Source organism: Pseudomonas bijieensis (assembly GCF_013347965.1).
Lineage (GTDB): Bacteria > Pseudomonadota > Gammaproteobacteria > Pseudomonadales > Pseudomonadaceae > Aquipseudomonas > Aquipseudomonas bijieensis.
On sequence record NZ_CP048810.1, the window covers coordinates 5,820,720 to 6,279,634 of the forward strand.

General features: G+C 61.1%; 400 protein-coding genes, 11 tRNA genes, 3 rRNA genes, 11 pseudogenes and 1 riboswitch (2 of these 426 cut by a window edge). Of the genes and pseudogenes, 257 read left to right on the forward strand and 168 right to left on the reverse strand.

From position 1 onward, the window contains the following. A protein-coding gene (locus GN234_RS25730; RefSeq protein WP_116833257.1) for a CaiB/BaiF CoA transferase family protein crosses the window boundary here: on the forward strand, positions 1-683 show its 3' portion. The gene continues 499 nt to the left of window position 1, outside the view; only the last 683 of its 1,182 coding nucleotides appear in the window; its start codon lies beyond the left edge, outside the window; the stop codon is at positions 681-683. A gap of 120 nt (positions 684-803) precedes the next feature. Here GN234_RS25730 and GN234_RS25735 read toward each other — a convergent pair whose 3' ends face one another. Both GN234_RS25735 and GN234_RS25740 read right to left on the reverse strand, forming a co-directional pair. Then, a complete protein-coding gene (locus GN234_RS25735) occupies positions 804-1,298 on the reverse strand; it encodes a SprT family zinc-dependent metalloprotease (protein ID WP_109753949.1) in 495 nt (164 codons plus the stop codon). Between the two features lie 159 nt (positions 1,299-1,457). Then, complete coding sequence (locus GN234_RS25740) at positions 1,458-2,060, reverse strand: Yip1 family protein (RefSeq protein ID WP_039591896.1); 603 nt, start codon at positions 2,058-2,060, stop codon at positions 1,458-1,460. Between the two features lie 411 nt (positions 2,061-2,471). Between GN234_RS25740 and ttcA the strand changes: the two genes are divergently transcribed. Together ttcA and GN234_RS25750 are read left to right on the forward strand one after the other, a co-directional pair. Further along, a complete protein-coding gene (gene ttcA, locus GN234_RS25745) occupies positions 2,472-3,296 on the forward strand; it encodes a tRNA 2-thiocytidine(32) synthetase TtcA (protein WP_003204698.1) in 825 nt (274 codons plus the stop codon). A gap of 60 nt (positions 3,297-3,356) precedes the next feature. Continuing rightward, a complete protein-coding gene (locus tag GN234_RS25750; RefSeq protein ID WP_109753950.1) occupies positions 3,357-4,031 on the forward strand; it encodes a DNA-3-methyladenine glycosylase I in 675 nt (224 codons plus the stop codon). Positions 4,032-4,121: 90 nt separating this feature from the next. Here the strand turns inward: GN234_RS25750 and GN234_RS25755 are convergent, their stop codons facing one another. From GN234_RS25755 to arsC, 3 genes are read right to left on the reverse strand one after another with little or no spacing between them, the layout of a single operon-like run. Beyond that, a complete protein-coding gene (locus tag GN234_RS25755) occupies positions 4,122-4,547 on the reverse strand; it encodes a DUF2069 domain-containing protein (protein WP_109753951.1) in 426 nt (141 codons plus the stop codon). After that, positions 4,540-5,145, reverse strand: coding sequence for an NAD(P)H:quinone oxidoreductase (gene wrbA / locus GN234_RS25760; RefSeq protein WP_109753952.1), 606 nt, complete (start codon positions 5,143-5,145; stop codon positions 4,540-4,542). Before wrbA ends, GN234_RS25755 begins: the two co-directional genes overlap by 8 nt. Continuing rightward, entirely contained in the window at positions 5,142-5,495 is a 354-nt protein-coding gene (gene arsC / locus GN234_RS25765; protein WP_072411837.1) for an arsenate reductase (glutaredoxin), read from the reverse strand. Before arsC ends, wrbA begins: the two co-directional genes overlap by 4 nt. A 114-nt stretch (positions 5,496-5,609) precedes the next feature. Here arsC and GN234_RS25770 point away from each other — a divergent pair. Then, a pseudogene (locus tag GN234_RS25770) lies at positions 5,610-6,078 on the forward strand (TlpA disulfide reductase family protein). A gap of 176 nt (positions 6,079-6,254) precedes the next feature. On the opposite strand, the pseudogene GN234_RS25775 reads toward GN234_RS25770, so the two are convergent. From GN234_RS25775 to GN234_RS25790, 4 genes and pseudogenes are all read right to left on the reverse strand, one after another. Then, positions 6,255-6,660 (reverse strand): annotated as a pseudogene (locus GN234_RS25775) (META domain-containing protein). Beyond that, positions 6,660-7,094, reverse strand: a complete 435-nt coding sequence (locus tag GN234_RS25780) for a hypothetical protein (protein ID WP_053124325.1) — start codon at positions 7,092-7,094, stop codon at positions 6,660-6,662. Before GN234_RS25780 ends, GN234_RS25775 begins: the two are co-directional and overlap by 1 nt. 200 nt (positions 7,095-7,294) lie before the next feature. Continuing rightward, positions 7,295-8,284, reverse strand: coding sequence for a 2-hydroxyacid dehydrogenase (locus GN234_RS25785; protein ID WP_176689253.1), 990 nt, complete (start codon positions 8,282-8,284; stop codon positions 7,295-7,297). Between the two features lie 87 nt (positions 8,285-8,371). Next, the gene (locus GN234_RS25790) at positions 8,372-11,122 is read right to left on the reverse strand and encodes a response regulator (protein WP_109753957.1); all 2,751 of its coding nucleotides are present in this window, start codon (positions 11,120-11,122) and stop codon (positions 8,372-8,374) included. Between the two features lie 242 nt (positions 11,123-11,364). Here GN234_RS25790 and cysM point away from each other — a divergent pair, with 242 nt between their 5' ends. The 5 genes from cysM to GN234_RS25815 all read left to right on the forward strand — a co-directional run bounded on the left by cysM (position 11,365) and on the right by GN234_RS25815 (position 17,588). After that, complete coding sequence (gene cysM / locus GN234_RS25795) at positions 11,365-12,267, forward strand: cysteine synthase CysM (protein ID WP_109753959.1); 903 nt, start codon at positions 11,365-11,367, stop codon at positions 12,265-12,267. Continuing rightward, on the forward strand, positions 12,267-13,637 hold the full coding sequence (gene rlmD / locus GN234_RS25800) for a 23S rRNA (uracil(1939)-C(5))-methyltransferase RlmD (RefSeq protein WP_109753960.1): 1,371 nt from the start codon (positions 12,267-12,269) through the stop codon (positions 13,635-13,637). The genes cysM and rlmD overlap by 1 nt, the downstream gene beginning before the upstream one ends. Positions 13,638-13,737: 100 nt before the next feature. Continuing rightward, a complete protein-coding gene (gene relA, locus GN234_RS25805) occupies positions 13,738-15,984 on the forward strand; it encodes a GTP diphosphokinase (RefSeq protein WP_014339754.1) in 2,247 nt (748 codons plus the stop codon). A gap of 204 nt (positions 15,985-16,188) precedes the next feature. Further along, a complete protein-coding gene (mazG, locus tag GN234_RS25810) occupies positions 16,189-17,022 on the forward strand; it encodes a nucleoside triphosphate pyrophosphohydrolase (protein WP_176689254.1) in 834 nt (277 codons plus the stop codon). A gap of 26 nt (positions 17,023-17,048) precedes the next feature. Beyond that, complete coding sequence (locus GN234_RS25815) at positions 17,049-17,588, forward strand: DUF2058 domain-containing protein (protein ID WP_053124301.1); 540 nt, start codon at positions 17,049-17,051, stop codon at positions 17,586-17,588. 169 nt (positions 17,589-17,757) lie between these two features. Here GN234_RS25815 and GN234_RS25820 read toward each other — a convergent pair whose 3' ends face one another. The 4 genes from GN234_RS25820 to purM all read right to left on the reverse strand — a co-directional run bounded on the left by GN234_RS25820 (position 17,758) and on the right by purM (position 20,722). Then, complete coding sequence (locus GN234_RS25820; RefSeq protein ID WP_109753963.1) at positions 17,758-17,952, reverse strand: hypothetical protein; 195 nt, start codon at positions 17,950-17,952, stop codon at positions 17,758-17,760. Positions 17,953-18,291: 339 nt separating this feature from the next. Further along, a complete protein-coding gene (locus GN234_RS25825; RefSeq protein WP_014339751.1) occupies positions 18,292-19,005 on the reverse strand; it encodes a DUF3108 domain-containing protein in 714 nt (237 codons plus the stop codon). An 8-nt stretch (positions 19,006-19,013) separates the two neighbouring features. Next, positions 19,014-19,664: a phosphoribosylglycinamide formyltransferase gene (gene purN, locus GN234_RS25830; RefSeq protein ID WP_176689255.1), complete on the reverse strand. Its 651-nt coding sequence runs from the start codon at positions 19,662-19,664 to the stop codon at positions 19,014-19,016. Further along, the gene (gene purM, locus GN234_RS25835) at positions 19,664-20,722 is read right to left on the reverse strand and encodes a phosphoribosylformylglycinamidine cyclo-ligase (RefSeq protein WP_116833250.1); all 1,059 of its coding nucleotides are present in this window, start codon (positions 20,720-20,722) and stop codon (positions 19,664-19,666) included. The genes purN and purM overlap by 1 nt, the downstream gene beginning before the upstream one ends. Before the next feature lie 365 nt (positions 20,723-21,087). Here purM and GN234_RS25840 point away from each other — a divergent pair, with 365 nt between their 5' ends. The 5 genes from GN234_RS25840 to GN234_RS25860 all read left to right on the forward strand — a co-directional run bounded on the left by GN234_RS25840 (position 21,088) and on the right by GN234_RS25860 (position 25,652). Next, on the forward strand, positions 21,088-22,146 hold the full coding sequence (locus tag GN234_RS25840; protein WP_163857176.1) for a DUF2066 domain-containing protein: 1,059 nt from the start codon (positions 21,088-21,090) through the stop codon (positions 22,144-22,146). Between the two features lie 32 nt (positions 22,147-22,178). Continuing rightward, positions 22,179-23,252, forward strand: a complete 1,074-nt coding sequence (locus tag GN234_RS25845; protein WP_109753967.1) for an AI-2E family transporter — start codon at positions 22,179-22,181, stop codon at positions 23,250-23,252. A 169-nt stretch (positions 23,253-23,421) separates the two neighbouring features. Continuing rightward, positions 23,422-24,126, forward strand: coding sequence for a DnaA regulatory inactivator Hda (hda, locus tag GN234_RS25850; protein WP_003178999.1), 705 nt, complete (start codon positions 23,422-23,424; stop codon positions 24,124-24,126). Between the two features lie 212 nt (positions 24,127-24,338). Next, positions 24,339-24,965 carry a C40 family peptidase gene (locus tag GN234_RS25855; RefSeq protein ID WP_109753968.1) on the forward strand — a complete coding sequence of 209 codons (627 nt, stop codon included), beginning with the start codon at positions 24,339-24,341 and terminating at the stop codon, positions 24,963-24,965. Between the two features lie 165 nt (positions 24,966-25,130). Beyond that, on the forward strand, positions 25,131-25,652 hold the full coding sequence (locus tag GN234_RS25860) for a C40 family peptidase (protein WP_176689256.1): 522 nt from the start codon (positions 25,131-25,133) through the stop codon (positions 25,650-25,652). A 137-nt stretch (positions 25,653-25,789) separates the two neighbouring features. On the opposite strand, the gene GN234_RS25865 is transcribed toward GN234_RS25860, so the two are convergent. Both GN234_RS25865 and GN234_RS25870 read right to left on the reverse strand, forming a co-directional pair. Beyond that, positions 25,790-27,100: a PQQ-dependent sugar dehydrogenase gene (locus tag GN234_RS25865; RefSeq protein ID WP_176689257.1), complete on the reverse strand. Its 1,311-nt coding sequence runs from the start codon at positions 27,098-27,100 to the stop codon at positions 25,790-25,792. A 175-nt stretch (positions 27,101-27,275) separates the two neighbouring features. After that, positions 27,276-27,860 carry a hypothetical protein gene (locus GN234_RS25870; protein ID WP_176689258.1) on the reverse strand — a complete coding sequence of 195 codons (585 nt, stop codon included), beginning with the start codon at positions 27,858-27,860 and terminating at the stop codon, positions 27,276-27,278. A 159-nt stretch (positions 27,861-28,019) separates the two neighbouring features. Further along, positions 28,020-28,228, forward strand: a riboswitch (cobalamin riboswitch). Positions 28,229-28,307: 79 nt separating this feature from the next. On the opposite strand from GN234_RS25870, the gene cobO reads away from it, so the two are divergent. The 13 genes from cobO (at position 28,308) to GN234_RS25935 (ending at position 39,987) form a co-directional block, all read left to right on the forward strand. Next, positions 28,308-28,919: a cob(I)yrinic acid a,c-diamide adenosyltransferase gene (gene cobO, locus GN234_RS25875; protein WP_176689259.1), complete on the forward strand. Its 612-nt coding sequence runs from the start codon at positions 28,308-28,310 to the stop codon at positions 28,917-28,919. Continuing rightward, on the forward strand, positions 28,916-30,316 hold the full coding sequence (locus GN234_RS25880) for a cobyrinate a,c-diamide synthase (protein WP_176689260.1): 1,401 nt from the start codon (positions 28,916-28,918) through the stop codon (positions 30,314-30,316). Before cobO ends, GN234_RS25880 begins: the two co-directional genes overlap by 4 nt. Further along, a complete protein-coding gene (gene bluB / locus GN234_RS25885) occupies positions 30,313-30,963 on the forward strand; it encodes a 5,6-dimethylbenzimidazole synthase (RefSeq protein WP_176689261.1) in 651 nt (216 codons plus the stop codon). Before GN234_RS25880 ends, bluB begins: the two co-directional genes overlap by 4 nt. Then, on the forward strand, positions 30,960-31,868 hold the full coding sequence (gene cbiB / locus GN234_RS25890) for an adenosylcobinamide-phosphate synthase CbiB (protein ID WP_176689262.1): 909 nt from the start codon (positions 30,960-30,962) through the stop codon (positions 31,866-31,868). The genes bluB and cbiB overlap by 4 nt, the downstream gene beginning before the upstream one ends. Next, positions 31,861-32,853: a threonine-phosphate decarboxylase CobD gene (gene cobD, locus GN234_RS25895; RefSeq protein ID WP_176689263.1), complete on the forward strand. Its 993-nt coding sequence runs from the start codon at positions 31,861-31,863 to the stop codon at positions 32,851-32,853. The genes cbiB and cobD overlap by 8 nt, the downstream gene beginning before the upstream one ends. Then, positions 32,850-34,301, forward strand: coding sequence for a cobyric acid synthase (locus GN234_RS25900; RefSeq protein ID WP_176689264.1), 1,452 nt, complete (start codon positions 32,850-32,852; stop codon positions 34,299-34,301). The genes cobD and GN234_RS25900 overlap by 4 nt, the downstream gene beginning before the upstream one ends. A gap of 151 nt (positions 34,302-34,452) precedes the next feature. Beyond that, positions 34,453-34,974, forward strand: coding sequence for a bifunctional adenosylcobinamide kinase/adenosylcobinamide-phosphate guanylyltransferase (cobU, locus tag GN234_RS25905; RefSeq protein WP_176689265.1), 522 nt, complete (start codon positions 34,453-34,455; stop codon positions 34,972-34,974). Beyond that, positions 34,971-36,026 carry a nicotinate-nucleotide--dimethylbenzimidazole phosphoribosyltransferase gene (gene cobT, locus GN234_RS25910; RefSeq protein WP_176689266.1) on the forward strand — a complete coding sequence of 352 codons (1,056 nt, stop codon included), beginning with the start codon at positions 34,971-34,973 and terminating at the stop codon, positions 36,024-36,026. Before cobU ends, cobT begins: the two co-directional genes overlap by 4 nt. Continuing rightward, on the forward strand, positions 36,023-36,598 hold the full coding sequence (gene cobC, locus GN234_RS25915; RefSeq protein ID WP_163857199.1) for an alpha-ribazole phosphatase family protein: 576 nt from the start codon (positions 36,023-36,025) through the stop codon (positions 36,596-36,598). The genes cobT and cobC overlap by 4 nt, the downstream gene beginning before the upstream one ends. Positions 36,599-36,600: 2 nt before the next feature. Continuing rightward, positions 36,601-37,332, forward strand: coding sequence for an adenosylcobinamide-GDP ribazoletransferase (locus tag GN234_RS25920; RefSeq protein WP_163857202.1), 732 nt, complete (start codon positions 36,601-36,603; stop codon positions 37,330-37,332). A 72-nt stretch (positions 37,333-37,404) separates the two neighbouring features. Continuing rightward, positions 37,405-37,809, forward strand: a complete 405-nt coding sequence (locus GN234_RS25925) for a MarR family winged helix-turn-helix transcriptional regulator (RefSeq protein ID WP_072348667.1) — start codon at positions 37,405-37,407, stop codon at positions 37,807-37,809. Positions 37,810-37,861: 52 nt separating this feature from the next. Further along, positions 37,862-39,070 carry an MFS transporter gene (locus tag GN234_RS25930; protein ID WP_163857205.1) on the forward strand — a complete coding sequence of 403 codons (1,209 nt, stop codon included), beginning with the start codon at positions 37,862-37,864 and terminating at the stop codon, positions 39,068-39,070. A 365-nt stretch (positions 39,071-39,435) separates the two neighbouring features. After that, on the forward strand, positions 39,436-39,987 hold the full coding sequence (locus GN234_RS25935; RefSeq protein ID WP_163857209.1) for a glutathione peroxidase: 552 nt from the start codon (positions 39,436-39,438) through the stop codon (positions 39,985-39,987). Positions 39,988-40,077: 90 nt separating this feature from the next. Here the strand turns inward: GN234_RS25935 and GN234_RS25940 are convergent, their stop codons facing one another. The 3 genes from GN234_RS25940 to GN234_RS25950 form a co-directional block, all read right to left on the reverse strand. Then, the gene (locus tag GN234_RS25940; protein ID WP_163857212.1) at positions 40,078-41,352 is read right to left on the reverse strand and encodes an OmpP1/FadL family transporter; all 1,275 of its coding nucleotides are present in this window, start codon (positions 41,350-41,352) and stop codon (positions 40,078-40,080) included. A 144-nt stretch (positions 41,353-41,496) separates the two neighbouring features. Beyond that, positions 41,497-41,979, reverse strand: coding sequence for a hypothetical protein (locus tag GN234_RS25945; RefSeq protein ID WP_109753998.1), 483 nt, complete (start codon positions 41,977-41,979; stop codon positions 41,497-41,499). 276 nt (positions 41,980-42,255) lie between these two features. Further along, positions 42,256-42,480 (reverse strand): hypothetical protein, encoded by a 225-nt coding sequence (locus GN234_RS25950; RefSeq protein ID WP_053124246.1) that lies wholly within the window; start codon positions 42,478-42,480, stop codon positions 42,256-42,258. A gap of 953 nt (positions 42,481-43,433) precedes the next feature. Here GN234_RS25950 and GN234_RS25955 point away from each other — a divergent pair. Further along, the gene (locus GN234_RS25955; protein WP_109753999.1) at positions 43,434-43,757 is read left to right on the forward strand and encodes an SEL1-like repeat protein; all 324 of its coding nucleotides are present in this window, start codon (positions 43,434-43,436) and stop codon (positions 43,755-43,757) included. A 188-nt stretch (positions 43,758-43,945) separates the two neighbouring features. Next, a complete protein-coding gene (locus GN234_RS25960; protein ID WP_163858969.1) occupies positions 43,946-45,331 on the forward strand; it encodes a DNA recombination protein RmuC in 1,386 nt (461 codons plus the stop codon). Between the two features lie 228 nt (positions 45,332-45,559). Here GN234_RS25960 and GN234_RS25965 read toward each other — a convergent pair whose 3' ends face one another. Together GN234_RS25965 and GN234_RS25970 are read right to left on the reverse strand one after the other, a co-directional pair. After that, positions 45,560-49,030, reverse strand: coding sequence for a hybrid sensor histidine kinase/response regulator (locus GN234_RS25965; protein ID WP_176689267.1), 3,471 nt, complete (start codon positions 49,028-49,030; stop codon positions 45,560-45,562). Between the two features lie 251 nt (positions 49,031-49,281). Further along, positions 49,282-49,821 (reverse strand): TetR/AcrR family transcriptional regulator, encoded by a 540-nt coding sequence (locus GN234_RS25970; RefSeq protein WP_109754002.1) that lies wholly within the window; start codon positions 49,819-49,821, stop codon positions 49,282-49,284. Positions 49,822-49,924: 103 nt separating this feature from the next. Between GN234_RS25970 and GN234_RS25975 the strand changes: the two genes are divergently transcribed. The 4 genes from GN234_RS25975 to GN234_RS25990 all read left to right on the forward strand — a co-directional run bounded on the left by GN234_RS25975 (position 49,925) and on the right by GN234_RS25990 (position 54,707). After that, on the forward strand, positions 49,925-51,118 hold the full coding sequence (locus GN234_RS25975) for an MFS transporter (RefSeq protein WP_176689268.1): 1,194 nt from the start codon (positions 49,925-49,927) through the stop codon (positions 51,116-51,118). Between the two features lie 69 nt (positions 51,119-51,187). After that, positions 51,188-51,499, forward strand: a complete 312-nt coding sequence (locus GN234_RS25980) for a cupin domain-containing protein (RefSeq protein WP_163857222.1) — start codon at positions 51,188-51,190, stop codon at positions 51,497-51,499. Positions 51,500-51,602: 103 nt separating this feature from the next. Then, positions 51,603-52,751, forward strand: coding sequence for a TDT family transporter (locus tag GN234_RS25985; protein WP_176689269.1), 1,149 nt, complete (start codon positions 51,603-51,605; stop codon positions 52,749-52,751). Positions 52,752-52,832: 81 nt separating this feature from the next. Next, positions 52,833-54,707, forward strand: coding sequence for an MFS transporter (locus tag GN234_RS25990; protein ID WP_163857228.1), 1,875 nt, complete (start codon positions 52,833-52,835; stop codon positions 54,705-54,707). A 72-nt stretch (positions 54,708-54,779) separates the two neighbouring features. On the opposite strand, the gene sugE is transcribed toward GN234_RS25990, so the two are convergent. From sugE to rdgC, 3 genes are all read right to left on the reverse strand, one after another. After that, positions 54,780-55,094, reverse strand: coding sequence for a quaternary ammonium compound efflux SMR transporter SugE (gene sugE, locus GN234_RS25995; protein ID WP_109754006.1), 315 nt, complete (start codon positions 55,092-55,094; stop codon positions 54,780-54,782). 128 nt (positions 55,095-55,222) lie between these two features. Continuing rightward, positions 55,223-56,191: a bile acid:sodium symporter family protein gene (locus GN234_RS26000; protein WP_163857231.1), complete on the reverse strand. Its 969-nt coding sequence runs from the start codon at positions 56,189-56,191 to the stop codon at positions 55,223-55,225. A 143-nt stretch (positions 56,192-56,334) separates the two neighbouring features. Then, positions 56,335-57,255, reverse strand: coding sequence for a recombination-associated protein RdgC (gene rdgC / locus GN234_RS26005; RefSeq protein WP_014339706.1), 921 nt, complete (start codon positions 57,253-57,255; stop codon positions 56,335-56,337). Between the two features lie 160 nt (positions 57,256-57,415). Between rdgC and GN234_RS26010 the strand changes: the two genes are divergently transcribed. From GN234_RS26010 to GN234_RS26025, 4 genes are all read left to right on the forward strand, one after another. Beyond that, positions 57,416-57,491: transfer RNA gene (locus tag GN234_RS26010), tRNA-Val, on the forward strand. 19 nt (positions 57,492-57,510) lie between these two features. After that, positions 57,511-57,587: transfer RNA gene (locus GN234_RS26015), tRNA-Asp, on the forward strand. A 175-nt stretch (positions 57,588-57,762) separates the two neighbouring features. Then, positions 57,763-57,838: transfer RNA gene (locus tag GN234_RS26020), tRNA-Val, on the forward strand. Positions 57,839-57,855: 17 nt separating this feature from the next. Continuing rightward, a tRNA-Asp gene (locus tag GN234_RS26025) sits at positions 57,856-57,932 on the forward strand. Positions 57,933-58,021: 89 nt separating this feature from the next. On the opposite strand, the gene GN234_RS26030 is transcribed toward GN234_RS26025, so the two are convergent. After that, positions 58,022-59,158: a catalase family protein gene (locus tag GN234_RS26030; protein ID WP_176689270.1), complete on the reverse strand. Its 1,137-nt coding sequence runs from the start codon at positions 59,156-59,158 to the stop codon at positions 58,022-58,024. A gap of 31 nt (positions 59,159-59,189) precedes the next feature. Beyond that, positions 59,190-60,995: a di-heme-cytochrome C peroxidase gene (locus GN234_RS26035; RefSeq protein WP_116833216.1), complete on the reverse strand. Its 1,806-nt coding sequence runs from the start codon at positions 60,993-60,995 to the stop codon at positions 59,190-59,192. 269 nt (positions 60,996-61,264) lie between these two features. On the opposite strand from GN234_RS26035, the gene GN234_RS26040 reads away from it, so the two are divergent. The 10 genes from GN234_RS26040 to GN234_RS26085 all read left to right on the forward strand — a co-directional run bounded on the left by GN234_RS26040 (position 61,265) and on the right by GN234_RS26085 (position 71,140). Next, positions 61,265-61,978: an FKBP-type peptidyl-prolyl cis-trans isomerase gene (locus GN234_RS26040; protein ID WP_003204577.1), complete on the forward strand. Its 714-nt coding sequence runs from the start codon at positions 61,265-61,267 to the stop codon at positions 61,976-61,978. Between the two features lie 293 nt (positions 61,979-62,271). Next, positions 62,272-62,721 carry a YkvA family protein gene (locus GN234_RS26045; protein WP_109754010.1) on the forward strand — a complete coding sequence of 150 codons (450 nt, stop codon included), beginning with the start codon at positions 62,272-62,274 and terminating at the stop codon, positions 62,719-62,721. Positions 62,722-62,835: 114 nt separating this feature from the next. After that, positions 62,836-63,177: a helix-turn-helix domain-containing protein gene (locus tag GN234_RS26050; RefSeq protein WP_003204574.1), complete on the forward strand. Its 342-nt coding sequence runs from the start codon at positions 62,836-62,838 to the stop codon at positions 63,175-63,177. Continuing rightward, complete coding sequence (locus GN234_RS26055) at positions 63,174-63,545, forward strand: hypothetical protein (protein WP_003179080.1); 372 nt, start codon at positions 63,174-63,176, stop codon at positions 63,543-63,545. The genes GN234_RS26050 and GN234_RS26055 overlap by 4 nt, the downstream gene beginning before the upstream one ends. Beyond that, positions 63,546-63,947: an SEL1-like repeat protein gene (locus GN234_RS26060; RefSeq protein ID WP_109754011.1), complete on the forward strand. Its 402-nt coding sequence runs from the start codon at positions 63,546-63,548 to the stop codon at positions 63,945-63,947. It abuts the gene before it with no gap. Between the two features lie 187 nt (positions 63,948-64,134). Continuing rightward, positions 64,135-68,889, forward strand: a complete 4,755-nt coding sequence (locus GN234_RS26065; protein WP_176689271.1) for an RHS repeat-associated core domain-containing protein — start codon at positions 64,135-64,137, stop codon at positions 68,887-68,889. 11 nt (positions 68,890-68,900) lie between these two features. Then, complete coding sequence (locus tag GN234_RS26070; protein WP_176689272.1) at positions 68,901-69,323, forward strand: hypothetical protein; 423 nt, start codon at positions 68,901-68,903, stop codon at positions 69,321-69,323. Positions 69,324-69,502: 179 nt separating this feature from the next. Then, positions 69,503-69,862 carry a hypothetical protein gene (locus GN234_RS26075; protein WP_176689273.1) on the forward strand — a complete coding sequence of 120 codons (360 nt, stop codon included), beginning with the start codon at positions 69,503-69,505 and terminating at the stop codon, positions 69,860-69,862. Positions 69,863-70,257: 395 nt separating this feature from the next. Further along, positions 70,258-70,674: a hypothetical protein gene (locus tag GN234_RS26080; RefSeq protein WP_176689274.1), complete on the forward strand. Its 417-nt coding sequence runs from the start codon at positions 70,258-70,260 to the stop codon at positions 70,672-70,674. Between the two features lie 157 nt (positions 70,675-70,831). Beyond that, positions 70,832-71,140, forward strand: coding sequence for a contact-dependent growth inhibition system immunity protein (locus GN234_RS26085; protein WP_176689275.1), 309 nt, complete (start codon positions 70,832-70,834; stop codon positions 71,138-71,140). Positions 71,141-71,362: 222 nt separating this feature from the next. Here the strand turns inward: GN234_RS26085 and GN234_RS26090 are convergent, their stop codons facing one another. Both GN234_RS26090 and GN234_RS26095 read right to left on the reverse strand, forming a co-directional pair. Beyond that, positions 71,363-73,150, reverse strand: coding sequence for a bifunctional diguanylate cyclase/phosphodiesterase (locus tag GN234_RS26090; RefSeq protein WP_176689276.1), 1,788 nt, complete (start codon positions 73,148-73,150; stop codon positions 71,363-71,365). Positions 73,151-73,268: 118 nt separating this feature from the next. Beyond that, positions 73,269-75,347, reverse strand: coding sequence for a carboxy terminal-processing peptidase (locus tag GN234_RS26095; RefSeq protein ID WP_162893917.1), 2,079 nt, complete (start codon positions 75,345-75,347; stop codon positions 73,269-73,271). 139 nt (positions 75,348-75,486) lie between these two features. On the opposite strand from GN234_RS26095, the gene GN234_RS26100 reads away from it, so the two are divergent. The 5 genes from GN234_RS26100 (at position 75,487) to GN234_RS26120 (ending at position 79,352) form a co-directional block, all read left to right on the forward strand. After that, positions 75,487-76,449, forward strand: a complete 963-nt coding sequence (locus GN234_RS26100) for a zinc-binding dehydrogenase (protein WP_116833212.1) — start codon at positions 75,487-75,489, stop codon at positions 76,447-76,449. A gap of 278 nt (positions 76,450-76,727) precedes the next feature. After that, a complete protein-coding gene (locus tag GN234_RS26105) occupies positions 76,728-76,970 on the forward strand; it encodes a hypothetical protein (RefSeq protein ID WP_109754517.1) in 243 nt (80 codons plus the stop codon). Between the two features lie 9 nt (positions 76,971-76,979). Continuing rightward, positions 76,980-77,585: a hypothetical protein gene (locus GN234_RS26110; protein ID WP_176689277.1), complete on the forward strand. Its 606-nt coding sequence runs from the start codon at positions 76,980-76,982 to the stop codon at positions 77,583-77,585. 340 nt (positions 77,586-77,925) lie between these two features. Beyond that, positions 77,926-78,561 carry a DUF1326 domain-containing protein gene (locus tag GN234_RS26115; protein WP_116833210.1) on the forward strand — a complete coding sequence of 212 codons (636 nt, stop codon included), beginning with the start codon at positions 77,926-77,928 and terminating at the stop codon, positions 78,559-78,561. Positions 78,562-78,563: 2 nt separating this feature from the next. Further along, a complete protein-coding gene (locus tag GN234_RS26120) occupies positions 78,564-79,352 on the forward strand; it encodes a DUF2182 domain-containing protein (RefSeq protein ID WP_109754514.1) in 789 nt (262 codons plus the stop codon). Positions 79,353-79,462: 110 nt separating this feature from the next. Here GN234_RS26120 and GN234_RS26125 read toward each other — a convergent pair whose 3' ends face one another. The 6 genes from GN234_RS26125 to GN234_RS26150 form a co-directional block, all read right to left on the reverse strand. Then, complete coding sequence (locus GN234_RS26125; protein WP_116833209.1) at positions 79,463-80,116, reverse strand: HAD family hydrolase; 654 nt, start codon at positions 80,114-80,116, stop codon at positions 79,463-79,465. A 34-nt stretch (positions 80,117-80,150) separates the two neighbouring features. Beyond that, on the reverse strand, positions 80,151-81,140 hold the full coding sequence (locus GN234_RS26130) for an ABC transporter ATP-binding protein (protein ID WP_109754512.1): 990 nt from the start codon (positions 81,138-81,140) through the stop codon (positions 80,151-80,153). Beyond that, the gene (locus tag GN234_RS26135) at positions 81,137-81,937 is read right to left on the reverse strand and encodes an ABC transporter permease (protein ID WP_116833208.1); all 801 of its coding nucleotides are present in this window, start codon (positions 81,935-81,937) and stop codon (positions 81,137-81,139) included. Before GN234_RS26135 ends, GN234_RS26130 begins: the two co-directional genes overlap by 4 nt. Continuing rightward, positions 81,924-82,760, reverse strand: coding sequence for an ABC transporter permease (locus GN234_RS26140; protein ID WP_162893916.1), 837 nt, complete (start codon positions 82,758-82,760; stop codon positions 81,924-81,926). The genes GN234_RS26135 and GN234_RS26140 overlap by 14 nt, the downstream gene beginning before the upstream one ends. A gap of 5 nt (positions 82,761-82,765) precedes the next feature. Next, entirely contained in the window at positions 82,766-83,572 is an 807-nt protein-coding gene (locus GN234_RS26145; RefSeq protein WP_176689278.1) for an alkaline phosphatase family protein, read from the reverse strand. A gap of 211 nt (positions 83,573-83,783) precedes the next feature. Beyond that, a complete protein-coding gene (locus tag GN234_RS26150) occupies positions 83,784-84,851 on the reverse strand; it encodes an ABC transporter substrate-binding protein (protein ID WP_109754508.1) in 1,068 nt (355 codons plus the stop codon). A gap of 349 nt (positions 84,852-85,200) precedes the next feature. On the opposite strand from GN234_RS26150, the gene GN234_RS26155 reads away from it, so the two are divergent. After that, positions 85,201-85,947 carry a UTRA domain-containing protein gene (locus tag GN234_RS26155; protein ID WP_109754507.1) on the forward strand — a complete coding sequence of 249 codons (747 nt, stop codon included), beginning with the start codon at positions 85,201-85,203 and terminating at the stop codon, positions 85,945-85,947. A 7-nt stretch (positions 85,948-85,954) separates the two neighbouring features. Here the strand turns inward: GN234_RS26155 and GN234_RS26160 are convergent, their stop codons facing one another. The 7 genes from GN234_RS26160 to minC all read right to left on the reverse strand — a co-directional run bounded on the left by GN234_RS26160 (position 85,955) and on the right by minC (position 91,712). Then, positions 85,955-86,137, reverse strand: coding sequence for a hypothetical protein (locus tag GN234_RS26160; RefSeq protein WP_057452462.1), 183 nt, complete (start codon positions 86,135-86,137; stop codon positions 85,955-85,957). A gap of 239 nt (positions 86,138-86,376) precedes the next feature. After that, complete coding sequence (locus GN234_RS26165; protein ID WP_109754506.1) at positions 86,377-87,666, reverse strand: M18 family aminopeptidase; 1,290 nt, start codon at positions 87,664-87,666, stop codon at positions 86,377-86,379. Between the two features lie 100 nt (positions 87,667-87,766). Next, positions 87,767-88,870 carry a hypothetical protein gene (locus GN234_RS26170; protein WP_176689279.1) on the reverse strand — a complete coding sequence of 368 codons (1,104 nt, stop codon included), beginning with the start codon at positions 88,868-88,870 and terminating at the stop codon, positions 87,767-87,769. A gap of 18 nt (positions 88,871-88,888) precedes the next feature. Beyond that, positions 88,889-89,524, reverse strand: coding sequence for an RluA family pseudouridine synthase (locus GN234_RS26175; protein ID WP_109754504.1), 636 nt, complete (start codon positions 89,522-89,524; stop codon positions 88,889-88,891). A 183-nt stretch (positions 89,525-89,707) separates the two neighbouring features. Further along, a complete protein-coding gene (minE, locus tag GN234_RS26180; RefSeq protein WP_003179111.1) occupies positions 89,708-89,962 on the reverse strand; it encodes a cell division topological specificity factor MinE in 255 nt (84 codons plus the stop codon). Continuing rightward, complete coding sequence (minD, locus tag GN234_RS26185) at positions 89,962-90,774, reverse strand: septum site-determining protein MinD (protein WP_003179114.1); 813 nt, start codon at positions 90,772-90,774, stop codon at positions 89,962-89,964. Before minD ends, minE begins: the two co-directional genes overlap by 1 nt. Before the next feature lie 200 nt (positions 90,775-90,974). Further along, positions 90,975-91,712: a septum site-determining protein MinC gene (gene minC, locus GN234_RS26190; protein ID WP_109754502.1), complete on the reverse strand. Its 738-nt coding sequence runs from the start codon at positions 91,710-91,712 to the stop codon at positions 90,975-90,977. A gap of 118 nt (positions 91,713-91,830) precedes the next feature. Between minC and GN234_RS26195 the strand changes: the two genes are divergently transcribed. Beyond that, positions 91,831-92,763, forward strand: coding sequence for a lipid A biosynthesis lauroyl acyltransferase (locus GN234_RS26195; protein WP_109754501.1), 933 nt, complete (start codon positions 91,831-91,833; stop codon positions 92,761-92,763). Positions 92,764-92,812: 49 nt separating this feature from the next. Next, positions 92,813-93,967: a patatin-like phospholipase family protein gene (locus GN234_RS26200; RefSeq protein WP_176689280.1), complete on the forward strand. Its 1,155-nt coding sequence runs from the start codon at positions 92,813-92,815 to the stop codon at positions 93,965-93,967. A gap of 224 nt (positions 93,968-94,191) precedes the next feature. On the opposite strand, the gene GN234_RS26205 is transcribed toward GN234_RS26200, so the two are convergent. The 6 genes from GN234_RS26205 to puuE form a co-directional block, all read right to left on the reverse strand. Then, complete coding sequence (locus tag GN234_RS26205) at positions 94,192-94,977, reverse strand: outer membrane protein OmpK (protein ID WP_109754499.1); 786 nt, start codon at positions 94,975-94,977, stop codon at positions 94,192-94,194. A 356-nt stretch (positions 94,978-95,333) separates the two neighbouring features. Continuing rightward, positions 95,334-96,635, reverse strand: a complete 1,302-nt coding sequence (locus tag GN234_RS26210) for a urate hydroxylase PuuD (protein WP_176689281.1) — start codon at positions 96,633-96,635, stop codon at positions 95,334-95,336. Between the two features lie 51 nt (positions 96,636-96,686). Continuing rightward, positions 96,687-97,190, reverse strand: a complete 504-nt coding sequence (locus GN234_RS26215) for an ureidoglycolate lyase (protein WP_018612495.1) — start codon at positions 97,188-97,190, stop codon at positions 96,687-96,689. A 120-nt stretch (positions 97,191-97,310) separates the two neighbouring features. Further along, entirely contained in the window at positions 97,311-98,306 is a 996-nt protein-coding gene (alc, locus tag GN234_RS26220; protein WP_003204527.1) for an allantoicase, read from the reverse strand. Between the two features lie 65 nt (positions 98,307-98,371). Beyond that, entirely contained in the window at positions 98,372-98,887 is a 516-nt protein-coding gene (gene uraD / locus GN234_RS26225) for a 2-oxo-4-hydroxy-4-carboxy-5-ureidoimidazoline decarboxylase (RefSeq protein ID WP_116833203.1), read from the reverse strand. After that, positions 98,884-99,825 carry an allantoinase PuuE gene (gene puuE / locus GN234_RS26230; protein WP_109754495.1) on the reverse strand — a complete coding sequence of 314 codons (942 nt, stop codon included), beginning with the start codon at positions 99,823-99,825 and terminating at the stop codon, positions 98,884-98,886. The genes uraD and puuE overlap by 4 nt, the downstream gene beginning before the upstream one ends. Positions 99,826-100,239: 414 nt before the next feature. Here puuE and uraH point away from each other — a divergent pair, with 414 nt between their 5' ends. After that, positions 100,240-100,593 carry a hydroxyisourate hydrolase gene (uraH, locus tag GN234_RS26235; RefSeq protein ID WP_109754493.1) on the forward strand — a complete coding sequence of 118 codons (354 nt, stop codon included), beginning with the start codon at positions 100,240-100,242 and terminating at the stop codon, positions 100,591-100,593. Between the two features lie 93 nt (positions 100,594-100,686). Here the strand turns inward: uraH and GN234_RS26240 are convergent, their stop codons facing one another. The 5 genes from GN234_RS26240 to GN234_RS26260 all read right to left on the reverse strand — a co-directional run bounded on the left by GN234_RS26240 (position 100,687) and on the right by GN234_RS26260 (position 109,083). Further along, entirely contained in the window at positions 100,687-102,294 is a 1,608-nt protein-coding gene (locus GN234_RS26240; protein WP_176689282.1) for a hypothetical protein, read from the reverse strand. Positions 102,295-102,387: 93 nt separating this feature from the next. Next, the gene (locus tag GN234_RS26245; protein WP_176689283.1) at positions 102,388-106,119 is read right to left on the reverse strand and encodes a calcium-binding protein; all 3,732 of its coding nucleotides are present in this window, start codon (positions 106,117-106,119) and stop codon (positions 102,388-102,390) included. A gap of 140 nt (positions 106,120-106,259) precedes the next feature. Further along, complete coding sequence (locus GN234_RS26250) at positions 106,260-106,889, reverse strand: LysE family translocator (protein WP_176689284.1); 630 nt, start codon at positions 106,887-106,889, stop codon at positions 106,260-106,262. 61 nt (positions 106,890-106,950) lie between these two features. Further along, positions 106,951-108,300: an NCS2 family permease gene (locus tag GN234_RS26255; protein WP_176689285.1), complete on the reverse strand. Its 1,350-nt coding sequence runs from the start codon at positions 108,298-108,300 to the stop codon at positions 106,951-106,953. A gap of 336 nt (positions 108,301-108,636) precedes the next feature. After that, the gene (locus tag GN234_RS26260) at positions 108,637-109,083 is read right to left on the reverse strand and encodes a MarR family winged helix-turn-helix transcriptional regulator (RefSeq protein WP_109754488.1); all 447 of its coding nucleotides are present in this window, start codon (positions 109,081-109,083) and stop codon (positions 108,637-108,639) included. A gap of 81 nt (positions 109,084-109,164) precedes the next feature. Here GN234_RS26260 and GN234_RS26265 point away from each other — a divergent pair, with 81 nt between their 5' ends. Next, positions 109,165-110,331, forward strand: a complete 1,167-nt coding sequence (locus GN234_RS26265) for an aminotransferase-like domain-containing protein (RefSeq protein WP_176689286.1) — start codon at positions 109,165-109,167, stop codon at positions 110,329-110,331. A 128-nt stretch (positions 110,332-110,459) separates the two neighbouring features. On the opposite strand, the gene GN234_RS26270 is transcribed toward GN234_RS26265, so the two are convergent. The 5 genes from GN234_RS26270 to GN234_RS26290 form a co-directional block, all read right to left on the reverse strand. Next, positions 110,460-110,831, reverse strand: coding sequence for a glutathione S-transferase N-terminal domain-containing protein (locus GN234_RS26270; protein WP_116834266.1), 372 nt, complete (start codon positions 110,829-110,831; stop codon positions 110,460-110,462). Between the two features lie 104 nt (positions 110,832-110,935). After that, positions 110,936-111,481 (reverse strand): GTP cyclohydrolase I FolE, encoded by a 546-nt coding sequence (folE, locus tag GN234_RS26275; RefSeq protein WP_003204506.1) that lies wholly within the window; start codon positions 111,479-111,481, stop codon positions 110,936-110,938. A gap of 77 nt (positions 111,482-111,558) precedes the next feature. After that, the gene (locus GN234_RS26280; protein ID WP_053146321.1) at positions 111,559-112,116 is read right to left on the reverse strand and encodes a Smr/MutS family protein; all 558 of its coding nucleotides are present in this window, start codon (positions 112,114-112,116) and stop codon (positions 111,559-111,561) included. A gap of 74 nt (positions 112,117-112,190) precedes the next feature. After that, a complete protein-coding gene (locus GN234_RS26285) occupies positions 112,191-112,511 on the reverse strand; it encodes a hypothetical protein (protein ID WP_109754486.1) in 321 nt (106 codons plus the stop codon). A 130-nt stretch (positions 112,512-112,641) separates the two neighbouring features. Beyond that, the gene (locus GN234_RS26290; protein WP_014339619.1) at positions 112,642-113,232 is read right to left on the reverse strand and encodes a cysteine hydrolase family protein; all 591 of its coding nucleotides are present in this window, start codon (positions 113,230-113,232) and stop codon (positions 112,642-112,644) included. Between the two features lie 254 nt (positions 113,233-113,486). Between GN234_RS26290 and prmB the strand changes: the two genes are divergently transcribed. Continuing rightward, positions 113,487-114,395, forward strand: a complete 909-nt coding sequence (gene prmB, locus GN234_RS26295) for a 50S ribosomal protein L3 N(5)-glutamine methyltransferase (RefSeq protein ID WP_109754485.1) — start codon at positions 113,487-113,489, stop codon at positions 114,393-114,395. A gap of 136 nt (positions 114,396-114,531) precedes the next feature. Here prmB and GN234_RS26300 read toward each other — a convergent pair whose 3' ends face one another. Next, positions 114,532-115,320, reverse strand: a complete 789-nt coding sequence (locus GN234_RS26300; RefSeq protein ID WP_176689287.1) for a hypothetical protein — start codon at positions 115,318-115,320, stop codon at positions 114,532-114,534. Between the two features lie 109 nt (positions 115,321-115,429). Next, positions 115,430-116,395, reverse strand: a complete 966-nt coding sequence (locus GN234_RS26305; RefSeq protein ID WP_176689288.1) for an alpha/beta hydrolase — start codon at positions 116,393-116,395, stop codon at positions 115,430-115,432. A gap of 143 nt (positions 116,396-116,538) precedes the next feature. Between GN234_RS26305 and aroC the strand changes: the two genes are divergently transcribed. From aroC to GN234_RS26320, 3 genes are read left to right on the forward strand one after another with little or no spacing between them, the layout of a single operon-like run. After that, complete coding sequence (gene aroC / locus GN234_RS26310) at positions 116,539-117,630, forward strand: chorismate synthase (protein ID WP_176689289.1); 1,092 nt, start codon at positions 116,539-116,541, stop codon at positions 117,628-117,630. Between the two features lie 34 nt (positions 117,631-117,664). Continuing rightward, positions 117,665-118,810: an MFS transporter gene (locus GN234_RS26315; RefSeq protein ID WP_116834265.1), complete on the forward strand. Its 1,146-nt coding sequence runs from the start codon at positions 117,665-117,667 to the stop codon at positions 118,808-118,810. A gap of 34 nt (positions 118,811-118,844) precedes the next feature. Next, entirely contained in the window at positions 118,845-119,378 is a 534-nt protein-coding gene (locus GN234_RS26320) for an acireductone dioxygenase (protein ID WP_176689290.1), read from the forward strand. A 105-nt stretch (positions 119,379-119,483) separates the two neighbouring features. Here the strand turns inward: GN234_RS26320 and GN234_RS26325 are convergent, their stop codons facing one another. Then, entirely contained in the window at positions 119,484-119,762 is a 279-nt protein-coding gene (locus GN234_RS26325; protein ID WP_003204481.1) for a DUF3509 domain-containing protein, read from the reverse strand. 355 nt (positions 119,763-120,117) lie between these two features. Between GN234_RS26325 and GN234_RS26330 the strand changes: the two genes are divergently transcribed. From GN234_RS26330 to GN234_RS26345, 4 genes are all read left to right on the forward strand, one after another. Further along, on the forward strand, positions 120,118-121,944 hold the full coding sequence (locus GN234_RS26330) for a long-chain-acyl-CoA synthetase (RefSeq protein WP_176689291.1): 1,827 nt from the start codon (positions 120,118-120,120) through the stop codon (positions 121,942-121,944). 94 nt (positions 121,945-122,038) lie between these two features. Continuing rightward, positions 122,039-122,557 (forward strand): ankyrin repeat domain-containing protein, encoded by a 519-nt coding sequence (locus GN234_RS26335; protein ID WP_109754479.1) that lies wholly within the window; start codon positions 122,039-122,041, stop codon positions 122,555-122,557. 191 nt (positions 122,558-122,748) lie between these two features. Further along, positions 122,749-123,279, forward strand: coding sequence for a hypothetical protein (locus GN234_RS26340; protein ID WP_176689292.1), 531 nt, complete (start codon positions 122,749-122,751; stop codon positions 123,277-123,279). 71 nt (positions 123,280-123,350) lie between these two features. After that, positions 123,351-123,542: a PLDc N-terminal domain-containing protein gene (locus tag GN234_RS26345; RefSeq protein ID WP_003204476.1), complete on the forward strand. Its 192-nt coding sequence runs from the start codon at positions 123,351-123,353 to the stop codon at positions 123,540-123,542. A 59-nt stretch (positions 123,543-123,601) separates the two neighbouring features. Here the strand turns inward: GN234_RS26345 and GN234_RS26350 are convergent, their stop codons facing one another. The 9 genes from GN234_RS26350 to gcl all read right to left on the reverse strand — a co-directional run bounded on the left by GN234_RS26350 (position 123,602) and on the right by gcl (position 134,553). Continuing rightward, positions 123,602-124,789 (reverse strand): MFS transporter, encoded by a 1,188-nt coding sequence (locus GN234_RS26350; protein ID WP_109754477.1) that lies wholly within the window; start codon positions 124,787-124,789, stop codon positions 123,602-123,604. 251 nt (positions 124,790-125,040) lie between these two features. Further along, complete coding sequence (locus GN234_RS26355) at positions 125,041-126,039, reverse strand: sulfate ABC transporter substrate-binding protein (RefSeq protein WP_109754476.1); 999 nt, start codon at positions 126,037-126,039, stop codon at positions 125,041-125,043. A 94-nt stretch (positions 126,040-126,133) separates the two neighbouring features. Next, on the reverse strand, positions 126,134-126,958 hold the full coding sequence (locus tag GN234_RS26360) for an ion transporter (RefSeq protein WP_109754475.1): 825 nt from the start codon (positions 126,956-126,958) through the stop codon (positions 126,134-126,136). 20 nt (positions 126,959-126,978) lie between these two features. After that, positions 126,979-127,878, reverse strand: a complete 900-nt coding sequence (locus tag GN234_RS26365) for an urea transporter (RefSeq protein ID WP_116833193.1) — start codon at positions 127,876-127,878, stop codon at positions 126,979-126,981. A gap of 126 nt (positions 127,879-128,004) precedes the next feature. Further along, a complete protein-coding gene (gene pyk, locus GN234_RS26370; RefSeq protein ID WP_176689293.1) occupies positions 128,005-129,420 on the reverse strand; it encodes a pyruvate kinase in 1,416 nt (471 codons plus the stop codon). Beyond that, the gene (locus GN234_RS26375; protein ID WP_163857290.1) at positions 129,410-130,690 is read right to left on the reverse strand and encodes a glycerate kinase type-2 family protein; all 1,281 of its coding nucleotides are present in this window, start codon (positions 130,688-130,690) and stop codon (positions 129,410-129,412) included. The genes pyk and GN234_RS26375 overlap by 11 nt, the downstream gene beginning before the upstream one ends. Positions 130,691-130,838: 148 nt before the next feature. Next, positions 130,839-131,729, reverse strand: a complete 891-nt coding sequence (locus GN234_RS26380) for a 2-hydroxy-3-oxopropionate reductase (protein ID WP_109754471.1) — start codon at positions 131,727-131,729, stop codon at positions 130,839-130,841. A 138-nt stretch (positions 131,730-131,867) separates the two neighbouring features. Further along, entirely contained in the window at positions 131,868-132,641 is a 774-nt protein-coding gene (gene hyi / locus GN234_RS26385) for a hydroxypyruvate isomerase (protein ID WP_116833189.1), read from the reverse strand. Positions 132,642-132,777: 136 nt separating this feature from the next. Beyond that, a complete protein-coding gene (gene gcl / locus GN234_RS26390; protein ID WP_109754469.1) occupies positions 132,778-134,553 on the reverse strand; it encodes a glyoxylate carboligase in 1,776 nt (591 codons plus the stop codon). Positions 134,554-134,612: 59 nt separating this feature from the next. Here gcl and GN234_RS26395 point away from each other — a divergent pair, with 59 nt between their 5' ends. The 3 genes from GN234_RS26395 to GN234_RS26405 all read left to right on the forward strand — a co-directional run bounded on the left by GN234_RS26395 (position 134,613) and on the right by GN234_RS26405 (position 135,935). After that, the gene (locus GN234_RS26395) at positions 134,613-134,801 is read left to right on the forward strand and encodes a hypothetical protein (protein ID WP_176689294.1); all 189 of its coding nucleotides are present in this window, start codon (positions 134,613-134,615) and stop codon (positions 134,799-134,801) included. 19 nt (positions 134,802-134,820) lie between these two features. Continuing rightward, entirely contained in the window at positions 134,821-135,261 is a 441-nt protein-coding gene (locus GN234_RS26400; protein ID WP_109754468.1) for a GlcG/HbpS family heme-binding protein, read from the forward strand. Positions 135,262-135,476: 215 nt separating this feature from the next. Beyond that, positions 135,477-135,935 carry an REP-associated tyrosine transposase gene (locus GN234_RS26405; RefSeq protein ID WP_176689637.1) on the forward strand — a complete coding sequence of 153 codons (459 nt, stop codon included), beginning with the start codon at positions 135,477-135,479 and terminating at the stop codon, positions 135,933-135,935. A gap of 133 nt (positions 135,936-136,068) precedes the next feature. Here GN234_RS26405 and GN234_RS26410 read toward each other — a convergent pair whose 3' ends face one another. Beyond that, the gene (locus GN234_RS26410) at positions 136,069-136,677 is read right to left on the reverse strand and encodes a TetR/AcrR family transcriptional regulator (RefSeq protein ID WP_046065644.1); all 609 of its coding nucleotides are present in this window, start codon (positions 136,675-136,677) and stop codon (positions 136,069-136,071) included. A gap of 131 nt (positions 136,678-136,808) precedes the next feature. On the opposite strand from GN234_RS26410, the gene GN234_RS26415 reads away from it, so the two are divergent. Beyond that, entirely contained in the window at positions 136,809-137,723 is a 915-nt protein-coding gene (locus GN234_RS26415; protein ID WP_176689295.1) for a DUF808 domain-containing protein, read from the forward strand. Positions 137,724-137,855: 132 nt separating this feature from the next. Here the strand turns inward: GN234_RS26415 and GN234_RS26420 are convergent, their stop codons facing one another. Together GN234_RS26420 and GN234_RS26425 are read right to left on the reverse strand one after the other, a co-directional pair. Further along, positions 137,856-138,644 carry an MlaA family lipoprotein gene (locus tag GN234_RS26420; RefSeq protein ID WP_109754466.1) on the reverse strand — a complete coding sequence of 263 codons (789 nt, stop codon included), beginning with the start codon at positions 138,642-138,644 and terminating at the stop codon, positions 137,856-137,858. Then, complete coding sequence (locus GN234_RS26425; protein ID WP_109754465.1) at positions 138,637-139,935, reverse strand: alpha/beta fold hydrolase; 1,299 nt, start codon at positions 139,933-139,935, stop codon at positions 138,637-138,639. Before GN234_RS26425 ends, GN234_RS26420 begins: the two co-directional genes overlap by 8 nt. A gap of 427 nt (positions 139,936-140,362) precedes the next feature. Between GN234_RS26425 and GN234_RS26430 the strand changes: the two genes are divergently transcribed. The 3 genes from GN234_RS26430 to GN234_RS26440 all read left to right on the forward strand — a co-directional run bounded on the left by GN234_RS26430 (position 140,363) and on the right by GN234_RS26440 (position 143,499). Continuing rightward, a complete protein-coding gene (locus tag GN234_RS26430) occupies positions 140,363-141,214 on the forward strand; it encodes a glycine betaine ABC transporter substrate-binding protein (RefSeq protein WP_116833185.1) in 852 nt (283 codons plus the stop codon). Positions 141,215-141,532: 318 nt separating this feature from the next. Beyond that, positions 141,533-141,844: a DUF485 domain-containing protein gene (locus GN234_RS26435; RefSeq protein WP_060741155.1), complete on the forward strand. Its 312-nt coding sequence runs from the start codon at positions 141,533-141,535 to the stop codon at positions 141,842-141,844. Then, positions 141,841-143,499, forward strand: coding sequence for a cation acetate symporter (locus GN234_RS26440; protein WP_116833184.1), 1,659 nt, complete (start codon positions 141,841-141,843; stop codon positions 143,497-143,499). Before GN234_RS26435 ends, GN234_RS26440 begins: the two co-directional genes overlap by 4 nt. A 275-nt stretch (positions 143,500-143,774) precedes the next feature. Here GN234_RS26440 and gltA read toward each other — a convergent pair whose 3' ends face one another. Continuing rightward, a complete protein-coding gene (gltA, locus tag GN234_RS26445; RefSeq protein WP_092224685.1) occupies positions 143,775-145,064 on the reverse strand; it encodes a citrate synthase in 1,290 nt (429 codons plus the stop codon). 365 nt (positions 145,065-145,429) lie between these two features. On the opposite strand from gltA, the gene sdhC reads away from it, so the two are divergent. The 11 genes from sdhC (at position 145,430) to GN234_RS26500 (ending at position 159,590) form a co-directional block, all read left to right on the forward strand. After that, positions 145,430-145,804 carry a succinate dehydrogenase, cytochrome b556 subunit gene (sdhC, locus tag GN234_RS26450; protein WP_003179220.1) on the forward strand — a complete coding sequence of 125 codons (375 nt, stop codon included), beginning with the start codon at positions 145,430-145,432 and terminating at the stop codon, positions 145,802-145,804. After that, positions 145,798-146,166 carry a succinate dehydrogenase, hydrophobic membrane anchor protein gene (gene sdhD, locus GN234_RS26455; protein WP_003204438.1) on the forward strand — a complete coding sequence of 123 codons (369 nt, stop codon included), beginning with the start codon at positions 145,798-145,800 and terminating at the stop codon, positions 146,164-146,166. Before sdhC ends, sdhD begins: the two co-directional genes overlap by 7 nt. 3 nt (positions 146,167-146,169) lie before the next feature. Further along, entirely contained in the window at positions 146,170-147,942 is a 1,773-nt protein-coding gene (gene sdhA, locus GN234_RS26460; RefSeq protein WP_116833183.1) for a succinate dehydrogenase flavoprotein subunit, read from the forward strand. Positions 147,943-147,953: 11 nt separating this feature from the next. Continuing rightward, entirely contained in the window at positions 147,954-148,658 is a 705-nt protein-coding gene (locus tag GN234_RS26465) for a succinate dehydrogenase iron-sulfur subunit (protein ID WP_018610098.1), read from the forward strand. Between the two features lie 262 nt (positions 148,659-148,920). Continuing rightward, positions 148,921-151,752, forward strand: coding sequence for a 2-oxoglutarate dehydrogenase E1 component (locus tag GN234_RS26470; protein ID WP_109754461.1), 2,832 nt, complete (start codon positions 148,921-148,923; stop codon positions 151,750-151,752). A 44-nt stretch (positions 151,753-151,796) separates the two neighbouring features. After that, the gene (gene odhB, locus GN234_RS26475; RefSeq protein WP_176689296.1) at positions 151,797-153,020 is read left to right on the forward strand and encodes a 2-oxoglutarate dehydrogenase complex dihydrolipoyllysine-residue succinyltransferase; all 1,224 of its coding nucleotides are present in this window, start codon (positions 151,797-151,799) and stop codon (positions 153,018-153,020) included. Positions 153,021-153,131: 111 nt separating this feature from the next. After that, positions 153,132-154,568, forward strand: coding sequence for a dihydrolipoyl dehydrogenase (gene lpdA / locus GN234_RS26480; RefSeq protein ID WP_109754460.1), 1,437 nt, complete (start codon positions 153,132-153,134; stop codon positions 154,566-154,568). A gap of 196 nt (positions 154,569-154,764) precedes the next feature. Then, on the forward strand, positions 154,765-155,931 hold the full coding sequence (gene sucC, locus GN234_RS26485; protein ID WP_003179235.1) for an ADP-forming succinate--CoA ligase subunit beta: 1,167 nt from the start codon (positions 154,765-154,767) through the stop codon (positions 155,929-155,931). Continuing rightward, entirely contained in the window at positions 155,931-156,815 is an 885-nt protein-coding gene (gene sucD / locus GN234_RS26490; protein WP_014339581.1) for a succinate--CoA ligase subunit alpha, read from the forward strand. Before sucC ends, sucD begins: the two co-directional genes overlap by 1 nt. Before the next feature lie 487 nt (positions 156,816-157,302). Then, entirely contained in the window at positions 157,303-158,616 is a 1,314-nt protein-coding gene (gene brnQ / locus GN234_RS26495) for a branched-chain amino acid transport system II carrier protein (RefSeq protein WP_116833182.1), read from the forward strand. 236 nt (positions 158,617-158,852) lie between these two features. After that, a complete protein-coding gene (locus GN234_RS26500) occupies positions 158,853-159,590 on the forward strand; it encodes a DUF599 domain-containing protein (RefSeq protein ID WP_176689297.1) in 738 nt (245 codons plus the stop codon). Positions 159,591-159,660: 70 nt separating this feature from the next. Here GN234_RS26500 and GN234_RS26505 read toward each other — a convergent pair whose 3' ends face one another. Beyond that, positions 159,661-159,909 carry a hypothetical protein gene (locus tag GN234_RS26505; RefSeq protein ID WP_109754457.1) on the reverse strand — a complete coding sequence of 83 codons (249 nt, stop codon included), beginning with the start codon at positions 159,907-159,909 and terminating at the stop codon, positions 159,661-159,663. A 158-nt stretch (positions 159,910-160,067) separates the two neighbouring features. On the opposite strand from GN234_RS26505, the gene GN234_RS26510 reads away from it, so the two are divergent. The 4 genes from GN234_RS26510 to GN234_RS26525 all read left to right on the forward strand — a co-directional run bounded on the left by GN234_RS26510 (position 160,068) and on the right by GN234_RS26525 (position 163,792). Beyond that, the gene (locus GN234_RS26510) at positions 160,068-160,544 is read left to right on the forward strand and encodes a PaaI family thioesterase (RefSeq protein ID WP_092171195.1); all 477 of its coding nucleotides are present in this window, start codon (positions 160,068-160,070) and stop codon (positions 160,542-160,544) included. After that, positions 160,541-161,002: a PaaI family thioesterase gene (locus GN234_RS26515; protein ID WP_109754456.1), complete on the forward strand. Its 462-nt coding sequence runs from the start codon at positions 160,541-160,543 to the stop codon at positions 161,000-161,002. The genes GN234_RS26510 and GN234_RS26515 overlap by 4 nt, the downstream gene beginning before the upstream one ends. An 87-nt stretch (positions 161,003-161,089) precedes the next feature. After that, positions 161,090-162,994: a molecular chaperone HtpG gene (htpG, locus tag GN234_RS26520; RefSeq protein ID WP_109754455.1), complete on the forward strand. Its 1,905-nt coding sequence runs from the start codon at positions 161,090-161,092 to the stop codon at positions 162,992-162,994. Positions 162,995-163,063: 69 nt separating this feature from the next. Beyond that, complete coding sequence (locus GN234_RS26525) at positions 163,064-163,792, forward strand: dienelactone hydrolase family protein (RefSeq protein ID WP_176689298.1); 729 nt, start codon at positions 163,064-163,066, stop codon at positions 163,790-163,792. A gap of 34 nt (positions 163,793-163,826) precedes the next feature. Here GN234_RS26525 and GN234_RS26530 read toward each other — a convergent pair whose 3' ends face one another. After that, positions 163,827-164,687 carry a pirin family protein gene (locus tag GN234_RS26530; RefSeq protein WP_176689638.1) on the reverse strand — a complete coding sequence of 287 codons (861 nt, stop codon included), beginning with the start codon at positions 164,685-164,687 and terminating at the stop codon, positions 163,827-163,829. A gap of 125 nt (positions 164,688-164,812) precedes the next feature. Between GN234_RS26530 and GN234_RS26535 the strand changes: the two genes are divergently transcribed. Then, the gene (locus GN234_RS26535) at positions 164,813-165,823 is read left to right on the forward strand and encodes an amidohydrolase family protein (protein ID WP_176689299.1); all 1,011 of its coding nucleotides are present in this window, start codon (positions 164,813-164,815) and stop codon (positions 165,821-165,823) included. Positions 165,824-166,033: 210 nt separating this feature from the next. After that, entirely contained in the window at positions 166,034-166,498 is a 465-nt protein-coding gene (locus GN234_RS26540) for a DUF3859 domain-containing protein (protein ID WP_018610122.1), read from the forward strand. Between the two features lie 195 nt (positions 166,499-166,693). Here the strand turns inward: GN234_RS26540 and fabB are convergent, their stop codons facing one another. The 5 genes from fabB to GN234_RS26565 all read right to left on the reverse strand — a co-directional run bounded on the left by fabB (position 166,694) and on the right by GN234_RS26565 (position 173,644). Then, on the reverse strand, positions 166,694-167,914 hold the full coding sequence (gene fabB, locus GN234_RS26545; RefSeq protein WP_109754451.1) for a beta-ketoacyl-ACP synthase I: 1,221 nt from the start codon (positions 167,912-167,914) through the stop codon (positions 166,694-166,696). A gap of 11 nt (positions 167,915-167,925) precedes the next feature. After that, positions 167,926-168,441, reverse strand: coding sequence for a 3-hydroxyacyl-[acyl-carrier-protein] dehydratase FabA (gene fabA, locus GN234_RS26550; protein ID WP_003204400.1), 516 nt, complete (start codon positions 168,439-168,441; stop codon positions 167,926-167,928). A 248-nt stretch (positions 168,442-168,689) separates the two neighbouring features. Then, positions 168,690-170,591 (reverse strand): ATP-binding protein, encoded by a 1,902-nt coding sequence (locus tag GN234_RS26555; protein WP_109754450.1) that lies wholly within the window; start codon positions 170,589-170,591, stop codon positions 168,690-168,692. Then, positions 170,588-171,520: an ABC transporter substrate-binding protein gene (locus GN234_RS26560; protein ID WP_176689300.1), complete on the reverse strand. Its 933-nt coding sequence runs from the start codon at positions 171,518-171,520 to the stop codon at positions 170,588-170,590. The genes GN234_RS26555 and GN234_RS26560 overlap by 4 nt, the downstream gene beginning before the upstream one ends. Further along, positions 171,521-173,644 (reverse strand): TonB-dependent receptor plug domain-containing protein, encoded by a 2,124-nt coding sequence (locus GN234_RS26565; protein WP_176689301.1) that lies wholly within the window; start codon positions 173,642-173,644, stop codon positions 171,521-171,523. It lies immediately after the preceding gene. 199 nt (positions 173,645-173,843) lie between these two features. Between GN234_RS26565 and GN234_RS26570 the strand changes: the two genes are divergently transcribed. The 8 genes from GN234_RS26570 to GN234_RS26605 all read left to right on the forward strand — a co-directional run bounded on the left by GN234_RS26570 (position 173,844) and on the right by GN234_RS26605 (position 180,160). After that, a complete protein-coding gene (locus tag GN234_RS26570) occupies positions 173,844-174,869 on the forward strand; it encodes an NAD(P)H-dependent glycerol-3-phosphate dehydrogenase (RefSeq protein ID WP_109754447.1) in 1,026 nt (341 codons plus the stop codon). A 30-nt stretch (positions 174,870-174,899) separates the two neighbouring features. Continuing rightward, positions 174,900-175,247: a DUF4389 domain-containing protein gene (locus GN234_RS26575; RefSeq protein ID WP_109754446.1), complete on the forward strand. Its 348-nt coding sequence runs from the start codon at positions 174,900-174,902 to the stop codon at positions 175,245-175,247. After that, positions 175,244-175,696, forward strand: a complete 453-nt coding sequence (gene sixA, locus GN234_RS26580) for a phosphohistidine phosphatase SixA (RefSeq protein WP_176689302.1) — start codon at positions 175,244-175,246, stop codon at positions 175,694-175,696. The genes GN234_RS26575 and sixA overlap by 4 nt, the downstream gene beginning before the upstream one ends. Positions 175,697-175,748: 52 nt before the next feature. Further along, positions 175,749-176,192 (forward strand): hotdog fold thioesterase, encoded by a 444-nt coding sequence (locus tag GN234_RS26585; RefSeq protein ID WP_024617123.1) that lies wholly within the window; start codon positions 175,749-175,751, stop codon positions 176,190-176,192. Positions 176,193-176,467: 275 nt separating this feature from the next. Then, entirely contained in the window at positions 176,468-177,262 is a 795-nt protein-coding gene (locus tag GN234_RS26590) for an alpha/beta fold hydrolase (protein WP_109754444.1), read from the forward strand. Beyond that, positions 177,259-178,110 (forward strand): alpha/beta hydrolase, encoded by an 852-nt coding sequence (locus GN234_RS26595; RefSeq protein WP_163857321.1) that lies wholly within the window; start codon positions 177,259-177,261, stop codon positions 178,108-178,110. Before GN234_RS26590 ends, GN234_RS26595 begins: the two co-directional genes overlap by 4 nt. 129 nt (positions 178,111-178,239) lie before the next feature. Further along, positions 178,240-179,058, forward strand: coding sequence for a DUF4892 domain-containing protein (locus GN234_RS26600; RefSeq protein ID WP_176689303.1), 819 nt, complete (start codon positions 178,240-178,242; stop codon positions 179,056-179,058). Positions 179,059-179,122: 64 nt separating this feature from the next. After that, the gene (locus GN234_RS26605) at positions 179,123-180,160 is read left to right on the forward strand and encodes an AI-2E family transporter (protein ID WP_109754441.1); all 1,038 of its coding nucleotides are present in this window, start codon (positions 179,123-179,125) and stop codon (positions 180,158-180,160) included. 190 nt (positions 180,161-180,350) lie between these two features. On the opposite strand, the gene xopAW is transcribed toward GN234_RS26605, so the two are convergent. The 3 genes from xopAW to GN234_RS26620 form a co-directional block, all read right to left on the reverse strand. Further along, complete coding sequence (xopAW, locus tag GN234_RS26610; RefSeq protein WP_116833174.1) at positions 180,351-181,190, reverse strand: XopAW family type III secretion system calcium-binding effector; 840 nt, start codon at positions 181,188-181,190, stop codon at positions 180,351-180,353. A gap of 144 nt (positions 181,191-181,334) precedes the next feature. Further along, positions 181,335-182,378 (reverse strand): sensor histidine kinase, encoded by a 1,044-nt coding sequence (locus GN234_RS26615; protein WP_176689304.1) that lies wholly within the window; start codon positions 182,376-182,378, stop codon positions 181,335-181,337. Then, positions 182,378-183,136: a response regulator gene (locus tag GN234_RS26620; RefSeq protein WP_109754438.1), complete on the reverse strand. Its 759-nt coding sequence runs from the start codon at positions 183,134-183,136 to the stop codon at positions 182,378-182,380. The genes GN234_RS26615 and GN234_RS26620 overlap by 1 nt, the downstream gene beginning before the upstream one ends. Before the next feature lie 291 nt (positions 183,137-183,427). Between GN234_RS26620 and pyrF the strand changes: the two genes are divergently transcribed. Further along, entirely contained in the window at positions 183,428-184,126 is a 699-nt protein-coding gene (pyrF, locus tag GN234_RS26625; protein WP_160893102.1) for an orotidine-5'-phosphate decarboxylase, read from the forward strand. Between the two features lie 59 nt (positions 184,127-184,185). Here the strand turns inward: pyrF and GN234_RS26630 are convergent, their stop codons facing one another. Further along, positions 184,186-185,190 carry an NADP-dependent oxidoreductase gene (locus GN234_RS26630; protein WP_163857329.1) on the reverse strand — a complete coding sequence of 335 codons (1,005 nt, stop codon included), beginning with the start codon at positions 185,188-185,190 and terminating at the stop codon, positions 184,186-184,188. Between the two features lie 226 nt (positions 185,191-185,416). Here GN234_RS26630 and GN234_RS26635 point away from each other — a divergent pair, with 226 nt between their 5' ends. From GN234_RS26635 to GN234_RS30470, 4 genes and pseudogenes are all read left to right on the forward strand, one after another. Next, on the forward strand, positions 185,417-186,178 hold the full coding sequence (locus GN234_RS26635; protein ID WP_109754436.1) for an SDR family oxidoreductase: 762 nt from the start codon (positions 185,417-185,419) through the stop codon (positions 186,176-186,178). Between the two features lie 205 nt (positions 186,179-186,383). Next, on the forward strand, positions 186,384-187,772 hold the full coding sequence (locus tag GN234_RS26640; RefSeq protein WP_176689305.1) for an aminotransferase-like domain-containing protein: 1,389 nt from the start codon (positions 186,384-186,386) through the stop codon (positions 187,770-187,772). 992 nt (positions 187,773-188,764) lie between these two features. After that, a pseudogene (locus GN234_RS30465) lies at positions 188,765-188,941 on the forward strand (HAMP domain-containing protein); the annotation flags it as partial. A gap of 204 nt (positions 188,942-189,145) precedes the next feature. Continuing rightward, a complete protein-coding gene (locus GN234_RS30470; RefSeq protein WP_371914243.1) occupies positions 189,146-189,850 on the forward strand; it encodes a methyl-accepting chemotaxis protein in 705 nt (234 codons plus the stop codon). A gap of 135 nt (positions 189,851-189,985) precedes the next feature. On the opposite strand, the gene GN234_RS26650 is transcribed toward GN234_RS30470, so the two are convergent. Continuing rightward, complete coding sequence (locus GN234_RS26650; protein WP_109754433.1) at positions 189,986-190,744, reverse strand: hypothetical protein; 759 nt, start codon at positions 190,742-190,744, stop codon at positions 189,986-189,988. A gap of 373 nt (positions 190,745-191,117) precedes the next feature. Here GN234_RS26650 and GN234_RS26655 point away from each other — a divergent pair. From GN234_RS26655 to GN234_RS26675, 5 genes are all read left to right on the forward strand, one after another. Next, positions 191,118-191,193: transfer RNA gene (locus GN234_RS26655), tRNA-Glu, on the forward strand. Between the two features lie 2 nt (positions 191,194-191,195). Next, positions 191,196-191,271, forward strand: a tRNA-Gly gene (locus GN234_RS26660). 104 nt (positions 191,272-191,375) lie between these two features. Next, a tRNA-Glu gene (locus tag GN234_RS26665) sits at positions 191,376-191,451 on the forward strand. Between the two features lie 3 nt (positions 191,452-191,454). Continuing rightward, positions 191,455-191,530: transfer RNA gene (locus GN234_RS26670), tRNA-Gly, on the forward strand. 250 nt (positions 191,531-191,780) lie between these two features. Continuing rightward, entirely contained in the window at positions 191,781-192,413 is a 633-nt protein-coding gene (locus GN234_RS26675; RefSeq protein WP_109754432.1) for a LysE family translocator, read from the forward strand. A gap of 66 nt (positions 192,414-192,479) precedes the next feature. Here GN234_RS26675 and GN234_RS26680 read toward each other — a convergent pair whose 3' ends face one another. The 4 genes from GN234_RS26680 to GN234_RS26695 form a co-directional block, all read right to left on the reverse strand. Beyond that, positions 192,480-193,736 (reverse strand): aminotransferase-like domain-containing protein, encoded by a 1,257-nt coding sequence (locus tag GN234_RS26680; RefSeq protein WP_176689307.1) that lies wholly within the window; start codon positions 193,734-193,736, stop codon positions 192,480-192,482. 62 nt (positions 193,737-193,798) lie between these two features. Further along, positions 193,799-194,944, reverse strand: coding sequence for a trans-sulfuration enzyme family protein (locus GN234_RS26685; protein ID WP_109754430.1), 1,146 nt, complete (start codon positions 194,942-194,944; stop codon positions 193,799-193,801). Continuing rightward, complete coding sequence (gene amrS / locus GN234_RS26690) at positions 194,941-196,425, reverse strand: AmmeMemoRadiSam system radical SAM enzyme (RefSeq protein ID WP_109754429.1); 1,485 nt, start codon at positions 196,423-196,425, stop codon at positions 194,941-194,943. Before amrS ends, GN234_RS26685 begins: the two co-directional genes overlap by 4 nt. A gap of 100 nt (positions 196,426-196,525) precedes the next feature. Continuing rightward, the gene (locus tag GN234_RS26695) at positions 196,526-197,239 is read right to left on the reverse strand and encodes a YczE/YyaS/YitT family protein (protein WP_109754428.1); all 714 of its coding nucleotides are present in this window, start codon (positions 197,237-197,239) and stop codon (positions 196,526-196,528) included. A 197-nt stretch (positions 197,240-197,436) separates the two neighbouring features. On the opposite strand from GN234_RS26695, the gene GN234_RS26700 reads away from it, so the two are divergent. Further along, positions 197,437-197,868: an Lrp/AsnC family transcriptional regulator gene (locus GN234_RS26700; RefSeq protein ID WP_060741195.1), complete on the forward strand. Its 432-nt coding sequence runs from the start codon at positions 197,437-197,439 to the stop codon at positions 197,866-197,868. A gap of 64 nt (positions 197,869-197,932) precedes the next feature. On the opposite strand, the gene GN234_RS26705 is transcribed toward GN234_RS26700, so the two are convergent. The 6 genes from GN234_RS26705 to GN234_RS26730 form a co-directional block, all read right to left on the reverse strand. Continuing rightward, on the reverse strand, positions 197,933-199,057 hold the full coding sequence (locus GN234_RS26705) for an MFS transporter (protein WP_232200327.1): 1,125 nt from the start codon (positions 199,055-199,057) through the stop codon (positions 197,933-197,935). Positions 199,058-199,146: 89 nt separating this feature from the next. Continuing rightward, positions 199,147-199,749, reverse strand: coding sequence for a DUF1349 domain-containing protein (locus GN234_RS26710; RefSeq protein WP_109754426.1), 603 nt, complete (start codon positions 199,747-199,749; stop codon positions 199,147-199,149). A gap of 5 nt (positions 199,750-199,754) precedes the next feature. Continuing rightward, positions 199,755-200,408: an HAD family hydrolase gene (locus GN234_RS26715; protein WP_176689308.1), complete on the reverse strand. Its 654-nt coding sequence runs from the start codon at positions 200,406-200,408 to the stop codon at positions 199,755-199,757. Beyond that, positions 200,408-201,082 (reverse strand): dihydrofolate reductase family protein, encoded by a 675-nt coding sequence (locus tag GN234_RS26720; protein WP_109754424.1) that lies wholly within the window; start codon positions 201,080-201,082, stop codon positions 200,408-200,410. The genes GN234_RS26715 and GN234_RS26720 overlap by 1 nt, the downstream gene beginning before the upstream one ends. A gap of 31 nt (positions 201,083-201,113) precedes the next feature. Beyond that, positions 201,114-202,142, reverse strand: coding sequence for a zinc-dependent alcohol dehydrogenase (locus GN234_RS26725; RefSeq protein WP_163857427.1), 1,029 nt, complete (start codon positions 202,140-202,142; stop codon positions 201,114-201,116). 318 nt (positions 202,143-202,460) lie between these two features. After that, positions 202,461-203,330 carry a response regulator transcription factor gene (locus tag GN234_RS26730; protein WP_109754422.1) on the reverse strand — a complete coding sequence of 290 codons (870 nt, stop codon included), beginning with the start codon at positions 203,328-203,330 and terminating at the stop codon, positions 202,461-202,463. A 312-nt stretch (positions 203,331-203,642) separates the two neighbouring features. Here GN234_RS26730 and GN234_RS26735 point away from each other — a divergent pair, with 312 nt between their 5' ends. The 12 genes from GN234_RS26735 to GN234_RS26790 all read left to right on the forward strand — a co-directional run bounded on the left by GN234_RS26735 (position 203,643) and on the right by GN234_RS26790 (position 213,911). Then, positions 203,643-203,837, forward strand: a complete 195-nt coding sequence (locus GN234_RS26735) for a Flp family type IVb pilin (RefSeq protein ID WP_008070254.1) — start codon at positions 203,643-203,645, stop codon at positions 203,835-203,837. Positions 203,838-203,994: 157 nt separating this feature from the next. Next, a complete protein-coding gene (locus GN234_RS26740; RefSeq protein WP_109754421.1) occupies positions 203,995-204,189 on the forward strand; it encodes a Flp family type IVb pilin in 195 nt (64 codons plus the stop codon). 26 nt (positions 204,190-204,215) lie between these two features. Then, entirely contained in the window at positions 204,216-204,746 is a 531-nt protein-coding gene (locus GN234_RS26745; protein ID WP_109754420.1) for an A24 family peptidase, read from the forward strand. A gap of 2 nt (positions 204,747-204,748) precedes the next feature. Continuing rightward, on the forward strand, positions 204,749-206,077 hold the full coding sequence (locus GN234_RS26750) for a P-loop NTPase family protein (RefSeq protein ID WP_109754419.1): 1,329 nt from the start codon (positions 204,749-204,751) through the stop codon (positions 206,075-206,077). A gap of 15 nt (positions 206,078-206,092) precedes the next feature. Then, on the forward strand, positions 206,093-206,908 hold the full coding sequence (gene cpaB, locus GN234_RS26755; RefSeq protein WP_109754418.1) for a Flp pilus assembly protein CpaB: 816 nt from the start codon (positions 206,093-206,095) through the stop codon (positions 206,906-206,908). A 71-nt stretch (positions 206,909-206,979) separates the two neighbouring features. Next, on the forward strand, positions 206,980-208,296 hold the full coding sequence (locus GN234_RS26760; protein ID WP_109754417.1) for a TadE/TadG family type IV pilus assembly protein: 1,317 nt from the start codon (positions 206,980-206,982) through the stop codon (positions 208,294-208,296). 8 nt (positions 208,297-208,304) lie between these two features. Continuing rightward, entirely contained in the window at positions 208,305-208,784 is a 480-nt protein-coding gene (locus GN234_RS26765) for a TadE/TadG family type IV pilus assembly protein (RefSeq protein WP_176689309.1), read from the forward strand. Further along, on the forward strand, positions 208,784-209,278 hold the full coding sequence (locus tag GN234_RS26770; protein ID WP_176689310.1) for a TadE/TadG family type IV pilus assembly protein: 495 nt from the start codon (positions 208,784-208,786) through the stop codon (positions 209,276-209,278). The genes GN234_RS26765 and GN234_RS26770 overlap by 1 nt, the downstream gene beginning before the upstream one ends. Then, the gene (locus GN234_RS26775; RefSeq protein WP_176689311.1) at positions 209,272-210,492 is read left to right on the forward strand and encodes an AAA family ATPase; all 1,221 of its coding nucleotides are present in this window, start codon (positions 209,272-209,274) and stop codon (positions 210,490-210,492) included. Before GN234_RS26770 ends, GN234_RS26775 begins: the two co-directional genes overlap by 7 nt. Positions 210,493-210,495: 3 nt before the next feature. Continuing rightward, on the forward strand, positions 210,496-211,938 hold the full coding sequence (locus GN234_RS26780; protein WP_109754413.1) for a CpaF family protein: 1,443 nt from the start codon (positions 210,496-210,498) through the stop codon (positions 211,936-211,938). After that, positions 211,935-212,921: a type II secretion system F family protein gene (locus GN234_RS26785; RefSeq protein ID WP_109754412.1), complete on the forward strand. Its 987-nt coding sequence runs from the start codon at positions 211,935-211,937 to the stop codon at positions 212,919-212,921. The genes GN234_RS26780 and GN234_RS26785 overlap by 4 nt, the downstream gene beginning before the upstream one ends. Before the next feature lie 27 nt (positions 212,922-212,948). Then, positions 212,949-213,911: a type II secretion system F family protein gene (locus GN234_RS26790; RefSeq protein WP_109754411.1), complete on the forward strand. Its 963-nt coding sequence runs from the start codon at positions 212,949-212,951 to the stop codon at positions 213,909-213,911. A gap of 898 nt (positions 213,912-214,809) precedes the next feature. Here GN234_RS26790 and GN234_RS26795 read toward each other — a convergent pair. From GN234_RS26795 to GN234_RS26815, 5 genes are all read right to left on the reverse strand, one after another. Next, on the reverse strand, positions 214,810-215,079 hold the full coding sequence (locus tag GN234_RS26795; RefSeq protein WP_109754409.1) for a DUF3613 domain-containing protein: 270 nt from the start codon (positions 215,077-215,079) through the stop codon (positions 214,810-214,812). A 22-nt stretch (positions 215,080-215,101) separates the two neighbouring features. Continuing rightward, a complete protein-coding gene (locus GN234_RS26800) occupies positions 215,102-215,815 on the reverse strand; it encodes a tetratricopeptide repeat protein (RefSeq protein ID WP_109754530.1) in 714 nt (237 codons plus the stop codon). Between the two features lie 56 nt (positions 215,816-215,871). After that, the gene (locus GN234_RS26805) at positions 215,872-217,095 is read right to left on the reverse strand and encodes a type II and III secretion system protein family protein (protein ID WP_163857440.1); all 1,224 of its coding nucleotides are present in this window, start codon (positions 217,093-217,095) and stop codon (positions 215,872-215,874) included. A gap of 241 nt (positions 217,096-217,336) precedes the next feature. Continuing rightward, positions 217,337-217,504: a hypothetical protein gene (locus GN234_RS26810; RefSeq protein WP_163857443.1), complete on the reverse strand. Its 168-nt coding sequence runs from the start codon at positions 217,502-217,504 to the stop codon at positions 217,337-217,339. A 66-nt stretch (positions 217,505-217,570) separates the two neighbouring features. Further along, the gene (locus tag GN234_RS26815; protein ID WP_176689312.1) at positions 217,571-218,197 is read right to left on the reverse strand and encodes an alanyl-tRNA editing protein; all 627 of its coding nucleotides are present in this window, start codon (positions 218,195-218,197) and stop codon (positions 217,571-217,573) included. Between the two features lie 90 nt (positions 218,198-218,287). Between GN234_RS26815 and GN234_RS26820 the strand changes: the two genes are divergently transcribed. Beyond that, entirely contained in the window at positions 218,288-219,286 is a 999-nt protein-coding gene (locus GN234_RS26820) for a LysR family transcriptional regulator (protein WP_163857448.1), read from the forward strand. Positions 219,287-219,370: 84 nt separating this feature from the next. On the opposite strand, the gene GN234_RS26825 is transcribed toward GN234_RS26820, so the two are convergent. Both GN234_RS26825 and GN234_RS26830 read right to left on the reverse strand, forming a co-directional pair. Then, a complete protein-coding gene (locus GN234_RS26825) occupies positions 219,371-219,778 on the reverse strand; it encodes a PA2817 family protein (RefSeq protein ID WP_003204309.1) in 408 nt (135 codons plus the stop codon). Between the two features lie 100 nt (positions 219,779-219,878). After that, entirely contained in the window at positions 219,879-222,326 is a 2,448-nt protein-coding gene (locus GN234_RS26830) for an acyl-CoA dehydrogenase (RefSeq protein ID WP_116833157.1), read from the reverse strand. A 440-nt stretch (positions 222,327-222,766) separates the two neighbouring features. On the opposite strand from GN234_RS26830, the pseudogene GN234_RS26835 reads away from it, so the two are divergent. From GN234_RS26835 to GN234_RS26850, 4 genes and pseudogenes are all read left to right on the forward strand, one after another. Then, positions 222,767-223,427, forward strand: a pseudogene (locus tag GN234_RS26835) (transglutaminase-like domain-containing protein). A 44-nt stretch (positions 223,428-223,471) separates the two neighbouring features. Continuing rightward, positions 223,472-224,095 carry a glutathione S-transferase family protein gene (locus tag GN234_RS26840; RefSeq protein ID WP_176689313.1) on the forward strand — a complete coding sequence of 208 codons (624 nt, stop codon included), beginning with the start codon at positions 223,472-223,474 and terminating at the stop codon, positions 224,093-224,095. Positions 224,096-224,231: 136 nt separating this feature from the next. Beyond that, positions 224,232-225,164, forward strand: coding sequence for an ABC transporter ATP-binding protein (locus GN234_RS26845; protein WP_176689314.1), 933 nt, complete (start codon positions 224,232-224,234; stop codon positions 225,162-225,164). A 2-nt stretch (positions 225,165-225,166) separates the two neighbouring features. After that, entirely contained in the window at positions 225,167-225,946 is a 780-nt protein-coding gene (locus GN234_RS26850; RefSeq protein ID WP_072347169.1) for an ABC transporter permease, read from the forward strand. Positions 225,947-226,090: 144 nt separating this feature from the next. On the opposite strand, the gene GN234_RS26855 is transcribed toward GN234_RS26850, so the two are convergent. After that, a complete protein-coding gene (locus GN234_RS26855) occupies positions 226,091-226,606 on the reverse strand; it encodes a DUF2062 domain-containing protein (RefSeq protein ID WP_046063671.1) in 516 nt (171 codons plus the stop codon). 144 nt (positions 226,607-226,750) lie between these two features. On the opposite strand from GN234_RS26855, the gene GN234_RS26860 reads away from it, so the two are divergent. The 12 genes from GN234_RS26860 (at position 226,751) to GN234_RS26915 (ending at position 238,243) form a co-directional block, all read left to right on the forward strand. After that, positions 226,751-228,997, forward strand: coding sequence for a DNA internalization-related competence protein ComEC/Rec2 (locus GN234_RS26860; RefSeq protein WP_176689315.1), 2,247 nt, complete (start codon positions 226,751-226,753; stop codon positions 228,995-228,997). Between the two features lie 95 nt (positions 228,998-229,092). Continuing rightward, entirely contained in the window at positions 229,093-229,728 is a 636-nt protein-coding gene (locus tag GN234_RS26865) for a MotA/TolQ/ExbB proton channel family protein (RefSeq protein WP_162893858.1), read from the forward strand. Beyond that, positions 229,725-230,153: an ExbD/TolR family protein gene (locus GN234_RS26870; RefSeq protein ID WP_013694002.1), complete on the forward strand. Its 429-nt coding sequence runs from the start codon at positions 229,725-229,727 to the stop codon at positions 230,151-230,153. Before GN234_RS26865 ends, GN234_RS26870 begins: the two co-directional genes overlap by 4 nt. Continuing rightward, positions 230,153-231,163: a tetraacyldisaccharide 4'-kinase gene (lpxK, locus tag GN234_RS26875; protein ID WP_109754399.1), complete on the forward strand. Its 1,011-nt coding sequence runs from the start codon at positions 230,153-230,155 to the stop codon at positions 231,161-231,163. The genes GN234_RS26870 and lpxK overlap by 1 nt, the downstream gene beginning before the upstream one ends. Positions 231,164-231,185: 22 nt before the next feature. Further along, positions 231,186-231,371 (forward strand): Trm112 family protein, encoded by a 186-nt coding sequence (locus GN234_RS26880; RefSeq protein WP_003179363.1) that lies wholly within the window; start codon positions 231,186-231,188, stop codon positions 231,369-231,371. Further along, positions 231,368-232,132, forward strand: a complete 765-nt coding sequence (gene kdsB, locus GN234_RS26885) for a 3-deoxy-manno-octulosonate cytidylyltransferase (protein WP_109754398.1) — start codon at positions 231,368-231,370, stop codon at positions 232,130-232,132. Before GN234_RS26880 ends, kdsB begins: the two co-directional genes overlap by 4 nt. Beyond that, positions 232,132-232,596 carry a low molecular weight protein-tyrosine-phosphatase gene (locus GN234_RS26890; RefSeq protein WP_176689316.1) on the forward strand — a complete coding sequence of 155 codons (465 nt, stop codon included), beginning with the start codon at positions 232,132-232,134 and terminating at the stop codon, positions 232,594-232,596. Before kdsB ends, GN234_RS26890 begins: the two co-directional genes overlap by 1 nt. Then, positions 232,593-233,612: a UDP-N-acetylmuramate dehydrogenase gene (gene murB / locus GN234_RS26895; protein ID WP_109754396.1), complete on the forward strand. Its 1,020-nt coding sequence runs from the start codon at positions 232,593-232,595 to the stop codon at positions 233,610-233,612. Before GN234_RS26890 ends, murB begins: the two co-directional genes overlap by 4 nt. Before the next feature lie 266 nt (positions 233,613-233,878). Beyond that, positions 233,879-234,349: a (2Fe-2S)-binding protein gene (locus GN234_RS26900; RefSeq protein WP_109754395.1), complete on the forward strand. Its 471-nt coding sequence runs from the start codon at positions 233,879-233,881 to the stop codon at positions 234,347-234,349. Further along, positions 234,346-236,661, forward strand: a complete 2,316-nt coding sequence (locus GN234_RS26905; RefSeq protein WP_109754394.1) for a xanthine dehydrogenase family protein molybdopterin-binding subunit — start codon at positions 234,346-234,348, stop codon at positions 236,659-236,661. The genes GN234_RS26900 and GN234_RS26905 overlap by 4 nt, the downstream gene beginning before the upstream one ends. Continuing rightward, complete coding sequence (locus GN234_RS26910) at positions 236,661-237,632, forward strand: XdhC family protein (protein WP_109754393.1); 972 nt, start codon at positions 236,661-236,663, stop codon at positions 237,630-237,632. Before GN234_RS26905 ends, GN234_RS26910 begins: the two co-directional genes overlap by 1 nt. Before the next feature lie 20 nt (positions 237,633-237,652). Next, on the forward strand, positions 237,653-238,243 hold the full coding sequence (locus GN234_RS26915; protein ID WP_176689317.1) for a nucleotidyltransferase family protein: 591 nt from the start codon (positions 237,653-237,655) through the stop codon (positions 238,241-238,243). Positions 238,244-238,468: 225 nt separating this feature from the next. Here GN234_RS26915 and rne read toward each other — a convergent pair whose 3' ends face one another. Beyond that, positions 238,469-241,663 (reverse strand): ribonuclease E, encoded by a 3,195-nt coding sequence (rne, locus tag GN234_RS26920; RefSeq protein ID WP_371925597.1) that lies wholly within the window; start codon positions 241,661-241,663, stop codon positions 238,469-238,471. 699 nt (positions 241,664-242,362) lie between these two features. On the opposite strand from rne, the gene rluC reads away from it, so the two are divergent. From rluC to GN234_RS26935, 3 genes are read left to right on the forward strand one after another with little or no spacing between them, the layout of a single operon-like run. After that, the gene (gene rluC, locus GN234_RS26925; RefSeq protein WP_109754528.1) at positions 242,363-243,319 is read left to right on the forward strand and encodes a 23S rRNA pseudouridine(955/2504/2580) synthase RluC; all 957 of its coding nucleotides are present in this window, start codon (positions 242,363-242,365) and stop codon (positions 243,317-243,319) included. Then, complete coding sequence (locus GN234_RS26930; protein ID WP_109754390.1) at positions 243,309-243,971, forward strand: HAD-IIIA family hydrolase; 663 nt, start codon at positions 243,309-243,311, stop codon at positions 243,969-243,971. The genes rluC and GN234_RS26930 overlap by 11 nt, the downstream gene beginning before the upstream one ends. A gap of 20 nt (positions 243,972-243,991) precedes the next feature. After that, positions 243,992-244,981, forward strand: coding sequence for a S49 family peptidase (locus GN234_RS26935; protein WP_109754389.1), 990 nt, complete (start codon positions 243,992-243,994; stop codon positions 244,979-244,981). A 161-nt stretch (positions 244,982-245,142) separates the two neighbouring features. Here the strand turns inward: GN234_RS26935 and GN234_RS26940 are convergent, their stop codons facing one another. After that, positions 245,143-245,721, reverse strand: coding sequence for a Maf family protein (locus tag GN234_RS26940; RefSeq protein WP_176689318.1), 579 nt, complete (start codon positions 245,719-245,721; stop codon positions 245,143-245,145). 105 nt (positions 245,722-245,826) lie between these two features. Between GN234_RS26940 and GN234_RS26945 the strand changes: the two genes are divergently transcribed. From GN234_RS26945 to araH, 23 genes are all read left to right on the forward strand, one after another. After that, the gene (locus tag GN234_RS26945; protein WP_003204262.1) at positions 245,827-246,354 is read left to right on the forward strand and encodes a YceD family protein; all 528 of its coding nucleotides are present in this window, start codon (positions 245,827-245,829) and stop codon (positions 246,352-246,354) included. Positions 246,355-246,367: 13 nt separating this feature from the next. Then, a complete protein-coding gene (gene rpmF / locus GN234_RS26950; protein WP_003179396.1) occupies positions 246,368-246,550 on the forward strand; it encodes a 50S ribosomal protein L32 in 183 nt (60 codons plus the stop codon). Positions 246,551-246,554: 4 nt separating this feature from the next. After that, on the forward strand, positions 246,555-247,565 hold the full coding sequence (gene plsX, locus GN234_RS26955; protein ID WP_109754387.1) for a phosphate acyltransferase PlsX: 1,011 nt from the start codon (positions 246,555-246,557) through the stop codon (positions 247,563-247,565). A gap of 123 nt (positions 247,566-247,688) precedes the next feature. Next, on the forward strand, positions 247,689-248,627 hold the full coding sequence (gene fabD / locus GN234_RS26960; RefSeq protein WP_003204258.1) for an ACP S-malonyltransferase: 939 nt from the start codon (positions 247,689-247,691) through the stop codon (positions 248,625-248,627). A 15-nt stretch (positions 248,628-248,642) separates the two neighbouring features. Continuing rightward, on the forward strand, positions 248,643-249,386 hold the full coding sequence (gene fabG, locus GN234_RS26965; protein ID WP_109754385.1) for a 3-oxoacyl-ACP reductase FabG: 744 nt from the start codon (positions 248,643-248,645) through the stop codon (positions 249,384-249,386). Between the two features lie 191 nt (positions 249,387-249,577). Then, positions 249,578-249,814, forward strand: a complete 237-nt coding sequence (gene acpP / locus GN234_RS26970) for an acyl carrier protein (protein WP_003175607.1) — start codon at positions 249,578-249,580, stop codon at positions 249,812-249,814. Positions 249,815-249,922: 108 nt separating this feature from the next. Next, positions 249,923-251,167, forward strand: coding sequence for a beta-ketoacyl-ACP synthase II (gene fabF / locus GN234_RS26975; RefSeq protein WP_109754384.1), 1,245 nt, complete (start codon positions 249,923-249,925; stop codon positions 251,165-251,167). Then, on the forward strand, positions 251,167-251,982 hold the full coding sequence (gene pabC, locus GN234_RS26980) for an aminodeoxychorismate lyase (RefSeq protein WP_176689319.1): 816 nt from the start codon (positions 251,167-251,169) through the stop codon (positions 251,980-251,982). The genes fabF and pabC overlap by 1 nt, the downstream gene beginning before the upstream one ends. Positions 251,983-251,985: 3 nt before the next feature. Next, on the forward strand, positions 251,986-253,146 hold the full coding sequence (mltG, locus tag GN234_RS26985) for an endolytic transglycosylase MltG (protein WP_116833142.1): 1,161 nt from the start codon (positions 251,986-251,988) through the stop codon (positions 253,144-253,146). Positions 253,147-253,166: 20 nt separating this feature from the next. Beyond that, positions 253,167-253,799 (forward strand): dTMP kinase, encoded by a 633-nt coding sequence (gene tmk, locus GN234_RS26990; RefSeq protein ID WP_176689320.1) that lies wholly within the window; start codon positions 253,167-253,169, stop codon positions 253,797-253,799. Further along, positions 253,792-254,781, forward strand: a complete 990-nt coding sequence (locus GN234_RS26995; protein ID WP_109754380.1) for a DNA polymerase III subunit delta' — start codon at positions 253,792-253,794, stop codon at positions 254,779-254,781. The genes tmk and GN234_RS26995 overlap by 8 nt, the downstream gene beginning before the upstream one ends. Before the next feature lie 42 nt (positions 254,782-254,823). Then, the gene (locus tag GN234_RS27000; RefSeq protein WP_109754379.1) at positions 254,824-255,180 is read left to right on the forward strand and encodes a PilZ domain-containing protein; all 357 of its coding nucleotides are present in this window, start codon (positions 254,824-254,826) and stop codon (positions 255,178-255,180) included. A gap of 11 nt (positions 255,181-255,191) precedes the next feature. Then, the gene (locus GN234_RS27005) at positions 255,192-255,986 is read left to right on the forward strand and encodes a TatD family hydrolase (protein WP_176689321.1); all 795 of its coding nucleotides are present in this window, start codon (positions 255,192-255,194) and stop codon (positions 255,984-255,986) included. Positions 255,987-256,370: 384 nt separating this feature from the next. Beyond that, positions 256,371-257,009 (forward strand): TetR/AcrR family transcriptional regulator, encoded by a 639-nt coding sequence (locus GN234_RS27010; protein WP_109754377.1) that lies wholly within the window; start codon positions 256,371-256,373, stop codon positions 257,007-257,009. 155 nt (positions 257,010-257,164) lie between these two features. Then, complete coding sequence (locus GN234_RS27015) at positions 257,165-258,133, forward strand: GTP 3',8-cyclase MoaA (RefSeq protein WP_014339493.1); 969 nt, start codon at positions 257,165-257,167, stop codon at positions 258,131-258,133. 227 nt (positions 258,134-258,360) lie between these two features. Further along, the gene (locus GN234_RS27020) at positions 258,361-258,966 is read left to right on the forward strand and encodes a DUF4823 domain-containing protein (RefSeq protein WP_109754376.1); all 606 of its coding nucleotides are present in this window, start codon (positions 258,361-258,363) and stop codon (positions 258,964-258,966) included. Between the two features lie 13 nt (positions 258,967-258,979). After that, positions 258,980-259,540, forward strand: coding sequence for a DUF1285 domain-containing protein (locus GN234_RS27025; RefSeq protein ID WP_176689322.1), 561 nt, complete (start codon positions 258,980-258,982; stop codon positions 259,538-259,540). Positions 259,541-259,719: 179 nt separating this feature from the next. Then, on the forward strand, positions 259,720-260,466 hold the full coding sequence (locus GN234_RS27030) for a FadR/GntR family transcriptional regulator (protein ID WP_109754374.1): 747 nt from the start codon (positions 259,720-259,722) through the stop codon (positions 260,464-260,466). Beyond that, positions 260,463-261,338, forward strand: a complete 876-nt coding sequence (locus tag GN234_RS27035) for an SMP-30/gluconolactonase/LRE family protein (RefSeq protein ID WP_176689323.1) — start codon at positions 260,463-260,465, stop codon at positions 261,336-261,338. The genes GN234_RS27030 and GN234_RS27035 overlap by 4 nt, the downstream gene beginning before the upstream one ends. Before the next feature lie 236 nt (positions 261,339-261,574). Continuing rightward, positions 261,575-262,393: an SDR family oxidoreductase gene (locus tag GN234_RS27040; protein ID WP_053186253.1), complete on the forward strand. Its 819-nt coding sequence runs from the start codon at positions 261,575-261,577 to the stop codon at positions 262,391-262,393. 175 nt (positions 262,394-262,568) lie between these two features. Then, positions 262,569-263,573, forward strand: a complete 1,005-nt coding sequence (locus GN234_RS27045; RefSeq protein WP_176689324.1) for a substrate-binding domain-containing protein — start codon at positions 262,569-262,571, stop codon at positions 263,571-263,573. Between the two features lie 75 nt (positions 263,574-263,648). Then, positions 263,649-265,193 carry an L-arabinose ABC transporter ATP-binding protein AraG gene (gene araG / locus GN234_RS27050; protein WP_176689325.1) on the forward strand — a complete coding sequence of 515 codons (1,545 nt, stop codon included), beginning with the start codon at positions 263,649-263,651 and terminating at the stop codon, positions 265,191-265,193. Between the two features lie 10 nt (positions 265,194-265,203). Next, the gene (gene araH, locus GN234_RS27055; RefSeq protein ID WP_003204223.1) at positions 265,204-266,172 is read left to right on the forward strand and encodes an L-arabinose ABC transporter permease AraH; all 969 of its coding nucleotides are present in this window, start codon (positions 265,204-265,206) and stop codon (positions 266,170-266,172) included. 541 nt (positions 266,173-266,713) lie between these two features. Here araH and GN234_RS27060 read toward each other — a convergent pair. Both GN234_RS27060 and GN234_RS27065 read right to left on the reverse strand, forming a co-directional pair. Next, on the reverse strand, positions 266,714-267,094 hold the full coding sequence (locus GN234_RS27060) for a Rho termination factor N-terminal domain-containing protein (RefSeq protein WP_109754370.1): 381 nt from the start codon (positions 267,092-267,094) through the stop codon (positions 266,714-266,716). Positions 267,095-267,126: 32 nt separating this feature from the next. Beyond that, positions 267,127-267,468, reverse strand: a complete 342-nt coding sequence (locus tag GN234_RS27065; protein WP_176689326.1) for a hypothetical protein — start codon at positions 267,466-267,468, stop codon at positions 267,127-267,129. Positions 267,469-267,656: 188 nt separating this feature from the next. Between GN234_RS27065 and GN234_RS27070 the strand changes: the two genes are divergently transcribed. After that, positions 267,657-268,139, forward strand: a complete 483-nt coding sequence (locus tag GN234_RS27070) for a GNAT family N-acetyltransferase (RefSeq protein ID WP_030137727.1) — start codon at positions 267,657-267,659, stop codon at positions 268,137-268,139. 3 nt (positions 268,140-268,142) lie between these two features. Here the strand turns inward: GN234_RS27070 and GN234_RS27075 are convergent, their stop codons facing one another. Further along, positions 268,143-268,775 (reverse strand): glutathione S-transferase family protein, encoded by a 633-nt coding sequence (locus GN234_RS27075; protein ID WP_176689327.1) that lies wholly within the window; start codon positions 268,773-268,775, stop codon positions 268,143-268,145. 187 nt (positions 268,776-268,962) lie between these two features. Between GN234_RS27075 and GN234_RS27080 the strand changes: the two genes are divergently transcribed. The 5 genes from GN234_RS27080 to GN234_RS27100 all read left to right on the forward strand — a co-directional run bounded on the left by GN234_RS27080 (position 268,963) and on the right by GN234_RS27100 (position 274,145). Then, complete coding sequence (locus GN234_RS27080; RefSeq protein WP_176689328.1) at positions 268,963-269,946, forward strand: 2-dehydro-3-deoxygalactonokinase; 984 nt, start codon at positions 268,963-268,965, stop codon at positions 269,944-269,946. Positions 269,947-269,965: 19 nt separating this feature from the next. Further along, the gene (locus tag GN234_RS27085; protein WP_047228220.1) at positions 269,966-270,586 is read left to right on the forward strand and encodes a 2-dehydro-3-deoxy-6-phosphogalactonate aldolase; all 621 of its coding nucleotides are present in this window, start codon (positions 269,966-269,968) and stop codon (positions 270,584-270,586) included. A gap of 49 nt (positions 270,587-270,635) precedes the next feature. Further along, complete coding sequence (gene dgoD, locus GN234_RS27090; protein ID WP_003179439.1) at positions 270,636-271,784, forward strand: galactonate dehydratase; 1,149 nt, start codon at positions 270,636-270,638, stop codon at positions 271,782-271,784. Positions 271,785-271,971: 187 nt separating this feature from the next. Beyond that, positions 271,972-273,282 (forward strand): MFS transporter, encoded by a 1,311-nt coding sequence (locus tag GN234_RS27095; protein WP_109754365.1) that lies wholly within the window; start codon positions 271,972-271,974, stop codon positions 273,280-273,282. A 59-nt stretch (positions 273,283-273,341) separates the two neighbouring features. Next, complete coding sequence (locus GN234_RS27100) at positions 273,342-274,145, forward strand: IclR family transcriptional regulator (protein WP_013693986.1); 804 nt, start codon at positions 273,342-273,344, stop codon at positions 274,143-274,145. Positions 274,146-274,151: 6 nt separating this feature from the next. On the opposite strand, the gene GN234_RS27105 is transcribed toward GN234_RS27100, so the two are convergent. Beyond that, positions 274,152-275,204, reverse strand: coding sequence for an NAD(P)-dependent alcohol dehydrogenase (locus GN234_RS27105; protein ID WP_176689329.1), 1,053 nt, complete (start codon positions 275,202-275,204; stop codon positions 274,152-274,154). A 179-nt stretch (positions 275,205-275,383) separates the two neighbouring features. Between GN234_RS27105 and GN234_RS27110 the strand changes: the two genes are divergently transcribed. Further along, complete coding sequence (locus GN234_RS27110) at positions 275,384-276,283, forward strand: AraC family transcriptional regulator (protein WP_176689640.1); 900 nt, start codon at positions 275,384-275,386, stop codon at positions 276,281-276,283. 176 nt (positions 276,284-276,459) lie between these two features. Here GN234_RS27110 and GN234_RS27115 read toward each other — a convergent pair. After that, positions 276,460-278,125, reverse strand: a pseudogene (locus tag GN234_RS27115) (electron transfer flavoprotein-ubiquinone oxidoreductase). 545 nt (positions 278,126-278,670) lie between these two features. Here GN234_RS27115 and GN234_RS27120 point away from each other — a divergent pair. From GN234_RS27120 to GN234_RS27185, 14 genes are all read left to right on the forward strand, one after another. Next, complete coding sequence (locus GN234_RS27120; RefSeq protein WP_003179445.1) at positions 278,671-279,420, forward strand: electron transfer flavoprotein subunit beta/FixA family protein; 750 nt, start codon at positions 278,671-278,673, stop codon at positions 279,418-279,420. Between the two features lie 2 nt (positions 279,421-279,422). Next, positions 279,423-280,352, forward strand: coding sequence for an electron transfer flavoprotein subunit alpha/FixB family protein (locus GN234_RS27125; protein ID WP_109754361.1), 930 nt, complete (start codon positions 279,423-279,425; stop codon positions 280,350-280,352). Positions 280,353-280,427: 75 nt separating this feature from the next. Next, a complete protein-coding gene (locus GN234_RS27130) occupies positions 280,428-281,252 on the forward strand; it encodes a substrate-binding periplasmic protein (protein WP_176689330.1) in 825 nt (274 codons plus the stop codon). A gap of 9 nt (positions 281,253-281,261) precedes the next feature. After that, positions 281,262-281,621, forward strand: coding sequence for a DUF4398 domain-containing protein (locus GN234_RS27135; protein WP_003204190.1), 360 nt, complete (start codon positions 281,262-281,264; stop codon positions 281,619-281,621). After that, on the forward strand, positions 281,618-282,427 hold the full coding sequence (locus tag GN234_RS27140) for an OmpA family protein (RefSeq protein ID WP_116833136.1): 810 nt from the start codon (positions 281,618-281,620) through the stop codon (positions 282,425-282,427). The genes GN234_RS27135 and GN234_RS27140 overlap by 4 nt, the downstream gene beginning before the upstream one ends. 198 nt (positions 282,428-282,625) lie before the next feature. After that, positions 282,626-284,068 (forward strand): aminotransferase-like domain-containing protein, encoded by a 1,443-nt coding sequence (locus tag GN234_RS27145; RefSeq protein ID WP_116833135.1) that lies wholly within the window; start codon positions 282,626-282,628, stop codon positions 284,066-284,068. 85 nt (positions 284,069-284,153) lie between these two features. Beyond that, positions 284,154-284,630, forward strand: a complete 477-nt coding sequence (locus GN234_RS27150) for a translation initiation factor 2 (protein ID WP_109754357.1) — start codon at positions 284,154-284,156, stop codon at positions 284,628-284,630. 147 nt (positions 284,631-284,777) lie between these two features. Continuing rightward, a complete protein-coding gene (locus GN234_RS27155) occupies positions 284,778-285,032 on the forward strand; it encodes a YkgJ family cysteine cluster protein (RefSeq protein ID WP_109754356.1) in 255 nt (84 codons plus the stop codon). 53 nt (positions 285,033-285,085) lie between these two features. Further along, a complete protein-coding gene (locus GN234_RS27160; RefSeq protein ID WP_109754355.1) occupies positions 285,086-285,694 on the forward strand; it encodes an START domain-containing protein in 609 nt (202 codons plus the stop codon). 140 nt (positions 285,695-285,834) lie between these two features. Then, on the forward strand, positions 285,835-286,071 hold the full coding sequence (locus GN234_RS27165; protein WP_109754354.1) for a hypothetical protein: 237 nt from the start codon (positions 285,835-285,837) through the stop codon (positions 286,069-286,071). A 201-nt stretch (positions 286,072-286,272) separates the two neighbouring features. Further along, the gene (locus tag GN234_RS27170; RefSeq protein WP_003179463.1) at positions 286,273-286,614 is read left to right on the forward strand and encodes a ribonuclease E inhibitor RraB; all 342 of its coding nucleotides are present in this window, start codon (positions 286,273-286,275) and stop codon (positions 286,612-286,614) included. A 332-nt stretch (positions 286,615-286,946) separates the two neighbouring features. Further along, complete coding sequence (locus GN234_RS27175; protein ID WP_109754353.1) at positions 286,947-288,356, forward strand: circularly permuted type 2 ATP-grasp protein; 1,410 nt, start codon at positions 286,947-286,949, stop codon at positions 288,354-288,356. Between the two features lie 9 nt (positions 288,357-288,365). Next, on the forward strand, positions 288,366-289,316 hold the full coding sequence (locus GN234_RS27180) for an alpha-E domain-containing protein (protein ID WP_109754352.1): 951 nt from the start codon (positions 288,366-288,368) through the stop codon (positions 289,314-289,316). Then, the gene (locus GN234_RS27185) at positions 289,313-290,116 is read left to right on the forward strand and encodes a transglutaminase family protein (protein WP_109754351.1); all 804 of its coding nucleotides are present in this window, start codon (positions 289,313-289,315) and stop codon (positions 290,114-290,116) included. Before GN234_RS27180 ends, GN234_RS27185 begins: the two co-directional genes overlap by 4 nt. A gap of 61 nt (positions 290,117-290,177) precedes the next feature. On the opposite strand, the gene GN234_RS27190 is transcribed toward GN234_RS27185, so the two are convergent. Then, a complete protein-coding gene (locus GN234_RS27190; protein ID WP_109754350.1) occupies positions 290,178-290,990 on the reverse strand; it encodes a c-type cytochrome in 813 nt (270 codons plus the stop codon). Positions 290,991-291,601: 611 nt separating this feature from the next. Between GN234_RS27190 and GN234_RS27195 the strand changes: the two genes are divergently transcribed. The 3 genes from GN234_RS27195 (at position 291,602) to GN234_RS27205 (ending at position 295,802) form a co-directional block, all read left to right on the forward strand. After that, a complete protein-coding gene (locus tag GN234_RS27195; protein WP_176689331.1) occupies positions 291,602-292,807 on the forward strand; it encodes an acetyl-CoA C-acetyltransferase in 1,206 nt (401 codons plus the stop codon). 26 nt (positions 292,808-292,833) lie between these two features. Then, positions 292,834-294,978 (forward strand): 3-hydroxyacyl-CoA dehydrogenase NAD-binding domain-containing protein, encoded by a 2,145-nt coding sequence (locus GN234_RS27200; RefSeq protein WP_176689332.1) that lies wholly within the window; start codon positions 292,834-292,836, stop codon positions 294,976-294,978. A gap of 89 nt (positions 294,979-295,067) precedes the next feature. After that, positions 295,068-295,802 carry an amidotransferase gene (locus GN234_RS27205; RefSeq protein WP_116833131.1) on the forward strand — a complete coding sequence of 245 codons (735 nt, stop codon included), beginning with the start codon at positions 295,068-295,070 and terminating at the stop codon, positions 295,800-295,802. A 183-nt stretch (positions 295,803-295,985) separates the two neighbouring features. Here GN234_RS27205 and GN234_RS27210 read toward each other — a convergent pair whose 3' ends face one another. The 3 genes from GN234_RS27210 to GN234_RS27220 all read right to left on the reverse strand — a co-directional run bounded on the left by GN234_RS27210 (position 295,986) and on the right by GN234_RS27220 (position 298,882). Beyond that, a complete protein-coding gene (locus tag GN234_RS27210; RefSeq protein WP_092204682.1) occupies positions 295,986-296,957 on the reverse strand; it encodes a magnesium and cobalt transport protein CorA in 972 nt (323 codons plus the stop codon). A gap of 135 nt (positions 296,958-297,092) precedes the next feature. Further along, positions 297,093-297,815 (reverse strand): 1-acylglycerol-3-phosphate O-acyltransferase, encoded by a 723-nt coding sequence (locus tag GN234_RS27215; RefSeq protein ID WP_109754347.1) that lies wholly within the window; start codon positions 297,813-297,815, stop codon positions 297,093-297,095. A gap of 377 nt (positions 297,816-298,192) precedes the next feature. Continuing rightward, positions 298,193-298,882, reverse strand: coding sequence for a crotonase/enoyl-CoA hydratase family protein (locus GN234_RS27220; RefSeq protein ID WP_109754346.1), 690 nt, complete (start codon positions 298,880-298,882; stop codon positions 298,193-298,195). A 307-nt stretch (positions 298,883-299,189) separates the two neighbouring features. Here GN234_RS27220 and GN234_RS27225 point away from each other — a divergent pair. Beyond that, a tRNA-Ser gene (locus GN234_RS27225) sits at positions 299,190-299,279 on the forward strand. Positions 299,280-299,566: 287 nt separating this feature from the next. Next, entirely contained in the window at positions 299,567-300,058 is a 492-nt protein-coding gene (locus GN234_RS27230) for a nuclear transport factor 2 family protein (protein WP_176689333.1), read from the forward strand. Between the two features lie 6 nt (positions 300,059-300,064). On the opposite strand, the gene GN234_RS27235 is transcribed toward GN234_RS27230, so the two are convergent. The 3 genes from GN234_RS27235 to GN234_RS27245 form a co-directional block, all read right to left on the reverse strand. Then, a complete protein-coding gene (locus tag GN234_RS27235) occupies positions 300,065-300,880 on the reverse strand; it encodes a DUF1206 domain-containing protein (protein WP_176689641.1) in 816 nt (271 codons plus the stop codon). Positions 300,881-301,050: 170 nt separating this feature from the next. After that, on the reverse strand, positions 301,051-301,527 hold the full coding sequence (locus tag GN234_RS27240; RefSeq protein ID WP_176689334.1) for a GNAT family N-acetyltransferase: 477 nt from the start codon (positions 301,525-301,527) through the stop codon (positions 301,051-301,053). A 75-nt stretch (positions 301,528-301,602) separates the two neighbouring features. Next, complete coding sequence (locus GN234_RS27245; RefSeq protein ID WP_116833128.1) at positions 301,603-302,538, reverse strand: helix-turn-helix transcriptional regulator; 936 nt, start codon at positions 302,536-302,538, stop codon at positions 301,603-301,605. A gap of 572 nt (positions 302,539-303,110) precedes the next feature. Between GN234_RS27245 and GN234_RS27250 the strand changes: the two genes are divergently transcribed. The 4 genes from GN234_RS27250 (at position 303,111) to GN234_RS27265 (ending at position 307,042) form a co-directional block, all read left to right on the forward strand. Next, entirely contained in the window at positions 303,111-304,460 is a 1,350-nt protein-coding gene (locus GN234_RS27250) for an MFS transporter (protein ID WP_176689335.1), read from the forward strand. A gap of 101 nt (positions 304,461-304,561) precedes the next feature. Beyond that, positions 304,562-305,254, forward strand: coding sequence for a fumarylacetoacetate hydrolase family protein (locus GN234_RS27255; RefSeq protein ID WP_109754297.1), 693 nt, complete (start codon positions 304,562-304,564; stop codon positions 305,252-305,254). Between the two features lie 41 nt (positions 305,255-305,295). Further along, positions 305,296-306,054, forward strand: coding sequence for an SDR family oxidoreductase (locus GN234_RS27260; RefSeq protein ID WP_109754296.1), 759 nt, complete (start codon positions 305,296-305,298; stop codon positions 306,052-306,054). Between the two features lie 31 nt (positions 306,055-306,085). Then, entirely contained in the window at positions 306,086-307,042 is a 957-nt protein-coding gene (locus tag GN234_RS27265; protein WP_116833125.1) for a 2-hydroxyacid dehydrogenase, read from the forward strand. Positions 307,043-307,085: 43 nt separating this feature from the next. Here the strand turns inward: GN234_RS27265 and GN234_RS27270 are convergent, their stop codons facing one another. Next, on the reverse strand, positions 307,086-307,436 hold the full coding sequence (locus GN234_RS27270; protein ID WP_109754294.1) for a DUF7079 family protein: 351 nt from the start codon (positions 307,434-307,436) through the stop codon (positions 307,086-307,088). Positions 307,437-307,591: 155 nt separating this feature from the next. Here GN234_RS27270 and GN234_RS27275 point away from each other — a divergent pair, with 155 nt between their 5' ends. After that, positions 307,592-307,924 carry a type II toxin-antitoxin system HigB family toxin gene (locus tag GN234_RS27275; protein ID WP_109754293.1) on the forward strand — a complete coding sequence of 111 codons (333 nt, stop codon included), beginning with the start codon at positions 307,592-307,594 and terminating at the stop codon, positions 307,922-307,924. Continuing rightward, the gene (locus tag GN234_RS27280; RefSeq protein ID WP_176689336.1) at positions 307,921-308,559 is read left to right on the forward strand and encodes a helix-turn-helix domain-containing protein; all 639 of its coding nucleotides are present in this window, start codon (positions 307,921-307,923) and stop codon (positions 308,557-308,559) included. Before GN234_RS27275 ends, GN234_RS27280 begins: the two co-directional genes overlap by 4 nt. Positions 308,560-308,575: 16 nt before the next feature. Here the strand turns inward: GN234_RS27280 and GN234_RS27285 are convergent, their stop codons facing one another. Further along, positions 308,576-309,544: a DMT family transporter gene (locus GN234_RS27285; RefSeq protein ID WP_109754291.1), complete on the reverse strand. Its 969-nt coding sequence runs from the start codon at positions 309,542-309,544 to the stop codon at positions 308,576-308,578. Positions 309,545-309,797: 253 nt separating this feature from the next. On the opposite strand from GN234_RS27285, the gene GN234_RS27290 reads away from it, so the two are divergent. Continuing rightward, positions 309,798-310,358: a GNAT family N-acetyltransferase gene (locus GN234_RS27290; protein ID WP_109754290.1), complete on the forward strand. Its 561-nt coding sequence runs from the start codon at positions 309,798-309,800 to the stop codon at positions 310,356-310,358. A 34-nt stretch (positions 310,359-310,392) separates the two neighbouring features. On the opposite strand, the gene GN234_RS27295 is transcribed toward GN234_RS27290, so the two are convergent. Beyond that, on the reverse strand, positions 310,393-311,367 hold the full coding sequence (locus GN234_RS27295) for a S1C family serine protease (RefSeq protein WP_176689337.1): 975 nt from the start codon (positions 311,365-311,367) through the stop codon (positions 310,393-310,395). Between the two features lie 232 nt (positions 311,368-311,599). Here GN234_RS27295 and GN234_RS27300 point away from each other — a divergent pair, with 232 nt between their 5' ends. The 8 genes from GN234_RS27300 (at position 311,600) to GN234_RS27335 (ending at position 318,105) form a co-directional block, all read left to right on the forward strand. Then, complete coding sequence (locus GN234_RS27300; RefSeq protein WP_176689338.1) at positions 311,600-312,763, forward strand: PDZ domain-containing protein; 1,164 nt, start codon at positions 311,600-311,602, stop codon at positions 312,761-312,763. Positions 312,764-312,890: 127 nt separating this feature from the next. Further along, positions 312,891-313,256 carry a VOC family protein gene (locus GN234_RS27305; protein ID WP_176689339.1) on the forward strand — a complete coding sequence of 122 codons (366 nt, stop codon included), beginning with the start codon at positions 312,891-312,893 and terminating at the stop codon, positions 313,254-313,256. After that, entirely contained in the window at positions 313,247-314,050 is an 804-nt protein-coding gene (gene dapF, locus GN234_RS27310; protein ID WP_176689340.1) for a diaminopimelate epimerase, read from the forward strand. The genes GN234_RS27305 and dapF overlap by 10 nt, the downstream gene beginning before the upstream one ends. 75 nt (positions 314,051-314,125) lie before the next feature. Next, the gene (locus GN234_RS27315; protein WP_176689642.1) at positions 314,126-314,572 is read left to right on the forward strand and encodes an NUDIX hydrolase; all 447 of its coding nucleotides are present in this window, start codon (positions 314,126-314,128) and stop codon (positions 314,570-314,572) included. Between the two features lie 125 nt (positions 314,573-314,697). Then, positions 314,698-315,834 carry a sterol desaturase family protein gene (locus GN234_RS27320; RefSeq protein ID WP_176689341.1) on the forward strand — a complete coding sequence of 379 codons (1,137 nt, stop codon included), beginning with the start codon at positions 314,698-314,700 and terminating at the stop codon, positions 315,832-315,834. Beyond that, positions 315,791-316,603: a suppressor of fused domain protein gene (locus GN234_RS27325; protein WP_176689342.1), complete on the forward strand. Its 813-nt coding sequence runs from the start codon at positions 315,791-315,793 to the stop codon at positions 316,601-316,603. The genes GN234_RS27320 and GN234_RS27325 overlap by 44 nt, the downstream gene beginning before the upstream one ends. A 98-nt stretch (positions 316,604-316,701) precedes the next feature. Then, on the forward strand, positions 316,702-317,139 hold the full coding sequence (locus tag GN234_RS27330; protein ID WP_176689343.1) for a T6SS immunity protein Tdi1 domain-containing protein: 438 nt from the start codon (positions 316,702-316,704) through the stop codon (positions 317,137-317,139). A gap of 558 nt (positions 317,140-317,697) precedes the next feature. Beyond that, positions 317,698-318,105 (forward strand): SMI1/KNR4 family protein, encoded by a 408-nt coding sequence (locus tag GN234_RS27335; protein ID WP_176689344.1) that lies wholly within the window; start codon positions 317,698-317,700, stop codon positions 318,103-318,105. 143 nt (positions 318,106-318,248) lie between these two features. Here GN234_RS27335 and GN234_RS27340 read toward each other — a convergent pair whose 3' ends face one another. Next, entirely contained in the window at positions 318,249-318,704 is a 456-nt protein-coding gene (locus GN234_RS27340) for a GNAT family N-acetyltransferase (protein ID WP_176689345.1), read from the reverse strand. Positions 318,705-318,916: 212 nt separating this feature from the next. Between GN234_RS27340 and GN234_RS27345 the strand changes: the two genes are divergently transcribed. The 4 genes from GN234_RS27345 (at position 318,917) to GN234_RS27360 (ending at position 321,547) form a co-directional block, all read left to right on the forward strand. After that, positions 318,917-319,531 carry an alpha/beta fold hydrolase gene (locus tag GN234_RS27345; RefSeq protein ID WP_176689346.1) on the forward strand — a complete coding sequence of 205 codons (615 nt, stop codon included), beginning with the start codon at positions 318,917-318,919 and terminating at the stop codon, positions 319,529-319,531. A gap of 90 nt (positions 319,532-319,621) precedes the next feature. Continuing rightward, positions 319,622-320,245: an SMI1/KNR4 family protein gene (locus GN234_RS27350; RefSeq protein WP_176689347.1), complete on the forward strand. Its 624-nt coding sequence runs from the start codon at positions 319,622-319,624 to the stop codon at positions 320,243-320,245. Between the two features lie 339 nt (positions 320,246-320,584). Next, on the forward strand, positions 320,585-320,986 hold the full coding sequence (locus GN234_RS27355) for a GFA family protein (RefSeq protein ID WP_176689348.1): 402 nt from the start codon (positions 320,585-320,587) through the stop codon (positions 320,984-320,986). 123 nt (positions 320,987-321,109) lie between these two features. Next, positions 321,110-321,547 carry a GNAT family N-acetyltransferase gene (locus GN234_RS27360; protein WP_233459488.1) on the forward strand — a complete coding sequence of 146 codons (438 nt, stop codon included), beginning with the start codon at positions 321,110-321,112 and terminating at the stop codon, positions 321,545-321,547. A 129-nt stretch (positions 321,548-321,676) separates the two neighbouring features. Here the strand turns inward: GN234_RS27360 and GN234_RS27365 are convergent, their stop codons facing one another. The 4 genes from GN234_RS27365 to GN234_RS27380 form a co-directional block, all read right to left on the reverse strand. Beyond that, a complete protein-coding gene (locus GN234_RS27365; protein WP_176689350.1) occupies positions 321,677-322,363 on the reverse strand; it encodes an HD domain-containing protein in 687 nt (228 codons plus the stop codon). 21 nt (positions 322,364-322,384) lie between these two features. Next, positions 322,385-322,774, reverse strand: a complete 390-nt coding sequence (locus GN234_RS27370; protein WP_176689351.1) for a hypothetical protein — start codon at positions 322,772-322,774, stop codon at positions 322,385-322,387. An 89-nt stretch (positions 322,775-322,863) separates the two neighbouring features. After that, positions 322,864-323,919, reverse strand: a complete 1,056-nt coding sequence (locus tag GN234_RS27375) for an alpha/beta hydrolase family protein (protein ID WP_176689643.1) — start codon at positions 323,917-323,919, stop codon at positions 322,864-322,866. Between the two features lie 98 nt (positions 323,920-324,017). Next, positions 324,018-324,695, reverse strand: coding sequence for a phytanoyl-CoA dioxygenase family protein (locus tag GN234_RS27380; protein WP_176689352.1), 678 nt, complete (start codon positions 324,693-324,695; stop codon positions 324,018-324,020). 151 nt (positions 324,696-324,846) lie between these two features. Between GN234_RS27380 and GN234_RS27385 the strand changes: the two genes are divergently transcribed. Next, on the forward strand, positions 324,847-325,353 hold the full coding sequence (locus GN234_RS27385; RefSeq protein WP_233459489.1) for a hypothetical protein: 507 nt from the start codon (positions 324,847-324,849) through the stop codon (positions 325,351-325,353). A gap of 245 nt (positions 325,354-325,598) precedes the next feature. On the opposite strand, the pseudogene GN234_RS30100 reads toward GN234_RS27385, so the two are convergent. Then, positions 325,599-325,878, reverse strand: a pseudogene (locus tag GN234_RS30100) (short-chain dehydrogenase). Between the two features lie 564 nt (positions 325,879-326,442). Here GN234_RS30100 and GN234_RS27390 point away from each other — a divergent pair. The 8 genes from GN234_RS27390 to GN234_RS27420 all read left to right on the forward strand — a co-directional run bounded on the left by GN234_RS27390 (position 326,443) and on the right by GN234_RS27420 (position 332,331). After that, on the forward strand, positions 326,443-328,632 hold the full coding sequence (locus GN234_RS27390; RefSeq protein WP_109756481.1) for a response regulator: 2,190 nt from the start codon (positions 326,443-326,445) through the stop codon (positions 328,630-328,632). Positions 328,633-328,789: 157 nt separating this feature from the next. Next, a complete protein-coding gene (locus tag GN234_RS27395; protein ID WP_109756482.1) occupies positions 328,790-328,975 on the forward strand; it encodes a hypothetical protein in 186 nt (61 codons plus the stop codon). Between the two features lie 346 nt (positions 328,976-329,321). Next, complete coding sequence (locus GN234_RS27400; protein WP_072406201.1) at positions 329,322-329,738, forward strand: glycine zipper domain-containing protein; 417 nt, start codon at positions 329,322-329,324, stop codon at positions 329,736-329,738. 707 nt (positions 329,739-330,445) lie between these two features. Beyond that, positions 330,446-330,619, forward strand: a complete 174-nt coding sequence (locus GN234_RS27405; protein WP_162893857.1) for a hypothetical protein — start codon at positions 330,446-330,448, stop codon at positions 330,617-330,619. 75 nt (positions 330,620-330,694) lie between these two features. Continuing rightward, positions 330,695-330,898, forward strand: coding sequence for a hypothetical protein (locus GN234_RS27410; RefSeq protein ID WP_109756483.1), 204 nt, complete (start codon positions 330,695-330,697; stop codon positions 330,896-330,898). Positions 330,899-330,986: 88 nt separating this feature from the next. Beyond that, positions 330,987-331,241 carry a hypothetical protein gene (locus tag GN234_RS27415; protein ID WP_325073107.1) on the forward strand — a complete coding sequence of 85 codons (255 nt, stop codon included), beginning with the start codon at positions 330,987-330,989 and terminating at the stop codon, positions 331,239-331,241. Further along, complete coding sequence (locus GN234_RS30215; protein WP_325073108.1) at positions 331,238-331,363, forward strand: hypothetical protein; 126 nt, start codon at positions 331,238-331,240, stop codon at positions 331,361-331,363. The genes GN234_RS27415 and GN234_RS30215 overlap by 4 nt, the downstream gene beginning before the upstream one ends. 272 nt (positions 331,364-331,635) lie before the next feature. Beyond that, on the forward strand, positions 331,636-332,331 hold the full coding sequence (locus GN234_RS27420) for an HAD-IA family hydrolase (RefSeq protein WP_109756485.1): 696 nt from the start codon (positions 331,636-331,638) through the stop codon (positions 332,329-332,331). 64 nt (positions 332,332-332,395) lie between these two features. Here the strand turns inward: GN234_RS27420 and GN234_RS27425 are convergent, their stop codons facing one another. Beyond that, on the reverse strand, positions 332,396-333,142 hold the full coding sequence (locus GN234_RS27425; RefSeq protein WP_109756486.1) for a 3-oxoacyl-ACP reductase family protein: 747 nt from the start codon (positions 333,140-333,142) through the stop codon (positions 332,396-332,398). Positions 333,143-333,267: 125 nt separating this feature from the next. Here GN234_RS27425 and GN234_RS27430 point away from each other — a divergent pair, with 125 nt between their 5' ends. After that, positions 333,268-334,191, forward strand: a complete 924-nt coding sequence (locus GN234_RS27430) for a LysR family transcriptional regulator (protein WP_109756487.1) — start codon at positions 333,268-333,270, stop codon at positions 334,189-334,191. A 146-nt stretch (positions 334,192-334,337) separates the two neighbouring features. Here the strand turns inward: GN234_RS27430 and GN234_RS27435 are convergent, their stop codons facing one another. The 3 genes from GN234_RS27435 to GN234_RS27445 all read right to left on the reverse strand — a co-directional run bounded on the left by GN234_RS27435 (position 334,338) and on the right by GN234_RS27445 (position 337,849). Continuing rightward, on the reverse strand, positions 334,338-335,066 hold the full coding sequence (locus tag GN234_RS27435) for an aspartate/glutamate racemase family protein (protein WP_109756488.1): 729 nt from the start codon (positions 335,064-335,066) through the stop codon (positions 334,338-334,340). 61 nt (positions 335,067-335,127) lie between these two features. Next, complete coding sequence (locus tag GN234_RS27440; protein WP_109756518.1) at positions 335,128-336,657, reverse strand: NCS1 family nucleobase:cation symporter-1; 1,530 nt, start codon at positions 336,655-336,657, stop codon at positions 335,128-335,130. Positions 336,658-337,105: 448 nt separating this feature from the next. Continuing rightward, entirely contained in the window at positions 337,106-337,849 is a 744-nt protein-coding gene (locus GN234_RS27445; protein ID WP_063325000.1) for a phosphoadenylyl-sulfate reductase, read from the reverse strand. Between the two features lie 174 nt (positions 337,850-338,023). On the opposite strand from GN234_RS27445, the gene thrH reads away from it, so the two are divergent. Continuing rightward, positions 338,024-338,641, forward strand: a complete 618-nt coding sequence (gene thrH, locus GN234_RS27450) for a bifunctional phosphoserine phosphatase/homoserine phosphotransferase ThrH (protein ID WP_163857562.1) — start codon at positions 338,024-338,026, stop codon at positions 338,639-338,641. Positions 338,642-338,899: 258 nt separating this feature from the next. Here the strand turns inward: thrH and pabB are convergent, their stop codons facing one another. From pabB to rloA, 4 genes are all read right to left on the reverse strand, one after another. Beyond that, positions 338,900-340,243, reverse strand: coding sequence for an aminodeoxychorismate synthase component I (gene pabB / locus GN234_RS27455; RefSeq protein ID WP_176689353.1), 1,344 nt, complete (start codon positions 340,241-340,243; stop codon positions 338,900-338,902). A 367-nt stretch (positions 340,244-340,610) separates the two neighbouring features. Beyond that, positions 340,611-341,597, reverse strand: coding sequence for an alpha-L-glutamate ligase-like protein (locus GN234_RS27460; protein WP_116833099.1), 987 nt, complete (start codon positions 341,595-341,597; stop codon positions 340,611-340,613). Next, complete coding sequence (gene rloB / locus GN234_RS27465) at positions 341,597-343,129, reverse strand: osmotic stress tolerance membrane protein RloB (protein ID WP_109756492.1); 1,533 nt, start codon at positions 343,127-343,129, stop codon at positions 341,597-341,599. The genes GN234_RS27460 and rloB overlap by 1 nt, the downstream gene beginning before the upstream one ends. Positions 343,130-343,134: 5 nt before the next feature. Beyond that, positions 343,135-343,671 carry a retropepsin-like aspartic peptidase RloA gene (gene rloA, locus GN234_RS27470; protein ID WP_003179569.1) on the reverse strand — a complete coding sequence of 179 codons (537 nt, stop codon included), beginning with the start codon at positions 343,669-343,671 and terminating at the stop codon, positions 343,135-343,137. 282 nt (positions 343,672-343,953) lie between these two features. Between rloA and GN234_RS27475 the strand changes: the two genes are divergently transcribed. From GN234_RS27475 to prpF, 5 genes are all read left to right on the forward strand, one after another. Beyond that, the gene (locus GN234_RS27475) at positions 343,954-344,667 is read left to right on the forward strand and encodes a GntR family transcriptional regulator (protein WP_003204063.1); all 714 of its coding nucleotides are present in this window, start codon (positions 343,954-343,956) and stop codon (positions 344,665-344,667) included. Next, positions 344,664-345,554: a methylisocitrate lyase gene (prpB, locus tag GN234_RS27480; RefSeq protein WP_109756493.1), complete on the forward strand. Its 891-nt coding sequence runs from the start codon at positions 344,664-344,666 to the stop codon at positions 345,552-345,554. The genes GN234_RS27475 and prpB overlap by 4 nt, the downstream gene beginning before the upstream one ends. A gap of 42 nt (positions 345,555-345,596) precedes the next feature. Beyond that, complete coding sequence (prpC, locus tag GN234_RS27485; RefSeq protein ID WP_109756494.1) at positions 345,597-346,724, forward strand: bifunctional 2-methylcitrate synthase/citrate synthase; 1,128 nt, start codon at positions 345,597-345,599, stop codon at positions 346,722-346,724. A 197-nt stretch (positions 346,725-346,921) separates the two neighbouring features. Further along, a complete protein-coding gene (gene acnD, locus GN234_RS27490; protein ID WP_116833098.1) occupies positions 346,922-349,513 on the forward strand; it encodes a Fe/S-dependent 2-methylisocitrate dehydratase AcnD in 2,592 nt (863 codons plus the stop codon). A 42-nt stretch (positions 349,514-349,555) separates the two neighbouring features. Further along, positions 349,556-350,755, forward strand: coding sequence for a 2-methylaconitate cis-trans isomerase PrpF (gene prpF, locus GN234_RS27495; protein WP_176689354.1), 1,200 nt, complete (start codon positions 349,556-349,558; stop codon positions 350,753-350,755). Between the two features lie 257 nt (positions 350,756-351,012). Here the strand turns inward: prpF and GN234_RS27500 are convergent. The 10 genes and pseudogenes from GN234_RS27500 to soxR all read right to left on the reverse strand — a co-directional run. Next, positions 351,013-351,900: pseudogene (locus GN234_RS27500) on the reverse strand (metal ABC transporter solute-binding protein, Zn/Mn family); the annotation flags it as partial. Next, entirely contained in the window at positions 351,901-352,800 is a 900-nt protein-coding gene (locus GN234_RS27505; RefSeq protein WP_176689355.1) for a metal ABC transporter permease, read from the reverse strand. Then, complete coding sequence (locus GN234_RS27510; protein WP_163857576.1) at positions 352,800-353,552, reverse strand: metal ABC transporter ATP-binding protein; 753 nt, start codon at positions 353,550-353,552, stop codon at positions 352,800-352,802. Before GN234_RS27510 ends, GN234_RS27505 begins: the two co-directional genes overlap by 1 nt. Then, complete coding sequence (locus tag GN234_RS27515) at positions 353,549-354,478, reverse strand: metal ABC transporter solute-binding protein, Zn/Mn family (protein WP_176689356.1); 930 nt, start codon at positions 354,476-354,478, stop codon at positions 353,549-353,551. The genes GN234_RS27510 and GN234_RS27515 overlap by 4 nt, the downstream gene beginning before the upstream one ends. A 35-nt stretch (positions 354,479-354,513) precedes the next feature. Further along, the gene (locus GN234_RS27520) at positions 354,514-355,089 is read right to left on the reverse strand and encodes a DUF6162 family protein (protein WP_176689357.1); all 576 of its coding nucleotides are present in this window, start codon (positions 355,087-355,089) and stop codon (positions 354,514-354,516) included. After that, entirely contained in the window at positions 355,086-355,412 is a 327-nt protein-coding gene (locus GN234_RS27525; protein ID WP_109756503.1) for a hypothetical protein, read from the reverse strand. Before GN234_RS27525 ends, GN234_RS27520 begins: the two co-directional genes overlap by 4 nt. Continuing rightward, positions 355,409-355,969, reverse strand: coding sequence for a thiamine pyrophosphate-binding protein (locus tag GN234_RS27530; protein WP_370873827.1), 561 nt, complete (start codon positions 355,967-355,969; stop codon positions 355,409-355,411). Before GN234_RS27530 ends, GN234_RS27525 begins: the two co-directional genes overlap by 4 nt. Beyond that, a complete protein-coding gene (locus tag GN234_RS27535) occupies positions 355,948-357,162 on the reverse strand; it encodes a PepSY-associated TM helix domain-containing protein (protein ID WP_109756505.1) in 1,215 nt (404 codons plus the stop codon). The genes GN234_RS27530 and GN234_RS27535 overlap by 22 nt, the downstream gene beginning before the upstream one ends. A gap of 218 nt (positions 357,163-357,380) precedes the next feature. After that, on the reverse strand, positions 357,381-357,839 hold the full coding sequence (locus GN234_RS27540) for a VOC family protein (protein WP_003204037.1): 459 nt from the start codon (positions 357,837-357,839) through the stop codon (positions 357,381-357,383). 105 nt (positions 357,840-357,944) lie between these two features. Continuing rightward, positions 357,945-358,397 carry a redox-sensitive transcriptional activator SoxR gene (soxR, locus tag GN234_RS27545; protein WP_163857584.1) on the reverse strand — a complete coding sequence of 151 codons (453 nt, stop codon included), beginning with the start codon at positions 358,395-358,397 and terminating at the stop codon, positions 357,945-357,947. Between the two features lie 96 nt (positions 358,398-358,493). Between soxR and GN234_RS27550 the strand changes: the two genes are divergently transcribed. The 5 genes from GN234_RS27550 to GN234_RS27570 all read left to right on the forward strand — a co-directional run bounded on the left by GN234_RS27550 (position 358,494) and on the right by GN234_RS27570 (position 363,135). Next, a complete protein-coding gene (locus GN234_RS27550; RefSeq protein ID WP_163857587.1) occupies positions 358,494-358,859 on the forward strand; it encodes an antibiotic biosynthesis monooxygenase in 366 nt (121 codons plus the stop codon). Positions 358,860-358,975: 116 nt separating this feature from the next. Further along, positions 358,976-359,242, forward strand: coding sequence for a hypothetical protein (locus tag GN234_RS27555; protein WP_134925176.1), 267 nt, complete (start codon positions 358,976-358,978; stop codon positions 359,240-359,242). 101 nt (positions 359,243-359,343) lie between these two features. Beyond that, positions 359,344-359,961, forward strand: coding sequence for a LysE family translocator (locus GN234_RS27560; RefSeq protein WP_176689358.1), 618 nt, complete (start codon positions 359,344-359,346; stop codon positions 359,959-359,961). A 159-nt stretch (positions 359,962-360,120) separates the two neighbouring features. Then, positions 360,121-361,281 (forward strand): cysteine desulfurase family protein, encoded by a 1,161-nt coding sequence (locus GN234_RS27565; protein WP_163857590.1) that lies wholly within the window; start codon positions 360,121-360,123, stop codon positions 361,279-361,281. A gap of 45 nt (positions 361,282-361,326) precedes the next feature. Beyond that, positions 361,327-363,135 (forward strand): aminopeptidase P family protein, encoded by a 1,809-nt coding sequence (locus GN234_RS27570; protein ID WP_176689359.1) that lies wholly within the window; start codon positions 361,327-361,329, stop codon positions 363,133-363,135. A 9-nt stretch (positions 363,136-363,144) separates the two neighbouring features. On the opposite strand, the gene GN234_RS27575 is transcribed toward GN234_RS27570, so the two are convergent. Next, positions 363,145-363,735: a 2-hydroxychromene-2-carboxylate isomerase gene (locus GN234_RS27575; protein ID WP_176689360.1), complete on the reverse strand. Its 591-nt coding sequence runs from the start codon at positions 363,733-363,735 to the stop codon at positions 363,145-363,147. Between the two features lie 35 nt (positions 363,736-363,770). Then, complete coding sequence (locus GN234_RS27580) at positions 363,771-364,499, reverse strand: SDR family oxidoreductase (protein WP_176689361.1); 729 nt, start codon at positions 364,497-364,499, stop codon at positions 363,771-363,773. 90 nt (positions 364,500-364,589) lie between these two features. Here GN234_RS27580 and GN234_RS27585 point away from each other — a divergent pair, with 90 nt between their 5' ends. After that, positions 364,590-365,159, forward strand: coding sequence for a TetR/AcrR family transcriptional regulator (locus GN234_RS27585; RefSeq protein WP_109756514.1), 570 nt, complete (start codon positions 364,590-364,592; stop codon positions 365,157-365,159). 6 nt (positions 365,160-365,165) lie between these two features. Here GN234_RS27585 and GN234_RS27590 read toward each other — a convergent pair whose 3' ends face one another. Next, a complete protein-coding gene (locus GN234_RS27590; RefSeq protein WP_109756515.1) occupies positions 365,166-365,447 on the reverse strand; it encodes a hypothetical protein in 282 nt (93 codons plus the stop codon). A gap of 168 nt (positions 365,448-365,615) precedes the next feature. Then, a complete protein-coding gene (rhtA, locus tag GN234_RS27595) occupies positions 365,616-366,506 on the reverse strand; it encodes a threonine/homoserine exporter RhtA (protein WP_176689362.1) in 891 nt (296 codons plus the stop codon). Positions 366,507-367,189: 683 nt separating this feature from the next. Between rhtA and GN234_RS27600 the strand changes: the two genes are divergently transcribed. The 5 genes from GN234_RS27600 (at position 367,190) to rrf (ending at position 372,366) form a co-directional block, all read left to right on the forward strand. After that, positions 367,190-368,717: ribosomal RNA gene (locus GN234_RS27600) — 16S ribosomal RNA — on the forward strand. 62 nt (positions 368,718-368,779) lie between these two features. Then, positions 368,780-368,855 (forward strand) — tRNA-OTHER (locus GN234_RS27605). Positions 368,856-368,882: 27 nt separating this feature from the next. After that, positions 368,883-368,958: transfer RNA gene (locus tag GN234_RS27610), tRNA-Ala, on the forward strand. Between the two features lie 248 nt (positions 368,959-369,206). Continuing rightward, positions 369,207-372,079 (forward strand): 23S ribosomal RNA (locus GN234_RS27615). Between the two features lie 171 nt (positions 372,080-372,250). Next, positions 372,251-372,366, forward strand: a 5S ribosomal RNA gene (gene rrf / locus GN234_RS27620). Together the 16S, 23S and 5S rRNA genes with 2 tRNA genes alongside form the textbook arrangement of a ribosomal RNA operon. A 116-nt stretch (positions 372,367-372,482) precedes the next feature. On the opposite strand, the gene GN234_RS27625 is transcribed toward rrf, so the two are convergent. Continuing rightward, positions 372,483-372,884 (reverse strand): lysozyme inhibitor LprI family protein, encoded by a 402-nt coding sequence (locus GN234_RS27625; RefSeq protein ID WP_116833087.1) that lies wholly within the window; start codon positions 372,882-372,884, stop codon positions 372,483-372,485. Between the two features lie 147 nt (positions 372,885-373,031). Here GN234_RS27625 and GN234_RS27630 point away from each other — a divergent pair, with 147 nt between their 5' ends. Beyond that, positions 373,032-373,490 (forward strand): SRPBCC family protein, encoded by a 459-nt coding sequence (locus tag GN234_RS27630; protein WP_109754535.1) that lies wholly within the window; start codon positions 373,032-373,034, stop codon positions 373,488-373,490. Between the two features lie 460 nt (positions 373,491-373,950). Here the strand turns inward: GN234_RS27630 and GN234_RS27635 are convergent, their stop codons facing one another. Together GN234_RS27635 and GN234_RS27640 are read right to left on the reverse strand one after the other, a co-directional pair. Beyond that, positions 373,951-374,388 carry a hypothetical protein gene (locus GN234_RS27635; protein WP_371925598.1) on the reverse strand — a complete coding sequence of 146 codons (438 nt, stop codon included), beginning with the start codon at positions 374,386-374,388 and terminating at the stop codon, positions 373,951-373,953. Positions 374,389-374,548: 160 nt separating this feature from the next. Further along, complete coding sequence (locus tag GN234_RS27640; RefSeq protein ID WP_176689363.1) at positions 374,549-375,496, reverse strand: AraC family transcriptional regulator; 948 nt, start codon at positions 375,494-375,496, stop codon at positions 374,549-374,551. Positions 375,497-375,698: 202 nt separating this feature from the next. Here GN234_RS27640 and GN234_RS27645 point away from each other — a divergent pair, with 202 nt between their 5' ends. Beyond that, the gene (locus GN234_RS27645) at positions 375,699-376,436 is read left to right on the forward strand and encodes an SDR family oxidoreductase (protein WP_163857605.1); all 738 of its coding nucleotides are present in this window, start codon (positions 375,699-375,701) and stop codon (positions 376,434-376,436) included. 226 nt (positions 376,437-376,662) lie between these two features. Here GN234_RS27645 and inhA read toward each other — a convergent pair whose 3' ends face one another. Beyond that, on the reverse strand, positions 376,663-377,352 hold the full coding sequence (gene inhA, locus GN234_RS27650) for an isonitrile hydratase (RefSeq protein WP_176689364.1): 690 nt from the start codon (positions 377,350-377,352) through the stop codon (positions 376,663-376,665). A 100-nt stretch (positions 377,353-377,452) separates the two neighbouring features. Here inhA and GN234_RS27655 point away from each other — a divergent pair, with 100 nt between their 5' ends. Continuing rightward, a complete protein-coding gene (locus GN234_RS27655) occupies positions 377,453-378,445 on the forward strand; it encodes a GlxA family transcriptional regulator (protein ID WP_116833082.1) in 993 nt (330 codons plus the stop codon). Here the strand turns inward: GN234_RS27655 and GN234_RS27660 are convergent. Together GN234_RS27660 and GN234_RS27665 are read right to left on the reverse strand one after the other, a co-directional pair. Next, positions 378,414-379,316, reverse strand: a complete 903-nt coding sequence (locus GN234_RS27660) for an alpha/beta fold hydrolase (protein WP_116833081.1) — start codon at positions 379,314-379,316, stop codon at positions 378,414-378,416. The genes GN234_RS27655 and GN234_RS27660 overlap by 32 nt on opposite strands. A 28-nt stretch (positions 379,317-379,344) precedes the next feature. Continuing rightward, complete coding sequence (locus tag GN234_RS27665) at positions 379,345-379,722, reverse strand: hypothetical protein (protein WP_109754543.1); 378 nt, start codon at positions 379,720-379,722, stop codon at positions 379,345-379,347. Between the two features lie 548 nt (positions 379,723-380,270). Between GN234_RS27665 and GN234_RS27670 the strand changes: the two genes are divergently transcribed. Then, positions 380,271-380,636: a DUF6124 family protein gene (locus GN234_RS27670; protein ID WP_176689365.1), complete on the forward strand. Its 366-nt coding sequence runs from the start codon at positions 380,271-380,273 to the stop codon at positions 380,634-380,636. Positions 380,637-380,776: 140 nt separating this feature from the next. On the opposite strand, the gene GN234_RS27675 is transcribed toward GN234_RS27670, so the two are convergent. From GN234_RS27675 to tam, 4 genes are all read right to left on the reverse strand, one after another. Then, positions 380,777-382,600, reverse strand: a complete 1,824-nt coding sequence (locus GN234_RS27675; protein WP_176689366.1) for a glycoside hydrolase family 15 protein — start codon at positions 382,598-382,600, stop codon at positions 380,777-380,779. Continuing rightward, a complete protein-coding gene (locus GN234_RS27680; RefSeq protein WP_176689367.1) occupies positions 382,593-383,393 on the reverse strand; it encodes an SDR family oxidoreductase in 801 nt (266 codons plus the stop codon). Before GN234_RS27680 ends, GN234_RS27675 begins: the two co-directional genes overlap by 8 nt. Before the next feature lie 242 nt (positions 383,394-383,635). After that, positions 383,636-384,769, reverse strand: a complete 1,134-nt coding sequence (locus tag GN234_RS27685; protein WP_163857624.1) for a cupin-like domain-containing protein — start codon at positions 384,767-384,769, stop codon at positions 383,636-383,638. A 91-nt stretch (positions 384,770-384,860) separates the two neighbouring features. Further along, positions 384,861-385,631 (reverse strand): trans-aconitate 2-methyltransferase, encoded by a 771-nt coding sequence (gene tam, locus GN234_RS27690; RefSeq protein WP_176689368.1) that lies wholly within the window; start codon positions 385,629-385,631, stop codon positions 384,861-384,863. 145 nt (positions 385,632-385,776) lie between these two features. Here tam and GN234_RS27695 point away from each other — a divergent pair, with 145 nt between their 5' ends. From GN234_RS27695 to GN234_RS27715, 5 genes are all read left to right on the forward strand, one after another. Next, positions 385,777-386,511: a thioesterase II family protein gene (locus GN234_RS27695; protein WP_163857631.1), complete on the forward strand. Its 735-nt coding sequence runs from the start codon at positions 385,777-385,779 to the stop codon at positions 386,509-386,511. 263 nt (positions 386,512-386,774) lie between these two features. Then, positions 386,775-399,239: a non-ribosomal peptide synthase/polyketide synthase gene (locus tag GN234_RS27700; protein ID WP_176689369.1), complete on the forward strand. Its 12,465-nt coding sequence runs from the start codon at positions 386,775-386,777 to the stop codon at positions 399,237-399,239. Further along, positions 399,240-410,327: a non-ribosomal peptide synthetase gene (locus tag GN234_RS27705; protein ID WP_176689370.1), complete on the forward strand. Its 11,088-nt coding sequence runs from the start codon at positions 399,240-399,242 to the stop codon at positions 410,325-410,327. Then, positions 410,327-422,875 carry a non-ribosomal peptide synthase/polyketide synthase gene (locus tag GN234_RS27710; RefSeq protein ID WP_233459490.1) on the forward strand — a complete coding sequence of 4,183 codons (12,549 nt, stop codon included), beginning with the start codon at positions 410,327-410,329 and terminating at the stop codon, positions 422,873-422,875. The genes GN234_RS27705 and GN234_RS27710 overlap by 1 nt, the downstream gene beginning before the upstream one ends. Positions 422,876-423,143: 268 nt before the next feature. Next, entirely contained in the window at positions 423,144-424,106 is a 963-nt protein-coding gene (locus tag GN234_RS27715; protein WP_176689371.1) for an alpha/beta hydrolase, read from the forward strand. Between the two features lie 222 nt (positions 424,107-424,328). Here the strand turns inward: GN234_RS27715 and GN234_RS27720 are convergent, their stop codons facing one another. From GN234_RS27720 to pvdM, 5 genes are all read right to left on the reverse strand, one after another. Next, a complete protein-coding gene (locus GN234_RS27720; protein WP_109754554.1) occupies positions 424,329-426,779 on the reverse strand; it encodes a TonB-dependent siderophore receptor in 2,451 nt (816 codons plus the stop codon). Positions 426,780-426,883: 104 nt separating this feature from the next. After that, complete coding sequence (locus tag GN234_RS27725) at positions 426,884-428,533, reverse strand: cyclic peptide export ABC transporter (RefSeq protein WP_163857643.1); 1,650 nt, start codon at positions 428,531-428,533, stop codon at positions 426,884-426,886. Positions 428,534-428,808: 275 nt separating this feature from the next. Then, the gene (gene pvdO / locus GN234_RS27730; RefSeq protein ID WP_109754556.1) at positions 428,809-429,684 is read right to left on the reverse strand and encodes a dihydropyoverdine dehydrogenase; all 876 of its coding nucleotides are present in this window, start codon (positions 429,682-429,684) and stop codon (positions 428,809-428,811) included. 33 nt (positions 429,685-429,717) lie between these two features. After that, positions 429,718-430,998, reverse strand: a complete 1,281-nt coding sequence (pvdN, locus tag GN234_RS27735) for a pyoverdine-tailoring periplasmic protein PvdN (protein WP_176689372.1) — start codon at positions 430,996-430,998, stop codon at positions 429,718-429,720. Further along, the gene (gene pvdM / locus GN234_RS27740; protein ID WP_176689373.1) at positions 430,995-432,365 is read right to left on the reverse strand and encodes a pyoverdine-tailoring dipeptidase-like protein PvdM; all 1,371 of its coding nucleotides are present in this window, start codon (positions 432,363-432,365) and stop codon (positions 430,995-430,997) included. The genes pvdN and pvdM overlap by 4 nt, the downstream gene beginning before the upstream one ends. A 331-nt stretch (positions 432,366-432,696) precedes the next feature. On the opposite strand from pvdM, the gene pvdP reads away from it, so the two are divergent. Continuing rightward, positions 432,697-434,313 (forward strand): pyoverdine maturation tyrosinase PvdP, encoded by a 1,617-nt coding sequence (gene pvdP / locus GN234_RS27745; protein WP_176689374.1) that lies wholly within the window; start codon positions 432,697-432,699, stop codon positions 434,311-434,313. Positions 434,314-434,526: 213 nt separating this feature from the next. Here pvdP and GN234_RS27750 read toward each other — a convergent pair. From GN234_RS27750 to GN234_RS27765, 4 genes and pseudogenes are all read right to left on the reverse strand, one after another. Next, positions 434,527-434,852: pseudogene (locus tag GN234_RS27750) on the reverse strand (DUF6124 family protein). A gap of 564 nt (positions 434,853-435,416) precedes the next feature. Continuing rightward, positions 435,417-436,796 (reverse strand): annotated as a pseudogene (locus GN234_RS27755) (efflux transporter outer membrane subunit); the annotation flags it as partial. Between the two features lie 10 nt (positions 436,797-436,806). Further along, on the reverse strand, positions 436,807-438,777 hold the full coding sequence (locus GN234_RS27760; RefSeq protein ID WP_176689375.1) for a MacB family efflux pump subunit: 1,971 nt from the start codon (positions 438,775-438,777) through the stop codon (positions 436,807-436,809). After that, a pseudogene (locus GN234_RS27765) lies at positions 438,778-439,927 on the reverse strand (efflux RND transporter periplasmic adaptor subunit). Positions 439,928-440,378: 451 nt separating this feature from the next. Here GN234_RS27765 and GN234_RS27770 point away from each other — a divergent pair. The 11 genes and pseudogenes from GN234_RS27770 to GN234_RS27820 all read left to right on the forward strand — a co-directional run bounded on the left by GN234_RS27770 (position 440,379) and on the right by GN234_RS27820 (position 454,954). Then, the gene (locus tag GN234_RS27770) at positions 440,379-440,861 is read left to right on the forward strand and encodes a sigma-70 family RNA polymerase sigma factor (RefSeq protein WP_109754564.1); all 483 of its coding nucleotides are present in this window, start codon (positions 440,379-440,381) and stop codon (positions 440,859-440,861) included. Positions 440,862-441,007: 146 nt separating this feature from the next. Further along, the gene (locus GN234_RS27775) at positions 441,008-442,342 is read left to right on the forward strand and encodes a lysine N(6)-hydroxylase/L-ornithine N(5)-oxygenase family protein (protein ID WP_163857664.1); all 1,335 of its coding nucleotides are present in this window, start codon (positions 441,008-441,010) and stop codon (positions 442,340-442,342) included. A gap of 349 nt (positions 442,343-442,691) precedes the next feature. Further along, positions 442,692-445,952: an ATP-binding protein gene (locus GN234_RS27780; RefSeq protein ID WP_176689645.1), complete on the forward strand. Its 3,261-nt coding sequence runs from the start codon at positions 442,692-442,694 to the stop codon at positions 445,950-445,952. A gap of 140 nt (positions 445,953-446,092) precedes the next feature. Further along, positions 446,093-446,527, forward strand: a complete 435-nt coding sequence (locus GN234_RS27785) for a PleD family two-component system response regulator (protein ID WP_163857666.1) — start codon at positions 446,093-446,095, stop codon at positions 446,525-446,527. Positions 446,528-446,641: 114 nt separating this feature from the next. Next, positions 446,642-447,256 (forward strand): response regulator transcription factor, encoded by a 615-nt coding sequence (locus GN234_RS27790; RefSeq protein WP_116834257.1) that lies wholly within the window; start codon positions 446,642-446,644, stop codon positions 447,254-447,256. A gap of 228 nt (positions 447,257-447,484) precedes the next feature. Then, complete coding sequence (locus tag GN234_RS27795; protein ID WP_109754569.1) at positions 447,485-448,351, forward strand: pirin family protein; 867 nt, start codon at positions 447,485-447,487, stop codon at positions 448,349-448,351. Between the two features lie 193 nt (positions 448,352-448,544). Next, positions 448,545-449,988, forward strand: a pseudogene (locus tag GN234_RS27800) (mechanosensitive ion channel domain-containing protein). A 249-nt stretch (positions 449,989-450,237) separates the two neighbouring features. Further along, positions 450,238-450,678: a carboxymuconolactone decarboxylase family protein gene (locus GN234_RS27805; protein WP_003203930.1), complete on the forward strand. Its 441-nt coding sequence runs from the start codon at positions 450,238-450,240 to the stop codon at positions 450,676-450,678. 218 nt (positions 450,679-450,896) lie between these two features. Further along, entirely contained in the window at positions 450,897-451,397 is a 501-nt protein-coding gene (locus tag GN234_RS27810; RefSeq protein ID WP_176689376.1) for a sigma-70 family RNA polymerase sigma factor, read from the forward strand. A 37-nt stretch (positions 451,398-451,434) separates the two neighbouring features. Next, positions 451,435-452,418 (forward strand): FecR family protein, encoded by a 984-nt coding sequence (locus GN234_RS27815; protein WP_163857672.1) that lies wholly within the window; start codon positions 451,435-451,437, stop codon positions 452,416-452,418. A gap of 97 nt (positions 452,419-452,515) precedes the next feature. After that, positions 452,516-454,954: a TonB-dependent siderophore receptor gene (locus GN234_RS27820; RefSeq protein ID WP_116833060.1), complete on the forward strand. Its 2,439-nt coding sequence runs from the start codon at positions 452,516-452,518 to the stop codon at positions 454,952-454,954. A 243-nt stretch (positions 454,955-455,197) separates the two neighbouring features. Here GN234_RS27820 and GN234_RS27825 read toward each other — a convergent pair whose 3' ends face one another. Beyond that, positions 455,198-456,349, reverse strand: coding sequence for an MFS transporter (locus GN234_RS27825; protein WP_109754573.1), 1,152 nt, complete (start codon positions 456,347-456,349; stop codon positions 455,198-455,200). 170 nt (positions 456,350-456,519) lie between these two features. Between GN234_RS27825 and GN234_RS27830 the strand changes: the two genes are divergently transcribed. Continuing rightward, positions 456,520-457,512 carry a diaminopimelate epimerase gene (locus GN234_RS27830; RefSeq protein WP_163857680.1) on the forward strand — a complete coding sequence of 331 codons (993 nt, stop codon included), beginning with the start codon at positions 456,520-456,522 and terminating at the stop codon, positions 457,510-457,512. A 194-nt stretch (positions 457,513-457,706) separates the two neighbouring features. Here GN234_RS27830 and codA read toward each other — a convergent pair whose 3' ends face one another. Further along, on the reverse strand, positions 457,707-458,915 hold the 3' portion of the coding sequence (gene codA / locus GN234_RS27835) for a cytosine deaminase (protein ID WP_116833058.1). It continues 39 nt past the right edge of the window; the window shows 1,209 of its 1,248 coding nt (coding positions 40-1,248); the start codon falls outside the window, past its right edge; the stop codon is at positions 457,707-457,709.

Below are 458,915 nucleotides of genomic sequence, written 5' to 3' on the forward strand. Positions count from 1 at the left end.
CGGACATTGCTGGCGGTTCGCTACACGGGGTGATCGGGCTGTTGGCAGCGGTGATTGCCCGTCAGCAGACCGGGCAGGGCCAGCACCTGGATGTGAGCATGACCGACTGTGTATTCAGCCTGAACGCCATGGCCGGTGCCGGTTACCTGGCCTGTGGGGTGGAACCGGGTTGGGAAAACCAGATGCTCAACGGCGGCAGTTTCTACGACTATTACCGCACCCGCGATGGTCGCTGGATGTCGGTGGGCAGCCTGGAACCGGCCTTCATGCAGGCGCTGTGCGAGGCTTTGGGGCGACCGGAGCTGGCGGCCCAGGGGCTGTCGCCTCAACCCGAGCAACAGCGCATGCTCAAGCAGGCACTGCAAGCGGAGTTCGAGAAGCATGATTTCGCCGAGCTTTGCAGCTTGTTCGCCGGGATCGATGCCTGTGTCGAACCGGTGCTGAGTCTTGAGGAAACCATCAGGCATCCGCAGCTACAGGCTCGGGAGCTGGTGACACAGGTGCCCCGTGGCGATGGTTCGAGCCAGGCGCAGATGGCCTGTCCGCTGAAATTTTCCGAAGGGTTGCCCGAGCCTCGGCATATTGGCGCGGGGCTGGGGGCGCATACGGATCAGGTGTTGGGGGAGTTGGGGTTCAGTGTTGAGCGGATTGCTCAATTGCGCAGTGCCCAGGTGATTTTGTAGTGCTTTCAAGTGCCCTTCGCGAGCAGGCTCGCTCCCACAGTGGATCCATGTACGACGCAAATCCCCCTGTGGGAGCGAGCCTGCTCGCGATAGGGCCAGTCGAAACTCTACAAAAAATTGCTATTCGACCCGCGTCTCTCCACTGAACACCAAGGTCTGTCGACAACTACGACACAAATATCGCCGTCCCTGGCGCACCAGGCTGTGGCGCTGGGCCGAAAACGGGAAGTCACTGCCGTCGCAGGGGCATTTGTAGATGTAGCGGGTCACGCTGCGGCGTTTGATTTCGTAGGTGTGGCAACGGTTGGGCGGCAGTTCGTACACCCCGCGCATGATCAGTTGCCATTCTTCGCCATGGGGCTGGATGCGCTCGCCAAACAGTTGGTGGGCGATCAGGTGCGCGACTTCGTGAGCGACGGTCTGCTTGAGGAAGTCTTCGGCGTTTTCCCGGTACAACTGTGGATTGAAGCGCAGCAGATTCTCATGCAGGTGCGCGACACCGGCCTTCTGGCCACGCAACTTGAGGCTGACCACCGGGCGTTTGAAAGGACGTTTGAAAAAGGATTCGGCTTGTTGGTAACACTCTTCGACGCGGGTATTGAGTTGCTCGAGCATGCTTTACGGGTCTCCAGAAATCCGAGTATGCCGCAAGCGTCGGCCGTTGCGAATCGTTCAGGCGCCCAGTGGTCGTTTCCACCCTCGCAAACACAGGAAGGCCGCCTTGCGGCGGCCTGTGTTGGCAGATCCTGCTTCTTATTGGAGAGCTTCAATCATTCAGTTGGTATACACCGGGCCGACGCCCAGCCCCCAGACGATGACCGTGAACGCCATGATTGCCACCAGCACTACCAGGCCGACGGCGAGCACCGAACTGGAAAACAGGAAACCTTCGTCCTGGGGAATGTTCATGAACGTTGGCAGACCCACATACAGCAGGTAGACCGTGTAGCAGATCGCCGCCGTGCCGACGATCATCCCCAGCCACATGTGCGGGTAGAGCGCCGCCAGGCCGCCGATGAACAAAGGTGTTGCGGTGTAGGTGGCGAACGCAACGCAACGGGCCAGACTCGGATTGGCATCATAGGTGCGGGCCATCCAATGGATGAAAGCGCCCATCACTGCCACACCGCCCAACATGGCCAGGTACGACATGATGGTCATCCACAGCGCGCTTTCCTGGGTGAGCATGACCGGTGGGCGATTGCCGATGACCCATCCTACCTGTGTGGTACCGATGAACGCCGACACGGCGGGAATAGCCGCCAGGATCAGCGTGTGGGTGAGGTACATGTGGCTGATGCTTTCCTCCTGATCGCCACGGATTTCTTTCCATTCTTGATCAGGGTGGGTAAAGAGCCCCACGACATGATGGATCATAGTCAGTCACTCCTTTGTTATTGCCATCGCCCCCCAACGGAGCGCCTACGGGCCAAATGGCCGGGTAAGTAAAGGTCTGTAAGTGTGTGCGACCTTATGTCGCAGTATAGAAAGGAGTCGCCGCGAGGGGGATGGGGGGCTTAGAGCAAATCGCGCTGTAGGCGATGGTGTTAATCGCCGATGGGTCTGTACATGACTTGGCAACGAAATTCACTTTGTGGCGAGGCGATTGTGGGAGCAAGGCTTGCCTGCGATGGAAGCGATGCGGTCTTTCAGAAACCGAGGCGTCTGTTTCGCGAGCAAGCTTTGCTCCCACAATCTTGACCACAACAGTGGTGCATCAACCCTTCGCCGACGGCGGATTTTTGCGTAAAATGCCGGCCTTTCGTCACACCTCACGGATTTCGCGTCATGGGCACTCTTACGGTCAACCAGAACAAACTGCAAAAGCGCCTGCGCCGCCAGGCCGGTGAGGCGGTCGCCGATTTCAACATGATCGAGGACGGCGACAAGGTCATGGTCTGCCTGTCCGGTGGTAAGGACAGCTACACCTTGCTCGATGTGCTGATGCATCTGCAGAAGGTTGCGCCGATCAAGTTCGACATCGTCGCGGTGAACATGGACCAGAAGCAGCCCGGTTTCCCCGAGCATGTGCTGCCGGCCTACCTTGAGTCGCTGGGCGTGGAATACCACATCGTCGAGAAAGACACCTATTCGGTGGTCAAGGAACTGATTCCCGAAGGCAAGACCACCTGTTCGCTGTGCTCACGCCTGCGGCGCGGCACGCTCTACACCTTCGCCGACGAGATCGGTGCGACCAAGATGGCCCTGGGTCACCACCGTGACGACATCGTCGAAACGTTCTTTTTGAACATGTTCTACAACGGCTCGCTCAAGGCCATGCCGCCCAAGCTGCGCGCCGATGACGGGCGCAATGTGGTGATCCGCCCGCTGGCCTATTGCAGCGAGAAAGACATCCAGGCCTATTCGGATTTCAAGCAGTTCCCGATCATCCCCTGCAACCTCTGCGGCTCCCAGGAAAACCTGCAACGTCAGGTGGTCAAGGAGATGCTTCAGGAATGGGAGCGCAAGACCCCGGGCCGTACCGAGAGCATTTTCCGCGGCTTGCAGAATGTCATCCCATCGCAACTGGCGGACCGCAACCTGTTCGACTTCACCAACCTGCGCATCGACGAAAACGCCACGCCGCGGTTCGTCAATGTGGTGAACCTCTGACGAGGGCAAGGGCTTTATTCACGGCGCTCGCGGGCGCCGTTTTCATTTCAGGGAGAGGGCATGCGCGATTACAAGTGGTTACACGAGTATTGTCTGAACCGCTTCGGTTCGGCGGCTGAACTGGAAGCTCACCTGCCGGTTCCCAAGACCCCGGCGCAACTGCGCAAGATCAGCGACGACCGCTACCTCTCGACCATGGCGCTGCGGGTCTTCCGTGCCGGGCTCAAGCACAGCCTGGTGGACGCCAAGTGGCCGGCCTTCGAAGAGGTGTTCTTCAAGTTCGATCCGGAAAAAGTCGTGCTGATGAGCGCCGAGCACCTGGAGCGGCTGATGCAGGACGCACGGATCATTCGCCACCTGGGCAAGCTCAAGAGCGTGCCGCGTAACGCGCAGCTGATATTGGACGTGGCCCATGAAAAGGGCAGCTTCGGCGCGCTGGTAGCCGACTGGCCGGTGACCGATATCGTCGGCCTGTGGACCTATCTGAAAAAGCATGGCCATCAGTTGGGTGGCCTATCGGCACCGCGCTTCCTGCGCATGATGGGCAAGGACACCTTCGTGCCCAGCTATGACGTGGTGGCGGCGCTCAATGCCCAGGACATCATCGACAAAGTCCCCACCAGCCTGCGCGACCTGGCGACAGTGCAGAACGCCTTCAACCAGTGGCATGAAGAGAGTGGGGGACGGCCGATGAGCCAGATTTCGATGATGCTGGCGTATACCGTGAATCATTGAGATCGCATCGCGAGCAGACTCGCCCCACACTGGATCTGTGGCGTTCACAACACCTCTGTGGGAGCGAGCCTGCTCGCGAATAGCAATTTATCAGGCGACGGAAATATCGCCTTCGCCCGCGAGTCGTCGATTCAACTGAAACCGCCACCGCACATACAACAACGCCGAGCAGAACACCGCCACGCTTGCCGCCATTTCCAGCGCGCCGAACAGCTGACGGTTGGGGTCATAGACCGCCAACGCGCCCTTGATGAAATACAGGTTCACCACAAAGCACATCCACGAATGCCCGCGGGCGCTGCCAGTGAGCATACCTGGCGCCAGGATCAACAATGGCACCAGTTCGATCAGCAAAATCACCCAGGGCCGCGCGCCGTGCAGGTCGGCAACCAGCAGGTAGTACCCGCTGAGCAACCCCACCAGGCCGAAAAAGCACAGCAGGCTGAGGGTCCGGGCGATGCGTACGCGCGGTTCCAGCCACTGGATAGGAGGCAGGATCTTCGGCTTCTTAGCCACGGCCGTTCTCCAGCAACAGGGCGGTTTTCGCCAGGCGCGAACCCAGGGCCCGGCACAGCGCGACCTCATGTTCGTTCAAGCCGCTTTTACCGTCGGCCCCGGCGTGATGGCTCGGGCCGTAAGGTGTGCCGCCGCCCTGGGTGTCGATCAGGGCCGATTCGCTGTAGGGCAGGCCGGTGATCAGCATGCCGTGGTGCAGCAGCGGCAGCATCATCGACAGCAACGTGGTTTCCTGGCCGCCGTGCAGGCTGGCGGTGGAGGTGAATACTCCGGCCGGTTTGCCCACCAGGGCGCCGGTCAGCCACAGGTTGCTGGTGCCGTCGAGAAAGTACTTGAGCGGCGCGGCCATGTTGCCGAAACGGGTCGGGCTGCCCAGGGCCAGGCCGGCGCAATTCTTCAAGTCATCGAGGCTGGCGTAGAGCGGGCCTTGCTCGGGGATGTCCGGAGCCACCGCTTCGCACTCGGTAGAAATCGCCGGCACCGTACGCAACCTGGCTTCCAGGCCGGCCTGTTCGACACCTCGGGCGATCTGCCGGGCCATTTCGTTGGTGGAGCCGCTGCGGCTGTAATACAACACCAGGATGTACGGTGTGGTCACGGCAGGATCTCCAGGATCTTCTCCGGCGGACGGCCAATCACGGCCTTTTCCCCGGCTTCAAGAATCGGCCGTTCCATGAGTTTCGGGTGGGCGGCAATGGCCGCGATTAACTGGGCCTGGCTCAGGCTTTCGTCGGCCAGGTTCAAGTCTTTGTATTCGTCTTCGCCGGTGCGCAGCAGTTGCCGGGCAGTGATGCCGAGCTTGCCTAGCAGGCGCTCCAGTTGCGCGGCGTCGAGCGGGGTTTCCAGGTAGCGGACCACGGTGGGCGTCAGGCCACGGGCCTCCAACAGTTCCAGCGCACCGCGGGATTTGGAGCAGCGCGGGTTGTGATAAAGCGTCAGATCGGTCATGAGCGGGTCGCATCTTGCGTAAGGTGGCGGCTATTCTACTGTGCCGCGAAGTCCCTAGCACCTTAGAGAGGCGACGGGTCGCAGCAGCGTTCACATTCAGACAAGGATTGGTACATGACAAGGCGATTGACGGCGGCATTGATCTTCATGGGCAGCTTATTGCTCGCCGGCTGCGGGAACGACTACGGGGTGGACCAGAACGGTCAGGCCATCGCCTCGCAGCGGCTGGACAAACAGTGGGTGGTACTTAACTACTGGGCGGAATGGTGCGCACCGTGCCGCACCGAAATCCCGGAATTCAATGCCTTGGCCGAACAGCTCAAGGGCCGCAACGTCGGTGTGTTCGGGGTCAATTTCGACCAGGTGCAGGGCGAAGAACTCAAGAGCGCCAGCGACAAGATGGGGATTCGCTTCACGGTGTTGGCCCGGGATCCGGCCGAGATATTCGATCTTCCTCGCAGCGAAGGGCTGCCGGTGACTTACATCATCGATAACCAGGGCAAGGTGCGCGAGCAGTTGCTGGGGGGAGCAGACGGCGGCGGGGGTGATGGCCAAGCTGGAGGCGTTGCAGGCGCTTAAATAGCACACGTTGTAGCTTGGGGCTTTTGTGGCGAGGGAGCTTGCTCCCGCTGGGCTGCGAAGCAGCCCCAAGATGTATCTGTCACCTCAATGCTTCAGGCCGAACGCGTGGGCCTGCTGCGCAGTCCAGCGGGAGCAAGCTCCCTCGCCACAGGTGCTTTGGCACACTCGGGAATAGCCTCAGCCTTCTTCCAACCACCAACGCAACGGCTTGCCCTGGGCCGGCCAGAAGCGCATTTGCTCGATGGGCGAGATGTCCCAGCGTTCGACCTTTTCCAGGGCCTGCAAAAAAGCGCGTCTCCTGCTCCATCACCGCCGGGGAACAGAGTTTGCGCGTGCTGCCGATCTTGCCGAAGCTCAAACGGTGGCCTTCCAGGGTATAGGGCGCGAACCAGTGGTTGCAGCCGCCGTTGCCATAGGCGCGACCGTCATCCCCAAGGGTGATGGTCAGGTGGCTGTAGTCCATCAATGGCCGTTCGCCGATCCATTCCAGGATGTAGCTGCGGTTGTGTTGCAGTTGCACAGGTTCAGCGGCACACCCCATCAGGCTCAGGCCGATCGACGCGCACAGGGCCAAACGTTTCATCAGGCGGCTTCCCGGCATTTCGGGCACAGGTGTTTTTCACCGACGGTGGTCCAGCCCAGTTCGGCGATTCGCGCGGTGGCGGCCGGTTTCTCGGCCTTGACGCCGAGCTTGGCATCGACGGCGAATTCGAAGCTCAGTTCCTTGGCGCAAGCGTCACAGTTGACCTGCCAGGTATGGATCGCCAGTTCGCCGAATACCGGGCCGGTGGTCATGGCGGTCCATTGGCCCATGGGCTTGAGCAGGTGCCGAACGGTGTCCACGGTCAGGCGCATGGACAAGTCCTTGCTGCCCTTGAGCGTGACGAGCAACACATCGTTGGCCTGGATCGAACCGCCGTTGCCGGTGACCTGGTAACGGCCCGGCGCCAAGGCGCGGACTTCGGTCAAGGTGTGCTGCGGGTTCATCAGGGTGTAGCGGAAATCGTGTTCGGCCATGGGTCCTCCAAATAGGCGCGATATGCTAGCACGGGGCATGGCTTGGGACAGTTCGGATGCTGGTCAGGCGACGAAATCCACTGTGGGAGCGAGCCTGCTCGCGATAGCGGTGTGTCAGTCGACATTAATGCTGACCGATCTACCGCTATCGCGAGCAGACTCGCTCCCACAGGAGGTATGTGTTGGCTGATAGAGCGGGGTCAGCTATCCACCAGATTTTGTGGCGCGCCTTTCGCCCAGGCAGCGATGTTGTCCAGGGTCGTCATGGCAATCGCCGCCAGCGCTTCATGGGTCAGAAACGCCTGGTGAGCGGTGACGATCACGTTGGGGAAGGTCAGCAGCCGTGCCAGCACATCGTCCTGCAAGGGCTGGTCGGAACGGTCCTTGAAGAACAACTGTGCCTCTTCTTCATAGACATCCAAGCCCAAATAGCCGAGCTGGCCGCTTTTCAAGGCCTCGATCAGGGCCGGCGTGTCCACCAGGCCGCCACGCCCGGTGTTGATCAACATCGCGCCGCGTTGCATGGCCGCCAGTGAATCGGCATTGATCAGGTGCCGGCTCTGTTCGTTCAGCGGGCAGTGCAGACTGATGATCTGCGCTTGTGCCAGCAGATCGGCCAAGGGCAAGTAGCGAGCCCCCAGGGCTTCGACCTGCGGGTTGGGATAGGGGTCGTAGGCCAGCAACTGGCAGCCGAAGCCGGCCATGATCTGCGCGAACGTAGCGCCGATCTGCCCGGTACCGATCACACCGACGGTCTTGCCCACCAGGTCGAAACCGGTCAGCCCATGAAGGCTGAAGTTGCCGTCCCGGGTGCGGTTGTAGGCACGGTGCAGGCAGCGATTGAGGGCCATGATCAACGCCACGGCATGTTCGGCCACGGCATGGGGCGAGTAGGCCGGTACCCGGACGATGCTCAAGCCCAGGTGCTTGGCGGCGAGCAGGTCGACATGGTTGTAGCCGGCCGAGCGCAGGGCGATCAGCCGCGTGCCACCTTCGGCCAGCCGCTCCAGCACCGGGGCGCTGAGGTCATCGTTGATGAAGGCGCACACCACTTCATGGCGTTCGGCCAGGGCCACGGTGTCGAGGTTCAGGCGGGCGGGCTGGAATTGCAATTGAAGGCCCGCAGGCGTCGGGGCCTTGGTGAAACTGTCGCGGTCGTAGGTCTGGCTGCTGAAAAAAATCACGCGCATGGCGGCCTCCTGGTAAAAAACAAGCCCTACAGTCCGGGTAGGAGCATGGATTTTCAGCGATTCCGGTTCCAAGGGTATTGCCCTGGATCAGGCACTGATACGCGCTTCGCTCGCCAGGCGATTGATGGCACGCTCCAATTCTTCCAGGGCCGCGGCAGCCTTGGGGTCCTGTTGCTTGAGCAGGGTTTCGCTGCGCTGGCAGGCCGCACGCAACTGCGGCACGCCACAGTAGCGGGTGGCGCCGTGCAGGCGGTGGACCCGCTCGATCAGGGCGTTGTGATCGTTGGCCTCGCTGGCCTGGCGGATCGCTTCGCGATCGGCTTCCAGGGACGCCAGCAACATCGCCAGCATGTCCGCCGCCAGGTCGGCCTTGCCGGCGGCCAGGCGCAGGCCTTCCTCGTGATCGAGCACCAGCAGTTCGCTGCCGCCCTGGGCGTCGCCGCTGCGCTCCGGTGATTGGTTGCGCAGGGCCAGGCCGGTCCATTTGAGCACCACCTGGGCCAGTTGCCGTTCGCTGATGGGTTTGGTCAGGTAGTCATCCATGCCGCTTTGCAGCAAGGCACGCTTTTCGTTGGCCATGGCGTGGGCGGTGAGGGCGACGATCGGCAGCGGCGTGCAATGCCGCTCGCTTTCCCACTGGCGGATCGCCTCGGTGCTCTGGCGACCGTCCATGCCAGGCATCTGCACGTCCATCAAGACCAGGTCGAAGGTTTCTTTCTGCACGGCCTTGACCGCCGCGTAGCCGCTTTCCACCGCGAGCACTTTGGCGCCCATGTCTTCGAGCAGGGTCTGCACCAGCAGCAGGTTGGCCGGATTGTCATCCACGCACAGCACTTTGGGCGCGCGGCTGGCCACCGGTTCGTGGGGTTCGCTGCGGGTTGGTCGCGGGTTGACCAGATCGGAAAGCGAGCGGCGCAACTTGCGGGTGCAGGCCGGCTTGGCCTGCAACTGGCTGTGGGGGTTGGGCACCGAGAGGTGGTACAGGGTCTGTTCGGTAGTGGGGCACAGCACGAGCACTTTGCAGCCCAGGTGTTCAAGGTCCCAGATATGCTGGTTGAGGCGCTCCGGCGGCATGTCGTTACTGGTGATGCCCAGCACGGCCAGATCGATGGCCTGATCAGTCTGGTGGGCGACGGTGATGCCGTTGGTCAGGCTCTCCAGGGTATTGAATGGCGTCACTTGCAAGCCACAGTCTTCGAGCTGGTGCTGCAAGGCCTGGCGGGCCAGTTCATGATTCTCCAGCACCGCCACGCGCCGGCCCAGCAACGGCGGGCCAGGCAGGTCCTCGGCATCGTCACGGGTCTTGGGCAGGCGCAGGCTGATCCAGAATTCCGAGCCTTCGCCCGGTGTGCTGTCGACGCCGATCTCACCGCCCATCTGTTCCACCAGGCGCTTGGAAATCACCAGGCCCAGCCCAGTGCCACCCGGTTGCCGCGACAGCGAGTTGTCGGCCTGGCTGAACGCCTGGAACAGCGCCCGCACGTCCTGGTTGGACAGGCCGATGCCGGTGTCCTGGATGCTGATGCGCAACTGCACGCTGTCTTCGTGTTCGTCCTCGAGCATGGCCCGGGCGACGATGGTGCCCTCGCGGGTGAACTTGATGGCGTTGCTCACCAGGTTGGTCAGGATCTGCTTGAGGCGCAGTGGATCACCCACCAGCGACAGCGGTGTGTCCCGGTACACTAGGCTCACCAGTTCCAGTTGTTTGGCGTGGGCCGCGGGGGCGAGGATGGTCAGGGTGTCCTGCAACAGGTCCCGCAGGTTGAACGGAATGTTGTCGAGCACCAGCTTGCCGGCCTCGATCTTCGAAAAGTCGAGGATCTCGTTGATGATCCCCAGCAGGCTGTCGGCGGATTTCTCGATGGTGCCCAGGTAGTCGAGCTGGCGCGGGGTCAGTTCGCTTTTCTGTAACAGGTGGGTAAAGCCGAGGATGCCGTTGAGCGGCGTGCGGATTTCATGGCTCATGTTCGCCAGGAATTCGGATTTGATCCGGCTCGCTTCCAGAGCCTCCTTGCGGGCCAGGTCCAGCTCGATGTTCTGGATTTCGATGGTTTCCAGGTTCTGGCGCACGTCTTCGGTGGCCTGGTCGATGCTGTGCTGCAATTCTTCCTGGGCGTTCTGCAAGGTCCCGGCCATGCGATTGATGCCAGAGGCCAGTTCATCGAGCTCCTGGCTGCCCAGCGGTGGCAGGCGGGTTTCCAGATGGCCGTCCTTGAGTTGCGCCACGGCGTGCTTGATCTGGCCCAGCGGGCGGTTGATCGTGCGGCCCATGCGCAGGGCCAGCAGCGCGGTCAGGCCCAGGCAAACGGCGATCAACAGCAGGCTGGCGAACATACTGCGATAACCGCTTAGCAACATGCCGCTGTGAGACAACTCCAGCTCGACCCAGCCCAGCAGGCGGTCGGCTTCTTCAGGAATCAGTTCGCCCGCCAGGTTGCGGTGCTTGCCGAAGACCGGCAGCAGATACCGCGTGGCATCGTTGCCGGTGCGTTGCTGCAACTGCGCACTGTTCCCTTCCGGCGCCCGGTTGAGCATCGTCGGGCCGGCGTGGGCCAGGGGCGTGCGGTCGGGAGCGAGCAGGGTCACGGCGCGTACGTCCGCTTGCTCCAGGGACTGGGTGGCGATGCGTTCCAGCAGGTCGGTGTCCTGGCGGCTCATGGCCGGGGCGACCAGCGGCGCGAGCTGTTCGGCGATCATCTCGCCACGTTGCAGCAATTGGGCGTGCAGGTCCGATTGCTGCATCCAGGTGAAATAGCCGCCCAGTACCAGCGCCATCAGGCTGGTCGGCAACAGGGTCAGCAACAGCACGCGGCCTTTGATTCCCAGTTTCTTGAGCACACTTGTCTCCTGCATCCAGCGGTCTGATTGAGCTTTGCGCGCATCCGGCACGCAATACCTGCGCAGTGTAGCGATTTGCGGGCGGGCGATCTCCGTAAAATTCATGTCCGCCGTGCATCAGTCCTGTTGGGCTTTCATCTCGCTTATTCCCACAAGCCATAACGACCACACTTTGCGTGATATGGCCTCGCCAGGTTTGCCGGTATGATAGGCGCCCCCGCAGTCCGGATTGCGAATACGCCATGACTCTGCAGTACCCAACCATCGCCGATTGCGTCGGCAACACCCCGCTGGTCCGTTTGCAGCGCCTGCCTGGCGTGACCAGCAATACGCTTTTGCTCAAGCTCGAAGGGAATAACCCGGCGGGTTCGGTCAAGGACCGGCCGGCGCTATCGATGATTACCCGCGGCGAGTTGCGCGGGCAGATCCGGCCCGGCGATACGCTGATCGAGGCGACCTCCGGCAACACCGGCATCGCCCTGGCGATGGCGGCGGCGATCAAGGGCTACAAGATGATCCTGATCATGCCCGACAACTCCAGCGCCGAGCGCAAGGCGGCGATGACGGCCTACGGCGCCGAGTTGATCCTGGTGACTCAGGAGGAGGGCATGGAAGGTGCCCGGGACCTGGCCGAGCGCATGCAGGCCGAGGGGCGTGGCAAGGTGCTGGATCAGTTTGCCAACGGCGACAATCCCGAGGCCCACTACACCACCACCGGCCCTGAGATCTGGCGCCAGACCGACGGCACCATCACTCATTTCGTCAGCTCGATGGGCACCACCGGTACCATCATGGGCACCTCGCGCTACCTGAAAGAACAGAACCCGAACGTGCAGATCATTGGCCTGCAGCCGATGGAAGGCTCGGCGATCCCAGGCATTCGTCGCTGGCCCGAGGAGTATCTGCCGAAGATCTACCAGGCCGAGCGCGTGGACCGCATCATCGACATGGCCCAGAGCGAAGCGGAGGACGTGACCCGTCGCCTGGCGCGTGAAGAAGGCATCTTCTGCGGCGTGTCTTCCGGCGGTGCCGTGGCGGGCATGCTGCGCCTGTCCAAGGAAGTTGAGAATGCGGTGATCGTCGCGATCATCTGCGACCGTGGCGACCGTTATTTGTCGACCGGCATTTTCGACGCGCCCAACTGATGGCCAAGCAAGAAAGAGGCTTGCGCTTCCAGCCCAGCGGCGGAAGCCGGGCCCCGCAAGTGCCCACCGGTAAAAAACAGCGCCTGACCATCGAGCGCCTGGCCAATGATGGCCGGGGCATTGCCTTTGTCGACGGGCGTACCTGGTTTGTCATCGGCGCCCTGGCCGGTGAGGAGGTCGAGGCGCGGGTGCTCGGGGCCCATGGCAAGGTGGTCGAGGCGCGTACCGAGCGGGTGTTCCTGTCCAGTGAACTGCGTCGCGCGGCGCCGTGCATCCATGCCGGTCGTTGTGGCGGTTGCAGCGTCCAACATTTGCCCCATGCCGAACAACTCGCCCTGAAACAGCGCATGCTCGCCGAGCAGTTGTCTCGCGTGGCCGGGGTGGAACCGGATGAATGGGCCGCGCCATTGAGCGGGTCGGAATTCGGTTACCGACGTCGCGCCCGGGTGGCGGTGCGTTGGGACCAGAAAGCGAAAAAACTCGAAGTCGGTTTCCGTGCCGCCGGCAGTCAGGACATCGTTGCCATCGGCGATTGCCCGGTGCTGGTACAGCCCTTGCAGCCGATCATGAGCCGCTTGCCGGAGATGCTCAGACGCTTGAGCAAACCCCAGGCGCTGGGGCATGTGGAGTTGTTCGCCGGTTCGTCCCTCGCGGTACTGCTGCGCCATATGGCGCCGCTGTCGGAGGCCGACCTGACGATCCTCAAGGACTTCTGTGGGTTTCATGAGGCGCAGTTGTGGCTGCATGGTGAAGGCGAGCCGCAACCGGTCGATCCAGGGCGAGCCTTGGGTTATCGCCTGGAAACCTGGGGCCTGGAGCTGGCTTACCGGCCTGGGGATTTCATCCAGGTGAACGCTGCGGTCAACGAGGCAATGATCGCCCAGGCGCTACAATGGCTCGCGCCGCACGCCGAGGAGCGAGTGCTGGATCTGTTTTGCGGCCTGGGCAACTTTGCCTTGCCGTTGGCCAAAAGCGTGCGCCAGGTGGTGGCCGTCGAAGGCGTGCAGACCATGGTGGAGCGTGCGGCGGCCAATGCCGTCAGCAACAATTTGCATAACACTGCCTTTTTTCAGGCCGATTTATCCCAGCCTCTGGCAGATGCCGAATGGATCGGCGAAGGCTTTTCTGCGGTACTCTTGGACCCACCCCGTGACGGTGCTTTCGAGGTGGTGCGCAAGCTGTCGTCCCTGGGTGCCAAACGGTTGGTTTATGTATCGTGCAACCCGGCAACTTTGGCCCGGGATACGGTCGAACTGATCAAGCAGGGCTACCGGTTAAAACGTGCCGGGATTCTCGATATGTTTCCTCAAACGGCGCATGTCGAGGCCATGGCGTTATTTGAAGCGAGCCAGGATGGCTTGTCCGACTGACCCGTTCGTGCCAACCCGCCACAGCCCTGGGCGCAAACACGGGCATGAAGGTCAGCGAAGTTGACGCATTGAATCTGCGTCGTAGGGAAGGTAAGTAAAGATGGTACAGGTGAGAGCACACCAGCCGATCAACACCGACGGCAGTATCAATCTCGAGGCTTGGCTCGATCATGCGGTCAGCGTCGACATGGCACTGGATCGCGAAGCCTTGAAGGCCGCCTGCGAGTTCGCTCGTGAGGCGGAGCAGCAACACAACGCGGCGAAGAACCTGTGGTCTGAAGGCACCTCGAGTTTCCAGACGGGCCTGGAGATCGCCGAAATTCTCGCTGACCTCAAGCTCGACCAGGACTCCTTGGTAGCGGCGGTGCTGTACCGCGGGGTGCGCGAAGGTCAGATCCAGCTACCGGTGGTCAGCCAACGTTTCGGCACGGTGGTCGCCAAGCTGATCGACGGCGTGCTGCGCATGGCCGCTATCAGTGCCAGCCTCAGTCCGCGCCAGTCCATGGTGCTGGGCACCCAGGGCCAGGTGGAAAACCTGCGCAAGATGTTGGTGGCAATGGTCGACGACGTGCGCGTCGCGCTGATCAAGCTGGCCGAGCGCACCTGTGCGATCCGCGCCGTGAAGTCCGCCGATGACGAAAAGCGCAATCGCGTCGCCCGGGAGGTGTTCGACATCTATGCCCCCCTGGCCCACCGTCTCGGCATCGGTCACATCAAGTGGGAGCTGGAGGACCTGTCCTTCCGCTACCTGGAGCCCGACCAGTACAAGCAGATCGCCAAGCTGTTGCATGAGCGGCGCCTGGATCGCGAGCGCTTCATCACCGATGTGATGACCCAGTTGCGCGAAGAGTTGCAGGCCACCGGCGTGGAAGCCGACATCAGCGGCCGGGCCAAGCACATCTACTCGATCTGGCGAAAAATGCAGCGCAAAGGCCTGGAATTCAGCCAGATCTACGACGTTCGCGCCGTTCGTGTCCTGGTCCCGGAAATGCGCGACTGCTACACCGCCCTGGGGATCGTCCACACCTTGTGGCGCCACATTCCGAAGGAGTTCGACGACTACATCGCCAACCCCAAGGAAAACGGCTACCGCTCGCTGCACACCGCCGTGATCGGTCCCGAGGGCAAGGTGCTGGAAGTGCAGATCCGCACCCATGCCATGCACGAGGAGGCTGAGCTGGGCGTTTGCGCCCACTGGAAATACAAGGGCACCGACGTCAAGTCCGGGTCCAACCACTACGAAGAGAAAATCTCCTGGCTGCGTCAGGTGCTCGAATGGCATGAGGAGCTGGGCGATATCGGTGGCCTGGCCGAACAGCTGCGCGTCGACATCGAGCCGGACCGGGTCTATATCTTCACCCCCGACGGCCACGCCATCGACCTGCCCAAGGGCGCGACACCGCTGGACTTCGCCTACCGGGTCCACACCGAGATCGGCCACAACTGCCGTGGCGCCAAGATCAATGGGCGGATCGTGCCGCTCAACTACAGCCTGCAGACCGGTGAGCAGGTCGAGATCATCACCAGCAAGCACGGTACCCCAAGCCGCGACTGGCTGAACCCGAACCTGGGCTACATCACCACATCCCGAGCGCGGGCGAAAATCGTCCACTGGTTCAAATTGCAGGCCCGCGACCAGAACGTCGCCGCCGGCAAGACCTTGCTCGAGCGTGAGCTCGGTCGCCTGGGCCTGCCGCAGGTGGATTTCGACAAGCTGGCCGAAAAAGCCAACATGAAAACCGCCGAGGACATGTTCGCCGCCCTCGGTGCCGGCGATCTGCGTCTGGCGCAGTTGGTCAACCTGGCCCAGCAACTGGTGGAGCCGGAGCGTGGCAACGAACAACTGGAACTGATCCCGCGCAAGGCCACCGGCTACAAGCCTGGCAAGCGCGGCGACATCCAGATCCAGGGCGTGGGCAACCTGATGACCCAGATGGCCGGCTGCTGTCAGCCATTGCCGGGGGATGCGATCGTCGGCTACATCACCCAGGGCCGCGGCGTGAGCATTCACCGCCAGGACTGTGCCTCGGTGCTGCAACTGGCCGGTCGCGAGCCGGAGCGGATCATCCAGGTCAGTTGGGGCCCGGTGCCGGTGCTCACCTACCCGGTGGACATCGTCATCCGTGCCTACGACCGATCCGGCCTGCTGCGTGACGTCTCCCAGGTGTTGCTGAACGAGCGGATCAACGTGCTGGCGGTCAACACCCGCTCCAACAAGGAAGACAACACCGCGCTGATGTCCCTGACCATCGAGATTCCGGGGCTGGATGCGCTGGGGCGGTTGCTGGGGCGGATTTCCCAGTTGCCGAACATCATCGAGACCCGGCGGAATCGGACGCCGGGTTAAGCCCAGTCTAAAAATGTGGGAGCGAGCTTGTGGGAGCAAAAACTGTGGGAGCAAAGCTTGCTCGCGATTGTGGTAGTGGCCCCAGCCCATCTGGAGACTGACTCACCGTTATCGCGAGCAAGCTTTGCTCCCACAGATCTGCTCCCACAGGCTTGCTCTCATTGAATTATTTCCCACAGGGATTTTTTGTGATGGGATGGATTGATGTACAGCCTTGAAGACCTGCTCCACCTGATGAACCGCCTGCGAGACCCGCAGTACGGCTGCCCGTGGGACATCCAGCAAACCTACGCGACCATCGTCCCCCATACCCTGGAAGAAGCCTACGAAGTGGCCGATGCCATCGAGCGTGGCGATTTCGATCACTTGCAGGGCGAGTTGGGCGACCTGCTGTTCCAGGTGGTGTATTACAGCCAGTTGGCCCGGGAAGAAAACCGCTTCGAATTCGCCGGCGTGGTCGACAGCATCACCCGCAAGCTGATCCGCCGCCATCCTCATGTATTTCCTACCGGTGACCTGTATGCGCCCGTGGATATCCCGCGCCTGAGCGAAGAGCAGGTCAAGCAGCGCTGGGAAGAAATCAAGGCAGAGGAACGGGCCGAGAAAGCCTCGGCGCCCGAGCAATTGTCGCTGCTCGACGATGTGCCGGGTGCGCTGCCGGCATTGTCCCGCTCGGCGAAGCTGCAGAAGCGTGCCGGCCAGGTCGGTTTCGACTGGCCAGGCCCGTTGCCGGTGCTCGATAAAGTCCGCGAGGAACTGGACGAAGTGCTCGAAGCCATGGCCGACAACGATCCGGTGGCCATCAGCGACGAGATCGGCGATCTGCTGTTCAGCGTGGTGAACCTGGCGCGCCACCTCAAGGTCGACCCGGAAACCGCACTGCGCGACGCCAACGGGAAGTTCGAGCAGCGGTTCCGATTTATCGAACAGGCATTGCGCGACACCCACCGTCCCATGGAAGATTGCACCCTCGAAGAGTTGGACGCCTTGTGGGGCGAAGCCAAACGTCAGGAAAAGAATTTGCCCAGCTGTGGCTGAGGCCGTTGCCTAAGTGAGTAAGCACCATGAGCCTTTCCCTTCGCGACCAGTTGCTCAAAGCAGGGCTGGTCAACCAAAAGCAGGCCAAGCAGGTCGGCAAAGAGAAACAGAAGCAGCAACGCCTGGCCCATAAAGGCCAGATCGAACTGGATGATTCCCAGCAGCGTGCCGCCCAGGAAGCGATGGCCGAAAAGGTCAAGCGCGACCAGGAACTCAACCGACAGCAGCAGGAAAAGGTCGAGCAGAAGGCCCGGGCCGCGCAGATCAAGCAATTGATCGAAGTCTCGCGCCTGCCGAAGCTGACCACCGAGGACTATTACAACTTCGTCGACGACAAAAAGGTCAAGCGCATCTCGGTCAATACGCTGATGCGCAACAAGTTGAGCAGTGGCTCCCTGGCGATCGTCCACCACGCCGGCGGCTACGAAGTGATCCCGCGCGAGGCAGCTCTGAAGATCCAGGAACGCGACCCCAAGCGCATCGTCCAGCTCAACACCCAGACCGAAGAAGTGGATGCGGATGATCCGTACGCGGCGTATCAGATTCCGGATGATTTGATGTGGTAAGCCGGACAGCAAGCTAAACGCAAAACCTGGAACATCTGCAGAGATCTCTAGGAAAACTGTGGGAGCAAAGCTTGCTCGCGATAGCTGAGTATCAGGCAATATCTTTCTGTCTGACACAGTGCTATCGCGAGCAAGCTTTGCTCCCACAGGTTCATGGGGGTTCTGTCGTTCAGGATTCTGCCATTTCCCGCGAGCGCAACCTTTCCTCGCGCTCCAGCTCAGCCTTGTAGTTATGAGCATCGGTCTCGGAGTGGAACATCCCCACCAGCAAATCCTGTTGATGCACATCCCAGATCCGGATACCGGCGGCAATGCCTTCGTGGGACATATGGGCGTCATCGCGTTCAGTTACTTTCACAGTCATCTTGCAAGCTCCAATCTCTGTTATCTGCAGCAAGGCGTGTGCAGGACTTTGTTATAGATTTGGATAGCGTGCTAAGTAAATGCGTCGGCGCGTTAAGAAGTTTTCATGGAAATCGCAGCCATCCTGCAGGCCTGGCGGTGCGCGGCATTCGGTCGCAGGGGGGCTTTCATGAAGAAGATTTCATGTTGCAGGCAGCCCCACTTTTTCCTTGGGAGCCAAACCTGTGGGAGCGAGCAGGCTCGCTCCCACAGGTCTATTTCCCACAGGTTTGTGTGGTGGTCATGAAATCCAGGCAAAAAGAAGCCCCGCATGTGCGGGGCTTCTTGGTGTTGGCTTCAATCAGCTGCCTTTCACAGCCTTGCCATTGACCGTACCGTCCAGGAGCATGATGTTGTACTCCTTGCCGTCGGTCTCGACCTGTTGCAGGCGCACCAGCAGGTAATCCCAGTCCTTGGCGAACCAGAGCACGGTGATGCGCTTGCTTTGTGTCGGGTCGCGCACGCGCTCGACCTTGATCGCATCGATCTGGCCGGCCTTGGTGTCGACTTTTTCCGAGCCCAGCACGCGGAAGTCATAGGTATCGACTTCGCCGTCATCGACGACCTGATAGCTCATGCTTTTCTTGCCGGCCGCCACGTCGTGCTGCAGGGCCAACTGGTAAGTGGATTTATCGACCATGCCACGGTTGAGCGGCAGCTTGACCGCATCGCCGCGATCGGTGCCGGTGACCATCTTGGTGTTCCAGTCGAAATCCAGGTCGGCCTTCTTGGCTTTGCCCAGGCCACCGCGTTCGAAATGGTAGGACTGTGGCAGCAGGGTGTCCTTGTCCAGGGTCAGGGTGCTTTCTTCGGTCAGGCTGGCGATCATCATCGACGCCTTGAAGCTCAGCTTCCAGGTGCCGTTGGCTTCCTTGGTCAGGCTACGCTCGGCGGTGCCGCTCATGGGCAACTGTTTCCAGTCGGCGGTATAGCTGGCGGAGAACGGTTGAAGTTCCGCTGCCTGTGCCAGGGGCAAGGCGAGCAGAGCGCAAGCGAAGAGCAGGGCGCGACGCATAAAATCTCCTAGTATCGAATCAAATGGCCGCTGGCGGCGAGTAACTGGCCGTCCAGTGAGGCACCGCGATCGTCGAGGGTCAGCCGTCCTTCGGCAAACCAACGCACGGCCATCGGGTAGATCTGGTGCTCGCGGGCGTGAACCCGTTGCGCCAGGCTTTGCGGCGTGTCGTGCAACTCTACCGGTATTACTGCCTGTACGACCAGTGGTCCGCCATCGAGTTCCTCGGTGACAAAGTGCACCGAGCAGCCGTGCTCAGTGTCTCCGGCCTCCAGCGCCCGCTGGTGAGTGTGTAACCCTTTGTATTTGGGCAGCAGCGAGGGATGGATATTGAACAGGCGGCCCTGGTAGTGACGCACGAAGCCGGCGCTGAGGATGCGCATGAAACCAGCGAGGACCACCAGTTGCGGATTGAAGATGTCGATCTGTTCGATCAGCGCGGCGTCGAAGGCTTCGCGGCCCTCGAACGCCTTGTGATCGAGGACGCGGGTGTCGATCCCCGCATCCTTGGCGCGTTGCAGGCCGTAGGCGTCGGCGCGGTTGGAAATCACCGCGCGGATACGGACCGGGCTGTCGCCGGTCCGTGTGCTGTCGATCAGGGCCTGCAAGTTACTGCCGGTGCCGGACAGCAGCACCACCACGTCACAGGTTGCGGACATCAGTGCGCCTTAAGGTTTTTCAGCTCGACCTGGGCAGCGCCTTCGGCGGCGGTGGCGATCTGGCCGATGACCCAAGGCTGCTCGCCGGCTTCACGCAGTACGTTCAGGGCCGTCTCGACGTGCTCCTGGGCCACGCAGATGACCATGCCCACGCCGCAGTTCAGCACGCGGTGCATTTCGGTTTCATCGACGTTGCCTTTTTCTTGCAGCCAGTCGAACACCGCCGGGCGGGTCCAGCTTGCCACGTCGACCACAGCCTGGGCGCCTTTTGGCAGTACGCGCGGGATGTTGTCCAGCAGGCCGCCACCGGTGATGTGGGCCATGGCCTTGACGGCACCGGTGTCCTTGATCAGCTTGAGCAGTGGCTTGACGTAGATGCGAGTCGGGGCCATCAGCAGGTCGGCCAGGGGCTTGCCGTCGAGCTGGGTGTTCTCGATGTCGGCACCGGAGACTTCGATGATCTTGCGGATCAGCGAGTAGCCGTTGGAATGCGGGCCGGAGGACGGCAGGGCGAGCAAGGCATCGCCGGTGGCGACTTTCGAGCCGTCGATGATCTCGGCCTTCTCCACGACGCCGACGCAGAAGCCAGCCAGGTCGTAGTCTTCGCCTTCGTACATGCCAGGCATTTCAGCGGTTTCGCCGCCGACCAGGGAGCAGCCGGACAGTTCGCAGCCAGCGCCGATGCCGGTCACCACTTGGGCGGCGGTGTCGACATTCAGTTTGCCGGTGGCGTAGTAATCGAGGAAGAACAGCGGCTCGGCGCCGCAGACCACCAGGTCGTTCACGCACATGGCCACCAGGTCGATGCCGATGCTGTCGTGCTTGTTCAGGTTCAGCGCCAGGCGCAGCTTGGTGCCGACGCCGTCGGTGCCCGAGACCAGCACCGGTTGCTTGTAGCCGGCCGGGATCTCGCAGAGGGCGCCGAAACCGCCCAGGCCGCCCATGACTTCCGGACGCGCAGTGCGCTTGGCGACGCTCTTGATGCGTTCGACCAATGCTTCACCGGCGTCGATGTCTACACCGGCGTCCTTGTAGCTCAGGGAGGGTTGCTTGCTCATGATCCAGGCCTTTAGGGGGGATTTCTGGGTAACGACCGACCGCCGGGGCCATTGAATAACCGCTGTACGAATTATTCCGGATGCCCAGCCATTGCCGGTCTGCGAAGGCGCGCGATTTTATCAGGCTTGAGGGGCAGCGGCCATCCTCGCGCCGACGGGCAGGGACATATCCACGGAAAAAAACCGATATTTCTTATATTGGTACTGTGTAGCGCGTCTGTATAAGGTGTAGCGGTAACCGGTTATGGTGATGACAGTGCGAAACTTCCACCGGGCGTGTGAATGTTTTGCCGGGTGCTGTGGTCACAGCCATGCTCAATCTTCTTCACACGGCCTGTTCCAGCCGTTATGTCCGGGAATCTTCCATGCGTTTGTTCAAGTTCTTGTCCGTGGGCTGCCTGTCGCTGATCAGCCTGGCGAGCCATGCCGAAACCCTCAACGGCCTCTATCAGGTGTTCGAACCAGTCACCAGCCAGACGCCGGAGGAGCGCAACCAGGCGACCCTGCGCGCCTTGGATACGCTGGTGCTGCGCCTGACCGGCGATGCCAAGGCGGCCCAGAACCCAGGCCTGGCAGCGATTCGCCAGGATCCGCAGCAAATCATTCTTCAATATGGCTACGATGCTGGCCCGCCGGAAAGCCTCAAGGTCGACTTCGACCCAGCGAGCACTGATCGGGCCTTGCGCTCGGCAGGGTTGTCGCTGTGGAGCGCGAACCGGCCATCGATCCTGGGTTGGTGGCTGAATGACTCGGCCGAGGGTTCCAGCCTGGTGGGCGATGGCCAGGCCAGCGCCACGCCGCTGCGACGTGCCGCCCAGCATCGGGGCCTGGCGCTGCACTTGCCGTTGGCTGACCTGAGCGAGCAGATCGTCGCCACCGCGCCAAACCTGGAAGGCAGCGATCCGGCGCCGTTGCGCGATGCCTCGGAACGCTACGCGACGGACGCCTTGCTGGCGGTCCACGCCAAGGAAGAAGGTGGTCAGTGGCATGGCACCTGGCGCCTGTGGCTGGGGGACCAGCGCGAGCAGGGCACAGCCCAGGGTGCCGATCCTGCGGCCCTGGCCGATGCGGTCATGCTCGCGGTGAGTCAGCGTCTGGCGCCGCGTTTCGTCGCCAAGCCGGGCGTGGCCACCGAGCAATTGCTGGAAGTGCAGGGCATGAACCTGGAGCGTTACGCGGCGCTAGGGCGTTTGCTCGAGCCGTTCGGTGGGCAGTTGCAGCGGGTTGAAGGGGACCGGATCGTCTATCGGGTCAACGGCAGTGCCGAACAGCTGAAGGCGCAGTTGGCCCTGGCCAAACTGCAGGAAATTCCACCCGGCGAGGCCGTCGCGCCAGTGCCTGTGGCGCCGCCAGCCGCCGATGGTTCGGTCCCGGTTGCAGCGCCAGCGCCTGCGCCAGCAGCCAATTTGCGGTTCCGTTGGTAGGTTTTCTTTCTTTATATAGCTAGGAGTGGTTCATGGGCGATACGCGGCGTTGGTTCTGGTTGGGTGGGGTCGCCCTGCTGTTCGCGTTTATCTATCTGCTGCATCCGATCCTCACGCCGTTCCTGGTTGCGCTGTTGTTGGCCTATCTGTTTGACCCGGTGGTGGATCGCCTGGAAAAACTCGGCCTGTCGCGGACCTGGGGTGTGGTGACGGTCTTTGCGTTGTTCACTTTGATCGTGGTCGCGCTGTTGCTGGTGCTGATACCAATGCTCGCCAAGCAACTGCTGCGCCTGTACGAATTGGCGCCGCAGATGCTCGATTGGTTGCAGCACAGCGCGGTGCCGTGGGTGCAGTCGAAACTGGGGTTGTCGGACGGTTTCTGGAAGTTCGACAAGGTCAAGGCCGCCATCAGCGAGCACATGGGCCAGACCACCGACATAGTCGGAGTGGTGTTGAGCCAGGCCACGGCTTCGAGCCTGGCGTTGATCGGCTGGCTGGCGAACCTGGTGCTGATTCCCGTGGTGGCTTTCTACCTGCTGCGGGATTGGGATCTGATGATGGCCAAGATCCGCAGCCTGCTGCCACGTCATCGCGAAGAACGCATCATGACCCTGACCGGCGAATGCCACGAAGTGCTGGGGGCGTTCGTGCGCGGACAACTGCTGGTGATGGTGGCCCTGGGTTTCATCTATGCGGCTGGGTTGATGTTGGTCGGGTTGGAACTGGGACTGTTGATCGGCTTGATCGCCGGGCTGGCGGCCATCGTGCCGTACATGGGCTTTGTGATCGGGATTGGCGCGGCATTGATCGCCGGGTTGTTCCAGTTCGGCGGCGACTTGTACCCGATGGTGGGTATCGTGGCAGTGTTCATGGTCGGGCAGGCCCTGGAGGGCATGGTGCTGACGCCGCTGTTGGTGGGCGACCGCATTGGTCTGCATCCCGTGGCTGTGATCTTCGCAATCCTGGCAGGGGGCGAGTTGTTCGGCTTTACCGGGATCCTGCTGGCGTTGCCGGTGGCGGCGGTGATCATGGTGCTGGTGCGTCATATGCACGATCTGTACAAAGATTCGGACATCTACAGCGGCGCCGAAGACCCTGACCTGTAGGGCAAATGATGGGTGGGGTGTCAGGGAAACTGACGCTCCGCGCCCTTGCCGCTGCAAACCTTTGATTTTGCTCGTGGTCCGGCGCATTGTGCGGTCCGCGTCACGGGTATAAACTTTGCGCACTTTACACAGAGGCCACTAACGGTTCCTTGGGAACTGTTCAGTCAGCATGAAACCGATTCAGCTGCCCCTAGGTGTGCGTCTGCGTGATGACGCCACCTTTATCAACTACTACCCAGGCGCCAATGCCGCTGCACTCGGCTATGTCGAGCGGCTTTGCGAAGCCGACGCCGGCTGGACCGAGAGCCTGATTTACCTGTGGGGCAAGGATGGGGTAGGGCGCACGCACTTGTTGCAGGCGGCTTGCCTGCGCTTCGAGCAATTGGGCGAACCTGCGGTGTACCTGCCGTTGGCCGAGTTGCTCGATCGCGGCGTGGAAATCCTCGACAACCTGGAACAGTACGAACTGGTTTGCCTGGACGATCTCCAGGCCGTGGCCGGCAAGGCTGATTGGGAAGAGGCGCTGTTTCATCTGTTCAATCGGTTGCGCGACAGTGGTCGACGCTTGCTGATCGCCGCATCGACGTCACCGCGGGAGCTGCCAGTGAAGCTGGCGGACCTCAAGTCCCGTCTCACCCTGGCGCTGATTTTCCAGATGCGCCCGCTGTCCGACGAAGACAAGCTCCGTGCCTTGCAGTTGCGCGCTTCCCGACGTGGCCTGCACCTGACCGACGAAGTCGGGCATTTCATCCTCACCCGTGGCACCCGCAGCATGAGTGCATTGTTCGAGCTGCTCGAACGCCTCGACCAGGCCTCACTCCAGGCCCAGCGCAAGCTGACTATTCCTTTTTTGAAAGAAACCTTGGGTTGGTAGAACCTTTCCAACTAGTGGCTCTTAGCCTGCTTTGGACACGGCGAAACCCGCGGCCCTGCTGGGTTGCAGGCCTCGTGAGATTCAAAATGGGCTTAAGCGCTTAGATGTAAACGTAAAACCGAGAAGTCACATTTGCATCGATTGAATTTGCAAATGAGGTTGATAGAAGGCATAGTCTCGCCATCTTTACTACTTCAGCCACGGTCGTGCCCATGCTAAATCGCTTCGCACCCCTCGTGCCTCTCGCACTCGTTACCCTGTTGTTCGGTTGCGCTGCCCACTCTCCAGTGTCCCAGCAAGAGCAACAACCACAGGTCAAGAACTCCGTTACCGCCCAGTCTTCCTCCGTTGCGTTCCAGGAAGAAATGGCCTCCGACAAAGAGCTCGCAGCCTTCGCCGGCAGCAAGCCTTACCAGCTTCCAGTACTGGCCGACAGCATCCTGGAACGCGGCATGTCGTTGATCGGTACTCGCTACCGTTTTGGCGGGACCTCTGAAGCCGGCTTCGATTGCAGCGGTTTCATCGGTTACCTGTTCCGCGAAGAAGCCGGCATGAACCTGCCGCGCTCCACCCGTGAAATGATCAACGTGAACGCCCCACTGGTAGCACGCAACCAGTTGGAGCCCGGTGACCTGCTGTTCTTCAGCACCAACGGTCGTCGTGGTCGCGTCAGTCACGCCGGTATCTACCTGGGTGACAACCAGTTCATCCATTCCAGCAGCCGCCGCAGCGGTGGCGTGCGGATCGACAGCCTGGGCGACAGCTACTGGAGCAAGACCTTCATCGAAGCCAAGCGCGCCCTCGCCATGGCACCGACTGTGATGACTGCTCGCAAGTAAGCACACAGTTTGTAAGGCAAACTTAAAGTCTTACTTGAAGTTTGCCACATAGTCGCTAGAATCCTTGATCATTGATTGATGGCAATCCGCCTGCGTACTACGCAGGCGGATTCGTTTTCATGCCCACGGCAGAAAAGCCGCATCCAGATCAGGATTGTTCTGCATATGTCGACGTCGGCCCGCCTCGCTCTCATGTTCCTCGCCGCGCTGCTCAGTGCGTGTGCCAGCCGTACACCGCCGCCGGCACCGGTGGTCTTTGCCCCCTCGCAATCCTTTTCCCCGGCCGCCGAAGATGTGCTCTTCCGAGCGCTGGGCCTGGTGGGGACGCCGTACCGTTGGGGGGGTAACACACCGGATTCGGGTTTTGATTGCAGTGGCCTGATTGGTTATGTCTACCGCGACGCCGCTGGCATTTCCTTGCCGCGCTCAACCCGCGAAATGATCGGCATGCGTGCTCCCGATGTCGGCAAGGAAGCCTTGCAGACTGGCGACCTGATTTTCTTTGCCACCAACGGCGGCTCCCAGGTCAGCCACGCCGGGATCTATGTGGGCGAGGGGCGTTTTGTTCATGCGCCGGCCACTGGCGGTACGGTCAAGCTCGATAGCCTGTCCAAGGCTTATTGGCAGAAGGCCTACCTGAGCGCCAAGCGGGTGTTGCAGCCGGAGCATCTGGCGCGTAATCCCTGAGTTGTTGTTGCCCTGATCTGTGGGAGCAAAGCTTGCTCGCGAAACAGGCGCCTCGATCTCTGACAGACCGCATCGCTTCCATCGCGGGCAAGCCTTGCTCCCACAGTTCGGGCGGCGCTCACAAGGGTGTGTCGGCCTTATTTGCCTGACACCCGCCAAATCTTGTTCCCCACATCATCCGCCACCAACAACCCGCCCTGCTTATCGATCACCACGCCCACTGGCCGGCCCTGGGCTTTTTCGTCGGCATTCAGGAAACCGGTCAACACATCCACCGGTTGCCCTACTGGCTTGCCGCCGTTGAACGGTACGAAAATCACTTTGTAACCACTGTGGGGCTTACGGTTCCAGGAGCCATGCTGGCCGACGAAAGCCCCTTCGGTAAACGGTGCGGGCAAGGTGCTGCCCTCGGCGAAGCTCAGGCCCAATGAAGCGGTGTGGGGGCCGACGGCGTAGTCCGGGGCGATGGCCTTGGCCACCAGCGTCGGGTTCTGCGGTTCGACCCGGGTATCGACGTGCTGCCCGTAGTAGCTGTAGGGCCAGCCATAGAATGCGCCGTCCTTGACCGACGTGATGTAGTCCGGCACCAGGTCGCTGCCGATCTCATCCCGCTCGTTCACCGCCGTCCACAGCGCGCCGCTGCGGGGCTCCCAGGCCAGGCCGTTGGGGTTGCGCAGGCCCGAGGCGAAGATCCGGTGATTGCCGCTGGCACGGTCCACTTCCCAAATGGCCGCGCGACCCTCTTCGGCCTCCATGCCATTTTCCGCGACGTTGCTGTTCGAGCCCGTGGTGACGTACAACTTGCTGCCATCGCGGCTGGCAATCACGTTCTTGGTCCAGTGGTGGTTGAGCGTGCCCCCGGGCAGATCGACAACCTTGGTCGGTTGCGCCTTGATTTGCGTGTCGCCGTCCTTGTAGGGGAAGCGGATCAGTCGGTCGGTATCGGCCACGTACAGGTCATTGCCCACCAGGGTCATGCCGAACGGCGAGTTGAGGTTTTCCAGGAACACCGTGCGGGTTTCGGCGATGCCGTCGTGATTGGCGTCGCGCAACAGTGTGATGCGATTGGGGCTTGGCACTCCGGCGCCGGCGCGGCCCATGACCTTTTTCATCACCCAGCCACGGATGCCCTTGGCGTCGTCCGGCTTGGGCGGAGCGTTGGTTTCGGCCACCAGCACATCACCGTTGGGCAACACATACAGCCAGCGCGGATGGTCCAGCCCTTCAGCGAACGCGCCCACTTGCAGGCCCTGGGCTGGGGTTGGCTTGGCGCCTTCGGGCCAGCCGATGGCTTCGGCGATGTTGACGGTCGGGACGAGAGTCTTGTTCGGTTCGGGCAGCTTCGGCGCAGGCCCGGTGCCATCGGACACTTGCAAGGTGGAAGACTCGCCGCAAGCGACAAGCCCGGCGGCGAGGGCGACGATCAGGAGATGGGGTGGCTTGAGCATGCTGGCTTCCCTATGAATGCATGTAGTTATTCATAGAGGAGCGTAGACGCGCGATGGTTCAACTGTGGATATGGCAGTCAGTCAGGCATTGCTGTGGTGTCTATGGATGTTGTATCTGCTGAAAATCCAATGTGGGAGCGAGCTTGCTCGCTCCCACAGATCGTTCCTGAAGGAATCAACCGTGGGCCTGTTTGAACAGTACCGCGATGCCTGGGTGATAATGCCCGGCTTCGTTGCGCAACTTGCGATAGGCGTAAGGGAAGTACCAGGCCACGGCGCAGGTGTTCTCCTTCTGCAGGTCGTCGACCATGTCCTGCAATTCTTCGGGCGTGGCGCTTTGCTGGGCCTTTTGTGGTGAGACGAACAGGCAGCCCAGCTTCAGGTCGCTGGCGTAGCTGATGCGTTTGGCGTCGCTGGTGGCTTCCGACAGCGGTTGGGTCAGGTTCAGGTTGGTGACCTTGGGCCAGCGTTGGGTGGCTTGGATAAAGGCGCGCTCATCGGCGCCGGCGATGAACAGATCGGCGCTGACGTTGCGTTCGCCTTCTTCATTCTGCTTGCGGGTCGGCGCGCTCTGCAGCGTGACCATCTCGGCCATCCAGGCGGCAGCCGACAACAGGCCAAGGTTGGCCCGTTCATCGAACCAGTACGGGGTGTCGTTATCGCCGCGCACGGCGTTGTAGCGGTCGATACAATCAAACCAGCGTTCCAGCACCGGGCGCAGGAATTCCAGCTTTGGATTGCTGATGAGCATGCCTTGCATGTTTTTGCCCTCTTGTTCTTGTGATATCGGGTCATGATGCCTATTTGATATCACTTGCCGTAGCGTGGCACAAGATTGGCGTCATTTTATTGATCGGGGCCAATGTTTGGTGCATGGCCCATGGCGGCTTTAATTGACGCTCCACCCCCAACCCTCTAACCTTCGCCGCTTGTTTCAGGTGCTCTATGACCCCGGTCGATAGAGTGAAACAGGGAAGCCGGTGAGTGCACACGAACCCGGCGCTGCCCCCGCAACGGTAAATGAGTCAACGCTGTGCCTATGCCACTGTGTCGTCGACATGGGAAGGCGCGCAGCCAGGCATTGCGCCGCTCATGAGCCCGGAGACCGGCCTGATTCATCCAACGGCATCACGGTGGGCGATGCCAGGCTTGTTGCCGTCTTTTTTTGTGCCCGCCCGCCGTTATCCAATCCCAACGGAGAGCTCCCATGACCGACACCCCTGATCGCGACGAACGCCACCTGGCGCGCATGCTGCGCAAGAAAGCCGTGATCGACGAGCGCATCGCCAATTCGCCGAACGAATGTGGCTTGCTGCTGGTGCTGACCGGTAACGGCAAAGGCAAGAGCAGCTCGGCGTTCGGCATGCTGGCCCGGTCCATGGGGCACGGCATGCAATGTGGGGTGGTGCAGTTCATCAAGGGGCGCAACAGCACCGGTGAAGAGCTGTTTTTCCGCCGGTTCCCGGAGCAGGTACGTTTTCATGTGATGGGCGAAGGGTTTACCTGGGAAACCCAGGACCGCCAGCGCGACATCGCCGCCGCTGAAACTGCCTGGGCCGTATCGCGGCAATTGCTCAGCGATCCGTCCATTGGCCTGGTGGTGCTTGATGAGCTCAATATCGCCCTCAAGCACGGTTACCTCGACCTCGATCAGGTGTTGAGCGATCTGCAGGCCCGTCCGCCGATGCAGCATGTGGTGGTGACCGGTCGCGGCGCCAAGCCGGAGATGATCGAGCTGGCCGACACCGTGACTGAAATGGGCATGATCAAGCATGCGTTCCAGGCGGGCATCAAGGCGCAGAAAGGCGTCGAACTGTGAGTGATGCTCGCCACTGCCCGGCAGTGCTGATCGCCGCTCCGGCCTCGGGACAAGGCAAGACCACCGTCACCGCGGCGCTGGCCCGGTTGCATCGCAACCAGGGACGCAAGGTGCGCGTCTTCAAGTGCGGCCCGGACTTCCTCGACCCGATGATCCTGGAGCGGGCCAGCGGCGCGCCGGTCTATCAATTGGACATGTGGATGGTCGGCGAGCAGGAGAGCCGTCGGCTGTTGTGGGAGGCCGCCGCTGAAGCAGACCTGATCCTGATCGAAGGGGTGATGGGGCTGTTCGACGGTACCCCGTCCAGCGCTGACCTGGCGCGGCATTTTGGCGTGCCGGTGCTGGCGGTGATCGACGGCACGGCCATGGCCCAGACTTTCGGCGCCCTGGCCCTTGGCCTGGCGCGTTATCAGCCGGACTTGCCATTCGCCGGAGTATTGGCCAACCGCGTCGGCACCCTGCGCCACGCACAATTGCTCGAAGGCAGCCTGACCGAAGGCCTGCGCTGGTACGGCGCGTTGTCCCGGGAAACCGGCATCGAATTGCCCAGCCGTCATCTCGGCCTGGTCCAGGCCCGTGAATTGAATGACCTCGACCTGCGCCTCGACGCGGCGGCCGAGGCCTTGGCCGGCAGTTGCGAAGTAGAGCTGCCGCCAGCGGTGGCATTCGCCGCGCCCGAGGTGATCGCTGTTGAGCCGTGGCTCGCTGGGGTACGCATCGCCGTGGCCCGTGACGAAGCGTTCGCCTTCACCTATGGCGCAAGCCTTGATCTGCTGCGGGCCATGGGCGCGCAATTGAGCTTCTTTTCGCCGATCCATGACAGCGAGCTACCCGAGGCGGACAGCCTGTATCTGCCCGGCGGTTATCCGGAACTGCACCACGTCGCGCTGGCCCGGAACACGGCGATGCTGGCGGCGATCCGTGCCCATCATGCCGCCGACAAACCGTTGCTCGCCGAATGCGGCGGCATGTTGTACCTGCTCGATTCATTGACCGATGTCGACGGCGTGCGCGCCGAACTGCTGGGTTTGCTGGCCGGCGATGCGCAGATGCAGAAGCGCCTGGCGGCCCTGGCGCTGCAATCGGTGGATTTGCCGGAAGGCAACCTGCGTGGGCACACCTATCATCACTCCCTGACCAGCACCGAGGTTGAACCGATTGCCCGTGGGCATAGCCCCAATGGCGGGAGAGGAGCGGAGGCGGTATTCCGGCAGGGGCGGATGACGGCTTCCTATGTGCATTTTTATTTTCCGTCGAATCCGCGGGCGATTGCCGGGTTGTTTGCGCCTGATCCTGAGACCGCTATCGCGAGCAGGCTCGCTCCCACAGGGGATTGTGTGATCTCAAGTGCTGCGCTAGCCAGTGTGGGAGCGAGCTTGCTCGCGAAGAGGCCATGACAGATACCGCTTTCTCCCAGACCGAACGCGAAGCGGTCTACCGCGCCATCGCCGAACGTCGTGACATGCGTCACTTCACCGGCGGCACGGTCGAACCGGCCCTGCTGCGCCGTCTGCTGGAAGCCGCGCACCAGGCCCCCAGCGTCGGCCTGATGCAACCATGGCGATTCATTCGCATCAGCGACCGCGCCTTGCGTGGGCAGATCCGCCAACTGGTGGAGCAGGAACGCGTCCGCACCGCCGAGGCCCTGGGCGAGCGCAGCGATGAGTTCATGAAGCTCAAGGTCGAAGGCATCGACGATTGCGCCGAAGTGCTGGTGGCGGCGTTGATGGATGATCGCGAGCGGCACATCTTCGGTCGCCGGACCTTGCCGGAAATGGACCTGGCCTCGCTGTCCTGCGCAATCCAGAATCTGTGGCTGGCCTCTCGCGCTGAAGGGTTGGGGATGGGCTGGGTATCGCTGTTCGAACCCCAGGCCCTGGCCGACCTGCTGGGCCTGCCCGTCGGGGCCAAGCCGCTGGCGGTACTCTGTCTGGGCCCGGTCGAGGGATTTTATCCGGCGCCAATGCTCGCCCTGGAAGGTTGGGCGCAGCCGCGTCCGCTCAGTGAACTGCTGTATGAAAACCATTGGGGTGTGAGCCCATGAGTGTGGCGTTGCTCAGTGCCGCTGCGGTGGCGCTGGATGCGCTGTTGGGCGAGCCCCGGCGCTGGCATCCGTTGGTGGCGTTCGGTGGCTTTGCCGATCGCATCGAACAACGCTTCAATTCCGGCGGGCGCGGCTGGCGCAGCCACGGGGTGACGGCGTGGATCATCGCCGTGGTGCCGCTGACCCTGCTGGCCACGGCTCTGTCCTGGGCGCCTGTGGTGGGTTGGCTGGTGGAGATCCTGGCGTTGTACTGTGCCCTCGGCCTGCGCAGCCTTGGCGAACATGTCGAGCCGGTGGCGCGGGCGCTGCGCAGTGGTGATCTGGACGAGGCGCGCCTGCGAGTCGGCTATCTGGTCAGCCGCGAGACGGCAGAACTGGACGAGACCGCCGTGGCCCGCGCCGCCACCGAATCGGTGCTGGAAAACGGCAGCGACGCGGTGTTCGCCGCGCTGTTCTGGTTCGCCGTGGCTGGCGCGCCCGGCGTGGTGCTGTACCGCTTGAGCAATACCCTCGACGCCATGTGGGGCTATCGCAATGAACGCTTCGAACGCTTTGGCTGGGCGGCGGCGAAGATCGACGACGTGCTCAACTACATCCCGGCGCGCCTGGTGGCGTTGACCTACGCGCTGCTCGGCAAGACCCGCCTGGCGCTCAAGTGCTGGCGCACCCAAGGCCCAACCTGGGACAGCCCCAACGCCGGGCCGGTGATGGCCGCGGGTGCCGGCGCGCTGGGCGTCGAGCTGGGCGGGGCGGCGGTTTATCACGGCGAACTGCACCAACGTCCGCCCTTGGGCGAAGGCTTGTCGGCGAGTGCCGACTCCATCGATCGCGGCTGGCAATTGGTCCAGCGCGGGGTATGGTTGTGGTTGCTGATTCTCTGCCTGGGAGCTGAGTTTTATGCTTGAACACGGTGGACGCCTGCGCAACGCGGCCCGGCAATACGGCATTGCCGAGGCGGATTGGCTCGACCTGTCCAGCGGCCTGGCGCCCTGGCCATTCGACGTCCCGGTTATTCCCCAGCGGGCCTGGGCACGCCTGCCGGAAACCGATGATGGTTTGGAGCAGGCCGCCTGCGATTACTACGGTGCGTTGGATGTGCTGCCGGTGGCCGGTTCGCAGATGGCTATTCAGTTGTTGCCGCGTTTGCGTCGGGCCGGCAAGGTCGGCGTGCTTTCGCCGTGTTATGCCGAACATGCCGAAGCCTGGCGCCGCAGTGGCTACATCGTGCGCGAAGTGTTGGCGTCGGAGGTGGATTTCTTCATCGACAGCCTCGATGTGCTGGTGGTGGTCAATCCGAACAATCCCACGGGCCTGAGCCTTGCGCCCGAGCGCTTGCTGGACTGGCATGCCCGCCTGGCCCAGCGCGGTGGCTGGCTGGTGGTGGATGAAGCCTTCATGGACATCACACCGGCGCTGAGCCTGGCGGCGCACACCCATCTGGTCGGGTTGATCGTGCTGCGTTCGTTTGGCAAGTTCTTTGGCCTGGCCGGGGTGCGCCTGGGTTTTGTCTTGGCCGAGCGCCGCTTGCTCAAGTTGCTCGCCGAACAGGTCGGGCCATGGGCCGTCAGCGGGCCGACCCGGGTCTTGGGCCAGGCGTGCTTGCTGGACAGCGACGCCCACGCCCGTCAACGCCAACGCTGCGAAGCCACCAGCCAACGCCTGGCGCTGGTGCTCGAGCATCACGGTTTCAAGCCTCAGGGCGGCTGCGGATTGTTCCAGTGGCTGGTCACCGAGCACGCCGAGGGGCTTCACGATTTCATGGCCCATCGCGGCATTCTCCTGCGGTTGTTCACCAGTACCGGCAGCCTGCGCTTCGGACTGCCGGCTGACGACGGCGAATTCCTGCGCCTCGAACAGGCCTTCGAGGCCTACGCCAAGGACGTTCAATGACCACAGTGATGGTGCAGGGCACCACCTCCGATGCTGGCAAAAGTACCTTGGTTACGGCGCTGTGCCGCTGGGTCAGGCGCCAGGGTGTGAGCGTGGTGCCGTTCAAGCCGCAGAACATGGCCCTCAACAGCGCCGTGACCGCCGACGGCGGCGAAATTGGCCGCGCCCAAGCCGTGCAGGCCCAGGCCGCCGGGCTCGAACCGCATACCGACATGAACCCGGTGCTGCTCAAGCCCAACAGCGACACCGGCGCCCAGGTGATCATCCATGGCCGCGCCGTCACCACCATGAATGCCGTGGCCTATCACGATTACAAAGCCATCGCGATGCAAGCCGTGCTCGCCTCCCACGCGCGCTTGAGCGCGGCCTATCCGGTGGTGATGGTGGAGGGCGCCGGCTCCCCGGCGGAGATCAATCTGCGCGCCGGTGATATCGCCAACATGGGTTTTGCCGAGGCGGTGGACTGCCCGGTGCTGCTGATCGCCGATATCAACCGTGGCGGCGTGTTCGCCCATCTGGTCGGTACGCTGGAGTTGCTTTCCCCCAGCGAGCAGGCGCGGGTCAAGGGCTTCATCATCAACCGTTTTCGCGGCGACATCGCCTTGCTGCAACCGGGCCTGGACTGGTTGGAGGCGCGCACCGGCAAACCGGTGATCGGCGTGTTGCCGTACGTGATGGACCTGCACCTGGAAGCCGAGGACGGCCTCGACCAACGCCAGGCCGACAAGGCCGAGCAAGTGCTCAAGGTGGTGGTGCCGGTGTTGCCGCGCATCAGCAACCACACCGATTTCGATCCGCTGCGCCTGCACCCCCAGGTCGACCTGCAATTCATCGGCCCCGGCCAAACCATCCCGCCGGCCGACCTGATCATCCTGCCCGGTTCAAAAAGCGTGCGCAGCGACCTGGCCTATCTGCGCGCCAACGGTTGGGACACGGCGATCCAGCGTCACCTACGCTACGGCGGCAAGTTGCTGGGCATCTGCGGCGGCTTGCAGATGCTCGGCCAGCACGTCCACGACCCGCTGGGGCTGGAAGGGGCGGCGGGTTCCAGTGCCGGGTTGGGTTTGCTGGCTTTCGAAACGACCCTGGAACACGAGAAGCAATTGCGCAATGTGCGCGGGCGGTTGGCGTTGGAAGAGGCCGAAGTCAGTGGCTATGAGATTCATGCCGGCGTAACCAGCGGCCCGGCCTTGGAACATGCGGCGGTGCACCTAGAGGACGGTCGTTGCGACGGCGCCCAGAGCCTCGACGGGCAGATTTTCGGCACCTACCTGCACGGGCTGTTCGAGTCGCCCCAGGCCAGCAGCGCGTTGTTGCGTTGGGCCGGGTTGCAGGATGTGCAAACGGTGGACTACCACGGCTTGCGCGAGCGGGACATCGAGCGGTTGGCGGATCTGGTGGAGCGGCATTTGGATACTGGGCTGCTGCGTGAACTTTGTGGGATTTGAGGTGGCTGTACCGCCGTCATCGCGAGCAGGCTCGCTCCCACATTGGATCTCGGATGACCACAGAATTCATGTACACCCTAGATCAACTGTGGGAGCGAGCCTGCTCGCGATGGGGCCGGCAGCGACACCGCCTATTTGAAAGGTAAAAAACATGCTGCAACTCATCCTCGGCGGCGCCCGCTCCGGCAAGAGTCGCCTGGCGGAAAAGCTCGCCACGGACACCCGATTCCCCGTGACCTACATCGCCACCAGCCAACCCCTGGACGGCGAGATGAACGCACGGGTCGCCCAACACCGCGCCCGCCGTCCGGCCGAATGGGCGCTGCTGGAGGAGCCCTTGGCCCTGGCCCGAGTGCTGCGGGAAAACGCCGCTTCAGGGCAATGCCTGCTGGTGGATTGCCTGACCCTGTGGCTGACCAACCTGCTGATGCTCGACGATCCCGAGCAACTCAATACCGAGCGCGAAGCGCTGCTGGACTGCCTGGCCGCGCTGCCCGGTGAAATCATTTTTGTCAGCAACGAGACCGGCATGGGTGTCGTGCCGCTGGGCGAGTTGACTCGCCGTTACGTCGATGAAGCCGGTTGGCTGCATCAAGCCTTGGCCGAACGTTGTCAGCGCGTCGTGCTGACCGTCGCCGGCCTGCCCCTGACCCTCAAAGGTACTGCGTTATGAATCACCGCTGGTGGCTGGACCCATGCAAGCCCCTCGATACCCAGGCTTTGGAGCAGGCCACGGCCCGTCAGCAACAGCTGACCAAACCCGCCGGTTCATTGGGCCGACTGGAATCGGTGGCGGTGCAACTGGCGGGCCTGCAAGGGCAGGTCAAGCCGAGCCTGGATCGGCTGTGGATCGCGATTTTTGCCGGTGACCACGGCGTGGTGGCTGAAGGCGTATCGGCCTATCCCCAGGAAGTCACTGGGCAGATGCTGCTCAACTTCGTCAGCGGCGGCGCGGCCATCAGCGTTCTGGCGCGGCAACTGGGCGCGTCCCTGGAAGTGGTGGACCTGGGCACCGTGACGCCTTCGCTCGACCTGCCCGGTGTGCGCCATCTGAATGTCGGCCCTGGCACGGCGAATTTCCTCCAGGGCCCAGCCATGACCGCGTCCCAGGGCGAACAAGCCTTGCACGCCGGCCGCGACAGCGTGGCCCGTGCCGTCGCCATCGGGGCGCAACTGTTCATCGGCGGCGAGATGGGCATCGGCAACACCACCGCCGCCAGCGCCCTGGCCTGCGCCTTGCTCGAATGCCCGGTGGCGCATCTGGTGGGGCCGGGCACGGGATTGGACGCGGCGGGCGTCGGCCGCAAGGCCCTGGTAATCGAACGGGCCCTGGCGTTGCACGCTGCCCAGGGCAACGACCCGCTGCAGATCCTGTTCAACCTCGGCGGTTTTGAAATCGCCGCGTTGGTCGGTGCGTACCTGGCCTGTGCCCAGCAGGGCGTCGTCGTGCTGGTGGATGGTTTCATCTGCAGCGTCGCGGCCCTGGTGGCGGTACGCCTCAATCCGGCGTGCCGGTCGTGGTTGCTGTTCGCCCATCGCGGCGCCGAACCGGGCCATCGCCACGTGCTGGAAACCCTCGGCGCCGAACCGCTGCTGGATCTCGGCCTGCGCCTGGGTGAGGGCAGTGGCGCGGCGCTGGCGGTGCCGCTGCTGCGCCTGGCGTGTGACCTGCACGGGCAGATGGCGACGTTTGCCGAAGCGGCCGTGGCGGATCGCCCGGCATGACCTTGCGCCTGGACCTGCTGCGTCACGGCGAAACCGAACTGGGCGGCGGCTTGCGCGGCAGCCTCGACGACGCCTTGACGGCCAGGGGCTGGGAGCAGATGCACACGGCTGTCGCCCAGGGCGGGCCCTGGGATCGCCTGGTCAGCTCACCCTTGCAGCGCTGCGCCCGTTTCGCCGAGCAACTCGGCGCCCGGCTCAACGTGCCGGTGCACCTGGACAAAGACCTGCAAGAGTTGCATTTCGGCGCCTGGGAAGGTCGCAGCGCGGCGGCGTTGATGGACACCGACGCCGAGGCATTGGGCCGGTTCTGGGCCGATCCCTATGCCTTCACGCCCCCCGAAGGCGAGCCGGTGCTGGCGTTTTCCAGCCGCGTCCTGGCGGCGGTCGAACGCCTGCACGCGGCCTATGCCGGTCAGCGGGTCTTGCTGGTCAGCCATGGCGGCGTGATGCGCCTGCTGCTGGCCCAGGCCCGCGGCCTGCCTCGGGAGCAGTTGCTCAATGTCGAAGTCGGTCATGGCGCGCTGTTTTCCCTGGCAGTGTCGGCAGGTTTAGTGCTTAAAGAGGCGCTTTGAACATGTTGCCCTTCTGGATCGCCCTGCAATTTCTCAGCAGCCTGCCGGTTCGCCTGCCTGGCATGCCCGAACCCGAGCAACTGGGTCGTTCGCTGCTGTTCTATCCGCTGGTAGGGCTGGTGTTCGGCGGGCTGTTATGGGTTTTGGATTCGTTGCTGATGGGTGCGCCGTTGCTGCTTCATGCCGCGTTGTTGCTGGCGGCGTGGGTGTTGCTTAGCGGTGGGCTGCATCTGGATGGCCTGGCCGACAGCGCCGATGCGTGGCTCGGCGGTTTCGGCGATCGCGAACGGACGTTGCTGATCATGAAGGATCCGCGCAGCGGGCCGATTGCCGTCGTGACGTTGGTGTTGGTGTTGCTGCTCAAATGGGCAGCGCTGGTGGCGTTGATCGAACAGGAGCAGGCCTTGGCGTTGCTCATCGTGCCGATGCTGGGGCGTGGCGCATTGCTGGGGTTGTTCCTGACGACGCCGTATGTACGTGCCGGTGGGTTAGGCCAGGCGCTCGCCGATCACTTGCCGCGCCGCTCGGGCTGGCAGGTGTTGTCGGCCTGTGCGCTAGCTTGCCTGCTGCTGTTGGGCTGGGCCGGGTTGTGGGCGTTGGGGGTGGCCACGCTGGTCTTCGTCGGGTTGCGACGGATGATGCTGCGCAGGCTGCAAGGCTGCACCGGAGATACGGCAGGCGCCTTGCTGGAACTGCTGGAAACCGCCGTTCTGGTCGCGTTGGCGTTGCGTTGAAGCCGGAGCTTGTCGGCGAGGTAGCGTTCATTTAAATTTGCATTCACTTAATCGCGGGTATATACACGCATCATGCTTCCTTCCCAATGTCTGTGCATCAATCTGCGTCGTGCCGCACGTGGCGTCAGCAGGTATTACGACGGCGCCCTCGACGGCTTCGGGATCAACGTTGCCCAGTATTCTTTGCTGAACAACCTGGCGCGCCTGGATCAACCGAGCATTTCCTCCCTGGCCGAGGCCATGGGCCTGGATCGCAGCACCCTGGGGCGCAACCTGCGGGTGCTCGAAGGCGAGGGACTGGTGGCACTGGCCGAGGGCGACGACCTGCGCAACCGCATCGTCGTGCTCACTGACGCGGGGCACGCCCGGTTGGCGGCGGCGTTGCCGGCGTGGGAAGCGGCGCAACAGAAACTGATCGATAAGCTGGGCGCCGAAAAACGCGCGACCTTGCTGGCCTTGCTGGATGAACTGGCGTGAAGCCGGTTCGTTCGATGATAAGTGGGTATATACCCGCGACTGGAGAATAAAAATGACATCGATGTGGCGTACCTGTGGTTGGGTCCTGGTGGGCAGCGCACTGATCCTGGCGTTGTCCCTGGGCGTGCGGCACGGCTTCGGCCTGTTCCTGGCGCCCATGAGTGCCGAGTTCGGCTGGGGCCGTGAGGTATTCGCCTTCGCCATTGCCTTGCAGAACCTGATCTGGGGCCTGGCGCAGCCTTTCACCGGCGCGCTGGCCGACCGCTTCGGTGCGGCGAAAGTGGTGCTGATCGGCGGTGTGCTCTACGCGCTTGGCCTGGTGTTCATGGGCATGGCCGACTCGCCGTGGTCGTTGTCGCTGAGCGCGGGTCTGTTGATCGGTATCGGCTTGTCGGGCACGTCCTTCTCGGTGATTCTGGGGGTGGTCGGACGAGCCGTGCCGCCGGAAAAACGCAGCATGGGCATGGGCATCGCCAGTGCCGCCGGTTCCTTCGGCCAGTTCGCCATGCTGCCCGGTACGCTGGGGCTGATCGGCTGGCTCGGTTGGTCGGCGGCGCTGCTGGCGCTGGGGCTGCTGGTGGCGTTGATCGTGCCGCTGGTGAGCATGCTCAAGGACGCGCCGTTGCCGGTGGTCGGCCACGAACAGACCCTGGCCGAAGCCTTGCGCGAGGCGTGCAGCCATTCCGGGTTCTGGCTGCTGGCGATTGGTTTTTTTGTCTGCGGTTTCCAGGTGGTGTTCATTGGCGTGCATTTGCCAGCGTACCTGGTGGACCAACACCTGCCCGCCAGCGTCGGTACCACGGTGCTGGCCCTGGTCGGGTTGTTCAACATCTTCGGCACCTACACCGCCGGCTGGCTGGGCGGGCGCATGTCCAAGCCGCGCCTGTTGACCGGGTTGTACCTGGTGCGGGCGGTGGTGATCGGTCTGTTCCTGTGGTTGCCGGTGACCACCACCACGGCCTATGCGTTCGGGATGGCGATGGGCTTGCTGTGGTTGTCGACGGTGCCGTTGACCAATGGCACGGTAGCGACCTTGTTCGGCGTACGAAATCTGTCGATGCTGGGTGGGATCGTGTTCCTGTTCCACCAGTTGGGCTCGTTCCTCGGTGGGTGGTTGGGTGGGGTGGTGTACGACCGCACTGGCAGCTATGACTTGATCTGGCAGGTATCGATCCTGCTCAGCCTGTTGGCGGCGGCGTTGAACTGGCCGGTGCGTGAGCGGCCGGTGGCGCGCCTGCAAGTCCAGGTCGGTGCGGCATGAGTCGCGTCGGTCCATGGCTGATCGCTGCCGGCGCCGGCCTGTTGCTGGCACTCGCCTGGTGGGGCTGGCACCAGGGCGGGTTGGCCGTGATGCAACTGGGCATGGGCACGTGTTGAACAATGGACGGCGGCGGGCGTGGCAGAGTAACGTCGTGGCCTGACGGCAACGCTGATCACCTAAGGCAGTCAAAATCCGTGGCGAGGGAGCTTGCTCCCGCTGGGCTGCGCAGCAGCCCCCTTGTTGTGAGCGCTTCGCGCTGGAGCGCCTGCCCGGTCAAGCGGGAGCAAGCTCTCTCGCCACGGGTTCAGTGTTTTTCTTAAGTGAACTGCAATGGATGGTTTGACATGCTTTTAAGGAAATCCGACATGTTGATGCGCTGGTTTGCTGCTTCCGCCCTGTTGCTCGCTGTGACCGGGCAAGTCTGGGCCGCCGGTTGCCCGCCGTTGCTGGAGGGCTCGCTGCCCAAGCTGCGGGCCAAGGAAACCGTCGATCTGTGCCAGCGCTTCGCCGGCAAGCCGTTGGTGGTGGTCAACACCGCCAGCTTTTGTGGATTTGCCCCGCAGTTCAAAGGCCTCGAAGCGTTGAACCAGCGCTACAAGGGCGAAGGCTTGCAAGTGCTCGGCGTACCGTCCAACGATTTCAAACAGGAGTCCAAGGATGGCGCTGAAACGGCCAAGGTCTGCTACGTCAATTACGGCGTGACCTTCACCATGACCGAACCTCAGCCGGTGCGCGGTGCGGATGCGATACCGCTGTTCAAGCACCTGGCTGAACAAGCCGGCGCGCCGAAATGGAATTTCTACAAGTACGTGGTGGACCGCCAGGGCAAGGTCGTTGGCAGTTTTTCCAGCCGGATCAAGCCTGACGATCCCGATTTCATCAAGGCTGTGGAAACAGCCATCGCTTCCAAACCCTGATCGCCAGCCATGAATAAGCCCCGCCTCTTCGCAGAGAGCGGGGCTTTTTTTCGCTTCAGGTGGCGATTGGTTCAGGTTCGCCGGAAAACATCAGAAGCGGTAGGTTGCGCCGACACCGAAACCGTTGGCGCTGTTTTCGTATTTGGCGTTGTAGGACTGGCCGAGGGCATTGCTGCCACTGACGTTAACTTTTTCTTCCTTGAGGTAGGAATAAGCCACGTCGATGGTCAGGTCGTCGGTCGGGCTCCAGCCAGCGCCCAGGCTGAAGATGGTCCGGTCGCCGGTCGGGATGCGTGGCGAACGGTCCTGGTTGTTGGTCGGCGCCTGGTCGAAGGACAGGCCGGTACGCAGCACCCACTGCTTGTTCAACTGGTAGGAGGTACCGATGGCGTAGGCCCAGGTGTCGTGCCAGTTTTGCTCTTCGGTGATGGTGCCGAGAGCTGGGTTCACAAAACCGCCGCCAGTGCTGGTGCCTTCGTTTTCCACGGTGATTTCTTTCAGACGGCTCCAGCGAGTCCAGGTGCTGCCGGCGTAGACGGTCCAGGCATCATTGATTTGCTGGGTGACCGAAAAGTCCACCGACTCAGGCGTGGTGATGTCCAGCGAAGCGTCGTAGCGTGCGCCACTCAGTACGGCAGGAGGAGTGCCTGCACCTGGGTTGACTTCGGTGTGGCCTTCAAGTTTGTACTTGACCTTGGAATGGTAGGTCAGGCCGACACGAGTGGTGTCGGTTGCCTGGACTAGCACACCAATGTTGTAGCCGTATCCAATGTCGTCACCCTTGATCTCCACGCCGGCCTCAGGCAGGCCTGGTACGCCCAGATCCGATTCCAGGGAGCCGGAAAGACGGTTGATGGTCGGGCCGAAACCGATCGATACCTTGTCGTTGAAGGCATAGCTGACGGTTGGCTGGAACGTGACGACTTTCACTTCGCTCTTGCTGCCGAAACTCCGTCCCTGGAAGCCGTTTTCATAATCGGTGATCAAGCCAAACGGTGCGTAGACACCCAGGCCGAATGCCCATTGATCATCGATGGGCTTGACGTAATAACCCATCGGAACGCCAGTGAGCGGGACCATGTCGCCCTTGTTGGTGCCGGACTGGGTGCCGCTGGCATCGTCGATATCGGTGGAGGCATCAATGGCGGCGAAGCCACCGGTGACTTGCTGGCGCTTGAGGCGCGACATGCCGGCAGGGTTGCCAAATACGGTGCTTGCATCATCGGCAACAGAAGAACGACCAGCGAAACCAGTGCCCATGCCACTGATGCTTTGTTCGTTCAAGGCAAAGCCACTGGCGAAAAGTTGAGTGGATGCCAAGGTAACGGCAAGGCCAAGGGTGGTTTTGAGCATCATTTTTTTCATTGTTAGAACTCCTGGTGATCACCGGGGCGAAAATTACCAACATTTTCGTTCAAGCGCTATAGCCTGGATGGCTTGATTTAGAGCGGTTTTGTAGGACAATCCGACCAGATTCGCGACCGTTGTAGGAACTTTCCAAATTTCCCGTCAGCAAGCGACTTGGTTCAGAGGCGAAACACAGCTTTGCCAGGCGCAGGTGAAATCTCGCAGGCGCCCTTGGGGGTGAAAGGTCTGGCGCCAGATGCGGGCCATGCCCAGCAGGTCATCGGTTTCGGGAAGCGGGGTGTTCTGTTCCTCCACCAACAGCCAGGCAATGGCGGTGGCGTAGCGCAGGTTGACGGTCAGTTCCAGGTGCGGGCCGCTGAGAAAGGCGTGCTGGCTGGCCAGGCCACGTACCAGGCTGGCACGTTCCGGGTCCAGCGCCAGGTAATGGTCCCAGAGTGCCTGGTGTCGGGGTTCGGTAATGCGATACAGGCCATGCCCGCGTCGATCATGCAGGGCTGAGCCCAGGGCAGACTGGCTGGCGGCAATGCCCAGTAACAAGGATTCCGCCGTTGCGCTGTGGCGCTCAAGGTAGAGGAGCGTCGGGCGGATCACATATCGACACAGTTCGCTGGCTGCGATACCCATAAAACCCTCGAAGCGTGAAAGGGGCGGAGCCTGAAGAGTGTGGCCTTGGCAGCGGTGGATCGGTCCAGGCCCCGCCGGAAGCGGATCATGCCGCTTGACTTGAAGTGTAGTGTCATATTTGCGCTGTAAAGGACTGTTTTTAAAACATCTTCAACGAACGGTTATAACTGTTATATCCCTTGGTGCTTACGCCGTTTCGCTCGATCGAGAAATTCCGGGCAATAAAAAGCCCCGCTTTCTGGGCGGGGCCTTTGGGGTTTCAGCCTTTCTGGCGTCTCAGGCAACCAGTGCCTGGCGAGTACGCTCGATCACGGCCTGCAGCGGTTCAGCGCTGGAGTACTGATCGGGGTAGAGGCGTTCGCTGTGACGGGCGATGCCGTGTTCGTTGACCAGGGTGAAGCTGAAGCAGCCTTTGCGAGCGGCCATGATCAGGCAGTTCATCGGGGCAAAAGCGTTGGTTAGGGTGCGGATAGCATCCTGTGCATGGATTTGATTGGACATGTTATGGGTGTTCCTACAAATGACACGGTTAAGAACCGTGCAACGTTAAAACGTTCCAGTAACGTCGACCACCATTGGTCGAACGAAGAACCCGACTGGAACAAAGCAGCCAGTTTGAGCGCTATATAGAGTGCGCGCTTGGGCTGGCAGGTAGGTACTTAGGAGGGCAGGCAACACAGCGAGGGCAAAGGTTCTGGGCCCGGGGTGAAGATCCTGATCAATTTTGCAGGTTGGTTCGGTCAGAGTAATGAGCCTGGCAACACCCTTTGCGTTCGATCAAAGGCTGTGTTGGCGCAAGATTTACCTGGAAACCATCGAGGGGGTCGGTCTCTTTTTTCGGTGAGGCGTCCTTTGAAGGATGGCTGACCGTGGAGATGTGTTCGACCCGGAATTGACTTTCAGCTTGGTACTAACGCTGCGGATACTAACGGATTGAACCCATGAAGGGAAGGGCGTTGGTTAAAAAATATTCAAATAACGCGATAAACCAGGGGGAGTGAGCGATCTATATCACAGGATTCAAGTGCGCGCAGATGCGCCCGTGCCAGCGACGCCGCGCGCGAGGCCTCAGGTTATCCCCAGGTTTTACCGCCAGATGCGCCAAAAAATTGCAGCGTTATAACCAGTTCGGCTGTTACTTGTGCACACTCGCTACACCACTTGTCACCGTACTGTCATGTCGAAACAATCCGGGGTGGGTGCCTGTATCCAAAATTTAAGTCAATGAAAAACATCGCTTTTTTTTACTGGTGAAAAAATCGTCAGTTTGAGCGCAGGCCCCGTTCCACAGGGCTTTGCGCGGGTTCAGGGTGGGTTGTCCACTGAGTTATCCACAGCTTCTGTGGATTGTCCCAAGCGCTTGCTCTAGCACGGGCGTGCTGGTTTTTTTCGGCTTTACCCGTACGAAAAAAGGAGTAGAGTGGCGCGCCTTCCGATCTGTCCCACAGTGTTTTATGAAGTTTCGCTCAGTATCAAATCCTGTTACCTCCGTACCCCCTCGTGTTACCCCACCCAAGCGAATTTCGATGCGGCTGGCTGAGTGGCTACTCGACAGCCCGCGACTGGGGGACAGCCCCAGCGTGAAGCACTTGGCCGGCCGTCTACTCAAGCAACCGGCCCGTGAAGGCGTGGTGGCTGCGCAAAGTCGCCTCGGGCAGTTGATGTGCCGTGAGTGCGGCAACGCCCGGGATCGACGCATCGGCCACGACCTGCTGCGCCAGGCCGCGCGGGCCGGTGATGATCGTGCTCGGCGGGCCCTCGGTGAAATCCAAGACTGAAAACGCAGACTGCGCTGGGCAACCCCCAGCCGCTTGGTTAACCTTCGGGCTTTATTTGATCGGCAGGAATTGTCATGGCTATGGATTTGACCAGCCTGTTGCTTGGCCTGGCAGGCGCTGCGCTGCCGTTGCTGGCACTGGCCTGGCACCTGCAACGTCAGGCCAGTGTCGCGCAGACCGAGCTGGCCCTGCTGGAAGAGCGCCTGGCTACTGCCCACATGGCTCACGATGGCCTCAACGCCCAGCTCGATGCCTGTCGCGACGAGATCAGTGACCTGAGCCAGGCCAACGCCGCCAAGCAAGCCGAGCTTGCCGCGGCCTGTCGTGAAGTCGAGTTGTTGCAGATCGAACGCGACAATGCCCGGGATGCGGCCCACGCCTGGAACCTCGAACGCGCCAACAAGGAAGCGGAACTGCGGCGGCTCGATGCCCAGGCGGCGTCGTTGCATGCCGAACTGCGCGAGCAGCAGGAAAGCCACCAGCAACGCCTGGATGACCTGCAAGGTTCGCGAGACGAGTTGCGGGCACAGTTCGCCGAGCTTGCCGGGAAGATCTTCGACGAACGTGAACAGCGCTTCGCCGAAACCAGCCAGCAGCGCCTGGGCCAGTTGCTCGATCCGTTGAAGGAGCGCATCCAGTCCTTCGAAAAGCGCGTCGAAGAAAGTTATCAGGCCGAGGCCCGGGAACGTTTCTCCCTGGGCAAGGAGCTGGAGCGCTTGCAACAACTGAACCTGCGCTTGAGCGACGAGGCGACCAACCTCACTCGGGCGCTCAAGGGCCAGAAGACCCAAGGCAACTGGGGCGAGCTGATCCTGGAGCGGGTACTCGAACATGCAGGCCTGGAGAAGGGCCGCGAGTATCAGACCCAGGTCAGCCTCAAGGGCCCGGACGGCGAGCGTTTCCAGCCGGACGTGTTGATTTATCTGCCGGGCGACAAGCAAGTGGTGGTCGATTCCAAGGTCAGTCTCACGGCCTATCAGCAGTACGTGGCCGCCGAGGACGACGCCATCGGTCAACACGCCCTCAAGCAACATGTGGCGTCATTGCGCGCCCATGTCAAAGGCCTGGCCGGCAAAGACTATAAACGCCTGGATGGCCTGCACAGCCTGGATTTCGTGCTGTTGTTCGTGCCCATCGAAGCGGCGTTTTCCGCCGCCCTGCAAGCCGAGCCGAACCTGTTCCAGGAAGCCTTCGACCGCAATATCGTGATTGTCAGCCCGACCACTTTGCTGGCGACCTTGCGGGTGATCGACAGCTTGTGGAAACAGGAGCGCCAGAGCCAGAACGCCCGGGAAATTGCCGAGCGGGCCGGGTGGCTGTATGACAAATTCGTCTTGTTTATTCAGGACCTGGACGAGATCGGCAGTCGTTTGCAGCAGTTGGACAAAGCCTACAGCGCGGCACGCAATAAACTGACAGAAGGGCGCGGCAACCTGATCAGCCGTAGTGAACAGCTCAAACTGCTCGGCGCCCGGGCCAGCAAGAGCTTGCCGGCGGAGTTGCTCGAGCGAGCGATGACGGGGGCGGATGGCTTGCCCGAGTTGTCCGAAGAAGCCGAACCTTCTCAAGACTGAAGCAAGCCCTAAGGCTGAAGCAAAACCCAAGGCTGAAGCAAAGCCCAAGGCTGAAGCAAAGCCCAAGGCTGAAGCAAAGCCCAAGGCTGAAGCAAACCCCTGTGGCGAGGGAGCTTGCTCCCGCTTGAGTGCGCAGCACTCACGAAAAAGGGGGCCGCTGCGCAGCCCAGCGGGAGCAAGCTCCCTCGCCACAGAGGCCACTATGTTCCCAGGATCACGGTGTGGTGCCTACAACGGCAAATGCCGACTCAGCAACGCCCGCAACGCCGCTGGCTTCACCGGCTTGGCCAGGTAATCCAGGCCCGCCGCATGCACCCGGGCCACCGTTTCCGGCCGGCCATCGGCACTGATCACCACCCCCGGCACCGGCTCCCCCATGCGCGTGCGCAACCAGGCCATCAGCTCGGTGCCGGTCTCGCCATCGTCCAGATGAAAATCCACCAGTGCCAGTTGTGGCCGGCCACCCTGGGCCAGCCAACGCTCGCATTCTTCCCGGTTGCGCGCCGTCCACACCTGGCAACCCCAGCGTGTCAGCAGGCTGTTCATGCCGATCAGGATGCTGTCTTCGTTATCGACGCACAGTACCTGCGCGCCGCTTGGCAAATGGCCGTTGGGTTCGGCGACCACGCTGGGTACGGCGGCCTGCGTATGGGCCAGGGGAACGCTGACGCTGAACACGCTGCCGCGCCCTGGCCAGGAGCGTACGCGCAAGGTATGGCCCAGCACGCGGCATAGCCCGTCGGCGATTGCCAGACCCAGGCCCAGGCCTTTTTCGGCACGGGTCTGGTGGCTGTCCAGGCGCTTGAACTCTTCGAAAATCACCTGCAGCTTGTCCTCGGCGATGCCCGGCCCGCGATCCCAGACTTCCAGGCACAATTCGCCGTTGCGCCGACGTACCCCCAGCAGCACCGGCCCCTTGGCGTAGCGGAAGGCGTTGGTGAGGAAGTTCTGCAAGACCCGGCGCAGCAGTTTGATGTCGCTGTCCACCCGCAGGTGCGAACCGCGCACGCGGAATTTCAGGCCCTGTTCCTGGGCCAGGGCGGTGAATTCGGCGCCGAGGATATCGAACAGTTCGTTGAGGACGAAGGGCTTGCGGTCCGGGTTGATCTTGCCGTTTTCCAGGCGGGAAATGTCCAGCAGGTCGCTGATCAGGTCTTCGGCGGAGCGCAGTGAGCTGTCCAGGTGCTGCACCAGTTGTCGCGCTTCGTCCGGCAAGTCGTTGCACTGGTGGGACAGCGCGGCGGAGAACAGCCGCGCGGCGTTGAGCGGTTGCATCAGGTCGTGGCTGACCGCTGCCAGGAACCGCGTCTTGGATTGATAGGCCGCTTCGGCGGTGCTCTTGGCTTCGGTCAGGGCCAGGTTCAGTTGGGACAATTCCCGGGTGCGTTCGGCCACCCGTTGCTCCAGCCCCTCGTTAGCTTCGGTCAGCGCTTGCGCGGCCTCACGGAAAGCGGTGATGTCGGTGAAGCTCATGACGAAACCGCCGCCAGGCATCGGGTTCCCGATCAGCTCGATGACTCGGCCATTGGGGAACAGCCGCTCAGAGGTGTGGGCGCGGCCCTGGCGCATCCAGTGCAGGCGTCGGGCGACGTGGACTTCCGCTTCGCCAGGGCCGCAGAGGCCGCGCTCGGCGTTGTAGCGAATGATGTCGGCAATGGGCCGGCCAACACTGATCAAGCCGTCCGGATACTTGAACAGCTCCAGGTAGCGACGGTTCCACGCCACCAGTCTGAGGGACTGATCGACCACGCTGATGCCCTGGGTGATGTTCTCGATGGCACCTTGCAGCAAGGCGCGGTTGAACTGCAGCACTTCCGACGCTTCGTCGGCGATCCGGACGACGTCTTCGAGCTGCATCTCCCGACCTTCAATGGCGGCTTTTACCACAGCTCTTGTCGAAGAAGCCCCAAGTACACCGGCCAGCAGGCGTTCGGTGTGGGCGATCCATTCGCTGTCGGCGTTCTGGGTCGGGTTGAAGCCTTTGCCCTGGCGGTAGGCAAAACGGATGAAACTCTGCCGCGCCCGTTCTTCGCCGACGAAGCGCGCGGCCAGTTGCAACAGGTCTTCGATGTGTACCGCCAGCATTGAACGGGGGTTGGGACGGGCGCTGATTTCCTGGCCGATGAAGCGTCCGGCCTGCCAATGTTCCGAAACGCGTGTGCGCGACAGCACGGAGATCCAGGCAAACACGGTGAAGTTGCCGGCCAGGGACAGGACCACCCCTTGGGTCAGTGGCGTAATCGGCAAGTTCAATGGGTTGCCGTGCAACCAGGCCAGGCCCGGGAAGCTGCTCAGCGACCAGCCCAGGCTGTGGGCGGCGATCGGCAGCACCAAGGTGTAGAACCACAGGAAAATCCCTGTGGCGAGGCCGGCGAACACGCCGCGGCGGTTGGCCTGTTTCCAGTACAGCGCGCCGAGCATGGCAGGGGCCAGTTGGGTCACGGCGGCGAAGGCGATCTGGCCGATGGTCGCCAGGCTCGCCGTCGAACCCAGCAGGCGGTAGCTGACATAGGCCAGTAACAGGATCACCACGATGCTCACCCGTCGCACCGAGAGCATCCATTGGCGGAACACTTCGAAAGGCCGTTCGGCGTTGTTGTGGCGCAGCAGCCAGGGCAACAGCATGTCGTTGGAAACCATGGTGGACAGGGCCACGCTGGCGACGATCACCATGCCGGTCGCCGCCGAGGCGCCACCAATGAACGCCAGCACTGCCAGGGCCGGATGGGCCTGGGCCAGCGGCAGGCTGATGACGAACGAGTCCGGTAGCACGGAACTGGGCAGCATCATTTGCCCGGCGAGGGCGATGGGCACCACGAACAGCGCGGCCAGGGCCAGGTAGGCAGGGAATACCCATTTGGCCAGGCGCAGGTCCTGGGGCTCGATGTTCTCTACCACGGTCACATGGAACTGCCGTGGCAAGCAGATGATTGCCATCATCGCCACCCCGGTCTGCACCACCATGGACGGCCAGTTGATGGTTTCTTTCCAGTATTGCTCCAGGCGTGGGGCGAGCATCGCCTGGTTGAACAGGTCGTCGAAGCCGTCGTAAAGACCGAACGTCACGAACGCGCCGACCGCCAGGAAGGCGAACAGCTTGACCAGGGATTCGAAGGCAATCGCCAGCACCATGCCGCGGTGGTGCTCGGTGGCATCGAGGTTGCGCGTACCGAACACGATGGTGAACAGCGCCAGGATCAGCGAGACGATCAGCGCGGTGTCCTGGGCGCGGGTGCCCATGGCGTCGGCGCCGGCACCGATCAGCAGGTTCACCCCGAGCACGATGCCCTTGAGCTGCAAGGCAATGTACGGCAACACACCGACCAGACAGATCAGCGCGACCACTACTGCCAGGGACTGGGACTTGCCATAGCGGGCGGCGATGAAGTCGGCAATGGAGGTGATGTTCTCCTGCTTGCTGATCATCACCATCTTCTGCAGGACCCACGGCGCCAGCACCAATAGCAGGATCGGCCCGAGGTAGATCGGCAGGAAGGACCAGAGCTGTTCGGCGGCCTGGCCGACTGCACCGAAGAACGTCCAGCTGGTGCAGTACACCGCCAGCGACAGGCTGTAGACCCAGGCGCGCATGCGTGGCGGCAGCGGCGTGCTGCGCCGGTCACCGTAGAAGGCGATGGCGAACATGATGGCCATATAGGCCAGGGCGACAACGGCGATCAGCCCGCTGGACAACGACATGGAAACTCCCGGACAAAGACACCGGGACCTGGGCCCGGCAGGACAGTCTCGCACGCCGGCCCGGGTTCGTCAGTGTCGACCAAGGTCGAGGCGTGGCGGGGAGTCGCGGGTTGCGATCAGCATTGGGTTATAGGGTGTTCTGGCGGGCCTCATCGCGAGCAGGCTCGCTCCCACATTTGATTGGGGGTGAACCATGGATTTGTATTCACCTCAGGTCCCTTGTGGGAGCGAGCCTGCTCGCGAAGGCGGCTTTACTGACCCAACGCGATATCCACCAACCGATACAACTCCTCGACCGCCAACGGCGCGGTGGCGAAGAGGATGCGAAACACCGTCGGCGCCACTACCACATTGATCAACCGCTCGACGCCAGGGTTCGGCGCATCTGGGTAGCGATCCAGGATGATCTGCAACTGGGTACTGAGGATGCCCACGCAATGCCCCGGGGTGGCGCAGGCCTGGATGTCGCGCATCATGTTGCGACCGGGCTCGGAACTCATTTCGTCCAGGTACTGCTCGGCCCAGGCGCGCAGGTCGCCGCGCAGGCTGCCGGTGTTGACCGGTTCGCTGTCGGGGCGCATGCGGGCGATGGCGACGTCGGCGAGCAGCGCCGGCAAATCGCCCCAGCGCCGATAGATGGTGGACGGCGTCACCCCGGCGCGTGCAGCGATTTGCGGCACGGTCAGGGTGGCGCGGTCCTGCTCTTGCAGCAGGGCGCGGACCGCCGAATGAATCGATTCCTGGACCCGGGCGCTTCGACCGCCGGGGCGTAAACCTTCTTTAATAGCCATGCATCGGACCTTAACACAAAGAATTTGCTTTAAGCACACGTCGGTAGCACACTCCGCAAAAGCAAAAAATTAGCTTTTGCGAATGTTCTTGTGGAGCGTGCCCATGTCCCGTCCAGCTTCGACCCGCGCCAGCCTGATCTTCCTGGCGCTCACCTTGCTCGGTTTTCTCGCCGCGTCCAGCGCGCCGACGCCGTTGTATCACCTCTATCAGGAACAGTTGCAATTTTCCCCGGCGATCCTGACGCTGATTTTCGGTGTCTACGCATTCAGTTTGTTGGCGGCCTTGCTGACCGTGGGCTCGCTGTCGGATTACCTGGGGCGCAAGCCGGTGATCTTCGTGGCGCTGTTGCTCAATATGCTGGCGATGTTGCTGTTCATCAATGCGGACAGTGTCTCCTGGCTGATCGGCGCCCGCTTGATCCAGGGCTTCGCCACGGGCATGGCCACCAGCGTGCTGGGCGCTGCGTTGCTGGACTTCGACCGCCGACAAGGCCCGCTGATTACCAGCGTCGCGCCCTTGTTGGGCATGGCGTGCGGGGCGTTGGGCTGCGGCCTGTTGGCGGAGTTCGCGCCGCTGCCGCTGCAACTGACTTACTGGATTCTGCTGGGGCTGTTCCTGATTCAGGCCCTTTATATCTGGCGTCTGGCGGAGAGCGTCAGCCCGCAACCCGGTGCCTGGCAGTCGCTGCGTCCGACCTTGCATGTGCCGGTCCAGGCGCGGCGGGCCTTGTGGCTGATACTGCCGCTGAACCTGGCGGCCTGGGCGGTGGGCGGTTTCTATTTGTCCTTGGCGCCTTCCCTGGTGCGGGCCGCGACCGGGTCGACATCCAACCTGATCGGCGGTGCACTGGTGGCGGTGTTGACGCTCACCGGCGCGTTGTCCATCTATACGCTGCGCAACCAGGAAGCCGACAAGTTGCTGCGCCTGTCCGCGAGCCTGTTGGTGATCGGCCTGGCGCTGGTGCTGGTCGCGGTACACGGCGGCAGTTTGCCGTTGTTCTTCATTGGCACGCTGGTGACCGGCAGCGGTTTCGGCGCCGGGTTCCTGGGGGCGTTGCGCAGCATCATGCCGCTGGCCTTGCCCCACGAGCGGGCCGGTTTGATGTCGGCGTTTTATGTCCTCAGCTACCTGGCGTTCAGCCTGCCATCGTTGCTGGCCGGGAATCTGACGCGGGTGTTCGGGTTGATCCCGACGACCGATGGTTATGGCGCGGTGCTGATCGTGCTGTCGGCCGCTGCGTTGCTGGGGTTATCGCGTCAGTCGGTAAAGCCGGCAGGCGAGGGTGTTCGGCCTTGAAGCCGTGAGTGCAGGCGCCGCTGGCAGTGGGTTAGTCTTGGCGTCTCAGCATTTTTCCGGGCGATCCCTTTGAAAATTATCCGCAGCAAATCCTTCACCGGCGAGCGCGCCTGGGCAGCGCTGGATATCGCCAACATGAACGGCATCACCACGCGCCTGCACTGGACCGATCAGCCCTACAAATGGCACATCAATGACGGCCAGGAAGTCTTCGTGGTGCTCGATGGGCAAGTGCAGATGTGCTATCGGGAGGACGGTGTGGAAAAAGATACCTTGCTGGACGCTGGGGATATTTTCTACGCATCGGTGGGCACCGAGCACGTCGCCAAGCCGCTGGGAGAGGCGCGAATCCTGGTGATCGAGGCCGAGGGCAGTGTTTGAGTGTTATCTGTAAAACAGATAACACATACAGAAATTACCCGTTATATAGATATTCGATTCGGCTCTAGCATGGCTCCACCTCATCCGAGGACAGGAGTTCGCCATGACATGTTGCACCGCCAAGCGCCGGTTTCGTCCCTTGAGCCATTTGCCCAGGCCGCTGGATGCCATTCGCCAATTCACACCCAACTGGTTCGCCGTGGTCATGGGTACCGGTGTGCTGGCGTTGGCCTTGGCGCAGTGGCCCGGAAATGTATCGGGCCTGCGCCTGTTGGGTGAAGGTTTGTGGTTGTTCAATATCCTGTTGTTCGTGGTGTTCACCGGTTTGTATGCGGCCCGTTGGGTGTTGTTCTTCGACGAGGCGCGACGGGTTTTCGGCCACTCAACGGTTTCGATGTTTTTCGGCACCATTCCCATGGGGCTGGCGACGATCATCAATGGCTTTCTGGTATTTGGGCTGCCGCGTTGGGGCGACGGTGTGCTGCCGTTGGCCGAGGCGTTATGGTGGCTCGACGTGGCCATGTCCCTGGCCTGCGGTGTGCTGATTCCGTTCCTGATGTTTACCCGCCAGGAACACCGCATCGACCAGATGACCGCCGTGTGGCTGTTGCCAGTGGTGGCCGCCGAAGTCGCCGCCGCCAGCGGTGGGCTGTTGGCCCCGCACCTGGCCGATACTCATGGGCAACTGGTCATGTTGGTGACCAGCTACGTGCTCTGGGCCTTTTCCCTACCGGTAGCATTCAGCATTCTGACGATCTTGCTGTTGCGCATGGCCCTGCACAAACTGCCCCACGAAAACATGGCCGCCTCGAGTTGGCTGGCCCTAGGCCCGATTGGCACCGGCGCCCTGGGCATGTTGCTGTTAGGCAGCGACGCTCCGCTGATTTTTGCCGCCAATGGCTTTCCCGGCGTGGGCGAAATTGCCGCCGGGCTAGGCTTGGTGGCTGGCATTACGCTGTGGGGCCTGGGGTTGTGGTGGATGTTGATGGCGCTGTTGATTACTGCGCGTTATCTACGGACCGGCATTCCCTTCAACCTTGGCTGGTGGGGCTTTACCTTTCCCTTGGGTGTGTATGCGCTGACCACGCTGAAGCTGGCGGACTTGCTCGGCCTGGCGTTTTTCCGCGTGCTCGGTTGCGTACTGGTGGCGATGCTGGTGGTGATGTGGCTGATCGTTGGGCGGCGTACGGTCTTGGGCGCCTGGCACGGCGAGTTGTTTGTATCGCCGTGCATTGCGGGGCTGGCGAAATAATCGCTAAAGACAGGTAATGTGTGGCCTGGATCGAAAAACGTTCATTCCAATAAGCGTCCACGCCACTCAGGAACATGGAAGATGAGTCACCCTTCGCAGTTCACCTTGCTTCGCACGCGGCGTTTCCTGCCGTTCTTCATCACGCAGTCCTTGGGCGCGTTCAACGACAACATTTTCAAGCAGTCGTTGATTCTCGCCATCCTCTACAAGTTGACCATCGACGGCGACCGTTCGATCTGGGTCAACCTCTGCGCATTGCTGTTCATCCTGCCGTTCTTTCTGTTCTCGGCGCTGGCGGGGCAGTTCGGGGAAAAATTCGCCAAGGACGCATTGATTCGTCTGATCAAGCTCGGCGAAATCGTCATCATGGCGGTGGGCGCGGTGGGTTTTCTGTTCGACCATTTGTCGTTGATGCTGGTGGCGCTGTTTGCCATGGGCACGCATTCGGCGCTGTTCGGCCCGGTGAAATATTCGATCCTGCCGCAGGCCTTGCGCGAGGATGAACTGGTCGGCGGCAACGGCCTGGTGGAGATGGGCACGTTCCTGGCGATCCTCGCGGGCACCATCGGCGCGGGGATCATGATGTCCTCGGCACATTACGCTCCCGTGGTGTCCGCCGCGATCGTCGGCATCGCCGTGCTCGGTTATCTGGCCAGTCGCGGTATTCCGCGCGCGGCGGCGGCTTCGCCGCAAATGCGCCTGAACTGGAACATCTTCAGCCAATCCTGGGCCACCCTGAAACTGGGCTTGGGACAGACCCCTGCGGTATCCCGTTCGATTGTCGGCAACTCCTGGTTCTGGTTCGTCGGCGCGATCTACCTGACGCAGATTCCGGCCTATGCCAAAGAGTGGATGCACGGTGATGAAACCGTGGTGACCTTGATCCTGACCGTGTTTTCGGTGGGGATCGCCTTGGGTTCGATGCTCTGCGAGAAGCTTTCCGGGCGCAAAGTCGAGATCGGCCTGGTGCCGTTCGGCTCGTTCGGGCTGACGGTGTTCGGCCTGTTGTTGTGGTGGCACTCCGGCGGGATTCCCGACAGCGTCGAGGGCCACGGCTGGCTTGAAGTGCTCGGCTTCGGTCACGCCTGGCTGGTGTTGATCGACATTCTTGGCCTGGGTGTCTTCGGCGGTTTCTATATCGTGCCGCTGTACGCGCTGATCCAGTCGCGCACTGTCGAGAACGAGCGGGCGCGAGTGATCGCCGCCAATAACATTCTCAACGCGTTGTTCATGGTGATCTCGGCCATCGTCTCCATCGTGTTGCTGAGCCTGGCGAAGTTGTCGATCCCCCAGTTGTTCCTGGTGGTGTCGTTGCTCAACATCGGCGTCAACGCCTACATCTTCAAGATCGTCCCCGAGTTCAGCATGCGCTTCATGATCTGGCTGCTGAGCCATTCCATGTACCGCGTGGAGCATCGCAACCTGGAGGCGATTCCCGATGAAGGCGCTGCGTTGCTGGTCTGCAACCACGTGTCCTTCGTCGATGCCTTGCTGATTGGTGGTGCAGTGCGTCGGCCGATTCGTTTCGTGATGTACTACAAGATCTACAACCTGCCGGTGTTGAATTTCATCTTCCGCACAGCCGGGACGATTCCGATTGCCGGGCGTCAGGAAGACATTCATATCTACGAAAAAGCCTTCAAGCGAATCGCCCAATACTTGAAGGACGGTGAGTTGGTCTGCATTTTCCCTGAAGGAAAATTGACCGGTGACGGTGAGATCAATGAGTTCAAGAGCGGACTGACACGCATCCTCCAGGAAACCCCGGTGCCGGTGATCCCCCTGGCGCTGCAGGGCTTGTGGGGCAGTTTCTTCAGTCGCGACCCGGCCAAGGGGCTGTTTCGCCGGTTCTGGTCGCGGGTGACGTTGGTGGCGGGTTCGGCAGTAGCCGTTGAAGAGGCGGAACCGGCGAAACTGCAGGCGATGGTGGGGCAATTGCGCGGGACTGTCCGCTAGGACGAAAGGCTGGAGGAGAAGGCCTGTGGGAGCAAGCTTTGCCCCCACAGGTTTTTGCTCCAGAAGGAGAACTCAGGCGCTGACCTTGAGGCCGATCAACCCGGTAATGATCAACGCCACGCTGGCCAGGCGAACCAGCGCCATCGACTCACCAAACAAAATGATCCCGGCGATCACCGTACCCACGGCACCGACCCCGGTCCAGATCGCATAGGCCGTACCCAATGGCAATTCCTTCATCGCCAGGCCCAGTAGGCCGAGGCTGATCGCCATGGCGGTGATTGTCAGTGCAGTGGGAAGAGGGCGGCTGAAACCGTCGGTGTACTTCAGGCCGACCGCCCAGCCGACTTCGAACAGGCCGGCAAAAAACAGAATGATCCAGGACATCACATACCTCCATCGATGGATGGGGTCGTCCCCGGATTAGGCACTCGATCGGGAGCCTGATCGAGTGGCGGGGTCGTCCCCGCGCTGGATGGATAGTGCCAATTACTGACCACTCGATCAAGTCTGCTTCAGTCGGCTGCCTGCCGGGCGGCGAGGGTTTCGCGGTCCTGTTTTTCACTCATGCGCCGGAAATACGTCGAGAGCAGCGCCCCGGATATATTGTGCCAGACGCTGAACAGCGCGCTGGGTACCGCCGCCAGCGGCGAAAAGTGCGCACTGGCCAACGCCGCGCCGAGGCCGGAGTTCTGCATGCCCACTTCCAGGGCCAGGGATTTACGTTGGGCCAGCGGCAGCTTGAACAAGTGCCCGGTGAAATAACCGAGCAAAAAGCCGAAGCTGTTGTGCAGCATCACCACGGCCATGATCAGCAGGCCCGATTCGGCAATTTTCGCCTGGCTGGCGGCCACTACGGCGGTGACGATGATGACGATGCTCACCACCGACACCAGCGGCAACACCTCCACCGCATGCCGTACCTTGTCCCCTAGCAGCCGTTGCGCCACCACGCCCAATACGATCGGCAGCAGCACCACTTGCAGGATCGACCAGAACAGCTCCATGAACGACACTGGCAACCAAGCCGAGGCGAGCAACCAGATCAGCGCCGGGGTCAGCAGTGGAGCGAGCAGGGTGGTGACGGCGGCGATGGCCACCGACAGAGCCAAGTCACCCCGAGCCAGCCAGGTCATGACATTCGACGAGGTGCCGCTTGGGCAGCAACCCACGAGAATGACGCCGACGGCGATTTCCGGCGGCAGGTGGAACACCTGGCAGAGCAACCACGCCACACCGGGCATGATCACGAAATGCGCGACGACGCCCAGGGCCACGCGCCAGGGATGACGCGCGACTTCGGCGAAGTCATCGAGCTTGAGGGTCAGGCCCATGCCGAACATCACCAGTCCCAGCAGCGGCACAATCGCGCCTTTCAGACCGATGAACCAGGTCGGCTGCACAAATGCCACGACGGCGAAAATCAGTACCCAGTAAGCGAAGGTGTTGCCGACGAAGCGACTCAATGCAGCCAGTGCGCGCATGACCTGATCCTTTATTGTTAAGAACACCGAATACTAGTGTGGGAGCGAGCCTGCTCGCGATAGCAGAGGATCAGTCAGCATTTCTGTGACTGTCATGCCGCTATCGCGAGCAGGCTCGCTCCCACAAGGGCAACCCGTTACCTTTAGATCCCCTGCGGAATCTCTTCCCCACCCAGTGCTTCAACCAGCGCCGGCAGGAACTCGCCGAACGTCAGCATCATCAGGGTGAAACTGGCGTCCAGTTGGCCAAGGGCCTCGTCGCCACCGTCCTGCTCCGCCTGGTCTTGCAGCAGGTCTTCGAACTTCAGGCGCTTGACCACCATTTTGTCGTCGAGCACGAAGGACAGCTTGTCCTGCCAGGCCAGCGACAGTTGTGTCACCACTTTGCCGGTGTTCAAGTGCAGCTGGATTTCGTCGCTGGTCAGGTCCTGGCGCTTGCAGCGCACGATGCCACCGTCTTCGTGGGTGTCGCGCAGTTCGCATTCATCCAGCACGAAGAAATCATCTGCGGCTTTCTGGGTCTTGACCCAGTCGGTCATGGTCGCGGTGGGGGCCATCTTGACCGTCAGCGGGCGGACCGGCAGCGAGCCGATGACTTCGCGCAGGGTCGAGAGCAGGTCTTCGGCGCGTTTCGGGCTGGCCGAGTTCACCAGGATCAGGCCCTGTTTCGGCGCGATGGCGGCGAAGGTGGACGAGCGACGGATGAACGCACGCGGCAGGAACGCCTGGATGATTTCATCCTTGAGCTGGTCCCGTTCCTTTTTATAGACCTTGCGCATTTGCTCGGCTTCGATCTCTTCGACCTTTTCCTTCAAGGCATCGCGTACGACGCTGCCTGGCAAGATGCGTTCTTCCTTGCGCGCGGCGATCAGCAGGAAATCCTGGCTGACGTGCACCAGCGGCGCGTCTTCGCCTTTGCCAAACGGCGCGACGAAACCGTAAGTGGTCAACTCCTGGCTTGCACATGGACGCGCCAGTTTGCTGGCCAGTGCAGTTTCCAACGCCTCGGCATCAAAAGGCAGATCTTGGGTCAGGCGATAGATAAGCAGGTTTTTGAACCACATGGGGTGAGTCTCTCCTTTATACAAAGGGGGGCATTATTCTCTTCGCGGCGCCATAGGCCAACCCTTCGCTAAGCCTTTGGAAGGCCTGAAAAAATTAATTTAAAAAGTGCTTGCCAGCTTAAAGAGTGCTCCGTAGAATGCGCGCCACACCGAAAGCGAAGGGTGATTAGCTCAGCTGGGAGAGCGTCTGCCTTACAAGCAGAATGTCGGCGGTTCGATCCCGTCATCACCCACCATTCGTGCAACGTGTTACGCGCAGCGGTAGTTCAGTCGGTTAGAATACCGGCCTGTCACGCCGGGGGTCGCGGGTTCGAGTCCCGTCCGCTGCGCCATATTCGGTTATCTGGAACACTGAACGCCAGGTCACCACAGAAAGCCCGCTAACGCGGGCTTTTTGCTGTTTGCAGTTCCTGCGGTGTGCGTTGCTCATGTTTTTTGCTGAATTTGCTAATTAAATCAGCACGTTACAAAAAAATGTGAGAGAATGCGCCCCGCATCGAAAGTGAAGGGTGATTAGCTCAGCTGGGAGAGCGTCTGCCTTACAAGCAGAATGTCGGCGGTTCGATCCCGTCATCACCCACCAAACTTTCAATGTTACGCGCAGCGGTAGTTCAGTCGGTTAGAATACCGGCCTGTCACGCCGGGGGTCGCGGGTTCGAGTCCCGTCCGCTGCGCCATATTCGGTCACCTGGAACGCTGAACGCCAGGTACCCACAAAAAGCCCGCTCATTGAGCGGGCTTTTTGCTGTCTGGCATTTGCCTGCCTCTATTGCTCAGCGTTACGGCTGTGACGGTAATCGCTGACTGCCTCATACACCGCTTTACGCAAGCGGTTGATACCGCCAATGGGGCGATGGGCCTCGATGCCGAACCAGGGGTTGAACGACTGGTTGTCGCAGGCCAGGTTCAGCTTGGGTGTGTCGAAATCCTGGGCCGGCACCTTGATGTGGGCCACGGTCTCGAACGGTGCGTCACTTTCCTGCCATTCAATACTGGTGTCTTCGATCGGCATGTACTTGCTCGGATCCTGGCGCTGGATCTGCAAGACAAAACATGCCGGCACCCGGTCTGTGGATAACTGCTGGTTCAGCGCGCTCCGCAAGAAATTCGGCAGGTCCTGGTTTTGTGCGGGCAGCGTATAGGCCGGGCAGCTATCCGGGTCCGGTGCTACGCGAAACTTGGCATTGGCCTCACCAAACTTGTAGGGCGACACCGAGAAGTAAGTGGTCTGGGTCGGGCTGGCCGGAGGCGGCGAGAGTGTCGCCAGGGCGATGAACAGATGGCGGATCTGCCAGGTGCGCGGGTCCAGGCTCGGAAAGAAAGCCATCGCCTTCTTCCCGTCAGCCTGGGCGGCCACATTCTGGCGATATTCAGCGACGTCACTGACGAAGAAGTTCGGATGATTGAACATCACGAAGTCCTGCTCGCCGTGTGGTTGCCGATCCGCCAGCAGCTGTTTGCCGGGCACATCCAGCAGCTTGATCGCCATCCCACGGGCATCGCGCAGGCTGTCGAACTGCGGATAGGCGTTGCCGTTGGACAGGCGAATCGTCGCTTGCCAGGTCTTCCCCGGTTCGGCAAAGACTCCCTGGCGCAAGGGGGCCGGCAGGTCGTTCGGCACCTGGACTTCGGCCATGACACAGCCGTGGGCCTTGGCATGGGCGTCACGCAGGTAGCGCGTGCCTTCACGGTGCTGGTCGACGATGCGAATAGCGGTCTGAATGATGTCCTGGGTCATGGCGGTTTCGCCGGGTGCAATCTGCTCCTTGTCCGAGACCGGCCCGCGGTGTTGCCAGGCGAACCAGGCCGAGGACAAGGCCCAGCAGAGCAACCCGATGCCCAGCAGCCACAGGAGCGTCTTGCCCAAAAAGGCGCCGAGGCGCAGCCAGAGGGTGATCAACATGCCAACATCCTTTTACCTGTGGGGTTCATCATTACAGTTGCGACTCCAACGGCCCGCCCAGCACCTTCAAATACTCCAGCAAGGCCCAGCGTTCCTGCGGTTGCAGCAAGCGGCCAATGACGCCATTGCCTCGCTCGCCCGCGCGGAATTCATGGCCGCTGTTGTGATTGCCGGTAATCCGGGTATCGAAGAGGAAACCGTTGGTAAAGGCTTCGGTGCGATAGCCCAGGTGGCGTGGGTCGTATTCGAAGTTGCCTTTATAGAAAGTGATTGCGCGTTCGTCCTGAGGCGACAGCAATTGATAGATCGTCGGCACCGAGCCGTTGTGCAGGAACGGTGGCGTGGCCCAGACACCCGCCAACGGCCGGGCCTTGTAGGCGCGCAATTCGCGTACACCGATGGGCAGGCCGAAACCGTCCAGGGCCGGGCGCTCGGCGGGGGTGACGCCGGCATCGCGGTAGGCGCGGTTTTCCACGAATGCCGTGACGTAGGCCAGGCCTTTGGCGACCGAGAGTTGGCTCAGGTCCAGTGGCTCCGTCGGGGTCGGGTGCAGTTGCACTTCCAGCTTCGCCAACTCGGCCGGATCCCATTGCAGGCTGGTCAGGTCGAAGCGGTGGTCAGCGATGTTGTTGGCGGTGCCCGGGTCGGTACCGATCACCTGTATCGGCAGCATATGCAGTTGTTGCACCGGCCTGTCGGGCCCCTGGACCACTTTAGGCACATGGCAGCCGGCGCAGTTTTCGCTGAACAGGGCCCGGCCCTTGGCCGCCAACGGTTTATCGATTGCACCCAGCAGCGCTTCCGGCCACACCGGGGGCTTGAGCAGTTGCAGGGTTTCCTCGATCTTGTTCAAGTCGCGCACACGCACGCTGGAGGGGTAGCGCGCATCGCCTTGCAGCGGTTTGCCTTGGGCGTCGAAGAAACTCAGCGTGGCGCCAACCCCCAGCGCTTCACCGACGTTGCGGGCCATCGGTTGCTGGGCTGATCCGTTCCACTGCACCCAGTCGAACGTCCATATGTCCCATAGTTGCGGGTAATCCACCGGTGCGTTGGCGACACGGTAGTTCTCTGCCGAAATGGCATCGCCGAAGCTGGCATTGGCGATGCGGCCGAAGGCGTCGGTACGGCCCGGGCCCTCTTCGGTGGGGTAGAGGCCGCGATGGGTATCGTTCCAGGCCACCCGCAGGAACGTGTCCAGGGAGACCTTGAACGCCTTGCGCAATTCCTCGTGGCGGGCATCGTAGTCCTTGCCCAGCACCTGGCGGGCGAAGCGCTCGAATTTCCATGGGTTGTAGTAGGTAGATGCCAGACTGGCGACCAATGCCTGTCCGAAACTGCCACCGCGTAATGTAGGAACACTGGAAGGCAGCACATGCTGAGCCGAGCCGCCATCGATCCGTATCGCCTGGCCTTTGAAGCGCAATTCGCCGGTATGACACGCCGCGCAGGTGATATCCAGGAACTGCTCGCTGCTGCCCGGATTCTGGTGCCGTGCAAACCCTACCGGCAAATTGCCGGGATTGTCAGGCGAGGCTTTCTGCGCCGGATCGACCAGGAAGCCAAAGCGCGCCAGGTACTCGGGCGAAGCGAAGCGTTGTTGCGAGAATGGCAATTCGAGGGCGGTGAACCAGTCGTAGCGTAGGCCTTTGACCTGGGTGCCCTGGGGGGTGAAGTAATACGTCTGGCGCTCGGCGGCGCTCCATTGATCCAGGTAATGCACCTGTTCGACGGGCGTATAGAACGGCAAGCGAGGATTGGCGACGTAATAAAGCACCACGGCCACGACGACGATCAGTAGCGCGAGAAGCAGCAAGAGAATGCGAGAGAGAAGGCGCACGGTAACGTCCTTGTTTTTTTGATATGTCCTTATGCCTCAGTGCCGCGCGGCGGGCAAGTGGCCATTACCCCTGGCCTGTAGGGGAGCGGCAATTTGTCCCTGTACGTCGCAGATGACAGATGCTTCATTCGTACAGGGTTAAAAAGCGTTTGCAGGCCTGAACTTATCGTTACTTTGCGGCTCACATGCCGGTAGCCATTGGTCGTGGCCGCCTGATAAGCTCGCGGCTTTATTCGATTGCCCTTTAGGCGCATGAACAAGGAAATAGCATGAAACAGCATCGGTTGGCGGCGGCGGTGGCCCTGGTTGGCCTGGTACTCGCGGGTTGCGACTCGCAGACCAGCGTAGAGCTGAAGACCCCGGCGCAGAAAGCTTCCTACGGTATTGGCCTGAACATGGGCAAGAGCCTGGCTCAGGAAGGTATGGACGACCTGGACTCCAAAGCGGTCGCCCAGGGCATCGAAGATGCCGTCGGCAAGAAAGAACAGAAGCTCAAGGACGAAGAACTGGTCGAAGCCTTTGCCGCACTGCAAAAGCGTGCCGAAGAGCGCATGGCCAAGATGAGCGAAGAGTCGGCTGCTGCCGGCAAGAAGTTCCTTGAAGAAAACGGCAAGAAAGCCGGTGTCACCACCACCGCTTCCGGCCTGCAGTACGAAGTGGTCAAGAAAGCCGACGGTCCACAGCCTAAGCCGACTGACGTCGTGACTGTTCACTACACCGGCAAGCTGACCAACGGCACCGTATTCGACAGCTCCGTTGAACGTGGCAGCCCGATTGACCTGCCGGTCAGCGGCGTGATCCCGGGTTGGGTCGAAGGCCTGCAACTGATGCACGTCGGCGAGAAGTACAAGCTGTACATCCCGAGCGACCTGGCCTACGGCGCCCAGAGCCCGAGCCCGGCTATTCCGGCCAATTCGGTCCTGGTGTTCGACCTGGAACTGCTGGCGATCAAGGATCCGGCAAAAGAAGACGCAGCCAAGTAATCGCGTCTGCTATAACGACAACGCCTCGCTTATGCGGGGCGTTGTCGCATCTGGGCTGCGGCAAATGGCAAAAAAACCGAACGCACGATGCAGGCTGCAGTCATAGGCAATACAGGCGCTGGGCTAGACGCAGTCAGCCGGTCAAGTCAATGAAATATTGGGTTTTTTTATGTGAGTAAAAAACGCCCGATCTAAGCCGGGGCCTTATGAAACGGGGGCTTCAGCGCGGAAATGCAGCTCTGTTCACAAGGTTATCCACAATTTGTGTGGATAACATTTCAGTGGGAGAAAAAATGAAGGCCCCGTGGAATTTTGCGCGATTTCTGCCCTTGGCAGGCCGCCTGCTGGCCCGCGGTCGATTGCCGACATTGCTGTTTGCCGTCGCCAGCAAAGGTGCCCGGGAGGGCGGGCGGTTGGGCAAACTCAAGGAGGACCTGCGTCTGCTGCAGGCCCTGTGCCTGGCCTACTGGCGGGGCGAATACCGCGCTGTCAGTGCCAAGTCGATGTTGTCGGTGGTGGCAGGGCTCATGTACTTCCTCAGTCCCCTGGACGCGATTCCGGATATCTTGCCGATGTTTGGCATGTTCGACGATATCGCGGTGCTGGCATGGGTCATGAAAACCCTCGACGTTGAACTCGAGGCTTTCCGCGCCTGGCGCTATCGACAATCCCCCGAGAAGCTGGCCCAGGTCGAAAGGCTTCCCGATACCCCGGAACAACTCCAAAGCCAGAAAAAGACCTGATTCGCTAGCAATTGCCCCTGAGAATTCATCGCACCGCGACCTTAGCCGGTATTAGGATTACACTTCCAAGGAAAAAGGCTGACTCGCTAAGTGTTGTTGTCCTACGGGGTAGACATGGATATTCAAATAATCACACGTGACGGAGAGCCCGAGTACGCGGTTTTGCCGTGGGATCAGTACCAGTCTTTGTTGAAGGCAGCAGGCATCGATCAAGCACCGCCGCGCGAGGCGACAGTCCGTCACGCGGCGGCACCCGGCCAGGTTCTCCCTGGCCTGGATCAATTACGCAGTTTGCGCGAAGGGAAGGGCATCGCCATTGAGGCGCTGGCCCGCACGGTAGGTATCAGCCCGTCTTATCTGGCCTTGATCGAGAGCGGCGAGCGTCAGCCCGATGCCGCGATTCGGCGCAGTCTGGCCTGGGAGTTGACGGTGCCGGGTTGGAGGGAAGAATCGTGAGCGTACGCATCAGTCGGCAGCATTGGGATGGGTTGTTGGGTGAATTGGACCAGGCGCGTCGCCAGCGCCATTTGTTGACTTACCGAGCGTTGCTGGAGCGCTTGCAACTGCCCAGCCCGGCCATGCAGACCTTGACTGCGGCCCTTGAACACCTGGCTGCGCTGGACGCCCGGGCGGAACAGCCGTTGCGCAGTTCATTGGTGATCAGCCAGGGCGCCAGTCGTTTGCCGCGAACCGGGTTCTTTGAGTGCGTTGAGCGCCTGGGCCGCTTTTCCGGGCCTTCCGATGGCGTGGCCGCAGCCTCCTGGCACGCTTCGGAAGTGGTTCGGGTTTTTGAATACGAGTACCCCGAGTCGGCGGAGGCCTGAATGCTCTGGCGACTCAAGGCGCGGGGCGGTTACTGGCTGGCGCGTCGGTTGTTTCATTGGTCCTGGTTCGTCCGCCAGCCGCGTGGCTGGGCCTGGCTCGAGGGCCAGTTTTCCCGCATGGCGAACCTGGGCGACGTCGGTGCGCAAAGCTTCTATGGGCACATCCTCACGTTTCGCGGCCAAGGGCTGGGTGCCCGTGAAGAAGGGATTCGCCTGCTGCGGCTGGCGGCATTGGCTGGGGATGGCAAGGCGGCCTACCAGGTTGGCGTGATCAGCCTGGCCGGTACAGCCAGCAAGACGCCAGACCCGGTTGAAGCGGCACGTTGGTGGACCTTGGCGGCGAAAGCCGGGCATCCATTGGCCGAGATCAAGCTCAAATCACTTGAAGATCAGGATCTCTAGAGTTATCCACAGGCTATTCGTGTGCAAATCAGACTAATTTAGCGAATCGCCCTACGCGCTCTATCTCCTTCCCCTGACTTAACTCTCCACTCATCCCCGGCAAAATCTCGCGCTCCTTGAGCGCTGCGAGACGTTTGCCCATGTTCGACCGTTTTTTCCTGCCGGCCCTTGAGCGAGCCCCGTCCTGATGGATCAGGTGAGCCGTATCGAGCAGGAACTCGACAGCTTCAACGACACTCTGTCGGTCTATCGCGAACAACTCGCACGCTGGTACAGCCGAGCGGCGGACCGGGCCAGTCATGCCGCCGACTTGCCCTCGCTGATGGGCATGGAGCGGGTGATCCGCTTCGGCGACAGCACCACCGCTGTCAGCACCGGTGACGATGATTTCCTCTCCACGGTTGTTCAGTGTCCCCACGGCGGGACGATGACGATCGAAAGCAAGTTCGAGTCGGTGTACGACATCCCGCTGGGCGACATCGTGGTGGATGTGGTGGACGTGGACAGCGGCAAGGTCACGCCAGTCACCCTCGATGCCCAGGGGCTGGGGACCTTCCAGGGCGAGGCGGGTAAGTCCTATCGGGTACACGTTCAGGGCGAGGTATCTCCCCAGCACATCGAGCAACTGTTTTCTTCCTACGATGGCGTGACCCGCGATCTGACGGACTGGCTGCGCGGCGAATGGCAAGGCTTCAAGCCGCGATGGGCACAGCAGTCCTTGGCAACGTCGGCGGCTGCGGTGGGGAACGGGTTGCTCGCCGGTAGTTGGGCGGCGATTGAAAGTGTGTGGGACAGCATCAGCTTGCTCTCGGACATCCTCAAGGACCCTGGTCAGTTCGTTGAGCGGTTGGGCGAAAGCGCCAGGCAGCTAGAAGAGCTGGCGGAAAAAACGCCGCAGGTGATGGCCAAGCTGCAACTGCTGGCCAGCGACGAAGCGGCTTTATGCCTGTTGGTGCGTACCGCCAGTCTCTGGCTGGACATGCTGCCGCCCAGTGAGGTCGCAGGCGAAACGGCCGAAGCCTTGTCGAGGGTGACGGTGCAGTTGTTGATCGATCTGTTGATCGGCGTAGTCCTGACCTTCACTGGGGCGGGGGCTGGTATCGCTTATCTGTCGATGCGCCTGGGAAATGTGGGCGTGCACCTGCTGGGTGCCATGCAGCGTTTCATCCGTGGGATCTTCGCGGTGGTCAACGGCTTCATGACCTACGTGGATCGCTACAAAACGGTGGCGGCCCGAGGTATTGCGGCGGGGATCAAGAAAGGTCGGATGCAGTTGCGCTGGGATGCACAACGCAACACCACTTTGAAAAAACACGAACCCCACGACGACGCCCCAACCCAATCGAAAAACCCCAATGGCGACAGCGCCGATACCGCGGCCCAGACCCAGACCAGCGGCTGCCCGGTGTCGATGGTCACCGGCGAAGAACTGCTGACCCTCGACGACGGTACCCTCGATGGCCGCTTGCCGTTCGTCTTCACCCGTTTGTACCGCACCAGCGCCGCCGACCTGGACGTCGGGCTCGGGCGCGGCTGGAGCCATGCCCTGGCCCATCGCCTGGAGCTCGACGGCGAGCAGGTCATCTGGGTCGACCAGGAGAACCGGCGCACCACCTTTCCACTGCCCAACGCCCAGCGTCCGGCGATCCACAACAGCCTGGCCCGGGCGGCGATCTACCTCGGTACCGAGTCGGACGAACTGATCGTTGCCCAAGCCGGTGCGGACGCCGCGTTCCTGCACTTTCGCGACGGCCACCTGGTGGCCCTCAGCGATCGCCACGACAACCGCCTGACGGTCCAGCGCAACATCCATGGCGACATCAGCCGCCTGGACAACGGCGCCGGCCGCGCCCTGCGCCTGCGCTACGAGCAGCGCCACCTGATCGCCGTCGACTACCAGAGCTTCCACCCGGCCATCACCCTCGACGAAGCCTGGCGGACCGAGCAGACGCTGGTGTCCTACCGCTACGACGGACGTTTCCGACTGATCGAAGCGACCAATGCCGCCGGCGAAAGCGAACGCTACGACTACGACGACCGACACGTCATCCTCCAGCGGCAACTGGCCGGCGGGGCGAGTTTCTACTGGGAATGGCAAGGCCTCGGGCCGGCCGCCCGCTGCGTCCGGCATTGGGCCTCGTTTGCGCAGATGGACAGCCGCTACACCTGGGGCGAGGACGGCAGCGTCACGGTCCGGCACCTGGATGGCAGCCAGGAAGTGTACGTCCACGACGAGCGGGCGCGGCTGGTGCGCAAGGTCGAGCCCGACGGCGGCGAGCACCTCAAGGCCTATGACGAACAGGGCCGGCTGATCGCCGAGCAGGATCCGCTGGGGGCGGTCTGCGAGTACCGCTACGACGACGTCGGACGGCTGGTGGCGCTGATTCCTCCAGACGAGGCGCCAACGTCCTACGAATACCGCAACGGTTTCCTGCATACCCGTTCCCGTGGCCAGGCCGTGTGGACCTACCGGCGCAATGCCCGAGGCGATGTGATCGTGAGCATCGATCCGGATGGCCGGCGTACGGAATATGCCTACGACGCCCACGGGCAATTGCTGGCGAGGTATGACCCGGACGGCGGCGAACATCGGTTCGCCTGGAGTCGCCTGGGCCAACTGACCGAAGAGATCCTGCCCGATGGCGGGCGTCGGTGTTTTTCCTACGACGCCCTGGGGCGTTTGCTCAGCCGCAAGGACGAACACGGCGCCCTCACGCACTACCGATGGGACGCCGTCGGCCGACTGCTGCAAGTGACCTTGCCCAGCGGCGCCACCCGGACCTGGAGCTACAACGCCTACGGCAAGGTCACCGCCGAGCGCGATGAACAGGGCCGCCTCACTCGCTACGAATACGCCGACGACCTGCACCTGGTCAGCCGTCGCCTGAACCCCGATGGCAGCGAACTGAAATACCGCTACGACTCGGCGCGGCTGCTGCTGACCGAGATCGAAAACGAATCCGGCGAAAAATATCAGCTGGACTACACGCCCAACGGCTTGATCCGACAACAAGTCGGCTTCGACGGCCAACGCACCACCTACGCCTACGACCTCAACGGCCACTTGCGGGAGAAAACCGAACACGGCGAGGACGGTTCGCAGTGGGTCACCCGCTACCAGCGTGACGCGGCCGGGCGGTTGCGGGTCAAGACCTTGCCCGACGGCCAGGCCATCGAGTACCGCTACGACGAACTGGGCCGGTTGGTCCACGTCAACGACGGCAGCGATCGTCCGCTGGCCTTCGAGTATGACGCCCAGGACCGGCTGGTCGGCGAGCACCAGGGCTGGGGCACCCTGCGTTATCGCTACGACGCTTGCGGGCGCCTCAATCACCTGCGCCTGCCGGACGACAGCCAGCTCGACTACCACCATGCCCCCGGTGGCGCGCTGACCGCCATCGACCTCAACGGTTCGCGCTTGACCGAACACCGATTTGACGGCGGTCGCGAACGGCAACGCCAGCAGGGCCGGCTGCTCAGCGACTACGCGTACGACGAACAGGGCCGCCTCAAGGCCCAGACCGTGTGGCAGAACCCACAGCAGCAACTGTTCTGGCGCGATTATGCCTACAGCCCCCGGGGCAACCTGCAAACCCTTTCCGACAACCGCAGCCGGCGCCGCTACCAGTACGACCCGCTGGATCGCCTGACCCGCATCGACTTTTCCCACAGCGAGCCGCCGGAACACTTCTGCCACGACCCGGCGGGCAACCTGATGATGCAGGACCGCCCCGGCCCGACCACCCTCAAGGGCAACCGCCTGCTCAAGGAAGGCGACCGCCACTACGACTACGACGCCTTCGGCAACCTGATTCGCGAGCGCCGCGGCCAGGCCCTGGTCAGCGCCTACCGCTACGACAGCCAGCACCGCCTGATCGGCGTCACCACGGCGGACGGCCGCGAAACGTCCTACCGCTACGACGCCTTCGGCCGACGCATCAGCAAAACCGTGGACGGCCTGACCACGGAGTTTTTCTGGCAGGGCGATCAGTTGGTCGCCGAAAACAGCCCGCGCCACCACCGCAGCTACGTCTACGAACCGGGCACCTTCCGCCCGCTGGCGATGCTCGACGGCGAAGGCCTGAACGCCTGCCCGTTCTACTACCACCTCGACCACCTGGGCACGCCCCAGGAACTGACCAGTTACAGCGGACAGATCGTCTGGTCGGCGCGCTACAACGGCTACGGCAAACTCACTGAACTCAAGCACGGCGGCGGCGAACAGCTTGAGCAACCTTTGCGTTTCCAGGGCCAGTACTTCGACCTGGAAAGCGGCCTGCACTACAACCGCCACCGCTACTACAATCCCGAGACCGGCCGCTACCTCACACCCGACCCGAGCAAACTGGCGGGAGGGCTCAATGGGTATCGGTACACCCTGAACCCAACGGGGTGGGTGGATCCGTTGGGGTTGGTGGATTGTCCGGGGACGGGTGGGTGTCGGCCGACGGTTGGGGATCAGGATCCGGCGGCTAAGGTTGGGGTGGATGAGGGGGAGCCTGCGCTGCCCAAGCCGACCGCCGCTGAGTTGGCCGAAAAAGAAGTCAGGCGTCTAGATCGGGAGCAAGGTATGCATATGGTCAGTAAACATAGCCTTGCGGTTTCAGATCAGGTGTGGAAGCGGCGGGCAATTGACGGTACAGATCCCTTAACTGGTAGAACCCCCTCGCATAGGAAGGGGAATCCAAGTTCAAGGTTTAATAGTTGGGAACTACAGCTAAAGGCCTATGAATTAGCAATTGCGAAGAAGAATAGCGGGCATGAACTACTGGTGGACAAGAGCGGAAACAAATATCTACGGGCAGATTTGCCGGGCGCGGGGAAAGGATATATTCCAAATTCTAGAAATCCAAGCGATCCAAAATTGATCAACATGAATCGCATAGAAATGAAGTTTGATCGGGATACCGAAGTTCCATTTACATTGTATCCAATAAAATAGGAAGCTATAAAATGATCGATCCAAGCACCGGTCAACCGTATGTACCCACACCTGCGTATTTTTTGGGTTGTTTTGACATATATGATCGAGAAGAAACGCTGGGGGAGGAGCTTGAAAAATATGACCCCAACAGCCCAACAGATCGAGAGGCGCTAATCTTAAAATACTCGCTATCTAAAAATTGGAAAATAACGTACAGGCAAAAATTTGCATTGCATAAAAGTTTAGAAGAAGCGCTGCGAGACAGCGGTTATGATTTTCAGGCTTTACTAGAACATGATTGTCAGGAGTGCTCATCGCTACCCAACGGGTGGGACACAATGGACAATCCAAGAACTTTTTTTGAAGATATATACAGACTGGCGAGTGAGCTATGGGCGGATGATCTCCGGAGGGCTGAGTCTGAGGATAAGTCTACTTGGGATTATGTATAGCTGAATTACCGAAAAGGAGATCTGTCACAAAAGACGGAATTATACGCTCTGCGTGGGAACGCATCCCGTTACGCTCTGCGTCACCTTTCAGAAGCAGAACGCGGAGCGTCCCTGGCGGCGCTCTCAGTAATATTGAATCAAAATGATGATCCAATAGCTGTTTATACAGGGTCGAAAAAATGAAACCCAAACCAAACATGATGCCGCTGATCGGGTTGTTGTTTGTGTTTAATATTGAGAATGTTTGCGACGAGAAACGGGAAGAGGTGATAGTTTCAAAAAAAATAAATATCGATTCTGAACTCTCTGAGTTGTTTGATGTTTTGCTTAAGTCGGAATTTTTGCGTTATCCGCCCGGTGCGCAGGATAAATATATTGAAATAATCAACTATTATCTGAAGGTTGGCGGTAGTTTTGATGATTTGTTTGAAGGTATGGATACATATTTTGATCAAAGCATTCATGATCAGCGACACTTTATGGAAGTATTGCTGAGCTGCCTCAAGTGCTATCAGTCAGAGAATGCTCCAGAATCCTAAACTCATAGAGAAATTGCATTTGAGAAAGTCCAGAAGATACGGCTCGTATACACCTAATGGAAGTTCAACAGAAATCCACGCCGGAAATGTAAAGTCCCCCAAACCGAGGCAGTGGTACGCTAACTGTAGCACCAAGTTCAATAGTTTTCGAATACAGCATCAAGCCATAAATGAAGCGCTGACCCGAGAAGCAAGAGGTCTTCCTCGTTTTACCGGCGAAGACAAAAGAGGGAATCCAGTCGTGCGCATGTATATGCCCAAGGTGGGGCAGGGATACATACCCAACGTAAATGACAAGGAGAATCCAATATTTCAAAGCGAAATTAATGTATTCGAAGTCAGATTCGATTATGAAACGCTACGTCCGGTCACTGCTTATCCTGTAGGAGGTTTTGATGCTGATGCATCCGTTTCTTGATCGTCCTTATGATCCTCAAATTAGTCATTTTCTCGGTGGCTTCGAGATATATGGTTGTGAAGAGACTCTGGGTGAGGAACTGTCGCAGTTCGACCTTAATAGTGCTGAAGATCGGAAAAAGTTGATCTATAAGTACATAGTTCATCGCTTTAGAAAGCTGAGCTATCGACACAAGTTCTTATTTTTTTGTGTGCTTGCAATTGCGATCGACGATCCGGAGTATGATTTTAATGAGATGTTCGATCACGAAGTGGTCTCGCATTCAGCCCTTCCGCCGGAGTGGGATGAAATGGAGGATTTCAGAGTTTTCTTTGAGGATGTCTATAAGTATTTAGCAGAAGCGTGGGGCGAGGATCTTCATAAGGCCAACCAGGAAGACCCAACAACCTGGTAGTTCAGGTTTATCATTCCCACACTCTGCGTGGAATCATCCCGTGACGCTCTGCGTCATCCTCCAGAAGCGGAGCGTCCCTGGCGACATTCCCACGCAGGAGCGTGGGAGCGATCAACAAATTCAATAGAGGTTTTTTGCTAACAGAATTCCCGGAAACATGAATAAAGAATTTCCTGAACTACATGATTTTTTTGGGGCTTATTTCCACCAAGATTGGTCAGCCGAGCATGAGTCCGCCGAGCAAGTCCTCGAGGCCTTTCTAGCAGAGTCGGACGTCGAGATGCTGAAAGTCGTTCAGCAAGAACTTAGTGTACTTGGCAAAAATAAAAATGAATTGGAGTTGAGAGAGTATTTATTGAAAGAGTTAAGTTGCTATTACAGTTATTGGAATACATGGGAAGTCGGCGAGGTGTGGTTACGGCATATTGCTAGCAGGCTGAGCTCTAGAATTGATAGTCTTTGCTGACCTATGGCTGATCAATACATCACCAAACCGCTTTTCGTGGCGAGGGAGTTTGCTCCCGCTGGGCTGCGAAGCAGCCCTAAAAACAACTAACTCGTTCAGTCAGACACACCGAGGCGTTGGTCAGAAGAGGGGGCTGCTGCGCAGCCCAGCGGGAGCAAGCTCCCTCGCCACAGGGTTAGCGCCAGGCATTCGGGCCGTGGCGAGGCGCTAACGCGAACCGACTCACACCGACACCCCCAACTCCACCACAACCTCCTGCTCAGCCACCCCATCCACCAAATACACACTCCCCCCCAAAATATCCTTGGCATGATGCTTGGCCTGCGAAGCCAGTTCCGCCAACTGACTGGCATCCAACTCACCACAGGCCTCGGAACGCAGATGCACCACCCCAATCGACAGCGACAACAACGCAAATTCCTGCCGAATGCCCTGTCGATTCAACGCCGTGAAGCACCCCGCCTCCAGATGCTCGGGGCGGTAGAAGCGGCGGCAGTGGGTCTGGAAGTCGCTGAGTAGCTGGTCCAGGCGCTTGCGCCAGTCTTCCGGGCCGAGGACCAGGAGGAAGTCGTCGCCGCCGATGTGGCCGACGAAGTCGCGGCTGGGGTCGATGCGTTCGTTCAGGCATTGGGCCAGGCACAGCAGGACTTCGTCGCCGCGGCCATAGCCGTAGATGTCGTTGAAGGGTTTGAAGCTGTCGATGTCCACGTAGCAGATCACCGATTCCTGCCGTTGTTGCAGCAGCCGCGTGAGGCATTGCTGGATCGGGACGTTGCCCGGCAGCAGGGTCAGTGGGTTGGCGTAGCGGGCTTGTTGGATTTTCAGTTCGGTGATGAGCTTTAGCACATCGATTACCCGGCCCAGGCCCAGGTAGCCGCCGTTGAGGGTGATGATGAAGTCTTCTTCGATGCGTTGTCGGGCGCGGCTGGTGATCAGGCGGCTGACTTGTTGCAGCGACTGGTTCAGTTCCACCGCCAGGAAGTCATCGCTCATCAGCCGACTGATGGGTTTGCGGGCGAACAGGTCGGTGGCGAAGGGCTTGAGCAAGGCGTCCGAGAGTGAATGGCGATGGACGATGCCGCAGGGCTGGTTCTGATTGTCCAGCACCGCCAGAGAGTTGAGGTTGGCCTGGCGACGGAACGCCTCCAGCACGGTGGCTGTCGGCGTGTTATGGGCCACTGCGGGCTGTTCGTTGAGCAGCGCGCTGAGGTCGTTGAGCTCATCGTTCAGCGACGCCACACCGCTGTCCTGCTTGGGCATCAGCGCCCTGGCATCGCGCGAGGGGTGTTCCTGGGGGCGGGCCAGTAGATACCCCTGGACCAGGTCGACGCCCATTTCGATCAGCACCGTCAGTTCCTCCGGCAGTTCTATGCCCTCGGCGATCACCTGGGCCCGGGAGGCCCGGGCGATTTTCAGGATCGAGCCCACGAATTCGCGCTTGAGGGCATCCTGATGGATGCCGTCGATGAAATGCCGGTCGATCTTCACATAATCGGGCCGCAATTCAGACCATAGCCGCAGGCTCGAATAACCGGCGCCAAGGTCGTCCAGGGCAATCGAGAAGCCCATGGCCCGGTAGTGGTGCAGGGCGGTTTGCAGGAGTTGGAAGTCATCGATGGGGGTTTGTTCGGTCAGTTCGATCACGACCTGATTGGGCGCAATGCCAAAGTCCTGCAGCAGTTGCAGCGTACGCCCCGTTTGGTGCGCGGACTCCAGCAGGGACTCGGGCGAGACGTTGAGGAACAGCTTGCCCGGCAGCTTTTGTTCATTGAAGCGCTGGCAAGCACTGCGACGGCAGGCCAGTTCCAGTTCGCTGAGGCGACCGGCCTGACGCGCCACCGAGAGCAGTGCGATGGGGGAGTGCAATGGGCTGTTGGAGGGGCCGCGGGTCAAGGCTTCATAGCCCACGATGCGCCGTTCGGAAAGGCAGATGATCGGTTGGAACAGGCTGTGCAAACCGCTTTGAGCCAGGATTGAACTCAAGGCACTCAGCTGTTCTGTCGTGGTCATGGCAATCTCTGGCGATAAAAAAAGGACCGGGTGCGCGGCACCCAGTCCTGTATTTCACGACAGACTGATGTCAGTTTGATGACGCTCCGACGAGCATCACCATTAAATGGCCATCATCCTAGTGTTTGGCGATCGCCGTGTTGAGTTTCAGGTAATCCAGCAGGATCCGCCCGGTCTCGCTCAGGTAGGCATCGTCTTCCGGCTTGGTTTTCTCCGGCTCGGTGATCAGGTCTTCGTCCTCTTTCTTCAGCTCTTTGAGCGGTTCTTCGCCCTTGGCCTTGCGACGCAGGTTTTCCATCGCCAGTTGCTTGGCTTCGATGTCGGCATGCTGCGCGCGACGGTCGGCTTCGTTGAGGGTGACGGTTTTCTCCATCATCAACTTTTGCGCCAGGGCCAGCTTGTCGCGGATGAACACGAATTCCGCGTCCTGGGACGAGCGCGCGTCATGGTCGGACTTGAGTTGCGCCAGGAACGGTTTGAACGGGTCTACGGCTGGTTTGATCGCCGGCCGGATGGTGTCCCACGGCATGGCTTCGGGCAGGGCGCTTTCACCGATTTCCTTGGTGTCGATGATCGACGGGTAATCGATATCAGGCAGCACGCCCTGGTGCTGGGTGCTCTGGCCGGAAACCCGGTAGAACTTCGCCAGGGTCAATTTCAGCTCGCCATGGTTGAGCGGCTGGATGGTCTGCACGGTGCCTTTGCCGAAGGTCTGGCCGCCGATGATCAACGCACGGTGGTAGTCCTGCATGGCGCCGGCGAAAATCTCCGAGGCCGAAGCCGAGAGGCGATTGACCAGCAAGGCCATCGGCCCCTTGTAGAACGCGCCCGGGTTTTCATCTTCCAGCACATCCACCCGGCCATCGGCGTTACGCACGAGCACGGTCGGGCCCTTGTCGATGAACAGGCTGGTCAGCTCGGTGGCTTCCTGCAGGGAGCCGCCGCCGTTGTTGCGCAAGTCGATGACCACGCCGTCGACCTTTTCCTTCTGCAGTTCGGTCAGCAGTTTCTTGACGTCGCGGGTGGTGCTCTTGTAGTCCGGATCGCCAGCGCGGAAGGCCTTGAAGTCCAGGTAGAAAGCCGGGATCTCAATGATGCCGAGCTTGTAGTCCTTGCCGTCCTGCTTGAGGTTGAGGACCGATTTCTTCGCCGCCTGTTCTTCCAGCTTCACCGCTTCACGGGTGATGGACACGACCTTGCTGGTCTGGTCGTTCGGCGCATTGCTGGCCGGGATGACTTCCAGGCGCACCACCGAGCCTTTCGGGCCACGGATCAGCTTGACCACTTCGTCCAGGCGCCAGCCGACCACATCGACCATCTCCTTGTTGCCTTGGGCGACGCCGATGATCTTGTCCGCCGGGCTGACCTGTTTGGTCTTGTCCGCAGGGCCCGCCGGGACCAGGCGCACGATCTTCACCTGGTCGTTGTCGCTCTGCAGCACCGCACCGATGCCTTCCAGGGACAGGCTCATGTTGATGTCGAAGTTTTCCGCGTTATCCGGCGACAGATAATTGGTGTGCGGGTCGTAGGACATGGCGAAGGTGTTGATGTACGCCTGGAAGATGTCTTCGGCGCGGGTCTGGTCCAGGCGCGCCAATTGGTTCTTGTAGCGCTTGGTCAGGGTTTCCTGGATCTGCTTGGGATCCTTGCCGGCGATCTTCATGCGCAGCACCTCGTCCTTGACGCGTTTGCGCCACAGGTCATCGAGTTCGGCGGTGCTTTTGAGCCAAGGGGCGTCCTTGCGATCGACCAGCAAGGTTTCCTTGGTATTGAAGTCGATTTTGTCGACGCCTTTGTTCAGCTCGGCAATGGCGTAGTCCAGACGCGCCTTCACGCGGTCCAGGTAGCGCTTGTAGATGGTGAACCCGGCGTTGAGGTCGCCGCTCTTGAGGAAGTCGTCGAACTGGGTCTTCCACTTGTCGAATTCAGCGATGTCGCTGGCCAGGAAGTAACTGCGCGACGGATCGAGCAGCTTCAGGTAGCTGTCATAGATGATGACCGAACGCGCGTCATCGAGCGGCGGCTTGCTGTAGTGATGGCGCTTGAGCAACTCGACGACGTTAAGGCTGGCAATCACCTCGTCCCGATCGGGCTGAAGCTTGTCCCAGCTGTTGGCTGCGAACGTATCGCTCGACAGCGGCAACAGGCCAAGGCCAATGACAAGCGCGAGGGCGGTGCTGGGGAACAGGTGCTTCATGCTGATTCGACGCAGGGACAATTGATAACGCATATTAGGCCGTCTTTGAAGTCGCCGGTTCCATGTGGCCCGGGCGCATAATGCAAGAAAGCCCGGCGTTGAAGCAGCGGGCCCAGTCGAGACTCACTATGGAGGCACCGTGAAAGCATTGCAAGGCGTTGAAGGCCAAGTGGTATGGGCAGATGAGCCAAGTCCGGCGTGTGATGTCGGGCAAGTTCGCATTCGTGTGGCGGCCGCCGGCCTGAATCGGGCCGATTTGTTGCAAAAAGCCGGGCTTTATCCGCCGCCACCCGGTGCCAGCCAGGTGCTGGGGCTGGAATGTTCCGGGGTGATCAGCGAGGTTGGGCCGGGTTCGTCCTGGCAGGTGGGCGACCGCGTTTGCGCCTTGCTCGCTGGCGGTGGGATGGCTGAGGAAGTGGTGGTCGATGGCCGGCATGTGCTGCCAGTCCCGGAGGGCCTGTCATTGGCTGAAGCCGCCGCGCTGCCTGAGGTCTACAGCACCGCGTGGTTGAACCTGTTCCAGCTGGCTGCGCTCAAGCCGGGTGAGAAAGTGCTGCTGCACGCCGGGGCCAGCGGCGTCGGCTCGGCTGCCATCCAGCTATGCAAGGCGTTCGGTAACCCATGTTGGGTCAGTGTCGGCTCAGCTGATCGCCTGAGTTATTGCCAAGCGCTGGGGGCCCAGGGCGGCGTGGTGCGCACCGATGGCCTGGAGAGTTTGAACGACCTCGGCCCCTTCGACGTGATCCTCGATCCTGTGGGCGCCAACTACGCCCCACTCAACGTGAAACTTTTGTCAGTTGACGGGCGCTGGGTTCTCATTGGCCTGATGGGCGGGCGCGAGGCACAACTGGATCTGGCGCAGGTGCTGGGCAAACGTATCCAATTGCTCGGCTCGACCTTGCGCAGTCGTAACGATCAGTTCAAGGCCGACCTGATCAGCGAGCTGGGGCAACAGGTGTGGCCGTTGTTTGCCGACAAACGCCTGAGCCCGCAACTGGCGAAGGTCTTCGCGATCAAGGATGCCGAAGCGGCGTTCGCGGAACTGGCGACCAACAAGGTATCGGGGAAGTTGGTACTGGTGATCGATGAGAGCCTGAACTAATCCGGGCGTCGCGCAAGAACCTGTGTGCGAGCTTGCTCGCGTTGGCAGTGTGTCAGCTAAATCAATGCTGGCTGCTCCAACGCTATCGCGAGCAAGCTCGCTCCCACAGGGGGTGTGGTGTCTCCTGGCCCGCACCCTGCGTCAATTTTCAAAGGGCTAGATAGGCATACACCCTGTCAAGTCTGACAGTAGACACCACGAAGAAAGGCACCCTAGAGTGGGTTCGAGAGTAATAGATGTCTCTCTGATTAGTGTCCGCTAACAGAAGAGGTGTTGTGATGGCTACGAAAGAACTGCGCATGTCCCAAGAGTACATTGACGGCGATCGATCGCCCGAAGTGGTCTTGGAAATCTATAAGGGCAAAAAACTGCAGTTTGCGACCTTTGTCTCTGCTTCAAAAAAGAACGGCCCCTACGATACCGTCAATGTCAAAACCGACGTCGATGGTGACGGTGATATGGACAGGCAAGACGAAAAGGCCATTCTGGATCTGGCAAAAGCCTTTTCAAAATTCAAGTAGGGCGCTGTTATGTTTGATCACGTCATCCTGCATGCGCTGGTTTTTGCACTTTTATTAACAGTTGTTGAGGCTGCTCAAGCACAAGTACCTTCAGACACTTCCGAACAGGGACAATGGGGTATTTGGGGGGCGGCTGCTTCCTGCCCTGCGGGCCAGTATGTCTGGGGCTTTCGGCTCAAAAGTGAGCCCTATCAGGGCAATGGTGACGATACTGCCTTGAATGCGATCCAGCTTATCTGCAAGAGCGGCGCCACGGGACAGGCAACGTACATTCAAAGCCTTGAAGGGAAGTGGGGAAGCTGGGGTAAGGACCATGTTTGTCGCGAGCATCCCGTCATAGGATTTGCCATCCAGGTGGAACGGTTTCAAGGTAGGGACAAGGAAAAGGGCTCGAAGGACGATACCGCGGCCGGCAATATCAAAATGAATTGCGGTTCGCAGATTTTGGTTGGCGACCCACCCAATGCGTGGGGGGAGGAATGGACCGGGTTCTATAGCTGCCTCGATGGCACCGGGGCCAAGAAAGTGAAGGGATTTCGGACCCGGGTGGAGCCCGATCAAGGCAGTGGGGATGATACGGCCCTGAACGCGATGCAGGTGTATTGCGGGTTCTAGTGAGAGGCGTTGACGATCTCGGAAACGCCGAATCTGTGGGAGCGAGCCTGTTCGCGATGGCGTCGGATGCGGTCAGCATTGATGTTGGCTGACATACCGCCATCGCGAGCAAGTTCGCTCCCACAGGTTTGTTTATTTGCAGGAATACTTGCATGTCGGCGCCGACATGACTGGTCCCCTCATCCTACGACGGTGGCTTGAACCTTTGACCGGCGCCCGCGGGCAAGCTGACCTTCGGTCGGCATCCCGTATCCGATGCGCGCGCCCTGCTAGCGTTAATTAATGGAGGGGATGGGGTAACCGCAACTTTCATTTCACCAGCCAGGTGAAGAGGTCGATCATGGCCATCGCCGAATGGCGCATGCAGGGCGTCGAATTCGTTGCCTGCAACTGCAATTGGGGCTGCCCCTGTCAATTCGATGCGCCGCCGACCCATGGCCACTGCCAGGCGGTGGCGTCGATGCGAGTGGAACACGGGTATTTCAATAAGGTGACACTGGGAGGCTTGTGCTGGGCCGCCACTTTCGCTTGGCCGGGCGCTATCCATGAGGGTAACGGCAGTTGTCAGGTGTTCATCGATGAACGCGCCGACGAGGCGCAACGCCAGGCCCTGCTGACCATTCTCTCTGGTTTGGAAAGCGACCCCGGGGCCAACGTGTTCCAGGTGTTCAGCAGCACCATGACTGAAGCATTCGAGCCGCTGTTCGTGCCCATCACTTTATCCATCGATGTCGACCAGCGCTTGGCGCACCTGGACATTCCTGGCGTGCTGCAGGCCAGCGGCGAGCCGATCCGCAGCCCGATCGACGGTTCACCTCATCGAGTACGCCTGTCCCTGCCCAATGGCTTCGAGTTCCTTGAGGCTGAAGTCGCCAGCGGCAGTTACCAGACGCATTCAGCCCTCAAGCTGCAATCCCAGGACAGTCATAGCCACCTCGCCCACGTGCACTTCACCGGCCATGGCATAGAGCCGTAAAGATGGCAGCCCCTCAGGTGGCGGCCCAGAGCAGGCGACTGACAGGCGAGCAGTGGCTGTTTCTGTTCTGCCTGCTTGGGCTGATCGCCCTGGCTTGGCTGGTACTGCTGCACATGGCCCGTGACATGAGTGCGCCGGGCGGCATGGCCGATGCGGCAATGGCCGGCATGCTCATGCCCTGGAGCCTGACCGATGCGCTGCTGATGTTCGCCATGTGGTTGGTGATGATGATCGGCATGATGCTGCCCAGTGCCCTGCCCATGCTGCTGATCTACCAGCAGATGCTGCGCAAGCGCATGCCGGCACCACAGCGACACCTGGCTCTGCTGCTGTTCTGCGGCGCTTATGGCTTGGTCTGGGCTGGCTTCGCCCTGGGCGCCACGGCGCTGCAATGGGCGCTTGAGCAGCTCACTCTGCTCAGTCCGGGGATGCGCGTCAGCAGTACCGCGTTGGGCGCCGGCCTGCTGCTGGTCGCAGGCGTCTATCAGTGGCTGCCGAGCAAGGCGGTCTGCCTTGAGCATTGTCGCGGGCCGCTGCATTTTCTTCTCAGCTACTGGCGCCCCGACGTACGTGGCGGCTGGCGCATGGGCCTGGCCCATGGCGCTTACTGCCTGGGCTGCTGCTGGGCCCTGATGGGCCTGTTGTTCGTGGTCGGCGTGATGAATCTGCTCTGGGTTGCCGTGATCGGTGCCTTCATCCTGCTGGAGAAAAACCTGCCGCAGGGACTCTGGCTCAGCCGTATCTGCGGTTTGTTGTTGCTTGGCTGGAGTCTGTGGCTGTTGCTGGGCTAGGGGCTGAGCCTGTGGGAGCTGAGCTTGCTCGCGATTGCGGTGTGTCAGCTAGATCAATGCCGGTTGATCCACCGCCATCGCGAGCAGGGTCGCTCCCACAGGGTCGGGTTTTATTTCCAGGTATGGATTGGCCACCCGGCCAGTTCGGCATGGGCCTTCAACACCGGGTCCGGGTTGACCACGTGGGGGAAGTCCACCCGTTGCAACAGCGGCAGGTCATTGCGTGAGTCGGAATAGAAACTCGCGCCTTCCAGGTTCTCTTCCTCGGCATCCAGCCAATCCAGCAGCCGCGCGATCTTGCCTTCGCGGTAGGTCAGGGTGCCGACGGTCTTGCCGCTGTACACCCCATGGGTCACTTCGAGGTTGATCGCCAGGATTTCGTCGATGCCCAGGCGTTCGGCAATCGGCTTGACCAGGTGCGTGCCCGAGGCCGAGATCACCAGGATCCGGTCGCCGGCCTTGCGGTGTTCGGCGATGGTCTTGGTGGCGTCGCTGAAGATGATCGGTTCGATGAAGTCTTCCACCCACGGCGCCACCAGGTGTTCGATTTCCTCCGGGGTACGGCCGATCATCGGTTCCAGGCTGAAGTCCATGTACTCTTCCATGCTCAGCTTGCCGTGGCTGTAGGCGTCCATCAGTGCGTTGTTGCGCTGCATGAACGACTCGGGATCGACCCAGCCCAGGCGTCCCATCTGTTCGCTCCAGAGGGTGGCGCAGTCGCCGTGGATCAGGGTTTCGTCCAGATCAAAAATTGCCAGGGCCATCAGAATGTTTCTCTCTTCAAAATCAACGAAGCCATCAGGCTACCTCACACAACGCTGACGGATCGATGGAAAGTGACAGGCGTGCGCCATCGGGGTGCAGGTCGGCGGCCGAGCGATTGAGCACATCCACCACCAGCTCCACGCCACGGGCCTCGACCCGGTAGCGAATCACGTTGCCCAGCAGGCTGTGGCTGCGGATCAGCGCATCGGCCTGGCCGTCGCGGCTCAGCTCGATGGCTTCCGGGCGGATGGCGATCCGACTGTTCACCGGGCGCTGCAGCAACCGGCTGGCGCTGTCGGCGTCCAGCAGGTTGTAGTTGCCGATGAAGCCGGCGGCAAAGACATCGACTGGCGCAGTGTAAAGGGTTTCGGCATCGCCGCTCTGTACGATCTTTCCCTGGTTCATCAGGAAAATCCGGTCAGACATGGTCAGGGCTTCTTCTTGGTCGTGCGTGACGAAGATCGTGGTCAGGCCCAACTCACGCTGGATCTGTCGGATCTGTTCGCGCAGGTGCTTGCGAATCCGCGCATCCAGGGCCGACAGCGGCTCGTCCAGCAGCAACAGACGCGGACGGGTGACCAGGGAGCGGGCCAGGGCCACGCGCTGGCATTGGCCGCCGGAGAGCTGATGGGGATAGCGGGCGGCAAAATCATGCAGCTCCACCAGGCGCAGGATCTCCAGCACCCGTTTGTGGCTGTCCGAGGCGTCGACTTTTTGCATGCGCAGGCCGAAGGCGACGTTCTGCTCCACGGTCATGTTGGGGAACAAGGCATAGCTCTGGAAGACCATGCCGATCCCGCGTTTCTGCGGGCTCAATGGGACGATGTCTTGCCCGTCCAGGATGATCTGGCCGGCATCCACCGCAGTCAGGCCGGCAATGCAGCGCAACAGCGTGGACTTGCCGCAACCGGAAGGGCCGAGGAGGGTGACGAATTCGCCCTTGCCGATTTCGCAGTTGATGTCGCTGAACACCGGGGTGCCGGCGTAGCTTTTTTGCAGGTGTTGGACGCTGACGTAGCTCATTGGCTTTTGTCCTTGTTCAAGATGTTGGCCGCCCAGGTCAGGACCAGTACGAAGAAGAAGTAGGAAATCACCAGGGCACTGGTGAAGTGGCCGCTGCTGTTGCGCATGTTGTTCAGGTACACCTGCAGGGTTTCATAGCGGGTGCCGACGAGGATGTTGGCAAACACGAACTCACCGAACAGGAACGAGAAGGACAGCAGCAACGCCACCATCAGGCCCTTGCGCAGGTTGGGCAGCACCACCAGGAATGCCGCCTGGAAGGTGCTGGCGCCAAGCAGTTGGGCGGCGTCCATCAGGTCGCGCAGGTTGATCGCTTGCAGGTTGTTGGTGATCGCTCGGTACATGAACGGCAGGGCGACGGTGAAGTAGCAGCCGATCAGGATCCACGGCGTGCCCACCATCGCCAATGGCCCGGAGCCATAGAGTTGCAGCAGCCCCACCGACGACACCACCGGCGGCACTGCGAAGGGCAGCAGGATGAGGATGTTCATCAGCGCGTCGAGTTTGGGGAAGTGGTAATGCACCACGAACAGCAGCGGCAGGATCAACACCACTGAGAGCACCAGCGCACCGACGCAGACGATCAGCGATTGACCGAAGGCGTGGAGAAAGCGCGGATCGCTCCACAACTGCACATACCATTTGAAGGTGAAACCGCTGGGCAGCACAGTGGCCGACCAACTGCTGGCGATGGAGTAGACGAGCGTGCCGGCCAGGGGCAGCAGCAGGATGGCGAACAGCAGGTACACCACCACTCGATGATAGAGCCCGACGGAGCCCGGTTCAGCGCGAGACATGGTAGCTCCTCTTGAGCAGCAACTGATGGACGATGGTCACCAGGGTCATCAGCGCCACCAGCACCACGGCCAGGGCACTGGCCAGGTTCGGGTCGAGGGAGATGTCACCGGAGACCATGGCGGCGATGCGAATCGGCAAGACGTTGAAGTTACCCGTGGTCAGCGCATAGACCGTGGCATAGGCGCCGAGGGCGTTGGCCAGCAGGATCACGAATGTGCCCAGCAGCGCCGGGGTCAGCACCGGCAAGCCGATGTGCCGCCAGAACTGCCAGCCGCTGGCACCCAGCAGTTCGGCGGATTCGCGCCAGTCTTCGCGCAATGCGTCGAAGGCCGGATAGAGCAACAGCACGCCCAGGGGGATCTGGAAGTAGGTGTAGAGAATGATCAGCCCGGTTTTCGAGTACAGGTTGAAATCCTCGATGATTCCCGCCTGCTTGAGCATGATGGTGATGCTGCCGTTGAAGCCCAGCAAGATGATGAAGGCGAAGGCCAGGGGCACGCCGGCGAAGTTGCTGGTCATGTTGGCGAAGGCGTTGACGAAGTTGCGCAACCGCGAATCCACCCGGCGCAGGGAATAGCTGCCGAGCACCGCGATGACGATACCGAACACGCTGGACCAGAAGCTGATCTCCAGGCTGTGCTGGATCGCCTGCAGGTAGAACTTGGAACTGAAGATCTTGCTGAAGTTGGCCAGCCCCCAACCGAACTCTTCCGATTCCAGGCTGTTGACCAGCACCCAGAGCAACGGAGCGATCTGGAATACGATGAAGAAAATCGCGAAGGGCACCAGGCACAACGCTGCCAGCCATTTGCCGCGCGTCATGGCGTTCACTTGAGTAACTCCTGGCAATAGGGTTTGTCGTGGGCAACGCCGAGCAACTGGCAGATGGTGCCGCACAGTTCGGTCTGCCGGGGCGCGGCTGCGAGGTCGAGGCTGAAGCCGTCACCGAGGACAAACAGCGGCACTTCCCGTTCTTCGGCCAGCAGGCCGTTGTGGGAGCGGTCGTTGTTCATGCCGTGGTCGGAGGTCACCAGCACCTGGTAGCCGGCGTCGAGCCAGGCCTGCAGGTAGACCGCCAGGTTGATGTCGGCCGAGCGCGCGCTGTTGCGGTATTGCGGGGTGTCGAGGCCGTGCTTGTGGCCGGCATCGTCGATGTTCATCGGGTGCACCAGCAAAAAGTTCGGCAGGTAGCGCTGGCGCAGGTGATCAGCATCGGCGAACAAGTGGGAATCGGGGTAGTGGTCATTCCAATAGAAATGTCCGTATTGAATCGGCAAGTCGGGATTGTCGGTGTGACGATCACGTCCGGCCACGAAGGGCGAAACGTTGTAGAGCTCGCTGACCCAGTGATACGCCGCGGCCGCCGTGCTCAGGCCGGCCTGGGTGGCGTAGTGGAAAATGCTGCGCTGGTTCGACAGGCGCGAGACGTTGTTGTGCACGATTCCGCTGTCGATGGGCACGACGCCGGTGAGGATGCATTCGTAGAGCGGGCGGGACAGGGCGGGCAACTCACATTCCAGTTTGTAGAGGGCCGCGCGTCCTGCGCCGACGTAAGCCTGCAAATGCCCCATGGCATGCCGGGCGACTTCGTAGTTGAGGCCGTCGAGCATCACCAGGATGACGTTGTGCTTCATGGGTAGCGGGACTCCGGACAGATACCAGGAAACTCGGATTCCCCTCGGTCAATGCGGGAGCAGGCCTGTGGGAGCAAAGCTTGCTCGCGATGCTGGCGACACGGTGCAACTGTGAGACCGTGTCATCGTTTATCGCGAGCAAGCTTTGCTCCCACAGTGCTTGCTCCCACTATTTGGATCCTCTGTGGATATCCGAGCGGGAGCTAGTGCCTCACTGCATATTGATGATCACTTCTTCCTGCCATTTCTGCGGCAGAGCCTTGGAGGTCTTCTCCCACGCATCCGCATCCTTGATCGGGGTCACGCCCTTGTACTGCTCGTTCGGCAGCAGCTTGGCCTGGACCTCTTCCGGCAGTTTCAGGTGCTCGGCGCGGATCGGACGGGCGTTGCCCTTGGCCAGGTTGATCTGGCCGGCGTCGCTGAAGATGTATTCGCGGGCCAGCTTCGCGGCGTTCGGGTGCTTGGCGTATTTGTTGATGATGGTGGTGTAGCCGGAGATGACCGAGCCGTCGGACGGGATCAACACGACGTAATCATCCGGGTTGGCCATCTTGGCCTTGTAGCTCAGGCCGTTGAAGTCCCAGACCACGCCGACTTCCACTTCACCTTTTTCCATGGTGGCGATGGTCGGGTTGGCCATGGACAGGCGCCCTTGCTTGGCGATCTCGGCAAACATCAACAGCGCCGGCTGGAGGTTCTTCTCATCGCCGCCGTTGGCCAGGGCCGCGGCCAGTACGCCGTTGGCGGCCTGGGCGGCGGTGCTCACGTCACCGATGGAGACTTTGTACTTGCCGGTTTTCAGGTCAGCCCATTTGGTCGGTGCTTCGGAACCGTGCAGCAGTTTCTTGTTGATGATGAAAGCGATGGTGCCGGTGTAGGCCAATGCCCAGTTGCCATCCTTGTCCTTGGCCCAGGCTGGAACCTGTTCCCAGGTGCTTGGCTTGTAGGGCTGGACCACGCCTTGCTTGACTGCGATCGGGCCGAAAGCCGCGCCGACGTCGCCGATGTCGGCGCTGGCGTTGTCTTTCTCGGCGGCGAACTTGGCGATTTCCTGGGCCGAGCTCATGTCGGTGTCGATGTGTTTCAAGCCATAGATCTTGGCCAGGTCGTCCCAGGTGCCTTTCCAGTTTGCCCAGTCATCGGGCATGCCGACGCTGTTCACGGCGCCTTCCGCTTTCGCAGCGGCTTCCAACGTTTTCAGATCGGTGTCAGCGGCCATGGCGGCGGTGCACATGGCAATGGTCGAGCCTAACAGTGATGCCAGGAAAAGCTGTTTCATCCGAAGCTCCTATGGGCGTTTTCAACGCTGCGATTGCGGTTGTGTTGGTCTAGGTCAGCAATACCTGAGCCAATGTAGGCGAGCCCTGTGACATTTTGATGTCGGTGCCGGATGTCCCGGGAAAGGCCAGGCTCGTGGAGGTTGGCTGCGAATTAAGCGTAGACCATGGATAAACAGCTGATCTGCAAGGACTTGGCCGTTAATTTGCACGCTTGCAGGACGACCGTTCGGCGGCTCTGTCATCTGTCAGTCATATGCAGTGCCTAGGCTTGCTGGACCAAGAAGCGGATCGATGGACAAGCGATCTCGCCCCGAAACAGTGCTGGTCTAGTCCAGATAGGTAACGTTGATGCGCATCGATGCAACCAAAGCGGTGACAGCCATCGGACAGGTCCTGCAGGAGCAGCTCGACCACGGGTTGCTGGCGCCCGGCAGCAAGTTGCCGGCCGAGCGCAAGCTCAGTGAATTGTTCGGGACCACACGGATTACCGTGCGCGAGGCTTTGTTGCAGCTCGAAGCCCAGGGACAGATTTATCGGGAGGAGCGCCGCGGCTGGTTCGTCTCACCACCCCGCCTGGCCTACAACCTGATGCAGCGCAGCCATTTCCACGCCATGGTCGCGGCCCAGGGGCGTGTGCCTTCTACCCAAGTGATTTCTGCGCGTCTGCAACCGGCCTCGGCGGCGGTGTGTGCCTGGTTGCAGTTGCCGGCGCTGTCCAGTGTGATCCAGATCTGCCGCGTGCGGCGTATCGACGAGCGGCTGGTGCTGTACGTCGAGCACTACCTCAACCCGCAGTACTTTCCGGACATCCTCGGGTTCGATCTCAACCAGTCCATCACCGAGCTGTATGCCCGTCATTACGACCTGCATTACGGCCGGGTGAAGTTTGAAATCGTGCCCACCTCTCTACAGCCGGAAGCGGCTGCGGCGTTGAAGGTTTCGGTGGGCAGCCCCGGGCTTCGGATTGCACGGGTCAACTATGACCAGCACCAGCGGCTGATCGATTGTGACCTGGAGTTCTGGCGACACGATGCGATCCATGTCGGTGTGGATGTGCCGGAGCAATCTGTGCCGGAGCAATCGCCGGGCGCCTGAGGCAGGCTCAGAGTGACTCGTTGAGCTTGCTCAGGATCTTGATCACCACCGTGGCGAGGATCAGCAACATGCCGATCCACATGGCAAAGACCCCGACGCCCTTGTCACGGAAGTTGAAGCCAATGGCCAGCAGGATCATGCCGGCAATGATGGGCACCAGCATGGCGTTGAACGAAGACATCGAGATCATGGCGACAGCCTTGTCGGGGAGGATAAGGTCAGTCTAGTTGGGGTTTGGCCGGGGTGTGATGATGTATGTCACGGTCTCCTCGAGTTTTGAGGCGGACATCATTGTGGCGAGGGGAGCTTGCTCCCGCTCCAGTGCGCAGCACTGGCAAATGTGCATTCAGTTGCAGATTTTTGGGGCTGCTGTGCAGCCCAGCGGGAGCAAGCTCCCTCGCCACGGGGGGTTAGCTGTAACTATGGCGGTTACGGCAGCTCGCGAGACGCGTAGAACGCGCTCAGCACCTTCACCAGGTGCGCCAGGTCATGGCTGCCGCACAGTTCGCGGATCGAATGCATGGCGAAGGTCGGCAGGCCGATGTCCACGGTGCGCACGCCCAGCTGGCTGGCGGTGATCGGGCCGATGGTCGAGCCGCAGCCCATGTCGCTGCGCACCACGAAGCTCTGCACCGGCACTTCTTCGGCCATGCACAGGTGGCGGAAGAACCCGGCGGTTTCGCTGTTGGTGGCGTAGCGCTGGTTGCTGTTGACCTTGATCACCGGCCCGGCGTTGAGTTTGGGGCCGTGGTTGGCGTCGTGCTTGTCGGCATAGTTGGGGTGCACGCCGTGGGCGTTGTCCGCCGAAACCAGCAGGGATTTCTGAATGGCCCGTACGAACTCTTCACCTTCCGGCAGCAGGCGACGCAAGGTCTGCTCCAGCATCGGGCCATCGGCGCCACAGGCCGAGCACGAGCCGACCTCCTCGTGATCGTTGCACACCAGTACGCAGGTTTCTTCGGTTTCGGCGTTCAGCAAGGCTTGCAGGCCGGCGTAGCACGACAGCAGGTTGTCCAGGCGCGCACCGGCAATGAAATCGCCGTGCAGGCCAATGACCGCAGCGCTTTGCGTGTCGTAGAAGCTCAACTCGTAATCGAGTACCACATCGGCGTTCAGGCCGTGCTCGCGGGCCAGTTGGTCGGTGAGCACGGCACGGAAATCAACGCGCTCGTCCCCGGCGAATTGGGCGAGGATCGGTGGCAACTCATTCTGCGGGTTGATCGCCCAGCCCTGGTTGGCTTCGCGATTGAGGTGGATGGCCAGGTTCGGAATCGTGGCGATCGGTGCCTTGAAATCGATCAACTGGCTTTCGACCTTGCCGTCGCGGCGGAAGGTCACGCGCCCGGCCAGGGACAGGTCGCGGTCGAACCATGGCGCCAGCAGTGCACCGCCGTAGACCTCCACGCCCAGTTGCCAGAACCCGTGGCGTTGCAGTTCCGGCTGGGGCTTGACCCGCAGGCAGGGGCTGTCGGTGTGAGCGCCGACCAGACGGATACCGTCGTGCAGCGGTGAATGGCGGCCCAGCTTGAAGGCGATGATAGAGGAGTCGTTGCGGGTGACGTAATAACGACCGTTGGCTTCGGTGGCCCAGGTCTCGCGCTCGTCAAGACGCTGATAACCCGCCGCTTCCAGGCGCTGGGCAAGGGTGGCAGTGGCATGGAACGGGGTGGGGGAGGCCTTGAGGAAGTCGATCAGGCCCTGGTTCAACTCTGCGCGCATAAGTAACTCCAGACAGCAATGGGCGGCAGTTTACCCCATCGCCAGCCTGCATTGCAGACCCAATCCCCCGTCGCGGATCGTTCTACGACCTCGGTATCGATCATCCCGAGACCATGATCCGCTTGCGCAAATGCGCCATGATCAGGGACTTATCCTGCGCCTTGGACGGTTCTGGCAGGTGCTGCGGCCAGTGTTCCAGTTGGCCGAACAGTTGTTGCCGGCTCTGCGGGTCCAGGCGAAGAATCTCCCGCGAGGCCGAGTCCCACCAATGGTGTCGACACAGCTTGTAGTAAGGATGTTCCGGCGCCGCGCTGCCATACAGCAGGTCGCGACCGATCCTGTGCAAGGCGCCGCGCTGGTGGCGCAATTTCCATTTGATCTTCAGCCGCCGCCAGGCCGACGGAAAAGGCCGGGTACGCGGAACGTCATGGCAGCGCTCGAGCAACTGCGCGCTGAACGCCTCGCCGTGCTGGGCAAAGAAATGTGCCTGCATGGTGTGGAAGAAGCGTTTCTCGGCGAAGTAGTGATAGACGTGTTGGTTGGTTTTGTTAATGGTCTGGTTGCGCATGGCGAACGAAATCGCGATCTGTTCGATAGTGTGGATGTCGAAGCCGCCTTCGGTCCATTCATCGATCAGCCCGATGGCCTCGGCCAGCAACGAAGCATCGCGATCAGTCACCCCGCACAGCCCGCTGTTATAGAGCTTGAAACTGTTTTCCCGAGTCACGCCGTGGGCGCCCAGGCAAGCCCCCAGCCTGCGGTAATCCTCGCGCTCACACACGTAGTCCCAGTTGTATTCGAAGCTGTCCATCAGGTACTGCCCTGGCTGGATTTGCTTGAACAGCAGTTCGGGATCGGCGAGGAACAGCGTGTCGGTGTCGACGAACAGGGTTTTTTCCGCCAGCGTCAGGCCGGCCGCGATGGCGCAGGCCTTGCGCCGGTGAATGTAACCATTATTGCCTTGCCACTCGGTCAGCAATTGCGGGCTCAGCGCGAGGGTCTCGACCGGCCAGCCCTGATAATCCTCAGGCCGGTCGGTCAGGATCCTGATGCTGGGCAGGGTCGACGGATTGCCGCGGGCCAGGGCGGTCAGGATGCTGAATTTAGCCTCGTGGCGATAAGCGTCCTTGTCGCCGTAGATCAGGTACAGCAGTTGGTGACGAACTTTTTTGACGGGTGTTTCCTGAAAATCAATAACCTGCATGCCAAGCCTTTATCGGAATTAGAACGGTGCCGGGCACTCGAAGCGCAGGCGCTCGCCGCTTTGCGGATGGGTGAAGCTCAGCATGCTGGCGTGCAGGCACAGGCGTGGCCAGGCGGCGAGGGCCTGCGGGTGGGCGTAGAGCCCGTCACCCAGCAGCGGGTGACCGATGGACAGCATGTGCACGCGCAATTGGTGCGAGCGTCCGGTAATCGGCGTGAGTTCGACCCGGCACCAGTCGCCACAACGTTCCAGCACGCGCCAGAAGGTCAGGGCGTGTTTGCCGTGCTCATGGTCCACCACATGCCGCGGTTTGGTCGGCGGGTCGTAGCGCAAGGGCAGGTCGATGGTGCCGCTGTCCAGTTCCGGTTGGCCCCAGCACAGCGCCGTGTAGGCCTTTTCGGTTTCGCGATCATGAAACTGCCGGGACAGTTCGCGATGAGTATCCGGGTCACGAGCCAACAGGATGATGCCGGAGGTTTCCCAGTCCAGTCGGTGCACTATTCGCGCTTCCGGATAGCCGTTTTCCTGCAGGCGGGTGATCAGGCAGTCTTTGTTGTCGTCGGCCCGGCCGGGCACGGAGAGGAGCAGGGTCGGCTTGTCGACCACCAGGACAGCGGCGTCCTGATGAATGATGCGGATGTTGGACAGGGGCATTGAAAACAGTCTCGTTACAAACGCCAACGGCGGCTCGGGCCCTGCCCTTGTGGGAGCGGGCTTGCTCACGAAAGCGGTGTCTCAGACACATTGATATTGAATGTGCCACCGTCTTCGCGAGCAAGCCCGCTCCCACAAAAAGGGCTGTGGGGACCCGAGCCGCCGTGGCTCCAGCCGGAGCGATCAGCGATCCGGCAGGGTGATGTTGAGTTCCAGGATCGAGCAGCTGCCCTGGCTTTCCAGTGCCACATGCACGTCATCGCTGCCGATGTTGACGTACTTGCGGATCACTTCCACCAGTTCCTTCTGCAAGGCCGGCAGGTAGTCAGGGGTACTGCGTTGGCCGCGCTCGTGCGCCACGATGATCTGTAGACGCTCTTTCGCGACCGAGGCGGTACTGGGCTTTTTGTTGGCACGAAAGAAGTCAAAAAGGTTCATTACCTACCTCCAAACAGGCGCTCGAAGAAACCTTTCTTCGTTACATCGAGGAAACGATGCTCCACGGTCTTGCCCAGCAGGCGATCGACGGCATCGCTGTACGCCTGGCCGGCATCGCTCTGGTCGTCGAGAATCACCGGCACGCCGGAGTTGGAAGCCTTGAGTACCGCTTGGGATTCAGGAATGACACCCAGCAGGGTAACGGCGAGGATTTCCTTGACGTCTTCGACGCCGAGCATTTCGCCATCGCTGACCCGTTGCGGGTTGTAGCGGGTCAACAGCAAGTGTTCCTTGATCGGCTCTTCGCCCTTCTCGGCGCGCCGGGATTTGCTCGCCAGCAGGCCCAGCATGCGGTCGGAGTCACGGACCGACGAGACTTCCGGGTTGGTCACGACAATCGCTTCGTCTGCGAAGTACATGGCCAGGTGGGCACCTTTCTCGATACCGGCCGGGGAGTCGCAGACCACGAACTCGAAGTCTTCCTTGAGCTGCATCAGCACCTTTTCCACGCCTTCCTGGGTCAGCGCGTCTTTGTCGCGGGTCTGACTGGCGGCCAGCACGTAGAGGTTCTCAAGGCGCTTGTCCTTGATCAGGGCTTGCTGCAGGTTCGCTTCACCGTTGACCACGTTGACGAAGTCATAGACCACGCGACGCTCGCAACCCATGATCAGGTCGAGGTTACGCAAGCCGACGTCGAAGTCGACGATGACTGTCTTGTGGCCGCGCAGAGCGAGGCCGGTACCGATAGCGGCGCTGGTGGTGGTCTTACCCACACCACCCTTGCCGGATGTAACCACGAGAATCTTGGCCAAGGTGTTTCACCCCTAAGGAAAAAGGACTTTGTCAGCCCCTGAAAAACATCTCTGGAAAACTGCTGCAATTGGACAGGCTTGGCTGGAATCGGATGCTGGGCGGGGTCTACCTCCGGTAAACACTGCCTGATCCTTTTTCCTACGTCGTTTAAGCCGTTTTCGCTCGTTTTAGAGATGCTTGGAAAATGCGGCAGTATCCGTTAAAGCCGAATGATGTTCAACACGTCGCCCGACAGGCTGATCTGCACGCCGGCTCCCCACAACGGGTCGCGACGCAAATCCTCGGAAACCTTGTACTGCCCGGCGATGGAAACCAGCTCAGCGCTCAATTGCTGACAGAAAATCCTGGCTTTGGTATCACCCTTGACGCCGGCCAGCGCACGACCGCGCATCGGGCCGTATACATGGATGTTGCCATCGGCCAGAAGTTCCGCCCCCGGGCTGACCGAGGACACTACGACCAGATCGCCACCCTGGGCATAAATCTGCTGCCCGCCGCGCACTGGCGAGGTGATGACACGCGTTGGCTTGATGGTGGGCTCGGGTGGTTTTTCCGGGGTTTTCTTCGCTTCGACCGGGTTCAGTTCCAGGACACGCTCCCTGGCGCCGGACGGCGGCAGCACCGGAATGTCCACGGCGATGGCGGCGGCAATGTCTTCGATGCGACTGGCGCGGATCGCCAGGGTACGCAGGCCGTGCTGGCGGCAAACGCGCATCAGGCCCGGCAGGTCCACCGAGCCTTCGCCAGCCGGCAACTTGTCCAGGGCCAGTACCAGCGGGGCGTTGCTGAAGAAATTCGGGGCCTGGGCGACTTTCGCCGCCAGTTGCCGGTCAAGGCTTTCCAGGTCGTTGCGGGCCAGCTCCAGCACCGTAATGGCGAGCATGCTGCCCTTCAGCTGGAACACGGGATCTTGGTCTAGCGGTTCGGTTTGGCTCATGGTCGGCGTACAACGGCTTGTCACTAAAAGTGCCGAGACTTATAACGAGATCGTCCGCCAGCCGCAACCCGGGTCGAACAATGTAGAATGCGCGGCCCATGTCCTAATGGAAGCTGTAATGGATCGCCCGCGTTTTCGAGCTGCTTTTTTTCATCCACGTTTCTGGCTGCTGTGGTGCGGCCTGGGGCTATTGTGGTTGATCGTTCAGTTGCCTTATCCGTTGCTGCTGCGCATTGGTCGTGCGCTGGGCGCACTGATGTACCGGGTGGCCGGCGACCGACGGCGCATCGCCCGTCGCAACCTGGAACTGTGTTTCCCGCAAAAGTCCGCCGCCGAGCGCAAGCGTCTGCTCAAGGAAAACTTTGCCTCCACCGGCATCGCCTTTTTCGAAATGGCCATGAGCTGGTGGTGGTCGCGTTCGCGCCTGGCGAAACTGGCCCATGTCGAGGGGTTGGAGCATCTCAAGCAGGCCCAGCGCGAGGGCTCGGGCGTGATCCTGATGGCGCTGCATTTCACCACGCTGGAAATCGGCGCGGCCTTGCTCGGCCAGCAGCACACCATCGATGGCATGTACCGCGAGCACAAGAACCCACTGTTCGACTACATTCAGCGCCGGGGCCGCGAGCGGCACAACCTCGATTCCCTGGCGGTGGAGCGTGACGACGTGCGCGGTATGCTCAAGCTGCTGCGGGCCGGCCGGGCGATCTGGTATGCGCCGGACCAGGATTACGGCGCCAAGCAAAGCGTGTTCGTGCCGCTGTTCGGCATCCAGGCCGCAACGGTCACCGCCACCAGCAAGTTCGCCCGCCTGGGCAAGGCGCTGGTGGTGCCCTTCGTTCAGGAGCGCCTGGCCGATGGCAGCGGTTATCGTCTGGTGATCCAGGCACCGCTGGACAATTTCCCGGGCGAGACCGAGGAAGCCGATTGCATCCGCATCAATCAATGGGTGGAGCGCTCGGTGAGTGATTGCCCCGAGCAATACCTCTGGGCCCACCGGCGCTTCAAGAGCCGTCCGCCGGGTGAGCCGAAGCTGTACGACAAGCGCGGTTGACCCGGCAGTCCGCCATTTTTTTGCAGCACCTTGAGCACGGAGCATTGCGATGACCCCAGCTGAACCGGTTACAGGTTTGATTCTTTCCGGCGGCGGGGCTCGGGCGGCATATCAAGTGGGCGTGTTGGCGGCGATTGCCGAGTTGTTGCCAGACGGTGCGGACAACCCATTCCCGGTGATCGTCGGTACCTCGGCCGGGGCGATCAACGCAGTCAGCCTGGCGAGCGGGGCGATGGACTTCAAGAGCGCCATCGAGCGACTGACGGCGTTCTGGCAAGCGGTGCGCAGCCATCAGGTGATGCGCAGCGACTGGCGCGGCGTGCTGGCCCAGTCAATGCGTTTCATCACCCACAGCCTGCTGGGCCTGGGGGCCAAGTTGCCGGTGGCGCTGATCGACAGTTCGCCGCTGCGCGAACTGCTCCAGGCCCAATTCCACGCCTCGGGCATCGAGCAGGCCATCGTCGAACGGCAATTGCGAGCGGTGGCGGTGACGGCGTTCGGTTATGAGTCCGGCCAGGCCGTCACGTTCTACCAGGGGCGCGGGACCATCGATGCCTGGCTACGCCACCGGCGTATCGGTGTGCCGACGCAGTTGTCGGTGGAGCACCTGCTGGCCAGCTCGGCGATCCCTTTGTTGTTCGCGCCGGTCAGGATCGGCCCGCAATACTTCGGTGATGGCGCGGTGCGGCAATCGGCGCCCATCAGCCCGGCCTTGCACCTGGGGGCCAATCGCGTGCTGGTGATCGGTGTCAGTGGCAACCCCCGTGGTGCCGGCGGGCAGGATCCCACAGAGCGCAGCTACACCGGCCTGCAACCGACCCTGGCGCAGATCGGTGGCCATATGCTCAACAGCACGTTCATTGATAGCCTGGAAAGCGACATCGAGTTGCTCGAGCGCCTGAACGGGTTCAGTCACCTGCTGCCCGATGATGTGCCGGCCCATGCCCTCGGCGCGACACCGGTGGAGGTGCTGGTGATTTCACCCAGCCAGCCGATCGATGAAATCGCTGCTCGCCATCGTCAGGAGCTGCCCCGCGCGTTGCGGGTATTCTTGCGCGGGCCGGGCGCGACCAAGACCAGCGGCGCGGGAGTGCTGAGTTATCTGTTGTTCGAGGCGGGGTATTGCAGCGAGCTGATCGAGCTGGGGCGTCAGGATGCGTTGGCGCAGCGTGAGGAACTGAGTCGGTTCTTGGGGTTGTCCTGAAGCGATGCAAGCAGGTCCGCCGCTATCGCGAGCAGGCTCGCTCCCACAGGGGGGCTTGCGGTGGACGCTGAACTGAGCCCAACACACAAACCAGTGTGTGGGAGCGGGCTTGCTCGCGAAGGCGACTGAACATTCAACATCGATGTTGGCTGACAGTCCGCTTTCGCGAGCAAGCCCGCTCCCACAAAAGCTGTGCGGACGCTTTTAAATCCCAATGAAACAGATCAGAAGTGATACTTCAGCAAGAAGCTGGTATTGCTCTGGTTGGTCTTGAAGCCATCGCTGTCTTCGATCCCGTACTTGTTCTTCCAATAGTCATACTCCACGCCCACATACAACTGCTTGGCGCCGAGCTTCAACGCCTTGCCCAGGTCATACTTGATCTGCGGGTTGATGTGCAGGTTGGCGTGGTAGGTGCCTTTGGAGTTGCTGTCGTTGTCCACCACCCAGTCGATGAAACCGTCGATCAGGATGTCCGATGAACCCACCGGTACGGTGTAGGCCCAGACCGGGGTGATCTGCCAGACGTTGTCGCCGGCGCGTGGGCCTTCGGTCTGGCGGTTGTAGAAGTTCAGCTGGAAGTAGTCGAAGCCGGGGATCGCCAGGTCGAAGCCCGGGCCGATCAGGTAGGACTCGTTGTCGCCTTCGCCGAACTCATAAGTCATGGCCAGCAGCACATCCTTGATCGGGCCCAGTTCCAGCTTCTGGTCGAAGATCTTGCCGAACGACAGGCGCGGGCTGAACTCACCGTAGTAGGTGTTCGGACCGGACTGGCTGTCGTCCTGGCCGTTGTAGAAGATCCGATCGAGGAAGAAGAAATTGTCCCCGTACTTCCAGGCGTCGGCGTGTTCGAAGGTCACGGTCTGCTGGATGCGCGGGTTGACCTGGAAATCCTTGCCATACAGGTAGGTCAGGCTGTTGTTCTGCCACTGGAACAGGTCGTCGGCCATCGCTTGGCCCGCGACCAACAAGGATCCTGCGAGTATCAGGCTGGTACACGTGTGGTTCATTCGGTTGCTCCCAAAGGTAAGTGATACCGCTTTTTTTTCAGGTCAGCGCTCTGGTGTGGCGCTTTTTTCCACGGATAAAAACATCCGTTCGGTCAGCTTTTCGCTTGTGGCAGGTGCTGATAGCAAGAGCTGAGCCAAGGCCGTAAAAAGCTCGTCCAGCTATTTGGAAAAGTCGAAAAGGTGTTTTCCAGGGACGCCCGATATCCCCCGCGATGCCGGGATAAGTTGGCGTGTCGGTCAGGATCCGATGATTTTTCTACGGCACCCGGATGCGAACGGCCGCGCAGGATACGGGCTTGCCCTGATGGGCTCAAGTGCCCTGCAACGGCGCATTCGCGGCGAATTTGGGGCGCGGCTCAGTTGGTCCGCGCGCCTTGGTTGATCCACGCGCCGATCAGATCGCGTTCCTGCTGGGTCATCTGGGTGATGTTACCCAGCGGCATGATCTGGCTGGTCACGGCCTGGGCCTGGATGCGCGCGGCTTGCTGCTGGATCTGCTGCGGGGTATCGAACATCACCCCACCCGGCGCCGCACTGAACAACGGGCTGGTGGGCTTGGCCGAGTGGCAGACCGAACAGCGTTCCTGGATCACACTGTGGACCTTCTCGAACGAAGGGCCCTGGGCGTTGGCGGCCTGAGCGGGCGCCGATACCGGTGCGGCGGGTGCCGTCGCCGGTTTAGTGCCGCCACCCACTGCCGTTTCCGGTGGCGGTTGGTACTCGATCACGCCGGGTGCCTTGGCCACCTCCGGTGTGCTGGGCATGGGCTTGGGACCGGTGACATACGCCAGGCAGATCATCGCCAGGGCACCGACCGGCAGCGTCCAGGCAAACCGGTTGCTGTCATGGCGGGTGTTGAAGTAATGGCGCACCAACACCGCCGCCACGGCGATCCCGGCCAGGATCAGCCAGTTGTACTGGCTGCCGTAGGTGCTCGGGAAGTGGTTGCTGATCATGATGAACAGCACCGGCAAGGTGAAGTAGTTGTTGTGGCGCGAACGCAACAAGCCCTTGGCCGGCAATGCAGGATCGGGCGTGCGGTTCTCGGCGATGGCGGCTACCAGTGCGCGCTGGGCCGGCATGATGATGCGGAACACGTTGCCGACCATGATTGTGCCGATGACCGCACCCACGTGCAGGTAGGCACCGCGACCGCTGAACACTTTGCTGAACCCATAGGCCGCGGCGACCAGCAGCACGAACAGGATCAGGCCGAGCAGGGCAGGGCGCTTGCCCAGGGCCGAGTCGCAGAGAAAGGAATAGACGAACCAGCCGACGAACAACGAGCCGATGCCCAGGGCAACGCCCTCGGGGCCGCTCAAGCCGCTGCCGGGGGCCAGCAGATAGACGGTCGGGTTCCAGTAGAACACCACGCACAGCAGCGCGATGCCCGACATCCAGGTGAAGTAGGCTTCCCACTTGAACCAGTGCAGGTTGTCCGGCATGGACGGTGGTGCGAGTTTGTATTTTTCCAGGTGGTAGATACCGCCACCGTGGATGGCCCACAGGTCGCCGGCCAGGCCGCTCCTGGGATTGACGCGATTGAGGTTGTTTTCCAGCCAGACGAAGTAGAACGACGCGCCGATCCAGGCCACGCCAGTGATCATATGAACCCAGCGCACGCTCAGGTTCAGCCATTCCAGCATATGTGCTTCCACAGTCTTTACCTCTCGCCCGTCACGCTTGTATTCGCGTGATCGGACCTTCTCTTATTGGTGGGGGGCGAGGATCAATAGCTCATCCTCTTTGAAGAAATGCTCATCGCAGTTATTGCCTGTGCCACTGCGATCAACCACCAGGAAGTCATCCCGCTTTTCGATCGTCAGCACCGGGTGGTGCCAGACGCCGCGATGGTAATTAATGCCCTGCCTGCCGTTGGTGACGAAGGCGCGGACCAAGCCTGATACAGGTGCATCGCCAAGTGGCGCGACCACGATCAGAAAGGGGTTGCCGAGCAGCGGAATGAAGGCCTGGCTGCCCAGCGGATGGCGCTCCAGCATGCGCACGGTCAGCGGCATGTCCAGCGCGTCGGCGCGGAAGATGCTGATGATCGCCTTGTCGTCCGGCGTGGCGGTTTCCACCGTCGCCAGGCGATGGAAACGCATGGTCGAACCGTTGTTGATCATGAAGTGATCGCTGCCGTCGGTTTCGATCACGTCACCGAACGGGGCGAAGGCTTCTTTGGTCAACGGTTCGATCTTGAGTGTGCGCATGCTGGTCTTCTTATCCAAAATTCTGAGTTGTTTGTTCGATTGCTATCGCGAGCAGGCTCGCTCCCACATTTGACCGCGTACTCCTGTGGGAGCGAGCCTGCTCGCGATTGGCCTCACTGCTTATTTTGAGACCTTGCCGAGCACCCGCAGGCGACTCACCCCGCCATCCGGAAACACATTCAAGCGGATGTGGGTGATCGGCCCCAGGGCTTTGATCTGTTCGGCGAAGGTGTGTTCGGCGTGCATCTCCAGTTTCTGGCTCGGCAGCAGTTCGCGCCAGAACAGCGACTGGGTTTCGATCTGGCTGTCGGTGCCGCCCTTGACGAACGCGCCCTGGATCGAGCAGCTGTCGGGGTAGTTGCCCTTGAAGTGCAGGGTGTCGACGATGACTTTCTCGACCTCGCCGGCATGACCCAGGGCGACGATCACCCAATCATTGCCCGGGGTGCGACGCCGGGCGGTTTCCCAGCCGTCGCCCATGTTCACGCCACGACCCGGGTTGAGGATGTTGCTCATGCGGCCGAAGTGCTCGTCGGAGCAGGCCAGTGCACGACCACCGTTAAGGGCCGCAGCCAGGTCGATCTGTTCGTTGTCGCCCACGGCCGACCAGTCGCGGTACGGAATGCCGTAGACCCGCAGCCGGGCCACGCCGCCATCGGGGTAGATGTTGAAGCGCAGGTGACTGAAGGCCTGGTCGTTGCTGATCTCATGGTAGTGGTGGCTGTTGCCTTGCAGCTCTACCGCCGACAGCACTTCAGTCCACTGGGTGTTTTCGTCCGGCTCGCCCTCGGTCAGGAAGCAGGCTTCCAGGGAGGCCGACGGTGGGTAGTTGCCGGTGAAGAATGAGGTGTCGATGTCCACGCCTTTGATCGACCCCGCCACGCCCAGGCGGATCACCGCGCTGTCGTAGCCTTCGAAGCGCTTGCGGCGCGACTCCCAGCCGTCCATCCATTTGCCGTTGTCATCGAACACGCCCTCCTTCCATACGGCCGGGGTCGGTTGGAACAAACGGTTGGCGTCGGCGAACCAGTCATCGGTGACCGAAATGATCTTGGTGCCGAGGCGGGCGTCGGCCAGGTTGACGAACTTCTCGAAAGGTACGGCGTAAGCTTTCATTCTTCTTGTCTGCCTTTAATGAGTGGCTGGGGATGCTTGCAGGACCTGGGTCTCAGGGCTGCTCGCTAAAGGGTCAGTAGTCGGAACAACGCGATCTTGTTGATCTCTGCCAGCGCGCATTTGAATTCGGTGTCTACCGAGTGATGGATGCGCGTTTCGAACGCCGCGAGGATCTGATGCCGGTTGCTGCCTTTTACCGCCATGATGAAGGGAAACTTGAACTTGGCCTTATAGGCCTCGTTCAGCTCGGTGAAGCGTTGAAACTCATCGCTCGAGCATTGGTGGATACCGGCGCCAGCCTGTTCGTTCGTGCTGGCTTCGGTCAGTTGGCCCTGGACGGCGGCTTTGCCGGCCAGGTCCGGGTGAGCGTTGATCAGCGCCAGTTGGCTGGCGTGATCGGCGCTCAACAGGATGTCGCTCATGCGCTGGTGCAGGGTTTCGATCTGGTCAATGGACGAGTCCTGGCCCAGGTCGAAGGCCTTTTCGGCCACCCATGGCGAATGTTCGTAGATATCGGCGAAGGCTTTGACGAACGCTTCGCGGCTCAAGGTGGACGGCTTGAGGGTCTGGAAGGCGGTCATTTCGAAGCTCCTGGGTTTGAAGCTCCCGGATACGGATGGGTCTTTTGCCAGTGTCGGGCGATGTCGACGCGACGACTGAACCAGACCTGCTCATGGCTCTTGGCGTATTCGAGGAAACGCTTGAGGGCGGCAAGGCGCGCAGGACGGCCGATCAGGCGGCAGTGCAGGCCGATGGAGAGCATCTTCGGCGCCTCGGTACCTTCGGCATACAGTACGTCGAAGGCATCCTTGAGGTATTGGAAGAAGTCGTCGCCCTTGTTGAAACCCTGCACCTGGGTGAAGCGCATGTCGTTGGTGTCCAGGGTGTAGGGAATCACCAGGTGCGGCTTGCCGTTGGGGGTGTTCGGTTCCCAGTAGGGCAGGTCGTCGTCGTAGGTGTCGCTGTCATAGAGAAAACCGCCTTCCTCCATCACCAGCCGACGGGTGTTGGGGCCGGTGCGGCCGGTGTACCAGCCCAGCGGACGTTCGCCGCTGATCTCGGTGAGGATGCGGATCGCTTCGAGCATGTGCTCGCGTTCCTGGGCCTCATCCATGTATTGATAGTCGATCCAGCGATAGCCGTGACTGCAGATTTCGTGACCGGCGGCGACCATGGCGCGAATCACGTCCGGATGGCGCTGGGCGGCCATGGCCACGGCGAAAATGGTCAGCGGAATGTCGAACTCCTTGAACAGCTTGAGGATCCGCCAGACCCCGGCGCGGCTGCCATACTCATACAGCGATTCCATGCTCATGTTGCGCTCGCCTTGCAACGGTTGCGCCGCGACCATCTCCGAAAGGAATGCTTCGGACTCCTTGTCGCCATGCAGGATGTTGCGCTCGCCGCCTTCTTCATAGTTGAGCACGAAGGACAGGGCGATGCGGGCATTGCCCGGCCACTGGGGATGGGGAGGGTTACTGCCGTAACCGATCAGGTCGCGTGGGTAGTCAGCGCTCACTGCAGTCTTCCTTCTTGTTCGAACCATGTGGGTGGCGCTCCTGGCGATGGGGCACAGGCTGGCGTCACGACGATGGGGTGATTGTATACAACTTTATGTGCGATTTGTAAGCCCGGTTTTTTGCATTTTTCACTGCTGTCCCTGGTTTGTCTACACTGCAAGAAACCTGCCCATTTGGTCAATTAATAGGGGTAAGAATAGCGTATTCGTTGGTTCGGCTTGAGATTGGGCAGGAACCAGGGTCGGAACAGGTATAGGCAAAATATCGGTTTTTTATTGTGTACAATTTTCTTTTAAAGTGTCTTAATTCGTTCATCGCCGTGGCGTTTCGTGCTCCGAAACGGTGCGGCCTGTCTTTCAACTGATTCAGGAGGCGTCGTGTCGGACTGCACTGCAGCGAGGCGCGCACAATCAATGGGACGTTTGACTACTCACGTTTTGGATGCCGCACATGGCTGCCCGGGCAGCTCGATCAAGGTCGAGTTGTACCGTGTGGAAGGTTCGCAACTGCAACTGGTCGCCAGCGCGCTGACCAACAGCGACGGCCGTTGCGACGCGCCGCTGTTGCAAGGGGATGACTACCGTTCGGGAGTCTATCAATTGCAATTCCACGCCGGCGATTACTACCGCGCCCGTGGCGTGCAACTGCCCGATCCGGCGTTCCTGGACGTGGTGGTGCTGCGCTTCGGCATTTCAGCCGAGCAGGAGCACTACCATGTGCCCTTGTTGATTTCGCCTTACGCCTATTCCACCTATCGAGGCAGTTGACCCCCAAGCAGCTGCCTTGTCCTGGAAGCGACTGCGCATGGCGCTTCTTTGGTTTTTCGCCCGCTCACACTGCGGGCTTTTTTATCTCGCCGCTCACAGCCTGGAATTGTTATCCCGGATGATGAAAACCGTGTCCGGGTAGCCGGCCCGGATCTGGCAGCCGCCTTTGAGCCAGATGATCTCGCCCCTTTCATGGGCCCTCCTGACGGCTTTCGCGGCAGTTGCTCCGACCTGCAGGTCCAGGCTGACGCTGGCCGTGTTCGGATCGGTGTGCGATGGCAGATAAATCTTCTGACCCTTGGTGCGATGCAGGCTAATGAAAAACAGATAATCATGGCCTCTTCGACTGAATACCAGGGCGGCAAAACTGTTGAAGGTGCTGGGTTCGAGGACGGTATAGCCATTACGAGTCAGGACGTCGGCCATGAAACGCTTGATGTCTGTGGGCGAGTAAGACGAGGCTACGTAGTCCCATTGCTGCTGGAACTGCTGGGGATCGAAGTCCAGGCGATCCAGGGATCTCATCGACACCGTACTCGGCAGTTGGATCGAGCGGGAGTTGCCTGTGGTGGGAGGTAATGTCGGGGTAATGGGTAGCATCAACAACGGATCGGACCATTGTGGATGCAATGACGGCGTGCCCGTTTGCCAACTGCTATAAATCTGCCGGAGCGCAGTCAACCCCGCGGCGTCGGCAACCGACGAATCGTTCGCGAGTTCGAATTGCTTCCTGGCGATGTTCTCCGCCGTCCTGGCAGATAATTCAGGAAAGGCTGCCTTGACGTAATCCGTCAATGGTTTGTCGAAGGGAAGCCTGGGATCGATTTCCCAGCGATTGTCGGGCGACAGGCGCATGGCGCCTCGGGGTTGCTCGTCGGGGGTACTCTTGAGCACTATCTCCAGCGTCTCGAATTCATAGTGTGGATGGTCCGGGGCCTGGATATAGGTGATCGGATATTCCCGTGCGTCGCTGCGTGTCAGCACCTTGTAGTGGGTACCGTCTACCGTGATGAAGGCGGTCCCTGCCGGTGGATACGGCAGCAGTTCCCAGTGTTGCTTGAAGGGGGCGGTTGCGGTGTTCGCGCGCTTGGGGGCAACCTCCTGCGCAGGCTCATCGTCCGACGGCCTTCGGCGCGAAGAGGTGGGTTGGGGATCGTTGCCTTGCGCCGTGGCATCGTCCGGAACGCGTCGCCACAGGAGACTGCCTTCCACTTGTTCGAGGCGTGGTCCGGAGGCGATGAGTTCAGTGCCTAGCCGGGCCCGGTAATTCTGGTCGGCATCGCGACCCAATAGCACCGTGCCGCCTTCCGACAATTGCACATAGGTGCGTGTCCTGAACGTGCGGATGCCGGAGGTTGCGTCGGGCTCCGATAACAGGGGGACCAGTTCGGGTGAAAGATGATAATGGTCCAGCGACACTGCCGTGGTGAACTCCTGGATGGGCGTCTGCGAGGTGATTTCGGCGAACTGGATGGTGGGAGACTGGGGTTCGGTGGCTTCAGGTTGTCGTCCGGGCGACGTGACGGGCGCCTGGTCGGTTCCTTCTCCTCGGGACGGGCTTCTGGGCACTGTTTCCAGTGACGCATCGCGACTGCTGTGGGGCGTGTCGGGAGACGAAGTTGGAAGGTTGGGGCGGGTGTTTCGTCTTGGGCTCATTGGGATTCCTGTTCCTTCAGGTTTGGAGAGTGATGAATGACTCATTCATTCATCGTGAAGCAATGCCCTGCCTTGCGTTCTACGCATCGACAGGTCACCGGCTTGAGGATGTTCCTTGAAACTGCTCAAGCCCGTGCACTACATATGTATAGGGGGGCTTGTAAACAGGGTTGGGAGGGACCCATACAACGAAAGAAGTCTGCTTAATTGAGGGGCGGTCATCCCGAACGCCAGGCTGAGCGTCAGGGTTTGCGAGAGGAATTTCGAATTGCCCAGCGTGAGGCTTTCCGCCAGTGCCACGCACTTTTCCCGCAGCACGCGAAGTGCGCCATCGTCCGTCGGTGGGTTTTGACCAAGGCCTTCGCTCGCCAGATCCCGGTAGAAGTTGAGGTGGTGATCGCAAAGGTTTGTTTTTCGAAGATCCTGGCTTTCGATGAGGCGAGTCTTATCGGTCTCCAGGGTCCATTTGCGTGTTTCAAGGCTGTACCTCAGACCGCCGCGAGCGCCATCCTTGAGCGCGATATTCAGTACTTGCAAATCTCTGGTGGCAAGAGCGGACAGTTCGCTGGGCCATGCCGCCGAGGGATCGAGGGGGAAAGTGAAATACCGAGCGTCGAGCGCCTCTACATAAACCCGTTCGAATAAGGTATCGACCGCATACACGATGCCTTGGGCAGTGATGACCCGTATCTTGTCGACAAGGTCTTCAACCTCATAGGTGGGGAGATGAATAATCGTTGTGCCTATCTGCAACAGGTTGGCAGAAAGATTGATCTCGACCGTCCCCAAGTGCGTGGCGTCGAGCTCCCATATCGAGGCATTCGGCAATCGGGGCTTGGCCCCGGCCAGGGCACCGGGTGTGGATAGTCGTAGCGTCATGTCCGGGCTTAGATGCACGAGGTAGGTCGCGCCTTCGCCGATCAAAACTTCAATACCGGTTTGTTCCGAGGGGGAGGTGAGCTGCGCGCAGGTGGCTCGATTGCGCATGTAATAAGGGCTCTTGTCCGAGGGGGCAAGATGCATATATTTCTTTCTGGTCGCCGTGAGGGGCAATGACACGTCGGTTTTCCAGCCCACCGACGATTGGCCAATGAATGTCTCGTCCAGTAGAAGGCCATAGTCGGGTGTCGGTTGGACGAGGCGGTAGGACACACCGTCATTCATGATGAGCGTAACGAGGTGGTTCGAACCCAGGGCGGAAAATGCACGTCGCTTGGTGCGGGTATTCTGTGCGGTGTAACGCTCATCGGAGCTGGCCAGGTTCTTCAGGGCAACTTGATGCGCGCCGAAGTATAAGGTCAGGCCGCATTCCCCATACTTTACGGTGTTCCAATCATCATCGTCGTGGGTGACTTGGACATTGTAATGGGCTTCGATCCGCGTCAGTTCGGCGCTGGCATAATCCAGATGCACCGTGGTGGTGAAGTCGCTGCGTTGTATGACCTGAAGCGTCGTCGACGCGGTAAGGCGTGACAGGTAATAACTGGTGTCCTTGTCATGTGCGACCCGGTGCGTTTTCTGGTTGTTCAAGATAACCGGGCTGCGCGGTGTTCCTTGCTGGGTGATGACCGCTTCGATGTCGAGGGGCAGGCTCTGTTCGATCGTATCGGGCAGGTCGGGCACCAAGTGATAGCCATCCTTTGTCACGAAGGTAAGTTTGTTGTTTCGAATGTGCCGTTTGTTGTCGACGGGTCGGTAGGCCTTCTTGATGATCACTTCCCGCAGTTGCCAGTCATCTGCGTCAAAGCCCGAGGTCACGACGAGGCTGTCCCCTTCGATCTTCCAGCCTTCGATCAGGTCGGCCCTCCAGTCCAGCGCAATCACGCTATTGCCGATGCCGTCCTCGCTGATCGATACGCTGCCCGGTTTATGGGCGATGGCATAGACATCATTGCCCGGCCCACCGTCTGCGTCGCGGTTGTCGGCACCTAGAAGGAAAATCTGGTCATCGCCTGCCCCGGCCTCGATTGAATCATTGCCGCGGGATTTAATGATGTTCGAGCCGGCGGTGCCCCTGATGACGTTGGTCCTGCCCTCCTGTATCTCTACATGCTCGATGCTTTCCAGGACTGCATGGGGATAGTGCACCTTCGCTTGCTCTTGAATGATGATGGACAGGTGCCCGGCTTCCAGATCGACGTGGTAGCCGAGTTGTTCCTGGGGACCTTTGGTTCGGCCTGATAAAATAATCGTGTCATTGCCTTTTCCGCCCACTAACCGATTGGGTGGCAAGGGCGGGTTTGTGCGGAGCGTCTGCGGCGAACCTTCGAAAATGAAAACATCATCTTTCTCACCTCCAGTCAGTTTCTTAACGCCTGCGCCGTAATGGAAGACGTTCGGTTTTTTTTCAACGCCCGAGATGGTGTCGTTTCCGCCACCGATATGCCAATGGATACCCTTGTGTTCCGCCGAGGTGCCAAGGACTGCACCGGGCGTATCGACAGTGACACCGTCGCGCGCGTCAATAGTGTCGTCGCTGTCTTTGATCGTGGGACGGACTCGAGTCGCTTGGTATCGTTCACCGGTCCACCAATTCCAGGTGTTGTACGTCACCGCTTCCAGTTCGACATTGAACTTGCCGTTTACGATGGCTTCGGTGCTGTCTCTTAATGTGCCTTGCAGTAATTTCAAGGCAGTGGCCCGAAGTTGCCGGGTATGTTCAGCGGTGGTCTTGGCGGTGGTGTAGCGCTGCTGAATATCGTCATCAGGGCTGATCATCCAGAAGGCGAACCACCCTGTACGCAGGCGCTCATGGACGGTGAGTTCTATGTAGTCGTCGATCTCGTCGACTTCACGAATCGCGCCCCAGATCTGCGAACCCACCGCCAGGATGAGTCCTGCGGCAAGGCCCACCGGACCGGCTGAAGTAAACCCTGCCAGCGCCGCTACGCCGATGGTCACGGTCATGGCCGCGCTGGTCATACTCAATGCCGCGTTGACGTAATGGTCCGTGGCGTCACGGCCATTGGCGGCGGCCTTGAGCGAATCAACGGCGGCGATGATATCGAAGGGAAGCGTCAGCACGCTGGCGATCAAGCCACTTGCGCGCCCTAGCCTCAAGGCGAATGAGGTCTTGGCGAAACTCCCGAGGGCGCTCTGGCCGGCCGTGAGCATCTGCATGGCTTGCCTGGTTATCGCGGCCTCGAGGCCAATTGAAGCCAGCTCGGCCGTTACGCTGGCCCCGTTGAAGACGGACTGATAGGCGTCCTTGTTCCGGATGGCGTCTTGCAAACCGCGTAAGCCGCTGTAGATGCCGAAGGCCTGGAGTCCGAGGCCCGTTGGGATGAGGAGATTACTCTTGGTTTTATTCACCCAACTCAAGGTTCGTTGTGTGAGCACAGAGGTATTCAGTTTTTGAGCGGCGTTTAAAAGCCTTTCAAGCGAGCCTCGATAATCGCCGGGTTCAGCCGGTATATCTGGAATCTCCCGCAACAAAGGGCGCGCGGTGGGTGGGCGCTGGCTGGCGATTTCGAACAGTAGCGTTGGCAGCCGATAGTCGTTCGCGTCAACGGTGCGGTTTATACAGGCTTGGATATCAACCGGGTTGAACTGCAAGGTGTCCACGAAAACGCGATGGGGGCTGCGGAAAAAAGTATTGTCGCCATTCAGAGGCTGTCCATCGGTGATTGCACCCAAGGCGTCCAAGGCTGAACGGGTCACTGTCACGGAACCGATGTGTAGCGGGCCATAAAGTTTATCTACAACTTCGAGTTGGGCCTGTCTTTGTCTGTGTTGCGGGTCGATCGGCGTTTCATCGCCGGCCCGGAAGTCGAGCGTCTCGACGTCATGTTCATTGGCCTGCAAGCCTAGATCGGTAATAACTACGCCAGTGTCGTGAGAAACGGAGTCGAGGTGAAACACCTTGGCCATTGTGAACTTCCTTGTTCAACGATAATGAATGGCCTTCTATGTAAAGTATTTTTCTGAGAGGTGTATATCAATTGGTTGTTGCGACGTTTTGCGAGGGCCTTGAACCTTAAGAGATGAAGTGATTAAAAAAATAACGCGCCTCAATGGGTCGACAGTAAGGAGGCTGCGCCAGCACCGCCAAATAATCCTGCACTGATGCGGTTGAACCAACTCTGGCCTTTGCCCGTACGCAAATACCGCGCCGCACCGTGGGCGCCGAGGCCGTAGGCCAGCTTGCAGAACAGGTCGAGTACAGTCCAGGTGGCGATCATGATCAACAGTTGTGGCAGGAACGCTTGCTCGGCGCTCAAGAACTGCGGCAGGAAAGCGGCGAAGAACAGGATGTCCTTCGGGTTGCTGGCGCCCAGCACGAATGCCCGGCCGAACAAGGCGCGAAAACGTGGAACGGCGGCGGCCTGGGGCACTTCAGCGCCTTGGGCAGGTTGGCGCGATTGCTGCCAGCTCTGCCAGGCCAGGTAGAACAGGTACAGCGCACCGACGATCTTCAGGGCGCTGAACAACTGCTCCGACGCCAGCAACAACGCACCGAGCCCCAGCGCCGAGGCACTCAGCAGGCAAATCGAGGCGATCACTCCGCCGAGGAACGCCGGGTACGAGCGGCGCAGGCCGTAGTTCAGGCTGTTGCCGATCATCAACAGCGACAACGGGCCGGGGATAAGGATCACCACCAAGGCGGCGCCGCTGAACAACAGCCAGGTTTCCAGATTCATTGCTTTGCTCCTGATGGACAAAAGCCTCACCCAATGGGTGAGGCGGGGGTTACGGTATCGCTTACAAGAAGATGAACTTGGCGATGAAGATCGCGCAGAGCACCCACAGGCTGACGGAGATTTCCTTGCGTTTGCCAGTGCCGGCCTTGAGCACCACATAGGTGATGAAACCCAGGGCAATGCCGTCGGCGACCGAGAACGTCAGGGGCATCATGATGGCCGTGACGATGGCCGGGATGCTGTCGGTCGCCTCGTCCCATTCGATGTGGGCCATGCCGCCCATCATCAGCATGGCGACGTAGATCAAGGCCCCGGCGGTGGCGTAGGCCGGGATCATCCCGGCCAGTGGCGCGAAGAACATCGCGGCAATAAATAGCACACCAACCGTCACGGCGGTAAGCCCCGTGCGGCCACCGGCGGCCACACCGGCGGCGCTTTCCACGTAGCTGGTCACTGGCGGCACGCCAACCATGGCACCGAATACGCTGGAGGCGCTGTCGGCTTTCAAGGCACGGGAGAGATTCTCGATCCTGCCATCGGCTTTCACCAGGCCCGCGCGCTGGGCGACGCCCATCAGCGTGCCGGCGGTGTCGAACATGTGCACGAACAGGAAGGCCAGCACCACGCTGATCATGCTGACGTTGAACACGCCAACGACGTCCATCGCCATCCAGGTCGGTGCCAGGCTCGGCGGTGTGGACATGATGCCGTTGTACTGCACCAGCCCCAGGCCCCAACCGGCCAGGGTCACGGCGATGATGCTGATGAGGATCGCGCCGAATACCCGGTGATAACTGAGCACGGCGATCATCAGGAAGCACACGGCGGCGAGCAGCGGACCGGGTTCGCGCAACGAGCCGAGCTTGATCAGCGTGGCGGGGCTGTCGACGATGATCCCGGCGGTTTTCAGGCCGATCAGCCCGAGGAACAACCCGACCCCTGCGCCCATGGCGAACCGCAGGCTCACCGGAATGCTGTTGAGCAGCCACTCCCGCACCCGGGACAAGGTCAGGATCATGAACAGCACACCGGAAATAAACACTGCACCCAATGCGGTTTCCCAGTTGTAGCCCATGGTGCCGACCACGGTGTAGGTGAAGAAGGCGTTCAGGCCCATGCCCGGCGCCAGGCCCACCGGCCAGTTGGCGTACAGGCCCATCAACAGGCAACCCAGGGCGGCGGCGATGCAAGTGGCGACGAATGCCGCGCCGTGATCGATGCCGGCGTCGGCCATGATGTTGGGGTTGACGAAGATGATGTAGGCCATGGTGATGAAGGTCGTCAGGCCGGCAATCAGCTCGGTCTTCACCGTGGTGCCGTGCAAGCTGAGTTTGAAGAGGCGTTCCAGCCAGCCACTGCGTAGTGGCGGCGAAAGGTCCAGCGTCTGGGCTTCGGGTTTGCGGCTTTCCACAGCGAGTACTCCTCAAGAGTCTTATTGTTATTTCCAGCACCGCACACACCCTGGGGTGGCTGCGATGCGCTGAGGCAGGTAAGGCTGGCGAAGTATGTTGACCTTTTGGTCAGGAACTCGCACGAAGCGAATTATGCTTTTGTATACAAATAAAGCAAATAATGTTTTCTGTGTTGTCGACGAAATGTCTGGCGATAGGGATATATCGCCCATGCGGACGCTATCGCGAGTAAGCTTTGCTCCCACAGAGGGATGCGGTGCCCAATGAGTTCGATTGTGGGAGCAAGGCTTGCCCGCGATAGCAATAGCCCTGGCGCCACAAATCTTGCGGAAAACTCAGTCAATAGGCACAGGACTCTTCCCCAGAGCCAGGTTCACCGCCAACCACCCATCCACCGCCGCCTCCCCAGCCTCGGCAAACACCCGCTCCAGCAATTTCACCTGCTCACGCCGCAACGCCTGCTCGAAGCGCTCGCCTTCGGCCGTCAGTTCCAACAGGCGCTTACGCTTGTCAGTCTCGGACGCGACGCTGTTCACCAGGTGCATTTCCATCAACTGGCGCAACGGCATGTTCAGCGCCTGTTTGCTCACTCCGAGCAGGGCCAGCAACTCCTTTACGCTCAACGAGGGATAGCGGGCGATGAAAAAAACGATGCGCTGGTGGACCCGGCTCAACCCACGACGCTCGAGCATTTCATCGGCCTTGGCGGTGAACGCCTGGTAACCGAAGAAAAACGCTTCCATGGCCATTTGTTGGGAAGTCGGGTTTTTAAGGTCAATCATGTTGACGTATCCAGAGAGGTCGGAGTAATTTCGGTCAACAAGTTTGACTCATTTTTCCAGTGACCCGCTACAGGTGATCCCATGGCTTTTTCCGAACGTGTCTCGCGCCTCAAAAGTTCTTTGATTCGAGAAATCCTCGCTGCGGCGCAGCGCCCGGAAGTGATGTCGTTCGCTGGCGGCCTGCCGGCCGAGGCCATGCTGCCGAAAGTGGAGTGGGCGGCCATGCCATTGTCCATAGGCCAGTACGGCATGAGTGAAGGTGAACCGGCCCTGCGCGAAGCCTTGGCGGCTCAGGCACGTTCCTTGGGCCTGGCCTGCGAGGCAAGCCAGGTGCTGGTGGTCAGCGGTTCCCAGCAAACCCTCGACCTGGCGGCCAAGCTGCACATCGACGTGGGTACCGAAGTGATGCTCGAAGCGCCGACTTATCTGGCGGCGTTGCAGATTTTCCAGCTGTTCGGCGCTGACTGCATCACCGTGCCTCTGGAAGCCGACGGCCCAGACCTGAAGCAATTGCGGGCTCGCCTGGAGCGGCATCGGCCGGCGTTCATCTACCTGATTCCGACCTTCCAGAACCCCTCGGCGGTGCGCTATAGCGAGGCCAAGCGCGACGCGGTGGCGGCCTTGCTGGATGAGTTTGGCGTGACCCTGATCGAGGACGAACCCTACCGCGAACTGACCTTCGACGGCGGCAGCGCCACGCCTATTGCCAGTCGCTTGAAGAAGGCCAGTTGGATCTACACCGGCACCGTGTCGAAAACCCTGTTGCCGGGGCTGCGGGTGGGTTATTTGATCGCCAGTGCGGATCTGTTCCCGCACCTGTTGCGGCTCAAGCAGTCGGCGGACCTGCACACCAATCGCATCGGTCAATGGCAGGCGCTGCAGTGGATCGGCACCGAGCAGTACCGTCTTCATTTGAGTGAGCTGCGGGACTTCTACCGCGACCGTCGCGACCGCTTCCAGGCTGCGCTGCAAAAGCATTTTTCCGAGATCGCGGATTGGAACGTGCCCCAGGGCGGATTGTTTTTCTGGCTGACTCTCAAACAACCGCTGGACACCCGCACCTTGCTCGCCGCCGCGCTGGCGGCCGATGTTGCGTTCATGCCGGGGGAGCCGTTCTTTCCGGAGCCGGACAAGCATCCGGGGCACTTGCGCTTGAATTTCAGCCACATTGATCCGGCGCGGTTGGATGAAGGGCTCAAGCGGTTGGCGGGGGTAGTGCGGGGGGCTTTGGCGGTGAAAGCAGCTTGAGTCATGCGGTGACTGGGCGGGCCCCATCGCGAGCAGGCTCGCTCCCACAGGGCTCTCCAGTTACCTACAGTTTCATTGTGGGAGCGAGCCTGCTCGCGATAGGGGTCCGCAAACACACCACAAAATTATCAGACCGCAGAAAACCGCTTATCCAGATAATCAATGATCGCCTTGGACTCATACATCCAGGAGGTCTGGCCATTCTCTTCGATACGCAGGCACGGCACCTTGATCCTGCCGCCTTGTTCCAGCAGTGTCTGACGATCCTGCTCGTTGTTCTTCGCATCGCGCAGGGCCACCGGCACGTTGAGGCGGCGCAGGGTGCGGCGGGTCTTCACGCAGAACGGGCAGGCGTGGAATTGATAGAGCGTCAGGCTGCGGGCGGCCTGGTCGACCTGCGCCTGGGCCTCGGCCGGGCGCTGTTTCTTGCCGGGGCGGGTGATGAAGTCGATGAAGATGATGAGCTGGCCCAGGCCAACTCGAAGCGCTTTGACAATCACGGTATTAAGCCTCGCGGCAGGGAAGAAGAGGGCGCGCAGCTTACCTGATTTTTCGCAGGCGAAAAAAAACCGGCGATCGATGCCGGTTTTCTTCAAGCGTCGGGTTACTTGATGAGGCTGAGGAATTCGCTGCGAGTGGCGGCATTTTCCCGGAACTCGCCGAGCATCACCGAGGTGATCATCGAGGAATTCTGCTTTTCCACACCGCGCATCATCATGCACATGTGCTTGGCCTCGATCACCACCGCCACGCCCAGGGCGCCGGTCACTTGCTGGACCGCGTCGGCGATCTGGCGGCTGAGGTTTTCCTGGATCTGCAGGCGACGGGCATACATATCGACGATGCGCGCGACTTTCGACAGCCCCAGCACCTTGCCACTCGGGATGTAGGCCACGTGTGCCTTGCCGATGAAAGGCAGCAGGTGGTGTTCGCACAACGAGTACAACTCGATGTCCTTGACCAGCACCATCTCGCTGTTGTCGGAGCTGAACAAGGCACCGTTGGTGACTTCTTCCAGGGTCTGTTCATAACCGCGGCAGAGGTACTGCATGGCCTTGGCAGCACGCTTGGGCGTGTCGAGCAGGCCCTCGCGGGAAACGTCCTCGCCCAGTTGGCCGAGAATCGCGGTGTAATTCTGTTCCAGAGACATGAAACTACCTGTGGGATTTTACGCAAAGGGCAAGGGTACGGTGGCGGACACGGCGCTGCAAGCTCGGCAATCGCGGGCTACTCGTCGCGACCTTCCATCATGGTGCGCTTGAGCATCACGTACACCGCCCCGGCACCGCCGTGTTTCGCCTGGCAGGAGGTGAAGCCCAGCACTTGCGGGTGCTGGCGCAACCAGGTATTGACGTGGCTCTTGATCATCGGCCGCTTGCCGTCCAGGCGCACGGCTTTGCCGTGGGTGACGCGCACGCAGCGGATTTCGAATCTGGTGGCTTCGGCCAGGAATGCCCAGAGGGTTTCCCGGGCTTTTTCGACGCTCATGCCGTGCAGGTCGAGGCTGCCTTCGAAGGGGATCTGGCCGACCTTCAGCTTGCGCATCTGGCTTTCCTGGACGCCGTCGCGCGCCCACATCAACTCGTCTTCCGGGCCGACGTCGATCACGAACTGATCGGACAAACCGTCCACGGTCGTGGCGTCGGTGCGTACGGTGGCGGCCTGGCGCAGCTTGGCGATCTGTGCGCGATCAGCCTTGGGCTTGCCGGTCTCGGCACGGTCGTGCTTGATCGGTTTTACGCCCTGGATCGCACTTTTGAACAGGGAAAAGTCGTCGTCTTGCATGTCAGCCTCCGCGAAGGCCGGCCAGTTTACCCAACTCTGGCGGGATCAGGCGCGACAAAACGTCGGATGGTGGGTCAGTCGTGCTTTTTCATCAGGTGCGGAGCCATGGCCAGCTCCAGGGATTGGCGGGCGCGACGGCGGCAACGGCGCCAGAGCCAGACGCCCAACAGCAATACGACAAGACCGACAGCCAGGATGATCGCCGAACCCAGCGGGGTGGCATTCAACTCGCCCAGTGCGGGGGGACGGCCCAGCAGGCTGGCCGCACCGGCCATGGCCAGTAATACACCGAGTGTTGCCAGGAGCGCAGCGATCGCCGCGCCGAAACGAAACCGCCAGTTGCTCGGGCCCTTGGGCCGCAAGCGACGTGCGTCAAAACCATCGGATAACTTCATTCCGACCTTCCTCAATGGGTATCGGCCCTTCGACCGGAAGATATTCGGGTTGTTCCTGAAGGTAGGGCAATTGCGGCAAATGAGAGGCTTTTGCGGATGAGCGGCAGGGCGGGCCGCTCATCAAGGCGCATCAGATGAAGTCGCGGGTCAGGGCCAGGGTGGCGAAGTTGTCGGCCATGATCGCCATTTCGGTCTGTTGTACGTGCTCGGCGCTGAGGACGCCGCCCTTGTATGGCAGGTCGCGGGTGGCGCAGGCGTCTTCCACCAGGGTGCAGCGAAAGCCCAGGTTCTTGGCGGCGCGCACAGTGGTGCTGACGCTGGAATGGCTCATGAACCCGCACACGATCAGGTCCAGGGGGCCGAAGTCTTCCAGGCGCTTTTTCAGTTCGGTGCCGTGGAAGGCGCTGGGCAGCAACTTTTCGACCACGGTTTCGTCACCCTGGGGTTCGAGGCCGGGAATGAACTCCCCGCGTTCGCCTTGTGGATCGAACAGCCCGCCATGGGTGCCCAGGTGGCGCACATGCACGATCGGTCGACCGGCTGCACGGGCCGCACCGAGCAATTGCTTGATGTTCGCGACGGCTGCATCCATGCCGCTCAGGGCCAGGGGACCTGCGAGGTATTCTTTCTGGGCATCGATGATGATCAGGGTCGCTTGACTCAGATTGGCCGCCGCATAACCACGGCCGCTGAGTTGAAACATCGTTTTTGGAACGGACATTCTGGGGCTCCTTCGAGTGGGGCTTTTGCGACATTGTCCTCTGGCTGAGCGGTTCTGTGAATCGCTTCCATCGCAAGGGCCGCCGTTGCTGGCCTACAGCCTTGTCAAGATGCCCGTCTTGTTCAATAGGTGAATCAAAAAACGGATAATTCCTACGATTGCTTCGGGTATTTTCGTTCGTCATCGGCGCGTGTTTGGGCAGCACCGCGTTTGGCTGATAGACTCGCCCGTCGATTTTTCTGGAGTTTGCCGCCGTGATCACTTCCCGTCTCCGTACCCTGCGCGACCATATCCGTTGGGCCGTCAGTCGTTTCCATGGGGAGGATCTGTTTTTCGGTCATGGCACCGATAACGCGTGGGACGAAGCCCGGCAACTGGTGTTGGGCGCATTGCACCTGCCATGGGAAATTGCCGACAGCTACCTGGACTGCCGCCTTGAAGACGAAGAGCTGGTCCATGTGCAGCGTCTGTTGCGCCGACGCATTGCCGAGCGCATCCCGGCGGCCTACCTGCTGGGTGAGGCCTGGTTCTGCGGGATGTCTTTTATCGTCGACGAACGGGTGCTGATTCCGCGCTCGCCTATCGGCGAACTGATCGAAAAGCGTTTCGAGCCTTGGTTGGGCCAGGAGCCTGCACGGATTCTCGACCTGTGCACCGGTTCCGGTTGCATCGGCATTGCCTGTGCCTATGAGTTCCCGGAGGCCGAAGTGGTGCTGGCCGACCTGTCGTTCGAAGCGCTGGAAGTGGCCAACCAGAACATCGAGCGGCATGGTGTCGACGAGCGCGTGTTCACCGTCCAGGGCGATGGTTTCGAGGGATTGCCGGGGCAACGTTTCGACCTGATCGTGTCGAACCCGCCCTACGTCGACGCGGAAGATTTCGCCGACATGCCGCCGGAGTACCAGCATGAGCCGGAGCTGGGCCTGGCCTGTGGCGATGACGGCCTGAACCTGGTTCGCCGGATGCTGGCCGAGGCGGCCGATCATCTGACCGAGAAGGGGCTGTTGATCGTCGAGGTGGGCAACAGCCAGGTGCACGTCGAGGCGTTGTACCCGGAAGTCGATTTCGCCTGGCTCGACTTCGAGCGCGGTGGTCATGGTGTGTTCATGCTCAGCGCCGAGCAGTGCCGTCAGCACCAGGCGGTGTTTGCTTCGCGAGTGTGATCCGATTGATTTCGGGGAGCCAACCTGTGGGAGCGAGCCTGCTCGCGATGACGGTGTGTCAGTCACTTAAGTGCCGCTGACACCACGCTATCGCGAGCAGGCTCGCTCCCACAGAGCTCACTTGCAGTGTGCAGTCTTAGTGCCGCGTCGCAATCCAGATCAGCAACCCCGCCTGGAACATGGCGAAAGCCACCAGGCAGGTGATGGTGAAGCGCAGGCCGGTGTCTTCACGCTTGAACTTGTTGACCTTTTCTTCTTGCTGCTTGAGTTTGACTTCCTGTTCCGCCAGGTTCTGCTCGGCTTGTTGCAGCATCTGCGCGGCTTCAAGGATTTCCACGAACTGCAGCTTCTCGGTGTTCCAGTCCCCCAGCAGATCGCCAACGTGGGTTGGCTTGACGCTGCCCTTGAGGTGCTGGGCGTCGGCGTAGGCCACTTCGAAGCCTTGGGCCTTGAGAAAACGGTCGCGGCGCAGGCGAGTGTCTTCGTTCAGGGCGTCCTTGTTATCCAGGTCGGTACCGTCTACCTGGTAGGCCGACCAGCGTTTCTTGGCCCAGGTAATGCCCTGGGCCGCCAGGAAACGGCCGATGCCACGGTTCAACGGCTCGATTTGCAGGTTGTCCGGGGAAAAAAACAAACGTTTTTCAACGTGGTCGGCCCAGACGTCCAGGTGATTCTGTTCCTTGCGCACGCGCTGGTTCGGCAGCTGGATGCTCATGCGCAGCAGGCTGCGCTCCTTGCTGTGGCGCTCGACATAGCTGAACTCGACAAACCGCAGCGGCCGCACACCGGTGGCGCGGTCGGTCTTGAGCGGGGCCAGGCGGAGCATCTTGTGATGCTCGGTGTGCACGTCGGCCCACGGCAACTCCACCGCAGACGAGGCGGGGGCTTCGGCGGCGGTGTCGGGGGAAGTTTGAGTTTCAGTCATAACGGCAAAGTCCTGTCCAGGCCGGCTGGTCGGTAGCCATTGCGCTATCCGACACAGTGCTATCGGCCGTTTTTTAAAGGACTGGAGGGCTAGTTGCCACTAAAACCGCTCAACGGGCGGCTAACGCGTCAATAAAACGCAGAATCCGTGCACCGAGCTCGGCCGCCAGGGGCAGGTTCGGGTCCTTGTAGGAAGCCAGTTGCCGCTTCACGTCGTTGGGCACGATGCGCATCACGTGGTTCATGCCCTCGATCAGTGCCAGTTCGGCGTCGGGCTTGGCGGCTTTCAACTGCTTGGCGTCATCGATGCTGACCTGGATGTCGTTGCTGCCCTGGATGATCAGGGCCGGCATCTTCAGCGCCGCGAAGGCCCGGGCCGGGTCCTGGCGGAACAGCGAGATCAGGTACGGCTGCACACTGGGGCGGAAAATGACCTGAAGTTGCGCCGGCACGTTGTCGTCGACTCGACCGGCCTTGAGGCTGTCGAGCAGCTCGTTGCTGCGCAGCATCAGGGGCGGTGGCAGGCGGTTGCTCAGTTGCTGGCGCAGCACCTGATCGATCGGACGGGCGCTGCCGGACAGCGAAATCACCGCCGCTGCGTTGGCCTGGGGCGCGGCGAGGCTGGCGATCAACGCGCCTTCACTGTGGCCCAGCAAAATCACCGGGCCCAGGCGCGGATCGGCGGCGAGCTTGTGGCTCCAGGCTACGGCGTCGGCCACATAGGCCTCGACGCTCAGGTTGCGCTCGTCCGGTGTCGCCGCGAGGCTGGCGGCCACACCGCGTTTGTCGTAGCGCACACTGGCAATGTTATGCCTGGCCAGGACCCAGGCCAGGCGCTTGAGGCTGTCGTTGCGCCCGCCCTCGGGGTTGTTGCCGTCGCGATCCGTAGGGCCGGACCCCGAAATGATCAGCACGACCGGCACTGGCGTGTCGGACTTTGGCAGCAACAACGAGCCGAAAAGTTCACCACTGCCCGTGTCGAGGCTGATCGGGCGTTGCAGCACCGTGGCCTGGGCCAGGCCGCAAAACAGGCCGGTTAACAAGGTAAGGCTTAAGGCAAGCAGCTTTAACATCATCACGCCATTAGTTGCGAAGGTGCCGGTTGGACTGGCGGCCGCCGATAAGGTTCGAGGATGAACTACGCGGGGAGCCTGCGTATACTGGCGCCCACTACGAATCCAAGGTTGAGTCTCTCAGCGTTTTTCACGGAGCACCCTGCATGTCCGGCAATACCTACGGCAAGCTGTTCACTGTCACCACCGCGGGCGAAAGCCATGGCCCGGCGTTGGTCGCCATTGTCGACGGCTGCCCGCCGGGCCTGGAGATTTCCCTGGACGACCTGCAACGCGACCTGGACCGGCGCAAGCCCGGCACCAGTCGCCATACCACCCAGCGCCAGGAAGCCGATGAAGTCGAAATCCTGTCTGGTGTGTTCGAAGGGCGCACCACCGGCTGCGCCATCGGCCTGTTGATCCGCAACACCGACCAGAAGTCCAAGGACTACTCGGCCATCAAGGACCTGTTCCGCCCGGCCCACGCCGACTACACCTACCACCACAAATACGGTGAGCGCGACTACCGTGGCGGCGGTCGCAGCTCGGCCCGGGAAACCGCCATGCGCGTGGCGGCCGGGGCGATTGCCAAGAAGTACCTGGCCAGCCAGGGCATCGTCATTCGTGGCTACATGAGCCAGTTGGGGCCCATCGAAATCCCGTTCAAGACCTGGGACTCGGTAGAACAGAACGCCTTTTTCTGCCCTGATCCAGACAAGGTCCCGGAGCTCGAGGCCTACATGGACCAGTTGCGCCGGGACCAGGACTCGGTCGGCGCGAAGATCTCCGTGGTCGCCGAAGGCGTGATGCCTGGCCTCGGCGAGCCGATCTTCGACCGTCTCGACGCCGAACTGGCCCATGCGCTGATGAGCATCAACGCGGTGAAGGGCGTGGAGATCGGCGCCGGTTTCGCCTGTGTCGCCCAGCGCGGCACCGAGCACCGTGACGAACTGACTCCGCAAGGTTTCCTGAGCAACAATGCCGGCGGCATCCTCGGTGGCATTTCCTCGGGCCAGCCAATCGTTGCTCACCTGGCCCTGAAGCCGACCTCCAGCATCACCACGCCGGGCCGCTCCATCGATATTCATGGCAACCCGGTGGACGTCATCACCAAGGGCCGTCACGACCCGTGCGTCGGCATCCGTGCCACGCCCATCGCCGAGGCGATGATGGCGATCGTGCTGATGGATCACCTGCTGCGTCATCGCGGCCAGAACGCCGATGTGCGGGTCGGCACCCCGGTGCTGGGTCAGCTTTGATGGCTGGCCTGCCGACCGCCGTGGCCTGACGACCATGGCGGCACTGCCGTACTGGCGGCTCTCCAGTTTTTATCTGTTCTATTTCGCCCTGCTCGGTTCGACGGCGCCATTCCTGGCGCTGTATTTCGATCACCTGGGGTTCAACGCAGCGCGCATCGGCGAGCTGGTGGCCATCCCGATGCTGATGCGTTGCGTGGCGCCGAACATCTGGGGCTGGCTGGGGGATTACACTGGCCGACGCCTGGCGATCGTGCGCTTTGGTGCGATCTGTACGCTGTTGACCTTCTCGCTGATCTTCATCGATAAAAGCTACGCTTGGCTGGCGATGGTCATGGCGCTGCATGCGTTTTTCTGGCACGCGGTGTTGCCGCAGTTCGAAGTCATTACCCTGGCCCATTTGAGCGGCCAGGCGTCGCGCTACAGCCAGATCCGCCTGTGGGGCTCCATCGGTTTCATCATCACCGTGGTTCTGCTTGGTCGGTTGTTCGAATGGCTGAGCCTGGACATCTACCCGGTGGCGCTGGTGTTGATCATGGCCGGCATCATCCTCGCCAGCTTCTGGGTGCCCAACGCCCAGCCATTGCAGGGGGCGCGAGTCGCGGGGGAAGGCTTCCTGCGCCAACTGCGCAACCCTGGCGTACTGGCGTTCTACATCTGTGTGGGCCTGATGCAGGTGAGCCACGGGCCGTATTACACCTTTCTGACGTTGCACCTCGAACGCCTGGGCTACAGTCGCGGCTTGATCGGCATGCTGTGGGCGGTCGGTGTGGTGGCGGAAGTTCTGGTCTTCCTGCTGATGAGTCGGATCCTGGCGCGATTTTCCGTGCGCAGGGTATTGCTGGCGAGTTTCCTGCTGGCGGCGTTGCGCTGGCTGTTGTTGGGCTCGCTGGCCGAATTCCTCTGGGTGTTGTTATTCGCGCAAGTGCTGCACGCGGCGACCTTCGGCAGCTTTCACGCCGCCGCCATCCATTTCGTGCAACGCAGCTTTGGCCCTCGCCAGCAAGGCCAGGGGCAGGCGCTGTACGCGGCGCTGGCGGGCACGGGCGGGGCCTTGGGCGCGTTGTACTCCGGCTACAGTTGGAACGCCCTGGGCGCCAGTTGGACCTTCAGCCTCGCCAGCCTCGCCGCCTTCGCCGCAGCCGTTATCATTGCGACACGTATGCAAGAGGATCGGCCATGAGCCTTCGAACCGTTAATTTGCTGGAGCCATTGTCATGAGCAGCCTCGCCGTCTATCACGTTTCGAGCCCCGATATCCCGAACAAGGTGTTGACCCACTTCGAAGACATCACTGCGACACTGATCGAACAAGGCATTCACTTTGCCCGTTGGGAAGCGGCGGCGAAAATCCAGCCTGGTGCCCGCGAGGAAGACCTCATTGCGGCTTACCAGATTCAGATCGATGGGTTGATGACTGAGCGGGGGTACGTAGCGGTCGATGTAGTCAGTGTCAGCAGCGATCATCCGGAATCGGACGGGGGGCTTGATGAGTACCGCCATAGCCAGGACGAAGTACGGTTTTTCGTCACCGGTCGTGGTTTGTTTAACCTGCACATCGGCGATTATGTCTACGCGGTTTTGTGTGAGAGGAACGACCTGATAACGGTGCCTGCTGGTACGCGGCATTGGTTTGACGGGGGGGAGCGGCCGCATTTCGTTACGATCCGTTTGTCTGGTGATCCGCAGGGGGTGGTTGCTGAGCTCACCGGGGATGATATTGCTCGCCGGTTTCCTCGATTGGAGGATTGATCCGCGTTTGGCCCCAAAAGAAACCCCCCAAAAAAACGGCGCTTCCTATTTCTGAGAGAAGCGCCGTTTTTCTATGTGAACAGCAAAGCGGATTTTCCAGCAGACTCAAGCGCTGTGGTAAGTCGGCAGCGCAAACCGATGCTGGCTCTGCAACAGCGTGATCTGTGGCAACTCGCTGGCCTGTTCAGCCAGGTCACGACGAATCGCGCTGATCGCCCAGGACAACTGATCCCCGGCATGCAATTGAGCATAGGAAATCGTGCGTTTGAACAGCTTGCCGTCGCTATTACGCAAGGTCAGCAGAATGCCGCCATCCGGGCGGGGCTGAGTGGTCACTTCGTAGTTGGAAAACAGGGATGCAAACTTTTCTTGAATCATGTTCATAGTTGACTGCTCCATGGTATGGCAAACCGTGGAGGGATGGTTGCACTGTCTATGCCAGCATTTTCTTCTCTAAAAAACCATTTAAAAACAATAAGTTAAGTTTTTGTTGGATTTTTGCTTTCGTGCAACTTGCATGAATAGCCATCGTGCATCCTGCATTTTGCGTGGTCGGGCAAGGATTTTTGGAACCAAATCGTTTTCCGGCGCTCACGCTTCGCCTGTCTCGGTCAGCGGATACAAAACATTGCAAAAACCGCGTGTACAGCGCCGCAATCGCGGGCGTACTTTCGAGCCAAAATCACCGCCAGCCCATAACAAGAACCGAGACCCACGAGGTCGAACGGGGAAGATCACCATGAGTCGTACACCCAGCGACGCTATTACCTGGGGCATGATGCTGCGCAAGCTGCCAGTCATTGCCAAAGCCGTCCCCCGGATCGTCAAAGGCATGAAGCAGGCCAACGTCCAGGACCCGACCCAGCCTTGTGGCCTGGGCTGGTGTTTCGAACAGGCCACCCAACGCAATCCCCACGGCCCGGCGCTGCTGTGCGGCGATACAGTGTTGAGTTATGCACAGGTCAATGCCCAGGCCAATCGCATCGCCCATTACCTGTTGGCCCAGGGCATCGGCAAGGGCGACTGCGTGGCGATATTCATCGAGAACCGGCCACAGCTGTTGATCAGCGTGTTGGCGATGGCGAAGGTGGGTGCGGTCAGTGCCATGCTCAATACCTCGCAAACCGGCGATGCGCTGGTGCACAGCCTGGCCTTGGTCAATCCGGTCGCGATAGTGGTCGGGGATGAACGGGTTGCGGCTTTCAACGATGTGCGAGAGCGAACGGCGTTATCGAGCGCCAGGACCTGGTGGGTCGCGGATCAGGACAGTGCCGACGTCCCGTCTGGTTTTATCGACCTGATGGCTGGCTGCGAGGGTTACCCAGGTGCTAACCCCGCGTGCAGCCGGCAGGTTTTCTGTAACGACCCGTGCTTTTATCTCTACACCTCGGGCACCACCGGGCTGCCCAAGGCCGGGGTGTTTCGCCATGGCCGCTGGATGCGCACGGCCACCAGCTTCGGCCTGATCGCCCTGGACATGCAACCCGCCGATGTCGTGTATTGCACTTTGCCGCTGTATCACGCCACGGGCCTGTGCGTGTGCTGGGGCGCGGCGATCTGTGGTGCATCGGGATTTGCGATCCGGCGCAAGTTCAGCGCCAGCCGGTTCTGGAGCGACGTACGTCGTTACCGGGCGACCACGCTGGGTTATGTCGGTGAGTTGTGCCGCTACCTGATCGATCAGCCTGTCGCTGCCGATGACCGCCATCACGGTGTGAAGAAAATGATCGGCAACGGCCTGCGGCCCGGGGCCTGGTCGACCTTCAAGACACGTTTCGGCATCGACCACATCTGCGAGCTGTATGCGGCCAGCGACGGCAATATCGGCTTTACCAACATCCTGAATTTCGACAACACCGTCGGTTTTTCCCTGATGGGCTGGGAACTGGTGCAGTACGACCATGACAGTGGCCTGCCGTTGCGCAATCTGCAGGGGCGTATGCAAAAAGTGCCCAGGGGCCAACCGGGCCTGCTGCTGGCGCGGATCGACGAAAAGGCGCCGCTGGACGGCTACACCGAGCAGGCCTTGACCGAAAAAACCATCTGCCGGGATGTCTTTGCGCCGGGCGACCGTTATTTCAACACAGGCGACCTGTTGCGTAACATTGGCTTCGGGCATGGGCAGTTCGTTGATCGCCTCGGTGATACCTATCGTTGGAAGGGCGAAAACGTCTCCACCACGGAAGTCGAAAATGTGTTGCTGCAACATCCCCAGGTAGCCGAGGCGGTGGCCTACGGCGTGGAGATCAACGGCACCAATGGCCGTGCCGGCATGGCGGCGATCACTCCGTCCGAATCCCTGGCGACCCTGGATTTCAGCGAGCTGTTGCAGTTCTTGCAATGCAAGTTGCCCGCCTATGCCGTGCCGCTGTTCCTGCGCATCAAGGTGAAAATGGACACCACCGGCACCTTCAAGTACCAGAAGACCCGCCTCAAGGCCGAAGCGTTCGACCCATGCGTCACCGGGGATGAACCGGTCTATGCCTGGCTGCCGGGCACCGATACTTATGTGCGGGTGGATCGGCAACTGGCGACCCGGATCCAGGACGGACAACTGCGTTATTGATTCTGGCTATGGCGGGCACAGTGAAAAAAGGGATGACAGCGCCCGGGTCCCTCGGGAAACTAGCCGTTTTGCGAAGACCCGAGTGGAGTTTCCCATGTCCGATACAAGCCGCCAGATGACCCCGGAAGAGGCTGCGGAGTTTGCCGAACAGGTGTTCAACGTCGCACGCCAGGGCGATGCAGCCATGATGGCCGCGCTGCTAAGCAAGGGCCTGCCGCCCAACCTGCGTAACCACAAGGGTGACACCCTGTTGATGCTGGCCGCTTACCACGGGCATGTGGAAACGGTGAAGGTGCTGCTGGAGCACAAGGCCGATCCGGAAATCCGCAACGACAACGGCCAGAGCCCGATTGCCGGTGCGGCGTTCAAGGGCGACCTGGCAGTGGTTTCGGCGCTGGTGGACGGCGGCGCGCAGGTGGAAGGCGCCTCCTTCGATGGCCGTACCGCACTGATGATGGCGGCGATGTTCAACCGGGTGGAAATCGTCGACTACCTGATCGGCAAAGGCGCTGACCCGAAAGCCAAGGACGCCAACGGCGTCTCGGCCCTGGATGCGGCCAGGACCATGGGGGCGGTGGACACCACGGCGCAGTTGGAAAAGTTGTTGGGCTGATAGGCTGTGGGAGCAAAGCTTGCTCGCGATACAGGCACCTGGGTTCCAGAGAGACCGTGTTGTTTTCATCGCGGGCAAGCCTTGCTCCCACAAAATGCTCGTTCGCCACAGGTCCTTCTCCAATCCTAATTCGCATGCGAATGCGTTATCCTGCCCGCCCTCAAAACACCCTTCGCCACAGGATTCACCCCATGAAAGCCGCCCTCATCGAACTCATCGCTAAAATCAGCTCCGGCTGCCTTGGCGAGGCTGACATCGAGCGAATCGCCGACGAAGCGGCCCAGGCCTACGCCGATCCGACAGCTTTCCTGGCGGCCAACCCCGATATCAACTACGACGACACCTTCCCTATCCCGTTGGGTGAGTGGGTGGTAGTGGGCAGCCTGCCGGACACCGTGCTGTTCCAGGCCGACACTTACGTGGACCTGTTCGAACAGATCGTCGCCTCGTTCGGCCCCGGCGTGGCGTTCAATCTCAAGCCAAAGCAACTGGCGAAAACCGAAGCCCTGGTCGCGCTCAACCGTATCCAGATCCAGATGAGCAGCCTGAACAAGGAAAACGGCGGCTACGTGCTGATGAACTTCAGCCAGTTGCTCGACGATGAATTGCAAATGGTGCTGGTCTACGGCAACGACGTGCCGCGGGTACTGCAACTGTGTGCCGAAGTCGGCATCGCCGCCGCGCCGTCCCTGGAAGCCCTCAAGATCGCGGTCCACGTCTGAAGCAATAAAACGGAACCCTTGCCTGGGGCCCGCTATCCTAAGGGTGCCTATCACCATTTGGGAGCGACACCATGGGTTCCACCTTCAACGGCCTGGTCGGCCTGATTATCCTGGCGCTCGATATCTGGGCGATCATCAATGTACTCAAGAGCGGCGCGGAAACCGGGATGAAAATCCTCTGGGTGCTGCTGATCCTGCTGTTGCCAGTGCTGGGCCTGATCATCTGGGCGATTGCCGGGCCGCGTGGCAACGTGCGGATTTGACCGCTCCACAACAATGCCCGGTCGCTTCGAACGACCGGGCATTTTTTATGCGTGGGTATTCAGGCCGTTGCCAGGGAAGGTTTCTGCGAGGCGCTCAAGAAACGTAGCAAGGCCAACAGCGGGAAGGCGCTGCCGACGATCACCACCCACAACCAGCCGCCGTGTTCGTACACCGCACTGGCAATCGATGAGCCGAAGGCGCCACCGACGAAGATACTGGTCATGTACAGCGCATTCAGGCGGCTGCGGCTCTTGGCATCGAGTGCGTAGATGGTGCGCTGGCCCAGGACCATGTTCATCTGCACACAAAAATCCAGGACCACCCCGGTCACCGCCAGGCCAATCACGCTGTAGAGCGGATGGATGAACGCTGGCAGGAAGCTCAGGCTGGCGAACAGCATCGCCAGTAGCGAGGCAATGCGGGTATGGCCGGCATCCGCCAGGCGACCGGCGATGGGCGCGGCGATGGCGCCTATGGCACCGACCAGGGCGAACAGGGCGATTTCAGTCTGGGACAGGCCATGGACGCGTGACAGTTCCAGCGGCACGGCGGTCCAGAACAGGCTAAACGTGGCGAACATGCAGGCTTGGTAGAAAGCCCGTTGCCGCAACAACGGTTGTTGGCGCAGCAGGGTGCCGAGCGAGCCCAGCAGTTGGCCATAAGTGGCGCTATGGTCGGGTTGGCGCTTGGGCACGGTCAGTGCCAGGACGATGCTGATCGCGGCCATCAACGCGGCGGCGATGATGAACATGGTCCGCCAGCCGAAGTGATCGGCCACGACGCTGGAGATCGGCCGCGCCAACAGGATCCCCAGCAGCAGGCCGCCCATGATCCCACCGACGACCCGGCCCCGGGATTCTTCCGGCGCCAGGTGCGCGGCCAACGGAATCAGGACTTGCACCGACACTGAACTGAACCCCACCAGCAGGGAGACCAGCAAGAATACATTCGGCTGGTCAGTGAACGCCGCCCCCAACAGGCTGGCAATCGCCACCAGCGTGGTGAGGATCATCAGCCGGCGGTTCTCCAGCAAGTCCCCCAGCGGCACCAGGAAAAACAGGCCCAAGGCATAACCGATCTGGGTCAACGAGACGATCAGGCTGGCCATGGTGCTGCTCAGGCCGACATCCGGCGCGATCAGTTCGATGATCGGTTGGGCGTAGTAGATGTTGGCGACGATGGCTCCGCAGCAGAAGGCGAACAGCAGGACCATGCCTCGGGTCAGGGTGGCGGGGTGGGCACTCATGGCAATCTCGTCAGAACAGGAAAGATGGCGTGAGGCTAAAGAGTTGTGCCGCTCTGGAACAGAGCTTTGTGGCTGATATCAGACATGCCTGTGGTTGATGATGGTTGCTGTGATGAGTGCTTTATGTGGCGAGGGAGCTTGCTCCCGCTTGAGTGCGAAGCGCTCATCGTTTTTCAGGGCGGCTTCGCCACCCAGCGGGAGCAAGCTCCCTCGCCACAAAAGCTCTCTGGCAACCCTATGCGATCAGTGCCTCACTGCCCGCTGTAGATCTGGTCGAAAATCCCACCGTCATTGAAGTGAGTCTTCTGCACCGTGCGCCAGTCGCCGAAGGTTTTTTCCACGGACAGGAAGTCCACTTTCGGGAAACGGTCGGTGTACTTGGCCAGTACCGCCGGGTCCCGTGGACGCAGGTAGTTGGCGGCGGCGATTTCCTGGCCTTCGGGCGACCACAGGTACTTGAGGTAGGCCTCGGCGGCCTCGCGAGAACCTTTCTTCTCGACCACTTTATCGACCACGCTCACCGGTGGCTCGGCTTCGGCAGAAACGCTCGGATAGATTACTTCGAACTGATCGCGGCCAAATTCGCGGGCGATCATCTCGGCTTCGTTTTCAAAGGTCACCAGCACATCGCCGATCTGGTTGGTCATGAAGGTGGTGGTGGCGGCGCGACCGCCGGTGTCGAGCACCGGCGCCTGCTTGAACAGCTTACCGACGAAGGCCTTGGCCTTGTTCTCGTCACCGCCATTCTTGAGCACGTAGCCCCAGGCCGACAGGTAGGTGTAGCGACCGTTGCCGGAGGTTTTCGGGTTGGGCACGATCACCTGCACACCGTCCTTGAGCAGGTCAGGCCAATCTTTCAGCGCTTTCGGGTTGCCTTTGCGCACGATGAATACGGTGGCCGAGGTGAACGGCGCGCTGTTGTTTGGCAGGCGGGTGACCCAGTTTTCGGGCACCAGTTTGCCGTTGTCCGCCAGGGCGTTGATGTCGGTGGCCATGTTCATGGTGATGACGTCCGCCGGCAGCCCGTCGATCACCGAGCGCGCCTGCTTGCTGGAACCGCCGAATGACATCTGCACGGTGATGTTTTCGTTGTGCTCGGCTTGCCAATGTTTCTGGAAGGCGGTGTTGTAGTCCTTGTAGAAATCACGCATCACGTCGTAGGAAACGTTGAGCAGGGTCGGGGCGGCGTGAGCCAGGTTGCCAAAGGCCAGGCCAGCGGCGAGAAGGGAGGCGCCAAAGAAGTTCTTCACTGCGAATTCCTTTTTATTTGAAAGGGGTTCCGGGCAATTAGCCAGCACACTAGCGGCAAGCTAATAGGCCATCAAGCATTAAAAAGTGCTTTGCTTATTCCAATTTCTTAAACAACGCATTGCCACAGCGGGAGCAGAAAGCGGCACCGTGTTCGTGGTTGTTTTTGCTGCACACCGGGCAATCGTGCTTGAGCTGGTCACCGCGCATGGCCGTGGCCAGCTCTGCCGTGAAAATACCCGTAGGCACGGCGATGATCGAGTAACCGGTGATCATCACCAGGGATGACACCACCTGGCCCAGTGGCGTCTTGGGCACGATATCGCCGAAGCCCACCGTGGTCAGTGTCACGATAGCCCAATAGATGCCCTTGGGAATGCTGGTGAAACCGTGCTCAGGGCCTTCGATCACATACATCAGCGTGCCGAAGACGGTCACCAGGGTCGAGACGCTGACCAGGAATACAATGATTTTCTGTTTGCTGCCCCGCAGCGCCGCCATCAGGTAGTTGGCTTGCTTGAGGTAAGGACTGAGCTTGAGCACGCGGAAAATCCGCAGCATGCGGATGATCCGAATGATCAGCAGGTATTGGGCATCGCTGTAGTACAGCGCCAGGATCCCCGGCACGATCGCCAGCAGATCCACCAGGCCATAGAAACTGAAGGCATAGCGCAACGGCTTGGGCGAGCAGTACAGGCGCAGGCCGTATTCGACGATGAAGATGAAGGTGAAGCCCCACTCGATACCGGCCAGCAGGGCCGCATAGTTTTTGTGCACGCTGTCGATGCTGTCGAGCATCACGATCACCAGGCTGGCGAGGATGATCAACAGCAGGGTGCTGTCGAAGCGTCGGCCGGCCACGGTGTCGGTCTGGAAGATGATCACGTAGAGGCGTTCACGCCAGTTGTCGCTGCTTTGCATAATCTTCGCCTGAATCGGAATCAGCGAAGCCTAGGGCGATTGCCCCGCAGAGCGCAAGGCGCGCTGTCGAGGCTGGCCTGGCGCCACGCTCGGCCGGTGGCCTGGATCAACCAGCAGGCGAGGATGAACGGTGCGGTCAGGGGCGGCAGACCGAGGGCGATAAAGCCTGGCGTGAGCAAAACCGCCAGGAGGATGCCCATCAGCGGCAGCCATGGGCGGCGTTGTTGGCTGAGGGCCAGCGCCACCAACGCCGGGTTGTAACCGCCCAGGCCGGAAAGGGCGGTTGGGTTCTCATGCTGTAACAATGCGCAGGCAAGGCCGGCGGCGGAACCGAACAATGCCCAACCGGCGGCGCGACGGTCGGCCAGTAGCAGGCCCACCACAATCAGCGCACCGGCGGCAGGGTGGCCGAGAAACATGACTTGGCCCAGCCCGCTCAAATGAGCGGCCAGCAGGTTGGGTATCGTCATTTCAATCGAGGTGCCGGGGGACGGCGGCAGGGTGAAGCCCATCAGCAGCCAAGCCAACCCTACAAAGGGCGCGGTGTAGGCGGGCAGGCACTGAGGGCCTCGGGTGCGCTTGAGCCATTGCTGGGTCAGCATTGCGCCGAGACCGCCTGCGGCAATGATCAGCGGTGGTAACAGCACGGACCAGGGCAATACAAGACTCAGCAACAAGCCCAGCAGGATGCCGTTGTAGCTGAACAGGCCGGCTTGCCGGTCAGCCTTGGCGTAACCGCGTCGCTGGGCCGTGAGCAACCCGGCCACCCCACCCAGCAACGCGCCACCGACCAGGGCGGGTGCAGTGAGCAGAATCGCCAGCAGGCACAGCAGGCCGCACAGCGGATGGCGCTGGAGGAAGATCTGGCTGAAACCGTTGAGCAGGGCGGTGGCCCAGTCGGGGCAGTGGGTATGGGGCATGGCGGATATGTCTGATGGACCGAGTTGCCCTCATCGCGAGCAGGCTCGCTCCCACGCACTGGATTTGCGGCGATCACAAAACCTCCTGTGGGAGCGAGCCTGCTCGCGATGCGGCCAGTACAGGCGCTAGAGCAACGTCTCAATGCGCAACGAATTGGTCGACCCCGGCTGCCCGAACGGAACGCCTGCGGTGATCAGCAAGGTATCGCCACGCTGGGCCATGCCCTGGGCCTGGGCAATTTCCAGAGCGGTGGAACACACCTCATCGACCTGCCGCAGCCGATCATTGACCACCGAGTGCACGCCCCAGGCCACGGTCAGGCGGCGGGCGGCCAGCAGGTTCGGCGTGAGGTTGAGGATCGGCACCGTCGGCCGTTCCCGCGCCGCTCGCAAACTGGAGCTGCCCGATTCGCTGTAGTTCACCAGCACCGCCACCGGCAGGATGCTGCTGATGCGCCGGATCGCGCAGCTGATGGCATCCGACACCGTGGCTTCGGCTTTTGGCCGGCTGACGTCCAGTTGAGACTGGTAGTCGGGACCGCTTTCCACCTGGCGGATGATCTTGCTCATCATCTGCACGGCTTCGAGTGGGTAATCGCCTGAAGCGGTTTCCGCCGATAGCATCACCGCATCGGCCCCTTCGGCCACGGCGTTGGCTACGTCGGTGACTTCCGCACGGGTCGGTGCCGGGGAGAAACGCATCGATTCGAGCATCTGGGTCGCCACCACTACCGGTTTGCCGAGGGCGCGACAGGTGCCGATGATGTTCTTCTGGATCTGCGGCACGCTCTCGGCCGGCACCTCGACGCCCAAGTCTCCGCGAGCCACCATGATTGCGTCGCTCAATTCGGCGATTTCCCGCAGTTGGGTCACCGCCGATGGCTTCTCGATCTTCGCCATCAGGAACGCCTTGTCGCCGATCAGCGCCCGGGCTTCGCGGATGTCCTCGGGGCGCTGCACGAACGACAGCGCTACCCAGTCCACGCCCAGTTCCAGACCGAAATTCAAGTCACGCCGGTCCTTGGCCGTCAGCGGGCTCAGGTCGAGCACGGCCTGGGGCACGTTCACACCTTTGCGGTCGGACAACTCACCGCCATTGAGCACTTCGGTATCGATGGCGTCGGCGTGCCTGGCGGTCACGCGCAGGCGCAACTTACCGTCGTCCAACAGCAGATCCATGCCGGGCTCCAGGGCCGCGATGATTTCCGGGTGGGGCAGGTTGACCCGGTGTTGATCACCGGGCGTCGGGTCCAGGTCCAGGCGCAGGGCCTGGCCGCGTTGCAGCAGGACCTTGCCGTCGGCGAATCGGCCAACCCGCAGCTTCGGGCCTTGCAGGTCCATGAGGATGCCCAGCGGGTAATTGAGCTGCTGCTCGACCTCACGAATCCACTGGTAGCGCTGGGCGTGGTCGGTATGCTCGCCGTGGCTGAAGTTCAGACGGAAGATGTTCACGCCAGCCTGTACCAGCTTGCGGATGTCATCGATGCCACGGGTGGCGGGGCCGAGGGTCGCGAGGATCTTGACCTTTTTATCAGGCGTCATGGTTGGGCTCCTCGAGGATCAGGATGGCGCGAAAGTCGTTGACGTTGGTGCGGGTCGGCTCAGTGACGATCAGCCCATCCAGGGCGGCGAAGTAGCCGTAGCCATTGTTGTTATCCAGCTCGTCGCTGGCGCTCAGGCCCAGTTCGGCGGCGCGGCGATAGCTGTCCGGGGTCATGAGGGCGCCGGCGTTGTCTTCGGAACCGTCGATGCCGTCCGTGTCACCGGCCAACGCGTAGATGCCGGGGTGGCCCTTGAGGCTGTCGGTCAGGCTCAGCAGGAATTCGGCGTTGCGTCCGCCACGGCCATTGCCGCGTACGGTGACGGTGGTTTCGCCACCGGAGAGGATCACGCACGGCGCCGCCAGTGGCTGGCCATGCAAGGCGATCTGCCGGGCGATGCCAGCGTGGACTTTCGCCACTTCCCGGGATTCACCTTCCAGGTCGCCGAGGATCAATGGGCTGAAACCAGCCTGGCGCGCTTTTACCGCCGCCGCTTCCAGCGATTGCTGGGGACGGGCGATCAATTGGAAGTGGCTGCGGGCCAGGCTTGGGTCGCCGGGCTTGACGGTTTCCGATTCGGGGCTATGCAACCAGTGGCGCACCGAGGCCGGCACATCGATGTGGTAGCGCTTGAGGATCGCCAGGGCTTCGGCCGATGTGCTCGGATCGGCCACGGTGGGGCCGGAGGCGATGACCGTGGCGAGGTCCCCCGGTACGTCGGAGATTGCGTAGGTGTAGACCGTCGCCGGCCAGCAAGCCTTGCCCAGGCGTCCGCCCTTGATCGCCGAGAGATGCTTGCGCACGCAATTCATCTCGCCGATGGTCGCACCGGACTTGAGCAAGGCTTTATTGATCGATTGTTTGTCGGCCAGGGTGATGCCTTCGGCGGGCAAGGCGAGCAGGGCAGAACCGCCGCCAGACAGCAGGAAGATGACGCGATCGTTTTCGCTGAGGTTGCTCACCATGTCCAGTACCCGCTGGGCCACGGCCAGGCCAGCGGCATCAGGCACCGGGTGGGCGGCCTCCACGACTTCGATTTTCTGGCAGGGCGCGCCATGGCCGTAGCGGGTCACCACCAGGCCAGAGACTTCACCCTGCCAGCAGCGCTCGACCACTTGGGCCATGGCGGCGGCCGCCTTGCCGGCGCCGATGACGATCACCCGACCGCTGCGATCGGTTGGCAGATAGCGTTCAAGGACGTGCTGCGGATGGGCCGCGTCGATGGCTGTGGCAAACAGCTCGCGCAGCAATTGTTGCGGATCGACCGACATGGCGGGCTCCCGATTCTTATTATTGGCTGAGTGACGCATGACCTGTGGGAGCGAGCCTGCTCGCGATGAGGATCTGACATCCAACATCGATGTCGACTGAAAGTCCGCTATCGCGAGCAGGCTCGCTCCCACAGGGTTATGGGGTATGTCAGTTATCGCGAATGGAGAAACTGGCCATATGTTCCAGCCCCTTGATCAACGCCGAGTGATCCCAGTTGCTCCCACCGATGGCCGCGCAGGTGCTGAACACTTGCTGGGCATTGGCGGTGTTGGGCAGGTTGATGTTCAGTTCCCTGGCGCCTTGCAGGGCCAGGTTCAGGTCCTTCTGGTGCAGGCTGATGCGGAAGCCCGGGTCGAAGGTACCCTTGATCATGCGCTCGCCATGCACTTCGAGGATCTTCGACGAAGCGAAGCCGCCCATCAGGGCTTCACGGACCTTGGCGGGGTCGGCGCCGTTTTTCGCGGCGAACAACAGGGCTTCGGCCACGGCCTGGATGTTCAGGGCGACGATGATCTGATTCGCCACTTTGGCGGTCTGGCCGTCGCCGTTACCGCCCACCAGGGTGATGTTCTTGCCCATGGCCTGGAACAGCGGCAGAGCGCGCTCGAAAGCGGCGCTGTCGCCACCGACCATGATGCTCAGGGTCGCAGCCTTGGCCCCGACTTCACCGCCGGACACCGGGGCGTCGAGGTACTGGGCGCCTTTTTCATTGATCTTCGCCGCGAATGCCTTGGTGGCGGTGGGGGAGATCGAACTCATGTCGATCACGATCTTGCCCGCTCCCACGCCAGCCGCCACGCCATCGGCGCGGAACAGCACGTCATCGACCTGCGGGGTGTCCGGGACCATGACGATGATGAACTCGGCTTCCTGGGCCACTTCCTTCGGGTTGGCCAACGCCACCGCGCCGCCGGCCAGCAGATCGGCCGGGGCCGCGTCGTGGTGCTGGGACAGGAACAGGCTGTGCCCGGCCTTTTGCAGGTTCAAGGCCATGGGGTGGCCCATGATGCCGGTGCCGATGAATCCGATTTTAGCCATGGGGAAATCCTCTTGTTTTTGTATTGCTTCAAGCAAATGGGAGACAGTTTTTTTGTGGGAGCGAGCCTGCTCGCGATGGCGGTTCTACATTCAACAAAGATGCTGGCTGGACTACCGCTATCGCGAGCAGGCTCGCTCTCACAAGGTTTTCAACCAGCCCAATCCCGCTTCGGTGCTGGTCAGCGGCTTGTATTCGCAGCCGACCCAACCCTGGTAGCCGATGCGGTCCAGGTGTTCGAACAGGAAGCGGTAGTTGATCTCGCCCGTGCCCGGCTCGTTGCGACCGGGGTTATCCGCCAGTTGCACGTGGTTGATCGCCGCCAGGTTGCTTTCCAGGGTACGGGCCAGGTCTCCCTCCATGATTTGCATGTGGTAGATGTCGTATTGCAGGAACAGGTTGGCGCTGCCCACTTGCTCGCGAATCGCCAGGGCCTGGGCGGTGTTGTTCAGATAGAAGCCGGGAATGTCGCGGGTGTTGATGGCTTCCATGACCAGCTTGATGCCTTTGGCTTGCAGCTTCTCGGCGGCGTACTTCAAGTTGGCGACGAAGGTTTTCTCCACCAGGGTTTCAGAGCAGTTCTGCGGACGAATTCCCGACAAGCAGTTGACTTGGGTGTTGCCCAGCACCTGGGCGTAGGCAATCGCCAGGTCGACACCGGCGCGGAATTCCTCGACCCGGTCCGGCAGGCAGGCGATGCCGCGCTCGCCCTTGGCCCAGTCGCCGGCTGGCAGGTTGAACAGTACTTGGGCCAGGCCGTTGGCATCGAGCAAGGCCTTGAGTTCGGCCGAGCTGTAGTCGTAAGGGAACAGGTATTCGACGCCCGTGAAACCGGCCTTGGCGGCGGCTTCGAAACGGGCGAGGAAATCCTGCTCGGTGAACAGCATGGACAGGTTGGCGGCGAAACGCGGCATGGTGATCTCCTTTAAATATTTTCAAGGCCCTTTGTGGGAGCGAGCCTGCTCGCGATGACGGCGGTACAGCCAACATCACCGGCACTGACCCACCGCTATCGCGAGCAAGCTCGCTCCCACAGGAGGGCATCTGCGCTCAATCGAGCAACGAAATGGCCGTCGGCGCATCGTTACCCACCAGCGCCAGGTCTTCAAACTCATTGACAGCGTTGATCTCGGTGCCCATGGAAATATTGGTGACCCGCTCCAGGATGATCTCGACGATCACCGGCACCTTGAACTCCTCGATCATCGCCTGGGCCTGGCGCAGGGCCGGTTGGATACCGGCCGGTTCGAACACCCGCAGCGCCTTGCACCCCAGGCCTTCGGCCACGGCGATGTGGTCCACGCCATAGCCGTTGAGTTCCGGGGCGTTGAGGTTGTCGAAGGACAGTTGCACACAGTAGTCCATGTCGAACCCGCGTTGGGCCTGGCGAATCAGGCCCAGGTAGGAGTTATTTACCACGACGTGGATGTAAGGCAGCTTGAACTGCGCTCCCACCGCCAGCTCTTCGATCATGAACTGGAAATCATAGTCACCCGACAGCGCGACGACCTTGCGACTGGGGTCGGCCTTGACCACCCCCAGCGCGGCCGGAATGGTCCAGCCCAACGGGCCGGCCTGGCCGCAGTTGATCCAGTGCCGTGGCTTATAGACATGGAGGAATTGCGCCCCGGCGATCTGTGACAGGCCGATGGTGCTGACGTAGCAGGTGTCCTTGCCGAACACCTGGTTCATTTCTTCATACACACGCTGTGGCTTGACCGGCACGTTGTCGAAGTGGGTCTTGCGCTGCAAGCTGGCCTTGCGTTGCTGGCAGTCTTGCAGCCATTCGCTGCGGTTTTTCAGCTTGCCGGCGGCTTGCCATTCGCGGGCCACTTCGATGAACACCGTCAGGGCCGAGGCGGCGTCGGAAACGATGCCCAGATCGGGCGTGAATACGCGGCCGATCTGGGTCGGCTCGATGTCCACGTGAATGAACGTGCGGCCTTCGGTGTAGACGTCCACCGAACCGGTATGACGGTTGGCCCAGCGGTTGCCGACGCCCAGCACCACGTCCGATTTGAGCAAGGTGGCGTTGCCGTAGCGGTGGGAGGTTTGCAGGCCGACCATGCCGACCATCTGCGGATGATCGTCGGGAATGGTGCCCCAGCCCATCAAGGTAGGGATGACGGGGATGCCGGTCAGCTCGGCGAACTCCACCAGCAGCTCGCTGGCATCGGCATTGATGATGCCGCCGCCGGCCACCAGCAATGGACGCTCGGCCTGGTTGAGCATCGCCAGGGCTTTCTCGATCTGCACGCGGTTGGCCGCGGGTTTGGCCAGGGGCAGCGGTTGGTAGGCGTCGATGTCGAATTCGATCTCGGCCATCTGCACATCGAACGGCAGGTCGATCAGCACCGGGCCCGGCCGGCCGGAACGCATTTCATAGAAGGCTTTCTGAAACGCGTACGGCACTTGGCCCGGCTCCAGCACGGTGGTCGCCCACTTGGTCACCGGCTTGACGATGCTGGTGATATCCACGGCCTGGAAGTCTTCCTTGTGCATGCGGGCGCGGGGTGCTTGCCCGGTGATGCACAGGATCGGGATCGAATCGGCCGAAGCGCTGTAGAGCCCGGTCACCATGTCGGTGCCGGCCGGCCCCGAGGTGCCAATGCATACGCCGATGTTGCCAGCCTTGGTCCGGGTGTAACCCTCGGCCATGTGCGAGGCGCCTTCAACGTGGCGAGCGAGGACGTGATCGATGCCACCCACCTTCTGCAAGGCCGAGTACAGCGGGTTGATTGCAGCACCCGGGATGCCGAAGGCGGTGTCCACGCCTTCACGGCGCATCACCAGGACGGCGGCTTCGATTGCTCTCATTTTGCTCATGGTTTTGTGCCTCTTACGTTTTGTAATTGTATACAAGTGGCTTTGCGCAGAGTGTATTCATGGCAAACGGCGCAGGTCAATTCATTTCATCAAGCGCCTGTTTCATTCGTCTGAACCTAGGTTTTGCTGCGGTATTTCATCACTTGATGGAAATTGAGAAAATTATTGTATACAAAAATATGTGTAGTTGTGTTCTATTTGCCGTGTTTGTTTTTGCTGAAAGTGAAGCCCGCAAGGCTCTCCCATAACAAAAGAAGGACAGCACCCATGAGCGTTCTAACCTTGGAAATTGCCGTCAACCTGGCGGGGCAGGCCCTTGCCGCGGGTCGTGAAATCAGCGCCGCACCCTTGACCGTCGCGGTCCTGGACAGCGGCGGGCACCTGGTTGCCTTGCAACGCGAAGACGGCGCCAGCCTGCTGCGCCCACAAATAGCCATCGGCAAGGCCTGGGGCGCCATCGCCCTGGGCAAAGGCTCGCGCCTGCTCGCCCAGGACGCCCAGCAACGCCCGGCGTTCTTTGCCGCGTTGAATGGGTTGGGGCAGGGCAGCGTCGTACCGGCCCCGGGTGGGGTGTTGATCAGGGATCAGGATGGGAGGGTGCTGGGGGCGATTGGTGTCAGTGGGGATGTTTCGGATGTGGATGAGCAGGTGGCGGTCAGGGCCGTGGAGGCGGTGCTGTTGAGGGCGGATGTGGGGGTTACTATTTGATTTGCGGTGGTTGATCGTTCGCTATCGTGAGCAGGCTCGCTCCCACAGAGGGTGGAGTTGGGCACAGATTCTGCAAACGCCGCAAATCCACACTGTGGGAGCGAGCCTGCTCGCGATGGCCATCTAGCAGACACATCAAGCTAAAAAGTTTGCCTCCTATCCAGGCATTCACAGATCTAGCCTTCTTCATGAGTCAATCATTAAAGGGGCAAGGAATGCCTGGTTCACCTGCTTCACATAAACTGCGCCTCGGTCGCTACGCCGAATCCAGTCGGGTTTATTTACTGACCACCAACACATCTGGCCGCGTACCAGTTTTTAAGGACGTTGTCCTGGGTAGATTGGTCGTTGAGCAATTTCGAAAAGCTCAGGAACAAGGCTGGGCCGACTCATTGGCCTGGGTGGTCATGCCTGATCATTTCCATTGGTTGATCGAATTGCGCAGGGGATCTTTGAGTGAGTTGATGCAAAGGACCAAATCATTGAGTACCAAAGCTGTAAATCTGCGCCTGGGTAATAAAGTCAGCCTTTGGCAGCAAGGATTTCATGACCGGGCCCTGCGGCGGGAGGACGAGTTGATAATAATGGCTCGCTATGTCGTCGCTAACCCATTGCGGGCTGGCCTGGTGAAGCGACTTGGCGATTATCCGCTGTGGGATGCCATTTGGCTTTGACATGAAATCGAGTTACCGCTATCGCGAGCAGGCTCGCTCCCACAAGGGATTTAGGTTGCTCGCAGAATCTACATTCACAGCAGAACCCTGTGGGAGCGAGCCTGCTCGCGATGGCGGCTACTCGGTCCTGAGCCTAGCGATCCACCTCACACCCCTTCAACACCAACCGGATAATCGTCTGCGCCGCCGCTTCGTAATCCGCTTCATCGAGCTTGGCCTTGCCGGTCACGGCGCTGATCTGCCAGTCGAAATCGGCATAGGTCTGGGTGGCGGCCCAGATGCTGAACATCAGGTGGTTGGGGTCGATGGGGGCGATCTGGCCGCGGTCGATCCAGGTCTGGATGCAATCGATGTTGTGCCGGGCCTGGGCGTTGAGTTGTTCCACCAGGTCGGGGCTCAGGTGCGGGGCGCCGTGCATGATTTCGCTGGCGAAGACTTTCGAGGCGAAGGGCAGGTCGCGGGAGATGCGGATCTTGGAGCGGATGTAATGGCTCAGCACTTCACCGGGCACGCCGTCGGCATTGAATGGTGTCGAAGCCTGGAGAATCGGCTCGATGATGCTTTCCAGGACCTCGCGGTAGAGGTTTTCCTTGGATTTGAAGTAGTAGTAGACGTTGGGTTTGGGCAGGCCTGCCTTGGCCGCGATGTCGCTGGTCTTGGTCGCGGCGAAGCCCTTGTCGGCAAATTCTTCGCTGGCGGCACGCAGGATCAATTCTTTGTTGCGCTCGCGGATCGTGCTCATAAACCCAGGGGTTCCTTGCCTATTCTGGCGGTGGCGCATGGTAGCACCGGCCTCGCGCGGCGCTCAAGAATGCCCTATGGGGGCGCTGCTCGCGGTATGCTGCGCAGCATTATTGTTCAAGGAGCCCCTCCATGGCCGGAAGCAGTTTGCTGGTACTGATCGACGATATCGCCACCGTGCTCGACGACGTAGCGTTGATGACCAAGATGGCCGCCAAGAAAACCGCCGGCGTGCTGGGCGATGACCTGGCGCTCAATGCCCAGCAAGTCTCTGGTGTGCGTGCCGAGCGGGAGCTGCCGGTGGTCTGGGCGGTGGCCAAGGGATCGTTCATCAACAAGTTGATCCTGGTGCCGTCGGCGCTGGCGATCAGTGCCTTCGTCCCTTGGTTGGTGACGCCACTGTTGATGGTGGGCGGCGCCTACCTGTGTTTCGAAGGGTTCGAAAAGCTGGCCCACAAGTTCCTCCACAGCCCGGCCGAAGACCAGGCCGAACACGCGCAACTGGTCGAGGCGGTGGCGGATCCGGCGGTCGATCTGGTGGCTTTTGAAAAGGACAAGATCAAGGGCGCGGTACGCACCGACTTCATCCTGTCGGCGGAAATCATCGCCATCACCCTCGGCACCGTTGCCGATGCCGCACTGACCCAGCAGGTGATCGTGCTATCGGGCATCGCCATCGTCATGACCGTTGGCGTCTATGGCCTGGTGGCCGGGATCGTCAAGCTCGATGACCTGGGGCTCTGGCTGACGCAGAAGCCCGGACAAGTCGCCAAAAGCATCGGCGGCGCCATCCTGCGCGCCGCGCCCTACATGATGAAAAGCCTGTCGGTGATCGGCACGGCGGCGATGTTCCTGGTGGGCGGCGGCATCCTCACCCATGGCGTGCCGGTGGTGCATCACTGGATCGAAGGCGTGACGGCCAGTGCTGGTGGTGCCGGGTTTATCGTGCCGATGTTGTTGAATGCGGTGGCGGGGATTGTCGCGGGGGCAGCCGTGTTGGTGGGTGTGCTGGCGGTTGGCAAAGTCTGGAAGGCGCTGAAAGGCTGAATCGGGCAATACATAACCATTGTGGGAGCGAGCCTGCTCGCGATGAGGGCCTGACAGTCAGCTTCATGTCGGCTGACAGATCGCTATCGCGAGCAGGCTCGCTCCCACAGTGGGTTTTGGGGTAGCCAGAAGTTATTCGGCAATCTGCAGTTTGCGCGATTCGGTGTACACGTAGCGCACCTTTTCATACTCGAACGGCGAGTTCAGTTGCCCATAGCGGAAGCTGGTCTGGTAGCGCTTGTCCACGCCACGCAGGAGCAGGAGTTCCGGGTGGTTGCCGCTGACTTCGGAGACGTTCAGGAAGTTGATCGCAGATTCAGCCGTATAGTCCACCAGCAGGCCCGAGGTGTCGCGCAGGTTCGAAGGGCCGAAGATCGGCAGCACGAAGTACGCGCCGCCGGGCACACCGTAGAAGCCCAGGGTCTGGCCGAAGTCTTCGCTCTGGCGCGGCAGGCCCATGGCGGTGGCCGGGTCCCACAGGCCGGCAATGCCGACGGTGGTGTTGAGCAACAGTCGCGCGGTGGTTTCCATCGAACGCTTGCCCTTGAATTGCAGCAGGCTGTTCATCAGGTTCGGCACGTCCCCCAGGTTATTGAAGAAGTTGCTCACCCCGGTGCGCACGAAGCTGGGCGTGACGTAGCGGTAGCCGTCGACCACGGGCAGGAATACCCACTGGTCGAAGCGGTAGTTGAAGTGATAGACCCGACGGTTCCAGGACTCCAGCGGGTCATAGACGTTCAGGGCGTTGAGCGTGGAGCGCTCGAACTCGCGCTGGTCCAGTCCCGGGTTGAACTTGAGCTTGGTCAGCGGTTCCTTGAAACCGTCCGAATCCACCACCACAGGCGCATTGGCCTTGCTGTTGTCGGCATGGACCATGCCCGCACTCATTAACGCGGCGATAAGCAGCAGGTATTTAGCCACGGAAAAACTCCAGCATGGCGTCGCTGTTGACGCGGTAGTTAAGGTTGCCGCAGTGGCCGCCCAGTGGATAAACCGTCAGGCGATCGCCAAAGGTCTTGCGTAGGAAGCCCAGGTCGCCCGGGCCAAGAATGACGTCGTCGGCATTGTGCATGACGGAAATCTTCGGGCTGTCGTGCAGGTAATCCTTCAGCGCGTACAGGCTGACCTGGTCGACCAGTTGCAGCAGGCTGCCGCCGTCGGTGCGCGCGCGCCACATGGGGATCACCTGCTCGGTGAGGTAACAGTCGAAATCGCATTGCAGCGCGCGCTTGAGGAACGGCGTCAGGCTGGTGCTTTCGGTAATCGGGAACTTGGGCGGGATGATCAGGCCGCGACGATTGATCAGGTCCGAGGTGAACGCGATGTCGGCCGCCGAGAAACGGAACGAGGTGCCAATCAACATCGCCATCTGTTCGTTGCTCAGGTGCTGCTTGGACTGCTGGAAGTCATAAAGCAGGGCGTCGTTGAGGTCGATGTAGCCCTTTTGCTGGAAGTAGCGGGTCAGCTTGTTCAGCACCAGTTCATAGAAGGTCGTGGTGCTGTTGATGCCCTTGACCTCGGTCTGGACCAGTTTGTCCAGGTTGGTGATCGAGGTGTAGAGGTTCACCGGTGGGTTGAGCAACAGCACTTTCTTGAAATTGAAGCTGCGCCGGGTTTCGTCCAGGTGGGCGACGAAGGCCGCATCCAGGCCGCCGAGGCTGTAGCCGGTGAGGTAATACTCGGTCACGGGCAGCTTGGGGTTTTGCGCGCGCACGGCTTGCATCACCCGGTACATGTCCTCGGCGTCTTCCTTGGAAATGCCTGGCGTGGCGAAGCGCGAAGCGGCACTCATGAAGTCGAAGCTGGTGGGCGATGACAACTGCACGACGTGGTAGCCGGCCTTGTAGTAGAGGCGCTTGAGGTATTCATTGATGCTACTGTCAAAGCGCGCACCGGTGCCGGCGATCAGGAAAATCAGCGGCGCGGGCTTGTCCTGGGTGGCCATGCGGTAGGTGAGGCTTTTCACCGGCCAGAAGTTGTCCGGCAGGATGAACTCGCGTTCCGGGCGCAGGGTCAGGCTGTGGTCGGCCTGGTTGATGTCTTCGATCAGCGGCAGCTCCGGACGCAGGTCCGGCGGCGTGGTGGCGATGGTCGCCTCGAACGGGTTGGTCAAGGGGTAGCCATAGCTGGCGGCGTCAATATCTGCCGCCAGCGCGGACGCACTCAGGATAAGGCCGCCGAGAAGGGCAGCGAAGCGCAAGGAACGGAGCATGACTGAATCCCTTAGAGGAAGGTGCCGAATGAGGTTCGCAGGCTATGACCACCGAAGCAGAGCCAAGTGCCATGACGGGCACAAAACAGGCGCGGACGGGGTGCGATAGTAGCGGGACGATACACGGTCGGGCGTGGTGGCGGCTAGTTATCTGGCGTTTGCCGGATTTGACCGCAAAATCTTTCGTGTGGCGCTGGTACTAATGCCTGGAACAAAAGGGGGGGTGGCGTTCTGATGTCGTTTCTCGTTGCTTCGACGTCGCAGGCAGAGCAGGTTCCGGATCGGCGCAGGTTGATGATCAACGAGTCAGTACTCCACTGGCGTGCGGGCCGGTTTGCAGGTGAGCGTGATGGGGGCGCTGAGCACCATAACAATACGTTGACGTCGCTCGGCATCCGCCGGGCGCAGCACTTTCGGGGAAGTAACGATGAAGATGCGACGACTCTTGGGCGCAGGTGCCGCACTGGTACTGGCGATCAGCTCCACCCTGGCCAGCGCCGAAACCAAAACCCTGAGCATCGGTTACGTTGACGGCTGGTCCGACAGCGTCGCGACCACCCACGTGGCCGCCGAAGTGATCAAGCAGAAACTTGGTTATGACGTGAAACTGCAAGCGGTCGCGACCGGGATCATGTGGCAAGGCGTGGCCACCGGCAAGCTCGACGCGATGCTCTCGGCCTGGCTGCCGGTGACTCACGGCGACTATTGGACCAAGAACAAAGACAACGTGGTCGATTACGGCCCCAACTTCAAGGACGCGAAAATCGGCCTGATCGTGCCGGAGTACGTCAAGGCCAAGTCGCTCGAGGATCTCAAGACCGACGATTCCTTCAAGAAGCGCATCGTCGGCATCGACGCCGGTTCAGGCGTGATGCTCAAGACCGAACAGGCGATCAAGGATTACGACCTGACCGGTTATCAACTCAAGGCCAGTTCCGGCGCCGGCATGATCGCCGAGCTGACCCGTGCCGAGAAGAAAAACGAATCCATCGCCGTCACCGGTTGGGTGCCGCACTGGATGTTCGCCAAGTGGAAACTGCGCTTCCTGGAAGACCCGAAAGGCGTCTACGGCGCGGCTGAGACTGTAAACAGCATCGGCAGCAAGGAGCTGGACACCAAGGCCCCGGAAGTGGCCAAGTTCCTGAAGAACTTCCAGTGGTCGTCGAAAGACGAAATCGGCGAAGTCATGCTGGCAATCCAGGAAGGCGCCAAGCCGGAAGCCGCTGCCAAGGACTGGGTCGCCAAGCACCCGGATCGCGTGGCGGAGTGGATCAAGTAATCGACCTGGTCTGACTGTTCCGAAAACCGCATGAGCGTGTGTCATGCGGTTTTTTTGTGCCCGAAATTCTCAAGTGCATGCAAATCCCTTGTGGGAGCGAGCCTGCTCGCGATAGCGGTGCATCTGCTTGCATCTATGCTGAATGTGCTACTGCAATCGCCAGCAGGCTCGCTCCCACTTGAGGAGGGCGTAGCTAAAGTTTGCGGAAAACTGGCAAAACCGTCATGTCGTTCTAATACTAAGGTCGTCTGGAACCTCGCCTTGAGCCGCATAGAGTAGAGTCGTTCCAATTAAATCTGTGCTGCGAGGATAAAAACAATGAACGACAGCATTTACCTCTCGATTCAAAACAGCCCGCGCTTCAAGGAGCTGGTGAGAAAAAGGGAAAAGTTCGCCTGGATTCTCTCGGCGATCATGCTTGGGCTGTATTCCGGCTTCATTCTTCTGATCGCCTACGGGCCACACATTCTCGGGGCCAAGATCACGCCTGAGTCCACCATTACCTGGGGCATTCCCATCGGTGTCGGTCTGATTGTCTCGGCCTTCATCCTGACCGGTATTTACGTGCGGCGCGCCAACGGCGAGTTCGACGACCTGAACAATGCGATTCTCAAGGAGGCTCAGCAATGATCCGGCGTCTACTGGCTCTATTGAGCATCGCAGCGTTCGCTCCGGGCGCCTGGGCGGCTGAAGCCCTGACCGGTGCCGTGCAGAAACAACCCCTCAACGTCGCGGCTATCCTGATGTTCGTGGCCTTCGTCGGCGCGACTTTATACATCACCTACTGGGCATCCAAGAAAAACAACTCGGCGGCCGACTACTATGCGGCCGGCGGCAAGATCACCGGCTTCCAGAACGGCCTGGCAATCGCGGGCGACTACATGTCGGCAGCGTCCTTCCTGGGTATTTCCGCCCTGGTGTTTACCTCTGGCTACGATGGCCTGATCTACTCCATCGGCTTTTTGGTGGGCTGGCCGATCATTCTGTTCCTGATCGCCGAGCGCCTGCGTAACCTGGGCAAGTACACCTTTGCCGACGTGGCGTCCTATCGCCTGGGGCAAACCCAGATCCGCAGTCTGTCCGCCTGCGGCTCGCTGGTGGTGGTGGCGTTCTACCTGATCGCGCAAATGGTCGGTGCCGGCAAGCTGATCCAGCTGCTGTTCGGCCTGGACTACCACGTCGCGGTGATCCTGGTGGGTGTCCTGATGTGCCTCTACGTGCTGTTCGGCGGCATGCTGGCCACCACCTGGGTACAGATCATCAAGGCGGTGCTGTTGCTGTCGGGTGCTTCGTTCATGGCGTTGATGGTCATGAAGCACGTCAACTTCGACTTCAACATGCTGTTTGCCGAAGCGGTCAAGGTGCACCCTAAAGGCGAGGCGATCATGAGCCCTGGCGGTTTGGTGAAGGATCCGATCTCGGCCTTCTCCCTGGGCCTGGCACTGATGTTCGGTACCGCCGGCCTGCCACACATCCTGATGCGCTTCTTCACCGTGAGCGATGCCAAGGAAGCGCGCAAGAGCGTACTGTATGCCACTGGTTTCATCGGCTACTTCTACATCCTGACCTTCATCATCGGCTTCGGCGCGATCCTGCTGGTCAGCACCAACCCGGCCTTCAAGGACGCGGCAGGTGCCTTGCTCGGTGGTAATAACATGGCGGCGGTGCACCTGGCCAACGCCGTGGGCGGCAGTATCTTCCTGGGCTTCATTTCGGCCGTAGCGTTCGCCACCATCCTGGCGGTGGTAGCAGGCCTGACCCTGGCCGGTGCCTCGGCGGTGTCCCATGACCTGTATGCCAGCGTGATCAAGAAAGGCAAGGCCAACGAGAAAGAAGAGATTCGTGTGTCGAAAATCACCACCATCGCCCTGGCGGTGCTGGCGATCGGCCTGGGTATCCTGTTCGAGAAGCAGAACATCGCGTTCATGGTGGGCCTGGCGTTCTCCATCGCGGCGAGCTGCAACTTCCCGGTACTGCTGCTTTCGATGTACTGGAAGAAACTGACCACCCGTGGCGCCATGATTGGTGGCTGGCTGGGCCTGGTCAGTGCCGTGGGCCTGATGGTGCTCGGTCCGACCATCTGGGTGCAGATCATGGGTCACGAGAAGGCGATCTTCCCGTATGAATACCCGGCGCTGTTCTCCATGGCGATTGCCTTCGTCGGCATCTGGTTCTTCTCCATCACCGACAAATCGGCTGAAGGCGCAAACGAGCGGGCGCTGTTCTTCCCGCAGTTCGTGCGTTCGCAGACTGGTTTGGGGGCGAGCGGGGCGGTTAACCATTGATGTAGTGGTAAGTGCTTGAAGAAATACCCCGGTCGAGAGGCTGGGGTATTTTTTTGTGTGCGATAACAGTGGTGTGAGTGATGACGCCATCGCGAGCAGGCTCGCTCCCACAAGGAGTGCATTCCAGTGTGGGAGCGAGCCTGCTCGCGATGCGCCGGGTCTGTCACAGCAGATTCTGGATCAGATAAGGAGGGCACAAACAAAACAGCCCCTGCTCTTATATAAGAGGCAGGGGCTGTTTTGGTGCAGCTTGGGACCTTATTGCAAGGCAGGTCTTACTTGCGGTCTTCCAGCTTGGTGATGTCACGCGACTCGTAGCCGGTGTACAACTGGCGTGGGCGGCCGATCTTGTACGGGCTGGAGAGCATTTCCTTCCAGTGGGAGATCCAGCCCACGGTCCGCGCCAGGGCGAAGATCACGGTGAACATGCTGGTTGGAATGCCGATCGCCTTGAGGATGATCCCCGAGTAGAAGTCGACGTTCGGGTACAGCGAGCGCTCGATGAAGTACGGGTCGGTCAGGGCGATCTCTTCCAGGCGCATGGCCAGTTCGAGTTGCGGATCGTTGGTGATCCCCAGTTCCTTGAGCACTTCGTCGCAGGTCTGCTTCATGACGGTGGCGCGCGGGTCGCGGTTCTTGTAGACCCGGTGACCGAAGCCCATCAGCTTGAACGGATCGTTCTTGTCCTTGGCCTTGGCGATGAACTTGTCGATGTTCGAGACATCGCCGATTTCATCGAGCATGGTCAGTACCGCTTCGTTGGCACCGCCGTGGGCAGGGCCCCAGAGTGCGGCGATACCGGCGGCGATACAGGCGAACGGGTTGGCACCCGAGGAGCCGGCCAGGCGCACGGTGGACGTGGAGGCGTTCTGCTCGTGGTCGGCATGGAGGATGAAGATTCGGTCCATGGCCTTGGCGAGTACCGGGCTGATCGGTTTGATCTCGCACGGGGTGTTGAACATCATATGCAGGAAGTTCTCTGCATAGGTCAGGTCGTTGCGCGGGTACATCATGGGTTGGCCCATGGAGTACTTGTAGACCATGGCTGCCAGGGTTGGCATCTTCGCCACCAGGCGGATCGCGGAGATTTCGCGATGCTGGGGGTTATTGATGTCCAGGGAGTCGTGGTAGAAGGCCGAGAGGGCGCCGACAACGCCGCACATGACGGCCATCGGGTGGGCATCGCGACGGAAGCCGTTGAAGAAGGTCTTCAACTGCTCGTGAACCATGGTGTGGTTCTTCACGGTGCTGACGAACTGGGCCTTTTGCTCTGCGGTTGGCAGCTCGCCGTTGAGCAGCAGGTAGCAGGTTTCCAGGTAGTCCGATTTTTCAGCCAGTTGCTCGATCGGGTAGCCGCGGTGCAGCAGGATGCCGTTGTCGCCGTCGATGTAGGTGATTTTCGACTCGCACGAGGCGGTCGACATGAAACCTGGGTCAAAGGTGAAACGGCCCGTGGCCGTCAGGCCCCGTACGTCGATTACATCGGGACCAACGGTGCCGGTTAAAATGGGCAGCTCGACGGGGGCTGCGCCCTCGATGATCAACTGCGCTTTTTTGTCAGCCATGTGGCCTCCTATTAATGCTTGAAATCATCAGACAGACCCCCCACGCAGGGCCCGCACCACTATAGTGAGATAAATCCGAATGTCAATTTGCCTAAAGTCTTGCTCCAGAAGGCTTTAACCGGACTTTTTCCGCGAAATTGCCTGCCGTTTACGCCTTTTGCCGCATATGTGCAATGCGCTATTAGGGGAAGGTGAACGCGTTGTCATTAGTAGCCTAACTGTCTATACTCGGCCACCGACCGCCAGGGGCTTTTGGGCCTGCTTTCTTGGGGGTCGTCACTCCCTGGGTGGTGAGTACCTGACCAGTGCGCGCCCCAACAACTTTGCCCTGATTGTTAGGGGCTCTTCAGTGTGAAAAAAAAGCCGTGAAAAGCCAACGACCTGTAAACCTAGACCTAAGGACCATCAAACTCCCAGTCACTGCTTACACGTCCATTCTTCACCGTATTTCCGGTGTCATCCTCTTCGTCAGCCTGGCCATCATGCTTTATGCATTGGACAAGTCGCTCGATTCGGAAGAAGGCTTCGGTCAGGTGAAAGCGTGTCTGACCAGTCCGCTAGCCAAGCTAGTGATTTGGGGCATCCTGTCCGCCTTGCTGTATCACTTGGTCGCCGGTGTGCGCCACTTGATCATGGACATGGGCATCGGTGAGACGCTGGAAGGCGGCAAGCTGGGCTCGAAAATCATTATCGCCGTGTCTGCGGTGCTGATCGTTCTGGCAGGAGTCTGGATATGGTAACCAACGTCACGAACCTTTCGCGTTCGGGCCTCTATGACTGGATGGCCCAGCGTGTGTCTGCGGTCGTTCTCGCGGCTTACTTCATTTTCCTGATCGGATATGTCGTGGCAAACCCTGGCCTGGGCTATGCCCAATGGCATGAACTGTTCGCAAACAACTGGATGCGTATCTTCAGTCTGCTGGCACTCGTCGCACTGGGCGCTCACGCCTGGGTCGGCATGTGGACCATCGCGACCGACTACCTGACGCCAATGGCGTTCGGCAAATCGGCGACTGCCGTACGTTTCCTCTTCCAGGCAGTATGCGGCGTTGCGATGTTCGCTTACTTCGTCTGGGGTGTGCAGATTCTCTGGGGTATCTGATCCATGGCTAACATTCCAACGATTTCTTTCGACGCCATCATCATTGGTGGTGGCGGTGCCGGCATGCGCGCAGCGCTGCAACTGGCACAGGGCGGTCACAAGACTGCCGTGATCACCAAGGTTTTCCCGACCCGTTCGCACACTGTATCCGCCCAGGGCGGCATTACCTGCGCCATTGCTTCGGCCGATCCGAACGATGACTGGCGCTGGCACATGTACGATACCGTCAAGGGTTCCGACTACATCGGTGACCAGGACGCTATCGAATACATGTGTCAGGAAGGCCCGGCCGCGGTGTTCGAGCTGGACCACATGGGCCTGCCGTTCTCACGTACCGAAACCGGCCGCATCTACCAGCGTCCGTTCGGTGGTCAGTCCAAGGACTACGGCAAGGGCGGCCAGGCTGCGCGTACTTGCGCGGCGTCCGACCGTACCGGTCACGCACTGCTGCACACCCTTTATCAGGGCAACCTGAAGGCCGGTACCACGTTCCTGAACGAGTACTACGCCGTTGACCTGGTGAAAAACCAGGACGGCGCCTTCGTCGGCGTGATTGCGATCTGCATTGAAACCGGCGAAACCACCTACATCCGCGCCAAGGCCACCGTGCTGGCGACCGGCGGTGCTGGCCGTATCTACGCTTCCACCACCAACGCCCTGATCAACACCGGTGACGGCGTCGGCATGGCCTTGCGTGCTGGCGTTCCGGTGCAAGACATCGAAATGTGGCAGTTCCACCCGACCGGCATCGCCGGCGCCGGTGTACTGGTGACCGAAGGTTGCCGTGGTGAAGGTGGTTACCTGATCAACAAGCACGGCGAGCGTTTCATGGAGCGTTATGCTCCGAACGCCAAGGACCTTGCCGGTCGCGACGTCGTGGCTCGTTCGATGGTTAAAGAGATCATCGCCGGCAACGGCTGTGGCCCGAACGGCGACCACGTGATGCTCAAGCTCGACCACCTGGGCGAGGAAGTGCTGCACAGCCGCCTGCCAGGTATCTGCGAGCTGTCCAAGACCTTCGCTCACGTCGACCCAGTCGTTGCGCCGGTTCCAGTGGTTCCAACCTGCCACTATATGATGGGCGGCGTTGCCACCAACATCCACGGCCAGGCGATCACCCAGAACGCCGAAGGCGTCGACGAAATCATCCCTGGCCTGTTCGCAGTGGGTGAAGTGGCGTGCGTATCGGTTCACGGTGCCAACCGCCTGGGCGGCAACTCGCTGCTCGACCTGGTGGTCTTCGGCCGCGCTGCCGGCCTGCACCTGGAGAAGGCGCTGTCCGACGGTATCGAGTACGACGACGCCACCGACGCCAACATCGAAGCGGCCCTGGCGCGTTTGTCCGCCCTGAACGAGCGTACCGAAGGCGAAGACGTGGCGACCCTGCGTCGCGAGTTGCAAAACTGCATGCAGAACTACTTCGGTGTATTCCGTACCGGCGAATACATGCAGAAGGGTATTGCCCAGCTGGCACAATTGCGTGAACGAATCGCCAACGTGAAGATCAACGATAAGTCGCAGGCGTTCAACACTGCCCGTATCGAAGCGCTGGAACTGCAGAACCTGCTGGAAGTGGCTGAAGCTACCGCCATCGCTGCCGAAGTACGTAAAGAGTCCCGCGGCGCTCACGCCCGTGAAGACTTCGAAGATCGTGACGACGAAAACTGGCTGTGCCACACCTTGTACTTCCCGGGTGAAAAACGCGTCTCCAAGCGTGCCGTGAACTTCTCGCCGAAGACTGTTCCGACTTTTGAACCTAAGATTCGGACTTATTAAGGGTGGCCGCCATGTTGCAAGTCAGTGTTTATCGCTACAACCCTGATCAGGACGCTGCGCCGTTCATGCAGGATTTCCAGGTCGATACCGGTGGTAAGGACCTGATGGTGCTGGACGTGCTGGCCCTGATCAAGGAACAGGACGAAGGTTTTTCCTATCGTCGCTCTTGCCGCGAGGGCGTTTGCGGCTCCGACGGCATGAACATCAACGGCAAGAACGGCCTGGCCTGCATCACGCCGCTGTCCGCCGTGGTCAAGGGCAACAAGCTGATCGTTCGTCCGCTGCCAGGTTTGCCGGTTATCCGTGACCTGGTCGTCGATATGAGCATCTTCTACAAGCAATACGAGAAGGTGAAGCCATACCTGCAGAATGACACGCCGGCTCCGGCCATCGAGCGTCTGCAGTCTCCGGAAGAGCGTGAGAAGCTCGACGGTCTGTACGAGTGCATCCTGTGCGCTTGCTGCTCGACCTCGTGCCCATCCTTCTGGTGGAACCCGGACAAGTTCCTGGGCCCGGCCGCCCTGCTGCAAGCGTACCGCTTCCTGGCAGACAGCCGTGACACCAAGACGTCCGAGCGTTTGGCTGCACTGGATGACCCGTTCAGCGTATTCCGCTGCCGCGGGATCATGAACTGCGTCAACGTCTGCCCGAAAGGCCTGAACCCGACTAAGGCCATCGGTCACGTACGTAACATGTTGCTGCAAAGCGGCGTGTGATTCAGCTGCTGTACCCGTAGAACCGCTGTACCCGTAAAGGCCAGGGCGTGGGCTTCAACCCGCGTCTTGGCTATAACCAGAACAGCCGCTCACAAAGCGGCGGTTCTTATTTTGAAGAAATGAGACAAGCAGGGGCATCCGGGCTGGTACCCGGACTATCAGCGTGATCCTAAGTGGCTTGTTTTAGTCGCTGCACTCGGACTTCTGCAAGTTTGCTCGGTGTTTTCGCCGGTGGTGTTCCCCTAATCGAGGGTGACCAAGCATGCAAGAAAGCGTGATGCAGCGCATGTGGAACAGTGCCCACCTCTCCGGTGGTAACGCTGCCTATGTGGAAGAGCTCTACGAGCTCTACCTGCACGACCCTAACGCTGTGCCAGAAGAATGGCGCACCTACTTTCAGAAGTTGCCGGCTGACGGTAACTCTGCCACTGATGTTTCGCACTCGACGATTCGCGATCATTTCGTGCTGCTGGCAAAGAACCAGCGCCGCGCTCAACCGGTGTCTGCCGGCAGCGTGAGCTCCGAGCACGAGAAGAAGCAAGTTGAAGTGCTGCGACTGATCCAGGCCTACCGGATGCGAGGCCACCAGGCAGCCCAGCTCGACCCGCTGGGGCTGTGGCAGCGTCCTGCACCTGCAGACCTGTCGATCACTCACTACGGCTTGACCAATGCCGACCTTGATACGACCTTCCGTGCCGGCGACCTGTTCATCGGCAAAGAGGAAGCGAGCCTACGCGAAATTCACGAAGCGTTGCAGCAGACATATTGCCGCACCATCGGCGCTGAATTTACGCACATCACCGATTCCGAGCAGCGCCAGTGGTTCCAGCAGCGTCTGGAAAGCGTTCGTGGCCGTCCGACGTACTCCGCCGAGATCAAGAGCCACTTGCTCGAGCGCGTCACTGCCGGTGAAGGCCTGGAGAAATACCTGGGCACCAAATACCCGGGCACCAAGCGTTTCGGCCTGGAAGGCGGCGAAAGCCTGATTCCGATGCTCGACGAGCTGATCCAGCGTTCCGGTTCCTACGGCACCAAGGAAGTCGTCATCGGCATGGCCCACCGTGGCCGTCTGAACGTGCTGGTCAACACCTTCGGCAAGAACCCGCGCGAGCTGTTCGACGAGTTCGAAGGCAAGAAGAAGGTCGAGCTGGGCTCCGGTGACGTCAAGTACCACCAGGGCTTCTCGTCCAACGTGATGACCACCGGCGGTGAAGTCCACCTGGCCATGGCATTCAACCCGTCCCACCTGGAAATCGTTTCCCCGGTGGTCGAGGGGTCGGTCCGTGCCCGTCAGGATCGTCGCAACGACCCGACTGGCGAGAAGGTGCTGCCGATCTCCATCCACGGTGACGCGGCATTCGCCGGTCAAGGCGTGGTCATGGAAACCTTCCAGATGTCGCAGACCCGCGGTTTCAAGACCGGCGGCACCGTGCACATCGTGATCAACAACCAGGTCGGCTTCACCATCAGCAACCCGCTGGACTCGCGTTCCACCGAGTACGCAACCGACGTCGCGAAAATGATCCAGGCGCCGATTCTCCATGTGAATGGCGATGACCCGGAAGCCGTGCTGTTCGTGACTCAGTTGGCCATCGACTACCGCATGCAGTACAAGCGCGACGTGGTGATCGACCTGGTCTGCTACCGTCGTCGCGGCCACAACGAGGCCGACGAGCCAAGCGGCACCCAGCCGTTGATGTACCAGCAGATCGCCAAGCAGCGCACCACCCGTGAACTGTATGCCGAGCGCCTGACCCAAGGCGGCGTGTTGGATGCCGAGCGCGTCCAGGAAAAAGTCGATGAATATCGCAATGCCCTGGATAACGGCCTGCACGTTGTAAAAAGCCTGGTCAAAGAGCCGAACAAAGAGCTGTTCGTGGACTGGCGTCCTTATCTGGGCCATGCCTGGACCGCGCGTCACGACACCCGTTTCGACCTCAAGACCCTGCAGGAACTGTCCGCCAAGCTGCTGGAAATCCCGGAAGGCTTCGTGGTTCAGCGCCAGGTCGCGAAAATCTACGAAGACCGGCAGAAGATGCAAGCCGGCGGCCTGCCGATCAACTGGGGTTACGCTGAAACCATGGCGTACGCGACCCTGGCGTTCGAAGGTCACCCGATTCGCATCACCGGCCAGGATGTAGGTCGCGGTACTTTCTCGCACCGCCACGCGGCGCTGCACAACCAGAAAGACGCCAGCACCTACATCCCGCTGCAACACCTGTACAAAGGCCAGCCCCGTTTCGACCTGTACGATTCGCTGCTGTCCGAAGAAGCCGTCCTGGCGTTCGAATATGGCTATTCCACCACCGAGCCGAATGCGCTGGTGATCTGGGAAGCCCAGTTCGGCGACTTCGCCAACGGCGCCCAGGTGGTTGTCGACCAGTTCATCACCAGCGGCGAGCACAAGTGGGGCCGTCTCTGCGGTCTGACCATGCTGTTGCCACACGGTTATGAAGGGCAGGGGCCGGAGCACTCTTCGGCACGTCTGGAGCGTTACCTGCAACTGTGCGCCGAGCACAACGTCCAGGTCTGCGTACCGACCACCCCGGCACAGATCTACCACCTGCTGCGTCGTCAGGTCATCCGTCCGCTGCGCAAGCCGTTGATCGTGCTGACACCGAAGTCGCTGCTGCGTCACAAACTGGCGATCTCCACGCTCGAAGATCTGGCCGAAGGCTCCTTCCAGACCGTCATTTCGGAAATCGACACCCTGGACGCGGCGAAGGTGACTCGCCTGATCCTGTGCAGCGGCAAGGTCTACTACGACCTGCTGGAAAAACGTCGTGCCGAAGGCCGCGAAGACATCGCCATCGTGCGTATCGAGCAGCTTTACCCGTTCCCGGAAGAAGACCTGATGGAGGCCATCGCGCCTTACACCAACCTCACCCACGTGGTGTGGTGTCAGGAAGAACCGATGAACCAGGGCGCGTGGTACAGCAGCCAGCATCATCTGCGTCGCAGCATTGGCAACCATAACAAGGCCCTGGGCCTTGAATATGCTGGCCGTGATGCTTCCGCTGCACCTGCGTGTGGTTATGCGTCGATGCACGCCGAGCAGCAGGAAAAACTGCTGCAAGATGCTTTCACTGTTTAACGCCTTCGCGCTGACTGAAACCGAATTTTAAGGACCCACAGATAATGGCTATCGAAATCAAAGCCCCGTCATTCCCGGAATCGGTTGCCGATGGCACCGTTGCCACCTGGCACAAGAAACCAGGCGAGGCCGTCAAGCGTGACGACCTGATCGTCGACATCGAGACCGACAAGGTCGTGCTGGAAGTATTGGCCGAAGCTGACGGCGTGCTGGGCGCAATCGTTGCCGAGGAGGGCGCTACCGTTCTGTCGAACCAGGTCCTGGGCTCGATCGAAGAAGGCGGCGCTGCCGCCGCTGCTCCTGCCGCCGCCGCTGCACCGGCTGCCGCCCAGGCCGCTGCTCCAGCTGCCGACGGCGAAGACGATCCAGTCGCTGCGCCTGCTGCGCGCAAGATCGCCGAAGAGAACGGCATCAACATCGCTTCCGTTGCCGGTACTGGCAAGGGTGGTCGTGTGACCAAGGAAGACGTGGTTGCCGCCGTTGCCGCCAAGAAAGCCGCTCCAGCCGCCGCACCCGCCAAGCCAGCCGCGCCTTCTGCTGCCGCGCCGGTGTTCGCTGCCGGTGATCGTGTTGAAAAACGCGTTCCGATGACCCGCCTGCGGGCCAAGGTTGCCGAGCGTCTGGTCGAAGCCCAGTCGAACATGGCGATGCTGACCACTTTCAACGAAGTCGACATGACCGAAGTCATGGCCCTGCGTTCGAAGTACAAGGATCTGTTCGAGAAGTCCCACAACGGCGTACGCCTGGGCTTCATGTCGTTCTTCGTCAAGGCTGCCACCGAAGCGCTGAAACGTTTCCCGGCCGTCAACGCGTCGATCGACGGTTCCGACATCGTCTACCACGGCTACGCCGACATCGGTGTTGCGGTTTCCAGCGACCGTGGCCTGGTGGTCCCGGTACTGCGTAACGCCGAGCTGATGAGCCTGGCCGAAATCGAAGGCGGCATCGCCACCTTCGGCAAGAAGGCCCGTGACGGCAAGCTGTCCATCGAAGAGATGACCGGCGGTACGTTCACCATCACCAACGGTGGTACATTCGGTTCGATGATGTCGACCCCGATCGTCAACCCGCCGCAAGCGGCTATCCTGGGCATGCACAACATTCTGCAACGTCCGATGGCGATCAACGGTCAGGTCGTGATTCGTCCGATGATGTACCTGGCACTGTCCTATGATCACCGCCTGATCGACGGTAAAGAAGCCGTGACTTTCCTGGTAACCATCAAGAACCTGCTTGAAGATCCGGCTCGTCTGCTGCTGGATATCTGATTTCGCCGCGAGGGCCGGTCGGTTGACCGGCCTCTTGCTGAAACAACCGGTTTCGTCCCCACGACGGTCACCACAAGTGACCGTCCGGTTTGATTCGAAAAGGAATGACTCATGACTCAGAAATTCGACGTGGTAGTGATTGGTGCGGGCCCTGGCGGCTACGTAGCGGCCATCAAGGCCGCGCAACTTGGCCTTACCACTGCCTGCATCGAGAAATACACCGATGGCGAGGGCAAGCTGGCCCTGGGCGGTACTTGCCTGAACGTCGGTTGCATTCCATCCAAGGCGCTGCTGGACAGCTCCTGGAAGTACAAGGAAGCGAAAGAAAGCTTCAACGTCCACGGTATCTCCACCGGCGAAGTCAAGATGGACGTCGCAGCGATGGTTGGCCGCAAGGCTGGCATCGTCAAGAACCTGACCAGCGGTGTTGCCACCCTGTTCAAGGCTAACGGCGTGACCTCGATCCAAGGCCACGGCAAGCTGTTGCTGGGCAAGAAAGTCGAAGTGACCAAGCCAGACGGTTCGGTTGAAGTGATCGAAGCCGAGAACGTGATCCTGGCACCGGGCTCGCGTCCGATCGACATTCCACCGGCTCCAGTCGATCAGAACGTGATCGTCGACTCCACCGGCGCCCTGGAATTCCAGTCCGTGCCAAAACGCCTGGGCGTGATCGGCGCTGGCGTGATCGGCCTGGAGCTGGGTTCGGTCTGGTCGCGCCTGGGCGCACAAGTGACCGTGCTCGAAGCCCTCGACACCTTCCTGATGGCCGCTGACACCGCGGTTTCCAAGGAAGCGCTGAAGACCCTGACCAAGCAAGGCCTGGACATCAAACTGGGCGCTCGCGTGACCGGTTCCAAGGTCAACGGTGAAGAAGTCCTGGTGAACTACACCGACAGCAACGGCGAACAGACCATCACCTTCGACAAGCTGATCGTTGCGGTCGGCCGTCGCCCGGTGACCACCGATCTGCTGGCTGCCGATAGCGGCGTGGAAATCGACGAGCGCGGTTTCATCCAGGTTGACGATCAATGCGCCACCACTGTACCAGGCGTCTTCGCCATCGGTGACGTGGTACGCGGCATGATGCTGGCGCACAAGGCGTCCGAAGAAGGCATCATGGTCGTCGAGCGCATCAAGGGCCACAAAGCCCAGATGAACTACGACCTGATCCCATCGGTCATCTACACCCACCCGGAAATCGCATGGGTCGGTAAAACCGAGCAGGCCTTGAAAGCCGAAGGCGTTGAAGTTAACGTCGGCACCTTCCCGTTCGCCGCCAGTGGCCGTGCCATGGCAGCCAACGATACCGGTGGTTTCGTCAAAGTGATCGCCGATGCCAAGACGGACCGCGTGTTGGGCGTTCACGTCATTGGCCCAAGCGCTGCCGAACTGGTACAGCAAGGCGCGATCGGTATGGAATTCGGCACCAGCGCTGAAGACCTGGGCATGATGGTCTTCTCCCATCCGACCCTGTCTGAAGCCTTGCACGAAGCGGCCCTGGCCGTAAATGGCGGCGCCATCCACGTGGCCAACCGCAAAAAGCGTTAATAGACAATAAGAAACCACGGCGGTATGGCCCGTCGTGAGCCTTGCGAGCAAGACTCACCGCGGAATATCCGCTGGACGCAGCCTTGCGTAGCCGAACCGGTTGACCGGAAAGCTACGCAAGCAGCAGTCACAGGTGGTGCGGCACCAGAACGGTGCAGCACCGAATGCGCAGTACCTAACGAAGACGGTAATAAGCATGAATCTTCACGAGTATCAGGGTAAGCAGCTGTTCGCTGAGTACGGCCTGCCAGTTTCCACCGGTTACGCGGTAGACACCCCGGAAGCGGCAGCAGAAGCTTGCGACAAAATCGGCGGCAGCGAATGGGTTGTCAAAGCCCAGGTTCACGCCGGTGGTCGCGGTAAAGCGGGCGGCGTAAAGCTGGTTCGCAGCAAAGAAGACGCCAAAGCCTTCGCACAGCAGTGGCTGGGCAAGCGTCTGGTGACTTACCAGACTGACGCCAACGGTCAGCCAGTCACCAAGATCCTGGTTGAATCGTGCACTGATATCGCTAAAGAGCTGTACCTGGGCGCGGTCGTTGACCGTTCGAGCCGCCGCATCGTGTTCATGGCTTCCACCGAAGGTGGCGTGGACATCGAGAAAATCGCTCACGACACCCCTGAGAAAATCCTCAAGGCCACCATCGACCCACTGGTTGGCGCACAGCCATTCCAGGGTCGCGAGCTGGCATTCCAGCTGGGCCTGGAAGGCAAGCAGGTCACTCAATTCGCCAAGATCTTCGTAGGTCTGGCCAAGCTGTTCCAGGACCACGACCTGGCGCTGCTGGAAGTGAACCCGCTGGTGATCAAGGCCGACGGCGACCTGCACTGCCTCGATGCCAAGATCAACATCGACGCCAACGCCATGTACCGTCAGCCTAAGCTGAAGACTTTCCACGATCCGTCGCAGGACGATCCGCGCGAAGCGCACGCTGCCAAGTTCGAACTGAACTACGTGGCCCTGGAAGGTAACATCGGCTGCATGGTCAACGGTGCCGGCCTGGCCATGGGTACCATGGACATCGTCAACCTGCATGGCGGCAAGCCAGCCAACTTCCTCGACGTGGGCGGTGGTGCTACCAAGGAACGCGTAACCGAAGCGTTCAAGATCATCCTGTCCGACACCAACGTCGCTGCAGTACTGGTCAACATCTTCGGCGGCATCGTTCGTTGCGACATGATTGCCGAAGGCATCATCGGCGCCGTGAAAGAAGTCGGCGTGAAAATCCCGGTTGTTGTTCGCCTCGAAGGCAACAACGCTGAGCTGGGCGCTAAAGTACTGGCAGAAAGCGGTTTGAACATCATCGCTGCTACCAGCCTGACCGACGCTGCTCAACAAGTTGTCAAAGCTGCGGAGGGCAAATAATGAGCGTCCTGATCAATAAAGACACCAAGGTTATCTGCCAGGGTATTACCGGTTCGCAAGGTAGTTTCCACACCCAGCAAGCCCTGGAATACGGCACCAAGATGGTTGGCGGCGTAACTCCGGGCAAAGGCGGCACCGAGCACCTGGGCCTGCCAGTGTTCAACACCGTGAAAGACGCTGTAGCTGCCACTGGCGCCACCGCCAGCGTGATCTACGTTCCAGCTCCTTTCTGCAAGGATTCCATCCTTGAAGCAGCGTTCGGCGGCATCAAGCTGATCGTTTGCATCACCGAAGGCATCCCGACCATCGACATGCTGGAAGCCAAGGTCAAGTGCGACGAGCTGGGTATCACCCTGATCGGTCCTAACTGCCCAGGCGTGATCACTCCAGGCGAATGCAAGATCGGCATCATGCCAGGTCACATTCACTTGCCAGGCAAGGTCGGTATCGTTTCCCGTTCCGGCACCCTGACTTACGAAGCCGTGAAGCAGACCACTGACGCCGGTTTCGGTCAGTCGACTTGCGTCGGCATCGGTGGTGACCCGATCCCAGGTTCGAACTTCATCGACATCCTGAAGCTGTTCCAGGAAGACCCGAAGACCGAAGCGATCGTCATGATCGGTGAGATCGGCGGTTCCGCTGAAGAAGAAGCTGCTGCCTACATCAAGGCCAACGTGACCAAGCCGGTTGTTTCCTACATCGCTGGTGTGACTGCTCCTCCGGGCAAGCGCATGGGCCATGCTGGCGCAATCATCTCTGGCGGCAAAGGCACTGCAGACGAGAAGTTCGCTGCACTGCAAGACGCAGGCGTGAAAACCGTGCGTTCGCTGGCAGACATCGGCAAGGCCCTGGCCGAGCTGACTGGCTGGGAAATGAAGAAGTAAGCTTCGGCTGACTTTTTCGTTCCAGCAACAAAGGCCACCTTCGGGTGGCCTTTGTCGTTTCTGGCCGTGTGACTGGGAAATATGTAGAGGGGGCTCTTGTGGCGAGGGGAGCTTGCTCCCGCTCGGCTGCGCAGCAGTCGTAAACCATACAGCGCCGCTTTACCTGAATAGATCCGGTTGTCTGTATTGGGGCTGCTGCGCAGCCCAGCGGGAGCAAGCTCCCTCGCCACAGGGGCACTCTAGATACTGGGGAGACCCGGAAAAATAGATACGTAAACGCGACACGGGGACGTCGCACATCGGATACTTCGCCCCTTTACAGTGCGTTTTATCGCCAAATTCGTTAGGCTAGCAGCCATTTTTGCGACTGCTGCCCACAAGGAAGCGACGCGCTAAACGGGTCGGTCTTATACGGATCGACAGCATTTCCCTCACCCATAAGGGAAATCCCCTCTCTAAATTCCGATTCAGTAGTGTGGTTTCCTTAATGAAAGTGTTGAAAGGCCAGGACATCCTGGCACTTGGTTTCATGACATTTGCCCTGTTCGTCGGGGCCGGCAACATCATCTTCCCGCCTATCGTCGGTTTGCAATCCGGGCCTCATGTCTGGATGGCGGCGCTGGGCTTTTTGATCACGGCGGTCGGCCTGCCGGTTATCACCGTCGTCGCACTGGCCAAGGTCGGTGGCGCGATGGATGCCTTGAGCAGCCCCATCGGCAAGGTCGCCGGCGGCTTATTGGCAGCGGTGTGCTACCTGGCAGTCGGCCCGCTGTTCGCCACGCCGCGTACCGCCACCGTTTCGTTCGAAGTCGGCCTCGCACCGTTGACCGGCGAAAGCCCGCTGGCGCTGTTGCTCTACAGTGCAGCGTATTTCCTCCTGGTGTTCTTCATCTCGCTCTACCCGGGCCGCCTGCTGGACACCGTTGGCCGTTTCCTCGCACCATTGAAAATCATCGCCCTGGCCGTGCTGGGGATCGCGGCGTTTGCCTTGCCCGCTGGCGATATCGGCGTGGCAACTCCCGAGTACGTTGCGGCGCCATTTTCCCAGGGGTTCATCAATGGTTACCTGACCATGGATACCCTCGGTGCGCTGGTGTTCGGCATCGTTATCGTCAACGCGATCCGCTCCCGGGGCGTCGAGTCGCCGGCCCTGATCACCCGCTACGCCATCATTGCCGGGCTGATCGCCGGGGTGGGCCTGGCACTGGTCTACGTCAGCCTGTTCCGCCTGGGTTCGGGCAGCCATGAAGTGGCAGTGGGCGCGACCAACGGCGCTGCTGTGCTGCATGCCTACGTGCAACACACGTTCGGCAGCCTGGGCAGCGGTTTCCTGGCAGTGCTGATCTCCCTGGCGTGCCTGGTGACCGCAGTCGGCCTGACCTGCGCCTGCGCCGAGTACTTCAGCCGCGTGTTGCCGCTGTCCTACAAGACGCTGGTGGTGATCCTGGCGGCGTTCTCGCTGTTGGTGTCCAACCTGGGCCTGACCAAGCTGATTGCTTTCTCGATCCCGGTCCTGACCGCGATCTACCCGCCGTGCATCGCCCTGGTGGCCCTGAGCTTCTGCAAGGACTTCTGGCACGAGCAGGGGCGCATCGTTGGCCCAGTGATGCTGGTGTCGTTCCTGTTTGGCCTGATCGATGCGCTCAAGGGCGCCGGGCTGGCGGATTGGATGCCGACGCAACTGGCCCACCTGCCGCTGAGCGAACAAGGCCTGGCCTGGCTGGTGCCTTCGGTGATGACCCTGGCGGTCGCGGTGGTGTGTGATCGTCTGCTGGGCAAGCGCAGCGAAGCACTGGCTTAAGCAGCTTCAGGCAGATTCACCGGCTACAACCGAAATGCCCCGTATCAATCGATACGGGGCATTTTTTTTTGGGTGCGGTGTCTTTTTTCGTGGACTGTGGGAGCGAGCCTGCTCGCGATAGCGTCGGAACTGTCGATATAGAAGTGAAAGTTATATCGCTATCGCGAGCAGGCTCGCTCCCACACAGGGTTCGCTGATATTATTGCCGCAGAGTTTGTTTCGTCACAGGAAATCGAATGTCATTCATCCAAGCCAACCTGATCCATCTGCTTGCCGCCGCCTGGTTCATCATCTGCTGGGCGGGCTACACCCGTTACGCCACCTGGAAGGCGCGCGACACGGCCTGCCTGGCCAGTGTGATGCACCTGTACCGCGAGGACTGGATGCGCCGCATGCTGTTGCGTGAGAATCGTATCGCCGATGCCAGCGTGATCGGCAATCTCGAACGCAATGCCTCATTCTTCGCCTCCAGCACGCTGATCATCCTGGCCGGTATCCTGACGGTGCTCGGGGCGTCTGATCGGGCGGTGTCGTTGTTGGCCGACATACCCATGGTGCAACAGGCTTCCCAGGGCATGGCGGAGGTCAAGTTGCTCTGCCTGGCATTGGTGTTCGTATATGCGTTCTTCACGTTCAGTTGGTGCATGCGCCAATACAACTTCGCGGCGGTCCTGGTGGGGTCGGCGCCGATGATCGGCGAGCGTCATGTCTCGGAGCAGGAGCGCAAGGCGTTTGCACTCAGGGCGGCGCGGGTCATCTCCATGGCGGCCAACCAATTCAACTTTGGCCTGCGTGCCTATTACTTCGGTATGACCATGTTGGCGTGGTTCGTCAGCCCCTGGTTATTCATGTTGATGAGTGCTGGCGTGGTGTTCGTGCTGTATCAGCGCGAATTTCATTCCGATGTGCTGGATGTGATGGTCTATACCCCCACGGAAGCGCCAGCGCCCGAGGTCGCCAAGGACGCGGCGTGACAGGCGTCTCCAAATCGCAGGCAAAAGAAAACCCGCACCAGGCGGGTTTTCTTTTACTGCTAAAACCGTATTAGTTGGTTTTAGGCGCGGTAGCAGGGGCTTCTTTCGCAGCTGCTTCGTTCGATTCAGCCTGAGCTTTGGCGGCATCGGCGTTTTCTTTTGCCGCGTCGTTCACTTTATCCTGTGCTTTGTTCATGTCTTGCTGAGCTTGCTCGGCGTGTTTTGCGGCATCTTGAGCCTTGTCCTCGGATTTTTTATCGCAGGCAGCGAGACCGAGGGAGGCGGCCAACATCAAGGCAATAGCAAAAGTCTTACGCATGGGGTGTTTCTCCTTATGGAAATAACTACTGGCCTTTTGAGCGACCCCCCTCAGGTTAAGTTCCTCTTTTGCTACAGATATATAACTTTGCACGGTCGCGGAACTTTAGCGGACACGCCTGTTGCCAGGCCTATAAACAAACAAGGGCATTGATGGACATGGCTGAAGATCCCATTTTTGAGCGTGCCACGCGCTTTTTATCCGCCCTGCGGCATTGCCAGGTGTTGGGCTTGAAGTTGCACAGCGCCAGTCGTGATGGGCTGACGCTCATCCTGCCGTTCAGCCCGCAAATCGTTGGCAATCCCCTGACGGGCATCATCCATGGTGGCGCGTTGACTTCATTGATGGACAGCGCGTGCGGCATGTCGACCTTGTGTGTGCTGCCACAATTCGAAGTCTGCCCCACCCTCGACCTGCGCATCGACTACATGCACGCCGCCGAACCCCACAAGGACGTCTACGGCTTCGCCCAGTGCTATCGGGTGACCCCGGACGTGATCTTCACCCGCGGTTTCGCCTATCAGGACGACCCCGAGCAACCCATCGCCCATGTGGTGGGCACGTTCATGCGCCTGGGCCAGCATGCCAGGGGCATGGGAAAAGCCAGTCCGATGACCGCCGTGGGCCAGCCATGACCGATACCACCCAGGAACAACTACGCCGCGCCTGTGAGCAGGGCGACTACGCACTGCTGCTCGCCTCGATCCCCTATGCCCAACTCATCGGCGTCGACTGCACGCGTCAGGGCGACGATTTGGTATTTCGTTTGCCGGCCAACAAGGACAACATTGGTAACCCTTTACTGCCGGCCATCCACGGTGGGGTCATTGCTGGTTTCATGGAACTGGCGGCTGCGGTGCATCTGTTGATCGCCACCGGCGCACCGGGCGTGCCGAAAATCATCGACTTTTCCCTGGATTACCTACGCACCGGGCAGTTTCGCGACACCTACGCCAAATGCCAGGTCTGGCGCCAGGGTCGGCGGGTCGCCAACGTCGCGATCACCGCCTGGCAAGACGTCGAGGCCGAACCCATCGCCACCGCCCGGGCGCATTTCAAGATCCAGGAACCTTCAAAACCCGCGCGCCCTTGAAATCATCCCCTTTGCCCCCACCTTGTGGACATCCCGCCGCCAATCTCAGCGAGGCGGACACCACCATCCACTTGGAGTTTGATGACCATGAGCGTGGAAACTCAAAAGGAAACCCTGGGCTTCCAGACCGAGGTGAAGCAGCTGCTGCACCTGATGATTCACTCGCTGTATTCGAATAAGGAAATTTTCCTTCGCGAGCTGATTTCGAACGCCTCTGACGCTGTCGACAAATTACGTTTCGAAGCCCTTTCCAAGCCTGAACTGCTGGAAGGCGGCGCTGAGCTGAAAATCCGTGTGAGCTTCGACAAGGACGCGAAAACCGTCACCCTCGAAGACAACGGCATCGGCATGAGCCGCGAAGAGGTGATCACGCACCTGGGCACCATCGCCAAGTCCGGCACCGCCGATTTCATGAAGAACCTGTCCGGCGACCAGAAGAAAGATTCCCACCTGATCGGTCAGTTCGGCGTCGGTTTCTATTCCGCGTTCATCGTGGCCGACCAGGTCGAAGTGTTCAGCCGCCGTGCCGGCCTCGCTGCGAGCGAAGGCGTGCACTGGTCGTCCAAGGGCGAAGGCGAGTTCGAAGTCGCTACCATCGACAAGGCTGATCGCGGTACCCGCATCGTGCTGCACCTCAAGTCCGGCGAAGACGAGTTTGCCGATGGCTGGCGCCTGCGCAACATCATCAAGAAGTACTCCGACCACATCGCGCTGCCGATCGAGTTGCCGAAGGAAGTCGCCGCTGCCGAAGGTGAAGAAAAACCGGAAGTGGAGTGGGAAACCGTCAACCGCGCCAGTGCCCTGTGGACCCGTCCGCGCACTGAAGTGAAGGACGAGGAATACCAGGAGTTCTACAAGCACATCGCCCACGACTACGAGAACCCGCTGAGCTGGAGCCATAACAAGGTCGAAGGCAAGCTGGAATACAACTCGCTGTTGTACGTGCCGGCCCGTGCGCCGTTCGACCTGTACCAGCGCGAAGCGCCACGCGGGCTGAAGCTGTACGTGCAGCGTGTGTTCGTGATGGACCAGGCCGAATCGTTCCTGCCGCTGTACCTGCGCTTCATCAAGGGTGTGGTCGATTCCAACGACCTGTCCCTGAACGTTTCGCGGGAAATCCTGCAGAAAGACCCGATCATCGACTCCATGAAGTCGGCGCTGACCAAGCGCGTGCTGGACATGCTGGAAAAGCTGGCGAAGAACGAGCCCGAGCAGTACAAGAGCTTCTGGAAAAACTTCGGCCAGGTGATGAAGGAAGGCCCGGCCGAGGACTTCGCCAACAAAGAGAAGATCGCCGGCCTGCTGCGCTTTGCCTCGACACAGGGTGACGATGGCGAGCAGATCGTTGGCCTGGCCGATTACCTGGCCCGCGCCAAGGAAGGCCAGGACAAGATCTACTACCTGACCGGTGAAACTTATGCACAGGTCAAGAACAGCCCGCACCTGGAAGTCTTCCGCAAGAAAGGCATCGAAGTGCTGCTGCTGACCGACCGCATCGACGAGTGGCTGATGAGCTACCTCAACGAGTTCGACGGCAAGAGCTTCGTCGACGTGGCTCGTGGTGACCTGGACCTCGGCAACCTGGATTCGGAAGAAGACAAGAAAGCCGCCGAAGAAGTCGCCAAGAGCAAGGAAGGCCTGGTCGAGCGAATCAAGACGGCCCTGGGCGATGCTGTCAGCGAAGTGCGGGTCTCGCACCGCCTGACCGACTCCCCGGCGATCCTGGCTATCGGTGAGCAGGACCTCGGTCTGCAGATGCGCCAGATCCTCGAAGCCAGCGGCCAGAAGGTCCCGGACTCCAAGCCGATCTTCGAATTCAACCCGGCCCACCCGCTGGTGGAAAAACTCGACAACGAGCAGAGCGAAGAGCGTTTCGGCGATCTGTCGCACATCCTGTTCGACCAGGCGGCCCTGGCAGCTGGCGACAGCCTGAAGGACCCGGCGGCGTATGTGCGTCGCCTGAACAAGCTGTTGGTTGAGCTGTCAGCTTAAGCAAGTGCAGGAAAAACCCGCTTCGGCGGGTTTTTTCATTTCTGGTGTTCCGTTCAAGAGGAGTCCGTCATGAGTCAGGTTACGGTTCGTTCGCTGGTCTATCAGATCGAAGGTCAAAATTATGAAGGTCGCCTGGCCTTCGACGTCAGCCAGCAGGGTTCGCGCCCGGGGTTGCTGATGGCGCCCAATTGGATGGGCGTAGGGGCGGGGGCCGAGGAGATCGCCAAGTCGGTAGCCGCTAACGGCTATGTCGTGTTGATCGCCGATTTGTACGGCCAGGATGTACGCCCGAGCAATGCCGATGAGGCCGGGGCAGCGATGATGCCGCTCAAGAATGACCGGGCGTTGTTGCGCCAGCGCATGCAGGCGGCGCTCGAGCAATTGCTGAATCAGGGCGACGCGGAGGTCGATGCGTCGAAACTCGCTACGTTCGGTTTCTGCTTCGGTGGCTGCTGTGCCCTGGAGCTGGCTCGCAGCGGTGCGCCGCTCAAAGCTGCGGTTTCATTCCACGGTACCCTCGATACACCGAATCCGGCCGATGCGCAGAACATCAAGGGCGCGGTGTTAGTGATGCATGGCGCCTCCGACCCGCTGGTGCCGAAAGAGCAACTGCCAGCCTTCGAAGACGAAATGAACGCCGCTGGTGTGGATTGGCAACTGCTGAGCTACGGTGGCGCGGTGCATTCGTTCACCGACCCGCAGGCCAATGTGCCGGGCAAGATGATGTACGACGCCAAGGTCGCCGGGCGTGCGTTCCGGTCGATGCATAACTTGTTGGATGAGGTGTTCAAAGACTGAGGTTGGGTTGAAGCAGAACCCTGTGGGAGCCGTTCTAGGGCAACTCGATCCGCTCGCTTTCCCCCGGCACAGTCGGCCAGTCCCCGGCCGCCCAGCGCCGGCGGGCCTCATCGATCCGGGCCGGGTCGCTGGAGACGAAGTTCCAGTTGATCCGTCGCGGCCCATCCAATGGCGCGCCGCCGAACAGCACGGCATGGCAGTCGCTGTCGGCAAACAGCGTCATCTCTTCGCCGACCGGCAGGACCACCAGCGAATGGGGTTCCACCGGTTCACCTTCAAGCCGTGCTTCGCCGCTGAGTACATACAGCGCCCGCTCTTCATGTTCGGTGGGAATCAGCAGCGACGTCGCAGTTTGCAGGTTCAATTCGGCATACAACGTAGGCGACAGCACCGGTACCGGTGATTCCAGGCAAAAGCCTGACCCGGCGATCATGCGGATGCTGACCCCCAGGTTATCGCTGACCGGCAGGCTGTGTGCCGGGTGATGGCTGTAGTGCCCCGGGCCCTCTTCGTGGGACTTGGGCGAGGCCAGCCAGACTTGCAACCCATGCATGACGAAAGCGCTACCCAGCAATGATTCGGGCGTACGCTCGACGTGGGCGATGGCACTGCCGGCGGTCATCCAGCTGACATCGCCTGCCTCCACCACCTGGTCGGAACCCAGGCTGTCCTTGTGCTGGAGTTTGCCCTCGAACAGGTAGGTGAGGGTGGACAGCCCGATGTGGGGGTGCTGACGGATGTTCATGCCTTTGCCGGCCGGGTAGGTGGTTTGCAGCATGTGGTCGAAAAACACGAAAGGCCCGACACTGCGGCACTTGGCGGAGGGTAGCGGACGAAGAATCGGCTGGCCTTCGACGTCTTCGGCGCGGGGGTGAACGGTCAGGGGCGTGGTCATGTTGTCTTCCAGGTTGAACAACGGTTGCACCAAGCATAACCCGCCGCCGGCAGACGCGGCAGAGGCGCCTTGAACCCCGGCGGGACGGTTGGGGTCTACGCTGTTCATGGCTTTTGGAGACCCCCATGCCCTTGACCCGTTTGATCTTCGCCTGGCTGCTGGTCGTTTCGAGTAGCGGTGCCGTGGCCCGCGAATATGCCTACAGTGATGCGCATCTGCATTACGTCGATTTCTTTCAGGAAACCGCCGGCATGCCCAAGCTGCTCCAGGCGATGGCGGACAACCGTATCGAGCATGTGATGATTTCCGGTGTTCCGGTGGCCAAGAAATGGCATGAGGACGAGCCCAAGCGTCCTCGTTATTACGCCGGTGACGACGCGGATGCCTATTGGTACAGCGCCACCGACGTGATTGTCGCCGCCGCGGTGAGCAAGCTGACCGCCGAGCAACGCCAGCACTTTCATCCGTTCCTGTCGGGCTTCAATCCCAACGACAAGAACTCCGCCGCCCACATCCAACGCATGCTCGATCTCTACCCAGGATTGTGGCAAGGCATCGGCGAGGTATTCACTCGCCATGATGACCTCACGGCGCTCACCTCGGGCGACACCCCGCGGGCCAACAACGAAGCCATGACGCGGATCTATCACCTGGCGGCCGAGAACGACCTGCCGGTGATGCTGCATTCCAACATCACTTCCAAGCGCGAGAAAAACCCGTTGTACCTGGCAGAAATCGAGGAGCCGCTGCGCAATCACCCACACACACGCTTTATCTGGGCCCACGCCGGCACCAGCATGGAAATCCATCGCCACCAGACCCGCCTGGATTTTCTGTTGCCGACCCTGAGTCGCATGCTCGAGGCCTACCCCAATTTGTACATAGACCTGTCCTGGAGCGTGCTCACGCCGTACTTGCTGGACGAGGCGGGCAAGCCCCGGGACGAATGGGTAAAGCTGGTGGAGCGCTTTCCCGAGCGCTTCATGGTGGGGTCGGATGTGGTCGGGCGTTTCGACAAGCTGGGTAAGGAATTGCGCAGCTTCGATCCGTTCCTGGATGCCTTGCCGGAAGACGTGGCGAGGAAAGTGGCGCGGGATAACTTCCTTTCGGTATTGCCGCGTTCAGTGGCTCGCTGAGTCCGCTTTTGTGGCGAGGGAGCTTGCTCCCGCTGGGCTACGCAGTAGCCCCAACGTCTGGCGACTGCTGCGCAGTCGAGCGGGAGCAAGCTCCCTCGCCACAGGTCAATCCTATCCCCGGGCTATTGGTGGTATGACCAACATCGCTTTGTCATCAGCCTGTCACGCCCGCGTCATACCCTCGCGCTCATCTCAATCAAGGAGCGCACTATGCACCTCACCCGTTCAAGCGCACTGGTCGCGCTGTTGTTGACCTGCGGTCTGGCACAGGCCGAAGTCCGTGTCGAAGGTCCGGTGGAATACGGCGTCTTCGAAGGGCCGCAAGCCGAGCTGCAATCGGGAGAGCGGGTCCTGCGGCGCAGCAACGAACAGATCCGCCAGACCGAAAGCGTGCCGGCGAAGCTGGGCACCAAGTTCGGCATGCGCTACCAGTTGGCCGGCAAGGTCGCCGATGACCAGCCGTTGACCCTGTTGTACTTCACCCCCGGCATCCGCACTCCCGATGGCGTGCGTCACGATAAATTCGAAGTCATCCAGAAACTGGTGCCTGGCGCGCCGCAGGATGTGATGGCCTACGAGTTCACCGAAAGCCACGAAGTGGTACCGGGGGAGTGGCGGTTCATGGTGTTCCAGGGTGATCGGTTGCTGACGCAGCAGCGATTTGTCGTGCGCTGAATCCATCCACCACAGATCAAAAACTGTGGGAGCGAGCCTGCTCGCGATGGCGGTGGGACAGTCTCAGAAATGTCGACTGACATACCGCTATCGCGAGCAGGCTCGCTCCCACAAATGAACCCAGGTGTATTTGCCAGGCAAAAAAACGCCCCGAACCAGTCGGGGCGTTTTTCTGTGTGGCGTTAGCGGCGGGGCTTACTTGCCCTGCCAGCGCTTCAGTACCAGGGTGGCGTTGGTGCCACCGAAGCCGAAGCTGTTGCTCATCACGGTATTGATTGTGGCGTTTTCGCGAGTCTTGGTCAGGATCGGCAGGTCGGCCACTTCCGGATCCAGCTCATCGATGTTGGCCGAACCGGCCATGAAGTTGCCTTCCATCATCAGCATGCAGTAGATCGCTTCGTGAACGCCGGCGGCGCCCAGGGAGTGACCCGACAGGCTCTTGGTGGAGCTGATGGCCGGGGCCTTGTCGCCGAACACTTCGCGCACACCTTTCATTTCCGCGACGTCGCCGACCGGAGTCGAGGTGCCATGGGTGTTGAGGTAGTCGATCGGTGCATCGACGGTGGACATGGCCATCTGCATGCAACGCACGGCGCCTTCACCGCTTGGTGCGACCATGTCGTAGCCGTCGGAAGTGGCGCCGTAGCCGACGATTTCCGCGTAGATTTTCGCGCCACGGGCCAGGGCGTGTTCCAGCTCCTCGACCACGACCATGCCGCCGCCGCCAGCGATGACGAAGCCATCACGGTCGGCATCGTAGGCACGGGAAGCTTTTTCCGGCGTGTCGTTGCGCTTGCTGGACAGGGCACCCATGGCATCGAACAGGAACGACTGGCTCCAATGTTCTTCTTCACCGCCGCCGGCGAACACGATGTCCTGCTTGCCCATCTGGATCTGTTCCATGGCGGTACCGATGCAATGGGCACTGGTGGCACAGGCAGAGGCGATGGAGTAGTTCAGGCCCTTGATCTTGAACGGCGTGGCCAGGCAGGCGGAAACCGTGCTGCTCATGGTCCGCGTGACGCGGTATGGGCCGACGCGCTTGACGCCTTTTTCGCGCAGGATGTCCAGCGCTTCCATCTGGTTCAAGGTGGAGGCGCCACCGGAGCCGGCGATCAGGCCGGTACGCGGGTTGGAAACCTGCTCTTCGGTCAGGCCGGAATCAGCGATGGCGTCCTTCATGGCCAGGTAGGCGTAAGCCGCCGCATGGCCGACGAAACGGTAGATCTTGCGATCGATCAGCTCTTCGAGGGGAAGGTCAATGGAGCCGGAAACCTGGCTACGCAGACCCATTTCAGCATATTCCGGGTTGAACCGGATGCCAGGGCGACTTGCACGCAGGTTAGCGGAGACGGTCTCTTTGTCATTGCCCAGGCACGAAACGATGCCCAGACCAGTGATAACGACGCGGCGCATGCGGATAACCCTTAGAAGTTGTCAGTGGAGGTGAAAACGCCGACCCGGAGGCCTTCGGCGGTGTAGATCTCGCGACCGTCCACGGCAACCGAACCATCGGCAATGGCCATGTTCAGCTTGCCCTTGAGGACGCGTTTGATATGAATGTTATAGGTGATTTTCTTGGCGGTCGGCAGGACCTGACCAAAGAACTTCACTTCGCCCGAGCCCAGGGCGCGACCGCGACCCGGCAGGCCTTGCCAGCCGAGGAAGAAACCGACCAATTGCCACATGGCATCCAGGCCCAGGCAGCCCGGCATGACCGGATCACCTTCGAAGTGGCAGGCGAAGAACCACAGGTCCGGAGTGATATCCAGCTCGGCGACCAATTCACCTTTGCCGTACTTGCCACCCTCTTCGCTGATATGGGTGATGCGATCCACCATCAGCATGTTCGGGGCGGGCAGTTGCGCGTTACCTGGGCCGAACAGCTCACCGCGACTGCAGCGCAGCAGATCTTCCCGGGTAAAGGCGTTTTGTTTGGTCATGCGAGCTCCTCAATAGTCCCGTGCGGCAGGGTGGGGCAAATCTTCCCGGCCGATCGAAGCGTTCATGCCTCGAATCGACAGCCTACTCATAGACTATTGCGTTGTAGTGAAAGTCACAGCACACGGGAAATGAATGTACACCTGTGCACTGAAATTTTTATTCAAGCCCCAATCGAGGCTTGTTCGGGTGCCTAAGACTGCCGCACTTTCGCCTTTCACGCCAGTCACAGATGGTCCAGTGGCCTGTTCTAGTTCACCCAGCGCTGCAGAATCTGCTGCAGATCGATCCTTTTGAACGGCTTGGCCAGGTAATCGTTCATGCCCGCCGCGAGGCAGGCTTCGCGGTCGCCCTGCAACGCGTTGGCCGTCAGGGCGATGATGGGCACCTCGCCGCAGCCCGGCAACTGACGGATCTGCCGCGTGGCTTCGTAGCCATCGATGATGGGCAGCCGGCAATCCATGAGGATCGCCTCGAAAATCAGGCTTTCGGCGCTGCGTACCGCCTGGGCGCCGTCGGTGGCGACACTGACGGTGAAGCCCAGGCTGCGCAGCATGGCTTCGATCACCGTCTGATTGACCGGATTGTCCTCCACCAGCAACACGTTGCGGCCTTCGCCGTCGCCGCTGCCGACGGCCAGTCGTGGCGCCAGGGGCGTTGGCGTCTGGCGCGACAGGGCCAGCGGGATCTCGAGGGTGAACACCGAGCCCCGACCTTCTTCGCTCTGGGCCCGCAGTGTGCCGCCCATGCGTTCGGCCAGGGTACGGGCGATCGGCAGGCCCAGGCCAGTGCCGCCGTAGCGCCGGGAGATCGAACTGTCGGCCTGCTGGAAGGCATCGAACATGCGCTCCAGGCTCTCGGCCGGGATACCGATGCCACTGTCGCGCACCGTGCAGGTGAACCACAGCAGTTCGTGGTCCAGGGCTTGCCATTGGCATTGCACGGTGACGCGGCCTTGCTCGGTGAATTTCAGGGCGTTGCCGATCAGGTTCACCAGAATCTGCCGTATCCGCGTCGGATCGCCCTGGACCTGCAGGGCCTGCATGTCGTCCGGGACCAGCAAGTCCAGGCCCAGCTTGCGCTGCGCGGCGCTGTGCTGAAAAGACTGCGCGCAACTGCCCACCAGCTCCGCCAGGTTGAACGGGATGTGCTCCAGTTCCAGGGCCGAGCGTTCGATGCGCGAGAAGTCGAGGATGTCGTTGATCACCTTCAGCAGGTGTTCGGTGGATTCTGACGCCAGCGCCGTGTACTCGTGCTGCTCGTCGGTCATGCGGGTGGTTTCCAGCAGCTGCAGCATGCCCAGTACGCCGTTCATGGGCGTGCGCAGTTCATGGCTCATCATCGCCAGGAACTCGGACTTTGCGCTGTTGGCTTTTTCGGCCTCTTCGCGGGTCTTGATCAGTTGAGCCATGGCCTGGTGCTGTTCGCGGCTGGCTTGCTCCAGACCGCCGGCCAGGTTGTTGATGTGCCGCGACAAGGCCCCCAGTTCGGCGTCATCGACGATGGGCAGTGGGGTGCTGTAGTCGCCTTGCTGGATGGCCTTGACCGCATTGCCGATGTCGCGGATCGGCCGTGACAGGTTGGTTGCCAGCCGACGCGCCACCAGGAAGGTGAACAACAGGGCGAACAGCGCCAGGATCGCGGCCTTGAACAGGATCTCCTGCTGTCGCTGACTGAAGGCGTCGCTGGACATGCCGACGATCACGCGGCCCAGGTAGTCTTCGCCGGACGCCTCGACGGATGTGCTGTTGCCCTGCAGGAAATCATTGTTCAGGGCAATGCGCTGCAGGCGCACCGGGGCCTGGAAGACTTCGATCTGCTGGGCGCGGCTGCGGGTTTGTTCGGGTTGTTCGACGTACACCAAGACTTTGTCGGTACTGTCCTGGACCTCCAGGAAGCGCACGTGTGGGGTCGCCAGGGTCGCGGTGAGCAGGCTTTCCAGGACTTCGTTGTTGCCGGAAATCACCCCGTACTCCGTGGCGGGAGCCAGTTGGTTGGCGATCAGTTGCCCGGTGTGATTGAGTTCCTGGCGCAAGTCCTGGATCCGCACGAAGGTAAAGAAGCTGATCAGCAGCACGGTCAGCAGCAACGCCGGGCCGAGGGCGATGAGCTGGGTACGGGTGTTGATGTCCCAACGGCGACGCAAGGTCATGGTCGGTGTTCTCCTTCGGCCAACGTTGCCGCGACGGATTCGGCGTCAATCGGTTCGATCCCCAGTGAGCGGGAGACCTGCCGGTTGCCCAGGACTTTGAAGCGGTCTGGATACAGCGTGCGCGGCCAGGTCGTGGCGGGGCGGTCGAGCAACTCGTCGAGAATCGCCAGCCAGTCTTGTTGGTCGCTGTAGGTACTGGCCAGGCTGCCGGCCTTGACGAAGGCGGCGCTGGGCCCGATCAGGGCGCGTTGACGGGCATAGCTGCTGAGCAGCAGGTTCTTTACGGTCTTGGGGTTGTACAAGTCGGGGTCGTCGAGGCCCAACAGCACGTCGCTCTGGCCCAGCAGGTTGTGCAGGGGGCGGCTGTCGTTGGTGTCGTCCCAGCGTTCGCTGACGATGGCCAGGCCCAGTGGTGCCGCGGCTTGTTGGATGTCCTTGAGCAGGAATTCGCTGTGGGTGTCGTAAAGCACGCCGACGCGTCGCACTTGCGGCAGGATGGTGCGGATCAGCCGTAATTGCCGCGCCATCGGTGGATCGCTCCACAGCAGGCTCAGGTGAGCCGGCGTCGTCTCGCCCAGGCGGTCGCGGGCTTGCTGGCGGCTGATACGCAATACCAGGGTGGCCGGTCCCCGGGCGTCTTGCAGGCGCCAGTCGAGGCTGGGCAGGTCAAGCAGGACCAGGCGGATATTGCCCGGCAACTTGTCTGGTGCCGGTAGATTGGCCAGCGGGGTAAACCGCACGCTGTCTTCGGGGCGCAGGGCTTTCAGGGCCTGGGTGAAAGACTGCACGCCGGGGCTGTCCGCGGCACCGGTCAACAGGACTTCGGCCGCCCTAGCCTGGATGGGCGCCAGCCACGCAGCAAACACCAGGCATAGCGCCAGCGTCAGGCGGCCATGAAATGGCGACTTGCGGAGTGGATGCCGAGACATCTAGAACGACAACTCCGCGCTGAAGTACACGACATGGCGGGAGTCGTAGCGGTTGTCGCTGAAGGTGGTGGGCTGGTTGTCCAGGCGTTGTTGCAGGACCCCCGCCAATTCCAGGCTGGCCTTGCCCAGGGGGATACGCCGGGCGAGGCGGGTGTCCACCCGTTCGAAGCGATAGCCGTTCAGGGCGTCGGCGCCGTAATAGAACAGCGCGCTGTTCCAGCCCTGGCCCCAGTCCCGTAGCCAACCGGCCGAGCCGCTGTTGCGGGCGGTCAGTTGCTCGTCGAGGGGGTTGCTGGCCTGGGCATCGACATAGGCGTAGGTCAGGCGCAGACGGTCGGCGCTGGTCACACGCCAGTCGAACTGGGTTTCGGCCCCGGAAAACTGGGATTGGTTGGCGTTGCTGGCGATGTACTGATTGTTGCGCAGCGGCTCGCTGATCATGCCGGTGATTTCGTCATGAAACAGTTTCACGTCGACCGCCAGCCCCAGGTCCACGAAATAACCGTTGTAGCCCAGTTCCCGGGAGCGCATGTGCTCTTGTTCCAGGTTGCCCGGGCCGCGCGTCCGGACGAAGTAACGGGCACTGTTCTGGCCGAAGGCGGCGGGTTGCAGGTTGGTGACCTGATAGCTCCAGTTGACGTTGTTCTCGAACATGTCCGGGGAGCGCACAGCTTCGGAGTACACCGCCCGCAGGCCGTGGCGCGGGGTGATCAGGTAGTTGACCGCGACCCGTGGAGTCAGCGAGCTGCCGGTCAGGCGGGTGTCTTCGAACATCGCGCCGCCCTGCAACAGCCAATGCTCGGTGGCCCGCCATTCGAGCTGCCCGAACAGGCGCCAGGTGGTGTCGTCCAGGGTGCCGTTGAAGTACGTCTCCGAGTCGGCCCGGTCGTAGCGATAGTTGGCCCCAGTGACCAGGCGCAGGCTGTCGGACAGGCTCAGGGTGTCCTGGATCTCCAGGTCGTAACGCGATTCCCGGGCGCTCTGGTCGATATCGCCGCACAGGGTTTGCGAGGCGCCGTTGCGCCACTGGTCGAGCACCTGATTGGCCAACGCCTGTTCCTGTGGCGTGCCGGCTGGCGCGCCGCTGTTGATGTAGCTGGGGATATTGCGCGCCAGCTTCTCGGCATAGTAGGGGTTGAGTTGCCACAGGTCGGTCAGTTGCGGGCTGAAGGACACCTCGGCATCGCAGGCGCGCCAGGTCTGCTGGCGATCCCAGTGTTGAATCGAGCCTTGTACATAAACGCTGTGGTCGGGGTCCAGATCGAGGTTCCAGCGCAGCGAGCCGGCGTAGTCCTTGGCGATGACGTCAGAGTTATCCCCGGCGGCGGTAATCCCGGCAAACACGGGGCGGTAGGTATAGGGCCGCTGGTTGGTCCCGTCCTTGGCGTTCAATTGCCAGTCGATGCTCTGTCGTTCGTCCAGGGTCTGGCTGACGGACAAGTTGAAGCGGTTCAGGCGACGACTGTCGCGGTAATCGGCGCCGTTGCGGTCGCTGTCAAAGCCATCGTCTTCCTGGCCGGACAGCGACAGCCGAAGGTCGCCGCCTTCCCAGCCGCTACCCTGGCTGGCGTACCAGTCGCTGATGCCGCGTTGGCCCCGGGTGATTTTCAGCCGGGTGCCGTGGCTGTCGGCGGGGGCGCGGGTGATGATGTTGACCACTGCCATCAGTGCGTTGGCGCCGTAGCTGACGGTGTTGGGCCCGCGAAAGACTTCGATCCGCTCGATGTCTTCCATGGCCACCGGGATGTCGCTCCAGTCTACCGTTGCCAACCCGGCGCGATACACCGAGCGGCCATCGATCAGCACCTGCATGCGGCGGGCTTCGCTGGCGTTGGTGCCGTGGTAGTTCACGGTGGCCTGGTTGCCGCTGATGTTGCCGACCATCATGCCCGGCACCAGGCGCAGCAGTTCGCTGATATCGCGGGCGCCGCTGGCCTTGATCAACTCGCTGTCGAGCACGGTCATGCTGCCCGGCACCGCCGCTGGCGATTGCTTCAGGCGCGTGGCCGTCAGCACCTGGGGCAGGGGCTGGCTGTCCACGAACAAGTCGTCGCCTAGCACTGGCGGGCTGATGATCAGTGCCAATAACAGGGACGAACCTGGACGGGAGGGGCCAACGGACACGGCACAACCTTTGATAATGGGAGGATGGCGGGCATGTTAACCGAGCTGAACGACTTTTCCATTCACGTTGACAGCATTTTCCTAGGAATTGATGGTCAGCTTCCTACAGCTGGCGGTAATTGTTGCCGGGGCTGGTCGCGACCTGGCCGCTCCGTATAATGCCCCGCATTGCCACTTGGTATGGATGAACGGATTGCATATGACTGAACAGCGCCCGATTGCGGTCCTGGGGGGCGGAAGTTTCGGTACCGCCGTGGCTAACCTGCTGGCCGAGAATGGTCACCCGGTGCGCCAGTGGATGCGTGACCCGGAGCAGGCCGAGGCCATCCGGGTCAACCGCGAGAACCCGCGTTACCTGAAGGGCATCAAGATCCGCCCGGAAGTGGAACCGGTGACTGACTTGCAGGCAACCCTGGAGGGTAGCGACCTGTTCTTCGTCGCCTTGCCGTCCAGCGCCTTGCGTTCGGTACTGGCGCCCTATGCCGAGCGCTTGAGCGGCAAGCTGTTGGTGAGCCTGACCAAGGGCATCGAAGCCCAGACCTTCAAGCTGATGAGCGAGATTCTCGAAGAAATCGCCCCCAAGGCCCGGATCGGTGTGATCTCCGGGCCGAACCTGGCACGGGAAATCGCCGAGCACGCCCTGACCGCCACGGTGGTCGCCAGTGAAGATGAAGAGCTGTGCCAACGGGTCCAGGCCGCCTTGCATGGCCGCACCTTTCGGGTCTACGCCAGTGCCGACCGTTTCGGTGTGGAACTGGGCGGGGCGTTGAAGAACGTCTATGCGATCATTGCCGGCATGGCGGTGGCGCTGGGCATGGGCGAGAACACCAAGAGCATGCTGATCACCCGTGCGCTGGCGGAAATGACCCGTTTCGCCGTCAGCCAGGGCGCCAATCCGATGACCTTCCTGGGACTGGCCGGCGTGGGCGACCTGATCGTCACCTGTTCCTCGCCCAAGAGTCGCAATTACCAGGTCGGTTTTGCCCTCGGCCAAGGCTTGAGTCTCGATGAGGCCGTGTCGCGCCTGGGTGAAGTGGCCGAAGGGGTCAACACCCTCAAGGTGCTCAAGGCAAAATCCCAGGAGGCGGGAGTGTACATGCCGCTGGTCGCCGGGCTGCACGCGATTCTGTTCGAAGGGCGCACGCTTGAACAGGTGATCGAGCTGTTGATGCGTGGCGAACCGAAGACCGACGTCGATTTCATTTCCACCAGCGGTTTCAATTGAACCGCTATTGATCGCAAGCAGGAGCGAGCCATGAACGATCCGCAAGGGCAACCCCAATACGAATCCATCCTGCTGCGTGTGCTGTGGATGGTGATTTATCTGCTGGTCTGGCAGGTGGCGCAATTCATCCTCGGTGCCGTGGTGCTGGTGCAATTGATCTATCGGCTGATCTACGGCGCGCCCAGTGCCAGCCTGATGAATTTCGGCGACAGCCTGAGCCAGTTCCTGGCCCAGATCGGCCGTTTCGGCACTTTCCACAGCGACCAGAAACCCTGGCCGTTCGCGGACTGGCCGACTCCGCGCACGCCTGAAGGCGAAGCCCCTCACACCGTGGCACCGGCTCCGCATCCCGTTCGGGACGAGGAACCGAAGCTATGAAATTGTGGGTATTGCGCCATGGTGAGGCTGAGCCGTACGGTGCCCGTCCCGATCCGGAGCGGGCCCTGACGGCTCACGGTCGCGAGGAAGTGTTGCGCAGTGCCGCGCATTTGATCGGCCAGCCGCTGACCGCCATTTACGCCAGCCCCTATTTGCGCGCCCAGCAGACCGCACAACTGGTGCGCGAAGCGCTGGGTTTTCAGCCTGAGCTGATCACGGTGAACTGGCTCACGCCGGACACCCGGCCGCAAAAAGTCCTGGAGCGCCTCGAGGACCAGGACAATGTGCTGCTGGTCAGCCATAACCCTTTGGTGGGCAGCCTGCTGGGCTTTCTGCAACACGGCCACCTGCAACACCCCGAGCAAGTGCAAACCGCCGGGCTGGCTGAGCTGGAAGGCGACATGCCGCTGGCCGGAACGATGAGGCTCAAAGGGATCAGGCATCCCTGAACCGGTCGATGGCAGCACTGGGCAAAACAACAATCACACAGGAAGGGCAACGATGAGTCTGTGGCGCACCACCCCCAACATCGAGCAACTGAACGCCGCCGGTAGAAACACCATCAGCGAAGTGCTGGACATTCGTTTCGAGTCTTTCGACGACGAATCCCTGACCGCCAGCATGGTGGTCGATCAGCGCACCCACCAGCCGTTCGGCCTGCTGCATGGCGGTGCTTCGGTGGTGCTGGCCGAAACGGTCGGGTCCATGGCCGCCTATCTCTGTGTCGATGCCAGCAAGTTCTATTGCGTGGGCCTGGAAATCAATGCCAACCATCTGCGCGGCGTGCGCAGCGGACGGGTGACCGCCACGGCCCGGATGGTTCATCTGGGCCGCACCACCCAGGTCTGGGACATCCGCCTGGTCAATGACGAGGGCAAGGTCAACTGCGTGTCGCGCCTGACCATGGCGGTGGTGCCGCTGGGCGAGCAACCGCCGGCGCGTTGATGCTCTAGTGGGATGCAATCCTGTGGTGAGGGGATTTTCTGTGGGAGCAAGGCTTGCCCGCGATGGAGTCGACGCGCAACACCTGATCCACCCCAGCGTCTGCATCGCGGGCAAGCCTTGCTCCCACAAGTCTCCTCGCCACATGGGGCAGTGCTCACAGCTTGATAGCCCCATAGCCCAACCCCGACTGTCATCATTCCTGTCAGTTACGGTCATTGCCGTGCCGTCGGGTTCTGCGGACAATCTGCCCCAGTTCCCCCAATGGATCGGCTGTCATGTCGCAACAGATATTTTTCACCCACGCCAATGGTTTTCCTTCGGCCACCTACGGCAAGCTGTTCGCTGCCCTGGCGCCGCAGTACCAGGTCGCGCATCTGGAGTTGCACGGGCATGACCCGCGTTTCCCGGTGGACGATAACTGGCACAACCTGGTGGATGAACTGATCCATCACCTGGAACAGCAACCGGCGCCGGTATGGGGCGTCGGGCATTCCCTGGGTGGTGTGCTGCACCTGCACGCGGCGTTGCGTTGCCCACAGCTGTATCGCGGCGTGGTCATGCTCGATTCGCCGGTGCTGACCCGTACCGACCAGTGGGTGATCCTGGCCGCCAAGCGCCTGGGTTTCATCGACCGCCTGACCCCGGCTGGACGGACCCTGGGGCGGCGTGAGGAGTTTGCTGACCTGGCGTCGGCCCGAGAGTATTTTGCCGGCAAGACCCTGTTCCGCGGTTTTGACCCGGAATGCTTCGACGCCTACTTGCAACACGGGTTGCAACAAGTCGGCGACCGGTTGCGGTTGCGCTTTGACCCCGCCACTGAAATCAGTATCTACCGCGGCGTGCCGCACACCAGTCCCGGGCGACCCCGCAAGCTCAAGGTGCCGCTGGCGGTGGTGCGCGGCCGGCAGAGTCGGGTGGTGATGCGTCATCACACCCGTTCGGTGGGGCGCATGCCCCATGGCGAGTCCCTGAGCATGCCCGGCGGTCATATGTTCCCCCTCGAACGTCCACAGGACACGGCCAACCTGCTCAAGAACCTGTTCCAGCGTTGGGAAGGGCGCAGCGCATGAGTGTGGTCGAGGAAGTCCGCCTGAGCCTGCCTCACATCGAGCTGGCGGCCCACTTGTTCGGCCCGGAAGACGGGCTGCCGGTGATTGCCCTGCACGGTTGGCTGGACAACGCCAACAGCTTCGCCCGCCTGGCGCCCAGGCTCGAGGGCCTGCGAGTGATTGCCCTGGACATGGCCGGCCATGGGCACTCCGGGCATCGACCAGCCGGTGCCGGCTATGCCCTCTGGGACTACGCCCATGATGTGCTGCAAGTCGCCGAACAACTGGGTTTGAAGCATTTCGCCCTGTTGGGGCATTCCATGGGCGCCATTGTGTCGCTGGTGCTGGCCGGTTCCCTGCCGGAACGGGTGACGCACCTGGGCTTGATCGACGGGGTGATTCCTCCTACAGCCAAAGGCGATAACGCCGCCGAACGCATGGGCATGGCCCTGCAGGCGCAGCTGGATTTGCAGCAAAAACGCAAGCCGGTCTACAAAACCCTCGACCGGGCCATCGAGGCGCGGATGAAGGGGCTGGTGGCGGTCAGCCGCGAGGCCGCCGAATTGCTGGCCCAACGCGGCCTGATGCCGGTGCCCGGGGGCTATACCTGGCGTACCGACAACCGCCTGACCCTGCCATCGCCCCTGCGCCTGACCGATGAACAGGCCATGGCATTCGTGGCGCGGGTCGCTTGTCCGGCGCATCTGGTGGTGGCGGCCGATGGCATGCTGGCCCAGCACCCGGAGTTGCTGGAGCGTCTACCCTTCAGTCATGAGCAGTTGCCCGGCGGCCATCATTTGCACCTGAACGACGAGGCCGGTGCCGCGCTTGTAGCAGACTGTTTCAATCGGTTCTTCACCGTTCCTTGACTTGCGCCGGGCAACTGTCGAGGCTGAGCGGGTTGAAAGGGAGACAACCATGACAGACCTCTGTTTAGCAGCCTCGCGCTGCATCGACGACGCCCGTTGCGTCCAAGCGTCCCAGGCCAAGCCGATCCAATGAAAGTATCCGTTCATTCACTCGTCCTGCTGGTGCTGGCCTGCCTCAGCCCGGCGTCGTTCGCCGTCGATGTGCCGGGCAGCCGCGACCTGGAGCGCGTGCCGCGCATGCCCGACGCGCAGATTGTCGATTATCGGCAAACCAGCGACCTGGAACGCGTCTACCCCATGGGCTCGATCCGCAAGATCAGCGGTCAGCTGCGTTTCGACGGGCAGGTCGATGCCCGTGGCAATGTCACCTCGGTCACGTACGAACTGCCGCCGGAGCATTCCGCCACCCAGGCCTTTACCGCGGCGCGTGAAGCGCTGCAGAAACAGGGGGCCGAGCTGTTGTTCTGGTGCCAGGCCCGCGATTGCGGCGAAAGCAGCTTGTGGGCCAACGACGTCTTCGGCAATGCCAAACTCTATGGCGCCGACAGTGGCCAGGCCTTCTTGTTGCTGCGCCTGGCGCCGCCGGCGGACAACACGCTGATTGCGCTGTATGCCATCACCCGCGGCAATCGCAAGGCCTACCTGCATGTCGAGCAGTTCGAGGCGAACGCGGCGCTGGGGGACCTGCTGCCGACGTCGGCCACGCTGCTGCGCCAGCTCAAGGATACTGGAGTCCTGGACTTGCCGCGTCTTGCCGGTGAACCCGACGACACCTGGTTGCGCCTGTTGTCCCGGGCGCTGAACCTGGACACGGGCCTGCGGGTCAGTATTGCCGGCCCCAGGGCCGAGGCCTGGCTCGAGGCTCTGGCGAGCCAGGGTGTCCGGGCGGCGCGGATGGAGACCGCTAGCGGCGAAGCGGCGGGATTGCACCTGGAGTTGCTGCGCTAAGCTGTCTCGGGGCAGCGGGTTTCACCGCGTTGCTTCGGTCCTGTTCATTTTTTCGAGACCCTACATGCTCAATAACGATCGGCTGTTGGTGCAGATCCTGCTCCTGGTGTTGTTCGGCGCAAGCCTCTGGGTCATGGCGCCGTTCTGGTCGGCGCTGTTCTGGGGCGCGGTGCTGGCTTTCGCCAGTTGGCCGCTGATGCGCCTGCTGACCCGCTGGGTCAATGGCCGCGAATCCCTGGCGGCGGCGTTGTTGACGGTGGGCTGGATGCTGCTGGTGGCGGTGCCGCTGGTGTGGTTGGGGTTCAACCTGGCCGACCATGTACGCGATGCCACGGCGTTCATCAAGGACGTGCAGGTCGACGGCTTGCCTGAAGCCCCCGACTGGCTGGCCGGCGTGCCGTTGGTAGGCGGGCGACTGGTAGGCATCTGGAACAGCATCGACCAGCAGGGTGCGGCGATGATGGTGTCCATCAAGCCGTACCTGGGCCAGGTCGGCAATTGGCTGCTGGCCCGCAGCGCGCAGATTGGCGGCGGCATGCTCGAACTGACCCTGAGCATCGTGTTCGTGTTCTTCTTCTATCGCGACGGCCCGCGCCTGGCGGTGTTTGTCCACGGCTTGCTGGAGCGCCTGATCGGCGACCGTGCCGGTTACTACATCGAACTGGTGGCCGGTACGGTGCAGCGGGTGGTCAACGGTGTGATTGGCACGGCGGCGGCCCAGGCCGTGCTGGCGCTGATCGGCTTCTTGATCGCCGGGGTGCCGGGCGCGCTGGTACTGGGTATCGTCACCTTCCTGCTGAGCCTGATCCCCATGGGGCCACCCCTGGTCTGGATCCCCGCCACGGCGTGGCTGGCGTGGAAGGGGGAGTACGGGATGGCAGTGTTCCTCGGCATCTGGGGCACGTTCATCATCAGTGGCGTGGACAACGTGCTCAAACCCTACCTGATCAGCCGTGGCGGAAACCTGCCCTTGGTCATCGTGCTGTTGGGGGTGTTCGGCGGGTTGATCGCCTTCGGCTTCATCGGCCTGTTCATTGGTCCGACCTTGCTGGCGGTGGCGTATAGCCTGTTGACGGACTGGAGCAAAAGCCAGGCGCGGTAGCCCACCCCAGAGGCAAGCACAAACCTTTGTGGCGAGGGGATTTATCCCCGCTGGGTTGCGAAGCGACCCCAAAAACTGCCGGCTCGTTCAGCCTGACACTCCGGGTCGTCTGATTTTAGGGCTGCTGCGCAACCCAGCGGGGACAAATCCCCTCGCCACAAGTGAGTTTCAATCCAGGCTTGCCGGTGAATCAGGTTGCCACGTTCAGGTGTTTACCCACGGTGGCGACGTTATCCAGCGAGTATTGCCGGCTGAGGTTGGCGATCATTCTGTTCAACGCTTCGCTGACATTGGCCTGTTCGGTGGAGCTGTCGCTGCGGCGACCGGCCTGCAAGGCGCTGTTGAATTCGTCGCTGCTGACACCACCGCTGCTGTCGCTGTCGAGTGCTTCCATCAGCATCGCGCTGGTGTCGGTGCTCGTGGACGTACCGTTGCTGGCCTGCAAGGCGCTGCTCAGTTCGCTGGCGGTGACGGTGGCGTCGCCATCGGCATCGAGCTGGCTGAACAGCTCTTCACTGGAGGTCTGTTGCGGTGGTGGCGGTGGCGCAAGGCTGGCGGCGAGTTCGTCAAGGCTGACAGTGCCGTCCTCGTTCTTGTCCAAGGCCGAGAACACTTGCTGGCTGTCGGCATCGCTGTCCGTGCTGGCCAGGCCGTTGCTCAACTCATCGCTGCTGACCACACCATCACCGTCGGTGTCCAGGACGCTGAGCAGCGCATCAGCCAGTTCGGTATTTGGCGCCTGGTCTCGTGGCGGCGGAGGTGGCGGCGCCATTGCGGCCATTTCCTCGCCGCTCAGGTCACCGCTGCCGTCACTGTCCAGGTCGCCGAAATTGTCGCTCAGGCTGACCAGGATGCCATCGTCGCTTTTTTGCGACAGGGCGGTGCTCAACTCTTCCTGATTGACCGAACCGTCGCCGTCACTGTCGAGCTTGCTCAGCAGTTCCTTTTGAAACTGCTGGCTGCGGGCACTGCTGGTTGCGGTACTGCTGGTGCTGGTATAGGTCGAGTAACTGCTGACGCTACCAATCATGGGCGCTCTCCTTGGGCTGGGATAGCCGGTGGGTGCACCGGCTTATGCAGCCTCGGCGGGGTAGTTGTCGTGGGTATGTGCAGTTTGTACCGGTGGCTGTACAAAACCTTCAGATCGACGCTCCCACAGGTGATAGGTGTGTTCTCAGGTACGAGGCAGGCTGATCACCGCCGTCAACCCACCCCCTGGCGTCTCTTCCAGGGTCAATTGTCCGCCCAGGCGTTCGGCGGCTTCCCGGGCGATGGTCATGCCCAGGCCAACACCGCCGGAATTTCGGTTGCGCGAGCCTTCCAGGCGATAGAAGGGCTCGAACACGGCTTCGCGTTTGTCTGCGGCAATACCGGGACCGTGGTCGATGACCCGGATCAGAACCCGTTGAGGCTGGTCCTCCAGGGTAATCTCTGCATGGCCGGCGTAGCGCAGGGCATTGTCGATGAGATTGTTGAGGCACGAGCGCAGCGCCATCGGTTGTACTCGCAGGGGGGCGCAGCTGCCGCTGACGTGCACATCGGCGCCCCGGTCCTGGGCGTTTTCGCTCAACGATTCCGCCAAGGCCTGCACATCCATCCATTGCAGCTCTTCACTGGTGCGCTGTTCGTGCAAGTAGGTGAGGGTGGCATCGAGCATGCCGATCATGTCGTCCAGGTCCTGGCGCATCTGGCTTTGCAGCTTGACGTCATCGATCTGCTCAAGGCGCAACTTGAGCCGCGATAGCGGCGTGCGCAGATCATGGGACACGGCGCCGAGCATGCGTGAACGTTGCTGCACTTGCTCGCGGATCCGCTTCTGCATCAGGTTGAACGTATGCGCCGCCTGACGCGCCTCACGGGGCCCGTTTTCATCCAGCGGCGGGCTGTCGAGGTTTTCGCTCAGGCGCTCGGCCGCCTCGCTCAGGCGCTGGATTGGTCGGGTCAGGAGTTTGGCGCCGTACCAGGCCGCGACGATCAGGAACACGAATTGAAAGGTCAACGGCACCACCGGGCCACCGAACCAAGGACGTGGTGGACGGTTGGGGGGCGGGCCATATCGCGGAGGGGCTTCGCCTTGTTGGTTCATGCCAGGTGGCGGCCCGGGTGGTGGCTGGTCGTAATGGAAAAACCAGGCAAAGGCCAACAGGTGCGCCAGGACAATCGCCAGCAGGAGCACGCCAAACAGGCGGCCGAACAGGGAGTCCAGGCGCAGTCGCATCAACCGATGTCCCGGGCGTCGAACAAGTAGCCTTCACCACGCACGGTCTTGATCAGTTGGGGGGCCTTGGGGTCGTCGCCCAGCTTCTGGCGCAGGCGCGATACAAGCAGGTCGATGCTGCGGTCGAAGGCCTCGATGGAGCGCCCGCGAGCCGCGTCCAGCAGTTGTTCGCGGCTGAGCACCCGGCGCGGCCGTTCGATGAAGACCCACAGCAGGCGGAACTCGGCGTTGGACAGCGGCACCACCAGCCCGTCGGCGGAGATCAGTTGGCGCAGCACGCTGTTGAGCCGCCAGTTGTCGAAACGGATATTGGCCCGCTGCTCGGTACGGTCGTCGCGCACCCGGCGCAGGATGGTCTGGATACGCGCCACCAGTTCCCTGGGTTCGAACGGCTTGGCCATGTAGTCATCGGCGCCCAGTTCCAGGCCAATGATGCGGTCGGTGGGCTCGCAGCGAGCGGTGAGCATCAGGATCGGGATGTCCGATTCTGCACGCAGCCAGCGGCACAGTTGCAGACCGTCTTCCCCCGGTAGCATCAGGTCTAGCACGATCACGTCGAAGTGCTCGGCCTGCATCACCTGGCGCATCGCGGCGCCATCGCTCACGCCGCTGGCCCGTATGCTGAAGCGGGCCAGGTAATCGATCAGCAGCTCGCGGATCGGCACATCGTCATCGACGATCAGCGCGCGGGTACTCCAGCGCTTGTCATCGTCGGGCACTTTTTGATCGTCAGAATTTGCAACAGGGGTGTTCTGCATGGATGCATCATCTGCCAGGTAAGCTGCCAACCGCAAAGAAGGCGGCGAGGTTGAGGCTTCAGCATAGGCTTCGCGCCGCAGGGCGTGAAGCGCTGAAAGGACGGGTTGCGGCGCCAGACGGTAGCGTGTCGGCGTGTTGCGCGCATGTCATGAATGTATCGGCTTAGACACAAAGGCCGGTATCGTCCATGCTGCTCTGGACGCGATGATGATTTACCGATTATCGGGTCCCGCACGGGCGCTGGTTCCGCTACAATGCGCGCCGATTTCGACTTGCCTGAGAGCCCGCTCATGTCCGCCTGCCAGACGCCCATTATCGTCGCCCTGGATTTCCCTACCCGTGACGCCGCCCTGAAGTTGGCCGACCAGTTGGACCCCAAGCTCTGCCGGGTCAAAGTCGGCAAGGAACTGTTCACCAGTTGCGCTTCGGAAATCGTCGGGACCTTGCGTGACAAGGGTTTCGAAGTGTTCCTGGACCTGAAATTCCACGATATCCCCAACACCACCGCCATGGCCGTCAAGGCTGCCGCGGAGATGGGCGTGTGGATGGTCAACGTGCATTGCTCCGGCGGCCTGCGCATGATGGCAGCCTGCCGTGAAGTGCTGGACCAGCGCAGTGGGCCGAAACCGTTGCTGATCGGCGTGACCGTGCTGACCAGCATGGAGCGCGAGGACCTGGCCGGGATCGGCCTGGACATCGAGCCTCAGGAGCAGGTGCTGCGGCTGGCGGCGCTGGCGCAGAAGGCCGGCCTGGACGGCTTGGTCTGTTCGGCCCTGGAAGCCAGCGCCTTGAAAGCGGCCCATCCGTCGCTGCAACTGGTGACCCCGGGGATTCGCCCGGCGGGCAGCGCCCAGGACGACCAGCGTCGTATCCTGACTCCGCGCCAGGCATTGGACGCTGGGTCCGATTACCTGGTGATCGGCCGTCCGATCAGCCAGGCGGCCGATCCGGCCAAGGCGTTGGCGGCGGTCGTGGCTGAACTGGCCTGACCAAACCCTGAAGATCCCTTGTGGGAGCGAGCAAGCCCGCTCCCACAGGTGTTTTGTGACTAGACCTTCAATACCAGTTTCCCGAAATTCTCCCCACTGAACAATTTGGTCAGTGTCTCGGGGAACGTTTCCAGCCCTTCGACGATGTCTTCCTTGCTCTTGAGCTGCCCCTTGGCCATCCAGCCGGCCATTTCCTGCCCGGCGGCGGCGAACTGCGCGGCGTAGTCCATGACCACGAAGCCTTCCATGCGCGCCCGATTGACCAGCAGCGACAGGTAGTTGGCGGGGCCCTTCACCGCTTCCGTGTTGTTGTACTGGCTGATGGCGCCGCAAATCACCACGCGGGCCTTGAGGTTCAAACGGCTGAGCACGGCGTCGAGGATGTCGCCCCCGACGTTATCGAAATACACATCCACGCCCTTGGGGCATTCGCGTTTGAGGCCGGCGTGGACGTCTTCGTTCTTGTAGTCGATGACGCCGTCGAAGCCCAGCTCATCGATCAGGAACTTGCATTTATCGGCTCCGCCAGCGATGCCCACCACACGACAGCCTTTGATCTTGGCGATCTGCCCGGCAATGCTCCCCACCGCACCGGCGGCACCCGACAGCACCACGGTCTCGCCGGCCTTGGGCGCGCCGACGTCCAGCAGGGCGAAATAGGCGGTCATGCCGGTCATGCCCAGCGCGGACAAATAACGTGGCAGCGGCGCCAGTTTCGGATCGACCTTGTAGAAACCTCTTGGCTCGCCGAGGAAATAATCCTGCACGCCCAACGCACCGTTGACGTAGTCCCCGACCGCGAACCCAGGGTTGTTCGAGGCGATCACCTGGCCGACACCCAATGCCCGCATCACTTCACCGATGCCGACCGGCGGGATGTAGGACTTGCCCTCGTTCATCCAGCCGCGCATGGCCGGATCCAGGGACAGGTATTCGTTCTTTACCAGGATCTGGCCGGCTGCCGGCTCGCCGACCGGGACTTGTCGATAGGTGAAAGTCTCGCGGGTCGCCGCGCCTACCGGGCGTTTGGCGAGCAGGAACTGGCGATTGGTCTGGGCAGTCATGGCTGGCACTCAAGATGAATGGAGTCTTGTTGATAGACCTTCGAAGCGTTTGCCGCAAGGTTTGCTGATCCAGCGAATGCAGTTCGATCCAAGCGGGTGATAGTTCGCCCCAGGGCCTTATCACTGGCGCCCATGAATGCTCAAACGGCAATTGGATAGTGCTGCCGCGTCCTCGAGACCTGTGACTAGACTGTCGGCATCCCCCGCATTCTTCGAGGAACAGACAATGAGCATGACGTTTTCCGGACAAGTCGCCGTGGTCACGGGCGCAGCCGCAGGCATTGGCCGCGCCACTGCCCTGGCGTTCGCGGCCGAGGGCCTGAAAGTGGTGGTGGCTGACCTGGACGTGGCGGGCGGCGAGGGCACGGCGCAGTCGATTCGGGAGGCGGGCGGCGAGGCAGTATTCGTGCGCTGCAACGTGACGTTGGAAAGCGACGTACAGCATCTGATGAACGAGGTGATCAATACCTACGGTCGCCTGGATTATGCCTTCAATAACGCCGGGATCGAGATCGAGAAGGGCAAGTTGGCCGACGGTACCCTTGATGAGTTCGACGCGATCATGGGGGTCAATGTGAAGGGCGTCTGGCTGTGCATGAAGTACCAGTTGCCGCTATTGCTCGCCCAGGGCGGCGGCGCGATCGTCAATACGGCCTCGGTGGCTGGCCTGGGTGCCGCGCCGAAGATGAGTATCTATGCAGCGTCCAAGCATGCCGTGATCGGCCTGACCAAATCGGCCGCCATCGAGTACGCAAAGAAGAAAATCCGCGTGAATGCGGTCTGCCCGGCGGTGATCGACACCGACATGTTCCGTCGTGCCTATGAGGCGGACCCGAAAAAAGGCGAGTTCGCCAATGCCATGCACCCGGTGGGGCGTATTGGCAAAGTCGAGGAAATCGCCAGCGCTGTGTTGTATTTGTGCAGTGATGGTGCAGCGTTCACCACAGGGCATTCCCTGGCGGTGGACGGCGGGGTTACGGCTTTCTGAGGACGGTCTGCCAAGACTGTAGGAAATAGCCCGCACTGGTTGCGGGCTTTTTCTTGGGCGGCGCAAAAGTTCTTGGAAGGGACCATCAATGTGTTTCAAAGAGTGAGAATCAGCGGTTTTGATGTTGTTGTCTTACATCGTCTGGCGGCGGCCTGTGCTTAACTGTTTCCGGAAATAAAACAAACGCTTAGGAGCTTGGTTACTCATGGAATTGAGAATCGACCGACAGGCCCTGGTGCCCGTCGTGCAGCAAATTGTCGACGGGCTGGCGGGCTGGATCCGACAGGATGCGGTGCAACCGGGGACTCGACTGCCATCCGTCCGCCAACTGGCGCGGCAGAACCTGCTCAGCCAGTCCAGCGTCAATGAAGCGTGCGAACGCCTGGTCGCCCAAGGCCTGTTGGCGTCCCGCCATGGTTCCAGCTTCTTTGTCGCACCACCCCTTTCCCCCGTGCACGAGCCCACTGACCAGAATCGACAGCCAGATGCGCTTGCCGATGGGGGCGAAAGCGCGCAACGGGAATTGAAGTTGGGGTGTGGCGGGCTGCCCGAGAGCTGGCGTGAAAGTGATGACCTGGGTTATGCGATCCGTCAGGTCACCCGTACCGACATGGCGGGGTTGTTCAACTACAGCACGCCGTTAGGGCTGCCCGCCCTGCGCGAGCAACTGTCCAGGCGTCTGAAACAATTCAGTATCGAGGCCGATAAAAACCTGATCCTGACCACCACCGGGGCGACCCATGGGTTGGACCTCATCGTACGGACACTGTTGCCGCCAGGCTCCTGTGTGGTGGTGGAGAGTCCCGGCTATTCAAACCTGTTCGACCTGCTCAAGCTGCACAAGATCGACATGATCGAACTGCCCAGGACTCCGCGCGGCCCGGACGTCGATGCGCTGCAAGACCTGCTGGCGATGCACCGGCCTACTGCGTTGTTCGTCAACAGTGCCTGCCATAACCCGACCGGTAGCAGCCTGGCTCCGGCCGTCGCTCAACGGCTGCTGCAACTAACGAAGGAACACGCCGTGCTGGTGATCGAAGACGATGCTTATGGCGACTTCCAGAGCTCGGCACGGACCCGGCTGGCGGCGCTGGATCCCGATGTGGTCTACGTGGGCAGTTTCTCGAAAACCCTGAGCAGCTCGTTGCGCGTCGGTTTCGTGGTGGCCGGGCCATCCATCATCGCGCGGCTGAGCGAGGTCAAGGGCATTACCAGCATGGGTGGGTCGCGGTTCTGTGAGTCGGTCCTTGCCTGCCTCCTGGCCAATGGGGCCTATCGCAAGCTGGTCCAGCGCCAGCGCCTGCGCCTGGGCGCCGATATGGGGGTGTTGTTGCAGGTATTGGAGGACGCCGACTGGGAGGTCTTTGGCAAACCGGCCGGTGGGCTTTTCATCTGGGCAAGACCGCCATTGTGTGACTACGCTGGAGTGCAACGCCTGGCCAAGCGGTTCGGCGTGCAGCTGTCTTCGCGTACAGCGTTCAGCCCTTCGGGCGCCGACAGCGACTGGCTACGGATCAACGTGGCCTATGCCCGGGACCCCAGAGCGCAGGCATTCTTTCGGGCCGCGGCTCTGGATCGACCTCGAGTGTCCTGAAAACGACGCGGCTGTAGCTTTTTGCCATTATTCCGACGCCAGCATCTTGTGTTGCAGGGCGTCTCGTTGCGAATCTGCGATCAACACACACTGGCAGAGGACTGAGCGCAATGATTTCGGCCGTGCAAGGACGTTTTGCCAACCTGGGTATGGCAAAGAAACTGGGTATCGGGTTTGTCCTGGTGTTGCTGCTGACCGCCGTGGTCGCGGCCATCGGTGTCTGGTCCCTGCAGACCATCAGTTATCGATTCGACGGCCTGAAACAGATGTCGTCCCTCAACAGCGGATTGCTCAAGGTCCGGCTGCTGGAGCAGGAATACGCCTCGCGTTCCGACCCCAAGACCGCCGACGCCCTGCGCCAGGGTGTCGATGGGCTGGTGGCCCAGGCGAACGAACTCAAGGTGCAGTCGGCTGCCAACGTACCAGTGATGAACGACGTGGAGCAGGCGCTGGCCGCGTATCGCAAGGCGTTCGACGAATTTGTCGGGTTGAGCCAGAGCAAGGACCTGGCGCTGGAAATGGCCAGTTGGTCGGTGTCCAGCGTCGCCAATAACCTGGACGTGTTGCAGGCCGGGCTGGCGGATGACGGCGCCTATACCTTGAAAGACACCGAAGGCAAGGAGGGGGCCGAGTTCATCGAGCAGGCCAACCAGGTCAGCGAAGTGTCGCGGTTGATGTTGCAAGCCATGAATGAAGCGCGGGTCCGCTTGGATCAGAGCCGCAAGGGCAATGTCGAGGGCGCCGGGCAAGGCAGCATCGAGCAGGCCGAGCAGGCGATGAAACTGGCCGAAGCGCTCAAGACCACCGTCAAGGACCCGGGTTACCAGACCGTTCTGAATGAAGTGGCCGGGCATATTGGCGGTTTCAATGATCAACTGGCCGAATACACCGGTCTGTTGGCAAAGGAAAAAGTCGTCTACCAGCAACTGCACGAGCGCGCCGCCCAGGTGGTGGAGCGGGTGGACCAGGCCTTCAGTGCCGAAGACCATGCCATGCAGGCCGAACTGAAGAAAAACTCGCTGCTGATCATCGGTTCGTCGGCCTTGGCGTTGCTGGTGGGATTGATCGCGGCGTGGGTCATCACCCGGCTGATCGTGACGCCGTTGCGCAGTGTCATTCGTGTTGCCCAGCGGATTGCGGCGGGCGACTTGAGCGCCACGGTCGAAGTGACGCGCCGGGACGAAATTGGTCAGTTGATGCAGGCGATGCAACAGATGGGCGCGGGGCTGAGCAGTATCGTCAGCGGCTTGCAGGCCGGTATCGAGCAGTTGGCCAATTCGGCCCAATCGCTGTCGGCCGTGACTGAACAGACCAACCTGGAAGTCAGCAGCCAGAAAGAGGAAACCGAGCAGGTCGCTACGGCGATGAACCAGATGACGGCCACAGTGCATGACGTGGCACGCAACGCCGAAGAAGCGGCCCAAGCGGCCCAGACCGCCGACGACAAGGTCGAAAGCGGTCAGCAGGTGGTGCGTCAGAGCATGGTGCGCATCGAGCAATTGGCCGATTCGGCCACGTCGGCCAGTTCCAGCATCGAAAGCCTCAGTGCCGAGATCCAGAACATCGGTACGGTGCTGAGCGTGATCAAGAGCGTGGCCGAGCAAACCAACCTGTTGGCGCTCAATGCCGCTATCGAGGCAGCCCGGGCCGGGGAACAGGGCAGGGGCTTCGCGGTCGTGGCCGATGAAGTGCGGGCATTGGCCAGGCGCACGCAACAGTCCACCGAGGAAATCGAGCGACTGGTGAGCGCCTTGCGCTCAGCGGCCCAGGCTTCCGTGCAGCAGATCCAGAGCAGTGGCGAGTTGGTGAAAATGGCCGTCAGTGATGCACTGCAGACCGAAAGCGCCTTGGGCAGTATTGCGGCAGCGGTGTCGTTGATCCAGCAGATGAACCAACAGATCGCGGCGGCGGCCGAGCAGCAGAGTTCGGTGGCCGAAGAGATCAATCGCAGTGTCACCAGCATACGCGCCAGTGCCGATCAATCCTCCCTGGCGATGCGCGGCAATGCCGCTTCCAGCATCGAGCTGGCGCAGTTGGGGGTTGAGCTCAAGGGGATGGTGGGGCATTTCAAGTTGTAAGCCGTGGCGAGGGAGCTTGCTCCCGTTTGGGGGCGAAGCCCCCATCACTAAAGGGCTAGCGCGCCCGAAGCGCCGGACCGGCCCAGCGGGAGCAAGCTCCCTCGCCACAAGGGAACCCGATCCGGCCCTCCAACCTCAGTCGTAGACTTTTTTCTTCTTCCACTCGTCGTTTATTTCGTCGTCCTTCAAACCTTCGGTCAACTGGTTGACCTCGCCTTCGACCGGCTGGGTGCTGGCCAGGACCTGGGCATTGGCCCGGGCCAGGAGTTTCTCCAGGTAGGCCAGTTGTTCGGCGTAGACCTGGGGTTCCTGTTGCTTGCGCAGGTACTGCACGCCGCGCTCGAAGGCCAGGCGGGCCTGTCCAGGCTGTTCTTGCTGCAGGGCTTGCTGGCCGAGGTTGTTGAAGAACTCGATGTGCAGCAGCACCAGGATATGTCGGACTTCGCGAATCCAGCGCTTGGCTTCGTTAGGCGGCAGGAAACCATCCTGGGCGGCGCGGGTGATCTGGCCGTGCAAGGCCTCGAGCAGGAAACGTACGTCCTTGGCCTTGGCTTCGGTCTGGATCGGCGCCGGCGGATTGTTCACCGGGATCGATTCACCCTGGGCGGCCAGTGCACTCAGCTCGTCCAGGCGTGCCTTGACTGCGGAATTGGTTTTATCCAGGTTCAGCAGGCGCTGGCAGACATTCATCTCAAGGCGCGTCATCAACAACTTCAGGGCCGGCGTCATCAACTGCCCGGGGAAGGTTTCGGTGAGTTCGCCGCAGCGACGCATCCGGTCGTTGAGTTCTACCTTGGTGCGGGCCTTTTCCAGCTTGTTGTTCTCCACCACGTGGTTCATGTAGCCAATGGCGATCAACAGGGCGATCCCGGCTACGACGAGCAGGGTGATCATGAGTGGTGTCACCGGTAAGACCTCTTTATTAGGGTACGCATGTCATGAGTGTAGTGGCTTGGCTTTTAAGCGCATAGGCCCGAGCGACGCGATTAGACGGGCGTCGTGCTGTTTATAGGAAGCACAACCGGGTGGGTGCACATTGCCATCATTTGCCGGGCGCGACTATAGCGCCCCGGCGGGTGACAGAATATAGGCGCCAGAGACTGGACAAGCAAAATGTCCGGATACGTCCCTTAAACAGGGCGAAGTCATTGATTTAAATAAATTTATATCTGGGGGTTGACGACCCTTCAATCCATCCATAGAATGCGCGCCACTTACAGCGTAAAGCACTCAGCCAAACGCTGTAAGCAGTGAATGTTGTACGTGTGTCCCCTTCGTCTAGTGGCCTAGGACACCGCCCTTTCACGGCGGTAACAGGGGTTCGAGTCCCCTAGGGGACGCCAATGCGGGAATAGCTCAGTTGGTAGAGCACGACCTTGCCAAGGTCGGGGTCGCGAGTTCGAGTCTCGTTTCCCGCTCCAATTTTAAACAGCGTTGCTTTCGGGCAAAGCTGAGTGAAACCAGAACCAACTCTTCGGAGGCGGATCTGGGCACTGGAACACACACCATGTGTTCCGGGCAGCGTGTCCCCTTCGTCTAGTGGCCTAGGACACCGCCCTTTCACGGCGGTAACAGGGGTTCGAGTCCCCTAGGGGACGCCATTTGCGGGAATAGCTCAGTTGGTAGAGCACGACCTTGCCAAGGTCGGGGTCGCGAGTTCGAGTCTCGTTTCCCGCTCCAAATTCAAAAAAACGCCGCTCATCGAGCGGCGTTTTTTTATGCGCGTGAAAAAGCCATTTCCGCGCTCACGTGCCTTTAGCCAGTGATTTTCGCTGTCTGAGGGGGGCTGTGGTGCTTTTCCTTAATAATGAAGGTAAAGCGCGAGTACTTCATACAAAACTTAAGGCAAAACCTTTAGGAAGATTAATAGTTCATTCCTAAAAAAAAGCGCTTCTCCTAACCTTCCAGTACCCATTCTGGAGGTGCACTTATGCTGATTTTTGTTAAATCGATGGTCATTGGGCTTTGCATTGCAGCCCCCGTGGGACCCATTGGGCTGTTGTGCATACAGAGAAGTCTCATGCTTGGATGGCGAGCCGGTTTCGCGACGGGATTGGGGGCGGCCACCGCCGATTCGATCTATGGATTCATCGGCGCCCTGGGTATCACGGCCATCATTGCGACGCTCATCAGTTTTAAACCTTGGTTGTGTATCGTTGGTGGGCTGTTCCTCGCCTACATCGGCTATCAAACAATACGGTCGAAAGGTGGCGCGACCGCCATGGCGGGTGAGCGGGCCAATATGTTCAAGGCCTACTCGACCACGCTGTTCCTGACCCTGTCGAACCCCATGACCATCTTGTCGTTCATCGCGATATTTGCCGCGTTGAGTGACGGCATGGCCAGTGATCAGGGCAGCCAGTACTCCGTGCTGCCGATGGTGGCAGGTATATTCCTCGGCTCGGCTGCCTGGTGGTTGGGGTTGAGCGGGTTCTCCTCCATTTTCAAGGCGCGGATTGCTCAATCAAAGCTAAGGTTGATCAACTATCTTTCAGGGGCAACCATCACCATCCTCGGGGCCTACCAGGTGGCCACCGGCGTCATGTTGGCCACAGGAACCTGAATCGGGAGAGTCACAAGGCTTATCCCTCGCCGAGCGATGTATAAGCCTTGGTATCCGTAGGACGTTTTATTGCAGCCTGAACTCGACGTATGCCTTGAAACGGCTTATCGCTTGGGTGATTTCTGAGGTTGTTGCATTGCTGAACGACAGCCTGACCTGGGTGGCAGCCTCATTCATCAGCGAAAACAAGGTGGTGGGAAATACAATCACCTTGAACAGCTTGGCGCATTCGCGCATTTCAGAGTATCCAAAGACGAAAGGCAGTTGCACATTGACGAAGAAGCCACCTGCCGGATGATTCCAGCTGACCGTTCTTTGGGCGCCGACCTTGAGTGGGAATTCCCGCTCAAGGCATTCAAGCATGTGGTTTCTTTTCTTCGTATAAGACAACACCCTGGGGTGGTTCAGCCCTTTCAACGAGTAGTCGTTCTCGATCAGCAAGCCAGCAACGACCGCTTGGCACAGGGCAGGGGTGTTGACGGTGATCAAGCTTTTGGCCTTGCACAATCGGCCGCTGAAGGACATGACCCCAGGGCCCTCTGGGGCGACCACATAGCCCATGCGCAAGCCCGGAAAAATCGACTTGGCAAAGGAGCCCAGCAAGAACACCCGACTGCTGTCGATGGACTTCATGGACGCAATGGCATCACCTTCGTACCTGAAGTAGCGGTAGGCCGTGTCTTCAAGGATGAAAAAGTTCTTTTCACTGGCCAAGGAAAGCATGGCGCTCCTGGCGTGGCAGGAAAGGCTGTCGGCGGTCGGATTGCTGAAGTCTGGGACGGCATAGAGTGCTTTGGTTTTTTCCCCTCGGGATTCAAGGTTTTCAACGATCTTGCGCAGGGCGCTCGGATCGAGAAAAGTCGCCATGGGGACGGGGACTATTTTTATGCCCAGCAGTTTTGCGATACCCGTGATCCCGGAAAACACCGGGTCAGGCACTAACAAAACACCGCCGCCTTCAAAGATGGACAGGAGCGTCAAGGTGCAGGCTTCCTGGAAACCCATGCACACCACAATGCTTTCAGGGTTGGAAACGGTTATCCCTTCATCCACCCGCAAATAGGTGGCGATTATTTCATTGATGATTCCAGAGGTTTTTCCATATTGGCAAAGCAGCGTCGCCAGCGAATGCTCGGTGCCGGCAACGTGGTGTTTATATCGGGCCAGGCCCCTGTCGATGAGCGAAGGGTCGCACTGCTTATCATCAGGGCGACCGGAGGCCAATGAAATGGCCGCTGGGTTTTCTTGGGCGATGGAGTTTAGAAGGTGGATGACGTTCAGGATGGGGTCTTCGAATATCGTGTTTTCGAATGCGCTGGACACTTTCGTTTCTCCATAAAAAAGCAACGAGCCATCGAAGGCCCGTTGCTCATGATCAACACTCGCTAGGCCGGATCGACAGAGCTTTCTTGATCGATCTTGTGCTCCATGGCTTCGAATGCTTGCAGCAGGTCCTCCTTGAGGTCTTCCAGGTCCTCCAGGCCAAAGCACAATCGGACCAGGCCTTTCTCGATGCCCATGTCCGCTTTTTCCTGGTCCGTCATCGAGGCATGGCTGCCACTGAAGGGCTGGGCGACCATCGACGTCACGCAAGCCATTCCCGTGCCCGTGCCGAACCATTTGAGCGCGCTGGTGAATGTTTTGTAGAAGGGAACCAGATCGGGCCGAATATCAACAAACACGATGCCGCCATAACCGGTTAATTGTTTGCCATCGATTCGTGGGTAATAGACATGCTCAATAAAAGGCAGCTCGCGCAGATAGTTGAGCATGCTTGCTGTGGTCTGGCTGTGTTTCTCCATGCGCAGGTTGAACGTCTGCATGCTTCTGCGCAGCAACCATGCGCTATTGGGGGTTAATATCGTGCCCGAATAAAAGCGACCCTCAAGGAGACGGTTATAGATCGTCTGATTGTTGACCAGAACCAGGCCGCCCATGACATCGCTGTGTCCAGAGAAGTATTTGGTTGCGCTGTACAGTGAGATGTCGGCGCCAAAGTTCAACGGTTTCTGGAAGATCGGCGTGGCCCAGGTGTTGTCAACGACCACCAGCGCCTGGGGGTTGTTTTGCTTGACGGCCCTGCTGACCCCATGAATATCAATGTCCTTCAGGAAAGGGTTGGTCGGTGTTTCGAAAATGACCATGTCGACGTTCGCCGGCAAGGCCTTCAGCCCCTCTTGTGTGGTGAGATCCAGAATCGTCAGGTGCGCGCCGATGCGGGCCGCATACCGCTGGAACAATTTATAAGAGCAGCCATAGATGTATTTGTTGATGACCAGCGAAGCACCCGGTTTCAACAGTTCCAACACCATGTAGATGGCGCTCATCCCGGTGCTGTAGGCCAGGGCATATTCGCTGCCCTCCAAGGACGCGACAACCTGCTCCAGTTCAGTCACATTGGGATTGGCCTTCCTTGAGTAGAAGAAGGCCGAGTCAGCGCTGAAAGCGCTGCACTGATAAATGGGCGTTACCGAAGGACGGGCGTCCCGGTCATCCACCTTGATATGAAGTATTTCAGTCGACACTTTCATGCTTGGCTGACCAGTTTGATGACTTGTTCATACATGTTTTGCTTGCCCTCATAACCAATGGTCGGGGTAATGTCATTTTGCGAAATACCAATTTCTTCAATCGACTCTGTCGGGAAGTGAGCCCTGTCGAATACTTCATGAAGATTCGAATTCACCCCTTTGGGTAGCCAGACCTCAGGACCGGTTTCATCGATGCGAGCCTTGGCAATAATGAATCGATAGCTTTCATGCGGCCGCAGCGTCAGTGATTTCCAATCGCTGTTGTGCCCGTCCGTATAATTACGCCGCAGGTAGACGGTCTGTTCGAAATCTTCGGTATTGAGCACTTGGGCGTGCAGCGACACGATATCCCCATGCCACTCGAACTTTCGCTTCTCGTGAGCGCTCAGTTCATCCTCTGGCAGCTCGACAGTGATGTTGGCTTGGTGTTCGCCCAGTAATTTGAAATGCGCATCGTGCCCGCATTGAGAGCAGCAACCCTTGCTGTCCAGCCCGATGATTTCAGCGTTCAAACCGTAGCGGGTGACGAGCAGGGCGTTACAGTTGTTGCAGCTGGTATTGGTGCCCTCGACATCATTCACGTTGCCCAGATAGACATGCTCGACGCCCATGCTGCGAGCCACCTCCCGTGCCTTGAGCAGCCTGTCCACGGGGGTACGGATGCTGTTGCTCATTTTGTAGTCGGGGTGGAACCTGACGAAGTGCAGCGGTACATTCGGGCCCAGTTCATCGAGTACCCACTGGCTGATTTTCCTGGCCGTTTCCTCGTCATCGCTGATGTCGGTCACCATCAAGGTACTGACCTCAACGTATTTGCCAGCGTCATAGACTTTCTTGATACCGGCCAGGACTGGCTCTACCCAGCCGGTTGTGACCTTGCGGTAGTACTCCGGGGAAATGGATTTCAGCGAAATCGAAAAAATATCGATGACCGGCAATAACTCATCAATGGCTTCTTCACTGATAAAAAACGCCGATTTATACAGGTTGATCAGGCCCGCTTCCTTGGCCAGCTTCGCCGTGTCGAGGATGAATTCATGCCAGACAACGGGATCGTTATACGTCCAGGAAATGACACGTATTCCGTGCTTGAGTGCGGTTTCCACAACCTGCTCAGGGGTGTAGTAGTAAACATCCTTGTCGGTTACATACTTGGCTTGTGAGGTTTTCCAGTTGTGGCAGTAGCCGCAGTTGAGCATGCAACCGATATTGCCCAGGGACAGGATCCGCTCCCCAGGAGCGAAGTGGAAAACGGCTTCGGTTTCAATCGTTTCTTCTGTGCTGTGAACGCCTTTGCCGTAGTTCAATGTAACGAGTCTGCCGCCTCGGTTTCCGCGCACTTTGCAAAAACCTACCTTGCCTTCCTGTATGACACAGTTTCGTGGGGAAAGATGACACTTGACGGCGCCCCCTGGAAGGATTTCTTCCAGTTTTGCCGGGCTGCTTTCCAAGGTCCAGTTTTTATTTTTTGTAGTGTCCATCTCTCACTCCTCATCACGGAAGTTGCTATCGATATCATCGGTTAAAAAAGTCGAGGCGAAATAATCCAGCCGCCATGGACGGCAGTTATCTTCATAGGTATTAGTAAGCGGACGAAGCGCGAATCAATCCATGATTCTTGAGTGAAAAGCGCTTGGCATTCATATTCATGAAGGGTTGAATAAGCGGGCCGATCACTAACAGAAATGCAATCGTTCCCACGCCGAAGGGACCGCCTAACAGCCAACCACTGGAAAAGATGCCAATTTCAATGATCATTTTGGCTTTGGTGAAGGACCAGCCCCATTTGGAGACCATGGTCAGTACCACGAGATCCATGATTCTGATGCCAATACCGCTCATGATGATCAATGCGGAAGAGTAGGCGCACAAGATCAGTCCCGTCGCCAATAACGTGTACTCATTCATTCTGGCGATCAAATACTCTCCGAGTCCCAACCCTGTCCAGAGGTCAATCAACAGGCCTGTCAGCGTAGTTGTAACGAAGGGACTTATCGGCGGGTATTTTTTGTTCCAGAGCATCCACCATGTCAGGAAGAAGAGGGATACGATCGCCGAGCAGATGCCCATGCCAAGCATAAGTATTTTATCGATCGAGATGATCAGGACGTCCAATGGGTCGGTACCCAGTTGACTGATGATGAAACATTTGGCACCCAGCGAAAAGAAACAGACACCCGTCAGGTACATCAGGACCTGATCCTTCTTGAAGCTGCGAAGACTTAGGACTTGCGTGCCAATGTAATGGGCGAAAGAGTATGACTTTTTTCCACACTTTATTTTTTCATCTTCCATGCGAACACCATCCCTGGAGAGAACATTTTATTATGAGTGCGTCACGCTAAAGAGCAGGGCTATTGATTGCCCGGTTCTTTTCAGGTTTTTCAGGCTGGAAATAGACTAGCGCCATGCTTTATTTTGGTGCATGCTTTTTTTAATGAAAAACGCGGGCTTTTCATTAAATTTTATACTTTTAACCGGGGAAAACGCACATGGATCGTATAGACGTCAAAATCCTGGGTAAGGTACAGGACTGTGGTCGCATTTCCATCACAGAGCTTTCCAAGCACGCGGGTCTTTCTATTCCTGCCACCAATGACAGGTTGCGCAAACTGGAAGACTCAGGGGTCATCAAGGGCTATTGCGCTCAGTTAGATCCAACCAAGCTGGGGTATGGCATATCGGCTGTTGTCGGCATCACCACCCTCAAGCCGGCGAAAGCCAAATTGATCGCGACACTCACCGACATACCCGAAGTCGTCGAGTGCCTGCACATCACGGGAAACGATTCCTATCTGATCCGGATCTACGCCCGATCCATGGCTGAGATCGAGGACATCATTGCGAAAATCAATGCGTACGGAGAGACGCGTACCAGCATTGTCCTGTCCATTCCTATCGAGAGAAGAAAGCTCGCCCCGTGAGTCGGGGCGCCTGTCCGGCAGGGTTGGGGAGTGGTCGATCGACAAGGTCGCTCCCCGGCCATGGCTAATTCCGGGACGGATGGGCAAGCCTATGCGGCCAGCGAGACATCCATACGAGTAAGAGCATCATGGCGGCGGGGCAGAGAGTGACCGTCAACAAACCGATGTGCAAATTCGAATGCGCTGAAACAATCCCCACGAGCCATGGAATCAGACTGCACCCGGCATTACCCGCAGCAGTCAGCACAGAGAACATGGTTGCGCCACCTTGAGGGTAGGCATCTGCCGAAATGGCGAGCATCGTTGGCCACAGGCAACTCCCTGAGAAGCCTGCGGCGATGGCGGCGGTTAGCGCGATTGCGGGGTTGGGGGCAAAACTGATCACGAAAAACAGGACGACGGTAACGGCACAGCAGCCCAGCATCAGTGAAACGGCGGGTATTCGCTCGTGCAGCAAGGCGGCGGCCATGCGCCCGAGGGCCATGCCCACTGAAAAACCGGCAAGCGCAAAGCCACCCACTTCTTTCGAATAGCCCAGCCCTTGTTCAGCAAAGGCGGGTAGCCATTGGGACAGACCCGTTTCCGTAGCCCCACCCAGGAAGATCGCGATCATGCAGGCAATGAAATAGGGCTGCCTGATAAGCGTGGGCATGGATTCACGCTGCACGTGCTCCTGTATCAGGGGCGGCAAGGTTAATCGCATGAACAATAGAAAGGTTGCAAGCGGGGCAATGATCAAGCCCAGGGCAACCATGCGCCAGGAAATATCCCACTTCAACGCAATGCTTGCGATCAGCACGGCACTTACCGCGCCGATGCAGAAATACGAATGCAGCCAGTTCATGGCGGCACTCCGGCGTTCGGGTTGTAGGGCTGCGACAATGGGGCTGAGGATCATATCCAGCACACCCGCACCGAAACCCATGATGGCAACGGCCAGTAGCAGGAAGGCATAGGAGGGGGCGAAAGCCATAAGGCCCAGGCCTGCTGCAGTGGTCATCAGTCCAGAGAGAATGATCAGCTTGGCGTTCCCTCTGTCTGCCAATGGCCCGGTGATCAAAATGGCGATTATGAAACTGAGAAACATGACTGCGGGAATTCGTCCCAGTTGCTCCGTTGTCAGCCCTGACGAGGGGCCGAAGGCATCACTGAACGTGGTCAGATAAACCGGCAGAAAATTGAGTGCCATGGCCAGACACATCATGGCGGCATAACAAGCGTAGAGCGCGTGGCGACTAGGGGTGAGCGCAGACAGCATCAGGTATAGAACTCTTGAGATTAGAAACGTGGAGCGCCGTGCTCTTTCCAACAGCCTTCAGTCCATTCAATCTCTGAGAAATGTGCTGCGAAAGATGAATCGCCTGGGCTACTGGCAAAGAAACCGAATTGGACAAGTTCTTCTGCATGAAACAAGTGGAACATCCGCATCATGCAGAACTGTTTCCCGTCAACGGAGTTTTCAAGGAGGAAGTCACTGCCTCTTCGGCTCAGTCGGTAATACATGGTCTGGGTGACACGATCGAAGTCAGCCATGGACCAGTCCGAAAAACCATTGTTGGTCACGACAGAGAACAGTTGTTGAAAACCGTTTTTCTGATACTCGATGCCGCTTTTCATCCAGTTGTCTTTATCTTGATAGATAAGAAGGCCGCATTGGTCAAAGTAGGTATCTGAGGAAAAGGATACCTTGGCTTTCAATGTCCAGTAGCGTTCCTGGCTTGCAACCACGATGGCCGGTGCATTGTCATACTCCAGGCCATAGTAAGTGCCTCGCCAGAAGTCAGTGTCGGGCGAAGTGTGGATAATTATTTCCCGATCGCTGATGGTCGATCGCTCGGGTACGTTAATCCAGGTCCAGTCTGAAATGTTCAGTGTTTTCATATTTTTTATCGCCCGGAAAACCAATGGCTTATTTCACTGTGCTGGTGCACGCATAAATCCGCCGCACTCAGGTTCTGCCGCCCAGAGTTGGGGTTGAGCAAGCCGATACAAAACATGGTGGCGGCCTTTGCCGCCGCCACGCCATGGGCGGAGTCTTCAATCACCACACAGGAAGAGGGCGCAATACCCAAGCGCTTGGCGGCCATGAGAAAAATCTCGGGGGCTGGCTTGCTGTGCTTAACCTCATTGCCACAAACGACTTCATTGAAAAAAGTTCGTAGCCCGGCGTTACGCAAAATCAGTTCAACGAGTTCTCGAGGTGAAGAGGAGGCGACTGCACAGGGTATTCCTGCTTTCTTTAATGCATCGAGAAGTTCTGTCACCCCTGGCATGGGAGGCAAGGGGGTTGAATGTAACACCTCCATTAACTGCCGATGATGCTCCGTCATAAGGCAGTCCAGGGAATCCGCAAGCCCGTATTCGGTTTTGATGGTACTCCACATATGACGCTGCGTAGTGCCTACAAAACGTGACAGTTCTGCCTCATCGAGCACTACGCCATGACGCGAATAAGCGTCTCTTTCCTGTTTCATATAGACGGGCTCACTGTCAACCAGAACGCCATCCATATCAAAAATGAAGCCTTGAATAGCCCGCATCAATGTGCGCTCTGCTGTTTAGGGGCGCGCTTGAAATGCAGAAAGTTATAGTTCGAGCGTGCTTCAAATTCATGCAGCTTGAATGATTTGGTCATTTCAATATCTTGAAAGCCTTCGCCATCTATTAGCGTAGTGGTGTCCGCTCCACCAATAATGATGGGGAGTTGCATGAGCATGATTTCGTCGACCAAGTCGAGGTTGAATACCTGCCAATTCAGTTGGCCGCCACCCTCGACCATGATGTGATTTATTCCGCGGGCTTCCAGCATCGGGAAAAGCTGTTTGAAATCGACGCGTGCGCTGCCCGCAAAAAGTACCTCTTTACCATGGGCGCGGATTTGCTCGATCATCTCGTGGTCACGAGCCTGTTCTGTGGTCGCGATGATCGTTCGCTCGGGAGAACTTAGAATTTTTGCCGACGCTGGAAAGTTCAGCGATGTCGTCGGAATGATGCGAACCGGGTTGCGACCACTCCCGTAGCGATTGGTCAATTGGGGATCGTCGGTGATAATCGTGTTGCGCCCGACCATGATCGCATCGACTTCCCCACGGAATTTGTGAATAAAACGCATGTCCTCATCGTCGAAGTGCTGGAAAAGCGGTTTGCTCGATGCTTCATTGCCGAGCGTCAGTTTGCCGTCAATGGAGATCTGACTAAATACAGTAACTTTCATAAGGCGAGTCCACTTGGAGTACTTGTGAGTTTTAGCGTGACAGGTGCTTGGGATTGGGTGTGAAGACGCTTTTTATCGTGGGGGCGCAAGGATCATTCAACAAACTGTCAAAGACTGCTGAATACGCTTCCAGGGGATAGAGATGGGTGACCAGTTTTCCAAGTTCTGGAAGCCTATGGGCAATACGCAGCGCCAGGGGAAAGTGCTGGTTGTATTCGCCCGCGGCAATGATGCTGATGGCATTGACCAGAAAATGCTTTGCAGGAAGCGAGTATTTGTAGTCCCCGTTAAATCCGAACAGGACAATCCTGCCGCCTCGGCTGACTCTACTGGCGGCGGTTTCGAGCTGATTACCCACGGTATCGATGACGACATCAAATTTTTCTTGGTTTGGCCCAAGGCACTCAAGGTCCCGGGGATGAACGATGTCCAAACCCAAGGAGTGCCCGAATTCAATTCGAAAGGTGTTCAAATCGGTCGCACGGGTATGGACGCCCATGCCGCGCAAGAGTATTTGTGCGACCAGGCTCATTGGGCCCGATCCCAGAAGCAGCACCCGATCTCCCGCCTTGATGGACGCCTGCTCGATGTTGTTCAAGATGCACGCTACGGGTTCAATCAAGACGGCTGTTTCCCAGCTCATGTCGTCCGGGATGCCGTGTACAAAACGCTCGTGTGTGATAAATCGCTCTGCAAATGTACCGTGCTTGTTGACCCCGGCGATGTTCAGGCCCGCATTTGAACCACCACTGCATAGATGGGTTTTGGCTGAGTTGCAGTACGCACAATTGCCGCAATATTCATTGGGGTCTACAACCACGCGCATACCTTTACGCGTGCGGGTAACATCTGTTCCTACATTGACAACGACGCCGACCGCTTCGTGACCACGAACGATTCCCACCTGTCCTTCTTCGCGCCCTGACAATACCGCCAAATCTGTTCCGCAGATGCCGGACAGGACGATTTCTATTTCTACACCATCGGCGGGCAGCGTTTTGAATTCGTCGAGACTCACCAAGCTCAACTTTTGCGCGCTCACTAAACTGATTGCCTTCATATATACATCAGCGCTCTATTTGATTTTTGGATAAAGCATGCCAACTAGAGAACTCGCTCCGCTGTACCTGGAGCGGTCCACGGACGAAACCTGTTAATCCATTTGGAAACGGCCGGCATTATGCAAGGCTGGCAGAGTTGGTTTCAGTCTAAAAAGAATTACCGATAACGACATGATGATTCATGTTGTTTCAGCTTGGCGGCCCAGGCGCCGTAAATATGGGGGATGTATTGTTTTTTCTAATCTGGCGGGTGCGAATTTTATTATTTGGATACAAGTGCGCGGGCACAATGGAACTAAAGGAAGTGAGGGCCCCTTTTATCCCTCAAGGCTATGCACCAGGTTTTCAATCGCTTCCAGGGCCGCCTCATCCGGAGGCGGCGCAGCAGGACTTGCACTGCGCATCTGGTACGCGAGACGGTATTCGCTGGGGGTGCAATTGGCGTATTGCTTGAAGGCGCGGGCGAAGTAGGATGGGTCCTTGAAGCCTGCTTCATAACCGATACTGGTGATGGGCATCTGGCTGTTGTCGAGCAGTTCCTTGGCAAAGCTCATGCGTTTGTTCAGCACGTAGTCGGTGAAGCCGAGCCCATTGGCTTCCTTGAACACCCGGCTGAAGCGAAACGTCGTCATGCCACAGCGCTTGGCCAGATCGCGCTGATCGATGCTTTCGCGAAAATGCTGGTCGATGTACAGCATGATGTGGCTGAGGGCCTGGTGCTTCTGGTGTCCAGCGGTCAGGCGGATGCTGTCGGGCAGGGTTGGGGAGTGATCGATCTGCGAGGTCTTTCCCCGACCATTGGCAGTGCGGCGCAGCTCGCACAGTTGCATCACGGCCGTCAGGTAGCGCTTTCTCTCGGCGACAGACAGGGGCAACACCATGTATTCCCAGACGCTGGAGCGCATGGCCCATACCGCCAGTTCTTCGGAGTGCTGCACGGTGAACATGGTGATGGGGATGGTGGGAACGGTTCGCTTGATCTCCAGCAGGCGCCGCAGGCCTGGGGTGTCCGGGCGATCGAAGTGGATGCAGATCATGTCGACCTGTTCCCCGCTGGGCAGCATGGCGTTTTTTGCCAGCGTGCAGTCGCACGCGTCCTGGAACTGGGCGACGAGTTCCTGGGTGGACCGATCATGAGTCAGATCGAACCATAACAGCTTCGGCTTTTCAGTCGGGATTGACGCCATAGGACGACTACTCACAGGTTCTTTCTGCCCTTTAGCTAGCAGTATTGTCACTGTGCTATCACTTCGCCGAATAAATTTTTATAAAAATTCGATCTTTTAGCGTCATCCCTTGCCACGCAATGCTGGCGAGCGCCCGTTTGCGCTGCGGCACGGATGGGTTTTCCGACCTCGCAGCCGTTCTCGCCCCCGCAAAAAAATCCTAGCGATGTGCAAAATCCTCCTAACGGCTATCACCACCTGCTGACTAGGGTTGCATCAGGCAGTTCGCAATGTACTGCCCCTTGAGAAAACAACCCCGATGAGGTGTGCGAAATGACTCTTCAAACAATCAAGGCTTCGGTACTGAAGTTCGCCAAAGATGAAGATGGCCTGACCATTGTGGAATACGCCGTGGCTGGTGGGTTGATCACCGTATTGGTGGCCGCCGCGTTTGTTCTCCTGGGCGGCGCCGTGAACACCAAGATCCGTGCGCTGTGCCAGGCGGTCAACGGCAACGTTGCCTGCTGACAGCAGCCACTTGCGTTGACGGGGACACGGCAACTCTCAAGGAATAACGCTTGCGACTCTTTTGCAGTGAGTACAACGAATAAATCAAATGGACTTCGCGCTGTCCCCTCCAACTTAAGTTCGTAGCAGTACTACTTACGAGCGTGAGGTCCATGCCATGACTCTCCAGACAATAAGTACTTCGATCAGCAAGTTCGCCAAAGATGAAGACGGCCTGACCATCGTTGAATACGCGGTGGCCGGTGGCTTGATCACGGTGTTGGTGGCGGCGGCATTCGTCCTTCTGGGCGGCGCCGTCGATACCAAGATCCGGGCGCTATGCCAGGTCGTCAATAGCAACGTCGCCTGCTAACGAAAACCACTCTAGGGAGACGCATCATGTCCATGGAACTGCTGGTGTCGACGGTACTGCTGCTAGGACTGCTGGGTGTGGCGGTGGTGAGCGATCTGCTTCGCCACCGCATTCCCAACACACTGGTCCTGTTGGGCCTTGCCCTGGGATTGGCCGGCCAGGTCTATACCAGCGGGATCGGCGGCTTGGGCGATAGCCTGCTGGGCATGCTGATCTGTTTCGGGCTGTTCCTGCCCATGTACGCCGTCGGTGGCATGGCCGCCGGTGACGTCAAGCTGATGACCATGGTCGGCAGCTTCCTGCCTTTTCATTACGCACTGTGGGCGGCGCTGTTCAGCCTGATCGCCGGCGGTGTGTGCGGTTTCCTGATCGTCCTGGCCCGCGGCCAACTGCTCCAGACCCTGGGGCGCTACTGGCTGATTGTGCGCGCCCAGTCTTATCTGGCGCCGACTTCGGATGAAGTGGCCGGCAAACCCTTTCCTTATTCGATTGCGATCCTGATCGGTACTTTGAACAGCGTTTACTGGCAACTGGTTGCCGGCGGCTGGGGAGTCTAGTCATGCACGTCATCAACGATAGCGATGCCTACCCCAGCGAACGGGAAGCGGTGCAACGCCTGGCGCCACAGCCATGCACCATTCGCGACACCGGCCTGACCGACAGTTTCCTGGGTGAGTTGGTATGCAAGCATCTGCACGATGCCGGTGTGCTGGACATGACTCGGCTGGTGGAGCGCCTGGCCCTGACCGGCGCGGTACTGGAAGAAGTCCTGGCGTTCCTGCGCAAGGACGGTCGCGTCGAAGTGCTGGGCCAGTTGGGACAAACGGGCGTGCAGACGCTGCGTTATGGCCTGACCGAGCGCGGCCGCAGTTCGGCCCGCGATGCCCTGGCCCGTAGCGGCTACATCGGCGCGGCCCCGTTTCCGGTGAGCACCTATCGCTCGCTGATCAAGATCCAGACCATTCACCATGGCCGCATCACCGCCAAGGACATGCACCAGGCCTTGGCCGGCCTGGTGCTGAGCCAAGGCATGCTCGACCAACTGGGCGTCGCCCTGAATTCCGGGCGGGCGATCATGATCTACGGCCCGGCGGGCACGGGCAAAACCTACGTCAGCAGCCGATTGATCCGGCTGTTCGCCGAGGCCATCTGGGTGCCCCATGCCATCGTCATCAACGAGTCGGTGATCGAGATCTACGACCCGCAGGTGCATCAGCGCCTGGATGACAACGGCCAAGCGAACAACCTGATGCTCAACGAAGGCATCGACCGCCGGCTGCTGTGCTGCAAACGCCCGATCGTCATCACCGGCGGCGAGCTGAGCATGGAGCAGTTGGACGTGCGCTACGACCCGTTCACCCGGCAATACCAGGCGGCGTTGCAGCTCAAGGCCAGCAACGGGCTGTTCATCATCGATGACATGGGCCGCCAGCGCATGGCCCCGGCCGAGCTGCTCAATCGCTGGATCGTGCCCATGGAGGAGAAGCGCGACTTCATCAACCTGGGGGGCGGCCGGCATTGCGAGCTGCCGTTCGACCTGGTGCTGGTGTTTTCCACCAACCTCAACCCCCTCGAATTGGCCGACGAGGCCTTCCTGCGGCGCATCGGCTACAAGGTGCAGTTCGGTTACCTCAAGCCCGAGGAATACGAACGCATCTGGCGCCAGGAGTGCGAACGCCTGGGCATCCCCTACGATCCGCTGCTGGTGCGCTATGTCCTGCAGCGGCTGTATGCAGGCGAAGGCATGCCGCTGGTGCCTTGCCATCCCCGTGACCTGTTGAACATGGCGCTCGACCGCCAGCGTTACCTGGGCGGTTCCGGCCCCCTGTTGCCGCAAGAACTGGAATGGGCCTGGCACAACTACTTCGTTCAGCTCGACTTCCTTTGATCTGGAGATACCGACATGAGCTCTCGTACGCTTCCGCTGATAGGCGTTTCCCTGGTAATGGGCCTTGGTGCCGCATGGATGGCTGACTCCTGGCTGAGCGCGCGACTCAACGCGACCCCCGATGATCACCTGCGAAGCGTGGTGGTCGCCACGGTGGAAATCCCCTTCGGGCAGATGGTCGAGGCCCAGCAAGTCACCACCGTGCGCATGCCCATGGACACGATCCCGGACGATGCCTTCGATTCCAGCGAACAGGCCGTGGGCAAGATTGCCACCTTCGACATCCTGCGCGGCGACATCGTGCGAGGCGCGCGTCTGAGCGAGCACTTGGGCGGCAGCACCCTGGCTTCGCTGATCGCGCCGGACAAGCGGGCCATATCGGTACGCGTGGATGATGTGGTCGGCGTGGGCGGCTTCCTCTTGCCGGGCAACCGGGTCGATGTGTTGGCAACCAAGACCACCAGCGCCGGCAGCAACAGCGCCACGTCGCGGACCATCCTGGAAAACCTGCGGGTGCTGGCGGTGGACCAGACGGCGGGCACCGACAAGACCCAGCCGGTGGTGGTGCGGGCCGTGACGCTGGAAATGTCCGCCAGCGAAGCGGAAGCGCTGGTCACTGCGCAAACCGAAGGCAAGCTGCAATTGGCCTTGCGCAACCCGCTGAACCTGGAGAAAAAGGCCGTGGCCGTTGCCCCGCCAGCCCCTGCGCCGGTCATGGCGGTGGCTGCCGCTGCGCCGCCAAAACCTGTGGTGCAGCGCAGTGCCAAGCCCCAAGGCGGGTCGATCACGTTGATCCGTGGGATTGAAAGCAGCGTGATCAATGTTCGCTGAATAGCGCCTGCATGCCAGGCCCTCCCGGGCCGTGGCGATACCGATCCTCAAACGTTGCAGATGAGGGCTCGATGATGAATGCCAATATCCGGCGCCAGGGAGGGGCGGTGAGTGTGTTGATGGTGATCGCGCTGGTGGCGATTTCCATGATGGCGGCGTTGGCCCTGGATGGCGGGCATATGCTGCTGAACAAGACGCGCCTGCAGAATGCGGTGGATGCCGCCGCCTTGGGCGGTGCCAAGACCCTGAGCCAGGTCAGCGGCGGCATCAACATGGCCAGCACCACCCGCGCGGCGGCCCTGGACACGCTCAACAGGAATGCCAACGCCGCCGGTAACACCGAGTTGGCAACGGCGATTGCTGGCAACCCCGGCGCGTTTGCCGTGGTGGAGTTGTCCAGCAGCGTCTACGGCCCGTTCTCCTACCCAGGACCTACCGATGCCAAGTACGTACGGGTGTCGGTGTCCAGCTATCAATTGAGCGGGTTTTTCTGGAGCTTCGTGCAAACGATGGGCAGCGCTGGCTTGGGTAACAAGCGAGTCGCGGCGATTGCCACTGCCGGGCCCAGTCCGACCTCGCCTTGTGACCTGGCGCCGTTGATGGTTTGTGGCGATCCCACTCAATACAACCCCGCCGCCGGCAACTTCTGGGGGTATCAATTTGGCGACCTGGAAGTCTTGAAAACCGCTGCGGGGAACACATCACCCATCGGCCCGGGCAACTTCCAGTTGCTGGATTTCGGCTCAGGCGGCAGTGCAGTCCGTGAAGACCTGGCCGGCGGTGGCTCGGTTTGCCGCAATGTCGGGGATAACGTCCAGACTGCGCCAGGCAATAAAGCCGGCCCGACCTCCCAAGGCTTGAACACTCGCTTTGGTATCTACAACGGCCCGGTCAGTTCTTCGGACTACCCACCGGATCTGGTCACGGCCTCAGGCACCCCGGCGATCACCTACAACGATGCACTCTCCCAGGCGCAATACAAAGGCAAAGCCGTCACGTCGAGCAACGGCGACCTCTCGGCGGGCGGCGAGGCAATACAGGACTACAACGACTGGCGGGCCAAGGTTGCCGCCTGCGTGGCGGGAGGCGCCAGCGGCTGCCAAAGCAACGGGGTTTTCGAGCGTCGGATGCTGAAGATCGTGATTGGCAATTGCACCGGTAAGCAGGGCGGTTCCACCTCGATTCCGGTTCTGGGATTCGGTTGCTATTTCGTTGTGCAGCCGGTGGATGGCGGGGGCTCGGACTCCCTGGTTTTCGGCCAGTTCGTCCAGGAGTGCGAGGGCGACAACGTACCCGGTCCCACGCCGTCTACCGATTCGGGCCCACAGATCATCCAGCTCTACAAAACCTACCTCAACGGCAGCGGCACTCCGAGTACCGACTCGTAGGAGGCGTCATGGGACTTTCTCATTTCAAACCGGCGCAAGCCCAGCGAGGCGTGGCCCTGGTGGAGTTCACCCTGGTGTTGCCATTGTTGCTGTTGCTGCTGCTGGCCTTCGGCGAGTTCGGCCGCATGCTCTACCAGTACAACGTACTGCTTCAGGCCAGCCGCGATGCCGACCGCTTCGTCGCCAGCCAGGCGTGGAACGCCACTCTCGGCGGTATCACGTTGAACAACACGCTACTGACCCAGACGAAAAACGTAGCGGTGTATGGCGTGCCCAGTGCTGCCGGCACCGCCGTGGTGTCAGGGCTGACCACGGCTAACGTGCAGGTCGCCGCCGAGGGCATCGATCATGTGCGCGTCACCATTACCTACACCTTTTGCCCGGTGATCGGTGAGGGTAACTGCACCGGGTCGATTCCAGGATTTTTCGGCAATGCCATTCCGCTGGGCATCCAGTTGGTCGCGACCACCGTCATGAGGGCGCTGTGATGAACCATAAACACATGCGCGGCACCTACATCGTGGAGTTTTCCTTCGTGGGCTTGCTGGTGTTCATCCTGCTGTTCGGCGTGGTGGAAATGGGCCGGCTGTACTTCACGGTCAACGCGCTGGATGAAGCGGCACGGCGTGGAGTACGCCTGGCGGCGGTGTGCAATATCAGTGATCCGGTGGTGTTGCGCCGGGCTATCTTCAACGCCGCGACGGACGCCGGTACCAGCCAACTGATCACCAGCCTGGCGACCTCGAACCTGGCGCTGACTTACCTGGACGTCAATGGCGCCGTGGTGGCGAACCCCGCCGATACATCCGGCAGCACGGGCTTCCGTGCCATCCGCTATGTCCGGCTGAGCGTGCAGAACTTCGTTTTCAACCTGTTCATTCCCGGCTTAGGCGTGCCCATTACCTTGCCCACATTCAGGGCAACCTTGCCACGCGAAAGCCTTGGGCGTCATTCCGATTCCGGGGAGATCACACCATGCTGAACACCAGGGAAACTCCGCTTTCGACCACGACTGGCAGAGCCGGGCTGCGGATACTGATCAGCAGCCGCGATGCCACGGCCCTGCGCGACCTGCAATGCGTCTGCCAACGTATGCCTGGCCTTGAGGTCAGTACACGCCTGGTCAGCAACGGGCATGTCGACCCGCTCTATGGCCTGGAGCGCATGCCCGACCTGCTGCTGCTTCGCGTCAGCCACCTGTGGCGCGAAGAGCTGTCGGCATTGTTGCAGCGTCCGGCCCATGAGCGTCCACCGATGCTGGTGTGTGGTCCTTTGGGCGAGCAGGAGGGCATGCGTCTGGCGATGCAGGCCGGCGCTCGGGATGTACTGCCCGAACCCGTCGCCGATACGGAATTGGTCGCGGCGCTCAATCGCCTGGTGATGGAAGTCCGCCTCGGCAGCGGGAACGAAGGGAAGCTGGTCGCGGTGATCAGCGCCAAGGGCGGCTCAGGCGGGACCTTGGTAGCGTGCAACCTGGCCCAGCAGCTCAGCGCTCGAGCGGGCAATACCTTGTTGCTGGACATGGACCTGCAATTTGGCAGTGTGACCCATTACCTGGACGTGGCGCAGTCCCACAGCCATCTGGAAGTGCTGCAGCAGATCGACGACATGGACAGCGTCGCGCTGCGGGGTTTTTGCAGTCACTTCAGTCCGACCCTGCACATACTCGGTGGCCGGGCTGGCGAATTGTGCTTGCCCCAGGACGCCCAACCCGAACAGCTCGATGCCCTGTTGCAACTGGCCCGTGCCAGTTATGACTGGGTGGTGGTGGACCTGCCGCGGCAGATCGATCACCTCACCGGCTCGGTGCTGGAACAGGTGGACCGGGTGTACGTGGTGGTGCAACAGAGCGTCAGCCACCTGCGCGATGCCAGCGCCCTGGTGCGGATCCTGCGCGAAGACCTGGGCGTGCGCGGCGATCAGTTGCAGATCGTGGTCAACCGCTATGACAAATCCGCCGCCGTCAGCCTCAAGGACATCGGCGAAGCCCTGCGTTGCGCGAACCTGTCGAAATTGCCCAATGACTTCAACCTGGTCAGCCAGAGTCAGAACACTGGCGTGCCGTTGGGGCTGCATGCGCCGAAGGCGGCCATCACCGCCGCCTTGCGCGATTTGACCGAAGACCTGGTCGGTCACCAGATGGCCACAGACAAGGGCCTGCTTAAACGTGCCTTCAACCGTTTTTTCGGGGGATGACCCATGATCAGCGACTTTCGTAACCGCTTGCGCAAACAGCCCGCCAAACCTGGCGCCTCAGTGGGTACCCCGCCCAATGACGGCCTGCCGGACCCGACAGACGCGTTGATGGCCTGGGAGCAGGCCATTCCGGATGTGCTTTACGAAACCCGCAGCCAGGTCACCCCGGTGGAGGCCGAATGGCGGGAGAAGATCTACCAGCAATTGCTCAAGGTCATGGACCTGTCGTTGCTCGATGCCCTTGAACAAGTCGAGGCCGCGCGGCAGATCCGCGATATCTGCCAGCGCCTGCTCGAGGAGCATTCGGCGCCGGTGAGTACCGCCAGCCGACAGTTGATCATCAAGCAGATCACCGACGAAGTGCTCGGCCTCGGGCCGCTGGAACCGCTGTTGGCCGACCATAGCGTGTCCGACATCCTGGTCAACGGGTTTGCCTCGGTCTATGTCGAACGCTTCGGCAAGCTGCAACGTACCGATGTGCGTTTTCGCGACGACCAGCATTTGCTGAACATCATCGACCGCATCGTGTCCAGCCTGGGACGCCGTATCGACGAATCCTCACCGTTGGTGGACGCCCGGCTCAAGGACGGTTCGCGGGTCAACGCGATCATTCCGCCGCTGGCCATCGACGGTCCGAGCATGTCGATCCGGCGTTTCGCCGTGGACCTGCTCAACACCGACAGCCTGATCCAGGTCGGCACCATGACCCCGGCCATTGCCTTGCTGCTCAAGGCCATTGTTCGCGGTCGCCTGAACGTGCTGATCTCCGGCGGGACCGGCAGCGGCAAGACCACCATGCTCAACGTGCTCTCCAGTTTCATTCCCCATAACGAACGCATCGTCACCATCGAGGATTCGGCCGAGTTGCAACTGCAGCAGCCCCACGTGGTACGCCTGGAGACCCGGCCTTCGAACATCGAGGGGCGCGGCGAGGTGAGCCAGCGGGAACTGGTGCGCAACAGCCTGCGCATGCGTCCGGACCGCATTGTCATCGGCGAGGTGCGCGGTGCCGAGGCGCTGGACATGCTCACGGCGATGAACACCGGCCACGACGGCTCCCTGACCACCATTCACGCCAACACCGCACGGGATGCCCTGGGGCGAATCGAGAACATGGTGTCGATGACCGGGGCGACTTTTCCGATCAAGGCCATGCGTCAACAAATTGCCTCGGCCATCGATGTGGTGATCCAACTGGAGCGTCAAGAAGACGGCAAGCGACGCGTGGTGAGCATGCAAGAGATCAACGGGATGGAAGGGGAGGTCATCACCATGACCGAAATTTTCTCCTTCGTGCGCCAAGGCATCGGCGAGCACGGCGAGGTGCTCGGGGAGTATCGGCCCAGCGGCATGATCCCGGCCTTCCGCGATGTGCTGGCCAAACGTGGCATCGAGTTGCCGCTGACCTTGTTTCGCCCTGAGTGGATGGAGGGCCGGTCGTCATGAACAATATTCCCGGCGAGTTCATCCTGATTTTCCTTGGCATGGTGTTCATTGCCGTGTTCCTGCTGTCCCAGGGCGTGGTGGTGCCGGTGTTCGGCGAGGCCGGCAAGATGCGCAAGCGCATTCGCGGGCGCTTGCATGTGCTGGAGAAGGCCAACCACTTGCCCAACATGCAGACTGTGTTGCGGCAGAAATACCTGACGCGCCTGTCGCCCCTGGAAGCCCGTCTGGAACAACTGCCGTTCATGGCCAACCTGACGCAACTGATCGAGCAGGCCGGTCATGAATACCGGGCTTATCGGGTCATGCTGCTCGGTCTGATCCTGGGAGTGGCGGCCGGTGCCCTGGTGCTGATGGTCTCGCCGGTCTGGTGGATGGCGCTGCTGGCGGCATTTGCGGTGACCTGGGTGCCGGTGTTGAAGATCCTGCGTGACCGCAGCAAGCGTTTCGCCGCGTTCGAAGAGGGTTTGCCGGATGCGCTGGACGCCATGTGCCGGGCCTTGCGCGCCGGCCACCCGTTCAACGAAACCCTGCGTCTGGTCGCCGAGGAGCACAAGGGGCCGGTCGCCCAGGAATTCGGCATGACGTTTTCCGACATCAACTATGGTAACGACGTGCGCCGGGCCATGCTCGGTCTGTTGGAGCGCATGCCGAGCATGACGGTGATGATGCTGGTGACCTCGATCCTCATCCACCGCGAGACCGGCGGCAACCTGACCGAAGTGCTGGAGCGCCTGAGCCGCCTGATTCGTGGACGTTTTCGTTTCCAGCGCAAGATCAGGACGCTGTCGGCGGAAGGGCGCATGTCGGCCTGGGTGCTGGTGGCGATCCCGTTCGTGCTGGCGATCGCCATCGTGCTCACCAGCCCCAGCTACATGCCGGTGCTGATCAATGACCCCATAGGGCACAAGCTGATCATCGGCGCGTTCTGCGCCATGTTGATCGGGATTTTCTGGATAAGAAAAATCATCCGGATCCAGGTTTAAGCGCTGTCGCGCCGAGAGGTTTCAGTCATGGACTTTTTGCTCGGATTGTTGAGTCGGTTTACCGGTAACGAAGAACTGGCGCGCCTGTTGTTCATTGCCGCGATTGGCCTCAGTACAGTGTTGGCGGCCGTCGCGCTCCTGCTATTGTTGCTGGGCCTGCAGGATCCGGTACAGCGGCGCCTGGCGCTGATCAAGCGTGGTTACGGTGGCAATACCGGGCAAGAGGCGCCCAGTAACCTGCAGCTCTTGCTGGAACGGGTCGGTCAGCGCTTTGCCTCGACCGACCAAGCCCACACGTCCGCTACCCAGACTTTGTTGACCCACGCCGGTTACCGCTCTGCCTCGGCGGTGCAGATGTACTGGGCCGTGCGCCTGATGTTGCCGTTGTTGCTGGTCGGCGTTGCGTTGTTGCTGTTGCCGATGGTCAAGGTTTCAGTGGTCATCGGCCTGTTGGCGGTGACCCTCGTGGCAGGCATTGGCTGGTTGCTGCCGGCGATCTATGTCGGCAAACGCAAGCAGGCACGACAAGGCCGGTTGCGCGCCGCGTTCCCGGATGCATTGGACCTGATGGTGGTCTGCGTCGAGTCGGGCCTGGCCCTGCCCACGACGATTGAACGGGTGGCTGAAGAAATGTCGGTCAGTCAGGTTGAGTTGGCTGAGGAGCTGGCGCTGGTCAATGCGCAGATCCGGGCGGGCATCACCAGCACCGAGGCGCTCAAGCAATTGGCCGTGCGCACCGGCCTGGAGGATATCCAGGGGCTGGTCAGTCTGCTGGCGCAAAGTATCCGTTTTGGTACCAGTGTGGCCGATACCCTGCGCATCTACGCTGATGAGTTTCGTGATCGGCGGACCCAGGCGGCGGAAGAAATGGGGGCCAAGATAGGCACCAAGCTGATCTTTCCGTTGATCTTTTGCCTGTGGCCGAGTTTTTTCCTGGTCGCCATTGGTCCGGCCATGATTGGTGTGTTCAGGGCTTTTGGGAATATGTAGAACACGCAGCGCTTATTGTGGGAGCGAGCTTGCTCGCGATAGCGGTTTGACAGTCAATGAAGGTGTTGAATGTCGGTCCGTCATCGCGAGCAGGCTCGCTCCCACGGTTGATTTTGGGTGTTCAGGAGACTTGTGTTCACCGCAGGCCCATTGTGGGAGCGAGCTTGCTCGCGATAGCGGTGTGACAGTCAATGAAGGTGTTGAATGTGGGGCCGTCATCGCGAGCAGGCTCGCTCCCACGGTTGATCTTGGGTGTTCAGGAGACTTGTGTTCACCGCAGGCCCATTGTGGAGCGAGCCTGCTCGCGATAGCGGTTTGACAGTCAATGAAGGTGCTGAATGTGGGGCTGTCATCACGAGCAAGGTCGCTCCCACAGTTGATCTTGGGTGTTCAGGAGACTTGTGTTCACCGCAGGCCCATTGTGGGAGCGAGCCTGCTCGCGATAGCGGTGTGACAGTCAATGAAGGTGTTGAATGTGGGGCCGTCATCGCGAGCAAGCTCGCTCCCACGGTTGATCTTGGGTGTTCAGGAGACTTGTGTTCACCGCAGGCCCATTGTGGGAGCGAGCCTGCTCGCGATAGCGGTTTGACAGTCAATGAAGGTGTTGAATGTCGGTCCATCATCGCGAGCAGGCTCGCTCCCACGGTTGATTTTGGGTGTTCAGGAGACTTGTGTTCACCGCAGGCCCATTGTGGGAGCGAGCCTGCTCGCGATAGCGGTTCGACAGTCAATGAAGGTGCTGATCGTGAGGCCGCCTTCGCGAGCAAGCCCGCTCCCACAGGTTCAGGCCTGTGCTCTACCGACCATTCAAGCCAAAAGACCGCAGCCTTCAGGAGTACCTACATCGGATCAAATGTAGACACTGCCGAAGGCCGCGATCTTTCGTTTCCTGCGTGTTTCATTTACTACTGGTGATCTCTCCCCCCGAGTCCTGGTCAAAGAATTCCGGGATCGGGTAGTTGAAGCTGTTGAGCCAGCGCTGCATGGCCAATTCGCGTTCGGCGGCCGAGGCGGTTTGCAGGTTGGTGGAGGCTACCACGCCGCGAATCTGCAGTTGCATCCAGCTCTCTGTGCCTTGCTGTGCTGGCGAAGAGGGGCCTGGTTCGATTGCCCAGGCGGTGCTGGAAAGGCCCACCAGGCATGCGATCATCAATTGTTTGGTCATCATCTCTTGGACTCCTCGTAACGCTCTACTTGATCGCGCCGGTTGAGGCATCGACGATCTCGGTGGGGCGGTTGGCGGGTGACGTCATTGCGTTAGGGGCCGAACCCCTGATTCTTTCCGCGCGGGCTTGGGCATCCGCCACTTGCTGGGGGCTCAGCTTGGCCATGTTCGCGAGCTCGGCGGCCTGCTTCCAGTTGTCCTGGTAGATCAGCAGAGTCACCATGTTGAGCGCTGCCAGCGGGTCTGACTGCTGGAGCTCCATGGCGGTCATGAACTCGAAGCGGGCTTCTGAAATGCGTCGTTGATTGAGGTAGACAACCCCCAGGTCATTGCGGATCTTGCCTTCGGTGGGAGCCATTTTCGCTGCGCGTTCGAGGTATTGCGTAGCGGCCGCATTGTCATTTCTGGCGGCCGCCAACTGGCCAAGGCCATGTTCACCGTCAGCGGCCAGGCATGTCCCGAGCAGGCTTTTGTATAACGGTTCAGCCTCGTTGCGCCCCATCAGGCGCAGTACCCGAGCCTTGCGCAGGCGGACCTGGACCAAGTCCTCGGGCAAGCGTTCGAGGTTCGCCAGGCTGGCGTACAAACGGCCCTCGTTGGCCATGTCTTCCGCCATGTTCAGGGCCAGTTCCTGGTCGGATCCAGGCTTGGCGCAATCGGCCGTGCGTGGAGCCACCGCGCTGTTGCTGGCACAGCCGGCGAGCATCAAGGTCGCCGTTAATGCGATCACTGTTTTCATTGAATGCCCCTTGGCAACCCGTTGGATATTGGATGCCTTGCACATCAGGCGCCGGCTCATTGGGAAAGCCCGCTGCGGTTGTCAAATTCGCCATGTTCAAGGAAGTACATGCGATAGAAGTTCGGGTCGTAATTGCGCAGTTGTTCACCTGGCAATGTTGGCAGTTGCGCGTCGGCGGCCAACGGTTGAACCAGGTGTGGCGTGACGATCATCAGCAGTTCACGCTCTTCGCGGTTGATGGAGTTGTCGCGAAAGAACGCGCCGAGAATCGGTATATCTCCCAGCCCCGGAAACTTGTTCACCTGTGAGCTGTTGCGGGTGCTGATCAGGCCGCTGATGACGAAGCTTTCGCCGTCGGCCAGGGCGATGCTGGTATCGGTACGGCGCACCGTGAGTGCTGGCACCAATGTCCCGGCGATGTTCACCGCATTGGTGAAGTCCAGTTCACTGACTTCCGGCGCCACCTTCAATGCAATGCGATTTTTGCCGATGACGGTGGGGGTCAGGGTCAGGCGAATACCGAATTCCTTGTATTCGATGGACACGTTGTCGCTGCCGGCGCTGGGCACCGGGATCGGCACTTCACCACCGGCCAGGAAACTCGCGCTCTGCCCGCTGAGGGCCACCAGGCTTGGCCGCGCCAGGGTATAGGCGAAACCACTGCCTTCCAGCGCGTTGATCATCAACAGCGTTTTACCGGTGGCGAAAGACAGGTTGAACATGTCGTTGTTGACCGGCAATGAAGGCCGGACAATGCCGCCGATGGAGGGCAAGGTCCTCGGCGCGCCGAACTGGAAATTGCCACGGCTGCCGAAAATCGACGTCGAGGCTTCCTTGAGTTTGTTCCGGCTGACTTCAACGAAGCGAATGTCAGTCTGCACCTGGGCGAGCAGCATCGGGTCTTCGGAAGGCATGCTTGCAGCGCCTGTCAGTGCCTCGGTGGCCCTGCCTTTGACAAAGACCATGCTCTGGCGCGGTATTTTCGAACAGTCCGTCCAGACCATCAGGCTGGTGGCGCCGGGCGCCAGGCCCGTGAGAATGAAGGCATCGCTGCCACTGGGTTGCACATCGGCAATTTTCGGGTCGCCGACTGCCAACTTCGTCACGGGGGCGAGGATGCGCAGTTCGCTCTGGAGCCCCTGGCCGACCTCGAAGGTCGCCGGCAGATTGTCCAGTTGCGAACAGTTTGCCGCGGCGGCCTGGGCCGCATCCAAGCCAAGACCCATCCAGAACAGGCCATGAATGAAATGTTTTAGAACCGGAGCAGTACGATGGGTCATGAAGTGATCCTCGGTAAAGAGGCCATCCCTAGGCTTAACTATTGCCTCGGATCACTTAAGAGGCCCGGGCTGCCCCTTTCCATCTCGCCGGCCTGTTCATATTCCGGTTTCAGGCCTCGTCGCTATAAGCAAACGGGCGCATTTCTCCGGCCTGACTGAACGACAGGCTGCTTGCGAACAACTTTTCGGTACCCGGGTCTCCGGGATATTCGAAGGCAACGACGGTATCGATCAGGTCGCTTCAGGAGCGTTTTGCCGAGCCTGTCATCGCTTCTGTTTCACGGTAGTTCAAGCATGGCAAAGCGCCACGCCACGAATCAAAAAAATGACTAAAAAGTGACGGGTGGAAAAATTCGCTCAAGTGGCCGTCAATAATTTGTCTTTTTGTGTTGGGAAGGGCGATACGCAAGGCATATCTTTCTGGGGGCAGGGGGAGGCCTGCGAGCCGTTTTTGGGTCGCAGGGTCTGGCGCAGATCAGGCCACGTGGTAGTGCACTGACAGTGTTCCTTTCTTTTGCGAAAGCGAGGCAATGGTGACTGTTCCCAGTTCGCGCAGGCGCTGCACGTGAGTACCGCCACAACCGTAGGCGGCCAGCCCACCGAAACCGACTTCGCGCAGGCCTTCGCGCGACGTGATCAGGCGCGACAGGTCGTCGGCAATCCATTCGTCGATGCCTTGCTGAATGATCGAGATGTCCAGTTCCTGAGGGTCTTCCCCAGGCTGGAACTGCACGCGGCTTTCGCCGGGCCAATGATGGGCCTTGATCGGTTTCCAGCCACGGCTTTCGGCGAAATGGCCGATCAGGTGCCCGGCCGAGTGCAGGCGTGAATTCAACTGTCGCCGCTGCGCATCCACGCGGATCGCCGCCATGCCCGAGGCCACCGGTCTGTCGACGTAATGAACGATCTGTTGCCCGTCCTGGACCACGCGCAGCACTTGGCTTTCACCGATCCATCCAGTGTCGCAGGGCTGACCGCCACCCTGGGGGTGGAACAGTGTGGCGCGCAGCACCACGGCAAACTCATGTTCCTGGGGGCTGCAATCCAGGACTTCCACATTGGCCTCGAGGTCATCGCTATGGAAAAAGAGGCGAAGCGTCATGTGCCATATCCACATCAGAAATTGTGACGGGATTATAGGTAGGGCGTAAAAGGGTGATAATCCGTTCAAATTTCAAAGGACTGTTGCGTCATGAGCACAAATCTACCGTTGCCGCTGCTGGCCGAAATGGCCATCTTCGTCAAGGTCGTGGAAACCGGCAGCTTCTCCGAGGCGGCCCGTCAGTTGGGCTCATCACCGTCGGCCATCAGTCGCAGTATTTCCCGCCTGGAGAAAGCCCTGGCGACCCGACTGTTGCAACGCACCACCCGCAAATTGCGTTTGAGCGATGGCGGGGAAGAGGTGTTCAAGCGCTGCCAGGAGATGGTCGCCGCCGCTCGGTCGGTGATGGAAATCAGCGGCCAGTTCACCCAGGAGGCTGAAGGGCGCATCCGCGTCAGCGTGCCCAAGGCGGTGGGGCGTTTCGTGATTCATCCGCACATGCCTGAATTCTTGCGTCGCTATCCGAAGGTCGATGTGGAACTGTTGCTGGAGGATCGGCAGGTTGACCTGATCGACGATCACGTCGACCTGGCCATCCGGATTACTGATCAACCGCCGGTCGGGCTGGTGGGGCGTCAGTTGTTGACCATCGATCACCTGCTCTGCGCCACGCCGCAGTACCTGGCTGAACACGGTACTCCCGCGCATCCCCACGACTTGTTGGAGCACAGCTGCATTTACCTGGGGGCAACCCCGAACGACGCTCGCTGGAAATTCAAGAAAGGGAGCAAGTCCGTCACCGTAGGCGTGCACGGACGCTACGCGGCCAATCACACGGGTGTGCGGTTGGGGGCCGTCTTGCAGCACATCGGCATCGGCAGCCTGCCGTATTTCACGGCCCGTCATGCCTTGGAGCAAGGCTTGATCGTGCAGGTATTGGCCGACTGGACGTTCCTGGCTTCCTACCACGGTGGCTTGTGGTTGCTGCATTCGCCGACTCGCTACCTGCCACCCAAGCTGCGAGTGTTCATTGATTATCTGGTGGCGTGCCTGGAGAAGGAGCCGACCCTGGACAAGGTGGGCAGTGGGAATCGTCCCAGCAATGTCGCGGCGCACTATGAGTTGCCGGAGAGTGATGGGTTGTACTGACGGCCCGCCCAGGCGACACACTTTGGCAAGGCAAAAAAAGGCCCGCCGGGTTAACCGTGCGGGCCTTTGCATGACCGGTCGCGATCAGTGCTTGCTGTCCTGGTCCGACATCGCCAGCAATTGCTTTTCCTGGTTCCAGTCGAAGGGCTCGTCGTTTTGCTCGGCTTCGAAACGACGTTCCTCCAGGGCCTGGTACAGGGCGATCTCTTCGTCGGGCATGTAGTGCAGGCAGTCACCGGCGAAGTACCAGAGCAGGTCGCGAGGCACCAGATGGGCGATCTGTGGGTAACGGACGATCACCTGGCACAGGAGGTCCTGGCCCAGGTACTGGCTTTCGATCGGGTCGACGGGCAGTTGCGCGCGTAACTCGTCGAAGCGCTCCAGAAACAAGGCGTGGCTTTCTTCGGGCACCTGTTCGGCCTCACCCACGGCGACCAGGATGCTGCGCAAGTGGTCAAGCAAGACAAGGTGATCGGCAACGACATTGGACACGAGATAAGTCCTCAAGAGTAAAACGGGCGCAGGAGTATAAAGCCCTTGCGCCCGCTTTTATAGGTAGAGAGCTATAGGTGACGGGTCTACCGGCTCGTCATCAACGAACCTTGTCTTGCGCCAGCGTCAGCTCTTCCTTATCGAAGTCATCCACGTCGATGACCTTGCGCCGCGCCGCCTCGGCCGCGCGCAAGGTCTGTGCTTCACCGGCTTGTAGCACACCCGTTTCCAGGGCCGCATCGATGAGCGGTTCGCCTGGCGCCGGATTGAGCTGACCCTGCTTGAGCGCTCCGTGCAGCTTCTTGTGCAGCGGATGGGCGGCAGCCAGCAGGTCGGCGGCGTGTTGCAGGGCGCCCACCGGATCGTCACTCGATTGCGGGCGATAGCAGCCTTGCAGTAACTCTTCGAGGGTCGGGTCACCCTTGGGCCGGCCGATGACCGCCGCCACCTCGGCGTCGAGCCTGTCGCTCGGGCCCTTGTGACGACGACCGAAGGGGAACACCACCAGGCGCAACAGGCAACCGAGCACCCGACTGGGGAAGTTGCTCAGCAGCTCATCCAGCGCACGTTCCGACTGGCCCAGGCTTTCCTCCATGGCCCAGGTGAACAGCGGCGCCATGTGGTCCGGCGAGTCCAGGTCGTGATAGCGCTTGAGCGCCGCGGACGCCAGGTAAAGGTTGCTCAAAACATCGCCCAGGCGGGCCGACAGGCGTTCACGGCGTTTGAGTTCACCTCCCAGCAACATCATGCTCAGGTCCGCCAGCAGGGCGAATGCCGCTGCCTGCCGGTTGAGGGCGCGGAAGTAACCCTGGCTCAGGGTATTGCCGGGGGCTTTCTCGAAATGCCCCAGGCCCAGATTGAGCACCAGGGTGCTGGCGGCGTTGCTGACGGCGAAACCAATGTGCTTGAGCAACAGGGCATCGAACTCGACCAGCGCCTGGTCTTTGTCTTCACGGGTTGCCAGGGCCATTTCCTTGAGCACGAACGGATGGCAGCGAATGGCGCCCTGGCCGAAGATCATCAGGTTGCGCGACAGGATATTCGCGCCTTCGACCGTGATGAAGATCGGCGCACCTTGCCAACTACGCCCCAGGTAATTGTTCGGGCCCATGATGATGCCCTTGCCGCCATGTACGTCCATGGCGTGGCTGATGCACTCGCGGCCGCGTTCGGTCAGGTGGTACTTGAGAATGGCCGACAGCACCGAAGGCTTTTCCCCCAGGTCCACCGCGTTGGCGGTCAGCATGCGTGCCGCGTCCATCAACCAGGCGTTGCCACCAATGCGCGCCATGGCTTCCTGGATACCTTCGAACGCCGATAGCGGTACGTTGAATTGCTCGCGCACCTGGGCGTACTGCCCCGTCACCAGGCTGGTGAACTTCGCCGCGCCGGTGCCCACCGCCGGCAGGGAAATCGAGCGCCCGACCGACAGGCAGTTCATCAGCATCATCCAGCCCTTGCCCAGCATCGCCTGGCCGCCGATGAGGAAGTCCAGGGGGATGAACACGTCTTTGCCCCAGTTCGGCCCGTTCATGAACGCGGCGCCCAACGGCAGGTGACGGCGACCGATATGCACGCCAGGGGTATCGGTGGGAATCAAGGCCAGGCTGATGCCCAGGTCTTCTTCGTCCCCCAGCAGGTGATCAGGGTCATAAGCCTTGAAGGCCAGGCCGAGGAGGGTGGCCACCGGACCGAGGGTGATGTAGCGCTTTTCCCAGTTCAGGCGCAGGCCGAGGGTTTCCTGGCCTTGCCATTCACCCTTGCAGATGATGCCGGTGTCGGGCATCGCCCCGGCGTCGGAGCCGGCCAGTGGCCCGGTCAGGGCGAAGCAGGGAATATCGTCGCCACGGGCCAGTCGCGGCAGGTAATGGTCGCGTTGTTCATCGGTGCCGTAGTGCAGCAACAGTTCCGCCGGGCCGAGGGAGTTGGGGACCATCACGGTGGAGGCCAGGTCGCCGCTACGGGTGGCCAGTTTCATCGCGACCTGGGAGTGGGCGTAAGCGGAAAAGCCTTTGCCGCCGTATTCCTTGGGAATGATCAGCGCGAAAAACCCGTGCTCCTTGATGTGGGCCCAGGCTTCAGGCGGCAGGTCCATGGCCTGGCCGATCTGCCAGTCGCTGACCATCGCGCAGAGTGCTTCGGTGGGGCCGTCGAGGAAAGCCTGCTCCTCCTCGGTCAGTTGCACCTTGGGGTAGGCCAGCAACAAGTCCCAATCCGGACGACCGCTGAACAGTTCGCCATCCCACCACACCGTGCCGGCATCGATGGCGTCGCGCTCGGTCTGGGACATGGGCGGCAGGGTTTTCTGGAACCAGTCGAACATCGGCGCACTGAAGTATCGGCGGCGCAGGTCTGGCAGCAGCAACGGGGCGGCGACGGCGGCGAGTACCACCCAGAGGATCAGCAGCAGCCAGCCGGGCGCATGGCTGAAAATGCCCATGGCCAACAGGTAGACCGCGACGATACCTAGCGCGGGTAGCGGGTCGGTGCGCCGATGCGCCAGCCAGGCGATCCCGACGATCAGCACCAGTATCCACAACAACAGCATATGTAATCCTCCGTGAACCAAGGCAAAACCGACCTTCAGAGCTTAGACGGCATCTGCAAAACCGGTGGTCAGCGCGATGTGATTGATTTCGTGGGAAACCCCAGTTGTATTGCGCCAGTCTGGTTGGCAACAGCCGTGGGAAATCGTTCGTTAACAAGGTGAGAAAACGCCATTGTTTGGCCGGAATGCCGTTATCGCTGGGCGGGGGGCTGTGGATAAACTCGGACACAGTCAGCCCCAGCCGAACACAGTACTTGTGGCGAGGGGATTTATCCCCGCTGGGCTGCGAAGCAGCCCCAAGGCAGGCCCACTCAATCTGCCTGGCACACCGAGGTGTCAGGGTTAGGGCCGCTTCGCGTCCAGCGGGGATAAATCCCCTCGCCACAAAGACCGAGTTCGACCCTGAGGGGGAGTGATGTTTCCCGAGAGGCTTTCCTTTTATGCAGCAATACCTGAACCCCGGCCCCCTTCATCGACAGCGATCACCCTGCGGTCATCGACTTCACCGAAACCCACCGCGGTGCCGAGCGCGACCCGCTGGCCCAGGCGGTCAGCCTGTATTACGCCGTGCGCGAGGCGGTACGGTACAACCCCTATACCTTCAGTCGCGACCCGGCGACCCTGCGCGGCAGTCATGCGCTGGTTTCCGGTGAAAGCTATTGCGTGCCCAAGGCCACCTTGCTGGCCGGTTGTGCCCGGTATTGCGGCATCCCGGCGCGTATCGGCCTGGCGGATGTGCGCAACCACCTGTCCACCCCGCGCCTGCTGGAATTGCTCAGGAGCGATGTGTTCGCCATGCATGGTTATACCGAGCTGTACCTGAACGACCGCTGGGTCAAGGCGACGCCGGCTTTCAACCAGGGGTTGTGCGAGTTGTTCGATGTGGCTCCGCTGGAATTCGACGGTCGTCACGACAGCGTTTTCCACCCGTTCAATCGACAAGGGGCGAAGTTGATGGAATACGTCACCGACCATGGTCAGTTCACCGATGTGCCCGAGGCGTTTTTCTTCGAACACCTGGAGAAATGCTACCCGCATCTATTTGGCGAGCAGGTGCCGCTCCTGCTCGGCGACATGCAGGGCGATTTGAGTCGCGCCTGATCCGGCGTATGCTGCGGCGGCATTTATCCATCGAGGACGCCGTGATGCTGAAGATATGGGGCCGGAAAAATTCATCGAATGTGCGCAAGGCGTTGTGGTGCGCGGAAGAGTTGGGACTGGTCTACCAGGCCATTGATGCGGGCGGGGCATTCGGGGTGGTGGACACGCCCGAGTACCGTGCGAAAAACCCCAACGGCCGCGTGCCGATGATCGAGGACGACGGTTTCGTGCTCTGGGAATCCAACACCATCGTGCGGTACCTGGCTGCTCGCCATGCGTCGGGTTCGGCCTGGTATCCCGCTGACGTGCAGGCACGGGCCCAGGCTGAAAAATGGATGGACTGGACCACGTCCAGCTTTGCCGCACCGTTTCGTACGGTGTTCTGGGGCGTGTTGCGCACCCCGGCCGAGCAACAGGACTGGGCGGCCATCAACGCGGCGATCAAGGAGTGCGATGACTTGTTGGCGATGGTCGAGCGAACCTTGAGCGAACAGCCCTACCTGTCGGGTGATGAAATCGGCATGGGCGACATTCCCCTGGGCAGTTTCATTTATGCCTGGTTCGAGATGCCCATCCAGCGCGCCGAGCTACCTGGCGTAGGGGCCTGGTACGCGCGGTTGCAGCAGCGTCCGGCCTACCGCAAGGCCGTTATGACCGCGTTGACTTAATACTTACTATCGACACACTTGACTGTACTTGTGCGGCGACGCCACGCACCATTGCCTTCGCGCGCCGTGGTTGCATTGCTCGCCGCCCGCCCTTATCTATTGTTTTCTTCCCTCCCTTCTTGGTGCGTAATCCGATATGAGTTCCGCTCTGTCCATCCGGCAGCTAACCAAAACCTACGGCAACGGTTTCCAGGCCTTGAGTGGTATCGATCTGGACGTCGCCGAAGGTGATTTCTTCGCCTTGCTCGGCCCTAACGGTGCCGGCAAATCCACCACCATCGGCATTCTTTCCACCCTGGTGAACAAGACCAGCGGCACGGTGAATGTCTTTGGTCATGACCTGGACCGCGAGCCCGCCGCCCTCAAGCGCTGCATTGGCGTGGTGCCCCAGGAGTTCAACTTCAACCAGTTCGAAAAGACCTTCGACATCGTCGTGACCCAGGCCGGCTACTACGGCATCCCGCCGAAGATCGCCAACGAGCGCGCCGAGCAATACCTGACCCAGTTGGGCCTGTGGGACAAGCGTGACGTGCCGTCCCGTTCATTGTCCGGCGGCATGAAGCGGCGACTGATGATTGCCCGGGCGCTGGTGCATGAACCGCGGCTGCTGATCCTCGACGAGCCGACCGCTGGCGTGGACATCGAGTTGCGTCGTTCGATGTGGAGCTTCCTGACCGAGCTGAACCAGAAAGGCATCACCATCATCCTCACCACCCATTACCTGGAAGAGGCTGAGCAGTTGTGCCGCAACATCGGCATCATCGACCACGGCACCATCGTCGAGAACACCAGCATGCGCCAGTTGCTCAGCCAACTGCATGTGGAAACCTTCGTGCTGGACCTGAAAAACGACCTGAAGTCCGCGCCCCAGCTTATCGGTTATCCGGCTCGCCTGGTGGACAGCCACACCCTGGAAGTCCAGGTGGACAAAACCGTGGGTATCACCGGGCTGTTCACCCAACTGGCCCTGCAAAACATTGAAGTGCAGAGCCTGCGCAATAAAACCAATCGCCTCGAGGAGTTGTTCGTGTCCCTGGTGGAGAAAAATCTGGCGAAGGTGGCGGTATGAGTGTGAGTTCTGAACTGCGCCCCAACCTCATCGCCCTCAATACCATCGTGTACCGCGAAGTCCGGCGTTTCATGCGGATCTGGCCGCAGACGCTGCTGCCGCCAGCCATCACCATGGTCTTGTACTTCGTGATCTTCGGTAACCTGATCGGCCGGCAGATCGGCGACATGGGCGGCTTCACGTACATGGACTACATCGTGCCGGGGCTGATCATGATGTCGGTGATCACCAACTCCTACGGCAACGTGGTGTCGAGCTTCTTCGGCAGCAAGTTCCAGCGTTCGATCGAAGAACTGATGGTCTCGCCGGTGTCGCCCCACACGATCCTCATCGGCTACACCCTGGGCGGTGTGTTGCGGGGGCTGGCGGTGGGCCTGATCGTGACCCTGCTGTCGTTGTTCTTCACCCATCTGCAGGTGCATCACCTGGGGGTGACGGTACTGGTGGTGGTGCTCACGGCGACGATCTTTTCATTGCTGGGTTTCATCAATGCCGTGTTTGCGCGCAACTTCGATGACATCTCCATCATCCCGACGTTCGTGCTCACGCCGCTGACCTACCTGGGCGGGGTGTTCTACTCGATCTCGCTGCTGCCACCGTTCTGGCAGACCGTGTCCCTGGCCAACCCGGTGCTGCACATGGTCAACGCCTTTCGCTACGGCATCCTCGGGGTGTCGGACATCAAGATCAGCATCGCGATTACCTTCATGCTGGTCGCGACCGTAGTGCTCTACATCGGTTGTGCGCGGTTGCTGGTCAGCGGGCGCGGGATGCGTACCTGATCCAGCAGGTGTGTTGACTGATATATCGCGAGCAGGCTCGCTCCCACATTGAAATGCGTTTCCTTGTGGGAGCGAGCCTGCTCGCGATGGCATCAGCAAGCGCACCAAAAAAAGGCCTCCATTCCCAGGAGGCCTTTTTGCATTTCACATTCGGCTTTTCTTGCGCCGCCTCCACTGCCGCGCCACCCACCAGCGCCAGTAACTCATGGTGACGAAGTAGGCCAGGGCGCCGAGTACCAGGCCGGTCACCACCGAACCGAGCAGGAACGGCTGCCACAAGGTGGACAACTGGCCGCTGATCCATTCCCAGGTCAGTTCTTCGGGCAGTGTCCGGGCGGGCACGTCCATCAGCCAGGCGCCGGTCTGGTAAGTGCAGAAGAACACCGCCGGCATGGTGATCGGATTGGTCAGCCACACCAGGCTCACCGCGATCGGCATATTGCCGCGCACCGTGACGGCCAATGCGGCGGCCAGCAACATTTGCAACGGGATTGGCAAGAACGCGGCAAACAGGCCAACAGCCATCGCCCGGGCCACGGAGTGCCGATTGAGGTGCCAAAGGTTGGGGTCGTGCAGCAGGGTGCCGAGAAAACGTAAGGATTTGTGTTCCCGGATGCTCTCTGGGTCTGGCATGTAACGTTTGAATAGGCGCCGGGGCATAAGGCTTCTCGGTCGGTTCAACGCAGTGAGGCCGCAAGTATGTCCGGATTCTACGGCTGGCAGATTCAGACTTTGTGACAATTGATAACGCCGGCAGTGCCATGGACCGTCTATGCCTGGAGAGGGCACTCTCAAGGACGGGTTATGCGCACAGGGTTAGTCGCGCTTGCACTGGGGCTGTTGGCCCCGATTTTTTTACCGGCACTGCCACCGTTGTGGCTGATTGCAGCCATGCCGGTAGTGGCATTGATGGCGTTGCCGTTTCGAACCTATCCGCTGGGTTTCTTCCTGTTCGGGCTGGCCTGGGCCTGTCTGTCGGCGCAGTTTGCGCTGGACGATCGGTTATCCGTCGCGCTCGATGGAGAAACCCGTTGGGTCGAGGGGCGCGTCGTCGGTTTGCCGCAACAGGGCGATGGCGTGGTGCGTTTCGAACTGGCTGATGCCCATTCACGTCGTACCCGGCTACCGACGACACTGCGTCTCGCGTGGTTCGGTGGCCCGCCGGTCAACAGCGGCGAGCGCTGGCGATTGGCGGTGAAACTCAAGCGACCCGCCGGGTTGCTGAACCCACACGGCTTCGATTATTCAGCCTGGTTGTTGAGTCGCGGTATCGGCGCGACCGGTACGGTCAAGGACGGCCGTCTTTTGCAGGCGGCCCGGGGCGCCTGGCGGGATGAGGTGCGCCAGGCACTGGCGCAGGTCGACGCCAACGGTCGCTCCGGTGCGCTGGCGGCGTTGGTTCTGGGCGACGGCGGCGGGCTGACTCGCGAAGATTGGCAGGTGCTGCAAGACACCGGCACCGTCCACTTGCTGGTGATCTCCGGGCAACACATCGGCCTGCTTGCCGGCCTGGTGTACCTGTTGGTGGCTGGCGCGGCGCGCTATGGCCTGTGGCCGGCAGGTCTGGCGTGGTTGCCTTGGGCCTGCGCGCTGGCCTTCTGCGCCGCCCTGGGCTACGGCTTGCTCGCCGGGTTCGAGGTACCGGTGCGGCGGGCCTGCACGATGATCGGCCTGGTGCTGTTGTGGCGCTTGCGCTTCAAGCAGCCAGATCCGTGGTGGACATGGCTGCTGGCCTTCGCCGGAGTGCTGGTGTTCGACCCGCTGGCCAACCTGCGGCCAGGGTTCTGGTTATCGTTTGCGGCTGTCGCCATCTTGATGTTCACCTTTGGCGGTCGCCTGGGACCCTGGCGCTGGTGGCAAACCTGGACCCGTGCCCAGTGGCTCGTCGCGGTCGGCCTGTGTCCGTTGTTGTTGATCGTGGGGTTGCCGGTCAGTCTCAGCGGGCCGCTGGTGAACCTGCTCGCGGTGCCCTGGATCAGCCTGTTGGTCTTGCCGTCGGCGCTGCTCGGCACGGCGTTGTTGCCGGTCCCTCTCATTGGCGAAGGACTGCTGTGGATCGCCGGCGGACTGCTCGATCTGCTGTTCAAGGGGCTGACGCTGGTCGCCGGACGAATGCCGGCCTGGGTCCCGGCCGCAGTCTCGACCTGGGCCCTGGGTATCGCCGCCCTCGGCGCTTTTCTACTGCTGTTGCCCAAAGGTGTGCCGCTACGTGTACTGGGGTGGCCGATGGTGTTGCTGATGGTTTTCCCACCGCAAGAACACCTGCCACCAGGGCAAGCCGAGATCTGGCAACTGGACGTGGGCCAAGGGCTGGCGGTGCTGGTGCGGACCCGCCGGCACACCCTGCTATACGACGCCGGGCCGCGTTTTGGCGAGGCCGATGTGGGCGAGCGGGTCGTCCTGCCGACCTTGCGCAAACTGGGGGTTCGAGGCTTGGACCTGATGCTGCTCAGCCATGCCGACGCCGATCATGCCGGTGGTGCCCCGGCCGTACGCAACGGGCTGCCGACGAGGGAAGTGATCAGCGGCGATCCCGATGCGCTGCCCGCCGAGTTGCTGGCCGGGCCCTGCGACAGTGGCCGACGCTGGGAATGGGACGGAGTCGGGTTCGAGCTGTGGCGATGGGCCTCTGCCGTCGAAAGCAACCAGAAATCCTGTGTCTTGCTGGTGGAGGCCGGCGGTGAACGCTTACTGCTGACCGGCGATATCGACATCCATGCCGAACGCGCCTTGCTCGACGAGGCCCTGGCACTACCGATCCAGTGGCTGGCCGCGCCTCACCATGGCAGCCGCAGTTCGTCGTCGATGGCGCTGCTGTCACGTCTCAAGCCGCATTCGGTGTTGATTTCCCGAGGGCAGGGCAACGCGTTCGGCCATCCCCATCCGCAGGTGATGGCCCGCTATCGACGCTCGGGCCTGGCGATCTACGACAGCGCCGAGCAGGGCGCCATTCGTCTGCAACTGGGGGCTTTCGAGCTGCCGCGCACAGAGGCCGGACACCGACGTTACTGGCGCGATCGGCCAACAGTCGGGCCACCGGGGCAATATTGATCCAGCGCAATCGGCTGATGCGCTTATCGGCGGGGCGGGTCTGCAAGGCGAGTCTGTGTGATAAAGTGGCGCACTTTTTCGAGGGGGCAGTCACTGTGTGGGAATTGGTCAAATCCGGCGGCTGGATGATGTTGCCGATCATTCTGAGTTCCATCGCGGCACTGGGTATCGTTGCCGAACGCCTGTGGACCCTGCGGGCCAGCCGCGTGACCCCGGAGCATCTGCTCGGGCAGGTCTGGGTCTGGATCAAGGACAAGCAACTGAACAAGGACAAGCTCAAGGAACTGCGGGCCAGTTCGCCCTTGGGCGAAGTCCTCGCCGCCGGACTGGCGAACTCCAAGCATGGTCGCGAGATCATGAAGGAGTGCATCGAGGAAGCCGCCGCCCGGGTCATCCATGAACTGGAGCGCTACATCAATACCCTGGGGACCATCGCCGCCATGTCCCCGCTGCTGGGCCTGCTGGGTACCGTGTTGGGCATGATCGACATCTTCAGTGCGTTTACCGGCTCGGGCATGACCACCAACGCCGCGGTACTGGCGGGGGGGATTTCCAAGGCCCTGATCACCACTGCCGCCGGCCTGATGGTGGGTATTCCGGCCGTGTTCTTCCATCGGTTCCTGCAACGCCGCGTGGACGAACTGGTGGTTGGCATGGAGCAGGAAGCCATCAAGCTGGTCGAGGTGGTGCAAGGTGACCGTGATGTGGACCTGGCTGGGGACAAGAAGTGAAATTCCGCCGCAAGCCACGGGAAAACATCGAGATTAACCTCGCGTCGCTGATCGACGTGGTGTTCATCCTGCTGCTGTTTTTCGTCGTGACCACCACATTCACCCGGGAAACCCAGCTCAAGGTTGAATTGCCGCAGGCCGTCAGCGGCTCGCCGGCCGAAGACCAGCAACTGAAGAATCTGGAAATCACCATCAGCGCCGAAGGGGCGTTCTCGGTGAACAACCAATTGCTGCCCAAGAGCGACCTGGCGAGCCTGATCGAGGCCCTGCAAAAAGAGTCTGGCGGCGACACCAACCTGCCGCTGTCCATCAGCGCCGACGGCAAGACCCCCCATCAATCGGTGATCACTGCCATGGATGCGGCCGGCAAGCTCGGTTTCAGCCATCTGCGCATGACCACGGTCGAGGCGGCTCCCGCACCCTGATGGCCATGTCCGATCGATTGCTTGCCGCGTGGTACGAAGGTCACCCGGCCCTGACCCTGCTACGGCCGCTGGAGTGGTTGTATCGACGAGTGGTGGTGGGCAAGCGCCAGCGTTTCCTGGCGGGTGAAGGGCAGATCTATCAGCCCCCCGTGCCGTTGCTGGTGGTGGGCAATATCACGGTCGGCGGCACTGGCAAGACGCCGTTGATCCTGTGGATGATCCAGCATTGCCAGCGCAGTGGCTTGCGGGTTGGCGTGGTCAGCCGGGGTTATGGCGCCAAGCCGTCGCAACTGCCCTGGCGAGTCACGGCCGAGCAGGGCGCCGACGTCGCCGGTGATGAGCCGCTGTTGATTGTCCAGCGCACAGGCGTGCCATTGATGATCGACCCCGATCGCAGTCGTGCGGTCCAGGCATTGCTTGCGGCCGAACCGCTGGACCTGATCCTGTCCGACGACGGCCTGCAGCATTATCGGCTGGCCCGGGACCTTGAGCTGGTGCTGATCGACAGCGCCCGGGGCCTGGGCAACCGCCGTTGCCTGCCCGCCGGGCCATTGCGTGAGCCGGTCGAGCGCCTGCAATCGGTCGACGCCGTGCTGTACAACGGCGCCAGCGCCGACCGCGAAGACGGCTTTGCCTTCCAATTGCGCCCCACCGAACTGGTGAACCTGGCCAGTGGCGAACGCCGTCCTCTCGACCATTTTCCACCTGGCCAGGCCTTGCACGCCGTGGCAGGCATCGGCAACCCCCAGCGTTTCTTCAAGACCCTCGAAACGCTACACTGGCGGCCAATACCGCACGGGTTTGCCGACCACGCCGAATACAGCGCCCAGGCCTTGAGTTTCACACCTTCGCTGCCAGTGGTCATGACGGAAAAGGATGCGGTCAAATGCCGTGCCTTTGCTGCACCTGACTGGTGGTACCTGGCGGTGGACGCCGCGCCATCGCCGGCCTTCGCGGCCTGGTTCGATACGCAGTTGATGCGCCTGTTGCCGGATCGGCTTTTGCCTTAAACCTTTCATCCAGGGGAATACCATGGACACCAAATTGCTCGATATTCTGGCCTGCCCGGTCTGCAAAGGCCCGCTCAAGCTCAGCGCCGACAAGACCGAACTGATCAGCAAGGGCGCCGGCCTGGCCTACCCGATTCGCGACGGCATCCCGGTGATGCTCGAAAGCGAAGCCCGCACCCTGACCACCGATGAGCGCCTGGATAAATGACCGCAGCCTTTACCGTTGTCATTCCGTCGCGCTTCGCCTCGACGCGCCTGCCCGGCAAGCCGTTGCTGTCGATCGCCGGCAAGCCGATGATCCAGCACGTCTGGGAGCAGGCCTGCAAAAGCAGCGCCCAGCGCGTGGTGGTGGCGACTGACGATGCGCGCATCGTCGAGGCCTGCAAAAGCTTTGGCGCCGAGGTGGTCCTGACTCGCGAAGACCATAATTCCGGTACCGATCGCCTGGCGGAGGTCGCGGCGAAACTCGGTCTTGCCGCCGACGCCATCGTCGTCAATGTGCAAGGTGACGAGCCCTTGATCCCACCCAGCGTCATCGATCAGGTCGCCGCCAACCTTGCGGCCCACACCGAAGCGCGCATGGCCACCCTGGCCGAGCCGATCGAGGATGCGCAGACCCTGTTCAACCCTAGCGTGGTCAAGGTTGTGAGTGACCTCAATGGCCTGGCGCTGACCTTCAGCCGTGCAATATTGCCCTGGGCCCGGGACGCGTTTGCCAAGAACCCCGATGTACTGCCCGAAGGCGTACCGTACCGCCGCCATATCGGTATCTATGCCTACCGCGCCGGTTTCCTCCAGGACTTCGTCGCCTGGGGCCCATGCTGGTTGGAAAACACTGAATCCCTGGAGCAACTGCGTGCCCTGTGGCATGGCGTGCGGATCCACGTCGCCGATGCGCTGATCGCTCCGCCGACCGGTGTCGACACCGCCGAAGACCTCGAGCGCGTTCGTCGCCTGCTGGAGGCTTGATGCGGGTCCTGTTCGTCTGCCTCGGCAACATCTGCCGCTCGCCCACCGCCGAAGGCATCCTGCGCCACAAGTTGCGTGAGGCCGGGTTGGCCGGCCAGGTGGAAGTCGCTTCCGCCGGCACCGGTGACTGGCACGTCGGTAAAGCCCCGGACAAGCGCAGCCAGGCTGCGGCCCTGAAGCGGGGCTACGACTTGTCGGCCCAGCGCGCGCAACAGGTCACCCGCGCCGACTTCGCCAGCTACGACCTGATCCTGGCGATGGACAGCAGCAACCTGCGCCACCTCAAGGCCCTGCAACCGGCCAACGGCAAGGCCGAGTTGGATCTGTTCCTGCGGCGCTACGAAGCCGAACTCGACGATGTGCCGGACCCGTACTACGACGGCGAGCAGGGCTTCGAGCAGGTGCTGGACTTGATCGAGCGCGCCACGGATCGCCTGATGATCGAATTGAAGGGGCGGTTATGACCTTGCAGGTACGGGCGGGCGTCAGTCTCAAGCCCTTCAACAGCTTCGGAGTGGACGTCACTGCCCGCTTGTTCGCTGAAGCCCACGACGATGGCGATGTTCGCGAGGCGTTGGCTTATGCCAGCGAACATGCTGTGCCATTGCTGGTGATCGGCGGCGGCAGCAACCTGTTGCTGACCGGCGACATCGACGCATTGGTGGTGCGCATGGCCAGCCGGGGGATTCGTCTGCTCAGCGATGACGGCGAGCGGGTGGTGGTCGAAGCCGAAGCCGGGGAACCTTGGCACCCCTTCGTCCAGCACACGCTGGCGCAAGGCTGGTCGGGCCTGGAAAACCTCAGCCTGATTCCCGGTACCGTAGGCGCGGCACCGATGCAGAACATCGGTGCCTATGGCGTGGAGATCAAGGATGTCTTTGCCGGCCTCACCGCGCTGGATCGCCAGACCGGTGAGCTGCGCGAGTTCACCTTGGAGGAATGCCGCTTCGCCTATCGCGACAGCCTGTTCAAGCAGCAGGTGGGGCGTTGGTTGATCCTGCGGGTGCGTTTCGCCCTCAGTCGCGCCGCGCACTTGCACCTGGAGTACGGACCGGTCCGCCAGCGATTGACCGAGCAGGGCATCGAGCAGGCGACGCCTGCCGATGTGAGCCGGGCGATTTGCAGTATCCGCAGTGAAAAACTTCCGGACCCGGCCGTGCTGGGCAATGCGGGCAGTTTCTTCAAGAACCCGCTGGTGCCGGCCACCCACGTTGACCATCTCAAGCTGCAATACCCTGACCTGGTGGCTTATCCACAGCCTGAAGGGCAGATGAAAATCGCCGCCGGCTGGCTGATCGAACGGGCCGGCTGGAAGGGCTTTCGCGAGGGTGATGCCGGGGTACACAAGTTGCAGGCGTTGGTGCTGGTCAACTACGGCAAGGCCACGGGCCCGCAGCTGTTGGACCTGGCGCTGCGCATCCAGAAAGACATTGCCGAACGTTTCCAGGTCGAGCTCGAAATGGAACCCAATCGTTACTGAACCGGGCTTTCGCAACCGCCTGAAAAAACGCCCTGTACACCCTGCGCACGATCATTTGTGCAGGATTGTGCAGGGCGTTTTGCTTGATCCTGGGTTAATTTAGCTTCCTAACGATGCGATCCTTGCATCCCTAAGGCCCGATACAGACGCCTGCGTGCGCCTGGATAAGAGAGCCCGATCAGCCTGAGCCAGTCTGCGACAACCGAACCGTTACCCAAGCGGCAGATTGCTCGACCCCATAACTCGATAACTATGCGGGCGTGCCCATGATTACCCTGAAACTCAATGGAAAAGACCATCAACTGGATGTGACCGAGGACATGCCACTGCTGTGGGCTATCCGGGACGTGGCCGGTTACAACGGCACCAAATTCGGCTGCGGCATGGGCCTGTGCGGCGCGTGCACCATCCACATTGACGGCGCCCCGGCGCGCAGTTGCATCACGCCAATCGGCTCGGTGAAAGGGCAGGACGTCAGCACCATCGACGGGCTCCACGCTGACCCGATTGGGCAAATAGTCCAGAAGGCCTGGCTCGACACCGCCGTGGCCCAGTGCGGTTTTTGCCAGGGCGGGCAGATCATGTCCGCCACCGCCTTGCTCAAGACCAACCCCAACCCGAGCGATGAGCAGATCGAAGAAGCCATGGTTGGCAACATCTGCCGCTGTGGCACTTACAACCGAATCAAGACCGCGATCCGCCAAGCCTCCACTCACCTGAAGGAGGCCAAGGCATGAGCCGCTTGCCCAATGATTTTGTGCTGAGCAACCTCAGCCGTCGTGGCTTCCTCAAGGGCGCGAGCGCCACCGGTGTGCTGGTGCTGGCCGCCAGTTGGGGGATGCCGGATGCCTTTGCCGAGGAAAAGAAATTCGGCGCCGAGGGCATGCCCCATGGCGCGGTCGACGACCCGAAGGTGTACGTCAGCATTGCCGCCGACGGCAGCGTGACCGTGATCTGCAATCGTTCGGAAATGGGCCAGGGTGTGCGCACCAGCCTGAGCATGGTCGTGGCCGATGAGCTGGAGGCCGACTGGGCGCGGGTGAAGGTGCAACAGGCGCCGGCCGATGAGGCGCGTTTCGGCAACCAGGACACCGACGGTTCACGCAGCATGCGTCACTGGTACGAGCCGATGCGCCGTTGCGGTGCTGCCGCCCGAACCATGTTGGAGCTGGCCGCTGCCGCACAATGGAAGGTCCCGGTGGGTGAATGCCACGCCCAGCTGCACAAAGTGCTGCACCAACCTTCCGGTCGCGAATTGGCCTATGGCGAATTGGCCGCTGCCGCCAGTGCCCTGCCAGTACCGAGCCGTGACAGCTTGCGTCTCAAGCAGCCATCCGAGTTCCGTTATATCGGCAAGGAAGCGAGCCGGGCCATCGATGGCGCGGACATCGTCAATGGCCGCGCCGTGTTCGGGGCTGATGTGCATTTGGACGGCATGCTCTACGCCGTCATCGCGCGTCCGCCGGTCTATGGCGGCAAGGTCAAGAGCGTGGACAGCAGCGCGGCGCTGAAAGTAGCGGGCGTGGTCAAGGTGGTGCAGATCGAAGGACGCCCGCTACCCTCGGAGTTTCAGCCGTTGGGCGGCGTGGCGGTGGTGGCGAAGAACACCTGGGCGGCGATCAAGGGCCGTGAGGCATTGAAAATCCAGTGGGACGACGGCCCGAATGCCGCTTATGACTCCATTGCCTATCGCAAGGAGCTGGAAGCGGCGGCCCTCAAGCCCGGCAAAGTCGTACGCAGTAGCGGCGACCTCGACGACGCGCTGGCCAAGGCCGACTCGACCCTGGAAGCGGCTTACTACCTGCCGCATCTGTCCCAGTCGCCGATGGAGCCGATGGTTGCCGTCGCTCGTTTCAAGGACGGCCAATGCGAGGCCTGGGCACCGAGCCAGGCGCCGCAGGTGACTCGCGAGCGTGTCGCCGAACGCCTGGGCATTCCTTTCGAGAAGGTCACGGTGAACATCACGTTGTTGGGCGGCGGTTTCGGACGCAAGTCCAAGCCTGATTTTGTCGTCGAAGCGGCGGTGCTCGCCAAGGAGTTTCCCGGCCAGCCGATCCGGGTGCAATGGACCCGCGAGGACGACATCCATCACTCGTATTTCCATACCGTGTCAGCCGAATACCTCAAGGCCGGCCTGAACCAGGACGGCATGCCGTCGGGCTGGTTGCATCGCACCGTAGCCCCGAGCATCACCGCGCTGTTTGCACCGGGCATGACCCACGAGGCGCCGTTCGAAATAGGCATGGGCGTGACCAACATGGCCTACGCCATTCCCAACCTGCGCCTGGAGAACCCCGAGGCGGTGGCCCATGCCCGGGTGGGCTGGTATCGCTCGGTGTCGAATATCCCCCACGGGTTCGCGATCCAGAGCTTCATCGACGAGTTGGCCCACAAGGCCGGTCAGGATCCACTGAAGTACCAAGTCAAATTGCTCGGGCCGGACCGTAAGATCGATCCGCGTACCTTGAGCGAAGAATGGAACTACGGCGAATCCCCCGAGCGTTATCCGATTGATACCGCGCGGATCCGCACGGTGCTGGAAACCGCCGCGAAGGCCGCCGGTTGGGGCCGAGAACTGCCCAAAGGGCGTGGCCTGGGGCTGGCGGTGCACTACAGCTTCGTCACTTACGTGGCGGCGGTGATCGAGGTGGAGGTCAAGGACGATGGCACGGTGATCGTGCACAAGGCGGACATCGCCGTGGATTGTGGCCCGCAGATCAACCCCGAGCGCATCCGCTCCCAGTTCGAAGGCGCCTGTGTCATGGGCCTGGGTAATGCGATGGTGGGAGAAATCAGTTTCAAGGATGGCAAAGTCCAGCAGGACAATTTCCACATGTACGAAGTGGCGCGCATGTCCCTGGCGCCCAAGGAAGTGGCGGTGCATCTGGTCACTCCGCCGGGCGAGGTGCCGTTGGGCGGCGTCGGTGAACCGGGCGTGCCGCCGATCGCGCCAGCGTTGTGCAACGCGATTTTCGCCGCCACCGGCAAGCGCATCCGTAACTTGCCTGTGCGGTATCAGCTGCAAGGCTGGCAACAGGCGAAGGCCTGATGGACAGCGTTGATCTGAACGTCCTGCGCAGCGTGCTTGAATGGCGCCGCGCCGGGCAGCGGGTAGTGTTGTTCACCGTGGTGCAGACCTGGGGCACCGCACCGAGGCCGCCAGGGGCGATGCTGGCCCTGCGCGAAGATGGCGTGGTGATTGGCTCGGTGTCGGGCGGTTGTGTCGAGGATGACCTGATCGCCCGGCTTCACGACGGTCGCATTCCGGCGGACGGTCCGCCGGTGCAACTGATCACCTATGGCGTCACCCGCGAAGAGGCGGCGCGTTTCGGCCTGCCGTGCGGTGGCACCTTGCGCCTGACCGAGGAGCGGGTCGGCGATCCACAGTGGGTCGCTGAACTGTTGGAACGCTGCGAAGCCCATGAAATCGTCGCCCGTGAGCTGACCGTCGCCAATGGCAATGTGGTCCTGACCCCGGCCAGCAAGACCGATGCCCTGGTGTTCGATGGCCAGGTCCTGCGGGCCATTTACGGCCCACGTTGGCGGCTGCTGCTGATCGGCGCCGGGCAACTTTCGCGCTACGTGGCGGAAATGGCCCGGCTGCTGGACTTCGAAGTGCTGATTTGCGATCCGCGCAAGGAGTTTGTCTACGGTTGGGAAGAGCAGCATGGCCGCTTCGTCTCGGGAATGCCTGACGAGGCCGTGTTGAGCATCCAGACCGACGAACGCACCGCCATTGTGGCCCTGACCCATGATCCGCGCCTGGATGACATGGCGCTGCTCACGGCCCTGGACTCCAAGGCTTTTTATGTCGGCGCCCTGGGTTCGCGGGTCAACAGCCAGAAGCGCCGGGAAAACCTGGCTCAGCTAGGCTTGTCAGCAGAGGCCATCGAGCGCCTGCATGGGCCCATCGGCCTGCACATCGGCAGTCACACCCCGGCGGAAATCGCCTTGTCGCTGCTGGCCGAAATCGTGGCGATCAAGAATGGCGTTGAACTGCGGCAGAAAAAACCGCAGTAGGTCGCAGATGAGGAGGGAATATGTCCCAGTCGATTGGCGTGATCATTCTCGCGGCCGGATCGGGCAGCCGTTTCCGCCAGGTTGCAGGCCCGGACAAGGATAAATTGCTGGCCGATTGTACGGGGCGTGACGGTGCTGTGCGGTCGGTGATCGAGCAGGTGTTGGTGAATCTGCCTGCTTCCTTGGAAAAGCGCGTGCTGGTGACCAGCCCGGAGCGTCCGCAGGCCATTCGCATGGCCCAGGCCTACGGCTGCGATTTCGTGGAGCTGGATTCGCCCGGTTTGGGCGATAGCATTGCCGCCGGCGTCCAGGCCTGCCCGGACCTTGATGGCTGGCTGATTTTGCTCGGCGACATGCCGTTCATCCTGCCGTCGAGCATCGAGCAGGTGGTGGCGGGGATTCGCGAGGATGGCATCAGCGTGCCGGTGCTTGCAGGTGAGTATGGGCATCCGGTGGGGTTTGGTCGTGAGTTTGGAGCGAAACTGATGGCGCTCACCGGGGATCGCGGCGCCAAGGTATTGTTTGCTGGGGCGCGAGTGGTTGAAGTGCCGGTGGATGACCCAGGCGTGACGTGGGATGTTGATGTGCCTGAAGCACTGACTTTCAAATAACAGACGACGCAAAACCCTGTGGGAGCGAGCCTGCTCGCGAAAGCGGTCTGACTTCAGTATTGATGCAAGCTGACCCGGCGCTATCGCGAGCAGGCTCGCTCCCACATTGGATCTTCAATGGGCATAAGCCTTGCGCCTGGTCCGAGACCCACTGTGGATAAGTCTGAAGGCATAAAAAAGCCCCGCCTGGCATGACCAGGCGGGGCTTTTTACTGGGCAATGGAATCAGGCGTGAGGTTTAGGCTCGTGCTCTTTTTCCAGGGCTTCAGTGTGACGCGGCGCGACTTCTTCAGCGGTGTGCTGAGGTGCGTCGATTTCCGGAGCTGGTTCAACCGGGGTTTCCGCAACCGGGGCAGGGGCTGCCTCGACGGCTTCCACCACTGGTGCTGGCTCGGCAGCAGGCGCTTGAGCGGCGGCAGCGGCAGCTTGTTCGGCTTCCTTCTGCAGGCGCTCGGCTTCACGCTTGCGACGACGCACTTCACGTGGATCGTTCGGCGCGCGGCCATTCGCGGTCAGGGCGCTGGCAGGTGCAGGCGCTTCAACCGGGGCAGGTGCTTCGACGACCACGGGGGCTTCGACCACTGGAGCCGGCTCGACCACTTCTGGTTCGACCGCTTTCACTGGCTCTGGTGTCGGCTCAGGTTCGACAACCGGCGCCGGTGCAGCTGGCTCGGCGGTCCAGTTGAACGCTGTCTGCTCTTCGCGGGCAGGCTCTGGTGCCTTTTCCTCGGCCGGTGCTTCGAAGGCTGGCTCAGCGGCTGCCACTGGTTGCTCGACGACCGGTGCAGGCTCGGCGACCACTTCAGTTTCAGCAACCTGGGCTTCACGGGCCGGAGCGACTTCCACTTCTGGCGAAGCAGTGGTTTCTACCGGGGTAGTGGCTTCGACTACGGGAGCTTCGGCAACCGGCGCGCTTTCCACCGCGGCGGTGGCGCGTTCGGCTTGTTCGTGAGCCTGGGCTTCGGCCGGAGCGCTGATCGCGCTGCTGGCAACGGCCGCGGTCACGGCCAGGCCGGCAGCCAGGTCCGCAGCGCTTGGCGCTTCGGCGTTCTCGGTGGACTCGGATTCTTCCGAGCCTTCGATCACATTGCCGTTGGCGTCGCGCTGACGCTCACGACGGTTGCTGCGACGACGCTGGCCACGGGAGCGGCGGCGTGGACGATCGCCTTCGGCGGTGTCCTGGCCGTCTTCCTGCAACTGCTCTTCGGTATTCAGCACTTCTTCTTCGCTGGCAGCGGCGGCTGCCTGCTCGGCACGTGGTTGACGTTCTTCACGTGGAGGACGCGGTGCACGTTCTTCACGCGGCTGGCGGGCCGGACGCTCTTCAGCGGTGGCTGCTGCAACGGCCGGGGCGGCATCCAGTGGCTCGCGCAGTTCGCGAACACGTTCTTCACGCTCGCCACGAGGCTTGCGATCTTCACGTGGTGCGCGTGGCTGGCGTTCTTCACGCGGCGGACGCGGTGCGCGTTCTTCGCGGGCTACGGCTGGCGCTTCCTCACGGGCTTCGCGTGGCTGGCGTTCTTCACGCGGCTCACGTGGCGCACGTTCTTCACGCGGTGCACGTTCTTCGCGAGGCTTGCGTTCTTCGTCGCGACGACCGTTGCGGTTGCGGGTCTGCTGGCGACCGTTGCGGCGTTCTTCGTTGCGGGCAGGACGCTCGGTAGCGGCAGGCTTGGCGACAACGGCAGGCGCGGCAGGCTCTTCCTTGGTGGCGAACAGGCTGACCAGCGACTTCACCAGGCCCTTGAACAGGCTTGGCTCAGGCGCGGCGGCCGGGGCGGCAACCGGAGCGGCCACTTCGGTCGGAACCGGAGCGTTGGCACGGGCCGGAGCGGTCTTGACCGCTGCTTCCTGGCGAACCAGGGTGCGCGTGGCGGCAGCCGGCTGGACTTCTTCCACTTCGGCAGCAGCCGCAGCGATTTCGTAGCTGGACTGGTTGGTGTGGGCTTCCGGGCTGTCATCGCGCAGGCGCTGCACTTCAAAGTGCGGCGTCTCGAGGTGATCGTTCGGCAGGATGACGATACGGGCACGGGTGCGCAGTTCGATCTTGGTGATCGAGTTACGTTTTTCGTTGAGCAGGAACGCAGCCACCGGGATCGGCACCTGGGCGCGAACTTCGGCGGTGCGGTCTTTCAGGGCTTCTTCTTCGATCAGGCGCAGGATCGCCAGGGACAACGACTCGACGTCACGGATGATGCCGGTGCCGTTGCAACGCGGGCAGACGATGCCGCTGCTTTCGCCCAGGGACGGACGCAGGCGCTGACGGGACATTTCCAGCAGGCCGAAGCGCGAGATGCGACCGACCTGTACGCGGGCGCGGTCGGCCTCCAGGCATTCACGGACCTTTTCTTCCACGGCGCGCTGGTTCTTGGCCGGGGTCATGTCGATGAAGTCGATGACGATCAGGCCGCCGATGTCGCGCAGGCGCAACTGACGGGCGATTTCCTCGGCGGCTTCAAGGTTGGTCTGCAGGGCGGTTTCTTCGATGTCGCTGCCTTTGGTGGCGCGCGCCGAGTTGATGTCGATGGACACCAGGGCTTCGGTCGGATCGATGACGATGGAGCCGCCGGACGGCAGTTCGACGACGCGCTGGAAGGCGGTCTCGATCTGGCTTTCGATCTGGAAACGGTTGAACAGCGGAACGCTGTCTTCGTAGAGCTTGATCTTGCTGGCGTACTGCGGCATCACCTGGCGAATGAAGGTCAGGGCTTCGTCCTGGGCTTCGACGCTGTCGATCAGCACTTCGCCGATGTCCTGGCGCAGGTAATCGCGGATGGCGCGGATGATCACGTTGCTTTCCTGGTAGATCAGGAACGGCGCGGAGCGATCCAGCGAGGCTTCTTTGATGGCGGTCCACAGTTGCAGCAGGTAGTCGAGGTCCCACTGCATTTCTTCGCTGCTGCGGCCAAGGCCGGCGGTGCGAACAATCAGGCCCATGTCAGCTGGGGCGACCAGGCCATTGAGAGCTTCACGCAGTTCGTTGCGCTCTTCGCCTTCGATGCGGCGGGAAATGCCACCGGCACGCGGGTTGTTTGGCATCAGGACCAGGTAACGGCCGGCCAGGCTGATGAAGGTGGTCAGGGCGGCGCCCTTGTTGCCACGTTCTTCTTTTTCGACCTGGACGATGACTTCCTGGCCTTCGCTCAGGACGTCCTTGATATTGACGCGGCCTTCAGGGGCTTTCTTGAAGTATTCGCGGGAGATTTCTTTGAGGGGCAGGAAGCCGTGGCGCTCGGAGCCGAAATCGACAAAGGCAGCCTCAAGGCTTGGTTCGATGCGAGTAATCCGGCCTTTATAGATGTTGGCCTTCTTCTGCTCGCGTGCACCGGATTCGATATCCAGGTCGTAGAGGCGCTGGCCGTCTACCAGTGCAACACGCAACTCTTCGGGTTGAGTTGCGTTAATCAGCATTCTTTTCATGTAGTACCGTCGGTTTCCGGGCTGCCGGAAACGGCGTTCGGCACACACGACTTCTCACGGTCGGTGTCAGGTGCGTCCTGGAGATGGCAAGGCCAATCCAGTGTCCAGCGAGTTCGACCCAATGATGGCGAAGTCGCGACGGACGCGTCCTGCTTGCTGGTACTCAAGCACTCAGTCAGGAGGAGGAATCAACCGGCGTCTGTGGACGAGATGAAGCGTCTAAATATAAGCCTAGTGCTACACAGACCGACGGTTGTACATCTCCACCCTACACGTATCCCTGATAATTCGGGTGCTGCCGCGCGCAGAATCCGCAGCGGGTTGGCATTTACCGTGAGCTCCGGAAGGGGAGGTCACGCATCATGGCTAATTTAGGCGTTGTTTCCGAAGCTCTCGCTCGGGGTCGTTCGCAGCTGACTGCACTTTGTGAACTGGCCGTGAATGTGGCGCGCAAGGCGAGTCAAAACCCTGCTTTGCGGCGTATTTCAGGCCTCATGTCACCTGCGCTCGTTACACCTGCAAACTCTACCGTTACGTAGCGAAAGCCCCGTAGGACGGCCTCTCGTCCTCGTGAATTGCGTTGGTCAGGGCCGGTTTTTGACCGTTAGTCCGCTGTCCAGCCACTTTTGGCGGCGTTCGCGACTATAGCAGCAATGATTAAGTGCTTCAATTCCATAAAAAATTGTTATGATCGCCGCCATGACAACTACTGCCCCTTCGACCCCTGGCGTTCAACTGCTCGAGGTCTCGCCGGAATATGCCGGCCAACGAATCGATAATTTCCTGCTGGCCCGGCTCAAAGGCGTGCCCAAGACCTTGATCTACCGCATTTTGCGCAAAGGCGAAGTGCGGGTGAACAAAGGTCGGATCAAGCCTGAATACAAGCTCCAGGCTGGTGACGTCGTGCGCGTGCCGCCGGTTCGCGTGCCCGAGCGCGATGAGCCGGTACCCCTGGCCCAAGGGTTGCTGCAGCGCCTCGAGGCGTCGATTGTCTATGAAGACAAGGCCTTGATCGTGATCAACAAGCCGGCGGGCATTGCGGTTCACGGCGGCAGCGGCCTGAACTTCGGCGTGATCGAAGCCTTTCGTCAGTTGCGTCCGGACGCCAAGGAGCTGGAGCTGGTCCATCGCCTCGACCGCGACACCTCCGGCCTGTTGATGATCGCCAAGAAGCGCAGCATGTTGCGTCACCTGCACGAGCAATTGCGCGGCGACGGCGTCGACAAGCGCTACATGGCGCTGGTGCGTGGCCGCTGGGAAACCGCCATCAAGCAAGTCCGGGCGCCGTTGCTCAAGAGCAACCTGCGTTCCGGCGAGCGCATGGTCGAAGTCAACGAGGAGGGCAAGGAGGCGCTGACGGTGTTCAAGGTGCTGCGTCGCTTCGACGACTTCGCCACCCTGGTCGAGGCCAAGCCGGTGACCGGACGTACCCATCAGATTCGTGTCCATACCTTGCACGCCGGGCATTGCATTGCCGGTGACAGCAAATATGGCGATGACGATTTCACCAAGGAAATCCGCGATCTGGGCGGCAAGCGGCTGTTCCTCCATGCCTACATGCTGACCGTGCCGCTGCCTGATGGTGGCGAACTGAAACTGCAGGCTCCGGTGGATGACATGTGGGCCAAGACCGTGGAGCGGTTGAGTGCATCCTGACTACAAACTGCTGATCTTCGATTGGGACGGCACTCTGGCGAACTCCATTGGTCGGATCGTGGAGGCGATGCATGTCGCATCGGATCGCATGGGGTTTGCCCGGTGCGATGACTTCGCGGTCAAAGGCATCATTGGTCTCGGATTGCCGGAAGCCATCCGCAGCCTGTATCCGGCCATTGACGACGATGAACTGCTGGTTTTTCGTCAGCATTACGCTGATCGCTACATCGCGCTGGAAGCCGAGCCTTCACCATTGTTCGATGGTGTGGTGGAAACGCTCCAGGCCTTGCGTGCCGAGGGTTACCGTCTGGCGGTTGCGACCGGGAAAGCTCGTCGGGGCTTGGATCGGGTATTGAAGTCCCATGGCTGGGAGGAGTATTTCGATATCACCCGGGCTGCGGATGAAACCGCCAGCAAGCCGCATCCGTTGATGCTCGAGCAGATTCTGGCGCATTGCAACATGCGGCCGGAGCAGGCGCTGATGGTGGGGGATTCGTCATTCGACCTGCAGATGGCGCGCAATGCCGGCATGGGGTCGGTGGCGGTCAGCTACGGGGCTCAGGCCATCGAGGCTCTACGGGCATTCGAGCCGCGACTGGCCATTGATCATTTTCCTGAGTTGCACGCCTGGCTGAGCCGGCGGGCCCTTTAAGTCTTGCTAGGGATTCACCCATGACCGATGAATGGAAAGCACCTGTCAAGGCGAGCGCCGAGAATGGTGATGACAAAAGCTGGAAGCTGCTGGAGAAAACCTTGCTCGCTGGCGTGCAGGAACAGCGTCGCGCCCGTCGTTGGGGGATCTTTTTCAAGTCGCTGACCTTTATTTACCTCTTTCTTGCGCTGGCGTTGTTCACGCCGCTGATGGACATGGAAAAAAGCGCTGTCGCCGGCTCGGCGTACACCGCCTTGATCAATATCGAGGGCATGATCGCCGACAAAGAGCCTGCCAGCGCCGACAACATTGTCGGCAGCCTGCGGGCTGCCTTCGAGGATCCTAAGGTCAAGGGTGTGGTGCTACGCATCAACAGTCCGGGTGGTAGCCCGGTGCAGTCGGGGTACGTTTACGACGAGATCGTTCGGTTGCGTGCATTGCACCCGGATATCAAAGTGTATGCGGTCATTTCCGATCTAGGTGCTTCCGGCGCCTATTACATTGCCAGTGCGGCGGACCAGATCTATGCCGACAAGGCCAGCCTGGTAGGTTCCATTGGTGTGACGGCGGCAGGTTATGGTTTTGTCGGGAGCATGGAGAAACTGGGGGTGGAGCGTCGGGTATATACCTCCGGCGAGCATAAATCCTTCCTTGATCCGTTCCAGCCGCAAAAGCCCGAAGAAACCGCTTTTTGGCAAGGTGTGCTCGACACGACCCACAAGCAATTCATTGCCAGCGTCAAGAAAGGTCGGGGCGAGCGCTTGAAGGATAAGGAACATCCGGAGCTGTTCTCCGGGCTGGTCTGGTCGGGGGAGCAGGCATTGCCGCTGGGTCTGATCGATGGCTTGGGCAGTGCCAGTTCGGTGGCGCGGGATGTGATCGGCCAGAAGGATCTGGTGGACTTCACCATCGAAGAGTCGCCGTTCGACCGCTTCTCGAAAAAACTGGGGGCGAGCATTGCCGAGCATCTGGCGATGTGGATGGGGTTCCAGGGGCCAGCGTTGCGCTAATTCCTCGTTTCGCGCGATCTTCTGTGGCGAGGAGATTGCTGTGGGAGCAAAGCTTGCTCGCGATGAGCGATAACTCGGCTAGCCTGTATCATCACGGCGCCTGCATCGCGGGCAAGCCTTGCTCCCACAAATGAAGCCCTTCGCCACGCATGTATGTTGGATCAGGGAATCTGCACACCCTCGGCCAGCAACATATCCACAAGACGAATCAGCGGCAGGCCGATCAGGCTGGTGGCGTCCGGCCCTTCGGTGCTCTGGAACAGGCTCACGCCCAGCCCCTCGGCCTTGAAGCTGCCGGCGCAGTCATAGGGTTGCTCGGCCCGCAGGTAGCGTTCGACGCGCTCGGGGTCCAGCAAGCGCATGTTCACGGTAAACGGCACGCAGTCGACCTGGCAGCTGCCGGTCTGGCTGTTGAGCAGTGCCAGGCCGGTCAGGAACGTGACCTTGGCGCCGCTGGCGGCCAGCAGTTGTTCGCGAGCGTTTTCGAAGGTGTGAGGCTTGCCCAGGATGCGTTCGCCGAGCACGGCGACCTGGTCTGAGCCGATGATCAGGTGCGCCGGGTGGCTGTCAGCCAATGCCAGGGCTTTTTCCCGGGCCAGGCGTTTGACCAGTTCGAGGGCGCTCTCGCCGGGGCGATGGCTTTCGTCGATGTCGGGTGAGCTGCAGACGAACGGCAGTCCCAGGCGGGCAAGCAATTCCCGGCGATAGACCGAGCTTGAGGCAAGTAATAAAGGCAGCATGGGCAGCTCCTGGAGGCAGGGGCGAATTCTAGCGAGGTGCGCAAGTGACGGACAGGGCTGAATTTCCTTTGACATGGCCGGGGGCATCCCTATAATGCTGCGCCTATGTTGAATGACCCGATTCCACCTCACGTTGACCCGCGCAAATTGGCTGACCGTGGCACCACCCTTCAAGGTGAACTGCTGCTGGCCGATTTGAAGAGACTCTGCGACCCGCTTTCCGACGATGTCGGTACGGTCCAGGCCAAATTCGTTTTTGAACGAGATGAACGTAAATCTGTGGTTATCCACAGCTTTATCGACACTGAAGTCAAAATGGTTTGCCAGCGTTGTCTTGAGCTGGTCACCCTGCCGATCCACAGCGAATGCAGTTACGCCGTGGTGAAGGAGGGTGCGAATACCCAGTCGTTGCCGAAAGGTTATGACGTGCTGGAACTGGGCGAAGATCCATTGGATCTGCAGTCACTGATCGAGGAGGAGCTTCTGCTCGCCTTGCCCATTGTGCCTGCTCATCATCCGGAAGAATGCCAGCAGCCGGCGGGAGCAGATGAGCCCGAACCGAGCGAGGACGAGGTAACGCGGTCCAACCCGTTCAGTGTATTGGCGCAGTTAAAGCGTGACCCAAACGTTTAGGAGTTAATCAATTATGGCTGTTCAGCAGAACAAAAAATCCCGCTCTGCCCGTGACATGCGCCGTTCCCACGACGCTCTCGAGGCTAGCACCCTGTCTGTAGAAAAAACCACTGGTGAAGTTCACCTGCGTCACCACGTATCGCCAGAAGGCGTATACCGTGGCCGTAAAGTGATCGACAAGGGCGCTGACGAGTAATCACTTGTCCGCTCAAGTCATCGCGATTGACGCAATGGGCGGGGACTTCGGTCCCCGCAGCATTGTTCAGGCCAGCCTTGCTTGTCTGAATGCTACACCCTCGTTGCACCTGACCCTCGTCGGTCAATCCTCCCTTCTAGAAGAAATGCTCAGCGGCCAATCGGCTGTGGATCGTGCGCGCCTGACCATTTTCCCGGCGTCCGAAATCATCGCCATGGACGAAAAACCGGCCCAGGCCCTGCGCGGCAAGCCTGACGCCTCGATGCGGGTAGCGCTTGAGCTTCTGCGCGATGGCAAAGCCCAGGCATGTGTCAGTGCCGGCAATACCGGTGCGCTGATGGCGCTGTCGCGCTATGTGCTCAAGACCTTGCCGGGTATCGATCGGCCTGCGATGGTGGCGGCGATCCCGACCCAGCGCGGGATCTGCCAGTTGCTCGACCTGGGGGCCAACGTCGATTGCAGTGCCGAGCATTTGCTGCAATTTGCGGTGATGGGCTCGGTAGCGGCTGAAACCCTGGGCGTCGTGCGTCCTCGTGTGGCATTGCTGAACATCGGCACCGAAGACATCAAGGGCAACCAGCAAGTCAAGCTGGCGGCCACGCTATTGCAGGGTGCGCGGGGTATCAACTACATCGGCTTCGTCGAAGGCGATGGCTTGTACCGTGGCGAGGCCGATGTGGTGGTATGCGATGGCTTCGTTGGCAATATCCTGCTCAAGTCCAGCGAGGGGCTGGCCACCATGATTGGCCAGCGTATCGAGACCTTGTTCAAGCAAAGTCTGGTCTCGCGGGCAGTCGGTGCCCTGGCGTTGCCGTTGATGCGTCGGTTGCAGGCGGACCTGGCGCCGGCGCGGCACAACGGTGCGAGTTTCCTCGGGTTGCAGGGTATCGTGATCAAGAGCCATGGTTCGGCGGGCGTGCAGGGTTTCCAGAGTGCGATCAACCGAGCGGTGATCGAAATCCAGGAGAACCTGCCGGAGCGCCTGCATGGTCGCCTTGAGGATTTGTTAACTTAGGCGTTTTCGTCCGACAATGCTTAAATGTGACCGGTCGGTTTGAGCCGCCATCCAACTCTCAGTTTCCTAGCGCCCCCAGGGGCGTCAATTTTTGACGACAAGATCATTAGGGGCTTTGTTTTCATGTCTGCTTCCCTCGCATTCGTCTTTCCAGGACAGGGCTCGCAGTCCCTCGGCATGCTGGCCGAGCTGGGCGCGCAATACCCGTTGATCCTCGAAACATTCAAAGAAGCTTCCGATGCGCTCGGCTATGACCTCTGGGCGCTGACCCAGCAAGGGCCGGAAGAGCGCCTCAATCAAACTGACAAAACCCAGCCGGCCATCCTGACCGCCTCGATCGCTCTGTGGCGCCTGTGGCTGGCTGAAGGCGGCGCGCGCCCGGCGTTCGTCGCCGGTCACAGCCTGGGCGAATACAGCGCCCTCGTAGCCGCTGGCAGCCTGAGCCTGGGCGACGCGGTGAAACTGGTGGAGCGTCGTGGCCAGTTGATGCAGGAGGCTGTTCCGGCCGGGCAGGGCGGCATGGCCGCGATCCTCGGCCTGGAAGACGCCGATGTGCTGGCCGCCTGTGCTGAAGCGGCGCAAGGCGATGTGGTCAGTGCGGTGAACTTCAACTCCCCGGGCCAGGTGGTCATCGCCGGTGCCAAGGCGGCTGTCGAGCGCGCCATCGAAGGTTGCAAGGCCCGTGGTGCCAAGCGCGCCATGCCGCTGCCGGTCAGCGTGCCGTCGCACTGCGAGCTGATGCGTCCGGCTGCCGAGCGCTTTGCCGAATCCATTGCCGCCATCGACTGGCAGGCCCCGCAGATTCCCGTGGTGCAGAACGTCAGCGCCAACGTGGCGCCGGATCTCGAGACCCTCAAGCGTGATCTGCTGGAGCAACTCTACAAGCCGGTTCGCTGGGTCGAATCGGTACAGACCCTGGCGGCCAAGGGCGCGACCGAACTGGTCGAATGCGGTCCTGGTAAAGTGCTGGCAGGCCTGAACAAACGCTGCGCCGAAGGCGTGTCGACTTCCAATCTCAACACCCCAGACGCCTTCGCTGCCGCCCGTGCAGCGCAGGCCTGAACAGGAGAAGCTTGCATGAGTCTGCAAGGTAAAGTTGCACTGGTGACCGGTGCAAGCCGTGGCATCGGCCAGGCCATTGCCCTGGAACTGGGTCGTCAAGGCGCCATCGTTGTTGGCACCGCGACTTCCGCTTCGGGCGCCGAGCGTATCGCTGCGACCCTGAAGGAAAATGGCATCCAGGGCACCGGTCTTGAGCTGAACGTCACCAGCGACGAATCCGTTGCGGCGGTGCTGGCAAGCATTCAGGAGCAGTTCGGTGCGCCGGCGATCCTGGTCAATAATGCCGGTATCACTCGCGATAACCTGATGATGCGCATGAAAGATGACGAATGGTTCGATGTGATCGACACCAACCTGAACAGTCTGTACCGGCTGTCCAAGGGCGTTTTGCGTGGCATGACCAAGGCCCGTTGGGGACGAATTATCAGTATTGGCTCGGTTGTGGGTGCCATGGGCAACGCAGGCCAAGTAAACTATGCTGCGGCGAAGGCCGGTCTGGAAGGTTTCAGCCGTGCGTTGGCGCGTGAAGTGGGTTCGCGCTCGATTACGGTAAACTCGGTCGCACCGGGTTTCATCGATACCGACATGACCCGCGAACTGCCAGAAGCACAGCGTGAAGCCTTGTTGACACAGATTCCGCTGGGTCGTCTGGGGCAAGCTCAAGAAATCGCGTCCGTGGTCGCTTTTCTTGCGTCGGACGGTGCGGCATACGTGACCGGGGCTACAATCCCGGTAAACGGCGGGATGTACATGAGTTAAATGTGACGGATTGCTTCAAAAAAATGTCATACGAGCTGTCTAAAATCCGTTATAAAGCTGCAATCAATTTATAGACGGCGGGCCGCGGGGTCTGAGGAGTGAAGCTTTCGGTTGAAAAACCGAAAAGTTCTTCTATACACTTACCCACCGGCCAGCTGCCTGAATTTGTCCATTAGGAGTGAAAACAAGGTATGAGCACCATCGAAGAGCGCGTCAAGAAAATCGTTGCCGAGCAACTGGGCGTTAAAGAAGAAGAAGTTGTGAACACCGCTTCCTTCGTTGAAGACCTGGGTGCCGACTCCCTTGACACCGTTGAGCTGGTGATGGCTCTGGAAGAGGAATTCGAGACCGAGATTCCTGACGAAGAAGCTGAGAAGATCACTACTGTACAAGCTGCTATCGACTACGTTACCAGCCATCAGGCGTAATTGTTTTTAGTCGTCGCTAGCTGTCATGGAAAAACCGCACTGCCGTCACGGCGTGCGGTTTTTTCTTTAGGCCTGATGCAAAGTCGTCATTAGAAAAAGGAGAGTGCTGTGTCGCGTAGACGCGTCGTAGTCACCGGTATGGGTATGTTGTCGCCACTGGGCACGGATGTGCCGAGCAGTTGGCAGGGCATTCTGGCTGGCCGCAGTGGCATTGGTCTGATCGAACACACCGACCTTTCTGCCTATTCCACCCGTTTTGGCGGCTCGGTAAAGGGCTTCAATGTCGAGGAATACCTGTCGGTCAAGGAAGCCCGCAAGCTCGACCTGTTCATTCAATACGGCCTGGCAGCCGGTTTCCAGGCAGTGCGTAATGCTGGCCTGGAGGTCACCGACGCCAACCGTGAACGCATCGGCGTGGCCATGGGTTCGGGTATTGGCGGCTTGACCAATATCGAAGAAACCAGCCGCACGCTGCACGATTCGGGGCCGCGTCGGATTTCTCCGTTCTTCGTGCCGGGTTCGATCATCAACATGATTTCCGGTTTCCTGTCCATCCACCTGGGTGCCCAGGGACCCAACTACGCCATTGCCACGGCGTGCACCACTGGTACCCACTGCATCGGCATGGCCGCGCGCAACATCATGTACGACGAAGCCGACGTGATGATTGCCGGTGGCGCTGAAATGGCCGCTTGCGGCCTCGGCATGGGCGGTTTCGGCGCGTCCCGTGCGCTGTCGACCCGCAACGATGAGCCCGCCCGCGCGAGTCGGCCATGGGACAAGGGGCGCGATGGCTTCGTACTGTCCGACGGTGCCGGTGCGCTGGTGCTCGAGGAGCTGGAACACGCCAAGGCCCGCGGCGCGACCATCTATGCCGAACTGATCGGCTTTGGCACCAGTGGCGATGCGTACCACATGACCTCGCCACCGGCCGATGGTGCCGGTGCGGCCCGTTGCATCGCCAATGCCTTGCGTGACGCGAAAATCAACGGTGAGCAGGTGCAGTACATCAACGCCCACGGCACTTCGACCCCGGCCGGCGACCTGGCCGAAGCCCAGGCGATCAAGACCGTGTTTGGCGAGCACGCGTACAAGCTGGCGGTCAGTTCGACCAAGTCCATGACCGGTCACCTGCTGGGTGCGGCAGGGGCGGTGGAAGCGATCTTCAGCGTCCTGGCGATCAACAGCCAGACGGCGCCGCCGACCATCAACCTCGATGAGCCGGACGAAGGCTGCGACCTGGACTTCGTGCCGCACACCGCCCGCAGCATGGATATCGATGTGGTGCTGTCCAACTCCTTCGGCTTTGGCGGGACCAACGGTTCGCTGGTGTTCCGCCGGTTCGCCGGTTGATGGAAAGCTGGGTCGACGGTCAGCCGGCCGACGTCCTGTCGCTGAAAGATCGCGGCCTGGCTTATGGCGATGGGTTGTTCGAGACCATCGCCGTGCACGACGGCGGGCCCGTGTTGCTGGACCGTCACCTGCAACGCCTGGAGAGAGGTTGCCGGCGGTTGGCGCTCAATGTCGACATGAACGCGTTGAGCGCTGAGCTTAGTGCCTACGCCCGGGGGCTGGGTAACGGCGTGCTGAAGCTGATCGTGACCCGTGGCGACAGTCTGCGCGGTTATGCCGCTGATCCCTTGGCCATGGCCCGGCGCATCCTGCAAGGGAGTCCGCCGGCCGCTTATCCCTCGACCCATGCCGAACAAGGCATTCGCCTGTTTGCTTGTACCGTGCGCTTGTCCGAGCAGCCCTTGCTCGCCGGCCTCAAGCATCTCAATCGCCTTGAACAGGTGCTGGCCCGTGCCGAATGGGCCGACTCGGAACATGCCGAAGGCTTGATGCTGGATACGTCCGGACGGGTGATCGAGGGGGTGTTCAGCAACCTGTTCCTGGTGCGCGATGGCGTATTGTTCACGGCGGACTTGAGCCGTTGCGGCGTGGCCGGTGTAATGCGCGCGGAATTATTGTTTCAAGCCAAGTCCCAAGGCATCGCCACGCAAATCACGGACATCAGCCTCGAACAGTTGCACCAGGCCGATGAAGTCTTCGTCTGCAACAGCGTGTATGGCGTGTGGCCGGTACGTGGATGCGGTTCGGCGCGCTGGTCGGTTGGCCCGCTCACCCGTAAACTGCAGACCCTTGCCCGTGCGCTACTGGATGCTTGATTCGTGAGACGTAAATTCTTGCTGCTGCTGGAGACCGGCCTGGTCCTGGCAGGGCTGTTGTTGGGGGCTTCGGCCTGGAAGATCCATTCGGCGCTGCAACAGCCGCTGAACATCACCCAGGAAGAATTGCTGGACGTGCCCAACGGAACCACCCCGACCGGAACCCTCAAGCGCCTCGAAGCCGACGGCCTGATCAGGGACGCCTTCTGGCTGCGGATCTATTGGCGTTTCAATCTCGCTGACCAGCCGTTGCACTCCGGTGAGTATCGGATGGTGCCAGGCATGACGATGGAAGGCCTGATCGGTGTCTGGAAGCGCGGCGAAGTGGTGCAGTACAGCGTGACGCTGGTGGAAGGCTGGAATTTCCGCCAGGTGCGCGCAGCGTTGGCCAAGGATGAAAAGCTCCAGCAGACCCTCACCGACCTGAGCGACAGCCAGGTCATGGAGCGTATCGGCCACTCCGGAATATTTCCCGAAGGCCGGTTCTTCCCGGACACCTATCGCTTCGTGCGTGGCACCTCGGATGTCGATTTGCTGAAAAAAGCCTACGACCGCCTGGAAGACGTGCTCGCCAAGGAATGGGCACAGCGTTCCGCCGATGTGCCTTACACCCAACCGTATCAAGCGCTGATCATGGCGTCCCTGGTGGAGAAGGAAACCGGCGTGCCCCAGGAGCGCGGGCAGATTGCCGGCGTCTTTGTGCGACGCATGCGCCTGGGCATGCTCCTGCAGACCGATCCCACGGTGATCTACGGCCTGGGCGAGCGCTACACTGGCAAACTGACTCGTGCCCATTTGAAAGAAGAAAATCCCTATAACACTTATCTGATTCCAGGCTTGCCGCCGACGCCGATTGCGATGGTGGGACGCGAGGCGATTCATGCGGCATTGAACCCGGCGTCGGGTAATAGCCTTTACTTCGTCGCGCGCGGTGATGGCAGCCACGTGTTTTCCGATGACCTGGAGTCGCACAACAATGCAGTGCGTGAATTCCAGCTCAAGCGCCGTGCCGATTACCGCTCCAGCCCGGCCCCGGCAACCCCGGACGAGCAGGCGCCGATCCCGGCGGCATCTCCCGATACGGCGCCTGAGGACGTGCCCCAGGTACCGCCCCAGCAACCTGCCCCTGAACCGAATGCCAGCGAGCCGCCGAGCTCGCAATGAACATTGATAAAGGATCGCCTGTGACTGGCTTGTTTATAACGCTGGAAGGCCCGGAAGGCGCCGGCAAGAGCACCAATCGCGAATACCTGGCCGAACGCCTGCGGGCCGCCGGCCTCGAGGTGGTGTTGACCCGTGAGCCGGGCGGCACACCGTTGGCCGAGCGAATTCGCGAGGTGCTGCTGGCGCCCATTGAAGAAGTCATGAACCCCGACACCGAGCTGTTGCTGGTGTTCGCGGCCAGGGCACAGCATCTGGCCGAGGTGATTCGCCCGGCGCTGGCCCGTGGCGCCGTGGTGCTGTGCGACCGTTTCACCGATTCGACCTATGCCTACCAGGGTGGCGGTCGCGGTTTGTCCGTGGAGCGCATCGCCGCGTTGGAAGCCTTCGTCCAGGGTGACCTGCGGCCAGACCTGACCCTGGTGTTCGACCTGCCGGTGGAAATCGGCCTGGCCCGCGCCAGCGCCCGTGGCCGGCTGGATCGTTTCGAGCTTGAGGGCCAGGCTTTCTTCAACGCCGTGCGCAATGCCTTCCTGAGTCGCGCCAAGGCCGATCCGGCGCGTTACCTGTTGATCGATGCGGCGCAACCGCTGGCCCAGGTGCAACAGTCCCTGGACGGCTTGCTGCCGCGTTTGCTGGAGCGTGTCCGTGGCTGAAGCCTATCCGTGGCAAGACGGTCTCTGGCAGCAATTGGCCGGTCGTGCCCAGCATGCCCATGCCTATCTGCTGCACGGACCGGTCGGCATCGGCAAGCGGGCACTGGCCGAGCGTCTGATGGCCAGTCTGCTTTGCCTGCGCCCGGGTGTCTCGAACGACGCTTGTGGCGAGTGCAAGTCATGCCTGCTGCTCAAGGCCGGCAGCCATCCCGACAATTACGTGCTGGAGCCGGAGGAGGCGGACAAGGCGATCAAGGTCGACCAGGTCCGGGATCTGGTCAGCTTCGTGGTCCAGACTTCACAGATGGGCGGGCGCAAGGTAGTACTGATCGAGCCGGTCGAGTCGATGAACATCAACGCCGCCAACGCCTTGCTCAAAAGTCTTGAAGAACCTTCCGGCGATACCGTGCTGTTGCTGGTCAGCCACCAGCCGAGCCGCTTGCTGCCGACCATCAAGAGTCGTTGCGTGCAGCAGGCCTGCCCGCTGCCGAGCGAGGCGATGAGTTTGCAGTGGCTGGCCCAGGCCTTGCCCGATAGCAGCGACGAAGAGCGTGTCGAGCTGCTGACCCTGGCGGCCGGCTCGCCCTTGGCGGCTGTCAGCCTTCAGGCCCAGGGCGTGCGTGAACAGCGGGCCCTGGTGGTGGATGGGGTCAAGAAACTGCTCAAGCAGCAGCAATCGCCCACGCAACTGGCCGAGGGCTGGAATGCGATCCCGTTGCTCCTGCTGTTTGACTGGTTCTGCGACTGGTCGAGCCTGATCCTGCGTTACCAACTGACCGAGGATGAGGCCGGCCTGGGGTTGGCGGACATGCGCAAGGTCATCCAGTACCTGGCGCAAAAAAGCAGCCAGGATAAAATCTTGAACATTCAGGACTGGATTCTTGCCCAACGTCAGAAGGTGCTAGGCAAGGCGAACCTCAATCGGGTGCTATTGCTCGAGGCGCTGTTGGTGCAGTGGGCGAGTTTGCCTGGTCGAAACTGACAGGTACTGCCTAAACTCAGCTCAATCGCAGCGGAGATCAGCATGAACGAACCTGTCAGTCCCGGGCCACGCAACGGCATCCTGTCTTTGACCATCAAGGACAAGTCGGTGCTTTACGCCGCCTATATGCCCTTTATCAAGAACGGTGGCCTGTTCATTCCGACCAACAAGAATTATCGCTTGGGCGATGAAGTGTTCATGCTCTTGAGCCTGATGGATGAAGCGGAAAAGATCCCGGTCGCCGGCAAGGTGATCTGGATGACGCCCAAAGGCGCCCAGGGCAACCGGGCCGCTGGCGTTGGCGTGCAGTTCAACGACGGCGACAATTCGGCTCGCAATCAGATCGAAACCCACTTGGCCGGCTCCCTGAAGTCCGACCGTCCCACCCATACGATGTAGCCCAGCCCTTTATGCTTGTAGATTCCCATTGTCACCTTGACCGTCTCGACCTCGCTGCCCACGGCGGCTCCCTGGATGCTGCGCTGGACGCGGCCCGCCAACGGGGTGTCGGTCACTTCCTGTGCATCGGCGTCAGCGCCGACAACGCCGCCGACGTCAAGGCACTGGCCGAACGTTATGCCGATGTCGATTGCTCGGTCGGTGTCCACCCGCTGGATGTCCAGCCAGACGCCGCGCCGGTGCTCGATTGGTTGTTGCGTGAGCTCGACCATCCACGGGTTGTCGCCATTGGTGAAACCGGCCTTGACTATCACTACGAGCCGGAAGCCGCCGACGTGCAGCAGGCGTCGTTCCGGCTGCACCTGGAGGCCGCCCGGCAAACCGGCAAGCCGGTGATCATCCATACCCGTGGCGCCCGGGCCGACACCCTGGCCTTGCTGCGTGATGCCGCGCTGCCCCAGGCCGGGGTGCTGCATTGCTTCACTGAAGACTGGGACATGGCCAAGGCAGCACTGGACATGGGCTATTACATTTCCTTGTCCGGGATTGTCACGTTCCGCAATGCCGATGCATTGCGCGATGTCGCCAGCAAAGTGCCGGCTGATCGATTGTTGGTGGAAACCGATTCGCCTTACCTGGCGCCCATTCCCTATCGAGGCAAGCCGAATCTTCCGCAATACGTACGGGAAGTGGCGGAGTTCCTGGCGATGCTGCGCGGCGAGTCCTACGAGCGGTTTGCCGAGCAGACGACGGAAAATTTTAAGCAATTGTTTCCGCTGGCTCACGTCCGGCCGGTGCAAGCCTGAATTCCATGCAAAAAAAACCCGGGTTCTGGGGGGTGAATCCGGGTTAAGACCATTAGGAGTAAAACAAAGGCACGCGGTCCGTTGGTACCTTTATCAGCGCGTCACTTGGGGGAGATGTCGCGCCGACAGTTGAAGTATTGATCAGTATGCCAACGCGTCCAGTCGGGCCGGGGTGGTTTTTAAACAAATTTGGAATACGCTCGCTTCGGATAAGTTCTCACTGTCGTCAAAGCGCGCAGGCGCGGTACATTGGCGTGGGAAACGGCGGGCCGGGTGTGTACGGTTTTGTGAAGAACAGTGGCCGAGAACGGATGATCCGTGCATTTTTGCGTAAGTTAGGCATAATACCCGGCTTCGAATTTTGACCCTTCAGACCTTTTTCTTATGCACAAAGAACCCCGTAAGGTCCGTGAGTTTCGCCGCCGCGAGCAGGAAATTCTCGACACCGCGCTCAAGTTGTTCCTCGACCAGGGTGAAGACAGTGTCACCGTCGAGATGATTGCGGATGCCGTGGGTATCGGCAAAGGCACGATTTATAAACATTTCAAATCCAAGGCGGAGATCTACCTGCGCCTGATGCTCGATTACGAGCGCGATTTGAACGAGTTGCTGCATTCGGCGGACGTGGACAAGGACAAGGAAGCCCTGTCGCGGGCCTACTTCGAGTTCCGCATGCGTGACCCGCAGCGCTACCGCTTGTTCGACCGCCTGGAAGAAAAGGTGGTCAAGGGCAACCAGGTGCCGGAGATGGTCGAGGAGCTGCACAAGATCCGCGCCTCGAACTTCGAACGCCTGACCCAGCTGATCAAAGGCCGGATCAGCGAAGGCAAGCTCGAAGACGTGCCGCCTTACTTCCATTACTGCGCAGCCTGGGCGTTGGTGCACGGCGCGGTGGCGCTGTATCACTCACCGTTCTGGAGCAATGTGCTGGAAGACCAGGAAGGCTTCTTCCAGTTCCTGATGGACATTGGCGTGCGCATGGGCAACAAGCGCAAGCGCGATACCGACGTCCCGAGTAGCTGATTGGCCGCACAGGCCAAGACATTCAGCTGTCTTATTGCGCCATGTCCGCTTACATGGCGCAGTGCCCCAGTAATATACTCAGGCTTGGGTCTTGCGAAATCTTGATTTAGAGGTCAAGTTTCACAGGTCCGATTCTTCTTTCGCCGGAGTGATCCATGATCGTTGACCGTCAAGGCAGGCGTTTCCGCAATTTGCGGATCAGCCTGACTTCTGCCTGCAATTACGCCTGTACCTACTGCGTGCCTGATGGCAAGCGGTTGGTGGCTGCGCAGGATGAACTGTCAGCCGAAGCCATGGCACGCGGCGTAGCCTATTTGATCGAGGCCGCCGGAATCGAGCGGCTGCGCATCACTGGCGGTGAGCCGCTGGTCAGCCCCAAGCTCGAACGTTTCATGACGGCGGTGGGACAGATGGGGCTGGAAGACATCAGCCTGACCACCAACGGTCAGTTGCTGGCGAAAAAACTGCCTTTGCTGGTAGACGCTGGCATTCGCCGGATCAACGTTTCCCTTGACACCCTGGACCCCGCTGCGTTTCGCAGTATCGCCCGTGGCGGCGACCTGGCGACCGTGCTCGACGGCATGGAACAGGCCCGGGCCACCGGGATGAAGATCAAGGTCAACATGGTGCCGTTGCGCGGGCAGAACCTGGATCAGGTGATGCCGTTGCTCGAATACTGCCTGGAACGTGGCTATGAGTTGCGTTTCATCGAGTTGATGCGCATGGGCCACCTGGCCAGCGACTCCAATGCATTCCTGCAGCAGTTCGTCAGCCTCCAGCAACTGCTCAGCCTGATCGGCGATCAGTACGAATACCTGCAAGCCGACGCACCGGTGGATGCCACGGCGGTGCGTTATGAGATACCGGGGCTGGGGCACTTTGGTGTGATCGCCAATGAAAGCGTGCCTTTTTGCCGTACCTGCTCCCGGCTGCGGCTGTCCTCGACGGGTTGGCTGCATGGCTGCCTGTCTTCGAGTAACCGACACTTTGTCGGCGATCTACTGGACAAACCGCGGCATCAGGCCTTGCCAGCCCTTCAGCGCTTGCTGGTCAAGGCGTTGGGGGACAAGCAGGAAGTGGCGTTCTCCGGCGGCGCGACCATCATGAAAATCATCGGCGGCTGAGCGAAATACCTAACTGCATGCAGTGATTCCCGTGGCGAGGGAGCTTGCTCCCGCTGGGTAGCGAAGCGGCCCCTTGGGAATTTTACGACTGCTTCGCAGCCGAGCGGGAGCAAGCTCCCTCGCCACAGGAGCAGCCACTGAAAATCCAACCGATCCCAAGGACTGGCGCAAAAGCTGCATCCCACGACCATTCGCCGGTTTTCCGACACCGGTTTTTGGAGGGTAGGATGCGTAGCCTGGTTTTGCTGCTGGCCGTTTTGGTGCTTGGCGGTTGCATGAATGTCAGCGACATGGGAGAGGGCGTTCGTTATCACATGAGCGATGCCGGCCTGCTGGACCATAGCGACAGCCGTCGTATAAACAACCTGCGTATCCAGCCAGACTCGTTCATCTACATTGCCCAGGGAGCCTTCGCTCCGCCAGGCAGCGCCTATCCGCGTCCCAATGTCGTGGCCGAGGAAGCCTTCAATGGCTTCATCGAATATTTCCCCATGGTCCGTCGCGCCCGTACTCCCGAAGGCCTCGACCAGGCCATGGGTGAAGCCCGTTCCGCCGGTGCCCATTACCTGCTGTACACCCGGTTCGCCAAGGCCGACAACCGCATCGGCAACACTGACGAATGGCAGGATGAGGAAGCCGTGGATCGCCTGGGTGTCGATACCAGCGTGATTCAAATCATGTTGATCGAGACCAGCACCCAGTATTTGATTGATACTGCACGTATCAAGAGTCGTGGCGGTTTACTGACGTTGCACGACAAGCAGCCACAAGACCTCATCGCCACGCCTTTGCGTGAATATGCCCGCAGCCTGCTGGGGATGAGCGACGAGTAACTAAGGAGTCACCATGAGCGGACCGCAAAAAGCCAATGACTTGCTGGGGCAGATCCCCAAGACCAAAGGCCTGCCACCGGTCCACTTGTGGAATCCCGACTTCTGCGGCGACATCGACATGCGCATCGCCCGGGACGGTACCTGGTACTACCTGGGCACGCCCATTGGGCGAAAGCCGATGGTCAAGCTGTTCTCCACCATCATCCGCCGCGACGGCGATGATTACTTCCTGATTACCCCTGTGGAAAAAGTCGGCATCAAGGTCGATGACGCGCCGTTCGTGGCCGTGACCCTCGAGGTCGAAGGGCACGGGGAAGGGCAGTTGTTGCGCTTTACCACCAATGTCGAGGAAACCACCGAGGCCGGCGACGAACATCCGATACGGGTGGTGATCGACCCCCAGACCCAGGAGCCAGCGCCCTACGTGCATGTACGCAGCAATCTGGAAGCGCTGATCCATCGCAATGTGTTCTACCAGTTGGTGGAACTGGCGGTCAGCCGCGAGATCGACGGACAGCGCTGGTTGGGCGTGTGGAGCGGCGAAGAGTTTTTCCCCATAGGCCTGGAACCCTGATCCTCTGTGGGAGCGAGCCTGCTCGCGATGATGGCAGCACCGTCAACCCGGCCTTAACTGACCCACCCCTATCGCGAGCAGGCTCGCTCCCACAGGAGTGAAGCCGTAAAATTCAAATTGACACCCAATCATATGATGATTAGCGTGGGCCTCCAATAAGAGTGGCCCGCGGGGTTTTCATGTCCAGCAGTTTTCATGCGTCGACCGTCGATTGGCTGGGCAGTTGGATAGCCGCCGGCCAGGTCAAGCCTGGGCAAACCATCAAGGTCGAGGCGGACTTGGGCGAGCAACTGGGCGTCAGTCGCACGGTGATTCGCGAGGCGATCAAGACCTTGGTCGCCAAGGGCATGCTGGAAGTCGGGCCGAAAGTCGGCACGCGGGTGTTGCCGGTGCGACGCTGGAACCTGTTCGATCCCCAAGTGGTGGGCTGGTTGTCACGCAGCGGCCTGCCGGAAAACTTTGTCGATGACTTGCTGGACCTGCGCCGTACCATCGAGCCGATGGCAGTGCGCTGGGCGTGCGAGCGGGCCACCGCCGATCAGGTGCAGGCGATCCGCCTGGCTTACCATGCGCTGGAGCGGGCGGTGGACAGCGGCGCCGATTACAACCGCGCCGACCAGTTTTTCCACGAGTGCATCCTCGCCGCCAGCCATAATCAATTCATCGAACAAATGGTCCCGGCCCTGGGGGCACTGCTTGCGGTGTCGTTCGAGGTGTCGGCGGCCGACCCGGATGAGCTGCGCCGCACCTTGCCCATCCACAAGGACATCGCCGACGCCATCGCCGCCCGTGACGCGGCGCGGGGTGTCTGGGCCTGCATGACCCTGATCGATAACGCCGACCTGGCGATCAAACGCTTTTACCCCAATGTCATGGCTGGTCGAACAGACGCCGCCGGGCAAGTCGGGAACAGGAGGTTTCAATGAAGTGGACGGCTGTGACGGAACACCGGGCGAAATTGGGCGAGGGGCCCTTCTGGGACGAGCCGACCCAGGCATTGTACTGGGTTGATATCGCCGGCAAGCAGGCACTGCGGTTGATCGGCGCCAATGTTGATATCTGGCAGATGCCCGAGCATGTGTCCGCCTTCATACCGACCCAAAATGGCGACGCCTTGGTGACCCTGAGCAGCGGTGTCTACCGCCTTGATCTTGATTCGCCGGGCCTGGAGCCGCGCCTGACGCTGTTGTGCATGGCCGATCCCCAGCCAGGCAATCGTGCCAACGAGGCCCGTTGCGACGCCCTGGGCCAGCTCTGGCTCGGCACGATGCAGAACAACATCGGTGCCGAAGGCGAGGACTTGCCGATCGAGCACCGGTCCGGCGGCCTTTTTCGCGTCGGGAGTGATGGCCGTGTTCTGCCCCTGTTGCGCGGGCTGGGTATTCCGAACACCTTGGTCTGGAGCCCCGATGGCACCACGGTGTATTTCGGCGACAGCCTGGATGGCACGTTGTATCGGCACTTTATCTACCCGGAAGGCAACCTGGCGCCTGCCGAGGTCTGGTTCGGTCCACACCCGCGTGGCGGTCCGGATGGCTCGGCAATGGATGCCCGGGGATACATCTGGAACGCCCGCTGGGACGGCAGTTGCCTGTTGCGCCTGAACCCGGATGGCCAGGTCGATCGGGTGATCGAACTGCCCGTCAGCCGCCCGACCAGTTGTGTGTTCGGCGGTGAAGACCTCAAGACGTTGTACATCACCAGCGCCGCGAGCCCGTTGGGTCATCCGCTGGACGGTGCGCTGCTGTCGATGCGTGTCGATGTGCCCGGCGTGGCGTGTACACGGTTTGCAGGCTAAATCCCAAAATATGGGATGTAAATATATATATTGAGATTGTTTGGCGGCCGGGTTTATAGTCGGCTCCATCGGCAATACGCACTCACACTAAAAAAACAAAACAGGTGAAGTGATGCAACGATCTTTCCCCGTACGCCCCGGTGGCGTACGCCGGCCACTGTTCTTACAAGCGCCTTTGCGCCGGTCATCCGTGGATGCCCGGTTTTTGTCGTGCCCGCGTACAGGAGTCTTGAACCATGGCTGAGCCCTTGGTCTTGCCACCTGTGCCGGAGCCACCGAAGGGTGAGCGCTTGAAAGACAAGGTCGTGTTGTTGACCGGTGCAGCCCAAGGCATCGGCGAGGCCATCGTCGCCGCGTTCGCGTCGCAACAGGCTCGACTGGTGATCAGTGATATCCAGGCGCAGAAGGTCGAGGCGGTGGCGGCTCATTGGCGGGAGCGCGGGGCCGATGTGCAAGCGCTGCAGGCCGATGTGTCGAAGCAGCAGGACTTGCAGGCCATGGCCCGTCGCGCCGTCGAGCTGCACGGGCGCATCGATGTGTTGGTCAACTGCGCTGGCGTCAATGTCTTCCGTGACCCGCTGGAAATGACCGAAGAAGACTGGCGTCGCTGCTTCGCCATCGACCTGGATGGCGCCTGGTACGGCTGCAAGGCGGTATTGCCACAGATGATCGAGCAGGGCGTGGGCAGCATCATCAATATTGCCTCGGTCCATTCGTCCCACATCATTCCCGGCTGTTTCCCGTACCCGGTGGCCAAGCATGGCCTGCTCGGCCTGACCCGCGCCCTGGGCATCGAATACGCGCCCAAAGGGGTACGCGTCAACGCCATCGCCCCGGGGTATATCGAAACCCAACTGAACGTCGACTACTGGAACGGCTTCGCCGATCCCCATGCCGAACGTCAGCGTGCGCTGGACCTGCACCCGCCACGACGCGTCGGGCAACCGATCGAAGTGGCAATGACAGCCGTGTTCCTGGCCAGTGACGAAGCACCGTTTATCAATGCCTCATGCATCACCATCGATGGGGGACGTTCGGTCATGTACCACGACTGAATATTTCCGGATTGCAGTCGGAAACTTCGCCTGTAATCCAATCATCATACGATATGACTATTTAGACCTATGCTGTGTAGCAACTTGATGTAACCGCCCAGCCTGCGCATTTCCACCGACGGTGGAGCAGAACCCTGGACGTTTGGCTTTCAATAAAAAAAACAAGGAGTCAGCTATGAATCATCGTCGTGGGATCCGTTCCCTGTGTCGCGCCGCCCTGGCGGTTACCGCGGTCAGCCTCAGCAGCAGCTTGCTGGCAGCTGATCCCGTAAAAATCGGTTTCCTGGTCAAGCAGGCCGAGGAGCCTTGGTTCCAGACCGAATGGGCGTTCGCCGAGAAGGCGAGCAAGGACAAAGGCTTCGAATTGATCAAGATCGCCGTGCCTGACGGCGAGAAAACCCTCTCGGCCATCGACAGCCTGGCCGCCAACGGCGCCAAGGGCTTTGTGATCTGCCCGCCGGACGTGTCCCTCGGCCCGGCCATCATGGCCAAGGCCAAGCTCAACGATCTCAAGGTGATTGCCGTGGACGACCGCTTCGTCGACGCCAGCGGCAAGTTCATGGAAGACGTGCCGTACCTGGGCATGGCCGCGTTCGAAGTGGGCCAGAAGCAGGGCGCCGCCATGGCCGCTGAAGCGAAAAAGCGCAACTGGGAGTGGAAAGATACCTACGCGGTGATCAACACCTTCAACGAGCTGGACACCGGCAAGAAGCGCACCGACGGTTCGGTCGATGCCCTGAAGAAGGCCGGGATGCCGGCAGACCACATCCTTTATTCCGCGCTGAAGACCCTCGACGTACCCGGCAGCATGGACTCCACCAACTCGGCCTTGGTGAAGCTGCCAAGCGCCGCGAAGAATCTGATCATCGGCGGCATGAACGACAACACCGTGCTGGGCGGCGTACGCGCCACCGAAGCGGCCGGCTTCAAGGCCGACAACGTGATCGGCATTGGTATCAACGGTACCGACGCCATCGGTGAGCTGAAAAAACCGAAAAGCGGCTTCTTCGGTTCGATGCTGCCAAGCCCGCACATCGAAGGCTACAAGACCGCCGAAATGATGTACGAGTGGATCACCACCGGCAAGGAACCGCCGAAGTACACCGCGATGGACGAGGTGACGCTGATCACCCGGGAGAACTTCAAGCAGGAGCTGGAAAAGATCGGCCTGTGGAATTGACGGTCGGTTGATTCAAAAGCGGCCCTGGTCACATGCGTGGCGGGGTCGCTTGATCTCTGTAAGTTCGAGGTGGTTATGCAAGCGCAAACAGCGACACGGCAACACAACATCGGCGGCAGCTTGCGATTCAACGGGATCGGCAAGTCCTTTCCCGGCGTGCAGGCGCTGGCCAATATCAGTTTCGTTGCCCATCCGGGGCAGGTCCATGCCTTGATGGGTGAAAACGGCGCCGGCAAGTCCACGTTGCTGAAGATCCTCGGTGGTGCCTACATCCCGAGCAGCGGTGACCTGCAGATCGGCGAACAGACGATGGCCTTCAAGGGCACCGCTGACAGCATCGCCAACGGTGTGGCGGTGATTCACCAGGAGCTGCACCTGGTGCCGGAAATGACCGTCGCGGAAAACCTGTTTCTCGGCCATTTACCGGCACGTTTCGGCCTGGTCAACCGTGGTGTGCTACGCCAGCAGGCGCTGACACTGCTCAAGGGCCTGGCCGACGAAATCGACCCGCAGGAAAAAGTCGGTCGCCTGTCCCTCGGCCAGCGCCAATTGGTGGAAATCGCCAAGGCCTTGTCCCGTGGCGCCCACGTCATTGCCTTCGACGAACCCACCAGTAGCCTGTCGGCCCGTGAAATCGACCGTTTGATGGCGATCATCGCCCGCCTGCGAGACGAGGGCAAAGTGGTGTTGTACGTCAGCCACCGCATGGAAGAGGTGTTCCGTATCTGCAATGCGGTGACGGTATTCAAGGACGGTCGTTATGTCCGCACCTTCGAAAACATGAGCGAGTTGACCCATGATCAACTCGTCACCTGCATGGTCGGCCGCGATATCCAGGACATCTATGATTACCGTCCTCGGGAGCGCGGCGATGTGGCGCTGCAAGTGAAGAACCTGTTGGGGCCGGGCTTGCGCGAACCGGTGAGCTTCCAGGTGCACAAGGGCGAGATCCTCGGCTTGTTCGGTCTGGTCGGCGCCGGTCGTACCGAGCTGTTGCGCTTGCTCAGTGGCCTGGAGCGTCAGCGCGAGGGAAGCCTCGTGCTGCACGGCAAGGAACTGAAACTGCGTTCACCCCGCGATGCCATCGCCGCGGGCGTGCTGCTCTGCCCGGAAGATCGCAAGAAGGAAGGCATCATCCCGTTGGGCAGCGTGGGCGAGAACATCAACATCAGTGCGCGCCCGGCTCATTCCGCCCTTGGCTGCCTGTTGCGCGGTGATTGGGAGCGGGGCAACGCTGACAAGCAGATCAAGTCGCTGAAGGTGAAGACGCCGGCGGCTAGCCAGAAAATCATGTACCTGTCCGGCGGCAACCAGCAGAAGGCGATTCTCGGTCGCTGGCTGTCGATGCCGATGAAAGTCCTGCTGCTGGACGAACCGACCCGTGGCATCGACATCGGCGCCAAGGCGGAGATCTACCAGATTATCCACAACCTGGCGGCCGAGGGCATCGCGGTGATCGTGGTGTCCAGCGACCTGATGGAAGTGATGGGCATTTCCGACCGAATCCTGGTGCTCTGCGAAGGGGCCATGCGCGGCGAGCTGCCGCGTGACCAGGCCAACGAATCCAACCTGCTGCAACTGGCGCTGCCGCGCCAACGCGTTGCCGACGCGGCGAACTGAGAGGTAAATCATGACCATTCAAAACAATGCACTGCCAACGGCACGCAAACCCCTGGACTTGCGCCGTTTCCTGGACGACTGGGTCATGCTGCTGGCGGCCATCGGCATCTTCGTGCTCTGCACCCTGATGATCGATAACTTCCTGTCGCCGCTGAACATGCGTGGCCTGGGCCTGGCGATTTCCACCACCGGCATCGCGGCCTGCACCATGTTGTATTGCCTGGCGTCCGGGCACTTCGATTTGTCGGTCGGTTCGGTGATTGCTTGTGCCGGCGTGGTCGCGGCGGTGGTGATGCGCGACACCAACAGCGTATTCCTCGGTGTCAGCGCTGCGCTGGTGATGGGGCTGATCGTCGGCCTGATCAATGGCATCGTCATCGCCAAGCTGCGGGTCAACGCCTTGATCACCACCCTGGCGACCATGCAGATCGTCCGGGGCCTGGCCTATATCTTCGCCAACGGCAAAGCGGTGGGTGTGTCCCAGGAATCGTTTTTCGTATTCGGCAACGGCCAATTGTTCGGCGTGCCGGTGCCGATCCTGATCACCATCGCCTGCTTCCTGTTTTTCGGCTGGCTGCTGAACTACACCACCTATGGGCGCAACACCATGGCCATCGGTGGCAACCAGGAAGCGGCGTTGTTGGCAGGGGTGAACGTTGATCGCACCAAGATCATCATCTTCGCCGTGCATGGCGTGATCGGCGCCCTGGCCGGAGTGATCCTGGCGTCGCGCATGACCTCGGGCCAGCCGATGATTGGCCAGGGCTTCGAGCTGACCGTGATCTCGGCCTGCGTGCTGGGCGGGGTGTCGTTGAGCGGTGGTATCGGCATGATTCGCCATGTCATTGCGGGCGTGCTGATTCTGGCGATCATTGAAAACGCGATGAACCTGAAGAACATCGACACCTTCTACCAATACGTTATCCGCGGCTCGATCCTGTTGCTGGCGGTGGTGATTGACCGCTTGAAACAACGCTGAAACCAGAGATCGCTGGCGAGTGATCTACCGCTATCGCGAGCAGGCTCGCTCCCACAGGTTTTGTGCCAGGCGCAAAATTCCGGCGCACCGAAGATTCAATGTGGGAGCGAGCCCGCTCGCGAGGCGTCAGTGCATTCAATACCTTCTAACCTGACCCACCGCCATCGCGAGCAGGCTCGCTCCCACAGGTTTTGTGCCAGCCGCAAAATTCCGGCGTACCGAAGATTCAATGTGGGAGCGAGCCCGCTCGCGAGGCGTCAGTGCATTCAACACCTTCTAACCTGACCCACCGCCATCGCGAGCAAGCCCGCTCCCACAGGTTTTGTGCCAGCCGCAAAATTCCGGCGCACCGAAGATTCAATGTGGGAGCGAGCCCGCTCGCGAGGCGTCAGTGCATTCAATACCTTCTAACCTGACCCACCGCCATTGCGAGCAGGCTCGCTCCCACAGGTCTTTATGTCAGAGCCCAGAACCTCGGCACAACGCGGACCCCATGTGGCAGCGAGCTTGCTCGCGATAGCGTCCTCCCTGACGCCAACCATCACCCCGCCTTGCGCAATGCTTCGACCAACTCCTGCTTGCGCATCTTCGAACGCCCGGGAATATTTTTCGCCCGGGCCTCCTTCATCAGGCTGTCCACGGTCTGGGTCCCATGGGAGGCTTTGCTGGTGCGTGGATGACCTTCGCGGGTCTTGGCGGCGCGTCGGGCCGATTCCTTACGATCGGTTTTCTTGGCCGCCGCGGGTTTGTCCTTGCCCGAGCCACCGGAACGCTCGCCGCCACCGGATTGTTTGTTCACTGTCGCCCAGGCTCGGGCCTCGGCTTCGTTTTCGGACACACCTTTTTTCTCGTAACTTTTTTCAATGTGTTCGGCCTTGCGCTTTTGCTCGGCGGTGTATTTGTCTTTGCTTCCACGAGGCATGGGATGTTCCTCCTCAAATGTCTAAGCAGAGGCTATTGGCTGGCGGCACCACCTTCGGAGCCCGAGCCACCGGTGGTGGTTTCCGAACCCACGCCGGTATCGGCGTTATCGGGGGCAGTGGAGTCCGGCGTATTCATTCCACCCTGGCGTCCCATGTCATTGCCCTGTACGCGCGGATCGGTGCCAGTGGCGGGAGGCTGGCCATTGTTCAGGTCCCCAGTGCCGTCGGTATTCAACTTGGGCATGCCTTCGGTTGCGGGAGAGTTGGGTGGCTGCACCGGATCGGTCGGCCCGGTGCCAGCGGTGGATGCCGCGAAAGCCACCGAGGACAGCAGCGTGGCAAATGTGAATGCAGTCAGCCTTGAAGTGATCATGGTGTCGCCTCCATTTTTAGAATGCTTGCCTGATCTTGGGCTGCACTGGATTTGGGTTGGTGCCTGGGGCGCGACGAATGGCGCTTTTGAAGGTGGGTTCGTGTCGCGATCAAATAGTTCGATCGATATGTGACGAGCGGCACGTGGCGGCTTAGTATGGCGCTTTCAATTGGCTACAAGGCCTGTTCATGTCCATCGAGATCCGTCCTGCGCAACCCAGCGATGCGCCTCAAATCCTTGCCTTCATCACCGAGTTGGCCGATTACGAAAAGGCCCGCCACGAAGTCATCGCCAGTGTGGCCGACATCGAGCGCAGCCTGTTCAGCGAGGGCGCGACCGCCCACGGGCTGATCTGCCTGCGTGACGGCGTGCCGATTGGTTTCGCGGTGTTTTTCTTCAGTTACTCCACCTGGCTGGGCAGCAACTGCCTGTACCTCGAAGACTTGTACATCACCCCTGAACAGCGCGGTGGTGGGGCGGGGAAGACGTTGTTGCGACATCTGGCGAAAATTGCCTGTGACAACGATTGCGGTCGCTTCGAATGGAGCGTGCTGGACTGGAACACCCCGGCCATCGACTTCTACAAATCCCTCGGCGCGCAACCCCAGGAAGAGTGGGTGCGCTACCGAATGGACGGCAAAGTGCTACGGGATTTCGCTAACGGCAATTGAAATTCATGAGTATGCGTTGGATGCGTACTCGATAAATCCGGGGCGCTGTTCGAGCCGCTTGCAGTAAGCGGCCACCGCCGGGTAGTCCGGACGCTCCATGGGTGTCTGGCGCCAGCGGTGTACCGACAGACCGATGAGTACATCGGCGAGGGAAAACTCCGTACCGGCCACGTAGGCGCCGGTGCGATTCAACTGCTGCTCCAGCAAACCCATCTTCTCGTTCCAGCCTTTGACACCGGCGGCGATGAGTTTTGGGTCTTGGAAATCCGGATGTTTGCGCACCAGTCCGTAGAACGCATCGCCCCATGACGGGTTGAGTTCCGTAGCTTGCCAGTCCATCCACTGCTCGACGCGTGCCCGTGCGGCGGGTTCGACGGGCAGTAGATCGCTGCGCCCATGCTTGCCCACCAGGTAGCGACAGATGGTGTTCGACTCCCAGAGCACACCGTTCTCATCAATGATCACCGGTACCTGGGCATTGGGATTCAAGGCCAGGAACGCCGGATCCTGGGTCGAGGCAAAGCCGATGCCCCAGTCTTCGCGCTCGAAGGCGATCTCCAGTTCCTGACAGGTCCACAGCACTTTTCTGACGTTGATCGAAGAAGTGCGGCCGAGGATTTTCAACTGTTGTCCCATTACTTTTTCCCTGAGTGCTAAGGCGTCCGGACAGAAAACGTAGCAGGGTCTCGGGCGAATGGCGATGGCTTTATCGTTTATGGTTAAATCCCAATATATGGGAGTGATATTTATATATTGAGATTTTGCCGCGCCCGGGTTTATAGTCCGTCCTACTCACTGCCAAAAAACAAAACAGGTGAAACGGATGCAGGCGCAATTGATTGCGCTCGATTGGGGGACCACCTCATTACGGGCTTACAAACTCGCCGCCGGGGGCGAGGTGCTCGAACAGCGTTCGCTGTCATCGGGGATCATGCAGTTGCCCTCCGGGCCACGAACCCTGGCTGGCCAGGTGTGCATCGACGGCTTCGAATTGGCCTTCGATGAGGCCTGTGGCGATTGGCTCAATGCTCAGCCGGGCCTGCCTGTCATAGCCTGCGGTATGGTCGGCAGCGCCCAGGGCTGGCGCGAAGCACCCTACTGCGACACGCCCGCCAACGTCGCCAATCTCGGACATTCCCTACAAACCGTTCGTAGTCTTCGCGGTGTCGATGTGCACATCGTACCCGGCGTGATCCAGCGTTCACGGCTGCCCAACGTCATGCGCGGCGAAGAGACCCAGGTGCTCGGCGCCTTGCATAACCTGCCGGACGGAGCGGTGTTGATCGGCCTGCCCGGCAGCCACTCGAAATGGGTGGAAGTGACCGACGGCTGCATCGTGCATTTCGACACCTTCATGACCGGCGAGATCTTCGCCGTGCTCAGTGACCACAGCATTCTCGGCCGCACCCAGCAGCGCGGCGCGACGTTCGACGGCCAGGCCTTCGATCGCGGCGTGCAGGTGGCGTTGTCGGTGGACGGCGAGATCGGTCCGTTGTCCACCGTGTTCAGCGCCCGCAGCCTGGGCTTGACCGGCGAACTCGCTGCCAGCGCCCAGGCGGACTATCTCTCTGGCCTGTTGATCGGCCATGAACTGACGGCGCTGGCTACCGTGCAGCGTCGGCGACGCGACAGCATCCACTTGCCCGCCGTGGTGTTGATCGGCAATTCCCAACTCTGCGCCCGTTATCAACGGGCTCTCGACGCCTGCGGTTTCGCCCGGGTGACCCTGGCCGAACAGGCCACCGAACGTGGTTTGTGGCAACTGGCCGTGGCGGCCGGGCTGCTCGATTCCACCGCATCGCGTTAAACCTGACTGGAGGTCTGACATGCTCACACAAGCACTGGCGCACAACGGGCTGATCGCGATCCTGCGTGGTCTGCGTCCCGAAGAGGCGGCGGCCATCGGCGAAGTCCTGTACGGCGCCGGATTTCGCGTCATCGAAGTACCGCTCAATTCCCCCGAGCCGTACGAAAGTATCCGCATCCTGCGCAGTACCTTGCCCGCCGATTGCCTGATCGGTGCCGGCACCGTGCTGACGCCGGAACAGGTCGAGCAGGTGAAAGCCGCTGGCGGACAAGTGATCGTCATGCCCCACAGCGATCCGAAGGTGCTGCGTGCGGCGAAAGCGGCGGGCTTGTATCTGTCGCCAGGCGTCGCCACGCCCACCGAAGCCTTTGCCGCACTGGCCGAAGGCGCCCACGTGCTGAAGATGTTTCCCGCCGAGCAAATGGGCCCGGCGGTGGTCAAGGCCTGGCTCGCGGTGCTGCCGGCCGGGACCGTGCTGGTGCCGGTGGGCGGGATCACGCCGGACAACATGGCGGTGTTCGTCGAGGCCGGGGTCAAGGGTTTCGGCCTCGGTTCCGGGCTGTTCAAGCCAGGCCTGACGGCAGATGAGGTGGCGGTGCGCGCCAAGGCCTACGTGGCCGCGTGGAATGCCTTGAACTGAAGACTTTTCCAGCGCCCCGGGCGCTGCATCTGATAAGAGAGACAACAAGATGAAAATCACCAAACTGACCACGTTTATCGTTCCGCCGCGCTGGTGCTTCCTCAAGGTCGAAACCGACGAGGGCGTGACCGGTTGGGGCGAGCCCGTGGTTGAAGGCCGTGCCCATACGGTGGCGGCGGCCGTCGAAGAACTGTCTGACTACTTGATCGGCAAAGACCCACGCAACATTGAAGACATCTGGACCGTACTGTATCGCGGCGGCTTCTACCGCGGTGGGGCGATCCACATGAGTGCCCTGGCCGGTATCGACCAAGCGTTGTGGGACATCAAGGGCAAGGCCTTGGGTGTGTCGGTCAGCGATTTGCTCGGTGGCCAGGTGCGCGACAAGATCCGCGTGTATTCGTGGATCGGCGGCGACCGACCGGCGGACACCGCTCGCGCGGCGAAAGAGGCGGTGGCGCGGGGTTTCACGGCGGTGAAAATGAATGGTACCGAAGAGCTGCAATTTCTCGACACGTTTGAAAAGGTCGACCTGGCCCTGGCCAACGTCGCGGCGGTGCGGGACGCGGTGGGGCCGAACGTCGGCATTGGCGTGGACTTCCACGGTCGGGTGCACAAGCCGATGGCCAAGGTGCTGATGAAGGAGCTCGATCCCTACAAGCTGATGTTCATCGAAGAGCCAGTGCTCAGCGAAAACTACGAAGCCCTCAAGGAATTGGCGCCGCTGACCAGCACCCCGATTGCCCTGGGCGAGCGGTTGTTCTCGCGCTGGGACTTCAAGCGAGTCCTCAGCGAAGGCTACGTGGACATCATCCAACCGGATGCATCCCACGCCGGCGGTATCACCGAAACCCGCAAGATCGCCAACATGGCCGAGGCCTACGACGTGGCGCTGGCCCTGCACTGCCCGCTGGGCCCCATTGCCCTGGCGGCGTGCCTGCAACTGGACGCGGTCTGCTACAACGCGTTCATCCAGGAGCAGAGCCTGGGCATCCACTACAACGAGAGCAACGACCTGCTGGATTACATCAAGGATCCACAGGTGTTCGACTACGACAAAGGCTTCGTGAAAATCCCCAATGGCCCGGGCCTGGGTATCGAGATCAACGAGGAATACGTCATCGAACGCGCGGCTATCGGCCATCGCTGGCGCAACCCGATCTGGCGCCATGCCGATGGCAGTTTTGCCGAGTGGTGAGTCACGCCTGATCCACCCAGTTCCCCTGTGGGAGCGAGCCTGCTCGCGATGGTGTGTCAATTGGCTTATGAGTGACTGACCCACTGCTATCGCGAGCAGGCTCGCTCCCACAGGTTGATCTCCGTAGACAGGAAGATCCTTCTCGGTATGCCCGTTTCCTCAATAAGCATAAAAAGAGGCACCTCACATGCAAGCGCACACCCTGAGCGCGCAAGCGTCGTTGGTGACGCCCAGCCGCAAGCGTTTTTTCATCATGGTCCTGCTGTTCATCACCGTGGTGATCAATTACCTGGACCGCAGTAACCTCTCGATTGCCGCGCCCGCACTGACCAGTGACCTGGGCATCGACCCGATCCACGTCGGGCTGATTTTCTCGGCGTTCGGCTGGACCTACGCGGCCATGCAGATCCCTGGTGGCTGGCTGGTGGACCGAGTACCGCCACGCATTCTTTACAGCGTGGCGTTGCTGTTGTGGTCGGTGGCCACGGTGATGCTTGGCTTCGCCGCCAGTTTCATCGCGCTGTTCGTGCTGCGCATGGCGGTCGGTGCCCTGGAAGCGCCGGCTTATCCGATCAACAGCCGCGTGGTCACTACCTGGTTCCCTGAACGTGAGCGGGCCACGGCCATCGGTTTCTACACCTCCGGGCAGTTCGTCGGATTGGCTTTCCTGACGCCGGTGTTGGCCTGGCTGCAACACGCCTTCGGCTGGCACATGGTGTTTGTCGCCACGGGCGCGGTGGGCATTATCTGGGCGGCGATCTGGTACGCGGTGTATCGCGAGCCACGGGATTTCAAAGGCGCCAACGCCGCTGAAATCGAACTGATCCGCGAAGGCGGTGGGTTGGTGGATATCCAGGCCGATACCGCCAAGGCCAAGGCGAAATTCAGCTGGACCGACCTGGGTATTGTCCTGACCCAACGCAAGTTGTGGGGCATTTACCTGGGGCAGTTCTGCCTCAACTCCACGCTATGGTTTTTCCTGACCTGGTTCCCGACCTACCTGGTGAAATATCGCGGCATGGACTTCATCAAGTCCGGCCTTTTGGCATCGCTGCCATTTCTCGCGGCGTTTGTCGGCGTGCTGTGTTCCGGGTTCTTTTCCGACTGGCTGATTCGTCGTGGCAGCAGCGTGGGTTTCGCGCGCAAGCTGCCGATCATTGGCGGATTACTGATCTCCACATCGATCATCGGCGCCAACTTTGTCGAGTCAACGCCGCTGGTCATCGCCTTCCTGGCCCTGGCGTTCTTCGGCAACGGCCTGGCGTCGATCACCTGGTCGCTGGTCTCGACACTGGCGCCGGCGCGACTGCTCGGGTTGACCGGTGGGGTGTTCAACTTCATCGGAAACCTGGCGGCCATCGCCACGCCTATCGTCATTGGCTTCCTTGCCAGCGGCGATTCGTTTGCCCCGGCCATCACCTATATCTCCGTGCTGGCATTGGTGGGGGCGCTGTCCTACATCTTGCTGGTGGGGAAGGTCGAGCGCATCGAGTTGTAGTCCGACGGGGCGGGCGACCATAATGCCGCCCGTTCCCCGCTCACTGTTGAAGGCCGGATATGCAGCAAGACGATCCAAAAATCACCAAGGACGCCGCGCCTACAGGCACGCAGACATTGCTGCGTGGTCTGGGTGTGGTTCAGGCGGTCGCCAGCGGCGCCCGTGACTTGAAGGAAATCGCCCGGCTGATCGGCACCACCCGCAGCACCACCCATCGCCTGGCCAGTTGCCTGGTGGACGAACGTTACCTGCGCGTGGTGCCGCAAGTGGGTTACCTGCTGGGGCCGAAGCTGATCGAACTGGGTTTCCAGGCCCGGGAAGAACTGCCACTGGTGAGCCTGGCCGGGCCGTATCTGGACGAGTTGTCGGCTCTCACCGGCGACACCGTTCACCTGGCGATTCGCGAGGGCGACGAAGTCTTGTACCTGCTGAAAAACCCGGGGCGCAACGGCCCGGAGATGCGCTCGCGCGTGGGCCATCGCATGCCTTTGGCGCGCACCGGGATTGGCAAGGCGCTGATGCTCGATGACTCGCAAGAACAATGGAAAAGGCTGTACGAAATCAGCCTGCCGGCCGGCGGGAAGAATCAGTTCTGGCCCCAGCATCAGGAGCAATCCTGGGAACAGTTCCAGCAACGGATGGTGGAGTACGTGGCGGGAGGTTATGCCTTCGATCTGGAAGACAACGAACCGTCGATTCGTTGCGTGGCGGCGCCGATTCGCGACGCTGGCAAGCGCATTGTCGCCGGTATCAGCATCGCCAGCACCGTGCCGTACATGCCGCTGGAAAAAATGGCCGAGCTGATTCCCCTGGTCAAAGGGGTTACAGCCCGGCTATCGGCGGAGCTGGGTGCCAAGGTCTGACGAACGTCAGGCCTTGAGGGTCGCCATGTCGATGACGAAGCGGTACTTCACGTCCCCAGCGATCATGCGGCTGTAGGCCTCGTTGATCTGGCGAATGTCGAGCATTTCAATGTCGCAGCTGATGTTGTGTTCGGCACAGAAATCCAACACTTCCTGAGTCTCTGCGATACCGCCGATCAACGAGCCAGCCAGGACTCGACGACCCATGATCAGTTTTGCGGCATGCACCGGCGGATCAATCGGCTCGACCAGACCTACCAGGATATGCACGCCGTCGAAACGCAAGGTGTCGAGGTAGGGATTGAGGTCGTGCTGCACCGGAATGGTGTCCAGCAGGAAGTTGAAACGTCCGGCGGCAGCGGCCATCTGCTCGGCGTCGGTAGACACGATCACGTGGTCCGCACCTTGGCGACGGGCTTCTTCAGCCTTGCTCGCCGAGCGGGTGAACAACGTCACTTCCGCGCCCATGGCCTTGGCGAACTTGATGCCCATGTGCCCGAGCCCACCCATGCCCAGCACGCCGACCTTGTCGCCGGCCTTCACGCCGTAGTGCTTGAGGGGCGAATAGGTGGTGATGCCGGCGCAGAGAATCGGCGCGGCGCCGGCCGGATCGAGGTTTTGCGGGATGCGCAGCACGAAATGCTCGCTGACCACGATGCTATTGGAGTAACCGCCCATGGTGTGGCCACCGCTGATACGATCCGGGCTGGCGTAGGTCTGCGTCATGCCCTGGTAGCAGTATTGCTCCAAGTCAGCGCGGCAAGCTTCGCACTCGCGGCAGGAGTCGACCATGCAGCCAACGCCCACCAGGTCGCCGACCTTATAACGGGTGACATTCGCACCGACGGCGGTGACTTTTCCTACAATCTCATGGCCGGGCATCAGCGGATAAACGGCGATGCCCCATTCATTGCGGGCCTGGTGGATGTCGGAATGGCAGACGCCGCAGTAGAGAATGTCGATTGCCACATCGTCGGCTCGCGGGCTGCGGCGTTCGAATTTCATGGGGGCGAGGGGAGTGGTGGCCGACTGGGCGGCATATCCGATGGCTGTGTACATGATGGACCTCGCTAAGCAGTGAACGGTGAGGGGGTCATTCTGGGAGTCCTGTCAGTGTGCGGCGATGGCGATTCCTCCGCCTGTCATGCCTAATCCTCCGGTCTTGGCCAGGATTTGATCCTATGTGGCGCCAGACCTGCGATGATGGTTTCATCCCTTTTTTCGCGAAGTTTTCGTCCATGTTGTTGACCCGCCATCTCGATGCCAACGCTACGCTGGTTTCATTGATAGAACCTTTGGCGACCCGCGACGGTTTCGTCCCGACGCCACTGCCCGGCGTACATGTGCTTCGGGCCAGTCAGGACGTCGCCCGTGGCCCACAGCTCTACGAACCGAGTCTGGTGATCATTGCCCAGGGTAGCAAACTGGCGTACCTGGGGCCTCGCACGCTGGAATATGGCGCCGGGCATTATCTGATCCAGGCCTTGCCGGTGCCGTTCGAATGCGAAACCTACGCCATGCCCAATGCTCCACTGCTTGGGGTTTCCGTTGCGATCGATCGAGCGATGCTGGGGGAACTGGTGCTGGCCATGGGGTTGGTACCGGGTCGGAACCTGGCGCCGCAGACGCCGGAATCGATGACCTGCGCCGTGCTTGATGACGCCATGCGTGGGTGTGTCGAACGTTTGTTGCGCTGTTTGCACGATCCGTTGGAGTGCCAGGTCATGGGCCAGGCGCGGCTGCGGGAGTTGCTGTTCGTCGCGTTGCGCGGGCCCCAGGCCGATGTGCTGCGGGCGCTGGTGGAGCAGCAAGGCCAGTTCGCTCGGATTGCCGTGGCCTTGAGCCATTTGCATGCGCACTTCACCGAGCCACTGAACGTCGAGACACTGGCCAGTTGCGCGAACATGAGCGCTTCAACCTTCCATGAGCATTTCAAGCGCAGCACCTTGCTCTCGCCGGTGCAGTACCTCAAGCGCTTGCGCCTGCTCAAGGCCCAGCGGCTGCTGCTCATCGAAGGCATGGGCGTGGCCCAGGTGGCGCATCAGGTGGGGTATCAGAGCCCGTCGCAGTTCAGTCGGGAGTACAAGCGCTACTTTGAACGCAACCCCGGGGGAAGAGCGCGCAGCTTGAGCCTGTGATGTTTCCTTGTGGGAGCGAGCCTGCTCGCGATAGCGGTGTATCGGTCGACATCTGTGTTGAATGGAAAAACGCTATCGCGAGCAGGCTCGCTCCCACATTGGTTCGGTGTGGTCGTCGGAATAGCAGGCAACAAAAAGGCCCCCATTGCGGGAGCCTTGATGTTCAGCGAATCGGCTTACATGTTCGGGTAAGTCGGCCCGCCAGCGCCTTCCGGGGGAAACCCAGGTGATGTTCTGCGCAGGGTCCTTGATGTCACAGGTCTTGCAGTGAACGCAGTTCTGGGCGTTGATCTGGAAGCGCTTCTCGCCGTCTTCCTTGGTCACCACTTCATACACGCCGGCCGGGCAGTAGCGCTGTGCCGGTTCGTCGTACAGCGGCAGGTTCTTGCTGATCGGAATGCTCGGATCGGTCAGCTTCAGGTGGCAGGGCTGTTCTTCTTCGTGGTTGGTACCGGAAATGAACACCGAGCTGAGTTTGTCGAAGCTGATCTTGCCGTCCGGTTTCGGGTAGTCGATCTTCTTGCAATCGGCCGCCAGCTTGAGGCAGGCATAGTCGGGCTTGGTATCGTGCAGGGTGAACGGCAGCTTGCCGCCGAAGATGTTCTGGTCGAGCCAGTTGAAGCCACCGCCGATGATCGCGCCGTACTTGTGAATCGCCGGGCCGAAGTTGCGGCTGGCGAACAGTTCTTCATACAGCCAGCTGTTCTTGAAGCTGTCGACGTAGGCGGTCAGTTCATCACCGCCTTCGGACTCGGCAAACAGGCGATCGGCCACGGCGTCGGCGGCGAGCATGCCGGACTTCATGGCGGTGTGGCTGCCCTTGATCTTGGCGAAGTTCAGGGTGCCGAGATCGCAACCGATCAGCGCGCCGCCCTTGAAGACCATTTTCGGCAGCGAGTTCAGGCCGCCCTTGCAAATGGCGCGAGCACCGTAGCTGACGCGCTTGCCACCTTCCAGGTACTGCTTGAGCACTGGGTGATGCTTGAGGCGCTGGAATTCGTCGAATGGCGACAGGAAGGTGTTGCTGTAGGACAGGTCGACGATCAGGCCGACCACCACCTGATTATTTTCCAGGTGATAGAGGAATGAACCGCCGGTGTTTTCGGTGCCCATGATATCCAGCGGCCAGCCGGCGGTATGCACCACCAGCCCCGGTTGATGCTTGGCCGGGTCGATTTCCCAGATTTCCTTGAGACCGATGCCGTAGTGCTGGGCGTCGGCATCGCTGTCGAGGTTGAAACGCTTGATCAGTTGCTTGCCAATATGGCCTCGGCAGCCTTCGGCGAACAGCGTGTACTTGCCGCGCAGTTCCATGCCAGGGGTGTAGAGGCCTTCCTTTGGCTGGCCTTCACGGTCGACACCCAGGTCGCCAGTGATGATCCCGCGCACCACGCCGTTTTCGTCGAACAGCGCTTCCTGGGCGGCGAAGCCCGGGTAGATTTCCACGCCCAGGTTCTCGGCCTGCTGGGCCAGCCAGCGGCACAGGTTGCCCAGGGAAATAATATAGTTGCCTTCGTTGTGCATGGTCTTGGGCACAAAAAAGTCAGGGATTTTCTGCGCGGACTCGGCGTTTTTCAGGACATAAATGTCATCACGCTTGACCGGTGTATTCAGCGGCGCGCCGAGTTCTTTCCAGTCCGGGAACAGTTCGTTCAGAGCGCGGGGTTCGAACACCGCACCGGAGAGGATGTGCGCACCGACTTCGGAGCCTTTTTCGACCACGCAGACGCTGATTTCCTTACCGGCTTCGGCGGCCTTCTGTTTCAGTCGGCAAGCGGCAGACAGGCCAGCGGGGCCGGCGCCGACGATGACCACGTCGAATTCCATGTATTCGCGTTCCACAGGGCTATCTCCTACTCAAGGCTCACAGTTTTTCTAATTGGAGGTTTGGCGTTGCATCCGTTGTTTCCTTCGCGAAAAGCGACGAAAGCGACAATGGATGAGACGCGGGTCTCTCTTAAGCGGCGCATTATATCTACACCACTCTCAGGGTCCAATACAAACGTTTGTTTGAAATTGCCGCAGCCCAGATAAATCACTGACGTACGGCTTATGACTGACCATTTTGCCGTATTGACCGGAATAGGCGTTCCGGTCAAGATACGGGCGGTTTTGCGCTCGCCGTAGGCTGACTGTTGGTTCCAAGAGCACCTCTAAAGACAGGGCGAAGGCAGCACAAAGTGACGTATTGCGCGGTTCTGACGCGCAGTTTACACGCCGCGATAATGAATGACTCATCAGTCATCACTGACGAATGGTCTTCACTCCCGTGAGCAGGGTCATGTGTGGTTCATGCCGGCGTTTTTAGAGGTGCCCTTGCGCCCATGAGCATCAACCGCCAGGTTCGCCTAGGCGACTTTTTTTCACCGGAGAGTAACGAGGAATCCATGAAGGTTCTTGTAGCTGTCAAACGAGTGGTCGACTATAACGTCAAGGTTCGCGTCAAGGCGGACAACTCCGGCGTCGACCTCGCCAACGTCAAGATGTCGATGAACCCTTTCTGCGAAATCGCCGTAGAAGAAGCCGTACGCCTGAAAGAAAAAGGCGTGGCGACTGAGATCGTCGTCGTCTCCATCGGCCCGACCACTGCCCAGGAACAACTGCGCACCGCGCTGGCACTGGGTGCCGATCGCGCCATCCTCGTCGAATCCGCCGAAGACCTGACTTCCCTGGCCGTGGCCAAGCTGCTCAAGGCCGTTGTCGACAAGGAACAGCCATCGCTGGTGATCCTCGGCAAACAAGCCATCGACAGCGACAACAACCAGACCGGCCAGATGCTCGCTGCATTGAGCGGCTACGGTCAGGGCACCTTCGCTTCGAAAGTCGAAGTGTCCGGCGACAGCGTTGCCGTGACCCGCGAAATCGACGGCGGCGCACAGACCGTTTCCCTGAAACTGCCTGCCATCGTCACCACCGACCTGCGTTTGAACGAGCCGCGCTATGCGTCGCTGCCAAACATCATGAAAGCCAAGAAGAAGCCGCTTGAAGTGCTGACTCCTGACGCTTTGGGCGTTTCCACCGCCTCCACCAACAAGACCGTAAAAGTCGAAGCGCCGGCTGCACGCAGCGCGGGCATCAAGGTCAAGTCGGTGGCTGAACTGGTCGAGAAACTGAAAAACGAAGCGAAGGTAATCTGACTATGACTATCTTGGTAATCGCCGAACACGATAACAAGGTGCTGGCTCCGGCCACGCTGAACACCGTTGCTGCCGCTGCCAAAATCGGTGGCGATGTCCACGTCCTGGTAGCCGGGCAGGGCGCTGGCGCCGTTGCCGAAGCCGCTGCGAAAATCGCTGGCGTGGCCAAAGTGCTGGCGGCCGACAACGCTGCCTACGCACACCAACTGCCGGAAAACGTTGCTCCGCTGGTTGCAGAGCTGGGCAAGGGCTACAGCCACATCCTGGCGGCCGCCACTTCCAACGGCAAGAACATCCTGCCGCGCGTTGCCGCTGCACTGGACGTCGACCAGATCTCCGAAATCATCTCGGTAGAAAGCGCCGACACCTTCAAGCGTCCGATCTACGCCGGTAACGCCATTGCCACCGTGCAATCGAACGCTGCGGTCAAGGTCATCACCGTGCGTGCCACCGGTTTCGACCCGGTTGCCGCCGAAGGTGGCTCGGCTGCCGTTGAAGCCGTAGGCGCCGCCCACGACGCCGGCATCTCCAGCTTCGTCAACGAAGAACTGGCCAAGTCCGATCGTCCTGAACTGACCGCTGCCAAGATCGTCGTTTCCGGCGGCCGTGGCATGCAGAACGGTGACAACTTCAAGCACCTGTATGCCCTGGCCGACAAGCTGGGCGCTGCCGTCGGTGCTTCCCGCGCGGCGGTCGACGCTGGTTTCGTACCCAACGACATGCAGGTCGGCCAGACCGGCAAGATCGTTGCACCACAGCTGTACATCGCCGTCGGTATCTCCGGCGCGATCCAGCACCTGGCCGGCATGAAAGACTCCAAGGTGATCGTTGCGATCAACAAGGACGAAGAAGCGCCGATCTTCCAGGTGGCCGATTATGGCCTGGTAGCGGACTTGTTCGAAGCCATCCCAGAGCTGGAGAAGCTGGTCTAATCCGGCGTCTTCACTTATAAAGAGCCCGGCCCTTTGGCCGGGCTTTTTATTTCTGCATCAGAGGAGCGTATCGCCATGGATCTGCGCCGTTTGGCCGGCTGGTCGTTGCTGTGGACGTTGGCACTGGTGCCAGGCCTGTCTGTTGCCGCGGGCAAATGTGAGCGACTGATCGCCACCGGCAGCCCGGATGCGCCGCCCTATCTGTGGCAAGACCCCCAGGACCCCAAGCACTTGATTGGCGTCGGTGCCGACCTGTTGGCGCACGTGGCGCAAGAGTTGGGGATCAAGATCGAACTGCTGTATGCCGGCAAGCGTGCCCAGGCATTGGACGAAGTGCGCAGTGGACGCATGGACCTGCTCACCGACGCTCCGCTGACCGTTACCGGGCTTGAAGTGCTGGACTACGTTCACCCGCCCTTGCTCGAAAACGATTATCTGGTTTGGACCCGCAAGGACTCGACGCTGGTCATCAACCAGCCGGAGGATCTTCATGGTCATCCCGGCGCCTTGTCGGAAAAGGCGCGTATGACCCAGGGATTCGGCGTTTTTGCCGAACAGAAATTATCCCTGGTGCGTACGCCCAACCTGACCCAGGCCTTTCAGAAACTTCTGCTGGGAGAGGTGGAATACGTCTTGGCGGGGCGCTATTCGGGCCTGGCAATGGCGCAGACACTGGGGATGGCCAACGACCTGCAAGCCGCACCGCAACCGGTGGACAAACCCGGGCTGTTCCTGGCGATTTCCCATAACTCCGCCTGCAATGACCCATGGTTACGCGGACAGCTGGCGCAAAAGATGACAGAATTGGCCGCGTCCGGCCTGACGGAGGCTGTGTTGCAGCGCAATCTCGAGCGTTGGAGAACACAGTTGCAGCCACCTGTCAGTGCCCCAAAACAGTAGGGAACATTAGTGACTATTCGACCTCTTTTCGCTGCCCTGGCCGTTCTGGCTCTGGCGGGCTGCGCAGCCGATCCGGCGCCGAATGAACAGATCCGCCTGACCGAACAGGCACTGGAGCAAGCCCGGGCCGTTGGCGCCACTGCCGACGAAGTGCCGGAACTGAAACTGGCTGAAGAAAAGTTCGCCCGCGCCAAATCCAACATGGCCGACGAATCCTACAAGAAGGCGCGCATGCGGGCCGAACAGGCCGAACTGGACGCCCGTCTGGCCGAAGCGAAGGTGCTGACCCTCAAGAGCCAGGAGCAACTGAACGTGCTCGACACCCGCATCAAGCGCTTACGCAAACAGTTGCGGGAGGATGCCCAATGAAGCACTCCCACGTATTGGGCGGCCTGGTCCTCGCAGGCCTTGCCAGCTTGTATGGCTGCGCCGGCCAGCGTAGCGAAGCGGCGCTCGAACAGGCCAGCACCGACTTCCAGAAGGTCAAGGAAGACGCCAACGTATTGCGCGCCGCGCCCCGGGACGTGATCCGCGCTGGCGAATCCCTGGCCCGTGCCGATCGTTTGTCCACCTACTGGGGCAGCGGTGAGGATGTGCAGCATTACGCTTACCTGAGCCAGCGCTACAGTGCGATCGCCCGGGAGCACAGCGACCAGGTGCTCAACGAAGAGCGTGCGGCGAAGCTCGAACTGGAGCGCCAGCGCCTGCAATTGGCCCTGCGTGAATCCAAGTTGCTGAGCGTGCAGCAGCAGGGCAAATGGCTTGAAGAACAGATCATGGCGATGGCGACCACACAAACCGATCGCGGCTTGGTGATGACCCTGGGTGATGTGCTGTTCGATACCGGTGAAGCGGAACTGAAGAACTCGGCCAATCGGGTCGTGCTCAAGATCGTGCAGTTCTTGCAGCTCAATCCCAAGCGTGTGGTGCGTATCGAGGGATACACCGATAGCACTGGCGGTAAGCAGGAGAACCTCAAGCTGTCTCGCGACCGCGCGCAAGCGGTTGCGGATGTGCTGGTGGACCTGGGGATAGACGAAAAGCGTATCCAGGTCGAAGGTTACGGTGATCAATACCCGGTGGACGTCAACGCTTCGGAGCGTGGCCGGGCACAGAATCGTCGCGTTGAAATTGTGTTTTCCGACGAAAAAGGCCAGCTCGGCGCCGCCCGCTGAGGGCTGCGTCACTGGAAAACCCGGCCCCTTCAACGGCGCCGGGTTTTTTTGGGCTCGCAGATTGTCTGTAGGGGTACAGTTAGAGCTGTCACTCCACTGTGCTGTCGAGTAATCTGGCAACTGTCCCAGTACACTTCTAAACTGTTCCGGTATCGTTTCCGACAAGAATAAAATGCCCGTGAAATCGAGTGCTGCGTCATGACCAACCTTCTGCTCTATCAACGTATTGCTCAACAGCTGGCTGAAGACATCCGGCGCGGTGTGTATCAGCCTGGCGAACGCGTGCCGTCGGTGCGCAAGATGAGCTCGCAGCTCAACGTCAGCCATGCCACGGTGCTGCAGGCCTACGCGAACCTTGAAGACCAGGGGCTGATTCGCGCGCGGCCGCAGTCGGGCTACTACGTGCACCAGACGCCGGCCCTGACGGCGTCGACGCCGGATATTGCCCGGGTAGAGCGTCCGGGTCTGGTGACGCGCAGCAGCATCATCCAGCAAGTGTTGGTCGAGTCACGCCGCGAAGGCGTGTTTCCCCTGGGTGCGGCGGTGCCGAGCGTCGACTATCTGCCTGTGCGGGCCTTGCATCAGCAACTGGCCAAGGTCACGCGTTTCCACAGCCCACGGGCGTTCAGCTACATGTTCAGCCCGGGCTTCGAGCCGTTGCGGCGTCAGGTGGCGATTCGCATGCGCGATGCGGGCGTGGTGGTGGACCCTTCCGAGGTGGTGATCACCCACGGCTGTGTCGATGCGCTGCAGATGTCCCTGCGGGTGCTGACGCGGCCAGGGGACTTGATCGCCGCCGAGTCACCGACCTATTACGGCTTGCTGCAATTGGCGGATCTGCTGGGTCTCAAGGTCATCGAGATCCCCAGCGATCCGGTCACCGGGATGAGCCTTGAGGCCTTGCAGTTGGCCGCCAACCAGTGGTCGATCAAGGCGCTGGTGCTGACCACGCGCCTGAGCAATCCCCTGGGCGGCACCATGCCTGAGGAGCGGCAAAAGCAGTTGCTGCGCCTGGCGTCGGACTTCGACATCCAGATCGTCGAGGACGATATCTATGGCGAGTTGATGTTTGAGCAGGGCCGCACCAAGGCCCTCAAGGCCTACGACCGACTGGACCGGGTCATCTACTGTTCGAGTTTTTCCAAGACGTTGTCGCCAGGTGTGCGCATCGGCTGGATGATCGGCGGGAAATTCCAGCAGGAAATCCAGCGGCTCCAGACCTTCAGCACTCACTCGGCGTGCAGCGTTACGCAGATGGGCATTGCCGCGTACCTGGAGAACGGCGGCTATGACCGGCACTTGCGCTATATCCGCCAGGAGTACCGCAAGAACCTCAGTGCCTTTCAACTGGCGGTGCAACAGTACTTCCCCGAAGGTACGCAGATGAGCCGTCCCACGGGAGGCTTTATCCTGTGGGTCAGCCTGCCGGGGCGGGTCAATACCCAGGAGTTGCATGTGCGGGCGTTGCAACAAGGCATCAGTATCGCGCCAGGGCTGATTTTCAGTAACACCGAACAGTTCAATCACTGCATCCGCTTGAACTGCGGTACACCCTGGAACCGTGAGGCGGAGCGGGCCTTGATGACTCTCGGGCTGTTGGCCACTCAATTGTGCCAAGAGACGGCCAACGGATTTCTTTAGGTGTCAGCGACTTAGCTCGATGTGCTTGTCAGCGCCTCATTATCAGGCGAGCATGGGGGTCCCTGCCGTCAATGCCGTTGTGTCTATGAAAACCATTGCCCCTGCTGCCTGGGTTTTGATTGGGCTGTTGAGTGCCTTCCAAATGGGAGGCGTCGTCGCGGCAGCGCCGGCGCAGGAAAAACCGGTCGCCAGTGCCACGAAGGATGCACCGAAAAAAAACGCGGTGGCCAAGAAGCCTTCCGCGAAGAAGGCGGCACCCGCGAAGAAAAAGCGCGCGCCCATCGCCTCCAAGAGCAAATCTGCCCATGAGGTCGCCAAGACCCCATTGCCGCCAGCCAAGCTGGACCTGAGCCTGCCCCACGACATGGTCGAGGAGCTGCAGCCACCGGGTAAGGTGACGGTGCCCAAGCGTGAACCACTGCTGCCGTCCATGTTTGGCGAGAAACCCGGACCGTTCCAGCTCAATGGCCGTTTGTTGAGCAATGAAATGCAGTTGCCACTGCGCAACCAGGAGCGCAATGAGGTGGAGGGCGCGGCACTGGATTTCGAATTCAAGCAATAGACCTTCGCCAGGCACGCAGCTCGGTGCTGACTGTCCGGTCATCTCGGCGGTCGCAAAAAATACCCAGACGGTAATTTAAAACGAGTGTTTTAGTCGTTACTCTGTGTTCTGTTACCAACTATTACCTGCCGTGAGGATGTTGTCGTCATGAAATGCCGTGAAGGCTGTGGCGCCTGTTGCATCGCCCCTTCCATCAGCTCACCTATTCCTGGCATGCCCCAAGGCAAACCGGCGGGAGAACGTTGCGTGCAATTGTCGGTCGATAACCTGTGCCGGATCTTCGGCCAGCCGGAGCGTCCGGCAGTGTGCTCGGCGTTCGAAGCCGACATCGAGGTTTGCGGCAGCAGCAATGAAGAGGCCATCCGGCTGATCGGTTGGTGGGAACAAGTCACGGCAGCGTAATGAGTCAATGAACAGATCCGAAATGAACGAACTTGGACAATAAGGAAAAAACTATGGGTTCGCTGCATCGTATGGCTGTGTTGTGTGGGTTGACCGTATTGCTGGCAACGGCCACGGCTCAGGCAGAGGACTGGCAGGTTGCCAAGGAGAAGGACGGTATCAAGGTTTCCCTCAGTGAGGTGGCCGGCTCCAAATATAAGGCTTACCGTGGTGTGACGGTCATGAAGACCAGCGTTGCAAAGCTGCGTGCCTTGCAGGAAGACGTCTCCGGCGCCTGCGCCTGGATTCACGAATGCAAGAGCCAGAAGCTGCTCAAGCACGAAGATAGCAAGAGCTGGACCTACACCCAGTTCAACACGCCATGGCCGGTAACGCCCCGTGACTCGGTGCTGGAAGTCACCACCGAGGATGGTGCCGATGGCAGCCTGACCCGCAAGCTCAAGGGCGTGCCCAAGTACCTGCCTGAGGAAAAGGGCTTCGTACGGGTGGCCCAGGTCGATGGTTTCTGGAAGTTCACGCCAAAGGGCGCGGGCCAGGTCGAAGTCGTTTATCAGGTCCACACCGAACCGGGTGGTGACGTGCCGTCCTGGCTGGCGAACAAGTTCGTGGTGGACGCGCCATTCAACACCTTGGAAGCCCTGAAAAAACTTGCCGAAAACTGATCGGCCAAGGCTGCACTAAAGAGACCGCCCCAGAGGCGGTCTTTTCATGTGTGCCGTCCAGAGGCCCAGCGGAACGATTGGCCGGCCCTCAAGGTCGAGATAAAGGTAAGCCAGGCCCTGAATTGATCAAGGAGACACTGATGCAAAAGTGGGAAATTACTTTCATTGACGATCACGGTGAAAAAACCGTCGAGCAGTTCGACTATGACCAGAAGCCCACCATGGAGCAGGCCGCCCAACTGATTCGCGAAAGGTTGCTACCAGTGCTCGAGCGACTGGACCTCAACGACTTGGAGGACCGCACCGAAGACCCTACAGTCAAGAATCTCAAGTCCCAAAACAGTATCGAAATCCTCAGCATTACACCGATTTCATGAAACGTTGCCTGGCCTCGCTTGGCAGTGGCCATCACTTGCGGCTACTCTGCAACTGAGATCAGCGAAAGGATCGCCAAGGTCCGGTCTTGTCAGCTACATGCTTGTGTCCCGACGGCTATTTGATGCCGTATCGCTTGCAGCCTGAGGGCTTCACGCACGGGAAGACGGAAAGTCTATCCATCGGTTTTAGGAGGACGTTTCATGAGCACAGCCTATCAAGAAGACATCAGCACCAGCGTATTGCGCCGCATGAAAGAAGGCGGTTTCGATTTTTCCCGATTCCATCCCATCGAGTTCTACGCCATTTTCCCGGACGAGGAGCGGGCGCGCAGGGCGGCAGGTCATTTTCGGGGAGAATCGCTGAACGCGCAGATCAGTGCACGGGACGACGGGGCTTGGTCATTGGAACTGAGCCGGGTGATGTACGCCACTTACGATGACATTGGCGACTTCGAGCAAGACTTCGAGGCAGTCGTCGAACCCTTGGGCGGCGTTATCGAGGGCTGGGGTGTCAAGCAAGAGATCCGGCGCCTGCAGGCCTGACAAATACACTCACTGCAACTACAGCAACGGCTGACCTTTGTGTCGGCCGTTTTCATGTGAAACGGATTTATATCCGACCCACCGCTATCACGTCTCCGGGTTTTGTACCTAACTGTATCCAGATCAAGCCGCTTCGTTTTTCCGTGACTATGCTCAGGGGAGCGACGCCCCCTGCGTCGCAATGAAGCGGGGGCAGCGGGGTGGGGGGTATTTGCTGCACTACAAAAGTGCACAGCCTGTCAGTGGAGAATCCAACCCGTTGATTGTAAAGCGTTTATGCCGATGGCACGGGGCTTGCGAAGCCTTGCTGCCAGGGTGACAAGGAGTACGGCATGATCCGCAGTGGTTTTGATGAGATGTACGATGCTGACGGCCAGGTCCGCCCGCATTACCGGGCTTTTGCCCGCTGGCTGGCTGAAACGCCTGACGAGCTGCTGGCACAACGCAGACGTGAAGCCGACCTGCTGTTTCATCGTGCCGGCATTACTTTCACGCTCTATGGAGACGAGCAGGGAACTGAGCGCCTGATCCCTTTCGACACGATCCCGCGCAGCATCCCGGCCAGCGAATGGCGGGTGGTCGAACGTGGCTGTATCCAGCGGGTCAAGGCGCTGAACATGTTCCTTGCCGATCTCTACCACGAACAACGGATCATCCGGGCCGGGATCATTCCCGCCGAACAGGTACTGGCCAACGAGCAGTACCAACTGGCGATGCAAGGGCTTGATCTGCACCGTGACATCTATGCCCACATTTGTGGTGTCGATTTGGTACGCGACGGTGACGGCACGTACTACGTACTCGAAGACAATCTTCGTACGCCCAGCGGCGTCAGCTACATGCTCGAAGACCGCAAGATGATGATGCGCCTGTTCCCCGAACTGTTCGCCGCCCAGCGCATCGCCCCTATCGACCATTATCCGAACCTGCTGCTCGACACCCTGAAAAGCTCCAGCCCGCTGGACGATCCCAGTGTCGTGGTGCTCACACCGGGGCGTTTCAACAGTGCGTTCTTCGAGCACGCCTTCCTGGCCCGGGAGATGGGCGTGGAGTTGGTAGAAGGCGCCGATCTGTTCGTACGGGATGACAAAGTGTTCATGCGCACCACCGACGGCCCGAAAGCGGTTGATGTGATCTACCGTCGCCTCGACGACGCATTCCTTGATCCACTGGCCTTCAACCCGGATTCGATGCTCGGCGTACCGGGCCTGTTGTCCTCCTACCGTTCCGGCAACGTAGTGCTGGCCAATGCTATTGGCACGGGTGTGGCGGACGACAAGTCGGTGTACCCGTTCGTCACCGACATGATCCGCTTTTACCTGGACGAGGAGCCGATCCTGAAGAACGTTCCTACATGGCAATGTCGTAATCCTGCCGAGCTTTCCCACGTGCTGGCGAATCTTCCCGATCTGGTGGTCAAGGAAACCCAGGGCTCCGGCGGTTACGGAATGCTAGTGGGGCCGGCCTCGACGGCGGCGCAAATCGAGGCCTTTGGCGAGCGAATAAAGGCCAAGCCGCACGCCTACATCGCCCAGCCGACGCTGTCGCTTTCGACGTGCCCGACCTTTGTCGAAAACGGCATCGCCCCGCGTCACATCGACTTGCGTCCGTTTGTGCTGGCCGGCCGCGAGACCCGCGTGGTCCCGGGCGGGCTGACCCGGGTGGCGCTGCGCGAGGGCTCCCTGGTGGTGAACTCATCCCAGGGCGGGGGTACCAAGGACACCTGGGTGGTCGAGGATTGAGGAACTGCCATGCTAAGTAGAACCGCCTCGGACCTGTACTGGATGTCGCGCTACCTGGAGCGTGCGGAAAACCTCGCGCGGATGCTCGATGTCAGCTATTCGTTGTCGCTGATGCCCCAGGACGGGCGTGGGGATGGCCTGCACGAGTTGGCCATGCCATTGCTGATCACCGGCACGCTGGATGACTACCGGGAGCGACACGGCGATCTGCACGCCGAGCGCCTGCTGCATTTCTTTGCCCTGGATGCGGCCAACCCGGCCAGCATCTACAGTTGCCTCGGCTCCGCGCGAGCCAGCGCCCATGCGGTACGTGGGCGAATTACCGCCGACATGTGGGAAAACATCAACGCCACCTGGCTGGAAATTCGTGGTATCGCCGAGCAAGGCTTGAATCGCTACGGCATGAGCCGTTTCTGCGAGTGGATCAAGGAGCGCTCCCACCTGTTTCGTGGCGCAACCTACGGCACCATCATGCGCAACGATGCATTCAGGTTCATTCGCCTGGGGACTTTCATCGAAAGGGCCGACAACACCTTGCGCTTGCTCGATGCCCGTTACGAAATGGCCGGTGACCAGGCCGACGCGGTCAGTGATGGCACGGCCCACGCGTATTACCAATGGAGCGCCTTGTTGCGGGCCTTGTCGTCCTTCGAGGCTTATACCGAGATCTACCGTGAGGCCCCGGGCGCTCGCCATGTGGCTGAGTTGCTGCTGTTGCGCGCCGACGTGCCGCGTTCGCTGCGCGCCTGTACCGAAGAAATCGACCAGATCCTCGCAAGCCTGCCGGGCACCAATGGCCGGCAGGCACAACGACTGGCGGCGGAAATGGACGCCCGCCTGCGCTACACCGGCATCAACGAAATCCTCGACGGGGGCCTGCATGCCTGGCTCACCGAATTCATCCCACTGGTCCGTGAACTGGGCAATGCCATCCACAGTTCCTACCTGGAGGTCATATGAGACTCTCGATCAGCCACGAAACGGCCTACCACTACGAAGATCAGGTTCGCGCCAGCATCCAGTACCTGCGCCTGACGCCCCACGACAGCGAACGCCAGCATGTGCTGAGCTGGCAACTGGATTTACCACGGCCGGTGCGGGCGCAGCTGGATCCGTTTGGCAACATCCTTCACGTACTGACCCTGGACGAGCCCCACGAAACGGTCATCATCGGTGCCCGCGGACAGGTGGATATCGACCCGTCTCGCGAAGCCGAGCACGAGAGCCAGTCAGCGCTGCCGTTCCTGCGCTTCACCCGGCTGACCGAAGCGGACGAGGCCCTTCGCGTCTTCGCCGCCCAGCTCTGCCAGCAGCGTCGCGATCGTACGGCGCTGATCGACCTGATGCACGGGCTGAACCAGCACATGATCTACACCCCGGGCACTACGGCGGTCGAAACCAGCGCGGCCCAGGCTTTTGCCGGGCGTAGCGGGGTATGCCAGGATCACACCCACGCATTCCTGGCCTGCGCTCGTAGCCTGGGAGTGCCGGCGCGGTATGTGTCGGGGTATCTGTTCAGCGAAGAGAGCGAGCACCTGGCAAGCCATGCCTGGGCAGAAGCCTGGCTTGACGACGCCTGGTACAGTTTCGACGTGACCAACCAACTGGCCCGTCCGGAGCGACACCTGAAGCTGGCCGTGGGCCTGGACTACCTGGACGCTTGCCCGGTGCGTGGCATGCGTCGCGGCGGCGGTTACGAGCAGATGCACGCCAAGCTGGTCGCGACTCCGGCACCAGTGATCACCGTGCAACAACAATAACTGCTTGGTGAGCGAGCTTTTGTGGCGAGGGGATAAATCCCCTCGCCACAAAAAAGCAATCTTACGGGGCTAATGGCTGCTTACGTCCCGCCATATGCTTCAAATAACCCACCAGCAAATCCAGCTCTGAATCCGGCAGCACCGCTGCCGAGAACCCGGGCATCTTGCCCTGGGGCCAGTGGCGCAGGCCTTGCGGGTCGCGAATGTAGCGCTTGAGGAAATCCCCGGAGAAGTATTCGGTTGGATTGAAGGGGATATTCAAGTCTGGACCGAACTGTGCGTCGCCCGCGCCGTTGAGTCGATGGCACGCCAGGCAGTTTTTCTGGAACAGCTCGAAACCTTTGTTGATCGGGTCGTCCTTGGCCAGGTTGGGCGCCGGCAGCAGGGCCGGAAAGCGGTCGGCCACGGCCGATAGGCGTTTGATGGTCGCCACTGCGTAGGGCCATTGTTCCGGGCTGATATGGCCAGCCTGCGGATCGGTCCAGACCAGGTAGAAAGGCCCGGCGCTGTGCTTGCCTTCCCCCAACGGTGGCCAGGGCTTGGCCGGGTCCTCGATCGCCAGCCAGGCCCGGGCCCCGCTCTTGTTGAGTAACGGTGCTGCGGGCATTTCGGCAGCGAAGCCATCCAGGGCAACGGCTTGCAGATGATCGTCCGCTTGAACGCCCGTCAATAACGTCGTCAGCGGCACGGCTCGATAACTCATGGGTTTCTTGTAGGAAACGTCATCCGTGATCTGGACCGTTTGAACGTCCGGGTGCTTGAGCAGTTCTTCGGTTTGCCAGGTGCGCGAGCTTGCGCCCAACTCCAGCACCAGTTGCGCGGCGTAAAGGGGCGTGCTGAGTAGCAACGCCCCGAACACAATGAGAGCTTTCAAGTCGATCGCCTTCCATGTCGAGGGGGTGCCGCAAAGGTTGGCACAGCCATCGCAGCTCGAACAGCGAACCCGTCACATTTTTTGGCGATACAGCCAGTGGAATAATGCAGATGCCTGCGCTCAGGGTTCAGCCAATCACCTTGGTGATATTCGGCAAAATCAACAGCAGCGTCGTGGCGAAGAGAATGAGTCCGGCTTGGCGAACTTTCGAATGTTTGAACATGGCTGACCCGCCTTTATTGTTATTTCCTAAAAGCCAGCCTGCATATCCGTGGCGACTGGCGTTGCACTTCCTGTCCGACAAGCGCCTCGGCAAAACCCGACGACTTTCTTGTACAAGGATTACATTAGGGGCCGCAGCGGCCTTGACTTAGATCCAATTCGTATCAGCTTGGTGCGCATAGCTCTAAAAAAGCTATGAGGCCTATTGCCACCTTCCTGCCGGCCCTTTTGCTAGACAGCTTGCTTTCCTGAATCGGTTAACCCGATAGCTCGCTACCGTTCGTCTGAGCGTGGCCGTCAACGCCATTGAGCGCTGTGGTCATTGAATCCGGCGCCGCTGGGCTTATGGTTGAGCTCATCGCATTACGCCCGTGGTTTTCGAGGATGTCATGACCCAAGCTTTGATTTTCGACGCATTACGCACGCCCCGTGGCAAGGGCAAGGCCGATGGCGCCTTGCACAGTGTCAAGCCGGTGAACCTGATGGGGGGCTTGCTCAGCGCTTTGCAGCAGCGCATGGATCTGGATACCAGCCAGGTCGATGACATCGTGCTCGGTTGCGTGACGCCAGTGGGCGAGCAGGGGGCTGATATCGCCAAGACCGCTGCATTGGTGGCCAATTGGGATGTCAGCGTGGCGGGGGTGCAACTCAATCGGTTTTGCGCCTCAGGCCTGGAGGCGGTGAACCTGGCGGCCATGAAGGTGCGTTCCGGGTTCGAAGACCTGGTGGTGGCGGGCGGTGTCGAATCCATGTCCCGGGTGCCCATGGGCAGCGATGGCGGCGCATGGGCGTTGGACCCGCAGTCCAACCTGCACGGTCACTTCATTCCCCAGGGCATCGGCGCCGACCTGATCGCCACCCTGGAAGGCTTCAGCCGCGAGGATGTCGACCGCTACGCGCTGCACTCCCAGCAAAAAGCGGCGCGCGCCCGGGCCGACGGCTCGTTCGCTAAATCCCTGGTCGCCGTACGGGACCAGAATGGCATCGTGCTGCTGGACCACGACGAATTCATCCGCGCCGACTCCACCCTCGAAGGTTTGGGCAAGCTCAAGCCGAGTTTCGAAGCCATGGGCCAGATGGGCTTCGATGGTACGGCGCTGCGCGTCTACAGCCATGTCGAACGGATCAATCATGTGCACACGCCAGGCAACAGTTCCGGCATCGTCGACGGTGCGGCGTTGATGCTGATCGGTTCCGAGGCCAAGGGGCGCGCCATGGGCCTGCAACCCCGGGCACGGATCGTCGCCACGGCCGTCACCAGCACCGACCCGACCATCATGCTCACCGGCCCGGCGCCGGCCACCCGCAAGGCCCTGGCCAAGGCCGGGCTGCGGGTCGAGGACATCGACCTGTTCGAAGTCAACGAAGCCTTCGCCTCGGTGGTACTCAAGTTCATCAAGGACATGGCCATCGACCCCGACAAGGTCAACGTCAACGGTGGCTCCATCGCCCTGGGACATCCCTTGGGCGCCACGGGTTGCGCGATCCTCGGCACGTTGCTCGACGAGTTGGAGACGCGTCGCCTGCGCTATGGCCTGGCGACCCTCTGTGTCGGCGGCGGCATGGGCATCGCCACCGTCATAGAACGCCTCTGAGCCCCGACTTCAAGGAACACTTATTCATGACCGATGCCATCCGTTACGAAATCGGCCAGGACCGGATCGTCGTCCTGACCCTGGACATGCCGGGCCAGAGCGCCAACACCATGAACGCGGTGTACCGTGAGGCCATGGCCGCCTGCGTCGCCCGTTTGCAGGCAGAAAAGGACTCGATTGCCGGTGTGATCATCACCTCGGCCAAGCACACCTTTTTCGCGGGTGGTGACCTCAACGAACTGGTCAAGGTCGGCAAGTCCGAGGCCAAGGCTTTCTACGACAGGGCCCTGCTGCTCAAGGCGCAACTGCGTGCCTTGGAAAGCTTGGGCAAGCCCGTAGTGGCAGCCATCAATGGCGCTGCCCTCGGCGGTGGTTGGGAAATCTGCCTGGCCTGCCATCATCGTGTGGCGTTGGACTTGCCATCGGTGCAGCTCGGTCTGCCGGAGGTCACTCTTGGCTTGTTGCCGGGCGGTGGCGGGGTGGTGCGGATGGTGCGCCTGCTCGGTTTGGAAAATGCCTTGCCGTATCTGCTCGAGGGTAAGAAGATCAATGCGCAACAAGCGCTGCAGACCGGTTTGATCGATGAGCTGGCCCGGGATCGGGATGAACTGCTGGCCAAGTCCCGGGCCTGGATTCTTGCCAACCCCAGCGTCGTGCAACCCTGGGATGCAAAGGGCTATCGACTGCCGGGCGGCACGCCGTCCGACCCGAAAATCGGGCAAATGTTGGCGATCGCCCCCTCGATCTTGCGTAACAAGACCCAGGGCTGTTTGCCGGCTCCGGAGAAAATCCTCTGCGCAGCGGTGGAGGGGGCCCAGGTTGATTTCGACACCGCCCACCTGATCGAAACCCGCTACTTCACCGAACTGGCCACCGGCCAGGTGGCGAAGAACCTGATCGGTACCTTCTGGTTCCAGCTCAACGAGATCAAGGCCGGCGGCTCTCGCCCACAGGGTTTTGCGCCTTATCTGACGAAAAAAGTCGGCGTGCTCGGCGCGGGCATGATGGGGGCGGGTATTGCCTATGTCAGTGCTGTGGCCGGCGTTGCCGTGGTACTCAAGGATGTCGACCTGGCAGCCGCCGAGAAGGGCAAGGCCCGTTCGGCGGCGTTGCTGGATAAAAAAGTCGCCCGTGGCCAACTCACCGCCGAGCAGCGCGAAGCTACGTTGGCGCGGATTCGCACCACCGACAGCGACGCGGACCTGGCCGGTTGCGACCTGATCATTGAAGCGGTGTTTGAAGATCGCGCCCTGAAAGCCAGCGTGTCGGCCGCCGCCCAGGTAGTGGTGGGACATGATGCGGTGATCGCCTCCAACACCTCGACCTTGCCGATCACCGGCCTGGCCATGGCCGTGCCGGACCCGACGAAGTTCATTGGTCTGCACTTTTTCAGCCCGGTGGAAAAAATGCCCTTGGTGGAGATCATCAAGGGCATGCGCACCAGTGACGAGACCCTGGCCCGGGGTTTTGATTTTGTCCTGCAGATCAACAAGACGCCGATTGTGGTCAACGACAGTCGCGGCTTCTTTACGTCCCGGGTATTCGGCACCTTTACCAACGAGGGCATCGCCATGCTCGGCGAGGGCGTGAGTGCGCCGATGATCGAGACCGAAGCGCGCAAGGCCGGGATGCCAGTCGGGCCTCTGGCGATCTCTGACGAAGTTTCCCTCAGCCTGATGAGCCATATCCGCGCGCAAACCGCCAAGGACCTGCGTGCAGAAGGGAAAAGGCCGATGGAGCATCCGGCGTTCGCCGTAATTGACTTGCTGCTCAACGAATACAAACGCCCCGGCAAGGCCGCTGGCGCCGGTTTCTATGATTATCCGGCCAATGGGCAAAAGTACTTGTGGCCGCTGCTCAAGAGCCGCTTCGAGAAAGCCGGTGGGCAGATTTCCCCCCAGGATATCCGTGACCGTCTGCTGTTCATCCAGGCCCTGGAAACCGTGCGCTGCATGGAGGAGGGCGTGCTGACGTCAACGGCCGATGCCAACGTCGGCTCGATCTTCGGCATCGGCTTCGCGGGCTGGACCGGCGGTGCGCTGCAATTCATCAATCAATACGGCTTGCAGGACTTTGTCGGCCGCGCCCAGTATCTGGCCGAGCAATACGGCGAGCGCTTCTCACCGCCGACCCTGTTGCTGGAGAAAGCCGCCAGGCATGAACTTTTCTGACAGACCCGGGGAAGGGCTTGCCTTGGAACCGTGTTTCAGGGCAGGCTCTGGGGTGTGCAATATTCCCATCATCGTGTCAGGTATTTTTTATGTCGCTACGCATCTGCATTCTGGAAACCGATATCCTGCGTCCGGAACTGGTCGACCAATATCAGGGTTACGGGCAGATGTTCCAGCGTCTGTTTTCACAGCAGCCCATTGCGGCCGAATTCGTCGTATACAACGTGATGGAGGGGCATTACCCCAGCGATGACGAGCAGTTCGACGCTTATCTGGTGACCGGCAGCAAGGCGGACTCCTTCGGCACCGACCCGTGGATTCAAACCCTCAAGACCTACTTGCTGGAGCGCTACCAGCGCGGCGATAAATTGCTGGGCGTGTGCTTTGGTCATCAATTGTTGGCGTTGTTGCTGGGCGGCAAGACTGAACGCGCCACCCAAGGCTGGGGTGTCGGCACCCATCGCTACAAACTCGCCGCCAAGGCGCCTTGGATGAGCCCGGTGATGGAAGAACTGACCTTGTTGATCAGCCATCAGGACCAGGTCACCGAACTGCCCGAAAGCGCGACCGTCATCGCCTCCAGCGATTTCTGCCCGTTCGCCGCCTACCACATCAACGACCAGGTGCTGTGCTTCCAGGGCCATCCGGAATTCATCCACGATTACTCCCGGGCTTTGCTGGAGATTCGCCAGCAACACCTCGGCGAGCAGATCTACAGCCAGGGCGTGGCGAGCCTCGCCCATGAGCACCATGGCACCACGGTGGCGGAGTGGATGATGCGTTTCGTTGCTCACAAGCCACAGGCCGAGACCAGCCAAGGCTAATTCGCTGAAGTCTAAATGTGGGAGCGAGCCTGCTCGCGATAGCGGTGGATCAGTTGGCGTTGATGTTGGATGGGCCGCCGTCATCGCGAGCAGGCTCGCTCCCACAGTTGTTTCGGATTGGGAGTTACCTTTTGTGGGAGCGAGCCTGCTCGCGATGAATCCCACACAAATCCCATTGTTTGCCTACAACCACCCCGATCGCTTGAAGCTCCACCACAACGAGGAGCATCCCACCGCAATGACCCCCAGCACGGCAAAATAGCCGTATTGCCAACTCAACTCCGGCATGTCCTGGAAGTTCATCCCATAGATCCCGGCCACGGCCGTGGGAAACGCCAGGATCGCCGCCCAAGCCGCGAACTTGCGCTGCACTACGCTCTGGCGCGACGCTTCGAGCAGCACGCCGACTTCGATGGTCTGGCTGGCGATGTCGGCCAGGGTCGCCAGGTCTTCCATTTGCCGCGTGACATGAATCTGCACATCGCGGAAATACGGGCTCATGTTCTTGTCGATGAAGGGGAAGTCCAACCTCTGCAACTCTTCACTGATCTCCACCATCGGCGCCGCGTAGCGACGCAGGCGCAACACGTCGCGGCGCAAGCTGTGCAGGTTCTGGATATCCCGCTCGTTCAGGGAGCTGCACATGACGTTGCGCTCCAGCTCATCGATCTCGGCGTGAATGGCTTCTCCCATGGGCTGGTAGTTTTCAATCACGAAATCGAGGATGGCGTAGAGGACGAAATCTTCCCCGTGTTTCAGCAAGAGAGGACGTGCCTCACAGCGTTGCCGGACGTGGGCGTAGGACGCTGAGTGCCCGTTGCGAGCCGTGATGATGTAACCCTTGCCAGCAAAGATATGGGTTTCGATGAACTGCAGCTTGCCGTCCTTGCGTATCGGCGAATACGTGACAATAAACAGCGCATCGCCAAAGGTCTCCAGCTTGGGCCGGCTGTGTTTTTCCATGGCGTCTTCGATCGCCAATTCATGCAGGTTGAATTGACGCTGCAGGTTGGTCAGCTCCAGGGCGCTGGGTTCTTCGAGACCGATCCACACAAAATGACCAGGTTTGGCAGCCCAGGCACTGCCTTCGTCGAGGGTGATATTGGTGACTTTCTTTCCGGCGCTGTAGACCGCAGCAGCAACGACTCTACCCATAATGGTGGTTCACTTCTTATTGGAAAATGGCAGTGACAGAGAGCGTCCAGCTTAACGCGCCCTGTAGTTTGAGAGTCAGCAAAATCCGCGGAGTTCGGCGGTAAAAGAAAACCCGCCGAGAGGCGGGTTTTCCATTCAGGCGGCTTGCAACTGCCGGTCCATTGTCGCGATGCACTCGCGCATCTGCTCACGGCATTGGGCGATGAGCCGGGGCATGTCATCCATGCTCAACCCGGCTGTAGGAATTGCCGGCAATGAGCGTATGAGGATGTCACCGCTGCGCCAGCGATTGAGGCGCATATGCTTGATGTAGCTGCTGACGCACACCGGAATAATCGGTACCCCGGCGGCTATTGCCATCTGGAATGCGCCTTTCTTGAACGGCAGCAGGTCCTCGCCCAGATTGCGCGTGCCTTCCGGGAAAACCCAGATCGAGGTGTCCTCATGCTGCAAGGTATGGGTGGTGGTCAGCATCGACTTTCGCGCCTTGATCGCGTTGCCGCGGTCGATCAAGACGTTGCCCGCCAGCCAGAACAATTGCCCGAACAGTGGCACCCATTTCAGGCTCTTCTTGCCGATGCACACGGTCCGGCGCGGCACCACGTTGCCGAACATGAACAGGTCATAGTTGGATTGGTGGTTGGCGATGATGACGCAGCCGTTGGGCTTGTCCACCAGCGTGTCGACCTGCGCCCGGACCCGCAAACGCAAAATGCACATCGCCGGCAATGCGTACAACCTTGCGCATAAACGGCTGTTGTCCGGATTGAACGGCCGGCACAGGCCCAGAATCACCCCGAGCACGCCAGCCAGGACAAAATGCAGGCCCATCAACGACATACGCAATACAAACAGCATCTACAGGCCCCATCGGGACAAAAAGGTGGCGCAGTGTACGGATGTGCACTGTTTTCGGCAATTGCCCCTATAGAGGTAGGAAATGGACGATGTTTAAGCGCATGTTTCCACATGGCGCGACAGAAGCGGCCTAGAGCGGTTGCGGACTTCTAAACGGGGCGTGTAGGAAAAATGCCCAGTGCTGAGGGTTTAAGGAAGGTCACTACCCCGTGGCGAGGGAGCTTGCTCCCGCTGGGCTGCGCAGCAGCCCCAAAACCACACGCCGCAGTGCATCATGAAAAAGCGGCATGCAGTTTTTTACGACTACGGCGCAGCCGAGCGGGAGCAAGCTCCCTCGCCACGGTGATCCGTGTAAGCCTTGAGTGACCAGGGGAGCGTCAGCCCATATGCTCCTGATCCAGCAAAATCGCGCTGTCCAGCGTTTCCAGCAGGGCCTTGCGAACCTTCAGCTTGGTGTTCTTGTGGGCGGTCATGTTGATTTTCTTCAACTGACGCGCCGCTTCCAGGGCTGCGCCCTGCAGTTCTTCGGCCGACACCACTTTGTCGAGGAAACCGGCATCCACCGCGCTCTGCGGGTTGAACATCTCGGCATTGATCACCGAGCGATGAAACGCCGACTTGCGCAGGCGATCACGGGCCAGCTCGATACCGGCGTGGTGCATGGTCATGCCGATCTGCACTTCGTTCAGGCCGATGCTGAATGGTCCTTCCACACCGATGCGGTAGTCCGCCGACAGCAGCAGGAACGCACCCTTGGCCACCGCATGCCCGGGGCACGCGACAACGACAGGGAAGGGGTGCGATAACAGGCGACGGGCCAGCGTCGAGCCAGCCGTGACCAGGCTCACCGCTTCCTTGGGACCGGCGGTCATCACTTTCAGATCGTAACCACCGGACAAAATCCCCGGCTGCCCGGTAATGATCACCACCGCCCGATCCGCCGTCGCCTGGTCCAGCGCAGCGTTGAACGCGGCAATCACATCCGGCGAGATGGCATTGACCTTGCCGTTGTTCAAGGTCAGGGTCGCGATACCGTCTTCGAGATGGTAGGCAATCAAGTCGCTCATGACGCTATTCCTTGTAAGAGAAGTGACGCCGACGTTACCCACCGTCGCAGGCCAGGTAAAGCGCCGTGACTGACTCACCGGTCAGCCCAAGGCCCCACAAACAACCTGGCCCGCCCAACCGGCCATGCCTTCATCTATAGTGCAGTGCAGACACAAACCCAGAGATTGGCCGATTTGCCATGCTCCGAGGCGTTTGAAATGCCCGACCACCTTAACCACATGAAAATTCTGAAAAAAACCTTTGCCATCGGAAAAGCTTTCGACTACATTAGCGCGCCTCGACAGACTGAACAGTTTGCCGAGATACGGTGAAGTGTCCGAGTGGCTTAAGGAGCACGCCTGGAAAGTGTGTATACAGGAAACTGTATCGAGAGTTCGAATCTCTCCTTCACCGCCACATTCTGCAAACACAAGCCCCTGATTTTCCTAGAGAAAGTCGGGGGTTTGTGGTTTTTGGCGTCTGAAAAAGGGCGATATGGGAACAATATGGGACCACGAGGTGTTTTTCTTGATGAAGCGCCATCCCAAGTCAATGGTCGTTATGCCTGCAATGGTTGGAGCACCGCCAAACAGTATCAGGCAACCCCGCAGCAGTATTGAGCACGGACTTCTAGGCGCAAGCCGTTAAGGTTCTCTTGAAGAGACTCCTATCAACGGGCGTGAGAGAAGATCATGACTATATGGATGAGTTCGGCGATGCGCCTTCAGGCTGCCGCACTGTGTTTGTTATTTTCAATCAGCGCAGTTAACGCGTCGGAAACAATGACACAAGACGCCAATGCACATCAGGTGCGCCAAGCCTTCACGAACTGGCAACAAGGCAAAGGCACTGTGTTCGATCTGCTGGCGCCTGACGCTGTATGGACTGTTGCCGGATCAAGCCCCGTGTCTGTTGTATATAACAGCAAGACCGATTTAATGGAGCGGGCCGTTAAGCCGATCAGCGCTCGGCTGGCCAGCCCTATCTCTCCCACCGTCCAAAGCATCATTGCCGAGGACGATGTCGTGGTCGTTCTATGGAACGGCAAGGCCACGGCCCTTGATCAAAAGCCCTACAACAACACTTACCTCTGGCACATGACTTTCAAGGATGGCCGGGTCACTGAAGTAACCGCCTTTCTGGATACCTACGTACTGGACGATCTTTTGCGTCGTGTAAAACCTGTTCGGCAATAAATAACACTATGTTCCCGACATTCCAGGCACATCCATGTTTATCTTGCGCCAGGCCGCTTCGGAAAAGCTGTAGACCGAAAACGCGATCAGCCCCAACGCCATGACCATTAAAACCACGCCACCGGCCGGCAGGTTTTGCAGTGCATCGAGGGCGTCTTTCATGCCGGGTGGGTCCATGGCTTTATAAGTCGAGCCACTGATGATGAGCAGCACGGCGATTTCAATGAAGACGACGCCACGGGCGATTAGACCGAAGCGCGACACCGGGCGCACATACCGCATGACGTCCTCGTCAGCTTCGAAGTACTTCTCGAACGACGCCTTCCAGCCCTTGATGATGTGAGCAATGCCGACGCCAAGCGGTATCAGTGCAATGAGGTAAATCAGCACATTCGAGTGATCCCAGGACAACAGGCGCGCCAGTAGGTCCTGGGTTTGATCGCCGCCTGAGCCGCCTGAGCTTTTGAGGCCGCTGATCAGCAAACCCAACGCAAAAAATGCCAATGCGCCGTTGATCAAACCTCCCGCCAACAAGCCTGCCCGAATCACCAAGCCTTTGGGTTCTTTACCGTGATGATCGACATCACGGGTTGCCTGCAACACCCGCCATCCGGCGAAGGCAAGTAGACCCATCACCACCAGGCCGACTAAAGCATGGCCGAATGGCTGGCTTAACAATACTTCCAGACTGCTGTGGCTATCTTTCGATTTGCTCGAGTCTTGCGCCGCCAGCAAGGCGAAGATGCCGATGATCAGGTAAATAACGCCTCGAGCGGCATAACCGCCGCGCGCAAGTAAAACCAGGCTTTGGTGGGGGGACATAGGCTTGAATTCCGGATAGGTCATACAGGAGCAGACCTATGGCGTTGTGCGGGGTTCTATTGGCATTTCCATGGAGCCGTTCGCTTTTCCACACAGCGCAACCCAAAAGCGACGCTTGATCCAGGAATAAAAACCGGAAATGGCTAGTCTTTTCTGAACTCAAACGCCACTCACCCAGAGGTTTCACTAACGCTCTGCCGAACATAATAATTGTCGAACTCACTGCTTTCGACGAATTGGAAACCGTGGCGGATATAAAAGCGATTCGAAGCGCTTTCTTTAAGGGCGCCAACCCTTATCGGGAGCGCGGCCGCATCCGCTTCCTTGAAAATATGGTCGAGGACAGCAGAGCCTGTTCCTGACCCTTGCGCATCTGGTTTCACATACAAGTGGTCAAGCAAAAGCTCATTGTTGTGATGCTTGACCACAACGAATCCAACCCTCTCTCCCGACACCTCTATGTGGCGCGTGTTGCGAGGTTCGAAACCACTAAGGAACCGCTCGCGTGCGCGTATTGGATCAAATCGCCCCACACGCTCCAGACTTTCGCGCATGGCCTCGATTCGAACACTCACCAGAGCGTCCGCGTCGCTTTGTTGAGCAGGGACCAAAATGACGGGAGAGTTTTGATTGGGTTTGTGGGGCATTATTCACGCTCTGTTTTTCGTCCGGGAAGCCCGTATAGATAACCTGACGATGCCGGTTCATGGCGTGGAATGCAGCTAGCCATTGTTCAACGGCAACTGCGGACTGTCCGGATTCAGTTGCTGGCGCCTGAACTGCCCCGGCGGCTGGCCATGTATCTGGCGAAAGCGCCGGGAGAAGTAAGCTTCGTCGGCAAACCCGCACAACCTCGCCACTTCACCCACCGGGCGCGTGCCGTTGAGCAGGTAATTGCGCGCCGCGTGCATTCGACGTTCAAGTACCAGCTCGGTGAAGGTCTTGCCGATTTCCTTGCGCAGCCAGTGAGTCAGGTACGTGGGGGACAAGTACGTCGCCGCTGCCACCTTGATCAGGTTGAGGTCGGGGTCGGCGATGTTCTTGCGCAGGTATTCGGACATCCGGCCCAGGGCGTCGCGTCGGCTGACTTCGGCGGCGTTCTCTTCGGCCAAGCGCTTGAGCGGCTCGGCGTACAAGGCGCAGACGCTGCCGATCAATTGCAGCAGCAAGCCCTTGAGCATCTCGCGGGTGCCGAACTGGCGGTTCTCGTCAAGTACTCGCATCTGTTCGATCAGGGCGCAGACTTTGGCGAAGTCCTCATCGCCCAGAATGAAGTCCAGGTGTTCCTGGAAGCGGAACGGCGAAAGTTCGGGCGCCAGCAGAATCGAGACTTCTTCCAGGTCCATTGGGTCGCACTGCAAATGCGGCAGAAGAAAGGTCTGGGAAAAATTGATCACCATGAAATTGCTCTCGGCCGGGTGCGGGATCACATGCACGCGGTGGGGCAGGATGAAGGCCAGGGTGTTGCGTGGAAACGGGCGCTCGACGTTACCAATGTGCTGCACGGTGTCGCCGCCGAGGTTGATCTGGATCTGGAAGTACTCGTGGCGATGGGGGCTGGTTTCGGCGCGCCGGCCCTTTTTGTCGCGGATGTAAAAGTCCGTCAATTCGCTGCGTTGCTGCATGACGTAGGTAGGGACTCGGCTCGGTGTTGACATCTCCTGGGAATCCTCTACAGGTGCATGGCGACGACTATGAAGCGGATTGTGACGGTGCATCTGGCCGACTTTCAAGAACTTATACGATGATGAGGCGCTGTGAGTGAATTTTCGCAGTCTTGAAGGAGAAGGGCGGCTGTCCAAAAACGATAAGCCACTGGATCTATAGTTTTTTCTTTAAAAACATAGGGTTAGATTTAATTTAAAAAGAGGATGAAAAAAACAGCAGATTTGATTTTTTTGGACAGGTTCCTCCGACGCTGTTTTTACGTGGAAAAATGATCTAACGCCTTGGTTGATTTTGGATGGTTGTACGACCACTGTTGAGGCCACGCAACCCGACCTTATCCAAAAACAAATCCAAAGGTGCGCACATCATGAAGCTATTTCGATTCCTCGCTGATCCTCCCGGCACCTCCCTCGACAGATCCTGTTGCAGAGCGTTTTCGAACATCTGACATCGGCTGTCCACGCCTCTCATTCCAGTAGCGATTGTTTTGCCCCGGCATCGAGGGCAATGGCTTCGGCTGCTCGTAGACATTTCGACTCTTCTAACAATAACGAGGTTTTTCATGTCGAATTCCCACACCTCCCAGGCCACCGCCGCGCCGGTGATTGCCGGCGCCCGGGACGCCATAGTGCCGCAGCGGCTGCCATCGCGTCGGCGTTGGTTCATGCTGTCGTTGCTGCTGATCGCAACGATCATCAACTACATCGACCGGGTAAACATCTCGATTGCCGCACCATTCCTCGCCAAGGACCTGGGCCTGGACAAGATCGAAATGGGCCTGATTTTTTCTGCATTTGCCTGGACCTACGCCATTGCGCTGGTGCCCGCCGGGTTCATCGCCGATCGCTTTGGTTCTCGCTTCACCTACGGGGTGTCGCTGATCAGTTGGTCCACCGTTACCGTGTGCCAAGGCTTGGCCACGGGGTTCGCTTCGCTGTTCGGCCTGCGCCTGGCGGTCGGCGCGATGGAAGCGCCGGCGTTCCCGGCCAACAGCCGTGCGGTCACGGTGTGGTTCCCGGCGCGTGAGCGGGGCCTGGCCAGCAGCATTTACGTCTGCGGCCAGTACCTGGGCACGGCGCTGTTTACCGGCGCGCTGCTTTGGTTGGCGACCACCTACGACTGGCGACATGTGTTCTATAGCACCGGCGCACTCGGCATCGTTTTCGGTGTGGCCTGGCTGTTCCTGTATCGCGACCCGTTGAACTGCAAGAAAGTCAGCCAGGAAGAACTCAAGTACATCGAAGCCGGGGGCGGGCTGGTCAAGAGCAGTCAAGAGCGCACGCGGTTCAACTGGCGGCAGATCGCCGAGCTGTTCAGCTATCGGCAGGTCTGGGCGATTTGCATCGGTAAGTTCGCCAGCACGTCGGCGCTGTACTTCTTTCTCACCTGGTTCCCCACGTACCTGATCGAAGAGCGTCAACTGACCATGATCAAGGCCGGGATCTTCGCCGTGCTGCCGTTCGTGGGCGCGACGGTGGGCATCCTGCTCGCCGGGATCGTCTCCGACCTGCTGATCCGTCGCGGCTATTCGCTGTCTTTTGCCCGCAAGTTGCCGCTGGTGGTCGGCTCGATGCTGGGTATGTCCATCGTGCTGGTGAATTTCACCGATTCCAACGTGATCTGCATCGCCGTGCTGACAATTGCCTTCTTTGCCCAGGGCATCGCTTCGTCCTCGTGGGCGGCGGTGTCGGAAGTGGCGCCCAAGGAACTGATCGGACTGACCGGCGGGATCACCAGCCTGGCGGCCAACATCGGCGGCATCGTCACCCCCATCGTGATTGGCGCAATCGTCCACAAGACCGGTTCATTTGCCTTGGCCTTCTGGTTCATCGGCGGTGTGGCGCTGGTCGGCACCTTGTCCTATTCGTTGCTGCTCGGCCGCTTGTATCGCATTGAGCTCAAGGCGCGCTGAACCCGGAAAAAACCGTTTTTCTCCAACACGAGGCGGCATTCCTCCAACTTCGCCACGGATTGCCGCCGTACGCTGACGCTTCCAACAGGACTTTTATCAGGATGAACATGCTCGAGTATGTCTTTACCCCGGACCTGCCAGTGACCTTGCCGGTTGTCGGCACCCAACAGCGTTTTCCCGTCGGCCGGGTCTTTTGCGTCGGTCGCAACTACCCTTGGCCTGATACCCAGGGTGAGTCCCGGGTGCCACCGGTGTTTTTCATGAAACCTGCCAGCAGCGTGGTGGAGGCGGTCGGCGAAGTGGCGTTTCCATCGGTGACCGAGGAGTTTGTCCACGAAATCGAACTGGTCGTGGCCATCGGCGAGGGCGGCGCTCATATCCCGGAAAGCCAGGCGCTGGCCTATGTCTGGGGTTATGCCGCCGGCCTGGATCTGACCCGGCGTGACGTCCAGCGCATGGCCAAGCGCAACGGTTTGCCGTGGGAGGGCGCCAAGGTGTTCGACGGCGCCGCGCCAATGACCGCCATCGTGCCGGTCTCGCGGGCGGGGCACCCCGAAGGCGAGTTGTGGCTGAACGTGAACGGCGAAGAGCGCCAGCGCGACAGCCTCGATAGTCAGATCTGGTCGGTCAGTGAAGTCATCGCCCGCATCTCCCAGTCGGTGGCGCTGCGGGCCGGCGACCTGATCATGACCGGCAGCCCGGCCGGCGTCGATGTGCTACAGCCGGGCGATGTCATCAGCGCCGGCATCGACGGCATCGGTCAACTGGAAATGCGCGTTGGTCCGCGACCTTGAGTCCGCGTTTGTCTTACTGATTTCGAGAGGGGAGAACCCACATGTCCAACACATTGAAAGTGGCCTTGGTGACCGGTGCCGGCAGCGGGATTGGCCGTGCGGTGGCCCTGGGCCTGATGGAAGACGGCTACACGCTGGTATTGGCCGGCCGCCGTCCAGAACCGTTGCAAGCATTGGCCGAATTGGCGGCCAGCCAGGGCCGCGAAGCCTTGGCGGTGCCCACCGATGTGCGTGATCCGGCCAGTGTCGATGGGTTGTTTGCAACCATCGCCGAGGTCTACGGACGCCTCGACGTGGTGTTCAACAACGCCGGGGTCAACGCGCCTGCCGTGCCGCTGGATGAGCTGACGTTCGAGCAGTGGCGAAACGTGATCGACACCAACCTCAACGGTGTCTTCCTCTGCGCCCGTGGCGCCTTCGGCCTGATGCGCCGACAACAGCCCCAGGGTGGACGGATCATCAACAACGGTTCGATTTCGGCCCACACTCCGCGGCCATTCAGCAGTGCCTACACCGCCAGTAAACACGCAGTGCTGGGGCTGACCAAATCCCTGGCCCTGGACGGGCGTGAATACAACATTGCCTGCAGCCAGATCGACATCGGCAACGCCCTCACCGAAATGTCGGTGCGCATGACCAAAGGCGTACGCCAGGCCAACGGCACCATCGCTGTGGAGCCGATGGTGGACGTCAAGCACGTGGCCGACGCGGTGCGCTACATCGCCGGCCTGCCGTTGTCGGCCAACGTTTTGAACATGACAGTCATGGCCACGGCCATGCCGTTTGCCGGTCGCGGTTGAGCCGGTTTTTTATTCGCTGCACGAGGTTTTTATGAAGCCAGAAGTCCTACAGCTCAGCCCGATCCTGATCCCTGAAATCAACGCCCGGCTCAGCGAGCTGTTCACGATACGACGCTATTTCGAACAGGCCGACAAACAAGCCTATCTACAAGAGCACGGTGCCAATATTCGTGGCGTGATCACTGGCGGGCACACCGGCATCAGCCAGGCGCTCATGGCACAACTGCCCAAGCTGGAAGTGGTGGCGGTCAACGGCGTCGGTACCGATGCCGTTGACCTGGCCTATGCCAGGGATCGCGGAATCCGCGTGACCGCCACCATTGGCGCGCTGACCGAAGACGTTGCCGACCTGGCCATCGGCTTATTGATTGCCGTGTGCCGCGGCCTCTGCACCAGTGATCGCTACGTGCGCTCCGGCCAATGGCCCCAGAGCCCGACGCCATTGGCCCCACTGCCATTGGCCCGCCAAGTATCCGGCATGCGCATCGGCATCGTCGGCATGGGCCGGGTCGGTCGCGCCGTGGCAACCCGCGCTGCCGCGTTCGGTTGTCCGATCAGCTACACCGACCTGCAGCCCATGAGCGACGTGAACCACACCTACGTCGCCGACCTCAAGCAACTGGCCCGCGACAGCGACGCCCTGATCCTCGCCGCGGCTGCCGACAAGGCTGAAGCCATCATCGATGCCGAGGTGCTGCGCGCCTTGGGCAAGGGTGGGTACCTGATCAACGTGGCTCGGGGCAAACTGGTCAACGAGGCTGATCTGGTGGCGGCGCTGACTTCTGGTGACATTGCCGGCGCGGCGCTGGATGTGTTTGTCGATGAGCCGCATGTGCCCGAGGCATTGTTCGGCAGTGAGCAGGTGGTGCTGCAACCGCACCGCGCGAGTGCGACGTTGCAGACCCGCACGCGGATGGGGGAGATGGTGGTGGCGAGTCTGGTGGATAGTTTTGCCGGGAAGGTGCCGTTGGGGTGTGTGACGGGTTGAACGGGTGCCTCTTCAGGGAAGCTTGAAGGGGCGATGCATCGCGTCAGTCATATCCGGGTGGGAGCCGCGTCGCGACCTGGCTCCAACACCTGACAATCTCCTTGGCAATGCTGCCGCGGCCTTTCCTGGGCTCAATCCCATCGCTTGCACTGAGGTGCTCCAGCAGCCACTCATCCGTCCATCCCGCCCATTCACCCGCAACGGACCTGAGGTTGGCTTCGAGCACCGGGAATACTTCATTCCACAGGATGCTGTGGATTTCCTTTGGCGAATAATCGGTTTCAACGACCACGCGAGCGATGTAATCGTAGGTCAACTCGTCGATCTCGGTATCCAGGAAGAGCGATGAAAGGGCTTGCCAGATTTTCAGGCGGGTCGGGTCGACAGGGTTCATGTTTTTGTCTCGGGATGTGTAGGTGATAACCCGTATGGCCCAATGCTGCAGGCCCAATCGCCTGCTTGCCACAGTATGAGTCCAGTTGCCGCCAATAAACCGTAGTTGTGAAAAAACACAACCAGAGTACCATCGGCTCAAAGACAAGGACGCCCATGGATATACTCACGCCATCACGTTTTGACGACGCTGCGATTTTGTACCCAAACGACAAGGCCGGGCTTGATCGTTGCCTGCGCATTTTGAAGATGGCTCGCCCCAAGGCGTTCGCGGACCTGCAAAAGCTTTTCGGTACGCACGGTGTCGACTTGTTCAAGCCCAGAGCCGTAATGAATTGGGTGGTGATCGACGTAGGTGGCAATAACCTCAGGGTGATAGGCGGAGTCAACTACGCCCGGCAGAAGTTCTACGTCAAACACATCTACACGCATGCCGATTACGACGTTGCCAATGTCTGGTATGCAAGAAACAAAGGGGTAAGACGATGAGCGCAGCCCGGAACGACTTTCAAACCGTGATCGCAACGCTTGGCGAGCTACACGCCGTACTGGATCGCCTGCGCGGTGAGTTTGTGCATGGCATCAAGACCCCTGCCGACTATGAGCGTGCGACCGATTTGCTCGATGAGCTCACCGACGGGCGCGAACTGAGCAAGACCGAGGAGAGAGTTCTCGTTGAACTCGAGGATGAAATCCTGGCCTACCAGCGCGACTCCGACCAGTTTCGCGAATCGAATGCTGCTTTTGAGGCGACCTGCACGCCTGTGCAATTGATCAAGGATCTGATGGAGACGCACGGGCTCACGGGTTCAGACCTCCCTGAAATCGGCGATAAGACGGCAGTGTCCAAGGTCCTCAATGGCGATCGGCCTATCAGCCACAAGATGGCGTACGCGCTGGCAGAGCGGTTTGCGATGGAGCCGAGTGCTTTCTTGACCGCAGGCCCGGCAGAGGCGGCTCATATCGAAACTGTTCGTCTTCCCTTCAGGAAAACCTCAACGTATGACCGTTTTCGCAGTGACTCCATGGTTGCACATTCAGTGGAAGAGGCCGGCGCCGGTGAATACAAAGTGATGGCTTCGAAGGCCCGCAGAAAGACAGTCAAAGAGCCAGACAAGGAGTAGGGCAATCGTCTGCTGATCAAGGGGCAGGGTCGCTTGTCGATCCACGGGAATTGAGGATGATCCGCACCCCCATGATCACTCCCACAAGCACAGCCGCAAGACCTGACATCTCCAGAAGTGTCGGCAGCCGACCATGAAACCACAAGCCAAGTAGCGTCGCGAACAGCGACTCCAGGGCGATCAATTGTCCGGAAAGCACCATGGGCAAACGCCGGGACGCGGCGTTCCAGGCCCAGGCCCCGACAACGGATGACATCAGCGCAATCACGAAACCCCAGAGATATAAATCCCCCGCAACGGAGACACCAAAACCCAGGCTCGGCAGTTTGAGCAGGTCGAGCGTTTGTACCGCCGGTAACAAGCACAAGGTACCGATTCCGGCGCCAGCCATCATCAGGCCCGTCCATGCGCCTGCCGCGTGGGGTGGCAGCGTTAGCAGGGCGCGCTGGTTCAACCAACTGAAGGCGAGCCACAGGAGCACGGCACCGATTGAAAACAACAAGCCCATCAGCCACGAGCCATCGCTTGCAACGGGTTGATGGATGGCGCCGAGATTCGATAGCAGCAAACCAACCGTCAAGAAAACCAGTGGGATCGCCAGCTTTCGCCATTGGAGGGTCTTGGTCGTGGCGTTGCCCAGCAGTGCCAGCAAGACCGGCACCATTCCAATGAAGGCTGGGGTCAGCACCGGCCCGCCGAAGATGATGCCGGCGGCGATGCAGGCGCTATAGCCAAGGTAGCCGATCACGCCCAGGCCGGCGGCCAGAAGCACTTGATCGCGGCGCAGGAGCCGAAGTTGGGCGCGATAGAGCAGCACGACACCCAGCCCCAGCGTGCCGGCGATCAGGAACCGGACGATCATCAAGTCATAGATCGTGTAGGCGCCGGTGACGTAGGGCGCAATGAAGTTCAACGCCCAGCTCAGCGTCGCGACGACTGCGAGGGCCAATCCGGCGATGAGGTTTGAGTGGGGCTTCACTGTCACGCGGATTCCCCGTCAAACCACCAATGAACGTCGACTTTAAAGGGGGTACCTCGGAGTTTTTTGTCGCTGAGGGTAAGTTGTCGCAAGGTGATGTCCTTATGCGGTTCAATGGGGCTGAGCGCATCCAGTGTAGGCCGCGAAGTGACATGATTGGATGTGCAACCTGGTTTTTCCGACATCCGTTCTGCAGGTCGACGAGTAATTTCGATAGGGAAGTTCCCCTGGACGTAAAACGTTAGAAAAGGAATTCATCTTGGAAGCCATCCCCACGTTCCAAACCCACCGCCTCATCCTCACCCCACTTGAACTGACGGATGCGCCGGCGATTCAACGGTTATTTCCACACTGGGAAGTGGTCCGTTACCTGGATAGCCGCGTGCCCTGGCCTTACCCGGATGACGGTGCGTTGACGTACGTGCGCGACCATGCGCTCCGCGCGATTGCAGCCGGACGCGAGTGGCATTGGATGATCCGTCTTGCCGAAAATCCGGCACAGAGCATCGGCAGCATCAGCCTGTACGACCAGCCCGGCAACAACCGGGGTTTCTGGCTGGCGCCGCAATGGCAGGGGAAAGGCTACATGAGCGAAGCGTGCGAGACGATCAACGCCTATTGGTTTGAAACGCTGGAGCGTCCCGTCATGCAGGTCCCCAAGGCGGTGGGCAATGATGCTTCGCGCAGGATTTCGGAGCGCGAAGGCATGCGCATGATCGGGACGCAGCAGGGGGACTTTGTCTGTGGGACATTGCTCAAGGAAGTTTGGGAAATGACGCGTGAGGGATGGCTTAAAGCGAAAGCTTTATCGAACACCTGATTCCCACGTCGCCCAGAGCATCCCCTCGAGGTGGTTACTGACCCGCCAAGGGACGCCACGCGGTGGTCTGCAGATAAGGCCACTGTTTGAGCAGTAGACCGCGCGTTGTTTCTACGTCCTGCAAGGTTTCAGTGCAATTGACCATCGCGGTAAAACTGCGAGTGGTCAGCATGAAACTCTCCGATCCCATCGCCTGGCACTGCTCGCTGGCGCCGATGGGTTGGCAGAACATCGGTTGCATTTTCACGTCGTAGCCTTGGGCCCGGGTGAATGCCTGGAACTCTGGCATGGCCAGGCGAGCCGGTGTGCCGGTCAGTGCCGGGCCTTGCCAGACGGGGGTGATGAGGCCTCTTGATGGATAGTCGCTCAGTCCCTGGACTTGCCTGGCCACCGAGGGGGCCAAGCCCGATGAGTCGCCTATTTCCACCAGCACGTCGATGGGGGCCCGGTAACGCCATACCTTCAGCGGCGCTGTGAAACCAGGTCGAATACGGCTGGCGACAGCGGTCAGTTCGGCCGGGCTATTGACCGAGGTCCCGGCAATTTGCAAAACGATATCGCCGGCCAACATGCCTGCTTTTTCAGCGCCGCTTCCTGGCACTGGCCCCAAGACCAAGACGCCGCTAACCGCGGCTAAGCCGAATTGCCGAGCCACCGTTGGTGTCACAGGGGTGATGTGCAGGCCCAATACACCCGACTGATTAGACATCGGTACGGGCATTGCCGCTGACGTCACGGGCGTTGGCGCCACCGCAACAGCACTGGGCGCAGGGACGCTGCCAGCGGAACAGTCGCGTTGTGTGGCGACCTGTTGGATCACCAGGTTGACGGGGTCGGCCGCCATGTTGGGATGTTGTTCCCAACCCCGTTTGGTAGCCAGGAACGTTTCACAATCCATGGCGTAGTAGGTCGCCGGGTCTCTGACCTTGCGCAGGTATTCCGCTGTTTCGGCTCGCTCGGCGGCGCTGTACATGGGGTTGACGCAAGACGCCAGGAGAGGGAGGAGCACCAGCATTCCGGCAAGGCATTTTGTCGACATGGGCTTCTCTGAGGTCGTGACGTTTAGGCAGGTCCAGGCAAGGTACTATTTGGCCATCATCCTGTCCAACCTCAACCAGGCACTGTGCTGTCGTGGTGATTGAGACGAGTGACATTCGGGCAAACGTGCATTCGATATACAACTTAAAGGCACTTTGCCATGATGCGGCACGATCCATTCGAATCAAGCACCGAGAAGCGAAATGTTTGCTACCGCCTTCAAATCAAGCGCCAGGCTCGCCGTTGTACTGTCTTTCACTGGCCTGACGGGCTGTGCCTCTGATGGTGGGCTCGGTGAGGCCGCAGTGGTCGGTGCGATGCTGCTTCCCATGCCGGGTGGCGTCGACACCAGCGTAATGACCAGTGCCGTAGGCCTGGCGGCCGGCGCCTACGTGGTCTCCTCGGTCGCGACTGCGGACTCTGCCAGCGTCTCTCCCGCGACTTCCACGGTCGCCGTGCCCCAAGGCCTGCCGCCCATTGACCTGCAAAAACTGGTGACCCGGGAAACACCTGACCGGTATCGCTCCAAGTCCTGTGAGTACATCGAAATGTCCCTCAGCGAGGTGCCGATGTACCAGGCAAGCGCTGAGCCGATCATGAAGCAGGTCGCCACGGCTCGAAAAGAAGCGGCCAGCCAGGTATGGCTTGAGAAGGGTTGCCAGCTTGCCAATTCACCTCGCGGTAAGATCGGCGCCAGCATCGATACCATCGATCCGAAGCGGGCCATGGCTTTGGCGCAGCCACCTGCCGGTGTTGTTGTGTTGGCGACCGTTCCGGGTAGTGGTGCTCAACAGGCCGGGATAGTGCCTCAGGACGTGATCGTGGCAGTTGATGATCGGCCTATCGCCGATTCAATCGATTTCAGGGTAGCCGTTGCAAAAGCGTCAATTGGCTCGCGGGTGAGTCTGAAAGTATGGCGAAACAACGCGTTTAGCGTCGTTCCGGTTCTGGTGGGGCCTGGCGGCACTCAAGTCTCGATGACCCCAACGGTGATGGCGAACGGTGTAGCGGCTGCGATCCCGGCGAATGCAATGTATTGCACTGCCGTGCTGACCACCCAGCATACGTACGGCGCTGCCGTCAGCCCGGTCAAATTGATCGCCGGAGTGACGAGCGACATGCAACCCTCACTCAAAAGCTATATCGCCAAAGTGAAGCAGGAACAGCCCGGCGTTTGGGGGGATTTCAAACTCAACAGTGCCGTTTGTGCCCCCGGCGCTGTTGTTTGCATGGCCGAGGCCAAGGGACCGACCGGCAAGACACAGAACGCTTTCGAGTTCTGCCATGCGACACAAGCCAAGGCAGATGCTGAACTGGCCCAGATGCGCCAGGGGGATCCGAAAGCGGTGCTTGTTGATTGGCCTTGAGCTGTAATCGTTCTCTGCGGTTATGATCGGACGGTTTGAAGCGCTGGAGTGCCCGTGATGCCAAGGCACTGGGCAATCATGCTTCGTGCAAAGGGCTTCATCTTCAACAGCGATCAAGGAAGACCACATGCAACCGTCACTCAATCGAATCATGCTGTATGTCCGGGACGTTCAAGCGACCTGTGATTTTTACGAGCGTCATTTCGGCTTCAGTCGTGAAAAAAAAACCGATGACCGCGTCACCGAATTGAGCCCTGCAAACGGTGGCGCGATCCTGATGGTTCACCCGGCGGGGAAGGCCGTTAAAACAGGACAAGTCACCGTGAAGCTGGTCTTTGATCTCCCGGATGTCGAGGGTTTCAAGGCCAAGTGCCTGGCCCAAGGCCTGAAATTTGGCGCTATCCACAAGGCGGACGGTTACTCTTTTGCCAACGCCAAAGACCCCGATGGTAATTCCATTTCTATCTCCAGCAGAGCGTTTGCATGCAACTGAGCTTTCATAAGATGCATGCCAATGGCGATGACTTCGTCATTGTCGATGCGCGAAATTCGGCCAACCCGGTGACAAGTGCCGTGGCCCGGTGCATGGGGGATCGGAACCGAGGTGTAGGCTTCAACCAACTGGCGGTGCTGCTCGATTGCGACGATGCCGATGCTCGTGTGATGTTCTGGAACGCGGATGGCTCTGCATTGGACGTTTGTGGCAGCGCGACGCGGGGGGCTGCGGACCTGCTCATGCGCCAGGCAAATGTTTCTTCGGTAGTGCTGCGCACCAACCGTGGCCTGCTCACCTGCGAGCGCGTTTCAAACGGCGACATTTGCGTCGCCATGGGCGTGCCGCTTTTTGGCTGGTCGGACATTCCCTTGGTGCAGGAGTTGGACTCCGCTGTCCTGCCACTGGCCGGCAGTCCCGCCGCATGCAGTATGGGAAATCCTCACTGCACTTACTTTGTGGATGATCTGGCAACCATTGATATCGCGACGGTCGGCCCAGCCATCGAAACCAACGCACTATTCCCACTCAAGACCAACGTTCATTTCGTCCAGATCATCGATCGCACGCATATTCGGTTGCGTATATGGGAGCGCGGGGCGGGTATTGCACTGGGTTCAGGCTCTTGCTCGTGTGGGGCGGTTGTTAACGGGATTCGTCGTGGTTTGTTGGACAGCACCGTTGAAGTTGAATGTGATGGCGGAAGTGTGACGGTGCAGTGGGATGGCGTGGGGACGGTTTTTCTTGTCGGGCCGGTGGAGGCGAGTTTTTCGGGGACGATGAGTCAAGGCTGAGTCGATATGTTTTTCAACCCTGACGCAGGGATTGCAGAACGTTATGCATCATTAAATCAAAAGGAAGTTTTACTCATGTCGGAGCAACGCATTCGCGCCCTCGCTCTCTGTATCTTTCATCATCACGGAAAAATACTGGTCAACCAGTTTTACGATGCGATCAAAAAACAGACGTTTTTTCGTCCCGTAGGTGGTGGCATTGAATTCGGTGAAAGGAGCCACGATGCCATCGTCCGAGAAGTGCAGGAAGAACTGGGCACCTCGATCAGCGACCTTCGACTGATTGGCACTTTGGAAAGCATCTTTACCTACGCTGGCAAGCCGGGGCACGAGATCGTCCAAGTCTACGATGCAAGGTTTGACGACGCCGAACTCTACGCAAAGCCGTGGCTGGAAGGCTTTGAAAGCGACGGTGCATCATTCAGGGCAACGTGGTGCTCCAGTGACAGTTTCACGGCTATATCGCCGCTGGTGCCTGAGGGGCTTTACGATTTGCTCAAGTCGGCTTCGCTCCTGGAGTGAGGACGACACGTCGGACCTGAAGCCTCCTGGGCTTGCAGAGTCTGCCCAGAAAATGCCTGAAAACCCAAGCCGAGCCCAACGCGACTGATTTACAATACCGCTCCTTCGACAGAGGCCGGCATTTCGTGGATGCGTTTTCCCTTGTCTACCAACACCTGAATGCGTGGGTCATCGCGCCCGTCACCCAGCAGTTCCTCGGCATTTTCAACCTGAACGGTCGGTTCGGAGTCCTGTTTCTCTGCGCCTCCTACGGTGTCGCCTATGGCCTGTTTCGTTTCAGAAAACACCGCCGCCTGACCGATGCTCGTTCGTTCTGGCAATTCATCGGTGGCAGCCAGGTGTATCTGCATCGTTCGGCATTGCTGGATTATCGCTACTACTTCGTACGGGCCATTCTCAAGATTGCCTTGGTGTTGCCCATTGTTCATCTGGTGGACCCGTACATTCTGCGCTCTGGAGATTACTCGGCTTTTTTCAGCAACCTCTGGGGCGCTCGTCCGCGTCTGGGGGAGAACCTTTCGCTGGCGTTGTTCTATGGGCTGGGGGTGTTCCTGGTGAAGGATTTCGTCCACTACTGGGCGCACCGGGCGTTTCATTCGCGCTGGCTCTGGGCCTTTCACAAGGTGCATCATTCGGCGCCCGTACTGGTGCCGGCCACGGCGAGTCGTGTGCATTTCGTGGAGAAGATCGTCGAGAAACTCGGTATCACCGCCTGCCTGGGCCTGTTCGCGGGTGGTTTCTGGTATGCCTGTGGGGGGGAGATCAGTCGCTACACGTTGTTCGGTGTGACGTACCTGGTGTTCATTTTCAATAGCCTGGCGGCGAATTTGCGTCACACCCATGTCTGGCTGTCCTTTGGCCCGGTGCTGGAACACGTGCTGAACAGTCCGGCCCAGCACCAGATCCACCACAGCGATGCGCCCCGTCATTTCAACCGCAATTTCGGCGTCAACCTGTCGCTATGGGACTGGATGTTCGGCACGCTCTATGTCACCCGTTCGCAGCCCGAGCACTTGCGTTTCGGCACCGGAGAACAGGATCACCAGCGTTACCTGACGGTGTATAGCCTGATTGTCACGCCTTTCGTCGAAACTGCTCGCAAGTGCCTGCCCACGTTTTCATATCCAGGCCAACACGCCACAATGCACGCCACGCCAGCCATCGGATCAGTGAGTGCTGAGACGAGAGAGGCCGAGCGAAATCCAGCAAGGAACGCCCATGAATTTCTTCAAGAAGCTCCTCGGTTCGTCGAAAAGTCCTGAGCCCCAAGCCCAAGACGCGCCGCAACCCCACGAACAGAGCAACCTGACCGAGGCTGAAGCGACCAACCTGGCCGTCCGGGAAGCCGGCGAAGCTTGCCTGGATCGTCATTGGAATTCTGTCGGCACGGTCGAGCGGGATGTCCTTTCCTACCTGATCAGCCCGAGCTTTTCCGGCGGCCCATACTGGCCTTCGACCCGCCAGGCCTACCGCGTGGTGCGCCGGGGCGACACGATTATCCTCGCCACCGAAGGCCTGTCCGATCCATTCGATGACACTGAAGGAATGGGCAACGGTTTCGAGATGGAATTGTTCGTCGAAACCGCAGATATCCCCGAGCACGCCCGCGGCGCCGTGGGTGAGGTCGATCCTTTCAAGCGCAGTTGGGTATTCGAGCTCCTGGAGCACGTTGCTAAAACAGTGGCCGACGCTGGCGGCATCACCCACCAACTCGACCAGTACGGGGCGCTATCCCTTGAGCTTCCCGGGCTCAGCCAATCGCACCACATGAGCGATCAACTGCCCAAGCTCTTCGTGACCGATGACGACTCTACCGGCGTCCTGCTCGGCGCTCCGGAGCCGGATTTCCCTACCCAACTGGATGACATGCCCTTGTCCCCGGTCAGATTGGTACCGGTGGTCTTGATCACGGCGGCGGAGCTGGAATACGTCCGTTCCGGTGGGCGAGCGGCGCGGGAGGATCTGGTGAGCCGTTTGAAGGCGGCGGGCGTTGGGCACATGAGCAGCTTGCAGCGGGCGAGTGTGGTGTGAGGCTTAGCGGCAATTGATCAGAAGTGAACGATCAAGAGTGTCATTGCTCGCTCTAGTGGTACCCGTCGGATTGGACATTCAAGGACAGTGAAGCGCCCATGGAATTGATTGAGGAAATTGAAAAAGCATGGGGCTGGGTCGGACTCAAACCTGCAGTAGTTATTGGGGATAACGATTTTGGCAACCTCATCATCAAAGATGCAGCGGATAGTTACTGGCGCCTGTGTCCCGAAGATCTTTGCTGTAGCCGTGTTGCCAATGATCGCGCGGAGTTTGACGCACTCGCTCAGAGTCAGGAGTTTTTGCATGATTGGTACATGGAGGCATTGGTCAACCAGGCAAGGGATAGACTCGGCCTGCTTCGTCCTGGGTTCAAGTATTGTCTGAAAATCCCTGCCGTGTTGGGTGGGAAGTACGAGGGGAGCAATCTGGCGATCATCTCACTTCACGAACTGGTGGCAGTTTCAGGTCACCTAGCTGAGGAAATCGACGGTTTACCCGATGGCGCACAAATCCGCCTTAGTGTTACGGAATAGCGTTTCGGGTCGAGCTTCATCGCTGTTTGGGTCATTGGAAAATCCCCTACCTATAGCCCAGTAATGCGCACTTAAGAAAACGATGGACCTGTGGCGAGGGAGCTTGCTCCGCTTGAGTGCGCAGCACTCACAAAGGGCCGCTGCGCAGCCCAGCGGGAGCAAGCTCCCTCGCCACAGGTTGTCGGCGTGCAGGCAGGCCCATGTATTGGTTCATGACAATTCCCTGTGTTGTTGGAAAATTGTGTCAATCGAGTCGCCAAACCCGGTCGCCATCTGGGCGACGCCAAGACTATAGTCGCCACCGTAAAAAAATACGTAAGGGATTGATAGAGAAGGGGATTCCCAATCATATGTAGGATGTTTCCATAGTCGTAAGCATCCGAACTGTACGTCTTACAAATCAGCAGGGCCACCACCTACATCTTCTGCGGGCAAGAACATCATCCCGTGCTGTGCGAATACTGGGGGCGAATGGCAGCGTTCACAGCGTTTAAGGAATGACGAGAGACGTAAAATTGATTGATACCGCGTCCCACCCAATATCCTTCCGAGACATCAGTGATTGATTGCCGTGGACTGATCCTTGAAAACACCCGTGAAGGCGCCACCGACCGTGCCATCGCGCAACTGGAAGCCAGCCTGGGTGCCCGGCTGCAGGACGACTATTGCCAGTTCCTCAAGACCAGCAACGGCACCCACGTGGAATACGATGTGCTGGCCACGCTCGCCAATGGCGATGAGGAGTTGCTCAGTTTTTCGCTGTACGGGCTGGATCCGGACAAAGAGTATGAATCCAACCCCTTCGAACCGGAGCAACTGCGGGCTCAGCCCGGCTTTCTCGCAACGGGGTTACTGCCGTCGGTCGCGACGGCGGCGCGAGTATCTTGCTCTGCGGGAAGGGCGCCAGGATGTGGCTGCGATGGTGGCGGGAGCGGTATCGGGGGTTGTGGAATGCGAGGGTTGTAGCTCGGACGATTTGAAGTCTTGCCGGTGAAAATGAGTCCCTGCTTCATGGATGTATACAGGTTCCTTTGGGTATCGGGCGAGTGTGGTGTGATGCCGGACGGGGATAGGCCAAAGGCTAACCATGGCGAATGGACGCTGCAGTGCTACAGCCCCAAGGTTTTCGTCATGATGATCGTGCGCTCCGATTTGTGAAACTCATCCCGGACTTTTTTAAAGCCAAGCGAAGCATAAAAGCCTTCTGCGGTGATTGAAGAGGGAACCCGTAGCAGGTTCAGACCTGCGTTTGTGGCGATCGATTGAATCCTCTTCATCAGGTGTTTCCCGAGCCCCTTCCCTTGGTGGCTCGGGTCGACAAACACGCTTCGGACCACGTCCTGATCAAGACTCGCTGTTGCAACAATATGATTGTCGACTATTGCTACGAGCATCTGACGTTGAGCCAACAATTGAAGAATTGCCATGGGGGAAAAATTTTGCGCCACTTGATCGATAATTTCGGATGAGTAGTCTTGGACATTGGACTGGCGCAGAGCATTGATGATCGTTTGACTGATGGCCGGGGCATCGGCAGCCATAGCGTTTCGAATCAGGTAATCCATCAAGGTAATTCCTTGCGCATAATGGCTGAGCATAGAAGGATTCGGCCTCACTGACCAAAACGAAAGGCTCAATGGCTGCTGTCGTCCACGATCTCTCTTTCACGAAGGGTAGCTATGGATGACAGCTCTCGTTCCGAAGCGATCATCGAACCTAGCGGTATCTCTTTTGCATTCTTGCTGACCCTTTCAACTCCACCCTCAAGGACGAACCCGTGACCGCATCCCCCGACAAACTCATCTTCCTGCCCGGCGCCTCAGGCAACACCCAGTTCTGGCGTCCGGTTGCTGAGCGCTTGGCCCACCCGGCGCAGCAAGTACACATCGGCTGGCCCGGATTTGGAGACACGCCGCCCGTGGCTGGCGTGATCGGCATGAGTGACCTGGTGGCACGTGTGCTGGCCGAGATCGACCGACCCACAGCGCTGGTGGCGCAATCCATGGGCGGTATCGTCGCTGTGCTCGCAGCGCTTGAACGCCCTGAGCTGATCACCCACCTGGTGCTGACCGTCACCTCGGGCGGGGTGGACATGTCGGCGCTGGGCGCGCAGGACTGGCGCCCGGATTTTGCGGCGGCCAACTCGACGCTGCCGAGTTGGTTTCTCGACGACCGCACCGACCTCACATCCCGCTTGGTCGAGTTGCGCATGCCGGTCTTGCTGCTCTGGGGCGACGCTGATCCGATCAGCCCCGTTCGCGTCGGCCAGTACCTTGCCCAATTATTGCCCCGCGCTCAATTGCACGTTTTCCCCGGCGCCGATCACAACCTGGGCTTTACTCACGCAGATGAGGCTGCGAGGCTGATCGAGAGACATCTGGCCAGCGAGTGAGTGGAACACTTGTTACCGATGTGTCGTACTGATTGTGCGGCGCGGTGTGTTTCAAGACCTCTAGGACCCCAATACCTTTTCGAGACAACAATGACTGACTACCGTGGACTCATCCTCGAAGATACCCGTGAAGGCGCCACCGACGGTGCCATTGCGCAACTGGAAGCCAGTCTTGGTGCCCGACTGCCGGACGACTATCGCGAGTTTCTCAAGACCTGCAACGGCGCCTACTTGGAATACGATGTGCTGGCTACGCTCGCCAATGGCGATGAGGAATTGCTTAGTTTTTCACTGTACGGGCTGGACCCGGACAAAGCGTATGAATCCAACCCCTTTGAACTGGAGCAACTGCGGGCGCAGCCCGGCTTCCCCGAGACGGGATTGTTGCCGATTGGGCGCGATGGCGGTGCGAGTATCTTGCTGCTGGATTTGCGGGAAGGGCGCCAGGACGTGGCGGCGATGGTGGCGGGCTTACCCGCCTGGACTGGTCGCCGTCAGCAGGGTGATGAGTATGTGGTGCTGGCGGATTCTTTCAATGGTTATTTGGACTCGCTGCATCTATCGGAAGAACGGATCGAGGAGCATATCAATCACTTCATCATCAGCCCTGAGAGTATTGAGGCGACGTTGGAGTGGTTGGATAAAGGGAGTCCGGGGTGGCGGGAGCGGTATCGGGAGTTGTGGAATGCGAGGGTTGTGGATCGGAGGATTTGAACTCTTGTCGGTGAATGAGTCCTTGAGTAGTGGATGTATACGGGGTCCTTTGGGTCGACTGTGCCTGTCCTGAAGGGCTGCAATCGACCGATTCTGTTGAAAAATTCGGCTTGCCCAAAACGCTCGAATATTGATGGATGAACACCTCTTTTGCACGCGGCTACGTGAGATCCAACGCCTGAACCTTCTGCGCAAAAAACAGATTTCAATCTCAGTTGCGTACTTTTCTGCCGTGGAATTCGAAGCCGACTTTTTTCAACAGAACCGGCCAATAGCGGTCGGTCGACTGATTGGACCGGGACGGTTACGCTGGCATTTCTCATCTGCACGGAACAGCCTATGACACAGGTATACCAAGGAAGCTGCTTATGCGCTGCCGTGAGTTACGAGCTACTCGTCTCACCAAAAGCAGTGAGTCATTGCCATTGCAGCCAGTGTCGCAAAGGTCACGGGGCAGCATTCGCTTCGTACGGCAGCATTCCGCGCACCGCGCTCCGAATACTTCGTGGTTCCACCAGCATCAAAACCTATGCTTCGTCAGAGACAGTAGTACGCGAGTTCTGCATGGACTGCGGTTCGACGCTGTTCTGGTCACGATCTGAAGGTAAGTTCTCCGACTGGGTCTCGATAGCGTTGGGCACGCTTGATACACCCTTTCTGCCTCAAAAGCAGAAGCATGTTCATGTCGATTCCGCAGTCCTCTGGTTCAAATCATCTAACCTAAGTCCTCAGGTCGATTGACGGCTTTGGATCACTTTCTGCCGGTCTCAGTCAGCCAGTGTGCTGGTTAAGGCCGATGCAAACGATAGATCAAGTCGAATACAAATGGTGGGCAAGCCTGTGCAATACCCAGTTGAGAACAACATGAAAGTTCGAAAAGCCTCACCAGCCGACGCAGAGTCTGTGTCCAAGCTCCTGGGCCAGTTAGGCTACCAAGCCTCGCCAAAGCTAATCCGAGATAAGCTTGAGACTTTAGAACTTAGCGCTTGCGATACCGTGCTGCTGGCACAAGACGGTAAAAATATTATCGGTGTCATAAGCTTGCACGTACTTGAACTGTTTCATCAGCCGGGTAGGCTCGGACGCATTACCTCCCTTGTCATTGATGACGACTTCCGAGGAAAAGGAGTAGGGACAATGTTAGTTTCCGCTGCTGACGCGTTTTTTACAGAGCAACTTTGCGTCCGGGCTGAGGTGACGAGCAGTGACCACCGAATACAGGCTCACATTTTTTATCAGCAACAAGGTTACGCGATCGGCGAGCGCCGGTTTGTCAAACGGTATGATTCTTCCGGGGCATAGTAAGTTTAAATTTGGCGAGCACGTCACCTTGATCAAAATAAAAACTGGTAAGCAGCGTATATTGCCGAACGTTCATCGTGATCGAGCACTGGCGAAGTTGAATATCCCTTCGCCGCTTGAACTCACTCTTCAGTCGAGACGGTCAATGGCGCGTGCAAGATTTGCACGTGCCTGCTGCTCGAATGCGTCGAAGTACGCGGCGGTCGTATAAATGCGCCCGCGTGCCAGAAAGCCTTCAAGGACCTGGCGCCGCTTTTGGCGGTACACAGGCAGCGGCACAAACTGGTACTCGCGGCGAATTTGCTGGTCGTATTCCTCGAATCGCTCGAACGATGCCCCAAGGATCGCCAGATCCGTGTCCACCAACACGGCTTCGTCTGCCGATGCCGGGGCGCCGTCGTGTCGGGTCACCATCACCAGATCATAAAGCCTGCGTCGCGTTTCATCGCCCAGGCCACTGTCCCGTGCCACGGCGTCCAACCATTGCGCACTGCGCAACTCGTTGTCGCTGCGAAGGGGGGCGCAGATCGCATCGTGGAACCACAGCGCGAGGTCGATTTCGGCGCAGGCCTGGCAGGCCGCGTTGATGCATCGGCGCACCCGAAGACATTCCTGCAGATGCTGGAGGTTGTGGTAAGCGCGGTGTGGCTCGCAGTAATGTCGAATGAGTTCTTCGTACGTTTCTCGTGACGCGCATCCGACACCAAGCTCTGCCCAGGCGCGAGCCCAGGCGGCGAAACCCGTGCCATCCGCCACGTCGAGGTCGCCGTGTGTGCTGGCCGGGAATAGACCGCTCCCTTCTGGTGAACCCGTCATCGTTTTTCCTCCCCTTTTGAATTATTGAGCATCACCCGCCGGCGCGTTGTCGGCATCTTCCGGTGGCGCCCCGTAAGGTACGCCAATCTCGACCCGGTCGGCCTTTACCCAACCGGTATAGTCGTCGCCACTCTTGGCGATAAAGTTCACTTCCAACCATGATTCGTCTTCAAGGCTGGAGTAAATGGTGAGGGCGTCGCCGGGGATTACGAAAATCTTCTTATTGGCACAGGCTTCATCTGGCGCTTCGTGGAAATGCAGGCGTCCGGTGCCGATGACCTTGCCTTGTACCGATGGATGGAATTCGGGCACCGTTCCAGAGAGCTTTTCCGCCAGGGCAGAACAGTTAACAGCGGCCTGGCTCAGGCCGCTGAAAAAGCACAGGCACAATAAGCTTGAACGCAGATACATCTTGGCGAATCCGTTTGGGATGGAGGCGTAGGATAGTTAAGTCGGAAACTGTTGGGAAAGAGACCTATCTTTGACGGGGATAGGGTCGTTCACAAACTGCCTTCTTTGTGGGCAGATGGCTGCGCCAAAAACGCTGTGATCAATGATGCAACCTGCTGCTGAATCACCCCCCGAGCACGACCGCCATCGCCATCCCGACAAATGATTCCATCCCCTGGCACGTCCTCTTCAAGCATCTCCTGCGCACCAGGTTTGCACATCGACATGAAGCTGAAATGGCTCGCGTCTTTGATCTCAACGTAACGGCTGGACACCTGGGGTAGGCGTTTGGCCAAGTCGGCAGACTCCAACTCAGCGGGAAGTTCTTTCGACGGTACGCCAGCAGCGATCACCAGGGCAGGGACAGGGAGCGCTGCCAGGCTTTCATCCGTCAGGCCCCGGGAAAGGCCCAGGTCCAATGTCACCACCGCAGTCACACGTTTATCCCGCCAATCGGCGGCCAGTTCGGCTTTTGCTTCAGCGGTGCTGGCGGGATTCATCTGCTGGTAGACGGTGCAACTGGCTAACTGCGAATGGGCTTTGCAGTCCTGGGCGAAGCGCTCTGGGTCGAAGCGCGCGCCGGCGATCTCCAGGGCGGTCCAGCCGCCGAGTGAGTGGCCCACGGCTGCAATTCGGCCATTGGCGACCCGGCCAAATTTTTCCGGTTGAGCCGTGACCGCATCAATGCCCCGACGCAGATCAACCGGCCGCTGCCAAAGCTGTGCCGCTGCTTGCGGGCTGCGGTCATGGGTGGTGCTGCCGGGGTGGTTGATGGCGGCGACGATGTAACCTTTCTGGGCCAAGGAACTGGCGAGCCAAATCTGATTACCCCAGTTACCCCTGTAGCCGTGGGAGAGCACTACCAATGGATGTTCGCCGGCAGTGGGCGGCGCGTTACGCACGGCAGACGCGCCGACAAACACCGCATTATCGCCGATCAGTTGCGGGGTTGCGGAGGTTGCGCTGGGGTACCAGACGACCATCTCCAGTGCGCGGCCATTGTGCGGATCCGGCAGGGTGGAGGATTGGAAGCCGACGGGGTTTTCGTCAGCCAATGCGGTAGTCGTCAGGCAAGCCAGCAACAGGGCGCCGAAAGCTGTTTTCAATGTCGTTTCTTCCTTGATTTGACGAAGGGGGTGTAGATAAACACGGGCATTAAAGCCCAGATTCGAAACGTAGCGCACAACTTTCATCGAGCAAAAATCTAGCTTCTGAAAGCAAAGTCCGCAGGGGCGAATCGATCGCGGGTGTCCATACGAATGTTTCGTAGCGCCGCGGTTTCCAGGTGTGATGCGTATAACGACTCCGAGCAGTAGCTGATCAGAATTGATCGACGGCGTGTGCCGATCACGTTCAGGCTGCCGGCGTGCACCAGATCGACATCGAACACCAGGATGTCACCGGCGCAGCCTGACAACTGTACAGAGCGGGACTCGTCATTGAAGTCCAAGGGTGGTGCTCCCGGCTTCGGGCGATGGCTGCCAGGGACGATCCGTGTCGCGCCGTTCTGGGGGCCGTAATCGTCGAAGAAGACCAGGGCGATAGCGATGTCGCCTGGCCGCTGGGCCGACAAGTCGCGGTGCAATTGTTGGTGGCCGCAACCGACCAGGGGCTCGCGTCCTTCCACTTGGGAGAGGAAGAACCGTTCGCCGATCAACTCGCCTGCCACCGCCAGTAGCTGGGGCAGACGACACACCGCCTGAATCTTCGAATCATCGTCCAGCATTGAATAGCGCCAGTCCATGCCACGGGGCACAGGCCATTGGTCCGACGGTCGCACGCCTGCATCGAACACGTTACGCAAGTCAGCCAGCCATCCGCTCGGGATCGCTTGACGGAGCAGAGCGTAGCCATCTCGGTGGAGTTGTTTGCGGTTAGCCATGGCGGCCTGGACTTCCTTGTGGGGACGTTTGCAAGGCTAGTATTCAAACCAAAGTAGGACCACCGGACATTGCAAATCGAAGGCGACTGGAGACAAAACCGGGAGGTTTGCAGTTATCATCCGGCCACCATCCAAGAAAAGGACTTCACCGATGAAGCGTTTGTTTGCCTGCACTCTCCTGGCATTGGCCGTCGTTGGCTACGCCAAGGCCGACCAGAGCACCTTCGAAGAAACGAACCAGTGCTCGGAAGACATCGACTGCCAAGGGGATTTCATCTGCAAAAACGGCCTATGCGATAGCCCTCAACTCCAGCGAAGCCCTGTTACAAAACCCATCGCCAAGACTCAAGCCGCACCTCCCGCGCCCCCGGGTGTTGCCTATCAACCGTTGCCCGTCAACGCCGAGCGTGCCGGGCCTTTCACGACCCAGACCGAGGCGATGGGGACCGCGCTGAATTATCAATCGCGGGCGGGTGTGATGAACGTCATGGAATCAATTGTTGAGCAGGCCGAGTACACCGGTTATGTGACGATTGAAAAGGCTTATACGTTTGGCCCGAGCAAGTATGTGCTGGTTGTTTCCACGGGAGAGGGGGGGCAACGCGTGCCCGGCGTTGACCTATGTATTCAGTTTCGACACCCAGGCCGAGCGCGTTGATGGGAAGCGTGAAGTGGAGGGGTGTTCTGAACTGGTCGAGGCCATGGCGCAGGGGAATAAGCTTGTGGTCAAGAAAGAGGGGAGTGCGATGGTTGTTTATAACGGGGTTGTTGAGTAGTTCAGGTAGACGATGCACTCGTGGCGAGGGAGCTTGCTCCCGCTTGAGTGCGCAGCGCTCACAAAAGGGGCCGCTGCGCAGCCCAGCGGGAGCAAGCTCCCTCGCCACGGGTTGTCGGTTGGCAGGCTTATAGAGTGGAACCTGCCGGTGCCGCATCCAATCGTCGTGCAATCACATCTATCACGTCGCATCCATCACGCAGGGGGATGCAGCAAAGTTGTGCCAAATCTTGCAAGGTCGCGGGGTCGATGGTCAGTTCATCGCGCATTGCCAAGTTTTCCAGGAACTGGGTGGCGGCACGGATTCGGTAGGCGGCTGAGTCGAGCAGGATGTGTAGCGGGGCGGTGGTATCGACGTAGAGGGGGTTGGTCGTCGGCGTTGCTGGTGAGGCCCATATATCGGTTCATATCAATTCCTTGTGTCATGAATGAACTGCCACACTTTGTCGCCAAACAAAGGGTGACAGCTGTACGCAGGTTGGCGAACCGGAGACACAAGGAGCCGGCAGACCCGAAGGTCTCCCGCGCACAGCTGCCATAAAGCAGTTTCTGTGAGCATGAGCGTGCTTCTGCCACAGCAGAAAGCACCGTTGCACTTGTGTCAATCGAGTCGCCAAACCCGGCCGCCATCTGGGCGACGCCAGACTATAGTCGCCACCGCAAAAAATACGCAAGGGATTGATAGCGAAGGGGATTCCCAATCATATGTAGGACGTTGCCAACGTCGTAAGTATTCAAGCTGCATGTCTTACAACTTTGCAGGTTCCTCACCTACATCAGGCCCATTCCCAACGATATGTAGGATATTTCTGTAACCCAACCTCCCATTTCTGCCCTTAACCCCCCATTTGCCCCCGACACATCCCACAATCCAATCGCGCATTCCCACCCGTCGCGGGATAATACGGCCCTGCCTGGGGTCACAAGCTTTTCCCCCTCGTTGGTATTGGCGTCTCAGAAGGATCGAACGCAATGACAGATTGGCTCCAGAGCTATGGAGAAATGGCCGAACGGATTCGCCGCCATCCGTGGGAAGGCACGCCGCTCGGGCCACCTTCGCAGTGGCCCGATGTGTTGAAGACCACCGTGGCGCTGAGCCTCGCCTCGCATTTTCCCCAGGCCATCGTATGGGGGCCGGACCTGATCACGTTGTACAACGATGCGTTCCTGCCGATCCTCGGCAACAAGCCCGAGGCGCTGGGCCGGCGGTTTGATGAGGTGTGGCGGGAAGTCTGGAGCGATATCGAGCCGATTGCGCGCGCGGCCTTTGAGGGGCAAGCGACTTATATAGAGAACTTCCCCCTGGTCATCGAGCGCGGTGGCGGTCCTGAGCAGGCTTATTTCACTTTCTGCTACAGCCCGATTCGTGATCAGTTCGGCAAGGTCGTGGGCATGTTGGATACGGTCACCGAGACCACCTCGACGGTGTTCATGACCCAGCGCCTGGCCGTGCTCGATGCCATCGGCACCGCCGTGGCGAACGCCACCGACCCGCAGAGCATCATGGCGACCACCACGCGGATTCTGGCGGCGCACTTGAACCTGTCCAATTGTGCCTACGCGGACATGGATGAGGACGAAGACGGTTTTACCATTCGTGGCGATTGGGCCAGGGCGGGCTCGCCCCATATCCTCGGGCATTATCGGCTGGCTGATTTCGGTCGTCTGGCCGTCGCCAAGCTGAGGGCCGGCAAGCCGTTGGTGATCAACGATAACCTCAAGGAACTGGCGCCGGAGGAAGCGGCGACGTTCCAGGCCATTGGCATCGCGGCCACCATCTGCGTGCCGTTGATCAAGGGCGGACGCTTGACCGCGCTAATGGCCATTCACGATAAAACGCCACGGGTCTGGTCATCCAACGACCTGGCGCTGTTGGTGGAGGTCACGGAGCGGTCCTGGGCCCACATTGAGCGCGCCCGTGCCGACGCTGCCGTGCGCGAAGGCCTGGCGGCCCTGGCCGAATTGAACGCGACGCTGGAAGAGCGGGTCGAGGAACGCACCGCACGCTTGAAACAGACCGAAGCGGCACTGCGCCAGTCGCAAAAACTCGAAGCCATCGGCCAGCTCACCGGTGGCGTGGCCCACGACTTCAACAACCTTCTGACCATCATTCGCTCTTCGGTGGACTTCCTGCGCATGCCCAACCTGTCGCAAGAGCGCCGACAGCGCTACATGACCGCGGTGTCCGAAACGGTGGAGCGCGCCTCCAAATTGACCAGCCAGTTGCTTGCATTTGCCCGGCGCCAGCCGTTGAAGCCGCAAGTCATCGATGTGGGCAAGCAAGTGCAGAGCCTGGGGGACATGCTGCAAACCGTGACCGGGGCGCGGATCCAGGTCAGCGTCGAGTTGTGTGATCGGCCCTGTTACATCCGGGCGGACTTGAGCCAGTTCGAGACGGCGCTGATCAACATGGCCCTCAATGCCCGGGATGCGATGAATGGCCAGGGCACGCTGTGGCTTCGGGTCAGTTGCGGCGGTGGCATGCCACCGATCCGTGGTCATGCCGGGGCCGGGCAATCCTTTGCCGCCATTGCTCTGGCGGACACCGGTACTGGCATTGCCCCGCAAGTGCTCGAGCACATCTTCGAGCCCTTCTTCACCACCAAGGAAGTGGGCAAGGGCACGGGGCTGGGCTTGTCCCAGGTGTTCGGCTTTGCCAAGCAGTCCGGTGGCAACGTCGATGTTTGCACCGTGGTGGGGGAAGGGACGGTGTTCACGTTGTACCTTCCAGAGGTCGCCCCCGAAACCCACCACGAGCCTGTCAGGGACGAACCCACGCACGTGGTGCTGGAAAAGGGCAAGCGTCGGGTGCTGATTGTGGAAGACAACCTGGAGGTAGGGCGTTTTGCCAACCAGATCCTCCAGGACCTGGGCTACGAGACCGCCTGGGCGACCAACGCCGAAGAAGCGCTGGAGATGGTCGGTCCGGATGCGATGGCATTCGACGCGATATTTTCTGACGTGGTGATGCCGGGCATCAGCGGTATTGCCCTGGCCAGGGAGCTGCGCCAGCGTCGTCCGGATCTGCCCGTGGTACTCACTTCCGGTTATAGCGAAGAGTTGGCCCACAGTGGGCATGAGGGCTTTGAGTTCCTCGCCAAACCCTATTCGGCCGATCAGGTTTCCCGGGTTTTAAACCGGACGATATTGGGGGCTGAATGAGTGTTTCCGTTTTGAAACAGTGAGTTCCATTCGTCGGCCCAGGGCTTTGTTGAATCAACAGTCTGTTGATGACCGACTAGTCTCACTATCGTGAAGGTCGATATTTTCAGGCAACCGGTTGTTGCCGATATGGGCCTCGATGAAAAGGGGAAAGGCAATGGGAACACCGTACAGCGAGGAGAACACCGCCGCGTATCCGATCAATGAAGGGTTGCAGTGTGGTCAGTCGACCTATCATGCGGATTTTGGTGACGAGCCGATCAAGTCCATCAGGACGAAGGTGGCTAAAGTACAACGAGGGGAGAAGGCCAAGTTCCTGCCCAGGGTTCCGGTCAAGAAGTGACGGGGATCGTGGTAGGGGAGCTTGCTCCCACCGGGCTGCATGGCAGCCCTTTTTTTCGTTCCCAGGTTCCCGCGTGGGAATACCGCCAGGGACGCTCGGCGTTCCGATCAGAATCTTTTCTCAAGTAGCGTTTCCTTTCACGTTTCTTTCACAAGCAGGTACGTACTCTGAGCTCATCCGTTAGAAAGCAGTACCTGCCCGTTTCCCCAGCGGGCTTTTTTTTGCCTGTCATAAAATAAATCGCCGTTTCGTTGTCCAACCGTCATGGCTGACGCTGTTTGGCGTAAACTCGCGCCCGCGTGCACCGGCCATTTCTCCCCGATGCGGCATTCTTGAGGTTTCTATCATGCGTTTGACTTTGTCCACCTTGGTACTGGGGTTAGTGGTTGCCCAGGGCGCGATGGCTGCCGGCGACGGTACCGCCGCGGTCGGCGGTGGTCTGGGCGGTGTGTTAGGCAACGTAGTCGGCCAGCAGATGGGCGGCAGCACCGGTGCCGCGATTGGCGCGGGCGTCGGCGGCGCAGCCGGCAGCGCCGTGGGCGCGCGCAAGGGCAGCCGCACCGAAGCCGCCATCGGCGGTGGCCTGGGCTCGGCCGGTGGCTCGATCGTCGGTAACCGCCTGGGCGGCTCCACCGGCTCCACCATCGGTGCTGGCGTCGGCGGCGCGGCCGGCGGCGCGTTGGGCAGCAACCTGTCCAATGACAACGACGGTCACTCCGGTGGCAAGAAGCACAAGCATAAGCACAAGAGAAATCATCGTTAAGCGGATGCTTGGATGAAAAGCCCCGGCCTTGTGTCGTAATGCTGTTCATCTAGAAAAAACGGCGCTTCTTTCAGAAATGGGAAGCGCCGTTTTTTGTGGGGCTTCTTTTGACTGACGGAGCGTCGAAATCATGAGCCCAAAGCAAGGGCAACAGACAGCTCCAGCCGCTGTGCAACAGCACCACTGTCATCGCGAGCAGGCTCGCTCCCACTCAGTTTTTTGATCGTTTATAAAATCAGTGTCCGCCGCCGATCCCTGTGGGAGCTGAGCTTGCTCGCGATAGCGGTGGGTCTGCTTGCATCAATGTTGAATGTACCGCCGCCTTCGCGAGCAGGCTCGCTCCCACAGTTGGATTGGGTACACCCGCAAGAGCAGGTCGGCTATAAAACCGCCTCCCGAGCAAGCTTTGCTCCCACAGGTCCAGCTCAAACAAGATCTGATGGGTGTACACCCCCCGCAAGAGCCAGGTCGGCTCTCAGGCCGCCTCGTGGTGGGGCGTAAGCGCTTTGGTTGCTCTCGACTGGGCCGGCTTCCGGGCTTTTCGAAAGTGACCCGCCGTCAGGGCGGAACCATAAGCAGCCGTTACCGAAGAAACGGATATACACCCCCCTAAAACACCCCCAAAAAACGACAGATCAAATCCCCCGGAACGATTGCCGCCCCCCCACCTCAAATTCATACATCCATCAGCAATCGCGAGGTGTGCCATGACGCCGGAAACCGAAGGCAAGGAAGAAAAAGGCCCGACGGGCGTTCCCTTCATCAATGATCCGGGCCCCAACGACCCGGGCAATGAAGACCCCGGTTCCTTGATGGACGACGCCCAAGTGCCCTTGCTAGACGATGAAGACGCTGAACTTGAGGACGAATCCTACAAGTGAAGGCGCTCAAACGGATCGCCCGCGTTCTTTAAGCTTTAGCCGCAGGACAGGTGCGTGCACCTGCCAGGAGGTTGTATGACTGCCGATTCCCCCGTCCCCGATGACGAAGAAACCCCTGAATACCCACTGCCATCGCCCACTAACCCGCTGAGCCGCGACCAGCGTCCACCGGATGACGATTCGGGAGTGGAGCAGGTGCCCAGCGAGGATGAGGACGTCGAGGCGACCCCGGATGATCCGGACATCGCCGGTGACGATGCCTCCGGCACGCCGAGCTGATTGTCAGTTCCGCCTGTCGATCCAGTGGCACCATCGGCCCGCCACGCCTGCCAGACATCAGGTAAGGACCTTGAAAAGGAGACTCACCATGATGAAGTCCAACATGACAGCGCTGACACTCGCCGGGATTCTTTCCGTCAGTTCATTGGCCGCTTTCGCACAATCTTCGAGCAGTACGCCGCCCGTGGACAAGGGCGGGATGCCGCCTTCCTCGGAAATGGAAGCCGGCTCCAAATCCGGTGCCAATGGCAACGCCTTGCCTCCGGGCACCGTGGGGGGGGCGGCAACGGCGGCGATGCCAGCGGCAGCAGCACCAGCCCCGGCACGGGCAGCGGTTCGATGAGTGGCGGCAGTACGATGGGCGGTGCCGACGCCGGCGGCGGGACCAACGGCGGAACCGGTACCAGCGACAGCGGTGGCAGCTCGGGCGGCAGTGGCTCGGGATCGGGCGGCTCCGGTAGCTAGGGTCAATAACCGCTGCGCCGTCATCCAACACCCATCCGTTTTTGTGGCGAGGGAGCTTGCTCGCGCTGGGTTGCGAAGCGACCCCAAGATCCAACGGCCGCTACGCAGCCGAGCGGGAGCAAGCTCCCCTCGCCACGGACCCCATTCACCGATTTCCCATTGCCGGTTCCAAGCACCCTTCGTTATCCTGCTGAATCCTTTAAGGCGAACACGCTGCCCTGGCCGCACCTGAGCCATCCCTGGAATGTTGTGTTGATAACGGATCAGATGCGATGAATGCACCGCTGAAAGAGTTTGGCCCGATCAAGGCTGTGATTTTCGACATGGATGGGCTGTTGCTGGACACCGAGGGTATCTACACCGAGGTCACCTCCATCATCGCCGAACGCTATGGGCGCACCTTCGATTGGAGCGTCAAGCAGAACATCATCGGCCGCGGGGCCACGGACCTGGCCAATTACGTCGTCCAGGCGCTGGAGTTGCCGATCACTCCCCAGGAGTTTTTGGTCATCCGCGAGCCCTTGATGCGCGAGCGTTTTCCTCACGCTCTGGGAATGCCCGGCGCCGAGGAACTGGTGCGCCATCTCAAAGCCCACAACATTCCGATTGCGGTGGGTACCAGTTCGTCGAGTCCTACGTTCGCGCTGAAAACCACGCTGCACCGGGACTGGTTCGCGCTGTTCGACTGCATTGTGACGGCGGACGATCCTGAGGTCGGTGCGGCGAAACCGGCGCCGGATATCTTCCTCACCGCTGCCCGACGCCTGGGTGTAGCGCCGCGCGACTGCCTGGTGTTCGAGGATTCGCCGTTCGGTGTGACGGCCGCGAAAGCCGCCGGGATGACCGCCATTGCCATTCCGGATTCGGCCATGGCGGACGAAAAATATGCCCACGCCGATGGGATCATCCGCTCCTTGAAGATGTTCCAGCCAAGCCTTTGCGGTTTGCCGGAATTGGAGTGGGCCTGAGATAGGAAAGGGCTGCTGCGCAGCCCAGCGGGAGCAAGCTCCCTCGCCACATGGTTAGCCCGGATCAGGCGCCGAAACCACCGTCGATGGTCAGGCTGGCACCGGTGATGTAGCCGGCTTCCGGCCCTGCCAGGTAAGCGACGAAGCTGGCGATTTCATCGACGTTGCCATAGCGCCCGATGGCCATCAGCGACATCAGGCTGGAGGCGAAGTCGCTGTCGGCCGGGTTCATGTCAGTGTCCACCGGGCCGGGCTGCACGTTGTTGACGGTGATGCCGCGCGGGCCGAGGTCACGGGCCAGGCCTTTGGTCAGGCCCACCAGCGCGGATTTGCTCATGGCGTACGTAGCGCCGCCGGCGAAGGGCATGCGGTCGGCATTGGTGCTGCCGATGTTGATGACCCGGCCACCTTCGCCCATGTGCCGCGCTGCCGCTTGGGTGGCGACGAACACGCTGCGCACGTTGACGGCCAGGGTCTGGTCGAAATCTTCGAGTTTGAATTCATCCAGCGGCGCCATGGCCAGCACGCCCGCATTGTTGACCAGGATGTCCAACCGCCCAAAAGCCTCGACGGTGGCGGCGACGGCGTTACGGACGGCCTCGGCGTCGGCGCTGTCGGCCTTGATCGCCAGGGCCTTGCCGCCGGCTGCGGTGATGCTGTTCTGCAGTTCTTCAGACTTGGCGCCAGAGCTGACGTAGGTGAAGGCCACGGCGGCGCCTTCTGCTGCAAGGCGTTTGACGATGGCGGCGCCGATGCCGCGAGAACCGCCTTGGATCAAGGCGACTTTGCCGTTCAGTGCTTGGTTACTCATGATGTTCTCCAAAAAGTGCCGGGGCGAGATGCCGCGGTGATGGAGCGAGTATCAAGAAGGCGTCGTGGGCTGTGTAGACCTACATTGCTATAGTCTGTCTAAACCAAAAGTTTAGAGTGTGGCGCATGGAGACCTTTAACAGTATCGAATGCTTTGTGCGTAGCGCGGAAGTCGGCAGCTTTGCCGAAGCGGCGCGACGCTTGAGCGTGACCCCCGCAGCGGTGGGTAAAAGCGTTGCCAAGCTGGAGGCGCGCATGGGCGTACGCCTGTTCCAGCGCAGCACCCGCAGCCTGAGGCTGACCGAAGCCGGTCAGTTGTTCCTGAGGGAAGTCGGCAGCAGCTTCAACACCATCCAGAACGCCGTCGCCAACCTGGCCAGCGCCGGAGGGCAACCGGCGGGGACGCTGAAGGTGAGCATGGGCACGGCGTTCGGTCGATTGTATGTCGTGCCCTTGCTGGGAGAGTTTCTGCGGCGCTACCCGGCGATCAACCCGGACTGGCATTTCGATAACCGCCAGGTGGACCTGATCGGCCAGGGCTTCGATGCCGCCATCGGCGGCGGTTTCGAACTGCCCCAGGGCGTGGTGGCGCGCAAGTTGACGGTGGCCCATCGGGTGCTGGTTGCATCCACGGACTATCTGCAAAGCCATGCCGCCGTGACAGAACCGGAAGATCTGTCACAACACCAAGGCATCCTGATTCGTTCGCCCCAGACCGGGCGCGTCCGTTCCTGGCAACTGACCAGCCGCAGTCGAGAACACAGGCCACTGACGCTCAAGACGCGCATGACCATGAGCGATTCGGAAGCCGACTGCGCGGCGGCCGCCCAAGGCTTGGGCATCGGCCTGGTGAGCATGCCGATCGCCGTTCCCTTCCTGGAGTCCGGCGCGTTGCAGCGAGTGCTGCCGGACTGGTATGTCGATGATGGCAACATCTCCATCTACTACGCCGAGCACAAACTCTTGCCGGGCAAGACCCGGGCGTTCGTGGATTTCATCATCGAGCAGTTTGCCGCGCAGGGGCTGGCGCAGCGGTTCAGTGCGGTCTGAGCTGGGCTTGGGACCGAGTTGGCCCCAATCGCGAGCAGGCTCGCTCCGACAGAGTTGGATGTGTTCACAGACTTCTGATCACCACCCATCACCTGTGGGAGCGAGCTTGCTCGCGATTCGGGGCGCCTCGGCCCAAGGCTATGAACTCACCGCCCAAATCGCCCCGGCCAGCCAATGATGGTCTTGGGCCGAGGTGTCGCATAGGTGCGCACTTTCGACGTCGACAACCCCAGCCGCACCAGCGATTCGGCAATGGTCACCGCCGCGGTCACCCCATCGACCACCGGCACCCCGGTGCGCCGGCGGATCTGCTCATCGAGCCCGGCCATGCCGCCGCAGCCCAGGCAGATCACCTCGGCCTTGTCCTGGCTGACCGCCAGTTCGGCCTGCTGCACGATGGCTTCGACCGCCCGCTGCGGGTCTTGCTCCAGTTCCAGCACCGCCAGGCCGCTGGCCCGTACCGAGGCGCAGCGGTCGAACAGGCCGGAAAGCTTGAGCCGATCCTCGATCAGCGGCACGGTGCGGTCCAGGGTCGTGACCACCGAATAGGCATGACCGAGGAACATCGCGGTGCTGGCGCCGGCATCGGTGATGTCCACCACCGGCACGTTGAGCAGTTCCTGCAGGCCTTCACGGCCATGCTCGCCGTAGCCGGCCTGGATCACCGCGTCGAACGGCTGGTCGTAGGACATCACCCGGTCCATCACCGCGATGGCCGCCAGGTAACTTTCAAAATTGCCCTCGATGGAATCGGCACCGAAGTACGGCGTGAGCCCGACGATCTCGGTGCCCGGCGCGGCGACGGCCTGAGCCTGCCGGGCGATGGCTTGGGTGATGGATTCGGTGGTGTTGACGTTGACCACGAGAATTCGCATGAGCTGTCCTCCTTGATGTAGAAAAATAAGCGACCCGAACCTGGCGAGCCGCTGGGGCCAATTAATGACTGACGTTATCCACCGCGATGGCTTCGCCGCTGACATCTTCGTAATACGGTTGGCGTTTGGCGATGATCAGGTACAGCAACCCTGCAATCGAAGCGCCAATCAGCCAGGAAAACGGTGAAACGGCGTCAAAACCTGGCACCAGGGCCAGGACAATCGCGATCAGCGCGGCCGGAATGAACGCCGCCACCGCACGCAGGTTGACCCCATTGCTGTAGAAGTACGCACCGTTGGGGTCTTCGCTATACAGTTGCGGCACGTTGATGCGGCCTTTTCGCAGCAGCCAGTAGTCGACCATGATCACCCCGTACAGCGGCCCGAGCAGGGCGCCGAGGCCGGACAGGAAATACACGATCACCAGTGGGCTGTTGTAGAGGTTCCACGGCAGGATCAGCACGGCAATGGCGGCGCTGATCAGCCCGGCGCGGCGGAAGTTCAGGTACTTGGGCGCCAGGTTGCTGAGCACGAAGGCCGGGGCGACGAAGTTGGCCATGATGTTCACTGCCACGGTGACGATCAGGAAGGCCAGGCAGCCCAACACGAGGAAGAAGGTATTGGGGATCGAAGCGATCACCTGGGTCGGGCTTTCGATGATCTGCCCATTGATCTGGAATTGCGCACCGCAGAGCAGGATGGTGATCCCGGCGAACACCAGGATATTTACCGGCAGGCCCCAGAAATTTCCGACGACGATGGTCCGACGGCACGGCGAGGAGCGGGCGAAGTCGCAGAAATTGAGAATCAAGGTGCCGTAGATCGACAGCCACAGCGCGCCGCCGGCAAAGATGTTGCGCCACATTTCACCACCGGTCAGCGGTTCGCGGATCGACCAGGCAATGGTGGCGCCGGCCTGGGTGTACATCCAGCCGGCCAGGGCCGCGACGGTCACCAGTATCACTGGGCCGGCAAAGCCTTCGTAGCGGCGCACTGTTTCCATGCCGTAGGCCAGGATCACCAGTTGCACGAACCAGATCGCCACGAAACACACCCAGCCCAGGCTCGACAGGCCGAGGATCGAGTCGTGGTCATAGTCGGCGAAGCCGGGATGGATCGCCACCAGCAAGACGCGAAAAACCACCGACGCCAGGTAGGTCTGGATGCCGAACCAGGCAATCGCAATCACAGCCCTGATCAACGCCGGGATCTGCGCCCCGTGGATGCCGAAACTGATCCGGCTGATCACCGGAAACGGCACCCCGGTTTTCTGCCCCATGTAGCCGGACAGGTTCATGAAGCCGTACACCAGCGCCGCGCCGATCCCCAGGGACAACAAGATCTGCCAGCCGCCCAGGCCCAGGGCATAGAGGCCAATGGCGAAGGAATAGTTGGCGATGTTGTGCACGTCGTTGGTCCACAGGGCAAAGATGCTGTAGCGACCCCAGCGTCGACCTTCGGCCTTGGTCGGCGCCAGGTCTTTGTTGTGCAGCCGCGGGCTCAGGGCCAGGGGCGCTGCGGTGTGGTCATCGAGGGCAGTGGTGGAGGAGGGCAGATCCAGCGCGATGTTATTGGAGAGACTTGTACGCATTCCGGCAGGCTCCTGATTCTCGGCGCCGCGATGACTGTGCATGAGCTTGAGGCTCGACAAATCTTCGTCGCGGCGGGTGAGCATCATTGGTTACGGGGCATCTGCAGCCTGTACGGGATAGGGCGCTTCAGGCTTGCGGATCTAAAGTGTGTGTATGTTTTATAAATGTTGTATACAAAACACTTGTCGACTAAAGCCAAATTTATGCCACTTACGGATCTATCGTCCGTAGCGCTAATTTCGTTTTGTTATTGAGTCTGAATAACTAACTGAAATACCGTGATTTAAAACTGACCGTTTAAACAGGTATTTATTTTTTGGCGAACGCCAGTAGGGTTGGATGGGCAGGCGAGGCGGGAAGGTGTGTGTAACCTTTCGGGGCATAAACGATATAAGTGCACACAAAAATGCCACTTGTAGTGACATTTTTGTGTACAGGGTGAGAGGCTCAGACGGTCTTGGATTTGGCGATGATGTTCCCGGCATGCAGCCCGCATTCTTTCTGCGTGGCTTCTTCCCACCACCAGCGGCCTTCGCGCTCGTGCTGGTTTGGCAGCACCGGGCGGGTGCAGGGCTCGCAGCCGATGCTGATGAAGCCGCGTTCATGCAGGCTGTTGTAAGGCAGCTCCAGCATGCGGATGTAGCCCCAGACTTCTTCGCTGGTCATCTGCGACAGCGGGTTGAACTTGTACAGGGTGCGCTCGGGGGTGGAGAACGCCGTGTCGATTTCCAACACCGCCACCTGGCTGCGGGTGCCGGGGCTCTGGTCGCGGCGCTGGCCGGTGGCCCAGGCACGGACATCGGTCAGTTTGCGTCGCAACGGTTCGATCTTGCGGATGCCGCAGCACTCGCCATGACCATCCTTGTAGAAGCTGAACAGGCCTTTTTCCTTCACGAAGGGTTCAAGTTTCGTGTAGTCCGGCGAGACCAGTTCGATGTCGATCTTGTAGTGCTCGCGTACCTGATCGATGAAACGATAGGTTTCCGGGTGCAGGCGGCCGGTGTCGAGGCTGAACACCTTGACGTTCTTGTTCAGTTTCCAGGCCATGTCCACCAGCACCACGTCTTCGGCGCCGCTGAAAGATATCCACAGGTCATCGCCGAATTCGGCGAAGGCCAGCTTGAGGATGTCCTGCGGGGACTTGTTGGCATAGGTCGTGGCGAGTTCCACGACATCAAACGATGGGCTCATCAGGGCGGTTTCCTACAGGTCGGTGGCGCTGGGCGCTCTATATGGGGCTGATGGTAACAAAAGCTGTCGGGGCTGGCGCGTTCCTCTGCGTTGCGCGGACTTCGGCGAATGGCTAGAGTCGGCAGGCCTTTTGTTCGCTCAACCGATAAACATCAAAAAAAGTGGGAGTGTCTTGTGGAAATTGCCTGTCTCGACCTGGAAGGTGTGCTGGTCCCGGAGATCTGGATCGCCTTCGCCGAAAAAACCGGTATTGAGTCCCTCAGGGCGACCACTCGGGACATTCCCGACTATGACGTGCTGATGAAGCAACGCTTGCGTATCCTCGATGAGCACGGCCTCAAGCTCTCCGACATCCAGGAAGTCATCGCCACCCTCAAGCCGCTGGACGGCGCCATCGAATTCGTCGACTGGCTGCGCGAACGCTTTCAGGTGGTGATTCTTTCCGACACGTTCTACGAATTTTCCCAGCCGTTGATGCGCCAGTTGGGCTTCCCGACATTGCTCTGCCATCGGCTGATTACCGATGACAGTGGGCGGGTGACCGGTTATCAACTGCGTCAGAAAGATCCCAAGCGCCAGTCGGTCCTGGCTTTCAAGAGCCTGTACTACCGGGTGATTGCGGCGGGGGATTCCTACAACGACACCACGATGCTGGGTGAAGCCGATGCCGGGATTCTGTTCCATGCGCCAGAGAACGTGATCCGTGAGTTCCCGCAGTTCCCGGCGGTGCACACGTTTGCCGAGTTGAAGCAGGAATTCCTCAAGGCTTCGAACCGCAGCCTCAGTCTGTAAACCCAATCCCCTGTGGGAGCGGGCTTGCTCGCGAAGGCGGTGGTCCAGCCGGCATTGATGTCGACTGACACACTGTCATCGCGGGCAAGCCTTGCTCCCACAGACTGGCGCTATACCCCTGTGGGAGCAAGGCTTGCCCGCGAAGGCGGTGGTCCAGCCGGCATTGATGTCGACTGACACACTGTCATCGCGGGCAAGCCTTGCTCCCACAGACTGGCGCTATACCCTCTGTGGGAGCAAGGCTTGCCCGCGATGCTTTTAGAGGTTCTGCAAGGTCTCAAGCAACACCCGAACCTTGGTAATCGACTCCTGATACTCGGCCTGCCAATCCGAGTCCGCGACAATTCCGCCACCGCCCCAGCAACACACCTGCCCATCCTTGACCAGCAAACTGCGGATAGCGATGGAGCTGTCCATTTCCCCACGTACGTCCAGGTACAGCAACGAGCCGCAATACAGTCCGCGACGGGTCGGTTCGAGCTCGTCGATGATCTGCATGGCACGGATTTTCGGCGCGCCGGTGATCGAGCCACCGGGAAAGCTGCCGGCGATCAGGTCCAGGGCGTCCTTATCCACAGCCAGTTCGCCGGTCACGCTGCTGACCAGGTGATGCACGTTCGGGTAGCTTTCCAGGCTGAATAACTCCGGCACCCGCACCGAGCCGATACGGCAGGTGCGGCCCAGGTCGTTGCGCAGCAGGTCGACGATCATCAGGTTTTCCGCCCGGTCCTTGGGGCTGGCCAGCAGCTCGGCGGCGTGGGCCGCGTCTTCCGCGGGCGTTGTGCCGCGGGGCCGGGTGCCTTTGATCGGCCGGGTTTCCACCTGGCCTTCGCTGACCTTGACGAAGCGTTCGGGGGACAGGCTCAGCACCGCGCCGCCATCGGGTAGGCTCTGGAAGCCGGAAAACGGCGTCGGGCAAGCTGCGCGCAGCGCCTGGTAGGCGGCCCAGGCATCACCCTGGCAGGGCGCGCGAAAGCGCTGGGCAAAGTTGACCTGGTAGCAGTCGCCGGCCTGGATATACGCCTGGATCCGTTCGAACGCCTGTCGATAGGCCTCGGCGCTGAGGTCGGGCGTCATGGGGCCTTCAAGGCTGAACGGGAGAACGGGCGCGGTGGTCGGCTGGCTGAACAGCGCTATCAGGCGTTGGCGTTCGTCTTCGGCGCAGTGGGGGTGGAACACCAGTTGGCTGGTGCCCACCTGGTGATCGCTGATCAAGGCCCAGTCGTACACGCCAAAACGCGCATCGGGCAGTTGCAGGTCGTCCTTGGCGTGGGACGGCAGGGCTTCGAGATGTCGGCCGAAGTCGTAGCTCAAGTAGCCGATCAGGCCGCCGGCGAAGGGCAATTGCACCGTGGCCGGTAGTACCGCGTCGCCCAGTTGCGTCAGCTGAATGCGCAGGCGTTGCAGGAAATCGCTACCGCTCTCGTCGGGCAACACTGCCAGTTGCTTCAGCGGCCAGGCACTGAGCAGGTCGTAACGTCCGCGCTCGGCACTCGGCCGTCCGCTGTCGAGCATGACGCTGCCAGGAGCGTGACGGATCGCCGCGAAATACTCGGCGGGGTTGGCGCGGTAGGGCAGCGGGTGTACGGAGCAGGTTGGCATGGGCGGGGCGGGTCGGCCGTTCAGGCGGGGTGGCGATTGTAATCCCCTGTGGGATTTGCTCCTAGAGGGATGTCGGAGATGAGCACGTCTGTGGTTATTGAAGCTATTTGGGTATAAGCGCTTTGTGGCTACCAGAAGCTATCTGGGGATGAACACTTTGTGGCGAGGGAGCTTGCTCCCGCTGGGTTGCGAAGCAACCCCCAGGGCAGTTGAACGCAATCACTCCGATGCACCGCGGTGCTGGCTTTGGGGTTGCTGCGCAACCCAGCGGAGCAAGCTCCCTCGCCACAGGGTTTCATGCTCCAGCCTCTTACTCCAGTCTCCAGTCTCCAACCTTAGCCTTAGCCTTAGCCTCCAGGTTAAAGCCTCAACCCTCAACCGGCGGAATATGCCCAAACAGCTCCTGGGCAAACGCCACGCGTTCTTGCGCGGTTTCGGTAACGCCCCGGGCTTGGAGTTCTTCCAGGCGGGCCTCCACCGCGTGGGTGCGCAGGGTCAGGCCGCAGTCATTGGCGATCTGGATGTTCAGGCCCGGCCGGGCATTCAGTTCCAGGATCAGCGGCCCTTTTTCCTGGTCCAGCACCATGTCCACGCCGATGTAGCCCAGCCCGCACAGTTCATAGCAACCGGCGGCCAGTTTCATGAAACCGTCCCAGTAGGGCAGTTGCACGCCGTCCACCGCGTTGGTGGTGTCGGGGTGCTTGGTGATGATGTTGTTCAGCCAGGTGCCGCGCAGGGTCAGGCCGGTGGCGAGGTCGACGCCCACGCCGATGGCGCCCTGGTGCAGGTTGGCCTTGCCGCCGGATTGACGGGTCGGCAAGCGCAGCATGGCCATCACCGGATAGCCCATCAGCACGATGATGCGGATGTCCGGCACGCCTTCGTAGCTGATGCTCTTGAAGATCTGGTCCGGCGTCACGCGGTACTCGATCAGCGCCCGGTCACGGTGCCCGCCCAAGGAATACAGGCCGGTGAGGATGCTGGAGACATGGTGCTCGATTTCCTCATGGCTGATGATCTTGCCGGACACTGTGCGATAGCGGCCTTCGAAGCGGTCGGCGATGACGATGATGCCGTCGCCACCAGCGCCCTGGGCCGGCTTGATGACGAAGTCGGTGCGCCCGCCGATGATCTCGTCGAGCTTGTCGATTTCCTTTTCGGTGGAGATCACCCCGTACAGCTCCGGTACATGAATGCCGGCGGCGATGGCCCGTTCCTTGGTGATGATCTTGTCATCGACGATGGGGTACAGGCTGCGCTTGTTGTACTTGAGCACGTAGTCGGCATTACGCCGGTTGATGCCCATGATGCCCCGGGCTTCCAGGGCCTTCCAGGTCTTCCAGAAACCGAACATCAGGAGTCTGCCTTGAGGAAGGCCTTGAACCGGACCAGCTCGGTCAGGCGGTAGCCGCGATAACGCCCCATGGCCAGCATGAAGCCCACCAGGATCAACAGGACCGCCGGGAAGGTGAACACGAAGTACACCAGCTCCGGCACGCTCATGATCAGGTGCGCCAGGGACGCGGCGAACAAGGTGCCGATGGCGACTTTCATCGCGTGGCCGGCGCCGCGTTCTTCCCAGGTGATGGACAGGCGCTCGATGGTCATGGTCAGGATCACCATAGGGAACAGCGCCACCGACAGGCCGCGCTCCAGGCCCAGCTTATGACTGAACAGGCTGATGGCGGCGATCAGCACCACCACGAACGTCAGTACCACCGAGAGCCTCGGCAGCATCTGCAGTTTAAGGTGTTCCAGGTACGAACGCAGTGACAGGCCCAGGGTGGTGATCACCGTGAACAGGATGATCCCGAAGCCCAGTTGAGTTTCGCGGAAGGCCAGGGCGATCAGTACCGGAGTAAAGGTGCCCAGGGTTTGCAGGCCGATCAGGTTGCGCAATATCAGAATCACCAGCACGCCGATCGGGATCATCACCATGATCATGAACGTCTGCTGGGTTTGCAGCGGCAGACCGTACAGCGAGTATTCGAGAAAGTTGGCGTCGGTGTTCTCGTCCGTCAGCTTGGCCAGGCGAATGGCGTTCATTTCGCTGTTGTTCATGCTGAAGGTCACGGTGGCTTTCTTGCCGCCATCGACGGTGATCAGGTTTTCATCGCCGGTCCACCACAACAGGCGGTCGGTGGGCAGGCCCTGTTCGCCGGAGTCCGGGTTGAAATACAGCCAGTCGGTGCCGTTGAAACTGCGCAGCCACAGTTCCGGTGCCTGCGGCTGGTCGGCCACCAGGCGAATGGTATGGACCTTTTCCACCGGCACGTGGGCGATGGACAGCACCAATTCGACGATACGCGCCTTGTTGGCCGAAGAAGGATCGCCGGCCAGCAGCAGCTTGACGTTGTCGTCGTTGAGGTTGTTGACCCGCTTGATCGCTTCGCTGATGAACGTCTCGACGTCGGCCGAATGTTGGCGGATCGGTGCGAGCAGGGCTTCGGCGGCCAGTTTTTCCGGGCCTTCGACGGCGATGCTGTCGCGGAAGGTCGGGCCCTTGACCTTGGTTTTCTCGGCGCTGTAGCGCTTGGTCAGCACCAAACGGTAATAAAGGGTCTGGTTGCCCTTGGCCCGACGGGCCGACCACGTCACCTTGCGGTTACCGTCGACCCGGTTCACCGCCACACCGTAATTATTGGAGATGAAACTCTCGTTGAGACTCACGTAGTCGCGGCTCAGGGGCGGCACGAACATCTGGATCTTGACCGGATCCTTGGCGTTGGGCACGAACTCGACCTTGGCGTCGATGTTCCACAAGTCGTCGGTGGCGTCTTCGGTGACCGGGATGCCGAGCACGAAAATCTGATAGGCCGTCACCGACAGGCCCAGCACCACCAGGATGGCGATCAGCATTTTCAGATGGAGGGTAAGGGAGCGCATTGGAATTACTCTGCGGTTTGAGCGGCATTGGCGCAGGCGGGTTTGCCGGCAGCGTATTTAAGACTGGGGTCGACCAGCGCATCGAAGCGCTTGAGCGCCTCGGAACCGATCAGCAACGGGTATTGGAAGGCGCTACGGTCGGTCAGGTTCACTTCGATGCTGCGCAGGGCCGAGCCCATGCAGATGTCCAGTTCGATGACTGGACGGGCCGTGTACTTCTTGCCTTCTTCCGGGTCGTAGTCGCCGGCGCGACGCTTGATCTTGCTGACGCGGGCCAACGGACGTTCGATGGGGTGCGAGTGGGCCGCGTCGATGGCCAGGTAAAAGCGCACCCAGGATTCGCCATTGCGCTTGAAGCGCTTGATATCACGGGCGCTGAGGGAGGCGGTCTTGGCGCCGGTGTCGAGCTTGGCGGCGACCTCCAGGTCGATGCCTTGCAGGGCGGCGTATTCGTTGAGGCCGTACACGGTTTTTTCACCCGCCGCGGCAAGCCCCGGCAGGCACATGAAATAAAGAGCGGCAGATAAGGGCTTGAGTGTCATAGATCCTGGTGCGCAGCGTTCCGTTTATCGGTTCAGGCCCTGGCATTACTGCACAAGCTCCTTCAATAGCCTTCCCTATATAAAAGAGAGCGGCGAATAGCGGCGGCATTCTAGCACGGTGGTTTTCTGACGCCACCGCTGGCCGGACGCTACGAGTCTTCATGCAGAAGGGTTATCGCCAGGGCGCTTATTAGACGATTGTCGACAATGTTGATTTTTGTTTTGACGTTTACGCTGCTATTGGATAGTTTTTGCCTTATTGATTTTCAAGGTGTCGACAATATGCTCGATCAGCTCGAAACCCCGGTGATGGCCCAGGACGACTCGGAGACCCTGTCCGAGAACGTCTTCCGGCGTATCCAGGCCGCCATCGTCAAAGGCGAGATCGCCCCCGGCAGCAAGATCTCCGAGCCCGAGCTGGCGCGTACCTACGGCATCAGCCGCGGTCCGCTGCGCGAGGCGATCCATCGCCTGGAGGGCCAGCGCCTGCTGGTGCGCGTGCCTCACGTCGGCGCCCGGGTGGTGTCCTTGAGCCACGCCGAGCTGCTGGAACTCTATGAAATCCGTGAGTCCCTCGAAGGCATGGCCTGCCGTTTGGCGGCTGAGCGCATGACGTTGGAAGAAATCGACGAACTGCGCCGGGTCCTGGAGACCCACGAGCGCGATGCGGCGTTCCAGGCCGGTGTCGGCTATTACCAGCAGGAAGGCGATTTCGACTTTCATTACCGGATCATCCAGGGCAGCGGCAACCGCACCCTGACGCAAATGCTGTGCGGTGAGCTGTACCAACTGGTGCGTATGTACCGCATCCAGTTTTCCACCACGCCCAACCGTCCACGCCAGGCCTTTGCCGAGCACCATCGGATTCTCGATGCCATCGCCGACCGTGACGGCGAACTGGCTGAATTATTGATGCGCCGGCACATCGGCGCCTCCAAACGCAATATCGCGCGTCATTTCCAGGACAGCGCCGCCACTGAACGAGGTGAGTCATGAGTTCCAGCAAGAGCACGCCAGGCCAGCGTTTCCGCGATGCGGTCGCCAATGAGCATCCGCTGCAAGTGGTGGGCACAATCAACGCCAACCACGCGCTGCTGGCCAAACGCGCCGGTTTCAAGGCGATCTACCTGTCGGGTGGCGGCGTGGCGGCCGGTTCCCTCGGCGTGCCGGACCTGGGCATCACCGGCCTGGATGACGTGCTGACCGATGTGCGCCGTATCACCGACGTCTGCGACCTGCCGTTGCTGGTGGACGTGGACACCGGTTTCGGTTCCTCGGCGTTCAACGTGGCCCGTACGGTCAAATCGATGATCAAGTTCGGCGCGGCGGCCATCCATATCGAAGACCAGGTCGGCGCCAAGCGTTGCGGCCATCGTCCGAACAAGGAAATCGTCTCGCAGCAGGAGATGGTCGACCGCATCAAGGCCGCCGTCGATGCCCGCACCGATGACAGTTTTGTAATCATGGCGCGTACCGACGCCCTGGCCGTGGAAGGCTTGGAGTCGGCCCTGGACCGCGCCGCCGCGTGCATCGAGGCCGGTGCCGACATGATTTTCCCCGAAGCCATCACCGAGCTTGATATGTACAAGCTGTTCGCCAGCCGCGTGAAAGCGCCGATCCTGGCCAACATCACTGAATTCGGCGCGACCCCGCTGTACACCACCGAACAGCTGGCCGGTGCCGATGTGTCCCTGGTGCTGTACCCGCTGTCGGCGTTCCGCGCCATGAACAAGGCAGCCGAGAACGTCTACACCGCGATCCGCCGCGACGGCACGCAACAGAATGTCATCGACACCATGCAAACGCGCATGGAGCTTTATGATCGCATCGACTACCACACCTTCGAGCAGAAGCTCGATGCGTTGTTCGCGGCGAAGAAGTAAGGCGCGACTCCCCCTATAAATTCAAGAAAATGGAGACAGCAAATGGCCGAAGCAAAAGTACTCAGTGGCGCCGGGCTCCGTGGCCAGGTGGCCGGGCAAACCGCATTGTCCACCGTGGGCCAATCGGGCGCGGGCCTGACCTATCGCGGCTACGACGTTCGCGACCTGGCGGCGGACGCGCAGTTTGAAGAAGTCGCCTACCTGCTGTTGTACGGTGAGCTGCCGACCCAGGCCCAACTGGATGCCTATACGCGCAAATTGAGCCAACTGCGGGACTTGCCCCAAGCCCTGAAAGAAGTGTTGGAGCGCATTCCCGCCGACGCCCACCCGATGGACGTGATGCGCACCGGCTGCTCGTTTTTGGGCAACCTGGAACCTGAGAAGGACTTTTCCGAGCAACACGACAAGACCGATCGCTTGCTGGCCGCGTTCCCGGCGATCATGTGCTACTGGTATCGCTTCAGCCACCAAGGCCAGCGCATCGAATGCGTGACCGACGAAACTTCCATCGGCGGCCATTTCCTGCACCTGCTGCATGGCAAGCAGCCGAGCGAGTTGCACGTCAAGGTGATGAACGTCTCGCTGATCCTCTACGCCGAGCACGAGTTCAACGCCTCGACCTTCACTGCCCGGGTCTGCGCCTCCACTCTGTCGGACCTGTTTTCCTGCATCACCGCCGCCATCGGTTCGCTGCGCGGTCCGCTGCACGGCGGCGCCAACGAAGCGGCAATGGAAATGATCGAGCGTTTCAGCTCGCCGCAGGAAGCCATCGAAGGCACCCTCGGCATGCTCGCGCGCAAGGACAAGATCATGGGCTTCGGCCACGCGATCTATAAGGACAACGACCCGCGCAACGAGGTGATCAAGGGTTGGTCGAAGAAACTCGCCGACGAAGTGGGCGACACGGTGCTGTTCCCGGTCTCCGAGGCCATCGACAAGACCATGTGGGAGCAGAAGAAGCTGTTCCCCAACGCCGATTTCTACCATGCCTCGGCGTACCACTTCATGGGCATCCCGACCAAGCTGTTCACGCCGATCTTCGTCTGCTCGCGCCTGACCGGCTGGGCCGCCCACGTGTTCGAACAACGCGCCAACAACCGCATCATCCGACCGAGCGCCGAATACACCGGCGTCGAACAGCGCAAGTTCGTGCCAATCGAACGACGCTGAGCTGGAGGGTTCTAGCCGCAGGTACCGGACAAACCCAAAAACCTGTGGGAGCGAGCCTGCTCGCGATGGCGTCGGGTCAGCAGCATAAATGTTGACCGACACACCGCAATCGCGAGCAGGCTCGCTCCCACAAGAGAACAGGTTACTTCAGTCGCTGCGCCAACCCTTCTGAAACCACCGTGACCCGAGTCCTGACGATGAACACAGAATTTCGCAAACCGCTACCCGGCACTTCGCTGGATTATTTCGACGTTCGCGGGGCCGTGGAGGCCATTCGGCCCGGCGCCTACGATAGCCTGCCATACACCTCTCGCGTGCTGGCGGAAAACCTGGTGCGTCGCTGCGACCCGGCCACGCTGCGTGAATCGCTGTTGCAACTGATCGAGCGCAAGCGCGACCTGGACTTCCCCTGGTTCCCGGCGCGGGTGGTGTGCCATGACATCCTCGGCCAGACCGCGCTGGTGGACCTGGCGGGCCTGCGCGACGCCATCGCTTTGCAGGGCGGCGACCCGGCACAGGTCAACCCGGTGGTGCCGACCCAACTGATCGTCGACCACTCCCTGGCGGTGGAAAGCGCTGGTTTCGATCCCCAGGCCTTCGCCAAGAACCGCGCCATCGAAGACCGGCGCAACGAAGACCGCTTTCACTTCATCAACTGGACCAAGAAAGCCTTCAAGAACGTCGACGTGATTCCGCCGGGCAACGGGATCATGCACCAGATCAACCTGGAAAAAATGTCCCCGGTGATCCAACAGCGTGACGGCGTGGCATTTCCCGATACCTGCGTGGGCACCGACAGCCACACGCCCCACGTCGATGCTTTGGGCGTGATCGCCATCGGCGTCGGCGGCCTGGAAGCCGAAAGCGTCATGCTCGGTCGCGCTTCGTGGATGCGCCTGCCGGAAATCATCGGCGTCGAGCTGACTGGCAAACTGCAGCCGGGCATCACCGCCACGGACATGGTGCTGGCACTGACCGAATTCCTGCGCAAGCAAAAAGTCGTCGGTGCCTGGCTGGAATTTTTCGGCGAAGGTGCCAGTGCCCTGACCTTGGGCGATCGCGCGACTATCTCCAACATGGCCCCGGAATACGGCGCCACGGCGGCGATGTTCTACATCGATCAGCAAACCATCGATTACCTGAAGCTCACCGGTCGCGAAGACCAGCAGGTGCAACTGGTCGAGACCTACGCCAAGCAGACAGGCCTGTGGGCCGACACGCTCAAGGGCGCGCAATACGAGCGTGGCTTGACCTTCGATTTGTCCTCGGTGGTGCGCAACATGGCAGGCCCGAGCAACCCTCACGCCCGCGTCGCGGTGTCGGATCTGGCCGCCAAAGGTATCTCCGGCCAGTGGGACGATGTGCCCGGGCAAATGCCCGACGGCGCCGTGATCATCGCGGCCATCACCAGTTGCACCAACACCAGTAACCCGCGCAACGTGATCGCTGCCGGCCTGCTGGCGCGCAACGCCAATCGCCTGGGGCTGGCCCGCAAGCCGTGGGTCAAGTCGTCCCTGGCGCCGGGTTCGAAAACCGTGGCGCTGTACCTGGATGAAGCGGGCTTGACGTCCGAGCTCGAAAAGCTGGGCTTCGGCGTGGTGGCGTTCGCTTGCACCACTTGCAACGGCATGTCCGGTGCGCTGGACCCGGTGATCCAACAGGAAATCATCGACCGCGACCTGTACGCCACCGCCGTGTTGTCGGGCAACCGCAACTTCGACGGACGTATCCATCCGTATGCCAAGCAGGCGTTCCTTGCCTCGCCGCCACTGGTGGTCGCCTACGCGATCGCCGGGACCATCCGCTTCGACATCGAGAAAGATGTACTGGGCGTGGTGGACGGTCGGGAAATCCGCCTCAAGGACATCTGGCCGAGCGACGAAGAAATCGACGCGGTGGTCAAGGCTTCGGTGAAACCGGAGCAGTTCCGCCAGGTGTACATCCCGATGTTCGCCATCCAGGAGGACACCGGGCCGAAAGTCACGCCGCTGTACGACTGGCGTCCACAAAGCACCTACATCCGTCGCCCTCCCTACTGGGAAGGGGCGCTGGCCGGCGCGCGGCCGCTCAAGGGCATGCGTCCGCTGGCGGTGCTGCCGGACAACATCACCACTGATCACCTGTCGCCGTCCAACGCCATCATGCTGGACAGCGCCGCCGGCGAATACCTGGCGAAAATGGGCCTGCCGGAGGAGGACTTCAACTCCTACGCGACCCACCGCGGCGACCACCTGACCGCGCAACGCGCGACCTTCGCCAACCCGAAACTGTTCAACGAAATGGTCCAGGAAAACGGCAAGGTCAAGCAGGGCTCCCTGGCCCGGGTCGAGCCCGAAGGCAAGGTCATGCGCATGTGGGAAGCCATCGAAACCTACATGGAGCGCAAGCAACCGCTGATCATCATTGCCGGTGCCGACTATGGCCAGGGTTCATCCCGGGACTGGGCGGCCAAGGGCGTGCGCCTGGCGGGTGTCGAGGCGATTGCCGCCGAAGGCTTCGAGCGTATCCATCGCACCAACCTGGTGGGCATGGGCGTGTTGCCGCTGGAGTTTAAGCCTGGCACCAACCGCAAGACCTTGGGCATCGACGGCAGTGAAGTCTATGACGTGATCGGCGAGCGCACTCCGCGGGCGACGCTGACCCTGGTCATCACTCGCAAGAACGGCGAGCGTGTCGAGGTGCCGGTGACCTGCCGCCTCGACACTGCTGAAGAAGTGTCGATCTACGAAGCCGGTGGCGTGCTGCAACGCTTTGCCCAGGACTTCCTTGAATCGGCGGTTGCCGTCTAAATCACAGCTGCGGACACCTTGCGTGTCCGCTTGAGGAGCATCATGGCTCACGCAGCGCAAATCAGAATACCCGCTACCTACATGCGTGGCGGCACCAGTAAAGGCGTGTTCTTCAGCTTGCAGGACCTGCCCGAAGCGGCCCGCGTCCCCGGCCCGGCCCGGGATGCCCTGTTGCTGCGGGTGATCGGCAGCCCCGACCCGTACGAGAAGCAGATCGATGGCATGGGCGGCGCGACGTCCAGCACCAGCAAGACGGTGATCCTGTCCAAGAGCACTCGGGCCGATCACGATGTCGATTACCTGTTCGGTCAGGTGTCCATCGACAAGCCGTTCGTGGACTGGAGCGGCAACTGCGGCAACCTCTCGGCGGCGGTCGGTTCGTTCGCTATCAGCAGTGGTTTGGTGGACACCGCTCGCATCCCGAGAAACGGCGTGGCCGTGGTGCGGATCTGGCAAGCCAACATCAGCAAGACCATCATTGCCCATGTGCCGATCACCGACGGCGCGGTGCAGGAAACCGGTGACTTCGAACTCGACGGCGTGACCTTTCCGGCGGCTGAAGTGCAATTGGAATTCCTGGACCCGGCGGCCGAGGAGGAGGGCGGGGGTGGCTCGATGTTCCCCACCGGCAACCTGGTGGACGACCTTGAGGTGCCTGGCATCGGCACCTTCAAGGCGACCCTGATCAACGCCGGGATCCCGACTATTTTCATCAATGCCCGGGACGTCGGTTACACCGGCACTGAGTTGCAGGGCGCGATCAACGGCGATCCGAAGGCGCTGGCGATGTTCGAAACCATCCGTGCCCACGGCGCCTTGCGCATGGGCTTGATCAAACACCTGGACGAAGCCGCCCAGCGTCAGCACACGCCGAAAGTGGCGTTTGTCGCACCGCCGGCGGATTACATTTCATCCAGCGGAAAAGCCGTGGCGGCTGGGGATGTCGACTTGTTGGTACGTGCCCTGTCGATGGGCAAACTGCACCATGCCATGATGGGCACCGCGGCGGTCGCCATCGGCACGGCTGCAGCGATTTCCGGCACCTTGGTGAACCTGGCGGCTGGCGGTATCGAACGCAACGCCGTACGTTTCGGTCACCCGTCCGGCACCTTGCGCGTCGGTGCCGAGGCCAGCCAGGTAAATGGCGAATGGACCGTGAACAAAGCCATCATGAGCCGCAGCGCACGGGTGTTGATGGAAGGGTTTGTGCGGGTGCCAGGGGGATGTCCTGAACTGACATAAAAACCTGTGGGAGCGGGCTTGCTCGCGAAAGCGGTCAAACATTCAACATTGATGCAAGCTGATCCACCGCAATCGCGAGCAAGCTCGGCTCCACAAATTAATCTGAGATGGGTTTGAGTTCTGGGTCCACCGCAAATCCCTTGTGGGAGCGAGCCTGCTCGCGATGAGGCCGGCACAGTCAGCATTGATGTCGCCTGACACACCGCTTTCGCGAGCAAGCCCGCTCCCACAGTGGATCGCACTCCAGCAGTCAGCCCCCCTGTCAGTGCCGCGACAACCAATCCCACATTATTTTCCAGCTCTGCCACGGGGTCAGCGGCGTCGGTGCTCAGCACCAGCAAGCGGCTGCCACTCTCGGTAATGGCTGCCTTCACGGCATCCGAAGGCTGGCGATGATGCAGTACCAGCGCCACGTCGTTGTCTTTCAACATGGCGGTCAATTGCTTGAGGGCTTCGGCTGTCCAGTCGGCGTCGGGCCGGGCGTCGGTGCTGATCCCGTCGAGATTGAGTCCACTGATCAGGTAGCCGAAATGTTCGCTCAGGCTGACCACGCTCAAGTTGTCGGCACTGGCGAGCCGCTTTTCGCTGTCGGCGCTGAGTTTGAGCAGGCGTTGCTTGAGGGCCGCCAGGTTGGCATCGATTTTCGGTTTGGCCGCTGGAGCCAGGCGCACCAGGTCGGCGGCGATCACGTCGGCCATGCGTCCCAGGTTATGGCTGGCCATCCACGGCTGGCTCGCCAGGCCGTCGGCCATGCCCGGTTGCACGGCAATCCCGGGCAGGGCGCCGTCCACCGGGCGGGCGGCGTCGACTTCGACGATGCGAATATTGCTGCGGCGGGCCATGGGGTACAGCGGATCGTCCGGCCATAGCGAGCGCAGGCCGATCACCCCGTCGGCCTCGCCGGCCAGTTTGCTCAGGGCCGGTGCACCACGACCGCTGAAATAGGCGCTCTGGCGGGTGCCGGGCAGATTGGCGGGGGCGGCTCGCTCCAGGCTGACGTCGGTGCCCTTGAGCAAGGCTTCGCTCAATCCGTAGGTGACCGGCAGCGATGCCAGCAGACGCACTTTTTCGCCGGCAAATGACGAGGTGACGGCCACGCTGCACAGCGCTACGGCCAGGGTCAGTTGTCGCAATGAAAAAACCATTTATCCAAGATTCCCTTTGAGGCTGGGGACGACGCCACGGGCGACGGCGGACAGGGCGAAGGCGATGCCGGCCACCAGGATGATCGCGGCACCGGACGGGATCGGCAGGTCGAACACAATTGGCGCGAGAATCCCGCACAAGGTGCTGACGGTGGCGATCAGCACTGAACACCAGAAAAAGCCTTTCAGCGATTGGCTGAGCAGGCGCGCCGCGGCTGCCGGAATCACCAGCAACGCGCCCACCAGGATGGCGCCGATGACTTTCACCGCCGCCACGGTGATCAGCGTCACCAGCACCACGAACAAGTAGTCCAGGGTCTTGACCGCCACCCCGCGTACCGCCGCCAGTTGCGGGTTGAAGCTGGCGAGCATAATGCGGTTATAGAGCGGCAAGGCAAGGGCCATCACCAATGAGCCGACCACCGCCAGCACCAGCAGGTCATTGCCATTGACCGTCAGCACCGAGCCGAACAGGACGTTTTCCAGGATGTGCACATTGATCTTGCCGGCCAGGATCAACAGCAGGCTGGCACCCAGGGCCAGGGACACCGAGAGGAAGACGCCGATCAGCGTGTCCGGCGCCAGGCCAGTGCGGTTGCGCAGGTAATTGAGGAGGATGCCGAACAGCAGGCAATAACCGAACAGGCTGCCATAAGGCCCGGTGTAGGGTTCGCCGAGCAAGATGCCGACCGCCACGCCGGTCAGCGCCGCATGGCCCACCGCCTCGGAGAAAAACGCGAAGCGCTTGACCACCACCAGCGTGCCGAGGCCGCCCAGCACCGGGCCGATCAACAGCCCGGCCAGCAACGCATTGACCACGAACCCGTAGGCCAGTGCTTCGGGCAGGTAACCGGCCGAAGCCCAGCCCTGGACCAGCAAACGAAAGGCTTCGTAACTCATCAGGCGGCGCTCCCGTTCGTGCGTGGATGGGTGGAAAACAGCGTCAGCAAGCGCTCCGGGGTCAGGGTCTGGCGTGGCGGGCCGTCGAACAGCACCCGACGATTCAAGCCAGTGACACGGTCGGCCAGGCGCCCGACGGCTTCCAGGTCGTGTTCGATCCACAGCACGGTGATCCCGGCTTGACGCCAGTCCTGCAGCAACCGTTCGAACACCTGGATGCCAGCCTCGTCCAGGGCCGACATCGGTTCATCCAGCACCAGCAACTGCGGGGCAGGAATCAATCCCTGGGCCAGCAACACGCGCTGGCGCTCGCCGCCGGACAGCGCGCCCATGCGCCGCTTGCGTTTATCCTGCATGCCCACCCGTTCCAAAGCCTGGCCGATGGCGTCGGCGTAATGCTTGCTCAGGCCGAGGAAGGCCGGTCGTCGCTGACACATCGCCGCCATGAAATCGTCCACGGTCATGGGCAGACCTCGGTCGAACTCCAGCGCCTGGGGCACGTAGCCGATCACTCCAGGTTCGCCCGGCCATTGCAGGCTCAAGCGTCCCTGGTGCGGCATCTGCCCCAGCAAGGTCTTGATCAGCGAACTCTTGCCGCCGCCATTAGGGCCCACCAAGGCATGGATGCTGCCGGGCTTCACCTGGAATGCCACGCTGTCGAGAATGGTGGTACGGCCCAGGTTCAGACTGACATCGGCGAACTCAATGGAGGGGCCGACGTGATTCAGGGTGAGGGTTTCCGGGACGGTCATGCGCCGGACTCCTGGATCGCCCGGACCACGGTGTCGAGGTTGCCGGCCATTTCCTTTTCGTACTTCTCGGCACTGTAGTCGCCGTAGGAAATATGCGAGAGCGGGTACAATTTCACGCCTGATTCACGCTGGATGGTGTCGACGTAGGTGGACGGGAAATCCATCTCCGAGAAGATCACTTTCACGTCCAGCTCGCGCAGTTGGTCGATGGTTTTCTTTAATTGGCTGGGGCTCGGTTCGATGCCGTGGGCCGGCTCGACCACGGCGGTCACTTCCAGGCCGAATTCGCGCAACAGGTAGTCGTAGGCGGCATGCACCGTGGCGACCCGCAACTCGGCGTTGGGCGCCTGGGTCAGCTTTGCCAGGGCGGCTGCGCGCATCTGGCGCAGCCGCTTGCCGTAGGCGCGGGCATTCTGGGTGTAGGCCTTGGCGTTGTCCGGGTCGAGCTTGCCCAACTCCCGGGCGATGTTATTGACCTGGGCAATGGAGGCACTGATGGACAGGAACGTGTGCGGGTTCACGACCTTGCCTGCGCCTCGTGCGGCGGTGCCGGTGGCGGCAAGCAGGGGCACGTTTTCGTTGGCTTCGATCACCTTCACGTTCGGGGTTTCGCTGGCGGCGATCATGCGGTCGGCGAAGTCGTCGTGGCCCACGCCGTTGAGCACGATCACGTCGAGGCCGCCGATGCGCTTGATGTCTTCGGCCCGGGGCTCATAGGCGTGGGGGTTGAAACCGGCCGGGATCAGCGGCACCACCTCGGCCTTGTCGCCGACGATGTTCGCCACGTAGCTGTAATAAGGGTGCAGGGTGATGCCGATGCGCAGGCGCTTGGCCGTTTCGGCGCTGGCGTGTGGGGTGAGCAGGCAGGCCAGCAGGCCGATCAGCAGCAGGCGCAGCAAGGGGCGGCGAGGAGAGGCAATAGGCATGGGCGAAGGGTCTTCTCTCGAATAAGGGCGTGGGATCAGTGCCGGTGCTGGCGGGTTACGCCGGCGTCGAATTGCGCGACGATCTGTTGCCAGCCGGCGGCTGACAAAGTGGAGTCGTCCAGCGCGGTGGGGGCAGTGAGGCCGTTGCCGCGATTGAGCCAGATGTCGGGAGCGGCGTCGGACGCTTCGCTGATGCGCATCAGAAACGAACCAGCCACGGACGGATTGGCGCTGGCGCCGATGTAGGCCCGGTCTTCCAGCTGTTGCCAGGCGTGGCCACCGCGGCTGACGGAACTGGCGTCCTGGGCGAACGGTGCGAAGCCTTCTTCAGCGAGGGCCTGGGGGGCGGGCAGGGTGTGTTGGTCTTCGCGCAACAAGCGGATTTCATCCAGGGTCACCCGCAGGTCGGCATAGATACCTTGTTCGGCGGCGCTGAGGTCGCGGCGGGCGTCGAGCTGGTTCGAGGCCAGGTGAGGGGTGTCTTCGGCTTTGCCATGCCAGGCCACCACGGCCCCGGCCACCAGCACGATGACCAGGCACAACAGCAACACGTACAGGGTTTCATGCCCCGCGCCGGCGGGGCGGATGACTTGAGTCGTGGCGTTGTTCATGGGGCCTCGATGTCGGCTTGGTCGATTTCCACCACGTGGCCGGGGCCGGCGTCGAAGAGCACGTAGAATTCAGCGTTGGGTTTCTTGAAGGTCAGCTTCGAGTCGGCCCCGAGCTTGCCCGGGACGAGGATGGTCTCGTCGTAACCGATCACGTCCAGCGTCACTCCGGGCGCGCCGCTGCCGTCGGAAAAGCCACCGGTGCATTGGATCTGCTCGGCGTCGATGGCCTTGCATTCGCACATCGGGTTGTGGGCCAGGACGCTGGTGCTTGCGCCTGCGCAGAACAGCAGCGCCAGGCCCTTGGATAAGGCGCGGAGGGTCATGGTTTGGCTCCTTGGTGCTTCAGCCAGGCGACGGTGGCCGGGGAGGCCTGGTTCAGGGGAATGGAGGCCTGATGCATCGAACCGTCCCAACCCTCGAGGGTTATCCACAGTTCGGCATCGGGCTGGGTCTTTGGCGGGACCGGCAACAAGGCGCCCATGCGGTAGGGCGAACCGAAGAAAATCACCCCGGCGGCCCGCAGGCTCCGGGGCTTGCCAATGCGCAGGTAAGTGGCCTTGACCTGGCCGATACAGCTTTGGCACAGGGCGGCGTTGAAGTGCTTCATCGGCCCGGCAGGCCCTTGGACGCGTGGGGCTTCGTTGCGAAACTCCGCCAGGCGCAGGCTCCAGGGACCGACCTGGACTTCGCCGACGTCCCGCTCGCCAAGCCCGGCATCACCGCGGAACAGTGCCGCTTCGGAGAGGTATTTGGGCATGAACCCCAGGGGGATCAGCAGCAACAACACGTTGAGGTGGAAGCGCCATTTATGCCAGAACAGGCTCAGGCGCGACGGCGATGAAACGGTATTGGACGGGTTCACAGGCTGCCCTCCGACGATTCGCGGTGGACGGACGGTTGCAGTGCCTGGGCAATTCGGGCGCCCCGGTTGGGTTTCTGGCTACGCTTGAAGGCATTGGCGGTGGCCAGGGCCGTGCGTTTGGTCCAGATCAGCAGCCCGCTGAGGACCATCATGCTCAGGAGCAAACCGAAGAAAAACCAGATGAGCTTGATCCAGAGGCCGCCGAAGTCCCCGGTGTGCAAGGGCCGCATGGATTCGGTGACAAACTCCAGGGTCGTGCGGTCCGACAGCAACCGTGAGGCGGCCACGTCGCCGTTGTAGGGGTTGATGGTGGCGGTCTGGAACATCAATGGATACCAACCGCGGCCGCCGATTTCCAGATGGCTGTAGGCATTGCCCGGCAGGCTGATGAAACTCGCTTCCAGTCCTGGGATGCGTTGCTGGGCGATTTCGATGGCCCGGTCCAGGTTCAACTGCGGCGGCGCCTGGCCATCGACGGACAACGGCACGTTTTCACGGGCCACCACCGGGATGACCGGTTCGCTGGAGATGGAGATCTGGTTGTCGCCCAGCAAGGCCTGGATCAGGAACCAGGTGCCGGTGACAGAGATGACCGCGATGAACCAGATTGACCAGATACCGCTGAGCCGGTGGAAATCCCCCCAGAAAATCCGTGCACCATGACGGATCCGCAAGGTCGGACGGAGGAAGCCTTTCCAGAAACGCTTGTAGACCACCAGCCCGGTCACCAGGGACGCGAGCAAGGGCAGGCCCAGGAACGACACCAGGTACCAGCCCCAACTGTAGCCGTTGGTGAACGGCACCAGCCACCAGCCATGCAGGGCGCGGGTGAAGGCCTGGAAGTTGAATGTCGGCGCCGAGCCCTGGATGACGCCGCTGTACGGGTTGACGTAGACCGTGTCGGGGCGTCCGTCGGGGTAGGTCACGCCGACTTCCAGGGCAAAATGCGACTCGTCCGGGCGGATGATGCTTTGCACCTGGGTTTGCGGCTGGGCCTGCTTGATCGCGGCGATCACCTGGTCATAGCTGAGCAGCGGGGCTTCGTCCGAGGGCTTGCTGGCCCGCATGTCGGGGTTGGCCAACCAGACGATCTCCTGGCTGACCACCGCCAGGGTGCCGGTTACGCAGACGATGAGCACGAAAAACCAGATGGGCAATGCCAGCCAGCTGTGCACCAGGAACCAGAGTTTGGAGCGGGACTTCTTCGACATGATTGAACGTCTTGATTCGATGAAAGGTTCCGTATTACGGGCTTCGCAACACCATGAACCGAAAAAAGCGGACCGTGGCTTTTGCCGACGCGGCCTGCTGCATCTAATTAAGACGAACGAGCGATCGCAATCCTGAAGGGGAAGATGAAAGAAAATGTTTCGCGTTTAGTGTCAGTGTCTTTTGTGGCCAGGGAGTAAGCCCCTGGCCACAGGAACGGTCAGCCTTGTTGAAACATTTCCCTGGCCCGTTGCTCGATCTGTTCCTGGCTCAGGTCCTCCTTGTGCGTCGCGAGGAACCACAGATGCCCATAGGGATCTTTCAAGGTGCCGGTGCGATCTCCGTAGAATTGGTCCTTGACCTCGGAAATCACCGTGCCACCGGCGGCAATGGCCTGGGCAAATGCGCTGTCCACGTCCTCGACATATAAATGCAGGCCGACCGATGGCGATTGGTCCGGGTTGCTCAGCGGGCCTTGGTCGCAAGGCGTGCCGAGCATGATCGGAAAACCGTTGATCCGCAGTTCGGCGTGGCCGATGCCTCCGTCGGGCATGGCCAGGCGCATGACCTCGGTGGCATTGAAGGCTTTTTTGTAGAAGTCGATGGCTTCGGCGGCTTTTTGAATGCCCAGGTAGGGCGTGATGTTATGGAAACCTTCGGGAATGGCTTTGACGCCCATGACGTTTCTCCTTGTTGTTATGGGAGGCGAAGAGAGTCTTCGTCGATTTGCGCCCATCCACTATAGGTCAGCAGCCGTGGACGGGCTCATGCCCCGACGAACGCTTCACGGCTGTTCCAGTAGGTGCGCCCCCGGCCCTTGTTTGCCCAGCGCGTCGCCCTGATTGCGTAGTGGGCAGGCCTCCATCGACAAGCATCCGCAGCCGATGCAACCGTTGAGTCGATCGCGCAGTGCCACCAATTGGTTGATGCGCTCGTCCAGGTCCTGGCTCCATTGCGCCGACAAGGTCTGCCAGTCGACGGCGGTTGGGGCGCGGTTGTCCGGCAGGTTCTTCAAGGCCTCGCCGATTTCCGCCAAGGGGATGCCCAGGCGCTGGGCGACCTTGATCAGCGCCACGCGGCGCAATACCGCCCGTGGGTAACGACGTTGGTTGCCCGGGTTACGCGTGCTTTTGATCAGTCCCTTGGCTTCATAGAAGTGCAGGGCGGTGACCGCCACACCGCTGCGGGCGGCCACTTGGCCGACGGTGAGTTCCTTGTGGACATCAATCTGCGTCATCGCTTCAATTCACTGCTTGACCTTAAGTTAACTAGAGGTTTTACCCTGCACGTCTTCGGATCGCAAGATTCGCCTTACCTGCATAGGGGACCTTTCATGCAATCACCAAGGAACAATCGCAGCTTCACCCAACTGATGGAATTCGACATCGAGCCTCAATGGCAGCAGGCGCTGGTAACGGCCTTGTCGGAGCAGACCGAACGCCTGGCCCGGGACCACCAGGGGTTCCTGAGTGCCAGCATCCAGGTCAGCGAGGATGGTCGGCGCGTGCTCAACTATTTGCAGTGGCGAACCCGCGAGGCAGGCGAGGCGGCGCTTCGAAGCTTCGAAAGTGGCGAGCAGGATTTCTGGCGGCTGATCCAGGTACACCGAGCCAAAGCCGTGACGTTCGGTTCGTTCCAGGTGCTACGCAACATCGAGCGCAGTCTGGACAACGCTCTGCATTGCCAGTTGGTCGACTGAGCGCGGCGACCGATCCGCATAGGCAATAGCCACTATCGAGAGGGTTGATTTCTGCCGCGCAGGGCTGGCGGGTAGCCTTTGTTCATCGCCCAACTCCAGAACACCGGACACCTGCCATGAACCGTACCCTCGCTGTTTTACTGCTGTTGACTGCAACCGTATTGAGCGGCTGTGCCTCCTCGTCTCCGGAGCTGCGTCCTTACACCGCCGACGAAGCTCGCGAACTTGCGCTGGAGGCCTTGAATCGTCGCGGCCTCTCCTTCGAGGAGTATCACGCGAAAAAGGCCGAGTTGCTTGGCACGGCACAAAAGAACGTTGGCTTCGACGACCGGGGCGAGATGAGTGCTGAGCGGGCCGTGCAACAGCCTGGTCGGTCGAGCTGAAAGACTGTACCGCTCGAAGTTTTGCTCAACTGTCCATGGGACGCCGGCAGGACGTGGGGTAGGGTCATCACCTGACTCACCGCCCGATGGATTGTCCTGACATGACCCTTTCGCTTGACCTGTTGCTGGGCTTCGCCCTGTTTGCCCTGGTGACCTCGATCACGCCAGGCCCTAACAACACCATGTTGTTGGCTTCGGGTGTCAATTTCGGTTTCAACCGCACCATTCCGCATATGCTCGGTATCACCTGCGGGTTCTTTTCCCTGGTGCTGGCGGTGGGCCTCGGCCTGGGCGCGGTGTTCCAGACTTATCCACTGCTCTATACCGCGTTGCGCTACATCGGCGCGGCGTACCTGTTGTACCTGGCGTGGAAAATAGCCCACTCCGGCCCGGTTTCGGAAGGCCAGCCGGGGAACGACAATACGCCGATCAGCTACTGGGGCGCAGCGGCGTTCCAATGGGTCAATCCCAAGGCCTGGATCATGGCCATCGGTGCCATCAGTACCTACACGCCACTCCAGGGTTACTTCTTCAATGTGCTGGTGATTGCGGCGGTGTTTGCCTTGATCAACCTGCCAAGTGTGAGCCTGTGGGTGGTATGCGGCAGCCTGTTGCGCAACCTGCTGCGTGATCGTCGCTGGTTGCGTGTGTTCAACTGGGGCATGGCGCTGTTGTTGGTCGCTTCGTTGTATCCGTTGTTGCTCGAAAGCATCAGTTGAGGGCTGAGCTTCGACGCGATGCCTGCTAAGCTCGCTGTTCAGGAGCGTTCCTACGCACTTTTAAACGAAGTCCGACTTCTTTAAGGTCTTTGATCAGGTATTGCTAGTCTCGAACCCAACGAGGGCGCCTGATCCCGGAGCAGGCTCTACGAGTTTCCTATGAATAAACGTCCTTTGTATTTCGATTACGCCGCCACCACGCCGGTGGATGAGCGGGTCATCCGGGTCATGGTCGAGTGCCTGGGCTTTGACGGCAACTTTGGCAACCCGGCGTCCAGTTCCCATGCCTTCGGCCAGGAGGCCCGGCGCTCGGTGGAGCGTGCGCGGCGGCAGGTGGCGCAATTGGTGGGGGCTGAGCCCGAACAGATCGTCTGGACTTCCGGCGCCACGGAATCCAACAACCTGGCCCTCAAGGGGGTGGCCCAGGCGCGCGCAGGTTCTGCCGGCCATGTCATCACCAGCCGGATCGAACACAAGGCGATTCTCGATACAGCACGCCAGCTCGAGGAAAGTGGCGTCGCCGTAACCTGGCTCGCACCGGACGCCGAGGGCCTGATCAGTCCGCAAGCGGTTCGTGAGGCGTTGCGCGAAGACACGTTCCTGGTGTCGCTGATGCTGGTGAACAATGAGTTGGGTACCGTCAACGATGTCATCGCCATTGGCGAGATCGTTCGCGAACACGGTGCATTGTTCCATGTAGACGCGGCCCAAGGCGCCGGCAAGGTGCAGATCGACCTGTCTCGCTGGCCGGTGGACCTGATGTCTTTTTCCGCGCATAAAATCTACGGCCCCAAGGGCATCGGCGCGCTTTACGTCGGCGACCGGGCCCGGCCACGGCTGTCGGCGCAGATTCATGGCGGTGGACATGAAGGCGGTTTGCGCTCCGGGACCCTGGCGACGCATCAGATCGCAGCCATGGGTGCTGCATTCGAACTGGCAGCCGCGGCATTCGACGAAGAACTCGCTAAAATCGCCCGGTTGCGCAATCGTTTGCTCGAGCCGCTACTGGCCTTGCCCGGTGTGCGTATCAACGGCAGTGCGAGCCGCCGGATTCCTCACACGCTGAGCCTGACGTTCAACGAAGGTGAGTTCAATCCGGCGACATTGGGCGCATCGATCGCATTTTCCGCGACCTCGGCCTGCAATTCAGCACAGAACACCCCGTCCCATGTGCTGCTGGCCCTGGGGCACGATGCCCGCGCGGCGGGGCGGACCATTCGCTTGAGCCTGGGTCGCTTTACCACCGAACAGGATATCGACGAGGCGGTGCGGCTGATCACGGCGGCGTGCGCGGCTGCGCCAGCATTCTGGGCCACGTAAGCCGTCTTCGGCATCGAACAACAATATCAATGAGCAGGAGAAACAATGAGCACCGAGCCTTTGCCCCATGGACTGGTTCCCCAGCGCCTGGCCCGAATCCGCCAACTGATGAGCCGAGAGGGCATTCACGCACTGCTGGTGCCATCGGCCGACCCGCATCTTTCCGAATACCTGCCGGGCTATTGGCAGGGGCGACAATGGCTGTCGGGGTTCCACGGTTCGGTGGGTACCTTGATCGTGACCGGCAATTTCGCCGGCGTCTGGGCTGACAGCCGTTATTGGGAGCAGGCGACCAAGGAACTGGAGGGCAGCGGTATCGAGCTGGTCAAGCTGATCCCAGGCCAGCCCGGCCCCCTGGACTGGCTGGCCGAACAAACGCCCGAGGGTGGGGTAGTCGCGGTCGACGGTGCGGTCATGGCCGTCGCATCGGCCCGTACCCTAGGGGGCAAGCTTGCCGAACGTGGCGCGCGGTTGCGCACCGATATCGATTTGCTCGAGGAGGCTTGGACTGATCGCCCAAGCTTGCCGGATCAACCGGTCTACGCCCATTTGCCACCCCAGGCGACCGTGAGCCGCGTCGAAAAACTCGCCAAGTTGCGCGAATCCCTCCAGGAGCGCGGTGCCGACTGGCATTTCATCGCCACGCTGGATGACATCGCCTGGTTGTTCAACCTGCGCGGTGCGGATGTGTCGTTCAACCCCGTGTTCGTTTCCTTTGCCTTGATCAGCCAGCAACAAGCCACGTTGTTCGTGGCCCTGGACAAGGTTGACGCACCGCTGCGTGCCGTTCTGGAGCAGGACGGCGTGACCCTGCGCGATTACAGTGAGGCCGCCGCCGCGTTGCGCGAAGTGCCGGACGGCGCGAGCCTGCAGATCGACCCGGCGCGGGTGACGGTCGGCTTGCTGGATAATCTGGGCAGCGGCGTGAAACTGGTCGAAGGTCTCAATCCAACGACGCTGGCCAAGTCCCGCAAAAGCCTGGCCGACGCCGAGCACATCCGTCGTGCCATGGAGCAGGACGGCGCGGCACTCTGTGAGTTCTTCGCCTGGCTGGAGAGCGCCTGGGGACGCGAACGCATCACCGAACTGACCATCGATGAGCACCTGACCGCCGCTCGCATGCGCCGGCCGGACTTCGTCTCCCTGAGCTTCAATACCATCGCGGCCTTTAACGCCAACGGCGCGATGCCTCATTACCATGCCACGGAAGAAGCCCATGCGGTCATCGAAGGTGATGGCCTGTTACTGATCGACTCCGGCGGCCAGTATTTGGGCGGCACCACTGACATCACTCGCATGGTGCCGGTCGGAACACCGACCGCTGAGCAGAAGCGTGACTGCACGCGGGTGCTCAAAGGCGTGATTGCCCTGTCCCGGGCCAAATTTCCGCGGGGTATTCTTTCGCCCTTGCTGGACGCCATCGCCCGCGCACCGATCTGGGCGGAGCAAGTGGATTACGGCCACGGCACTGGCCATGGCGTCGGCTATTTCCTCAATGTTCACGAAGGCCCGCAGGTGATTGCCTATCAAGCCGCTGCCGCGCCGCAAACGGCGATGCAGGCAGGCATGATCACCTCCATCGAACCGGGCACTTATCGTCCCGGTCGCTGGGGTGTGCGTATCGAGAACCTGGTGTTGAACCGCGAAGCCGGAAGCAGCGAGTTCGGCGAGTTCCTCGAGTTCGAAACCCTGACCCTTTGCCCGATCGACACCCGCTGCCTGGAGCCTTCGTTGCTGACCCAGGACGAAAAAGACTGGTTCAACGCCTACCACGCCGAGGTTCTGCGTCGTTTGAGCCCGTTGCTGGACGGCGACGCACTGCAGTGGCTCAACACCCGGACGATGGCGATTTGAGGTAGAGGATCAGGCGAGGGCTTCACGGACGAAGTCCAGCCGATCCTGGCCGAAGAACAGCTCGTCGCCGACAAACATGCTCGGGGCGCCGAACACGCCTCGTCCGATGGCTGCTTCGGTGGCGCTCTTGAGTGTTTGCTTGACCTGCTCGTCGTTCGTCAGGGCCAGCACATGGTCGGCGTCGAAACCGCCTTCGTTCAGGACCGCTGCGACAGTCGCCGGGTCATTGAGGTTGCGGCCGTCCACCCAAAAGGCGCGGAACAGGCAATCGACGAAAGCCTCGAAGCGTTCGGGATGGCGCAGTTGCATGCCGGTCACCGCGCGCATCAGCTGCAGTGTATTGATGGGAAAGTGTGGATTGAACTGGAAGGCGACGCCGTAGCGCTTGGCGAAGCGATTCAGATCCTTGAACAGATAAGGGTTCTTGGCCGGCACTGTTGCCGGTGAGGCATTGCCGGTCGCCTTGAAGACGCCGCCCAATAACATCGGACGATAGATCAACTGGCTGTTGGTCTGTGCGCACAGCGTCGGCAACTGGGTGTAGGCCAGGTACGTGGTCGGGCTGCCGAGATCGAAGTAAAACTCCATCGATTTGCTCATGGTATCTGCTCTCTTGTTGTTTTAAAGGGGCGGGTTTACCAGCGTTCGTTCCAAGGGCGCAGGTCCAATTCGAAGGTCCAGGCGTCGCGGGGTTGGCTGTGCAGGTACCAATAATTGTCGGCGATGTGTTCAGGGTTCAGGATGCCGTCCTGATCCTTGGTGGCATATTTTTCCGGGAAGTTATCGCGGATGAAGTCGGTGTCGATGGCACCGTCCACCACTACGTGAGCCACATGAATATTCAGCGGCCCCAGTTCACGGGCCATGCTCTGGGCCAATGCCCGGATGCCGTGCTTGGCGCCTGCGAATGCGGCGAACCCCGAAGCGCCACGCAATCCCGCCGTTGCCCCGGTAAACAGGATCGTCCCGCGCTGGCGGGTGACCATGCGCTTGGCCACTTCCCGCGCATTGAGAAAACCTGAGAAACAGGCCATCTCCCAGATCTTGAAATACTTGCGCGCGGTTTCTTCGAGAATGCTGCACGGAACGTTGGCGCCGATGTTGAACACGAAGGCTTCGATCGGACCGATCTGATCCTCGATTTGCTCGATGAGCGCAATCACGTCGTCTTCTTTGCGCGCATCACAGGCAAACCCGTGGGCTTCCCCACCTTGAGCGCGGATTCCATCCACCAGTGGCTGGAGTTTGTCGGCGCTGCGACGGGTAACACAGGCAACAAAACCTTCCTGCGCAAAACGCTTGGCAATCGCTCCGCCGGTGGAATCGCCCGCGCCAACAACCAGTACGACCTTCTTGTTATTCATGGTCTGCCTCATTGGTAAACGATCGTTAACTAAACGGACGTTATGCTAAGATCCGGCAAGCGTCAAGGTGAGTAATTCAGGAGCAGGACCATGCGATATTCAGCCAATCACAAAATGGAAACCCGCGAGAAACTACTCGCCAGCAGTGCCATTTCCGCCAAGAAATCGGGTTTTTCCACGGTCGGTGTCGATGGCCTGATGAAAGCGATCGGGTTGAGCGGCGGTGCGTTCTATAGCCATTTTTCATCCAAGGATGAGCTTTTCAAGGCCATCGTTGAGCGGGAGTTGGCCCAAAGCCTGGATCGCCTGAGCGGAGACGGTGCCATGGACTCGACGAAGCTGGAGCGCTGTCTCAAGCAGTACTTGAGCATGAGCCACGTTGAGCAGCCCGAAGCCGGGTGTGCATTGCCGGTGCTGGGTGCTGAGATTGCACGATCGGATGTCCAGGTGAGGGAGGCGGCGCAAACATGGATTTGTCGTTTGCACGAAAGCTGGGCGCGGATATTGGGGAGCGACAGCCTGGCTTGGGCCATCCTGTCTCAATGTGTGGGAGCGTTGGTTGTTGCGCGGATGCTGGTCACGCCGCAGGTCCAGCGTGATGTCCTCAAGTCCAGCCATGAGGAAATCCGTCGCCGAATGGCCGAACAAGGGCTCGACTGATGTGGCCTACTTACAAATGACGATCATGCTGCGGCTGGTATAGCCAGCGGGGTTGAGCCCGAAAGGATAATCCCCGGGCTCCTCGACGGCGTCGCCGGATTTGGCAATGACTTTGTAACCCTTGGGAGCGCATGAGTTGGCGGCGCTGGCGGCGCACTGCTCCCAGGATGAGGACAAGCCGGAGCAGTTGATGTGCAGACTCTTCTTGCCGCGCTTGACTTCAGTTTTCGACGTTGCCGCACAGCCCGCTACTGCAAGTACGGCGATCAGTATCAAAATTCGTTTCATTCCCGTCCTTATGATCTTCGTGGATCTTGTGTCCACGTACGATCATGTTCGCTCTTGCTTGACGCGTTCATGACTTCCTGTATGAAAAAATCCATGTCTGGCATTAGGTTACTGGCCTAAACATGGCCTAAATGCACGGCAAATACCAGACCTTCCTGAAATCCTGCTTCAATCTGCCGCGACGACAGGTTTCGCGGTGTTGGCCATGGTCAGCGTTGCGCCGACCGATGCCAGGATGATGCAGGCAATGGCTGTCCACTGGGCCAGGGACAAGTATTCCTGGAGAAAGACAAGCCCTGACAAGGCCGCGATTGCCGGTTCGATGCTCATCAGAGTGCCGAAAGTGCGGGCTGGCATTCGGGTCAGGGCGATCATTTCCAGGGTATAGGGTAGGGCGGTGGACAGGATGGCGACACCGATGGCGATTGGAATCAGGCTCGGTGTGAGCAGTGCGGCGCCCGCATGCACAATGCCGATAGGTGCGACGAACAGAGCGGCGATCATCACGCCCAATGCGGCGGTCTGCACACCATTGTCCGCGCCGGCCTTCTGGCCGAACAGAATGTACAGCGCCCAGCAGAAACCTGCGCCCAGTGCGTAGCCGGCCCCAAGCAGGTCAATACCGGCAGTGGTCGCCCCGGTCGGTATGAGCAGCAGTAAGCCAGCCACTGCCAGGGCAATCCAGAGGAAGTCGATTGCCCGGCGCGAGGCGTAAATGGCAACTGCCAGTGGGCCGGTGAATTCCAGTGCCACTGCAATGCCCAGTGGAACGGTGCGAACCGACATATAGAAGAGAAAATTCATGCCGCCCAATGCCATCCCATAGACGATCACGGTACGCAGGGATTGGGCGGTGAGCTTGGCACGCCAGGGGCGTAGCAATAACAGCATGATGAGACTGGCAAAAATGAGCCGCAGTGTCGTAGTGCCTTGTGCGCCTACCACCGGGAACATGCTTTTGGCGAGGGAGGCTCCCGATTGAATAGAGGCCATGGCTATTAATAGCAGGGCAACCGGATAGAGGGTGGAGGCCAGGCTACGATGTGGAGGGGGTGTCATTACGGGGTGTCGTCCAGAAATAAAGGCGGGAGGCTTTGTTGAGCAGTATATTGCGCATATGAAGTGATTCCGTCTATATACCTGGGTAGATTTAAGTGCCTTCTCGGATTACAGATAGAAAAATCAAATTAGAGGTTGACGGCAAATTCTGGACGTCTATAATTCGCCCCACTTCCGGCGCAGTCGAAACGGAAAACTCCTTGAAATTCAATGAGTTAAGTAGGTTTCGAAGGGGTCGGGCTTCAGGTCATCGAAGCCAGGAAGTAGCTGATAGGGCAGTGTGGGTTTGGCCTTTTCAGCGGTTCGATCTTCTCGGTCGAAAGCGGTGAAAAAGAGGTGTTGACAGCAGCGAGTAACGCTGTAGAATTCGCCTCCCGCTAACGAGAGATCGGAAGCGCAAGTGGTTGAAGTTGTTGATGTTTCCCAAGCGAAACTTCGAAAACTTCTGAAAATAACCGCTTGACAGATACACCGGGCGCTGTAGAATGCGCGCCTCGGTTGAGACGAAAGCTCTTAACCAACCGCTCTTTAACAACTGAATCAAGCAATTCGTGTGGGTGCTTGTGGAGTCAGACTGCTAGTCAACAGATTATCAGCATCACAAGTTACTCCGCGAGAAATCAAAGATGTAACCAACGATTGCTGAGCCAAGTTTAGGGTTTTCTCAAAACCCAAAGATGTTTGAACTGAAGAGTTTGATCATGGCTCAGATTGAACGCTGGCGGCAGGCCTAACACATGCAAGTCGAGCGGTAGAGAGGTGCTTGCACCTCTTGAGAGCGGCGGACGGGTGAGTAATGCCTAGGAATCTGCCTGGTAGTGGGGGATAACGCTCGGAAACGGACGCTAATACCGCATACGTCCTACGGGAGAAAGCAGGGGACCTTCGGGCCTTGCGCTATCAGATGAGCCTAGGTCGGATTAGCTAGTTGGTGAGGTAATGGCTCACCAAGGCGACGATCCGTAACTGGTCTGAGAGGATGATCAGTCACACTGGAACTGAGACACGGTCCAGACTCCTACGGGAGGCAGCAGTGGGGAATATTGGACAATGGGCGAAAGCCTGATCCAGCCATGCCGCGTGTGTGAAGAAGGTCTTCGGATTGTAAAGCACTTTAAGTTGGGAGGAAGGGCATTAACCTAATACGTTAGTGTTTTGACGTTACCGACAGAATAAGCACCGGCTAACTCTGTGCCAGCAGCCGCGGTAATACAGAGGGTGCAAGCGTTAATCGGAATTACTGGGCGTAAAGCGCGCGTAGGTGGTTCGTTAAGTTGGATGTGAAAGCCCGGGCTCAACCTGGGAACTGCATTCAAAACTGTCGAGCTAGAGTATGGTAGAGGGTGGTGGAATTTCCTGTGTAGCGGTGAAATGCGTAGATATAGGAAGGAACACCAGTGGCGAAGGCGACCACCTGGACTGATACTGACACTGAGGTGCGAAAGCGTGGGAGCAAACAGGATTAGATACCCTGGTAGTCCACGCCGTAAACGATGTCAACTAGCCGTTGGGAGCCTTGAGCTCTTAGTGGCGCAGCTAACGCATTAAGTTGACCGCCTGGGAGTACGGCCGCAAGGTTAAAACTCAAATGAATTGACGGGGCCCGCACAAGCGGTGGAGCATGTGGTTTAATTCGAAGCAACGCGAAGAACCTTACCAGGCCTTGACATCCAATGAACTTTCCAGAGATGGATTGGTGCCTTCGGGAGCATTGAGACAGGTGCTGCATGGCTGTCGTCAGCTCGTGTCGTGAGATGTTGGGTTAAGTCCGTAACGAGCGCAACCCTTGTCCTTAGTTACCAGCACGTTATGGTGGGCACTCTAAGGACTGCCGGTGACAAACCGGAGGAAGGTGGGGATGACGTCAAGTCATCATGGCCCTTACGGCCTGGGCTACACACGTGCTACAATGGTCGGTACAGAGGTTGCCAAGCCGCGAGGTGGAGCTAATCCCACAAAACCGATCGTAGTCCGGATCGCAGTCTGCAACTCGACTGCGTGAAGTCGGAATCGCTAGTAATCGCGAATCAGAATGTCGCGGTGAATACGTTCCCGGGCCTTGTACACACCGCCCGTCACACCATGGGAGTGGGTTGCACCAGAAGTAGCTAGTCTAACCTTCGGGGGACGGTTACCACGGTGTGATTCATGACTGGGGTGAAGTCGTAACAAGGTAGCCGTAGGGGAACCTGCGGCTGGATCACCTCCTAATCGACGACTCAGCTGCTCCATGAGCTCCACACGAATTGCTTGATTCATTGAAGAAGACGATTGGGTCTGTAGCTCAGTTGGTTAGAGCGCACCCTGATAAGGGTGAGGTCGGCAGTTCGAATCTGCCCAGACCCACCAATTTCATGGTGTCCCCGGTAAAGATACGGGGCCATAGCTCAGCTGGGAGAGCGCCTGCCTTGCACGCAGGAGGTCAGCGGTTCGATCCCGCTTGGCTCCACCATTACAGATTGGCACAACGTTTAAAGCTTAGAAATGAGCATTCCACCCCAGGGTGATGAATGTTGATTTCTAGTCTTTTGATTAGATCGTTCTTTAAAAATTTGGGTATGTGATAGAAAGATAGACTGAACGTTACTTTCACTGGTAACGGCTCAGGCTAAGGTAAAATTGTGAGTTGCTCTCATGAGCAAGATCGAATTTTCGGCGAATGTCGTCTTCACAGTATAACCAGATTGCTTGGGGTTATATGGTCAAGTGAAGAAGCGCATACGGTGGATGCCTTGGCAGTCAGAGGCGATGAAAGACGTGGTAGCCTGCGAAAAGCTTCGGGAGTCGGCAAACAGACTTTGATCCGGAGATGTCTGAATGGGGAACCCAGCCATCATAAGATGGTTATCTTGTACTGAATACATAGGTGCAAGAGGCGAACCAGGGAACTGAAACATCTAAGTACCCTGAGGAAAAGAAATCAACCGAGATTCCCTTAGTAGTGGCGAGCGAACGGGGACTAGCCCTTAAGCTTCTTTGATTTTAGCGGAACGCTCTGGAAAGTGCGGCCATAGTGGGTGATAGCCCTGTACGCGAAAGGATCTTAGAAGTGAAATCGAGTAGGACGGAGCACGAGAAACTTTGTCTGAATATGGGGACCATCCTCCAAGGCTAAATACTACTGACTGACCGATAGTGAACTAGTACCGTGAGGAAAGGCGAAAAGAACCCCGGAGAGGGAGTGAAATAGATCCTGAAACCGTATGCGTACAAGCGGTAGGAGCCCACTTTGTTGGGTGACTGCGTACCTTTGTATAATGGGTCAGCGACTTATTTTCAGTGGCGAGCTTAACCGAATAGGGAGGCGTAGCGAAAGCGAGTCTTAATAGGGCGTCTAGTCGCTGGGAATAGACCCGAAACCGGGCGATCTATCCATGGGCAGGTTGAAGGTTAGGTAACACTGACTGGAGGACCGAACCGACTACCGTTGAAAAGTTAGCGGATGACCTGTGGATCGGGTGAAAGGCTAATCAAGCTCGGAGATAGCTGGTTCTCCTCGAAAGCTATTTAGGTAGCGCCTCATGTATCACTGTAGGGGTAGAGCACTGTTTCGGCTAGGGGTCATCCCGACTTACCAAACCGATGCAAACTCCGAATACCTACAAGTGCCGAGCATGGGAGACACACGGCGGGTGCTAACGTCCGTCGTGAAAGGAAACAACCCAGACCGTCAGCTAAGGTCCCAAAGTTATGGTTAAGTGGGAAACGATGTGGGAAGGCTTAGACAGCTAGGAGGTTGGCTTAGAAGCAGCCACCCTTTAAAGAAAGCGTAATAGCTCACTAGTCGAGTCGGCCTGCGCGGAAGATGTAACGGGGCTCAAACCATACACCGAAGCTACGGGTATCACGTAAGTGATGCGGTAGAGGAGCGTTCTGTAAGCCTGTGAAGGTGAGTTGAGAAGCTTGCTGGAGGTATCAGAAGTGCGAATGCTGACATGAGTAACGACAATGGTGTGAAAAACACCCACGCCGAAAGACCAAGGTTTCCTGCGCAACGTTAATCGACGCAGGGTTAGTCGGTCCCTAAGGCGAGGCTGAAAAGCGTAGTCGATGGAAAACAGGTTAATATTCCTGTACTTCTGGTTATTGCGATGGAGGGACGGAGAAGGCTAGGCCAGCTTGGCGTTGGTTGTCCAAGTTTAAGGTGGTAGGCTGAGATCTTAGGTAAATCCGGGATCTTAAGGCCGAGAGCTGATGACGAGTTACCCTTTGGGTGACGAAGTGGTTGATGCCATGCTTCAAGAAAAGCTTCTAAGCTTCAGGTAACCAGGAACCGTACCCCAAACCGACACAGGTGGTTGGGTAGAGAATACCAAGGCGCTTGAGAGAACTCGGGTGAAGGAACTAGGCAAAATGGCACCGTAACTTCGGGAGAAGGTGCGCCGGTGAGGGTGAAGCACTTGCTGCGTAAGCCCACGCCGGTCGAAGATACCAGGCCGCTGCGACTGTTTATTAAAACACAGCACTCTGCAAACACGAAAGTGGACGTATAGGGTGTGACGCCTGCCCGGTGCCGGAAGGTTAATTGATGGGGTTAGCTAACGCGAAGCTCTTGATCGAAGCCCGGTAAACGGCGGCCGTAACTATAACGGTCCTAAGGTAGCGAAATTCCTTGTCGGGTAAGTTCCGACCTGCACGAATGGCGTAACGATGGCGGCGCTGTCTCCACCCGAGACTCAGTGAAATTGAAATCGCTGTGAAGATGCAGTGTATCCGCGGCTAGACGGAAAGACCCCGTGAACCTTTACTATAGCTTTGCACTGGACTTTGAATTTGCTTGTGTAGGATAGGTGGGAGGCTTTGAAGCGTGGACGCCAGTTCGCGTGGAGCCATCCTTGAAATACCACCCTGGCAACTTTGAGGTTCTAACTCAGGTCCGTTATCCGGATCGAGGACAGTGTATGGTGGGTAGTTTGACTGGGGCGGTCTCCTCCTAAAGAGTAACGGAGGAGTACGAAGGTGCGCTCAGACCGGTCGGAAATCGGTCGTAGAGTATAAAGGCAAAAGCGCGCTTGACTGCGAGACAGACACGTCGAGCAGGTACGAAAGTAGGTCTTAGTGATCCGGTGGTTCTGTATGGAAGGGCCATCGCTCAACGGATAAAAGGTACTCCGGGGATAACAGGCTGATACCGCCCAAGAGTTCATATCGACGGCGGTGTTTGGCACCTCGATGTCGGCTCATCACATCCTGGGGCTGAAGCCGGTCCCAAGGGTATGGCTGTTCGCCATTTAAAGTGGTACGCGAGCTGGGTTTAGAACGTCGTGAGACAGTTCGGTCCCTATCTGCCGTGGACGTTTGAGATTTGAGAGGGCTGCTCCTAGTACGAGAGGACCGGAGTGGACGAACCTCTGGTGTTCCGGTTGTCACGCCAGTGGCATTGCCGGGTAGCTATGTTCGGAAAAGATAACCGCTGAAAGCATCTAAGCGGGAAACTTGCCTCAAGATGAGATCTCACTGGGACCTTGAGTCCCCTGAAGGGCCGTCGAAGACTACGACGTTGATAGGCAGGGTGTGTAAGCGCTGTGAGGCGTTGAGCTAACCTGTACTAATTGCCCGTGAGGCTTGACCATATAACACCCAAGCAATTTGTATCCTCCAGGCCAAAGGCCAAGAGACCAGATTGCGGTGTGTGAAGACGACACGAACCGAAAGTTCGCATCGCTCACGAACGCAGCACACAAATCTATCGCATACCCATTCGCTGGCACGTGACCGCAAGGCACGTACCGGCTACCGAATTTCTTGACGACCATAGAGCATTGGAACCACCTGATCCCATCCCGAACTCAGCAGTGAAACGATGCATCGCCGATGGTAGTGTGGGGTTTCCCCATGTGAGAGTAGGTCATCGTCAAGATTAAATTCCGAAACCCCTATCTGCTGACGCAGGTAGGGGTTTTGTTTTGCCTGCAAGAAAAAGCTTGGCCAAAAAAAGGATGACCTGTGGGGCCATCCTTTTTTACATCGTGGCCCTTAAGCCTCGGGTACTGGACAGCTCAGATCCCCTTCCTTGCACTTGAGATAGGTCTTGAATGCTTCGACCCGGGCTTTGGTCTGGGTCGTGATGCAATTGTTGTAGATCAGTGGATACACGCTGCCGCCCTCGACCCCAGAGGCGGAAAAATTGCATTCGGCGTCACGGAAGCCTATCCAGGCACGCTGGGCCTTGACCAGCATTTGCTTGGCCTCGGGATTGTCCTTCAGGCGTGCTGTGATCTGCTTGTACAAGCTGTTCAGCTCGTTGTCGGCGGCCTTATTCTCTTTGGCTGCGCATTGGTTCATTTCGCCTTGAGTGGTGGCGTTGGCGCAGTCGTCGGCCTGGGCAACAGTGAAGAAAAGCAGCGGCATCAAGGCCATAAGCAAGCGTGGGGACATGTTCGGTCTCTCCTTGAGGGGTACGCCGTGGGAGTTTACATCGCCCATGCAGTTTTAAAGGTAGCGAGTGCTAAACAAGAGTCTGATACAACTTTCCGGTTGGCCTCGTGGTCTTACAAGCCTACTGTTGAAACACAGAGGTGACTCATGCATTCATCCGATCGCATTGAAAGAAAGATCCTGCTCAAGGCTCCGCGCTCTCAAGTCTGGCGAGCCCTGGCCAATGCCGAAGCCTTCGGCCAATGGTTCGGTGTCGCCCTGGAGGGGAAACGGTTTGTGGCAGGTGAGCGTACCCAGGGGCAAATCACTTACCCAGGTTACGAGCACCTCATCTGGGACGTGGCGGTGGAGCGGGTGGAGCCAGAGCGTGTGTTCTCGTTTCGCTGGCATCCTTACGCTGTCGAGCCTCAGGTGGATTATTCCCAGGAGTCTGAAACCCGGGTGCAATTCGAACTCGAGGACATGGATGGCGGTACCTTGCTCAAAGTTGTGGAGTCGGGCTTCAACAATATCCCCGAGGCCCGTCGGCTCAAGGCTTTTCGCATGGACAGCCGTGGCTGGGACGAGCAGATGGCCAACATTGAAGCTTTCCTGAGCAAGTCTTGATCTTGGCCTGCAGGGCTAAGGGTTTTCGGAGGGGGGTTGTATAGCGAATGTCTTACACGAGATGGTAGCTATGTCGTCTATTTCATTTTGGATCCGAGGCGTAATCTGGACTTATCCACTGAAGCACAGGAAGTGCTCAGGATCAGGGACGATCGACCTTGCAAGGAAAGCTATCGACAGGGAGTCGTAATGGTCTTGGAAAAACCCGCTTCGGCGGGTTTTTTTTCGCCCACAAAAAAGTCTGGAAAGGTTCTATAGCGAAACGCTTACACGCTGTTGCTGCTTTCTCGTCTTTTCCAGAAACTCCGGTGGGCCTAATCTATGTTCATCCACTGGGTACAGGGAGTGCTCAGGGTCATGGATGATTGGACCAGGCATGGAATGCCGGACAGGGAGTCAAATTGGTCCTCAAAAAACCCGCCTAGGCGGGTTTTTTTTCGTCTGTGAAAAAGTGGACTGATCATGCCAAGCGCCGAGCCATGGTGCGGTCGGAACCATCGGCCGCCAGGATCAGGCCCCCAGGCGTCCGGTCCGCACCATCGGCGGCCAAGGTTTGTCCTCCAGGTGTCCGGTCCGCACCATCGGCGGCCAAGGTCTGGCCCCCAGGCGTCCGGTCTGCACCATCGGCGGCCAAGGTTTGCCCGCCAGGTGTCCGGTCCGCACCATCGGCGGCCAAGGTTTGCCCGCCAGGTGTCCGGTCCGCACCATCGGCGGCCAAGGTCTGCCCCCCAGGTGTCCGGTCTGCGCCATCAGAGGCCACAGGCTGCTGGTAGTCGCTAACTTGGGTAAAGAAACGGTCTTGCTGCTGGCTCGGCAAGGCAAACGCGCTGGCGCTCAGGGCGAAGGCGGTAACGGCGATCAAAGTGTTGAACGTTTTCATGGTAAAGACTCCGGTCATATCAAGGGTCGAGTGCCGGGTCGTTCAGATATCGCGATCTGCTGAACCCGTTGCAGCGGCGACGGTTGTCTTGCTGCATGGGTTCAGATTAGGGGCGAGGAGGGGGCGGGCGTTAGACGGATACTGTCCTGGTTTTGCCTGATCCTGTCTGTGGGCAGGATCAGGCGCTACTGGCTTGCAGCGCCTGGGCGCGCAAACGAGCGATGTCCTTGCTCGGCGAGGCGCCAAATAGACGGCTGTATTCACGACTGAACTGCGAAGGGCTTTCATACCCCATCTTGTAGCCGATTGATGAAACGTCGCTGTTCTCCGCCAACAACAATCGTCGGGCTTCCTGCAGGCGCAGCTGTTTCTGGTATTGCAGCGGGCTCATGGCGGTTACGGCTTTGAAGCGGTGATGCAGGGCCGAAGGGCTGAGATTGATCATTTGTGCCAGGCTGTCGATGCTCAGCGGCTCGGCGTAATGGGTATTGAGCCACTCGATGGCTCGGCTGATGCGATGGGTCTGGGTGTCGGGAATGGCGATTTCGTGCAAGCGCTGGCCTTGGGAACCACGCAGCAGCCGGTAGAAAATCTCCTGCTGGGCCAATGGCGCGAGGGTGGCGATATCGTCCGGGCTGTCCAACAGCCGCAGTAAACGCAGCATCGCGTCGAGTAATGGCGCATCGATGCGGTCCAGGAACAATCCACGTCCGCTTCTTTCGGGCGGCACGCCGATAGGGCTGGCGTCGGCGATCAGGTGGCAGATCTGTGCCGGATCGATGTCGAGACGGATGCACAGGTAGGGACACTCGGGACTGGCTTCAATCACCTGGCCAGCCAACGGCAGGGTCACCGAGACAACGAGGTAATTGAGCGGGTCATACACGTAGCATTCGTCCGCCAGGCGCACTTCCTTGCGCCCCTCGATGATCACGCACAAACCAGGCTTGTGCACGGTGTGCAGCGCCTCGGTTGGCTGGTCGCTGCGGATCAGGTGCAAGGCCTCGATGGCCGTGGGGTGGACGCCGAACTCCGGCGCAAAGCGCTTCATCAAGCTCGCCAGTTCAGCGCGGCGCTGGCTGACGCCGTCGTCTGGCGCAAGGTGGATGGACGTGGATACCGACATGCCGATCAATCTCCCAGACCAAATAAGTGGACCGCGCTAGTAAAACCGATTGCGCGGCTGTCGGCCAGAGTCGGTTTTATCGCTACAGGATCGTGCAAGTGCGCAGGAGGATCCGGCTAACCCGGGCATGGGGCGGTTCCCTAATCTGGACCTGTCAAAACGCTCCCACCGGGGGCCGACACATCCAGACGAGGAAACCATCATGTCCGATATTCAAAACAAAGTAGTGGTCATCACGGGTGCCAGCAGCGGGATCGGTGAAGCAACGGCGCGGCTGCTCGCGGCTCGCGGTGCTCGTGTCGTGCTGGGCGCCCGGCGCATCGATCGTTTGCAAACACTGGTACACGAACTCGAAACCGCCGGCCAGCAAGCGGTCTGCAAAGCCGTGGACGTGACCCGTCGCGATGACGTCCAGAACCTGATCGACTTTGCTGTCGAGCGGTTCGGTCGTGTCGATGTGATCATCAACAACGCCGGGGTCATGCCGCTCTCCAAGCTCGAAGCTCTGAAAGTCGAGGAGTGGGACCGCATGATCGACGTCAACATCCGTGGCGTGCTCCACGGTATCGCCGCCGGCTTGCCGCTGATGCAGCGCCAGCGCAGCGGCCAGTTCATCAATATCGCCTCCATTGGTGCCTACGCCGTCAGCCCGACCGCTGCGGTGTATTGCGCCACCAAGTACGCCGTGCGGGCGATTTCCGAGGGCTTGCGCCAGGAAGTCGGGGGGGATGTGCGCGTAACGGTGATTTCCCCTGGCGTGACCGAATCGGAACTGGCCGAGAGCATTTCCGATGAAGGTGGACGTGCCGAAATGCGCGAGTTCCGCAAGATCTCCATTCCGGCCGAAGCCATCGCCCGGGCAATCGCCTACGCCATCGAACAACCGGCGGACGTGGACGTCAGCGAACTGATCGTGCGACCCACCGCCAGCCCGTTCTGAGTCGAGGCCGACCCAACAGGAAACCCTCATGAGCAGGTTGTATCGCCACGAGGGGGGAAACCTGACCATTGTGGCGAGGGAGCTTGCTCCCGCTGGGTTGCGAAGCGACCCCAGGATTTTGCGCCTGCTGCGCAGTCGAGCGGGAGCAAGCTCCCTCGCCACATGGTGACTGCCTCAAGCCTGTGCCCAGCCCAACATAGTCTGTGCCTAGTCTTGAGGTCCATCGTTACGCCCGTTCCAACCGCGCCGCAGCACGTTGGGTGATTTGCGAGCGCACCCGGAACGACTCGGCCGCACGCCGGTTTGCTTCTTCCAGCACGCGCGTCGGCGCGGTGTCCGGGCTGCTGCCGGCGTTGAACGGCGGGGCAGGGGCGTATTCGAGTTGCAGTTGGACCAGTTCCGCGGTGTCCTGGTCGAACAGTTCGGCTGCCAGGGTCAAGGCAAAATCGATCCCGGCAGTGATGCCGCCGCCAGTGAGCAGGTTGCCATCGCGTACTACGCGGTCCTTGACCGGTGTCGCGCCCAGGGTTTGCAGCAGGCTGTGATAGGCCCAATGGGTGGTGGCGCGCTTGCCCTGCAACAGACCCGCCGCACCGAGCACCAGCGAGCCGGTGCACACCGAGGTGATGTATTTCGCCTCGGCGGCTTGCCGCTTGATGAAGGCCAGCGTCTGCTCGTCTTCCATCAGGGGGCCGACGCCGGTTCCACCAGGAACGCAGATCACGTCGAGCTTCGGGCAGTTCTCGAACGTGGTGGTGGGCAACAACACCAGCCCGGTGCTGGCGGTGACCGGGGCCAGGTCCTTCCAGATCAGGTGGACCTTCACGTCTGGCAACGAGGCCAGCACGTCGTAAGGGCCGGTCAGGTCCAACTGCTGGACTTGAGGGAATAACAGCAAACCGATCTGCAACGTCATGTCGCGTTCTCCTGTGGATGATTGCCCGAGGGGTGGACGGTTCTACTTTAGATCCGTAGGCTCTGGCGTATACGCCAATAAACCCACGAATCACGCCAATATGCCCAACCCACCGAAAACCGTGCATGTCCTGGCCTTCGCCAACGTGCAAGTGCTGGATGTCACCGGGCCCTTGCAGGTGTTTGCCTCGGCCAACGACCTGGCCCGCCAGCAAGGCCTGCCATTGCCCTACGCGCCGACGGTCATCGCCGTGGGGGGCGGGGCGGTGATGTCCTCGGCGGGGTTGGCGCTGCTGGCCGAGCCGCTGCCGAGCGAAGGCAGCGATACGCTATTGATCGCCGGTGGCTGGGGTGTGTACGAGGCGGCGAAGGATCCGACGCTGGTGGCCTGGGTCAAGGATCACGGCCTGCGGTCGCGGCGGGTGGCATCGGTGTGCACCGGAGCGTTTCTGCTGGCCGCCAGCGGTTGGCTGGACGGACGACGCGTGGTGACGCACTGGACCCGCTGCGAACAACTGGCCGAGCAACATCCGCAACTGCGGGTCGAACCCAACCCGATCTTTATCAACGACGGTCCGGTGTGGACCTCGGCTGGGGTCACGGCTGGCATCGATCTGGCCCTGGCGCTGGTCGAGGAAGATCTGGGCCGCGCGGTGGCCCTGGAAGTCGCCCGGCATCTGGTGGTGTTCCTCAAGCGTCCTGGTGGTCAATCGCAGTTCAGCGTGACGTTGTCGCTGCAAAAACAGGGTAGTCGATTCGATGACCTGCATGCCTGGATCGCCGAAAACCTCACCCGTGACCTGGGCCTGTCGAGCCTGGCCGCCGAGGTGGGCATGAGTGAGCGCAGTTTTGTCCGGCACTACCGCGCCGACACCGGCCAGACCCCGGCGCGGGCGGTAGAGTTGATTCGCGTGGAAACCGCTCGCCGTCTGTTGTCCGACACCGCCGTATCGATCAAGCGGGTGGCGGTGCAATGCGGCTTCGGCAGCGAAGAAACCCTGCGCCGCAGTTTCCTGCGGGCCATGGGCGTAACGCCCCAGGCCTATCGCGAGCGCTTCGCCGTCAGCCCTCAAGCAGATCCAGCAATGCCTTGAACGTGGCCTCAGGGGCCTCCTGGGGAATGTTATGGCCCACGCCGGCCAGCACGCGGCGCTCATAAAAACCGCTGAAATGCTCGGCGTCTTCATCGTGTTCCGGCGCGGGCCCCACGCCGTCATCGGCGCCGCACAGGGAAATGCTCGGCACGCTGATGGCCGGTTGTGCCGCCAACTGTTCCTCCATCCACTCCAGCGTCGGGTCGCCCGGTGCGTACATGAAGCGATGGCGGTAGGAATGGATCACCACATCGACGAAGTCCGGGTTGTCGAACGACGGGGCGCTGAGGGGATACAGTTCGGCGCCGCGTTTCCAGGTGGGGGACCACAGGCGCCAGAGCAATTCACACAATTCACGGCGGTTTTGCGTCAGGCCTTCGACACCCCTCGCCGTGTGGAAATAGTACTGGTACCACAATCGATGTTCGGTTTCCGGGGGCAGTGGCTGCGTGGAACGGGGAATGTCCTGCAGGTTGTAGCCGTCGCCGGTCACCAGGCAGCGCACGCGCTCGGGCCACAGTGCCGCGACGATACACGCCGCCCGGCCGCCCCAGTCGTAGCCGCACAGTGCCGCTTGGGGAATGGAAAGCGCGTGCATCAGGTCCAGCAGGTCTTGCGCCAACGCCGCTTGTTGGCCGGAGCGCAGGATGGCCGGGTTGTTGAAGCGGGTCGGGCCGTAGCCGCGCAGGTAGGGCACGATGACCCGGTAGCCACGCTCGGCCAAGGCGGGCGCGACTTCATCGAAGGCTCTCGGGTCGTAAGGGAAACCGTGCAGCAGGATGATCGGCTCGCCGCTGGCGGGGCCATGCTCTTCGTAAGCGATGCGCAACAGCGGCGTGACTGCGAAGTTGACCTTGGGATTCAAGTTCATGTTGGCCTCCGGTATAGCGCGGTTGCAGTCAGGCGGGTTCCTGATTGACGTATTTGGCCCGATCCGGCGTGAAGGTCACGATCATCTTCGTGTTGGCGCAGGTCAGGGTGCGCTCCTGAGTCAGGTCGATGTCCAGGTCTTCACCGCGCAGGCCCTGCCATTGGGCGAGGTATTTGAGGCAGCCGAATTTTTCGCTTTTTTTCAGGCTGCGGCTCACGCCACCTTTCCAGCCCAGCACGGGCAATTCACCGGCCAGGCAGCGTTGTGCCAGTTCGGGAAACTTCACCGCGCGCTCGCGACCGATTTCCCAGCATTTGATCAAGCCCCGGTCCTGGCCTTCCCAGAGGTCTTCGCGGGTCAGGCCTGTTCGGGGCGGGGTGGTGATGGGGCGTTTGATATGGGTCATGTCAGATCCTTGAGTCGGGTTTTTATCGGGCAGCTCCGCTGCACCCGTGAGTGCATCGATCTTAGGAGGGGTTGGCGGGGCTGGCAACTCGAAAGGGGGCGTCACGATAAATGGGCGAACTGTGGTGATTGCTTCTGTGGCGAGGGAGCTTGCTCCCGCTGGGTTGCGAAGCGACCCCCTTGTGTCAGGGAGATTTTGCGCCTGCTGCGCAGTCGAGCGGGAGCAAGCTCCCTCGCCACGGGGTTGTGTTCCTACAAAAAAATAGGTGAACCGGAATTTTCTGACGAGTCGCGTCGGTTGCCGGTTCGGAAAGGGTGGGGATAGGCTTTGTCCGTCGCTGCAAAATCAGCGACCGGGTTTGGTCGCCCGGGTTTAGAATGGCGCACAATGCCGCGCGAGCGGCTGTCTGCTTTATGGCTGACTGTGCGTGGGAGGGCTTCGGGCCCTGCCGGGTTTCCATTCCCTGGTCGACCAACCTGCGTACAGTTCGCCACCCTCTGCTTGGTCGCGGAAATGGCGAACTCCACTTTTGAATGGAGCTTCATATCATGATCAAGATCACCCCCAATCCCCCAAAAGCAGAAGACCTCTCTGCCTACACCACCCTCGATACAAAAAAACTCCGCGAAGCCGCCGACCGGGCGCTGAACATCCACTTGTCGCCCACCCCGCCCAAGCCCGACACCCAGGAGGGCCAGGTTTTTACCGTGGTCCCCGGCCTCAACACCGAATCGGTGCTCACCACCCTGAGCGAAACCCTGGCCTCGGCCGATGCGCTGGTCAGTGACCTGGGGTTCGAGTTGGAAGGTTCCCGGCGGCATGTTGCGCTGGGGATTCAGCAGTTGATCGAGCTGGCCAGGTTGTTGGCCAACCGAGCGTTGGATGACATCGAACTGGCTGACTCAACGCAGTAGCCAGCACACCGCTTTCTCTGTGGCGAGGGAGCTTGCTCCCGCTGGGTTGCGAAGCGACCCCAGGATTTTTGCGCCTGCTGCGCAGTCGAGCGGGAGCAAGCTCCCTCGCCACAGGGATCGCGTTCAGGCTGAAGGGCAGCTCACGGCTGCCAATGATTCTTCTCCCCGCTCAACTTGCGGTCCAGGAAGCTGGCAGCGCTGATCAACGCCAGGTGAGTCAAGGCCTGCGGTGTGTTGCCCAGGTGGTAACCGTGGCTGTCGAACTCTTCGGCGTACAACCCCAGCGGATTGGCGTAGCGCAGCAGTTGTTCGAACTCCAGTTGGGCTTTCTCCACGCGGCCAGCGCGGGCCAGGCATTCGACGTACCAGAACGAGCAGGCCGCGAAGGAGCCTCCTATGCCGCTGAGGCCGTCGATGGGGCTGTCGTCGTTGCGGTAGCGATAGACCATGCCGTCGCGCACCAGGCTTTTTTCAATGGCGTCGAGCGTCGAGAGCCAACGCGGATCGCGGGCGCTGACGAAGCGCACCAGGGGCATCAACAGCATCGAACCGTCCAGGGCGGTGCTGCCCAGGCGCTGGACGAAATGCTGGTGTTCCTCGCTCCAGAAATTGGTCCAGATGTCCTGGTAGATGGCCTGGCGGGTCTCGTCCCAGCGGGCGAACGGGGCGGGCAGGGAGCGTTTTTCGGCCAGACGGATGGCGCGGTCGACGGCGACCCAGCACATCAGCCGCGAATGCAGAAAATGCTGTTTGTCGCCGCGCATTTCCCAGATACCCACATCCTTGTCCTGCCAGACCTTGCACACTTGGTCGACCACGTCGACGGTGTGTTTCCAGCCTTGATGGGAGATGGCTTCGCCGTATTTGTTGACCAGGTACACGGCGTCCATCAGCTCGCCGAAGATGTCCAACTGCACCTGCTGGTAGGCGAGGTTGCCGATGCGCACCGGCTGCGCATTGCCAAAACCGCTCAGGTGCGACAGCTCGGTTTCCGGCAGCTCCAGCCGACCGTCCAGGCCGTAGAGGATGTTGAGTTTGATCGGTTGGTCACAGCAGTCGCTGACTCGCCCGCGCAGCCAGCGCATGTAGGCGTTGGCCTCTTCGACAAAGCCCAGGCGCATGAACGCGTAGACTGTGAACGAGGCGTCGCGGATCCAGGTGTAGCGGTAATCCCAGTTGCGTTCGCCGCCGCGGGTTTCCGGCAGGCCGAAGGTGGCGGCGGCGAGGATCGCGCCGTGTTTGCGCGAGGTCAGCAGCTTCAGCGCCAGGGCGGAGCGGTTGACGATTTCCCGCCAACGTCCCCGATAGGTGGATTGGCCGATCCAGCCGCGCCAGAACGCCAGGGTCCGCTCCAGGCATATCGCGCTGACGTCATCCTGAAGGCGCGGGTCGTCGATGCCGCCCAGCAGGAACTCGGCGCTCTGGCCCTGCTCCAGGGTGAACTCGGCCACCGCCGCGTTGCCGTCCAGCGTCATGGGCTGATCGGCGCACAAGCGCAGGCTCGGTTGCCCCGGCGCCTCGAAACAGATGTGGGCACCATCCTGGCGTGCGGTGGTGGCGGCCCGGGCATAATCGTGACGCACCGCACAGCGCATGCGAAACGTCGCACTGCCGATGGTCATGCGCACCCGGCGCATCAACACTGGCAGATCATCCTCGCTGTCGCCGATGGGCAGCAGGTCGGTGACCTCCACCACGGCGTCGTCGCTCAGCCAGCGGGTTTGCAGCACGTTGGTGTCGGGCAGGTAGATTTGCTGGCGGCGGGCGTTCGACAGGTCTGGCGCGAGTTGGAAGATGCCTGCCTCCGGGGTGTCCAGCAGCGAGCAGAAGATCGATGGGCTGTCGAATTCCGGCCAGCAGAAAAAGTCGACACTGCCGCGGTCATTGACCAGCGCAGCCGTGCGCATGTCGCCGATGATGCCGTGGTTTTCGATGGGGCTTTGCGGTTCATCATGATCAGCCATTGCCACGAAACCCCGGATAAAGGCTCATCCCGCCATCGATGAACAGCGTGGTGCCCACCACATAATCGGACAAGTCCGAGGCCAGCCAGACCACGGCGTTGGCGACGTCCTCCACGTCGCCGACGCGACCGTAAGGAATCAGCTCCAGCAGTTTCTGCTCCTGCTCGCCCTCGGTGGCGTCACGGTTGATGGCCGTGCGGATGGCGCCGGGGGCGATGCTGTTGATGCGGATGCGCTGGTGGCTGGTTTCCTGGGCCAGGCTCTGCATCAACAGATCGACACCGCCCTTGGACGCCGCGTAATTGATGTGGCCGGCCCAGGGAATGCGCTGGTGCACCGAACTCATGTGGATGATCTTGCCGGCGGCCCGGGACACGCCCTGGCGAATGCCCTGGCGGGTGAAAATCCGCAGGGCGGCGCGGGCGCAGAGGAATTGGCCGGTGAGGTTGGTGCCGATCACCGTGTTCCAGTCCTCCAGGCTCATGTCGACGGCGGCGGCGTCTTTTTGCAGGCCGGAATTGGCCACCAGGATGTCCAGCGTGCCAAAGGCTTCGAGAGTCTGGGCGAACAGTCGCTCGATGTCCTGCTCCTTCGACACATCGGCACCGACGGCGATGGCGCGGCCACCGTTGGCGTTGATTTCACGGGCCAGGTCTTGTGCCGGGCCGGCGCTGGAGTGGTAGTTGAGCACCACCGACGCACCGGCGTCCGCCAATGCCCTGGCCGCGCCTGCGCCAATGCCGGAGCTGGCGCCGGTGACCAGGGCAACCTGTCGGGCGAGGGATATCTGCATGGTCTAGCACCTTGAATGGAGGGCCTTACCTGCTGACTGGTGGGAGGTGGGAGGAGTTCACTTGGGTGAAGCGGTCTTCATATTTCAGGTCCAAACACAAACCTGTGGCAAGGGGACTGTGGGAGCAAAGCTTGCTCGCGAAACAGGCGACTCGATTTCCGAAAGACCGCATTGCCTTCATCGCGGGCAAGCCTTGCTCCCACAATCTGCCTGCTACAAAGAATGTTGCTTCAGATCAGCGGTTACCAACCCCGCCCCGAATTCACCCAGAAATTTACCGACAACGACGTCGACACCGACTCCACCTGATGGAACCAACCTTCAGGCAAGAACAGCAAATCCCCAGCCTCCAGCGTCACGCGCATGAAGGTCACGTCGCGGGCGTGGGGGAAGCGTTGGTAGTCCGGCGCGTCGGGGTTGAAATCACAGCCATCCAGCCCGCCTTGGGGCGCCGTGGACCAGGTACCCAGGGCTTCGCGGTGGTGAGGCGCGGCGAGGGTGAAGGTTTTCTGGCCCCAGACCTGGGCGAACAGGTTGTCGGTGTCATCGCGGTGCAGCGGCGTGAGGGTGCCCTTGGGGCCGATCCAGATGCGCGGCGGGATGAACAACGATGGGTCGAAGTAGGGCGGGTACTTGATCTGTTTCATCAGCCGCTCTGGCAGGATGTTGTTACCCATGTAGGCCGGTGGTTCGCCATCGCTGCCCTTGACCGCCGGGCTGTCCAGGGAGGCGATGAAGTCGGCCATGGATGTGGAGCGGAAATCCCGCTCGGTAGAGAAGGTTTTCTTCACGTAGTCGCCGTGGCGGGTGATGCCTTGCAGCTCGGCAAAATGCACCAGGGATTCTTCGCGGCTGAGCTTGAATAACGGCCAGTCCTGCAAGGCATCGCTGATGACCAGCGGAATACCGTGGGGCAAATAACGCGCTTGGAACTCCTGCACCGACAGTCCACTGCGAGGCCGCCGCTCTACGTCGCGTTGGACCGGCAGGCTGGCGGTGAGTGTTTCGCTGAAGCGCGACGGGGTGGGGTAGCGCTTGTTCATGTCGACCTTTTCCGCCACGCCACCGCCATGCCGGGCATGGTCGATGATTTGCGGCAGCAACGTCGCCAGGCCCATGTTGCCGCCGATCTTCAGGCGACCGCTGGCAAACAGTTCTTCAACGTTGGCCATGCCGGCCATGATCCCGAGGAAATCCTTTTCCGCCACTTCAATGGTGACGTCAGGACTGGTGTGCCGACCGGCCTGGGTGCGGCTGCTGGCCTTGACCTCGGACCAGTACGCCTGGTGCGGGCCGAACACGAATTGGAAGACGCCTTCGATACCAACGGCGCCGGCATTGGCGAACAGCTTGCCCAGGATGGTTTGCAGGTCCACGGCGGTCACTCTTGCGGGTTTTTGGTCTTAGCAGGTAACGAGGGCCTGGATCAGAAATTTAGGCCCCGTCACTGCATCATCGACCGTCGCCCTAACGCGTCGCGACCATGAACACCCGGGGAAACGGCAGCAGCACCGTCCCATCGTCCAATGCCGGATAAGCCTGTTCGATCGCCTGGAGATAGCGCGCCAGGAACTGCTCGCGTTGGGCCTCATCCAGCGGCTCGAGAAAGGGCCGCAAGGCGCTGCCCTTGAACCATTCCACCACGCCCGCGGCACCGCCGGCCAAGGGGTGGTGGTAGATGGTGCGCCACACATCGACGCGGCTGCAGTGGGGCTTGAGGACCGAGTAATACGTGCTGGGATCCGCCATCTCGGTTCGCGATTCAGCCGCCCCGGCCAGTTGTCTGGCCCAAGGCCCGTTTGTTGCGATTTCCCGCATCAGGCGGTGGGAGGGCTGGTGCAGGTTGTCGGGCATCTGGACCGCCAGGCTGCCGCCGTGGGCGAGTTTGCCGATCAGCGCGGGCAGCAGGGTGGTGTGGTCGGGCAGCCATTGCAGCACCGCGTTGGCGAAGATCACGTCGAACGGCCCGGGTTCATCCCATTGGCTGATGTCCGCGGTGTCGAACGCCACGGCGGGCAAGCGTTTGCGTGCGGCGTCGACCATGTCGCTGGAACTGTCCAGGCCGCGCACCGTGGCGCCGCTGAAATGTTCCACCAACAGTTCGGTGGAATTGCCCGGGCCGCACCCCAGGTCGATCACCGAACGGGCCTGTGTGGGCGGGATGGCGGCGAGCAGGTCCCGGGACGGACGGGTACGTTCCTGTTCGAAGGTGACGTATTGCTTGGCGGACCAGCCCATGGCGTTCTCCTGTGCGGCGCAGTGAGTCGAGGTGCGGCCAGTATAAGGCCGGGTGAAGAAGATAGAGCGAACGTAACGGTTTTGACTAATTCTGTGGGTTACGATTTCGTTATCTTCCCTACACGACCGATCGGAGAAAACCGCAGTGACTCAACTGACCCTGCTGTGCCTGCCTTATTCCGGCGCCAGCGCGATGGTGTACAGCCGCTGGCGGCGCACGTTGCCGCAATGGCTGCACGTGCAGCCAGTGGAGTTGCCGGGGCGCGGGGCGCGCTTCGACGAGCCGCTGCACACCGACATGGGTTCGTTGGCGATGCAGTTGGCGCGGGAGCTGTACCCGACGCTCCAGGCCCCGTACGCCTTGTTCGGCCACAGCCTGGGCGCGCTGCTGGCCTGTGAAATCGCCCACGCCTTGCGTGAACTCGGCAGCCCGGAACCGGTGGCGCTGTTTGCCTCCGGCACCGCGGCGCCGACGATGCGGGCCGACTACGACCGCGATTTCGCCAAGGCGAAAACCGATGCTGAGTTGATCGAGCAACTGCGCACCCTCAACGGTACGAGCGAGGAGATCCTGGCCAATGAAGAACTGATGGCCCTGACGCTGCCGATCCTGCGGGCCGACTTTTTACTGTGCGGACGTTTCCAGCCGCGGCAGCGGCCGCTGCTCAACTGCCCGGTGCATGTGTTCGGCGGCACGGCCGACAAGGCCACCACGGAGCAACTGATGGGCTGGCGCCGGGAAACCACGGGCAGCTTCTCGGTGGACATGCTGGCCGGTGGGCACTTCTTCATTCATGAGCACGAGGCCAAGGTGCTGCGGCTGATCAAGGATCAGTTGAGCGTGCATCATCGGCGGCATGGGTTGGCCACCAGCGCCTGACCACTGATCTAAACGACCTGCTTTTGTGGCGAGGGAGCTTGCTCCCGCTGGGTTGCGAAGCGACCCCAGCCAGGCCAGGCCCCCTTTCTTTCGAGGCTGGCAGATTTTGCGGCTGCTGCGCAGCCGAGCGGGAGCAAGCTCCCTCGCCACGGTTTTTCCTTCCTGACACAAATTCCCAAACGCTAATTTTTCCGGTTTGCATTCGTTTCATAGGGACGACTTGCCTTTGTGCCTAGTGCCCACTGATTCCGGATACCCCAGAAATGAATGCTGAAGACGCCTTGAAACTTGCTCGCCGGTTTATCGGGTTGCCCCTGGAAAAGCGCCGGATGTTCCTGGTCGCGTTGGCCAAGGAGGGCGTGGAGTTCAGCGGTTTTCCCATCCCTCGGGGCGTCGAGGCCGAGGATCGCCAGGCGTTGTCTTATGCCCAGCAGCGCATGTGGTTTCTCTGGCAACTGGAGCCGGGCAGCGGCGCCTATAACCTGCCGGGTGCGGTGCGGCTCAAGGGCGCGTTGAGCCTGCCGGCGCTGGAGCGAGCCTTCGCCAGCCTGGTGGCCCGTCATGAAACCCTGCGCACGGTGTTCCAGCGCCAGGCCGACGACAGCCTGCTGCAGATCCCCTCCAACGCCGCGCTGAAGATCGGGCGCCAGGACTTCAGGGCCTTGCCAGCCGCCGAACGCGAACAGGCGGTGCGTCAGGCCGCCGAAGCACAATCGATGCAGCCTTTCGACCTGTCCAGCGGCCCGTTGCTGCGGGTCGAATTGCTCACGCTCGATGAACGCGAGCATGTGCTGCTGCTGACCTTGCACCACATCGTCTCCGATGGCTGGTCGATGAACGTGCTGATCGACGAGTTCATCCGCTGCTACGACGCCCATGAAGCGGGCGTGGCGCCGCAACTGGCCGATTTGCCGATCCAGTACAGCGACTATGCGCTGTGGCAACGCCGCTGGCTGGAAGCCGGCGAGCAGGCGCGTCAACTCGACTATTGGCAGGCGCAACTGGGCGATGAACACCCCGTGCTGGAACTGCCCATCGATCACCCGCGCCCGGCGATGCCCAGCTATCGCGGCACGCGCTTTGAATTCGCCGTGGAGCCGGCCCTGGCCGAGCAACTGCGCACCACCGCCCAGCGGCACAACATCACCCTGTTCATGCTCCTGCTCGGCGCCTTCAACGTGCTGCTGCATCGCTACACCGGCCACACCGATATCCGCGTCGGCGTGCCCATCGCCAACCGCAACCGTGCCGAAACCGAAGGGCTGATCGGCTTCTTCGTCAACACCCAGGTATTGCGCACCAAGCTCGGCGGCCAGACCCGTGTCGATGAGCTGCTGCGCACGGTCAAGGAAGCGGCCCTCGGTGCCCAGGCCCATCAGGACTTGCCGTTCGAACGCCTGGTGGAAGCCCTGAAACTGGAGCGCAGCCTCAGCCATACGCCGCTGTTTCAGGTGATGTACAACCACCAGCCGCACGTGGCCGACATCGCCAGCATTCGCACCGCGTCGGGTCTGGAGTTGTCGATGCTGGAATGGCAGGGCCGCACTACTCAGTTCGACCTGACCCTCGACACCTGGGAAAAGGCCGGCAAACTGCACGCGGCGCTGACCTACGCTAACGATCTGTTCGACACCACCACGGTCGAGCGCATGGCCCGACACTGGACGCGGCTGCTGCACGGCATGGTTGCCGACAGCCATGCACGCGTCGGTGAGTTGCCGTTGCTCGAAGCCGATGAGTATCAGCGCCTGATCCATGACTGGAATCCGCTGGACGCGCCGTTCGACCAGACGCTGTGCATTCACCAACTGATCGCTCGCCAGGCCCAGGCCACGCCGGATGCCCCGGCCGTCACTTTCGCCGACACCCGACTGACCTACAGCGAACTCGACGGCCGCGCCAATCGCCTGGCCCACAAGCTCATCGAATTGGGCGTGGGCCCGGAAGTGCGCGTGGGTGTGGCGATGCTGCGCTCCGAACACCTGCTGATCGCCTTGCTGGCGGTGCTCAAGGCCGGCGGCGCCTACGTGCCGCTGGACCCGGACTACCCGGCCGAGCGCGTGGCCTACATGCTCGACGACAGCCGCGCCCGGGTCTTGCTGACCGAGCAGGCGGTGGCGGCGACGCTGAGCGTACCGAGCGAAACCGCCGTGCTGATGCTGGATCGGATCGAGCTGGGGCAGTACCCACTCCGTGCACCGATTACCCACGTCACGCCAGACAACCTCGCCTATGTGATCTATACCTCCGGCTCCACCGGTCAACCCAAGGGCGTGGCGATTGCCCATCGCAACGTGCTGGCGCTGATCGACTGGTCCCGATCGGTCTACAGCCGCGACGACATCCAGGGCGTACTCGCCGCCACGTCGGTGTGCTTCGATTTGTCGGTGTGGGAACTGTTCGTGACCCTGGCCAACGGCGGCTCGCTGATCATCGCCCGTAATGCCCTGGAATTGCCGCAACTGCCGGCCCGGGACCAGGTGCGGCTGATCAACACCGTGCCGTCGGCGATTGCCGCGTTGCAGCGTAATGGTGAGATCCCGGCCAGCGTGCGCATCATCAACCTCGCTGGAGAGCCGCTGAAGCAGAGCCTGGTGGATGCGCTGTACCAACATTCACCCTGTGAGTCTGTGGGAGCAAAGCCTGTGGAGTCAGTGCCTGTGGGAGCAAGCTTTGCTCCCACAGGCTCACTCCCACAGGTGGGTGGCGTTGAACATGTCTACGATCTTTACGGCCCCTCGGAAGACACCACCTATTCCACCTGGACCCGCCGCACCGCCGGCGGCACGGCGAACATCGGCCGCCCCCTCAAGCACACGGCCAGCTACCTGCTGGACGCCGACCTGCAACCGGTGCCCCAAGGCGTCTCGGCGGAGTTGTACCTGAGCGGCGCGGGCATCACCCGTGGTTATCTCGGCCGTGCCGCGATGACCGCCGAGAAATACGTGCCCAACCCGTTTTCCACCCACGGCGAACGCCTGTACCGCACCGGCGACCTGACCCGTTACCAGGCCGACGGCACCTTGCAGTACGTCGGTCGCATCGACCATCAGGTCAAGGTCCGCGGCTTCCGTATCGAGCTGGGGGAGATCGAAGCGCGCCTGCTGCAACAGCCCCAGGTGCGCGAATTGGCGGTGCTGGCCCAGGACAGTGAGCACGGTCAGCAACTGGTGGCCTTCCTCGTCCCGAGCGACGCCAAGGTGCTGACCGAGGCCGAGCACCAGGTGCAATTGCGCGAAACCCTCAAGGCTGCTTTGCGTGAACACCTGCCGGATTACATGGTGCCGGCCTACCTGGTGTTCCTCGATCAACTGCCGCTGACCCCCAATGGCAAACTCGACCGCAAGGCCTTGCCGGCCATTGACGGCAGTGAGCAGCAGCGCGAATTCGTCGCGCCCCACAGCCCCATGGAAAAAGCCCTGGCGGCGATCTGGCAGGACGTGCTGAACCTCGACAGCATCGGCCTGGAAGACAACTTCTTCGAGCTGGGCGGTGATTCCATCGTCTCCATGCAAGTGGTCAGCCGTGCGCGGCAAGCCGGGATCGTGCTCAATCCCAAAGCCCTGTTCCAGCACCAGACCCTGCGCAGCCTGGCGCTGGTTGCGCGCCAGGGCGACAGCCATGCGGTCGATCAAGGCCTGGCGCGCGGCGCGGTGCCGTTGACGCCGGTGCAGCAGTGGTTCTTCGAGCGCGACATTCCCGAGCGGCAACATTGGAACCAGTCGCTGCTGCTGGTGCCCGGCGAGCCCCTTGACGTCGCGGCATTGGAATCGGCCCTGGCCCGTTTGGTCGAGCACCATGACAGCCTGCGCCTGCGCTTTACCCAGGTGAACGGCCACTGGCAGCAAGCCTATGCCGAGCCGTCGGCGGCCAGTGTGTTGTGGCAACGCCAGGCGACGTCGGTCGAACAACTCAACGCCCTGTGCGACGACGCCCAGCGCAGCCTCGACCTGGACGATGGGCCGCTGCTGCGAGCCTTGCTGGTGGACATGGCCGATGGCAGCCAGCGCTTGTTGCTGGCGATCCATCACCTGGTGGTGGACGGGGTTTCGTGGCGCGTGCTGCTGGACGATCTGCAACAGTTCTACCGCCAATTGCAGGCCGGCCAGCCGATCCAGGTGCCGGCCAAGACCAGCGCGTATGGACAATGGGCCGCGCACCTGCACGGGCATCTCGATGGCTTCATGGACAGCCTCGATTACTGGCGCGCCCAGGGCAATGCCTCGGCCGGCAACGGCTTGCCGTGCGACTACCCCGAGCGCCTGCTTCTAGCGTGTGACGAGCGCAAGGTGCAAGTGCGGCTGGACGCCGAACAGACCCGCCAACTGCTGCAACAGGCGCCCAGGGCCTACCGCACCCAGGTCAATGACCTGCTGCTGACGGCCCTGGCCCGTACGGTGTGCCGTTGGACCGGGCAGGACAGCACACTGATCCAGCTCGAAGGCCATGGCCGTGAAGAGCTGTTCGAGGGCGTTGACCTGACCCGCACCGTCGGTTGGTTCACCAGCCTGTTCCCGGTCAGCCTCCGCCCGGCGTCGGCGTTGAGTGCGTCGATCAAGACCATCAAGGAGCAACTGCGCGCCGTACCGGACAAGGGCCTGGGCTATGGCGTGCTGCGCTACCTGAGCGAACCGGCGGTGCGTGCCGAACTGGCGGCCTTGACGGCGCCGCGCATCACCTTCAACTACCTGGGGCAGTTCGACCGGCAGTTCGACGACGGCGCGCTGTTCGTACCCTCCAGCGAAGGCAGTGGCGCGGCGCAACATGCCCGGGCGCCGCTGGCGAACTGGTTGACAGTGGAAGGCCAGGTCTACGGTGGGGAGTTGTCCCTGAACTGGGGGTTCAGCGAGCGGATGTTCAAGCAGCAGACCATCGAGACACTGGCCGCTGACTACCTCGCCGAGCTGAGGACGTTGATCGAACACTGCTGCGCGCTGGAAACGCCACAGGCGACGCCATCGGACTTCCCCCTGGCCCGCATCAGTCAGGCGCAACTCGACAACCTGCCGATGGCCGCCGGGCAGTTGGACGACCTCTATCCGTTGTCGCCGATGCAGCAGGGCTTGCTGTTCCACACTTTGTACGAGCAGGCGGCGGGGGAGTACATCAACCAGTTGCGCGTGGACGTCCAAGGCATCGATGCGCAGCGCTTCGCCGACGCCTGGCAGGCCACCCTCGATGCCCACGATAGTTTGCGTAGCGGCTTTGTCTGGCAGGGTGACCTGGAGCAGCCGTTGCAGATCGTTCATCGCCAGGTCGAGTTGCCATTCACGGTCCTCGACTGGCGCGGGCGCGAGCACCTCGCCGAGGCCCTGAATGAGCGCGCCGACGCCGAGCGTCGTCAGGGCTTCGACCTGGCCCAGGCGCCGTTGCTGCGCCTGGTGCTGGTGCAGACCGAGGCCGAGCGCTGGCACCTGATCTACACCCATCACCACATCCTGATGGACGGCTGGAGCAACGCTCAATTGCTGGGCGAAGTGTTGCAGCGCTACAGCGGTCGCTTGCCCAAGGCCAATGTCGGGCGTTATCGCGACTACATCGCCTGGCTGCAACGCCAGGACGCTCAATTGAGCGAGACGTTCTGGACCGGTCAGTTGGCAACCTTGCAAGAGCCAACGCGGTTGGCGCGCGTCATGTCCACCAGCGAAATCCACAGTGGCCATGGCGATCACTTCCAGACCCTGGACGCGACCCGCACCCAGGCCCTGGAACAGTTCGCCCGCCAACAGAAAGTCACCCTCAACACCCTGGTGCAAGCGGCGTGGTTGTTGTTGCTGCAACGCTACACCGGCCATGACAGCGTCGCCTTCGGTGCCACCGTGGCCGGGCGTCCGGCGGATCTGCCGGGCATCGAGCAACAGGTCGGCCTGTTCATCAACACCTTGCCGGTGATCGCCGCGCCAAGGCCGGACCAGTCGGTCGGCGCCTGGTTGCAAGCCGTGCAGGCGCAGAACCTCAGCTTGCGGGAATTCGAGCACACGCCGTTGGCGGACATCCAGCGCTGGGCCGGGCAGGGCGGCGAGGCGCTGTTCGACAACATCCTGGTGTTCGAGAACTACCCGATTGCCCAGGCCCTGGCAGAAGGCGCCGGGCAGGGCGCGGTATTTGGCGACGTCAGCCACCTGGAGCAAACCCATTATCCGTTGAGCGTGGCCGTGACCCTCGGCCAGACCCTGGCGCTGCACTACAGTTTCGACCGGGCGCATTTCAGTCCGGCGGCCATCGACGGCATCAGCGCGCAGCTGTCGCAGCTGTTGGAGCGCTTCGCCGAGTCGGCGGCGCGCACCCTCGGGCAAATCGCCCTGGTCAGCGTCGAGGAACAGGCCCGGCAACAGGCTGCCAACCACCCGCAGCCATACCCGACCGACATCGCCGTGCATCAGCGCATCGCCCATCTGGCGGCGCACAAGCCCCTGGCGACGGCGGTGATCTTCGACGGCCAGCGCTTCAGCTATGGCGACATCGACCGGCGCGCCAACCAGTTGGCCCACGCCTTGATTGCCCGTGGCGTAGCCCCGGAAACCCGGGTTGGTGTGGCCCTGCCACGCAGCGAAGGGGTGATCGTCGCGCTGCTGGCGGTGCTCAAGGCCGGCGCGGCCTATGTGCCACTGGACACCAGTTACCCACGGGAACGCCTGGCGTACCTGATCGAGGATTCGGGGCTGGCGCTGTTGCTCACCGACTCCCGGGTGTCGGCGCAACTGCCGCTGGAGGGCGCCAATCAAGTGCTGGAACTCGATCGCCTGGACTTGAGCTTGCAACCTGCGGATGCACCCTCGGTCGCCGTCGATCCGCAGAACCTCGCCTACGTGATCTACACCTCCGGTTCCACCGGCAACCCCAAAGGCGTGAGCGTGGCCCACGGCCCGCTGGCGATGCACTGCCAGGCCATCGGCGAGCGCTATGAAATGCGCGACAGCGATTGCGAATTCCACTTCATGTCCTTCGCCTTCGACGGTGCCCACGAGCGCTGGCTCACCAGCCTGACCCACGGCGCCTCGCTGCTGATTCGCGACGACAGCCTGTGGACCCCGGAACAGACCTACCACGCCATGGGCGAACACGGCGTGACGGTAGTGGCGTTCCCGCCGGTGTACCTGCAACAACTGGCCGAGCACGCCGAGCGCGAGGGCAATCCGCCGAAGGTGCGCATCTACTGCTTCGGCGGCGATGCGGTGCCCAACGCCAGTTTCGAACGGGTCAAGCGCGCCCTCGATCCGGACTTCATCATCAACGGCTATGGCCCGACCGAAACCGTGGTCACCCCGCTGATCTGGAAGGCCGGCCGCGACGTGGCGTGTGGCGCCGCCTATGCACCCATCGGCAGCCGCATCGGCGACCGCAGCGCCTATGTGCTCGACGCCGACCTGAACCTGCTGCCCCAAGGCATGGCCGGTGAGCTGTACCTGGGTGGCACCGGGCTGGCGCGGGGTTACCTGAACCGTCCGGGCCTGACGGCCGAGCGCTTTGTCGCCGACCCGTTCAGCCGCAGCGGCGGCTTGCTCTATCGCACCGGCGACCTGGTGCGCCAACGGGCCGATGGCACCTTCGATTACCTGGACCGCATCGACAACCAGGTGAAGATCCGCGGCTTCCGCATCGAGCTGGGTGAGGTCGAAGCCAGCCTGCAAGCCCTCGACGGCGTGCGCGAAGCGGTGGTGGTGGCCCAGGAAGGCACCGCCGGCAGTGGCAAGCGCCTGGTCGCCTACGTGGTGGCCAATGAGCCGGTGCCGGGGGATTTCGCCGAGCACCTGCGTGACCAGCTCAAGGCAACCTTGCCGGCGCACATGGTCCCGGCCTATCTGCTGCGGCTCGACCGCCTGCCGCTGACCCCCAACGGCAAGCTCGACCGCAAGAACCTGCCCAAGCCCGACGTCAGCCAATTGCAGCAGACCTACGTGGCCCCGCGCAGCGCGCTGGAACAGCAACTGGTGTCGATCTGGCAGGACGTACTCAAGCTCGCGCAAGTGGGCCTGCGGGACAACTTCTTCGAACTGGGCGGCGATTCCATCGTCTCGATCCAGGTGGTCAGCCGCGCACGCCAGGCCGGTATTCATTTCACGCCCAAGGACTTGTTCCAGCACCAGACCATCGAGGCGCTGGCGGCGGTGGCGCGGACGGGCGCACCGCGGCAAGCGCTGGACCAGCAACCGGCCAGCGGCGAAACGGCGCTGCTGCCGATTCACCAGTGGTTCTTTGCCCAGGCGATTCCTGACCGTCATCACTGGAACCAGTCGGTGATGCTCAAGCCGACCCAGGCGTTGGATGCTCGGGCGCTGGAGCAGGCCTTGAACGCCCTGGTCGTGCACCACGACAGCCTGCGCCTGGCGTTCATCGAACAGGCCGGAGGTTGGACGGCGCGCTACCGTGACGGGGTGGCTGACGGGATTGTCTGGCAAGCCGACGTCGCCGATCTCGCCGAGTTGGAAACGCTGGGCAATCAGGCCCAGCGCAGCCTGCAACTGGACGGTGGCTCGCTGATCCGTGCGGTGCTGGCGAACCTCGCCGATGGCACCCAGCGTTTGCTGCTGATCGTGCATCACCTGGTGGTCGACGGGGTGTCCTGGCGGATCCTCGTCGAAGACCTGCAAATGGCTTATCGGCAGGCGCTCGCCGGTGCGGTCGTGCAACTGCCGGCCAAGACCAGCGCGATCAAGGCCTGGGCCGAAGCGTTACAGGGCTACGCCAGCAGCCCATCCTTGCAGGCCGAGCTGGGGGGCTGGCAACAGCAGTTGCAAGGCGCCGCCACGGCGTTGCCATGGGATAACCCCCAGGGCGGACAGCAACATGGCCAAGCCGTGACGATTCGCACGGCCCTGGACAAAAACCTCACCCGGCAATTGCTGCAGCAAGCCCCGGCGGCCTATCGCACCCAGGTCAATGACCTGTTGCTCACCGCCCTGGCGCGGGTGATGGTGCGCTGGACTGGCGCTGAGAGTGTGTTAGTGCAACTCGAAGGTCACGGCCGTGAAGAACTGTTCGAGCACATCGACCTGACCCGCACGGTCGGCTGGTTCACCAGCCTGTTCCCGGCCCGTTTGACACCCGCTGCCGACCTCGCTGCTTCGCTGAAGCAGATCAAGGAACAACTGCGCGCCATCCCCCACAAGGGCATCGGTTTCGGTGCCCTGGCGCACCTGGGCGATGCGTCAGCGCGGCAAGCGTTGCAGGCCTTGCCGACGCCGCAACTGACCTTCAACTATCTCGGCCAGTTCGACGGCAATTTCGCGGCGGCTGACGATGCCCTGTTTGTGCCCACCGACGAGCATGGCGGTGAAGAGTTGAACATGCAGGGCCCGCTGGGCAGTCCGCTGGCGCTGGACGGCAAAGTCTTCGGCGGCGCGCTGGACTTGACCTGGACCTTCAGCGGCGACCTGTTCCAGGCGTCGACCATTCAACGACTGGCCGACGACTACCTGGAAGAACTCACCGCGCTCATCCGTCATTGCTGCGACAGCCAGCACCGTGGCGTGACGCCGTCGGACTTCCCGTTGGCGCGGCTGACCCAGGCGCAACTGGATACCCTGGTGCGCCAACCCCAGGCCGTCGACGACATCTACCCGCTGTCGCCGATGCAACAGGGCATGCTGTTTCACTCCTTGCTCGGACAAGGCAGTGGCGACTACATCAACCAGATGCGCCTCGACGTCGAGGGCGTCGACCCGCAACGTTTCCGCGCGGCCTGGCAGGCGGTGGTCGAGGCCCATGACATTCTGCGCACCGGGTTCTTCTGGCAGGGCGACCTGGCGCAGCCGGTGCAAATCGTCCAGCGTCAGGTCGAGGTGCCGTTCCGTGTGCTCGATTGGAATGGGCGGACGGACATTGATGGCGCCTTGCAAACCCTGGCCGATGAAGAGCGTGCCCAAGGCCTGGACCTGACCCAGGCGCCGTTGATGCGCCTGGTCCTGGTGCGCACTGGCACGGATCGGCATCACCTGATCTACACCAACCATCACATCCTGATGGATGGCTGGAGCAGCGCGCAGTTGCTCGGCGAAGTGTTGCAGCACTACCGCGGCGCCAGCGTGGCCCGCCCGGCTGGCCGTTATCGCGACTACATCGCCTGGCTGCAACGCCAGGACGCGAGCCTCGGCGAAGGGTTCTGGACGCAACAGTTGCGCACGCTGGATGAGCCGGTGCGCCTGGCCCAGGTGTTTGCCCGCCCGGCGCAGGACGTCTCGGCGAAGCCGTACGGCCATCACCGCGTACAGCTGGATGCGCTGCAGAGCCAACGCCTGGCCGAGTTCGCCCGGGAATCCAAAGTCACCGTCAACACCCTGGTGCAAGCGGCCTGGCTGCTGCTGTTGCAGCGCTACACCGGCAAGGCCAGCGTGGCGTTTGGCGCAACGGTGGCGGGGCGGCCGGCGGACCTGGTGGGCGTCGAGGGCCAGATCGGCCTGTTCATCAACACCTTGCCGGTCATCGCCAGCCCGCGTCCGGAACAGAGCCTGGGGGACTGGCTGCACAGCGTCCAGGCGCAGAACCTGGCCTTGCGCGAGTTCGAGCACACGGCGCTGTTCGACATCCAGCGCTGGGCTGGCCTGGGCGGCGAAGCCTTGTTCGACAACATCCTGGTGTTCGAGAACTACCCGATTTCCGAAGCCTTGGCGCAGGGGGCGCCTGAAGGCTTGCGTTTCGGTGCCGTGGATAACCTGGAACAGACCAACTACCCGCTGACCCTGCTGGTCAGCCTCGGTGCCGAACTGGCGGTGCAGTTCAGCTACCAGTGCGCGAGTTTTGCTCAGGCCTCGGTCGAGCGGATTGGCCTGCATCTGCAGCGCTTGCTGCTGCAAATGACCGACGCCGGGCAACGTTCCTTGGGCGAGCTGAGCTTGCTCGACGAGCGCGAAACCCGCCAGCACGTGCAAGGCTGGAACGCCACCGCAGCCAGTTATCCACAGGCGCGTTGCGTCCATCAATTGTTCGAGGCCCAGGCCCGCCAAACGCCGGATGCCACGGCACTGGTGTTCGCCGAGCAGGCGCTGAGCTACGCCGAACTCAATGTCCGGGCCAACCGCCTGGCCCATCGCTTGATCGAACAGGGCGTGGGGCCCGATCAATTGGTCGGTGTCGCGCTGGAGCGCGGCGTGGAGATGATTGTCGCCTTGCTGGCGATCCTCAAGGCCGGTGGCGCCTACCTGCCACTGGACCCGGCGTTCCCCCAGGACCGCCTGGCGCACATGATCGAAGACAGCGGCATCGAACTGCTGCTGACCCAACGTTCGCTGCTCAACCAGCTACCGCTGTCCTGTGGGAGCGGTGTTGGCGTTAAGACATTGGTGTTGGATCAGGAGGGTGTCTGGTTCGACGGTGATGCCTGCGAGGCGCCGGCGACGCGCCTGGATGCGGAGCACCTGGCCTACGCGATCTACACCTCCGGTTCCACCGGCAAGCCCAAGGGCGTGATGGTGCGTCATGGGGCGCTGGTGAATTTCGTCGCCAGCATGGCCCGTGAACCGGGCATCGCCGCTAGTGATCGAGTGCTGTCGCTGACCACGTTCTCGTTCGATATCTTCGGCCTGGAACTGTACGGCGCGCTGTTGAGCGGTGCCTGCGTGGTGCTGGTGGACAAGCAGAGCGCCCACGACCCCGAGGCGCTGCTCAAGACCATCGACCGGCAACAGGTCAGCGTGGTCCAGGCCACGCCCTCGACCTGGCGCATGTTGCTTGACCACCCGGCGTCCGCGTTGCTGGCCGGGCGCAAGTGCCTGTGCGGTGGCGAGGCGTTGGCCGAGGACCTGGCCGAGCGGCTGCTGGATGTCGCTGGCGAGGTCTGGAATCTGTATGGCCCGACTGAAACCACCATCTGGTCGGCGGCCTACCGCTTGACTGAAGAGCAACGCGTGCCGTACCTCGGCCGGCCGATTGCCAACACGTCGCTGTACATCGTCGGCGATCACTTCGCGCCAAACCCGGTCGGGCTGATCGGCGAACTGCTGATTGGCGGCGACGGCCTGGCCCGGGGTTACCACGACCGTGCGGCGCTCACCGCCGAGCGCTTCCTGCCGGACCCGTTCGGCAACGGCGCGCGGGTGTACCGCACCGGTGACCTGGCGCGCCAGTGTGGCGACGGCGTGATCGAGTACATCGGTCGGGTCGACCATCAAGTGAAGATCCGCGGCTTCCGCATCGAACTGGGGGAAATCGAAGCCTGCCTGCTGGCCCAGGAAGCGATCCGCGAAGCCGTGGTGGTGCCCCAGCAAGGGCCGGGCGGCCTGCAGTTGGTGGCCTACCTGATCGCCGCCCATCCGGAGACGGCTGAGCCGGCGGCCCTGCGCGAAGCCCTCAAGGCGCAGCTCGCGCCGTTGCTGCCCGATTACATGATGCCGGCGCACTGGCTGTTGCTCGAACGCTTGCCGCTGACCCCCAACGGCAAGCTCGACCGCAAGGCCCTGCCGCTGCCGGACGCCCGGCAACTGCTGCGTGCCTACGTGGCGCCACAAGGCGCGCTCGAACAGGGCATCGCCGACATCTGGCAAGACGTGCTCAAGCTCGAACGGGTAGGGCGCGACGACAACTTCTTTGAACTGGGTGGGCATTCCCTGCTGGCGACGCAAGCGACGGCGCGCCTGCAAATGCAGCAAGGCGCCGCGGTGCCCCTGGACTTGCTGTTCAGCACCACGTCCCTGGCCGACTACGCCGCACAACTGGCGGCCCACCTGACCCCTCACTCCAGCGCCGACCTGAGTGAGATGCATGATTTCCTGGCAGACCTGGAGACCCTTTGAATGACTCAGCTCGATAACCTGTCTCTGGTTCAGCGATTCATCCGTTTACCGCTCGCCCAACGGCAAGCGTTCCTGCACAAGCTGCACAGCAAAAACATGAGCCTGGCGGCATTGCCGATCCCGGCGATGCGCGACGAATTCGAGACCCTGGACCTGTCCTACGCCCAGGAGCGCCAGTGGTTTCTCTGGCAACTGGACCGTCACAGCGGGGCCTATCACGTGCCCACGGCGCTGCGCCTGCGCGGCGCCCTCGACCTGCCCGCGCTGCAACGCAGTTTCGACGCCTTGCTGGCCCGTCACGATGTGCTGCGCACGGTGTTCGTCGACAGCCCGCAAGGGCCTCGGCAAGAAGTGCTGGCACAATTGCGCCTGGCGATCGAACCGGAAGCCGCGGATGAGGCCGCGCTCAAAACCCTGATCGATGACGAAATCGCTGGATTGTTCGACCTGCAACAGGGGCCGTTGCTGCGGATCAAGCTGCTGCAACTGGCTGCCGACGACCATGTGCTGGTGCTGACCCAGCACCACATCATTTGCGATGGCGCCTCCGCACGGATCATGGTCAACGACCTGGTCCAACTCTACGCCGCCCACCGCAGCGGTCAGGCACCGACCCTGGCACCCTTGCCGATCCAGTACGCCGACTATGCGATCTGGCAGCGCAAATGGATGGAGGCCGGCGAGCTGGAGCGACAGTTGGCCTACTGGACCGAACGGCTGGGCGATGGCGGCGAAGTCCTGCCGTTGCCAACGGACCGCCCACGCCCGGCGCTGCAAAGCCATCGCGGCGCACGCCTGGACTTGCGCTTCGACGCCGGGCTGACCCAGGGCCTGAAGCAACTGGCCCAGCGCGAAGCTTCGACGTTGTTCATGGTTTTGCTGGCGTCGTTCCAGGCCTTGTTGCACCGTTACAGCGGCCAGTCGGACATCCGCGTCGGCGTCCCGGTCGCCAACCGCAATCGCCCGGAAACCGAAGGCCTGATCGGCTTTTTCGTCAACACCCAGGTGCTCAATGCCCAGGTGCGGGGCGATTTGCCTTTCGTGCAGTTGCTGGCGCAGGTCAAGCAGGCCTCGCTGGGGGCGCAAGCCCATCAGGACCTGCCGTTCGAGCAGTTGGTGCAGGCATTGGCACCGCAGCGACAGGCGAGCCACAGCCCGCTGTTCCAGGTGATGTTCAACCACCAGAGCGGCGGCGCGGCCCAGGCCCTGCAACTGCCGGGATTGCAGGTCGAGAGCCTCGACTGGCGTTCCCACACCGCCCAATTCGACTTGACCCTCGACACCCACGAGACCGACGGTGAGCTGGCCGCGTCCCTGAGCTACGCCACCGACCTGTTCGACGCCAGCACCGTGCAACGCATGGCCGAGCACTGGCTGAACCTGCTGCACGGCATTGTCGCCAACCCTCGGCAACGCATCGGTGAACTGCCGCTGCTGACGGCCGCCGAGCAACAGCAGCACATTGGCCAATGGAACCCAGCGCCGCGCAGCTTCCCGGGCGAGGCCTGCCTGCATCAGCGCATCGCCGAACAAGCGCGTTTGCGTCCTGATGCCACTGCTTTGCGTTTCAACGAAAACAGCCTGACTTACGGCGCCCTCAACGCCCAGGCCAACCGTCGCGCCCATCAGTTGATCGCCCACGGTGTTGGCCCGGATGTACTGGTGGGGCTGGCGGCCGAGCGCGGTTTCGACATGCTGGTGGGCCTGCTGGCAATCCTCAAGGCCGGTGGTGCCTATGTGCCGCTGGACCCGACGTATCCCCAGGATCGTCTGGCCTACATGATGCAGGACAGCGGCATCCGTTTGCTGCTGACCCAGGCGTCCCTGATTGATCAATTGCCGGTGCCGGACGGCGTGCAAACGCTGCTGCTGGACGCCGACGTCAGTGCATTCGCCGACAGCGATCCGCAGGTGTCGATGGACGCCGAAAACCTCGCCTACGTGATCTACACCTCCGGTTCCACCGGCAACCCCAAAGGCACGTTGCTGCCGCACCACAACGTGCTGCGCCTGTTCGAGGCCACCGAGCCGTGGTTCAACTTCGGTGCGGCGGATGTCTGGAGCCTGTTCCATTCCTATGCGTTCGACTTTTCGGTCTGGGAAATCTTTGGCGCACTGCTCCACGGCGGCGAGTTGCTTATCGTGCCGTACGACATCAGCCGTTCCCCGCAGCAGTTCCACGAATTGCTCTGCGACGCCGGGGTGACGGTGCTCAACCAGACGCCTTCGGCATTCAAGCAGTTGATGCACGAAGCCTGCGCCGACTCGCGAAGCAATGCCTTGCGCTACGTGGTGTTCGGTGGCGAGGCGCTGGACGTCAAGTCCTTGCGCCCGTGGTTCGAGCGCTTCGGCGACGCGGCGCCGCAACTGATCAACATGTACGGCATCACCGAAACCACCGTGCACGTGACTTACCGTCCGCTGTCGATAGCGGACCTGGAACAGGACGCCAGCAGCCCCATCGGCGAGCCGATTGCCGACCTGTCGTGGTACCTGCTGGACGGCGATTTGAATCCGGTGCCGAAAGGCTGCATCGGAGAGTTGTACGTCGGTCGCGCCGGCCTGGCCCGGGGTTATCTGAATCGTGGCGACCTCACCGCATTGCGGTTCATCCCCGACCCGTTCGGCGACAGCGGCGCACGTTTGTACCGCACCGGCGACCTGGCGCAGTACCGCAGCGATGGGGTGATCGAGTACGTCGGCCGCATCGACCATCAAGTGAAGATCCGTGGCTTCCGCATTGAGCTGGGCGAAATCGAAGCGCGCCTGAATGCCCTGGTGTCGGTACGCGAAGCGCTGGTGTTGGCCCAGGAAGGCCCGAGCGGCCAGCAACTGGTGGGTTACGTGATTGCGGCGCAAGTCGGCGAGGACGAAGCCGGCCTGCGCGATCTGATCAAGACCCAACTCAAGGCCGAGCTGCCGGACTACATGGTGCCGACGCACCTGCTGTTCCTCGAGCAATGGCCGCTGACCGCCAACGGCAAGCTCGACCGCAAGGCCTTGCCGGGCGCCGACGCCAGCCAGGTCCAGCAGGCCTACGTGGCACCGCGAAGTGAACGGGAGCAACAGATCGCGGCGATCTGGCAGGACGTGCTCAAGGTCGAACGGGTCGGCTTGAGCGATAACTTCTTCGAGCTGGGCGGCCATTCGCTGCTGGCGACACAGATGGTCTCGCGTATTCGCCAGGCGCTCGGCCTGAACCTGCAACTGCGCCAGTTGTTCGAGAACGCCAGCCTGGAGGCTTGTGTGGCTGCGCTGGTGCACAGCGACGTGGCACGGCCGGCGAGCATCCCGCGGCTTGCCCGGGACCAGGCGCCGCTGCCGCTGTCCTACGCTCAGCAACGCCAGTGGTTCCTCTGGCAGATGGAGCCGGACAGCGCGGCGTACCACATTCCGGCGGCGCTGCGGATTCAGGGCGACCTGGACCTGGAGGCCTTGCAACAGAGTTTCGCCGCCCTGGTGCAGCGTCACGAGAGCCTGCGCACCACCTTCGTCCAGGTCGATGAGCAAGCGTTCCAAGTCATTCACGAGCAGATGAACCCGGTGGTGATCCCGCAGATTCTCGACGGTGGTCACGAACAGATCCAGGCCTTCGTCCACCAGCAGATCGCCGAGCCATTCGACCTGCAAAACGGCCCGTTGCTGCGGGTTGGCCTGTTGCGGGTGGCGGCCGACGAGCATGTGCTGGTGCTGACCCAGCACCACATTGTCTCCGATGGCTGGTCGATGCAATTGTTGGTGCAGGAACTGATACAAGGTTATGCCGCGTGCAGCCAGGGTGGGACCCTGGCATTGGCCGAGCTGCCGATCCAGTATGCCGATTACGCGGTGTGGCAACGTCAGTGGATGGACGCCGGCGAACGGGAACGGCAACTGGCGTACTGGACCGAGGTGCTGGGGGGCGAGCAGCCGTTGCTGGCGCTGCCCACCGACCGGCCGCGCCCGAACCGGCAGAGCTTTGCCGGCGCCCGCCTGGCCATCGACCTGCCGCCGGTCCTGGGCCAACAGTTGCGACAGCTGGCCCAGCGCGAAGGCAGCACGTTGTTCATGGTTTTGCTGGCGTCGTTCCAGGCCTTGCTGCATCGCTACAGCGGCCAGTCGGACATCCGTGTCGGCGTGCCCATCGCCAACCGCAACCGGGTGGAAACCGAAGGCCTGATCGGATTCTTCGTCAACACCCAGGTGCTCAAGGCCGAGGTCGATCCGCAGCAGCGTTTCAGCGCGTTGCTGGCCCAGGTCAAACAGGCGGCCATCGGCGCCGAGGCTCATCAGGACCTGCCGTTCGAACAACTGGTCGAGGCGCTGCGGCCTGAGCGCAACCTGAGCCACAGCCCGTTGTTCCAGGTGCTGTACAACCACCAGAGCGTCGCACGCCAGGCACTGCCGGCGCTGCCCGGGCTGGTGATCAAGGCCCAGGAATGGGAAAGCCAGACCGCCCAGTTCGACTTGACCCTTGACACCCTGGAAGCCGAGGGTGAACTCGGTGCGGCGCTGACCTATGCCACCGATTTGTTCGACGCCAGCACCGTGCAACGCATGGCCGAGCACTGGTTGAACCTGCTGCACGGCATCGTCGCCAATCCCCGGCAACGCATCGGTGAACTGCCGCTGCTGACGGCCGCTGAGCAACAGCAGCACATCGGCCAATGGAACCCGGCGCCGCGCAGCTTCCCGGGCGAGACCTGCCTGCATCAGCGCATCGCCGAACAGGCGCGTTTGCGTCCTGATGCCGTCGCTTTGCGTTTTAACGCCCAAACCCTGACCTACGGCGCCCTCAACGCCCAGGCCAACCGTCGCGCCCATCAGTTGATCGCCCACGGTGTTGGCCCGGATGTACTGGTGGGGCTGGCGGCCGAGCGCGGTTTCGACATGCTGGTGGGCCTGCTGGCAATCCTCAAGGCCGGTGGTGCCTATGTGCCGCTGGACCCGACGTATCCCCAGGATCGTCTGGCCTACATGATGCAGGACAGCGGCATCCGTTTGCTGCTGACCCAGGCGTCCCTGATTGATCAATTGCCGGTGCCGGACGGCGTGCAAACGCTGCTGCTGGACGCCGACGTCAGTGCATTCGCCGACAGCGATCCGCAGGTGTCGATGGACGCCGAAAACCTCGCCTACGTGATCTACACCTCCGGTTCCACCGGCAACCCCAAAGGCACGTTGCTGCCGCACCACAACGTGCTGCGCCTGTTCGAGGCCACCGAGCCGTGGTTCAACTTCGGTGCGGCGGATGTCTGGAGCCTGTTCCATTCCTATGCGTTCGACTTTTCGGTCTGGGAAATCTTTGGCGCACTGCTCCACGGCGGCGAGTTGCTTATCGTGCCGTACGACATCAGCCGTTCCCCGCAGCAGTTCCACGAATTGCTCTGCGACGCCGGGGTGACGGTGCTCAACCAGACGCCTTCGGCATTCAAGCAGTTGATGCACGAAGCCTGCGCCGACTCGCGAAGCAATGCCTTGCGCTACGTGGTGTTCGGTGGCGAGGCGCTGGACGTCAAGTCCTTGCGCCCGTGGTTCGAGCGCTTCGGCGACGCGGCGCCGCAACTGATCAACATGTACGGCATCACCGAAACCACCGTGCACGTGACTTACCGTCCGCTGTCGATAGCGGACCTGGAACAGGACGCCAGCAGCCCCATCGGCGAGCCGATTGCCGACCTGTCGTGGTACCTGCTGGACGGCGATTTGAATCCGGTGCCGAAAGGCTGCATCGGAGAGTTGTACGTCGGTCGCGCCGGCCTGGCCCGGGGTTATCTGAATCGTGGCGACCTCACCGCATTGCGGTTCATCCCCGACCCGTTCGGCGACAGCGGCGCACGTTTGTACCGCACCGGCGACCTGGCGCAGTACCGCAGCGATGGGGTGATCGAGTACGTCGGCCGCATCGACCATCAAGTGAAGATCCGTGGCTTCCGCATTGAGCTGGGCGAAATCGAAGCGCGCCTGAATGCCCTGGTGTCGGTACGCGAAGCGCTGGTGTTGGCCCAGGAAGGCCCGAGCGGCCAGCAACTGGTGGGTTACGTGATTGCGGCGCAAGTCGGCGAGGACGAAGCCGGCCTGCGCGAGCAGCTCAAGACCCAACTCAAGGCCGAGCTGCCGGACTACATGGTGCCAACGCACCTGCTGTTCCTCGAGCAATGGCCGCTGACCGCCAACGGCAAGCTCGATCGCAAGGCCTTGCCAACCGCCGACGCCAGCCAGATCCAGCAGGACTACGTGGCGCCGCGAAGTGAACTGGAGCAACAGATCGCAACGATCTGGCAAGACGTGCTCAAAGTCGAGCGGGTCGGCTTGAGCGATAACTTCTTTGAGCTGGGCGGCGATTCGATTGTCTCCATCCAGGTGGTCAGCCGCGCCCGTCAGACGGGCATCCGCTTTACCCCCAAGGACTTGTTCCAGCACCAGACCGTGCAGGCGCTGGCGAGCGTCGCCCAAATGGGTGGGCAGGCGCAGGCCATCGATCAAGCGTCGACCGAAGGGTCGACACCGTTGTTGCCGATCCAGCAGGCGTTTTTCGCCGAGGTGATTCCCGAGCGTCACCACTACAACCAGTCGGTGCTGCTGAAACCGGCCAGCCCGTTGCAAGCTTCCGTGTTGGGGCAGGCCTTGCAGGCGTTGGTGCTGCACCACGACGCCTTGCGTTTGTCCTTCAGTGAAACCGCCGAAGGATGGCGCGCCGAACACCGTGAGGTGGCGGCGCAACAACAGGCTTGGGCGAGCAACGGTTTGCTGTGGCAGCGTGACGTGGCCGATGCCAGCGCGCTGGAAACCCTCGCCAATCAGGCCCAGCGCAGCCTCGACCTGGACGCCGGGCCGCTGTTGCGCGGCGTCCTGGCGACCTTGGCCGATGGCAGCCAGCGCCTGTTGCTGGTGGTTCATCACTTGGCGGTGGACGGTGTGTCGTGGCGGATTCTGTTCGACGACCTGCAAACCGCCTACCAGCAGTTGCTCGCCGGCCAAGCCCTGCAATTACCGGCCAAGACCAGCTCGGTCAAGGCCTTTGCCGAGCAGTTGCAAGCCCACGCTCGCAGCGCGGAGCTGCAGCAGCAATTGGCCTACTGGCAAGGGCTACTGCACGACGCACCGACCGATCTGCCGTGCCTCGACCCCGAGGCGATCGGGCAAAACCGCGAGGCCGTCACCGTTCACACACGGCTGGACGCGCCCTTGACCCGGCAGTTGCTGCAAGAGGCGCCAGCGGCCTATCGCACCCAGGTCAATGACCTGTTGCTCACGGCCCTGGCCCGAGTAATCTGCCGTTGGACCGGCCACGACAGCCTGTTGCTCCAGCTCGAAGGCCATGGCCGCGAAGAGCTGTTCGCCAACGTCGACCTGACCCGCACGGTGGGGTGGTTCACCAGTCTGTTCCCGGTGCGGTTGTCGCCGGCGGTCGAACTGGCGGACTCGATCAAGTCGATCAAGCAAGGGCTGCGGACGATTCCCGACAAAGGCGTGGGCTTCGGTGCGCTGCGTTACCTGGGCGAAGACGCCAGTCGGGCGGCCTTGGAAGCCTTGCCGGTGCCGCGCATTACCTTCAACTACCTCGGCCAGTTCGACGGCAGTTTCGATCAGGACCAAGGCGCGCTGTTCAGCCCGGCCAGCGAAAGCGCCGGCGACGAGCAAAGCCCGCTGACCACCCTGGGCAACTGGCTGACGCTCAACGGTCAGGTGTTCGATGGCGCGCTGCGGCTGGGCTGGACGTTCAGTGCGCAACAGTTCGAGCCGGCGACCATCCAGCGGTTGGCCGATGAGTACGCCCGTGAGCTGGCGCTGTTGATCGCCCATTGCTGCGACCCGACGAGCCAGGGTATGACGCCGGTGGACTTTCCCCTGGCCGGCCTGACCCAGGCACAACTCGATGGCCTGGCGCTGTCGGCACGCGGGGTGGAAGACCTTTACCCGCTGGCACCGATGCAGCAAGGCATGTTGTTCCACAGCCTGTACGAAGCGGGCAGCGGCCAGTACATCAACCAGATGCGCCTGGACATCGAAGGCCTCGACCCTCGGCGTTTCGAGGCGGCCTGGCAAGCGGCGGTCGATGCCCATGACAGCCTGCGCAGCAGTTTTATCTGGCAGGGCAGCGAGCGGCCGGTGCAAGTGGTGCACAAGCAGGTGCGAGTGCCGTTCACCTCCCTGGACTGGAGCGCCCGTGCCGATGCCACCCAGGCCCTGGCCGAACGGGCGGACGCCGAGCGCGAACAGGGCTTCGACCTGGCCTGCGCGCCGTTGCTGCGCCTGGTGCTGGTGCGCACCGCTGAGCGGCGTTATCACCTGATCTACACCCATCACCACATTCTGATGGACGGCTGGAGCAACTCGCAGTTGCTCGGCGAGGTCCTGCAACGCTACGACGGCCAGGCCCTGCCGCGCCCGGCCGGGCGGTATCGGGACTACATCGCCTGGCTGCAAGGCCGCGACGCCCAGGCCAGCGAAACCTTCTGGCTGGCGCAATTGCAAAGCCTGGAGGCGCCGACCCGTCTGGCCGAGCCCCGTGTCGCACCGCTGCAACCGGCGTTGGAAAGCAGCCACGCCAGCCACTACCACGACCTGACGCCCCAGCAGACCCAACGCCTGAGCGAGTTCGCCCGCCAGCAGAAAGTCACTCTCAACACCGTCGTCCAGGCGACCTGGTTGTTACTGCTGCAGCACTACACCGGGCACGCCACCGTGGCCTTCGGCGCCACCGTGTCGGGGCGGCCGAGCGAGCTCAAGGGCGTTGAGCAGCAGATCGGCCTGTTCATCAACACCTTGCCGGTCATCGCCAGCCCGCGTCCGGAGCAAGCGCTGAGCGCACTGCTGCAACAGATCCAGGGCCAGAACGTGGCCTTGCGCGAGCACGAGCACACGCCATTGTTCGAGATCCAGCGCTGGGCCGGGCAGGGCGGTGACGGTTTGTTCGACACCTTGCTGGTGTTCGAAAACTACCCCGTGTCCCAGGCCCTGCAAGCGCAGGCGCCCTCGGGTTTGAGCTTCGGCAGCGTGGCCAGCCAGGAACAGACTAATTTCCCGTTGACCCTGGCCGTCAATCTAACTGACATCCTGAGCCTGCACTTCACCTATGCCCATGCTGCTTTCCCTATACACACCGTCGAGCGCCTGGCTGAGCAGGTGGCCTACGTGCTCGCGCAGATGGTGAGCCTGCCGGCCGGCGGTTGCGTGGGCGACATCCAACTGCTGGATGAGGTGACCCGTGACAGGCTGCTGCACGACTGGAACGCCACTTCGGTGGTGGAGCCGCCTCGGCGCCCGGTCCATCAATGGATCGAGGCCCAGGCCCGAAGCACCCCCGACGCGGTCGCCGTGGTCAGCGAGCAGGAAACGCTTACTTACGCCGAGCTCAACGCCCGGGCCAATCGCCTGGCCCATGGCTTGATCGAACGCGGCATCGGCCCTGACGTGCTGGTGGGGCTGGCGCTGTCGCGCAGCGTGCAGATGGTCGTCGGCTTGCTGGCGGTGCTCAAGGCCGGTGGCGCCTACGTGCCGCTGGACCCGGCCTATCCGCGGGATCGCCTGGCGTACATGGTCGAGGACAGCGGCATCGCCTTGCTCCTCACTGATACCGATGGGTTGCCGCTGTTCGGCGACGCTGCCGTGGCCACGCTGCTGTTGGATCAGCCCGGGCAATGGCTGGCCGGCTACAGCGAGCGCGACCCGGGCGTGGCCATCGACGGCGAGCACCTCGCTTATGTGATCTACACCTCCGGCTCCACCGGCAAGCCCAAGGGCGTGACCCTTCGCCATGTCGGCCTGAGCAACCACATGGCGTGGATGCAGGATTGTTTGAAACTGACCGCCGCCGACCGCGTCCTGCAGAAAACCGCGATCAGTTTCGATGCCTCGGTCTGGGAGTTCTGGCTGCCGTTGATGAGCGGCGCGCAACTGGTGCTCGCCAGCCCGCACCTGAACCTCGACCTGACCACCCTCTGGGCCGACGTGGCGCGGTGGCGCATCAGCGTGCTGCAAATGGCGCCCTCGCTGTTGCAGGCCTTGCTGCCTCTGGCGACCCGCGAGCAACTGGCCTCCCTGCGCCTGCTGCTGTGCGGCGGCGAGGCCTTGAGCACGCACCTGTCACGCCAGGTCATGGCGCTGTTCGAGGGCGAGCTGCGCAACCTCTATGGCCCGACCGAAGCGACCATCGACACCAGCAGCCATGCCGTGGTGCGCGGCCGCGAAGAGGACGCCGAGCGGATCATCGCCATCGGCCGTCCCATCGATAACGTGCGCACCTACGTGCTGGACGCGGCGTTGCGGCCTTGCGCCGTGGGCGCCGTCGGCGAGTTGCACATCGCCGGTGATTCCCTGGCCCGTGGTTACCACCAACGACCGGCACTGTCCGCCGAACGCTTCATTCCCGACCCGTTCGCGCCAGATGCCGGCGGTCGCCTGTATCGCACCGGTGACCTGGCGCGTTACGGCGCGGACGGGGTGATCGAGTACCTCGGCCGGATCGACCATCAAGTGAAGATCCGTGGCCTGCGCATCGAACTGGGGGAAATCGAAGCGCGCCTGCAGGCCGATGCCGATGTGCGCGATGCGGTGGTGCTGGCGCGGGACGACGTGAGCGGGCCGAACCTGGTGGCCTACCTGGTCGGCCAGGACAGCCCGCTCGACAGCCCTCTTGACCAGGCCAGCCTGAGCGACCGGCTCAAGGCGCGACTGGCGGCCCAGGTGCCGGACTTCATGGTGCCGACCCATTGGGTCTTCCTCGACCGCTTGCCGCTGACCCCCAACGGCAAGCTCGATCGCAAGGCCTTGCCGGCACCGGACACCCGTGCCCTGCACTCGGCTTACCTCGCACCGCAGAGCGACCTCGAATGCCGGGTCGCGGCCATCTGGCAAGACGTGCTCAAGGTCGAGCGGGTCGGGCTGGGCGACGACTTCTTCGAGCTGGGCGGGCATTCGCTGCTGGTGGTGAGCGTGGTCTCGCGCCTGCAACTGGAGCTGGGCCTGACCTTGACCCCGCAACTGATTTTCCAATTCCCGGTACTCGGCGCGTTCGTGGCGCAACTCGAGCCTGCCGGCGAACCCATGAGTACGTCGAAATTGAGCAAGCTTGAAGCGCTGCTCGATGAATTTGAGGAGGTTTGATGGACACCGCTGTCGCACAACGTATTGCCAGGCGCTTCATAACGCTGCCGCTGGAAAAACGTCGCTTGTACTTGCAGAAAATGCTCGAAGAGAACGTTTCCCCAGCGAACCTGCCCATTGCGCCCGTCAGTGCCGAGTTCGACACGTTGTCGCTGTCATTTGCCCAGGAACGCCAATGGTTCCTGTGGCAGCTGGACCCCGAGAGCGCGGCCTACCACATGCCTACGGCCCTGCGCTTGCGCGGGCCGCTGGACATCGCTGCGCTGGAGCAGAGTTTCACGGCGTTGGTGGCGCGTCACGAGAGCCTGCGCACCACCTTCCAGACCCAGGGCGAGCAGGTCGTGCAGCAGGTGCACGCGGCGGCGCCAGTGCGCTTGCAGGCAGACACGTTGGAACAACGGCCAGACGAAACCCAGCTGCGCCAGTTGATCGAAGCCGAAACCCGCCAGCTCTTCGACCTGCAACAAGGGCCGTTGCTGCGCACGCGCCTGCTGCGGTTGGCGGCGGATGACCATGTGCTGATCGTGACCTTGCACCACATCGTTGCCGATGGCTGGTCGATGCAGGTGATGGTCGAGGAACTGGTCAATGGCTACGCCGCCTTCAGCCAGGGCCACGTGCCGGAGCTGCCGGCGCTGCCGATCCAGTATGCCGACTACGCCATCTGGCAGCGGCACTGGATGGAGGCGGGCGAGCGTGAACGCCAGTTGGAATACTGGACCGCACGCTTGGGTGGCCAGCAACCGGTGCTGGAACTGCCCACCGATTTCCCCCGTCCGGCGGTGATGAGCTATCGCGGCGCGCGGCTGGAACTTGCCATCGATGCGGTACTGGCCGGCGACCTCAAGCACATGGCCCAGCGCGAAGGCGTCAGCCTGTTCATGCTTCTGCTGGCCTCGTTCCAGGCGCTGCTGCATCGCTACAGCGGCCAGCACGATATTCGTGTCGGCGTGCCGACGGCCAACCGTAACCGGGTTGAGACCGAGCGCCTGATCGGCTTTTTCGTCAACACCCAGGTGCTCGACAGCGATGTCCAGAGCCAGGATTCGTTTGGTGCCCTGCTGCAACAAGTGAAGCAGGCAGCCCTGGGTGCCCAGGCGCACCAAGAGCTGCCGTTCGAGCAACTGGTCGAGGCGTTGCAGCCTGAGCGCAACCTGAGCCACAGCCCGCTGTTCCAGGTGATGTTCAACCACCGGACCCAAGGCCCGGCGGGTGAGGGGCCGGTCGGTGCGTTGAAAGTCGAGGGGCTGCGCTGGGATTCGCACACGGCGCAATTCGACCTGACCCTGGAAACCGTGGAGCACAGCGAAGGGCTCTCGGCAGGGCTGATTTATGCCACCGACCTGTTTGGCGCCGAGACGATCGCGCGCATGGCCGGGCATTGGCAGAACCTGTTGCGGGCAATCGTGGCCGACCCGACGCAGCGCATCGGTGAACTGCCGTTGCTCGACGCGGCCGAACGCCAGGCCCAGCTCGACGACGGCCAGCGCAACGCGGCGCCAGCGCCCGAGGCGGGGTTTGTCCATCAATTATTCGAACGACAAGCGGCGCGCACCCCGGACGCTCCGGCGCTGGTGATCGACGACGAACGCTGGAGCTACGGCCAACTCAATGCCCGGGCCAATCAACTGGCGGGGAAGCTGCAGAGCCTTGGCGTCGGCCCCGATGTCCTGGTCGGCATTGCCGTGGAGCGTAGCGCGCACATGCTGGTGGGCCTGCTGGCGATCCTCAAGGCCGGCGGCACCTACCTGCCGCTGGACCCGGCGTTCCCCCAGGACCGCCTGGCCTACATGATCGAAGACAGCGGCATCGAGCTGCTGCTGACCCAGAACTCGCTGCTCAACCGATTCTCGGCACCCTGTGGGAGCGAGCCTGTGGGAGCAAAGCTTGCTCGCGATGGCGGTAGTTCAGTCAATGGTGATGGTGGGTGTGCCGACGCTATCGCGAGCAAGCTTTGCTCCCACAGGTTCGCTCCCACAGGGGCCGGTGTTGGCATCACCACGCTGGTGTTGGACCAGGAGGGTGACTGGCTCGACGGCTATGCCTGCGAGGCGCCCGCGACGCATCTGGACGCGGAGCACCTGGCCTACGCGATCTACACCTCCGGCTCCACCGGCAAGCCCAAGGGCGTGATGGTGCGCCACGGCGCGCTGACCAATTTCGTCGCGAGCATGGCCAAGGCGCCGGGCATGACCGCCCAGGACCGGGCGTTGTCGCTGACCACGTTCTCGTTCGATATTTTCGGCCTGGAAATCTACGTGCCGCTGATGGTCGGCGCGTGCATCGTACTGACCGGCCAACACATCGCCCAGGACCCGTACGCGGTGTTGGCGCTGATCGCGGCGGAGCAGGTCAACGTGGTCCAGGCCACGCCGTCGACCTGGCGCATGTTGCTGGACAACGAGCACGCCCAGGGTTTGCGCGGCTGCAAGTGCCTGTGCGGTGGCGAGGCGCTGCCCCGGGAACTGGCCGTGCGCATGCTCGCCCTTGGCGGTGAAGTGTGGAACCTCTACGGCCCGACGGAAACCACCATCTGGTCGGCCCTGCACCCGTTGCAAACCCAGGCTGCGCAACCGTGGCTGGGCGGCCCCATCGACAACACCACGCTGTACATCGTCGGTGCCGACCTGATGCCGGTGCCCTATGGCGTGGCCGGTGAATTGCTGATCGGCGGCCAGGGCCTGGCCCGGGGTTATTTCCAGCGTCCGGCGCTGACCGCGGAACGTTTCGTGCCCCATCCGTTTGTCGCCGGCGAGCGCCTGTATCGCACCGGTGACCTGGCGCGCCAGCGTGCCGACGGCATCCTCGAATACCTCGGGCGCATCGACCACCAGGTGAAGATCCGCGGGTTCCGCATCGAACTGGGGGAAATCGAGGCGCGCCTGCTGGAACAGGGCAGCGTGCGCGAAGCGGCGGTGCTGGCCCAGGACGCGCCGGGCGGCCAGGCGCTGGTGGCGTACATCGTCCCAACCGCCGAACTGGATGACCTGGACGCCACCGCCCAGAGCGACCTGCGTGACAGCCTCACCGCAGGGCTCAAGGTCAACCTGCCCGACTACATGGTGCCGGCCCACGTGGTGCTGTTGCCGCGCTTCCCGCTGACGCCCAACGGCAAGCTGGATCGCAAGCAGTTGCCCAAGCCCGATGCCAGCCAGTGGCAGAAAACCTATGTCGCGCCGCAGACCTCCGTGCAGCAGGCGGTGGCGACGATCTGGGCCGATATCCTCAAGGTCCGGCGGGTGGGCCTGGATGACAACTTCTTCGAACTGGGCGGCCATTCCTTGCTGGCCACCCAGGTGATGTCGCGGATTCGCCAGCAACTGAATATCCAGGTGCCGTTGCGCCTGTTGTTCGCCCACAACAGCCTGCGAGCGTTTGTCGAGGCCCTGGGCACGGCGTCGGCGAATGATGAGCCGAGCATCCCCCGTATTCCTCGCGACCAGCCACTGGCGCTCTCGTACGCCCAGCAGCGGCAGTGGTTTCTCTGGCAACTGGAACCCACCAGCAGCGCCTATCACATTCCCGCCGCGCTGCGTTTGCGCGGTGCCCTCGACCGTGCCGCGTTGCAACAGAGCTTCGATGCACTGGTGGCGCGTCACGAGAGCCTGCGGACCCGCTTCGTGCTCGACAATGAGCGTCCCCTGCAAGTGATCGATGCACCGGCGCCGCTGACCCTGGCGGTGGAATCGGTGGACGCCGGTATCGATGAACAGGCCTTGCGCGGCTTGATCGAAGCCGAAACCCGACGATTGTTCGATTTGCAGCGCGGTCCGTTGCTGCGGGTCAAGTTGTTGCAACTGGGGGCTGATGAGCATGTGCTGATCCTGACCCAGCACCACATCGTGTCCGATGCCTGGTCGATGCAGATCATGGTCGACGACCTGCTGCAGTTGTACGCGGGTTTCAGCCAGGGCCAGCCCGTGGCGCTGGCGCCGCTGCTGATCCAGTACGCCGACTACGGCCACTGGCAGCGGCAATGGCTGGCGGCGGGGGAGCAACAACGTCAACTCGATTACTGGCTCGAGCAGTTGGGCGGCGAACAACCGATTCTCGAACTGCCGACCGACCATCCGCGCCCGGCCCAGCAAAGCTATCGGGGCGCACGGCTGCCCATCGTCATCGAGCCGGCTTTGGCCGAAGGCCTCAAGCGCCTGGCCCAGCAACACAACAGCACGCTGTTCATGCTCTTGCTCGCCGGCTTCCAGACCTTGCTGCACCGCTACAGCGGCCAGGACGACATCCGCGTCGGCGTGCCGATCGCCAACCGTAACCGGGAGGAAACCGAGCGCCTGCTGGGCTTCTTCGTCAACACCCAGGTGCTCAAGGCCGACATCGACGGCAACCTGCGGTTCGACCAGTTGCTCGATCAGGTCAAGCAACGCGCACTGGGCGCCCAGGCCCACCAGGACCTGCCGTTCGAACAACTGGTGGAACGGCTGGAACCGGCGCGCAACCTGAGTCACACGCCGTTGTTCCAGGTGATGTTCAACCATGCCAGCGAGGCCCGCCGGGATCTGTCGGCGTTGCCGGGCCTGAGCCTGGAGCAACTGACCTGGGACTCAGGTACCGCGCAGTTCGACCTGACCCTGGACACCTTCGAATACGCCGATGGCCTCAGCGCCGCGTTGACCTATGCCCGCGACCTGTTCGAACCGGGCACCATCGCCCGCCTGGGCGAGCACTGGCTGAACCTGTTGCGCGCCATCGTCGCCAACCCGACCCAGCGCATCGCCGAACTGCCGATGCTGGACGGGGCACAGCGGCGCGTGATCGTCGAGGACTGGAACCGCACCTACGCCGACTACCCGAACCATGTTCCGGTGCATCAGTTGATCGAAGCCCAGGTCGAGCGTGACCCGCACGCCGAGGCACTGGTGTTCGAAGGGCAATCGCTGAGCTATGCCCAACTCAACGCCCGCGCCAACCAGTTGGCCCGTGCCCTGATCGCCCGCGGCATCGGCCCGGATGTGCTGGTGGGCATCGCGGTGCAGCGCAGCGTGGAGATGGTCGTCGGCCTGCTGGCGATCCTCAAGGCCGGCGGCGCCTACGTGCCGCTGGACCCGGAGTACCCGCCGGAGCGCCTGGCCTACATGATCGAGGACAGCGGCATCGAGCTGCTGCTGACCCAAAGCTCGTTGCTCAACCAACTACCGCTGTCCTGTGGGAGCGAGCTTGCTCGCGATGGCGGTGGTTCAGTCAATAGTGATGTTGAAGGTGAGGGCCTTATCGCGAGCAGGCTCGCTCCCACAGGGGGCGGTGTCACCCCCTTGGTGCTGGATGGGGACGACGCCTGGCTGCGGGACTATCCCACCGACAACCCACCTTCCCGGGTCGTCGCCGAGAACCTGGCCTATGTGATCTACACCTCTGGCTCCACCGGCAAGCCCAAGGGCGCCGGCAACAGCCATGGCGCGCTGACCAACCGCTTGTGCTGGATGCAACAGGCCTATGGCCTGGAGGCGGGCGACAGTGTCTTGCAGAAGACCCCGTTCAGTTTCGACGTGTCGGTCTGGGAATTCTTCTGGCCGCTAATGACGGGCGTGCGCCTGGTCGTCGCGGCACCGGGGGATCATCGCGATCCGCAGAAGCTGGTCAGCCTGATCGAACGGGAAAGCATCACCACCCTGCATTTCGTGCCGTCGATGCTGCAAGCGTTCGTGCTCGACGCCAACGTCAGTCGTTGCACCAGCCTGACCCGTATTGTCTGCAGCGGCGAAGCCCTGCCGGTGGATGCCCAGCAGCAGGTGTTCGCCAAGTTGCCCGATGCCCGGCTGTATAACCTGTACGGTCCGACCGAAGCGGCCATCGACGTGACCCATTGGACCTGCCGCGACGAAGGGCGCGATGCGGTGCCGATTGGCGAGCCGATTGCCAACCTGATGACCTACATCCTCGACGATGAACTGAACCCGGTGCCGAGCGGCGTCAACGGCGAGCTGTACCTCAGCGGCCAGGGCCTGGCCCGTGGTTATCACCGCCGCCCCGAACTGACCGCCGAGCGTTTCGTCGCCAGCCCGTTCGTGGCCGGCGAGCGGCTGTACCGCACCGGCGACCTGGCGCGCTATCGCCCGAACGGGGTGATCGACTACATCGGCCGGATCGACCATCAGGTGAAGGTCCGCGGGTTCCGTATCGAATTGGGCGAGATCGAAGCGCGCCTGCTTGAACATGCGGCGGTGCGCGAAGCGGTGGTGGTGGCCCAGGACAGCCGCAGCGGCAAGGTGCTGAGCGGCTACGTGGTCGTCCAGGCCGAGGCAACCGGTGATTGGTCGCTGCTGCGTGAAGCGCTTCTGGTCCATTTGCGCCTGAACCTGCCGGAACACATGGTGCCGACGCACCTGACCCGCCTGGAACACATGCCGCTGAGCCCGAACGGCAAACTCGACCGCAAGGCGCTGCCGGCGCCGGACCTGGCCGAACGCCAAGAAGCATTCACGGCACCGGTCAACGCCATCGAGCGGGCGCTGGTGGAGATCTGGCAAGGGGTGCTCGGCGTCGAGCGGGTGGGCACCGCCGACAACTTCTTCGCCCTGGGTGGCGACTCGATCAACTCGATCCAGGTGGTCAGTCGGGCGCGTGCCCAAGGCATCGGCCTGGCTCCCAAGGACCTGTTCCTGCACCAGACCATCCAGGCCCTGGCGCGGGTCGCCATGGTGGCCGATGAGGCGGTGATCGACCTGGCACCGGTCACCGGCGACAGCTTGCTGGTGCCGATGCAGCACTGGTTTTTCGCCAGCGATATCCCGCACCGCGACCACTGGAATCAATCGGTCCTGCTGACTCCGCGCGAACCGTTGGACATCGTGCATCTGCAACAGGCCCTCCAGCACGTGGTGGCCCATCACGATGCCCTGCGCCTGCGGTTCACCCAGGCCGACGATGGCCGCTGGCACGCCAGCCATCAGGCCGTGGATGAGCAACCGCTGGAGATCTGGCAGCGCACCGCCCAGAACGCCGCCGAGATCGTCGCCATCGCCGACCAGGCGCAACGCAGCCTCGACCTGCAGCACGGCCCGTTGCTGCGCTGCAGCCTGATCGCGGTGCAGGACGGCAGTTCGCGCCTGCACCTGGCGATTCATCACCTGGTCATGGACGGCGTGTCGTGGCGGGTGCTGCTGGAAGACCTGCAAAACGTCTACCGCCAATTACGGGCGAACCAGGTGCCGGCCTTGCCGGGCAAGTCCACGGCGTTCAAGGCCTGGGCCGCTCAGTTGCAGGACTACGCCCACAGCGAAACCCTGAACAAGGAACTGGATTACTGGGTCGGGCAATTGGATCAGCCTCTGCCGCCGTTACCACGGGCCCGTCCCGAAGGCAGCCAGGCCGCGGCCCATGGCCGTTCGGTGAGCACACGCCTGGACGCTACCCAGACCCAGCGTCTGCTCAAGCAAGCGCCGACGGCCTATCGCACCCAGGTCAACGATTTGCTGCTCAGCGCCCTGGCGCAAGTGGTCTGCCAATGGACCGGGCAACCGGCCTGCCTGGTGCAGCTCGAAGGCCATGGCCGCGAAGAGCTGTTCGATGGCATCGACCTGAGCCGCACCGTCGGTTGGTTCACCAGCCTGTTCCCGGTGTTGCTGACACCGGCCAGCGACCCCGCCGAGTCCATCAAGCGGATCAAGGAACAGCTGCGCGCGGTGCCGAACAAGGGCCTGGGCTACGGCGTCCTGCGCTACCTCGGTGCCGAAGCGGTCCAGCAGCGGCTGGCAAAACTGCCGCCAGCGCGCATCACCTTCAACTACCTGGGGCAGTTCGACCAGAGCTTCGATGAGCAGGCGCTGTTCGTGCCAAGCGAGGAGGGCAGTGGCGCAGGGCACGGCGATGACGTGGCGCTGGGCAACTGGCTGACCCTCGACGGGCGGATCTTCAACGGCCAGTTGTCCCTGGACTGGACTTTCAGTGGCGATGTCTTCGACGAGGCCACGCTCCAGCAGTTGGCCGATGCCTACGCGGTGGCGTTGCAACAACTGATCGACCACTGCTGCACCGACGGGCACCAGGGCCTGACACCTTCCGACTTCCCGCTGGCGCGCCTGAGCCAGTCGCAACTCAACGGCCTGCCGGTGCCCGTGGCCCAGGTGGAGGACATCTACCCGCTGTCGCCGATGCAGGACGGCATGCTGTTCCACACCCTGGCCGACGACAGCTCCGGCTTGTACATCAACCAGATCAGCCTGCCGGTACACGGCCTGGACACCGAGCGTTTCGCCCGGGCCTGGACCGCGGTGATCGAGCGCGAGGACATCCTGCGCACCAGTTTCCATTGGCAGGATGGCTTGAGCACGCCGGTACAAATCGTTCATCGCCAGGTTGAGTTGCCGTTGCAGATCGAAGACTGGCGTGGACAGGACATCAGCGAGCAGGCCATCAGCGCCCGGGCGACCGCCGATTACCTGGCCGGTTTCGACTTGAGCCGTGCGCCCTTGCAACGGGTGCTGTTGCTGCGCCTGGAAGACGACCGTTACCAGATGATCTGGACCTGCCATCACATCCTCATGGACGGCTGGAGCAGTTCGCGCTTGTTCGGTGAGGTGTTGCAGTTCTACGCCCATGGGCAGGTGCCAAGCCGCAATGGTCGCTACCGCGAATTCATCGAATGGCTGCAACGCCAGGACCAGGGTGCGCTGGAGCGCTTCTGGCGCAGCCGCCTCGACCCATTGGAACAGGCGACCTCCCTCAACCAGGCGATGTTCCCGCGGCATGTCGCGGCATTGCCGGGGCACGAGGCGCTGTATTCGCGCTGGGACGCAGCGCAGACCGCGCGGCTGCAACAGGCCTGCCGCGCCTTGCAGATCACACCGAACACCTTGATCCAAGGGGCGTGGCTGCTGTTGCTGCAGCGCTTCACCGGGCAAAACACCGTGGTCTTTGGCGCCACCGTCGCCGGGCGTCCGGCGGGGCTGGTCAACGCCGACAACATCCTTGGCCTGTTCATCAACACCTTGCCGGTGATCCAGACCCTGGACCCGGAGCAGCCGCTGGATCAATGGCTGCAGCAGTTGCAGGCCTACAACCTGGACCTCCGTGAGCATTCCCATGCGCCACTGGCGGACATCCAGCGCTGGTCGGGCCTGGGCGGGCAGGGCTTGTTCGACAGCATCATCGTGTTCGAGAACTACCCCATCGACGAACGCCTGGCCGACCAGCAGGACACCGGCCTGAGTTTCGGCGAGTCGCGCAATCATGACGTGACCAACTTCCCGATGGACCTGGCGGTCAACCTGGGTGAAACGCTGTCCATCGAGTACCTGTTCCTGCGCAACGCCTTCAGTGTCGAAGCGGTGGAGCGAATCCGCCGGACCCTGGAAGACACCCTGGAAGCGATGATCAATGCGCCCCACGCGTGCCTGGGCAACCTGCAGCGCTTGTCGCTGGAGCAGTGGCAGGCCTTCGAGCAATGGAGCGCGGCACCGAACGGCTGCTATCAGGCGCAGTTGCTGCCGGAAATGATTGGCCGGCATGCCCGGTCGCGTCCACAGGCCACGGCGCTGGTGTGTGGCGACGACTCGCTGGACTATGGCGAACTGGAGTGTCGGGCCAACCGCCTGGCCCACCGTTTGATCGAACTCGGCGCCGGCCCGGAAGTGGTGGTCGGCGTGGCCCTGGAGCGTTCGGTGGACATGGTCGTGGCGCTGCTGGCGGTGATGAAAAGCGGCTCGGCGTATGTGCCGCTGGACATCGATTACCCACCCGAGCGCCTGGCGTTCATGATCGAAGATTCGGCCATGGCGCTGTTGCTGACCCACAGCCGGGTGCAGGGGCGCCTGCCTGAGCTCGACGGTTTGGCGCGCCTGGCCATCGACGGTTTCGACAGCCGTGGCTACAGCGACCTGCCGCCGCACAGCGGCTTGCTGGGTGGCAACCTGGCCTACCTGATCTACACCTCCGGCTCCACCGGCCGACCCAAAGGCGTCGCCGTGGCGCACGGGCCGATGAGCATGCATTGCCAGGCCATCGCCGGGCTGTATGACATGGACGAGCACACCCGTGAGCTGCATTTCATGTCGTTCGCCTTCGACGGCGCCCATGAGCGCTGGCTGAGCACGCTATTGAGCGGCGGCACCCTGGTGATTCGCGACGGCGCGCTGTGGACGCCGGAGCAGACCTTCGACGCCTTGCACCGCCACGGCATCACCATCGCCTGCTTCCCGCCGGCCTACCTCAAGCAACTGGCCGAATACGCTGCCCACAGCCAGCTGGCGCCACCGCCGGTGCGGGTATACTGCTTCGGCGGCGATGCGGTGCCGGACCAGACCTTCGAACAAGTGAAGGCGGCGCTGCGCCCGCAATGCTTCACCAACGGCTATGGGCCGACGGAAACCGTGGTCACGCCCATGTTGTGGAAGGTGCCGGCCAGCGAACGTTGCGAAGCCGCCTACGCGCCGATCGGGCGGGCGGTGGGCGAGCGCGCCTTGTATGTCCTGGACGACAACCTCAACCCGTTGCCGCCGGGCATTGCCGGCGAGTTGTACATCGGTGGCGAGGGGATCGCCCGTGGTTATCACCGCCGCCCGGACCTGAGTGCCGAGCGCTTCGTGCCGGACCCGTTCGGCCAGCCGGGCGATCGCCTGTACCGCAGCGGCGACCTGGTGCGCCAGCGTGTCGACGGGGTGCTCGATTACGTCGGGCGTATCGACCACCAGATCAAGGTGCGGGGTTTCCGCATCGAACTGGGGGAAATCGAAGCCAGCTTGCGACAGTTGGACGACGTCAGCGATGCGTTGGTGATCGCCCGCGACAGTGCCTCGGGCAAGCAACTGATCGGCTACGTGGTCACCCCCGAGGGCATGGCCATCGGTGATCGGCTCAAGGCCGAGCTGCGGGCGCAGTTGCCCGATTACATGGTGCCGGCCCAGGTCATCTGCCTGGAGGCGCTGCCGGTCACGCCGAACGGCAAGCTCGACCGCCAGGCCCTGCCAGAGCCGGAATTCAAGGGCGCCGAGTATGTGCCCGGGCGCAACCGCGACGAGCAACTGCTGGCCGAGGTCTGGGCCGAGGTGTTGCAAGTCGAGCGGGTGGGCATCACCGACAACTTCTTCGAGTTGGGCGGTGACTCGATCCTCAGCCTGCAAGTGGTTTCGCGGGTACGCAACCATCCGGAGCTGAAGATGGAGCTCAAGCTGCGGGACCTGATGCGTGGCCAGACCATCGAGGCGATTTTCGACCAGCGTTCGAACACGCTTGCCGTGACGGTCGAGGATGTGACCCAGGTGGCGGGCGAAGGGCAGTTCAACCTGATTCCGATCCAGCAATGGTGGTTTGACCAGCGCATGAGTGAACCCCACCACTACAACCAGGCGTTGATGCTGCGGGCCCGCCAGGGGGTGAACCTGACGGCGCTGGAATTGGCGTTGCGCGGCATGATGCAGCAGCACGACGCCTTACGCCTGCGCTTCAGTGAGGTCGGCGGGCGTCACCTGCAACATTACCAGGCGTTGGAGGAAATGCAGGCGCAGTGGGCCAGCGAACCCTTGTTGTGGCAGCACACGGTGGCCGATGAAGCCGAGCTGGAGCTGTACGCCGAACAGGTACAGCGCAGCCTCGATGTGCACAACGGGCCGGTGTGGCGCACCGCGCACGTGACCTTGGGCAGTGGTGAGATTCGTGTGCTGATGGTCATTCATCACCTGGTCATCGACACGGTGTCGTGGCGTTTGCTCCTGCAGGATTTGCAGACCGCTTATGCGGCCTACAGCGACGGCCAGACGCCGAACCTGCCGATACGCACCAGCAGCTACCGGGCCTGGGCCGAGGGCTTGCAGGCCTATGCACGGGATTATCCGGCCCAGGAAAAAGCCTGGTGGCTGGAGCAGATCGACCAGCCGGGTAGCGAGTTGCCGTGTGACAACCCGCGGGGCAAGAACCAGGTGCAGTACCAGTCGGTCGCGCATTTGAGCCTGTCGGAGCAGCACACCCAGCAGTTGCTCAAACAGGTGCCGGCGGTCTACCAGACGCAGATCAACGACGTGTTGCTGGCGGCGCTGAGCCGGGTGTTGTGCCGCTGGAGCCAGCAGCCTTCGGTGCTGATCCAGCTGGAGGGGCATGGTCGCGAGGACTTGGTCAAGGACATCGACCTGAGCCGCAGCCTGGGCTGGTTCACCAGCATGTTCCCGGTGCGCCTGACCCCGAGCCCGGACGCCGACATCGGCACGTCGGTGCGGGCGGTGCAGCGGCAGTTGGCCGCCGTGCCGAACAAGGGGTTGGGCTATGGCGTGTTGCGCTACATGAGCGGCGAGCCGATGGCCGCCACCTTGGGCCGCGCCCCCCAGGCGCGGGTGACGTTCAACTACCTGGGGCAGTTCGACCAGAGTTTCGACGACAAGGCGTTGCTGGTGCCAGCGGCGGAAAGCTACGGCAGTTGCTACAGCCCCCATGCCGCGTTGGGCAACTGGCTGGAAGTGGTGGGGCAGGTGTACGACGGGCGCCTGGCGCTGCGCTGCATCTTCAGCACCCGCCGCTACCGTGCCGAGACTGTCGAGGGATTGATGCGCGCGTACCAGGAGGAACTGGAAGCGTTGATCGAGCACTGCGTGGCGCAGGCTGCCTAAGGATGGGGGCGGGTTCATCGTTATATGAGGAACCCGCCGTCGCCTGGAGGAAGATAGCCAGCACCGAACCTGTGGCGAGGGGAGCTTGCTCCCGCTGGGCTGCGAAGCGGCCCCAAAACCAGCCCTCTCGAAACAACTGACCCACCGAGGTGCTGGCCATTGGGGCTGCTGTGCAGCCCAGCGGGAGCAAGCTCCCCTCGCCACAGGGTTTTGCATGAGCCTGAGTGGCTCATCTTTTACCCATGGTTTTTCACAAGGAACCCCTGCGATGTCCCTGCATCTGGAACTCAACGCCTTCCTCGACCTGGCCGAAGAAAGCCAGGCCGAGGGCCCCGGGCCGTTTCACCTGTCGACGCCGGCCCAGGCCCGCGAGGCGTTCGAGCGTACCACCGGGCAATTGCGCTGGAACGCTCCGGCGGATGTGCAGTGCGCCGCTCACGCATTCACCGCCCGTGACGGTGCACCGCTGACCCTGCGTCTGTATCGTCCGGCCACGGCTGCGGCCCAGGTGTTGCCGGTGCTGGTGTACTTTCACGGCGGCGGCTATGTGGTCGGCAGCCTGGACTCCCACGATGGTGTCTGCCGCGAATTCTGCGCCCGGACGCCGTGCGCGGTGTTGTCGGTGGGCTATCGCCTGGCCCCGGAACACACCTTCCCGACCCCGCTGAACGACGGCGCCGATGCCCTCGACTGGCTGGCCCGGCAGGCCCGCGCCGAAGGCCTGGACCTCAGCCGCGTGGCGTTCGGCGGCGACAGCGTCGGCGCGACACTGGCGACGGTGCTTGCGCTGCAAGCGGCCCTGGAACCCGCCTCCCTGGCGATCCAACCGTGCTTTCAGTTGCTCTGCTACCCGGTGACCGATGCGTCCACCAGCAGCCCATCCACCGAGTTGTTCGGCGAAGGGTATCTGCTGGAGAGCGAAACCCTGGAGTGGTTCTACCGGCACTACGCCAATGAGCCCAGCGATCGCCTGGACTGGCGTTTCTCGCCGTTGCTGGCACCCGGTTACCCAGGCCTGGCCCCGGCCCTGATCGCCCTGGCCGGCCATGACCCGCTGCTCGACGAAGGCCGCGCCTACGCCCGGCGCTTGCAGGAACAGGGGGTAAGCGTGGAGCTGATCGAATACACCGGCCTGATCCACGACTACCTGCGTTTGCAGAGCGTGGTGCCGGAGATTGACGAGGTGTACGCGCAATTGAGCCAAGCCTTGCGGATTGCACTCACTGCCTGAAACACCACAAAACAACTGTGGGTGGTCTCAGAATTTGCATAGGCCACAGATCCCCTGTGGGAGCGAGCTTGCTCGCGATAGCGGCAGGTCAGCCAGCACTTAAGTGCCTGATACACCGCCATCGCGAGCAAGCTCGCTCCCACAGTTGTTTTGTGGTGATTTCAGTATTTTGCAGGCACAAAAAAACCGGGCCAGGCCCGGTTTTTTTGTGTGCGGTGTTGCTTAGAAGTCGTAGGTCACGTCCAGCGAGGCCACGCGTTCCTGGCCGTAGTAGCAGCCGAACGAGTAGTTGCAGTGGGACACGTATTCGCGGTCGAAGACGTTCTGCACGTTCAGGCTGGTGGTGACGCCACGCAGGCTCGAGGTGGCCTTGCCCATGTCATAGCTGATGGTGGTGTCGAACACGGTGAAGGCCGGTACGTCGAACGAGTTGGCCGCATCGCCCGGCTTGCGGCCGGTGTGGCGGGCGCCTGCGCCGAAGGTCAGGCCATTGAGGACGGCCTGGGTGAAGTGGTAGTCGACCCACAGCGTGGCGGAGAACGGAGCCTGTTGTTCGCTGCGGTTGCCCTCGTTGCCGTAGTTGTCCTTGGTGTAGAACGAGTCGAGGTAGGTGGCAGCGGCCATGACGTCGATGTTGTCGACCGTGGATTTGACTTCCAATTCAACGCCCCGTGAACGCACCTGGCCCGACTGGATCGAGTTCTGCGGATCGGCGGGGTCGGCGGTCACCAGGTTCTTCTGTTTGATCTGGAACACCGAGGCGGTAATCATCGTCTTGTCGAACGGCTGGTACTTCACGCCCACTTCGTATTGCTCGCCTTCGGTCGGCTTGAAGGCGTTGCCGCTAGCGTCCGTGCCCGTGGTCGGCAGGAAGGATTCCGAGTAGCTGATGTACGGCGCCAGGCCGAAATCGGTGACATAGGTCAGGCCCACCCGGCCGGTGAACTTGTTGTCACGCAGTGAGGAAACGGTGCCCGCCAGCAGGTCCTTGTTGTCCACTTCGGCCCAGTCCTGGCGGCCACCCACGGTCAGGATCCACTTGTCCAGCTTGATCTGGTCCTGCAGGTAGACGCCGGTCTGGCGAACGGTGTTGTCCCACTTGGTGTCCAGCGTCGGGGTCACGCTGCCGGTGTCGTAGTTGTTGTTATTGCCGTACAGGTCGATCGGCGCGACGTTGTAGGCGTTGTAGCCGTCGTACTTGCGGTTGAAATGACGATAGTCCACGCCCGCCAGGGTGGTGTGTTCCAGGGCGCCGGTGTTGAATTTGTATTCCACGTTGTTATCGACGGTGTAGGCGGTGTTGTGTTGCTGCCAGTCGAGTTTTACGCGGTTGGCCTGGGTCTGGTCAGTCACGCCACCGGTGGTGACGAAGCTGCGCAGGTAGAACCCCCGGTACTGGTCACGCACGTCGGTGTAGCGCGCCGTGGAGCGGAATTTCAGGTCATCGGTGAGGTTGTGGCTGAAGTCGTAGCCCAGGATGAACTGGTCACGCTTGTAGTCGTTCCACCGCGTATCGCCGGAGAAAAAGTCCCGGTCGATCCGCTGGCCGTTGGGGCCGCGCTCCAGGGAGCCGATCCTCGGCAGGGCTTGATAGTCCTCCAGGCCGTCGTCGCGCTGGATCTGCGCCAGCACGGTCAGCGAGGTGTCTTCGTTGGGCGCCCAGGTCAGGCTCGGCGCCAGGAGCATGCGTTCGCTGTGGGTGTGATCGACCTGTTGGTTGCCTTTTTTCGCCACGCCGATGACGCGATAGCTGAATTCCTTCTGGTCGTCGATCGGGCCGCTGGTGTCGAACGCGCCGTTGACCCGGCTGTAGCTGCCCGCGCCCAGCTTGATCTGGCTGCGCTGTTCCGTGGTCGGGCGCTTGGAGACCATGTTGATCAGGCCGCCGGGCTGGTTCTGCCCGTACAGCACCGACGAGGGGCCCTTGAGCACTTCGATGCGTTCCAGGGTGTACGGGTCGATTTGCGGTGCGCCGCCGAGGCTGCCGGCGTAGGGCAGGTAGGCCCCGTCGAGGTACAGCGGCGTGGGCGAGAATCCCCGGCTGGTGATTTCGTCGGCGATGGCGTTGCGGTCGGTGAAGCCGCCGGTGTTCAGCCCCGGCGTGTAGCGCAGGGCCTGGGTCAGGTTGCGCGCGCCCTGGGTGGCGACCTGCTCGGCGGTGACCACGTTGATGGTCTGTGGGATCTCCAGGATCGGCGTGTCGGTCTTGGTGCCGGTGGCGCTGCGGGTGGCGACGTAACCGTCCACCGGACCGTAGGCGGACTCCACGGATTTACCGGTGATGGTGGTGGCGCCCAGTTCCAGCGAGTCGCCCGCCGTCCTGGCGCGCACGCTGGCCGTGTTGCCTTGAATGGTGAACATGACGCCGGTCCCCACCAGCATCTGCGACAACGCTTGGGCCGGCGACAACCGGCCGCTGACCGGCTGGCTGCGCAGGCCCTGGACATCGTTGGCGCTGTAGAGCACTTGCATGTTCGATTGATTGCTCAACGCCTGCAGGGCACTGGCCAGCGACTGCGCCGGAATATTGAGGTCGACTTCCTGTGCCTGGACCTGCGCGCTGAACGGCATGGCCAGTGCCAGGCTGAACGCGGTGGCGCTGAAGCCTGGTTGCAGCAGGCGGCGCATGATCAGTGCCTTGGTAAAACGTGGAATCCCCGGAGTTGCTGGCATGTGTTTCACTCTTGCAGGTTTTAGTTTTAATAGGGGTGTAGTTGTTATCAATTCTTAATTAGGACGCACGACCCCGGAAAAACCAGAATGAGAATCGTGATTATTTACGCGGATTGCAATTCGGTGATGACACGGCCGGCTTCCATGCGCACCAATTGGTCGGCCACGTCGAAGTAACGGTCGTCGTGGGAAATCACGATGATGGTCTTGCCCAGGCGCTTGAGGTCCGGCAGCAGCTCGGTGTAGAAAATCCGCCGGAAGGTCGGGTCCTGGTCGGCGGCCCATTCGTCGAAGACCAGCACCGGGCGTTCTTCCAGCCACGCATTGACCAGTGCCAGGCGCTTGCGTTGGCCGGTGGACAGGTCGGTGGTGGTGAAGGCGCCGTCGCGCACGCTGACCTTGTGGGCGATCTCCAGGCGTTGCAGGTATTGGTTGGCGTCGTCCGGGATATGGGTGTCGCCCTGGACGATGTCGTCGAACAGGTAGTAGTCGGCGAAAATCGTCGTGAACAACTGTCGATAGTCGTCGCGGGTCACGGCCGTCACCACGTGGTCGTTGAGGCGGATTTCCCCTTGCTGCGGCGCGTACAGGCCCAACAGCAGCTTGATCAGCGTGGTCTTGCCACAGCCGTTTTCACCGACGATGAACACGATGTCGCCCTGGTCGATCTTCAGGTTCACCGGCCCCAGGCGGAACGGCGTGACGCCTTCCACCGCCGGGAAGCTGTAGGCCACATTGCTCAGCTCCAGGGTCTGCACCGGGGTTTTCGGCTGGCCCTGGTCATTGAGCAGCAGGTGCGGTTCAGGGGATGAAAACTGCTCCGACAACTCGGCGATGCGGCGAAAGGCGATCTGCGCACGGCTGACGATCGGCAGGGTGCCGATCAGGTGCTCCAGTGGGCCTTTCATGTACAGCAACACCAGCACGAAACCGCTCATCACCGCTTTGTCGGCGCTCGGCCACAGCGATTGCAGGGCCAGGGCCAGGCCGATCACCACGAAGAACAACATCGAGCCGAAGGTCTTGGCGATCACGAAGATGTTCACCGAGCGGATCTGCGTGTCGCAGATCTTGTCGGCGGTGTGCTCGATGCCTGAGACGAACATGCGTTGCCGACGGGGGCGATGGATACGCAGTTCCTTGGCGCCTTCGGCGATGGCGTTGTAGTGCTTCTGCAATTCGTCCTCGGAGTCGCGAGCCTCCATGAAACCCTTGATCCCACGACCGCGGGCGATGTACTGCACCACGGTGCCGATGACAATCGCCACGACCATCATCAGGAACATCGGCCACGACAGCATGGCCAGGTAACCCATGCACCCGAGGGTGACGGTCAGGGAGATGGCGAGAGGGGCGAAGGCGAAGGCGAAATCGCTGATGGTGTCGACGTCGTGGGTCAGCACCGGGATCAGGCGATGGCTGCGGTAGCGTTCGATCTGCTGGATGGGCGCCGAGAGGACTTTTTCCCCCAGCTCCTTGCGCAGTTTGGCGATGATCTTCTGGCCGACGTAGTTGGTGCCGATGTCGGAACAGATGGAGCTGACCAGGGCCAGCAGGCACAACCCGGCGAACACGCCCACCACGGTGTGGCTCAACCCGCCTTCGGCGTGCAGCACCTGGTTGATGGTCGCCAGCAGCACGGTCACGCTCAGGCCACCGACCATGCCCAGCAGGATGGCGCCGATGACAATCAGCCGGAAGGGTTTGAGCAGGGTGAACAATTCATTGATCACCCCGCGTTTTGGTTGGCTCATGGAGGTTTCCCTGCTAGATGAAAAGGGCGAAGGCCATCGCGGGGCATTCACCGCATGGCTGGAGGACGGCGTCACGCCGGGTTGGGGCGCGCCCACCTGTAGAACGATTGAGAGGAAAGGGCATTTAGTGAGGAACCGTCTGACACACATTATTGTGGCGAGGGAGCTTGCTCCCGCACGGTTGCGCAGCGACCGCAAAATCTTGGAGCCGCTGCGCAGCCCAGCGGGAGCAAGCTCCCTCGCCACAAAAGCTTGTCTGTGTCCGGCAGGTTGATTTACATATCCCGCGCCACCCGAAAACCAATCCAGTCCCCCCGATTATCCGGCACCAGCGCGTTGCGGTTGCCGGAGCGGGAGAACACCGGCGCCTCGCCCCAGTCGTTGCCGCGGATGCGCTTGAACTCGCACTTGCCGGTCAGCCAGGCGCTGCCGTCGCTCGGCGCGCCCACGTAGTTTTCGTTGTAGCAATCGGCGGTCCATTCGTAGATGTTGCCGTGCATGTCGTACACGCCGAAGGCGTTGGGCGGGAAACTGCCGGCCGGGGCGGTGAAGTTGTAGCCGTCGGCCGCGCCGTAGGTGTTGGCGTGCTGGGCGATGCTGTAGGCCTTGCCTTCATCGAACGGGAAGGGGAACGGCCCGGTGCTGCCGCCGCGTGCCGCGTATTCGCGCAGGGACTCGCTGACCAGCCGATACGGTTTGCCAGTCTTTTTCGACAACCACGCCACGTAGGCATTGGCCTCGGCGAAATCCATGCACACCGCCGGGTGCCGGTCGGTGTACTGCTTGCGCGGGTCGCTGCCCTGGTAGTCCGGGATGCCGGCCTTGCACGCCCGACCGGGGCGCTCATCGCCGTCGGGCATGGTGTAGCCGGTGTCGCGCAGGTAGGCGAACCATTCGCCCTTGAGTACCTGGAAGCGACTGATCGCCAGCGGCTTGGCAAACGTCACCGGGTGCAGCGGGCCTTCGTCGGGTTCGCGGCCCACTTCGTCGTCCGGGGTGCCCATCTGGAAGGTGCCGGTGGGCAGTACGACCATTTCCGGGCAGTCCTTGCAGTCGCGGAAAACCTGGCCCGGTTGCGACGCCTGGGCGCCGGAGGGCAGCAGGGCGGCGAGGGCCAATGCCGGGAAAAACTTCAGCGAAAAACTGTTCATCCATCTCTCTCGATAAGGTCAAAAAGGTTCGGCTCAGAGCGTTTTGCCCAGCAACCCCATGAAGCGATCGATCTCGGCTTCGGTGTTGAGCAGCCCCGGTGCGGTACGGACCACCGGCCCGGCGTCGCGATGCACGGCGTCGGCGATCACCCGGTTCTTCATCAGGTAGGCGGCGATCTCGTCGCTGTCGCGACCCTTGACCCGGAAGAAGGTGAAACCGGCGGACAGCTCCGGGCTCAGGGGCGTGACCAGTTCGATCTGCGGCTGTGCCACCAATTGCTTTTTCAGGTAGCTGTTGAGGGCATGGATGCGTGCCTGCACCTCGGCCTTGCCCAGTTGCAGGTGCAACTTGAACGCCTCGTCGGCCGCCCAGCGATGCTCGAAAGCGTGGTAGCCCCCCGGGGTCATGACGGTGGAAAACGCCGTGGCTTCGGAGAAGGTCGGGATGATCGGCGTGACGTACTTGAGCGCTTCGCTGCGGCTGCACACCAGGCCCGTGCCGCGTGGGCCGAACATCCACTTGTGGGTGCCAGCGATGAAAAAGTCGCAATTCATGGCGGGGAAGCTGAGGTCTTCGACGCCGAAACCGTGCACGCCGTCCACCACAAAAATGATCCGCTGCTCATCGCTGCGGCCCTGGTTGTGCTTGTCCACCAGGGCGCCGATCTTGTCGATCGGCAGCTTCACGCCGCTGCCCGAGTGCACCCAGGTCATGCCCAGCACCCGGGTTCCGGGGCGGATGTTGCGGTCGATGGCCGTGAGGATCTGCTCATGGCTGGCGTCGTGGGCGTTCTCGAACAGCTTGATCTTGCGCACCCGTGTCCCCGTCCTTTGGGTGCGCAGGTCGAGGATGGTGTGGGTGGCGTAGTGTTCGTGGGCGGTGGTGAGGATTTCCTGGTCGGCCGCCACGTGGACGCCGCCGTAGATGATCGACAAGCCTTCGGTGGTGCTGCCGGTGAGGGCGATCTGCTTCGGCGTCGCTTGCAGGTAGCGGCCGGCCCAGGTGCGGACGTTTTCCTCGCGTTCTTCGGTGACGCCCAGATCCCAGTCCATCAACAGCCCCGGGTTTTTATCCAGGGCGGCGCGGTGCCGCTCGATGGCCTCGCGCACCGGGCGCGGGTGGGTGGTGATCAGGAAGTTGGAGAAGTGCAGGTAGTCCGGGTCCTGGTTGAACAGTGAGCGCAGTTGCGCCCATTTATCCCTGGGCAGCGGCGGCAGAGGATCGGCGCTGGCCGTGGCGGGCAGGTTGGCGGCGAGCGGCAGGCCCGCGGCGAGGATCCCGGCCTGCTTGAGGAAGGTACGACGCTCATTCATGGTTGGGCCGCCTTCTGGATCGAGACGACAGCGGGGCGGGCGGCTTTCTGGACCTGATCCCAGACTCGCAGGAAATTGCCGCCCCACAGTTTGGCGATGTCGGCTTCGGAGTAGCCGCGGGTCAGCAATTCGGCGGTGACGTTGCGGATGTCGCCGACGTTCTCCCAGCCTTTCACACCGCCGCCTTCGTTGAAGTCCGAGCTGATGCCGACGTGGTCGATGCCGATCTTGCGCACGGTGTAGTCGATGGCGTCCCCCAGGTCCTTGAGGCTGGCCTTGGGTTCTTCTTCGAGGATGGCGTAGAGCTGGCCGGCGTATTCGCCGAATTTCTGTTCCGGCCAGGCGGCGATGATCGGGTCGCCGGGCATCAGCGCCATCGCCAGGTTGGGCAGTGGCGGCAGGTCGAAACGTTCGCGCAGGGCGTTGAGTTTGTCCTGGGTCTTTTGTGTCAGCGGGCGCAGGTATTGGGAGAAACCGACGATCTGCACCACGCCGCCACTGGCCTTGATCAGTTGCATTTCCTTGTCGCTGAGGTTGCGCGGGATGTCGACCATCGCCCGTGGCGCCGAATGGGAGGCCACCAGGGGCGTGCGGCTCAGTTGCGCGACTTGCTCCAGGGCCTGGGTCGACATCTGCGACACGTCGATGATCACGCCCAGGTCGTTCAGGCGCGTCACCGCTTGCTTGCCGATGTCCGACAGGCCGCCCAGGGCGTCGGGCGAATCGTTGAAGAACGGCAGTGGGCGCGAGGAGTCGGCCCAGTCGTTGTTGCCGATGTAGCTGAAGCCGAACATGCGCATGCCCCGCGCCGTCCACAGGTCCAGCAGGTTCAGGTCGTGGCCCAGGGGGTAGGCGTTGAGCATGCTGATGAAGATCGCGAACTTGCCTTCCCCGTGCAGGCGGCGGAAATCATCCGGGGTGTAGGCGATGGCGACCTGGTTGGGGAAGTCCCGGACCAGGCCGGTGATGATCTTGTAGCGCACTTCCTGCTGGCTGCGCGCTTCCTCGACAAAACCGGCGGTGGGCTTGTGCGGCGCGTTGGGCCCGTTCCACAACTCCGGCCAGCCGAACACCGTCAGCGCCGCGCCGGACAGGTGGCCGCGATTGGCTTTCACCAGGTCGAACTGGCCGCTGCCGTCCTTGTCAGCTTCATTGCCGGCGGTGCCGAAGTCCAGCGGCACGGTGATGTGGCTGTCGAAGGACAGCAGGCGTTCGTGCAGTTCCCTGGCTTCTTTCATCACTTTGACCGGGTAGCCGGGGTTGTCCCGCCACCAGTGGTCCCAGGCCGCCAGGCCGCCACCCACGGCCAGCGCCAGGGCCAGGGGCACGCCAATGAAAAGAGCCTTTTTCGAACGAGGTGTTGTCATTGCCGATCTCAGTCAGGTTCGCCTTGGAAGGACAGGCGCGGGGGCCTTTGCTATCTGGGGAGAACGAGTGATCGGGCGGGAAATTTAGGTGCGCTCGGGGCCGCCATCGCGAGCAAGCTCGCTCCCACATTGGAACGCGGTCAACCTGTGGGAGCGAGCTTGCTCGCGATGGCGGTCTGACAGTCGACCGATTTCTCGCGGATGTACCAGATCCATTGTGGGAGCGAGCCTGCTCGCGATGAGGCCCTCACAGCTCGCCTATAAATTTGTCAGCCCACCCCTCGTTCTAGCTTGGATAAAGCCCGCTCCAGGGCTGGACACAGGTAAGGCAATGACGATTTCTCGACGATGGTTCATGGCAGGCCTGGCGCTGACCGGTGCCGCCGTGCCTGCGGTGTATTACGGGCATCGCGAACTGACCCGGCCGGACCCGACCATTACCCCCGGCGAGGCGTCGTTCGACGTGGCCGACGTGGCGGGCCAGCGCCGGGCCGATACGTTGCGGGGCATCTGGACGATCCGTTTCACCGGCCGCGACGCCGGTCTCGACGGCTTGCCCCAGGACGATCTGCAGCTTTTCCTCGATATCGGCCAAAGGGGCCGTGGCCTGGTGGGTTACCTCGACAGCGCCGAACGTTTGCGCGCTGCCGAGGAGCCGCGTTACCGGGTGTTGGGCGACCTGGCCGGAACCGATCCGAAGCAACTGAGCTGGCGGCTGATGGGGGCGCAGCACGACGCGCCGGACTATGAATGCATCATGACCCTGGACGAAGTCTGGGCCGGTTTTGGCAATGCCGGCAGCGCCACCCTTAGCGGTCGGGTATTGCGCCTGGACCGTCCCTTGGCGTCGCCTGAACTGGACAATCATTTCATCGCCGTCAAGCAGCGCTTCCCCGAGGCCCGGGAGCGCACGCCGTTGAGCCCGGCACTGCTGGCCTGGCTGGTGTCGCCCGAGCATCGGCTGTTCCACCAGCTCTGGCACGCCTCGCGGGACAAATGGCACACCCTGGACGAGGACAAGCGCAATGCCCTGCGTGGCATCGGCTGGCAGCCCGGCCCACGGAACCAGGAGCGCGATGCCCGCGGGCCGCGCAAGGATCGCAATGGCTCGGGCGTGGACTTCTTTTTCATGCACCGGCACATGCTCGGCACGGCCCGTTCGTTCCAGCCGCTGCCGTCGTGGCCGCGCTTCCCCTTGCCGCAACCGGAGCTGGAACGCGATCGTCTTGGCTTCGCCCGCTACCTCGATAACCACGATGGCACGGCCTTGCCGCCGACCTGGCTGGCCGATGGCGACGAGCAGTACGCCCAGTGGGTCAGCGACATCAAGACCGCCGAGACCTACCACAGCAATTTCCAGGTCTGGGAATCGCGCTACCGCGACCCGCGCTACCTGGCGAAACTGACCCTGGGTCAGTTTGGTTCGGAAGTGGAATTGGGCCTGCACGACTGGCTGCACATGCGCTGGGCCTCGGTGCCGCGTGATCCGTCCAACGGCCACCCGGTGCCGTTCGCCCGCGACCCGGCGGACTTCGCCCAGCGTTGGTACGCCCCGGAGAATGACTTTCTCGGCGATCCGTTTTCCTCCCACGTGAACCCGGTGTTCTGGGCCTTCCACGGCTGGATCGACGACCGCCTCGAAGACTGGTTCCGCGCCCATGAACGCTTCCATCCGGGGGAAGTGAGCCGGCTCGAGGTCAACGGCGTGCCCTGGTTCGCCCCGGGCCGCTGGGTCGAAATCGCCGACCCCTGGCTGGGCCCGGACACCCACGGCTGCCGCACCACGCCGGGGCTGCAGGTCGGACGCTCGGTGGAGATGGACCCGGAAACCATGAAACTGGCCCTGCGCATCACCTTCGGCAGCGATGACAAGAAGCTCGCCGAACTGTTTCGTCGCGTGCCGCAACGGCCGTGGTATGCGCGCAATCTCAAGTCCAAGCCGGTGTGAGCTCTGGCCCGAACTGACCGAACCTGGGCTGTGTGAATGACTGCTTTTGTGGCGAGGGAGCTTGCTCCCGCTGGGCTGCGAAGCGGCCCCAAAACCAGCCCCCTCCAAACACCTGACCCACCGAGGAGCCAGCCATTGGGGGCTGCTGCGCAGCCCAGCGGGAGCAAGCTCCCTCGCCACAGGTGTCACTTGGCTTGAGGTTAGTGTGAGGCGTCAGCGCGGCGCAGCGATGTCCAGGGCGCGGTTTGCCAGCAGCTCACTCAGCTCGACCATCTGCTGGATCCCCAGGGCGAAACTCCGTCGTGCGCCTTCCAGATCAAAGGCCAGTTCGTTGGCCATGACATTGACTGACGCAAGGGTTTCGCTGAGGTTGGCCAGCAAGCATTCCAAGTCCGCACTCTCTGCCACGGTGAACAACTGGTCTGGTGGTGGAACGGGTTTTTCAGGTTTGGGGTCGAGGTAGTAGGGAGGGCGCGGTCGGCGGCTTCGTCGAGTTTTTTGGAATCGTCTTCGGGGGGGGTTGGGGTGATCTTGAACATGGTGCAGCTCCTGATTATTCAAAGGACGCTGCCAGACATCACTTGCAGATGATGGGGTGGCAGCTATGCGCGGGTCTGCAAGACCGGGAAACCAGGAACCCGGCAGACCCGAAGGTCTCCCGCACACAGCCGCCATGAAACGAACACGAACGTGTCGATTGGCTTCGGCTATGCGCCTGGTATTCGTCGGGGCTTGCAGACCCGATCACTGATGAGCAGTGACGGGGAACAAGTTATCGATGGGGTGCCAGGCGCACAAGCCGGCGGATTCTGGCGTAGTTGTAGGCAATGACGCAAGGCAACGTAGCCTCACTCGGGGGTCCTACATGGCCGGATAAACAGAACCCAAGCCGAACCCCCTTTAATGAAACGTGGAGAATTATCTGTGGCGAGGGAGCTTGCTCCCGCTGGGCTGCGAAGCGGCCCCAAAACCAGCCCCCTCAAACGATCTGACCCACCGAGGTACCAACCATTGGGGCTGCTGCGCAGCCCAGCGGGAGCAAGCTCCCTCGCCACGGGTGTCACTTGGCTTGATGAGGGGGCGAGGCTTACATCACCCGCCAACCCCCCACCCAACGCCCTGTACAACGCCACACTCGCCTGCACCCGCGCCAATCTCAGTTGCACGTTCATATCCTGGGCGGCATACAGCGTGCGCTGGGTTTCCAGCACGGTGAGCAGGTCTTCGGCGCCGGCCTGGTAGCGGCGTTGGGCGATGTCGAAGGCGGTCTGGGCCTGGTGCAGTTCTTCGCTTTGCCATTGCCGTTGGCGGTCCAGGCCGTTGATGCCGTTCAGGGCTTTTTCGACGTCGGCGAAGCCGTTGATGATGGCGGCGCGGTAGAGTTCCAGCAGTTCCTCTTGGCGGGCGGTGGCCCTGTCTCGTTCGGCCCTCAGGCGGCCGTTGTTGAAGATCGGCGCGGCCAGGCCGGCCGTGAGGTTGTAGACGTTGTTGCGCAGCAACTGGTCGGCGATGTCGGCGCCGGTGGCGAGGCTCAGGCCCAGGGTCACGGTGGGCAACATGGCGGCGCGGGCCACGGTGATGTCGGCCTGGGCGGCGGCGAGGCGGGCTTCGGCGGCGGCGATGTCCGGGCGACGGCGCAGCAGTTCGCTGGGCACACCGGCGTCGATGGCGGGCCAGTGCAAGCGGTCGAAACTGTCGTCGTCGAGCTTGACCGACTGCACCGGTTGCCCCAGCAGCGTCGCCAGGGTGATCACCGCTTCCCGGGCCTGTTGCTGCACTTGGGGCACGCGGCGCTGCTGGGCCGCCACCAGGCTTTTTTGCTGGGACAGTTCCAGGGCCGTGGCGCTGCCGGCGTCGTAGCGGGTCTGCACCAGGTCGAGTACGCGTTGGGCGTTGTCCAGGTTCTGTTCGGCAATGCGCTGTTGCTCGCGCAGGGACAGCGCCTGGGTGTAGCTGTTGGCGACGCCGCTGAGCAGGGTCAATTCCACGGTCGCCCGGTCGAGCTGGCTGGCCGACAGCGTGCTCAGCGCACTGTCCCGAGCCGCCCGTTTGCCGCCCCAGAAATCCAGCTCATAGGTGGCGCTGAGGTTGGCGTCGTAGTAATCGATGGTGCGGTTGTCCCGGTCGACGTCCAGTTGGCTATAGCCTTTGCCGCGCAACAGCTCCTGGCGATTGCCGTTGAGCCCGGCCGTGACCTGCGGCAGCAGCGGCGCGCCGGCGATCACCGCGCTGGCCTGGGCCTGGCGCACCCGGGCCATGGCGGCGGCCAGGTCGTGGCTGTCCCGGCGCGCCTGTTCGATCAAGCGGTTCAATGGCGGGCTGCCGAAGTGTGTCCACCATTGCTGGTTATCCGCTCGGGCGCTGGGTGTGTCGAGGGACTGCCAGGCCGCTGGCGGCTGGATGCCGCTGTCCGGCGGCGACGCAGGGGTGGCGCAGGCGGCCAGCAACAGGCTGGCGGCCAGGAGGGTCAGGTGCGCTTTCATAGGGTGGGGTTCATTCACTGGTGAGGGCCGCGACCGGGTCGAGGCGGGCGGCCTTGCGGGCGGGCATGAAGCCGAAGACGACGCCGGTGACCAGGGCGCAGCCGAAGGCGCCGAACACCGCCAGCCATTCGAAGGCCACGGCGATCTTGCCCAGCAGCAAGGCGCCGCCCACCAGCAGGGCCAGGCCGATACCGGCGAGCCCGCCGACCACCGAGAGCATCACCGCTTCGGTGAGGAATTGGCGCAGGATGTCGCGCTGGCGAGCGCCGGTGGCCATGCGAATGCCGATCTCGCGGGTCCGTTCGCGCACTGTCATGAGCATGATGTTCATCACGCCGATGCCGCCCACCAACAGCGAAATCGCCGCAATGGCCCCGAGCATCAGCGACAGTGTGCCCTGGGTGCGGGCCTCGGCCTGGATCATCGCGGCGTTGTTGGTCAGTTCGAAGTCCTGCTTGCGGTTGTGCAGACGCAACAGGGTGCGGGAGACCGCCTGTTCGGCCTCCTTGACCTTGCCCGCATCCCGGGCGGCGATCACCACGTACTCGGGGTGACGGGTGCCGAACAGCCGCACACTGGCGGCGGAATAAGGGATGGCGACGCGATTGTCGGCGTCCGAATCCCCGGAGCTGGCGCCCTTTTCCGCCAGTACGCCGACCACCTGGAACGGCATGTTCTCGATCAGGATGTAGCGGCCGATGGGGTCGGAAACATCCTTGAGCAGTTTCTGCCGGACCTTGTGGCCGATCACCGCCACCGCCGCGGCGCCGCGTTCATCGGCGTCGGTAAAGTAACTGCCCTCGGCCACCGGCCAATTGAAAATGGTCGGAAAATTGGTGTCATTGCCGCCGACGTAGCTGGTGTGATCGAGGTTGCCGAAACGCACGCTGGCTTCGGCGCCGTTGACCGGCATGATGCGCTGTACCTCGGGCAGGTCGGCGAGGGCGGCCAGGTCATATTCGCTGATGATGCCCTTGGCGGCGCGCGGTGCGGGTGCGCTGCCATTGAGGTAGATGATGTTCGAGCCGAACGCGCCCATCTGGGCCATGACCTGGCGCTTGCTGCCTTCGCCCACGGCCAGCATCACCACCACCGAGGCCACGCCGATGACAATGCCGAGCAAGGTCAGGGCGGTGCGAAAACGATTGATCCACATCACCCGCCATGCCGCCTGCACCGCGTCCACCAGCTCACCTTTCCAGGCGCCGTTGTGTTCGCTGCCGGCGCTCAGGCGCTGGCGCAGATCCACCGCTTGCAGTGCCTTTGGGTTGGCTCGCCCGTCGTGGGGCAAAGCGCTGGCGCTGTCGCTGATGATCAGTCCGTCGCGGATCTCGATGATGCGCTTGGCCCGGGCCGCCACTTCGCGGTCGTGGGTGATCAGGATGACTACGTGGCCCTGGCTCGCCAGTTCGTCGAGCAACGCCATGACCTCGGTGCCACTCTGGCTGTCGAGGGCACCGGTGGGTTCGTCGGCGAGGATGATGTGGCCGCCGTTCATCAAGGCCCGGGCAATCGACACCCGTTGCTGCTGGCCGCCGGACAACTGGTGCGGACGATTGCCGGTGCGGCTGGCCAGGCCAAGACGGTCGAGCAGGGCGCTGGCCCGGGCGTGGCGCTCGGCAGCGGAAGTGCCGGCGTAGATGGCCGGCATCTCGACGTTCTCCTGGGCCGTGCCGGAGGGGATCAGGTGATAGCCCTGGAACACGAAGCCGAAGGCCTCGCGCCGCAGCCAGGCCAGTTCGTCGCTGCCCAGGCCTGCGACGTCTTCCCCGGCGAAACGGTACTCGCCGCGGGTGGGGCGGTCGAGGCAGCCGAGGATGTTCATCAGGGTCGATTTACCGGAGCCGGACGCCCCGACAATCGCCAGGAATTCCCCGGCGTGAATGGACAGATCGATGCCGCGCAGCACCTCCACCCGAGGGCTGTCGCCACCGCCGTAGGCCTTGCGAATGTCCCGCAGTTCGATCAGGGGCGTGTTCATTCAGCCTCCGCTGCCGACGGCCGGGCCGATCAGCACCCGCTCGCCCTCATTCAGGCCGTCGACGATCTGGGTGCGCAGCCGATCGCTGACGCCGGTTCGAACGGTGCGCGGCTGGACGTCGCCATTGTCGGCCAGCACCCGTACCTGGCCGGCGTCCCGCAGGGCAGCGATGGGCACGGTCAGCACGTCCTTGGCCTGGGCGGCGACGAAAAATACCTGGGCGGTCATGTCGGTCATCAGCGCGCGGTCGGCGTTGTCGACGTCGAGCAACACGGTGTAGAGCACCACCCGCTCGCTGCCGCTGCGCCCGCTCGTGGGGCTGCCGCCCTGGCTGGCCTCCAGCGGGCGTGGCGGCACCGGGAGGATCTGGCGAACGGTGCTGCTCCAGCGCCGGCCGCCGCCGGCCAGGGTGGTGAAATAGGCGGTCATGCCCGGTTTGACGTGGCCGATGTCGGCTTCCGAGACTTCGGCCCAGACCGTCATCGGCGACAGCCTTGCGATGCGCAGGATCAGCGGGGTTTGCTGCTGGGCGTTGAGGGTCTGGCCTTCCCGGGCACCGACGGCGACCACGGTGCCGCTCATCGGCGCATAGATGCGCGTGTAGCCCAGCTCGGCCTCGTCGCTGCGCAGGCTGGCCTGGGCCTGGCGGATCTGGGCCTGGAACATGTCGATGCGCGCCTGGGTCGCGCGCACTTCGGCCTGGGCGGTCTGCACGTCTTCCTCGCGGGTGGCGCCGCCGGCCTTGAGTTGCTGCTGGCGGCGGAATTTCTGCTGCGCCAGGTCGTGCTGGGCGCGCTGTTCCTGAAGCTGGGCCTTGAGGTTCTCGATCGAAAAACGCCCGGCGTCGAGCCGGGCCTTTTGCGTGGACGGGTCGATTTCCACCAGCAATTGGCCCTCACGCACTTCGTCGCCGGCTTCCACGTGAATCTTCTGGATCTGCCCGGACGCCTGGGCGCCCACATCGACATAACGCCGCGGTTGCAAGGTGCCCAGGGCGGTGACGCTGTTTTCGATATCGCCACGGGTGACGGGCGCGGTGACCAGGGGGCGCCCGGCTGGGCACGACCGCTTGCCACGCGGCGAAGGCCACGGCCGGAAGCAGGGCGAAGGTGAGAAGCCAGGCGCGTCGGGTAGGGCGGGGACGTTTCATGCAGGGTTCCGGCCGGTGATATCGGGCCCGTCCCAGGAAGGGCAGGGACGGGGGGCTGTTCTGGTAGACGAGCGTTCCGGACGGGAATTTAGCGGGTGAAACACTTGGTAGCAGGTTGGGGAAAACAGTTGAAGCGCCACAGACCCCTGTGGCGAGGGAGCTTGCTCCCGCTGGGGCGCGAAGCGGCCCTGAAACCTGAATCCCGTTTATGTCAGATTCGATGGTGTTGCCTGCCTTGGGCCTGCTGCGCAAGCCAGCGGGAGCAAGCTCCCCTCGCCACAAAAGCCGCCAATAGAAAGGAACGAATCCGCCTTGATGCAAACCAACGCTTTAAATCTATATGAGAATTACTATAAATTACGCGACTGAATCTGCCACTATCGTGCCATGCCCTTTTCCGGCATGCCGGGTGGCACAGGGATAGCTGTCGCAGTCATTGCGCGCGGGAGTCATGGTGGAAAACTACTATCGCGAGCTGGTGTGTTTCCTGAACGCCAGGCTTGGCAACCGCCAGGCGGCCGAGGATGTGGTGCATGACGCCTATGTGCGGGTGCTGGAGCGTGCCAGCGACACGCCCATCGAACAGCCTCGGGCATTCCTCTACCGCACGGCGCTGAACCTGGTGATCGACGGGCATCGGCGCAATACGCTGCGCCAGGTCGAATCCCTGGATGTGCTGGACAGCGAAGAACGCTTCTTCACTCCGTCGCCCCACACCAGCCTCGACCATGGCCAGCGTCTGGACATGCTGCGGCGCGCCCTGGCCGAGCTGCCACCGCTGTGCCGCGAGAGTTTCCTGTTGCGCAAGCTCGAAGGCCTGTCCCACCCGCAAATCGCCGAGCGCCTGGGCATTTCCCGAGCGCTGGTGGAAAAGCACATCGTCAACGCCATGAAGCACTGCCGCGTTCGCGTGCGACAGTGGGACGCGCCCTGATTCGATCGTCGCCGGTCACCCGGCGGTAAATTTTTTTTCATTGTCCTCGTTCCTCTCAACAGACGACTTGCCGGCGCCTCGAATGCCGGTCAGGTTCCCCAGGCTTTTCGTGCCCTGTTGAGGGGCTTTTCCAGAGGACACTGGACATGACACAGGCAATTGCATCGCCCATCGTTCACGACTTGATCGGCATTGGCTTCGGCCCTTCGAACCTGGCGCTGGCCATCGCGCTGCAGGAGCGGGGGCCGGTCCAGGGTGAACTGGACGTGCTGTTCCTCGACAAGCAGGCCGACTACCGCTGGCACGGCAACACCCTGGTGACCCAGAGCGAGTTGCAGATTTCCTTCCTCAAGGACCTGGTGACACTGCGCAACCCCACCAGCCCGTATTCGTTCGTCAATTACCTCAAGCACCATGGCCGCCTGGTGGACTTCATCAACCTCGGCACCTTCTACCCGTGCCGCATGGAGTTCAATGACTACCTGCGCTGGGTGGCCGGGCACTTCACCGAGCAGAGCCGCTATGGCGAGGAAGTGCTGCGCATCGAACCGGTGCTGCACAACCAGCAGGTCGAAGCGCTGCGGGTGATCTCCCGCGACGCCCAGGGCGCAGAGCTGGTGCGTACCACCCGTTCGCTGGTGGTCAGTGCCGGCGGTACGGCGCGCATTCCCGAGGCGTTCAAGGCGTTCAAGGACGACGCGCGGGTGTTCCACCATTCCCAGTACCTGGAGCGCATGGCGGGTCAACCGTGCGTGAAGGGTCAACCGATGAAGATCGCCATCATCGGCGGCGGGCAGAGCGCGGCGGAGGCCTTCATCGACCTCAACGACAGCTTCCCTTCGGCACAGGTCGACATGATCCTGCGCGGCTCGGCCCTCAAGCCGGCGGACGACAGCCCGTTCGTCAACGAAGTGTTCTCGCCGGAATTCACCGACCTGGTGTTCCAGCAGCCCCACAGCGAGCGCGAGCGCCTGGTCAACGAGTACCACAACACCAACTATTCGGTGGTGGACATCGACCTGATCGAGCGCATCTACGGGATTTTCTATCGCCAGAAAGTCTCCGGCATCGCCCGTCATGCGTTCCGCACCCTCACCACGGTGGAGAAGGCCACGGCCACCGATGCCGGCGTGGAACTGGCGGTGCGCAACAACGCCACCGGTGAGCTGACGGTGCGCCGTTATGACGCCGTAGTGCTGGCCACCGGTTACGAGCGGCAGATGCACCGCACCCTGCTGGAACCGCTGGCGCAGTACCTGGGGGATTTCGAGGTGGATCGCAACTACAAGCTGATCACCGACGAGCGCTGCAAGGCGGCGATCTACATGCAGGGCTTCTGCCAGGCCAGCCATGGCCTGAGCGACACTTTGCTGTCGATCCTGCCGGTGCGTGCCGATGAAATCGCCGGTTCGTTGTATGAGCATGGGAACAATCGCGGGCAGGCGCGTCCGGTGCGCGACTTGCTGCTCGCCGCCGTATAGGCCCTATGGGAGCGAGTCACTCGCAGGAAATCTATCAGCCAACGCAACCCCTTGTGGGAGCGAGCTTGCTCGCGATGGCGTCAGTTCAGTCAATATTGAAGTGACTGACACGACGCCTTCATGAGCAAGCTCGCTCCCATAGGTCCGGGCCCTGGTTCTGGCCTCAAGTCACTCACAGGAAATTCTTCAGAAACTTCCTACACTCACCTCATGCGTCTGCTCGACAGGCGCATCGACGGTTCGCTGTTCCCTCGTATTGGCAGTCTGAACCCCCAGCCGGTGACCCTGACTGAAGGTACGGTCGACGGTGCGCCGGGCCGACTACGCCAAGCGAAACACCCTGATCAAAATGATGCTGCTTTTACGCACAGGCCTGCTGGCGCTGTTGCTGGGCTCATTGAGCATGGCGCCACCGGTAGGAGCGACCTCTGAGTCGTTGCAGGTGCTCGGGCGCTCCCATGTGGATGATTATTCGGTGTCCCTGGACACTGGCGACTGGGCCTGGCTGCGCCAGAAGGGCACGTTGCTGCTAGGTACCTCGGCGCCGGACTATGCGCCGTTCAGCATCACCGGCAATGGTCGTGACTACGAAGGCCTGACCGCCGACTATGCGCAACTGCTGGGGCAACTCTTGCACGTCAAGGTGCAGGTGCAGCGCTATGCGTCCCGGGCCGAAGCGCTCCAGGCCCTGCGCGGCGGTGAGATCGACCTGCTCGACACCGCCAACGGCTTCGAAGCCGCCGATCCGGACCTGGCGATGTCCCAGGCCTATGCCGAGGACTTGCCGACCCTTGTGGCCCGCATCGACGACAGCCAGGACTTGCCCACAGACCTGGCGGGCAAGCGGGTGGCGATGCTCTATCACTACTTGCCACCGGAGACGGTCGAGGCGTTTTATCCCGAGGCTTCCTTGCAGTTGTTCCCCTCGACCTTGAGCGCCATCGGTGCCGTGGCGTTTGGTCAGGCCGACGTCTACCTGGGGGACTCGATCAGTTCCAACTACCTGATCAGCAAGAACTACCTGAACAATGTTCAACTGGCCGATTTCTCGCGCCTGGAAGTGCAGCCGTTCGCCTTTGCGGTGAGTCGCGACAATTCGCGCGTATTGCGCATCGTCAACGCCGCGTTACAAGCCATTCCCACCCGCGAGCGCATGATCATTCTGCGGCGTTGGAGTGCCGGCGGAGCGAGCATGCCCGGTCAGCAGGCGCTGCATTTCAGCGTCAACGAACAGCGCTGGCTGGATGCCCATCCGCGAATCAAAGTGGCGGTCAACGAAAACTTCCTGCCGCTGACGTTCTTCGACGAGCAAGGCCATTTGCGGGGTATCGGCGCCGATGTGCTGGCCCGGATCAGCCTGCGCACCGGTTTGAAATTCGATGTGCAGCGGGGCGACTCGGTTGACGAGTTGATCGGGCAGATCAAGGACGGCAAGGCCGACGTCTTGGCGACCGCCATCCCCAGCGCCGAACTCGAGGACGAGTTGCGTTTTACCCGACCGTACCTGACAAACCCGTTCGTGCTGGTGGTGCCGATCAGGGCCAAGGCGCTGACCCTGGACCAGATGAATGGCAAGCGCGTGGCGCTGGTGCGTGGCAACGTGCTGCGCGAGTTCCTGCTGGAGCAGTTTCCCCAGGTGCAACTGGTGGCGGCGCAGAATGCGGCCGACGCCATGGCCATGGTCGCCGCCGGCACGGCGGACGCCGCGATCAATCCGCTGATCAGCGCCCGCTACATGATTTCCCGCCAGTACCGGGACACGCTGCAAGTCACCAGCACCGTGGGCACCGTGCCCGCACACATTGCCCTGGCGACGAACCGGGGCGCATTGGAACTCCATTCGATCCTGGACAAGGCACTGTTGAGCATTTCCCCGGAAGAAATGGACGAACTGACCAACCGCTGGCGCAGTGAGGTGGTGATCGACGACAGTTACTGGCTGCGCAACCGCACCACGATCCTCCAGGGGTTCGCCGTCGCTGCGCTGCTGTTGCTGGTGGCCTTGGGCTGGGGCATTTATCTGCGGCGCCTGCTGGAACAATTGCGCGTGGCCAAGGAAAGCGCCGACGCGGCCAATCGGGCCAAGACCACCTTCGTGGCGACCATGAGCCATGAGATCCGCACGCCCATGAATGCGGTGATCGGTCTGCTGGAGCTGGCCCTGAAAAAAGCCGACCAAGGCGTCGTGGACCGGTTGTCCATCGAAGTCGCCTCGGACGCCGCCCATGGCATGCTGGACTTGATCGGCGACATCCTCGACATCGCCCGCATCGAGTCGGGCAAGTTGTCGCTGGCGCCGCAACGGGCCAATCTGCACGCGTTGATCGAGTCGGTGGCGCGGATTTTCGAGGGCCTGGCCTGGCAGAAACACCTGCGCTTGCACTGGGCGCTGGAGGCCGGGGTCAACCGCGACGTGTTGATCGACCCATTGCGCTTCAAGCAGATCGTCTCGAACCTGTTGAGCAACGCCATCAAGTTCACCGACCAGGGTGAAGTGCGCCTGAGTGTGCGTGGCGAGCCGGCCCCCGGGCATGAACGCCTGGGCCTTTGCCTGCGGGTCGAGGACAGCGGTTGCGGTATTTCCCCCGAGGATCAGCGCCGCCTGTTCAGTCCCTTTACCCAGGCCGGCCATCATTCCCAGTCGGCCCGCAGCGGTTCCGGGTTGGGCTTGGTCATCAGCCGTACGTTGTGCGAAATGATGGGCGGCACCCTGACGTTGCGCAGCGTGCCGGGGGAGGGTACGCAAGTCGAGGTTCTGTTGGACCTGCCCCTGCTCGACGCGCTGCCGACGGCGCCGCCTGCCGAGGTCGAGGCGCTGTTGCCGGTCCCGGCGCTGAGTATCCTGGTGGTCGACGACTACCCGGCCAACCGCTTGCTGCTGTCCCAGCAACTGGGTTACCTGGGGCATCGTGTCCGGGAGGCACAGAACGGTGTCGACGGCCTGCAGGCCTGGCGTAGCGAACACTTCGATGTGGTCATCACCGACTGCAACATGCCCTTGATGAGCGGCTACGAACTGGCCCGGGCCATTCGCGACGAAGAGCGTGAGCGCAACCTCTCACCGGTGCTGATCCTGGGCTTTACCGCCAACGCCCAGCCCGAGGAACGGGACCGCTGCGTCGAGGCCGGAATGGACGATTGCCTGTTCAAGCCCATCGGCCTCAAGGCACTCAACGCACGCCTGGCTTCGGTCACGCCGGATGCGCGGGCGCCCCAGTCCGACGATGATCTCGACTTGACCGGCCTGGAGCAACTGACCGGGGGCGACACGACGGCCATCAGGGCGCTGCTGGAGGAACTGGTCAGCAGCAATGCCGAAGATCAAGCGCGGTTGCAGCATTTGGCCACCCGACCCGACTTGCCAGGCCTGGCGGACCTGGCGCACCGGATCAAGGGCGGGGCGCGGATCATCCAGGCGCAACGCCTGATCGCCGCCTGCGAGGCGCTGGAAAGCGCTTGTCGAGGGGACGACACGGTGCTGCTCGCCAACACCGTGGAAGACCTTCGCCAAGCCATCGAGCACCTGGCGGAACGGCTCAAGGCCCATGTGGCGAGGGAGCTTGCTTCCACTGGGCCGCGAAGCGGTCCTCCAGGTACCCCGCAGAGATAAATTCCCTAGCGACATGGGCTGTGTCTGTCCTGATTTTAGGAATAGTCCTACATCGCCCTTCAAACGCTTCCTCTAGCCTGAGCGCCCTGAATGTTCTTGAGCCGGTGCCTACCTGGCGCGTTGCTATTGGAAAGCTTGCCATGCCGAACAAAGCACTCCGTATCCTGATTGCCGACCCACAACAGACCCATCGAATCGTGCTGGAACGTCTGTTCAACCAACAGGGCTACCACCGGATTGTCCCCGTGAGCCATTTGCAGGAATTGCTCACGCTGGTGGAGTACGGCAGCGAGCCGTTCGACCTGATTGTCGTCAACGCACAATTGGCGGGCGGCGCATTGGATCTGCACGACTTTGTTATCTACAACCCGCAGGTGTGTCACGGGATGATTTACAACGCACAACCGGCCAGCCAGTCGTCGGTGCCTGTCGCGCGTCGATCGAGCGTGCACCTGAGCCAGGCGCCACTGCCTGACCTCGCGTCACTGCGACGCCTGATGGAGCAGGTTGATCCTCATGTCCATGAGCCGCTGCAACCGTGGGTGCGTCCCCTCAGGCAGGGTCATGGACACTGAACAAGGCCGTTGGTCCGCACTGTCAGGTCTGACAGGTGGCAGGGCCTGGCACTTGTGCAAGAGTCCGGTGCGGTCACGGCACCGGCGCCGTTTGTATTGTTTTGGGGAACTGCCTTGAAAGACGTGTTGATCGTGGATGACCACCCTGTCATACGAGGGGCGCTGCGGCTCATTTGCCAGAATGAGGCGTTCACCCACATCCGGGACGCCAGCGGCGTGGCCGATGCCAGGGCCCTCATCAAGGAGCGCGCGCCAGACCTGGTGATCCTGGACCTGGTGATGAACGGCTTCGATGGCCTGGACCTGCTGGTCTGGATCATGGCCCAGTTTCCTGAATGCAGCGTGCTGGTGTTCACCTCCCAGGATGCGCAGCACTTCTGCAACCGCTGCATCTCGGCCGGGGCCCGGGGCTTCGTGACCAAGAAAAGCGACCTCAAGGAATTGACCAAGGCCATCCAGGCGTTGAAGTCCGGTTATGCCTATTTCCCCCAGATGCCCGTCCGCCTGGATTTCCAGCAACGCAGCGAACAGCAGGCCCTGGAAAGCCTCTCCACCCGCGAGCTGTCCATCCTGCGCATGCTGGCCATGGGCATGCGCGGCAAGGACATCGCCGAAAGCCTGTTCCTGAGTCCTAAAACCGTCAGCACCTACAAGACTCGCCTGTTGGAAAAACTCGGCTTGCAATCCTTGGTGGGGTTGTCGGAGTTTGCCAAGCGTAATCATCTTTGAATGAGTTACACCAAATAAGGTGGGAGCGAGCCTGCTCGCGATAGCAGTCTGATAGTCGATGCATCATCGGCAGAGGCACCGCCATCGCGAGCAGGCTCGCTCCCACAGTTTTTTGATCGCTGTTCTCCAGATAGAACGCTAAGGCCGGTTTTTGCCATCTAGTGATTGAAGGGTGTCGGTTTTAAGCTGCGTTCATCGAATCGCAGTACCTGATTTTGGAGACACGGCATGAAAAACATCATCGGCCTCTACACCAGTCCACGGCCCCATTGGGTCGGCGATGGCTTCCAGGTTCGCACGCTGTTTTCCTACGACAACCTGGGCAAGCACATCAGCCCGTTCCTGCTGCTGGATCATGCCGCCCCCACGGAATTTACGCCCACCACCGAGCGCCGTGGCGTCGGCCAGCACCCCCATCGCGGTTTTGAAACCGTGACCATCGTCTACCAGGGCGAACTGGAGCACCGCGACTCCACCGGCAGCGGTGGCAAGATCGGCCCTGGCGATGTGCAATGGATGACCGCTGCTTCCGGCATCATCCACGAAGAGTTCCACTCCGAAGCCTTCGCCCGGCAGGGTGGGTTCATGGAAATGGTCCAGCTGTGGGTCAACCTGCCCGCCAAGGACAAGATGGCCCCGGCCGGCTACCAGACGATCCTCAAGGGTGACATCCCGAACATTGCCCTGAAGGACGACGCCGGCAGCCTGCGCCTGATCGCCGGGCGTTTCGAAGGGCATCAAGGCCCCGCGAAGACCTTCACGCCCATCGACGTCTGGGACATCCGCTTGAATGCCGGAAAAAGCCTCACCCTTGACCTGCACGAAGGCCACAACACCGCCCTGGTGGTATTGCGAGGCTCGGTCCAGGCCAATGGCCGCGAACGGGTCGAGGCCGGGCAGATGGCCCTGTTCGACCGGGCTGGTGATCAATTGAGCCTGCAAGCCAATAACGATGCCGTGGTACTGCTGCTCAGCGGCGAGCCGATCGACGAACCCATCGTCGGCCATGGTCCGTTCGTGATGAACAGCGAACAGGAAATCCACCAGGCCTTCAGTGATTTCCACTCCGGGCGTTTTGGCCGGATGGACGACTGAACGCGAAAACAACCACCACCCCTGAACCCCCTGTGGGAGCGAGCCTGCTCGCGATAGCGGCGGATCAGTCAACATTAATGTGGCTGACACACCGCTATCGCGAGCAGGCTCGCTCCCACAGGGTTTGCGTGGTCGGTACACTCTCGTCAAAACTGTGCCAATCTTCGCCAATGGCCTTTCTGGAGCTGTCCCGATGCTGTCTCTGATCTCCGATCACCCGCTGCTCTGTGCCCTGGTGCTGCTTGTGCTCGACCTATTGATGTGGCGCCTGGTCAGTGCGGATCGGACCTATTGGAAAATCGGCGCAAGGGTGGTGATTTTTTTCGCTGTTCAGCGTGCTGCTGTTCAACGAAGGCCTCAACCCCATGCAGCCGGCGCAGTGGGTCGACGATGTGCCGCGGCATCTGGCCGCTACCGGTTTGCAGATCGCCTGGTGGTTGTTTGCCGCGCGAACCCTGACGGTGCTGATCGGCGCGGCGATGATGCAACGGGTCGGTCATACCGGGCGGTTGTTGCAGGACTTGCTGGGCGCGGTGATTTTCCTGATCGCGGTCATCGCGGCCCTGGCTTATGTGCTGGACCTGCCGGTCAAGGGCGTACTGGCGACGTCGGGTGCGATGGCGATCATCGTCGGCCTGGCCTTGCAGAGCACCCTCAGCGATGTGTTCTCCGGCATCGTGCTCAATACCACCAAGCCCTATCAGCTCGACGACTGGATTTCCATCGACGGCACCGAAGGCCGGGTCACCGACATCGACTGGCGAGCCACGCGCTTGCAGACCGCCCAGGGCAGCATGGCGGTGATCCCCAACTCGTTGGCGGCCAAGGCCAAGGTCATCAACTTCAGTCGACCCAGCGATGTCCATGGCTTGTCCATCAGCGTCCAGGTCAGCCCTCACGCGCGGCCCCAAACCGTGATCGACGCGCTGGAGCGGGCGATGATCGGCTGTCGTTCCTTGCTCTCCACCCCCGCACCCTGCGTCACGCTTAAAAGCAGCGGCAGTGCTGGTGCGGAGTACGAGATCAGCGGTTTCGTTGCCTCCATGACCCAGAAACGCACGGTGCGCAACCAGCTGTTCGACCTGGCGTTCCGGCATTTGCAGGCGTCGGGCGTGAGCCTGTTGTCTACCAGCGAAAGCACGACTCCCCAGGCGGTGTCGCGCCCCCGGGCCTTGCTGGAAAGCTCGAACATTTTCTCCACCCTGCGCCAGGATGAGAAAGAAACCTTCGCTCAGAACATGACCCTGCAGACCTTCCGCGCGGGCGACGTGATCCTGGCGGCCGGGGAGGTCAGCGATCATCTGTTCATCATCGAATCCGGGGTGGTCAGCGTGACCCTCATGCGCAACGGCCAGCCACTCGAGGGCGGGCGCATGGGGCCGGGAGAGGTGATCGGCGAAGCCGGGATCGTCGCCGAGCAGGCTGCGCTGGCGAATTTTACCGCCAAGACCTTCTGCACCCTGTACCGCATCGAGAACAGCTACCTCAAGCCTTGCCTGGAGGCCCGCCGCGACATCAACGACGCCATGAAGAACCTTTTGGACGTACGCATCCACCTGGCACAGAACCTCACCCGCGAGCTGCCCAAGCCCGTGGCCAAGAAGCGCTTCCTGCAATGGCTGCGAAGCCGGGCCTGAAGCCTATCTTGAAGTCCCCACGTCCCCCTGTGGCGAGGGGATTTATCCGCGCTGTGTGGGAGCAAGGCTTGCCCGCGATGTAGGCGCCTCGGTTCTCCGGAAGATCGCGTCATCTTCATCGCGGGCAAGCCTTGCTCCCACAATCCCCTGGGTCTTCATTGGCCACCCGAACTTCCCAACAATTGGCTATTTGTACCGCGCCACTGCACGGCTAACTTAGCGCTACACCCAATTGTCCTGGAGTTCACCATGCAACCGCGTATCGATTTCTACACCGCTTCCCCCGACGCTTTCAAAGCCATGCTGGCCCTGGAAACCGCCGTCTCGAAACTGGGCCTGGAGAAGTCCCTGCTGGAGCTGGTCAAGCTGCGTTCCTCGCAGATCAACGGCTGCGCCTTCTGCATCGACATGCACACCGCCGACGCCCGCAAGGACGGCGAGACCGAACGCCGCTTGTACGCCGTGACCGCATGGCGCGAAGCGCCGTTCTTCACGGGCCGTGAACGCGCCGCCCTGGCCTGGACCGAAGCCCTGACCCGCCTGAGCGACACCCACGCGCCGGACGCCGACTATGCCCTGCTGAGTGAGCATTTCAGCCCCAAGGAAATGGTCGACCTGACGGTGGCGATCAACGCCATCAACGGCTGGAACCGTCTGGCGGTGGGGTTTCGCAAGATGCCGGAGGCCTGAGACCTCTTGCACCAGAAAACCTGTGGGAGCGAGCCTGCTCGCGATAGCGGTCTGACAGTTCATGCATCACTGACTGACACACCGCCATCGCGAGCAGGCTCGCTCCCACAAGGATCAATTCCAGACTTTAAAGCTTCGGACGACAGGCACCGCAATCCGTTTGCTTCTCCTTAATAGTAACCATTACTATTCACGCCCCGTTCCCACAGCGCGCCGTGATGACCCCCAAGCTGCCCCGCAGAACCGGCTTTTTCGAGCATTACGAAGAGTTGATCGGCACCTGGACCCGTCGCCTGCGCAATCGCCAGCAGGCCGAGGACCTGGCCCATGACACCTTCGTGCGGGTGCTTGAGTCCGATTCGAGCGGGGTCGAGCAGCCACGGGCCTATTTGCATCAGACGGCGCGCAACATTGCAGTGGATGGCTATCGGCGCGAAGATCGACGGGGGGCCATGGAAGAGGCTGTCATCGACCCTGGTCAGTCGTTTTCGGGCGACCCGGAGCACTTCATGCACGCGATCCAACTGGCGGACTCCATCGAGCGGGCGCTTGCCGAGCTGCCGGCCAACTGCCGCACGGTATTCGTCTGGCAGAAGATCGAGGGCCTGACCCAGGCGGAAATCGCCGAGCGCCTGGGCCTGTCCAAGAACATGGTGGAAAAGTATATGATCCGCACCCTGCGGCATCTGCGCGATCGTCTGGACGGGCCTGGCCAATGATCCGTCGCCATCTTCCACCCGAGCCACAGGACCTTCCATGATGGATAGCCGTGAATGCCCGTGCGGGCAGGACAGGGTTCGCGACGCGGCGGCGCAATGGTTCGTACGTTTGCAAGCACCTGCCATGAGTGTCGAGGAGCGCCAGCGCTTCGAAGCCTGGCTGGACGAGCATCCCAACCACCGCGACGAAATCCAATTGCTGCAGGGGATCTGGAGCGCCACGGACCTGTTGCCCAAGGAACGCCTGCGAGCGTTGTGCGAAGCTCCTGCCAAACGTTCCCCGCGTCGGCCTCTGTTGCGTTATGCGGCCGCCGCCGGGTTGTTCGCGGCGGCGCTTGGTTTGGGGTTGTTCAGCGGCTTGAGTTCTTCCACCGACTACAGCGGCGAATATGCCACCGCCTTCGGTGAGCGTCGGCATATCGCCTTGCCCGACGGCTCGGTGATCGACCTCAACAGCCGCAGCCGGGTGCGTATTCAATTCGCACACCGTCAACGCCGAGTGGAGTTGGCCGAAGGCGAGGCGTTGTTCACGGTCGAGCATGACGCCGGCCGGCCATTCACGGTCGATGCGGGCAACGGTCAGGTAACGGTAACCGGGACGCGCTTTGACGTGCGCCGCGATGCCGACAAGACCCGGGTGGCGGTGGAGCAGGGCAGCGTCAAGGTCCAGGGACGCGATGCACCGCGAACCCAGTACGTCAGTCTTACGCCGGGCCTTGGCACCCAGATCGATGCCCAGGGCAAAGTCGCCACACCTTACGCGGTCAACGCCGAGGCGCTCACCGCCTGGCGCAACGGCAAACTGGTGTTCAATAACGCGCCGCTGAAGGAAGTGGCTGAAGAAGTCTCCCGTTATCGCGCCAACCCCCTGCGGGTCGGCAGTGCGGCGGTGGGTAACTTGCGCCTGACCAGCGTGTTCCGTTCCGACGATCCCGAGGCTCTGCTCAAGGCCCTGCCGAACATTCTGCCGGTGGCCGTGCGCACCCTGGATGACGGCAGCCAAGAAATAATTGCGCGATAGATTCAGGTTTTTTTCGAGTTCTTCGTCTTCTTGTCCAACTGCAACTGGTTTGCATTAACAGACGCGTATTCTTGCGATCAACAGGACAAGGTTCGACGTGAAAAAAACCGCCAAAAACAACAATCGTAGCCCCGCACGCTGGCTGCCACTGGCCCTGACCCTGGCGGTCAGCGCCGCGCTGCCCCAGGCGTTCGCCGATCAGTCCGCCACCGCCATTCACATCCAGGCGCAGCCGTTGGGCCAAGCCTTGAGCCAGCTCGGCCAGCAAACCGCGTTGCAAGTGTTCTTCAGCCCCGAACTGGTGGCCGGCAAGCAAGCCCCGGCGGTGGACGGCAACCTGTCCCCGGAAGCGGCCTTGCGCCAATTGCTCCAGGGCAGCGGCCTGCAATACCAGATCGATAACGGTTCGGTAACCGTGTTGCCGGCACCCTCGGCATCCAATGCGGGCCCGCTGGAGCTGGGCGCCACTGAAATCCAGGTGGTCGGCGATTGGCTCGGCGATGCCAACGCCGAAGTGGTGCAGAACCATCCCGGCGCGCGCACGGTGATCCGCCGCGAAGCGATGGTGGAGCAGGGCGCCATGAACGTTGGTGATGTGCTGCGGCGCGTGCCGGGTGTGCAGGTGCAAGACGCCAACGGCACCGGCGGCAGCGACATTTCCCTGAACGTCGGCGTGCGTGGCCTCACTTCGCGCTTGTCGCCGCGCTCCACAGTGTTGATCGACGGCGTGCCGGCAGCGTTTGCGCCCTACGGCCAGCCACAGTTGTCCATGGCGCCGATCTCCTCGGGCAACCTGGACAGCATCGACGTGGTGCGCGGCGCCGGATCCGTGCGCTACGGGCCACAGAACGTCGGCGGGGTGATCAACTTCGTGACCCGGGCGATTCCGGAAAAAGCCACCGGCGAAATCGGCACCACCCTGGAAACTTCCCAACGCGGTGGCTGGAAGCACATCGACACGGCGTTCCTCGGCGGTACCGCCGACAACGGCCTGGGCGTGGCGCTGTTGTATTCGGGCGTCAACGGCAATGGTTATCGCCGAAGCAACAACGACAACGACATCGACGACGTCATCCTCAAGACCCATTGGGCGCCCACCGATGTGGACGATTTCTCGCTGAACTTCCATTACTACGACGCCAAGGCCGACATGCCCGGCGGCCTGACCCAGGAGCAGTATGACGCCGACCCGTACCAGTCCGACCGCGACTGGGACAACTTCAGCGGACGCCGCAAGGATGTGTCGTTCAAATGGTTGCGCCAGATCGACGACCGCACCCAGGCCGAAGTGCTGACCTACTACTCCGACAGCTACCGTGGCAGCACCATCGCCTCCCGGGACCAGCGCAACCTGGCCTCCTACCCGCGCACCTATTACACCTTCGGCATTGAGCCTCGGGTGTCCCACGTGTTCGACCTGGGGCCAACCACCCAGGAAGCCAGCGTCGGCTATCGCTACCTCAAGGAAGGCATGCACGAAGAAGCCAGCCGCCTGGCGTTGCGTAACAACGAGCCGGTGGTACGTCCGGGCTCCGACGGGCACGTTTACCAGGACCGCACTGGCGGCACTGAAGCCCATGCGGTCTACATCGACGACAAGATCGATATCGGCAAATGGACCATCACCCCGGGTATCCGCTTCGAAAGCATCAGCACCGAGTGGCACGATCGCCCCGTGCTCGACACCGCCGGTCGCCCCGTGCAGGAAAAACGCCGCAGCATCGACAGCAACGAACCGCTGCCGGCCCTGAGCGTGATGTATCACCTGTCCGATGCGTGGAAGCTGTTCGCCAACTACGAGACGTCGTTCGGTAGCCTGCAATACTTCCAGCTCGGCCAGGGCGGCGACGGCAACAACACCGCCAGCGGTCTGAGCCCGGAAAAGGCCAAGACCTACGAGATCGGTACGCGCTACAACGATGACGTGTGGGGCGGGGAAGTGACGCTGTTCTACATCGACTTCGACGACGAGTTGCAGTACATCAGCAACGACGTGGGCTGGACCAACCTGGGCGCGACCAAGCACCAGGGCCTGGAAGCTTCGGTGCATTACGACATGGCCGCGCTCGACCCACGTCTCGAAGGCCTCACCGCCAACGCCGGTTTCACCTACACCCGGGCGACTTACGAAGGCGAGATTCCAAGCTTCAAGGGCCGCGACCTGCCGTTCTATTCCCGTCAGGTGGTGAACCTGGGCCTGCGCTATGACGTCAACCGCTGGACCTACAACCTCGATGCCTTCGCCCAGTCGAAACAGCGCTCGCCGGGTACCGGCGTGAACGCCGATGGCAGTTTCAGCGGTGACTACATCACCGACGGCACCGCTGACGGGCAGTACGGCGACATGCCGGGCTACGTGCTCTGGAACGTGCGCGCCGGCTACGACTTCGGCGAGCAACTGTCGAACCTGAAAGTCGGCGCCGGGGTGAAGAACCTGTTCGATCACCAGTACTACACCCGCTCCAGTGACAACAACTCGGGCATGTATGTGGGTGCGCCGCGTACGTTCTTTGTGCAGGCCAGTGTGGGGTTTTGATCGAAGATCAGGCCCTGTGGCTTGGAACACAATGCCAGGGGCCGAAATACAATCCCAGGGGCTGAGTGACCATCCTGTGGCGAGGGGAGCTTGCTCCCGCTCGGCTGCGAAGCAGTCGTAAACCAGTGGATGCGGTGTGCCTGAGGCTCCGCATTCAGCAGGTTTTGGGGCCGCTTCGCGGCCCAGCGGGAGCAAGCTCCCCTCGCCACAGGTTTACTGGCTAGCCTAGGCTCCTTGTAGGCCTCAGACCTTCAACACTTTCCCACTGGCCGCCACCGCCACCAGCGACAGCGCAATCAGCCCAAAGGCAAAGCTCAAGCTGCTGCCATGGGCGACGAAGCCGATCAGCGCCGGGCCGGCAAGGATGCCGGCATAGCCGATGGTGGTGATGGCCGGTACGGCGATGGCCTCTGGCATCAGGGTCTGTTTGCCGACGGCGGTGTACAGCACCGGGACGATGTTCGAGCACCCGGCGCCCACCAACGCATAGCCCAGTAGCGCGGCTTGCCACATCGGTGCGAGGGTTGCCAGCAGGAACCCGGCTGCCGCGATCGATCCGCCATAGATGATCACGCGTTTGGCGCCCAGGCGATGCACCACCGAGTCGCCGGTCAGTCGGCCGACGGTCATGGTCAGCGCGAAGGCGGCATAACCCAGCCCGGCATAGGCGGTATCCACCGCGCGTTCGCTGGTCAGGAACACGGCGCTCCAATCCAGCACCGCGCCTTCGGCGAGGAATACGATGAAGCACAGGATGCCAATGAACAGCACCACTCCGTGGGGAATTGCAAACGCCGGGCCCGAGCTTTCACTGCCATAAGGCAACAGGTGCGGCGCAGCCTTGAACAATGCCACCAGCAGCACCGCGTTGACCACCAGCGTCGCCCCCAGCGGCGAAAGCCCCAGGCCGAGCAGGGCGCTCACACCGGCCGCGCCAATGATCCCGCCGAGGCTGAACATGCCGTGGAAGCCCGACATCATGGTCTTGCCACTGGCCCGCTCGACGATTACCGCTTGCAGGTTCACGGTCGAGTCCACGGTGCCGAGGCCGGCGCCAAACAGGAACAATGCCGCCACCAACCAGGGCAGGGAGGTCATCGTCGCCAGCAACGGCAACGCCAGGCAGATCAGGAGCGTGCCCCCGCTGAGCACTCGCCGGCAGCCGAACCGCGCGGCCAGCGCACCGGCAATCGGCATCGCCAGGATCGATCCCACCCCGAGGCACAGCAACAGCAAACCGAGGGTGCCTTCGTCCAGGTTTGCCCGCACCTTGGCGTATGGCACCAGTGGTGCCCAGGCGGCGATGCCGATGCCGGCGATGAGATAGGCGATGCGGGTGGACATCTGTTCCAGGCGTCCGGGAACAAAGGTTGGCGGAGGAGTGATGGCAGTCATGAATCGTCCTTGGCTTGCGTGTGGTGCGCTGGTGCGGGCAGGGGGCCTATGCTTGCATATCCACTGACCGCACCGCGACCCCAAGGTGCCGATCAAAGCGCAGGCTTTGCTCCCGCAGCCTGTGCCAGCATAAAGTACCGGCCCTTGCTGGCTGATTTCGGGTCTGGTCCATGACGCAGTTTTATGATGCACGCGGCAATATTTATGGCGTCGTTTCCCCGCGACAGGTGCGTGACCACGGTATCGACCTGCCGCCGTCGGCCGCCCTCGCTGCACAGCGGCGCGAGTCCTGGGCCTTGGCTGCCGTGCATGCCTTCTGCAGTTGGTCGCCGGGTGAAGCACCGCCGGATGCCAAGGACCACCGCAGCGATGGGCTGTTGATCGGCCCGTTCCAGAGCGAACCACCCTTTGACGTTTTGATCGTCAACACTGACGGCACCCTGGCCGAGCGCAGCGGCAACGGCTTGACGATTTTCTCCCAGGCGCTGAAAGAGCACGGCTTGATGCCGGGCGAGGGGGATTGCTTGTTGCAGGTGCACCATGACAAACACCAGGGCTTGTCGCCTCTGCACACGTCGGTGCGGTCAGCTGAGTTCGAGGGTGTGCAGGGCTTCTGGCTGGACTTGGGAAAACCCCTGTTTGGACCTCAGGCCGTCGCTGCCCAAAGCGTGGAGCGCGTGGTGTTCAATCAGCGTGAGGTCAGTCGGGTGGCGGTGCTCCATGGGTTGAACCCGGCATGGGGCAACAGTCAATTCGTGAACATTGGCAATCCGCATTGCGTGACCCTGGTGGAAGGGGCCGAGGCGCTGCCGAGCAACGCGCAAATGCGTGCATCGCAGTTGTCGCAAAGCCTGACCCGCATCGCTTATGCGCCGCCCGCTGGCGCAGGGGTTCCGTGCCCGGCGGGGGTGAATCTGCAATGGGCCTGGCGCGAGGCCGAAGGGCGGATCGTTGCCCGGGTATTCGAGCGGGGCGAAGGCCCCACTGCGTCCTCGGGCACCAGCGCCAGCGCGGTGGCCAGTGCTGCGTGGCGGGTGGGTTGGGTGCAGGCGGGGCCGGTGAGGGTGGTGATGCCCGGTGGGACAGCGCCGATTTTGTTGGAAGAAGAGGCTGGTGAGCTGGTTCGGGTCAGGTTGTTTGGTACGGCGCAGCTTGTGTCCTAGAAAATCTGGAGTTCCGCAGTGCGGCTAATGACGCCATCGCGAGCAGGCTCGCTCCCACAATTTTGAGCTTCAGCGGGCACGAATTTGTGTACGACACAAACCCTCTGTGGGAGCGAGCCTGCTCGCGATAGCGGCAGGTCAGTGACCTCAATATCAACTGATGGACACCAAGCTCACTCTCACAACGAGGTGCATCAGCCCAACGGCTGCGCGAACTCCACCACCGGCATCTGCCGCTTCATCAGCACTTCACCGTTGCGGATCGAGTACAGCGGCAAGCCCTGACTGCGGATTACTTCGTAGTCACTGTCCGCCGACAGGATCAGCAGGTTCGCCGGCCGCCCCGGTTCCAGCCCGTAGCGCTCGCCTAGGGCCATGGCCTTGGCGCTGTTGTCGGTGACCAGGTCGAGGGCGCTTTGCAGGTTGCGGTAACCGAGCATGTGGCAGATGTGCAACCCGGCTTCGAGGACCCGCAGGATGTTGCCGTTGCCCAGCGGGTACCACGGGTCGACGATGGAATCCTGGCCGAAGCACACGTTCATCCCGGCTTCGAGCAGTTCATTGACTCGGGTGACGCCGCGGCGTTTGGGGAAGGTATCGAAGCGCCCTTGCAGGTGAATGCTCTCGGTGGGGCAAGAGACGAAGCTGATGCCCGAATGCCCGAGCAGGCGGAACAGCTTGGCGCAGTAGGCATTGTCGTAGGAGCCCATGGCCGTGGTGTGGCTGGCCGTGACCCGCGCACCCATGTCGCGACTGCGGGCTTCTTCGGCGAGCACTTCGAGAAAGCGCGAGTGTGGGTCGTCGGTTTCGTCGCAATGCACATCCACCAGGCAGCCGGTGCGTTCGGCCAGGTCCATCAGGAACTTCACCGAGCTGACGCCCTGGTCGCGGGTGTACTCGAAATGCGGAATGCCGCCCACCACGTCGGCGCCCATGCGGATCGCTTCTTCCATCAGCTCGCGGCCGTTGCGATAGGACTCGATGCCTTCCTGGGGAAACGCGACGATCTGCATGTCGATCAGGTGGCGACTTTCCTCGCGCACTTGCAGCATCGCCTTGAGGGCCGTGAGTTCGGGATCGGTCACGTCGACGTGGGTGCGTACATGCTGGATGCCATGGGCGGCCAGGGCCTGGATGGTTTTCTTGGCGCGGGTGCTGGTGTCTTCCTGGGTGATGGTGGCCTTGCGTTCGCCCCAGCACTCGATGCCTTCGAACAGCGTGCCGCTCATGTTCCAGCGCGGCTCGCCGGCGGTGAGGGTCGCGTCTAGGTGAATGTGCGGTTCGACGAAAGGCGGGACCACCAGGTTGCCGCCGGCGTCGAGGTCGTCCGGGCCGAGGCTGGGGGCCTCGGTCTGGCGGGCGATGTTGGCAATCAGGCCGTTTTCCAGGTGCAGTTCATGCAA

Coding starts and splice junctions, on each gene's coding strand:
- GN234_RS27445 (WP_063325000.1), bottom strand. CDS start 337,849: ATGAGCCCATCGTTTGATGTCGTGGAACTCGCCACGACCTATGCCAAC.
- GN234_RS26860 (WP_176689315.1), top strand. CDS start 226,751: ATGCGCACAGGGTTAGTCGCGCTTGCACTGGGGCTGTTGGCCCCGATT.
- GN234_RS26555 (WP_109754450.1), bottom strand. CDS start 170,591: ATGACCTTGCGTCGCCGTTGGGACATCAACACCCGTACCCAGCTCATC.
- GN234_RS27215 (WP_109754347.1), bottom strand. CDS start 297,815: ATGCTGTTTGTATTGCGTATGTCGTTGATGGGCCTGCATTTTGTCCTG.
- GN234_RS26510 (WP_092171195.1), top strand. CDS start 160,068: ATGGCTGAAGATCCCATTTTTGAGCGTGCCACGCGCTTTTTATCCGCC.
- GN234_RS27010 (WP_109754377.1), top strand. CDS start 256,371: ATGCACAAAGAACCCCGTAAGGTCCGTGAGTTTCGCCGCCGCGAGCAG.
- GN234_RS26715 (WP_176689308.1), bottom strand. CDS start 200,408: ATGCGGGCTATTCAAGGCTTCATTTTTGATATGGATGGCGTTCTGGTT.
- GN234_RS26890 (WP_176689316.1), top strand. CDS start 232,132: ATGCGGGTCCTGTTCGTCTGCCTCGGCAACATCTGCCGCTCGCCCACC.
- GN234_RS26590 (WP_109754444.1), top strand. CDS start 176,468: ATGTCGCAACAGATATTTTTCACCCACGCCAATGGTTTTCCTTCGGCC.
- GN234_RS27150 (WP_109754357.1), top strand. CDS start 284,154: ATGAAAACCATTGCCCCTGCTGCCTGGGTTTTGATTGGGCTGTTGAGT.
- GN234_RS25740 (WP_039591896.1), bottom strand. CDS start 2,060: ATGATCCATCATGTCGTGGGGCTCTTTACCCACCCTGATCAAGAATGG.
- pvdN (WP_176689372.1), bottom strand. CDS start 430,998: ATGAATGAGCGTCGTACCTTCCTCAAGCAGGCCGGGATCCTCGCCGCG.
- GN234_RS27395 (WP_109756482.1), top strand. CDS start 328,790: ATGGGAACACCGTACAGCGAGGAGAACACCGCCGCGTATCCGATCAAT.
- GN234_RS26320 (WP_176689290.1), top strand. CDS start 118,845: ATGAGCAGCCTCGCCGTCTATCACGTTTCGAGCCCCGATATCCCGAAC.
- GN234_RS27025 (WP_176689322.1), top strand. CDS start 258,980: ATGAGCGGACCGCAAAAAGCCAATGACTTGCTGGGGCAGATCCCCAAG.
- GN234_RS27040 (WP_053186253.1), top strand. CDS start 261,575: ATGGCTGAGCCCTTGGTCTTGCCACCTGTGCCGGAGCCACCGAAGGGT.
- GN234_RS27370 (WP_176689351.1), bottom strand. CDS start 322,774: ATGTATCTGCGTTCAAGCTTATTGTGCCTGTGCTTTTTCAGCGGCCTG.
- GN234_RS26345 (WP_003204476.1), top strand. CDS start 123,351: ATGGGTTCCACCTTCAACGGCCTGGTCGGCCTGATTATCCTGGCGCTC.
- GN234_RS27325 (WP_176689342.1), top strand. CDS start 315,791: ATGAATTTCTTCAAGAAGCTCCTCGGTTCGTCGAAAAGTCCTGAGCCC.
- GN234_RS27130 (WP_176689330.1), top strand. CDS start 280,428: ATGGATCTGCGCCGTTTGGCCGGCTGGTCGTTGCTGTGGACGTTGGCA.
- GN234_RS27000 (WP_109754379.1), top strand. CDS start 254,824: ATGAACGAACCTGTCAGTCCCGGGCCACGCAACGGCATCCTGTCTTTG.
- GN234_RS26110 (WP_176689277.1), top strand. CDS start 76,980: ATGTTTGATCACGTCATCCTGCATGCGCTGGTTTTTGCACTTTTATTA.
- GN234_RS25935 (WP_163857209.1), top strand. CDS start 39,436: ATGTTGATGCGCTGGTTTGCTGCTTCCGCCCTGTTGCTCGCTGTGACC.
- GN234_RS26200 (WP_176689280.1), top strand. CDS start 92,813: ATGACCCCAGCTGAACCGGTTACAGGTTTGATTCTTTCCGGCGGCGGG.
- GN234_RS27240 (WP_176689334.1), bottom strand. CDS start 301,527: ATGCCCCACAAACCCAATCAAAACTCTCCCGTCATTTTGGTCCCTGCT.
- GN234_RS26735 (WP_008070254.1), top strand. CDS start 203,643: ATGACTCTTCAAACAATCAAGGCTTCGGTACTGAAGTTCGCCAAAGAT.
- GN234_RS26640 (WP_176689305.1), top strand. CDS start 186,384: ATGGAATTGAGAATCGACCGACAGGCCCTGGTGCCCGTCGTGCAGCAA.
- GN234_RS26395 (WP_176689294.1), top strand. CDS start 134,613: ATGGCAAACGGCGCAGGTCAATTCATTTCATCAAGCGCCTGTTTCATT.
- GN234_RS26120 (WP_109754514.1), top strand. CDS start 78,564: ATGGCAGCCCCTCAGGTGGCGGCCCAGAGCAGGCGACTGACAGGCGAG.
- acpP (WP_003175607.1), top strand. CDS start 249,578: ATGAGCACCATCGAAGAGCGCGTCAAGAAAATCGTTGCCGAGCAACTG.
- GN234_RS27715 (WP_176689371.1), top strand. CDS start 423,144: ATGTCCCTGCATCTGGAACTCAACGCCTTCCTCGACCTGGCCGAAGAA.
- GN234_RS26615 (WP_176689304.1), bottom strand. CDS start 182,378: ATGCGACTGCGCCTGGACTCCCTGTTCGGCCGCCTGTTTGGCGTGCTC.
- GN234_RS27675 (WP_176689366.1), bottom strand. CDS start 382,600: ATGGCTGATCATGATGAACCGCAAAGCCCCATCGAAAACCACGGCATC.
- GN234_RS26945 (WP_003204262.1), top strand. CDS start 245,827: ATGTTGAATGACCCGATTCCACCTCACGTTGACCCGCGCAAATTGGCT.
- GN234_RS26560 (WP_176689300.1), bottom strand. CDS start 171,520: ATGTCTCGGCATCCACTCCGCAAGTCGCCATTTCATGGCCGCCTGACG.
- GN234_RS26840 (WP_176689313.1), top strand. CDS start 223,472: ATGCTGAAGATATGGGGCCGGAAAAATTCATCGAATGTGCGCAAGGCG.
- GN234_RS26090 (WP_176689276.1), bottom strand. CDS start 73,150: ATGACCACGACAGAACAGCTGAGTGCCTTGAGTTCAATCCTGGCTCAA.
- GN234_RS27415 (WP_325073107.1), top strand. CDS start 330,987: ATGATGAAGTCCAACATGACAGCGCTGACACTCGCCGGGATTCTTTCC.
- GN234_RS27520 (WP_176689357.1), bottom strand. CDS start 355,089: ATGAACAACGCCACGACTCAAGTCATCCGCCCCGCCGGCGCGGGGCAT.
- GN234_RS26940 (WP_176689318.1), bottom strand. CDS start 245,721: ATGCTGCCTTTATTACTTGCCTCAAGCTCGGTCTATCGCCGGGAATTG.
- GN234_RS27020 (WP_109754376.1), top strand. CDS start 258,361: ATGCGTAGCCTGGTTTTGCTGCTGGCCGTTTTGGTGCTTGGCGGTTGC.
- GN234_RS26145 (WP_176689278.1), bottom strand. CDS start 83,572: ATGAAGCACAACGTCATCCTGGTGATGCTCGACGGCCTCAACTACGAA.
- GN234_RS26795 (WP_109754409.1), bottom strand. CDS start 215,079: ATGATGACCAAACAATTGATGATCGCATGCCTGGTGGGCCTTTCCAGC.
- GN234_RS27550 (WP_163857587.1), top strand. CDS start 358,494: ATGCAATCACCAAGGAACAATCGCAGCTTCACCCAACTGATGGAATTC.
- GN234_RS27815 (WP_163857672.1), top strand. CDS start 451,435: ATGATGGATAGCCGTGAATGCCCGTGCGGGCAGGACAGGGTTCGCGAC.
- GN234_RS27825 (WP_109754573.1), bottom strand. CDS start 456,349: ATGACTGCCATCACTCCTCCGCCAACCTTTGTTCCCGGACGCCTGGAA.
- GN234_RS27045 (WP_176689324.1), top strand. CDS start 262,569: ATGAATCATCGTCGTGGGATCCGTTCCCTGTGTCGCGCCGCCCTGGCG.
- GN234_RS26065 (WP_176689271.1), top strand. CDS start 64,135: ATGGATCAGGTGAGCCGTATCGAGCAGGAACTCGACAGCTTCAACGAC.
- GN234_RS26700 (WP_060741195.1), top strand. CDS start 197,437: ATGGATCGTATAGACGTCAAAATCCTGGGTAAGGTACAGGACTGTGGT.
- ttcA (WP_003204698.1), top strand. CDS start 2,472: ATGGGCACTCTTACGGTCAACCAGAACAAACTGCAAAAGCGCCTGCGC.
- GN234_RS25865 (WP_176689257.1), bottom strand. CDS start 27,100: ATGCTCAAGCCACCCCATCTCCTGATCGTCGCCCTCGCCGCCGGGCTT.
- GN234_RS27095 (WP_109754365.1), top strand. CDS start 271,972: ATGCAAGCGCACACCCTGAGCGCGCAAGCGTCGTTGGTGACGCCCAGC.
- GN234_RS27680 (WP_176689367.1), bottom strand. CDS start 383,393: ATGCAGATATCCCTCGCCCGACAGGTTGCCCTGGTCACCGGCGCCAGC.
- GN234_RS27205 (WP_116833131.1), top strand. CDS start 295,068: ATGTCGCTACGCATCTGCATTCTGGAAACCGATATCCTGCGTCCGGAA.
- GN234_RS26150 (WP_109754508.1), bottom strand. CDS start 84,851: ATGAAACAGCTTTTCCTGGCATCACTGTTAGGCTCGACCATTGCCATG.
- GN234_RS26675 (WP_109754432.1), top strand. CDS start 191,781: ATGCTGATTTTTGTTAAATCGATGGTCATTGGGCTTTGCATTGCAGCC.
- kdsB (WP_109754398.1), top strand. CDS start 231,368: ATGACCGCAGCCTTTACCGTTGTCATTCCGTCGCGCTTCGCCTCGACG.
- GN234_RS27355 (WP_176689348.1), top strand. CDS start 320,585: ATGACACAGGTATACCAAGGAAGCTGCTTATGCGCTGCCGTGAGTTAC.
- minE (WP_003179111.1), bottom strand. CDS start 89,962: ATGAACCTTTTTGACTTCTTTCGTGCCAACAAAAAGCCCAGTACCGCC.
- fabD (WP_003204258.1), top strand. CDS start 247,689: ATGTCTGCTTCCCTCGCATTCGTCTTTCCAGGACAGGGCTCGCAGTCC.
- GN234_RS26805 (WP_163857440.1), bottom strand. CDS start 217,095: ATGACCCATCGTACTGCTCCGGTTCTAAAACATTTCATTCATGGCCTG.
- cobU (WP_176689265.1), top strand. CDS start 34,453: ATGCTGCAACTCATCCTCGGCGGCGCCCGCTCCGGCAAGAGTCGCCTG.
- GN234_RS30470 (WP_371914243.1), top strand. CDS start 189,146: ATGACGGCCACAGTGCATGACGTGGCACGCAACGCCGAAGAAGCGGCC.
- hda (WP_003178999.1), top strand. CDS start 23,422: ATGAAACCGATTCAGCTGCCCCTAGGTGTGCGTCTGCGTGATGACGCC.
- GN234_RS26525 (WP_176689298.1), top strand. CDS start 163,064: ATGAGTCAGGTTACGGTTCGTTCGCTGGTCTATCAGATCGAAGGTCAA.
- GN234_RS27365 (WP_176689350.1), bottom strand. CDS start 322,363: ATGACGGGTTCACCAGAAGGGAGCGGTCTATTCCCGGCCAGCACACAC.
- GN234_RS26600 (WP_176689303.1), top strand. CDS start 178,240: ATGAAAGTATCCGTTCATTCACTCGTCCTGCTGGTGCTGGCCTGCCTC.
- brnQ (WP_116833182.1), top strand. CDS start 157,303: ATGAAAGTGTTGAAAGGCCAGGACATCCTGGCACTTGGTTTCATGACA.
- GN234_RS26905 (WP_109754394.1), top strand. CDS start 234,346: ATGAGCCGCTTGCCCAATGATTTTGTGCTGAGCAACCTCAGCCGTCGT.
- GN234_RS27155 (WP_109754356.1), top strand. CDS start 284,778: ATGAAATGCCGTGAAGGCTGTGGCGCCTGTTGCATCGCCCCTTCCATC.
- GN234_RS26130 (WP_109754512.1), bottom strand. CDS start 81,140: ATGAGCTACGTCAGCGTCCAACACCTGCAAAAAAGCTACGCCGGCACC.
- GN234_RS25780 (WP_053124325.1), bottom strand. CDS start 7,094: ATGGCCGAACACGATTTCCGCTACACCCTGATGAACCCGCAGCACACC.
- GN234_RS26300 (WP_176689287.1), bottom strand. CDS start 115,320: ATGACTGAAACTCAAACTTCCCCCGACACCGCCGCCGAAGCCCCCGCC.
- GN234_RS26720 (WP_109754424.1), bottom strand. CDS start 201,082: ATGAAAGTTACTGTATTTAGTCAGATCTCCATTGACGGCAAACTGACG.
- GN234_RS27340 (WP_176689345.1), bottom strand. CDS start 318,704: ATGGATTACCTGATTCGAAACGCTATGGCTGCCGATGCCCCGGCCATC.
- gltA (WP_092224685.1), bottom strand. CDS start 145,064: ATGGCTGACAAAAAAGCGCAGTTGATCATCGAGGGCGCAGCCCCCGTC.
- GN234_RS27170 (WP_003179463.1), top strand. CDS start 286,273: ATGAGCACAGCCTATCAAGAAGACATCAGCACCAGCGTATTGCGCCGC.
- GN234_RS26620 (WP_109754438.1), bottom strand. CDS start 183,136: ATGCAGAACACCCCTGTTGCAAATTCTGACGATCAAAAAGTGCCCGAC.
- GN234_RS27810 (WP_176689376.1), top strand. CDS start 450,897: ATGACCCCCAAGCTGCCCCGCAGAACCGGCTTTTTCGAGCATTACGAA.
- gcl (WP_109754469.1), bottom strand. CDS start 134,553: ATGAGCAAAATGAGAGCAATCGAAGCCGCCGTCCTGGTGATGCGCCGT.
- GN234_RS27245 (WP_116833128.1), bottom strand. CDS start 302,538: ATGTCAACACCGAGCCGAGTCCCTACCTACGTCATGCAGCAACGCAGC.
- GN234_RS26285 (WP_109754486.1), bottom strand. CDS start 112,511: ATGAAGTTATCCGATGGTTTTGACGCACGTCGCTTGCGGCCCAAGGGC.
- lpdA (WP_109754460.1), top strand. CDS start 153,132: ATGACTCAGAAATTCGACGTGGTAGTGATTGGTGCGGGCCCTGGCGGC.
- GN234_RS27420 (WP_109756485.1), top strand. CDS start 331,636: ATGAATGCACCGCTGAAAGAGTTTGGCCCGATCAAGGCTGTGATTTTC.
- GN234_RS25920 (WP_163857202.1), top strand. CDS start 36,601: ATGTTGCCCTTCTGGATCGCCCTGCAATTTCTCAGCAGCCTGCCGGTT.
- GN234_RS26050 (WP_003204574.1), top strand. CDS start 62,836: ATGGATATTCAAATAATCACACGTGACGGAGAGCCCGAGTACGCGGTT.
- GN234_RS26375 (WP_163857290.1), bottom strand. CDS start 130,690: ATGTCGGTCGATCCGCAACAATTGCTGCGCGAGCTGTTTGCCACAGCC.
- GN234_RS27255 (WP_109754297.1), top strand. CDS start 304,562: ATGAACATGCTCGAGTATGTCTTTACCCCGGACCTGCCAGTGACCTTG.
- GN234_RS27160 (WP_109754355.1), top strand. CDS start 285,086: ATGGGTTCGCTGCATCGTATGGCTGTGTTGTGTGGGTTGACCGTATTG.
- GN234_RS27305 (WP_176689339.1), top strand. CDS start 312,891: ATGCAACCGTCACTCAATCGAATCATGCTGTATGTCCGGGACGTTCAA.
- GN234_RS26815 (WP_176689312.1), bottom strand. CDS start 218,197: ATGACGCTTCGCCTCTTTTTCCATAGCGATGACCTCGAGGCCAATGTG.
- GN234_RS27580 (WP_176689361.1), bottom strand. CDS start 364,499: ATGAATAACAAGAAGGTCGTACTGGTTGTTGGCGCGGGCGATTCCACC.
- GN234_RS27770 (WP_109754564.1), top strand. CDS start 440,379: ATGGTGGAAAACTACTATCGCGAGCTGGTGTGTTTCCTGAACGCCAGG.
- GN234_RS26360 (WP_109754475.1), bottom strand. CDS start 126,958: ATGCAAAGCAGCGACAACTGGCGTGAACGCCTCTACGTGATCATCTTC.
- GN234_RS27410 (WP_109756483.1), top strand. CDS start 330,695: ATGACTGCCGATTCCCCCGTCCCCGATGACGAAGAAACCCCTGAATAC.
- pvdM (WP_176689373.1), bottom strand. CDS start 432,365: ATGACAACACCTCGTTCGAAAAAGGCTCTTTTCATTGGCGTGCCCCTG.
- GN234_RS26165 (WP_109754506.1), bottom strand. CDS start 87,666: ATGCGCGCAGAGTTGAACCAGGGCCTGATCGACTTCCTCAAGGCCTCC.
- uraD (WP_116833203.1), bottom strand. CDS start 98,887: ATGACCGCCTTCCAGACCCTCAAGCCGTCCACCTTGAGCCGCGAAGCG.
- GN234_RS26575 (WP_109754446.1), top strand. CDS start 174,900: ATGAACGATCCGCAAGGGCAACCCCAATACGAATCCATCCTGCTGCGT.
- GN234_RS27105 (WP_176689329.1), bottom strand. CDS start 275,204: ATGTACACAGCCATCGGATATGCCGCCCAGTCGGCCACCACTCCCCTC.
- GN234_RS27720 (WP_109754554.1), bottom strand. CDS start 426,779: ATGCCAGCAACTCCGGGGATTCCACGTTTTACCAAGGCACTGATCATG.
- GN234_RS26085 (WP_176689275.1), top strand. CDS start 70,832: ATGAATAAAGAATTTCCTGAACTACATGATTTTTTTGGGGCTTATTTC.
- GN234_RS27665 (WP_109754543.1), bottom strand. CDS start 379,722: ATGACCCATATCAAACGCCCCATCACCACCCCGCCCCGAACAGGCCTG.
- rdgC (WP_014339706.1), bottom strand. CDS start 57,255: ATGTGGTTCAAAAACCTGCTTATCTATCGCCTGACCCAAGATCTGCCT.
- GN234_RS26075 (WP_176689273.1), top strand. CDS start 69,503: ATGAAACCCAAACCAAACATGATGCCGCTGATCGGGTTGTTGTTTGTG.
- cpaB (WP_109754418.1), top strand. CDS start 206,093: ATGAGCTCTCGTACGCTTCCGCTGATAGGCGTTTCCCTGGTAATGGGC.
- GN234_RS26410 (WP_046065644.1), bottom strand. CDS start 136,677: ATGAGCACGATCCGCGAGCGCAACAAAGAATTGATCCTGCGTGCCGCC.
- GN234_RS27795 (WP_109754569.1), top strand. CDS start 447,485: ATGAAAAACATCATCGGCCTCTACACCAGTCCACGGCCCCATTGGGTC.
- GN234_RS26115 (WP_116833210.1), top strand. CDS start 77,926: ATGGCCATCGCCGAATGGCGCATGCAGGGCGTCGAATTCGTTGCCTGC.
- araG (WP_176689325.1), top strand. CDS start 263,649: ATGCAAGCGCAAACAGCGACACGGCAACACAACATCGGCGGCAGCTTG.
- GN234_RS26685 (WP_109754430.1), bottom strand. CDS start 194,944: ATGAAAGTGTCGACTGAAATACTTCATATCAAGGTGGATGACCGGGAC.
- GN234_RS27165 (WP_109754354.1), top strand. CDS start 285,835: ATGCAAAAGTGGGAAATTACTTTCATTGACGATCACGGTGAAAAAACC.
- GN234_RS27235 (WP_176689641.1), bottom strand. CDS start 300,880: ATGTCCCCCCACCAAAGCCTGGTTTTACTTGCGCGCGGCGGTTATGCC.
- hyi (WP_116833189.1), bottom strand. CDS start 132,641: ATGCCGCGTTTCGCCGCCAACCTGTCCATGCTGTTCACCGAGCAGGAT.
- rloB (WP_109756492.1), bottom strand. CDS start 343,129: ATGCGCTCCCTTACCCTCCATCTGAAAATGCTGATCGCCATCCTGGTG.
- GN234_RS26710 (WP_109754426.1), bottom strand. CDS start 199,749: ATGAAAACACTGAACATTTCAGACTGGACCTGGATTAACGTACCCGAG.
- purM (WP_116833250.1), bottom strand. CDS start 20,722: ATGAGCAAGCAACCCTCCCTGAGCTACAAGGACGCCGGTGTAGACATC.
- GN234_RS26605 (WP_109754441.1), top strand. CDS start 179,123: ATGCTCAATAACGATCGGCTGTTGGTGCAGATCCTGCTCCTGGTGTTG.
- GN234_RS26740 (WP_109754421.1), top strand. CDS start 203,995: ATGACTCTCCAGACAATAAGTACTTCGATCAGCAAGTTCGCCAAAGAT.
- GN234_RS27785 (WP_163857666.1), top strand. CDS start 446,093: ATGCCGAACAAAGCACTCCGTATCCTGATTGCCGACCCACAACAGACC.
- GN234_RS27585 (WP_109756514.1), top strand. CDS start 364,590: ATGCGATATTCAGCCAATCACAAAATGGAAACCCGCGAGAAACTACTC.
- GN234_RS26205 (WP_109754499.1), bottom strand. CDS start 94,977: ATGAACCACACGTGTACCAGCCTGATACTCGCAGGATCCTTGTTGGTC.
- GN234_RS27400 (WP_072406201.1), top strand. CDS start 329,322: ATGCGTTTGACTTTGTCCACCTTGGTACTGGGGTTAGTGGTTGCCCAG.
- GN234_RS27655 (WP_116833082.1), top strand. CDS start 377,453: ATGCCCAACCCACCGAAAACCGTGCATGTCCTGGCCTTCGCCAACGTG.
- relA (WP_014339754.1), top strand. CDS start 13,738: ATGGTACAGGTGAGAGCACACCAGCCGATCAACACCGACGGCAGTATC.
- GN234_RS26505 (WP_109754457.1), bottom strand. CDS start 159,909: ATGCGTAAGACTTTTGCTATTGCCTTGATGTTGGCCGCCTCCCTCGGT.
- rne (WP_371925597.1), bottom strand. CDS start 241,663: ATGAAAAGAATGCTGATTAACGCAACTCAACCCGAAGAGTTGCGTGTT.
- GN234_RS26335 (WP_109754479.1), top strand. CDS start 122,039: ATGTCCGATACAAGCCGCCAGATGACCCCGGAAGAGGCTGCGGAGTTT.
- odhB (WP_176689296.1), top strand. CDS start 151,797: ATGGCTATCGAAATCAAAGCCCCGTCATTCCCGGAATCGGTTGCCGAT.
- GN234_RS25940 (WP_163857212.1), bottom strand. CDS start 41,352: ATGAAAAAAATGATGCTCAAAACCACCCTTGGCCTTGCCGTTACCTTG.
- fabB (WP_109754451.1), bottom strand. CDS start 167,914: ATGCGCCGCGTCGTTATCACTGGTCTGGGCATCGTTTCGTGCCTGGGC.
- GN234_RS26585 (WP_024617123.1), top strand. CDS start 175,749: ATGAGTCTGTGGCGCACCACCCCCAACATCGAGCAACTGAACGCCGCC.
- GN234_RS25845 (WP_109753967.1), top strand. CDS start 22,179: ATGGGCGATACGCGGCGTTGGTTCTGGTTGGGTGGGGTCGCCCTGCTG.
- xopAW (WP_116833174.1), bottom strand. CDS start 181,190: ATGATTGGTAGCGTCAGCAGTTACTCGACCTATACCAGCACCAGCAGT.
- dapF (WP_176689340.1), top strand. CDS start 313,247: ATGCAACTGAGCTTTCATAAGATGCATGCCAATGGCGATGACTTCGTC.
- GN234_RS27030 (WP_109754374.1), top strand. CDS start 259,720: ATGTCCAGCAGTTTTCATGCGTCGACCGTCGATTGGCTGGGCAGTTGG.
- GN234_RS27440 (WP_109756518.1), bottom strand. CDS start 336,657: ATGCGTACAAGTCTCTCCAATAACATCGCGCTGGATCTGCCCTCCTCC.
- rluC (WP_109754528.1), top strand. CDS start 242,363: ATGACAACTACTGCCCCTTCGACCCCTGGCGTTCAACTGCTCGAGGTC.
- GN234_RS26340 (WP_176689292.1), top strand. CDS start 122,749: ATGAAAGCCGCCCTCATCGAACTCATCGCTAAAATCAGCTCCGGCTGC.
- GN234_RS26760 (WP_109754417.1), top strand. CDS start 206,980: ATGATGAATGCCAATATCCGGCGCCAGGGAGGGGCGGTGAGTGTGTTG.
- GN234_RS26045 (WP_109754010.1), top strand. CDS start 62,272: ATGAAGGCCCCGTGGAATTTTGCGCGATTTCTGCCCTTGGCAGGCCGC.
- GN234_RS26705 (WP_232200327.1), bottom strand. CDS start 199,057: ATGGCACTCAATTTTCTGCCGGTTTATCTGACCACGTTCAGTGATGCC.
- uraH (WP_109754493.1), top strand. CDS start 100,240: ATGGGACGTTTGACTACTCACGTTTTGGATGCCGCACATGGCTGCCCG.
- GN234_RS27035 (WP_176689323.1), top strand. CDS start 260,463: ATGAAGTGGACGGCTGTGACGGAACACCGGGCGAAATTGGGCGAGGGG.
- GN234_RS26440 (WP_116833184.1), top strand. CDS start 141,841: ATGATCCGGCGTCTACTGGCTCTATTGAGCATCGCAGCGTTCGCTCCG.
- cbiB (WP_176689262.1), top strand. CDS start 30,960: ATGAGTGTGGCGTTGCTCAGTGCCGCTGCGGTGGCGCTGGATGCGCTG.
- GN234_RS26910 (WP_109754393.1), top strand. CDS start 236,661: ATGGACAGCGTTGATCTGAACGTCCTGCGCAGCGTGCTTGAATGGCGC.
- GN234_RS27535 (WP_109756505.1), bottom strand. CDS start 357,162: ATGTCGAAGAAGTCCCGCTCCAAACTCTGGTTCCTGGTGCACAGCTGG.
- folE (WP_003204506.1), bottom strand. CDS start 111,481: ATGTCTCTGGAACAGAATTACACCGCGATTCTCGGCCAACTGGGCGAG.
- GN234_RS26650 (WP_109754433.1), bottom strand. CDS start 190,744: ATGATCACCCTGCTCGTCGTAGCCGGGATCGCCCTGTTGATCGCCATT.
- GN234_RS27405 (WP_162893857.1), top strand. CDS start 330,446: ATGACGCCGGAAACCGAAGGCAAGGAAGAAAAAGGCCCGACGGGCGTT.
- GN234_RS25860 (WP_176689256.1), top strand. CDS start 25,131: ATGTCGACGTCGGCCCGCCTCGCTCTCATGTTCCTCGCCGCGCTGCTC.
- GN234_RS26350 (WP_109754477.1), bottom strand. CDS start 124,789: ATGAGTGCCCACCCCGCCACCCTGACCCGAGGCATGGTCCTGCTGTTC.
- GN234_RS27515 (WP_176689356.1), bottom strand. CDS start 354,478: ATGCCTATTGCCTCTCCTCGCCGCCCCTTGCTGCGCCTGCTGCTGATC.
- dgoD (WP_003179439.1), top strand. CDS start 270,636: ATGAAAATCACCAAACTGACCACGTTTATCGTTCCGCCGCGCTGGTGC.
- GN234_RS27265 (WP_116833125.1), top strand. CDS start 306,086: ATGAAGCCAGAAGTCCTACAGCTCAGCCCGATCCTGATCCCTGAAATC.
- GN234_RS25735 (WP_109753949.1), bottom strand. CDS start 1,298: ATGCTCGAGCAACTCAATACCCGCGTCGAAGAGTGTTACCAACAAGCC.
- murB (WP_109754396.1), top strand. CDS start 232,593: ATGACCTTGCAGGTACGGGCGGGCGTCAGTCTCAAGCCCTTCAACAGC.
- GN234_RS30215 (WP_325073108.1), top strand. CDS start 331,238: ATGAGTGGCGGCAGTACGATGGGCGGTGCCGACGCCGGCGGCGGGACC.
- GN234_RS27210 (WP_092204682.1), bottom strand. CDS start 296,957: ATGGGTAGAGTCGTTGCTGCTGCGGTCTACAGCGCCGGAAAGAAAGTC.
- rlmD (WP_109753960.1), top strand. CDS start 12,267: ATGGCCAAGCAAGAAAGAGGCTTGCGCTTCCAGCCCAGCGGCGGAAGC.
- GN234_RS26240 (WP_176689282.1), bottom strand. CDS start 102,294: ATGAGTCATTCATCACTCTCCAAACCTGAAGGAACAGGAATCCCAATG.
- GN234_RS27080 (WP_176689328.1), top strand. CDS start 268,963: ATGCAGGCGCAATTGATTGCGCTCGATTGGGGGACCACCTCATTACGG.
- fabA (WP_003204400.1), bottom strand. CDS start 168,441: ATGACCAAACAAAACGCCTTTACCCGGGAAGATCTGCTGCGCTGCAGT.
- GN234_RS26745 (WP_109754420.1), top strand. CDS start 204,216: ATGTCCATGGAACTGCTGGTGTCGACGGTACTGCTGCTAGGACTGCTG.
- GN234_RS26780 (WP_109754413.1), top strand. CDS start 210,496: ATGATCAGCGACTTTCGTAACCGCTTGCGCAAACAGCCCGCCAAACCT.
- tam (WP_176689368.1), bottom strand. CDS start 385,631: ATGGGCTGGTCCGCCAAGCAATACGTCACCTTCGAACAGGAACGTACC.
- GN234_RS25950 (WP_053124246.1), bottom strand. CDS start 42,480: ATGTCCAATCAAATCCATGCACAGGATGCTATCCGCACCCTAACCAAC.
- GN234_RS26785 (WP_109754412.1), top strand. CDS start 211,935: ATGAACAATATTCCCGGCGAGTTCATCCTGATTTTCCTTGGCATGGTG.
- GN234_RS26290 (WP_014339619.1), bottom strand. CDS start 113,232: ATGTCCGTTCCAAAAACGATGTTTCAACTCAGCGGCCGTGGTTATGCG.
- sixA (WP_176689302.1), top strand. CDS start 175,244: ATGAAATTGTGGGTATTGCGCCATGGTGAGGCTGAGCCGTACGGTGCC.
- GN234_RS27435 (WP_109756488.1), bottom strand. CDS start 335,066: ATGCGAATTCTCGTGGTCAACGTCAACACCACCGAATCCATCACCCAA.
- sdhD (WP_003204438.1), top strand. CDS start 145,798: ATGGTAACCAACGTCACGAACCTTTCGCGTTCGGGCCTCTATGACTGG.
- GN234_RS27645 (WP_163857605.1), top strand. CDS start 375,699: ATGTCCGATATTCAAAACAAAGTAGTGGTCATCACGGGTGCCAGCAGC.
- rpmF (WP_003179396.1), top strand. CDS start 246,368: ATGGCTGTTCAGCAGAACAAAAAATCCCGCTCTGCCCGTGACATGCGC.
- GN234_RS27100 (WP_013693986.1), top strand. CDS start 273,342: ATGCAGCAAGACGATCCAAAAATCACCAAGGACGCCGCGCCTACAGGC.
- GN234_RS27575 (WP_176689360.1), bottom strand. CDS start 363,735: ATGAGCAAATCGATGGAGTTTTACTTCGATCTCGGCAGCCCGACCACG.
- GN234_RS27635 (WP_371925598.1), bottom strand. CDS start 374,388: ATGACCGGAGTCTTTACCATGAAAACGTTCAACACTTTGATCGCCGTT.
- GN234_RS25750 (WP_109753950.1), top strand. CDS start 3,357: ATGCGCGATTACAAGTGGTTACACGAGTATTGTCTGAACCGCTTCGGT.
- GN234_RS27830 (WP_163857680.1), top strand. CDS start 456,520: ATGACGCAGTTTTATGATGCACGCGGCAATATTTATGGCGTCGTTTCC.
- GN234_RS27275 (WP_109754293.1), top strand. CDS start 307,592: ATGGATATACTCACGCCATCACGTTTTGACGACGCTGCGATTTTGTAC.
- GN234_RS27125 (WP_109754361.1), top strand. CDS start 279,423: ATGACTATCTTGGTAATCGCCGAACACGATAACAAGGTGCTGGCTCCG.
- GN234_RS25930 (WP_163857205.1), top strand. CDS start 37,862: ATGACATCGATGTGGCGTACCTGTGGTTGGGTCCTGGTGGGCAGCGCA.
- GN234_RS26570 (WP_109754447.1), top strand. CDS start 173,844: ATGACTGAACAGCGCCCGATTGCGGTCCTGGGGGGCGGAAGTTTCGGT.
- GN234_RS25965 (WP_176689267.1), bottom strand. CDS start 49,030: ATGTCGTTGTCCAGCGGGCTGATCGCCGTTGTCGCCCTGGCCTATATG.
- GN234_RS25815 (WP_053124301.1), top strand. CDS start 17,049: ATGAGCCTTTCCCTTCGCGACCAGTTGCTCAAAGCAGGGCTGGTCAAC.
- arsC (WP_072411837.1), bottom strand. CDS start 5,495: ATGACCGATCTGACGCTTTATCACAACCCGCGCTGCTCCAAATCCCGC.
- GN234_RS26535 (WP_176689299.1), top strand. CDS start 164,813: ATGCCCTTGACCCGTTTGATCTTCGCCTGGCTGCTGGTCGTTTCGAGT.
- GN234_RS27430 (WP_109756487.1), top strand. CDS start 333,268: ATGGAGACCTTTAACAGTATCGAATGCTTTGTGCGTAGCGCGGAAGTC.
- GN234_RS26900 (WP_109754395.1), top strand. CDS start 233,879: ATGATTACCCTGAAACTCAATGGAAAAGACCATCAACTGGATGTGACC.
- cobO (WP_176689259.1), top strand. CDS start 28,308: ATGACCGACACCCCTGATCGCGACGAACGCCACCTGGCGCGCATGCTG.
- GN234_RS26030 (WP_176689270.1), bottom strand. CDS start 59,158: ATGTTGATCACCCTCTGGCTGCGCCTCGGCGCCTTTTTGGGCAAGACG.
- GN234_RS26855 (WP_046063671.1), bottom strand. CDS start 226,606: ATGCCCCGGCGCCTATTCAAACGTTACATGCCAGACCCAGAGAGCATC.
- GN234_RS25925 (WP_072348667.1), top strand. CDS start 37,405: ATGCTTCCTTCCCAATGTCTGTGCATCAATCTGCGTCGTGCCGCACGT.
- GN234_RS27360 (WP_233459488.1), top strand. CDS start 321,110: ATGAAAGTTCGAAAAGCCTCACCAGCCGACGCAGAGTCTGTGTCCAAG.
- rloA (WP_003179569.1), bottom strand. CDS start 343,671: ATGACACTCAAGCCCTTATCTGCCGCTCTTTATTTCATGTGCCTGCCG.
- araH (WP_003204223.1), top strand. CDS start 265,204: ATGACCATTCAAAACAATGCACTGCCAACGGCACGCAAACCCCTGGAC.
- GN234_RS27475 (WP_003204063.1), top strand. CDS start 343,954: ATGCTCGATCAGCTCGAAACCCCGGTGATGGCCCAGGACGACTCGGAG.
- sucD (WP_014339581.1), top strand. CDS start 155,931: ATGAGCGTCCTGATCAATAAAGACACCAAGGTTATCTGCCAGGGTATT.
- GN234_RS27085 (WP_047228220.1), top strand. CDS start 269,966: ATGCTCACACAAGCACTGGCGCACAACGGGCTGATCGCGATCCTGCGT.
- GN234_RS26430 (WP_116833185.1), top strand. CDS start 140,363: ATGAAGATGCGACGACTCTTGGGCGCAGGTGCCGCACTGGTACTGGCG.
- GN234_RS27060 (WP_109754370.1), bottom strand. CDS start 267,094: ATGCCTCGTGGAAGCAAAGACAAATACACCGCCGAGCAAAAGCGCAAG.
- GN234_RS26315 (WP_116834265.1), top strand. CDS start 117,665: ATGGCGGCACTGCCGTACTGGCGGCTCTCCAGTTTTTATCTGTTCTAT.
- GN234_RS27015 (WP_014339493.1), top strand. CDS start 257,165: ATGATCGTTGACCGTCAAGGCAGGCGTTTCCGCAATTTGCGGATCAGC.
- GN234_RS26250 (WP_176689284.1), bottom strand. CDS start 106,889: ATGAATCTGGAAACCTGGCTGTTGTTCAGCGGCGCCGCCTTGGTGGTG.
- rhtA (WP_176689362.1), bottom strand. CDS start 366,506: ATGACACCCCCTCCACATCGTAGCCTGGCCTCCACCCTCTATCCGGTT.
- GN234_RS26630 (WP_163857329.1), bottom strand. CDS start 185,190: ATGACTGCCCAGACCAATCGCCAGTTCCTGCTCGCCAAACGCCCGGTA.
- GN234_RS27805 (WP_003203930.1), top strand. CDS start 450,238: ATGCAACCGCGTATCGATTTCTACACCGCTTCCCCCGACGCTTTCAAA.
- GN234_RS26915 (WP_176689317.1), top strand. CDS start 237,653: ATGTCCCAGTCGATTGGCGTGATCATTCTCGCGGCCGGATCGGGCAGC.
- GN234_RS26245 (WP_176689283.1), bottom strand. CDS start 106,119: ATGGCCAAGGTGTTTCACCTCGACTCCGTTTCTCACGACACTGGCGTA.
- GN234_RS27710 (WP_233459490.1), top strand. CDS start 410,327: ATGGACACCGCTGTCGCACAACGTATTGCCAGGCGCTTCATAACGCTG.
- pvdP (WP_176689374.1), top strand. CDS start 432,697: ATGACGATTTCTCGACGATGGTTCATGGCAGGCCTGGCGCTGACCGGT.
- GN234_RS27670 (WP_176689365.1), top strand. CDS start 380,271: ATGATCAAGATCACCCCCAATCCCCCAAAAGCAGAAGACCTCTCTGCC.
- GN234_RS27280 (WP_176689336.1), top strand. CDS start 307,921: ATGAGCGCAGCCCGGAACGACTTTCAAACCGTGATCGCAACGCTTGGC.
- pyrF (WP_160893102.1), top strand. CDS start 183,428: ATGTCCGCCTGCCAGACGCCCATTATCGTCGCCCTGGATTTCCCTACC.
- GN234_RS25840 (WP_163857176.1), top strand. CDS start 21,088: ATGCGTTTGTTCAAGTTCTTGTCCGTGGGCTGCCTGTCGCTGATCAGC.
- GN234_RS27180 (WP_109754352.1), top strand. CDS start 288,366: ATGCTAAGTAGAACCGCCTCGGACCTGTACTGGATGTCGCGCTACCTG.
- GN234_RS27705 (WP_176689370.1), top strand. CDS start 399,240: ATGACTCAGCTCGATAACCTGTCTCTGGTTCAGCGATTCATCCGTTTA.
- GN234_RS27200 (WP_176689332.1), top strand. CDS start 292,834: ATGACCGATGCCATCCGTTACGAAATCGGCCAGGACCGGATCGTCGTC.
- inhA (WP_176689364.1), bottom strand. CDS start 377,352: ATGACGTTGCAGATCGGTTTGCTGTTATTCCCTCAAGTCCAGCAGTTG.
- GN234_RS27565 (WP_163857590.1), top strand. CDS start 360,121: ATGAATAAACGTCCTTTGTATTTCGATTACGCCGCCACCACGCCGGTG.
- bluB (WP_176689261.1), top strand. CDS start 30,313: ATGACAGATACCGCTTTCTCCCAGACCGAACGCGAAGCGGTCTACCGC.
- GN234_RS27780 (WP_176689645.1), top strand. CDS start 442,692: ATGATGCTGCTTTTACGCACAGGCCTGCTGGCGCTGTTGCTGGGCTCA.
- GN234_RS26105 (WP_109754517.1), top strand. CDS start 76,728: ATGGCTACGAAAGAACTGCGCATGTCCCAAGAGTACATTGACGGCGAT.
- GN234_RS26595 (WP_163857321.1), top strand. CDS start 177,259: ATGAGTGTGGTCGAGGAAGTCCGCCTGAGCCTGCCTCACATCGAGCTG.
- GN234_RS27330 (WP_176689343.1), top strand. CDS start 316,702: ATGGAATTGATTGAGGAAATTGAAAAAGCATGGGGCTGGGTCGGACTC.
- GN234_RS27230 (WP_176689333.1), top strand. CDS start 299,567: ATGAGTTCGGCGATGCGCCTTCAGGCTGCCGCACTGTGTTTGTTATTT.
- acnD (WP_116833098.1), top strand. CDS start 346,922: ATGAACACAGAATTTCGCAAACCGCTACCCGGCACTTCGCTGGATTAT.
- GN234_RS26695 (WP_109754428.1), bottom strand. CDS start 197,239: ATGGAAGATGAAAAAATAAAGTGTGGAAAAAAGTCATACTCTTTCGCC.
- GN234_RS27630 (WP_109754535.1), top strand. CDS start 373,032: ATGCATTCATCCGATCGCATTGAAAGAAAGATCCTGCTCAAGGCTCCG.
- GN234_RS26305 (WP_176689288.1), bottom strand. CDS start 116,395: ATGATGTTAAAGCTGCTTGCCTTAAGCCTTACCTTGTTAACCGGCCTG.
- GN234_RS27460 (WP_116833099.1), bottom strand. CDS start 341,597: ATGTTCGGTTTCTGGAAGACCTGGAAGGCCCTGGAAGCCCGGGGCATC.
- GN234_RS27505 (WP_176689355.1), bottom strand. CDS start 352,800: ATGAGTTACGAAGCCTTTCGTTTGCTGGTCCAGGGCTGGGCTTCGGCC.
- GN234_RS26530 (WP_176689638.1), bottom strand. CDS start 164,687: ATGACCACGCCCCTGACCGTTCACCCCCGCGCCGAAGACGTCGAAGGC.
- GN234_RS26775 (WP_176689311.1), top strand. CDS start 209,272: ATGCTGAACACCAGGGAAACTCCGCTTTCGACCACGACTGGCAGAGCC.
- GN234_RS25785 (WP_176689253.1), bottom strand. CDS start 8,284: ATGCGCGTGATTTTTTTCAGCAGCCAGACCTACGACCGCGACAGTTTC.
- GN234_RS26265 (WP_176689286.1), top strand. CDS start 109,165: ATGGCTTTTTCCGAACGTGTCTCGCGCCTCAAAAGTTCTTTGATTCGA.
- GN234_RS27660 (WP_116833081.1), bottom strand. CDS start 379,316: ATGAACTTGAATCCCAAGGTCAACTTCGCAGTCACGCCGCTGTTGCGC.
- prpB (WP_109756493.1), top strand. CDS start 344,664: ATGAGTTCCAGCAAGAGCACGCCAGGCCAGCGTTTCCGCGATGCGGTC.
- GN234_RS26125 (WP_116833209.1), bottom strand. CDS start 80,116: ATGGCCCTGGCAATTTTTGATCTGGACGAAACCCTGATCCACGGCGAC.
- GN234_RS26365 (WP_116833193.1), bottom strand. CDS start 127,878: ATGCCCCATACCCACTGCCCCGACTGGGCCACCGCCCTGCTCAACGGT.
- GN234_RS26000 (WP_163857231.1), bottom strand. CDS start 56,191: ATGCGCGCACTGGCTGCATTGAGTCGCTTCGTCGGCAACACCTTCGCT.
- GN234_RS26330 (WP_176689291.1), top strand. CDS start 120,118: ATGAGTCGTACACCCAGCGACGCTATTACCTGGGGCATGATGCTGCGC.
- GN234_RS26170 (WP_176689279.1), bottom strand. CDS start 88,870: ATGCAGGTTATTGATTTTCAGGAAACACCCGTCAAAAAAGTTCGTCAC.
- GN234_RS26160 (WP_057452462.1), bottom strand. CDS start 86,137: ATGATCTCGATGTCTTCGTTCAACGCCATGCTGGTGCCCATCATTGCC.
- mazG (WP_176689254.1), top strand. CDS start 16,189: ATGTACAGCCTTGAAGACCTGCTCCACCTGATGAACCGCCTGCGAGAC.
- GN234_RS25945 (WP_109753998.1), bottom strand. CDS start 41,979: ATGGGTATCGCAGCCAGCGAACTGTGTCGATATGTGATCCGCCCGACG.
- GN234_RS27005 (WP_176689321.1), top strand. CDS start 255,192: ATGCTTGTAGATTCCCATTGTCACCTTGACCGTCTCGACCTCGCTGCC.
- GN234_RS26935 (WP_109754389.1), top strand. CDS start 243,992: ATGACCGATGAATGGAAAGCACCTGTCAAGGCGAGCGCCGAGAATGGT.
- alc (WP_003204527.1), bottom strand. CDS start 98,306: ATGAAAGCTTACGCCGTACCTTTCGAGAAGTTCGTCAACCTGGCCGAC.
- GN234_RS26195 (WP_109754501.1), top strand. CDS start 91,831: ATGGATCGCCCGCGTTTTCGAGCTGCTTTTTTTCATCCACGTTTCTGG.
- fabG (WP_109754385.1), top strand. CDS start 248,643: ATGAGTCTGCAAGGTAAAGTTGCACTGGTGACCGGTGCAAGCCGTGGC.
- GN234_RS26095 (WP_162893917.1), bottom strand. CDS start 75,347: ATGAAGCACCTGTTCCCCAGCACCGCCCTCGCGCTTGTCATTGGCCTT.
- htpG (WP_109754455.1), top strand. CDS start 161,090: ATGAGCGTGGAAACTCAAAAGGAAACCCTGGGCTTCCAGACCGAGGTG.
- GN234_RS26405 (WP_176689637.1), top strand. CDS start 135,477: ATGCCTGGTTCACCTGCTTCACATAAACTGCGCCTCGGTCGCTACGCC.
- GN234_RS27625 (WP_116833087.1), bottom strand. CDS start 372,884: ATGTCCCCACGCTTGCTTATGGCCTTGATGCCGCTGCTTTTCTTCACT.
- GN234_RS25900 (WP_176689264.1), top strand. CDS start 32,850: ATGACCACAGTGATGGTGCAGGGCACCACCTCCGATGCTGGCAAAAGT.
- pabB (WP_176689353.1), bottom strand. CDS start 340,243: ATGCCAACCTGCTCCGTACACCCGCTGCCCTACCGCGCCAACCCCGCC.
- pyk (WP_176689293.1), bottom strand. CDS start 129,420: ATGACGCCTGATAAAAAGGTCAAGATCCTCGCGACCCTCGGCCCCGCC.
- GN234_RS27145 (WP_116833135.1), top strand. CDS start 282,626: ATGACCAACCTTCTGCTCTATCAACGTATTGCTCAACAGCTGGCTGAA.
- GN234_RS27350 (WP_176689347.1), top strand. CDS start 319,622: ATGACTGACTACCGTGGACTCATCCTCGAAGATACCCGTGAAGGCGCC.
- GN234_RS26400 (WP_109754468.1), top strand. CDS start 134,821: ATGAGCGTTCTAACCTTGGAAATTGCCGTCAACCTGGCGGGGCAGGCC.
- GN234_RS25955 (WP_109753999.1), top strand. CDS start 43,434: ATGAAGTTTCGCTCAGTATCAAATCCTGTTACCTCCGTACCCCCTCGT.
- GN234_RS26750 (WP_109754419.1), top strand. CDS start 204,749: ATGCACGTCATCAACGATAGCGATGCCTACCCCAGCGAACGGGAAGCG.
- GN234_RS27390 (WP_109756481.1), top strand. CDS start 326,443: ATGACAGATTGGCTCCAGAGCTATGGAGAAATGGCCGAACGGATTCGC.
- sdhA (WP_116833183.1), top strand. CDS start 146,170: ATGGCTAACATTCCAACGATTTCTTTCGACGCCATCATCATTGGTGGT.
- pvdO (WP_109754556.1), bottom strand. CDS start 429,684: ATGAACAGTTTTTCGCTGAAGTTTTTCCCGGCATTGGCCCTCGCCGCC.
- GN234_RS27760 (WP_176689375.1), bottom strand. CDS start 438,777: ATGAACACGCCCCTGATCGAACTGCGGGACATTCGCAAGGCCTACGGC.
- GN234_RS27075 (WP_176689327.1), bottom strand. CDS start 268,775: ATGGGACAACAGTTGAAAATCCTCGGCCGCACTTCTTCGATCAACGTC.
- GN234_RS25870 (WP_176689258.1), bottom strand. CDS start 27,860: ATGCAAGGCATGCTCATCAGCAATCCAAAGCTGGAATTCCTGCGCCCG.
- cobC (WP_163857199.1), top strand. CDS start 36,023: ATGACCTTGCGCCTGGACCTGCTGCGTCACGGCGAAACCGAACTGGGC.
- GN234_RS26135 (WP_116833208.1), bottom strand. CDS start 81,937: ATGTCTCGCGCTGAACCGGGCTCCGTCGGGCTCTATCATCGAGTGGTG.
- GN234_RS27640 (WP_176689363.1), bottom strand. CDS start 375,496: ATGTCGGTATCCACGTCCATCCACCTTGCGCCAGACGACGGCGTCAGC.
- GN234_RS27300 (WP_176689338.1), top strand. CDS start 311,600: ATGTTTGCTACCGCCTTCAAATCAAGCGCCAGGCTCGCCGTTGTACTG.
- cobT (WP_176689266.1), top strand. CDS start 34,971: ATGAATCACCGCTGGTGGCTGGACCCATGCAAGCCCCTCGATACCCAG.
- GN234_RS26380 (WP_109754471.1), bottom strand. CDS start 131,729: ATGGCTAAAATCGGATTCATCGGCACCGGCATCATGGGCCACCCCATG.
- cobD (WP_176689263.1), top strand. CDS start 31,861: ATGCTTGAACACGGTGGACGCCTGCGCAACGCGGCCCGGCAATACGGC.
- GN234_RS27315 (WP_176689642.1), top strand. CDS start 314,126: ATGTCGGAGCAACGCATTCGCGCCCTCGCTCTCTGTATCTTTCATCAT.
- GN234_RS27540 (WP_003204037.1), bottom strand. CDS start 357,839: ATGGGCGTCAAAGCCATTCCCGAAGGTTTCCATAACATCACGCCCTAC.
- GN234_RS27065 (WP_176689326.1), bottom strand. CDS start 267,468: ATGATCACTTCAAGGCTGACTGCATTCACATTTGCCACGCTGCTGTCC.
- amrS (WP_109754429.1), bottom strand. CDS start 196,425: ATGGACACTACAAAAAATAAAAACTGGACCTTGGAAAGCAGCCCGGCA.
- GN234_RS26820 (WP_163857448.1), top strand. CDS start 218,288: ATGAGCACAAATCTACCGTTGCCGCTGCTGGCCGAAATGGCCATCTTC.
- GN234_RS26540 (WP_018610122.1), top strand. CDS start 166,034: ATGCACCTCACCCGTTCAAGCGCACTGGTCGCGCTGTTGTTGACCTGC.
- GN234_RS27775 (WP_163857664.1), top strand. CDS start 441,008: ATGACACAGGCAATTGCATCGCCCATCGTTCACGACTTGATCGGCATT.
- GN234_RS27250 (WP_176689335.1), top strand. CDS start 303,111: ATGTCGAATTCCCACACCTCCCAGGCCACCGCCGCGCCGGTGATTGCC.
- GN234_RS27725 (WP_163857643.1), bottom strand. CDS start 428,533: ATGAGCCAACCAAAACGCGGGGTGATCAATGAATTGTTCACCCTGCTC.
- GN234_RS26725 (WP_163857427.1), bottom strand. CDS start 202,142: ATGAAGGCAATCAGTTTAGTGAGCGCGCAAAAGTTGAGCTTGGTGAGT.
- GN234_RS27260 (WP_109754296.1), top strand. CDS start 305,296: ATGTCCAACACATTGAAAGTGGCCTTGGTGACCGGTGCCGGCAGCGGG.
- GN234_RS27185 (WP_109754351.1), top strand. CDS start 289,313: ATGAGACTCTCGATCAGCCACGAAACGGCCTACCACTACGAAGATCAG.
- GN234_RS26635 (WP_109754436.1), top strand. CDS start 185,417: ATGAGCATGACGTTTTCCGGACAAGTCGCCGTGGTCACGGGCGCAGCC.
- GN234_RS26880 (WP_003179363.1), top strand. CDS start 231,186: ATGGACACCAAATTGCTCGATATTCTGGCCTGCCCGGTCTGCAAAGGC.
- prpC (WP_109756494.1), top strand. CDS start 345,597: ATGGCCGAAGCAAAAGTACTCAGTGGCGCCGGGCTCCGTGGCCAGGTG.
- GN234_RS26155 (WP_109754507.1), top strand. CDS start 85,201: ATGCGCATCGATGCAACCAAAGCGGTGACAGCCATCGGACAGGTCCTG.
- GN234_RS26040 (WP_003204577.1), top strand. CDS start 61,265: ATGAAACAGCATCGGTTGGCGGCGGCGGTGGCCCTGGTTGGCCTGGTA.
- GN234_RS27700 (WP_176689369.1), top strand. CDS start 386,775: ATGAATGCTGAAGACGCCTTGAAACTTGCTCGCCGGTTTATCGGGTTG.
- aroC (WP_176689289.1), top strand. CDS start 116,539: ATGTCCGGCAATACCTACGGCAAGCTGTTCACTGTCACCACCGCGGGC.
- GN234_RS26070 (WP_176689272.1), top strand. CDS start 68,901: ATGATCGATCCAAGCACCGGTCAACCGTATGTACCCACACCTGCGTAT.
- GN234_RS26140 (WP_162893916.1), bottom strand. CDS start 82,760: ATGACGCGCGGCAAATGGCTGGCAGCGTTGTGCCTGGTGCCCTTCGCG.
- GN234_RS25990 (WP_163857228.1), top strand. CDS start 52,833: ATGAGTCACCCTTCGCAGTTCACCTTGCTTCGCACGCGGCGTTTCCTG.
- GN234_RS27220 (WP_109754346.1), bottom strand. CDS start 298,882: ATGAGCGACTTGATTGCCTACCATCTCGAAGACGGTATCGCGACCCTG.
- GN234_RS27555 (WP_134925176.1), top strand. CDS start 358,976: ATGAACCGTACCCTCGCTGTTTTACTGCTGTTGACTGCAACCGTATTG.
- GN234_RS26415 (WP_176689295.1), top strand. CDS start 136,809: ATGGCCGGAAGCAGTTTGCTGGTACTGATCGACGATATCGCCACCGTG.
- GN234_RS26325 (WP_003204481.1), bottom strand. CDS start 119,762: ATGAACATGATTCAAGAAAAGTTTGCATCCCTGTTTTCCAACTACGAA.
- GN234_RS27070 (WP_030137727.1), top strand. CDS start 267,657: ATGTCCATCGAGATCCGTCCTGCGCAACCCAGCGATGCGCCTCAAATC.
- GN234_RS27560 (WP_176689358.1), top strand. CDS start 359,344: ATGACCCTTTCGCTTGACCTGTTGCTGGGCTTCGCCCTGTTTGCCCTG.
- GN234_RS26080 (WP_176689274.1), top strand. CDS start 70,258: ATGCTGATGCATCCGTTTCTTGATCGTCCTTATGATCCTCAAATTAGT.
- GN234_RS27140 (WP_116833136.1), top strand. CDS start 281,618: ATGAAGCACTCCCACGTATTGGGCGGCCTGGTCCTCGCAGGCCTTGCC.
- soxR (WP_163857584.1), bottom strand. CDS start 358,397: ATGACGCAGATTGATGTCCACAAGGAACTCACCGTCGGCCAAGTGGCC.
- GN234_RS26515 (WP_109754456.1), top strand. CDS start 160,541: ATGACCGATACCACCCAGGAACAACTACGCCGCGCCTGTGAGCAGGGC.
- GN234_RS27195 (WP_176689331.1), top strand. CDS start 291,602: ATGACCCAAGCTTTGATTTTCGACGCATTACGCACGCCCCGTGGCAAG.
- GN234_RS26500 (WP_176689297.1), top strand. CDS start 158,853: ATGTCATTCATCCAAGCCAACCTGATCCATCTGCTTGCCGCCGCCTGG.
- GN234_RS27590 (WP_109756515.1), bottom strand. CDS start 365,447: ATGAAACGAATTTTGATACTGATCGCCGTACTTGCAGTAGCGGGCTGT.
- GN234_RS27570 (WP_176689359.1), top strand. CDS start 361,327: ATGAGCACCGAGCCTTTGCCCCATGGACTGGTTCCCCAGCGCCTGGCC.
- GN234_RS26770 (WP_176689310.1), top strand. CDS start 208,784: ATGAACCATAAACACATGCGCGGCACCTACATCGTGGAGTTTTCCTTC.
- GN234_RS25855 (WP_109753968.1), top strand. CDS start 24,339: ATGCTAAATCGCTTCGCACCCCTCGTGCCTCTCGCACTCGTTACCCTG.
- GN234_RS27175 (WP_109754353.1), top strand. CDS start 286,947: ATGATCCGCAGTGGTTTTGATGAGATGTACGATGCTGACGGCCAGGTC.
- GN234_RS26470 (WP_109754461.1), top strand. CDS start 148,921: ATGCAAGAAAGCGTGATGCAGCGCATGTGGAACAGTGCCCACCTCTCC.
- minC (WP_109754502.1), bottom strand. CDS start 91,712: ATGAGCCAAACCGAACCGCTAGACCAAGATCCCGTGTTCCAGCTGAAG.
- GN234_RS26215 (WP_018612495.1), bottom strand. CDS start 97,190: ATGCGCACACTCAAGATCGAACCGTTGACCAAAGAAGCCTTCGCCCCG.
- cysM (WP_109753959.1), top strand. CDS start 11,365: ATGACTCTGCAGTACCCAACCATCGCCGATTGCGTCGGCAACACCCCG.
- GN234_RS27110 (WP_176689640.1), top strand. CDS start 275,384: ATGTTGTTGACCCGCCATCTCGATGCCAACGCTACGCTGGTTTCATTG.
- GN234_RS25825 (WP_014339751.1), bottom strand. CDS start 19,005: ATGCGTCGCGCCCTGCTCTTCGCTTGCGCTCTGCTCGCCTTGCCCCTG.
- GN234_RS25820 (WP_109753963.1), bottom strand. CDS start 17,952: ATGACTGTGAAAGTAACTGAACGCGATGACGCCCATATGTCCCACGAA.
- GN234_RS27380 (WP_176689352.1), bottom strand. CDS start 324,695: ATGGCTAACCGCAAACAACTCCACCGAGATGGCTACGCTCTGCTCCGT.
- sugE (WP_109754006.1), bottom strand. CDS start 55,094: ATGTCCTGGATCATTCTGTTTTTTGCCGGCCTGTTCGAAGTCGGCTGG.
- lpxK (WP_109754399.1), top strand. CDS start 230,153: ATGGCCATGTCCGATCGATTGCTTGCCGCGTGGTACGAAGGTCACCCG.
- GN234_RS26790 (WP_109754411.1), top strand. CDS start 212,949: ATGGACTTTTTGCTCGGATTGTTGAGTCGGTTTACCGGTAACGAAGAA.
- GN234_RS27270 (WP_109754294.1), bottom strand. CDS start 307,436: ATGAACCCTGTCGACCCGACCCGCCTGAAAATCTGGCAAGCCCTTTCA.
- GN234_RS26425 (WP_109754465.1), bottom strand. CDS start 139,935: ATGCTCCGTTCCTTGCGCTTCGCTGCCCTTCTCGGCGGCCTTATCCTG.
- prpF (WP_176689354.1), top strand. CDS start 349,556: ATGGCTCACGCAGCGCAAATCAGAATACCCGCTACCTACATGCGTGGC.
- GN234_RS26060 (WP_109754011.1), top strand. CDS start 63,546: ATGCTCTGGCGACTCAAGGCGCGGGGCGGTTACTGGCTGGCGCGTCGG.
- GN234_RS26730 (WP_109754422.1), bottom strand. CDS start 203,330: ATGGCGTCAATCCCGACTGAAAAGCCGAAGCTGTTATGGTTCGATCTG.
- GN234_RS26435 (WP_060741155.1), top strand. CDS start 141,533: ATGAACGACAGCATTTACCTCTCGATTCAAAACAGCCCGCGCTTCAAG.
- pabC (WP_176689319.1), top strand. CDS start 251,167: ATGGAAAGCTGGGTCGACGGTCAGCCGGCCGACGTCCTGTCGCTGAAA.
- GN234_RS25970 (WP_109754002.1), bottom strand. CDS start 49,821: ATGGCTATTAAAGAAGGTTTACGCCCCGGCGGTCGAAGCGCCCGGGTC.
- GN234_RS26465 (WP_018610098.1), top strand. CDS start 147,954: ATGTTGCAAGTCAGTGTTTATCGCTACAACCCTGATCAGGACGCTGCG.
- GN234_RS26800 (WP_109754530.1), bottom strand. CDS start 215,815: ATGAAAACAGTGATCGCATTAACGGCGACCTTGATGCTCGCCGGCTGT.
- GN234_RS27510 (WP_163857576.1), bottom strand. CDS start 353,552: ATGACCGTCCCGGAAACCCTCACCCTGAATCACGTCGGCCCCTCCATT.
- GN234_RS26280 (WP_053146321.1), bottom strand. CDS start 112,116: ATGCAAGACGACGACTTTTCCCTGTTCAAAAGTGCGATCCAGGGCGTA.
- GN234_RS27525 (WP_109756503.1), bottom strand. CDS start 355,412: ATGACCCTCCGCGCCTTATCCAAGGGCCTGGCGCTGCTGTTCTGCGCA.
- GN234_RS26830 (WP_116833157.1), bottom strand. CDS start 222,326: ATGCTGTTGTTGTGGATACTGGTGCTGATCGTCGGGATCGCCTGGCTG.
- GN234_RS26845 (WP_176689314.1), top strand. CDS start 224,232: ATGAGTTCCGCTCTGTCCATCCGGCAGCTAACCAAAACCTACGGCAAC.
- GN234_RS26175 (WP_109754504.1), bottom strand. CDS start 89,524: ATGCCCCTGTCCAACATCCGCATCATTCATCAGGACGCCGCTGTCCTG.
- purN (WP_176689255.1), bottom strand. CDS start 19,664: ATGTCCGCAACCTGTGACGTGGTGGTGCTGCTGTCCGGCACCGGCAGT.
- GN234_RS25975 (WP_176689268.1), top strand. CDS start 49,925: ATGTCCCGTCCAGCTTCGACCCGCGCCAGCCTGATCTTCCTGGCGCTC.
- GN234_RS25985 (WP_176689269.1), top strand. CDS start 51,603: ATGACATGTTGCACCGCCAAGCGCCGGTTTCGTCCCTTGAGCCATTTG.
- sucC (WP_003179235.1), top strand. CDS start 154,765: ATGAATCTTCACGAGTATCAGGGTAAGCAGCTGTTCGCTGAGTACGGC.
- GN234_RS27120 (WP_003179445.1), top strand. CDS start 278,671: ATGAAGGTTCTTGTAGCTGTCAAACGAGTGGTCGACTATAACGTCAAG.
- GN234_RS27425 (WP_109756486.1), bottom strand. CDS start 333,142: ATGAGTAACCAAGCACTGAACGGCAAAGTCGCCTTGATCCAAGGCGGT.
- GN234_RS26765 (WP_176689309.1), top strand. CDS start 208,305: ATGGGACTTTCTCATTTCAAACCGGCGCAAGCCCAGCGAGGCGTGGCC.
- GN234_RS27385 (WP_233459489.1), top strand. CDS start 324,847: ATGAAGCGTTTGTTTGCCTGCACTCTCCTGGCATTGGCCGTCGTTGGC.
- GN234_RS26260 (WP_109754488.1), bottom strand. CDS start 109,083: ATGATTGACCTTAAAAACCCGACTTCCCAACAAATGGCCATGGAAGCG.